The 461,373-nt window shown below is 38.3% G+C and carries 417 protein-coding genes, 6 tRNA genes, 24 pseudogenes and 2 riboswitches (1 of these 449 cut by a window edge); of the genes and pseudogenes, 264 read left to right on the top strand and 183 right to left on the bottom strand.

Annotated features, from left to right (window positions below):
• Window positions 1–54: 54 nt before the first annotated feature.
• The 6 genes from ACQ86H_RS28770 to ACQ86H_RS28745 form a co-directional block, all read right to left on the bottom strand.
• Window positions 55–669: an ABC transporter ATP-binding protein gene (locus tag ACQ86H_RS28770; RefSeq protein WP_138819319.1), complete on the bottom strand. Its 615-nt coding sequence runs from the start codon at window positions 667–669 to the stop codon at window positions 55–57.
• Between the two features lie 4 nt (window positions 670–673).
• Window positions 674–1,156: a GNAT family N-acetyltransferase gene (locus tag ACQ86H_RS28765; RefSeq protein WP_431293281.1), complete on the bottom strand. Its 483-nt coding sequence runs from the start codon at window positions 1,154–1,156 to the stop codon at window positions 674–676.
• Between the two features lie 43 nt (window positions 1,157–1,199).
• Complete coding sequence (gene lpxA, locus ACQ86H_RS28760) at window positions 1,200–1,985, bottom strand: acyl-ACP--UDP-N-acetylglucosamine O-acyltransferase (RefSeq protein WP_025141731.1); 786 nt, start codon at window positions 1,983–1,985, stop codon at window positions 1,200–1,202.
• Window positions 1,985–3,397 (bottom strand): bifunctional UDP-3-O-[3-hydroxymyristoyl] N-acetylglucosamine deacetylase/3-hydroxyacyl-ACP dehydratase, encoded by a 1,413-nt coding sequence (locus tag ACQ86H_RS28755; RefSeq protein WP_431293280.1) that lies wholly within the window; start codon window positions 3,395–3,397, stop codon window positions 1,985–1,987. Before ACQ86H_RS28755 ends, lpxA begins: the two co-directional genes overlap by 1 nt.
• A complete protein-coding gene (gene lpxD, locus ACQ86H_RS28750; protein WP_138819322.1) occupies window positions 3,387–4,463 on the bottom strand; it encodes a UDP-3-O-(3-hydroxymyristoyl)glucosamine N-acyltransferase in 1,077 nt (358 codons plus the stop codon). The genes ACQ86H_RS28755 and lpxD overlap by 11 nt, the downstream gene beginning before the upstream one ends.
• A 122-nt stretch (window positions 4,464–4,585) precedes the next feature.
• Complete coding sequence (locus ACQ86H_RS28745) at window positions 4,586–5,809, bottom strand: HD domain-containing protein (protein ID WP_431293279.1); 1,224 nt, start codon at window positions 5,807–5,809, stop codon at window positions 4,586–4,588.
• Between the two features lie 111 nt (window positions 5,810–5,920).
• Between ACQ86H_RS28745 and ACQ86H_RS28740 the strand changes: the two genes are divergently transcribed.
• From ACQ86H_RS28740 to ACQ86H_RS28725, 4 genes are all read left to right on the top strand, one after another.
• Window positions 5,921–7,474, top strand: coding sequence for a PglZ domain-containing protein (locus ACQ86H_RS28740; RefSeq protein ID WP_138819323.1), 1,554 nt, complete (start codon window positions 5,921–5,923; stop codon window positions 7,472–7,474).
• Window positions 7,475–7,628: 154 nt separating this feature from the next.
• The gene (tsaE, locus tag ACQ86H_RS28735) at window positions 7,629–8,045 is read left to right on the top strand and encodes a tRNA (adenosine(37)-N6)-threonylcarbamoyltransferase complex ATPase subunit type 1 TsaE (protein WP_431293278.1); all 417 of its coding nucleotides are present in this window, start codon (window positions 7,629–7,631) and stop codon (window positions 8,043–8,045) included.
• 72 nt (window positions 8,046–8,117) lie between these two features.
• Window positions 8,118–9,344: an alanine dehydrogenase gene (locus ACQ86H_RS28730; RefSeq protein ID WP_138819325.1), complete on the top strand. Its 1,227-nt coding sequence runs from the start codon at window positions 8,118–8,120 to the stop codon at window positions 9,342–9,344.
• A 99-nt stretch (window positions 9,345–9,443) separates the two neighbouring features.
• Window positions 9,444–10,127, top strand: a complete 684-nt coding sequence (locus tag ACQ86H_RS28725) for a M15 family metallopeptidase (protein WP_431293277.1) — start codon at window positions 9,444–9,446, stop codon at window positions 10,125–10,127.
• 229 nt (window positions 10,128–10,356) lie between these two features.
• On the opposite strand, the gene ACQ86H_RS28720 is transcribed toward ACQ86H_RS28725, so the two are convergent.
• From ACQ86H_RS28720 to ACQ86H_RS28705, 4 genes are read right to left on the bottom strand one after another with little or no spacing between them, the layout of a single operon-like run.
• Window positions 10,357–10,857: a phosphoglycerate mutase family protein gene (locus ACQ86H_RS28720; protein ID WP_431293276.1), complete on the bottom strand. Its 501-nt coding sequence runs from the start codon at window positions 10,855–10,857 to the stop codon at window positions 10,357–10,359.
• Window positions 10,858–10,894: 37 nt separating this feature from the next.
• Window positions 10,895–11,935: an aminotransferase class I/II-fold pyridoxal phosphate-dependent enzyme gene (locus ACQ86H_RS28715; protein ID WP_431293275.1), complete on the bottom strand. Its 1,041-nt coding sequence runs from the start codon at window positions 11,933–11,935 to the stop codon at window positions 10,895–10,897.
• A complete protein-coding gene (locus ACQ86H_RS28710; protein ID WP_431295494.1) occupies window positions 11,935–12,171 on the bottom strand; it encodes a D-alanyl-D-alanine carboxypeptidase in 237 nt (78 codons plus the stop codon). The genes ACQ86H_RS28715 and ACQ86H_RS28710 overlap by 1 nt, the downstream gene beginning before the upstream one ends.
• Window positions 12,172–12,197: 26 nt before the next feature.
• On the bottom strand, window positions 12,198–13,136 hold the full coding sequence (locus tag ACQ86H_RS28705; RefSeq protein ID WP_431293274.1) for a D-alanyl-D-alanine carboxypeptidase: 939 nt from the start codon (window positions 13,134–13,136) through the stop codon (window positions 12,198–12,200).
• 177 nt (window positions 13,137–13,313) lie between these two features.
• Between ACQ86H_RS28705 and ACQ86H_RS28700 the strand changes: the two genes are divergently transcribed.
• The 8 genes from ACQ86H_RS28700 to ACQ86H_RS28665 all read left to right on the top strand — a co-directional run bounded on the left by ACQ86H_RS28700 (window position 13,314) and on the right by ACQ86H_RS28665 (window position 20,148).
• A complete protein-coding gene (locus ACQ86H_RS28700) occupies window positions 13,314–13,952 on the top strand; it encodes an aspartyl protease family protein (RefSeq protein ID WP_431293273.1) in 639 nt (212 codons plus the stop codon).
• A gap of 91 nt (window positions 13,953–14,043) precedes the next feature.
• Window positions 14,044–14,559 (top strand): PDZ domain-containing protein, encoded by a 516-nt coding sequence (locus ACQ86H_RS28695; RefSeq protein ID WP_431293272.1) that lies wholly within the window; start codon window positions 14,044–14,046, stop codon window positions 14,557–14,559.
• Between the two features lie 90 nt (window positions 14,560–14,649).
• The gene (locus ACQ86H_RS28690) at window positions 14,650–14,826 is read left to right on the top strand and encodes a hypothetical protein (RefSeq protein ID WP_431293271.1); all 177 of its coding nucleotides are present in this window, start codon (window positions 14,650–14,652) and stop codon (window positions 14,824–14,826) included.
• Complete coding sequence (locus ACQ86H_RS28685; protein ID WP_431295493.1) at window positions 14,805–17,162, top strand: zinc-dependent metalloprotease; 2,358 nt, start codon at window positions 14,805–14,807, stop codon at window positions 17,160–17,162. The genes ACQ86H_RS28690 and ACQ86H_RS28685 overlap by 22 nt, the downstream gene beginning before the upstream one ends.
• 225 nt (window positions 17,163–17,387) lie before the next feature.
• Window positions 17,388–18,146, top strand: coding sequence for a phosphodiester glycosidase family protein (locus tag ACQ86H_RS28680; protein ID WP_431293270.1), 759 nt, complete (start codon window positions 17,388–17,390; stop codon window positions 18,144–18,146).
• Between the two features lie 231 nt (window positions 18,147–18,377).
• The gene (locus ACQ86H_RS28675) at window positions 18,378–19,133 is read left to right on the top strand and encodes a hypothetical protein (RefSeq protein ID WP_431293269.1); all 756 of its coding nucleotides are present in this window, start codon (window positions 18,378–18,380) and stop codon (window positions 19,131–19,133) included.
• 217 nt (window positions 19,134–19,350) lie between these two features.
• Complete coding sequence (locus ACQ86H_RS28670) at window positions 19,351–19,542, top strand: cold-shock protein (RefSeq protein WP_010599196.1); 192 nt, start codon at window positions 19,351–19,353, stop codon at window positions 19,540–19,542.
• A gap of 78 nt (window positions 19,543–19,620) precedes the next feature.
• Complete coding sequence (locus tag ACQ86H_RS28665) at window positions 19,621–20,148, top strand: RBBP9/YdeN family alpha/beta hydrolase (protein ID WP_138819333.1); 528 nt, start codon at window positions 19,621–19,623, stop codon at window positions 20,146–20,148.
• Between the two features lie 97 nt (window positions 20,149–20,245).
• Here the strand turns inward: ACQ86H_RS28665 and ACQ86H_RS28660 are convergent, their stop codons facing one another.
• The 4 genes from ACQ86H_RS28660 to ACQ86H_RS28645 all read right to left on the bottom strand — a co-directional run bounded on the left by ACQ86H_RS28660 (window position 20,246) and on the right by ACQ86H_RS28645 (window position 23,088).
• Window positions 20,246–20,557: a hypothetical protein gene (locus tag ACQ86H_RS28660; protein WP_431293268.1), complete on the bottom strand. Its 312-nt coding sequence runs from the start codon at window positions 20,555–20,557 to the stop codon at window positions 20,246–20,248.
• 166 nt (window positions 20,558–20,723) lie between these two features.
• Entirely contained in the window at window positions 20,724–21,305 is a 582-nt protein-coding gene (locus ACQ86H_RS28655; RefSeq protein ID WP_431293267.1) for an RNA polymerase sigma factor, read from the bottom strand.
• An 826-nt stretch (window positions 21,306–22,131) separates the two neighbouring features.
• A complete protein-coding gene (locus ACQ86H_RS28650) occupies window positions 22,132–22,452 on the bottom strand; it encodes a DMT family transporter (RefSeq protein ID WP_138819336.1) in 321 nt (106 codons plus the stop codon).
• A 69-nt stretch (window positions 22,453–22,521) separates the two neighbouring features.
• A complete protein-coding gene (locus tag ACQ86H_RS28645; protein ID WP_431293266.1) occupies window positions 22,522–23,088 on the bottom strand; it encodes a Crp/Fnr family transcriptional regulator in 567 nt (188 codons plus the stop codon).
• A gap of 226 nt (window positions 23,089–23,314) precedes the next feature.
• Between ACQ86H_RS28645 and ACQ86H_RS28640 the strand changes: the two genes are divergently transcribed.
• Both ACQ86H_RS28640 and ACQ86H_RS28635 read left to right on the top strand, forming a co-directional pair.
• A complete protein-coding gene (locus ACQ86H_RS28640; protein ID WP_138819338.1) occupies window positions 23,315–23,677 on the top strand; it encodes a DUF6249 domain-containing protein in 363 nt (120 codons plus the stop codon).
• Window positions 23,678–23,746: 69 nt separating this feature from the next.
• Window positions 23,747–24,784 carry a serine hydrolase domain-containing protein gene (locus ACQ86H_RS28635; RefSeq protein WP_431293265.1) on the top strand — a complete coding sequence of 346 codons (1,038 nt, stop codon included), beginning with the start codon at window positions 23,747–23,749 and terminating at the stop codon, window positions 24,782–24,784.
• A gap of 8 nt (window positions 24,785–24,792) precedes the next feature.
• Here the strand turns inward: ACQ86H_RS28635 and ACQ86H_RS28630 are convergent, their stop codons facing one another.
• Genes ACQ86H_RS28630 through ACQ86H_RS28620 form a run of 3 tightly spaced genes read right to left on the bottom strand, consistent with a single transcriptional unit; the run spans window position 24,793 to window position 26,798 of the window.
• Window positions 24,793–25,215, bottom strand: a complete 423-nt coding sequence (locus tag ACQ86H_RS28630; protein WP_138819339.1) for a hotdog fold thioesterase — start codon at window positions 25,213–25,215, stop codon at window positions 24,793–24,795.
• A complete protein-coding gene (locus ACQ86H_RS28625; RefSeq protein WP_431293264.1) occupies window positions 25,205–25,714 on the bottom strand; it encodes a DinB family protein in 510 nt (169 codons plus the stop codon). Before ACQ86H_RS28625 ends, ACQ86H_RS28630 begins: the two co-directional genes overlap by 11 nt.
• On the bottom strand, window positions 25,695–26,798 hold the full coding sequence (locus tag ACQ86H_RS28620; protein WP_431293263.1) for a sensor histidine kinase: 1,104 nt from the start codon (window positions 26,796–26,798) through the stop codon (window positions 25,695–25,697). The genes ACQ86H_RS28625 and ACQ86H_RS28620 overlap by 20 nt, the downstream gene beginning before the upstream one ends.
• Window positions 26,799–27,127: 329 nt before the next feature.
• Between ACQ86H_RS28620 and gltX the strand changes: the two are divergent.
• The 8 genes and pseudogenes from gltX (at window position 27,128) to ACQ86H_RS28580 (ending at window position 36,643) form a co-directional block, all read left to right on the top strand.
• A pseudogene (gene gltX, locus ACQ86H_RS28615) lies at window positions 27,128–28,634 on the top strand (glutamate--tRNA ligase).
• 163 nt (window positions 28,635–28,797) lie between these two features.
• Complete coding sequence (gene ypfJ / locus ACQ86H_RS28610; RefSeq protein ID WP_431293262.1) at window positions 28,798–29,640, top strand: KPN_02809 family neutral zinc metallopeptidase; 843 nt, start codon at window positions 28,798–28,800, stop codon at window positions 29,638–29,640.
• Between the two features lie 104 nt (window positions 29,641–29,744).
• Entirely contained in the window at window positions 29,745–30,878 is a 1,134-nt protein-coding gene (locus ACQ86H_RS28605; RefSeq protein WP_138819343.1) for a sensor histidine kinase, read from the top strand.
• An 18-nt stretch (window positions 30,879–30,896) separates the two neighbouring features.
• Window positions 30,897–34,481 carry a response regulator gene (locus tag ACQ86H_RS28600; RefSeq protein ID WP_431293261.1) on the top strand — a complete coding sequence of 1,195 codons (3,585 nt, stop codon included), beginning with the start codon at window positions 30,897–30,899 and terminating at the stop codon, window positions 34,479–34,481.
• 14 nt (window positions 34,482–34,495) lie between these two features.
• On the top strand, window positions 34,496–34,867 hold the full coding sequence (locus tag ACQ86H_RS28595; RefSeq protein ID WP_138819345.1) for a response regulator: 372 nt from the start codon (window positions 34,496–34,498) through the stop codon (window positions 34,865–34,867).
• A gap of 6 nt (window positions 34,868–34,873) precedes the next feature.
• A complete protein-coding gene (locus tag ACQ86H_RS28590; protein WP_246862820.1) occupies window positions 34,874–35,689 on the top strand; it encodes a CheR family methyltransferase in 816 nt (271 codons plus the stop codon).
• Window positions 35,674–36,258 carry a chemotaxis protein CheB gene (locus ACQ86H_RS28585; protein WP_138819347.1) on the top strand — a complete coding sequence of 195 codons (585 nt, stop codon included), beginning with the start codon at window positions 35,674–35,676 and terminating at the stop codon, window positions 36,256–36,258. The genes ACQ86H_RS28590 and ACQ86H_RS28585 overlap by 16 nt, the downstream gene beginning before the upstream one ends.
• 19 nt (window positions 36,259–36,277) lie before the next feature.
• Complete coding sequence (locus tag ACQ86H_RS28580; RefSeq protein WP_138819348.1) at window positions 36,278–36,643, top strand: response regulator; 366 nt, start codon at window positions 36,278–36,280, stop codon at window positions 36,641–36,643.
• Between the two features lie 233 nt (window positions 36,644–36,876).
• Here the strand turns inward: ACQ86H_RS28580 and ACQ86H_RS28575 are convergent, their stop codons facing one another.
• From ACQ86H_RS28575 to ACQ86H_RS28545, 7 genes are read right to left on the bottom strand one after another with little or no spacing between them, the layout of a single operon-like run.
• A complete protein-coding gene (locus tag ACQ86H_RS28575) occupies window positions 36,877–37,629 on the bottom strand; it encodes a DUF3137 domain-containing protein (protein ID WP_431293260.1) in 753 nt (250 codons plus the stop codon).
• A 35-nt stretch (window positions 37,630–37,664) separates the two neighbouring features.
• Window positions 37,665–37,835, bottom strand: coding sequence for a hypothetical protein (locus tag ACQ86H_RS28570; RefSeq protein ID WP_431293259.1), 171 nt, complete (start codon window positions 37,833–37,835; stop codon window positions 37,665–37,667).
• Window positions 37,835–38,392, bottom strand: coding sequence for a LemA family protein (locus tag ACQ86H_RS28565; protein WP_138819350.1), 558 nt, complete (start codon window positions 38,390–38,392; stop codon window positions 37,835–37,837). Before ACQ86H_RS28565 ends, ACQ86H_RS28570 begins: the two co-directional genes overlap by 1 nt.
• 50 nt (window positions 38,393–38,442) lie before the next feature.
• A complete protein-coding gene (locus ACQ86H_RS28560; RefSeq protein ID WP_431293258.1) occupies window positions 38,443–39,840 on the bottom strand; it encodes a hypothetical protein in 1,398 nt (465 codons plus the stop codon).
• Window positions 39,841–39,872: 32 nt separating this feature from the next.
• Window positions 39,873–40,250, bottom strand: coding sequence for a hypothetical protein (locus ACQ86H_RS28555; protein ID WP_431293257.1), 378 nt, complete (start codon window positions 40,248–40,250; stop codon window positions 39,873–39,875).
• A gap of 21 nt (window positions 40,251–40,271) precedes the next feature.
• Window positions 40,272–41,495 (bottom strand): hypothetical protein, encoded by a 1,224-nt coding sequence (locus ACQ86H_RS28550; RefSeq protein ID WP_431293256.1) that lies wholly within the window; start codon window positions 41,493–41,495, stop codon window positions 40,272–40,274.
• Entirely contained in the window at window positions 41,411–42,103 is a 693-nt protein-coding gene (locus ACQ86H_RS28545) for a hypothetical protein (protein WP_431293255.1), read from the bottom strand. Before ACQ86H_RS28545 ends, ACQ86H_RS28550 begins: the two co-directional genes overlap by 85 nt.
• Window positions 42,104–43,092: 989 nt before the next feature.
• Between ACQ86H_RS28545 and miaB the strand changes: the two genes are divergently transcribed.
• The 9 genes and pseudogenes from miaB (at window position 43,093) to ACQ86H_RS28500 (ending at window position 51,479) form a co-directional block, all read left to right on the top strand.
• On the top strand, window positions 43,093–44,508 hold the full coding sequence (gene miaB / locus ACQ86H_RS28540) for a tRNA (N6-isopentenyl adenosine(37)-C2)-methylthiotransferase MiaB (RefSeq protein ID WP_138819353.1): 1,416 nt from the start codon (window positions 43,093–43,095) through the stop codon (window positions 44,506–44,508).
• 67 nt (window positions 44,509–44,575) lie between these two features.
• Window positions 44,576–45,826: a sigma 54-interacting transcriptional regulator gene (locus ACQ86H_RS28535; RefSeq protein ID WP_138819354.1), complete on the top strand. Its 1,251-nt coding sequence runs from the start codon at window positions 44,576–44,578 to the stop codon at window positions 45,824–45,826.
• Window positions 45,827–45,893: 67 nt separating this feature from the next.
• A complete protein-coding gene (locus tag ACQ86H_RS28530; RefSeq protein ID WP_371716931.1) occupies window positions 45,894–46,409 on the top strand; it encodes an LptE family protein in 516 nt (171 codons plus the stop codon).
• A gap of 74 nt (window positions 46,410–46,483) precedes the next feature.
• Window positions 46,484–47,413, top strand: coding sequence for a hypothetical protein (locus ACQ86H_RS28525; protein WP_431293254.1), 930 nt, complete (start codon window positions 46,484–46,486; stop codon window positions 47,411–47,413).
• A 142-nt stretch (window positions 47,414–47,555) separates the two neighbouring features.
• Window positions 47,556–47,918 (top strand): preprotein translocase subunit SecG, encoded by a 363-nt coding sequence (secG, locus tag ACQ86H_RS28520; RefSeq protein WP_132395957.1) that lies wholly within the window; start codon window positions 47,556–47,558, stop codon window positions 47,916–47,918.
• A gap of 482 nt (window positions 47,919–48,400) precedes the next feature.
• A pseudogene (locus ACQ86H_RS28515) lies at window positions 48,401–49,425 on the top strand (sensor histidine kinase).
• A 131-nt stretch (window positions 49,426–49,556) separates the two neighbouring features.
• Window positions 49,557–49,700 carry a hypothetical protein gene (locus tag ACQ86H_RS28510; protein WP_210419410.1) on the top strand — a complete coding sequence of 48 codons (144 nt, stop codon included), beginning with the start codon at window positions 49,557–49,559 and terminating at the stop codon, window positions 49,698–49,700.
• A 115-nt stretch (window positions 49,701–49,815) separates the two neighbouring features.
• The gene (locus ACQ86H_RS28505; protein ID WP_186828578.1) at window positions 49,816–50,457 is read left to right on the top strand and encodes a DUF47 domain-containing protein; all 642 of its coding nucleotides are present in this window, start codon (window positions 49,816–49,818) and stop codon (window positions 50,455–50,457) included.
• Window positions 50,458–50,469: 12 nt separating this feature from the next.
• A pseudogene (locus tag ACQ86H_RS28500) lies at window positions 50,470–51,479 on the top strand (inorganic phosphate transporter).
• 329 nt (window positions 51,480–51,808) lie between these two features.
• Here the strand turns inward: ACQ86H_RS28500 and ACQ86H_RS28495 are convergent.
• From ACQ86H_RS28495 to ACQ86H_RS28480, 4 genes are all read right to left on the bottom strand, one after another.
• Window positions 51,809–52,423 carry an FMN-binding negative transcriptional regulator gene (locus tag ACQ86H_RS28495; protein ID WP_168202535.1) on the bottom strand — a complete coding sequence of 205 codons (615 nt, stop codon included), beginning with the start codon at window positions 52,421–52,423 and terminating at the stop codon, window positions 51,809–51,811.
• A 130-nt stretch (window positions 52,424–52,553) separates the two neighbouring features.
• A complete protein-coding gene (locus ACQ86H_RS28490) occupies window positions 52,554–53,267 on the bottom strand; it encodes a carboxypeptidase-like regulatory domain-containing protein (RefSeq protein ID WP_431293253.1) in 714 nt (237 codons plus the stop codon).
• 71 nt (window positions 53,268–53,338) lie between these two features.
• A complete protein-coding gene (locus tag ACQ86H_RS28485; protein ID WP_431293252.1) occupies window positions 53,339–53,857 on the bottom strand; it encodes a hypothetical protein in 519 nt (172 codons plus the stop codon).
• Complete coding sequence (locus ACQ86H_RS28480) at window positions 53,850–54,428, bottom strand: RNA polymerase sigma factor (protein ID WP_138819360.1); 579 nt, start codon at window positions 54,426–54,428, stop codon at window positions 53,850–53,852. Before ACQ86H_RS28480 ends, ACQ86H_RS28485 begins: the two co-directional genes overlap by 8 nt.
• A 208-nt stretch (window positions 54,429–54,636) precedes the next feature.
• Here ACQ86H_RS28480 and ACQ86H_RS28475 point away from each other — a divergent pair, with 208 nt between their 5' ends.
• The 11 genes from ACQ86H_RS28475 to ACQ86H_RS28425 all read left to right on the top strand — a co-directional run bounded on the left by ACQ86H_RS28475 (window position 54,637) and on the right by ACQ86H_RS28425 (window position 62,712).
• Window positions 54,637–55,398 (top strand): DUF4197 domain-containing protein, encoded by a 762-nt coding sequence (locus ACQ86H_RS28475; protein WP_138819361.1) that lies wholly within the window; start codon window positions 54,637–54,639, stop codon window positions 55,396–55,398.
• A gap of 112 nt (window positions 55,399–55,510) precedes the next feature.
• Window positions 55,511–56,446 (top strand): PD40 domain-containing protein, encoded by a 936-nt coding sequence (locus ACQ86H_RS28470; protein WP_138819362.1) that lies wholly within the window; start codon window positions 55,511–55,513, stop codon window positions 56,444–56,446.
• A 23-nt stretch (window positions 56,447–56,469) separates the two neighbouring features.
• Window positions 56,470–57,405, top strand: coding sequence for a ketopantoate reductase family protein (locus ACQ86H_RS28465; protein ID WP_431293251.1), 936 nt, complete (start codon window positions 56,470–56,472; stop codon window positions 57,403–57,405).
• A gap of 114 nt (window positions 57,406–57,519) precedes the next feature.
• Window positions 57,520–58,071: an RNA polymerase sigma factor gene (locus tag ACQ86H_RS28460; RefSeq protein WP_057933206.1), complete on the top strand. Its 552-nt coding sequence runs from the start codon at window positions 57,520–57,522 to the stop codon at window positions 58,069–58,071.
• 10 nt (window positions 58,072–58,081) lie between these two features.
• On the top strand, window positions 58,082–58,432 hold the full coding sequence (locus tag ACQ86H_RS28455; protein WP_431293250.1) for a hypothetical protein: 351 nt from the start codon (window positions 58,082–58,084) through the stop codon (window positions 58,430–58,432).
• A 492-nt stretch (window positions 58,433–58,924) separates the two neighbouring features.
• Window positions 58,925–59,191 carry a hypothetical protein gene (locus ACQ86H_RS28450; RefSeq protein WP_138819365.1) on the top strand — a complete coding sequence of 89 codons (267 nt, stop codon included), beginning with the start codon at window positions 58,925–58,927 and terminating at the stop codon, window positions 59,189–59,191.
• Between the two features lie 433 nt (window positions 59,192–59,624).
• The gene (locus ACQ86H_RS28445; RefSeq protein ID WP_431293249.1) at window positions 59,625–59,816 is read left to right on the top strand and encodes a hypothetical protein; all 192 of its coding nucleotides are present in this window, start codon (window positions 59,625–59,627) and stop codon (window positions 59,814–59,816) included.
• Window positions 59,817–59,875: 59 nt separating this feature from the next.
• A complete protein-coding gene (locus ACQ86H_RS28440; protein ID WP_138819368.1) occupies window positions 59,876–60,328 on the top strand; it encodes an Hsp20/alpha crystallin family protein in 453 nt (150 codons plus the stop codon).
• Window positions 60,329–60,512: 184 nt separating this feature from the next.
• Window positions 60,513–61,733 carry a DEAD/DEAH box helicase gene (locus ACQ86H_RS28435; protein ID WP_210419412.1) on the top strand — a complete coding sequence of 407 codons (1,221 nt, stop codon included), beginning with the start codon at window positions 60,513–60,515 and terminating at the stop codon, window positions 61,731–61,733.
• Window positions 61,734–61,826: 93 nt separating this feature from the next.
• Complete coding sequence (locus ACQ86H_RS28430) at window positions 61,827–62,333, top strand: AEC family transporter (protein ID WP_431293248.1); 507 nt, start codon at window positions 61,827–61,829, stop codon at window positions 62,331–62,333.
• Between the two features lie 52 nt (window positions 62,334–62,385).
• On the top strand, window positions 62,386–62,712 hold the full coding sequence (locus ACQ86H_RS28425; RefSeq protein WP_431293247.1) for an AEC family transporter: 327 nt from the start codon (window positions 62,386–62,388) through the stop codon (window positions 62,710–62,712).
• A gap of 306 nt (window positions 62,713–63,018) precedes the next feature.
• On the opposite strand, the gene ACQ86H_RS28420 is transcribed toward ACQ86H_RS28425, so the two are convergent.
• Both ACQ86H_RS28420 and ACQ86H_RS28415 read right to left on the bottom strand, forming a co-directional pair.
• Window positions 63,019–64,212 carry an aminopeptidase C gene (locus ACQ86H_RS28420; RefSeq protein WP_431293246.1) on the bottom strand — a complete coding sequence of 398 codons (1,194 nt, stop codon included), beginning with the start codon at window positions 64,210–64,212 and terminating at the stop codon, window positions 63,019–63,021.
• Window positions 64,213–64,322: 110 nt separating this feature from the next.
• Window positions 64,323–65,750, bottom strand: coding sequence for an L-serine ammonia-lyase (locus ACQ86H_RS28415; RefSeq protein WP_138819371.1), 1,428 nt, complete (start codon window positions 65,748–65,750; stop codon window positions 64,323–64,325).
• Between the two features lie 111 nt (window positions 65,751–65,861).
• On the opposite strand from ACQ86H_RS28415, the gene ACQ86H_RS28410 reads away from it, so the two are divergent.
• Window positions 65,862–66,353, top strand: coding sequence for an RDD family protein (locus tag ACQ86H_RS28410; RefSeq protein ID WP_431293245.1), 492 nt, complete (start codon window positions 65,862–65,864; stop codon window positions 66,351–66,353).
• Here ACQ86H_RS28410 and ACQ86H_RS28405 read toward each other — a convergent pair.
• The 11 genes and pseudogenes from ACQ86H_RS28405 to ACQ86H_RS28355 form a co-directional block, all read right to left on the bottom strand.
• Entirely contained in the window at window positions 66,334–66,993 is a 660-nt protein-coding gene (locus ACQ86H_RS28405; protein WP_138819375.1) for an MgtC/SapB family protein, read from the bottom strand. The genes ACQ86H_RS28410 and ACQ86H_RS28405 overlap by 20 nt on opposite strands.
• Before the next feature lie 23 nt (window positions 66,994–67,016).
• Window positions 67,017–67,982, bottom strand: a complete 966-nt coding sequence (locus ACQ86H_RS28400) for a PorP/SprF family type IX secretion system membrane protein (protein ID WP_431293244.1) — start codon at window positions 67,980–67,982, stop codon at window positions 67,017–67,019.
• A gap of 54 nt (window positions 67,983–68,036) precedes the next feature.
• Window positions 68,037–73,931 (bottom strand): PKD domain-containing protein, encoded by a 5,895-nt coding sequence (locus ACQ86H_RS28395; RefSeq protein ID WP_431293243.1) that lies wholly within the window; start codon window positions 73,929–73,931, stop codon window positions 68,037–68,039.
• Between the two features lie 352 nt (window positions 73,932–74,283).
• A pseudogene (gene groL / locus ACQ86H_RS28390) lies at window positions 74,284–75,916 on the bottom strand (chaperonin GroEL).
• A 134-nt stretch (window positions 75,917–76,050) separates the two neighbouring features.
• Complete coding sequence (locus tag ACQ86H_RS28385) at window positions 76,051–76,341, bottom strand: co-chaperone GroES (RefSeq protein WP_025141798.1); 291 nt, start codon at window positions 76,339–76,341, stop codon at window positions 76,051–76,053.
• Window positions 76,342–76,584: 243 nt separating this feature from the next.
• Complete coding sequence (locus tag ACQ86H_RS28380) at window positions 76,585–77,349, bottom strand: TIGR03915 family putative DNA repair protein (RefSeq protein ID WP_431293242.1); 765 nt, start codon at window positions 77,347–77,349, stop codon at window positions 76,585–76,587.
• A gap of 126 nt (window positions 77,350–77,475) precedes the next feature.
• Window positions 77,476–78,732 (bottom strand): putative DNA modification/repair radical SAM protein, encoded by a 1,257-nt coding sequence (locus ACQ86H_RS28375; protein ID WP_431293241.1) that lies wholly within the window; start codon window positions 78,730–78,732, stop codon window positions 77,476–77,478.
• Between the two features lie 236 nt (window positions 78,733–78,968).
• The gene (locus tag ACQ86H_RS28370) at window positions 78,969–79,613 is read right to left on the bottom strand and encodes an HD domain-containing protein (protein ID WP_431293240.1); all 645 of its coding nucleotides are present in this window, start codon (window positions 79,611–79,613) and stop codon (window positions 78,969–78,971) included.
• A gap of 75 nt (window positions 79,614–79,688) precedes the next feature.
• A complete protein-coding gene (locus ACQ86H_RS28365; RefSeq protein ID WP_431293239.1) occupies window positions 79,689–79,970 on the bottom strand; it encodes a helix-turn-helix domain-containing protein in 282 nt (93 codons plus the stop codon).
• Window positions 79,971–80,266: 296 nt separating this feature from the next.
• Window positions 80,267–80,761, bottom strand: a complete 495-nt coding sequence (locus tag ACQ86H_RS28360) for a hypothetical protein (protein ID WP_138819383.1) — start codon at window positions 80,759–80,761, stop codon at window positions 80,267–80,269.
• A 66-nt stretch (window positions 80,762–80,827) separates the two neighbouring features.
• On the bottom strand, window positions 80,828–82,006 hold the full coding sequence (locus ACQ86H_RS28355) for a THUMP domain-containing class I SAM-dependent RNA methyltransferase (RefSeq protein ID WP_138820788.1): 1,179 nt from the start codon (window positions 82,004–82,006) through the stop codon (window positions 80,828–80,830).
• Between the two features lie 71 nt (window positions 82,007–82,077).
• On the opposite strand from ACQ86H_RS28355, the gene ACQ86H_RS28350 reads away from it, so the two are divergent.
• The 3 genes from ACQ86H_RS28350 to ACQ86H_RS28340 all read left to right on the top strand — a co-directional run bounded on the left by ACQ86H_RS28350 (window position 82,078) and on the right by ACQ86H_RS28340 (window position 85,362).
• Window positions 82,078–82,443 (top strand): DUF3127 domain-containing protein, encoded by a 366-nt coding sequence (locus tag ACQ86H_RS28350; protein WP_057933226.1) that lies wholly within the window; start codon window positions 82,078–82,080, stop codon window positions 82,441–82,443.
• Window positions 82,444–82,694: 251 nt separating this feature from the next.
• Window positions 82,695–84,515 carry a sensor histidine kinase gene (locus ACQ86H_RS28345; RefSeq protein WP_431293238.1) on the top strand — a complete coding sequence of 607 codons (1,821 nt, stop codon included), beginning with the start codon at window positions 82,695–82,697 and terminating at the stop codon, window positions 84,513–84,515.
• A 151-nt stretch (window positions 84,516–84,666) separates the two neighbouring features.
• Window positions 84,667–85,362: a response regulator transcription factor gene (locus ACQ86H_RS28340; protein WP_138819385.1), complete on the top strand. Its 696-nt coding sequence runs from the start codon at window positions 84,667–84,669 to the stop codon at window positions 85,360–85,362.
• A 315-nt stretch (window positions 85,363–85,677) separates the two neighbouring features.
• Here ACQ86H_RS28340 and ACQ86H_RS28335 read toward each other — a convergent pair whose 3' ends face one another.
• Together ACQ86H_RS28335 and mqnB are read right to left on the bottom strand one after the other, a co-directional pair.
• Entirely contained in the window at window positions 85,678–86,526 is an 849-nt protein-coding gene (locus tag ACQ86H_RS28335) for a menaquinone biosynthesis family protein (protein WP_138819386.1), read from the bottom strand.
• Between the two features lie 118 nt (window positions 86,527–86,644).
• Window positions 86,645–87,268 (bottom strand): futalosine hydrolase, encoded by a 624-nt coding sequence (gene mqnB, locus ACQ86H_RS28330; protein ID WP_138819387.1) that lies wholly within the window; start codon window positions 87,266–87,268, stop codon window positions 86,645–86,647.
• Window positions 87,269–87,361: 93 nt separating this feature from the next.
• Between mqnB and ACQ86H_RS28325 the strand changes: the two genes are divergently transcribed.
• The 5 genes from ACQ86H_RS28325 (at window position 87,362) to ACQ86H_RS28305 (ending at window position 93,315) form a co-directional block, all read left to right on the top strand.
• Window positions 87,362–87,772: a 6-pyruvoyl trahydropterin synthase family protein gene (locus ACQ86H_RS28325; protein ID WP_138819388.1), complete on the top strand. Its 411-nt coding sequence runs from the start codon at window positions 87,362–87,364 to the stop codon at window positions 87,770–87,772.
• A 12-nt stretch (window positions 87,773–87,784) separates the two neighbouring features.
• A complete protein-coding gene (gene folE, locus ACQ86H_RS28320) occupies window positions 87,785–88,420 on the top strand; it encodes a GTP cyclohydrolase I FolE (protein ID WP_138819389.1) in 636 nt (211 codons plus the stop codon).
• A gap of 195 nt (window positions 88,421–88,615) precedes the next feature.
• Window positions 88,616–89,500, top strand: coding sequence for an ACP S-malonyltransferase (fabD, locus tag ACQ86H_RS28315; protein ID WP_431293237.1), 885 nt, complete (start codon window positions 88,616–88,618; stop codon window positions 89,498–89,500).
• Between the two features lie 84 nt (window positions 89,501–89,584).
• Window positions 89,585–91,354: a hypothetical protein gene (locus ACQ86H_RS28310; protein ID WP_431293236.1), complete on the top strand. Its 1,770-nt coding sequence runs from the start codon at window positions 89,585–89,587 to the stop codon at window positions 91,352–91,354.
• A 62-nt stretch (window positions 91,355–91,416) separates the two neighbouring features.
• Window positions 91,417–93,315 (top strand): ATP-binding protein, encoded by a 1,899-nt coding sequence (locus tag ACQ86H_RS28305; RefSeq protein ID WP_431293235.1) that lies wholly within the window; start codon window positions 91,417–91,419, stop codon window positions 93,313–93,315.
• Between the two features lie 34 nt (window positions 93,316–93,349).
• On the opposite strand, the gene ACQ86H_RS28300 is transcribed toward ACQ86H_RS28305, so the two are convergent.
• Complete coding sequence (locus ACQ86H_RS28300) at window positions 93,350–94,252, bottom strand: hypothetical protein (protein ID WP_138819392.1); 903 nt, start codon at window positions 94,250–94,252, stop codon at window positions 93,350–93,352.
• A 206-nt stretch (window positions 94,253–94,458) separates the two neighbouring features.
• Here ACQ86H_RS28300 and ACQ86H_RS28295 point away from each other — a divergent pair, with 206 nt between their 5' ends.
• Entirely contained in the window at window positions 94,459–96,000 is a 1,542-nt protein-coding gene (locus tag ACQ86H_RS28295) for a glycoside hydrolase family 10 protein (RefSeq protein WP_431293234.1), read from the top strand.
• Window positions 96,001–96,080: 80 nt separating this feature from the next.
• Here ACQ86H_RS28295 and ACQ86H_RS28290 read toward each other — a convergent pair whose 3' ends face one another.
• From ACQ86H_RS28290 to nagB, 3 genes and pseudogenes are all read right to left on the bottom strand, one after another.
• Window positions 96,081–97,118 carry a LacI family DNA-binding transcriptional regulator gene (locus tag ACQ86H_RS28290; RefSeq protein WP_431293233.1) on the bottom strand — a complete coding sequence of 346 codons (1,038 nt, stop codon included), beginning with the start codon at window positions 97,116–97,118 and terminating at the stop codon, window positions 96,081–96,083.
• A gap of 39 nt (window positions 97,119–97,157) precedes the next feature.
• Window positions 97,158–98,318 (bottom strand): acyltransferase family protein, encoded by a 1,161-nt coding sequence (locus ACQ86H_RS28285; RefSeq protein ID WP_431293232.1) that lies wholly within the window; start codon window positions 98,316–98,318, stop codon window positions 97,158–97,160.
• Between the two features lie 617 nt (window positions 98,319–98,935).
• A pseudogene (nagB, locus tag ACQ86H_RS28280) lies at window positions 98,936–100,860 on the bottom strand (glucosamine-6-phosphate deaminase).
• A 150-nt stretch (window positions 100,861–101,010) separates the two neighbouring features.
• Here nagB and ACQ86H_RS28275 point away from each other — a divergent pair.
• From ACQ86H_RS28275 to ACQ86H_RS28260, 4 genes are all read left to right on the top strand, one after another.
• On the top strand, window positions 101,011–102,207 hold the full coding sequence (locus ACQ86H_RS28275; protein ID WP_138819397.1) for an anhydro-N-acetylmuramic acid kinase: 1,197 nt from the start codon (window positions 101,011–101,013) through the stop codon (window positions 102,205–102,207).
• A gap of 106 nt (window positions 102,208–102,313) precedes the next feature.
• Window positions 102,314–103,588, top strand: coding sequence for a carboxypeptidase-like regulatory domain-containing protein (locus tag ACQ86H_RS28270; RefSeq protein ID WP_431293231.1), 1,275 nt, complete (start codon window positions 102,314–102,316; stop codon window positions 103,586–103,588).
• The gene (locus ACQ86H_RS28265) at window positions 103,585–105,450 is read left to right on the top strand and encodes a TonB-dependent receptor domain-containing protein (RefSeq protein ID WP_431293230.1); all 1,866 of its coding nucleotides are present in this window, start codon (window positions 103,585–103,587) and stop codon (window positions 105,448–105,450) included. Before ACQ86H_RS28270 ends, ACQ86H_RS28265 begins: the two co-directional genes overlap by 4 nt.
• Before the next feature lie 17 nt (window positions 105,451–105,467).
• A complete protein-coding gene (locus tag ACQ86H_RS28260; RefSeq protein WP_431293229.1) occupies window positions 105,468–106,763 on the top strand; it encodes a RagB/SusD family nutrient uptake outer membrane protein in 1,296 nt (431 codons plus the stop codon).
• 41 nt (window positions 106,764–106,804) lie between these two features.
• Here ACQ86H_RS28260 and ACQ86H_RS28255 read toward each other — a convergent pair.
• Window positions 106,805–107,549: pseudogene (locus ACQ86H_RS28255) on the bottom strand (DeoR/GlpR family DNA-binding transcription regulator).
• 285 nt (window positions 107,550–107,834) lie between these two features.
• Here ACQ86H_RS28255 and ACQ86H_RS28250 point away from each other — a divergent pair.
• From ACQ86H_RS28250 to ACQ86H_RS28240, 3 genes are all read left to right on the top strand, one after another.
• Window positions 107,835–110,894, top strand: a complete 3,060-nt coding sequence (locus tag ACQ86H_RS28250; RefSeq protein ID WP_431293228.1) for a SusC/RagA family TonB-linked outer membrane protein — start codon at window positions 107,835–107,837, stop codon at window positions 110,892–110,894.
• 158 nt (window positions 110,895–111,052) lie between these two features.
• Complete coding sequence (locus tag ACQ86H_RS28245) at window positions 111,053–112,501, top strand: SusD/RagB family nutrient-binding outer membrane lipoprotein (RefSeq protein ID WP_431293227.1); 1,449 nt, start codon at window positions 111,053–111,055, stop codon at window positions 112,499–112,501.
• Between the two features lie 7 nt (window positions 112,502–112,508).
• The gene (locus tag ACQ86H_RS28240) at window positions 112,509–113,294 is read left to right on the top strand and encodes a DUF4397 domain-containing protein (RefSeq protein WP_138819402.1); all 786 of its coding nucleotides are present in this window, start codon (window positions 112,509–112,511) and stop codon (window positions 113,292–113,294) included.
• A gap of 125 nt (window positions 113,295–113,419) precedes the next feature.
• Here the strand turns inward: ACQ86H_RS28240 and ACQ86H_RS28235 are convergent, their stop codons facing one another.
• Entirely contained in the window at window positions 113,420–114,022 is a 603-nt protein-coding gene (locus ACQ86H_RS28235; protein ID WP_138819403.1) for a porin family protein, read from the bottom strand.
• 259 nt (window positions 114,023–114,281) lie between these two features.
• On the opposite strand from ACQ86H_RS28235, the gene ACQ86H_RS28230 reads away from it, so the two are divergent.
• The 5 genes from ACQ86H_RS28230 to ACQ86H_RS28210 all read left to right on the top strand — a co-directional run bounded on the left by ACQ86H_RS28230 (window position 114,282) and on the right by ACQ86H_RS28210 (window position 123,101).
• Window positions 114,282–114,497, top strand: a complete 216-nt coding sequence (locus tag ACQ86H_RS28230; RefSeq protein WP_010599278.1) for a hypothetical protein — start codon at window positions 114,282–114,284, stop codon at window positions 114,495–114,497.
• A 189-nt stretch (window positions 114,498–114,686) separates the two neighbouring features.
• Window positions 114,687–116,378 (top strand): S41 family peptidase, encoded by a 1,692-nt coding sequence (locus ACQ86H_RS28225; protein ID WP_431293226.1) that lies wholly within the window; start codon window positions 114,687–114,689, stop codon window positions 116,376–116,378.
• A 27-nt stretch (window positions 116,379–116,405) separates the two neighbouring features.
• Window positions 116,406–117,731 (top strand): alpha-L-fucosidase, encoded by a 1,326-nt coding sequence (locus ACQ86H_RS28220; protein ID WP_138819405.1) that lies wholly within the window; start codon window positions 116,406–116,408, stop codon window positions 117,729–117,731.
• A 313-nt stretch (window positions 117,732–118,044) separates the two neighbouring features.
• Entirely contained in the window at window positions 118,045–120,303 is a 2,259-nt protein-coding gene (locus tag ACQ86H_RS28215) for a GH92 family glycosyl hydrolase (RefSeq protein WP_431293225.1), read from the top strand.
• Window positions 120,304–120,494: 191 nt separating this feature from the next.
• Window positions 120,495–123,101, top strand: a complete 2,607-nt coding sequence (locus tag ACQ86H_RS28210) for a glycoside hydrolase family 2 protein (protein ID WP_431293224.1) — start codon at window positions 120,495–120,497, stop codon at window positions 123,099–123,101.
• A 419-nt stretch (window positions 123,102–123,520) separates the two neighbouring features.
• On the opposite strand, the gene ACQ86H_RS28205 is transcribed toward ACQ86H_RS28210, so the two are convergent.
• Window positions 123,521–123,847, bottom strand: coding sequence for a 2Fe-2S iron-sulfur cluster-binding protein (locus ACQ86H_RS28205; RefSeq protein ID WP_025141835.1), 327 nt, complete (start codon window positions 123,845–123,847; stop codon window positions 123,521–123,523).
• A gap of 43 nt (window positions 123,848–123,890) precedes the next feature.
• Window positions 123,891–124,901: an NAD(P)/FAD-dependent oxidoreductase gene (locus ACQ86H_RS28200; RefSeq protein WP_138819408.1), complete on the bottom strand. Its 1,011-nt coding sequence runs from the start codon at window positions 124,899–124,901 to the stop codon at window positions 123,891–123,893.
• 290 nt (window positions 124,902–125,191) lie between these two features.
• Here ACQ86H_RS28200 and ACQ86H_RS28195 point away from each other — a divergent pair, with 290 nt between their 5' ends.
• Window positions 125,192–125,845, top strand: coding sequence for a hypothetical protein (locus ACQ86H_RS28195; RefSeq protein WP_431293223.1), 654 nt, complete (start codon window positions 125,192–125,194; stop codon window positions 125,843–125,845).
• Window positions 125,846–125,916: 71 nt separating this feature from the next.
• On the opposite strand, the gene ACQ86H_RS28190 is transcribed toward ACQ86H_RS28195, so the two are convergent.
• Window positions 125,917–127,956, bottom strand: a complete 2,040-nt coding sequence (locus tag ACQ86H_RS28190) for a prolyl oligopeptidase family serine peptidase (RefSeq protein WP_431293222.1) — start codon at window positions 127,954–127,956, stop codon at window positions 125,917–125,919.
• A 237-nt stretch (window positions 127,957–128,193) separates the two neighbouring features.
• Between ACQ86H_RS28190 and ACQ86H_RS28185 the strand changes: the two are divergent.
• The 4 genes and pseudogenes from ACQ86H_RS28185 (at window position 128,194) to ACQ86H_RS28170 (ending at window position 131,114) form a co-directional block, all read left to right on the top strand.
• Window positions 128,194–128,942: pseudogene (locus ACQ86H_RS28185) on the top strand (UDP-2,3-diacylglucosamine diphosphatase).
• Between the two features lie 649 nt (window positions 128,943–129,591).
• Entirely contained in the window at window positions 129,592–130,665 is a 1,074-nt protein-coding gene (gene prfA, locus ACQ86H_RS28180; RefSeq protein ID WP_057933254.1) for a peptide chain release factor 1, read from the top strand.
• A gap of 105 nt (window positions 130,666–130,770) precedes the next feature.
• Window positions 130,771–130,844, top strand: a tRNA-Asp gene (locus tag ACQ86H_RS28175).
• A 196-nt stretch (window positions 130,845–131,040) separates the two neighbouring features.
• A tRNA-Asp gene (locus ACQ86H_RS28170) sits at window positions 131,041–131,114 on the top strand.
• Window positions 131,115–131,498: 384 nt separating this feature from the next.
• Here ACQ86H_RS28170 and ACQ86H_RS28165 read toward each other — a convergent pair.
• The 4 genes from ACQ86H_RS28165 to ACQ86H_RS28150 all read right to left on the bottom strand — a co-directional run bounded on the left by ACQ86H_RS28165 (window position 131,499) and on the right by ACQ86H_RS28150 (window position 135,333).
• Window positions 131,499–132,059: a hypothetical protein gene (locus ACQ86H_RS28165; RefSeq protein ID WP_431293221.1), complete on the bottom strand. Its 561-nt coding sequence runs from the start codon at window positions 132,057–132,059 to the stop codon at window positions 131,499–131,501.
• 127 nt (window positions 132,060–132,186) lie between these two features.
• Window positions 132,187–132,945, bottom strand: coding sequence for a glycoside hydrolase family 11 protein (locus ACQ86H_RS28160; RefSeq protein ID WP_138819417.1), 759 nt, complete (start codon window positions 132,943–132,945; stop codon window positions 132,187–132,189).
• Between the two features lie 332 nt (window positions 132,946–133,277).
• Complete coding sequence (locus ACQ86H_RS28155) at window positions 133,278–134,417, bottom strand: hypothetical protein (RefSeq protein ID WP_138819418.1); 1,140 nt, start codon at window positions 134,415–134,417, stop codon at window positions 133,278–133,280.
• Window positions 134,418–134,439: 22 nt separating this feature from the next.
• Window positions 134,440–135,333 (bottom strand): TssN family type VI secretion system protein, encoded by an 894-nt coding sequence (locus ACQ86H_RS28150; protein WP_138819419.1) that lies wholly within the window; start codon window positions 135,331–135,333, stop codon window positions 134,440–134,442.
• A 117-nt stretch (window positions 135,334–135,450) separates the two neighbouring features.
• Here ACQ86H_RS28150 and ACQ86H_RS28145 point away from each other — a divergent pair, with 117 nt between their 5' ends.
• On the top strand, window positions 135,451–136,389 hold the full coding sequence (locus ACQ86H_RS28145; protein ID WP_138819420.1) for a type VI secretion system baseplate subunit TssG: 939 nt from the start codon (window positions 135,451–135,453) through the stop codon (window positions 136,387–136,389).
• 166 nt (window positions 136,390–136,555) lie between these two features.
• Here ACQ86H_RS28145 and ACQ86H_RS28140 read toward each other — a convergent pair whose 3' ends face one another.
• From ACQ86H_RS28140 to ACQ86H_RS28130, 3 genes are all read right to left on the bottom strand, one after another.
• Window positions 136,556–137,977: a type VI secretion system baseplate subunit TssF gene (locus tag ACQ86H_RS28140; protein ID WP_431293220.1), complete on the bottom strand. Its 1,422-nt coding sequence runs from the start codon at window positions 137,975–137,977 to the stop codon at window positions 136,556–136,558.
• Between the two features lie 62 nt (window positions 137,978–138,039).
• The gene (locus ACQ86H_RS28135) at window positions 138,040–138,420 is read right to left on the bottom strand and encodes a hypothetical protein (RefSeq protein ID WP_431293219.1); all 381 of its coding nucleotides are present in this window, start codon (window positions 138,418–138,420) and stop codon (window positions 138,040–138,042) included.
• Between the two features lie 90 nt (window positions 138,421–138,510).
• Entirely contained in the window at window positions 138,511–138,879 is a 369-nt protein-coding gene (locus tag ACQ86H_RS28130) for a GPW/gp25 family protein (RefSeq protein WP_431293218.1), read from the bottom strand.
• Window positions 138,880–139,057: 178 nt separating this feature from the next.
• Between ACQ86H_RS28130 and ACQ86H_RS28125 the strand changes: the two genes are divergently transcribed.
• The 35 genes and pseudogenes from ACQ86H_RS28125 to ACQ86H_RS27955 all read left to right on the top strand — a co-directional run bounded on the left by ACQ86H_RS28125 (window position 139,058) and on the right by ACQ86H_RS27955 (window position 174,267).
• The gene (locus ACQ86H_RS28125; RefSeq protein ID WP_138819423.1) at window positions 139,058–139,573 is read left to right on the top strand and encodes a type VI secretion system TssO; all 516 of its coding nucleotides are present in this window, start codon (window positions 139,058–139,060) and stop codon (window positions 139,571–139,573) included.
• A 16-nt stretch (window positions 139,574–139,589) separates the two neighbouring features.
• The gene (locus ACQ86H_RS28120) at window positions 139,590–140,075 is read left to right on the top strand and encodes a type VI secretion system transmembrane protein TssO (RefSeq protein ID WP_168202537.1); all 486 of its coding nucleotides are present in this window, start codon (window positions 139,590–139,592) and stop codon (window positions 140,073–140,075) included.
• Between the two features lie 32 nt (window positions 140,076–140,107).
• Window positions 140,108–141,088 carry a PKD domain-containing protein gene (locus ACQ86H_RS28115; RefSeq protein WP_138819424.1) on the top strand — a complete coding sequence of 327 codons (981 nt, stop codon included), beginning with the start codon at window positions 140,108–140,110 and terminating at the stop codon, window positions 141,086–141,088.
• 41 nt (window positions 141,089–141,129) lie between these two features.
• A pseudogene (gene tssR, locus ACQ86H_RS28110) lies at window positions 141,130–141,458 on the top strand (type VI secretion system protein TssR domain-containing protein); the annotation flags it as partial.
• The gene (locus ACQ86H_RS28105; protein WP_431295492.1) at window positions 141,441–143,504 is read left to right on the top strand and encodes a type VI secretion system protein TssR domain-containing protein; all 2,064 of its coding nucleotides are present in this window, start codon (window positions 141,441–141,443) and stop codon (window positions 143,502–143,504) included. The pseudogene tssR and the gene ACQ86H_RS28105, both read left to right, overlap by 18 nt.
• 5 nt (window positions 143,505–143,509) lie before the next feature.
• The gene (locus ACQ86H_RS28100) at window positions 143,510–146,026 is read left to right on the top strand and encodes an ATP-dependent Clp protease ATP-binding subunit (RefSeq protein ID WP_431293217.1); all 2,517 of its coding nucleotides are present in this window, start codon (window positions 143,510–143,512) and stop codon (window positions 146,024–146,026) included.
• A gap of 56 nt (window positions 146,027–146,082) precedes the next feature.
• The gene (locus tag ACQ86H_RS28095) at window positions 146,083–146,529 is read left to right on the top strand and encodes a hypothetical protein (RefSeq protein ID WP_138819427.1); all 447 of its coding nucleotides are present in this window, start codon (window positions 146,083–146,085) and stop codon (window positions 146,527–146,529) included.
• Between the two features lie 18 nt (window positions 146,530–146,547).
• Window positions 146,548–147,936: a DUF5458 family protein gene (locus ACQ86H_RS28090; protein ID WP_138819428.1), complete on the top strand. Its 1,389-nt coding sequence runs from the start codon at window positions 146,548–146,550 to the stop codon at window positions 147,934–147,936.
• A 122-nt stretch (window positions 147,937–148,058) separates the two neighbouring features.
• On the top strand, window positions 148,059–148,631 hold the full coding sequence (locus tag ACQ86H_RS28085) for an NAD(P)H-dependent oxidoreductase (protein ID WP_121284537.1): 573 nt from the start codon (window positions 148,059–148,061) through the stop codon (window positions 148,629–148,631).
• A 341-nt stretch (window positions 148,632–148,972) separates the two neighbouring features.
• On the top strand, window positions 148,973–149,368 hold the full coding sequence (gene tssD, locus ACQ86H_RS28080) for a type VI secretion system tube protein TssD (RefSeq protein WP_025141859.1): 396 nt from the start codon (window positions 148,973–148,975) through the stop codon (window positions 149,366–149,368).
• A 100-nt stretch (window positions 149,369–149,468) separates the two neighbouring features.
• Window positions 149,469–149,864, top strand: a complete 396-nt coding sequence (gene tssD / locus ACQ86H_RS28075) for a type VI secretion system tube protein TssD (RefSeq protein WP_025145659.1) — start codon at window positions 149,469–149,471, stop codon at window positions 149,862–149,864.
• A gap of 355 nt (window positions 149,865–150,219) precedes the next feature.
• Complete coding sequence (locus ACQ86H_RS28070; protein WP_138819429.1) at window positions 150,220–152,088, top strand: type VI secretion system Vgr family protein; 1,869 nt, start codon at window positions 150,220–150,222, stop codon at window positions 152,086–152,088.
• A 15-nt stretch (window positions 152,089–152,103) separates the two neighbouring features.
• Entirely contained in the window at window positions 152,104–152,580 is a 477-nt protein-coding gene (locus ACQ86H_RS28065; RefSeq protein WP_431293216.1) for a hypothetical protein, read from the top strand.
• Window positions 152,574–153,977: a phospholipase effector Tle1 domain-containing protein gene (locus tag ACQ86H_RS28060; RefSeq protein WP_431295491.1), complete on the top strand. Its 1,404-nt coding sequence runs from the start codon at window positions 152,574–152,576 to the stop codon at window positions 153,975–153,977. Before ACQ86H_RS28065 ends, ACQ86H_RS28060 begins: the two co-directional genes overlap by 7 nt.
• Window positions 153,949–155,118 carry a DUF2931 family protein gene (locus ACQ86H_RS28055; RefSeq protein ID WP_138819431.1) on the top strand — a complete coding sequence of 390 codons (1,170 nt, stop codon included), beginning with the start codon at window positions 153,949–153,951 and terminating at the stop codon, window positions 155,116–155,118. The genes ACQ86H_RS28060 and ACQ86H_RS28055 overlap by 29 nt, the downstream gene beginning before the upstream one ends.
• A 292-nt stretch (window positions 155,119–155,410) precedes the next feature.
• A complete protein-coding gene (locus ACQ86H_RS28050; RefSeq protein WP_431293215.1) occupies window positions 155,411–155,857 on the top strand; it encodes a hypothetical protein in 447 nt (148 codons plus the stop codon).
• 62 nt (window positions 155,858–155,919) lie between these two features.
• Window positions 155,920–156,318, top strand: coding sequence for a hypothetical protein (locus ACQ86H_RS28045; protein WP_431293214.1), 399 nt, complete (start codon window positions 155,920–155,922; stop codon window positions 156,316–156,318).
• Between the two features lie 50 nt (window positions 156,319–156,368).
• Window positions 156,369–156,863 (top strand): hypothetical protein, encoded by a 495-nt coding sequence (locus ACQ86H_RS28040; RefSeq protein ID WP_431293213.1) that lies wholly within the window; start codon window positions 156,369–156,371, stop codon window positions 156,861–156,863.
• 19 nt (window positions 156,864–156,882) lie between these two features.
• Window positions 156,883–157,077, top strand: a complete 195-nt coding sequence (locus tag ACQ86H_RS28035) for a PAAR-like protein (RefSeq protein WP_431293212.1) — start codon at window positions 156,883–156,885, stop codon at window positions 157,075–157,077.
• A 14-nt stretch (window positions 157,078–157,091) separates the two neighbouring features.
• On the top strand, window positions 157,092–157,358 hold the full coding sequence (locus ACQ86H_RS28030) for a hypothetical protein (RefSeq protein ID WP_431293211.1): 267 nt from the start codon (window positions 157,092–157,094) through the stop codon (window positions 157,356–157,358).
• Between the two features lie 2 nt (window positions 157,359–157,360).
• Window positions 157,361–159,088, top strand: a complete 1,728-nt coding sequence (locus tag ACQ86H_RS28025) for a hypothetical protein (RefSeq protein WP_431293210.1) — start codon at window positions 157,361–157,363, stop codon at window positions 159,086–159,088.
• Between the two features lie 128 nt (window positions 159,089–159,216).
• Window positions 159,217–160,347 carry a hypothetical protein gene (locus ACQ86H_RS28020; RefSeq protein WP_431293209.1) on the top strand — a complete coding sequence of 377 codons (1,131 nt, stop codon included), beginning with the start codon at window positions 159,217–159,219 and terminating at the stop codon, window positions 160,345–160,347.
• Complete coding sequence (locus ACQ86H_RS28015) at window positions 160,347–161,219, top strand: hypothetical protein (protein ID WP_138819436.1); 873 nt, start codon at window positions 160,347–160,349, stop codon at window positions 161,217–161,219. Before ACQ86H_RS28020 ends, ACQ86H_RS28015 begins: the two co-directional genes overlap by 1 nt.
• 1,679 nt (window positions 161,220–162,898) lie before the next feature.
• Window positions 162,899–163,294, top strand: coding sequence for a type VI secretion system tube protein TssD (gene tssD, locus ACQ86H_RS28010; protein WP_025141870.1), 396 nt, complete (start codon window positions 162,899–162,901; stop codon window positions 163,292–163,294).
• A gap of 123 nt (window positions 163,295–163,417) precedes the next feature.
• The gene (gene tssD, locus ACQ86H_RS28005; protein ID WP_138819437.1) at window positions 163,418–163,813 is read left to right on the top strand and encodes a type VI secretion system tube protein TssD; all 396 of its coding nucleotides are present in this window, start codon (window positions 163,418–163,420) and stop codon (window positions 163,811–163,813) included.
• An 84-nt stretch (window positions 163,814–163,897) separates the two neighbouring features.
• The gene (locus ACQ86H_RS28000; RefSeq protein WP_431293208.1) at window positions 163,898–164,617 is read left to right on the top strand and encodes a hypothetical protein; all 720 of its coding nucleotides are present in this window, start codon (window positions 163,898–163,900) and stop codon (window positions 164,615–164,617) included.
• Between the two features lies 1 nt (window position 164,618).
• Complete coding sequence (locus tag ACQ86H_RS27995) at window positions 164,619–165,464, top strand: hypothetical protein (RefSeq protein ID WP_138819439.1); 846 nt, start codon at window positions 164,619–164,621, stop codon at window positions 165,462–165,464.
• 23 nt (window positions 165,465–165,487) lie between these two features.
• Window positions 165,488–167,305 carry a type VI secretion system Vgr family protein gene (locus ACQ86H_RS27990; RefSeq protein WP_138819440.1) on the top strand — a complete coding sequence of 606 codons (1,818 nt, stop codon included), beginning with the start codon at window positions 165,488–165,490 and terminating at the stop codon, window positions 167,303–167,305.
• Window positions 167,306–167,324: 19 nt separating this feature from the next.
• Window positions 167,325–167,759, top strand: coding sequence for a hypothetical protein (locus tag ACQ86H_RS27985; protein WP_431293207.1), 435 nt, complete (start codon window positions 167,325–167,327; stop codon window positions 167,757–167,759).
• A 158-nt stretch (window positions 167,760–167,917) separates the two neighbouring features.
• A complete protein-coding gene (locus ACQ86H_RS27980; protein ID WP_431293206.1) occupies window positions 167,918–168,607 on the top strand; it encodes a hypothetical protein in 690 nt (229 codons plus the stop codon).
• Window positions 168,608–168,644: 37 nt separating this feature from the next.
• Window positions 168,645–169,505, top strand: a complete 861-nt coding sequence (locus tag ACQ86H_RS27975; protein WP_431293205.1) for a hypothetical protein — start codon at window positions 168,645–168,647, stop codon at window positions 169,503–169,505.
• 86 nt (window positions 169,506–169,591) lie between these two features.
• Entirely contained in the window at window positions 169,592–172,108 is a 2,517-nt protein-coding gene (locus tag ACQ86H_RS27970) for a DUF6531 domain-containing protein (protein ID WP_431293204.1), read from the top strand.
• Window positions 172,109–172,116: 8 nt separating this feature from the next.
• A complete protein-coding gene (locus ACQ86H_RS27965; RefSeq protein ID WP_431295490.1) occupies window positions 172,117–173,292 on the top strand; it encodes an RHS repeat domain-containing protein in 1,176 nt (391 codons plus the stop codon).
• Window positions 173,293–173,778, top strand: a complete 486-nt coding sequence (locus ACQ86H_RS27960) for a hypothetical protein (protein ID WP_431293203.1) — start codon at window positions 173,293–173,295, stop codon at window positions 173,776–173,778.
• 234 nt (window positions 173,779–174,012) lie between these two features.
• Window positions 174,013–174,267, top strand: coding sequence for a hypothetical protein (locus ACQ86H_RS27955; protein ID WP_431293202.1), 255 nt, complete (start codon window positions 174,013–174,015; stop codon window positions 174,265–174,267).
• A gap of 64 nt (window positions 174,268–174,331) precedes the next feature.
• On the opposite strand, the gene ACQ86H_RS27950 is transcribed toward ACQ86H_RS27955, so the two are convergent.
• Window positions 174,332–175,231, bottom strand: a complete 900-nt coding sequence (locus ACQ86H_RS27950) for a LysR family transcriptional regulator (protein ID WP_431293201.1) — start codon at window positions 175,229–175,231, stop codon at window positions 174,332–174,334.
• Window positions 175,232–175,307: 76 nt separating this feature from the next.
• Between ACQ86H_RS27950 and hutH the strand changes: the two genes are divergently transcribed.
• From hutH to ACQ86H_RS27935, 3 genes are all read left to right on the top strand, one after another.
• Window positions 175,308–176,840, top strand: coding sequence for a histidine ammonia-lyase (hutH, locus tag ACQ86H_RS27945; protein ID WP_431293200.1), 1,533 nt, complete (start codon window positions 175,308–175,310; stop codon window positions 176,838–176,840).
• Window positions 176,841–176,858: 18 nt separating this feature from the next.
• Window positions 176,859–176,984 (top strand): hypothetical protein, encoded by a 126-nt coding sequence (locus ACQ86H_RS27940; protein ID WP_431293199.1) that lies wholly within the window; start codon window positions 176,859–176,861, stop codon window positions 176,982–176,984.
• Between the two features lie 107 nt (window positions 176,985–177,091).
• Window positions 177,092–178,861 (top strand): urocanate hydratase, encoded by a 1,770-nt coding sequence (locus ACQ86H_RS27935; protein WP_431293198.1) that lies wholly within the window; start codon window positions 177,092–177,094, stop codon window positions 178,859–178,861.
• Window positions 178,862–179,267: 406 nt separating this feature from the next.
• Here ACQ86H_RS27935 and ACQ86H_RS27930 read toward each other — a convergent pair whose 3' ends face one another.
• Together ACQ86H_RS27930 and ACQ86H_RS27925 are read right to left on the bottom strand one after the other, a co-directional pair.
• Window positions 179,268–181,763, bottom strand: coding sequence for a PAS domain S-box protein (locus ACQ86H_RS27930; protein WP_138819447.1), 2,496 nt, complete (start codon window positions 181,761–181,763; stop codon window positions 179,268–179,270).
• 83 nt (window positions 181,764–181,846) lie between these two features.
• Complete coding sequence (locus tag ACQ86H_RS27925; RefSeq protein ID WP_138819448.1) at window positions 181,847–182,749, bottom strand: LysR family transcriptional regulator; 903 nt, start codon at window positions 182,747–182,749, stop codon at window positions 181,847–181,849.
• 100 nt (window positions 182,750–182,849) lie between these two features.
• On the opposite strand from ACQ86H_RS27925, the gene ACQ86H_RS27920 reads away from it, so the two are divergent.
• Window positions 182,850–183,479 (top strand): NAD(P)H-dependent oxidoreductase, encoded by a 630-nt coding sequence (locus ACQ86H_RS27920; protein WP_138819449.1) that lies wholly within the window; start codon window positions 182,850–182,852, stop codon window positions 183,477–183,479.
• Window positions 183,451–183,735: a putative quinol monooxygenase gene (locus tag ACQ86H_RS27915; protein ID WP_138819450.1), complete on the top strand. Its 285-nt coding sequence runs from the start codon at window positions 183,451–183,453 to the stop codon at window positions 183,733–183,735. The genes ACQ86H_RS27920 and ACQ86H_RS27915 overlap by 29 nt, the downstream gene beginning before the upstream one ends.
• Here the strand turns inward: ACQ86H_RS27915 and ACQ86H_RS27910 are convergent, their stop codons facing one another.
• The gene (locus ACQ86H_RS27910; protein WP_431293197.1) at window positions 183,736–184,587 is read right to left on the bottom strand and encodes an EamA family transporter; all 852 of its coding nucleotides are present in this window, start codon (window positions 184,585–184,587) and stop codon (window positions 183,736–183,738) included. It abuts the gene before it with no gap.
• A gap of 111 nt (window positions 184,588–184,698) precedes the next feature.
• Window positions 184,699–185,046 carry a hypothetical protein gene (locus tag ACQ86H_RS27905; protein ID WP_121284503.1) on the bottom strand — a complete coding sequence of 116 codons (348 nt, stop codon included), beginning with the start codon at window positions 185,044–185,046 and terminating at the stop codon, window positions 184,699–184,701.
• A 119-nt stretch (window positions 185,047–185,165) separates the two neighbouring features.
• On the opposite strand from ACQ86H_RS27905, the gene ACQ86H_RS27900 reads away from it, so the two are divergent.
• Both ACQ86H_RS27900 and ACQ86H_RS27895 read left to right on the top strand, forming a co-directional pair.
• Window positions 185,166–185,696, top strand: coding sequence for a superoxide dismutase family protein (locus ACQ86H_RS27900; RefSeq protein ID WP_138819452.1), 531 nt, complete (start codon window positions 185,166–185,168; stop codon window positions 185,694–185,696).
• 81 nt (window positions 185,697–185,777) lie between these two features.
• Window positions 185,778–186,341: a biopolymer transporter ExbD gene (locus tag ACQ86H_RS27895; protein WP_431293196.1), complete on the top strand. Its 564-nt coding sequence runs from the start codon at window positions 185,778–185,780 to the stop codon at window positions 186,339–186,341.
• Between the two features lie 594 nt (window positions 186,342–186,935).
• On the opposite strand, the gene metK is transcribed toward ACQ86H_RS27895, so the two are convergent.
• On the bottom strand, window positions 186,936–188,186 hold the full coding sequence (gene metK / locus ACQ86H_RS27890; protein ID WP_138819454.1) for a methionine adenosyltransferase: 1,251 nt from the start codon (window positions 188,184–188,186) through the stop codon (window positions 186,936–186,938).
• A 224-nt stretch (window positions 188,187–188,410) separates the two neighbouring features.
• Here metK and ACQ86H_RS27885 point away from each other — a divergent pair, with 224 nt between their 5' ends.
• The 7 genes from ACQ86H_RS27885 (at window position 188,411) to hisS (ending at window position 194,493) form a co-directional block, all read left to right on the top strand.
• Window positions 188,411–189,292 carry a diacylglycerol/lipid kinase family protein gene (locus tag ACQ86H_RS27885; RefSeq protein WP_246862685.1) on the top strand — a complete coding sequence of 294 codons (882 nt, stop codon included), beginning with the start codon at window positions 188,411–188,413 and terminating at the stop codon, window positions 189,290–189,292.
• A gap of 184 nt (window positions 189,293–189,476) precedes the next feature.
• The gene (locus ACQ86H_RS27880) at window positions 189,477–189,827 is read left to right on the top strand and encodes a translation initiation factor (protein ID WP_090504011.1); all 351 of its coding nucleotides are present in this window, start codon (window positions 189,477–189,479) and stop codon (window positions 189,825–189,827) included.
• 298 nt (window positions 189,828–190,125) lie between these two features.
• Window positions 190,126–191,184 (top strand): hypothetical protein, encoded by a 1,059-nt coding sequence (locus tag ACQ86H_RS27875; RefSeq protein WP_431293195.1) that lies wholly within the window; start codon window positions 190,126–190,128, stop codon window positions 191,182–191,184.
• Window positions 191,123–191,767 (top strand): sensor histidine kinase, encoded by a 645-nt coding sequence (locus ACQ86H_RS27870; RefSeq protein ID WP_431295489.1) that lies wholly within the window; start codon window positions 191,123–191,125, stop codon window positions 191,765–191,767. Before ACQ86H_RS27875 ends, ACQ86H_RS27870 begins: the two co-directional genes overlap by 62 nt.
• 1 nt (window position 191,768) lies before the next feature.
• Window positions 191,769–192,260: a LytR/AlgR family response regulator transcription factor gene (locus ACQ86H_RS27865; RefSeq protein WP_431293194.1), complete on the top strand. Its 492-nt coding sequence runs from the start codon at window positions 191,769–191,771 to the stop codon at window positions 192,258–192,260.
• Window positions 192,203–192,511, top strand: a complete 309-nt coding sequence (locus ACQ86H_RS27860) for a LytR/AlgR family response regulator transcription factor (protein ID WP_431293193.1) — start codon at window positions 192,203–192,205, stop codon at window positions 192,509–192,511. The genes ACQ86H_RS27865 and ACQ86H_RS27860 overlap by 58 nt, the downstream gene beginning before the upstream one ends.
• A 449-nt stretch (window positions 192,512–192,960) precedes the next feature.
• Window positions 192,961–194,493 carry a histidine--tRNA ligase gene (gene hisS / locus ACQ86H_RS27855; protein ID WP_431293192.1) on the top strand — a complete coding sequence of 511 codons (1,533 nt, stop codon included), beginning with the start codon at window positions 192,961–192,963 and terminating at the stop codon, window positions 194,491–194,493.
• 108 nt (window positions 194,494–194,601) lie between these two features.
• Here the strand turns inward: hisS and ACQ86H_RS27850 are convergent, their stop codons facing one another.
• The gene (locus tag ACQ86H_RS27850; RefSeq protein ID WP_431293191.1) at window positions 194,602–195,339 is read right to left on the bottom strand and encodes a class I SAM-dependent methyltransferase; all 738 of its coding nucleotides are present in this window, start codon (window positions 195,337–195,339) and stop codon (window positions 194,602–194,604) included.
• A gap of 152 nt (window positions 195,340–195,491) precedes the next feature.
• Here ACQ86H_RS27850 and ACQ86H_RS27845 point away from each other — a divergent pair, with 152 nt between their 5' ends.
• The gene (locus tag ACQ86H_RS27845; protein ID WP_431293190.1) at window positions 195,492–196,556 is read left to right on the top strand and encodes an MFS transporter; all 1,065 of its coding nucleotides are present in this window, start codon (window positions 195,492–195,494) and stop codon (window positions 196,554–196,556) included.
• Complete coding sequence (locus ACQ86H_RS27840) at window positions 196,513–196,791, top strand: hypothetical protein (protein ID WP_431295488.1); 279 nt, start codon at window positions 196,513–196,515, stop codon at window positions 196,789–196,791. Before ACQ86H_RS27845 ends, ACQ86H_RS27840 begins: the two co-directional genes overlap by 44 nt.
• A gap of 201 nt (window positions 196,792–196,992) precedes the next feature.
• On the opposite strand, the gene ACQ86H_RS27835 is transcribed toward ACQ86H_RS27840, so the two are convergent.
• On the bottom strand, window positions 196,993–197,373 hold the full coding sequence (locus ACQ86H_RS27835) for a VOC family protein (protein ID WP_138819461.1): 381 nt from the start codon (window positions 197,371–197,373) through the stop codon (window positions 196,993–196,995).
• A 120-nt stretch (window positions 197,374–197,493) separates the two neighbouring features.
• Between ACQ86H_RS27835 and ACQ86H_RS27830 the strand changes: the two genes are divergently transcribed.
• The 4 genes from ACQ86H_RS27830 (at window position 197,494) to ACQ86H_RS27815 (ending at window position 201,864) form a co-directional block, all read left to right on the top strand.
• The gene (locus ACQ86H_RS27830) at window positions 197,494–198,774 is read left to right on the top strand and encodes a replication-associated recombination protein A (protein ID WP_138819462.1); all 1,281 of its coding nucleotides are present in this window, start codon (window positions 197,494–197,496) and stop codon (window positions 198,772–198,774) included.
• A 67-nt stretch (window positions 198,775–198,841) separates the two neighbouring features.
• Window positions 198,842–200,314, top strand: a complete 1,473-nt coding sequence (locus ACQ86H_RS27825) for a DUF5687 family protein (protein ID WP_138819463.1) — start codon at window positions 198,842–198,844, stop codon at window positions 200,312–200,314.
• 2 nt (window positions 200,315–200,316) lie between these two features.
• The gene (locus ACQ86H_RS27820; RefSeq protein WP_138819464.1) at window positions 200,317–201,009 is read left to right on the top strand and encodes an ABC transporter ATP-binding protein; all 693 of its coding nucleotides are present in this window, start codon (window positions 200,317–200,319) and stop codon (window positions 201,007–201,009) included.
• Window positions 201,010–201,186: 177 nt separating this feature from the next.
• Window positions 201,187–201,864 carry an OmpA family protein gene (locus tag ACQ86H_RS27815; protein ID WP_138819465.1) on the top strand — a complete coding sequence of 226 codons (678 nt, stop codon included), beginning with the start codon at window positions 201,187–201,189 and terminating at the stop codon, window positions 201,862–201,864.
• A gap of 966 nt (window positions 201,865–202,830) precedes the next feature.
• On the opposite strand, the gene ACQ86H_RS27810 is transcribed toward ACQ86H_RS27815, so the two are convergent.
• The gene (locus tag ACQ86H_RS27810) at window positions 202,831–203,181 is read right to left on the bottom strand and encodes a hypothetical protein (protein ID WP_025143454.1); all 351 of its coding nucleotides are present in this window, start codon (window positions 203,179–203,181) and stop codon (window positions 202,831–202,833) included.
• Between the two features lie 105 nt (window positions 203,182–203,286).
• Between ACQ86H_RS27810 and ACQ86H_RS27805 the strand changes: the two genes are divergently transcribed.
• From ACQ86H_RS27805 to ACQ86H_RS27785, 5 genes are all read left to right on the top strand, one after another.
• Window positions 203,287–203,724 (top strand): Gfo/Idh/MocA family oxidoreductase, encoded by a 438-nt coding sequence (locus tag ACQ86H_RS27805; protein WP_431293189.1) that lies wholly within the window; start codon window positions 203,287–203,289, stop codon window positions 203,722–203,724.
• Window positions 203,703–204,311 (top strand): Gfo/Idh/MocA family oxidoreductase, encoded by a 609-nt coding sequence (locus ACQ86H_RS27800; RefSeq protein ID WP_431293188.1) that lies wholly within the window; start codon window positions 203,703–203,705, stop codon window positions 204,309–204,311. The genes ACQ86H_RS27805 and ACQ86H_RS27800 overlap by 22 nt, the downstream gene beginning before the upstream one ends.
• 129 nt (window positions 204,312–204,440) lie before the next feature.
• Complete coding sequence (locus ACQ86H_RS27795) at window positions 204,441–205,133, top strand: zinc-dependent peptidase (RefSeq protein ID WP_431295487.1); 693 nt, start codon at window positions 204,441–204,443, stop codon at window positions 205,131–205,133.
• Window positions 205,134–205,147: 14 nt separating this feature from the next.
• Entirely contained in the window at window positions 205,148–205,486 is a 339-nt protein-coding gene (locus ACQ86H_RS27790) for a hypothetical protein (protein WP_431293187.1), read from the top strand.
• A 17-nt stretch (window positions 205,487–205,503) separates the two neighbouring features.
• Window positions 205,504–206,037: a DUF6263 family protein gene (locus ACQ86H_RS27785; protein WP_431293186.1), complete on the top strand. Its 534-nt coding sequence runs from the start codon at window positions 205,504–205,506 to the stop codon at window positions 206,035–206,037.
• A 49-nt stretch (window positions 206,038–206,086) separates the two neighbouring features.
• On the opposite strand, the gene ACQ86H_RS27780 is transcribed toward ACQ86H_RS27785, so the two are convergent.
• From ACQ86H_RS27780 to ACQ86H_RS27755, 6 genes are all read right to left on the bottom strand, one after another.
• On the bottom strand, window positions 206,087–207,070 hold the full coding sequence (locus tag ACQ86H_RS27780; protein WP_431293185.1) for an alpha/beta fold hydrolase: 984 nt from the start codon (window positions 207,068–207,070) through the stop codon (window positions 206,087–206,089).
• A 412-nt stretch (window positions 207,071–207,482) separates the two neighbouring features.
• Complete coding sequence (locus ACQ86H_RS27775; protein ID WP_138819470.1) at window positions 207,483–208,328, bottom strand: hypothetical protein; 846 nt, start codon at window positions 208,326–208,328, stop codon at window positions 207,483–207,485.
• Window positions 208,329–208,332: 4 nt separating this feature from the next.
• On the bottom strand, window positions 208,333–208,707 hold the full coding sequence (locus tag ACQ86H_RS27770) for a GntR family transcriptional regulator (protein ID WP_138819471.1): 375 nt from the start codon (window positions 208,705–208,707) through the stop codon (window positions 208,333–208,335).
• Window positions 208,708–208,724: 17 nt separating this feature from the next.
• The gene (locus tag ACQ86H_RS27765; protein ID WP_431293184.1) at window positions 208,725–209,528 is read right to left on the bottom strand and encodes a hypothetical protein; all 804 of its coding nucleotides are present in this window, start codon (window positions 209,526–209,528) and stop codon (window positions 208,725–208,727) included.
• A gap of 3 nt (window positions 209,529–209,531) precedes the next feature.
• Complete coding sequence (locus ACQ86H_RS27760; protein WP_431293183.1) at window positions 209,532–209,909, bottom strand: hypothetical protein; 378 nt, start codon at window positions 209,907–209,909, stop codon at window positions 209,532–209,534.
• Between the two features lie 41 nt (window positions 209,910–209,950).
• Window positions 209,951–210,358 (bottom strand): ATP-binding cassette domain-containing protein, encoded by a 408-nt coding sequence (locus tag ACQ86H_RS27755; protein ID WP_431293182.1) that lies wholly within the window; start codon window positions 210,356–210,358, stop codon window positions 209,951–209,953.
• A gap of 213 nt (window positions 210,359–210,571) precedes the next feature.
• Between ACQ86H_RS27755 and ACQ86H_RS27750 the strand changes: the two genes are divergently transcribed.
• From ACQ86H_RS27750 to ACQ86H_RS27740, 3 genes and pseudogenes are all read left to right on the top strand, one after another.
• Window positions 210,572–210,991, top strand: a complete 420-nt coding sequence (locus tag ACQ86H_RS27750; RefSeq protein ID WP_431293181.1) for a DoxX family protein — start codon at window positions 210,572–210,574, stop codon at window positions 210,989–210,991.
• A 3-nt stretch (window positions 210,992–210,994) separates the two neighbouring features.
• A pseudogene (locus ACQ86H_RS27745) lies at window positions 210,995–211,983 on the top strand (aldo/keto reductase).
• Window positions 211,984–212,081: 98 nt separating this feature from the next.
• On the top strand, window positions 212,082–213,161 hold the full coding sequence (locus tag ACQ86H_RS27740) for an NADH:flavin oxidoreductase/NADH oxidase (protein WP_138819475.1): 1,080 nt from the start codon (window positions 212,082–212,084) through the stop codon (window positions 213,159–213,161).
• A gap of 244 nt (window positions 213,162–213,405) precedes the next feature.
• Here ACQ86H_RS27740 and ACQ86H_RS27735 read toward each other — a convergent pair whose 3' ends face one another.
• Window positions 213,406–215,718, bottom strand: coding sequence for a TonB-dependent receptor (locus tag ACQ86H_RS27735; protein ID WP_431293180.1), 2,313 nt, complete (start codon window positions 215,716–215,718; stop codon window positions 213,406–213,408).
• Window positions 215,719–215,835: 117 nt separating this feature from the next.
• Window positions 215,836–216,168 (bottom strand): hypothetical protein, encoded by a 333-nt coding sequence (locus ACQ86H_RS27730; RefSeq protein WP_431293179.1) that lies wholly within the window; start codon window positions 216,166–216,168, stop codon window positions 215,836–215,838.
• A 114-nt stretch (window positions 216,169–216,282) separates the two neighbouring features.
• Between ACQ86H_RS27730 and ACQ86H_RS27725 the strand changes: the two genes are divergently transcribed.
• The 4 genes from ACQ86H_RS27725 to ACQ86H_RS27710 all read left to right on the top strand — a co-directional run bounded on the left by ACQ86H_RS27725 (window position 216,283) and on the right by ACQ86H_RS27710 (window position 219,051).
• Window positions 216,283–216,855, top strand: coding sequence for a TlpA family protein disulfide reductase (locus tag ACQ86H_RS27725; RefSeq protein WP_431293178.1), 573 nt, complete (start codon window positions 216,283–216,285; stop codon window positions 216,853–216,855).
• An 81-nt stretch (window positions 216,856–216,936) separates the two neighbouring features.
• Window positions 216,937–217,458, top strand: a complete 522-nt coding sequence (locus tag ACQ86H_RS27720) for a GNAT family N-acetyltransferase (RefSeq protein ID WP_431293177.1) — start codon at window positions 216,937–216,939, stop codon at window positions 217,456–217,458.
• Window positions 217,439–217,921 carry a MarR family winged helix-turn-helix transcriptional regulator gene (locus ACQ86H_RS27715; protein WP_138819480.1) on the top strand — a complete coding sequence of 161 codons (483 nt, stop codon included), beginning with the start codon at window positions 217,439–217,441 and terminating at the stop codon, window positions 217,919–217,921. Before ACQ86H_RS27720 ends, ACQ86H_RS27715 begins: the two co-directional genes overlap by 20 nt.
• Before the next feature lie 71 nt (window positions 217,922–217,992).
• On the top strand, window positions 217,993–219,051 hold the full coding sequence (locus tag ACQ86H_RS27710) for a nucleoid-associated protein (protein WP_138819481.1): 1,059 nt from the start codon (window positions 217,993–217,995) through the stop codon (window positions 219,049–219,051).
• Between the two features lie 361 nt (window positions 219,052–219,412).
• Here ACQ86H_RS27710 and ACQ86H_RS27705 read toward each other — a convergent pair whose 3' ends face one another.
• The 4 genes from ACQ86H_RS27705 to ACQ86H_RS27690 form a co-directional block, all read right to left on the bottom strand.
• Entirely contained in the window at window positions 219,413–221,854 is a 2,442-nt protein-coding gene (locus ACQ86H_RS27705; protein WP_431293176.1) for an outer membrane beta-barrel protein, read from the bottom strand.
• A 562-nt stretch (window positions 221,855–222,416) separates the two neighbouring features.
• Window positions 222,417–222,824, bottom strand: a complete 408-nt coding sequence (locus ACQ86H_RS27700) for a hypothetical protein (protein WP_431293175.1) — start codon at window positions 222,822–222,824, stop codon at window positions 222,417–222,419.
• Between the two features lie 53 nt (window positions 222,825–222,877).
• The gene (locus ACQ86H_RS27695) at window positions 222,878–223,447 is read right to left on the bottom strand and encodes a dipeptidyl-peptidase 3 family protein (RefSeq protein WP_431293174.1); all 570 of its coding nucleotides are present in this window, start codon (window positions 223,445–223,447) and stop codon (window positions 222,878–222,880) included.
• 17 nt (window positions 223,448–223,464) lie between these two features.
• Window positions 223,465–224,094 carry a hypothetical protein gene (locus tag ACQ86H_RS27690; protein WP_431293173.1) on the bottom strand — a complete coding sequence of 210 codons (630 nt, stop codon included), beginning with the start codon at window positions 224,092–224,094 and terminating at the stop codon, window positions 223,465–223,467.
• 113 nt (window positions 224,095–224,207) lie between these two features.
• Here ACQ86H_RS27690 and ACQ86H_RS27685 point away from each other — a divergent pair, with 113 nt between their 5' ends.
• Entirely contained in the window at window positions 224,208–225,044 is an 837-nt protein-coding gene (locus tag ACQ86H_RS27685; RefSeq protein ID WP_431293172.1) for an N-acetylmuramoyl-L-alanine amidase, read from the top strand.
• Window positions 225,045–225,318: 274 nt separating this feature from the next.
• Here ACQ86H_RS27685 and ACQ86H_RS27680 read toward each other — a convergent pair whose 3' ends face one another.
• Complete coding sequence (locus ACQ86H_RS27680) at window positions 225,319–226,974, bottom strand: glutamine--tRNA ligase/YqeY domain fusion protein (protein ID WP_431293171.1); 1,656 nt, start codon at window positions 226,972–226,974, stop codon at window positions 225,319–225,321.
• A gap of 113 nt (window positions 226,975–227,087) precedes the next feature.
• On the opposite strand from ACQ86H_RS27680, the gene ACQ86H_RS27675 reads away from it, so the two are divergent.
• The 7 genes from ACQ86H_RS27675 to ACQ86H_RS27645 all read left to right on the top strand — a co-directional run bounded on the left by ACQ86H_RS27675 (window position 227,088) and on the right by ACQ86H_RS27645 (window position 232,179).
• Window positions 227,088–227,510, top strand: coding sequence for a cobalamin B12-binding domain-containing protein (locus tag ACQ86H_RS27675; RefSeq protein WP_431293170.1), 423 nt, complete (start codon window positions 227,088–227,090; stop codon window positions 227,508–227,510).
• Window positions 227,511–227,513: 3 nt separating this feature from the next.
• Window positions 227,514–228,293: an enoyl-CoA hydratase/isomerase family protein gene (locus ACQ86H_RS27670; protein WP_431293169.1), complete on the top strand. Its 780-nt coding sequence runs from the start codon at window positions 227,514–227,516 to the stop codon at window positions 228,291–228,293.
• Between the two features lie 149 nt (window positions 228,294–228,442).
• Window positions 228,443–229,858, top strand: a complete 1,416-nt coding sequence (locus tag ACQ86H_RS27665; RefSeq protein WP_138819487.1) for a sigma-54-dependent transcriptional regulator — start codon at window positions 228,443–228,445, stop codon at window positions 229,856–229,858.
• A 64-nt stretch (window positions 229,859–229,922) separates the two neighbouring features.
• Window positions 229,923–230,972, top strand: coding sequence for an AI-2E family transporter (locus ACQ86H_RS27660; RefSeq protein ID WP_138819488.1), 1,050 nt, complete (start codon window positions 229,923–229,925; stop codon window positions 230,970–230,972).
• A 71-nt stretch (window positions 230,973–231,043) separates the two neighbouring features.
• Window positions 231,044–231,310, top strand: coding sequence for a YtxH domain-containing protein (locus tag ACQ86H_RS27655; protein ID WP_025142262.1), 267 nt, complete (start codon window positions 231,044–231,046; stop codon window positions 231,308–231,310).
• A 52-nt stretch (window positions 231,311–231,362) separates the two neighbouring features.
• Window positions 231,363–231,740: a phage holin family protein gene (locus ACQ86H_RS27650; RefSeq protein ID WP_138819489.1), complete on the top strand. Its 378-nt coding sequence runs from the start codon at window positions 231,363–231,365 to the stop codon at window positions 231,738–231,740.
• Complete coding sequence (locus ACQ86H_RS27645; protein WP_431293168.1) at window positions 231,727–232,179, top strand: hypothetical protein; 453 nt, start codon at window positions 231,727–231,729, stop codon at window positions 232,177–232,179. Before ACQ86H_RS27650 ends, ACQ86H_RS27645 begins: the two co-directional genes overlap by 14 nt.
• Window positions 232,180–232,336: 157 nt before the next feature.
• Here the strand turns inward: ACQ86H_RS27645 and aspS are convergent, their stop codons facing one another.
• Entirely contained in the window at window positions 232,337–234,082 is a 1,746-nt protein-coding gene (gene aspS / locus ACQ86H_RS27640) for an aspartate--tRNA ligase (RefSeq protein ID WP_138819491.1), read from the bottom strand.
• Between the two features lie 132 nt (window positions 234,083–234,214).
• Here aspS and ACQ86H_RS27635 point away from each other — a divergent pair, with 132 nt between their 5' ends.
• Window positions 234,215–234,544 (top strand): type II toxin-antitoxin system HigB family toxin, encoded by a 330-nt coding sequence (locus ACQ86H_RS27635; protein WP_431293167.1) that lies wholly within the window; start codon window positions 234,215–234,217, stop codon window positions 234,542–234,544.
• Window positions 234,545–234,546: 2 nt separating this feature from the next.
• Window positions 234,547–234,903, top strand: a complete 357-nt coding sequence (locus ACQ86H_RS27630) for a helix-turn-helix domain-containing protein (protein ID WP_431293166.1) — start codon at window positions 234,547–234,549, stop codon at window positions 234,901–234,903.
• A 48-nt stretch (window positions 234,904–234,951) separates the two neighbouring features.
• On the opposite strand, the gene ACQ86H_RS27625 is transcribed toward ACQ86H_RS27630, so the two are convergent.
• The 5 genes from ACQ86H_RS27625 to ACQ86H_RS27605 all read right to left on the bottom strand — a co-directional run bounded on the left by ACQ86H_RS27625 (window position 234,952) and on the right by ACQ86H_RS27605 (window position 236,887).
• On the bottom strand, window positions 234,952–235,359 hold the full coding sequence (locus tag ACQ86H_RS27625; RefSeq protein ID WP_431293165.1) for a Crp/Fnr family transcriptional regulator: 408 nt from the start codon (window positions 235,357–235,359) through the stop codon (window positions 234,952–234,954).
• Window positions 235,338–235,520, bottom strand: a complete 183-nt coding sequence (locus ACQ86H_RS27620) for a hypothetical protein (RefSeq protein ID WP_431293164.1) — start codon at window positions 235,518–235,520, stop codon at window positions 235,338–235,340. Before ACQ86H_RS27620 ends, ACQ86H_RS27625 begins: the two co-directional genes overlap by 22 nt.
• 31 nt (window positions 235,521–235,551) lie before the next feature.
• Complete coding sequence (locus ACQ86H_RS27615) at window positions 235,552–235,776, bottom strand: DUF2798 domain-containing protein (RefSeq protein WP_138819495.1); 225 nt, start codon at window positions 235,774–235,776, stop codon at window positions 235,552–235,554.
• Window positions 235,777–235,886: 110 nt separating this feature from the next.
• A complete protein-coding gene (locus ACQ86H_RS27610) occupies window positions 235,887–236,348 on the bottom strand; it encodes a DUF6882 domain-containing protein (RefSeq protein ID WP_431295486.1) in 462 nt (153 codons plus the stop codon).
• Window positions 236,349–236,482: 134 nt separating this feature from the next.
• Window positions 236,483–236,887 carry a hypothetical protein gene (locus tag ACQ86H_RS27605; RefSeq protein WP_138819497.1) on the bottom strand — a complete coding sequence of 135 codons (405 nt, stop codon included), beginning with the start codon at window positions 236,885–236,887 and terminating at the stop codon, window positions 236,483–236,485.
• Window positions 236,888–237,293: 406 nt separating this feature from the next.
• On the opposite strand from ACQ86H_RS27605, the gene ACQ86H_RS27600 reads away from it, so the two are divergent.
• The 5 genes and pseudogenes from ACQ86H_RS27600 (at window position 237,294) to ACQ86H_RS27580 (ending at window position 243,795) form a co-directional block, all read left to right on the top strand.
• Window positions 237,294–239,975, top strand: a complete 2,682-nt coding sequence (locus ACQ86H_RS27600) for a TonB-dependent receptor plug domain-containing protein (protein WP_431293163.1) — start codon at window positions 237,294–237,296, stop codon at window positions 239,973–239,975.
• A gap of 129 nt (window positions 239,976–240,104) precedes the next feature.
• Window positions 240,105–240,866, top strand: a complete 762-nt coding sequence (locus ACQ86H_RS27595) for an enoyl-CoA hydratase/isomerase family protein (protein WP_138819498.1) — start codon at window positions 240,105–240,107, stop codon at window positions 240,864–240,866.
• 137 nt (window positions 240,867–241,003) lie between these two features.
• Entirely contained in the window at window positions 241,004–241,879 is an 876-nt protein-coding gene (locus ACQ86H_RS27590; protein WP_431293162.1) for an SDR family oxidoreductase, read from the top strand.
• 128 nt (window positions 241,880–242,007) lie between these two features.
• A pseudogene (gene purD / locus ACQ86H_RS27585) lies at window positions 242,008–243,277 on the top strand (phosphoribosylamine--glycine ligase).
• A gap of 11 nt (window positions 243,278–243,288) precedes the next feature.
• On the top strand, window positions 243,289–243,795 hold the full coding sequence (locus ACQ86H_RS27580) for an SMI1/KNR4 family protein (RefSeq protein ID WP_431293161.1): 507 nt from the start codon (window positions 243,289–243,291) through the stop codon (window positions 243,793–243,795).
• Window positions 243,796–243,863: 68 nt separating this feature from the next.
• Here the strand turns inward: ACQ86H_RS27580 and ACQ86H_RS27575 are convergent, their stop codons facing one another.
• From ACQ86H_RS27575 to ACQ86H_RS27560, 4 genes are all read right to left on the bottom strand, one after another.
• Window positions 243,864–244,535: a peroxiredoxin family protein gene (locus ACQ86H_RS27575; protein ID WP_431293160.1), complete on the bottom strand. Its 672-nt coding sequence runs from the start codon at window positions 244,533–244,535 to the stop codon at window positions 243,864–243,866.
• Window positions 244,536–244,764: 229 nt separating this feature from the next.
• Complete coding sequence (locus ACQ86H_RS27570; RefSeq protein WP_431293159.1) at window positions 244,765–245,010, bottom strand: DUF4369 domain-containing protein; 246 nt, start codon at window positions 245,008–245,010, stop codon at window positions 244,765–244,767.
• A gap of 176 nt (window positions 245,011–245,186) precedes the next feature.
• Window positions 245,187–246,347 carry an ATP-binding protein gene (locus ACQ86H_RS27565; RefSeq protein WP_431293158.1) on the bottom strand — a complete coding sequence of 387 codons (1,161 nt, stop codon included), beginning with the start codon at window positions 246,345–246,347 and terminating at the stop codon, window positions 245,187–245,189.
• 116 nt (window positions 246,348–246,463) lie between these two features.
• Window positions 246,464–247,645, bottom strand: a complete 1,182-nt coding sequence (locus ACQ86H_RS27560; protein ID WP_138819504.1) for a formimidoylglutamase — start codon at window positions 247,643–247,645, stop codon at window positions 246,464–246,466.
• A gap of 71 nt (window positions 247,646–247,716) precedes the next feature.
• Between ACQ86H_RS27560 and ACQ86H_RS27555 the strand changes: the two genes are divergently transcribed.
• Complete coding sequence (locus tag ACQ86H_RS27555; RefSeq protein ID WP_138819505.1) at window positions 247,717–248,679, top strand: NAD-dependent epimerase/dehydratase family protein; 963 nt, start codon at window positions 247,717–247,719, stop codon at window positions 248,677–248,679.
• On the top strand, window positions 248,679–249,980 hold the full coding sequence (locus ACQ86H_RS27550) for an HAD-IB family phosphatase (RefSeq protein WP_431293157.1): 1,302 nt from the start codon (window positions 248,679–248,681) through the stop codon (window positions 249,978–249,980). The genes ACQ86H_RS27555 and ACQ86H_RS27550 overlap by 1 nt, the downstream gene beginning before the upstream one ends.
• Before the next feature lie 860 nt (window positions 249,981–250,840).
• Here ACQ86H_RS27550 and ACQ86H_RS27545 read toward each other — a convergent pair.
• Complete coding sequence (locus ACQ86H_RS27545) at window positions 250,841–252,037, bottom strand: voltage-gated chloride channel family protein (RefSeq protein WP_431293156.1); 1,197 nt, start codon at window positions 252,035–252,037, stop codon at window positions 250,841–250,843.
• Between the two features lie 111 nt (window positions 252,038–252,148).
• Window positions 252,149–252,211: riboswitch (Fluoride riboswitch) on the bottom strand.
• Window positions 252,212–252,275: 64 nt separating this feature from the next.
• On the opposite strand from ACQ86H_RS27545, the gene ACQ86H_RS27540 reads away from it, so the two are divergent.
• Together ACQ86H_RS27540 and ACQ86H_RS27535 are read left to right on the top strand one after the other, a co-directional pair.
• Window positions 252,276–253,241 carry a tryptophan 2,3-dioxygenase family protein gene (locus ACQ86H_RS27540; RefSeq protein ID WP_431293155.1) on the top strand — a complete coding sequence of 322 codons (966 nt, stop codon included), beginning with the start codon at window positions 252,276–252,278 and terminating at the stop codon, window positions 253,239–253,241.
• 147 nt (window positions 253,242–253,388) lie between these two features.
• Window positions 253,389–254,452 (top strand): annotated as a pseudogene (locus tag ACQ86H_RS27535) (branched-chain amino acid aminotransferase).
• 219 nt (window positions 254,453–254,671) lie between these two features.
• On the opposite strand, the gene ACQ86H_RS27530 reads toward ACQ86H_RS27535, so the two are convergent.
• From ACQ86H_RS27530 to ACQ86H_RS27510, 5 genes and pseudogenes are all read right to left on the bottom strand, one after another.
• Window positions 254,672–255,136 carry a DUF4920 domain-containing protein gene (locus tag ACQ86H_RS27530; RefSeq protein ID WP_210419415.1) on the bottom strand — a complete coding sequence of 155 codons (465 nt, stop codon included), beginning with the start codon at window positions 255,134–255,136 and terminating at the stop codon, window positions 254,672–254,674.
• A gap of 320 nt (window positions 255,137–255,456) precedes the next feature.
• On the bottom strand, window positions 255,457–256,833 hold the full coding sequence (radA, locus tag ACQ86H_RS27525; RefSeq protein ID WP_431293154.1) for a DNA repair protein RadA: 1,377 nt from the start codon (window positions 256,831–256,833) through the stop codon (window positions 255,457–255,459).
• A 139-nt stretch (window positions 256,834–256,972) separates the two neighbouring features.
• Window positions 256,973–258,522, bottom strand: a pseudogene (locus ACQ86H_RS27520) (Rne/Rng family ribonuclease).
• Between the two features lie 279 nt (window positions 258,523–258,801).
• Window positions 258,802–259,680 (bottom strand): tetratricopeptide repeat protein, encoded by an 879-nt coding sequence (locus ACQ86H_RS27515; protein ID WP_138819512.1) that lies wholly within the window; start codon window positions 259,678–259,680, stop codon window positions 258,802–258,804.
• A gap of 18 nt (window positions 259,681–259,698) precedes the next feature.
• Window positions 259,699–259,992, bottom strand: a complete 294-nt coding sequence (locus ACQ86H_RS27510; RefSeq protein ID WP_431293153.1) for an HU family DNA-binding protein — start codon at window positions 259,990–259,992, stop codon at window positions 259,699–259,701.
• Between the two features lie 168 nt (window positions 259,993–260,160).
• On the opposite strand from ACQ86H_RS27510, the gene mutY reads away from it, so the two are divergent.
• Both mutY and ACQ86H_RS27500 read left to right on the top strand, forming a co-directional pair.
• Complete coding sequence (mutY, locus tag ACQ86H_RS27505; protein WP_431293152.1) at window positions 260,161–261,222, top strand: A/G-specific adenine glycosylase; 1,062 nt, start codon at window positions 260,161–260,163, stop codon at window positions 261,220–261,222.
• A gap of 54 nt (window positions 261,223–261,276) precedes the next feature.
• The gene (locus ACQ86H_RS27500) at window positions 261,277–261,714 is read left to right on the top strand and encodes a single-stranded DNA-binding protein (protein WP_090503303.1); all 438 of its coding nucleotides are present in this window, start codon (window positions 261,277–261,279) and stop codon (window positions 261,712–261,714) included.
• Between the two features lie 131 nt (window positions 261,715–261,845).
• On the opposite strand, the gene ACQ86H_RS27495 is transcribed toward ACQ86H_RS27500, so the two are convergent.
• The gene (locus ACQ86H_RS27495; protein ID WP_431293151.1) at window positions 261,846–263,285 is read right to left on the bottom strand and encodes a DUF4270 domain-containing protein; all 1,440 of its coding nucleotides are present in this window, start codon (window positions 263,283–263,285) and stop codon (window positions 261,846–261,848) included.
• 21 nt (window positions 263,286–263,306) lie between these two features.
• Window positions 263,307–264,131 carry a glycogen/starch synthase gene (locus ACQ86H_RS27490; protein WP_138819515.1) on the bottom strand — a complete coding sequence of 275 codons (825 nt, stop codon included), beginning with the start codon at window positions 264,129–264,131 and terminating at the stop codon, window positions 263,307–263,309.
• 149 nt (window positions 264,132–264,280) lie between these two features.
• Between ACQ86H_RS27490 and panC the strand changes: the two genes are divergently transcribed.
• From panC to ACQ86H_RS27470, 4 genes are all read left to right on the top strand, one after another.
• On the top strand, window positions 264,281–265,126 hold the full coding sequence (panC, locus tag ACQ86H_RS27485; protein WP_431293150.1) for a pantoate--beta-alanine ligase: 846 nt from the start codon (window positions 264,281–264,283) through the stop codon (window positions 265,124–265,126).
• 110 nt (window positions 265,127–265,236) lie between these two features.
• The gene (panD, locus tag ACQ86H_RS27480; RefSeq protein WP_193422892.1) at window positions 265,237–265,587 is read left to right on the top strand and encodes an aspartate 1-decarboxylase; all 351 of its coding nucleotides are present in this window, start codon (window positions 265,237–265,239) and stop codon (window positions 265,585–265,587) included.
• 135 nt (window positions 265,588–265,722) lie between these two features.
• Window positions 265,723–266,571 (top strand): lysylphosphatidylglycerol synthase transmembrane domain-containing protein, encoded by an 849-nt coding sequence (locus tag ACQ86H_RS27475; RefSeq protein WP_431293149.1) that lies wholly within the window; start codon window positions 265,723–265,725, stop codon window positions 266,569–266,571.
• A 564-nt stretch (window positions 266,572–267,135) separates the two neighbouring features.
• A complete protein-coding gene (locus ACQ86H_RS27470) occupies window positions 267,136–268,275 on the top strand; it encodes an acyl-CoA dehydrogenase (RefSeq protein WP_138819519.1) in 1,140 nt (379 codons plus the stop codon).
• 111 nt (window positions 268,276–268,386) lie between these two features.
• On the opposite strand, the gene ACQ86H_RS27465 is transcribed toward ACQ86H_RS27470, so the two are convergent.
• Window positions 268,387–268,731, bottom strand: a complete 345-nt coding sequence (locus tag ACQ86H_RS27465) for a phage holin family protein (protein ID WP_138819520.1) — start codon at window positions 268,729–268,731, stop codon at window positions 268,387–268,389.
• Window positions 268,732–268,749: 18 nt separating this feature from the next.
• Here ACQ86H_RS27465 and ACQ86H_RS27460 point away from each other — a divergent pair, with 18 nt between their 5' ends.
• The 6 genes and pseudogenes from ACQ86H_RS27460 to ACQ86H_RS27435 all read left to right on the top strand — a co-directional run bounded on the left by ACQ86H_RS27460 (window position 268,750) and on the right by ACQ86H_RS27435 (window position 275,582).
• Window positions 268,750–269,181, top strand: a complete 432-nt coding sequence (locus tag ACQ86H_RS27460) for a hypothetical protein (protein WP_138819521.1) — start codon at window positions 268,750–268,752, stop codon at window positions 269,179–269,181.
• Between the two features lie 121 nt (window positions 269,182–269,302).
• The gene (gene rimP / locus ACQ86H_RS27455; RefSeq protein WP_138819522.1) at window positions 269,303–269,767 is read left to right on the top strand and encodes a ribosome assembly cofactor RimP; all 465 of its coding nucleotides are present in this window, start codon (window positions 269,303–269,305) and stop codon (window positions 269,765–269,767) included.
• Between the two features lie 2 nt (window positions 269,768–269,769).
• On the top strand, window positions 269,770–271,014 hold the full coding sequence (nusA, locus tag ACQ86H_RS27450; protein ID WP_121284435.1) for a transcription termination factor NusA: 1,245 nt from the start codon (window positions 269,770–269,772) through the stop codon (window positions 271,012–271,014).
• A gap of 62 nt (window positions 271,015–271,076) precedes the next feature.
• Window positions 271,077–274,177: pseudogene (infB, locus tag ACQ86H_RS27445) on the top strand (translation initiation factor IF-2).
• Between the two features lie 173 nt (window positions 274,178–274,350).
• Window positions 274,351–274,890 carry an ATP-binding protein gene (locus ACQ86H_RS27440; RefSeq protein WP_431293148.1) on the top strand — a complete coding sequence of 180 codons (540 nt, stop codon included), beginning with the start codon at window positions 274,351–274,353 and terminating at the stop codon, window positions 274,888–274,890.
• Window positions 274,836–275,582 (top strand): ATP-binding protein, encoded by a 747-nt coding sequence (locus tag ACQ86H_RS27435; protein WP_431293147.1) that lies wholly within the window; start codon window positions 274,836–274,838, stop codon window positions 275,580–275,582. The genes ACQ86H_RS27440 and ACQ86H_RS27435 overlap by 55 nt, the downstream gene beginning before the upstream one ends.
• 26 nt (window positions 275,583–275,608) lie before the next feature.
• Here ACQ86H_RS27435 and ACQ86H_RS27430 read toward each other — a convergent pair whose 3' ends face one another.
• Window positions 275,609–275,869, bottom strand: a complete 261-nt coding sequence (locus tag ACQ86H_RS27430; RefSeq protein WP_138819525.1) for a helix-turn-helix transcriptional regulator — start codon at window positions 275,867–275,869, stop codon at window positions 275,609–275,611.
• Between the two features lie 368 nt (window positions 275,870–276,237).
• Here ACQ86H_RS27430 and ACQ86H_RS27425 point away from each other — a divergent pair, with 368 nt between their 5' ends.
• From ACQ86H_RS27425 to ACQ86H_RS27410, 4 genes are all read left to right on the top strand, one after another.
• Complete coding sequence (locus ACQ86H_RS27425; protein ID WP_431293146.1) at window positions 276,238–277,359, top strand: S41 family peptidase; 1,122 nt, start codon at window positions 276,238–276,240, stop codon at window positions 277,357–277,359.
• A 144-nt stretch (window positions 277,360–277,503) separates the two neighbouring features.
• Entirely contained in the window at window positions 277,504–278,928 is a 1,425-nt protein-coding gene (locus tag ACQ86H_RS27420) for an MAC/perforin domain-containing protein (protein WP_138819527.1), read from the top strand.
• Between the two features lie 352 nt (window positions 278,929–279,280).
• On the top strand, window positions 279,281–280,723 hold the full coding sequence (locus tag ACQ86H_RS27415) for an MAC/perforin domain-containing protein (RefSeq protein ID WP_431293145.1): 1,443 nt from the start codon (window positions 279,281–279,283) through the stop codon (window positions 280,721–280,723).
• Window positions 280,724–280,905: 182 nt separating this feature from the next.
• Entirely contained in the window at window positions 280,906–281,916 is a 1,011-nt protein-coding gene (locus tag ACQ86H_RS27410; protein WP_431293144.1) for an acyltransferase family protein, read from the top strand.
• Between the two features lie 4 nt (window positions 281,917–281,920).
• Here ACQ86H_RS27410 and ACQ86H_RS27405 read toward each other — a convergent pair whose 3' ends face one another.
• On the bottom strand, window positions 281,921–282,928 hold the full coding sequence (locus ACQ86H_RS27405; RefSeq protein WP_138819530.1) for a glycosyltransferase family 2 protein: 1,008 nt from the start codon (window positions 282,926–282,928) through the stop codon (window positions 281,921–281,923).
• A 234-nt stretch (window positions 282,929–283,162) separates the two neighbouring features.
• Here ACQ86H_RS27405 and ACQ86H_RS27400 point away from each other — a divergent pair, with 234 nt between their 5' ends.
• Window positions 283,163–284,272: a glycosyltransferase family 4 protein gene (locus tag ACQ86H_RS27400; protein ID WP_138819531.1), complete on the top strand. Its 1,110-nt coding sequence runs from the start codon at window positions 283,163–283,165 to the stop codon at window positions 284,270–284,272.
• Window positions 284,273–284,322: 50 nt separating this feature from the next.
• Here ACQ86H_RS27400 and ACQ86H_RS27395 read toward each other — a convergent pair whose 3' ends face one another.
• The 8 genes and pseudogenes from ACQ86H_RS27395 to ACQ86H_RS27360 form a co-directional block, all read right to left on the bottom strand.
• Window positions 284,323–285,441: a glycosyltransferase WbsX family protein gene (locus ACQ86H_RS27395; protein ID WP_431293143.1), complete on the bottom strand. Its 1,119-nt coding sequence runs from the start codon at window positions 285,439–285,441 to the stop codon at window positions 284,323–284,325.
• A gap of 51 nt (window positions 285,442–285,492) precedes the next feature.
• Window positions 285,493–286,073: pseudogene (locus ACQ86H_RS27390) on the bottom strand (DUF5672 family protein).
• A 226-nt stretch (window positions 286,074–286,299) separates the two neighbouring features.
• Entirely contained in the window at window positions 286,300–287,391 is a 1,092-nt protein-coding gene (locus ACQ86H_RS27385) for a glycosyltransferase (RefSeq protein ID WP_431293142.1), read from the bottom strand.
• Between the two features lie 82 nt (window positions 287,392–287,473).
• On the bottom strand, window positions 287,474–289,294 hold the full coding sequence (locus ACQ86H_RS27380) for an ABC transporter ATP-binding protein (RefSeq protein WP_431293141.1): 1,821 nt from the start codon (window positions 289,292–289,294) through the stop codon (window positions 287,474–287,476).
• A gap of 259 nt (window positions 289,295–289,553) precedes the next feature.
• Window positions 289,554–290,318, bottom strand: a complete 765-nt coding sequence (locus tag ACQ86H_RS27375; RefSeq protein WP_431293140.1) for a glycosyltransferase family 4 protein — start codon at window positions 290,316–290,318, stop codon at window positions 289,554–289,556.
• A gap of 46 nt (window positions 290,319–290,364) precedes the next feature.
• Window positions 290,365–290,613, bottom strand: a complete 249-nt coding sequence (locus ACQ86H_RS27370) for a hypothetical protein (protein ID WP_431293139.1) — start codon at window positions 290,611–290,613, stop codon at window positions 290,365–290,367.
• 48 nt (window positions 290,614–290,661) lie between these two features.
• A complete protein-coding gene (locus ACQ86H_RS27365; RefSeq protein WP_431293138.1) occupies window positions 290,662–291,204 on the bottom strand; it encodes a hypothetical protein in 543 nt (180 codons plus the stop codon).
• A complete protein-coding gene (locus ACQ86H_RS27360; RefSeq protein WP_431293137.1) occupies window positions 291,159–291,536 on the bottom strand; it encodes a hypothetical protein in 378 nt (125 codons plus the stop codon). Before ACQ86H_RS27360 ends, ACQ86H_RS27365 begins: the two co-directional genes overlap by 46 nt.
• A gap of 57 nt (window positions 291,537–291,593) precedes the next feature.
• Between ACQ86H_RS27360 and meaB the strand changes: the two genes are divergently transcribed.
• The gene (gene meaB / locus ACQ86H_RS27355; protein ID WP_431293136.1) at window positions 291,594–292,490 is read left to right on the top strand and encodes a methylmalonyl Co-A mutase-associated GTPase MeaB; all 897 of its coding nucleotides are present in this window, start codon (window positions 291,594–291,596) and stop codon (window positions 292,488–292,490) included.
• Window positions 292,491–292,561: 71 nt separating this feature from the next.
• Here meaB and ACQ86H_RS27350 read toward each other — a convergent pair whose 3' ends face one another.
• On the bottom strand, window positions 292,562–293,851 hold the full coding sequence (locus ACQ86H_RS27350) for an aminopeptidase P family protein (protein WP_431293135.1): 1,290 nt from the start codon (window positions 293,849–293,851) through the stop codon (window positions 292,562–292,564).
• A gap of 171 nt (window positions 293,852–294,022) precedes the next feature.
• On the opposite strand from ACQ86H_RS27350, the gene ACQ86H_RS27345 reads away from it, so the two are divergent.
• From ACQ86H_RS27345 to ACQ86H_RS27315, 7 genes are all read left to right on the top strand, one after another.
• On the top strand, window positions 294,023–295,369 hold the full coding sequence (locus ACQ86H_RS27345) for an OmpA family protein (RefSeq protein WP_431293134.1): 1,347 nt from the start codon (window positions 294,023–294,025) through the stop codon (window positions 295,367–295,369).
• A 97-nt stretch (window positions 295,370–295,466) separates the two neighbouring features.
• Complete coding sequence (locus ACQ86H_RS27340; protein ID WP_317039670.1) at window positions 295,467–295,604, top strand: DUF6728 family protein; 138 nt, start codon at window positions 295,467–295,469, stop codon at window positions 295,602–295,604.
• Between the two features lie 12 nt (window positions 295,605–295,616).
• A complete protein-coding gene (locus ACQ86H_RS27335; protein ID WP_138819541.1) occupies window positions 295,617–295,997 on the top strand; it encodes a RidA family protein in 381 nt (126 codons plus the stop codon).
• 267 nt (window positions 295,998–296,264) lie between these two features.
• A complete protein-coding gene (locus ACQ86H_RS27330; protein ID WP_431293133.1) occupies window positions 296,265–296,648 on the top strand; it encodes an EamA family transporter in 384 nt (127 codons plus the stop codon).
• Window positions 296,649–296,654: 6 nt separating this feature from the next.
• Entirely contained in the window at window positions 296,655–298,760 is a 2,106-nt protein-coding gene (gene recG / locus ACQ86H_RS27325) for an ATP-dependent DNA helicase RecG (protein ID WP_431293132.1), read from the top strand.
• 654 nt (window positions 298,761–299,414) lie between these two features.
• The gene (locus tag ACQ86H_RS27320) at window positions 299,415–302,693 is read left to right on the top strand and encodes a SusC/RagA family TonB-linked outer membrane protein (RefSeq protein ID WP_431293131.1); all 3,279 of its coding nucleotides are present in this window, start codon (window positions 299,415–299,417) and stop codon (window positions 302,691–302,693) included.
• 34 nt (window positions 302,694–302,727) lie between these two features.
• Window positions 302,728–304,602 carry a RagB/SusD family nutrient uptake outer membrane protein gene (locus ACQ86H_RS27315; RefSeq protein ID WP_431293130.1) on the top strand — a complete coding sequence of 625 codons (1,875 nt, stop codon included), beginning with the start codon at window positions 302,728–302,730 and terminating at the stop codon, window positions 304,600–304,602.
• 72 nt (window positions 304,603–304,674) lie between these two features.
• On the opposite strand, the gene ACQ86H_RS27310 is transcribed toward ACQ86H_RS27315, so the two are convergent.
• On the bottom strand, window positions 304,675–305,388 hold the full coding sequence (locus tag ACQ86H_RS27310; RefSeq protein ID WP_431293129.1) for a LytR/AlgR family response regulator transcription factor: 714 nt from the start codon (window positions 305,386–305,388) through the stop codon (window positions 304,675–304,677).
• Window positions 305,389–305,696: 308 nt separating this feature from the next.
• On the opposite strand from ACQ86H_RS27310, the gene ACQ86H_RS27305 reads away from it, so the two are divergent.
• The 13 genes from ACQ86H_RS27305 (at window position 305,697) to ACQ86H_RS27245 (ending at window position 315,615) form a co-directional block, all read left to right on the top strand.
• Window positions 305,697–307,283 (top strand): thioredoxin domain-containing protein, encoded by a 1,587-nt coding sequence (locus ACQ86H_RS27305; RefSeq protein WP_431293128.1) that lies wholly within the window; start codon window positions 305,697–305,699, stop codon window positions 307,281–307,283.
• A gap of 176 nt (window positions 307,284–307,459) precedes the next feature.
• Entirely contained in the window at window positions 307,460–307,651 is a 192-nt protein-coding gene (locus tag ACQ86H_RS27300) for a hypothetical protein (RefSeq protein WP_431293127.1), read from the top strand.
• A 263-nt stretch (window positions 307,652–307,914) separates the two neighbouring features.
• On the top strand, window positions 307,915–308,412 hold the full coding sequence (locus ACQ86H_RS27295) for a thioredoxin family protein (protein ID WP_431295485.1): 498 nt from the start codon (window positions 307,915–307,917) through the stop codon (window positions 308,410–308,412).
• Window positions 308,413–308,587: 175 nt separating this feature from the next.
• Entirely contained in the window at window positions 308,588–309,058 is a 471-nt protein-coding gene (locus ACQ86H_RS27290; RefSeq protein WP_431293126.1) for a hypothetical protein, read from the top strand.
• Window positions 309,059–309,114: 56 nt separating this feature from the next.
• Window positions 309,115–309,429: a hypothetical protein gene (locus ACQ86H_RS27285; protein ID WP_431293125.1), complete on the top strand. Its 315-nt coding sequence runs from the start codon at window positions 309,115–309,117 to the stop codon at window positions 309,427–309,429.
• Window positions 309,430–309,555: 126 nt separating this feature from the next.
• The gene (locus tag ACQ86H_RS27280; RefSeq protein ID WP_431293124.1) at window positions 309,556–309,762 is read left to right on the top strand and encodes a hypothetical protein; all 207 of its coding nucleotides are present in this window, start codon (window positions 309,556–309,558) and stop codon (window positions 309,760–309,762) included.
• Between the two features lie 2 nt (window positions 309,763–309,764).
• On the top strand, window positions 309,765–310,430 hold the full coding sequence (locus ACQ86H_RS27275) for a hypothetical protein (RefSeq protein ID WP_431293123.1): 666 nt from the start codon (window positions 309,765–309,767) through the stop codon (window positions 310,428–310,430).
• 413 nt (window positions 310,431–310,843) lie between these two features.
• A complete protein-coding gene (locus ACQ86H_RS27270) occupies window positions 310,844–312,058 on the top strand; it encodes an ABC transporter transmembrane domain-containing protein (protein ID WP_431293122.1) in 1,215 nt (404 codons plus the stop codon).
• The gene (locus tag ACQ86H_RS27265; protein ID WP_431293121.1) at window positions 312,055–312,966 is read left to right on the top strand and encodes a peptidase domain-containing ABC transporter; all 912 of its coding nucleotides are present in this window, start codon (window positions 312,055–312,057) and stop codon (window positions 312,964–312,966) included. Before ACQ86H_RS27270 ends, ACQ86H_RS27265 begins: the two co-directional genes overlap by 4 nt.
• A 174-nt stretch (window positions 312,967–313,140) precedes the next feature.
• Entirely contained in the window at window positions 313,141–314,019 is an 879-nt protein-coding gene (locus tag ACQ86H_RS27260) for a biotin/lipoyl-binding protein (protein WP_431293120.1), read from the top strand.
• Window positions 313,983–314,270: a hypothetical protein gene (locus ACQ86H_RS27255; RefSeq protein ID WP_431293119.1), complete on the top strand. Its 288-nt coding sequence runs from the start codon at window positions 313,983–313,985 to the stop codon at window positions 314,268–314,270. The genes ACQ86H_RS27260 and ACQ86H_RS27255 overlap by 37 nt, the downstream gene beginning before the upstream one ends.
• 170 nt (window positions 314,271–314,440) lie before the next feature.
• Entirely contained in the window at window positions 314,441–315,088 is a 648-nt protein-coding gene (locus tag ACQ86H_RS27250; RefSeq protein ID WP_431293118.1) for an MFS transporter, read from the top strand.
• Window positions 315,040–315,615, top strand: a complete 576-nt coding sequence (locus ACQ86H_RS27245; protein WP_431293117.1) for an MFS transporter — start codon at window positions 315,040–315,042, stop codon at window positions 315,613–315,615. The genes ACQ86H_RS27250 and ACQ86H_RS27245 overlap by 49 nt, the downstream gene beginning before the upstream one ends.
• A 1,023-nt stretch (window positions 315,616–316,638) precedes the next feature.
• Here the strand turns inward: ACQ86H_RS27245 and ACQ86H_RS27240 are convergent.
• From ACQ86H_RS27240 to ACQ86H_RS27215, 6 genes and pseudogenes are all read right to left on the bottom strand, one after another.
• Window positions 316,639–316,854, bottom strand: a complete 216-nt coding sequence (locus tag ACQ86H_RS27240) for a PLDc N-terminal domain-containing protein (RefSeq protein ID WP_138819546.1) — start codon at window positions 316,852–316,854, stop codon at window positions 316,639–316,641.
• A 19-nt stretch (window positions 316,855–316,873) separates the two neighbouring features.
• Window positions 316,874–318,626 (bottom strand): annotated as a pseudogene (locus tag ACQ86H_RS27235) (ABC transporter ATP-binding protein).
• A 102-nt stretch (window positions 318,627–318,728) separates the two neighbouring features.
• Window positions 318,729–321,953 carry a carboxypeptidase regulatory-like domain-containing protein gene (locus ACQ86H_RS27230; protein WP_431293116.1) on the bottom strand — a complete coding sequence of 1,075 codons (3,225 nt, stop codon included), beginning with the start codon at window positions 321,951–321,953 and terminating at the stop codon, window positions 318,729–318,731.
• Between the two features lie 211 nt (window positions 321,954–322,164).
• On the bottom strand, window positions 322,165–323,481 hold the full coding sequence (locus ACQ86H_RS27225) for an amidohydrolase family protein (protein ID WP_431293115.1): 1,317 nt from the start codon (window positions 323,479–323,481) through the stop codon (window positions 322,165–322,167).
• A complete protein-coding gene (locus tag ACQ86H_RS27220) occupies window positions 323,471–324,844 on the bottom strand; it encodes an amidohydrolase family protein (protein WP_431293114.1) in 1,374 nt (457 codons plus the stop codon). Before ACQ86H_RS27220 ends, ACQ86H_RS27225 begins: the two co-directional genes overlap by 11 nt.
• The gene (locus ACQ86H_RS27215; RefSeq protein WP_431293113.1) at window positions 324,832–326,490 is read right to left on the bottom strand and encodes an amidohydrolase family protein; all 1,659 of its coding nucleotides are present in this window, start codon (window positions 326,488–326,490) and stop codon (window positions 324,832–324,834) included. Before ACQ86H_RS27215 ends, ACQ86H_RS27220 begins: the two co-directional genes overlap by 13 nt.
• A gap of 111 nt (window positions 326,491–326,601) precedes the next feature.
• On the opposite strand from ACQ86H_RS27215, the gene ACQ86H_RS27210 reads away from it, so the two are divergent.
• From ACQ86H_RS27210 to hflX, 6 genes and pseudogenes are all read left to right on the top strand, one after another.
• Window positions 326,602–326,796 carry a hypothetical protein gene (locus ACQ86H_RS27210; RefSeq protein WP_431293112.1) on the top strand — a complete coding sequence of 65 codons (195 nt, stop codon included), beginning with the start codon at window positions 326,602–326,604 and terminating at the stop codon, window positions 326,794–326,796.
• Between the two features lie 20 nt (window positions 326,797–326,816).
• On the top strand, window positions 326,817–327,044 hold the full coding sequence (locus ACQ86H_RS27205; RefSeq protein WP_431293111.1) for a hypothetical protein: 228 nt from the start codon (window positions 326,817–326,819) through the stop codon (window positions 327,042–327,044).
• Window positions 327,045–327,639: 595 nt separating this feature from the next.
• Window positions 327,640–329,036: pseudogene (locus tag ACQ86H_RS27200) on the top strand (anthranilate synthase component I family protein).
• 100 nt (window positions 329,037–329,136) lie between these two features.
• Entirely contained in the window at window positions 329,137–329,706 is a 570-nt protein-coding gene (locus ACQ86H_RS27195; RefSeq protein ID WP_431293110.1) for an anthranilate synthase component II, read from the top strand.
• 102 nt (window positions 329,707–329,808) lie between these two features.
• Window positions 329,809–330,591, top strand: coding sequence for an indole-3-glycerol phosphate synthase TrpC (trpC, locus tag ACQ86H_RS27190; protein ID WP_431293109.1), 783 nt, complete (start codon window positions 329,809–329,811; stop codon window positions 330,589–330,591).
• A gap of 365 nt (window positions 330,592–330,956) precedes the next feature.
• Window positions 330,957–332,147, top strand: coding sequence for a GTPase HflX (hflX, locus tag ACQ86H_RS27185; RefSeq protein ID WP_431293108.1), 1,191 nt, complete (start codon window positions 330,957–330,959; stop codon window positions 332,145–332,147).
• Window positions 332,148–332,403: 256 nt separating this feature from the next.
• Here the strand turns inward: hflX and ACQ86H_RS27180 are convergent, their stop codons facing one another.
• Window positions 332,404–332,685 (bottom strand): four helix bundle protein, encoded by a 282-nt coding sequence (locus ACQ86H_RS27180; protein WP_431293107.1) that lies wholly within the window; start codon window positions 332,683–332,685, stop codon window positions 332,404–332,406.
• 221 nt (window positions 332,686–332,906) lie between these two features.
• On the opposite strand from ACQ86H_RS27180, the gene rbfA reads away from it, so the two are divergent.
• The 5 genes and pseudogenes from rbfA to ACQ86H_RS27155 all read left to right on the top strand — a co-directional run bounded on the left by rbfA (window position 332,907) and on the right by ACQ86H_RS27155 (window position 336,053).
• Window positions 332,907–333,284, top strand: a complete 378-nt coding sequence (gene rbfA / locus ACQ86H_RS27175; RefSeq protein WP_025143353.1) for a 30S ribosome-binding factor RbfA — start codon at window positions 332,907–332,909, stop codon at window positions 333,282–333,284.
• A gap of 6 nt (window positions 333,285–333,290) precedes the next feature.
• Window positions 333,291–333,919: pseudogene (gene trhA, locus ACQ86H_RS27170) on the top strand (PAQR family membrane homeostasis protein TrhA).
• Window positions 333,920–333,925: 6 nt separating this feature from the next.
• On the top strand, window positions 333,926–334,612 hold the full coding sequence (locus tag ACQ86H_RS27165) for a peptidoglycan DD-metalloendopeptidase family protein (RefSeq protein ID WP_431293106.1): 687 nt from the start codon (window positions 333,926–333,928) through the stop codon (window positions 334,610–334,612).
• Between the two features lie 389 nt (window positions 334,613–335,001).
• Window positions 335,002–335,664, top strand: coding sequence for a TonB family protein (locus tag ACQ86H_RS27160; RefSeq protein ID WP_431293105.1), 663 nt, complete (start codon window positions 335,002–335,004; stop codon window positions 335,662–335,664).
• Window positions 335,664–336,053 carry a hypothetical protein gene (locus tag ACQ86H_RS27155; protein WP_431293104.1) on the top strand — a complete coding sequence of 130 codons (390 nt, stop codon included), beginning with the start codon at window positions 335,664–335,666 and terminating at the stop codon, window positions 336,051–336,053. The genes ACQ86H_RS27160 and ACQ86H_RS27155 overlap by 1 nt, the downstream gene beginning before the upstream one ends.
• Here ACQ86H_RS27155 and ACQ86H_RS27150 read toward each other — a convergent pair.
• Window positions 336,042–336,914, bottom strand: coding sequence for a diacylglycerol/lipid kinase family protein (locus ACQ86H_RS27150; protein WP_431293103.1), 873 nt, complete (start codon window positions 336,912–336,914; stop codon window positions 336,042–336,044). The two genes, ACQ86H_RS27155 and ACQ86H_RS27150, sit on opposite strands and share 12 nt — an antisense overlap.
• Window positions 336,915–336,972: 58 nt before the next feature.
• Between ACQ86H_RS27150 and ACQ86H_RS27145 the strand changes: the two genes are divergently transcribed.
• Together ACQ86H_RS27145 and ACQ86H_RS27140 are read left to right on the top strand one after the other, a co-directional pair.
• Window positions 336,973–337,530, top strand: a complete 558-nt coding sequence (locus ACQ86H_RS27145; protein WP_431293102.1) for a phosphatase domain-containing protein — start codon at window positions 336,973–336,975, stop codon at window positions 337,528–337,530.
• On the top strand, window positions 337,527–337,946 hold the full coding sequence (locus ACQ86H_RS27140) for a phosphatase domain-containing protein (RefSeq protein ID WP_431293101.1): 420 nt from the start codon (window positions 337,527–337,529) through the stop codon (window positions 337,944–337,946). The genes ACQ86H_RS27145 and ACQ86H_RS27140 overlap by 4 nt, the downstream gene beginning before the upstream one ends.
• A gap of 287 nt (window positions 337,947–338,233) precedes the next feature.
• Here ACQ86H_RS27140 and ACQ86H_RS27135 read toward each other — a convergent pair whose 3' ends face one another.
• Window positions 338,234–338,602 carry a YccF domain-containing protein gene (locus tag ACQ86H_RS27135; RefSeq protein WP_138819563.1) on the bottom strand — a complete coding sequence of 123 codons (369 nt, stop codon included), beginning with the start codon at window positions 338,600–338,602 and terminating at the stop codon, window positions 338,234–338,236.
• Window positions 338,603–338,710: 108 nt separating this feature from the next.
• On the opposite strand from ACQ86H_RS27135, the gene ACQ86H_RS27130 reads away from it, so the two are divergent.
• Together ACQ86H_RS27130 and ACQ86H_RS27125 are read left to right on the top strand one after the other, a co-directional pair.
• Window positions 338,711–339,064 carry a hypothetical protein gene (locus ACQ86H_RS27130; protein ID WP_431293100.1) on the top strand — a complete coding sequence of 118 codons (354 nt, stop codon included), beginning with the start codon at window positions 338,711–338,713 and terminating at the stop codon, window positions 339,062–339,064.
• A gap of 63 nt (window positions 339,065–339,127) precedes the next feature.
• Window positions 339,128–340,024 carry a DUF6694 family lipoprotein gene (locus tag ACQ86H_RS27125; protein ID WP_431293099.1) on the top strand — a complete coding sequence of 299 codons (897 nt, stop codon included), beginning with the start codon at window positions 339,128–339,130 and terminating at the stop codon, window positions 340,022–340,024.
• A gap of 263 nt (window positions 340,025–340,287) precedes the next feature.
• Here the strand turns inward: ACQ86H_RS27125 and ACQ86H_RS27120 are convergent, their stop codons facing one another.
• Both ACQ86H_RS27120 and ACQ86H_RS27115 read right to left on the bottom strand, forming a co-directional pair.
• Entirely contained in the window at window positions 340,288–341,487 is a 1,200-nt protein-coding gene (locus ACQ86H_RS27120) for a DUF1501 domain-containing protein (RefSeq protein ID WP_138819566.1), read from the bottom strand.
• 112 nt (window positions 341,488–341,599) lie between these two features.
• A complete protein-coding gene (locus tag ACQ86H_RS27115) occupies window positions 341,600–342,922 on the bottom strand; it encodes a DUF1800 domain-containing protein (RefSeq protein WP_431293098.1) in 1,323 nt (440 codons plus the stop codon).
• Window positions 342,923–343,115: 193 nt separating this feature from the next.
• Here ACQ86H_RS27115 and aat point away from each other — a divergent pair, with 193 nt between their 5' ends.
• Complete coding sequence (gene aat / locus ACQ86H_RS27110) at window positions 343,116–343,748, top strand: leucyl/phenylalanyl-tRNA--protein transferase (RefSeq protein ID WP_138819568.1); 633 nt, start codon at window positions 343,116–343,118, stop codon at window positions 343,746–343,748.
• A gap of 412 nt (window positions 343,749–344,160) precedes the next feature.
• On the opposite strand, the gene ACQ86H_RS27105 is transcribed toward aat, so the two are convergent.
• The 3 genes and pseudogenes from ACQ86H_RS27105 to ACQ86H_RS27095 form a co-directional block, all read right to left on the bottom strand.
• Window positions 344,161–344,943 (bottom strand): 3-keto-disaccharide hydrolase, encoded by a 783-nt coding sequence (locus tag ACQ86H_RS27105; RefSeq protein WP_138819569.1) that lies wholly within the window; start codon window positions 344,941–344,943, stop codon window positions 344,161–344,163.
• A gap of 65 nt (window positions 344,944–345,008) precedes the next feature.
• Window positions 345,009–345,326, bottom strand: a complete 318-nt coding sequence (locus tag ACQ86H_RS27100) for a YgaP family membrane protein (protein ID WP_121284384.1) — start codon at window positions 345,324–345,326, stop codon at window positions 345,009–345,011.
• Window positions 345,327–345,573: 247 nt separating this feature from the next.
• Window positions 345,574–348,466, bottom strand: a pseudogene (locus ACQ86H_RS27095) (DEAD/DEAH box helicase).
• Between the two features lie 297 nt (window positions 348,467–348,763).
• On the opposite strand from ACQ86H_RS27095, the gene ACQ86H_RS27090 reads away from it, so the two are divergent.
• A complete protein-coding gene (locus tag ACQ86H_RS27090; RefSeq protein ID WP_431293097.1) occupies window positions 348,764–349,774 on the top strand; it encodes a PorP/SprF family type IX secretion system membrane protein in 1,011 nt (336 codons plus the stop codon).
• Here the strand turns inward: ACQ86H_RS27090 and ACQ86H_RS27085 are convergent.
• From ACQ86H_RS27085 to dapF, 5 genes and pseudogenes are all read right to left on the bottom strand, one after another.
• Window positions 349,771–353,274, bottom strand: coding sequence for a gliding motility-associated C-terminal domain-containing protein (locus tag ACQ86H_RS27085; RefSeq protein WP_431293096.1), 3,504 nt, complete (start codon window positions 353,272–353,274; stop codon window positions 349,771–349,773). The genes ACQ86H_RS27090 and ACQ86H_RS27085 overlap by 4 nt on opposite strands.
• A gap of 909 nt (window positions 353,275–354,183) precedes the next feature.
• Entirely contained in the window at window positions 354,184–355,584 is a 1,401-nt protein-coding gene (locus ACQ86H_RS27080) for an efflux transporter outer membrane subunit (protein WP_138819573.1), read from the bottom strand.
• A gap of 10 nt (window positions 355,585–355,594) precedes the next feature.
• Window positions 355,595–358,776 (bottom strand): annotated as a pseudogene (locus ACQ86H_RS27075) (efflux RND transporter permease subunit).
• A 48-nt stretch (window positions 358,777–358,824) separates the two neighbouring features.
• A complete protein-coding gene (locus ACQ86H_RS27070; RefSeq protein ID WP_431295484.1) occupies window positions 358,825–359,817 on the bottom strand; it encodes an efflux RND transporter periplasmic adaptor subunit in 993 nt (330 codons plus the stop codon).
• Between the two features lie 596 nt (window positions 359,818–360,413).
• Entirely contained in the window at window positions 360,414–361,196 is a 783-nt protein-coding gene (dapF, locus tag ACQ86H_RS27065; RefSeq protein ID WP_138819576.1) for a diaminopimelate epimerase, read from the bottom strand.
• A gap of 394 nt (window positions 361,197–361,590) precedes the next feature.
• Here dapF and ACQ86H_RS27060 point away from each other — a divergent pair, with 394 nt between their 5' ends.
• The gene (locus tag ACQ86H_RS27060) at window positions 361,591–363,141 is read left to right on the top strand and encodes a trypsin-like peptidase domain-containing protein (RefSeq protein ID WP_431293095.1); all 1,551 of its coding nucleotides are present in this window, start codon (window positions 361,591–361,593) and stop codon (window positions 363,139–363,141) included.
• A gap of 60 nt (window positions 363,142–363,201) precedes the next feature.
• On the opposite strand, the gene ACQ86H_RS27055 is transcribed toward ACQ86H_RS27060, so the two are convergent.
• A complete protein-coding gene (locus tag ACQ86H_RS27055) occupies window positions 363,202–363,546 on the bottom strand; it encodes a four-helix bundle copper-binding protein (protein WP_138819578.1) in 345 nt (114 codons plus the stop codon).
• A gap of 520 nt (window positions 363,547–364,066) precedes the next feature.
• Here ACQ86H_RS27055 and ACQ86H_RS27050 point away from each other — a divergent pair.
• The 6 genes from ACQ86H_RS27050 to ACQ86H_RS27025 all read left to right on the top strand — a co-directional run bounded on the left by ACQ86H_RS27050 (window position 364,067) and on the right by ACQ86H_RS27025 (window position 369,519).
• Window positions 364,067–364,570 (top strand): hypothetical protein, encoded by a 504-nt coding sequence (locus ACQ86H_RS27050; RefSeq protein WP_431293094.1) that lies wholly within the window; start codon window positions 364,067–364,069, stop codon window positions 364,568–364,570.
• Between the two features lie 320 nt (window positions 364,571–364,890).
• Window positions 364,891–365,082, top strand: coding sequence for a cold-shock protein (locus ACQ86H_RS27045; RefSeq protein WP_010599638.1), 192 nt, complete (start codon window positions 364,891–364,893; stop codon window positions 365,080–365,082).
• A gap of 250 nt (window positions 365,083–365,332) precedes the next feature.
• Window positions 365,333–365,704, top strand: coding sequence for a GxxExxY protein (locus ACQ86H_RS27040; protein WP_431293093.1), 372 nt, complete (start codon window positions 365,333–365,335; stop codon window positions 365,702–365,704).
• A 285-nt stretch (window positions 365,705–365,989) separates the two neighbouring features.
• Window positions 365,990–366,670, top strand: coding sequence for a succinate dehydrogenase cytochrome b subunit (locus ACQ86H_RS27035; RefSeq protein WP_138819580.1), 681 nt, complete (start codon window positions 365,990–365,992; stop codon window positions 366,668–366,670).
• 17 nt (window positions 366,671–366,687) lie between these two features.
• Window positions 366,688–368,667, top strand: a complete 1,980-nt coding sequence (locus tag ACQ86H_RS27030; RefSeq protein ID WP_431293092.1) for a fumarate reductase/succinate dehydrogenase flavoprotein subunit — start codon at window positions 366,688–366,690, stop codon at window positions 368,665–368,667.
• An 81-nt stretch (window positions 368,668–368,748) separates the two neighbouring features.
• A complete protein-coding gene (locus tag ACQ86H_RS27025; protein ID WP_025143311.1) occupies window positions 368,749–369,519 on the top strand; it encodes a succinate dehydrogenase/fumarate reductase iron-sulfur subunit in 771 nt (256 codons plus the stop codon).
• Between the two features lie 684 nt (window positions 369,520–370,203).
• Here ACQ86H_RS27025 and ACQ86H_RS27020 read toward each other — a convergent pair.
• From ACQ86H_RS27020 to ACQ86H_RS26980, 9 genes and pseudogenes are all read right to left on the bottom strand, one after another.
• Window positions 370,204–370,845: a TonB-dependent receptor plug domain-containing protein gene (locus ACQ86H_RS27020; RefSeq protein ID WP_431293091.1), complete on the bottom strand. Its 642-nt coding sequence runs from the start codon at window positions 370,843–370,845 to the stop codon at window positions 370,204–370,206.
• A gap of 11 nt (window positions 370,846–370,856) precedes the next feature.
• Window positions 370,857–372,095 carry a TonB family protein gene (locus ACQ86H_RS27015; RefSeq protein ID WP_431293090.1) on the bottom strand — a complete coding sequence of 413 codons (1,239 nt, stop codon included), beginning with the start codon at window positions 372,093–372,095 and terminating at the stop codon, window positions 370,857–370,859.
• A 5-nt stretch (window positions 372,096–372,100) separates the two neighbouring features.
• Window positions 372,101–372,418, bottom strand: a complete 318-nt coding sequence (locus ACQ86H_RS27010; protein WP_431293089.1) for a M56 family metallopeptidase — start codon at window positions 372,416–372,418, stop codon at window positions 372,101–372,103.
• 16 nt (window positions 372,419–372,434) lie between these two features.
• Window positions 372,435–372,818 (bottom strand): hypothetical protein, encoded by a 384-nt coding sequence (locus ACQ86H_RS27005; RefSeq protein ID WP_431293088.1) that lies wholly within the window; start codon window positions 372,816–372,818, stop codon window positions 372,435–372,437.
• Between the two features lie 23 nt (window positions 372,819–372,841).
• Window positions 372,842–373,218, bottom strand: a pseudogene (locus tag ACQ86H_RS27000) (BlaI/MecI/CopY family transcriptional regulator).
• A 210-nt stretch (window positions 373,219–373,428) separates the two neighbouring features.
• Window positions 373,429–374,070: a response regulator transcription factor gene (locus ACQ86H_RS26995; protein WP_138819585.1), complete on the bottom strand. Its 642-nt coding sequence runs from the start codon at window positions 374,068–374,070 to the stop codon at window positions 373,429–373,431.
• 2 nt (window positions 374,071–374,072) lie between these two features.
• Complete coding sequence (locus ACQ86H_RS26990; RefSeq protein ID WP_431293087.1) at window positions 374,073–374,513, bottom strand: sensor histidine kinase; 441 nt, start codon at window positions 374,511–374,513, stop codon at window positions 374,073–374,075.
• Window positions 374,514–374,708: 195 nt separating this feature from the next.
• Window positions 374,709–375,524, bottom strand: coding sequence for a hypothetical protein (locus tag ACQ86H_RS26985; RefSeq protein ID WP_431293086.1), 816 nt, complete (start codon window positions 375,522–375,524; stop codon window positions 374,709–374,711).
• A gap of 4 nt (window positions 375,525–375,528) precedes the next feature.
• On the bottom strand, window positions 375,529–375,984 hold the full coding sequence (locus ACQ86H_RS26980; RefSeq protein ID WP_138819587.1) for a hypothetical protein: 456 nt from the start codon (window positions 375,982–375,984) through the stop codon (window positions 375,529–375,531).
• A gap of 501 nt (window positions 375,985–376,485) precedes the next feature.
• Between ACQ86H_RS26980 and ACQ86H_RS26975 the strand changes: the two genes are divergently transcribed.
• Entirely contained in the window at window positions 376,486–376,716 is a 231-nt protein-coding gene (locus tag ACQ86H_RS26975) for a response regulator transcription factor (RefSeq protein ID WP_138819588.1), read from the top strand.
• A 145-nt stretch (window positions 376,717–376,861) separates the two neighbouring features.
• On the opposite strand, the gene ACQ86H_RS26970 is transcribed toward ACQ86H_RS26975, so the two are convergent.
• Genes ACQ86H_RS26970 through ACQ86H_RS26960 form a run of 3 tightly spaced genes read right to left on the bottom strand, consistent with a single transcriptional unit; the run spans window position 376,862 to window position 378,745 of the window.
• Window positions 376,862–377,659 carry an ABC transporter permease gene (locus ACQ86H_RS26970; protein WP_431293085.1) on the bottom strand — a complete coding sequence of 266 codons (798 nt, stop codon included), beginning with the start codon at window positions 377,657–377,659 and terminating at the stop codon, window positions 376,862–376,864.
• Window position 377,660: 1 nt separating this feature from the next.
• Window positions 377,661–378,569, bottom strand: a complete 909-nt coding sequence (locus ACQ86H_RS26965) for an ABC transporter ATP-binding protein (protein WP_138819590.1) — start codon at window positions 378,567–378,569, stop codon at window positions 377,661–377,663.
• A 5-nt stretch (window positions 378,570–378,574) separates the two neighbouring features.
• Window positions 378,575–378,745 carry a hypothetical protein gene (locus ACQ86H_RS26960; protein ID WP_168202544.1) on the bottom strand — a complete coding sequence of 57 codons (171 nt, stop codon included), beginning with the start codon at window positions 378,743–378,745 and terminating at the stop codon, window positions 378,575–378,577.
• 347 nt (window positions 378,746–379,092) lie between these two features.
• On the opposite strand from ACQ86H_RS26960, the gene ACQ86H_RS26955 reads away from it, so the two are divergent.
• Both ACQ86H_RS26955 and ACQ86H_RS26950 read left to right on the top strand, forming a co-directional pair.
• Window positions 379,093–380,118: a sensor histidine kinase gene (locus tag ACQ86H_RS26955; RefSeq protein WP_246862689.1), complete on the top strand. Its 1,026-nt coding sequence runs from the start codon at window positions 379,093–379,095 to the stop codon at window positions 380,116–380,118.
• A 55-nt stretch (window positions 380,119–380,173) separates the two neighbouring features.
• The gene (locus ACQ86H_RS26950) at window positions 380,174–380,923 is read left to right on the top strand and encodes a LytR/AlgR family response regulator transcription factor (RefSeq protein WP_138819591.1); all 750 of its coding nucleotides are present in this window, start codon (window positions 380,174–380,176) and stop codon (window positions 380,921–380,923) included.
• 199 nt (window positions 380,924–381,122) lie between these two features.
• Here the strand turns inward: ACQ86H_RS26950 and ACQ86H_RS26945 are convergent, their stop codons facing one another.
• From ACQ86H_RS26945 to ACQ86H_RS26930, 4 genes are all read right to left on the bottom strand, one after another.
• Entirely contained in the window at window positions 381,123–381,881 is a 759-nt protein-coding gene (locus tag ACQ86H_RS26945) for a lysophospholipid acyltransferase family protein (protein WP_138819592.1), read from the bottom strand.
• Between the two features lie 36 nt (window positions 381,882–381,917).
• Window positions 381,918–382,244: a transposase gene (locus ACQ86H_RS26940; protein WP_431293084.1), complete on the bottom strand. Its 327-nt coding sequence runs from the start codon at window positions 382,242–382,244 to the stop codon at window positions 381,918–381,920.
• Between the two features lie 547 nt (window positions 382,245–382,791).
• Window positions 382,792–383,346 carry an NUDIX domain-containing protein gene (locus ACQ86H_RS26935; protein ID WP_431293083.1) on the bottom strand — a complete coding sequence of 185 codons (555 nt, stop codon included), beginning with the start codon at window positions 383,344–383,346 and terminating at the stop codon, window positions 382,792–382,794.
• Between the two features lie 76 nt (window positions 383,347–383,422).
• Complete coding sequence (locus ACQ86H_RS26930; RefSeq protein ID WP_431293082.1) at window positions 383,423–385,927, bottom strand: TonB-dependent receptor domain-containing protein; 2,505 nt, start codon at window positions 385,925–385,927, stop codon at window positions 383,423–383,425.
• Between the two features lie 218 nt (window positions 385,928–386,145).
• On the opposite strand from ACQ86H_RS26930, the gene ACQ86H_RS26925 reads away from it, so the two are divergent.
• The 3 genes from ACQ86H_RS26925 to ACQ86H_RS26915 all read left to right on the top strand — a co-directional run bounded on the left by ACQ86H_RS26925 (window position 386,146) and on the right by ACQ86H_RS26915 (window position 388,310).
• Window positions 386,146–387,066: an NAD(P)-dependent oxidoreductase gene (locus tag ACQ86H_RS26925; protein WP_431293081.1), complete on the top strand. Its 921-nt coding sequence runs from the start codon at window positions 386,146–386,148 to the stop codon at window positions 387,064–387,066.
• Window positions 387,067–387,073: 7 nt separating this feature from the next.
• Window positions 387,074–387,532, top strand: a complete 459-nt coding sequence (locus tag ACQ86H_RS26920; protein ID WP_431293080.1) for a hypothetical protein — start codon at window positions 387,074–387,076, stop codon at window positions 387,530–387,532.
• A 310-nt stretch (window positions 387,533–387,842) separates the two neighbouring features.
• Window positions 387,843–388,310: an OsmC family protein gene (locus ACQ86H_RS26915; protein ID WP_138819598.1), complete on the top strand. Its 468-nt coding sequence runs from the start codon at window positions 387,843–387,845 to the stop codon at window positions 388,308–388,310.
• A 78-nt stretch (window positions 388,311–388,388) separates the two neighbouring features.
• Here the strand turns inward: ACQ86H_RS26915 and ACQ86H_RS26910 are convergent, their stop codons facing one another.
• Window positions 388,389–390,269, bottom strand: coding sequence for a M1 family metallopeptidase (locus ACQ86H_RS26910; protein WP_431293079.1), 1,881 nt, complete (start codon window positions 390,267–390,269; stop codon window positions 388,389–388,391).
• Window positions 390,270–390,576: 307 nt separating this feature from the next.
• Here ACQ86H_RS26910 and greA point away from each other — a divergent pair, with 307 nt between their 5' ends.
• Entirely contained in the window at window positions 390,577–391,050 is a 474-nt protein-coding gene (gene greA / locus ACQ86H_RS26905; protein WP_010603520.1) for a transcription elongation factor GreA, read from the top strand.
• A gap of 88 nt (window positions 391,051–391,138) precedes the next feature.
• On the top strand, window positions 391,139–391,537 hold the full coding sequence (locus ACQ86H_RS26900) for an HIT family protein (protein ID WP_138819600.1): 399 nt from the start codon (window positions 391,139–391,141) through the stop codon (window positions 391,535–391,537).
• Window positions 391,538–391,594: 57 nt separating this feature from the next.
• On the opposite strand, the gene ACQ86H_RS26895 is transcribed toward ACQ86H_RS26900, so the two are convergent.
• Window positions 391,595–392,551 carry a hypothetical protein gene (locus tag ACQ86H_RS26895; RefSeq protein WP_431293078.1) on the bottom strand — a complete coding sequence of 319 codons (957 nt, stop codon included), beginning with the start codon at window positions 392,549–392,551 and terminating at the stop codon, window positions 391,595–391,597.
• A gap of 75 nt (window positions 392,552–392,626) precedes the next feature.
• Here ACQ86H_RS26895 and ACQ86H_RS26890 point away from each other — a divergent pair, with 75 nt between their 5' ends.
• On the top strand, window positions 392,627–393,265 hold the full coding sequence (locus ACQ86H_RS26890; RefSeq protein ID WP_246862690.1) for an RNA polymerase sigma factor: 639 nt from the start codon (window positions 392,627–392,629) through the stop codon (window positions 393,263–393,265).
• The gene (locus tag ACQ86H_RS26885) at window positions 393,262–394,437 is read left to right on the top strand and encodes a hypothetical protein (RefSeq protein ID WP_431293077.1); all 1,176 of its coding nucleotides are present in this window, start codon (window positions 393,262–393,264) and stop codon (window positions 394,435–394,437) included. The genes ACQ86H_RS26890 and ACQ86H_RS26885 overlap by 4 nt, the downstream gene beginning before the upstream one ends.
• Here the strand turns inward: ACQ86H_RS26885 and ACQ86H_RS26880 are convergent.
• The 5 genes from ACQ86H_RS26880 to ACQ86H_RS26860 form a co-directional block, all read right to left on the bottom strand.
• Window positions 394,434–395,324, bottom strand: coding sequence for a pirin family protein (locus ACQ86H_RS26880; protein WP_431293076.1), 891 nt, complete (start codon window positions 395,322–395,324; stop codon window positions 394,434–394,436). The two genes, ACQ86H_RS26885 and ACQ86H_RS26880, sit on opposite strands and share 4 nt — an antisense overlap.
• 723 nt (window positions 395,325–396,047) lie before the next feature.
• On the bottom strand, window positions 396,048–397,148 hold the full coding sequence (locus ACQ86H_RS26875) for an NADH:flavin oxidoreductase (RefSeq protein ID WP_431293075.1): 1,101 nt from the start codon (window positions 397,146–397,148) through the stop codon (window positions 396,048–396,050).
• An 11-nt stretch (window positions 397,149–397,159) separates the two neighbouring features.
• Window positions 397,160–397,462, bottom strand: coding sequence for an ArsR/SmtB family transcription factor (locus ACQ86H_RS26870; protein ID WP_431293074.1), 303 nt, complete (start codon window positions 397,460–397,462; stop codon window positions 397,160–397,162).
• 724 nt (window positions 397,463–398,186) lie between these two features.
• Entirely contained in the window at window positions 398,187–398,837 is a 651-nt protein-coding gene (locus tag ACQ86H_RS26865; protein ID WP_431293073.1) for a hypothetical protein, read from the bottom strand.
• 23 nt (window positions 398,838–398,860) lie between these two features.
• Window positions 398,861–399,259 (bottom strand): winged helix-turn-helix transcriptional regulator, encoded by a 399-nt coding sequence (locus ACQ86H_RS26860; RefSeq protein WP_431293072.1) that lies wholly within the window; start codon window positions 399,257–399,259, stop codon window positions 398,861–398,863.
• Window positions 399,260–399,717: 458 nt separating this feature from the next.
• Here ACQ86H_RS26860 and ACQ86H_RS26855 point away from each other — a divergent pair, with 458 nt between their 5' ends.
• The gene (locus ACQ86H_RS26855) at window positions 399,718–400,596 is read left to right on the top strand and encodes an oxidoreductase (RefSeq protein WP_431293071.1); all 879 of its coding nucleotides are present in this window, start codon (window positions 399,718–399,720) and stop codon (window positions 400,594–400,596) included.
• Between the two features lie 194 nt (window positions 400,597–400,790).
• Window positions 400,791–401,594 (top strand): helix-turn-helix domain-containing protein, encoded by an 804-nt coding sequence (locus ACQ86H_RS26850; RefSeq protein WP_431293070.1) that lies wholly within the window; start codon window positions 400,791–400,793, stop codon window positions 401,592–401,594.
• 67 nt (window positions 401,595–401,661) lie between these two features.
• On the opposite strand, the gene ACQ86H_RS26845 is transcribed toward ACQ86H_RS26850, so the two are convergent.
• From ACQ86H_RS26845 to ACQ86H_RS26775, 15 genes are all read right to left on the bottom strand, one after another.
• Window positions 401,662–401,886: a CDGSH iron-sulfur domain-containing protein gene (locus ACQ86H_RS26845; protein WP_010600649.1), complete on the bottom strand. Its 225-nt coding sequence runs from the start codon at window positions 401,884–401,886 to the stop codon at window positions 401,662–401,664.
• An 83-nt stretch (window positions 401,887–401,969) separates the two neighbouring features.
• On the bottom strand, window positions 401,970–402,653 hold the full coding sequence (locus tag ACQ86H_RS26840; RefSeq protein WP_431293069.1) for a GNAT family N-acetyltransferase: 684 nt from the start codon (window positions 402,651–402,653) through the stop codon (window positions 401,970–401,972).
• Window positions 402,654–402,728: 75 nt separating this feature from the next.
• Window positions 402,729–403,511 carry an alpha/beta fold hydrolase gene (locus ACQ86H_RS26835; RefSeq protein WP_138819612.1) on the bottom strand — a complete coding sequence of 261 codons (783 nt, stop codon included), beginning with the start codon at window positions 403,509–403,511 and terminating at the stop codon, window positions 402,729–402,731.
• Between the two features lie 212 nt (window positions 403,512–403,723).
• A complete protein-coding gene (locus tag ACQ86H_RS26830; protein WP_431293068.1) occupies window positions 403,724–404,083 on the bottom strand; it encodes a S1 family peptidase in 360 nt (119 codons plus the stop codon).
• Window positions 403,978–404,631: a hypothetical protein gene (locus tag ACQ86H_RS26825; RefSeq protein ID WP_431293067.1), complete on the bottom strand. Its 654-nt coding sequence runs from the start codon at window positions 404,629–404,631 to the stop codon at window positions 403,978–403,980. Before ACQ86H_RS26825 ends, ACQ86H_RS26830 begins: the two co-directional genes overlap by 106 nt.
• A 65-nt stretch (window positions 404,632–404,696) precedes the next feature.
• Window positions 404,697–405,788 (bottom strand): thioredoxin family protein, encoded by a 1,092-nt coding sequence (locus ACQ86H_RS26820; RefSeq protein WP_431293066.1) that lies wholly within the window; start codon window positions 405,786–405,788, stop codon window positions 404,697–404,699.
• Window positions 405,785–407,158: a TlpA family protein disulfide reductase gene (locus ACQ86H_RS26815; RefSeq protein ID WP_431293065.1), complete on the bottom strand. Its 1,374-nt coding sequence runs from the start codon at window positions 407,156–407,158 to the stop codon at window positions 405,785–405,787. Before ACQ86H_RS26815 ends, ACQ86H_RS26820 begins: the two co-directional genes overlap by 4 nt.
• Window positions 407,159–407,192: 34 nt before the next feature.
• On the bottom strand, window positions 407,193–408,116 hold the full coding sequence (locus tag ACQ86H_RS26810) for a hypothetical protein (protein ID WP_138819616.1): 924 nt from the start codon (window positions 408,114–408,116) through the stop codon (window positions 407,193–407,195).
• Window positions 408,117–408,126: 10 nt separating this feature from the next.
• Complete coding sequence (locus tag ACQ86H_RS26805) at window positions 408,127–409,710, bottom strand: RagB/SusD family nutrient uptake outer membrane protein (RefSeq protein WP_431293064.1); 1,584 nt, start codon at window positions 409,708–409,710, stop codon at window positions 408,127–408,129.
• A gap of 12 nt (window positions 409,711–409,722) precedes the next feature.
• The gene (locus tag ACQ86H_RS26800) at window positions 409,723–410,613 is read right to left on the bottom strand and encodes a hypothetical protein (protein ID WP_431293063.1); all 891 of its coding nucleotides are present in this window, start codon (window positions 410,611–410,613) and stop codon (window positions 409,723–409,725) included.
• A gap of 112 nt (window positions 410,614–410,725) precedes the next feature.
• On the bottom strand, window positions 410,726–412,213 hold the full coding sequence (locus ACQ86H_RS26795) for a hypothetical protein (protein WP_431293062.1): 1,488 nt from the start codon (window positions 412,211–412,213) through the stop codon (window positions 410,726–410,728).
• Window positions 412,214–412,215: 2 nt separating this feature from the next.
• Window positions 412,216–412,953 carry a TonB-dependent receptor plug domain-containing protein gene (locus tag ACQ86H_RS26790; RefSeq protein ID WP_431293061.1) on the bottom strand — a complete coding sequence of 246 codons (738 nt, stop codon included), beginning with the start codon at window positions 412,951–412,953 and terminating at the stop codon, window positions 412,216–412,218.
• Between the two features lie 157 nt (window positions 412,954–413,110).
• Window positions 413,111–413,392 carry a hypothetical protein gene (locus ACQ86H_RS26785; RefSeq protein ID WP_431293060.1) on the bottom strand — a complete coding sequence of 94 codons (282 nt, stop codon included), beginning with the start codon at window positions 413,390–413,392 and terminating at the stop codon, window positions 413,111–413,113.
• Window positions 413,393–413,498: 106 nt separating this feature from the next.
• Complete coding sequence (locus ACQ86H_RS26780) at window positions 413,499–414,650, bottom strand: FecR family protein (RefSeq protein ID WP_431293059.1); 1,152 nt, start codon at window positions 414,648–414,650, stop codon at window positions 413,499–413,501.
• A gap of 73 nt (window positions 414,651–414,723) precedes the next feature.
• Window positions 414,724–415,314: an RNA polymerase sigma factor gene (locus ACQ86H_RS26775; RefSeq protein ID WP_138819620.1), complete on the bottom strand. Its 591-nt coding sequence runs from the start codon at window positions 415,312–415,314 to the stop codon at window positions 414,724–414,726.
• Between the two features lie 692 nt (window positions 415,315–416,006).
• Between ACQ86H_RS26775 and ACQ86H_RS26770 the strand changes: the two genes are divergently transcribed.
• From ACQ86H_RS26770 to ACQ86H_RS26755, 4 genes are read left to right on the top strand one after another with little or no spacing between them, the layout of a single operon-like run.
• A complete protein-coding gene (locus ACQ86H_RS26770) occupies window positions 416,007–416,837 on the top strand; it encodes a hypothetical protein (RefSeq protein WP_431293058.1) in 831 nt (276 codons plus the stop codon).
• Between the two features lie 3 nt (window positions 416,838–416,840).
• On the top strand, window positions 416,841–418,073 hold the full coding sequence (locus tag ACQ86H_RS26765; protein ID WP_431293057.1) for a hypothetical protein: 1,233 nt from the start codon (window positions 416,841–416,843) through the stop codon (window positions 418,071–418,073).
• A gap of 3 nt (window positions 418,074–418,076) precedes the next feature.
• The gene (locus ACQ86H_RS26760; protein WP_431293056.1) at window positions 418,077–418,994 is read left to right on the top strand and encodes a glycosyltransferase family 2 protein; all 918 of its coding nucleotides are present in this window, start codon (window positions 418,077–418,079) and stop codon (window positions 418,992–418,994) included.
• A 9-nt stretch (window positions 418,995–419,003) separates the two neighbouring features.
• On the top strand, window positions 419,004–420,167 hold the full coding sequence (locus ACQ86H_RS26755; protein WP_431293055.1) for an AMP-binding protein: 1,164 nt from the start codon (window positions 419,004–419,006) through the stop codon (window positions 420,165–420,167).
• A 90-nt stretch (window positions 420,168–420,257) separates the two neighbouring features.
• On the opposite strand, the gene ACQ86H_RS26750 is transcribed toward ACQ86H_RS26755, so the two are convergent.
• Both ACQ86H_RS26750 and ACQ86H_RS26745 read right to left on the bottom strand, forming a co-directional pair.
• Window positions 420,258–420,329, bottom strand: a tRNA-Glu gene (locus ACQ86H_RS26750).
• 75 nt (window positions 420,330–420,404) lie between these two features.
• Window positions 420,405–420,480, bottom strand: a tRNA-Met gene (locus tag ACQ86H_RS26745).
• 875 nt (window positions 420,481–421,355) lie between these two features.
• Between ACQ86H_RS26745 and ACQ86H_RS26740 the strand changes: the two genes are divergently transcribed.
• The 3 genes from ACQ86H_RS26740 (at window position 421,356) to ACQ86H_RS26730 (ending at window position 424,831) form a co-directional block, all read left to right on the top strand.
• The gene (locus tag ACQ86H_RS26740; RefSeq protein ID WP_431293054.1) at window positions 421,356–422,543 is read left to right on the top strand and encodes a hypothetical protein; all 1,188 of its coding nucleotides are present in this window, start codon (window positions 421,356–421,358) and stop codon (window positions 422,541–422,543) included.
• A gap of 258 nt (window positions 422,544–422,801) precedes the next feature.
• Window positions 422,802–424,322, top strand: a complete 1,521-nt coding sequence (locus ACQ86H_RS26735) for a trypsin-like serine peptidase (RefSeq protein WP_431293053.1) — start codon at window positions 422,802–422,804, stop codon at window positions 424,320–424,322.
• On the top strand, window positions 424,268–424,831 hold the full coding sequence (locus ACQ86H_RS26730; protein ID WP_431293052.1) for a T9SS type A sorting domain-containing protein: 564 nt from the start codon (window positions 424,268–424,270) through the stop codon (window positions 424,829–424,831). Before ACQ86H_RS26735 ends, ACQ86H_RS26730 begins: the two co-directional genes overlap by 55 nt.
• A gap of 192 nt (window positions 424,832–425,023) precedes the next feature.
• On the opposite strand, the gene ACQ86H_RS26725 is transcribed toward ACQ86H_RS26730, so the two are convergent.
• Window positions 425,024–425,095: transfer RNA gene (locus ACQ86H_RS26725), tRNA-Glu, on the bottom strand.
• A 54-nt stretch (window positions 425,096–425,149) separates the two neighbouring features.
• Window positions 425,150–425,225: transfer RNA gene (locus tag ACQ86H_RS26720), tRNA-Met, on the bottom strand.
• Between the two features lie 113 nt (window positions 425,226–425,338).
• Between ACQ86H_RS26720 and era the strand changes: the two genes are divergently transcribed.
• The 3 genes from era (at window position 425,339) to ACQ86H_RS26705 (ending at window position 428,421) form a co-directional block, all read left to right on the top strand.
• Window positions 425,339–426,235 carry a GTPase Era gene (gene era / locus ACQ86H_RS26715; RefSeq protein ID WP_431293051.1) on the top strand — a complete coding sequence of 299 codons (897 nt, stop codon included), beginning with the start codon at window positions 425,339–425,341 and terminating at the stop codon, window positions 426,233–426,235.
• A 129-nt stretch (window positions 426,236–426,364) separates the two neighbouring features.
• Entirely contained in the window at window positions 426,365–427,666 is a 1,302-nt protein-coding gene (der, locus tag ACQ86H_RS26710) for a ribosome biogenesis GTPase Der (RefSeq protein WP_431293050.1), read from the top strand.
• A 245-nt stretch (window positions 427,667–427,911) separates the two neighbouring features.
• Window positions 427,912–428,421, top strand: a complete 510-nt coding sequence (locus tag ACQ86H_RS26705; RefSeq protein WP_431293049.1) for a GNAT family N-acetyltransferase — start codon at window positions 427,912–427,914, stop codon at window positions 428,419–428,421.
• A gap of 334 nt (window positions 428,422–428,755) precedes the next feature.
• Here ACQ86H_RS26705 and ACQ86H_RS26700 read toward each other — a convergent pair whose 3' ends face one another.
• From ACQ86H_RS26700 to ACQ86H_RS26685, 4 genes are all read right to left on the bottom strand, one after another.
• Window positions 428,756–429,262, bottom strand: coding sequence for a GNAT family N-acetyltransferase (locus tag ACQ86H_RS26700; protein ID WP_431293048.1), 507 nt, complete (start codon window positions 429,260–429,262; stop codon window positions 428,756–428,758).
• A 113-nt stretch (window positions 429,263–429,375) separates the two neighbouring features.
• Window positions 429,376–429,972, bottom strand: coding sequence for a short chain dehydrogenase (locus tag ACQ86H_RS26695; RefSeq protein WP_431293047.1), 597 nt, complete (start codon window positions 429,970–429,972; stop codon window positions 429,376–429,378).
• 72 nt (window positions 429,973–430,044) lie between these two features.
• A complete protein-coding gene (locus ACQ86H_RS26690; RefSeq protein ID WP_431295483.1) occupies window positions 430,045–431,037 on the bottom strand; it encodes a histidine decarboxylase in 993 nt (330 codons plus the stop codon).
• A 291-nt stretch (window positions 431,038–431,328) separates the two neighbouring features.
• Window positions 431,329–432,870, bottom strand: coding sequence for a S41 family peptidase (locus ACQ86H_RS26685; RefSeq protein WP_431293046.1), 1,542 nt, complete (start codon window positions 432,868–432,870; stop codon window positions 431,329–431,331).
• A gap of 254 nt (window positions 432,871–433,124) precedes the next feature.
• On the opposite strand from ACQ86H_RS26685, the gene murQ reads away from it, so the two are divergent.
• The 9 genes from murQ to ACQ86H_RS26640 all read left to right on the top strand — a co-directional run bounded on the left by murQ (window position 433,125) and on the right by ACQ86H_RS26640 (window position 442,410).
• Window positions 433,125–433,928 carry an N-acetylmuramic acid 6-phosphate etherase gene (gene murQ / locus ACQ86H_RS26680; RefSeq protein ID WP_431293045.1) on the top strand — a complete coding sequence of 268 codons (804 nt, stop codon included), beginning with the start codon at window positions 433,125–433,127 and terminating at the stop codon, window positions 433,926–433,928.
• Between the two features lie 112 nt (window positions 433,929–434,040).
• Window positions 434,041–434,607: a hypothetical protein gene (locus ACQ86H_RS26675; protein WP_138819636.1), complete on the top strand. Its 567-nt coding sequence runs from the start codon at window positions 434,041–434,043 to the stop codon at window positions 434,605–434,607.
• 71 nt (window positions 434,608–434,678) lie between these two features.
• A complete protein-coding gene (locus ACQ86H_RS26670; protein ID WP_431293044.1) occupies window positions 434,679–434,912 on the top strand; it encodes a hypothetical protein in 234 nt (77 codons plus the stop codon).
• Window positions 434,913–434,938: 26 nt separating this feature from the next.
• Window positions 434,939–435,694 (top strand): Bax inhibitor-1/YccA family protein, encoded by a 756-nt coding sequence (locus ACQ86H_RS26665; RefSeq protein ID WP_431293043.1) that lies wholly within the window; start codon window positions 434,939–434,941, stop codon window positions 435,692–435,694.
• 288 nt (window positions 435,695–435,982) lie between these two features.
• A riboswitch (SAM riboswitch) is annotated at window positions 435,983–436,086 on the top strand.
• 121 nt (window positions 436,087–436,207) lie between these two features.
• Window positions 436,208–439,924 (top strand): methionine synthase, encoded by a 3,717-nt coding sequence (metH, locus tag ACQ86H_RS26660; protein WP_431293042.1) that lies wholly within the window; start codon window positions 436,208–436,210, stop codon window positions 439,922–439,924.
• 68 nt (window positions 439,925–439,992) lie between these two features.
• The gene (gene metF, locus ACQ86H_RS26655; protein ID WP_138819640.1) at window positions 439,993–440,946 is read left to right on the top strand and encodes a methylenetetrahydrofolate reductase [NAD(P)H]; all 954 of its coding nucleotides are present in this window, start codon (window positions 439,993–439,995) and stop codon (window positions 440,944–440,946) included.
• Window positions 440,947–441,117: 171 nt separating this feature from the next.
• The gene (locus tag ACQ86H_RS26650) at window positions 441,118–441,420 is read left to right on the top strand and encodes a hypothetical protein (protein ID WP_431293041.1); all 303 of its coding nucleotides are present in this window, start codon (window positions 441,118–441,120) and stop codon (window positions 441,418–441,420) included.
• Between the two features lie 73 nt (window positions 441,421–441,493).
• Window positions 441,494–441,907 carry a tail fiber domain-containing protein gene (locus ACQ86H_RS26645; RefSeq protein ID WP_431293040.1) on the top strand — a complete coding sequence of 138 codons (414 nt, stop codon included), beginning with the start codon at window positions 441,494–441,496 and terminating at the stop codon, window positions 441,905–441,907.
• Between the two features lie 143 nt (window positions 441,908–442,050).
• Window positions 442,051–442,410, top strand: coding sequence for a hypothetical protein (locus ACQ86H_RS26640; protein WP_431293039.1), 360 nt, complete (start codon window positions 442,051–442,053; stop codon window positions 442,408–442,410).
• 256 nt (window positions 442,411–442,666) lie between these two features.
• Here ACQ86H_RS26640 and thrC read toward each other — a convergent pair whose 3' ends face one another.
• From thrC to thrA, 5 genes and pseudogenes are all read right to left on the bottom strand, one after another.
• Window positions 442,667–443,974 (bottom strand): threonine synthase, encoded by a 1,308-nt coding sequence (gene thrC, locus ACQ86H_RS26635; protein WP_431293038.1) that lies wholly within the window; start codon window positions 443,972–443,974, stop codon window positions 442,667–442,669.
• Between the two features lie 88 nt (window positions 443,975–444,062).
• On the bottom strand, window positions 444,063–445,046 hold the full coding sequence (locus tag ACQ86H_RS26630; RefSeq protein ID WP_431293037.1) for a homoserine kinase: 984 nt from the start codon (window positions 445,044–445,046) through the stop codon (window positions 444,063–444,065).
• Between the two features lie 46 nt (window positions 445,047–445,092).
• Window positions 445,093–445,725, bottom strand: a complete 633-nt coding sequence (locus ACQ86H_RS26625) for a LysE family translocator (protein WP_138819646.1) — start codon at window positions 445,723–445,725, stop codon at window positions 445,093–445,095.
• 5 nt (window positions 445,726–445,730) lie between these two features.
• Window positions 445,731–446,183: a DinB family protein gene (locus ACQ86H_RS26620; RefSeq protein ID WP_431293036.1), complete on the bottom strand. Its 453-nt coding sequence runs from the start codon at window positions 446,181–446,183 to the stop codon at window positions 445,731–445,733.
• Window positions 446,184–446,187: 4 nt separating this feature from the next.
• Window positions 446,188–448,640, bottom strand: a pseudogene (thrA, locus tag ACQ86H_RS26615) (bifunctional aspartate kinase/homoserine dehydrogenase I).
• Between the two features lie 865 nt (window positions 448,641–449,505).
• Here thrA and pckA point away from each other — a divergent pair.
• The 15 genes and pseudogenes from pckA to nuoF form a co-directional block, all read left to right on the top strand.
• Window positions 449,506–451,099: pseudogene (gene pckA, locus ACQ86H_RS26610) on the top strand (phosphoenolpyruvate carboxykinase (ATP)).
• A 298-nt stretch (window positions 451,100–451,397) separates the two neighbouring features.
• The gene (locus ACQ86H_RS26605; RefSeq protein ID WP_086548865.1) at window positions 451,398–452,228 is read left to right on the top strand and encodes a MotA/TolQ/ExbB proton channel family protein; all 831 of its coding nucleotides are present in this window, start codon (window positions 451,398–451,400) and stop codon (window positions 452,226–452,228) included.
• A 79-nt stretch (window positions 452,229–452,307) separates the two neighbouring features.
• Complete coding sequence (locus ACQ86H_RS26600; protein WP_138819650.1) at window positions 452,308–452,922, top strand: biopolymer transporter ExbD; 615 nt, start codon at window positions 452,308–452,310, stop codon at window positions 452,920–452,922.
• 3 nt (window positions 452,923–452,925) lie between these two features.
• Window positions 452,926–453,432: an ExbD/TolR family protein gene (locus ACQ86H_RS26595; RefSeq protein ID WP_138819651.1), complete on the top strand. Its 507-nt coding sequence runs from the start codon at window positions 452,926–452,928 to the stop codon at window positions 453,430–453,432.
• A gap of 17 nt (window positions 453,433–453,449) precedes the next feature.
• On the top strand, window positions 453,450–454,268 hold the full coding sequence (locus ACQ86H_RS26590) for an energy transducer TonB (RefSeq protein ID WP_138819652.1): 819 nt from the start codon (window positions 453,450–453,452) through the stop codon (window positions 454,266–454,268).
• 6 nt (window positions 454,269–454,274) lie between these two features.
• Window positions 454,275–454,502, top strand: coding sequence for a hypothetical protein (locus ACQ86H_RS26585; RefSeq protein WP_113949917.1), 228 nt, complete (start codon window positions 454,275–454,277; stop codon window positions 454,500–454,502).
• 8 nt (window positions 454,503–454,510) lie between these two features.
• Window positions 454,511–455,416: a PstS family phosphate ABC transporter substrate-binding protein gene (locus ACQ86H_RS26580; RefSeq protein ID WP_138819653.1), complete on the top strand. Its 906-nt coding sequence runs from the start codon at window positions 454,511–454,513 to the stop codon at window positions 455,414–455,416.
• Window positions 455,417–455,494: 78 nt separating this feature from the next.
• Window positions 455,495–456,052: a tetratricopeptide repeat protein gene (locus tag ACQ86H_RS26575; RefSeq protein WP_431293035.1), complete on the top strand. Its 558-nt coding sequence runs from the start codon at window positions 455,495–455,497 to the stop codon at window positions 456,050–456,052.
• Entirely contained in the window at window positions 456,030–457,208 is a 1,179-nt protein-coding gene (locus tag ACQ86H_RS26570; protein WP_431293034.1) for a hypothetical protein, read from the top strand. Before ACQ86H_RS26575 ends, ACQ86H_RS26570 begins: the two co-directional genes overlap by 23 nt.
• An 83-nt stretch (window positions 457,209–457,291) precedes the next feature.
• Window positions 457,292–457,662: pseudogene (locus ACQ86H_RS26565) on the top strand (NADH-quinone oxidoreductase subunit A).
• A 221-nt stretch (window positions 457,663–457,883) separates the two neighbouring features.
• Window positions 457,884–458,425 (top strand): annotated as a pseudogene (locus ACQ86H_RS26560) (NADH-quinone oxidoreductase subunit B).
• Window positions 458,425–458,925, top strand: coding sequence for an NADH-quinone oxidoreductase subunit C (locus tag ACQ86H_RS26555; RefSeq protein WP_138819656.1), 501 nt, complete (start codon window positions 458,425–458,427; stop codon window positions 458,923–458,925). The pseudogene ACQ86H_RS26560 and the gene ACQ86H_RS26555 overlap by 1 nt, the downstream one beginning before the upstream one ends.
• 91 nt (window positions 458,926–459,016) lie before the next feature.
• The gene (locus ACQ86H_RS26550) at window positions 459,017–460,231 is read left to right on the top strand and encodes an NADH-quinone oxidoreductase subunit D (RefSeq protein WP_138819657.1); all 1,215 of its coding nucleotides are present in this window, start codon (window positions 459,017–459,019) and stop codon (window positions 460,229–460,231) included.
• On the top strand, window positions 460,224–460,739 hold the full coding sequence (gene nuoE, locus ACQ86H_RS26545) for an NADH-quinone oxidoreductase subunit NuoE (protein WP_431293033.1): 516 nt from the start codon (window positions 460,224–460,226) through the stop codon (window positions 460,737–460,739). The genes ACQ86H_RS26550 and nuoE overlap by 8 nt, the downstream gene beginning before the upstream one ends.
• A 75-nt stretch (window positions 460,740–460,814) precedes the next feature.
• Window positions 460,815–461,373, top strand: the 5' end (the start) of a protein-coding gene (gene nuoF / locus ACQ86H_RS26540; protein ID WP_138819659.1) for an NADH-quinone oxidoreductase subunit NuoF. 809 nt of this gene lie beyond the right edge of the window; only the first 559 of its 1,368 coding nucleotides appear in the window; its start codon is at window positions 460,815–460,817; its stop codon lies off the right edge, out of view.

Genomic DNA, 461,373 nt, shown 5'->3' with positions numbered 1-461,373 from the left:
GTACAAATGTATGACAAAACATACGGTTGATAGAAGGCTTTTATGGGTGTTAAGCTACTTATAATCTGATATTTGTAGCTGTGCTGAGCAGAAATCGTATTCTTGTAGCTGATTGGAGCCAATTATGGTTAAACGTCCTTTCCCAAAAATTTCGATCAGTTCGCGGTACCAATTAATACCTTGAACGTCTAAATTGCTGGTCGGTTCGTCTAAAAATAAAATTGGTGTATCGGTACAGCAGGCTAAAGCTAGTTTAGTTCTTTGCTTCATACCTGATGAGAAGTATTTAATTTCTTTGTTTGCTGCCTTTTCCAAACCTAATATGCCGATCAGCTTTTTGGCATCAAGGCCGGAAGCAAAATTTTTAAACTTAAAATGAAAATCAATGATCTCTTTTAGTGTAAAAGTTTCAACCAGTTCGAGGTAGGGCGCAGCAAGGCTAATGTATCTGTAGATATTTTCGACAGGGATTTCTGCTGTATCTGAAAAGGTAATTTTACCCTCAGAAGGAGATAAGCTGCCGTTTAAAACACTTAGTAAGGTTGATTTGCCTGATCCATTGGGCCCCAATATGGCATAGCTGTTGCCTGTGATGAATTCAGTGCTTAAATCCCTGAAAATCCACTCTTTATTAAACCTTCTGCCAACATTTTGTAAAGTAATATTCATTTGGCTAAGCGTTTGGCGTTTGATGGTGGGCATTAAGTGGTTTGATCATGCAAACGCTATTGTCAACGCCTACATATTGACCGTAATTTGGCATAATTTGATAGCCGATTTTCTGATAAAGCGCTATGGCTTCAGGTTGTTTTTTGCCTGTTTCAAGAACGGTTGCGGTAAAGCCCAGTTCCGTTGCCCAGTTTTCCAATGCAGTTATAATTTTAGCGGCTATACCTTTATTTCTGTAGTTTGGATGCACAAACATCCTTTTTACTTCTGCTTCGGTTGCAGAGAAAGGTTTAATGGCGCCACAACCAACTGGGATATCGTTTTGGTAGGCAACAATCACTTCTTTAATTGCATCAACTTTGTTAAACTGTGCATAAAATGCATGGTCGGCGCCATCCCTAACAGCTAAATCCTGATCCAGCAAGGCAACCAATTGTCTAAAATCGGTATGGTCTGAATCTGTTCTGATTAGCGTTAAATCACTCATGAATATTTGTTTTGCTCTAAGCTTTGGTCTTTCTGCTTTAGGCTTAGCTTCCCATGCCGAAACCCTTCATTACCCCACGGTTAGAGTTACGGATAAAATCAACAATTTCATCACGGATTTCCGTTGGTTTAAATTCGGCTTCGATCATGTCTAAGGCTTTGGTTACGTTGTTGTGTTTTACAAAAAGTACACGGTAAATTTCCTGAATTTCATCGATTTGCTCATTGGTGAAACCTCTTCTACGCAAACCCACAGAGTTAATACCCGCATAAGAAAGTGGCTCGCGAGCTGCTTTAACATAAGGAGGAACGTCTTTACGCACCAATGAACCACCAGTTACAAAGGCATAAGAGCCTACTTTAACGAATTGGTGTATAGCTACCAAGCCTGCCAAGACTACGTTGTTTCCAATAGTAATGTGGCCAGCAAGTGTGGTGCTGTTGGAGAAAATGCAGTTATTTCCAACCTCGCAATCGTGAGCGATATGCGAATAAGCCTGAATTAGACAATTACTGCCTATGGTAGTTTTCCATTTGTCTTTAGTGCCACGGTTAATGGTAACGCACTCACGTATAGTCGTATTATCGCCGATTTCTGCAGTAGTAATTTCACCGGCAAATTTTAAATCCTGTGGTTCGCCAGAAATAACCGCACCAGGGAATATGCGGCAATTTTTACCAATACGTGCGCCATCCATAATGGTAACGTTTGATCCAATCCAAGTTCCCTCTCCAATTACAACGTCTTTATGTATTACTACAAAAGGTTCAATTACCACGTTTTCGGCAATTTTTGCCTGAGGATGTATGTATGCTAAGGGTTGTATCATTATTGGGTGGGTTCTGCTTGTTTAACTTTTGAAATTTGAGCCATCATTTCGGCTTCAACAACGATTTTTTCGCCAACCATACCCACACCTTTCATCTGGGCAATACCCCTTCTGATAGGTTCAAGTAGATCGCAACGGAAAACAATTGTATCTCCAGGAAGAACCTGGGCTCTAAAACGTACATTATCTATTTTTAAGAAATAGGTTAAATAATTTCTGGGATCCGGAACGGTACTTAACACTAAAATACCACCAACCTGAGCCATAGCCTCGATCTGGATTACACCCGGAAAAACCGGTGCACCAGGAAAATGACCCTTGAAAAACTCTTCATTCATGGTTACGTTTTTAACGCCTACCACGTGGTTTTTAGAAAGTTCTAATATTTTATCAACGAATAAAAATGGCTGACGGTGTGGTAAAATATCCATGATCTGAACCACGTCATATAATGGTTTTGCACTTGGATCGTAAACCTTTTGTATTTTTTTGTTTTTCTCTTTTTTAATGGCTGCTTTAATTTTTTTAGCAAAAGCAACGTTTGCCGCATGGCCAGGGCGGGCCGCCATAATGTGGCCCTTTAAGTGCATACCAACCAAGGCTAAATCGCCAATCATATCCAAAAGTTTATGGCGGGCAGGCTCATTCTGGTAGCGCAGTTCCATGTTGTTCAAAATCCCCTGTGGGGCAACATCAATGTCCTTGCGGTTAAATAGTTTAGCCAAATGGCTTAATTCATCTTTGGTAACCTCTTTATCTACAATGACAATGGCATTATTTAAATCGCCGCCTTTAATTAGATTGTGCGATAACTGGTACTCTAACTCATGTAAGAAACAGAAAGTACGACAAGAAGCGATTTCTTTTTTAAACTCTGCAATGGTATTAATGCCAGCATGCTGACTGCCCAAAACAGGAGAGTTATAATCGATCATGCAGGTAAAACGGTAATCGTCTAAAGGCATGGCTACAATTTCTACTTTTCTATCTTCTTCAGTATAAGTAATGTTATGGGGAATGGTAAAATACTCACGATCTGCATTTTGCTCTACTGTTCCTACTTCTTCCAATAAATCAACAAACTGAATAGAGCTCCCATCCATAATCGGAGTTTCGGGTCCGTCTAATTTGATCAGTATGTTATCGAGGTCCATGCCAACCAGTGATGCCATTACGTGTTCTACGGTGCTTACGCTAGCGCCATTCTGGGTAAGCGTGGTGCCTCGTGAGGTATCGGTAACGTTATCTGCATCTGCTTCGATGATCGGGTGGCCATCTAAATCAATACGCTGAAATTTAAAGCCATGATTTTCGGGGGCCGGGCAAAATGTTAAAGTCACATTAGCGCCTGTGTGTAAACCTACACCAGATGCTGATATTTCCTGTTTAATCGTTTTTTGTCTAACGTTCATTGTGTATTGTATTCTTTTCCAGTTCAGCAGTAAGCTTTTTCAATTCCTCTTCGAGCGCATTTATTCTTTTCTCTACATCTGGAAGATGTTTGAAAATGACTGAGGCACGCATCCAATTGCGCAATGGTTGCGCCGGACTACCGTGCCATTGTTTATTTTCTTCTGTGATATTAAAATTTATACCGGCCTGAGCACCAATCTGTGTGCCCTTTGCTAAGGTTAAGTGCCCGGCTATCCCAACTTGCCCGCCAACAACACTGTTTGGGCCAATTTTTGTGCTTCCGGATATACCCGACTGGGCGGCTAAAACAGTGTTTTCGCCAATTTCTACGTTATGGGCAATTTGGATCAGATTATCGATTTTTGCGCCTTTCTTTACAATTGTTGATCCCATTGTTGCACGATCTACAGTGGTATTTGCACCAATTTCTACGTCGTCTTCGATGATAACGTTTCCAATCTGCGGGATTTTATTGTAAGTTCCATCTTTTTGTGGGGCGAAACCAAAACCATCACTTCCAATAACGGTATTAGCATGGATGACCACCCTGCTACCGATTATAGAATTGTGGTAAATTTTTACACCAGGGAAAAAAGTGCTGTTTTTTCCAATTTTAGAATTTGCGCCGATAAAGGTTTGCGCATTTATTTTACAACCATCGGCAATCTCTACATTTTCGGCAACGTAGGCAAATGCATCAATAAACACATTATTGCCGATTTTTGCTGTAGAGTGAACGAAGGCAAGTTTATCAATCCCGGATTGTATTGCAGGGGCATTAATCGCTTCGTTATATTTATCAAGTAAAACCGTAAAAGCACTATATGGATTTTCAACACGTATAAGTGTGCTGGTATAAGGCTGGGTAGGAGCAAAGTCTTTTGATACGATAACAACTGACGCCTGAGTAGAATACAAAAAGTTTTCGTACTTAGGGTTAGAAAGAAAAGACAAAGAGCCTTCTTTCCCGTCTTCTATTTTAGAAAGTTCGGTAACGGCTACATCAGGGTTACCATCAATGGAACCGTTTAGAAACTGACTTATCTGCGTGGCAGTAAATTGCATCGTACAAAGGTATATGTTAAATTGATATGAACAAAAAAACCTGCTCTGGTTAAGCTGTGTATATTTTACACAATAATAAGACTTAAAACGGCACTAAAAGTTAAATATTTTGTTAAATAACCTTAAATCCCTCTGGGGTAACAGAGAATATATTTTTCTACAGTTTTTTGCAGAGACTCCAGATTAGACAAATCAGAAGCCTTTGCAATATCAAGAATATCGTTATTCTTCATTAAAATCTTAATATTTCCTACACCTGCATTATACGCGCGGTTTTGTATAGAATTGGTAAAGACAAAATATCTGGCCTCTTCTGGCTTAATTTCTAATAAGCTGACTGCAGCACCCTGCAAAAAGTTTACGCGGTCGCTATTTGCCATTTCGTTGCCCATTTCCACTTTATAAAGATTTCTGGAAGTAAGCATTTTACATAACGCAGACAAAATTTTATCATCATGTTTGGTCCAAACCTTAACGGCTGCATAAATATCCTGGTCATCAATATTGGTGAAATGCTCAAGATTTTCGTGATGCGCAAAGAAATTAGCTTCGTTGATATCGTTTTTTAGAAAATAATTTAAGGATGGTGAAGCAAATAAGTTTTCGCCAGCTGCGGATAATTCTTTTGCACGTTCTAATAATTTCACTAAAATCATCTCGCCTGATATTACTGTTTTATGCAGATAAACCTGCCAATACATCAGCCTGCGGGCAATTAAAAATTTCTCAATCGAATAAATGCCTTTCTCCTCGATCACCAGGTCATCATCATAAACGTTAAACATTTTAATAATCCGGTCGAAACTGATTACGCCTTCGCTAACGCCCGTAAAAAAGCTATCACGGTTTAAATAATCCATTCTATCTAAATCCAACTGACCTGAAATCAATTGGTGTAGGAATTTTTTAGGATAGGTGCCGTTAAAAATCTCAATGGCATGGGTTAAACGGCCATCGAAATGTGCATTTAGATCATGCATCAGTTTTGCGGAGATATCTTCATGCCTGATTCCGGTAACCAAAGAATGCTCCAGTGCATGGGAAAACGGTCCGTGACCAATATCGTGCAGTAAAATGGCCAAAATGGCTGCTTCTTCTTCGCCTTCGGTTATGGTATGGCCTTTACTTTTTAACAGATTGATGGCCAGACTCATTAAATGCATGGCTCCCAAAGCATGGTGAAAACGGGTATGTAAAGCCCCTGGATAGACTAAATGTGTCATTCCGAGCTGTTTTATGTAGCGCAAACGCTGGAAATAGGGATGCGAAATTACATCATAAACCAATTCGGATGGAATACTGATGAATCCGTAAACCGGATCATTAATTATTTTCTTCTTGTTCAATCGTTAAAAATAGTTAAATAGCTAGATACGGTACAAAAATTGCTATTTTTATTCACAGTTTGATTTACCTGCCGAAATTAAAGGGCAATACATACCTATTTTTACAAAAACATGCAAGAAACTAAGATATTATGGGCCGATGATGAAATCGATCTGTTAAAACCTCATATATTATTATTAAATGATAAAGGTTACCATGTAACTACATTTACCAATGGAAACGATGCTTTAGAGGCATTTGGGAAAACTCACTTCGACCTGGTTTTTCTTGATGAGAACATGCCGGGCATGAGTGGTATTGAAACGCTTTCTGCCATTAAGAATTTAAATCCAGATGTGCCGGTAGTTTTGATTACCAAAAGCGAGGAAGAAAATTTAATGGAAGATGCGATAGGCAGTAAAATTGATGATTATCTGATCAAACCTGTAAATCCTAAACAGGTATTGCTTACCATTAAAAAACTGATTGATAATAAACGTTTGGTAAGCGAAAAAACTTCAATGGCTTATCAACAGGATTTTCGCCGTTTGGGCATGACTTTAGGCGACAGGCTTAACTATGAAGAGTGGGTTGATGTGTATAAAAAAATTGTTTTCTGGGAACTTGAATTAGAAAAGCTGGATGATCCTCAGATGCATGAAATTTTAACGATGCAGAAACAGGAGGCCAATACACAGTTCACTAAATTTATCGAAGAAAATTACCTCGACTGGATCAAGAATAAGGACAAAGCACCTTTACTTTCGAATGAATTGTTGAAGAAAAAGGCTTTCCCTCATATTAACGATACTACACCTGTATTTTTTATCCTGATTGACAATTTACGTTACGATCAATGGAAAATCATTAATCCGTTAATTTCTGAATATTTCAGGATTGATGAGGAGGATATGTACACGAGTATTTTGCCAACGGCGACACAATATGCCCGTAATGCTATTTTTTCGGGTATGATGCCATTAGATATGGAGAAACGTTTTCCTCAGCTTTGGCAGAATGATGATGATGAGGGAGGAAAAAATATGCATGAAGAGGCTTTTCTGGCTGACAACATTAAGCGCAGCTTAAGAAAAGAGTGTAAATTCAGTTATAATAAAATTTTAACTTTCGAACAGGGAAAAGATTTGGTTGAGCAGACCAATAACCTGTTGCAGAACGATTTTAACGCCATTGTATTCAATTTTGTTGATATGCTGAGCCATGCGCGTACGGATATGCAGATGATCCGTGAGCTGGCCAATGATGACGCAGCTTACCGCTCGTTAACTTTATCCTGGTTTGAGCATTCGCCACTTTGGGATTTATTGAAAAAAATCTCTCAAAAACAGGTTAAAGTGATCATTACTACTGACCATGGAACCATCCGTGTTAAAAAACCGGTTAAAGTAATTGGCGATAGGAGCACAAACACCAATTTAAGATACAAACAAGGTAGAAACCTTAATTTTAATGCAAAAGAGGTGTTTTTAATTAAAAACCCTCACGATGCCTTATTGCCAAAAATCAATATCAGCAGCAGTTATATTTTTGCAAGGGAAGATAGTTATTTCGTTTACCCGAACAACTACAATCAATTTGTAAACTACTATAACGAAACCTTCCAGCACGGGGGGATTTCGTTAGAGGAAATGATTATTCCGGTAGTGACATATTCGCCGAGGTAGAATATAAATAAGTCGTCATTTCGACTCGAGCATAGCGGAATGGAGAAATCTTTGACGAGATGATTCGGGTAAGATTTCTCCGCTACGGTCGAAACGATGTATAAAAGGCAAAAGCAATGCAATTATGTATTACTTTTGCCTTTATTCTTTAAAAATGGATATTGAAGTAAATAGTTTAGCCAATTTACCTGTTGTGGCACAACAGCTTTCAGATTTTGCGGGCAGTGAGAAAGTCTTCATTTTTGAAGGCGATATGGGCGCCGGGAAAACCACTTTTATCAAAATTTTCTGTAAACATTTAGGGATAGAAGATGTGGTTTCGAGCCCAACCTATTCTATCGTGAATGAATATGAAAGCCCTGATGGTCCCGTGTTTCATTTCGATTTTTACCGTATAAAAGATATCCGTGAGGCGTACGACCTGGGCTATGAGGAATATTTTTATGGCAGCGGTATCTGTTTAATCGAATGGCCTGAAAGGGTAGAAGAATTACTACCCGAAAACTACATTAAAGTGGAGATAAATGTGCTGGCTGAAGATCGCAGATTATTCAAACTCTCGAAGGTATAACAATTAGTTATCAATAAATTAACAGATTTTCCGTACCTTGAACGACCTAAAACTATCAAATATTAATTCAACATGGCTACAGGATTACGCGAAGGAATGGCCGATATAGCTCGTCAGGGTTTACTACAAACGCAAGAAGCAAAGTTAGAAACCAGAAATAAAAAAAACAGTCTATACATAGGAATACCAAAGGAAATTTCTTTCCAGGAAAATAGAATTGCATTAACTCCTTTATCTGTTGCGTTATTGGTAAACAACGGACATCGTGTTGTTTTAGAAAGTGGTGCAGGTATTGCCGCGAATTTTTCTGACACTGAATATGCCGAGCAGGGAGCCAAAATTGCCTATAACAAAAAGGAAGTTTTTGATGCGGATATCCTGGTGAAAATTGCCCCTCCCATGCTGGAAGAGATTGAAATGATGCATAAGGGGCAAACACTTATTTCTTCTTTACAAACCGGAACGCTAAAGCAGGATTATCTAAAAGCATTGATGCATAAAAAAATTAATGCGTTGTGTTTTGAAAACCTCCGAGACGAAGGCAATATTTTGAGTGTGGTTCGGGCCATGAGTGAAATTGTGGGATCTACCTCTATTTTAATAGCGGCAGAATACCTGAGCAATGTAACAGGAGGTAAAGGATTAATGTTAGGCGGTTTTACCGGTGTGCCGCCAACTGAAATTGTTATTTTAGGTGCGGGTACCGTTGGCGAATATGCAGCCAGAACAGCTTTGGCCTTAGGTGCCGAGGTGAAGGTTTTTGACAGTTCTATCTACCGTTTACGCCGTTTACAAAATAATTTGGGCAGCAGGGTTTTTACTTCAGTAATGCAGCCTATCGTATTGAATAAAGCCATTATAACCTGCGATGTAGTGATTGGCGCCATTCGTGCCAGTCATGGCCGTAGCCCTTGCGTGGTAATGGAAGAAACTGTTGCCCGCATGAAACCTCACTCTGTGGTAATTGATGTCAGTATTGATCAGGGTGGTTGTTTTGAAACCTCTGAAGTAACCAATCATACCAATCCGGTTTTCAGGAAGTATGACGTCATCCATTACTGTGTGCCAAATATTGCCTCGCGTGTGCCAAGAACGGCTTCTTATGCCTTAACTAACATTTTTGCGCCTATTTTATTGGATATTGGTGAATTTGGAGGTTTAATGAATATGGTTTGGAATAATCCTGGTATCCGCGAAGCACTTTACATTTACCAGGGAAACTGTACCAATAAAGATCTGGCTGATATGTTTAATTTGCCGTTTAAGGATTTGGAACTGTTGGTGGTTTCTAATCAATAAAAGATGTAAGATGGACAATGTACAACGGATGATGTGAGATGGAAATATCTTCATACTTGTATCTAACATCTTGATACTTATTTCTTATGCTACTAAAATATGAAATTCAATCTGCTAGCTTTATTCTTTTTCATTTCTGTTGCTGTAAATGCCCAAAATAAACCCCTTGCGATAAAAAAACTGGTTATCGTAAATTCTTACAACCAATATCTGGCTTCTGTAAAATCGAATCCGAATAACGAACTGGTTGAAATCAAAAAAGTCATTCCAACAATTAAGCTGGATATCCGTTACGCGACCAGGAATAATTTTATGCAGCAGGTCATGTATAAACAGGCGAGGGCTTTTGCCCGTAAACCTGTAGTTGAGGCCTTAAAGAAAATTCAAAAGGAACTAAGTAAAAAAGGTTACGGTTTAAAAATATTTGATGGTTACCGACCGTACGCCATTACTGTTGAGTTTTATAAAAAAGCAAGCGATAAAAATTTTGTAGCCAATCCGGCAAAAGGATCTAAACACAATAGGGGCTGTGCAGTAGATTTAACACTAATTAACCTGAAAACAGGTAAGGAATTGGTGATGCCAACGCCTTATGATAGTTTTTCGGCAGCCGCCGCCGCAAAGTATGACAATGTATCACCCGAAGCCAGGAAAAACCGCGATTTCCTGATTGCTATCATGGCAAAATACCAGATGAATGTGCTGGAAAATGAATGGTGGCATTATGATTTCTTGGGGTGGAGAAGTTATGATTTAATGGATATTCCTTTCGAGAAATTGTAGTTCATTAGTTCAATTGTCATTGGTTCATTGGTGTTGGGAGCATAACAATTAGTTGCGTCATTTCGATCCGATAGCTAGCTATCGGATGAAACACAGTGGAATGGAGAAATCTATTCGTAGTAGTATAATAACCTGCCTAAACTAAATTATTATTCGTGGTGTAGGATGTTACCATCTTACACTAAATTTATCTCTCCAATTTTCAGGTGATAACACCTGACAGCACAAACTACAAGTGGTGCGGCCTGCCGTATTGATCCATTTTAACCCTTGCTTTATCTTCTTTTACCGATAATTCAAAAATGTAATCGTAATCATCATCAGTCAATTCCTCTTTTGGCCTTTTACCGCCAAGGGCTTCAATAATTTCGAGTACGGTATTGGAATGAGCTGCAACCATCACCGTTTTACCTACATAATTGGTCTTAATGGTATCCACAAGCGATTTAATATCTTTATAATTAATTACTTTTGGGATCACCAACGAATCTAAGGTTTGATGGGTTCTTTTTGTCGGAGTGGCGAAGGCAATATCAAATTTTACCTTTTTTAAATACTTTGCTAAATCGGCAACACGGATTTTTCCCTCATCCGATAGGCTGGGATCGGTATCCTGTGGGTTTGATTTATCCTTCTCAGCATGTCTAACAATCCATACGGTGGTGGTTTGTGCTGAAATGACATTAACAAAAAGAAGGCTTAACGACAGGAATACAAGCAGTTTTTTCATGTCATAAATATTCAAAAATTAATTGGATAAGGAAAGGTTAAAAATTTAAGGCTTTTATTAAGCGATCAATATCTTCTTTTTCGTGCCAGCTGCTCAAAACAATTCGATTTATCGGCTCAGATTCGGGTTTTGGGTAGGGGAAAGATGAAATCAGAATCTTTTCTTTTAACAAGCGGTTTACTAAAGTAGCATCTTGTGCTAAGAATGCAGGAAACATTGGTTCAAAAGCCCATGTTTTATTTAAACCGGCAGTAAGTAACTTTATATTTTCCTGCAATCTTGTCCATGCATTGTGGTAAATTTTTTGGGCATTGATAAAGGCAAAAAGGCTGGCTGCAGATGGAGGGGATGCTCCAACAAAAGTATTGCTGTTTTTTAGTTTGGCGATAACGGCACCAGAGCCTAACACCAATCCTGCATCAACTCCTAACGCTTTTGCCATTGAGGCCACAACAATGCGTTCGATATTGGCCTTAACCGGAAGGTTGATAAACGCACCCATCCCATTATTATTAACCCCTATGCCATGTGAATCATCAACAATTAAGATAACCTTTTTTTCTGGCTGTATTTTGGTTAAAAAGTTAAAATCATAAATTTCAGGAAACAGATTGTTCATGGAGTTGCTGATCAGCACCCATGTTTTTTCATTGGACGTATTGATGAGGTTTATTGTTTCCTTCTTCCAGTCATTAAATGTTTGCTGATTGGCTGACTGATCGGTTAACCAAAGCGCAGGGTGCGTAGTTGGAGCATAAATTACTTTACCTAATATAGATAAGCTTTTAACGGTAAGTTGCGCGGCTAAATATCCGCTCGAAGTAATGAGCGCTGCTTCTGCTCCATACCGCCCGGCGGCTACTTTTTCTGCTTCATCATAAATACCCAGTTGAATATTATTGGTACGGCTAGTTCCATTATTTAAGCCAAATTTCTTGATCCCTTCCAGATATAAATTGATAAAAGCCTGATTTTTTGGAATACCCAGGTACGCCGTTCCGCCAAAATACAGGTAGGAATTACCATGAATCTTGATTGTATTCGAAAAAGGCTGATTTATCGATTTAAAATCTGGCATCAAAAATTATTATGTATGTAAGTTACTATCCTTACCATCTCGGCACGTACTTCTGCAGTTGGTTTTACAAAATTATTGTTCATAAAGGAATAGATATACGTTTTCCCTTTTTTTGTCAATACATACCCACTTTGGTTATGCACACCACCTAATGAACCTGTTTTGCCGTAAACATAAGGTTTATCGGTTTTTGGATAAGCACTTTTTAAGGTTCCGCTTTTTCCTCCGGCAGGCAGTAGATCAAAAAGTTTTTCCGGATTGTTTACCAGCCTATAGATAGAATCGAGGAGGTATACATTATCGCGGGGGTAAATAAATTCTGACGGGACAAACCAGATCCGTCAGCCCATTTTACTTTATCAGGCAAAAAAGAAAGGTAGTTTTTTGTAATATAATCAATGGCTTTCGTTGTACTCAATGTATCGCCAATCTGGTTGGAGCAAACCAAAAGTAAATGTTCGGCGATAAAATTATCGCTGGGTAACATCATGTGTTTTAAAACCGAATCGCGTTTTGCGCCCTGCAAAATTTTGGCATCCGAAGGAATTTTAAAATCAATAAGTCCAACAGGCTTGTGTAGTGTATCCGATAATACTTCAACGGTAACCTGTGCGCTGGTTTTATATGGGTTTTGCTGGTTATAGCCGGGTTTTACAGCAACGGCAGGATAATGGAAGTTATTGGTTAAAAAATCGCGTGTTACCTGAAAATTACCTGTGTTTTTTGTCGAATCTACTTTAAAACATGGTGCAAAAACTTTGGGTTCGATGTTGATTTGATTTGGACCAGCATAAGTAGAGGTTACCATGTTATCCATAATCGGCATTTCGGTAATTTCCGGCTGATAATAATAATCGTAATCATCCCACGACCAGCCATCGCCAAAGAAATTGCCCGAATATCGGCCAGGAGAAAAGAATAGTTTTTTATTTGATGACAGGAGAAAATGGTATGCCGATTTGTCTTTTACCGCGAATTGTAAAAAAGCCGGATCTCCGGTTCCCCAAAAAATCAATGAATCATTTCGCTCAATGTATTTTAAGGCTGGCATTAAATCTGGCAGCATTTTTAAGCTTGCAAAAAAGGTATATAATTTGGTATTAGACGCCGGAGTAAAATACTTATCCGCATCTTTCTGAAAAATCATTTTTTTATCTGTTGGATTATAAAGCGCAAAACCAACCTGATATTGTTTAATCACCTGCGAATTTTTGAATTCTTTAGCTACTTTTTTTGAAATGATCTTATTCGTTGAACAACCAGTTAACAGGCAAATGGATAGAACAAACGTAAGAAAAATAAAATTATGATTTTTTGAGGGGAACATGTGCTAAATTTAGGAGGCATAATTATCAACTAATTTATTAAATTTAGTTTAATGTTAACCAAATATAGTTCCGGTGTAATAATCTGTTTACGTAAACTGACCATTTGCCTGGGCCTGGTATTTTTTATGCTTTCAGTTTCGGGACAGGAATTTCTTTTTAAAAGAAACCGGCAAAAGCAATCCATTTCTTTTAAATGTATCAAAAACCTAATGGTTATTCCGGTATTTGTAAATGGAAAAGGGCCATACGATTTTGTTCTTGACACTGGGGTTGGTCCCATGATTATTACCGATCCATCTATTATCGATTCGTTAAATTTTAGTAATCTCCGTAAAATTAAAGTTTCTGGGTTGGGAATCGAAACCATTGAGGCCTATGTATCTCAAAGCCTTGATGTAAAAGTAGGTAGTACAAGCATTAAGTATATACCAACGGCGATCTTAAAAGAAGATCTCTTTAACTTGTCGGGACATTTAGGTCTGAAAATTTATGGATTGTTGGGTTTTAGTTTTTTTAACAGCTTTATTGTTGATATCCGCTATAGCGAAAATAGGTTGATTATTTACGATCGGGATGCAAAAGTTAAATACCGCGGAAAAAAATCCCGATTGAGATCGAAAATCAGAAACCTTATGTTGTTGGTGATGTTGAACTTCCTGATGGGAAATCGATCAACGCCAGATTCTTAATGGATACTGGTGCAAGTCACGCGCTTTCCCTCGAAATGTTACAGGGCAGTGAATATCCCTTGCCCGAAAAAAAATAAAGGCCAATTTGGGGATGAGCCTCAGCGGACAGATTAAAGGTTACATCGGCAGGGTGGGCAAATTTAGTTTAGGAAATTATGTTTTTAATGATGTTGTTGCCGGATTCCCGGATTTTAAAAGCATTGCAGAAAAAATCGACCTATCTAAACGAAATGGGAATTTAGGCGCCGATTTACTTCGGAGATTTAATATTCAGTTCAACTATCAGGATGGCTTTATTTATCTTAAAACCAATGGATTAAGTAAAATTCCTTTTGAACACGATATGGTAGGTATGGTACTTTATCTTGATCAGAAAGAATATAAAAGAGTTCTGATTGGAGAAATAGACGAAAATAGTCCGGCAGAAAAAGCGGGTTTGTGTACCGACGATGAAATTATTGCGGTAAACTTTAAAAACATTGATGCTTATTCTTTGAACGATCTTAACGAAATGTTTAAATCGAAAGCAGACAGAAATATAATTTTGGAAATTTTTAGAGATAATCAAGTCTATTTTAAAGTGATTCGCCTAGAAAAGAGGATCTGATAAGCGTAATTTTCCAGTTACAAATGTTTAGTCGTGTAACAACACTTTAACTTTAACCTCTTATTGCCAAGCAAACTAACTTTATAACACATGAATAAAAATTTTAAGGTACTTGCCCTCGCAGGTATCGTAGCACTTGGTGTAGCCGGATCAGGTTCGGTATATGCCCAGAAAAAATCTAAAACGACTAAAGGTGCCACTCCAACAACTCCAACCGCAGCCCCGGTAGCAGCAAAAAAGAAGGTATTAAACCATTTGCTGAAATAATTACTTCAAAAGCCAGAACTACAAACGGTTTATTCAAAACACACAAAGTGGACGATAAATGGTATTTTGAGATACCAGATTCGATGATTAACCGCGAAATGCTTGTAGTTACCCGTTTGGCAAAGGTGCCTGCAGGTGTAAAAGTAGGTAACCAGCAATATGGCGGGGAAGAATTAAATGAACAAGTTTGGAAATGGGAGCGCAGGGGAAAACAAGTTTACATCCGCGTACCAAGTTATTCAACTAAGGCCGATCCGAACAGCGATATGTACGAATCGGTACAAAACTCTAATCTTGCACAGATTTTAGCCAGCTTTGAGATTAAAGCCTACAATAAAGATACTACAGGCGTTGTGATTGATGTTACCGATTTTTACAACGGTGATGTAATGGCTATAGGTGCTACTGATCAGATCCGTAAGGCTTATAAAGTTACCATGTACGATGCAACACGTTCTTATATTGATACGGTAAAAACTTTTCCTATTAATGTTGAAGTAAAAACAGCTAAAACATACCGTGCGGCAGAATCTCCAACAGATAACAGCAATGGAGCCGTTACTTTCGAGTTTAATACCTCAATGTTATTATTGCCAAAAATCCCTGTAAAAGCAAGGATAATGGATAGCAGGGTTGGTTTCTTTGGTCAATCTCAGATCGATTACGGGAGCAACGCGCAAAAAGCAGAACGTACAGCCTATATTCACCGCTGGAATCTGGTTCCAAAAGATACCAATGCTTATAAACGTGGCGAATTAGTAGAACCGGTAAAACCTATTGTAATTTATATCGATCCTGCAACACCAAAAAAATGGGTGCCGTTTTTGATCCAGGGGATTAACGATTGGCAGGTAGCATTCGAAGCTGCTGGTTTTAGAAATGCCATAATAGGTAAAGAAGCACCAACACCGGAACAAGATCCTCAGTTTAGCGTAGAAGACTCCAGATACTCTGTGGTTCGTTATTTTGCTTCAGATATTGCAAATGCTTACGGCCCGCACATTAGCGATCCCCGTACCGGTCAGATTTTAGAAACGCATATTGGTTGGTACCATAACGTAATGAACCTATTGCGTAACTGGTATTTTGTACAAACGGCAGCTATTAATCCTGAAGTGCGTAAAGCGCAATTTACTGATGCGCAGATGGGCGAATTGATCCGTTTTGTTTCTTCACACGAAATAGGCCATACTTTAGGTTTGCCACATAACTTTGGCTCAAGCTATGCTTACCCGGTTGATTCTCTACGTTCAAAAACGTTTACAGATAAACATGGTACCGCACCTTCAATTATGGATTATGCGCGTTTTAATTACATTGCTCAACCTGGCGATGGCGTAACCAAACTTCACCCTCAAATTGGAGAATACGATAAATGGGTAGTGAAATGGGGATATACCTGGATTCCTGGAAACAAAACTGCAGAACAGGAAAAAGAAATTTTAGATCAGTGGACTTTAAAAAATGCAGGTAATCCTTTGTATTTCTATGGCCGTCAGGGAACTTCATTAGATCCTCGTTTGCAGAGCGAAGATTTGGGAGACAATGCAATGAAAGCGAGTACCTATGGTATTGCGAATTTAAAACGTATCCTTCCTAATGTAGAAAAATGGACCTATCAGAAAGGAAAAGATTACAGCGATTTAAAAGAAATTTATACTGAAATTGTTGGTCAGTTTAGCCGTTATATGGGGCATGTGGCAACAAATGTTGGTGGTTTAAGCGAAAATTTTAAAACCTACGATCAAAAAGGACCAGTTTATGCCTACTTACCGAAAGCAAAACAAAAAGAAGCCGTTGCTTTTTTCAATCAACAATTATTTACTACCCCACTTTGGTTAATCAGCAACGATCAATTAAGTAAATTTGATAATGGAGTGCTTTTAAACCGGATTAAAGGGGTTCAAACGAATACTTTGGGTAACCTGCTATCGGCATCCCGTATCGCACGTTTATTAGATAACGAAACTAAAAATGGTAGGGCAAAAGCATATACCTTACCTGAGTTATTTGCAGATTTAAGATCGTCGGTATTTGTGGGCGGAAGAGCTGACGCCTTTAAACGTAACTTACAACGTGCGTATGTAGACCGTTTGCAGGATTTAATGACCAAAGATTCAGAACTTCCGGTTGGTTTCCCGGTAGAGTATGCCGCTAGTTATGGTTTAACTCCAATTAATGTTGGTTTGTCAGATATCAGGCCACTGGTTAGAGCAGAGCTGAAAACCTTATTGGCTACTACAAAAGCCAGGGCAGCTGCGGGTGATGCCATTACCAAAGCACATTACGAAGATTTAAATATCAGAATTAAAGATATTTTAGATCCGAAGAAATAATTAATGAGTGAATTACTGAATTAGAGAATGATTGAATAGCGATGCTTCCAATCAATCATTCAAAATTCAAAGAAGCGGAGCAGATCATTAAATTGATCGTTCCGCTTTTTTGTTAAATTAAACCTCGCAGGTTTTAAAAACCTGCGAGGTTTAAAATATTGTATAATTCTTGATGCTTAACTTAAACAACATAACAGTTTTTTAATTTTATACCAAAACAAGGTTATGCTTAAAAAACTATTCTTTGCGCTTGCATTATTTATTTCCGGTTTCTCTGCCTTTGGCCAAAATACCGATTCTATTACCGTTATAAAAGCCAAATGGCAAAAAAACAGGGTGGCAAAACAGGTAATTTTATTCAGGCATCATTTTGATCAGAAAAACCTCTTCGCTGCCAACGAAAATATTTCATTTTTAGAAATAAAAAATACCGGACGTAAAGCTGTATTTGCCATTAGTACAGAAGAAAAAGAATTGGTTACAACGAGTAATTTTGGATTACGCGATACAGCAATTGCTGCGGTTAATGGCAATTTCTTTGATGTGAAAAACGGAGGATCAGTAGATTTTGTCCGTGTGAACGGAAAAATAATCAATACCAACCATTTAGATAAAAACGGAAACCGGGCCAGGCACCAGGAAGCGGCAGTCGTAATGGATAAAGGGAAAATATCGATCAAAAAATGGGATGGATCAACCGGTTGGGAAACAAAGTTGAGTGAACAAAATGTTTTGCTAAACGGACCGTTATTAACCTTAAACCATGTTGATGAAACTTTAGATACCACTGGTTTTAACCGTTTACGCCATCCCCGTACCTGCCTGGGCTTGAAACCAAACGGAAGGGTAATTTTATTGACCGTTGATGGTAGGAATGAAAATTCGGCAGGAATGAGTTTGTTCGAACTCACCAAATTAATGCGTTGGCTGGGCTGTACTTCTGCTATCAATTTCGATGGCGGCGGCTCCACCACCTGTGGGTAAATGGAATGCCTGATGGTGGAGTAATCAATTATCCAGCAGATAATAAAAAATGGGATCATGAGGGGCAGCGGAAAGTGGCCAATGTTATTCTGGTAAAGAAACAGGCCAAAAGATAAAATCCCTGCAACATAACAAGCTTAAAAAAACTTATTTTAGCCGAAGATTTTTGTTGAAATGATTAGAAATACAATATACTTTTCCTTTTTTGTGCTCATGCTCAGTGCCTGTAAAATGGGAACTAAAACCAGCGATCCCACACTTCGGGATTTTACTTTTGAACCTGTTAAAGGCATTCGTTATGTTGAAGTAAAACGCCGGTTTAAAGATGGCTACTCTTTTAATAAGGAAGGTTTTATGCAAAAGCCATCGTGGATAATAGAGGTGGTTAAAGAGGATACGATGTCGGCCTGGAGCCCGCAGAAACATAGGATGCAGAATTTTTACCTGCAGTATGATCATGGAAATGTATATAATTTCGCGGCAGAATTTTTTAAGGTAAAACACATTAGTAAGGACAGTTTGGTTTTTCAACGCGTTCAGGTTGATGGAAAAGTAATTGCTTCGGATATTCGCTCGGACGTAAACATGACCTTTTACGCACAGGAATATATTAAAAACAAATTGAAGGCCAGGGCCGAAGACCTACAAAAACCGACTAAAGCAGACACCGCTTTTATCGAGAAACGTTCTGCTAAAGTTAACGCAAATAGCGATAGTGCTTTCGCCGCTACAAACCCGGTTCAGTTTATCCCTAAAAGCAAAATTGTAAAGGTCGAAAAAATCAGTACGGTAGACCGGACGAATAATAGAACCGAAGCTTATGATTATATGTTCCCACAATATATTATCCGGATAGACCGGGCTTACAAAGATTTTGCTTACCAGGTTGTAGCTATTGTCGATTTTCAAGGAGGAATCCACATAAAAACGGTTTATAATGTGCTTTCTGAGAATGCTGAAGCAAAAAAAAGGTTGCCCAGGGAATAGCCGATATTTATGTTAGAAACCTTTTTGATGTGGCTCCGGGAACAACGTTAGGGATTCCGCATAATAGCGAAATTACCTTAACAATGATTGGGAAGGTAATTAAAAAGCCTTAGTAATCTGCTATTTACAAAATTTTAACGTTAAAAAAATGTTAAAATTTATTTTGATTTTAAAAATTAAAACTTACCTTGCATACTTAATTTTAATATTTAATACAATGCAAGAAGGCACAGTAAAATTCTTCAATGTAACTAAAGGTTTTGGCTTTATCATCCCTGCGAATGGCGATAGCGAAATTTTTGTTCATTCAACAGGTCTTATCGACGAAATCCGTGAAAACGACAAAGTACAGTACGAAGTTGCTAACGGTAAAAAAGGCTTAAACGCCGTTAATGTGAAAGTAATTTAATTTATTTATCATATTTACAGAGAAGGCTGCTTTCTTGCGATGGCGGCCTTTTTTATTTTGTTTTTCTACCTACACATCATGACTTATTACTTTATCATTCCTGGTTTGGGCAATTCTGGCCCTGACCATTGGCAAACGTACTTCGAAAAATCAGGGGATAACTTTATCCGTATTAATCAAAAGGAATGGGATACACCAGCAAATCAGGATTGGATTGAAAACATAGAATCGGCACTCACCGGATATAATTTGGATGATGTGGTTTTAATCGGTCATAGTTTAGGCTGTACAGCCATTGCCAATTGGGCAAAAACTTATCAAAAGAAAATTAAGGGTGCCTTATTGGTTGCGCCCAGCGATATAGAAGCACCAAAGTACAATTTTGATACACCTGGCTTTGATCATGTTCCCTTGGATAAAATAAATTTTAAAACTATCGTAGTAACTAGCGGAAATGATGAATGGGTAACGCTGGAAAGGGCTGAGTTTTTTGCTAAAAATTGGGGAAGTGAATTTATTAATATCGGTAATGCCGGACATATTAATGCTGCCGCGGGCTTTGGTGATTGGCCAAAGGGATTGGAGATTTTGAAAACTTTGGGTTAAAATTTATCTTGCTGAATTCCCACAGATTCCGCGAAAGGCGCAGATGAACATAAATCTGCGTAAATCATTCTGATCTGCGGGAGCTATTTAAGCTATCTTACTTCTGAGCAACTTTTTTCCTTAAAAACTGATCGAGAAAAATTAATCCAATCACCAGATCTGCGAAAAGAAAGGCACAAATAGCCGTTGGCGTGATGTATTTCTCTAAATTTAAATCAAGATTCACCTTCAAATCGAGTTTGGGCATTTCGAAGTTAGCGTTATAAAATACATAACCTAACAAGGCCAGTAAAGAGATAACGAAAAAGCCACCAATACAATAAATAATCTTTTTATCTACCTTGGTTTTCATGGCTAACGGGGCAGGAGATGAAGCAATATTTTCCATCACATTTCTGTTGAAAGACATGGAGGGTTCATCAAGATCGAGTTCGCCAAAAACAGAATTAAGTTTTATCAGTTCCTCGTGCAGCGATTTAATCCTGGCATCCGATTCAATTTTTTCTTCGATGGCTTTTTTGAAGAATCATCCAAATTCCCATCAATATAGTCCCAAAGCTGTTGTTCTATTGTGTTCATAATAATTCCTTTACTTCATCTTTTAACAAATATTGTATTTTTTCTTTAAGTCTTTGCCTTGCCCTGTGCAACTTTACTTTTATAGTGTTGGGCTCCATGTGTAATACTTCCCCAATTTCTTCCAAACTCTGCTCGCCTTTATAAAACAAAGTAATAATAGCGGCATCATCTGGTAAAAGCTGGGTAATGGCAATATTTAAAAAAGCATGGCTATCCAGCTTCTCGTATGCATTTGCGCTAAAACCGGAGGTTAGATTTTCGAGCTGCAAAATGGTCTCTTCATCATGTATTGAAGTGGTGTCTAAACGGTTTTTCCTTAAAAAAGTCATAGCTGTAGTATAGGTAATCGTGTACAGCCAGGTGCTAAACTTCGCTGTTTGTTTAAAAGTACCTAATGCTTTATACGCTTTTACAAAGCAATCCTGCGCAATTTCTTCGGCATCTTCCCTGTTTTTGGCAAATCTTAAAGCAAGCGAGAATACAAATCGTTGATGGCGTTTTACCAACAACCCATACTGATCGGTTTGGCCGTTCAATACATTTTGTATCAGTGCTAAATCGGTAAGTTTTTGCTCCATGTTTAGCTGTAAGACTACATCAAAGATCGGTAGGTTACACTTGGAACATCAATTTATTAAGAGTTTGAGAAGAAATGAGGATTTAAATTTGATTTTTCTTGTGTTTTGAAAATGAAGAGACAGTTTTTCATGGCGGAGGGTAGTCCTGCTGTTCGCTGTAGCCCTCATTCTCGGGGTTGCCATTGCCATCAGGTTTACATACAAAGTTGTGGCGCCTTGAAAACCTAAAAATGAAATGCTGTTCTTGCCATTTAGCCCCGGGTGAAGTATTACCCTGCAGGCTGAGGTACGAAGCCGAAGTGTATAAGCGGAACACGGGAACTAACTTGCTTACTTTCACCGGCATTGCGCTCCAAAAAAATAAGATGCTGATAAACTCAGTATATACATTTTTTGTTATTTGGAAATGAAAGGGCGGTTTTTTCATGGCGGAGGGTAGTCCTGCTGTTCGCTGTAGCCCTCATTCTTCGGGGCTGCCGCTGCCATCAGGTTTAATAACAGCGTACGTGCACCCTGAAACCCAAAAATGGTTACCTCATGTCACTAAGTTAAATGTTTTAATCACAGATGCACACGGATAAACAAGGATTTTATATCTGTGTACATCCTTTTTATCTGTGGTTAAATTATGCCTACCTGCGCCGCGGGCTTAACTTAATGACATTGAGCGTTACCCTGCAGGCCAGGAGGAATCCCGATTCTTCGGGAAAGCGCAATACGCGAATTAACTTATTTAATTGCACAGGCATTGTGCTAGATCCTGGCGAAACTTGCGGAGTTTTGCTTGTGCTCTTGGCCTTATAAACTTCGCAAGTTGGGCCGTGTGCTAATGCGAAGCGAAAAACTTCAGTCCTGCAATTGATCCGATAAGTGTGCAGATAAAAAATATCCGCCAAAAGGTTGCCGGTTCGTTAAAATAGACAATGCCGATAATTACTGTTCCTACAGCACCAATACCTGTCCAAACGGCATAAGCAGTTCCCATGGGTAAAGTTTGGGTTGCTTTATTTAGCAATAAGAAACTTAAAATTATACAGGCAAAAAAAGCGGTACTCCATTTTATATTCGAAAAATTGTTTGATAATTTAAGACAGGTAGTAAAGCCAACTTCGAAAAGGCCGGCTATAATTAAGATAATCCAGTTCATGATAAATGTGTTTCTGCAAAATTACGACACATTTCTCGGGCAACATTTTACAAATGTTAAAAAATGAGTTTATTTATAGGTGGCCCTGATCCGGCTCAAAGTAACCTGTGTTACACCCAGGTAAGAGGCGATGTGTTTTAGGGCCACCCTTTTAATCAGCTCCGGCGATTGTGCTATAAACTCCTGATAACGCTCTGCAGCGCCTTTAAAGGCCCTGTCGATTAATCGTCTTTCAGTAGCAATTAATTCCTGTTCGGCTATTTTTCTGCCCCAGTTGGCAATTTCGAGATTGCGTTTGTAAAGCGAAAAGAGGTCGCTTAACTTTATTTGTAATAAAGTGCTGTTTTCTAACAGTTCAATATTTTCATAACCTGGGCGGTTGTTAATGTAGCTGTTAAACGAAAAAAGTACATCACCATTTTGTCCAAACCAAAAGGTAATCTGCTGGTTTTCGCCATCGCAATATGCGCGGGCAATACCTTTTTCAAGAATATAGAAATGAGATTCTATCTTATCGGCACCGATAATGATCGTTCCTTTTTTGTGTTTGATATGCTTGATATGTATAGTGAACTCACGTAATGAATCATCACTTAATGAGGCAAAAACGGCTATATTTTTAAGTTTTTCAATCAAAATTTAAGGCTCTGAAACAAAAATAGCAATGTTTTAGCTGTGTATGGTCTGGGGATCGATAAATTATATTTATTATTTTCCTTTTTAAAGGTCTGGTGATTGAGAATTGATAATTGAACATTTTTCGCCCTGGGTGTAACCTGATTAAAAAGTATGTAGTCATAATACATAGAACGCGGTTCAATAGAAAATAAATAGAATATTAACACATAAAAAAATTATAATTATGAACGGTATATTAGTTCCCATCTCACTTTTTTTAGGCGGATTCGCAATGGTATTTGGAATCCGTTATTTATCAAATAAAGAGAAAATGGCCATGATTGAACGTGGACTCGATCCGGGCGTTGGTAAATCGGCACCAAGACCTTATTTAAGTTTGAAGTTTGGTTTATTACTCGTGGGTTTGGGTATTGGCCTGCTTACAGCCCTCGCAGTAGTAAGAAATATGTTTGGTGGAGAAATGACTGAAGCAGAAACCTCACAAGCTGTAGCAGTTTATTTTGGTTGCCTGGGTGTTTTTGGTGGTTTAGGCTTAATTGTTTCCTTCGTGATCGAAAAGAAAGCGATTGAGAAAGATAAATTCTAGCCAAGCGTGAAACTAAAACAGACCAGGATCCTCCGGGGCTTTCTTTCTATACTTTACTGCTGCCTGCTCATGCCGGTAGCAGTAAAGGCCCAAAAGCTGAATGATCAGATTGATAGTTTAATCATGACTGTAATCTCAGATAAGCGAGGACCCGGAGGTGCATTTATGATTGTCCAAAAAGGAAAGGTAATTTACCAAAAGGCTTTTGGGAAGGCTAACCTTGAGCTGGATGTTAACCTTAGTACAGAAAGTGTTTTTCAGCTAGGCTCTATGACCAAGCAATTTACCGCTGTAGCCGTATTGCTTTTAGAGCAGCAGGGCAAATTAAAGGTAAGCGATCCCATTTCGAAATACATTCCAGATTACCCTGCCGGCGATAAAATAACCATACATCATTTGCTTACGCATACTTCAGGCATTAAAGATTTTACCAAAATGAAGACTTTGGCGGATATAGCTCAAAAGGAGATGACACCTAAAATGATGGTAGATTTTTTTAAGAACGAACCTGTTGATTTTGCACCCGGCGAACGTTTTGACTATAATAATTCTGGCTATGTGCTCCTGGGCTACCTGATCGAACTCGTTTCGGGCGATACTTATGCCAATTTTATTCAGCAGCATATTTTTGATCGGCTTGGTATGGATCATTCTTATTACGCCAGCGACAAAAAAGTGATTTATAACAGGGCTTATGGTTACCAGAAGAAAGCGAATGGTTATGTAAACAAGACGGCTATTAGCTTTAGCGTTCCTTTTGCGTCAGGTGCTTTAATGTCTACTTTGGGCGATTTGCTCAAATGGCAGAATGCCTTAAGCCATAATAAGCTGTTAAACACGACCGAAACGCAGCTGGCTTTTTCACGCTATAAACTAAATAACGGAGAATTGTTCAATTATGGTTATGGCTGGCACATTAAAGAGTCTGGCGGTTTACCTGTAAGGACACATGGAGGTAGTATCTTCGGGTTTAAAAGTATGGGTGTTTATGTACCAGACGAAGATATTTATGTAGTTGGGCTCACCAACTGTGATTGCAATTCGCCAACCCTACTTACCGAAAACATAGCCAGAATGATTATAACTGAAACGTTAAAAAGTAAGTAAGTTGCCATTTATTGCGGTTTAACAATTATGGCTACCGTTAAGCGGCTAATGCAACTCATTTTTCCGCGTTCATCATAAATTTTAATTTCCCAAACATGCGTTTTGGCGCCAACATGCAAAGGTTTGCAGATTCCTTTTACCAAACCGCTTTTCACCGGTCGCAAATGGTTGGCGTTTACCTCTAAACCAACAGCAACATATTTCTCCGGGTTTATGCACATATAAGAAGCAATGCTGCCCAGGGTTTCGGCCAAAACTACCGAAGCCCCTCCATGCAGTATGCCCGCAGGCTGGTGCGTGCGCTCATCAACAGGCATGGTGCCAACAAGAAAATCTTCGCCTATTTCAGTAAAGCGGATATCAAGCAAAGCACCCAGGTGGTTTTTGGGGCGTTCATTTAAGTCTTCAATGGTAAAATCTTTAAACCACATGATAGCGTTCTTTTAAAATGGAAACATGGTGGATAATGTGTCCTCCAACAATAAACAGAATCGATTTTACATTAATTTCCCTGCCTGATGCAATTCCTTTTCTATTTAATTCTTCTTCGTTTAAAGATTTAAAAAGGTATAAGTTGGCTTTACGCACTGCGATAAACTCTTCAATCAGATCTTCCAGATCGCGCTGAGAAAAGCGGGCATTCAGGACGTAGTCATCTTCCTCAAAACCTGGCAAAGGCTGCTGTTCTTTTCGGGCAAAACAGGTAATTCGGTAAGCAAATACACGTTCAGCATCAATAATATGACCTAACATTTCTTTCAATGTCCATTTACCTTCGGCATAAGCATAATCAGCTTTACCGGCGTTCGCCCTAAACAGGGCTGGAAGACTTTGGATCTGATCGTTTAAAATTTCGAAAATATCTCGATCAACTTTACTGATATAGGCTTCGCCCCAAGTTGGATATTCGTTAGGCTGTGGTCGGTTCATATCTTAAACTGCTTTTTAATATTATTCTAAAAGTTGTGCCTTTACCCAGTTCAGAGTCTTTTACAAAAATTTCTCCACTGTGGTAATTTTCTACAATACGTTTGGTAAGCGATAAACCCAAGCCCCAGCCACGTTTACGGGTGGTATAGCCGGGTTGAAAAACCGCATCGAACTTAGATCTTGGAATACCCTTTCCGGTATCACTCACATCAATAAATACCTGTTCTTTGGCTAAATTTTCGATAATATTGATGGAAATAGACCCTTCGTTTTCGATAGCGTTTGCCGCATTTTTTAAAAGATTTTCAATCACCCAATCAAACAATGGCACGTTTAACATTGCCCTTACCTGTTCATCGCCGGTAATGCTAAATTTAACCTTGTCTGAAGTACGCACTTTAAAATAACGGATAAAATCGCTCACTACAATGTAAACCGTATGGTCTTCAAGTATAGGTTTAGAACCGATTTTCGAGAAACGGTCGGTAATAATTTCCAATCGTTTAATATCGTTTTCCATTTCGGCAATCAACGGATCATCTTCTGCATCAAATTTAGATTTCATCAGTTCTGTCCAGGCCATGAGCGATGATATCGGCGTACCCAGCTGGTGTGCCGTTTCTTTGGCTAAACCGACCCAAACATGATCTTGTTCATCTTTCCGTGCAGAACTGAATGCCGCATAAGCTGTTAAAAGGAAAAGGAAAATAACCCCCATTTGAATGTAGGGGAAATACCTCAACTGCGTTAAAATGAAAGAATCGCGGTAGTATGCCTTAAATTTTCTGCCAAATATATTCATTTCATCAGGCGGATGCTGGGCTTTCATCTGCCTCAACTGCCGTACAAAATATAAACTATCGTAAGTGAGTTTAGTATCTGCAACGGGATAATTGGTTTTAGTACTGTCTAAACCAAAAAAGGAAGTAATCATTCCGGCAGAATCAATCATGATTACAGGCGTTTTCGTGTTTTTTCTTACGGTTTCTACCACATCACGGTAATCATCATTGTCATAAAGAAACATGGCCCGTTCCTGAATCCGCACCCAAAGGTGAAACTGGTCGGCTTCCTCTCGTTCCATTTTTTTACAAAAGAATCGGTGTAAAATACTGAGGCAATGCCAATTAAGATGGCAAAAATGAGAAGGAAAAACTTCCATCGGCGTTTCTTTTGATAAGGATTCATGCTTTAGTTAGCCAAATTACAATAACAAAACGAAAAAAACATAAAACCATTATGCTTTTTCAAAAACGTGCAACAATCATTTAGAATGCACAACAGTTTCATCACAGATGAAAACACGATAAAATGGATGAAAAATATATCTTTGTAGCGAGCATAGTGCGTGGCGCACTGAGCATGGATTGCACCATGGCTCTAAGCTGATAACTCCCTGCTCTTTGCTTAATCATGGATAAAAAAGTTAGAGTAAGATTTGCCCCAAGCCCAACCGGAGGTTTGCATTTAGGTGGTGTGCGCACGGCCTTGTTCAATTATTTGTTTGCCAAAAAAATAATGGAACTTTTGTACTTCGAATAGAAGATACTGATCAAAACCGCTTTGTAGAAGGCGCAGAACAATATATTGTAAACTGTTTAGATTGGTGCGGCATTACACCAGATGAAAGCCCTAACAACCCGGGGTCTTACGGGCCATACCGCCAAAGCGAACGCAAACCCAGCTACCGCAAATTTGCCGAACAGTTAATTAGCGATGGTTATGCTTATTATGCTTTCGATACCCCGGAAGATTTAGATGCCAAACGTAAGGAAATTCCAAATTTCCAATACGGGCAGGCCACGCGTATGCAAATGCGTAATTCTTTAACCCTTACCATTAATGAGGTTGAAGAGCTATTGGCAGCTAAAACACCATACGTGATCCGCATTAAGGTACCAACCGATGAAATTGTGCATTTTAATGATTTAATTCGTGGTGACGTAAGTTTCGAAACCTCTCTGGTCGATGATAAAGTGTTGTTAAAAGCCGACGGAATGCCAACCTACCATTTGGCCGTTGTAGTTGACGATAAGGCGATGGAAATTAGTCATGCTTTTAGGGGGAAGAATGGTTGCCTTCAGCACCGGTGCATATTTTACTTTGGAAATATTTAGGTTGGGAAGGAGAAATGCCTGCATGGGCACATTTGCCTTTAATCTTAAAGCCGGACGGACATGGAAAGTTAAGTAAACGCGATGGCGACCGCTTAGGTTTCCCGGTTTATGCCATGAACTGGACCGACCCTAAAACAGGCGATGTAACCAGGGGATTTAAAGAAATGGGTTTTATACCCGAAGCTTTTATCAATATGCTGGCCCTTTTAGGCTGGAATGATGGTACTGACCAGGAGTTATTCTCCTTAAAAGAGCTGGAAGAAAAATTCTCGATAGAAAGAATTAGTAAAGCAGGAGCTAAATTCGATTTCGAAAAAGCGAAGTGGTATAACCATGAGTGGATCAAAGCAGAGCGTGCCGGGCGTCTGGCACCCAGCGTTAAAACTGAGCTTGAAAAAGCTGGTATTGAAGTTAATGATGATACTTTTTTAAATACCGTTATTGATCTAATTAAAGATCGTTGCAATTTGATGTCCGATTTTGTAGCACAGAGTAGTTACTTTTTTACCTCACCTGCAGAATATGATGTAAATTCGGTAAAGCCAAAGTGGACAGCTGAAAAAGCTGATTTCTTTAATGGTTTTGCTGATGGTTTAATATTAAGCGATGCCGTTTCTGCTGAAGCAGCATTTAAAGCCCTTGCCGAAGAAAAAGGCTTTAAACCAGGCGAATTGATGTTGCCTTTCCGCATTATGCTGGTAGGCGGTAAATTTGGTCCGGGCGTTTTTGATATTGCTGTATTATTGGGTGCAGAAGAAACTAAAGCAAGGATAACAAAAGCAATTACTGTTTTTAATAGCTAGTATAATTTTTCAGGAATACATGCATATAATGAAAGAAGCAGGTTTTAAACCTGGCTTCTTTTTTTGCCAAAAATGCGAATGGATAAATCAATAAAAATAATTTATACTTTAGCCTAACAATTATCCCATAATTGAGGTTATCCATTAAACTAAAAGGTAAATTATGCAATGGTTCGGTAAAGGCAGTAATAATGTAGAAGATGGCAGAAGTGGCGGAGGAGGAAAAACCATCCTCGGCGGCGGAGTAGGTATAATAATCGTGGTACTCGGCCTGATTTTTGGGAAAGATTTAACAGGCTTGGTTGGTCAGATTCCGGCTGCAACAGGCACTGAAGAAGTTAAACAGGGTGTACCGGCGAACGATCCGCAAGCACAGTTTGTAGCAGGTGTGTTAGAATCAACCGAGCAGGTATGGGATAAAGAATTTCAGGCGATGGGCAAGCAGTATGAATATCCTAAACTTAGATTATTTAGAGATGCGGTGCAAACCGCCTGCGGTAATGCAGGAGCCAATGTAGGCCCCTTTTACTGTCCTGGAGACCATAAAGTATACATCGATTTATCATTTTATGATGATTTAAAAAACCGTTTTGGTGCAGCAGGCGATTTTGCCCAGGCGTATGTAATTGCACATGAGGTTGGCCATCACGTTCAAAATTTATTGGGCATATCAGAAAAGCTCGATCAGGCCCGTGACCAGGTAAGTGAGAAGGAATATAACCGCTTATCGGTGAAATTAGAATTACAGGCCGATTTTTTTGCCGGACTTTGGGCGCACAATGCCCAAAACCTTAAAGATTTTAAATTAGATGAAGGTGATATAGAAGAAGCATTAACTGCTGCCAATGCCATAGGCGATGATAAATTGCAAAAACAGGCTACAGGCGAAGTTCAACCAGATTCTTTTACACATGGTACCTCTGCACAGCGGATGTATTGGTTTAAAAAAGGCTTCGAAACAGGAGATATTAAACAAGGAGATACCTTTAATTCAAATAATTTATAAAAAATCAAAACTTTTTTAAAAGTGAATTGTTTGTTTACAGTTAATGAGATTTTTGTCTCAAAACCAAACATAATTATCCCGGCTTCTTATTTGTTTTAATAAAGATGATCCTTATAGTTGATGACAGGCCTGAAAACCTGATCTCGTTACAGAAAGTACTCCAGGCACACAATTTTGAGGTTGATACCGCGTCATCTGGCGAAGAAGCGCTGAAAAAAGTTTTAAAAAACAACTATGTCCTGATTATTCTCGATGTACAGATGCCAGATATGGATGGCTTCGAGGTAGCCGAAGCCATTTCGGGTTTTAGCAAGGCAAAAGATACCGCCATTATATTTCTTTCTGCAGTAAATACAGAGTTAAAATTTATTACCAAAGGATACCTGAGCGGTGGATTGGATTACATCACCAAGCCAGTTGATATTAATGTGCTGCTCCTTAAAATAAAAACATTTTATCGCATTTACGAGCAAAATAGAAAGCTTAACGAGGTACAGGAAAAACTGCTCGAAGAAATTGAATTCAGGAAACAGGCAGAACATAAAAAAGACGAATTTATCAGCATTGCCAGTCATGAGTTAAAAACCCCTCTAACCAGTGTAAAAGGTTACATTCAATTGTTGCAGCGCAGCTTAAACAGGGATGATAAAGCCATGGCACAAAACCATCTCGAAAAAGCCAGTATCCAGCTCGAAAAACTGAACGAACTGATTGTTGATCTGCTTGATATCTCGAAAATAGAAAGCGGCAAAATGAAGTTTAACATGAAAAGCTTTTGTGCGGATAATATGGTAAACAATGCCATCGAGATGTTGCAGCAATCTAATCCCGATTTTAAAATCAGCAAACTGGGCAAAACACACGAAATGATTTTTGGTGATGAAATGCGCCTGGAACAGGTGGTAATCAATTTTATTACCAATGCCATCAAATATGCGCCGGGTACCAATCAGGTTAATGTAACCATCAACATTAAGGATGAAAAACTCTATGTGGCTGTGAAAGATTTTGGGATAGGTATTTCTAAAGAGCAGCAGCATAAAATATTCGATAAATTTTACCGCGTAGAAGAAAACAGCAACCGCTTTAACGGCCTGGGGATTGGTTTATACATCTGTTCCGAAATCATTAACCGCCATGGCGGCACTATCGGTGTAAACAGTGTTCCCGATGAAGGATCGGAGTTTTACTTTATTATTCCCATTACCGAAGAAGAAATCCTTAAAAACCAGATCTAATTATCCTTAATCCATATAATGAAAACAACTCTTAAAAGTAATTTACGTTTAGGCCTTGGCTTATCGCTAATTATTCTGTTTATCAGTTCGCTGGCCTCTTACGTAAGTATTGGCAACCTTATTAAAAGCACTGAACTGGTTAAACACAGCGATGAAGTAATTTTAACCACTGAAGGTGTAATTTCCACCTTGAAAGATGCCGAAACCGGGCAACGGGGTTACCTTCTAACTGGAAATAAAATATTTCTGCAACCTTATTATGGCTCTACCGACACGGCAATGTCCGCCTTAAACAGGATAGAGGCGCAAACGAAAGACAATGCTATTCAGCAGAAAAATATTGCCGAATTAAGAAATATCCTGGCCCGGAGACTGAATATTATTTCGTCTACAATAGAAATCAAATCACTGGGCGGGCAAGTCGATCCAACTGCACTTTTAGAAGGAAAAACCTATATGGATCAGGCCCGTAATGTTGTTAACCGCATGGTTAAAGAAGAACGCAGGTTACTCGAAAGCCGTACAGTTGAACTGAACAAACTGACATCCTATACTCCGATTCTGATTTTAATAGCTGCGGTTCTTGCAATACTTATTACCTTGTTCTTTTATAGAAAAGTATCTATCGATTTTGATGAACGTGTTAAACTTCAAAAAGAAATTGAGGATAAAAAGTATGAGATGGAGAAACGTATTGCGGCCATCAAAGAAATTGCCTATCAAATTTCTAATGGTAATTATGGCGTAAAGCTCGATAGTCAAACTCAGGATGATATTGGCGAACTTTCTGAATCGCTAAATACAATGTCATCATCATTAAAAAAATCTTTTGATATTTTAGAAGAGAATGAATGGCTGCAAACTGGCGTAGCTAACCTAAACGTGAAAATGGTTGGTGAAAAAGACGTTTTCCACCTGGCAGAAGATATTATCGAGTTTCTGGCCAATTATACCAAGAGCCAGATTGGAGCCCTGTACTTATTTAAAGATGATGGATACCTGCATTTAAAGGGGCAATATGCGCTCCAGGGACAAAACCTGGTCGAAACCTTAGAGCTTGGCCAGGGATTAATTGGCCAGGCGGTTAAATCAGGTAAGCCTATACTGTTGGAAGATGTTCCGCAGAACGAACTCACCATTACACATGCCACCGGTAATATCAAACCAGCACAGCTAATTGTACTACCAATTATTAGAAATGAAATTTCAATAGGCGGTTTAGAATTAGGTACGATTGGTAAATACAGCGATCTGCAATTGCATTTTTTAAGCCTGGTTTTATCTGATGTGGGTACCGCATTGCTGGGTGCACAGAACAGGCTAAAATTGCAGCAGTTATTGGAAGAAACGCAGGCACAATCAGAAGAGCTGCAGGTTCAGCATAATGAACTGGAAGGTTTAAACGCAGAGCTCGAAGCACAGGCACAGAAACTTCAGGCCAGTGAAGAAGAATTACGTGTACAGCAAGAAGAATTGTTGCAGAGTAACCAGGAGCTGGAAGAAAGAAGCAGCTTGCTGGAAGAAAAAAACGAACTCATAGAAGAGCGGAATATAGAGATTCAGCAAAAAGCAGAAGCGCTGGAACTGAGTACAAGGTATAAGTCAGAATTTTTGGCTAATATGTCACACGAGTTAAGAACCCCACTCAACTCCATCTTGTTATTATCAAGATTAATGGCCGAAAATGAAGCTATGGATCCCGAACACCAGGAATATGCAGAGGTTATTCAAAGCTCTGGTCAGGGCCTTTTAAGCTTAATCGACGAAATTCTGGACCTTTCTAAAATTGAGGCAGGTAAAATGGAACTCGACCGGACAAATATTAAGGTTGACGAGATCATTTCCAGCATGCGTTCCTTATTTAACCCCCTAGCTAAAGATAAGAACCTAAACTTTGTTATCGAAAAATCGGCAGAAGTTCCCGAGTTTTTTCATACCGATAAAATGCGCCTGGAGCAGATTATTAAGAACCTGCTATCAAATGCCATTAAATTTACTACGGTAGGTGCGGTAACTCTGAATATCAATACAAATGAAAAATTAGGTGCGCTGGTATTTAAAGTTGCCGATACCGGTGTAGGTATTGCGCCCGAAAAGCAAGGCATGGTATTCGAAGCCTTTCAACAGGCCGATGGCTCTACGCGCCGCAAATTTGGCGGCACAGGTCTGGGGCTTTCCATTAGTAGAGAGCTGGCCAAACTATTGGGCGGATATATTGATTTAAAAAGCGCGGAGGGGAAAGGAAGTGTTTTTACACTTACGCTACCCATTGATAAAAATAAAGGTTTTGAAGGTGTAGTACCCCAAACAGATAAACCTGTAATGGCCTTAGAGACGCCGGTAAAAAAAGTAAGCCATTTAACGGTCGACAATATTCCGCAAGAGATTGAAGATGACCGCGACAATATTCAGCCTGATGATAAGGTGATTTTAATTGTTGAAGACGATACTCCTTTTGCTAAAACACTTTTAGATTTTACCCGGAAAAGAAACTATAAAGGTTTGGTTGCCGTTCGCGGCGATGCAGGGATTGAAATGGCGAAGACTTTTAAGCCGCTTGCCATTTTACTCGATATCCAACTTCCTGTTAAAGATGGATGGCAGGTAATGGAAGAGCTGAAATCAGATCCTTCAACACGCCCGATTCCGGTACACATCATGTCATCTTTGCAGGTTAAGAAAGAAAGTTTGTTAAAAGGTGCGGTAGATTTTATTAATAAACCTTTTGCCTTTGAGCACATGCAAGAGATATTTTCAAAACTGGAGCATGCCTTAAGCCGTCATCCTAAAAAAGTACTTATTGTAGAAGAAAATGAACAGCATGCCAAGGCATTAAGTTATTTTCTAAGTAATTTTAATATCCAGACAGAAATTGTTAACCAGGTAAACGAAGGCGTTTCTGCCTTGCATAAGCCAGAGGTTAACTGTGTAATTCTGGACATGGGCATTCCGGATAAGCACGCTTACGAAACACTTGAAGTGGTAAAGAAGACACCTGGCTTAGAGAATTTACCAATCATCATTTTTACAGGTAAAAACCTTTCAAAAGGAGAAGAAAACCGGATCAAACAATATGCTGATTCTATCGTGGTAAAAACGGCACATTCTTATCAACGTATTCTGGATGAAGCAGGCCTGTTCCTTCACCTGGTAGAAGAAAAAAGCAAGGAGAAAACCAAAACACCTAAAAGGTTTTCCGAACTACAGGATGTATTGGTTGGTAAAACGGTTCTGGTAGCGGATGATGATGTACGCAATATCTTCTCCCTAACCAAAATGTTAGAGCAGCACCAGATGAAAGTGGTAGCCGCCACTGATGGTAAGGAAGCCCTGAAATTATTAAATGAAACGCCCGAAATTGATGTTGTTTTAATGGATATGATGATGCCGGAGCTAGATGGCTATGAAACTACAACAGCCATCAGACAGGATATCAAATACCGCAACCTGCCAATTTTGGCCGTTACCGCAAAAGCGATGATGGGTGATCGTGAAAAATGTATTGCTGCAGGTGCATCTGATTATATTAGCAAACCGGTAGATATGGATCAGCTGATCTCGTTATTAAGAGTTTGGTTATACGAAAATCATCATAAATCATAAACCATTTTATTTTTATGCCTCAAAAATTAATTCTCATAATTGATGATGATAACCGAAACATTTTTGCTTTAAAAGCTGTTTTAAAGGCCAAAGGTTTTGATTGTTTATCTGCTATAAGCGCACAGGATGGTTTTTCTATTTTAGAAAAACATGATAATGTTGCCATTGTTTTAATGGATATGATGATGCCGGATATGGACGGTTATCAGGCTATTGCGGCCATGAAAAAATCGGATAAAATGCGGGATATACCCGTATTGGCGGTCACTGCCCAGGCCATGGTTGGCGATAAAGAACGTTGCCTCAGCGCCGGTGCATCGGGTTATGTTTCAAAACCGATAAATGTTGACGAGTTATTAAAACAAATAGAAAATTTTACAAAATAGTAGGTGATAAGTGATGTGATAGATAACGAACAGGTTGAAATCCTGCTGAATGATGTTTTAGAAAGTCATGGGTATGATTTTCTGGAATACTCTCATGCATCGATTAAAAGAAGAATTATACGCCTCTACGGACTGGATAATTTTGTGAGTTTCGCCGAATTTCGTTATACGGTTAGAACAGATAAGCAATACTTTAAGCGTTTTTTAGAGGAAATCACGGTTAATGTTACCGAAATGTTCCGCGATCCTTCCTTTTACAAATCTTTACGGAATGATGTACTTCCTGTACTGGGTACTTATCCATTTATCAGAATTTGGGTAGCAGGTTGCTCTACCGGAGAAGAAGCTTATTCGCTTGCCATTGTTTTAAAAGAACTTAATTTGCTTCATAAGTCACTCATTTATGCCACAGATATTAATCCGTCTGTTTTAGAAAAGGCAAAAAAAGGCATGTTCCCATTAACTTATTTAAAACAGTATTCAGAAAATTATCTGCAATCAGGTGGCTTAAAAGATTTTTCAACTTATTATACCGCGAACTACTCTTTGGCGAAATTTGATGAAAGCTTAAACAGTAAGATGATCTTTTCTACGCATAACCTGGTTTCTGATCATTCTTTTAATGAGTTTCAGTTAATTTTATGTAGAAACGTTTTAATTTATTTCGATAAAGAATTGCAGCATAAAGTGTTTAACCTATTTGATGGTAGCATAGAAAAATTGGGTTATCTTGCTCTGGGAAGCAAAGAAAGTCTGGAGTTTTGGCCAAAGGCAAAAGAATATAAAAGGGTTAAAATGGAAAAAATATGGCGGAAACTGTAGATTCTACCGCTTGTAGTGCATTAGTTATTGGCGGTTCGGCAGGTAGTTTAGATGTATTGCTAGAAATTTTTCCGGCCTTACGGAAAGATATTCATTTTCCTATTATAATAGTGGTCCACCGTAAGGCAAGTAATGAGTCTCTTTTAACCGATTTATTAAAATCGCGTACCACATTGGCCGTTGCTGAGGCAGATGAAAAGGAGTTTTTAATGCCGGGTAAAGTTTTTATTGCGCCCGCAGATTACCATATGCTGATAGAGGAAGACCAGAGTATATCTTTAGATTATTCTGAAAAAGTAAATTATTCCCGACCATCAATTGACGTTACCTTTCAATCTGCAGCTGAGGTTTTTAAAGATAAATTAGTCTGCATTTTACTTTCAGGATCTAATTCAGATGGGGTGGAAGGATTAAAAAGCGTAAACAATTATAGCGGTAGAGTCGTTATACAGAATCCAGATACGGCCATAATGCCGTATATGCCACAACAGGCGGTTATAAATGTTAAGCCGCATGTGATATTGGATAGCCAGAATATGGCTGATTATATAAATAAGTTAAATGATTAATTGCTTTTCGGAGGTTAATATGATAGTTACAAAAAAAATATTTGTTTTTGATGATAACAGGGATATCCTTGATCTTTGTACATTTATTTTGGAAGATGCCGGGTACGAGATAAAAACATCTGAAAATGCCAATAATATAGAAGAACAGGTTGCAGCATATATGCCTGATTTAATTTTTATGGATAATTGGTTACCCGATCTGGGAGGAATACAGGCGACCAGAGCTTTAAAAGGCCACCCTGATTTAAAACATATTCCGGTAATTTATTTTTCGGCCAATAATGATATATCTTCATTAGCCGATGAAGCTGGTGCAGATAGTTACCTGTCGAAACCATTTGATATCGCTGCGCTCGAAGAAATTGTAAAAAAACATCTGGCCTAGCGCCGAAGACTTACGAAGTTTGAAGATGCCAGTGTGCCGGAAAAACTTCGTAAGTCTGGGTCTAATTAAACTTTCGATATAAAGTTCCACTCGAATCTTCGTCATTTCGAGCGGAGGGTAACGAAGTCAAGAACCACGAAGTGCTCAGCGAAGCTAAATCTATCGTGGCAGATCTCTCCATTCCACTTCTTTCCAGGGATGACGAATTTTTAATTCATGGAATACACTATCCATTATTCCTTACCCCAAATCCTTGTATTCAGATCCAGCTCCTTGACAATATCATACATAAAATTGATGGTAGAAATATCTTGATTTACAGTTTCTGGATTTAATAAAGATTTAAAAACAGGTGCCTCAAAATAATTCCGGTTCAAGGGGAAAGCGATATACATCCTCGATTCGATAAAGGATAAACTGATGTTATATTTGGTTTGATGATTGAGGCTTAGTATCCGCTCCATCATGGCGGGTGTAAGGATATACCTGGATTCGACCTGATCTGAACCATAAGTTACAAAGGTCTTATCAAATTCTACATTCTCCAGTTGTATAACGTCATTACTGCCAAAAGAAAACAGGTTTTTTGAAAACCATGCGCCAAAAGCTGCTCCAAAATCTTTTGGTCTGACAATGGTTATGCCATTAAATTTCTTGTTAAAATCGGCAGCAAAGATAATTCCTCTAAAAATGTCGTGCCACTCTGTTCGCCTTCCGTCTTTTGTTTCGGTTACTGTTTTATATTCAGCATGTACTTCAGCAAAGTAAAACCGGGTTTTATCAGCACATCCCATTACTAAATCTTCTGTTTTATAACGATCAGGCTCATTGCTAAACAACTGCGTGTACATAAACTCCGAAGCTTCAATTCCCCGGTAGGGATTAATTGATAAGCTTTCGTCTAAAAACTTAAGGGCAGCACCAATTACATTTGTTTTGTAGGCATTCTGGTAAGCTGTTAAAGAATCGTTGATCTTAAATAACAAAACTCCGCCGTAAATAACAGGTACTAAGCCACTAATTACGCCAGGAATAGGAAACACCCCAGGAAAAAGCCGAGAATACAAAGCAGAATACCTGCGGCAATAAAGATATAGCCTTTAGTTTGGGTACCGGCAATTCTTTTGCGCTCTACCTCCATTGTAGCCAAAACTTGCTGTAAGGCTACATTATTTGCAATATCGAACGACATTAATTATTGAAAAGCTCTTTTGCACTAATATTTTTGCGCTCTTCAGCTGCGGTTTCTAAAACAGCAATTGCCTGGAAGTTTAACATTCCGGCAAATAAACTGCCTGGAAACATCATAATTGAATTATTGTAATCGGTTACCGAAGCATTATAGGTTCTTCTGGCAGCGGCAATTTGTTCTTCACTTTCTGTCCAGGTGGTTTGCAGGTTAATAAAATTGGTATTGGCTTTTAAATCAGGGTAATTTTCAATGTTGACCATCAAACCCCTCACATTGCTGCTTAATTGCGCATCTAAATCTGCTTTTTCTGCATTGCTGATATTCGGTGAGCCAGCTTTTGATCTCAGTTCAACTATTTTGGTTAAAGTTCCCTGCTCGTAAGTAGTGTACTGTTTTACAACTTCAACAAGGTTTGGAATAAGGTCGAACCGTTTTTTAAGCATTACATCAATGGCCGAAAAGGCGTTTGTTACCTGGTTTTTCTTCCCAATAAGCGAGTTGTAAAAGAAAATCCCAATAAGAAAGATGAATCCGATAATAACGAGGGCAATAATCATAATTTTAGTTTAAGGTTTAGAGAATAAAGATAAGAAAAGGTTACAACATGTTATCGCTTTTCATTTTGCTCACGCTTTATCCGGCGTTCTAAACGTTTTTGTTTCCGTTGTAAATGATTGGCCCGCATGGCCTTAAACTTTGCAATATGCTCACGTACCTTATTCTGCTTTTCTTCAGTAATACCAATGCTATACTTTATCCCGGTAAAAAGGCCCTTCCAGATCATGTTGAAAAAAGAGGTATTTGAAGGCCTGCTGTAATTCACGGTTACAGGTACCAGCTTGCCATCTGCACCGGGGTTTTCAGATTTGATGATTAAAGCATTGGCTAAGAAAGAAAGAAAACCGCGGGTAACCAGATGATCTTTTTCGGGGTCATTTTTCATTAACGCTACAGAAAGGTCGTAATAGGAGAATGCTACCGTTCCTTTTGTGCCTGAATCGTTTGCCTTAAAATTGAACTTCAATTTATCTACATTCCCTCGGTTAATGCGTACCAGGCCAAGTGGTTTGGTAATCTGATTTAAAACCCGCGCATTAAAATTGTGTAAAACTCCATGGTAAGAAAATGCACCATCTTTAGCCTTAAGGTCAAATATAAAGTTCACATCAAGTTTTCCCTGGCCAAATAAATAAGTATTTAAGTTAACCTCCATTATTGGGTTTATGGCCTTAATATTATCAAGGTTGGTGGCATTTTTTATAATTCCAGAAGTGTTTTCAAAACTGATCCGGCCTCTTTGATTACTTTCACTGTTAAAAACAGAATAGTTAACATTTACATCTTTCAGCTGGATTTTCTGGACCAGAATAGGCGCACGAACGAGCTGCAAAAGCTGGTGGGGAAATTTACCGATCTTATTCTCCTGTGGTTTACCCGGGAGCCCATTTTGGTTAAAAACAGATATAAAACCGTTAGCAATGGCCATCTCTTTTGCCCATAGCTCCTGTTTGCTGATGTAAAGCGGTAAGTCGATGCCATTGAGCATAATATCGCGCATGCCAATATCAAAACGTTCTCTGGCATAACCCGCAACCTTGCCGAATTTCATTTCATCATGTAATGGAACCAGTGCAAAGCTATTTATCCTTAGCTTTCCTGTAGTAGCCCTGAAATCAAGCTGATCAAGCTTGATATCGTACATTTTATCAGGTGTGCGGTACACGTAGTTATTCAGGTTGATTACGATATCTTTTAGCAGGTAAAATCGGCTCGGATCATCTGCAGAGGTAGAATCAACCAGCAAATCGGTTAGCGTAATGTTAAGATCGTCTATATTGAAAGGTACTGAATTGGGTACATTTTTATTCACATATTTAAAGCTTACGTCTTTAAAACGGATGGTTTTAATGCTAAACTCTTTCAGGTTTTTAGAGATGATATCGTAAGGTGATTTAATGGGCCTGGGTGCACGCCCTTCATTAAAAGCAAATTGCCGGTTAACCATGGTTACCTCAGGTTTATCAAATATGATTTCCTCTACCTGCAGTTTTTTTCGCGGTATAGGGTTAACGGGTGGAAGCGCTTCACCACCAGTTTTTTTAAAGAAACGGTATATAAATTATTTGGTGCTCTTTTTAAGGCTATAAGTTGTTTGAACCGATTGGTGTCAGGCGTTATTTTTACGTTCTGTAAAGTGGCATTTCCCGTAAAAACATTGGTAGAAACTTTGGTAAAACTAATGGTATATAAACTATCGGTTGATTTATAGAGCAGTGTTTTAATTCTATCAGTTAAAATAGGGCGAGACTTAACATTTAACAACCAGGCTACGCCTGCAAGTAGGATAAAAACACCGATCAGTGTACACGCAATCCATTTAAAAACTTTATATCGGTATCTTTTGGTATCAGGCATTAAAAAATGAGAAATTGTGGTTTACAAGCAATATACGGTTATATACATATATTTGAAAAATGTAAGATCAGTTTTTTCTCTTCGGGCTTTTCTTGCAGCTTTTCTGTCTACCCGTTTTTGTTGCCTTATTTTTTTTGCAATTACTTTCTGTTGTTTTACCGGATCCTTTTCAGGTACTATTCCAACACCTACAATATCCTTTATCCCTACAAAAACGGTTTTCCACATCAGGTTAAAAAACGAGGCAGAATTAATTCTGTTATTGGTCATCGTGGCTGTTCTTGGTGTTTCGCCTTTTTGTGGATTTTCATCTTTAACTAAAATAGTATTAGCCAAAAAGGATAAAAACCCTTTTTTCCTGGTTCCTTCCCCATCAATATTGTCTGATAAAAGTTTTACTTTCAGGTTCGTGTACAGCATATTCATAGAACCGGTTGCTGATCTTAAATTTCCATTCGCCTTAAAATCTATATGTTGTATGTCTCCACTTTCTATTTCTACCAAGCCCAGCGCTTTAGATAAAGGATTTAGATTTTTCATATCAAATTTGCCCAAACGCCCGCTGTAGGTAAAAGCGCCATTTTGATCGGTTAGGTTGAAATCGATTTTTACATTCAGCTTTCCGGTGCCCATTAAAAGCGCGTTTAAATCTGCCTGGGCATGATTCTTTTTGTTCAATTGTAAGCTATCATTGGTTACATTTAAAATGTTTCCTGTTAACGCTTTAAAGTCAACTGATCCAATTTTTTTACTTGCAGGGTTAAACTCACCATATTTAACATGAATATCTTTCAGCTTTACGGTATCAATCAGGATGGGCATGTTTAACCTTTTCAGTGCTATATGGGGATAGTTTCGGCCTTTATCAAAGCCCGGCGGCGGTGGCGATTCGCGGCTCATAAAAACTTCTACATTGGCCGGACCAATCTTCAACGATTTTGCATATAGTTTCTGGTCGGTATTTAAACCAATAAAATCCACGCCATTAAATTCTATTTTATCAAAGCTTAAATTGTACCGGTCTTTCTGGATATTGTATTTTCTTGCAAAAGTAAGTTCATCGTACAATGGTGTAAGTTTAAATCCTTTAACCGTTATTTTTTTTGATGAGGTAGAGCCTTTAATGGTATCCACTTTCATGGAGTACATTTTATCTTTTGTTACCGATTTAAAACCTGCAATCTGAAATGATGCATCTTTGGTATAGTAAAACCTCGTTGTATCGCTTCCTGAAAGCGAATCCAACAAGAAATCGTTAATGTTAATATCAAGGTGTTTGATCGAGTTTTTGGTTTTTTTGCTGCGGTTTTGTTGATATAATCGAAATCTGCATCTACAATTTTGATGCTTTTAACACGTACCGATTTAAAGGTTTTGGAAATCTGCTCATAAAGCGATTTTTCATCTATTATGGTATCGGGTTTCTTGGTCACCTTGTTAAAAATCATGTTGATGGAGGGCTGCTGTAAAAGAATTTCCTTTACATCTATCCGTTTTTTAAAGTAGGCCGTTAGTATTCCAACCCTTGTAATCTGCAGTTTCTTTAATTTAATTTCGAAAGTATGGGCGGGAGCCAATTGTTTTTTCTTTAAGCTATCAAAAACAGCAGTATCGGGTGTTAGCGTAACATCGCGCAGAGCTAAACTACCTGTAATTACATTTAAGTTAATGCTTTTAAAATCTATCCGGTATAGATGATGGGAGCCATTATAAACACCAGCCTTAATTTTTTCGGTCAATACAGGCTTCCATCTGGCGCTTAAAAACATAGCCCCAAATGCCACAATTAAGATCAATATACCGAATATGCTTCCTATCCAAATCCAAACTTTATTTCTATGTTGAGCTGTCATTTATTATGGCTTATCAATAGGTAACATATAGAAGAGCGAAAGGTTTTTTAGGGGCAAGGCAAAAGCCGAAAGACCAAAGAGGAGGTACTGTTGCTGCATTATTGTTAAAATTATTTTTTGGAGCGCAAGGGCAGGGTAAGCAACATCGTTTGTTCCTTTGCTTCGCTTGTACGCTTCGGCCGTCGTACCTCCGGGCCTGCAGGGTACCGCTTCGCCAAGGGCTAGATTGGTTAGGCCTGTGGTATGGAAACCCCTCATAGTAGCAAGAACAGCTGTAACCTAAACCCGGCCGTAGCAGGATGCCACAATTTTTTCAATTGGGGCAGAAGTGGGGCGGAGCTGCATCGCCACATCGGCACCGAAGCTTGCATTTCCAAAAACATCCTGGCTCATTTATAAAGCGGAACTATTAATTTGGAGCGCAAGGGCAGGGTAAGCAACATCATTTGGTCCTTTGCTACGCTTGTACGCTTCGGCCGTCGTACCTCCAGGCCTGCAGGGTACCACTTCGCCAAGGGCTAAATTGGTTAGGCCTGTGGTATGGAAAACCCCTCATAGTAGCAAAAACAGATGTAATCTAAACCCGACCGTAGCGGGATGCCACAATTTTTTCAATTGGGGCAGAAGCGGGGGCGGGGCTGTATCCTGCCATCGACACCGAAGCCTGCATTTCCAAAAAAATCCTGACTCGTTTTATAACGATGAACTATTAATTTGGAGCGCAAGTGCAGTACAAGTAACATCGTTTGTTCCTTTGCTTCGCTTGTACGCTTCGGCCGTCGTGCCTCCGGGCCTGCAGTATACCGCTTCGCCAGGGCTAGCTAGGTGAGGGCGATCGTAAGTAAAATCTCCTCATAGTAGCATATGGTTTAATGGGGCCTGCTTACTGTTTTATCATAATCATACTGTAAACATTTAAACAAAATATGTCAATTTGTCACTTTTAATTTTATTTATGTATTTTTGCAATCCCCAATATTTTTTAAATAATGATTGATTTACAAGTACAGGATAAGACGCACGATGAAGCCAGGCAAGGTGAAGCTTTAATTTTAGATACACCGATTAAAGCCGATGCCCGTAAATTATATATCGAAAGTTACGGTTGTGCAATGAATTTCGCGGATAGTGAAATCGTGGCCTCTATTTTATCGGAAACTGGATTTGAAACCACGGGGGATTATCACCAGGCTGATGTAATCTTCATTAATACCTGCTCAATCCGAGAAAACGCAGAAACCAGGGTTAGAAACCGACTATCACAGTTTGGTGTCGAAAAACGCCGTAACCCGAAATTAATTGTTGGGGTTTTGGGCTGCATGGCAGAACGTTTAAAATCTAAATTTTTGGAAGAAGAACGTTTGGTTGATGTAGTGGTAGGACCTGATGCTTACCGCGATCTGCCTAACTTAATTGAGCAGGTAGAAAGCGGACATAAAGCAGTTAATGTTTTATTATCTCGCGAAGAAACCTATGCTGATATTAGTCCGGTTCGTTTAAACAGTAACGGAATAACCGCTTTCATTTCCATTACCCGTGGTTGTAATAACATGTGTTCTTTCTGCGTGGTACCTTTTACCCGTGGCCGCGAACGAAGCCGCGATGCCCATTCTATTATAGAAGAAGCAAGGGGCTTATTTGAAGCGGGCTACCGGGAAGTTACACTTTTAGGTCAAAACGTAGATTCGTACACCTGGACATCGGAAGACGGAACAGAAACGGTTAACTTTGCGCAGCTTTTGGAGCAAACAGCATTGGTTAGTCCGGATTTAAGGGTACGTTTCTCTACTTCGCATCCAAAAGATATTACCGACGAAGTTTTACATACCATTGCTAAATACGATAACATCTGTAATTATATCCACTTGCCTGTCCAATCAGGAAATACCCGCATATTGGAGTTAATGAACAGGACTTATACCCGCGAATGGTATATCAATCGTATCGACGCCATCCGCAACATTATTCCAGGTTGTGCAATTTCTACCGATATCATTGCCGGTTTCTGTACAGAAACTGAAGATGAACATGAGGAAACCCTGAGTATGATGGATTATGTGCAATATGATTTTGCTTATAACTTTACCTACTCTGAAAGACCAGGAACTTTAGCCGCCCGTAAATTGGAAGATGATATTCCTGAAGAAGTGAAAAAACGCCGTTTAGCAGAGATCTTAGCCAAACAACAGGCACATTCGTTAATGCGTTTGCAAGAGTGGGTGGGTAAAACCGTTCGGGTTTTGATTGAAGGCACTTCAAAAAAATCTGATCTGGATTATTGCGGAAGAGGAGATAGCGGAGCGATGGCCATTTTCCCAGCCATTGATGGCGTTAAACCAGGCCAGTATGCAAATGTGTATATCGAAAAATGTACATCTGCTACGTTAATTGGTAAAATAGTTTAAAAAGGTTGAGGGTAAAAGGTAAGGGGCCTAAGGTCTCATATCTCATATCCCAACTCAAATCTAAAGAATGGATACACAAAATATTAAACAACGTTTCGGTATTATTGGCAATTCGCCTCTGCTTAACCGTGCCATAGATATTGCAAGCCAGGTAGCACCGACCGATATGTCGGTACTAATAACAGGCGAAAGTGGTAGTGGTAAAGAGGTATTCTCACAGATTATCCATCAAATGAGTGCGCGTAAACACGGTGCTTTTATAGCGGTAAACTGTGGTGCCATCCCTGAAGGAACGATAGATTCTGAGCTTTTTGGTCACGAAAAAGGATCATTTACCGGTGCGCACGAAGCCCGTAAAGGATATTTTGAGGTGGCGAATGGCGGTACCATCTTTTTAGACGAGGTTGCTGAACTACCTTTAGGTACGCAGGCACGTTTACTGCGTATTTTAGAAAGTGGCGAATACTTACGTGTAGGGTCTTCTAAAGTACAGAAAACAGATGTCCGCATTATTGCTGCCACTAATGTTGATGTGTATAACCGCGTTAAGAACGGAAAATTTCGCGAAGACTTATATTACAGGTTAAATACTGTTCCATTACGCATACCGGCTTTGCAAGAACGTAAAGAAGATATTTATTTATTATTCAGAAAATTCGCTGCCGATTTTAGTGATAAATACCGTAGTCCGGCGTTACACCTGGAGCCAGACGCCATCCAGATTTTAACCAATTACAGCTGGCCAGGTAATGTTCGCCAATTAAAAAATATTGCGGAGCAGATCTGCGTATTGGAAAAAGACCGGAATGTTACCGGGCAAGCCATTTTAAACTATATCCCGAACGAAGCTGGAAGTAATTTGCCAATGGCGATTAACGCTCAGTCGAAAGAAGATTTTACAGAAAGAGATATTTTGTACAAGGTGCTTTTTGATATGAAAAAGGATATGGTTGAGCTTAAAAAACTCGTTGCTGAAATTATTCAGCACGGCGGAAATACCGCTACCGTTTTGGCAGATAATCCGCAGTATATCAATCAGCTGTATCGTGATGTAGAATTGCCGGCAGGACAAGAGCATGCCTTTACCATCCAGCAACCTACGCCAAGCAATAATAATAACATTAACAACAATAACAATGCTGATTATTTTGCGCACGAGGCCGAAGAAGTAGAAGAATCCTTGTCCTTAGTGGATAAAGAATCGGATCTGATTAAAAAAGCGTTAAAAAAACACAAGGGTAAGCGTAAGTTTGCTGCTCAGGAACTGGGTATTTCAGAACGTACCTTGTACAGGAAAATTAAAGAATTAAACCTGTAATTTTAAAATTGCTATTTTAATTACCTGCAAAAGCACGTCTCCCAAAACTTAGATAACATTTTCGATAATGATGAAAATTAGAATATTTGCCATAATCCTGCTTGCCTCGGTTTTTAGCGCGTGCTCTTATAAATTTAGTGGAGCATCAACAACAGGGTTAAAAACGGTGGTGGTTCGGGTATTTGAAAATAATGCACCATTAGTGGTACCAACGTTGAGTAACCAGATCACTGAATCGTTAAAAAGCCGTATCCGTAACCAAACCAAATTGATTATTTCTCCAACAGGTGAAGGAGATGCATCATTTGAGGGGAGAATAACAGGTTACGATATTAAACCGGTTGCGCTTCAAAATAGTGCTACGCCAACCTCGGGAGCAAACAGATTAACCATAACCGTTTCTGTAAAATATAAGAATAACATAAAAGAACACGAAAAAGAAAGTTTTGAAGAGAGCTTTACCAGATATTTTGATTTTCCCATCAACGGGGCACCAATTCAAACCTTATTGCCTGGGGCTATCGAAAATATTAACAAACAATTATCTGAAGATATTTTTAACCGTGCATTTGCGCAGTGGTAAATAAAGCAGGACTCTAAAAGACAAAATTTTCAAAACCCGTCTACATTTTTTTAACTTAGCGGCAAACCTGGATAATGGATAACAAAAAGCTACTGGCAGATTTACTTGCGCAACCTGGAAAGGTTAGGCCAGAGCATGCATCCATGTTGCAGGAAATGGCGCAGCAATTTCCTTATGCTCAGCCCATTCATTTACTTTTGGCCAAAGCCAATGCTTCATTTATTCCAAAAGCGGCATTATATGGTCAGGGGCATGTATTGTTCCATGTGCTAAATATGGTTGCCGTCCAGGAGGACCAGCAGGAAAAGGATCCTGAAATTAATGTAGTCGTTACAACGCATGCGCAGGACGAGCCTGAAGTTTTTGAAGAAATAAGTGAACTTACAGATGATATCCCTTCATCTACAAATCAGGCTGTAAATGTAGAAACGCCAAACCACCTGCCAGGTATTGATAGCCATTTAATGGACTTGCCTGCAGATGATGATTCTTTTAATGAAAGTGTAGCTGCTACCGATTTCTTTGCCTTTGAACAGAAATTAAGTACCGATGTGGTTACAACCGCACCAGAAATTGAAACTGTTGTTCCTGACGAGCCTGAAAGAAATTTTGTTTCACAATATAACGACGATAAGCTGCCGTACACGTTTTTATGGTGGTTAGCTAAAACCCGTAAAGAACACGAACAAATTTTTCAGCCTTATGCTCACCCTAACGCTGGTAAGGTAAAATCACAGCCGCAAAATAATCAACTGCAGGAAAGAGCTGAATTTCAGCAGCAGTATGTGGAGCATATCTTCCATATTCAAACTCCTTTCGAGGTAGCCGATCATTTAGCAGAATATCCTTCTGCCGAAATTAAAGATGCAAAGGGCGCCCAAATCATTGAGAAATTCTTAAAGGAAGATCCAACGATCAAGCCCCTAAGCCAGAACAGATTGATAATGAAAATAAGGCAAAGAAAAGTGCAGAAGACAATTACGACCTTGTTTCGGAGACTTTAGCTAAAATTTATATCGAGCAAATGCTTTATCACAAAGCCATAGATACTTATAAAAAATTAAGTTTGAAATATCCGGAAAAAAGCCGTTACTTTGCCGACCTTATCCAATCTATAGAAAAGAAATTTTAAAATATAATATTACCATGGTAACCTTTTTAATCATTTTATTAATTATTGCGTGTGTAGCCTTAGGCTTATTTGTTTTAATACAAAATCCTAAAGGCGGAGGTTTAGCTACAGGCGGTGGCGGCAGTAACATGTTTGGTGTACAACGTACTGGCGATGTTTTAGAAAAAGGATCGTGGGTATTGTTAACGCTAATAGTGGTACTAACCCTTGCCGTTACTACAATTGCTAAAACCAGTGGCGGTAGTGCGGCAGTTGGGAACTCTGCTATTCAGGAGCGTTTAGATAAAACGCCATCACCGTCTCCACTTGGCGGAAATTTAAACAGCACTAAACCTGCAGCCTCCACTCCGGCTAAAACTGATTCGACAAAGAAATAAGTAATACTTACCGTATTTTATAAAGCTTTCCTCGAAAAGGAAAGCTTTTTTGTTTTTTAACACGAAGCTGTATCATAAATATAGAATTGTCATCCTTAGGGATAATTTATTTTATAAAAATCAATATAAAAGACAGATCTTTTTGGCAAATGGTAGGCTGCGCGAGATCGTCATTCCCAATTCGATTGGAAACCACGGAGTGCTCATGAATGCCATTGAAACAAGGTAAACTTATGAATAATCGTAATGCAAGCGCTTTAAGATTCCCGCCTGCGCGGGAATGACGACCGTGCTAGTGGAGTCTGTCATTGATAGCCTGTCGAAGGACCTGTTTAGACGTCTCGCAAAGCTCAACGAGACAAGTTCGAATGGAATTACAACTTATGGTACAACCCGTTTTGTTTTTTAACATTCTGTAAAAAATGACTTATTCCCCTTTATCTCTTAACACACATTTAACATAAAAAACTTTAAATTGCAGCATGAAATTAAGTGTGCTGGTTTTATTTACTGCTCTCGCCGTTGGTCTTTCCATCGGGATGGTTAATTTTTATTTTCAGCATAGCCTGTATTACATGGCTATTTCTTTTGGCGTGTCGTTTTTATGCAGTTTTTTGGTTTTTTATTATTTGCTGGAGAAGTATATCTACACCAAAATTAAACTCATCTACAAGCTGATCCATAACCTTAAATTGGGTAAAGATTTAAAAGATGCACTTGGCGAGTATGTGAGTTCCGATCCGATTAATGATGTAGAACAAGAAGTAAAGGAATGGGCAGGGGCAAAGAAAAAAGAAATAGATTTATTAAAAAAACAGGAACAGTTTAGAAGAGAGTTTCTTTCAAATGTTTCGCATGAATTTAAAACACCACTTTTTGCCATTCAAGGTTATATCGAAACCTTACAAGACTGTTTGGTAGATGACCCAGATCAGGCTGTTTTATTTCTAAAAAAGCAGAAAATAATGTAGAGCGACTGAGTTATTTAATTAATGATTTAGACGTTATTTCAAAGTTAGAAACGGGCGAATCGCCAATTAACTATCAAAAATTCGATTTTGTACAATTGGCGAAAGAGGTAATGGAAAACCTCGAAGACCGCGCCAAAGGAAAAAACATTAAACTCTTTTTTAAAGATAAGTATACTGCTATTACCTTAGTTTCTGCCGATCGAGAAAAGATCAGGCAGGTTCTAATTAATTTAATGGTAAATAGCATTAAGTATGGCATTGATGGCGGGGAAACAGCCATTAAGGTTTTCGAACTGCACGACCAGGTTTTGATAGAAGTTACGGATAATGGTATTGGTATAGAAGAAAAACACTTGTCACGCTTATTTGAACGTTTTTATCGCATCGATACCCACCGGGCACGAGAAGTGGGGGGTACGGGTTTAGGCTTAGCCATTGTAAAACATATTTTGGAGGCGCACCAACAAACCATTTCGGTAAGAAGTACACCAGGAATAGGTACTACCTTTGCTTTTACGCTACAAAAGGGTGGGTAGCTTAGTACCTTGATAATCATTCTTCAATTTTTGCCACGGAAACACGGAAGGCAAGGAAAATACGGCATCTGATTCGTTTCGGAAAGCAATTTACTGCTGTTGATAAATCCGATGTTAGCGAACATCCTGGTTTGAGCAATTTCTTAACTATTTATGGTTTGCATGCTATTTCGCACATGTTTCATCTGGATAAAGCACTTAGCGGGGCTATCGTAACCGAAGAACTTATTCATAATGTTTCGGAAAACCTATTTATTTCATTGTCAGGTACCTAAAATTATTGAAATAAGCTATACCTGACTAAATGAGGTGATAATTAGTTAATATAATTAAGAAATTAACATTAACTTAACATTGGGCTTGTAGCTTTGCAACATATTAAAAATTAACATGAACAATATTTTTAAGTTCTTTACACCTCAAGACAAAAAGTTTCATCCGCTTTTCGAGCAGGCAGGTAGCAATGCATTAAAAATTGCAGAAACCCTTTTAGAAATGGTTAGCACGGGTGATGCTGAAAGCAGAAAAACAATTTTTAAAGAAATTGAGCGCTTAGAGCACGTTGGTGATGATATTACCCATTCAATTTTTCTTGAGCTGAGCAGGAACTTTATCACTCCATTTGATAGAGAAGACATTCACCAATTGGCAACTGCTGTTGATGATGTTGCCGATTATATTTATGGTACTGCAAACCGCATGCAGATGTACAACATGAACACCATTAACGAGCCGATTGTTAAAATTGCTGAGCTTTTGGTAGAAATGTGTACCGATATTGATAAAGCAATTAAAGAATTACGTAGTTTCAAAAACATCCGTGTAATTGCTGATGCTTGTATCCGTATCAACAGCGGCGAAAACCAGGCTGATTATGTATTTACATTGGCGGTTGCCCGTTTGTTTGAATATGAAACCAATGCGATTGAATTAATTAAACAAAAAGAGGTTTTACAAACGATAGAAAAAGCAACAGATAAGTGTGAGGATGTGGCAAATGTGCTTGAAACTATCTTGGTTAAAAACGCTTAATAAAAAACAAACATGGTAACTACCTTATTGGTTGTTGTTGTAATTCTGGCTATTGCTTTCGATTACATTAACGGCTTTCACGATGCCGCTAATTCGATTGCAACAGTTGTTTCTACAAAAGTTCTTACGCCTTTTCAGGCAGTTTTATGGGCTGCGTTATTCAATTTCGCTGCTTACTTTTATTTTACCGACCACAAAGTGGCCAATACTGTTGCTAAAACGGTAATTGAAAATTATATCACTTTAGAAGTTATTCTTGCAGGTTTAGTTGCTGCAATTATCTGGAACCTTTTAACCTGGTGGTATGGTATTCCTTCAAGTTCATCACACACTTTAATCGGTGGTTTTGCTGGAGCAGGTATGACACATGCTTTACTTACAGGTGCTAGTCCGCTTGATGCTGTAAACATGGGTTATGTTATAAAAATTGTTTCTTTCATTGTATTGGCACCAATAATCGGTATGGTGATATCGGTGGTATTAACTCTGATTATTATCAATATCTGTCGTTATGCGAAGCCGGCAACTGCTGAGAAATGGTTTAAACGCCTGCAATTGTTATCTTCTGCTGCATTAAGTTTTTCCATGGTGGTAACGATGCGCAAAAGGTAATGGGTATTATTGCTACAGCATTAATTGCATCGAAAGTAATTCCAAACTTCGAATCGATGCCCGCTTGGGTGCCTATTTGCTGTTACTCGGCAATCTCTTTAGGTACCATGAGTGGCGGTTGGAAAATTGTTAAAACAATGGGGTCTAAAATTACTAAAGTTACAGCACTTGAAGGTGTTGCTGCTGAAGGTGCAGGTGCGATTACATTAGGTATTACAGAGCATTTCGGTATTCCGGTTTCTACTACGCATACCATTACAGGTTCTATTGTAGGTGTGGGTGTGGTAAAAAGTGTTTCAGCTGTACGTTGGGGGGTAACCATCAACTTAATATGGGCATGGATTTTAACCATTCCGGTTTCGGCTACATTAGCAGCCATTATTTATGCTGTAATCTATTACTTAAAATAAAGACAAATCTTTTAATATACTCAGAAGACCAAGGTGTTAGCTTTGGTCTTTTTTTTGGTGTTTTTTTACCGCAAAGAACGCTAAGTTTTCGCAAAGCGATGTTTTGTTTACCACAGAGGGCATTGAGTTTGCACAGAGTAAACAGAGAAGGTCGTCCTGATCCGATAGCTGTCGGATGTAGCGCAGTCCCGAATTTTGGGAGAGCGCTATAAGTAAAAATACGCTGTGTTTTCGTGGCAAGTCTTCGACTCCGCTCAGACTGACAAAAGCCACTCTGTGTCCTCTGCGCATTTTCCCTGCGCACGCTGTGGTAAAAAACAGGTGAGGTTTTACAAATTCTTCTTCATTTCCTTCGCTACTTCTTTTGCAACGGGATCTTCCCTTTTCTCCAGATTTGCTATAATGCTTTCCTGATTTTTTATAGAATGGTTTTGGCTCATTTTAAAAACATGGTCGATGTGGTCTACCAAAACTTCGAATCCTGTAATGGCCTTTAAATGCTTCTGGATATATGCTTCATCCATTTTATTAAATGCAGCAGGACTTGTTGCAGGATTTTCATATTTATCTGTTAGTTCTTTGATTACCTGATAAGTTTCTTCCGAATCCATGAGTCTGATAGTGCCTTTGGCCTGAACCGATTTATAATTCCAGGTAGAAACTGAGGCAGGTTTTTCGTAAACTGAAGCACTGATATAAGCGTGGGGCCCGGTAAAAATGGCCATTACATTTGGATTTTGTTCAAAAGCCTTACAGTGGTCGGTTTTGGTCATAACGTGGCCAATCAGTTTAATCGATTCGCCATTAACTACCGTTTTAACCGGTACTTGTGTAGCAACAGGAAATGTTCCATCGAAACCAATTAAGGTTACAAAAGTGTTTTGATGCATAAATTCAAGAACTTCATCTTGACTATTAGCTGTAAAATTTGGGAGTTTGTACATTGGATGTGTTTTTACCACAGAGGCCATTGGGTTTTACGCAACGTAACATTGGGGGATTTTAACAATAATTTACACCAATCTCGTAACCTCTGTGCATTTTCCTTGTGTAACCGATAGTTAATAAGAGAGTTTAAAATTTAATACTGATTTCTACTGAATCAGTTCCTTTTTTAGGTAATACCCAATCCGGACCTTGCTGAATCAACCGCTTCGCTTCTGCATCGGCTTTTTTGTTCAGCGATTTTATAACGGTGACATTGGTAGGCCGCCCGTTGCTTTTAACTTTGAAGCTCAAAATCACAAATTGCTCCGGGCCTTTAGGGTTATAAAGCTTATTGTTATTCTCTAAGTATTGGCTATAGTTAATAGTAGAAACCGGAATAGGCTTTGTGATATCATCTGCCGATTTCCCATCCAGGTTTTGTTCCGCACGCAGTGTAATTTTAGGTGCAGCAATATTTTCTTTTTTATGCCCGTTTGAACCAGTAATTAAAGCAATTTCGTTTAATGATTTGTTGCCACTCAATGCATTTTTAATCGCATTAGGGTCTTGCAAACCAGCTACAGGCAATTCTTTAAAACCGATAGCATTAATCAATAAGTCTTTATTTTTTGCATTACTATCAGCAGGTAAATAGAAATAGCCTTTGGCATTGGTCGCTGTTACATTTTTAGAGCCAGCTAACTTTACCACAGCTCCCTGAACAGGTTGACCATTACTTTGGTTTACCACGTTGCCACTAAATGCAATTTTACTCGAGCCTATTGCCGGTTCTGCTGCCACCACAGTCTCACTTAGCGTAACCTGGCTTGGTTTGTAGTTGTCAAAGCTTATACGGCTCATCGCTTTAGCGCGACTATTATCGGTTGCAATTTTTGCCGCTTTTGCTTCAGCAACCTGTTGTTCCGCATGTATTACAACAGGATTTTTTTAGTGTTTTTTGCCAAATCACCTGTTTTTGCGGCTGTAATTGCTTTATCAAGCAAAGTTGCCTTTGTATGGTGCTGAGTAACGGTCTCTTCTTTAACTTCAGGTTGGATCGAAGCAACAGTTGCTGTACTATCTAACTGAACTAACACACCTTCTTTTTTATGTGCAGTAAGTTCTGCATTCCTGCGGTTGGTTTCGCGCATAAAGAATAAAATGCTTACCGCAATAAAAGCCACAGTTGCGGTTGCCGCAATACTTAACCTTTGGGTGGTAATGCCCCAAAGTTTGCGTTTTATTGGTTTTTCTGATACACGATCGTACAGTTGTTTTTGTAAAATAGAAAGTGTTTGTTTGCGTTTGGGCGATTGTTTCAGTCCTTCTAATGCTTCAGCAACGAAAGGATCTTCTAAAGCCTGCCTTTCTACAAAATGCATAGCCTTAGCATCAAGCTTACCATCCAGGTAATCTTCCAGTACATCAATATCTAACCAATCGTTATTCACTACTGTTTTTCTCTATACAAATCTTTAAATTCCGCTTACCATTTTGGATGTAACTCTTAACTTTAAGCATGTCGTAGCCCGTAATATCGGCCACTTCTTTATAGCATTTTTCTTGTAAATAAAATAAATCTACGCTTTTTCGCTGTTCTTCAGGCAAAGTTTCCATACACTTTTCCATAATGGTAAGCTGCGTTTCTTTTGTGTTGTCTATATCAAGATGCACAAACTCGGTATTTTCCACAAAAGTATCGTCTATGGAGACATTATTTTGCTTCGCCGATTTCCGTAATGCCATTAAACAATGGTTCCGCGTTAAAACATGAAGCCAGCTCTTAAAGTTCTGTACCTCATGTATTTTCAGCTTCGTTACCAGTTCTTCAAAAATCTGCATCACCGCATCCTTGCTTTGCTCTTCATCTTTGAAGTAGTTTAAGCAAACCCCAAATACCAAATGCATGTATTTATTGTAAAGCGTACCCAACGCGTCCAAATCACCTGTATTTTTATACCCGGCAATCAGTTTGGCATCATCTTGCTGGGAATTTCCAGCTGTATTTTTTATAAACCTCAAAAAATGGTAGCTATTTCGAATTATCCTTCAAGTATAAAAAATATTTCTGAGTGATGGGACATAAACTAATTTTTAGGAAGAGAACGCCCGAAATATTTACGTTGCTAATCATCTTTAGGCTCTTGATATATTGTTGCCATGTACAAAAACTTATCTTTGAGTATAAAAATATGGCCGTTGTTTTGCTAAGCATGATTAAACACACACAATGAGAAAGATTAATATTTTATCGGCATCACTAACCATGATGGTATTTGCAAGCCTAAATGTTAGCGCACAGATTAAACTGAGCGATATATTTAAAAAAGTAACCGAAAAACAAGGTGCCGCAACAGCTGCTACCGGAACGCCATCTACTTTTGAAATCGGACAGGGGATTAAGGAAGCGCTACAAATTGGTGTTTCTGCAGGTGTTGACAGGCTTTCGGTTAAAGATGGCTTTTTAGGTAATCTGGCGGTTAAAATTCTAATGCCTCCTGAAGCACAAAAGGTTGAAAAAACATTACGTGGCATAGGTTTGAACAAACTTTGCGATAATGTGATTGTAAGTTTAAACCGTGCCGCTGAAGATGCTGCCACCGAAGCAAAGCCTATTTTTATATCGGCTATTAAACAGATGACTTTAACTGATGCCACTAATATCCTGTTGGGTAGCAAAGACGCAGCTACCGAATATTTTAAAAGGGTTACTACTGCACAACTGATTCAGAAATTCAGCCCGATTGTAACCACAAGTTTAAATAAGGTTAATGCCACTAAGTATTACAGCGATTTAACTTCGCAATACAATCGCTTGCCTTTGGTAAGGCCCGTAAATACCAACTTAACGGAATATGTTACCCAAAAAGCGATAGATGGGTTATTTGTTGAAGTTGCAAAGGAAGAACTCAAAATTAGGGGCAATTTAAGCTCAAGGAGTACAACCTTATTGCAAAAAGTTTTCGGTTATGCGGATAGGAAAAAGATTTAAATATGCTGTGGTTCGTGTGGACACGAGCCAATATAAAGTATATTTTAAGTAAAATATAGCTTCTTGGTCCACTCAGCAACGGCATACACAAAAACTATTTGTAAAATTGTATATGACGAAAATCAGCACCACATTAGTTTCTATTTTAATTCCCTGCGTTGCATTACTCACTTCCTGCGGCAACAATAAATCTGAAGAAGAAAATGCTAAAGCCGTTTTAGATACGGTTTCTTTAAGCAGTAAAAATTTCGCGATAGCCTATCAGGATGGGAATAAAATTGTAGCCACGAGTATTGATACCATGAAACAGATTTCGTTTGGTGGCGCAACCGATCCGGCGATTTCTCCTGATGGAAATAAATTGGCATATACGCTGAGCGATTCTGTTGGGAACCGATCAGTATGGATTGCCGATATGGAAAATAAAAGTCAGGGTAAATTGCAGGTAAATAGCAATAATTATTATCAGGCCATGTGGTCTGCTGATGGAGGCTCGATCGCTTTCAATATTTTCAACAGTAAAAACCTATGGAAGATAGGTGTTATTAAAACTGATAATTCGGGATATGTAATGCTGGATAGTGCATCTGGAATAAATGTTTATGCACCAACCTGGAAAAATGAAAAGGAAATCATCGGACAGGACCTGATCAAGCTTTACACCTTTGATCGCACGGGAAAGTTAATCAATACCAAGCTGATATCCGATTTGATTGGGAAAGAATTTTCCATTGCAAGCAGCAACCGTTTCTTTTACACAAAAGACGGAACGAAGTTAATTTTTAATGCAGGGAATAACGATGTTTTAAACGGATTAACAGGGCCAAGCGAAGCAGTTTATATTTTAGATCTGGTTAGTAAAAAAATACAGCGGATTTCACCAAAAGGTGTGCATGTTCCTTATGTTTTTGTTACGGCTGATGACCGGATTTTTTACAGCGGGGCTGAAAAACCTTACACGCACAGCAAAATTTATGTTTCTGATTTAGACGGGAACGTTAAAACGGTGGTGGATAAGGGGAATAATCCAACTGGCGCATTGAAATAATCTGTTTATCATATTAGGTTAACATGCTAAATAAAACAAGAATTGTTATTGTCGGAATTGGTGGAGTTGGTGGGTACTTCGGAGGCTTACTGTCTAAACAATACGCTAACGGAAATGATGTAGAAATTGTTTTTATTGCCCGTGGCGAACATTTAAATGAGATCCAAAATAAAGGATTAACGGTAATAAAAGGGTTCGAAAACTTTGTAGCTAAGCCATACCTGGCTACCAATGATTATAGTAAAATTGGCGTGGCCGATTATGTGATCATCTGCACCAAAAGCTACGATTTAAAACAAACCATCGAAAAGTTAAAACCTTTAATTAGTGATACGACAGTATTATTGCCACTTTTAAACGGTGTTAGTGCAAGTGATGAAATTTTAGAAATCCTGCCACATGCAACTGTTTTAAAAGGCTGTGCTTTTATTGTTTCCAAAATTAAATCACCAGGTATAATTGAAAATTCCGGCAACATTCAAAAGTTATCTTTTGGTATGGATGGGCCTCTTAACGAAGCGGTTTTACATTTGAAAGATTTGATGTTTAATGCAGGAATCGATGTAATGGTTTCGGATAAAATCTCTACCGCCATCTGGGAAAAATTTATATTTATTTCCCCTACAGCTACTTCCACATCCTATTTCTATAGCACTATCGGAAAGGTACTGGAAGAAAATCTTGAAACTACGCTGAAGTTAATTGAAGAAGTGAAAAACCTTGCGCTAGTTAAAGGTGTAACAATTAGTGATGACATTTCGGGCAAAACATTAAATACAATGAAATCGATGCCCTACGAAGTTACCTCATCCATGCATCGCGATTATCTCAATCAGAAACCGCAAACAGAAGTTGAGTCGTTAACAGGCTACATTGTACGTGAAGCCGAAAAACTTGGTATTGCTGCACCTACTTATCAAAAGTTGTACGAAGGATTGCTTAAGAAAAGGCCATTGTAAGTCGCTAAAAGTCAGTTGAATTTGATCAAAAACTTTGAATTTTCCGAAAAAAGTAAAGAAAATTTAAAGTAATATTGAGTTTCATCCGTTTACTGGATTATTAAGCAAAATTTAGTGCCAACAAACGAACCTCAAAATATCATTTCAACGGTTGCCAATTATGGTAAGCGCTTATTCAGTTTCATCCGCGGCAGGGTGAATACGGATGAGGATGCAGAAGATATTTTACAGGATGTTTGGTTTCAACTCAGCAATCAACCGGAAGCTGGCGCCATCGAGCAAATTAGTGGCTGGCTATATCGGGTAGCAAGAAATAAGATTACCGATAAATACCGCAAACAAAAGGAGGAATCGTTAGAAGATTTCACTTTCGAAGGCGAAGACGGCGAAATCAATTTTAAAGAAATTTTACTTGCAGAAGCCTACTCGCCAGAAGAGGAAAGTTTAAAGAAACTATTCTGGGATCAACTGTTTTTGGCATTGGAAGAGCTGCCCGAAAACCAACGTTATGTGTTTGTTCAGAACGAGCTGGAAGAGCGTACTTTTCAGGAACTGGCGGATGAAAGCGGAGAGAATATCAAGACATTAATATCAAGAAAAGGTTATGCGGTAAAACACCTTCGTAACCGTTTACAAAATTTATATCAGGAATTTATTAACTATTAAACTTACAGACATGATGAATAGAAATTTTAATCGCGGTAAGAAATTCATGTTCTTTTTCCCTGTAGCGGTGCTTATTGCAGCGGTGCTAGGCTACGTAGTTATGTCTTTATGGAACTGGATTCTGCCAGAAGTTGCCCAGGCAGGGAGACTTAATTATTGGCAGGCCCTCGGTTTGCTTGTGCTTTGTAGAATATTGTTCGGAAATTTTAATAAAGGAGGGCATGGTGGTGGTGGTTTCCGTGAGCGTGCCCACAAGATGCGGGCTAAATGGGATTCTATGAACGAAGAGGAGCGGGCAAAATTTAAGGAAGAATATAAACGGAGATGTGGCGGATGGGGCCACCGCCGCAATAAGGAATAGTTTGGAAGCCTCGAAATAAATTCGGGGCTTTTTTGTTTTATCTATTTCTCCATTATTTTGAACATCGTGAAAGCCTCTCCGCGAATCGTCATCTCGACCGCAGCAACGCGGAGCGGAGAGATCTATCAAGACAGATTTCTCCATTTCGCTGCGCTTCAGTCGAAAGGACGGTCGATATTTTTATTCTATCGGTCGGTGTCTCACCGACCGAAATGGTAACTACTAAAAGATCCTTCGACTCCGCTCAGGATGACATAACTAGGGGTAGCTCTTAATAAAATAAAAAAATAAAAATAATTTAAAGTAAAAATAAAGTTGCTCCGTCTTCCTATATAAATAACAAAATAACCGCATTGCTAGTTCAACTTGTTTAAAGTGAATTGATTACAATGCTTTAAAATTATAACAGATGAAACCATCATGATTTTCAAAACCCAAAATAACGGGAGAAATCATGATAGCTTCATCACAAATAAAAACATATATAAAAAGATGAAAAAGATATTAAAAACCATAGGATTCGGGATTGTACTTGGTGCAGTCGCTTTCTTCATACCATTTGTATTCAAATTTATATTGGCCTTCGTGCTGATCGGTTTAATGTTCAGGGCATTTGCCAGCAGAAGACGTCATTATTTCCACAGCCGATATAATGGTTTCGAAAACAATTACAGTCCGATTGTACCGATCGATAACCAATGGTACAGGCCAACACTACAGGGCAATGGAACAGTTAACAACATCAACGTAAATTATTAACCGGCCATGAGAACATTTAGAATATTATTGGCATTGGCTGTTGCCGCAGGAACTTTTACAGCTTAAATGTACTGGCCGTTCAGAACGGATACCATGATCGCTTAGATTTCAAAAACAGGCATTATCATGATGATTGCCAGCAAGAACATCATAGAAGCCATAGTCACCATAGCAGAAAAATGGATGATACCGTGATTAGTCCTGTTGATAGTATAAACAAAGTAAATAGATAACATTATGTCACAGGTACTTTTTTTAAGCGATCCGTCTCAGACTGATGTTAGTCCGATTTTAGGTATGGCAAAACGAACTGATTACCCGGGGAGAGAAGGTAACTTTCTTTAGCTCGGATGAATTTAAGGCCCCTATAGAACAAATCGGCGCTGACTTTAAAGCTTACAATCAGGAGCTGAACATTTTTAAAGGGAGAGAGGTGATTGATGAAGAAGAAAAACCTAAATCGGGATTAATCAGCGCATTGCTTGAGCCAATGAAATTTATCGATGATATTTTAGTCCAGCTAAGGGGTTTGAAATTTGATTATGCCGTTTTCTCGCCTTCGTATCCCTACGCAAATATCATTACACAGCTATTGGGTATTCCTAAAACGGAACAGGCTGTTTAAAATTAATGTTGGCTTAGGCTGCTAAATTAATAGAATAAATAACAATTAAAATTAATAAAATGTACAACGAACATAGATGCCATTCGGGCAAGATGCATGGCCACTTTGGCGCAGGAGAGGGAAGATTTGGAAGACACTTTGGTGGTCCTTTCGGCCACCATAAACACAGCATGTTTAACCAGGGCTTTAGAAAAGTACCCGCTAATATAGAAGAAACAGAAACCAGCTTTATTATTGAGCTTTTTGCACCAGCTTTGGTTAAAGAAAACTTAAAGGTGGTTACCAAAGATGACGTATTAACCATTTCTTACCACCCTAAAGAAGAAGCTGATTCGGCTAAAAAGTATAGCCGTAGAGAATATAGCAACGGCACTTTCGAAAGAGCTTTTAGTTTAAACGGAAAAGTTTTAGTAGAAAATATATCGGCCAGTTATGCTGATGGAATTTTGAAGGTTACGCTGCCGAAAAACCCTGAAACGAATATACCAGAGAAAGATATTCTGGTAGACTAAGTTTCGTCTATTATAATTTCCAGGCCCCGATTGTTTAAAGCAGTTGGGGCTATTTTATTTTATTGCAAGAGAAAAGGACTACCTGATATTGCTTTTGAGATAATTAAAGAAGCAGAAATTAAATGCGGGTTTGTTATTAGCGGTATTTTAAGGTACTTTTGCTAAAAGACATAAACACAATAGATTGAATTTTAACGACTTTAATTTCAACCCCGATTTATACGAAGGCTTAATGGCCATGGGGTATAAAAGCGCTACTCCAATACAAGAACAAGCCATCCCGGTAATTTTAGATAATCATGATCTGATTGCCTGCGCTCAAACTGGTACAGGAAAAACAGCCAGCTACCTTTTGCCTGTAATGGATAAAATTAGCAAAGCTGCCGATAGACATAACAATACTTTAATCCTTGCGCCAACACGCGAGCTTGCACAACAGATTGATTTACAGGTAGAAGCCCTGGCTTATTTTACCAATATCAGTTCTTTAGCCGTTTACGGCGGGGGAGATGGTATTGCTTACGAGCAGCAAAAACGTTCTATGCGCGATGGCGTGGATATTATTATTGCCACTCCTGGCAGATTAATGGCACATTTATCTTCAGGTGTGTTAAAACTGGAACATTTGCAGCATTTGATTTTGGATGAAGCAGATAGAATGTTGGATATGGGTTTTTACGATGACATAATCCGCATTATTAGCTATCTGCCAAAGAAAAGGCAAACGCTTTTGTTTTCAGCTACGATGGCGCCGAAAATAAGAACCATGGCGGGTAAGATCTTGCACGAACCGAAGCAGATTACCATTTCAATTGCTAAACCTGCCGAAGGGATTGATCAGCAGGCTTATAATATCCATGATCAACAAAAACAGGCGCTATTAACTGATATTTTTAAAAGCGGACAGTACAAAAGCAGTATCATTTTTGTTTCGACCAAGGAAAAAGTAAAAGCTTTATACAAAACCTTTAAAGGATTAGGAATTAAGGCCGAAGCTTTTCACTCCGACTTAGGGCAGAAAGAACGTGAAGATATTTTACTGGCTTTCAAAAACCGTAGACTACCGATTTTGATTGGAACCGATGTATTATCGAGGGGTATTGATGTGGAGGGTATAGATCTGGTAATCAATTATGATGTTCCCGGCGATCCGGCCGATTATGTACACCGTATTGGCCGTACAGCAAGAGCTGCAACCAAAGGAACAGCCATTACATTGGTTAACGGAAGAGATAAGCGGAAGTTCGATAACATCGAAAAATTAATCGAAAAAGAAGTTCCCCGTATGCCACTGCCAGAAAGCATAGCTGCAATGGAAATTACGCATGTAGAGGAAAAGAAGCCACAGCATAAAAACAGAAAAAAGGTTTGGCAGAAAAAGAAAAAACCAAAACCTTCAGCTTAACTCATTTGAAACGCCATAAGTATTCTTATTGGCGTTTTTCTTTTATAAATTATCTTTGCGCTAGGCAATGGCAAACTTCATCATTATAGGTTTATGTATTTTGGCGGGGATTTTTTCCGAAAAAGTAAATCGCTTCCCAAAGATGCACACAAAGGCATTAATGCCTGGATTATCTATATTGCACTGCCAGCAGTCTCGTTTAAATATCTGCCACATATTACCTGGACTAAAGGCCTGTTGTTTCCAGCACTGGCACCAATTTGTATCTGGTTATTTGGTTGGTTGTTTATTACACTGTATAGCCGCATTCAGAATACTAGCAAAGCCACCTCTGGCGGGTTGAAACTAACCAGTTCTTTAAGTAACACTTCATTTGTCGGTTTCCCGTTAATTGTGGCTTATTTTAGTGATAAGGAATTGGCAATAGCCATTATCTGCGATCAGGTAACCTTTATGATCTTGTCTACCATTGGTGTTATTATAGCCATCCGTTCGTTGCAACATCAAAAGTTAACCGCTAAATTAGTTTTGAAAAAAGTATTGACTTTTCCGCCATTTATTGGTTGTATTTCAGCGCTAATCCTTCCACATTTTTATTGATCTTTCTTCACTAGATCCACTATTCGAAAAACTAGCAGCTACAGTTGGTCCATTGGCATTGTTTTCAATAGGTTTGCAGCTAAAATTTGGAGGTTGGTTTCGCGAATTGAAACATATCAGTTTTACTTTATTGTATAAACTGATTTTAGCACCATTGGTTGTTTTGGTTATGGCACTCGTTTTAGATATGAACGGAATGATTGCCAAAATAACCATTTTCGAAATGGCTATGCCGACACTGGTAACTGCTGGCGTGATCGCCGATCAATATGATTTAAATCCAAAGCTTTCTAATTTGGTGGTGGGGATCGGGATATTACTTTCGTTTATCACCACAGGTTTATGGTGGTTGGTGCTGAATTATTCGGGGGTGGTTTAAAATTATCTCGTTTTAACCGCAGAGTATGCAAAGAGAAGGCGCAGAGAACGCAGAGTGGCTTTTTCAGTCTGAACAGAGTCAAAGACTAGCTACGGTAACGCAGAGTATTTTAACTTATAGACCTCTCTCCCGAAATTTCGGGACTGCGCTACAGTCGAGATGACGAACGTACTAATACAACTTACCTTACTCGCCAAAAGCCCTACGCTTGGCTCTCTTTGCGAAAACCTTCGCACCCTTTGCGGTTAAATCCAACAAAAAAGCCACAAAATTTCTTCTGCGGCTTCTTGATTAATTTATAATTAATTACAACGCTAATTTCTTGGCAATTTCAGATGGAATACCTGCTTTGTTTAATAAAATTGCTGTTGTTTTATATTTTACGTAGTTTTTAGTTACGTATAAATATCCTTTGTAATCGTTGCTTGCTCCCCAGGAGTTTTTAACGATATAATATTCTTTACCTGTCTGATCTTTGGCTAAACCAACAATATGCATACCATGATCATCAGTGGTTTGATAGTTGTCGAAAGCAAGCTGACGGTTTTCCTGCGTAATTTCCATCTCTGGCTGCGGGCCGTTAAACATATCTGCTTTTTGTTTCGCTGTCATATCAGCGAAAGGTGTTTGTGGAACAAAAGCAACACCGTTTTTCCAGCTGAAGTTTTTTTCGCTAACATCTGTAGCCCATGCTACTGTATAACCACCTTTTAAGGCGTTATCGATAATGTCTGTTAACTCGTTCACTTTAACGTTATAAACCTGATCGAAAGACCAGTTATCAGGCACTAATAAAGTAAATTTGCTATAGAAAGGATGATCGTTGAATGATGAAAGTTCTACATAGTTATCGGCATTTAAACCCACCACTTCCTGAGCGAAAGTTTTTGGCGTGTATTTTTTGCCATTATAGGTGAAGCTTTCTGGTACAGCACCTAAATAAGCATCAATTACGGCTGTGTAGGCCTTTAACCAGTTTGGAGTTAACTCACCATTCGCATTATTTACAACAGCTTCTAAAACACCTTTTTCAATATCACCAAGTTCTGCTGTTTTATTGATTTTGGTGCCATAATTTAATCCGGTATATACCTCTTGCGGAACTGCACCGTATTTTCTGTACATGTTGATTACATCGTGCAAAGCACCGCCATCGCCTAATGAAACCGCACCATGCATACGCACGTAATTTTTACCCTTTTCTACATAAGCGTTACGGGCCGAAAAAAGCTGAGATAAGGTTACGGGCTTTTTACCCGCTTTAATCATTTCTGATTCTAAAAATGAGTTGGTAGAATAGCTCCAGCAAGTTCCTGAAGATCCTTGATTCTGAACCGGGGTATTGGCCAGATTAATCACTTCTGTAAATTTAAATGAAGTAGCACTGTTTTCGCTTTGGTTGTTTTTTAAAGAATTAACGAGATTGTCCTGAGCATAAGTCGCTGATATAGATAACGACAAGGCCAAACCAATCACACTGATTTTTGTGTAGTTGATCATTTTTTTATGAATAATTAATATTGAGCGAATGTAAAAATACTTGTTGATTTGTCAACAGAAAGTTTGTAATAAAACGATAACATCGGTCATTTTATTGCAACAATGTTGAATTAACATTCCGGCAAACTGATTGGAATATTGGTTGCCAATCCTCCATCAGATGTTTCTTTGTATTTGGCATTCATATCGAGGGCAGTTTCCCACATGGTATTTACCACGGCATCTAAACTTACTTTTGCCTTGTCAGGATTGCTTTGTAACGCCAGCTGACTAGCTGTAATGGCCTTAATGGCACCCATGGTGTTTCTTTCGATACAAGGGATCTGTACCAGGCCGCCAATCGGATCGCAGGTTAAGCCCAGGTGATGTTCCATGGCAATTTCTGCTGCCATTAAAACTTGCCTTTGCGAACCGCCTAAACACTCTGTTAGCGCTGCTGCCGCCATGGCCGATGAAACGCCAATTTCGGCCTGACAGCCACCCATAGCGGCTGATATTGTTGCTCCTTTTTTGAAAATGCTGCCTATTTCTGAAGCACAGGCAATAAACTGGATGATTTTTTCTTCGCTATAGCCATCGCAAAAGGTAATAAAATATTGCAATACAGCTGGAATTACACCTGCGGCACCATTGGTGGGGGCGGTTACCACGCGACCAAATGATGCATTTTCTTCGTTAACGGCTAACGCAAAACAGCTTACCCAGTCTAAAATATAATTAAAACCGTTTCCGCCTTTTCTGATTGCTTCAACCCAGTCGTCATAATTGGCGTATTCGCTTTTGTTGATCAAACGCTTATTCAAAGGAAAAGCCCTTCTCGCTACATTTAACCCGCCGGGTAAAAAGCCTGTGGTATGACAACCACGGTAAATACAATCGCGCATTACGGCAAAATGCTGTAAAATGCCTTTTTTTGTCTCTGCTTCAGTACGCCATGCCAATTCATTCTCCATCACGATTTCGCTCACTTTTAAACCGGTAGATAAACACCAGTGTAAAAGATCTTTGGCTTTTTCTACAGGAAAGGGAAGGTCTACCTGAGCTTTGTTGCTATTGTCTTCGCCCTCTTTTACCACAAAACCGCCACCGATAGAATAATAGGTTTCTGAAAAAGCTTTTCCATCTTTTAAAAATGCCTGAAAAGTAACAGCATTTGGATGAAATGATAAACTTTCGGCAAAAAGAAAGAGTAAATCTTCATTATAATCAAAATCGATAATTAAATTACCAGCAAGGTTCAGTTTTTTATCGCGTTGGATCCTTTCGAAAGTAGGTGTGACCGCATCTACATCAAAAGTTACGGGATCAGCTCCTGTTAAACCGAGTAAAATAGCAACATCCGTTCCGTGGCCTTTACCTGTTTTGGCGAGAGAGCCATACAGCAATATTTTTATACCCTCAACATCGCCAATTAAGCCGTTTTGAGCAAGAGAAGCGGTAAACTGTTGTGCTGCCCGCCAGGGACCTAATGTATGTGAACTGGATGGGCCGATGCCTATTTTAAAAATATCGAAAATCGAAATTTGTTCCTTGATCATTATGAATATAAGTTGTACAAATCTATGATTGTTTTATGATTTTGTATAAATTAATTTTGGGTGGAGATGAAAATGCATTACCTTAGAAAAATCTAATCCAAACGCTCCAAAATGGACTTTAATAACAATTATCAAGAAATTGATTTAAGCTACTGTCGTGCCAGCTCGGGCAAAAGATTCGCTAATTATATTATCGATACAATCGTATTTTACATCGTTTCATTCGGACTTGGGATAGTGATTGGTATTTTAAAGCCAAACCTTTTAGTGGGGGTAGATGACCTGTCGTTGCGTTTAGTTTTGCTATTATTTTATGGAATAGGGATGTTTATGACAGAGGCAATGTCTAATGGAAGATCGATAGGTAAATTAATTACCGGCACAAGGGCAGTAAATGTTGATGGTACTGATATGTCTTTTCAAAAAGCCTTTGTCCGGAATATTGTAAGGGCAATCCCTTTTAATGCGTTAAGTGCTTTGGGCACTCCAAGTATCCCCTGGCACGATCGCTGGTCGGACACAATGGTGGTTGACGAGAAAAAACTGGCCTTACAAACCCAAAAGGTAGATCTGTTTGATTCGGTTAGAAATCAAACTCAATAATATCATCATCTTTTAGCATCCGTTCTACAAACTTCTGGTGGTTTTGTGGCGTACCGGTAGCTGTCCAGTTTCCTGTAATGATGTTGTCTACCAACTGATGTTTGCCACGTTGCGGTTTCAACTTGCTTTCCCTAAAAACTTCTTCGTAACTTTCTAAATCGCCATGAGTATGTTGTTTTTTCACAATGCGATAAATCCGCTTGGTAAAACGGCGGTCGCCAATTTCTTCTAAAAAAGGAAAGATAATCAAAGCCAGCATCACGACTATGGTAACGCCAATGGCCTGTTCGTAATAACCAGAACCTACTGCCATACCAATGGCTGCCACAATCCAGATGATACATGCCGTAGTTAGGCCTTTAACGCGGTTTTCTTCTTTAAAAATTACACCAGCGCCAAGAAAACCAATACCTGTAACAATGTTCGAGGCAATGCGATCCTGACTGGTGGACCCGATATTGATGGACAGGATGGTAAATAAGGTAGCGCCTAAACCAATCATCATCATGGTTTTTAATCCGGCAGATTTACTTCTGTATTCGCGTTCGGCACCGATTATACCGCAAAGCAGGGTAGCCAATAAAAATTTATTGATTTCACTTTGTGTAATGAAATGGTTTTGGTCTATGATTTCGTTCATCGCCTTGAATTATCAAAGGCAAATTAATAAAAATCATAACATCTCAGGCCATTTGCCCTGCCACCATTTGAACTATTTTGAAAATATTTTTCATAGCCTACACCGATTTCAGATGTTCCGCCCGTGTTACTGTAGTTAATTTTAGAGGTTGTAGCATCGTGACTAATCCCTACCCTGAACTTTTCACCATTGGTTCTTCGGTTAAAAATATCGAAGATTAAAGAAAATACAATTGCATCATTTCCATTCGAATTGCCATCGTTGCGATACCAAATACCTGCATTTATGCTTGCATATTTATATTGCATGCCTACACTGAAAGATTTTACGTTGCCCTGTTTGTAAGCTACAATTGAAGGAATCAGGTAGTTTCCATCGCGATCGTACTCATCGGGCACCAGGGTTAGCTTATAACTTAAATTGCCTGAAATACGCATCGGTAACTTGGCCTGAAAACCCGATAAGGATTCATCCGGACGGTTAAGGTGATGGGCTGCTAATCCCGCCATGAACTTTCCCACCACCAGGTTGGCACCAGCATTGGAATCGAAGTAATATCGACTATCTACATTTGGTCTTTCAGCGCCTGAAATACTGCCCGGAATATAGCCTGTACTGATATCGATCTGATCGCCAAATACCAGTTTATCCCAGTTTAGTTTTTGGTTGGTAATGCCTCCCTGCAAACCAAATGATAAGGCAAAATCGTCTCCACCGATGATATAGGAATAGCTTAACGCAACATTGTTCTTCACCAGGTAAGCGGTACCCTCGCTACTACGGTTAAAAATAATCCCAATGCCGCTGTTTATTCTACTGAGATTGAGATCCCCTGAAGCTGTCATGTACGAATAGTCGCTGGCCAGACCAGTCCATTGATTACGGTAAAGTGCGTTAAACCTCATATCGCCTTCAAACTGGCCGGTAAGTGCAGGGTTTAGGTAAATTGGCGCATTGTAAAACTGTGAGTAAATATAGTCCTGCGCCATCGAAAAGATTGGCAGTAAACAAAATAAAAATATTATTATCCTTCTACTCATCATCTATCTGATTAAATATATTACACCTGTTTTTTTCGGAGGAGATGAATCGTAGGTCATCCCTTTCCAGTCGCTTCCGTTAATAAATTTGATATCTACTTTCCAGTAATAAACACCCTGTGGCTGATCCTGGCCTTTATAAGTGCCATCCCAACCTTCTGAAGGTGCGCCTTCATCTAATTTTGTTGTTTCCCAAATTAACTGCCCCCATTTGTTAAAAACAGACATGTTCCATTCTTTTATGCCCCGACCTTTTGCTTTAAAGGTTTTAATTTCATTTTTCGCGCTTGCTGGCATAAAGGAGTTCGGTATGTTTAAGTTGCCTGGTACACTGATAATTCTCACTGATTGGAAGGTAGTAGCTAAACAGCCTGTCTTATTTAACACTTTTAAGGTTACGGTGTAAGTACCTTCGTTGGCGTAAGTATGGTTAGGGTTTTGTAGGGTTGATTTAGCACCATCGCCAAAAGACCATTCCCAGCTAACCGCATCTGTACTGATATCTTTGAAGCCAAACGTATAGTTTGGAACAGCTGTTTCGTTACCTGGTGTAACCGTGAATGTTGCCACAGGTGGGGCAGAAATATGGATAAAATCGGTTATTGTGGTGGTATTGGTACAGCCTTCTGCATTGCTGGTGGTGAGTGTAACGGAATAATTTATACCTGAACCAGTGTAAGTATGTTGTGGTTCAAATTCATTTGAAATTGGAGAACCATCCCCAAAGTCCCAACGATAGCCGATCGCACCTGTACTTGTATTTTTAAATTGGACGGCAAGTTTGGTACAGTCAGTTGTTTTATCGGCAGTGAAACTTGCTGTTGGCTGAGCAAGTATGGTTACGGTTTCTGTAGTGAAATTCTTCGAACAATCGTTTTCTGCATCCAACCTGATCGTATATTTTCCGGCTTTGGTAAAAGTGTAAGGGAAAACACCTGTTGTATTTGATGGAAGTTTGGTTATGTCGCCAGTATCTTCATTGGTAAAGGTATAAACGAAACGGCTTGCTCCACTGGTATTGTTCACAAAATTTACTGTGAAAGGCGCGCAGCCTTTTTTCTCGGTTCCATTTACCACTAATTCTGGTATAATATTATTAGGTGAAACTACAATGGTGTTAGTAGATGAGTTTGTTCCACAGGTATTTTTAGCAGTCATTGTGACGATAAAATTCTTAACGAAAAGCGTGCTAAACGTATGGCTTACTGTTCTTCTATCAGGATAGGTTTCTGATGGTGTACCATCACCAAAATCGTAAGTATAGGTTGTTCCTGCGCTTTCTGGAGAGGTATTGCTAAAATTTACCAGCAAATCAGCACATCCTGTTGTTTTATCGGGCGAAAATACAGCAACAGGTTTGGCATGCACAATAACTGTTGCAGTTGTTATAACGGGCGGACCACAGGGTACGGTCGTTGTTAGTGTGATGTTATAAGTTTTGTCTTTCCCGGTTGGATCTGCCTGAAAAGTTATTGCTGCGGGCTGTGCCAGGTTAGAAAATTGTCCATTGCCGAAATCCCAGGCGTAGGTTGCACCATTGAGCGGATTGGTCGTATTGGTAAAGGTAACATTAAGCGGTCCGCAGCCTTCGTTAATACTTGTTGTAAAAGAGGGAGTAATTACAGGAAGCGCGCTAAATACTTCACTTTTTTCATCCGTGTTACAACCCAGACTACTGGTGACAACAAGTTTTATAGTTACGCTTTCATTGCCATTCATGATGGTGTAACCTGGAAATGTTGACCCTACTCCGATTTGTACATTATTGGCAAACCAGGTGTAAATACTGTTCCTGTCGGGATATAAAGTTGCAGCAATATTGCCTGCATCCAGAATAAAAGGTGCACAGCCAACATTTTTATTATAAGTAATTTCTGCTTTAGCATGTGGATTAACCGTTATTTTAATCTGGTTGCTTAAATTGCTACTACATGGGCCACTGGTTACTGATCGCCGATAATAAATACTTGCACTTGGTGTTGGCGGTGTAAAGCTTATACTGTTTGCGCCCAATACATCGCTCCAGGCGGTTCCATTTAAGCTAGATTGCCATTGATACACATAAGTTCCGTTGCCACCACTTGGCACATTACCTGTTAAAGCTGCCGCAGCTGTGCCGATACAGATATTTTGATTGGCAGAAATGGTATTGTTGGTTAGCCCTGGTAAAACAGTAACCTGTAATGAATTACTGATGGAAGTGCAGACAGTACTGTTCACCAACCTTCTAAAATAGGTAGAAACTGAAGCTGTTAAGGTTAAATCTTTATTAATGGCTGAAGGGATGTTGGCCCATGTATTGCCATCGGCACTGCTTTGCCATTGGTAGTCAAATGTTCCTGCTCCTCCAGTTGGTGTATCGCCGGTAATCGTGATGGTTTGCCCTTCACATGCCGGAGTAGCAGATGCGGAAATATTATTGGTAACTGGCAGATAATAAGTAATGGTTACGTCATCGGTAGAGGGTGGGCAACCACCGAAACCGGTAATGGTCCATCTAAAAGTATAAGTTTGGCCGGGTACGAGGCCAGTAACGGTGGTGTTGCTAAGCGTAGGATTGGTTATGGTAATACCGGATTGTCCTGATGTTAAGGTCCATGTACCACTGTTAGGCGAAGCATCGTTGCCGGATAAGGTGATGCCGTTACCACTGCACAGGCTTTGATCTGAGCCTGCATTTGCCACAACGGTACCCGGATTTACAGTGATGGTAGTTATTGTTGATGTGGCTTCTGCACAACTACCGCTTTGTACTACCGCACGGTATTGTGTAGTGACGGTGAGATTAGAAAACACATAAGGATTTGCTGTAGAGGTAATGGTCGCCCAGTTTGCCCCGTTATCGATAGATCTTTCCCAACGGATAATATTTCCAACCAGCCCTGTTAGATTGATGTTTCCGCCATTTGCACCTGCACATACATTCGCATCGCCAGTTGTGGTACCCCCGACACTGAGCGGGTTAACTGTGATTTGAACATCATCGCTCGATGTTGAGCAACTGGCATCGCTTATGGTCCATCTTAAGGTATAGGTATTTCCAGCCTGTAGCCCTGAGATATTGGTATTGCTCTGTGTATCATCTGCGAATGTTACGGTTGCAGGCGCAGAAACGATAGTCCATTTACCTGTACCCACTACCGGACTGTTTCCTTTTAATGTATAAGATGTGGCATTGCAGACCGCCTCATCCGGACCAGCGTTTGGCAATGTTGCATTTGGTAGAACCGTAATCGTAATGGTAGCCGGTGCACCCGGACAGCCGTTTGTAGATATTGGAGTGATGGTATAAGTTACTGTACCTGATGTGGTACCCGAATTGGTTAAAATATCATTAATCTGGGTTTCTGCCGATGCTACCACTCTATTGCTATTCCCAGTTATTGCCCCTGTTACTGCACTGGTATAGGTATAATTTATGTCAGTTAGATTTGCTGATAGAGTAATGGCTGATGAGTTGGTATTACAAATTGTTGAATTTGAGGTCGTTACTGTCGCAATGGGATTCGGCTTAACCACAACAAGTAATAAGAAAGGTGTTCCATCGCACCCCTCTGAATGAGGCGTAATGGTATAGGTAACATTTGCATCTGCATTGAGATCGTTATTGGTGAGTATGTCGTTAATATCCCCGGTTCCGGTTGTCGTGTAACCAGCTGCAGATGTTGTTCCTGTAGCCGTCCAGGTATAGGTAACGCCTGCTGCCGCAGAAGTTGGTGTGTAGGCTACATTATTACCTGTGCAAATGGTTTTAGTTGCTGCACTTGTTAAACTGATATCGGGTTTTATTTTTAAAATAATATCGTCATCTATCTGGTTACATGGTGCGGCAAGTGAGGTAGTTACCCTTAAGGTTAAAGTAACCGTACCTGCAGCTTTTTCAGCTGCTGTTGGGGTGTAGGTTGCATTTAAATCATTTCTGCTAGGGTTAAATTCTCCCTCGCCCCCAATCCAGCTTTGCGTGGTAGTGGCTCCGGTTACCGTTCCGCTTAAAGTAAAGCTTGGGTCATTGAAGCAGATGCTTTGGTCAGGGCCTGCCTTAATTACAGGGGAAGTGCTGAAGGTTAGGATTTGGGTATCTTCGGCTGTGCCGCAATTGTTTTTATGGATGACCTTTACTGTATAAGTATCGTAGCTATCGAATTTTATTGATGGGTATTTAGAGTTCGTTGTTGTACCTCCTTCAAAACTATAGGTACCTGCTCCCGATGGAGTAACCGTCCAGGTATAAGTGTCTGGTAAATCTTTTGTTGTGCCTGTAATTAACGTTTGGGTTGGTCCTGTTGTGGTATTGTTAAAATCGTAAGTAGCAAGATTACACAGCGTGATATCGGGCGAAAGTGTAGCTTTCGGGCTTTCATTTACCACAACAGTTTGTGGCAGGCTAACAACCGGACCACATGATGGCGTAGAAATGCTTAACGTAATGGTATAAGTGCCCGGAGTGGTAAAGCTGAATACGGGTTCCTTGCTTGTTGCACTTGTGCCTTCTGCAAAATCAACAGCAGGAGAAACCGACCAGGAGTAACTGTTAGCAGCATCACAGATATTATCTAAAACTGAAAGATCAGAAGCTTTTAGAGTTGTTCCCGTACAAATCGTTGTTGATGGTAAATTAAAATCAGGTTTAGGTGGATCCTGGATACAGATGGAGTATATTACGTTTTCAGCCGGACAAGGGCCCAGGCTTTTAGACTCTAGTTTTACTTCATGATTTCCATGAGTTAAAAACTTATGTACAAAAATATAAGATTTAGGTTGGTTTGCCTTAATAAGGACTCCATCAACGTACCAGTTAAAAGTCACATTGTTAGGGGTACATTCTGCAGTATTGGTTTCTGGATTTTCTCCTAATGTTGATGTATTTACAAAAGGAATATCAGCATTGGTACAGCCAATGGGAGTAAAGCTAAAATCATTTTTAGGTTTTTCAACGACTTTGGCGGACGAGGAGACGGGAGTTCCGATTTTGCCGCAAAAATTATTTAGTACATTAATGGAAACATCAAAAGCATTGTAAATGGTTCCTGCACTTGATGTGGAAACACTCCCGCAAGACGATCTCGAGTAAGTGTGTTTAATTTGTCCGTTATTTCTAATAATCTCACAAAGGGTGTAGGTACTTGCAGTCTGGTCTCCCCATGTTATGGAATAAATATCTCCGGGAAAATTATTTTGAATACCAGAAACTGAAGTTACATCAACATTAAATGTAAAGTCTGCAGATGGCAGACATAACACTGGATTTCCGGTGCTGGCAAAAGCGGTTACTGCTTTGTTATTAATCAGCAGATAGGCTTTAGTGGCTAAACTTCCATCAGGCATTTTTGCCTTTGCTATGATGGTATAGTGCACTTGTTTGGCAATAAAAGTTTGAAGTGGATTGGTGAAATTCAATGTTTGAGGAGTCCCCTGGTTAATTTCGTCAGTTATTTCTGCAGTTACTTCACTGCCAGCTGTAGATTCATTTTCAAGAACGAATGAATTGTCTGGCCGGCTGCTACAGGTGCCAAAGGTTTCGTTGTTCGCTGCATTTAGCAATGTTGAGGTTAACTTTGCCTCAACCGCTGTTCCTGCTTTTACTTCAAAAGCCGATGAGGGTGCGCTTACAGATACGGGACTGGTGGATTTTACCCTGATCCTATAGCCTGTGCCGGAAGCAAGTACCGCTGGAAGTTTGCCGTTTATGTACGTGCTGTAAAATCCGGTATAACTTCCGATAAGGGTTTCGGTACTGAAATCTCCATTTTGATCTGATAAGTAGAGTTGAAATTGATTATCCTGCAATATACAACTAGCAGGTATAGCGAAAGGAACAGCAATGGTACTGCCCGGAGTATATGGTCCTGAATCTACCGTGCCAACCGTTACCTGCGCTAAAACGTTTGACGTGAGCAAGAATGACCCAAAAAATAGAACAAAAGAAAACCATTTCCTTTTACAACGAATCTTCATAAACAGCTAACACTAGGGATTGATTTTATTGCGTTCCGGAGACCTTGTCAGTTTAACTTGGTTTAATCCAATATCATAAATGAGTACCAGACCTGAGACACATCAATAAATAATTAGGTGTAAATAACGTCAAATTTTATTTACAGGAACAAAATTTTACACCAAAACTAACTAAATTTGTAGGTTACAAAGCCCTTAAAGCGTCTTTTTGGATGCAAATTGGGCATAAAAAAACCCTCAAGGTATTAAACCTTGAGGGAATATTTTACACGAAATGCTTTCGTGATGGGATATTTTACATCATGCCGCCCATTCCGCCGCCGCCCATTGGAGGCATCGGAGCACCACCTTCTTCAGGTTCGTCTGCTAAAACAACTTCTGTAGTTAATAACATAGCTGCAATAGATGCTGCGTTTTCTAAAGCTACACGGCTCACTTTAGTTGGGTCGATAACACCTGCACCAATTAAGTTTTCGTAAACATCAGTACGTGCATTATAACCGAAATCGGCTGTACCTTCTTTAACTTTTGAACTACGATAGACCCTTCAATACCTGCGTTTTCGCAAATTTGGCGTAATGGCTCTTCAATAGCGCGACGGATGATCTGAATACCAGTGTTTTCATCTTCATTAGCACCTTTTAAGTTTGCTAAAGCTTCAACAGCACGGATAAAAGCAACACCACCACCAGCAACAATACCTTCTTCTACAGCCGCACGGGTTGCATGTAAAGCATCATCAACACGGTCTTTTTCTCTTTCATTTCAACTTCACTAGCTGCACCTACATAAAGAACTGCAACACCGCCAGCCAATTTAGCCAAACGCTCTTGTAATTTTTCTTTATCGTAATCAGAAGTAGTCGTTTCGATCTGAGATTTAATTTGGCTAACACGAGATTTAATATCTTCTGAATTACCAGCACCATTGATTACCGTTGTATTGTCTTTGTCAACAACAACTTTCTCAGCAGAACCTAAATAAGTTAAATCAGCATTCTCTAATTTATAACCTCTTTCTTCTGATACTACGATACCGCCAGTTAAGATAGCGATGTCTTCCAACATTGCTTTTCTTCTATCACCAAACCCTGGAGCTTTAACAGCAACAACTTTCAATGAACCACGGATTTTATTAACTACTAAAGTAGCTAAAGCTTCGCCATCTAAATCTTCAGAAATGATTACCAATGGTTTACCAGTTTGAACAGTTTTTTCTAAAACCGGCAACAATTCTTTCATGTTGCTGATTTTTTTGTCGTAGATTAAAATGTATGGGCTGTCTAATTCAGCTTCCATTTTATCAGCGTTGGTCACAAAATATGGAGATAAATAACCTCTGTCAAACTGCATACCTTCAACTGTTTTAACTTCAGTTTCAGTACCTTTTGCTTCTTCAACAGTAATTACACCGTCTTTACCAACTTTACCCATTGCCTCAGCAATTAGCGCACCGATTACTTCATCATTGTTAGCAGAGATAGATGCAACTTGTTTAATTTTATTGTTGTCTTCGCCAACCGTTTGAGATTGTGCTTTTAAGTTTTCTACAACAGCAGCAACCGCTTTATCTATACCGCGTTTTAAATCCATTGGATTTGCACCGGCAGCAACGTTTTTAATACCTGTAGTGATAATCGCCTGAGCCAATACAGTAGCAGTAGTAGTACCATCACCAGCAATATCAGCTGTTTTTGAAGCTACTTCTTTAACCATCTGAGCACCCATGTTCTCAACAGCATCTTTTAATTCGATTTCTTTCGCTACGGTAACACCATCTTTAGTGATTGCCGGTGAACCGAATTTTTTATCGATAATTACGTTACGGCCTTTTGGACCTAATGTTACTTTTACTGCATTTGCAAGAATATCAACACCTCTTTTCAGGGCGTCGCGTGCTTCTACGTTATATTTTACTTGTTTTGACATTTCTTTTTTGAATTTTGAATGATTGTATGATAGAATGATTGAATTTGTATTCTTTTCATTCTAACATTGTTATTTTATTTGTTGATTAATGCTGAATTCACCTATTCGAAATTCAGACATTCGATCATTATTTATTACCCAACAACAGCGTAAATATCAGTTTCGCGCATAATAAGGTAATCTTTACCTTCGTAAGGAAACTCAGTACCGCCGTATTTACCATAAATTACAACATCGCCAACTTTTACACTCGCTTTTTTACCTTCAGAATCTTCTTCAGAAACAGATACAACAGTTCCTTTAGATGGTTTTTCTTTTGCAGTATCAGGGATATACAAACCTGATGCAGTTTTTTCTTCTGCCGCAGCCGGTTCAACGATTACTCTGTTCGAACTGCCAGCAATTGGTTTAAGGTTTAACGCCATAACTTTATTATTTTTTATTTTGATTTTAAGTTTTTTAACTATGCATACATTTAACACTTTTTATGCCAAGTGAGTTGGAGGGACAAATTTTCACCAAACTGTCAATCTTTTCACACAAATGGAGCATGTGAGTGTCAGCATGGCAGTAAGCTTTAATCTTTTTGCCAGACTTATTGTTGTCGTGGATGATGACCTTTAGCATCGACAGCTTCAATAGCTATAGGTTTAGGAAAGTTGTCAATGCTAAAGCGGCGCTTTTTCTGTCAAATATTTCCAGTATCTTTTGGGTACATGCTGCACATGCAATTTGGTATTTTTGCGGGCTACAATATTTGCACTTTTAAAATAATCTTTCCAAAGTGTTGCATATAAAGCTTCGCCTTCATCCATTAAAACCGGAGCAGGATTCTGCTTATTTACGCCATTGCTAAAACTGATGGTGATTTCTTCAACCGTATTTAGATTATAATGCAAACCATATTTGCGTTTTAAATCATAAATCAACCATTGTTGATCAGCATATCGATTTTTAAAATGATTGGATATTAAGGGTAAAACATTAAAATCAGGATCGATACTGGCATAAAATATTCCGTCGCCCGTTTTCTGGAAACGGATAAATGCTTCCATCCTGTGTTTTTCCCGCTCTACACTTTTGGCATATTTGGCTAATGCAATTACATGTTCGCTGCCATAATTATTTTCGGCACCTAACTGATTTTGAAAAATATAAAGCGTAAACTGAAACAGGTGGTGATAAGCTTCCGGAATTTCTGATAAATAACTGCAGTAATATTTGCGAAGCCAATCCTTTTTGAGTTTCTTTTCCAGTCCCGCCCAAACCCGGTCGGCTTTTTCTGCATCAGTAGTTATGGTAAAACTTTCTGCAAAAGCTTCAGGCTGGAAAATTTCGGTCGATTTTAACACAACTTTTCCCGGTTTACGTTCAAACCATTCAAAAACTGCTGTTAAAAGTCCTTGTAAGGAGCCATCGAAAATGTAGGTCATTGGTTGTTTGTTAGATCGTCATCTCGACTGAAGCGAAGCGGAATGTAGAGACCTAACTAGATAGATTTCTCGACTCCGTTGCACCCGATAGCTATCGGGTCCGCTCGAAATGACGATTACTGGTTTTTAAAACAAAATCATCTGGTTACTATCTGTTTTTAAATATTTGCTTTGGCTTTCGGCCAAAATAAAAGCTTTAATCTGTGTGCCCTGATAATCTTTCAATTGGTACGGACTATCTAAACAGGTGATAAAATGTTTCGCCCGGTTATAAGCCACACCGATTTTTTTTAACTGATCAATCCTGAGTTTACCGAATTTCCTGGCCTGTACAATCTTTTTAGCCGACATGACGCCAATCCCCGGTATCCGGAGAATCATTTTATAATCAGCCGTATTAATATCTACGGGGAAGTGCTGCATGTTGCGGATCGCCCAGCTAAGTTTTGGATCAATATCTACGTCAAGATTAGGGTTGGCATCATTTAAAATTTCCTGCACTTTAAAACCATAAAAGCGCATCAGCCAGTCGGTCTGATACAAGCGGTTTTCTCTTAATAATGGTGGCTGGGTACCCAAAACGGGCATCCGTGTATCGTTACTGATGGGTACATAGCCCGAATAATAAACCCTCTTTAGGGCAAAATTTTTATAAAAAGCATTGGCCGTGTACATAATATCCTTATCGCTTTCGGGCGTAGCGCCAATGACCATTTGGGTACTCTGGCCTGCCGGTACAAATTTTGGCACATGTTTAATCAGTTTTTTATCTGCGATAAACTGTGTAATCTGTTGCTGTACAAACCCAAGTGGTTTAATTACATCTGCGTGGTTTTTCTCTGGCGCCAAAAGTTTTAAACCAGCTTCGGTGGGCATTTCTAAATTGATGCTCATCCTGTCAGCATAAAGGCCAGCCTCTTTAATCAGTTCATCGCTGGCTCCCGGAATGGTTTTCAGGTGGATGTAACCATTGTAATTCTGCTCCAAACGCAATTTTTTTACCACCAGGAGTAAACGTTCCATAGTAAAATCGGCATTTTTAAAAATCCCTGAACTTAAAAACAATCCCTCAATATAGTTCCGTCGGTAAAAATTCATGGTCAATTCTACCACTTCATCTACGGTAAAGGCGGCACGTTTTATATCGTTACTTTTACGTGAAACACAGAACAAACAATCGTAAATGCAGTGATTGGTTAGGAGAATTTTTAATAAAGAAACACATCTCCCATCTTCTGTATAAGTATGGCAAATGCCCGAAGTATGGCTGTTGCCAAGCCCTTTTGTATCATTCTTTCTCGTGCCGCCACTTGATGAACAAGAAACATCATATTTAGCGGCATCAGCAAGAATATTTAATTTTTCACGAATGCGATCAGACATAGGAAGTAATTTTACTAACAAAGATAGTTTAATAACTAAAAATATTAGTAAATTGATTTGTTTAATCTATTCGAATTTGGAATAATCGTAATAATTAAAATTATTCAAAGGATTCAATTTCCAGTTCAGGGATAAAAAAGTATTTTTAATTTAAACCTTTTTCGCTAACCAAGATTTTACTGTGTAAAAAGATCAGGTTATTAAGGAGGTGAAGAACACAAGAGTTTTGTTGTGGGTTATTTGCCTTCCCATTCTTTATAAAAGTGTTCCAGATAGAGCAGCATAAAATTGTGCCTTTCTACTGCTATTGCTTTTCCAGCTCCAGTATTCATCATATCTTTTAACAGTAGCAGTTTTTCGTAAAAATGATTAATGGTAGGGGCAGTGGTGTTTTTATAACTTTCTTTGCTAATGTGCGTTTCTGGTAATATAGCCGGATCATAAAGCACCCTGTTTTTGAATCCCCCGTAGGTAAATGCCCTGGCAATTCCAATGGCACCAATAGCATCTAAACGATCTGCATCCTGTACAATTTTCATTTCTTTCGAAGTAAAACCTGCTCCATCAAAACTATTTTTGAATGACATGTTTTGAATAATCAACTTAACATGCGCAATAACCTCAGCTTCAACAGCAATTGATGCCAAAAATGAAGCAGCCATATTAGGTCCCAGTTCTTCATCACCATTATTGAATTTAGGATCAGCAATATCATGCAATAATGCAGCAAAGGCCACCACAAGTTCATCGCCATTTTCTTGGTGATTGATAGTTAAAGCGGTTTTAAAAACACGCTCAATGTGGAACCAATCATGTCCTGCCTCAGCATGCGCTAATGTTTCTTTTACAAAATCAATGGTTTTCTGGATGGTAACCTGCATAAGATCGAATTTTTTTCCAAAGGTATTGGAATTATCTGCAGGGATAAAAAAAATGATATCAACAGCGACCGGAGATTAACTCACGGTCGCTGCCCTGCTTTCATCATCAGCAATAATTTTAATTAAATCATTGTGGTTGAGGGTCAATAAATGAGATACTTCAACCTCTAAAATTGCTGCAATGTGAAATAAACGGTCAATAGTTAATTTACTATAACCGAGCTCAATTTTGCTGTAAGCATTCTGTGATATTTTCAGTTTCGCTGCCAGATAATCCTGAGTATAATCTCTGTATTCTCTAATTTTTCTAATATTCCCGGCAACATTCTTCGTTTTTAACGCCAATACATCTTCCATAAAAGGGATAATTTTTTAATGTTTTTTATTATGTACGAAACTTTTATTCCTATAGATTTTAAAAATTTAATTTTAGCACTATAAGGAATTACGCGAACCGGGATGGTGAATTGAATATTATAACAACGGACAACCTAAAATGTTTAGGTATTTTGTTTGATAATCAGGTTTTTGAAGTGATTTTTTTTAGATAAATGAGAGGAGATAGGAGTGATATGAGATGTTTAAAGATACATCATGTTTGCGACCAAATCTGCGAAAGAAAAGATCGAGATAATAAAATTAGCTGTCAAAAGTTAATATAACCCCCAGTCATCTTCAAACTCGTCTTTTTCGAAATATTTAACCCATTCGATAAAGAGTAGACGAAATTTTTCAATTTCGTCTAAAACAATGTTTTTATACTCTGGCGTGCAGATTTCGAACATATCTGCCGCTCTTACCTGGGTTTCTAATTCACGGCAGTTCGTTCGGATAATAGAAGCATTTTCCATTCTCAAAATATACATATCCGCACCTTCTGCCCCAACAATTTTAGGGCATAACATCAGTGCATTCTGCATAATTAAGTTAGCGGTCATTTCGGCCATTTCTCCTTCCAGTGTTTCACAGAACAGGGCGGCATATTTGTATACAGCTCTTGCCTGGTTGTAAAGACTTTTAGCCCTGGTTACTTTAAGTCTAACCTTTTCGGCATCAACACTTGATAGATTTTCTTCATCCTCATCATCCCGGCCAAATCGGCTAAAATGCTCCCATTCGGGCATATGATCCATGTCGTCAAATTCCATATTTTTCAAAATTTTTACGTTATGGTACGTAATAGAGCGTAATATATTAATTTTCAATGAAAAAGACTAGGCGTCAATTAATGGTGCCCGGCGAGAGCCATCATATAATTCATACTCTAATAAACGACAGTCTAATTTACCATTATAAAATTCAACTTTTTTAGCCGCTTTTAATCCAATTTTCTTTGCAAGATCAGGATTTCCGGTGAAAATATATCCAGAATAGCCTTTACATTTCGTTTTCATAAAATCGCCCATGCGTTTATAAGTCAATTCCAGCTTGCTGTGCACACCCAGGCGTTCGCCGTACTCAGGGTTAAAAACAACAACACCTTTGCCCTCTTCGGGAACTGGTGTTAATTCAAAATCGCAAACTTCAAATTCAATTAAAGTATCAACACCTGCCGTTTTAGCGTTTCTACGGGTTACTTCAACTGCATCTTCCGACAAATCGGAAGCTACAATTTTAAGATCAACATTTTTAATTACCTGCTCTTTTAAAATTCTGCGTTCAGCGAAAAAATCTTCTTCGTTGTAGCCTAATATATGCATAAAACCATAATTCATGCGGTATAATCCCGGGGCGCGGTTAGTGGCAATCAGGGCTGCTTCAATAGCTAATGTTCCTGAACCGCACATGGGGTTAATAAATGGCGATTTCTTATCCCAGTTGGTTGCTAAAATAACCCCGGCTGCCAGGGCCTCTAACATAGGTGCCTTTCCGGGAATTTTACGGTAACCGTGTTTGGCCAGCGTTTCGCCTGAAGTATCCATAAAAACATCAGCATCGGCATCTTTCCAGTATAAATGCACCACTGTTTTGTTTGCATCCGATCCGGAGTTAGGGCGGATGCCTTTTTTCTCTTTCATACGGTCTGCAATAGCATCCTTTACTTTTAAGTTTGCAAAAAGCGGCGTGGTAATATTCGGGTTATCAACATTTGACGTTACGGAGAAATAACCCGAAAAATCAATCAGTTCTTCCCACTCAATGGCTGCAATTTCATTATATAAGTCATCCGGTGTAATGGCTTTGAAACTTTTGATGGCATATAGAATCTGACTGGCACAGCGTAAGTTTAAATTTAGCTTAATACACTCTGTAAGGGTGATATTGAGCTCAACACCCGTAGCAAAAGACCGCTCGATGGTATAACCTAAAGCGGTAACTTCTTCTTGTAAGTAAGGCGAAAGGCGCTTGTTGCAGGTAATAATTACCTTGCTTTTATTGTGGAAAACTTGCATCATAATATATGCGAAGTTATCAATAAAATTATAGAGATTTGATGTTTATAGTACATTAAGTAGTATTAGATATGGAAATTAAAGGAAAAGTACACGAAGTAGGTGCCACACAACAAGTAAGTGAAACGTTTAAAAAACGTGATTTAATAGTAGAATACGCAGAAAATCCAACATACCCAGAATATATCCGTTTTGAGGCTTTACAAGATAAAACTGCATTATTAGATACATTTAAAGCAGGCGATGAGGTTGAGGTTTTCTTTAATTTACGTGGTCGCCCATGGACAGATAAAGCGGGTAAAACATCATATTTTAACAGCTTGGTTATTTGGCGTATCAATGCAGTTGCAGCAGGTGCTCCGGCAGCTACGCCAGCTTATGCAGCTCCGGTTGATGTAAGCAATGCGCCAGGTGAAGATGATGATTTGCCTTTCTAAATAAAGAGTCTTTTTTAAGCAAACAATTTTGAACCATGCCGAGGCTTAGCCTCGGCATTTTTTTGCCCAGGCCAGACTTCAGAAGTTTCGTATGCCCAGGCTGGGTAAACTTCGGAAATCTTTCCAATGCCTCTCGCTGTTAAAATATGTTAAAAACCAACACTTGGCTTAGCTATTCAGTATTTTTGATATCTGTTTAGATTTAAGAAGATTATGTTCGGTTTTTTTAGGTTTAAAACCCAATCTGGTTCATGAAGAAAAGAAGTTTTTGGTTAATTACGGTTTTAATGACAGTAGCACTACTGGGCGTGTTTGTAATGCAATTGTATTACATCCGTGAATCGTATAAACTAAAATCCCAGCTTTTTGATGAACAGGTAAATCAAACGCTAACTTCGGTAGTAAATAAAATACAACGTAGAAATGTTGCCGATCACCTCAACCGCAAAGATGCAGAAAACAAGCTGAAACAGCTCCAGGATTCGAGGCAGCGTGTGCTTGATATTAAAGATTTACGGCAACAATATGCACAAGAGGCAGAGTTGCGGCAAGCCGAAAGGGAAAATCAGATCGAAAGTTACCTGAACCAACAAGATAGTATTATCCAGGTATCTTACCGGGCGCCCAATGTAATTTCTGAAAGGGAATATACTTCGTTAACTTCAAAAAATGGCGATAAACTGGATTTGCAAATGGACGCATTCATTGATGTTAAAAGCCTTATTTTAAAAGGTTATAGCATGCGCACAAAACCTTTTGCTGCCCCACCAAAAGCATTCGAATTTAAAAGTTTGCAAAGCTTGCCAGATTCTTTAAGGTATTTGGTTTTTGATCCCAGAAACGGCAATCCCGGCTTTGTAAGTGTTCCAAAGATTTCTGACGATTTAGAGAAAAAATTTAAACGGGAAGATGAGATTGCTAAAAAGCAGTTAGAACTAAAAATTGCAGCGCTGGGCAAAGATACTTTTTCGTATACAAGGTTAAGCGTGGTTGAGGATGTGTCTAAAGAACTGCAGGAAACCAATGTGCCAATTTATAAACGCATTAATTTTAGTTCTTTAGGCCGTTTATTAAAGCAGGAACTCCTTGCCAATAATATTACACTAGAACCTTCTTACCGGATTTCGTTAGCCAGAAAAGATTCGACCATTTTTATGACGGCCTCTAACGTTAAAGGAGAGTTTTTGCCCGAAAACACCTACAAAACACCTTTGTTTGGAAACGATATCTTTCGCGATCCCGGAATGCTCTTCGTCAGTTTTCCGAATAAAAATTCGGCCATTATATCTAATCTAAGTGTTACACTAGCCTCATCAATTGGTCTGTTACTGGTACTTGTTTTCATCTTCTCTTATACCCTGTATGCTATCTTGAAGCAGAAAAAACTGTCTGAAATGAAAACAGATTTCATCAATAATATGACACACGAGTTTAAAACGCCTGTAGCTACTATTATGATTGCCAGTGAAGCTTTAAAAGATCCGGAGGTGACAGAAGATAAAGCCCGGTTAAAACGTTTGGCAGGGATTATTTATGATGAAAATGTTCGCCTGGGTAGTCACATTGAACGTGTTTTAAGTATTGCCCGCTTAGAAAAGGGCGAGCTTAAAATGGAGAACACGGAAGTAGACGTGAACGATTTAATTGTGATTGTGTTAGATAGTATGGAATTGCAGCTGCAGAAAAGGAATGCCATTATTAATGTACATACCGGTGCAGAAAATGCTGTTGTATACGGCGATGAGCTGCACCTGTCTAATGTAATTTATAACCTTATTGATAATGCGAATAAATACAGTAGCGGTACGCCGGAGATTACCATTACGACCCGCAATGCCGGCAAGAATTTAATTATCCAGATAGCGGATAAAGGAATAGGCATGACCAAAGAGCAGTCTAAAAGGATTTTCGATCAGTTTTATAGGGTACCAACAGGTAATTTACATGATGTTAAAGGCTTTGGTTTGGGTTTAAATTATGTTCAGGATATTATTAAAAAACTGAACGGAACAGTTAAGGTAAGTAGCGAAAAAGATAAAGGAACAACGTTCGAAATATCTTTACCTTTATAAAAGCTGCTTTATTGATGTATTAAAATTGAACGGTTTAATAGCTCATATTGTGGAGTATTAATTTAATCTACAGCATAAATTAAACTGTTATACATATTCAGAATCAAACTTCCAGTGTGGCTAATGCTACGTAATGAATAAAAATAAGAAAATGAAAAAAATACTTCTGGTAGAAGACGACCCAAATTTAGGTTTATTGTTACAAGACTATTTGCAGTTAAAAGGCAAGTTTGATGTAGTATTATGCACCGATGGTGAAGATGGTTTGAAAACATTTAATAAGCAAAACTTCGATTTATGTATTTTAGATGTGATGATGCCTAAAAAAGATGGTTTTACCTTGGGGAAAGATATCAGGAAGATAAATACCCAGGTACCCATTATTTTTGCAACTGCTAAAACCATGTTAGAAGATAAATCTGCGGCCTATGATTTAGGTGGTGATGATTATATTACTAAACCTTTTCGCATAGAAGAGCTATTACTGCGCATTAACGCGATGTTTAAACGCATTGCCAATAAAACAGATAATAACGATGAGGCTGCCGAAACACAGTTTTCTATTGGTCAGTATCATTTTGACTATACTACCCAGATTATTACCGATAACGATCATCAACAAAAACTGTCTACCAAAGAAGCTGAGCTGTTGCGTTTACTTTGTTTAAAAAAGAATACCGTTTTAACCCGTGAAGAAGCACTGTTGAGCATCTGGCATGATGATAATTACTTTAATGGAAGAAGTATGGATGTGTTTTTAAGTAAGTTACGTAAGTACCTTAAGGCCGATCCGACAGTAGAGATTATTAACGTGCACGGAAAAGGTTATAAGTTATTGGTAGGATAAGGTTTTAAGCCGGGATGTTCTACAGTATCATTCTTAAACATATAATTTTCCATAATTGTTAAAAGTTGCAATGTTGTAAAGTTGAATGTTTTACGCGCCAAAATCAATATTTAAGTCTTTCCAATCATATTCTTCTTGAAGAGTAATTTTTCGTGTGAAAATCTCCCTCAAGTTACCGTTATTTCGAGCGGAGTGCAACGCAGTCGAGAAATCTATTTAGATGGGCCTTTCCAGCGCGTCGTCACCCTGAACTTATTTCAGGGTCTTTCATGCAAGATTAGATCTCTCCGCTACAGTCGAGATGACGGGGACGAATTAAATATACAGGTTCTCCTGAATGGCAGGAATAATTCCGCGTTCCTGGGCAAGTTTAAATAAGGTATCAATGGCTTTACGCCCTTCTTCGCCAAGGTTTATACTATATTTATTCACATATAATTCGATGTGTTTGTACATCACACTTTCTTCCATGGCCTGGGCATGCTGGCGGATAAAATCGATACCCGATTGTGGATGTGCAAAGGCAAACTCTACAGATTGGCGGATTAAACGGTTCACCTTTAACTGCACCTCCCGATCTAAATTACGGTTAATTACGATTCCGCCTAATGGAATGGCGCAACCGGTTAGTTTTTCCCAATAATCGCCTAAATCAACAATTTTGGTTAATCCCTTATCCTGGTAGGTAAACCTGTTTTCATGGATAATCAATCCTAAATCAATCTGCCCGTTAAGCAAAGCCGATTCAATTTCCGAAAAAACAAGTTCCTGTTTGTTTTGTAAATGGGGGTAAGCAATTCCCAGCAAGAAATTCGCAGTTGTATACTTTCCCGGTATGCCAACCCTCAGTTTTGAATCTGGTGTTTGGAGTTCAGCATCTTTTTCTCGATTAAAATCCTTATTACTGATCAATAGTGGACCTACGCCGAATCCGAGGGCACTCCCAGCATCCAATAATGCGTATTGGTTAGCTACGTAGGCAAATGCATGAAAACTTAACTTGGTAATGTCTAATTCGCCCTTGAGTGCCTTTTGGTTTAAGGTTTCAACATCATCGTAAGAAACCTCAAATTCTAATCCTTCCGTATCAATTTTATGGTGAATGAGCGCATCGAAAATAAATGTATCGTTAGGGCAGGGAGAAAATCCAAGTGTAAGTTTCATCTATTTATTTTTTTGTTTTCAGTTGTTAGATGGAGCCTTTGACAATTAAATTAATTATTTTAATTGTGTCGGGTTCATAAATCAAAATTAACTACTGTGGTAAACTAATTAGTCATAATCAGTTCATTTCTCCAACAAAAGCAATGGCCCAGTCGTTCAGGTTTTTAATGGCCAAACCAATTTTCCAGTTGTCTTTATTTCTCGGTTCTACATAATTAGATATACTTCTAATCTGTAAACAATCTATATTTAACTGTTTGCAGGCATAAAAAACAGCAGCTCCCTCCATGCTTTCGGTAATTGGATTTAACCTCTCAATTAAATTTTTGATGCTTTTTTCGCTCCCCGTCACACAGTTCACAGTTATGCCTTTTGCTATAGGTAGAGTAACGCTTTTTTGTGTTTTCGAGATGTAGTGGTTCTCCCCAAAACCTAAGTCACTTATGGTTAAAAATTCGTCGCCATTTTCAGCGCCCAGTTCAGCAAAAGTATCTTCGGTAATATTTAACACCGTACCTAAAGCCAAATTCCGATCGAAGCTTCCGGCAATGCCGAAATTTACCACAAGGCTATATTTAGATGAGAGATGTTTGCCCAGGGCAAAGGCTGTTGACACCATCCCAACTCCGGTAATCAGCAAATCGAAATTTTTGCTTTCTACAAAATCTCCGTCTGGTAAATTAAAGTGCTGGTAAAAGAAGGTAAGTTCGGCTTTTGTGGCAGCAACAATTAAAGTTTTCATGATGTAAAGTTAGCAGATTGTTTTCTTTTAGCTTTGGTCTTTAGTCTTTAAGCTTAAACCTTTATCCGTATATTTGCATTTTATTTTACAATAATGATTTACATAACAAGAAAAGCATCATTTAATGCGGCGCACAAATTGGCTCGTACCGATTGGGATGATGATAAAAATAGTGAAGTTTATGGTAAATGCGCCAACCCAAACTGGCATGGCCATAACTATTGGCTGTATGTTACAGTAAAAGGTGAAGTGAATCCGGAAACAGGTTTTCTGGTTGATCTGAAATGGCTTAAAGAGGTAATGAACGACTATGTAGTAGATAAAGTTGATCATAAAAACTTAAACCTCGACGTTGATTTTATGAAAGGCAAACTGGCTTCTACAGAAAATCTGGCCATCGAAATCTGGAAGCAGTTAGAAGCACCAATCGCAGAAAGCGGTGCTGTTTTGCATTGCGTAAAAATATACGAAACCGAAAATAATTTTGTTGAATACTTTGGTTAAAAACCTGAATTAATGAGCAATAAAGACGTATTGAAAGGCGAATCGAGAGACGGTTATGTAAAAATAGACCGTTACAATGAAGATAAAATTAAAGCTGTAGCTACACATTATAAAGATATTCTTGGCCAGTTGGGCGAAAATCCGGAGCGGGAAGGTTTACTAAAAACACCTGAACGCGTAGCTAAAGCGCTGCAATATTTAACACATGGCTACGATTTAAAGCCTGATGAAATCCTTAGATCAGCCATGTTTGAAGAGGATTACAGCCAAATGGTGGTGGTTAAAGATATTGAAGTATATTCGATGTGCGAACACCACATGCTGCCATTCTTCGGCAAAGCACATATTGCCTATATTCCTAACGGACACATTGTGGGCTTAAGTAAAATTCCTCGTGTGGTTGACGCTTTTGCCCGCCGTTTACAGGTACAGGAACGTTTAACGAACGAGATTAGAGATTGTATCCAAAATACCCTTAGCCCTATGGGCGTTGCGGTGGTGATTGAGTGCAGGCACTTATGTATGTCTATGCGTGGTGTACAAAAGCAAAACTCGGTGACAACAACATCTGCCTTTACAGGAACCTTTTTAAGTAACGATAAAACAAGATCTGAGTTTTTAAGGTTAATTACTGCAAGTTTAGACTAGATGTAGAACTGAGACGTGAGATTTTAGATATGAGCGCTAATCATTTCAAAAATAGCCAAAAATCTGATTAGAGAATTAAAGTCGATTGAATTTAATTCTGTGATTAATTCAAATCCGATTTTTGGGAAAATAATTATATTAGTTGAGTTTAGGCGAAATGTCTCAAATCTCACGTCTCAAATCTCAATACTTAATATGAAAAGAGCATATATTTTTCCCGGACAGGGAGCACAGTTTGTAGGCATGGGTAAAGATCTTTACGAAAACCCAAAGGCAGCAGCATTATTTGAACAGGCCAATGAAATTATCGGTTTCCGCATTAGCGATATTATGTTTAGCGGAACAGATGAAGAACTTAAGCAAACCAATGTAACCCAACCAGCAATCTTTTTGCATTCGGTTATATTGGCCAAAGTGTTAGGTGATGATTTTAAACCAGATATGGTTGCTGGTCACTCTTTAGGTGAATTTTCTGCTTTAGTAGCTGCAAATGCATTGAGCTTTGAAGATGGATTAAAACTGGTTATTGCCCGCGCAAATGCTATGCAAAAAGCATGCGAGGCACAGCCATCAACCATGGCGGCTATTTTAGGTTTAGCTGATGATGTGGTTGAAAAAATCTGTGCCGAAATTGATGCTGTAGTGGTTCCTGCAAATTACAACTGCCCCGGGCAATTGGTAATATCGGGCAGCATAGAAGGTATTGATCTTGCTTGTGCCAAATTAACTGAAGCTGGAGCAAAAAGGGCATTAAAATTAAATGTAGGGGGTGCATTTCATTCTCCGTTAATGGAACCGGCAAAAATTGAATTACAGGCTGCTATTGAAGCCACCAATATTGCATCACCAATTTGCCCCGTTTATCAAAATGTTGATGCTAAGCCATATACAGATCCAACTGAGATAAAGGCTAATTTAATTAAACAATTAACCGGTGCTGTGCGTTGGACACAGACAGTAGGTAACGTGCTTGCCGATGGCGCAACTGAATTTGTAGAGGTTGGTCCGGGCAATGTATTGCAGGGATTGGTTAAAAAAGTAAGCCGCGAAGTACAGACAAGTAGTGCTGCAATAGCTTAATTTATTCGAATAGAATATTTAACGCCATAAACTCAACTGTTTATGGCGTTGTTTTTTATCAATATTTAATATCTTTATCCGTAGATGAAAATGAGCTTTGGTGTAAAAATAAGATTTCTATTGCTTGTTTTGGGCTGTTGCCTCATTGCGACTTCTATTTCGCTAAGCAGGTTTACCACCAGGGGTGAACTGTTAGAGCACGATGCAGAAGAAATTCAGCAGAAAATTTTACTCAAGGAAAAAGCCGTTCAAACATTTCTGGCCAATAAGCAGGAAGTAGCCAAAGCCAAACAATTTCATCTGAATCCTAAAAATGCGATTGATTTTATTACATCTTATCGCGAGAATAATGGAATAAATCTGTTAACCTTTCAAAATAATCAGCTTAAGTTTTGGAGTACTTATAAGGTTTCTGAAATAGATCCAACTACCATAAAAGAAGGTAGTTCGGTACTGTTTTTTTACAACGGCTGGTACGAAGTAATTAAAAGTACCCAGGGCAATTTTTGTCTTGTTTTTCTAATCAATATTCAATCTCAATATACCTTTAAAGAAACAAAGTATTTTAAGAATGATATTGATCCTATTTTATCCAAAACAAAAATACTAACCTTTGCCTCTTTTACAGATAAGGACGTTTATGTAATAAAAAACCTCGAAAATAAATTTTTATTCGGGCTAAAAGTAAAACCTGGAGATGCAGACACCCATTATTCGGGTACACAATTATGGTTGTTTATCGCAGGTATGTTATGCATCTGCATGTTTTTTAACTCTTTAAGTTCGTTCATAGCCAGGCGTGGGCATATTGCTTGGGGTACTTTTTTGCTGTTGTTTTTCTTCTTAGCCTTCCGGTTAACAGATTTATATTACGGTTGGTTTAATCACAGGTTTTCCTTAGATCTATTTGATCCAAGAATATATGCAGATAATTTCCTGATGCCTTCGTTGGGCGATTTTCTGCTGAACGTAATCGCACTTACCTGGTTACTCTTGTTTATGTATAACCATAAGGAACAATATAAGTTTCCGGAATGGATTAAACGGAATAAAATAATTGGAATTGTTATTCAGGCCGGGTTAATGGTGTTGATTGGCCGAATTGTTTGGGATACCGACGATATTTTCTTCGGATTAATCTTTAACTCAAAAATTAATTTCGATATCGTTAATATCCTTAAACTCAGTGGAACCAGCTGGGTAGGGATTGTAATTTTATGTTTGGCCTGGTTTCAGATTTACCTGATAACTGTTGTCTCTGCAACAATAAGTAGTCAGTTAAATGTGAGCAATAAAGAGCGGGTCATTGTTTTCCTGATCGGCTTTGCCGGCGTTCTTATCTACAAGTTAGTGGTGGATTTTAATGCATTTTTTATCGTTTTCGCGCTAGTATTATTTATAGTTGCGAGGGCCGTTTATTTAAAAGAGAAAAACTTTTCGATAGGCATGTTTGCCATTGTGTTTTTTTGTCTGGCATTTAATACTTCTATTAAGTACACTAAGTATAAAGATATTAAAGAAAGAAGTTTGCGCGAGCCTTTGGCCAGAAAAGTGCAGTCGTCAGAAGACCCTAATGCAATTGTTGCTTTAGGTACTCTAGGCGATGAAATTGTTAAAGATAGTTTTCTGAAAAGCTATTTTAGTCAAAACCGGAAAGGTGGTTATGCGGTGCTCAAAAATCATATTAAAGATTACCTGGATGGCTATTTAAACCGATACGATTATCAGATTTATCCTTATGATAAAACTGGGACTGCAATAGAAAATTCTGATACACCGCCGATTAATAAGTATAAAAACCTGGTGGAAGCTGGCTCTGTTAAAATCGATGGTTCTAACTTTTTTATCAGGTAAACAATACATTTGGCTACCAGGATTACTTTGGGATCATTTCGGTTGTCAACAACGGCAGTTTATTGGGTACACTTGTTCTCGAACTCCGGTCGAAGCCATATAATTATAACAATCGGCTACCCGATCTCCTTGGAGATCAAAAATTGATCAAAGACGAAGATTTTAAAGGGTATTCTATCGCCTTGTACAGCAATAATAAATTGCTTAATCAGTCTGGAAATTATACCTATCCTTTAGATGGAAGCACGTTTAAAGGTAAAAAAGATGATTTTATAATCAGCAATGATGATGAACTTCATTACAGCCATTTAATTTATAAACCTACTGATAGCAAAATGGTTGTCATTAGCAAAGAAAAGGTAGACTATGTAGAACGTTTGGCCGCGCTGTCGTTTTTCTTTCTGATATTTATCATCTTCTCTTTGTTGCTTTATGGGTTAATATGGTTAATCAAAAACCTTGATGATGATAAAGTAGGCTGGTTCAGTATCAACAGATCTTTAATGATCAATGCCAATAAGATTTTGTATAAAACCAGAATCCAGGTATCTATTGTATTGGCGGTAGTGGCAACGCTGGTTATTGTAGGCTGGGGAACTTACTACTATATGAACAATGAGTACCGTGGACAGCAGGATGCGATATTAAAGGATAAAATAAGAAAGGTTCAGCAGAATTTTGAAAAGCAGGTTTTTAATAATGGCATTATTACAAACGATGAGAATGCTGCTGCAGATTTTAACAATTTTGCCGATATTAATAATGCCGATTTAAATCTATATGACCTGAGTGGCAACCTGATCATGACAACTTATCCCAAACTCTATAATTATAAAATTATCGGCAAAAAAATGGGGCCTAAAGCCTTCTTTTCTTTAAGTGGTTTACACCGTTCAGAATATATTAATCCCAAGGAAAACATTGGAAGTTTAATTTATGCTGCTGCGTACGCCCCCATCAGAAATGCGCAGAACAAAACAATCGCTTATATTGGTTTGCCAAATTATTCTAACGAAGAAGAGTATAGCGATAAACTTGCACTTTTTGTAAGTAACCTGATTAATCTTTACGCATTGGTATTTGTGGCTATTGGAGTATTGGCTGTATTCTTGGCCAATCAGATTACCAATCCCTTAACTTTTATTCAGGAAAGTATTAGTAAAACTAAAATAGGGCAAAAGAATGAACCTATTGTATGGCGCAGGCATGATGAGATCGGATCTTTAATTAAGGAATATAATCACATGATTTCTGCATTGGAAGATAGTGCAATCAAGCTGGCCAGATCGGAAAGGGAGAGTGCCTGGCGTGAGATGGCGAAACAAGTTGCTCACGAAATCAAGAATCCGCTAACGCCTTTAAAATTAGGTGTTCAGTTACTGGAGAAGTCGTGGAAGGAAAAGGATCCGAACTTCGAGCTGAAATTTAATAAGTTTAGCAAATCATTTATAGAACAGATTGATAGCCTTTCTAAAATCGCATCTGAATTTTCTAATTTTGCCAAAATGCCCGATACCAATCTAGAGCGGCTTTCTTTACTTCCGATTATTGAGCAGGCGAGAGAGGTGTTTAAAAGCACTGAAAACGTTACTATCGATGTGCTCAATAAAAGCGACAGGGACATCGAAATTATGGCAGACCACGATCAGCTTTTAAGGACGTTTAATAACCTGCTTAAAAACGCAATAGAAGCTATAGACGAAGAAACGTTATGCTGTATTACTATCATTATATATATAGATGCGACAAATGCATATATAGAAATAAAGGATAATGGAAAAGGAATACCACCGGCCCTGCAGGATAAAATATTTGTACCTAACTTCACTACAAAAACATCGGGTACAGGTTTAGGTTTGGCGTTTGTTAAGCAGGCTGTAGAAAATGCAGGCGGTTCAGTTAAGTTTACCTCTGTAAGTGGCTTAGGGACAACATTCTATCTGAACTTTCCTTTACCTTAAAATAAAAAATAAATATGGTTAATCAGATGGTGTATTATCTCAACTCCACTTGTGCCTTGCCCATAGTATTACCATCAGCATATAAAATTACGGTATATATGCCCTTTATAAATGGCTTTGGGTTTGCCCAGTCGATAACATAGGTGCTGTCATCGTTATTGTAGTCAATAAAAATAGAATGGCTGAACTGCATATCCTGCCCATCAGCCTCAAAATGGTTTTCCTCGTTAGCAAGCAGGTTTCCTGCAGGATCGAATACCCGAAGATAAATGTTATGATGTCCTTTTTCTGCTAAATGATTCGGCACAATGTTAAAGCGCACGCTTAATTTCTCTGCTGCAGACGATTTGCTCACTTCGACTTTCTTGCCACTTGATTTTGTTCTGAAAGCAATAATTTCGGCCGATTGAAGTTTTAATGCTGCGGCAGTTTTAACTTTCGCATTTAAATTCGAGTTTTCATTCTCCAGGTTAGATGCCTTATTGCTGATGTTTTTTAGGGTATTTTGTAAACTATCGCGACTGTTTTTTAGAAAAATATTGTCGTTCTGAAGCTGAATAATCTGATCATTGTAGTTTTTTACAAATGTTTTCAGCTCGCTAATTTGTGCATTTGCTTTGTCGATTTCGGCTTGGGTGATCTGGTTTTTTTCTAAAGCGGCTTTAAGTTCATCGATTTTTATGCGGGCAAGCTTCTGTTCTTCAACAAGCTTATCATTTAAATCTAGGTTCAATGCATTAACCTTATCCAGCTCAACCTCAATCTTTTCTACCTCAAGCCTTAGCTTATCCTTCTCTGTACTAACGGTAACAAATCTTTCACTTTGTTTTCGGTCTTTAAAAAACAAGTAAGCATTTGTGCCTATTAGAGCAGCAATAACGATGACCAGGAAGTAAATTTTGTTTCTATCACCCTTATTAATCTTTTGTGATTCCATTTTTAATAACGCTGTATCTTCTATAAATTAATATACTTTTGTTCTCCATAGGTAAGTGGGGGTACACAATTAATTTTAGCCGGGCGCAAATTAAATTTTTTTAAAAACTTATAAGAGTTTTTAAAAAAAATCGTTTACTTGCTAATGTTCATTTGTATTCAAATCAACACAGACACACAACCTGAATAAAAAATAAGACAGAAATAATGCTTAAAAACTTCCTATACGCACTTTTATCCTTAACTGTACTACCTTATATATTAAATGCACAACCTTTATCAAAAATTGCACCAAAAAGGGAGTTTAGAGGTGTTTGGGTGGCCACTGTTACCAATATAGACTGGCCATCGAAGCCTGGTTTAAGTATAGATCAACAAAAGCAGGAACTGATTGGTATCTTAGAAAGACATAAAAGCCAGGGAATGAATGCCATTATCTTGCAGGTTAGGCCTGCAGCCGATGCATTTTATGCAAAATCCAGAGAACCATGGAGTCAATGGTTGATGGGGAAACAGGGTTTGGCGCCAGCACCTGGGTATGATCCTTTGGCCTTTGCCATTAAAGAAGCCCATTTCAGGGGAATGGAGCTCCATGCCTGGTTTAATCCTTACAGAGCCAGTATGAGCAGCTCAACTGTATTAAGCGAAAACCATGCTTATCGTAAACATCCCGATTGGTTTTTTACCTATGGTGGTAAAAAACAGTTTGATCCGGGTATTCCCGATGTGAGAGAATATATTGTTCAGGTAATTTTAGATGTGGTAAAGGGTTATGATATTGATGGTATTCACTTCGATGATTATTTTTATCCTTATAAACTAGAAGGGCAAACGATTAACGATAGCAATACTTTTTACAAATACCCTAATAATTTTTCGGATATCAAAGATTGGAGGCGCAACAATGTCGACCTCCTCATCAAACAGCTTGATGATAGTATCCACCATTATAAAAAATGGGTAAAATTTGGGATCAGTCCGTTTGGGATCTGGAAAAATAAGTACGAAGATCCGGAAGGCTCTGCAACCAGTGGCCTATCCAATTATGCAGAACTTTTTGCCGATAGCCGTAAATGGGTTAGAGAAGGCTGGGTAGATTACATTAATCCTCAAATTTATTTTACGTTTACCAGAAGAGTTGCGCCTTATGGTGTTTTAGTTGATTGGTGGAGCAATAATAACTTTGACAGGCATGTTTACATTGGGCAGGGCGCTTACCTGGTAAATTCGAGGGCTGAAGCCGCCTGGAAAAACCTAAGCGAAATACCCAAACAGATTAGATACCTGAGAGATAATAACCGAATTCAGGGTAGCGTGTTTTTTAGTTCTAAATCATTAAGCACGGTCGCAAAGGCAGTTGGCGATTCGCTAAAGAACGACCTCTATAAATACCCTGCTCTGCCGCCGCAAATGCCATGGCTGGATGAGGTGCCGCCAAATGAGCCTCAGGCATTAACAGCTGATGCACTAAAAGATGGTGTACATTTAAAATGGCAGCTCCCGTTAAAGGCTAAAGATGGGGAAACGGCTTCAGGATTTGTAGTTTACCGATTTAACGAAGGCGAGAAAATTTCGGTACTTGATCCGAAGAACATTGTTAAAATAAGCTTTGAAGATTATCTTTCATTCATTGATACGAGTGTAGAAAGTGGAAAACGTTACAGCTATCTCGTAACGGCATTAGACCGGTTAAAAAATGAGAGTGAACCTAGTGGGCCGGTCGGCGTTGAAGTTCCTTTAGCGAAGTAATAATTGCGCTGGACTTACCGTCATTTCGGGCGGAGTGCAACGAAGTCGGGAAGTCTACCTGAGTAGACCTCTCCGTTTCCCTATGCTTCAGTCGAGATGACGACTTTCTTATTTGTCGATTCTCTTTCTACAACCGCCGGGTCGAGTACAATATGCTCCATATTGGTGTATGGGTTCTCCTGATTAATCATTTTCAGAAACATTTTAGCACATTCTTTTCCCATTTTTGAGGCATGCTGATCAATTGTAGATAGATTGGGCGTAATGTATGCGGAGAATGCTTCGTTGGCAAAACCAATTACCCCAACCTGAGGTGGTGTTTTGTCAATCTCTTTCAACTTTTTAATTACACCTAGCGCCGTAAAATCATCACCAGCAATAATAGCATCAGGTTTATTGCTGCTGCGCATTAACTTACCCGCACCAAACCGGCCGTCTTTAATGGATAAACCGCCAAAAATAATATGGTCTTCTATCAGAGGAAGGTTATGGTCTGCTAAGGCTGCTTTATAGCCTTCCAACCGATCGTTAAAAATTTTAATCTGGTGAACAGTAGTTACAAAAGCAATTTTTTGATAACCCTGATCGATCAGGTGTTTTGTAGCAATATAGCCTGCTTTAAAATCGTCAAGGGTTATGGTTGGCACTTTTAAATCTATATTTACACGGTCGAATAATATCAGGGGCTTATTCTGCTTAATAATTTCTCCAAAGTGCGAAATGTCTTTTGTTTCTAAAGACATTGAAGCCATAATACCATCTACCTGTGCTTCCAGTAAGGTTCTTACGCCATTAATTTCATTCTCAACAGATTCATTGGATTGGTAGATAATCACACGATAGCCACTGTCTTTCAGGCCATCTTCTATGCGATGGATAATAGATGCAAAGAAATGTGCCTGTACACTTGGCACAATTACACCAATGATATGGGTTTTGCCAGATTTTAATGCTGATGCGAGTTTATTTGGACTATAGTTTAGTTTTTTAGCCATTTCAACAACAGCCTTTCTGGTGGTATCGCTTATTGCCGGAAAGCCACTAAGTGCCCTGGAAACAGTAGATACTGTAATGTCGAGCGCCTCGGCTATATCATATATGGTAGTTTTCTTTTTCAATGGAGAAGAGAGGGACAAATCAATTATAGCATTTTTTTACTAAACCTTAATAATAATGTTTTTTTTATACATAAAATATAATAATACATAAAAACCCAATACATAGGTTATGGCCCAAACCAATGAAGCATTTATTGGGCTAAAAAATGGCGTATAACAGGTTTCGTAGAACCGAACCAATAACCCGGTTTTGGTGCCATCTGGTTTGGTTAGCTGGATCAGGTTTAATACCCTTGGCATTAATCCCGCCAGAAAGAAAACAGTAATGGCATTTGCACCATATACAACAAAGGGAGTGGTGAATTTTTTGTAGCCCTGAACGTCGATAATCCAGTAACAAAGTGCCAATCCAATGGAAGCCAGTCCACCTGCATATAACACGTAAGAGCTTGTCCATAAGGCTTTATTGATTGGGAACTGCAGGTCCCAAAGTAAGCCTAAAATAACTGCCGCAATACCGGTCGTAAATAACCAGGCCACTTTGGTTGGATTGTCTACATCTTTTCTACGCATCCAAACGCCAACCAGAATGCCAAATAAACAGGTACCTATCGCTGGTAATGTGCTTAAAATTCCCTCCGGGTCCCAGGTTTTTGATGATGCCCAGGTATGTGCTTCTGTTAAAATTCCGCGGTCTATCCAGGCTGCTAAATTGATTTCTTTTTCCAGATTAGGATACCCAACTCCAGGGACTGGTATAAAGGTCATTAATGCCCAGTAAGCGGCGAGTATTACAATTAATGTTTTAAAAATGGTTTTGTTGGAAACCTTGATAAAAATGATGCTGCTAATGATGAAAACAATGCCTATCCGTTGCAAAACGCCCAATAATCTAACGGTTTGAAAGGCTTCCCAGAGGGATCTGTTATCCATTATTCCACTGATGATCTTTCCGAATATCGCGAGGAAGAAACCAAGTAAATAAAGTATAATACCACGTTTAATGGCTTTAATAATTGTTTTTTGATGTGTAGATGGATCTGCTTTACTACTGCTCATGGCAAAGGCAATAGAAACGCCAACAATCCATAAAAAGAATGGGAAAATCAAATCAGTGGGGGTACAGCCGTTCCATTCTGCATGCTCTAAAGGCGCATAAATGTGCCCCCAACTGCCCGGATTATTCACCAAGATCATCGAGGCTACGGTTAATCCTCTAAAAAAATCCAGAGATAGCAATCGTTGTTTAGGTTCGGGCATGATGAGCTTATTTGGGTTCAGCAAACTAATTTAGAGTATTGTTTTTAGAATGAGAAATAAATAAGATTTGGCGGGATAATGATTTGTCACCCTGAACAACGTGAAGGATCTTTTTTAGGTGTGTTTTATGTTGTTAGTGACCCCTTCTTTAACAGATGCTCCGTTGCGCTCAGCATGACAGTTTTGGGAATAGATATTTATTTTTGCCACGGAGGCTCGGAAACACGGAGCGATTTGATTAAGCCAGACTGTTTCACTGAAGAAAGTATTGATCACAATAGCAAAGCCTTATATTCAATAAACCTGACCGACAGCGTTATCCCGATTTAAGGTTAATTTGTTTTGTCGTTTTTTATCGGGATTAAGCAAAGGGCAGGACTATAGTGACCGAAGAACTGCAGACACTGCTTTCAAAAAAAAGAGATTTTGGATAATAAAACTTTGACTGGTTGTTTAGGGTGACGGCAACCGGTAGGGAGGTCTCTCCGGGAAGTTCACTGCGCTTCATTAGATGACTTGACTTTTTTAAAGATGTTTCGCTATGCTCAACATGAGAACTTAGAGGGACAAAAAAACCTGCTTTGCGCTAACAAAGCAGGATTAGTGTTTATTTTAAACTAGTCTTCAAACTTCCAGCGAACAAAAGCTTCCATCGCTTCGTATTCTGCAAGTCCAAGCTCATCATAAGCCTTTGCAGTATCACGGTTACGATCTTCAGCCCTTTGCCAGAACTCTCTTGAGTCATCGCCAGGGAAAACCGCTCTGTCTTTCTGACTCTGGTGTTTGAAAATTGCATATTTCTTGCGTTCAAGCTCTTGTGGAGAAATTGGAACCGCCATTTCTATTTCATAAGTTTCAAATTCATGCCATGCACCGCGGTACATCCATAACCAGCAATCTTGCGCCCAGGCTTCAGTTTTACGTAATCGTTCTAATGCTGCTAAAATAATTTTGAAACAAACAATGTGCGTTCCATGAGGGTCTTCAAAATCGCCGGCAGCATAAACCTGTTGAGGTTTAACTTGTTGCAATAGGGCTATTGTAAGTTCGATATCAGCATCAGTTACCGGGTTTTTCTGAACCTTACCGCTTTCGTAGAAAGGGAGTGCCTGAAAATGGATGTGGTCATCTTCTAAACCGCAATATCTTGCACCGGCAATAGCTTCGCCTTTTCTGATGAGTCCTTTAACCGTTTGGATCTCTGGTGTATCAATCTGGTTTGGTTTTTTATGCTCAATAAAGGTTCTCATCTTGTTATAAAGATCCTTTAGGTGCGTATTGTCCATGCCCATCTTCTCAGTGAAATCTACATTAAACTCCACAAAACGAAGTGCGTCATCATCCCATACCGCAGTATTACCCGAGGTTTGGTAAGCAACATGCACATCATGCCCCTGATCAACCAGCCGTAGAAAAGTACCGCCCATCGAGATCACATCATCATCCGGGTGAGGAGAAAAAATAATCACGCTCTTCTTAGCAGGCTCAGCTCTTTCCGGACGCTGAGAATCGTCCGCATTAGGTTTGCCACCCGGCCAGCCAGTTATAGTATGTTGTAATTTATTAAAGATATGGATGTTGATGTTATAAACTGGTCCTTTTTCAGTAGCCAGTTGGGCCATACCGTTATTATTGTAATCGTCTTCCGTTAATTTTAAGATCGGTTTTTTTAATGTGTTGGCCAGCCAGATTACTGCCTTGCGGATCAATGCATCTGTCCAAACGCAATCTTTAACCAGCCATGGGGTGTCAAAACGGGTCAGTTCTGAAGCCGCAGGTGCGTCAAGGATAAACTCTACATGGTCAGAAAGCTGAAGGTATGTTGCCGGAACCTCTCCTGAAATTTCGCCTTCAACAGCTTTTTTGATGATTGAAGCTTTTTTACGGCTCCAGGCCATTAATATAATTTCTCTTGCTTTGAAAATGGTACCAATACCCATGGTAATGGCTTTTGTTGGTACAAAGCTTTTTCCACCAAAATCGCGAGCCGCATCACGGCGTGTTAAATCATCTAAAGTTACTAAACGGGTACCGGAATTTGGCGCAGAGCCTGGCTCGTTAAACCCGATGTGACCTGTACGCCCAATTCCTAAAATCTGGATGTCAAGACCGCCGAGATCACCGATTTTCTTTTCGTATTCCAGGCAGAAAGCAGGAATATCCTCCAGTGCAAGCGTACCATCGGGGATGTGAACGTTTTTTTGTCAATATCGATATGATTGAAAAGGTTTTCGTTCATAAACGTAACATAACTTTGCGCTGCAGTTGGCGCCATTGGATAATATTCATCCAGGTTAAAAGTAATTACGTTTTTAAAACTTAATCCCTCTTCTTTATGCAGTCTAACCAGTTCGGCATAAACTGCAATTGGGGTAACACCTGTTGCTAAGCCCAGTACTGCAGGTGTGTTGTTTGCTTGTTTTGATTTAATGAGCTCGGCAATGCGATGTGCCACATTAATTGAAGCAATTTTTGGATTTTCGAACACGTTTACAGGTAATTTCTCGAAACGTGTCTCCTCCAGTAGATTTAATCTAGCCATTTTTTTTATATGGATTTTAATGTACGGAGCAGTAAATATAGAGAGTTATGCCCAATTTTTAACAAAGGTTATTTACATTTATTGCAAGTATTTACATAAAATCAGGTTAAGGGGCAAACAAACGTTTGATCTTTTAAGATAAAAATTAATATGAACACACATATCCAAAAGTTATACTCAAAAGCAGGCAAGTCAGAACGTTTAATTATCGGATTGATGAGTGGAACTTCTATGGATGGACTGGATATTGCCCTCTGTTCGGTTAAGAAAAGCGGTGCCGAAACAGATATCCGAGTTTTAAATTTTAAAACCGGCGATTATACAGATGATTTCAGAGCAAAAATAAAGGTCATATTTTCTAAAAAAGAAGTCGATTTACAATTGGTTTGCCTGATGAATGAGCACATTGCAAATATTCATGCTCAATTGATCAATGAAGCCATAAAAGAATGGGGGTATGAAAATGAGGACATTGATTTTATCGCCAGTCATGGACAAACCATTTTTCACGCACCAAAATCTTTGCACAAACTGGCCGATTATCCTAATGGCACACTACAGATTGGCGACGGCGATCATATTGCTGTTAAAACCGGAATTATTACCCTTTCTGATTTTAGGCAGAAACATTTGGCTGCGGGTGGAGAAGGCGCACCTCTGGCTGTATATGGAGATTATTTAATGTTTTCGAAGGCTGGTGAAGATCGGGTAATGTTGAATATTGGCGGTATAGCAAACTTCACATATTTGCCGGGTCGTATGGATGCCAGTGAAATTTTTTCAACGGATGTTGGGCCTGGTAACACATTGATGGATCAGTACATGCAACAACATTTTAATCAGTTCTATGATAAAAATGCCAGTGTCGCTTTGGCTGGTAAATTTAATCCAGATCTGTTATCTGCATTATTGAATTGCAGTTTTTTTGAGTTGGATTTTCCTAAAACCACAGGACCAGAACTATTTAACCTGGAATATTTAATAAAGGCACAAGAACAGTCTTCAACCACAAATCTGCGCAAAGAAGATGTAATGGCAACCTTATGCCATTTTTCAGCAGAAACGATTGCCAATGCAATAAAACGTTGTTTTGGGGATGATGCGTGTGTGCAGGTATTTATGAGTGGTGGCGGAATGCATAATCCGCTGCTTGTTCAGCTTCTTCAAACACAATTGCCTTTTTGCAAATTTCTAACCACTAAAGATTTAAATATTAATCCCGATGCAAAAGAGGCTGTTTTATTTGCTGTTTTGGCCAATGAGACCCTGTGTGGAGAACCAATTAATTTTGGCAGCCGGCAAGGTGTACCTTCAGTCTGCATGGGTAAAATCAGTTTACCTGCTTAAGTAGGCGCAATTTTGCAAATCAGTTTATACAGGTTAAAAAATTGGTTTATATGGTATTTTGCTAAATTTGTTTCAACACTAATCTTCTAACACAAAACCAAATTTTATGGAAAAAAGTTACCTAAAATGGTCACCAGGATTTTTCGCGATTTTGTTGATCCCATTTCTGCTGCTACTGTTTACAGAAATGGTTCAGGCACAGAATAAACGCTATACCATTAGTGGTAAAGTGACTGATGCTTCGAATAATGAACCTATCCCAGGCGTTGTTGTTAAAATTCTCAATACTAATTTAGCAACCAGTACCAATTCGAATGGCGGATATACCTTTGCAGTAGATTTGGCCCCCGGCAAATATCAGGTTCAGTTTTCTTACGTAGGCTACAAGAGTAAAGCACAGTCGATAGATCTTGCGTCAAGCAATCAGGTTCAGCTAAGTACTTCCCTAAGTGCAGATGCTGTTGGTTTAGACGAGGTAATTGTTACGGGAACTTCGCAGGGAACAACCAGAAAAGAACTGGGAAGTTATATAAGTACCGTTAAAGGTGATGATTTGAATAAAGCCCCAAGTGGTAACGTGCTTTCGTCTTTACAGGGAAAAACAGCTGGTGCTCAGATCAGCCAAAACTCTGGCGATCCTGCAGGGGGCTTGTCTGTTCGTTTAAGAGGCATTAGCTCTGTAAATTCATCATCAGAGCCGCTTTACATTATTGATGGTGTAATCGTGAACAATTCAACTACCAGAGTTACCAATACCTCAGCCAATTATGATGGCGGAAACTTTGTTGGAAGCATTGGGCAGAATAGGATGGTTGATATCAATCCGGCAGATATTGAGCGTATTGAAGTATTAAACGGAGCTGCAGCTGCAGCCATTTATGGCTCGAGGGCAAATTCCGGAGTAATTCAGATCTTTACTAAAAAAGGCGTAAGTGGTGCTGCTCAGGTTAATTTCAGCACAAGTTTAACATTGAGCCATTTGCGTAAACAGGTTGAGGTGAACGAATCTCCGGTAAGGTTTGGTACGCCTACTAACTTTCCTACGCAAGACGTAATCCAAACAGTTGGCGATCCGGCGGTTCTGCAAAAGGAAACCATCCCTACCAATCGTTATAATTACCAGGATTACATCTTTCAATCTGCTACAGGTACAGATAATACGGTTTCTGTTTCCGGTGGTAATGAAAATACAAAATACTATACTTCAGCAGCTTATTTCAGTAATCAGGGAATTATTAAAAATACCGATTTTACACGCTATAATTTCAGAGCAAACATCGATCAGAAAATCACTGAATGGGCAAAATTGAGTGCCGGCTTAAATTATATCCGCAGTTCGGCCAATGAAAAGCCAGATGGAAATTCGTTTTTTCGCCAATGAATTCTGTTACCATTATCGGGAACATTCATGATATTTTTGCCAGAGACGCTAATGGTAATTTAATGGCTGTTGGAGAACGTGGCAGGGTGAACCCTGTGTCGGTGATAGAAGACATTAAACAGCGTCAGGAAACCAACCGCATTATTGCCAATGCCAATTTGAAATTGTACCCTGTAAAAAATTTAACCTTAGATTTTACTTTAGGTGTTGATAATTCTGGTCAGAGTGGGTCAACCTACATTCCGCCATTTGCCTATAACGTAAATCCAGATTTTTATGGTGGTGGTGCGGCTTTAGATGGTACATTAAATGGCTACGCAAGTGCAGCAACTAACAATGCTTTTCAGTTTAACAATGAGTTTAATGCAACTTATCAGGCTAAATTATCAGAGCTGATTTCGTCAACCACTCAGGTTGGTTATTCGTTTCAATATGAAAAAACCAGATATCAGTTGGTAAATGGCAGAGGTTTAGCCCCATTAATCGAAACGGTAAATGCTGCTGCAACACAGCTTCCAAGTGTAGATGGAAGAACAGAATTGTCTGTAAGTGGAGGTTATATCCAGCAGAATTTTAAATATAAAGATCATTTATTTGTTACGGGTGCCTTAAGGGTCGATCAATCTTCAGTTTTTGGGGCTGATAACCGCACACAGGAATACTTGAAAGGAAGCTTAAGTTATGTGCTTTCCTCAGCTGATTATTGGAAAAGTTTTGATGTTTCTAATTGGTGGGATACATTTAAAATAAGAGCGGCTTATGGAGAATCAGGAAACTTGACCGGTATTGGTGCTTATGATAGGATCAATGCCTATTCTACACAATCGTTTTTGGGTAGAGCTTCGTTATTTTCGAGTGCGACTTTAGCTAACGAAAATGTTAAACCAGAACGCCAACGCGAATTGGAACTGGGAACAGATTTATCTTTCTTCAAAAACAGATTAGGTTTACAATTTAACTGGTATAATAAAAAAGTAAGCGATTTATTGATTGCCAGTGTGCAGGCACCTTCAACAGGATTTTCCAGCTTATTAGATAACATAGGCTCATTAAGGAACAAAGGGATTGAGCTTGTGTTGAATGGAACTCCGGTTGATGGGAAGGATTTTAAATGGAACACTTCAGTTGTTTTCAATAGGAATAGAAATACGGCACTTGATGTAGGTGGTTTAAGATTGTTTAGTACAAATCCAGGCGCTCCTGTAGCGATTATAAATGGTGAAGCCATTGGCGTGTTCTATGGAACCTTTTTTGCGCGTAATCCGGATGGAAGTCTGTTAACAAATGCAGCAGGAATTCCTCAGATAGAAAAGGGAATTCAAAATTCTGCCACTACGTTTACTCCACAACGCGATGCAAATGGTTTGCCTACCGGAACAACGCTTCGTAAAGTAATCGGTAATCCAAATCCTGATTATAACATGTCGTTTGTAAACGACTTTACCTATAAAAAACTGAATCTGCATGTACAGTTTGATGCGGTACAAGGCGGAAACGTTTGGAATGCCGATTGGAGAACCCGCCAGGGTGTTGGAAATGGTAAAGTAGCCGAACAAGAGCAACTTGGCGAGTTGCCCAGGGGATATGTTGCCGGAGTTTATGCGATTGAGGAGTGGAGGATTGATGATGGATCTTTTGTTAAGTTGCGAGAGATTTCGCTGAGCTATAATATAGGCAAGCTAAAATTCCTAAGAGACCTTACTGTAACGGTGAGCGGTAGAAACCTTATCTCATGGGACGACTATAAAGGTTACGATCCTGAGTTAAATTCTGGCGGGCAATCAACGATACTAAGAAATATAGATTTTGGTTCGGTGCCGATTCCACGAACCTTTAGTTTGGGTTTACAAGTTAAATTATAATCGTTAAAGGAAAGTTTATGAAAATTTTAAGAAATAATATTCCGACAAATATAACCTGTTTAGCACTTTCGTTAACATTGTGTTTCTCTTCATGTACGAAAGAATATCAGGATCCATCCAGAGCTAAAACAGATGTGGCTTTGGGCACCCAGCAAGGGTTAACTGCTGTGGCAATAGGTTTACAGCGGGTTTACACTTTAACCCGTACGGGTGTAATGTTCAACTCTGTTGCGGCAAATGGTTTTGTAACCAATGAGCTGCGGTTACTCAATTCAGGGAATATTCCTGAGTTACAGTTAAGTGCCGGTGGCAGTACTGTTGACGGGACAAATACAATTTTATTTAATCTTTGGACAAGTGCTAACAAGATTATTTACGATGCAGATTTGGTGATTGCTAATGCCGGTAATTTGGGTGACAAAGGTTATGCAGCGGGATTAATTGCCTATTCTAGCATATTCAAGGCTTTGGCAATTGGAAATATGGCGCAATACTGGGAAAAAATTCCAGATGGAACAGGAAAAAACGTACCTTTTATTATCCGTTCTGCTGGTTTTACAAAAGCAATTGCTGTTTTGGATAATGCTTTAAATGTTATTGCTGCAAATTCAATTTCTGCCAGCTTTTTAGGTAATATTCCTTCTGATGTGAATATTATAAATACAATACATGCACTCAAAGCCAGATATGCATTATTTTCAGGAAATTATCCACTGGCATTAACAGAGGCAAATGCTGTTGATTTAACTAAGTCATCATTTTTCAAGTTTGATGCTACCTCACCTAATATTCTATTTAGTATTATTTCTTCAAATAATGTATTTCAGCCATTAAACGCAAATCTAGGACTTACCGGTGCGAACACTCCAGATGCTGCAGATAAAAGGATAGCTTTTTATACCGTAATGGCAGGGGCAACCCCAACCTTACGTATGAATGGTTTTGCCGCAGCAACAGCAAGCCCTTTTCCGATTTACTTACCTGGAGAGATGATTTTAATAAAGGCTGAAGCACTCGCGAGACAGCCAGACTTAACCAATTCATTAATTGAGTTGAACAAGGTAGTAACCAAAACCTCAGATCTTTTCGGGGTGGCCGCAGCATTACCGCCACTAGTTGGCCCTTACACACAACAGCAATTGCTTGATCTTATTTACAAACACCGTTCGATCGAACTGTATGCTTCCGGATTGAAGATAGAGGATATGCGAAGGTTCAATCAGCCTTTAGCCGATCGTAAACGGGATTTCTTTCCTTATCCTTTCCAGGAAAGAGATAATAATACGAACACCCCTGTTGATCCTGCTTTTTAGCAGATGCCAATAAGAAAGTCCCGATGAAAATCGGGACTTTCTTATAAAATATTCAATTCCTTTTCCTTATAGCGTGAAAGCGATTCGTGATCTAAATCCAGTTCGGTTATCAAATAGCTAATACTTTCTATCGGGCAAACCCTCAACCGTAAAGCGATATCCAGTTTTTCAGAAATGCAGAGAACCCCTGTTTTCTTTGCACAGGCCAACATGGCTTTTTTAAGCTGGTTAATTTCCCAATACGTATCTGTCAGGCCTTCATCCGGATGGATGGCACTCGTTCCCATCAGGCATAAATCGGCCTTTATTTCTGATAGCTGCGTAATTACCTGTCCGCCATAAGTAACCTGCGAATTTTTAGAAAACAAGCCGCCAATCAAAATCACTTCAATATTATTGTACTTGGCCAGTTCTACTGCCACCAGCGGACTAATGGTAAAAAAGTAGCTGATAAGCCCTTTGGAAGCAGCTTTACAAACTCTAAAATCGTTGTTCCGCCACCCGTTAAAACCACCATGCCATCTTTTATCAGCTGAACTGCTTTTTGCCAATGGCGATTTTACTATCGCGGGCATAAACTGTACTATCATCAAAAGAACTGTGATACGATTTGGATAAAGCCCCTCCATGGACCTTGTAAAGTAAGTTTTCATCAACAAGTTCCTGTAGGTCCCTTCTGATGGTATCTTCTGAAACATTGAGTAATTGTACAAGGTCGGACGTTAATACACGGTTGTGCAAATTAATCTGGCGCATGATGAAATCGTGGCGTTCTTTTTTCAGCATAAGTAGGTGTCTGGTTTCAGACGAATGTATAAAAGATTTTTAGATTTTTTAAATATTGCATGTTTTTGCGTGTTTTTGCAATTTAATGTTGTTAGTTGCTGGTAAATAGTTTGTTAATTTGTTTTTTTATTCCAAAACATTTATGATATTAGCATTAAAATGCGTTATTATGCGTGTTTTAAAGAACAACTAATTGACTAACCGCAACAACTAACAAATCATTTTATCCCCAAAACAGGCAGTTTATGAAAAAAACTACTACTAATTTTTATTGGTACGTTCTTTTTGCTGGCGCATGCCATTGCGCAGCAAATAACCGTTACTGGTAAGGTTACGTCGGCCGACGGACCTATACCCGGTGTTTCCATTCGTGTGAAAGGAAGCACGGTGGTTGCACAAACCAACGCGGATGGTAATTATTCCATCAAAGCGCTGAAAACAGATGTAATTACCTTTACTTATATTGGTTATGCTACAGTTGAAAGAACAGTAGGAAACAATACTTCTGTTAATGTGGTGCTTCAGGCTAATGTTAACTCCCTCAATGAAGTCGTGGTAACGGCTTTGGGGCAACAAGTTTCCAGGAAAGCGCTGGGAACTGCTCAACAACAAGTTAAAGGTCAGGATTTGGCCGATACCCAACGTGAGAATTTTGTTAACGCACTACAAGGACGTATTGCAGGTGTTGAAGTAACAAGTTCATCTGGTGTTCCGGGTGCATCTTCTTCCATCACCATTAGGGGCGTAAGCTCTATTAGTGGCAGTAATCAGCCATTATTTGTGGTAGATGGTTTGCCTATCGACAATAAGACGCTAAATACAAGTGCATTTTATTCTGATAATAGTTCAACTACAGCATTTTCTAATAAGGGAGTTGATTTTACCAACCGAGCAGCCGATATCAATCCCGAAGATATTGAAAGCCTGGTGGTTTTAAAAGGGCCTGAGGCAGCAGCATTATACGGAATTGACGCCGCAAATGGCGCTATTGTAATTACCACTAAGCGCGGTAAATCGGGTAAAGGATCAATCAACTATAGCAATAGCTTCCGGATAGAAAAAACCAGTGTTAAACCAGAAATACAAGGTGTTTATGGCTTAGGCACTGGTGGAGTTACGTCATCAGGCACACTTCAATACTTTGGCCCTGCTTATGCTCCTGGCACTGTTTTGTACGATAATATTGACGGTTTCTTCCAGACAGCACTCACTCAAAAACATAACCTATCATTTGATGGTGGAGGGCAGGATATGAGTTACAGGATCTCTACATCTTATACTGCACAAAATGGCGTTGTACCAAATTCTAATTACGATCGGTTTACCTTAAATGGGTCTACAAATGGTAAGTTGAACGATTGGATGAAGGTTGATTTATCAATGACCTATACTTACGCCTTGAATAATCAACCTTTCAAAGGGGCTGGAGGTCCGCTAATTGGATTGCTTTTATGGCCACAGGAAGATGATGCCAGGAATTATCTTACCGCTGCCGGTACAAGAAGAAGATTTACAACCGCCACAGATTTAACGTCAGAAATTGAAAATCCTTATTTTAACGTAAATAAGAACAAAATTAATTCTATTCAAAATAGAATAACATCAAACTTTGGCTTTACCATCACGCCTGTTAAATGGCTTAATTTAAAATCGAATATTGGTTTCGACGTATACTCGAACAAAAACTTATTGTTAAGCCATCCGGAAAGTTCCAGGGGGTTCAATAAGCAGGGGATTATGGATGTTGCCAATGACAATACCAGGAATGTTAACGTTCAGAATTTACTGAATTTAACCAAACAGAAAATCACCTCCGATCTGTCTATTGATGCTACCTTAGGTAATGCCATACAAGATTTAAGATCTAATATCGATGCACAATACGGAGAAGGCTTTTTAGATCCAAACTTTATCTCTATAAATAATACGACCACAACACTCAGAAATGCAAAATCATCTATTTCTCAAAGAAGATTATTCAGTTTGTTCGGCCGTGCAACATTAAATTATAAAGATTATCTGTATATAACTGCAACAGGTAGAAATGACTGGACATCTACTATTCCTATCGGAGCTAATTCATTCTTTTACCCTTCTGTGTCTGGTAGTTTTGTGTTTACGGAAGTTCCGGCTTTTAAAGAAGCCCTTAGTACTGTATTTACCTCAGGTAAATTAAGAGCTGCATTTGCGAATGTGGGTAAAGATGCCAGGCCCTATAGTTATGTACCTTCATTGGAAAGTAAAGCAACTGTTGGTGGAGGATTTGGTTATGGTTTTACAGGACCAAATTTAGCCCTAAGACCTGAGTTTGCGAGTTCGTATGAAGTTGGGACAGAACTGGCTTTCTTTAAAGATAGATTGGGATTAGATTTTACCGTTTACCGCAAAGAAACCTCCGATCAGATTGTTAATGATATCAGAGGTAGTTATGCTACCGGATATGTGTTATTCAATTTAAATGGCGCTAAAACCAGAAGTGAAGGTATTGAGGTAACTTTACGCGGAACACCGATTAAAAATAAAGACTTTAGCTGGAATGCCCTGGTAAACTTCGAAAGTGCAAGGGCGAGGGTTTTAAGTTTGCCAAATGAACTTCCTGAATCTTATGTTTCTGATACCAATGTGTATGGAACCATTAGAAATGGTACAACACCAGGTTATTCGACAAGATCGCTAACCGGAACCTTCTATTTGAGGAATGATAGGGGAGATATCCTGATTAACCCGGCATCTGGATTGCCGGTTAGGTCATCAGTTGTTATTCAGGGGCCTGGAAAAGGATATGACAGGCAGCCAGATTTCTCCATCGGTATTACCAATACTTTTACCTATAAAAACTTTGCATTATCATTCTTATTGGATATTAGAAAAGGTGGGGATGTGCTTAACGCTACGCAAAGTTATCTTACACAAAGAGGTTTAAGTACCATGACTCTTGATAGGCTAACGCCTAGGGTTGTAAGCGGAGTTATCCAGGATGGTAAAGAAAACAGTGCAAATCCTACCATCAATAATATTGCTGTTACTCCGTTTTATCAGAATACTTACTATACCAGTTTAAGTGAAGAGCTTTTTATTGAAAAGGACATTAACTGGATCAGATTGAAGGATGTAACCTTACAATACAGGCTGCCTCAAACTGTTTTTAGCAAACAAAATTTTTTTAAAAGTGCAAGTGTTTTCGTAACCGGTACCGATTTATTCTTAATTACCAATTATTCAGGATTAGATCCGGTTGTAAATGGAAATACAGCTGCGGTTGGTGGTTCTGGTTCTTCAGGAATAGATTACGGTAATTTTCCGGTACCAATAGGATTAAACTTTGGGGTTAAAATTGGCTTATAATAAGAAGAAAAAACGAATGAAAAAAATTATATATACTATTAGTATTAGGGAGTCTTATTTCCACAAGTGGGTGTAAGAAATTCTTAGATGTAAATACAAATCCAAATGCACCACAATCAGTAGAGGCTAATTTGTATTTATCACCAATGCTGCATTGGATGGCTTCAGCGCCGCAGTTTGATGGAATTTATATTGGTCGTTATACGCAGAACCTGGCTTCTACAGCTACTCAGGATCTTTGGGAAAGGCATGGCAACAATCAGGGTGGCACTGCTCCCGATCAAGGCGGCCAGATATGGAGAACCACATATTTCGATTTTGGGCAAAATTTAATCGACATGACGAGTAAAGCCGAAAGCCAGCAACGCTGGGATTTGCTGGGTGTGGCGCAAATTCTGAAAGCATGGGGATGGCTTACTGCCACAGATGCCAATGGCGAAATTATTATCAGGGAAGCGTTTGATCCGAATAAAACTTCTTTCAAATACGATTCGCAAGAATTTGCTTATCAAGAAACATTGAGGTTAATCGACGCTGCCATTGCCAATTTAAACAGAACTGATGGAGCCGTAAATGAGGGTTATTTAGGTAAGACCGATTTTATTTATAGAGGAAAACGTGCTTCATGGATTAAATTCGCGTATGGTTTCAAAGCAATTGTTTTAAATCATTACTCTAACAAAACATCACTTTATAAACCAGACGATGTTATTGCTGCAGTTGATGCCTCATTTGCCGGAAATGTTGATGATGCTTTAATCCCGTATGCAGGAACAGCTAATGACGATGCTAACTTTTTATCTGCAACAAGAAATAACATAGGTACCCTTAGGCAAACCAAATTCATCCTGTCGTTAATGGATGGTACTGTCTTTACAAGCGTTGTTGACCCAAGGATGAGCAGGATGCTGGCGCCATCTCCTGATGGTGCGTACAGAGGTTTGGAGCCAACTTCAGGCGTTGGCGCATTAACTGCAACCCAACAACCGCTAAACCTTTGGGGTTATGCTTCTCAGGCAGCAGCCAATGCTTCAGCAACTACTCCGGCAAGGTATTTATTTGCACGTAAAAATAAATTTCCGATTATTACTTATTCTCAATTGCAGTTTATCAAAGCTGAAGCAGCTTATAAAAAAGGAGATAAAGCAACGGCTTTAGCGGCGTATAAAAATGCTGTTTCAGCTCATTTCGACTTTGTAAATGCACGAAATACTGATGACGGGCAAACACCAACGCAAATAAGTGCAACAGAAAAGAGCACGTACCTTGCTTCGCCGCTTATTACGCCTGTAAATCCAAACGATTTAACCCTTTCACAGATTATGTGTCAGAAATATATTGCACAATGGGCCTGGGGGCATTTGGAACAATGGACAGATTTAAGAAGATACCACTATACAGATAAGGATCCTGTAACCGCAAATCAGGTTTTTATAGGATTTACTATTCCTACAGTGCTTTTTCCGGATAACCAGACTAAAGTAGTTCAGCGAATGCGCCCGCGTTTTAATTCAGAATATGTTTGGAATAGGGAAGGGCTTAATGCCATTGGTGGTCTGGCAACCGATTATCAGACTAAAGAAATGTGGATAACAACGCCTCAATAATTAAATTATGAAAAGAAAATATATCATATTAGCAGTACTACTGCTATCAACTATAATTTATTCTTGTGAGAAAAATGCTGTTCAAGAAATCTCAGTGCCCGTAAGTGGTGCTCAATTGAAGTATTTTAATTTTGCACTTAATGCGCCCGTGGTAAACTTTTATGCCGGAGGTACAAAAGTTACAGCTGCGAGTTCTACAACAGGCGTAGAAAGCGGAACTACAGGCGTAGCATTTCCAACAGTTTATCCCTCAACAAATGCATACTCAATTCTTGCTCCGGGTACTTACGATTTTATGGCACAACGCCCCAGCACTGCTGCGGCAGATCCTAACCTGGTTATTGCAAGCCTAAACAAACAAGTAGCAGAGGGTAAAAATTATTCGATTTATTTATCGGGCCTGTATAACATCACCACTAAAAAAACAGATGTTTTTGTGGTTGATGATGTGTTGCCTGCTATCGATACATCGGGTGCCTATGTGCGTTTTGTTCATGCCTCTTACAATGCAAATCCCTTTGATCTGGTATTGAAAAATACAACAAGTTTGGTTGAAACAACTGTTGCAACCAATGTTGCTTATAAAAGTGCTTCAAATTTTGCTAAAGTTCCACAGGGTGTTTACGATTTAATATTGAGGTACACGGGTACAGCAACTAATATTGTAATTAGAACTGCCGTAAATGTTACGAAATCCAATACCTATAGTTTTAGCTTAAGAGGGGATATCACATTGCCTTACACAGGTACGGCAGTTAACCGGCCATTTATTGATAATACACCAAATAGATAAGTAAAGATACCTACGGAAAAAACAGACCCAGGTAAATCTTTTATGAAACGGATCAGAAATAGATTAAAAGACCTAAACTTAAAAGGAGCGCCAGAGCAAAAATAATCTGGCGCTTACTCATCAGCTTACAAAATCTTAAATCCTAAACTCAGTTGGAAAAGGTTAGGTTTCTGGCTGTATTTTTCACTTTTACTGATATTCGATAAACCGGCTTCATAACGTAAATCAACCGAAATGCTGCCTACATCTACACCTGCACCAAACTGTGCGCCCAATGCCTGGTTTTTGTAGTTGCTAAAATCTGTTGCCTGTTGGTAAGCTGAGCTAAAAGTCGAATTTTCATCCAGGATAAATGAAATTACCGGACCGGCCATTAGACGGAAGTTTAAGTTTTTGGCGCCGAATTTTGTTCCAAATAAAACAGGAACATCCAAAGTGGTAAATTTTACTTTTCCTTCAGCAGATACTTCGTTGCCGTTGTCCTGTTGGATGCTGATAAACTTGTTGCCTTTACTGCCAATGTAAGCTTCTGGCTGTACATAAAAGCTGGCACCGCCAATACGTGCCCAGGCACCGATCTGATAGCCTAAACGGTTTTCTTCGCTTGCAAAATCTGCATTTAATTTGGCTAAATTCACACCTGCTTTAACCCCCAGGTTAAACGTTTGTGCCTTTGATGTTGCCCAACCCAGGGTTAGGAAGACAATAGAGAAGATAATCTTTTTCATGTTGTTTAATTTGCTGTTTTAAAGGTTAGTGATTCCATAAATCGCTATGAATGTCATTTTTAGGGCGTTTTTGCAGATTCTTGTTTCAGTTTTAACATTTACACAATATGGATTTTACACCTGATTAAGTTTTATAACGCAGTTTTAACACAATTATCGTGCAAAAAGAATTCACGATCCTCCACTTTTTTATCACATCAAATAAAAAGGTATTAACCTGAACAAATATTTTTTACTTTTGCATCAAATAAAATATGCCATGGCTAATTTTCAACTGACTTCTGAAACTGCATTTAAAGTAAAAACTAAGTTTTTAAGGAAATACCGCGATCTGGCGAACGAGCCTTTAGAATTTACGCCGGGCAAAGAAGATCAATTGGTTGAAGATTTAATGCGTTTGGTGAAACGCGACCGGACCTACATCGAATTTACGATTCAAAAAGCACTTGCCGATACTAAAGGAAACAGACTTTAGTTTAATTTATCTATCAGCTAATCCTCGTTTCTTTTTTAGCGTAACGCTTAATTTACGCATCACCCAAATATGTAGTTTTTAATATTTACGGCTTTTTGTACATTTACGTTTGTACAGAATTACTAAATAATCTTTCAAACAGGTGATAATCTATTTATCCGGGCTATTGGAATTAAAATAAAAAGGGGAATGAAGAAACTAAAATATGGTCTTTTAGCAGCAGGTTTTGGGCTAGCTGCTTTATCTTTTTCATTTAAAGAAGATTTGTTCCTGGTATCTAAAAACCTAGATATTTTTGCCTCGCTGTATAAAGAAATCAACATCAACTACGTAGATGATACCAATGCCCCTCAATTGATGAAAACGGGTATTGATGCCATGTTAGATAGTTTAGATCCATATACCGAGTATGTTCCCGAATCGGAAATTGAAGATTACAAGTTAAAATATGTAAGTACACAGTACGGCGGTATTGGTGCCAGCACTGTTTTTATTGACGGAAAACTATTTATTAACGACATCAGTGAGGGGTATCCGGCAAATAAAAGCGATCTTAAAGCAGGAGATCAGGTGGTAAGCATAAACGGAATCGCAGTAAAGGGTAAAGATCGTCAGGAAATTAGTCAGTTGCTGCGTGGTCCTAAAGGCACACCGGTAGATTTGCTTGTCGTTAGAGATGGTAAGGAAATTACTAAAAAACTTGTGCGTGATGAAATAAAACAGCCTAACGTTTCTTATTCTGGAATGATCGGAGATGGAATCGGTTATATCAAGCTCGATAAATTTCTGGAAAATTCCGGACAGGAGGTTAAAGATGCCCTGTTGGCTATTCAAAAAGAAAATCCAAAAGGTGTAGTTTTAGATTTGAGAAACAATGGTGGAGGTATTTTGCAGGAAGCGGTTAAAATTGTGAACCTCTTTGTGAATAAGGATCAGCTTATTGTAACCCAAAAAGGTAAAAATGTAGAGAAAACCATTGCCTATAAAACGCTTAATGCACCAATTTCTACTTCGGTTCCTTTGGTTGTATTGGTAAATGGAAATTCGGCTTCAGCTTCAGAAATTGTTGCAGGTTCTTTGCAGGATCTGGACCGTGCTATTGTGATCGGTCAGCGCAGCTACGGCAAGGGCTTGGTTCAACAGACTTTTAATTTGCCCTATAATAGTTTAGTTAAGGTAACTGTTGCTAAATATTATACGCCATCGGGCAGATGTATCCAAAAACTGGATTATGCCCATAAAAATGCAGAAGGGGTGGCCGAACGTTTTGCCGATTCTACCATGGTAATGTACCAGACTAAAGCAGGTAGAAATGTATACAGCGGTAACGGTGTTTACCCCGATATTGTGGTGGATGCAGCCAAATTAAGCCCGATTACGATTTCTATGCTCAATAAAAGCCTTTTCTTTAATTATGCAAATCAGTACAGGAAAGAAAAACCAGTATTAGCCTCAGCAAAAACCTTTCAGCTTTCAGATGCAGATTACGCCTCTTTTGCAAGCGGCCTTGCTGATAAAGATTTAACCTACCAAAGCCGTACAGAAAGATTATTATCCGATCTGCGCGTGGAGGCAGAGAAAGAAAATAAATCTGCTGAAGTAAAAACCGATCTCGAAAACCTTAAATATAAACTTACTTCTTCTAAAAAAACTGACCTGGTTAACCATAAGGCAGAAATTAAAAGAGTTTTAGAAACACAGATTGTGAGCCGTTATTTTTACGAAAAAGGAAGGATTGAACAGAGCTTTCAATACGATAAAGAACTTGCTACAGCTAAAAACCTTTTCGCCAATCAAACACAGGTTTTAGCCATTTTAAAAGGCGATGGAAACTATAAGGTAATTGGAAAACCAACCAAAGCCACTGCTTCCATAGACTAAACCTAACCAAACGACACCGCTATTCTTATGAAGAAACTAACCCTAATATGCCTTGTGCTATTAACTGCCTTACAGTTAAAGGCACAGGATTATACACCTACGGCTTCTAATTTAAAACAAAGAGCATGGTTTAGTGATGCCCGGTTTGGTTTATTTATCCACTGGGGACCTTTTAGTATACCGGGAAGCGGCGAATGGGTAATGAACGAACGAAAGCTGAATGTTCATAATTATACCAATCTTAAAGATTTTTTTAATCCGGTTGAGTTTAATGCCGAAAAATGGGTGAGCATGGCAAAGAATGCCGGAATGAAGTACATCACACTAATTACCAGGCACCATGATGGCTTCAGCATGTGGGATACGAAATATTCTGATTTCAACATCATGAATACGCCCTATAAAAAAGATATTGTAAAAATGATGGCTGATGAATGCCATAAGCAGGGCATACAGTTATACTTATATTACTCATTGCTGGATTGGCGCAGGGAAGATTATCCACATGAAACTGGCCGTACCGGGCAGAATTCAGGCAGAACCGGCAAAGGTGATTATGCCAGTTATTTGCAGTTTATGAAAAATCAATTGACCGAGCTGTTGACCAATTATGGCGAAATAGGAGGGATCTGGTTTGATGGGCATTGGGATCAAACCGAACCAGAAGGATCAAAAGACAGGACCTCGCGGATTGATTGGAAATACAACGAGATTTATGGTTTAATTCACAAAATTCAGCCACAGTGTATGATTGGTAACAACCACCATCTTAGCCCTTTTGCCGGAGAAGATTTTCAGATGTTCGAACGCGATCTTCCCGGAGAGAATAAATCGGGGCTAAGTTTTCAAAAGGCATCAGATAAATTGCCGCTAGAAACCTGCGAAACCATTTCAAATTCCTGGGGATATAATTTGAGCGATACTTATTACAAATCGAATAAAGAATTGGTTAATATGTTGGTTAAAGCAGCAAGTTTGGGTTCCAATCTTTTACTGAACATCGGTCCGATGCCGAGTGGTAAAATTCAACCGGAGTTTCAGGATCGTTTGGCGGGTTTGGGCAATTGGCTTAAAATTTACGGCGAAAGTATTTACGGGACAAAAGCAGGATTTATTAAGCCACAGGCCTGGGGAAGTATTACGCAAAGCGATAGGAAGGTTTATATTCACATTGTAGATGGGAAAACCAGTACACTTAACTTGGAAAACGTTCCGCTGAAGAAAATTAAAAAAGCGTATTTGTTAAAAGATAATAGTGCGGTAAACTATACTTTTAAAACATCGAAATTAACCATTACTACAACCTTAAATGCTTCAGAACCCGATCAGGTAATTGTTTTGGAGATTGGGTAATTGATAGGCTGCGAGGAATCGTCATTCCCAACTTGATTGGGAATCTTAATGCAATATGCTTTAAGATTCCCGCCTGCGCGAGAATGACGGACGTGCTAATGTATTCTGTCTCCGTCTATGGTAACATAGTGAAAGATTTTATTTGCTATTGTTTTCAACCATATAAGGCATCTAAGGGTGAGCAAGCTCAAATGTTCTTATATGGTAAACAAAGCCTAACGGCATACTAATGACGAAATTTTATATATTCTTCACACCTTTTATAAGAAAATAAACATAAAACGTTTTACTTTTAGATTTTTAAATCTATCACATGCAGTTCAAGAAAATCTCTTCCATTCTATTCTTAACAGCCTTTCTATTCTCTCTTAATGCAACTGCGCAGCAGAAACCCAAACTTACCCGGTATATTGATCCACTTATCGGATCAGCAAAACATGGACATGTTTTTGTAGGTGCCAATGTTCCGTTTGGAGCAGTACAACTTGGGCCAAATAATATTTTTGAGGGCTGGGACTGGTGCAGTGGTTACAATTATAGCAGCAATACCATCACCGGTTTTGCACATACCCATTTAAGCGGTACAGGTATCGGCGATTTGGGCGATATTTCTATTATGCCTGCAACCGGAAAATTGCTCCTGGAAAAAGGTAAAACAGCCGATGATCAGGGTGGTTATCTTTCTCAATTTTCCCATCAAAATGAAGTTGCAAAAGCTGGTTATTATAGTGTATTACTTGATAAATACCAAATTAAAGCTGAGCTAACAGCTACCGAAAGGGTTGGTTTTCATCAGTATACTTTTAAAAAAGGTGCTGAAAATCCTCATATCATCATCGATTTAATTGAGGGCATTGGTTGGGATGCACCTGTATCTGCCTCATTTAAGCAACTGGATGCTACAACCCTGGTAGGGCATCGTAATTCGAAAGGCTGGGCCAACGATCAGCGTTTATATTTTGTAATTAAACTTTCGCAACCAGTTAAAAACATTGCACTTTATGATAGCACCGTGGTTAAAAACGGCGCAACATTATCTGGTAAAAAACTTAAAGCGGCGGTTAGTTTTAATGCCATTAATAATGATAAACTGCAGATTAAAGTGGCCTTATCTCCGATAAGTATCGAAAATGCCATTTTAAATCTCAAAACAGAATTACCGGGCTGGGATTTTGTATCGACCGTTAAAAATGCTGAGGCAAAATGGGAGAAAGAACTGTCGAAGGTTAAAATTGAAGCGTCTACAGTTACTAAAAAGGTTTTTTATACGGCTTTATACCATACCATGATTGCGCCATCTTTATTTAACGATGTAAATAAGGATTATTTGGGAGCCGATAAAAAGATATACACCAAGGCCAGCTTCAATAATGTAACTACTTTTTCACTTTGGGATACTTATCGAGCGGCAAATCCATTGTTCACCATTCTTCATCCAGATAAGGTAAGTGATGTAGTGAATAGCATGTTGGCCATCTATAAACAACAGGGTAAATTACCGGTTTGGCATTTAATGGGTAACGAAACCAATACCATGGTGGGTTATCATGCTGTTCCGGTTATTGTAGATGCCTATTTAAAAGGATACCGTGGCTTCGACGTAAATCTGGCCTACGAAGCGATAAAACAATCGGCTATGCAGAAAACAGATGGCATTGAATACATTCAGGAGCTTAAATACATTCCTGCAGATAAAGTAAACGAATCAGTGGGTAAGGCTTTGGAGTATGCTATTGACGATTATTGCATTGCACAAATGGCGAAGGCACTGAATAAAACAGCCGACTACACTTATTTTAGCAAAAGGTCGAAACTGTATAGTTTATATTTCGATCCGAGCGTTCAGTTTATGCGGGGTAAACTTGCCAATGGCAACTGGAGAAGCCCGTTCGATCCTTTTTCATCCAAACACCGTGAAGATGACTATGTAGAAGGGAATGCCTGGCAATATACCTGGCTGGTGCCGCAAGATGTAGAAGGATTGATCGGTCTTTTTGGAGGGGATAAAGCTTTTATCAATAAACTCGACTCGCTATTTACCTTACCCTTAGACTTGGGAACCAACGGTTCGCCGGATATTAGTGGATTGATTGGTAATTATGCACAGGGAAATGAGCCTAACCACCACATCACTTATTTATATTCTTATGCAGGTGAGCCCTGGAAAACAGCCGATCTGATCCGTAAAATCGACAAAGATTTTTATTCATCTAATCCTGATGGTTTGTGCGGCAATGAAGATGTAGGGCAAATGAGTGCCTGGTATATTTTTACGGCCATGGGTTTTTATCCGGTAAATCCTGCAAATGGGGCCTATGTTTTCGGTACCCCATTAATTAATGGGGCTACCATTTCACTGGCAGGGAATAAAGAGTTCAGCATCAAGGTGATTGGTAATAGCGCAGCGAACAAATACATTCAGAAAATTGTACTGAACGGGAAGCCCTACAGTAAATCGTATATTCTTCATAAAGCCATTGTAGCTGGTGGAAAGATGGAGATTTATATGGGCAATACACCATCGGCAACCTGGGGTGTAAAACCTGAAGACAGGCCGATATCCGGAAAATAATTCCAGATAAAGTGTGAGGTTATATTTTAAACCTGATTTATCAAGAATTTGTCACGTTGAGCTCGTCAAAACGTCCCATACGGGTATTGTGGAAGGTCCTTCAATAGGCTCAGGATTGACAATTCTATATTTATAATACATCGTCATTAAAAATTAACCACAACAAGTATTAACTAAAATATCTCAAATAAATGAAGAAAATATTTCTACTTCTTTTGTGCTGTTCGGCCTTCATTGTAAATGCACAGCAGCGATACGAGCTAAACTCGGGCTGGGTTTGTACAAATATTAAAGATGCGCAAGCTAATGGTTCAGAAATTTCTAAATCCGGTTTTTCAATTAATAGCTGGATGCCTGCAACAGTTCCTGGAACGGTTTTAACCACTTTGCTGAACAATAAAAAAGTTCCCGATCCATTTTATGGGATGAATAACGAAAAGATTCCTGATGTATATAAAACAGGTAATGATTACTATACCTATTGGTTTGTAAAAGATTTTGAAGAACGTGCTACGGGTAACGAACAGGTTTGGTTACAGTTTAGGGGGATAAATTATAAAGCCGAAATTTATTTAAACGGGAAAAAAGTTAATTCAAAAACCCAGGTGGGCATGCACCTGAGGGCGCAATATAACATCACCAAACTGTTATCTGCCAATGGAAAAAACAGATTGGCTGTAATTGTTTATCCGCCAGATTTTCCAGGTAATCCTAACGGTGGCCAGGGTGGCGACGGAACGATTGCTAAAGGTTTAACCACTCAATATACAGCTGGTTGGGACTGGATACAGCCCACCCGCGACCGCAATACTGGAATCTGGGATAAAGTGACTATTGAGAAAACCAAAAGCATCAATATCCAGAATCCACAGGTAATTACTTTGGTGCCGGGCAAACGTTTACCAGAAGGCAGACAGAATCCCGCTACCGTTAAAGTTTCAGTAGAAGTAGAAAACCCTACAGGCCAGGCGGTTTCGGGTACTTTGCAATATCAGATTGCCGGAAAGTTGATTAAACAATCAGCCACTATTACAGCCAATAAAACCACCACCGTTAAACTTCCTGATTTACAACTTGAAAACCCTAAATTATGGTGGCCAAGCGGTTATGGGACACAAAACCTGTATGACCTGAAAATTGAATTTGTAGCTGCCAATCAGGTATTAGATCAGGAGCAGCTTAAAGTTGGTGTGCGTCAGATTGATAACGTCTGTAATGAGCATACTAAAAGTATGGGCGCTTTTGTAAACGGACAAAAAATTTTTATTAAAGGAGGTAACTGGATCATTTCTGATGCGATGTTACGCTTTAGTGATGCCCGCTATGATGCAGAAATCCGCTACCACAAAGATATGAACCTCAACCTGATCAGGATCTGGGGTGGGGCAATACTGGAAAGGCCTGAATTTTACAATGCCTGTGATAAATATGGTTTATTGGTGTTTCAGGATTTCTGGTTCAGTGGCGATTGTAACGGCCGTTGGGTAGACCCAATGAAAAAGGAAGACCAATGGACACGCAGAAATTATCCAGATGACCACAATCTCACTTTAACTGCTATTGAAGATCAGATCAAAATGATCAGAAACCACGCTTCGCTGGCTTTTTGGTGCGGTGGAAATGAAATTACCCCACCTGAGGATATTTTAGAACCCTTAAAAAACGATATTCTGCCGCGCCTGGATGGAACGAGAAAGCTTTTTGATTTTTCTAATAGCGACGAAATGTCTTTCAATTCGATTGGAGGAAACGGTGATGGTCCGTACGGGATACAGGATATTAAAACTTTTTGGGGTACCAGAACTTTTCCTTACAATTCGGAAGTTGGATCGGTAGGGGTAGGCGATTATGTTTCCTTACTTCGTTTTATCCCGAAAGAAAACCTGGTTGCGCCACAATACAAAGCTAAGCCTGATTCTGTCTGGGATTATCACAAGTACATTTCTTACGAGCAATACCTTAATCCTTATGGCAAGCCAAAAAGTGCCGAAGATTTTGCGATGAAGGCTCAACTGGCTAATTACGATCAATACAGGGCTTTGATGGAAGGATTCTCGAACAAAATGTGGGATTGGTACACCGGTTCCATCATCTGGAAAACCCAAAACCCCTGGACAGCCATGCGCGGACAGATGTACGATTATTACCTTGATCCCAACGCTTGTTTATATGGCTTGAGGAAAGGTAGTGAACCATTGCACGTGATGATGAATCCTTTGGATAGTATGGTTACCATTGTAAACAACGGATTTACTACCAAAAACAACCTGATGGTACAGGCTAAAGCTTACGATATGGACGGGAAAGATTATTTCTATTCTCAGGCATTCAATTCGGTTGGTCCATCTTCGGTGAGGAGACTTTTTCCTATGAATGAGTTTTTAACCAAACTGGATAAAAATGAGGGTGTATTTGTTTCGTTAAGAATTTTAGATCAGAAGCAGAATATTTTAAGTGAAAATCTTTATTGGCTGGCTGGAAAAGACGGCGAATATTCGGGGCTGAAAAACATTAAACAGATACCTTTAAAAGTTGAAGCCGTTGATCAGAAAAACGGAAAAGTGGCCGTAACCTTAAGTAACGCAGCTGGAAATCCTGTTGCGTTTTTTAACCGTGTTGCTTTAATTAACAGCAATAACAACGAGCGGATATTGCCAAGCTTTTATGATGATAATTATGTGAGTATTTTGCCTGGCGAAAGCAAAACCATTACGGTAGAATATACCGGTAAACAGAGCAATTTAGCCGTCGAAGTTTACGGCTGGAATGTTGAAAAGCAGAAGGTAAATATTAAATAGATAAATTGTTAGTCGGGATTTATAATCCCGGCTTTGAAACTAAGGATTTTAAATCCCTTTAAGTGGGTTTTTTGAAATGTTGGGTTGTGTTATCGTGGCGGATTGTGGCCCTGCTACCGCTTCAAGTCCTCACTCGTACCTCGCTCCGGGCTTTTCGCTTTATCAGGTTTAGGAACATGGGGCGTTGCATAAAATTCTAAAATTACCATAAATCCGCGTTAGGGATCGTAAGGGTTCAGTACCGATTTTTCATCGGTACCGGAGCGCAGCGTAGCCCTGGAAAGCCCGGACCCTTGCGCAGCTTGGGTAACTCCCAAATTAGTTTGTAGTTTTCGGTTGTCCGTTTGCAATTCACGGTCTATTAAATGAAAAAAGGCGACACTTTACGCATCGCCTTTTCATACAATATGTTTTACAACCTAGCTTACGCCATGTAATTTTACTTTTAATCCGTCCATATTGTTGTTTAACTGCAGTTGGCAGGCTAAACGCGAATTTGGTAAAAGATCAGGCAAAGTATCTAACATGGCATACTCATCGTCTGTCATTTCGTTAAGTTTTTCTTCGCCTTCTAAAACATCAACACAGCAAGTAGCACATAAAGCCATTCCGCCACAAGTAGCAAGAATATCGTACTCTGATGCCTTTAAAAACTCCATCAGGCTTAAACCCATGTCAGTTGGGGCAACGTGTTCAGTAACTGAGCCATCCGGCTCTTGCATATATATATTGATGTTATTTTCCATTTTTAGTTCTCTTGTTATTTGAATAGCAAATATAGGAGAAAGCTTAAAATTCTGAAACTCCGTTTACAGTTGTATATTTCATGGTGTATTTAACACCCGGATTCATGTATGAATACGCACTATGACTCATTAATGCCGCCTCGTGGAAACCACAAAGAATCAATTTTAACTTGTTTGTATAAGTATTGATATCACCAATAGCATAAATACCAGGGATGTTTGTTGAATAATCATCAACATTAACCTCGATTGCACTTTTATTGATATTTAAGTTCCAGTCTTCGATTGGGCCTAATTTAGGACTCAAACCAAACAAAGGAATTAAGTGATCAGCTTCAACAACTGTTTTTTCCATGGTGCGGTTCTGAACAATTTCAACTTGCTCTAACTTGTCAGTTCCATGTACGGCCTGAAGATTGCTGTTTAAAACCAGATTGATTTTTCCGCTTTCTGCCAATGCCATTACCTTAGCTACCGAATCTGGTGCACCACGGAAACTTTCGCTTCTGTGAACCAAAGTGAGTTCAGAGCAAACTTCTGCCAGGTAAATGGTCCAGTCTAATGCCGAATCACCACCACCTGCAATCACCATTTTCTGGTCGCGGTATTTCTCCGGATCAAGGATCATGTAGTTTACACCTTTACCGTTTTCAAAATTTTCCAGATTTTCTACAGCTGGTTTACGTGGCTCGAAACAGCCTAAACCGCCGGCAATAACGACAACTTTAGCTTCGATAACAGTGCCCATATTGGTGGTTAAAACGAAATCGGCTTCACCGCGTTTTTCTAAACCTTCAATACGCTCACCTAAAGTAAAGGTAGGATGGAAAGGTTTGGCCTGCTCCATTAAATTATCGATAAGTTCCTGAGCCAGTACAGAAGGATAACCAGGGATATCGTATATCGGTTTCTTAGGGTAAATTTCAGACAGCTGACCACCAACCTGAGGAAGGTAATCAATTAAATGACAACGCATTTTTAATAAACCGGCTTCAAAAATGGCAAATAAACCAACCGGACCAGCGCCTATTACGGCTATATCAGTAGTGATCATTAAAGAAAAATTTGACGCAAAGTTACAAAATAAAGTCTTATCAATTCTGCTATTTAGAAATATTCTAGATAATTTTGCAATCCTATTATATTCAGTATTTTATATGCTTTGAGCTAATCGAAAACAAAAGTTAAAGGTTTTTAATGATTTAAAGCAAATTATAATTGGTCTATGGGTTTAGTGGGGAATAGAAAATTTAACTTCAAAAGCTGTTAAAGAATGGCAATAAAATTACGAGTTGTAGCTAAAATTCCAAAAAAGTAATAACTTCCCTGATATTCTAATTAACGATGCTTGATTATTTTTTTATTGCTCTGCCTCTGGTTGCAATTTGGGTATTGCTGTTTCTGTTTTGTGGACGGAGCTGGCAATTGCCAGCTGCCTTTATTCCTTTCTGCATCTGGGGCCTTTATTCAGGAAATAGCCATTGGAAATGGCTCTTAATCATCCCTTTGTTATCCCTATTAGTCGTTGATCTGCACATTACAGTAAAAGAAACCAAATTTAGTCGGGAGATCACTATTTTGAGTTATGTTTTAACCATTCCGTTTTTAGTGTTCTATCTATTTTATGGACGGGGATTTGTGAAGGATGGAACTTTGGTTTCTGTTATTTGGGGCTATATTTTTCAGATTCTTGTTTTAATATTTGTGTCTAAATTCTGGTTTTCCGACATATTGTTGTTATTTATAAATCGTTTGTCAATAAAGGATAAGCGTTATGTAGAAACACAGGTGATAAAGAAGTTGATGAAAACGGTGGGCAGATCTACAAACTATTATGTTGTGTTTTATAACCTAGGTAAAATGAAAGTTTCGGGTTTCTTTTATGTGTACTTAAAGTTTAAAGGGGTGCAGGCAGAAGATAGAATAGAAATTGTAATTAAGAGGGGCTGCTTGGGAACAGAGTTCATCACCGGCTTCCCAAAAATTCTATCTCGATAATATATTGCCACAGAAGCAAAAGACTGCATGGGGGAATTTCCATGGTTTTTTACTTCTATGGCAGAATTAGATTACCAGCTCATTCCCAAATTCTGAAATACAAAACTCCACACATCAGCCGCTTCTTCAATTAGTTTTGTGGTGGGTTTGCCCGCCCCATGACCGGCTTTGGTTTCAATCCTGATTAAAACCGGATTTTCGCCTTTATATTTTTCCTGTAAGGTTGCTGCGAATTTGAAAGAGTGCGCAGGTACCACGCGGTCATCATGATCCGCAGTAGTAATTAGGGTTGCAGGATAATTAACGCCACTTTTTACATTATGGAGCGGTGAATATTTGATCAGGTAATCAAAATCCTCCTTTTTATCGCTGGTTCCGTATTCAACAGCCCATCCCCATCCAACGGTAAATTTATGATAGCGTAGCATATCCAGCACGCCAACCGCGGGTAAAGCTACCTTGAAAAGATCAGGTCTTTGGGTCATGCAGGCACCAACCAAAAGTCCGCCATTTGAGCCACCCGAAATGGCAATTTTAGCTGGATTGGTATATTTTTCTTTCACCAGGTACTCAGCTGCGGCAATAAAATCGTCGAATACATTTTGCTTTTTGGCTAACATGCCGCCTTTATGCCAGGCCTCGCCATACTCGCTTCCTCCACGTAAGCTTGGTTGAACGTAAATTCCTCCCCGTTCTAAAAATAACATTCGCGATAGACTGAACCCAGGCGTTAAACTAATCTGGAAGCCGCCGTAAGCATAGAGATAAACCGGGTTATTGCCATCCAGTTTGATGCCTTTTTTGTGTACGATAAACATGGGTACTTTTGTGCCGTCTTTTGATGGATAAAATACCTGTTTGGTTTCATAATCGTCGGTATTGAATTTCAATTCCGACTTTTTATATAAAATTGATTCAGCCTTGCCCACATCATAACGGTAGATGGTGCCTGGAGTGGTGAAATTAGAAAAGGTATAAAAAAATTCTTTATCTTCTTTGTAACCGCCAAAACCTCCAACGGTTCCAATTGCCGGTAGTTTTACTTCGCCAATTTTCTTTCCGGTTAAATCAAACTGAATAATATTGGTGCTGGCATCTTTTAAATAAGTAGCCCAAAGAAACCCTCCGCCGGTTCCAATACCCTCTAAAGCTAATTTCGATTCAGGGATAATTTTCAGCCAGTTTTTAGGATCTGCATTTTTTGGATCAACCAAAACCACCTGTTTGTTTTCTGCTCCTAAATCGGTGTTCACCAATAATTTATCGCCTATGTTGTCAACAACGATGTGATTATGCTCATAACCTTTAATTAGGGGCGCTATTTTGCTATCTGGGCCGTTTAAATCTTGATAATACAATGCATTGCCTGAAGTACCGGCACTGGCATAAACCACCAGAAAGCGTTCATCTTCGGTAACATTGGCACCAAAATATAGATTTGGATTGGTTTTATCTTCAAAAATTAACTGATCGTTTTGTTGCTGATCGCCCAATTTATGGAAATACACTTTTTGGTATTTATTGGCTGCAGAAAGATCGGTTCCTTTGGCAGGTTCGTCAAATTTACTGTAGTAAAAACCATTACCTTTCCAGGCTGCACCAGAGAATTTTGTCCATTTCAGCTCATCTGCTAATTTGGTTTTGCTGGCTATTTCTATTACGTAAATATTGCTCCAGTCTGATCCTGCTTGCGCAACCGAATAGGCTAGGTATTTTTTGTCGTGAGAGAAGCCCAAAAGCGAAACGGCTGCTGTTCCGTCTTTTGTGAGTGTATTTGGATCGAGAAAAACCTCTTCCTTACCTTCTAATCCCTTTTTAATAAACCAGATGCTTTGGTTTTGCAGTCCATCGTTTTTGGTAAAGAAATAATATTCGCCAACCTTAAATGGAGCTGATTCTTTAGGATAGTTCCAGATTTCAGTTAAACGCTTTTTAACGTCTGCACGGTAAGGAATCTGCTCCAGATAGTTTTGGGTGACCTTATTTTCGGCAATCACCCAGACCTTGGTTTCGGCAGAGGTGTCGTTTTCTAACCAACGGTAAGGATCGGCGATCGTGGTGCCGAAATAATTGTCTTTGGTGTCGTCTTTTTTCGTTTCTGGATATTTCATCAATGCTATTTTTTCTGCTGGTTTTTTGCCCTGGTTACAGGCAAAAAGCTTAGCGCAAATAAGGATAATAGAATTTGTTTTTTCATAGTGAAACAGATTTATTTACTAATATATGTCTTTTTTGCCTTCGGGTTGATTACACCTGTTTATTAAGCGATTTTAGTTTTAGTGTTTATGCTTTAGCCTTTGGTCTTTCTTCTTTAGTCTTTAAGCTTTTTGAGTTACCTTTGAAAACCCATGGCAAAAAATATTTATTTCGCTTCCGATTTTCATTTAGGTACGCCTAATTATGCCGAAAGCCGTGCCCGTGAAGCGCGTATTGTAGGCTGGTTAGATTTTATAGAACCAAATTGTGGTGAATTGTTTTTAATGGGCGATATTTTCGATTTCTGGTTCGAGTATGCTAAAGTGATTCCAAAAGGATTTATCCGTTTACAGGGAAAACTGGCAGCCATGGCCGATGCCGGAATAAAAATCTACTTTTTTAAAGGCAACCACGATATGTGGGTTCGCGATTATTTTACCCGGGAAATCGGCATGGAAATTATCAGTGATGAACTGATCATCGAAAGGGGAGGTAAGAAATTTTACCTGCACCATGGCGATGGCTTAGGACCGGGAGATAATAAATACAAATTTTTAAGAAAAATTTTTAGAAGCAAAGTTTGTCAATGGCTGTTTGCACGTTTGCATCCAAATTTGGGTATTGGTATCGCCAATGGCTGGAGCCAGGGGAGTAGGGCCGCACAAACCGAAAAAGAAGTTTTTTAGGTGAGGATAAAGAATGGCTGGCCATTTATGCCAAAGAACATCTGCAGAAGGCATATTTCGATTACTTTATTTTCGGACACAGGCACCTGCCGCTCGACATTGATTTGGGTAATGGTAGCAGGTATGTAAATATCGGCGAATGGCTCAACTATAATTCTTATGGGGTATTTGATGGGCAGGAGTTAAAACTGGAATATTATAACCCAGATGCTTAATTTTTGAGCCGTTTAGCTATTTGGGTTGCATGTCGCCTGGATGTTTAATCTACAGTTCCTAAACCCGATAAAACGAAAAGCCCGGAGCGTAGCGAAGACTTGGAGTGATAGCGGGGCTGCTGGCTGCCATAATTGAGGAACTGCCTATTTCCAAAACCTCTAAATAATGCTTTTCCAAAAGTAAATCAATTGTTCTAATTATATTAGATGTCCATTTTTTAGGAAAGCTAAACCAGAAGCATTTCTTAATGTTCGCCGGGCTTTTCGTTATAGTCCCGATTTTGAAGGAAAATCGGGAGCTGCCACTGCAATCCCGTTTAGGTACGCAGGTTCCTGCTGCTATTTGGGTTTGTATAGTGCCTAGTGCACCGCCCTTCATTTCATAAACCCGATAAAACGAAAAGCCCACAGCGTAGCGAGGACTTGGAGTGATAGCGGGACTATTGCCCGCCACTGGCACAAATCCCTTCATTTTCTAATTTTTAATAAAACCATTCCTTTGCTTAATACCTCTACAGTTAACCGATTCAAACAGTTAACCAATTAACCATTCTCACCAAACAAACTAATTCAGCTTTTTTCCTTATTTTTGCATTTCCTGAATTTTTGAGCCTATTCCAACCTTCAGGAAATTTCAACAAGAATAAATATGTTAGATAAATTAGAAGCTATAAAGCTGCGTTGGGAAGATGTAGAAGAATCGTTGAGCAATCCGGATGTCATTCAGGATATGAAACGTTTTGCGGCTTTAAATAAAGAATATAAAGATTTGGGCAAAATTGTAGATGAATATAAAATCTACAAAAATGTGATGAGTAACATCGATGCGAACAAAGAGATCTTAGCTACTGAAAAAGATGCTGAAATGCGCGAGATGGCAAAAGAAGAGCTCGATCTTTTGTTAAAACAACAGGAAGAAATGGAAAGCAATATCCGCTTGATGTTGATTCCTAAAGATCCTGAAGATGCCAAAAATGCGGTTTTTGAGATCCGTGGCGGTACCGGTGGAGATGAAGCTGCTTTATTTGCAGGCGATTTATACCGCATGTATACCCGTTATTTCGAAACTAAAGGCTGGAAGGTTGAAACTGTTGATGTAACCGAAGGTACTGCGGGAGGTTATAAAGAGGTGATTCTGAAAGTGAGTGGTGATGATGTTTATGGTCAGTTAAAGTACGAAAGTGGTGTACACCGCGTGCAACGTGTGCCAGATACCGAAACACAGGGTCGTGTGCATACCTCAGCTGCGTCTGTAGCAGTTTTACCAGAAGCAGAAGAAATTGATCTGTATATTAACCCTGCCGATATAGAGCTGCAGACTTCGCGTTCGGGCGGCGCCGGTGGACAGAACGTAAACAAGGTAGAAACTAAAGTGCAGTTAACGCATAAACCTTCGGGTATTGTGGTGGTTTGCCAGCAGGAACGTTCTCAGCTGGGTAACCGTGTAATTGCGATGGAGATGTTGCGTAGTAAGCTTTACGATATCGAATTGCAGAAAAAGAATGGTGATATTGCTGCTAAACGTAAAACAATGGTATCAACAGGAGATCGTTCGGCTAAGATCAGAACTTATAATTATCCTCAGGGCCGTGTTACCGAACACCGCATTGGCTTAACGATGTATAACCTGCCGAGCATTATGGATGGCGATATCCAGGAAATTATTGATGCACTTCAGTTTGCGGAAAATGCAGAGAAGATGCAAGAAGGTGCTGTAGGTTAGTTAATTACGATTATTTTAAAATAAAGTTTGCAAATAAGAATTTTGTCTCTATATTTGCAACCTCGAAAGGGGAAAGAGGTTTAAACTTTTAAAAAGTAAACAAAAGGAGTGGTAGTTCAGCTGGTTAGAATGCCTGCCTGTCACGCAGGAGGTCGCGGGTTCGAGTCCCGTCCATTCCGCAACAAAAGCCTTAACTTGCAAAAGTTAAGGCTTTTTTGTTTAATAACTGTTTTGGTTAAAATATTTAGAATGAGGCTCAGTATGTTACGTATTTATTGATTAAAAAGTCCAATACTATGATGATAAACTGAATATAGTGCCTATATTTGCAATCCCGAAAGGGGAAAGAGGTTCGAACTTTAAAGAAGAACAAAAGGAGTGGTAGTTCAGCTGGTTAGAATGCCTGCCTGTCACGCAGGAGGTCGCGGGTTCGAGTCCCGTCCATTCCGCGAAAATAGATTTTAAACCTAACTAAAAGCCTGTAAATTAAGTGTTTACAGGCTTTTTTCGTTTTATGGAAATACCAAATATTCATTTTTTCGCAAGAAAAGGTGAGCATCTCAAAAGATGTCACCTTGAGGGTTAATTTATTGTATAAATTAATGACGGGAGAACTTTAAAGAGATGAGTCGAATAGAAGTCTCATTTTGACCATAGTGGAGAAATCTTTAAATTTGATTTCAATAACATAGTTCAAATATCTCTCCACTCCGCGGTGCTTCGGTCGAGATGACGATCTTTCCCTTGGATTCTGTCAATTATTTATAGTCGAAGAGCACTCATTTGCGATTTATCAACCTTAAACAGTCTTCAACTACATCAGGCTGCTTAACTTAATGACATTGAGGCAATACAAAAGGTAGTTGATAGTTACCTATTTGCTGATTTTTTTTCAAAAGTTCTTCGTATGCGGGTTCCTGACCTTTTTCCACACCGTTAGCAATCTTTATTCCGGCTTTCTCAAACTCACTGATTAATCTTTTATCGAAATCTGCGATGTATGATGCAAATGATAAAGAATCTTTTTGTTCAGGAATTGTTTCAAAAGGAATACGTGGTTCTTTAAACCTGTGCAAAATGGCTTGAGTACTATCGTTACCCTCCAAAAGAATGGAATCACCGTAGTTCGTAATCTTGGCCACATAATCTTTGTTAAGGTATTTTAAGGAATCATTTTCTATTTTATAAGGAAGCTTGAACCGGCCAACTTTCTGGTTATAAAAAACGACATATTGCGAATCAATATCAAACTCGCTATATCCATTTGCAAGGGAAAACCGATGCCATTTTCCGATCAGTGATTTTTTACTTCCATCTATTTTTTTAGGGTTTGGCGAATGACAGGCAGAAAAGATAAAAATGAAACAGGCAAGGAAATAAAGTATGGATCTCATGATAACTAATTGTTATAGAATATTAAAAGCATTTTTATCCAGGTAAGTGGTCAGAATTACCTGCAGTACATACTGCCCGGCTTATTGCCGGGCAGTAATGTGGTTGTAAGCGTTTTAAAACAAATGTTTACTGTGCCCAAATGGTGCAGTTGATATTGCCATTCGTATTAGAGCCCCATGTTTCCGAAACCATAATTGCAGGAATGTTTAACTGGCCAAGCGTATATCCGTAACTTTGCCATTTGTTGTAGTGGTTGGCAAAAGTAATAACGTGATTTTGTCCGGTAGAAGTTTTTGTAACCCTGGAGCTATAAATTTGCCTGAAACCGTCACCACCGTCGATGTTTTTACCTGTCATCCATCGGGTCCATACGTTATAAGCTGCACCATCGGAGTTAAATGTGCCCAGGAAAGTACCGGTATGAGGTGAAACCGAACCCCAGGTTTCATTCACATAATACTCATAATACGGGCTTCTGCTCCATCCGTACCAGCCGAAAGTACCGCCTCCGGAGTTTGAATAAGTGCTTAGGTTATAGCCTATTTTATAGGTTTTTGATCCTACAGAATAACCTTTACCGCAGGTAAAATTACCGTTAAACCCGTTCCAGTTAATACTGTAATTTCCGGCGGCACCATTGGCGTAATTGACTGTGCCGGTTGCGCCGTCACTCTTCCAAAGCGACCAAAAGAAGCCGTTATTTGTACCCGATTGGTAGGTTTCTACCGTTGCAGCAGCTTTGTTAGCAGCAGCGGCTGGCTCGGGCGCCATTTTTCCGTCTTTTTTACAGCCTGTTAAACATGCAGCGCTTGCAAACACGAAGGTTGCAGCCACAACAAAAGTAACCTTCCTGGTTACACTTGTTAGTGAGTTTTGTTTTTTCATACAATGTATATTGGTTAGGGAAGCAAAATAACGGGATTTAAATCTGAGATGTTACTAATAATCGACAAATTAGTAATACAAATGTTTATACGCAGATTGTCTTCTTTATTTTATAGCGCTGTGGATGTTTTATCTCGCTATACTTGTCACTGATGCAAAGCAGATGTGAAAACAACATGATAAAAAAGCAAAGATCGCTATTCAAAACCGTTAGTGATGAGGAAGATTAGAATAAAGATCGGTTAGGCGTTCTTGTAAATGTATAAGTGCAAAAAAAGCCGTACCCGGTTATGGGTACAGCTTACATATAAAATTTACTCCGAGAAATAATTTTAATCCAGCAATGTCCAGGTTTTTCTGGCTTGTACCTGTTGTACAACCTGCTGTTCGGCAACCACAATATTTTCTTTGCGCTGCCCGATGTATTCTAATCCACTCAATTTATTCCAGAGTGCTACTAACACATTCATAAATTCGTTTGCCATTACCATGCTGTTGTTAATCTGTTTATGATCGTAGACCAATTCAATGGTTTTAGCTAAAAGCTCTTCAAAATTTCCTGGAGTTACATCTTTCCACTCGTAAAAATACTTAAGCAACTCTTCCCTTTCACGCGGATCAATCAGTTTTATGGCTGTAAAAAAGATATGTGCTAAACTGGAAAAATAACCTGTTAAAACAACAGGCGATTCGCGGTGTGCAATGTTTCTGTATTCGTAAAATAAACCTGCAATATAATCTACAATCTTTTCAGAGATCAGACGGATATTTTTGCCAAGAGGCGTAATATTATCGCGTCCTCCTGTTTTATCAATAATCTTAAATGCGGCCAGTTGTAAATCATTCAGTAAAACACTGAAAGATTCATAATATCTGATTAACGCGGGATGGCTTGTGATGGTTGAACTTGGCGGGATATAATTATTATTGATAGATAATCTTCCGTTCTCATAATAAACCTGTCCAATTGTTAGAAAATAGCTGTCTGCCGTTTGCGAACTCACTTCACTTTCCGGCAAAACAGCGATAGAATAGCTTTTAGTTAATTCAGGGTAGCGGATCGGGCTCTCTTCAGGATTTGGTGTGCCGGCCGGCACCCGGTTAAACGGACTCACTACCAGTAAAATAACATAATTACGCGGTTCCGACTGGCCAAAATAGTGGTTGTGTACCAGCGTATCCATGTTATCCGACTGTACGATATCAATATGGCAACCTTCGGGTGTAATGGCATTACAATACCTTACCCTTACTTCAATATGGTTAGTTGCTTTTTCAATAATTTCGATATCATGCGAACTTTTATAACCTGCAAAAGGGGGTAAGAATCCGTAATTGCTATTGTTTAAATGTAGAGAGGCGGCGTCGCGTACAAAGTCCTGCAAATAGAGATCACTCAAGGTAAAATGATCACTAGAGAGCTTCATGCCATTAATCCAGTTAATGGATTTATATTTTAGCGGCTTTATCATGGTAGATGTTTTTGATTATAGATTAGATAAAGATAGCACTTTCTCCAACTTCATTGGGTTTGTTTATGTTTTCAGATACCCGTTTAGCGTAAATCGTCATTTTTTCGGTAATGCCGTTTTCAATGATGTCAAGATCGGGATCAATAAAGATATTCCGTTTAAAGAAAGAAGTTTTAATAAAGAAGATCCATTTATAATTTTCCATATCGTCGCTCCTGAATTCCACCGGACTTTTGGCAAACTTTAAATTATAATCATCGATAAACTTGTGGAACCAGATACCGAAGTTCATGTTTTCTACCGCTTTTACCTTTACTTTCAAAGGTTCCGGATCGCTGCTTTTTTTGTAAAGTTCAAGCTCCAATACCAATAAGCGGTTAAAGTCTACATGGTCCATGTTGATCTCCAGCGGGGTATCAGGGTACCTCCAGATTTTGTAAATTTCAGATGGGATACCCAACAGGGAAACATAGGCCCACCAAAAAATAAGCGGTACAAAGAAACAGGCAATACTGCCTGCGCCAAACCACCCAAAGTTTACCGCACTTAACCAGTTAAAGGCCAGTTGGAATAAATAAACCGATAAAATGGTCGAAATTAATGTGGCAAAAAAGATAAAAACTTTACGCTCCAGCACATCTTTAGGGTAGTATTTGGTTAACAGATAAACGAAAATCGTTCCCATTAAAAGGTAAAAAATACAGCAGATAATGTAACCCCAGGGCATGAAATTAAAGTTTAGAAAGCCTAAAAATCCCGGGATGGCCAAAATAATGCCGATTAACAGAACACTTACGATGAGTCGTTTGTTATTGAGAAACTGGTTCTTCTTGTTAATGATAGAAAGCACCGCTGTTGATACCATGAAAATCAGCGGGAATAAGAGAAAACGGATAAAAAATGATTGAACGTCCATTAATTTTTTATAGATGTGATGTACTACAAATATAGTATCTTTAGTATTTGATTATGATTGTTATTTTTTTCAGTAGTTAAAATTTAACCTATAACAAAAATGAAGCCTTAAAGTTTAATGAAAAAAGAAACTTTGATTAATAACGAACTATTTACAGATTATAAGGCCGTTGCCTATGCTGCCGATCTGATTGAACGTAAGGTAATTGACGCCGATAGGATGGAAATTATCCCATTGGGGCCTGATAAACGTGCTTTTGCGAAAGATATCGAAAATATAACAGCTTATTATTCTGAAAGAAGAAGGCACGAACGCATCCGCATCAGTATCAACCGCGAAGGCTTGTATGATATGCTACCTGAAGGGCTTTTCCACCGTCCACCAACAGGTAGTGCAGGCATGGATGAGGAATCAATGATTAAAGACATCAAAGACAGGAGGGAGGAAGAAAAAGAAGCCAGGCTATTTTTTACGCCTTTTGATGCCGAGATCAATTATGTAAGGATCATGACCGAGCTATATGAGAATATGCTCGATAAAAAAACAACCTATTCCGATTTAAGTCAGATTTTTGAATTTGGCTGGGATGAATTTAATTTGCTCAATAAAGAGCAGAGTATTATCTGGATGCACCTGCTGCCCGAAATCCAGCAGAAAAGAAACAACATCGATTTTGTGTCGAAGGTGCTTACCGCATTATTCAACCTGCCGCTTACTATAGTGGATGCCACTGCGAATATTGCTCCGGTAAAAATTGCCGAAGAAATGCAGATGCAGTTGGGCGGGAGCGCATTGGGTATCGATACCATCATAGGCGACAGTTTTGCCCCCGAACACGAAGCGTATAACATTAATATCGGACCTACTTTACCACAGGAACTGATTAAATTTATGCCCGGGCAAAAAAACAGGGCCATTTTGGATATGGCTATCAGTTATTTGATGCCGGTTGATGCCGAAGTAAATGTAGAACTCCTTACCGCTCCCGATTATCAGGAAACGGTATTGAGCGAGGATGGCGAAAGTGCTTATTTAGGTTATACGGTGTATCTTTAACTAAGATGAACTAGCTGGATGCCGTCATTTTGTACAGGGTGTAACGTATTCGGGAACCGCGATTGCTCAGCGAAGCTAAATCTGTCTGGATAGATCTCTCCACTTCGCTTTGCTGCGGTCGAGATGACGACTTTTTTATTAAAAAGATTATAGCCACATCAAAAACTTAAAGCGCCCTGTGCATCGCAGGCTTTAACAGCAAGCGGTAATGTATATTCAGGGTACTCCTTAAATTCAATTTTGCCAATGTCAAGCTCAACAGTTCTTCCCAGTCCTGTGTACTCAGGTTCAGCTGGTCTGCGGGCTCGATTAGAATATCGGTAGTTTTAATAAAACCCGCATTCGGTTTATTGTCCATAATTAAACCCTTGGCCAGGGTAATGCCCTTTAACTTATTGCCCAGCTCGTATCGGCAGAAGTTGATCACATCGGCCTTTGTAATAATCCGGTCGGCAGTGGTTAAGCCATATTTATAGGCCTGCACCCGGTTGGTGGCATTCAGCCGCGATCTGCCGCCTTTGGTCTGACTCAATAAAAAGATACTTTCTGCATGTACCTTATTGTTATCGTATACCACTAAACGGCTGCCGGCATTGATGTGGTTGGCTTCTTCTGCCTGTGTTACCCATATATCCAGAAATAATATATCTGCATCATCAATAGGTTTCAATACAATATAGCTTGGCAACTCTTTAATATCTTTTAGCGCTGAACGGCTTTTTTGTTCAATCAGGGCAATATTTTGCTCCAGGTTTTTAAGGATGGTACTTAAAAAATCTGGTCCATAGGCTGTAAAAGCTGCTTTTTCATCGCGTAAAAGCTCAAAAAGATAATCAACCAGTTCTTTTGCATTCCTGGTATCAAAACGCTCCGTTCCTCCGTAGCGGATCGAGAAAGAACCATCGCCTTTTTCATTCTCGTTGGTGTAGGGAATTTCATTATAACTTTTCCCTTTATTGTCCTTCAGATTTTCTACCGCAAGCATCTGGTCCAGCGATTCCGTTTTAATCGGGATAATATTTTTCATCGTTTTAAGCCGGTGTTTAATCTGGCTTAACCGTTTATTGACTACCGGGAACGCGTTGATATAAATATGAAGCTCGTTCAGCATTTCCTGGTTTATAGCTGCCGGAAAAATTACTTTAAGCCATTTTACCGAATTATCGATCTGGTTTAAAACCGCTGGCTGGAACAGGTTGGAAAACGCTGGAGGTAGTTCCCCGCTTTCGTCGATATTAAAATCATTAAGGTCGCCCAGGGTAATAAACCTATTGCTGTAAAACTGTAAAATATCCGCTTTAATCAGGTTAAGTAGCTGCTTGTGCTGAAAAGGTGCCTGTACCTTACCCGTTAAAGGCTCATCCATAAAACGTTCAGTATAGGCCGCGAGTTCGTTATTTTTGTAGAACCATTTTCCCAGTGAGAGCAGGTCGTAAGTGTTTTCGGGTACCGAATAATTTTTCCAGTCGAAAAATAAATTCAGTTTATTAAAATCCATCCAGTCTTTAATGCCACTAAAGCCAATATACATTGTGTTTTTCTCTACCGAAGTGCCGGAAAGTGTATTGTGGATAGGCTGTTTACCCAATTGTTCTACATTAAAAAGGGTATTTCCGGTAACAATATGCTTAATAGCTGCATTATTTACTTTTACGGTGTGCAGCGGACTAAAAAAATATCGGTTTTTTTTGCCTTATCGTTTTCCTGAGGGATGTTTTTCTTAAATGCAAACTGCGAATAAGGCGAAAGATAATCCTGCTGCTCAATCGGTCTGGCGTGCATAATGGCATGGGCAGGTAATGAAGAAGTTAAATGATCGGGTGCTAAAATGCGGCTGATCTTGTCAAAAATCCTGTTCTCTAAATTTTTAACATCATTGGCAACGTTAAAAAGCTCATTGCTCAGGGCCTCAATAATCAGCCTGACCAGCGGATCGAAGTCGTTACTGTCTTTAACATTCCAAAAATCTTCGGCATTTTTTAAAATTCTATTGCGGATTTCATCTTTCGATGAGTAAAAAACTGGTTTCATCTGTAGAATATTTGGGGCGTTTTAGATTAGGTGGATAGCGGGCTGAGGAATAATGCGGTATTAAAAAATATTTTTCTCCTGTGGTTTTTATTAGTGCCCGGACACTGATATCCACCTTTTTTTGATCTCGGTTATCTTACGCAAGGGATATACATTTTCTACTTCCGTAATGCGCACTTCAACCGAAGTATTGTAGATCCTGAACTCATAATCGGTAATGGATTTAAGCAACGATTTGCGGAATTTTTCCTCCCAGATGCTTTCACTCACAATTAATTCGAAATCAAGGTCCCATATCTCACAGCCAAAATCGTTGCGGAACCGGTGCTCTCCATAACGGGTAAAAATGATCAGTTCGATATGGTGCGAAATCGATCTTCCAAGGTCAGTTGGCTGAAGCCCAATGCCTGAGAAAAGAGACTTAAATCTGAAGGGTTTATTATAAAAATTTTCAGACATAAACGGTTTGGCTTAAAGTTTGTTAAAAGTAATAGAAATAAAAATTGTTTTTATTATCAAACAACAAATATCAAAAATTGTTATACACAATGTTAATTTGAAAGGTTTGAGTGATTTAAGGTGCGGGAGATGTCGGATTAATGTGACAAATAATGCTATGTGAAACTATTAATGCTCTATGAAACCCATCAATTCCATCGAAATCAGGACTGCTTATACGAGGTTCATTATAAACTTCGTATTCCTAACGCTTTTCTCCATTCTCTGTATCTATCTCTTTTTTGCCGCGTCCGATTATGAGTATACTTTGCTCGATAAAAAGGTAAAGGAAACCGATAAACTATCTTACCTGAGAAAAGATATCAATACAAATTTTGACCTTATTCAGGTCCGTTTTAAAGAGCTTGCCCAATATCGCGATTATAATGCAAATGAAATGAGTAAGCAAAGTATCCTGCTTAGTGATATTCAGAGCGCCAATAATAAGATAAAAGAATTAATCTCTAAAAAAACAGCACCAAGTCCAAGTTTCGATCTGTACGGAAAATTAAATAATAATGTTGGTGCAATGGCCGATTTGCAAGATTCGCTTTTTCAATCAAGGAGCGATATACAGCGGTACAAAGAACGTATAAACGAGTGCCAAAAGGCAAACCAATCTGCAGCACAAAAAATTAGAAACGGTAGGTACTGAAAGTAATTAAAACATTATGATTAAAATAAGCATAAAAGAAAGGCGCGAACAATTCTTGTTTTTTACAGCGTTATTCGTTTTTACTGTTGGGCTTTTAAGTTTTGGGATTTTTTATAGCGATAAGTCGAAGTACGAAATTTCTAAAAAAGAACTGGAAGTTAAGATTAACGAAAACGAAGCATTCGAAAATATGGTGAAAGAAACCATGCCAACTATTGATACTACCTTTAAACAGATAACACGGTATAACCCAAATGTGCAGGCCGTTTTTTTAAAGAACGATATACAGCTTTCATTAGGTTCAATCAAAGCTGCGTTCGACCGTAAGGCATCAGATTCACGTTATAAAATATTTGTCCACACCGCACAGTTATACGATAGATTATTTTACGATAGACAAGAACAAAACAGAAATATTTCAGATATCGAACTGCATAAAAGACAGTTAGATGATTGCATTACCAACAGACGGCAATTACAGCAAACGATATCTGCAAGATAAAATACCAAAAACAACCTATAAAAACGCTACCTATGTCTGACACAAACACCAAGCAAGTTAATTCAAATTCGCAAGGCTATGTTATTCTCTACATCCTGCTGGCTGTACTGCTCTTAACGGGCCTGATTTTTTTATTTAAAAGTTCATTGTTCGAAAAAAGAACAATTGATGCGAGAATCCTTAAGGATGAAATTTATTTGAATGAAGATTTAGTTTTTACCGATAATACCCCAAAGGCCTCAAAATGGTTATGGGAATTTGGTAATGGCGAAAAAGCCACAACAAAAACCGGTTCTTACCACTACACCAAACCCGATACCTACATTGTACGCTTAACCGTTGATGGCGAACTGCGTCAGGAATTTCCCGTTACGGTACGCGATACCGTTCATACCGCACCTGTAGATAGTGTGCTAACCATAAGTGGCCCAACCGCTGGTTTGGTTAACGAAGAGATCAGGCTTGAGGGGGATGGAGAAGGAAAAGACTTCGAATGGTCGTTCGGCGAAACCGGCCGTGTGGATGTAAAAGGAAAAACGGCCTTGTACACCTACCGCGCGCCAGGCAAATATGTAGTCCGTCTTCGGTCGGATAAAGCCCGTAAGCCCGCTTTTTTAACCATTTTAATTACTGATCCAAATGCGGAAATCGTAGATGATCTGGTTGCTCCTGGTGATGGAGAACGTAAAACTATAGACGATATCAGGGCACGCCTGCAGGCCATTGCCAATGGAGCCGATTTTAACTCCAATTATTATTATCTCATTAACAAATACATGTGCAACAACGAAAAAGTAACGGTTAATGTGGAAATGAATGGTAAGAAAAAACAGACCGATATTTATTCGTACTGTATGGGCCTGACTTTTGGAGGGGAAATAGCAGTAGATGAAGCGCAATTGACGATTAAACCCAACTCTACCTGTGCGAGTTTATTAAATATTAAACAACACTCAGGAACAGCCCAGCCTGCAGCAACGGCAACAACTGATGCTCCCGCGAAAACAAAATAGATTAACATCTTAACCAAATTTTAAGCTCATCTACAAAGAATATGAAAAAATATTATGCCTTAACCATCCTATTTTTAGGAATATCGTTTGCCTATGCACAATCACCGGCATCCTTTGGCAAAAAAGTAAAGTACATGCCTAAATCGTATGAAAGGCCAGCTGAAACGATAAATGTTAACGATAACACCAGCAATAGCAGTTTACCGTGGATTGTTTTTTCCGATCGTGAAGATAATTATACGACAACAGCGCCAGGTGGAAGCCTGATTATGAAAAAATCAGCTTTATGGAACCTTTTTACGTTTCAAAAGAAGAAAACGGCTATCTGAAACTGATCAAGTATAAAGCAGGAATGATCAGGGGAAGAAAAATTAACGATAAAAAAAGCGCCATCAGTTATGGATGGATTGCTAAATCCAAACTACTTTTATGGCAACGTGCATTCTCTAACCAAAAAACGGGTTATGCTGAGAAAGCCATTGGTATAGTTAATGGAAAAAATGCGTTAACCGAGCCGAAATTTTATTTCGATACTACCGACTCCATTTTAGTTTACAACACACCTGAACTTAAGGACAGACGCACCAAAGTGAGGTTGCACGAAATTGCCTATATCTATAAAAAATCGGAAGATGGCAAAAAATACCTGATTGGTTCTGACGATCAGCTGGTTGCAGATACTGCCTTAAAAAGTATTTATGGATGGGTTTCTGCCGAGGCGGTACATAGCTGGGGAGATCGTTTATACATCACCTCTGTTAAACCGGGCGATTATGATAAGGATGATTCTACTACACTGGCCATTAAAAATGGCATTGATAAAGGAACAGCTTTTGTAATGGATCCCTTATTGCCAAGTGAAAACCTGATCTTGCGTAGTGCGCCTGTTGTTTCAGATGATGAGGGCGGAAGCACGGTAGGTATTGCCGCAGATGTTTACAATAAAAAAGACAATAAGATATTAACCATTAACGGTTCTGCACTGTCTTATCAGGATTACCTGAAGCTGCGCAAAAATAAAACAAAAGTAAATGTTGTTTTTGTAATGGATGGCGGAAGCCCGATGACCAAGTATTTCTCCGGAATGACCAATACTATTGCTTCTTTCGAAAATATTATGGGCGATTTTGGTAAAGGAACCAAAGTAAACTTTGGCGGTGTAGTATACCGTGGTGAAACCGGATGTGGACAACAGGGGATTTTTGTTAGCCCGATCCAGGACGATTACAGGCAATTAATGACATTCTTATCAAACCAGGCAAAAAATACCTTGAGGTGTAATGGCGAGATTTCGGAAGAACCAGTTTTTAGTGCGTTAAAAGCCGGAATAAACTTGTTTAAAGCGAAAAAGAATGAAACCAACTTAATTATATTGGTGGGGAGTACCGGAAATTCAGGCGGAACCAACAACTACCTGATTAACGAACTAAGCGAACAGGTTGCCCTTGCCGATGCCCGCATTTTAGCTTTGCAGGTGTACAGTGATTTTAACCAGTCGTTTAATGATTTTGTTATCCAGTCACGTAAACTCGTTTCAGAGTCTGCTATCCGTTCTGCAGAATACAGAAAAAACACAATGGTAAAAGGTGAAGGCTTAAAAAGTTTCCAGCCTTACAATACAAGTTTGCAGGATTCTATTTCTTATTATTTAGATTATCCTAAAAACAGTTTGATCCAGGGCGGGGTGGTTTTCCCGACTAAAGGATCAGTAAATTCAAATCAGAGCATGACGATCGCTTTGCGCCGTTTTGTAAAAGAAACCAGTTCAGACATCTATAACCAGATCAGCTCATTGGATAGTGCCTTCCGCTTAACCGGTATATCACGTAAAAACCTATCTGCTGATGTAGAAAGTTTGTTGCCAGAACCTGTTGGTCCAGAGGTGGCAGACCGTATGCCGCACAATGCCTTTAAATATTATAGTACCGCAAATTTATCTGCTGATGCTGTAAAAAATAACCGCGCTAATTTACAATATGCTATTGTGTTAAATAATATGGAGTACAAGCAAATTGTAGATGTATTTTCAATTATGCTGGGGCAAAATCTTCAGGCCGATCAATCTTCTTTTAGAAGGAAGCTGGTTAAAAACTACGTAAAAATGCCTCAGCAGTTATTGGGCATGAAAATATCATCAAGCGATATTAAAGCAATGACATTAAGTAACTACATTAAGCAGGTTACAGGTTTGCCTTTAAACAATGATTTTTTAGCCAAATACAAAGTAAGCGATTTAAAAAATACCTCTAAAATGCCGCTGGAAGAGTTTGAAACTTACATTAAATTATTAAATCAGTCCGTTCAGCAGATTAAAAGAGCTACGCAGATTGAACAACAGTTTATTTCGAACGGCAAAATATATTACTACATCACCGAAAATAATTTTAACCCGGCAGTATTGCCTACAACCAACTAAAGGCTATGGCAGTTACAAACTTAAGCGAATCAGTAAAAACAGCCCTGCACATTGCACAATCACTGGCAAAAGAATACAGAAACGAAGTGTTTTCTGCAGCTCATTTGCTCAAAGGATTAATGCATAAAGATGTTGGTTTAAGATCATTTATTACTTCCATTGGGAAGGATGAGGAATACATAAGTGAGTGGGCTGAAGTCCGGATTGATGAGCAGGCGAAATCGGCGAGCCTTAGCGATACGGTTAGTGGCGGGCCAGAAATTGCGGTGATTTTTGAAGAAGCAGATAATGTGCGCATTAAACTGGGGCTTGATTTAATTACACCTGTTTGTGTGTTAACCGCACTCGCAAAACCCGGTATCGGCTTTCAGCCTGATCAGTTAAAATCTTTTCCAATCAAGGAACGCGAAATTTTGGATCTCTATGTAAAGGATGAAGAAATTTCGAGGGTAGTCTCACCGGATAAGGCAACCGCTGGTACCGAAAATAAAAGTACAGGTAATGCGCTGCATAAATATTGCATAGATCGCTTACAGATGGTTCGGGATGGTAAAACAGATCCGATAATTGGCCGCGATAAAGAAACCCGGCAAATGATGGAAATCCTTTGCCGCAGAACTAAGCCAAATGTAATTCTTACAGGCGATGCCGGCGTAGGTAAAACAGCTTTAGTAGATGGCTTTGCTATCGATATTGTGAATCAGAACGTTCCCGAAAGTTTAAAGCCAGTTCAGCTTTTCGAATTGGATTTAGGTTCGTTAATCGCGGGGGCATCTTACAAAGGAGAAATCGAAGACCGTTTAAAAAACATCATCAAAGAAATAAAACAGTTCGAAAAAGCGGTGCTTTTTATTGATGAAATTCATACTTTGTTAGATAGCAAAGGCCCTTTGGGTGCTGGCATTGGCAATCTGTTGAAACCAGAACTCGCCCGTGGCGAAATAACGGTAATCGGTGCCACAACTATCGATGAGTATCGTAAGATTATTGAGCCGGAACAGGCTTTTAGCAGGCGTTTTGAAGTGCTTCAGGTAAATGAACCAAATGAAGAAAGCACCATTAAAATGTTGCAGAAACTGGCTGTAAAATACGAAGAACACCATACGCTAAGCATTGAACCGGATGCCTTAGGCGAATGTGTGCGACTGGCCAAACGTTACATGAAAGATAGGAGGCTCCCTGATTCTGCCTTCGATCTGCTTGATAGGACCATGGCGGCGATGAAAATGATGAATGATACATCCGATCAGGTACTTGATAGTTTGGAAACAGAACTGGAAACACTGAATGCAAACCAGGAACAATCAGACGCTGATCGATTCGCAGATTATAAATGGCTTTTTTCATTACTTCAGAATAAGTTAAGTCCGGTTTTATTGGGGCGTTTAACTGATGAGACACAGACCGATGCCTTCGAAACTGCAGATGAATACCAGGGTTATATCAATAGCAGCCTTCAGGAATTAAAAAAATATGCTGCGGAGAAAAGCGACCGCATAACCAAGCAGGATATTGCTTCTATAGTAGCCTATAAAACAGGTATACCTATGGGTAAACTGCAGGCCGGTGAAAAAGAAAAATTGCTCAATATGGAGCAATACCTTAAAAAACGTGTGGTAGGACAGGATCAGGCTTTAAAAGCTGTTTCTGATGCCATACTCGAGTCGCGTAGCGGCCTGAACAAAAAAGGACAACCCATTGGATCCTTCTTTTTACTGGGACCAACCGGAACAGGAAAAACCGAATTAGCCAAATCAATTGCCGAATTCTTGTTTAACGATGAAAAGGCGATGATCAGGTTTGACATGTCTGAATTTAAAGAAGAGCACAGTGCCGCCCTGCTTTACGGGGCTCCTCCGGGATATGTAGGCTATGAAGAAGGTGGCTTGTTGGTGAATAAAATCAGGCAGCAGCCATATTCTGTACTTTTGTTTGATGAAATTGAAAAAGCGCACCCTTCGGTTTTCGACACCTTTCTGCAAATTTTGGATGAAGGCCACATGCATGACCGTTTAGGAAAAGAAGGTGATTTTAGCAATTCATTAATACTTTTCACTTCTAACATTGGTAGCGAATGGATTGCTGAACAGATTGGGAAAGGTGTTATTCCCGCTTCGAACCAATTAATGGAGGTAATGGCCGGACATTTCCGCCCTGAGTTTTTAGCCCGGATTTCTGAAATTGTTCCATTTGCACCGATTAACGAAAGCAATGTGGTACGCATCTTTGAAATTCAGCTGAGCAGTTTGGTGCAATCACTTAACAAAATGGGTATTGAGTTCGAAATTGCAGAAGACGCCAAAAAAATGATTGCTTTAGATGGTTTTACACCTAAATATGGTGCAAGACAGTTATCGGCTGTTATCCGGAATCTTTTACGTCGCCCGATCTCCAAATACATCATTTCTGGCGAACTGAAAAAAGGATCGAAGGTTGTTGTGAGCAAACATTCTGAGGAGGATAAACTGGAATGGAATATTATTCAGCCTGAAACCGCAACATTGGAACAAAAATTGAGTTAACGTGTTAACTATTATATTATTAGAACAAATTAATTTTAAACCTAAATCTACATACTATGTTTAATTATGAAATTGGTGGTAACGAGCGAAAAATTGACACCTCGGAAGCCTTCGCAGAAATTGCCCACAACAAAACGCTTTTTGTGCAAAAACTTACCGATAACGATCCGATAAAACCTGAAAAAGTTGAAGGATTAAAAACGGTAAAGGATGTATTCGAACATTATAAACCAAATGTAAAGGTCGCTTTCGAAAAGCAGGATGGATCTACCGTTGGCGAAACCCTAAACTTTAAAGATCTTGGCGATTTTGGTGTGAAAAACATTATTAACCAAAGTAATTACCTCACCAACGTTAATATTGAGAAAGAAATGTCGCTTAATGTAATCAAACAATTAAAATCGAACAAAACCTTAAAGGCTACACTTGATGATGAAGAAACTAAATCGGCCTTCATCAATGCTTTAAAGAACTTTGTTGATGAATTGGAGCAGAATAAATAATCTAAACGCTGAAAAAACATGTCAAACCCTCAAGAATTAAAAGCAGACCAAAATACGTCCGAAGCAGGTTTTAAACCAGCAGAAAGCAAAACGATAGAAAAAACATCACTTAAGGATAACTTAGAAAAGCTGGCCAGGGTTGGCGGTTTCGATTTGTTAGAAGCAACAGTTGATGGCCTTCAGAATTTAAATCCTGAAAGAAAAGCACGGAAACAGATTTTTTTAACCGGCGATGAAAAGAAGAAAGAGCGCGAAGAACTGAAAAAGAAAATCCAGCTTTGGATAGACGTGCTGGAGTCTTCCACCTCTGTGGCCGATATGGTTGAAAAAAGTACCGAAAAACTTAACGCTGCAGAAGAAAACCTGAATAAGAATATTGGTACTGCTTTAGAAAGTACAAGAGAACTGGAGCAGGCGTACCGTTCGGTGCATTTGTTCTATAAGAATACCGAATCTGATAAACTTAAAAATGTAGTACTCTTAAATGCATCAATGGATCAGATCAAAGATCTTGATAATCCACGTTTTATTGAATATGTAGATGATGAGTTAAAACAGAATTACGATCGTTTGGATCTTCGTAATAACTACTCGTTAATGGTGGTGCCAGGTTACATGGGCTCTAATAAAGTGTTGGAAAGATGGGGTAAAATTGCACATAACAACAAAGCCATGTTGGTAACCGATTTTGCAGATCTTGATCAGCCGGATGACGTACTTGATTTATTTACCGCAGCTAATTTCACTGGAGGTGATGCTTTTAGATCGAACGTTATCATGACCTGTAACTGGCTTGTTGGCCGCGGTAAGGTTGCCGAAGTAGGCGAGGAAGATGATTTAACTGTACCCGGATCAGCTGCACTTGCAGGCAAAATGTACTATACCTTAATGTCGCAGGTTACTGCAGGTAAAAAACATGGTGCCATAAATGAGGTAGATGGCGTAAAATTTGATTTAAAGAAAAGCGAAATCTCTCATCTGGAGAGAGTAGGCTTGGTACCAATGGTTAACGAATATGGTAAAGTAATGGCTTTTTCTGCTAAAACGTTATTTAATGGTGATAACATCGGTTTACAGACTTATTCGGTTGTACGTGTATTCGATTACATTACCAAAGTATTATTCGATTTCCTGAACAGAAGGGCATTCGAAAACTGGACTTCTAAAACAGAACAGGATTTACGTGGTCAGATTGTGAAATTTTTAGATGGTATTCAGGGCGCTGACCGTTTGATCGAAAGATTTAAGATCATGCGTTTCGAAAGAGATGAACAACAAAAAGATAGAATCCACCTGGATATCCACATTACGCCATATTTTCCAGCCAAAAGTTTTGTAGTAAAACTGGATGGACATAAAGGTGAAGATGAAAGTACCACATGGAGTTCAGAGTATAATCAGCAGTAGTTTTTGATACCTGAAAATAAAAACCCAACCTTAGCGTTGGGTTTTTTTATGGGTTATGCATAACACTTAACAAATTCTTTATAATTTTGTAATGCATCGGCCTGATCAGATTAATCAAAAAAATGAAGCAAGTACTTATCCTGAATGGGGATATTGAAAAAAACGCATCTACAAACTTCCTGATTAACGCCTATAAGCAAGGGGCAGAAAGTGTTGGCGCTACTGTAAGGGAGTTGGCCATTATCGATCTGATATTTAATTCTAACAAGCTGTTTAATAACCGACAGATTGCCGAGTTAGAACCCGATTTGCAGAAAGCATTAACGGCGATCAGGCAAAGTAATCATATTGTGCTTTTTTGCCCGGTGTACGTAGATCATATTCCCGCAAAAATTAAAGGCTTTTTCGATCGCTTATTTATGCCCGATCAGATTTTTACTACTCAGCAGCAAAATGTAAACAATAACTTTAGCGGCCGTTCGGGAAGAATTGTATCTATTTTAGATGAGGCAACCTTTAAAGAATGGAAAGCCAATAAGAAAACAACTTACCTTTCCATCAAAAAAGTTGTTTTTGAGAAATGCAGAATGAGTCCTGTACTCACCAATACGATTGGCGAATTGCATTCCCTAGAAAATCATTACAGTCAAAAATGGCTGGCCAAGATGGAAAAGTTTGGATCACAATTGATTTGAAGTCGCCACGGTCTATGTCGCACAGACCATCTTAATGATGTACCCAGCTTGTCCTAAAACGCTACACTTTGTGTATAAACGCTACAGTTTTATAGTGTAACTGCGCTTACAATGTATTTGTAACACTAAAGATAGATTCGGATTTTCCACATCTTTTCCACAAAGATGCAACGTATACCAGCGTTTTTAGGCGATAAACACAAATTTCCTGTTTTTTGAAAACTTGTTTACCGCTTATCAATGAGTGGTATACCGCACGTTTGGCCTGATATTTGGTTAAATGAATGCAGTAGCAGGGGCTACAAAAAATTCAATTTTTTTAACCTTTAAATTTTAAAACTATGGCTTTCAAAGCTAGATTAAATTTTTCGGGCAAGGAGTACGATGTGCTTCACTGTGCCTATGCGTTAAACCGAGATGTAGATGCTAAAGGAAGACCTTCTTCCGGAGTTTACGGCGGTACCATCGATATTGAGATCGAATCAACCGAAGACACTTCAATTATCGAAGCGATGGTAAATAACCAGTACAAACCTATTACAGGAACCCTTCTGATCAAGAAAACAGAGGAAGATGCCAAAATGAAAGAAGTTAACTTCGAGGATGGCTACATTGTTAAATATTCCGAAGGAATAAACATTGTGGGCGATCACCCGATGACGCTCAAGTTCCAGATTTCAGCGAGAAAGCTTAAATTAGGTAACGCAGAGCACCTTAATGATTGGCCAAAAGCTTAGTTAGGTTTAAGGCGTAAGGTTTAGGGCAAATATATACTCCATGCTCTTCGCTAACCGCTTTCCGCAATTCATTCATCTTTCACATTAAAATTTTACTACAATGGCATTCAAAACCCGTTTAAACTTAGGATCAAAAGAATTTGATGTACTACAGTGCAGCTTTTCATTAAATAGAGATGTTGACGCAAAAGGCCGTCCATCCTCAGGTGTTTATGGTGGTACCATCCACATCGAAATCGAATCAACTGAAGATACTTCAGTGATCGAATCAATGGTTAACAACCAGTATAAGCCGCTTTCCGGAACATTGGTTTTCAAAAAGGGCGAAGAAGATTCCAAAATGAAAGAACTGTCTTTCGAAGATGGTTATATCATCCAGTATAACGAGGGTATTGCGGTAAACGACAATACGCCTATGACTTTAAGTTTCGTAGTATCTGCCCGTAAGCTAAAACTGGGTAACGCGGAACATGAAAATGATTGGCCAAAAGCTTAGTTATTTTTAGCATATCAATTTAATTGAAGCGCCCCGATTTATCGGGGCGTATTTAGTTCACTAGCACTTTTCTCATTGTAGATATATCATCTAAATTATCCATTGCAAGGTTGAGCGGTTTTCACCGTTAGGCTATATCTTACATTAAAGCTCAATTATGTCTAACCAATGCAAATATATTGTAGTAAAAAACGGTTACCACCCTGGTAAAATGTTTGGTTTGGCACCTACACACAAAATTTATCTGAACTTGCCTTATATAAAAATAGAATTACTTCTATTAGATAAGTATGCACTAAAAAATTCGTCAACTGGATTTAGCTTAGGGTAATTTTTGTGATCAATATTAATTAATATGGAAAAGAAACTCATTTCAGAAATCAATATAGAGGATAAGGAAATTACCCACTTTGCTTCCTTTAGCCTCACACAGGCTTTTAATGAACACCATTATTTCGAGCTGCGTTTTAACCATGATCAAATGGGCGCACCGGGCTTGATCAGTTTGGATGATAGCCGCGATTTTGTGGGTAAAACCTTAACTGCATCATTTGGCCATTCACCGGAAAACATGCAGAATTTTGTGGGGCTGGTTTCTAAGGTGGAGTTGTCACAAAGTCATGGTTATCATGGTGTCGTAATCGTAAGTGGTTATAGTCCAACCATTTTAATCGACCGTGGTCCTGATTTAGGTTCTTACCTGGATAAGGACCTTAATGAAATCGTAAAATTGGCAACTAAAGATACACCGGCCAACGATTTAAAAGTAGTGGCCAATGCCGCCCGAAGTTCATCTATTGATTATATTATTCAATACAAAGAAAGTGACTTTGCATTTCTGAACCGCCTTTCGGCAGAGTATCATGAGTGGTTTTTCTACGATGGTAAGCAGCTTAATTTTGGCAAGCCCAATTCGCAAAAAGAGATATCGTTATTTTACGGAAGAGATGTTCAGGAAATGCAGTATGCCATGGAAATAGCGCCAATCAAGAATAAGCGCTTTTCTTACAATCCTAAACAAAATGAGATGTTGCTGAGCGAGAGCACAGGCAAAGTAGATGGTACTCCTGATTTATCACATGCCATTAAAGCTTCCAACCTCACTTTCAGTAAAACCTTCAACCAGCCCTCCTTAATACGTGTAGATAATAGCGGCGATATTAAAAGTCTCGTCGAAAATGAAGAAAAGGCCAATACCAGCGAGCTATTAAAAGTAACGGCAAGAGGAGACAATGCCGGTTTAAGCATAGGGAGCATTGCCGAAATTACCATGAGTTTAAGGAAAGAACTTGCTTTTTCCACAGAAAGTCTGGGTAAATTCCTCATTACAAGCATTAAACATCATATTGATGAGAATGGTAAATACCACAACACTTTCGAAGGAAAGGTTTCTACTACGGAACGTTTACTGGTAAAAAACTTTGAAAAACCACAGCCTGATATGCAATTGGCAGATGTGATCGATAACAACGATCCACAGGGACAGGGGCGAATTAAAGTGAAATTTAAATGGGAATGTTTAACAAACGACGTGACAGAGTGGCTGCGTGTAGTTACGCCAAGTGCCGGTATTGGCGATAGGGGTAACAACAGGGGATACTTTGCCATTCCTGAAATCGATGATCAGGTGATAATTGCCTTTGAAGAGGGAAATATTGCCCGGCCAGTGGTGATGGGCAGTGTTTACCACAGTTCGAGTGTAAACAGTAGCCCATTGGTTAAAAATCACCTAAAAAGTATTATTACCAGAAGCGGACATTTGCTGGAATTTGATGATAGTGATGGCACACAAGGTATAACACTTACCGATATCCATCAAAACATTATCCATATTGATACCAAAGGCAATAATATTACGATTACCGCTTTGGAGAACATGACGCTAAATTGTAAGAATATGCAGATTAATGTGGCCGAGAATATGGCAACTAGTGTTGGTCAAAATATGGCTAATACAATCGGTATGAATAGATCGGAAACTGTAGGAATGAGTGCTACAGAATCGGTTGGCGCAATTAAAAGTACAACTGTAGCGGGAAATATGAACCTTATGGTAATTGGTCAGCTAATGGAAATGATTGAAGGAGATGTACACAGTGAAACCAAAAAAGAACGAAATGAAATAAGTGCTGGTATTATGAATATTAGCTCAGATGAGTATATTAATAAACATGCTCAAAAACAAGTACAGAATAATAGTGGTGAGAGTGGAACTGGGTATTAACTAACTAATCGACTTATGAGTAGATCAAGAATTGTTGGTGGTAGCTATACTAAAGTTTCGAAAGGCAATCACCAGATGTTTTCAGAAGAAAGTATCGTTTCCTCTGCTGGAAAAAAAGTGCAGCAAAAAGGGGCTAATGAGGGAGTAAGCCATGGCACACCACAAACAGCTCCAAAACCGGTAAATGCTGTTAACGTATATGTAGGGATGTTTTTTGATGGAACGGGTAACAACAGATTTAATTCTGAAGCGGAATATTACAGCAAGATCAATTCAAATAATGTTAAATATATTGCCAATACCATCCCTGCCCATGCCGTTAAAACAATTACAGATGTTAATGGCAAAGTAACAAAGGTTAAAATATCAGATCGGGATAGTTACTGGAACCCGTACTCTAATGTGGTTAAACTGTATGATTTATATAAAGAAGAAAAAATCCAGAACATACAGATGAATTACATAAAGAATACGGTAAACATGTTATTTTAAAACAATATGTAGAAGGGATAGGTACCAAACGTAACTTGGAGGATGATGTAGCAGGTTCAGCTCTGGCCAGAGGACCACGAGGAATTATTGGACGGGTAGAGGAAGGAATAAAAGATCTGGTAAAAAATCAATTAGGCGTTGTTAAAGCAAAAAAAATAAATAAAATTGTTTTCGATGTTTTTGGTTTTAGCAGGGGTGCAGCTGCGGCGAGGCATTTTTGTAATGAAGTGAAGAAAAAAGCATCCTATACACACGAAATGATAAGAGATCCCTACGATTCTAAAGGACGGATCATGACTGGTAAACAAATCGTATCGTCACAGGCAGGAGGATTATTAGGAAGATTACTACAGCAAAATGGTTTTAAATCAGTTGGTGAAACTTTTTCAATTGAAATTAGGTTTCTAGGCGTGTTTGAAACGGTAATTTCTGATGGTATCGTTAAAGAAAATTTAGGTTATAAGGCCATACCACTTACATTAATGGCCCCACTCATACAAGAAAGTTTAAAGGATATTAAAACTGCAGTTGGCGGTTTAGGGATAAAAAATATTTTTCACATTAAGGCCGATTCGGAATGGAGACAGAATTTTGCTTTTACTCCAACCAATGCAGGCCATACCATCAGTATGCTTGGTGCACACTCTGATATAGGCGGTGGCTATGCAAATCTAGATAAATATACCACCGTTCTCGATTATTTTGATCTGAAACCAAACGACACCAAAACCTGGAAAGAAAAACAGGCGGTAAGGCAATTTTATATTAATCAGGGATTTTGTAATGAAGATCAAATAAAATTTATAAATACTTACGATCACGTAAGGGAAACAAGTAGTACCATAAGTCCTTATGGTGCTGTATATTCAAGTCGCAATATAGATGGGCCAGCAGATTTTCCGGATGGAGGTAAAACACTATCCAGCAGTCCTTATTATCAAGCCAGTCAGTCTAAAGTATCCGACCATTACATGCTGGTTGATGAACGGTATATTTCCAACAATTATGCACTCGTGCCGATGAATATCATGTTAAAAAAAGCACTGAATTGCCAGGTTCCTTTTTATGATGATTATAAGAAGGCTCCTGATGTAAAAAAATACTTTGAATATGAAATTACAGATGCTGTGCTTAATGACTACTTGTCGCTGATGTTGAATGTGATGGAAGGAAAGGGTATCGAAAACGGCAGCTACAACATTCCGGCAGAAATGCGAAAACACATTTGTAATAAATATTTACACCTATCGGCAAATTACGGTGGATTCGATACCATTCGTGTAAAAACCGGAGATCACTACCTATTAGGTAATTTGGGTTTTGTTAACCGACCAGTGCCTTATCATTTTGCAAACGAAACTGTTACCTATGAAAGAGAAATTTATCAGCCTAAATAGCTTTTTGATTTTATTTGCAATGTTGGCAAGTTGCCAATCCAAAGAAAAATTTGATTGGGATGCTGGGTTTTCTGCACCTAAAAACTATATAGCCGGCGATCCGTCTGTAAGCTATTTCTATAAGGGCGTAAAACTTGCGGGTGCATCTTCAACAGTAGGTATAAATCCGGGCTGGGGCGAAACAAGTGGTGGTTTTACTAGTGGCGATGACTTTAAGCCAGTACCAGATAGTGTTTTTGTAAAATGGGATTGCGGTTTTGACCTGATTGAATATGAAGGAGGTTTTAAATTACCGAAGGAGAAAATGCTATCGCTGTTTAAAAGTAAAGTAAGAGATCCCTTAGGGAATATGGAAAACTATAGCTTAATCGTAACCGGAATGGCTCCCGGTGGCAATGTAACCTTATGGATGAAAGCCGGCCTTATAAAAACTGAAATAGCCAAATTTAAGGCCAAAGCAATAGATACTATGAGCAAAGACGATCCTAACAGGGGTATTACCATATGGACATCTACAGGCGATGAAGCAAAATACATACTAAGTTACATTAAACTACACGGCATTCCCTATCATGTTTGGGAAGTGGGTGAGAAAGAATATAATTATAATATTGGATTTAGTAGCGAAGAAGATAAAAACTACAGTTTTGGGATTACAGGTTATTCTGAGGATGGAACAACAATTGGCTATGATCAAGAAGAAAATACCCTAGTAATGTTAAAACACAATACAAATTATACGCCATCAATTGGTAAAATAAAAAATAAGTTGCCAGTTCATTTTTCCATCCAATGGATTTCAGAAGATAATGAGCAGTGGTATAAGGCAGAAATTGTGTTGCCTAATAATTTTAGTGAAAAATTCACATCTGGCGAGGCTGTTAAAAATTATGGTTATGATAGGATTTTAATAAAGATGGATAAAGAAATTCCTGGGCAGGCTTATGTTTTTGGAAAGATTATGATCCAGGGAAAGGATAAAGAAGATATGATTATGAAATTCAGGGCTCCGAAGTTGAATAATGAAACCAAAAAATATGACTTTTCTAAATATTCGCTTCCAAAAGGTTACGTTTTTCCTAAATGGCAAGGCCGAAATAATTTGACATTTCCAAAGATTGATTTTTGGCAGGAACAATAGCCCAATGATCTAAAGATAATTCTACCCGAATGAAAGTTACATATTTATTATTACTTAATTTAATACTTCTTTTTCGAACTGCACCGCGCAACATAGCGAACCGAAGGGCTATTCATTAAAGAAAGAATACGGTCTTCAGGGAGCAGTAAAGGAAGTATCTACTTACCTGTGTAAAGTAAGTAAAAAAGTTATTCCTACAGATACCAGTAACTTTTTTGGAAAGTACAAATTGACATTTGATAGGCAGGGAAATGGCGTGGTAAATTATAGAAAACGTAAAAATGATAATGGTATGGTAATCATATATGAAATGATTTATACTGGACAGGGAAAAAATATAACCTATAAGGAACATATCAGCATTGACGGTAAAGAAACGGAAGTAACGGAATATAAGTATGTATGGTTAGATGATTTGAACTATAATATTGTAAATCAAAGTGATACAACTCAGGCCCAGATGGTTACCACCGATCAAAATTACAGAATAGTTAAAAGTCAATCTAAACAGGGCGACATTGTGGGAACGAACAATTACAAGTACTTTATTAAGAATAATAGGATAGAGAAGACCGTTACCCTAAACGAACGTAAGGAAAATGAAGTTGTAAAAAGTGTCGAGGTTATGGTGATGAAAGATTTTGATGCGCACAATAATCCAACTAAAATTTATTTTTATAACAATTTAGCCGAAAAAAATCCTGAAACCGTAATTTTTAAACAATACAAGTATTATTAAAATATAGCTTATTGTGCATTTGCCCTAATCTTCAGTTTACCGTCACAACAGTAAGATCCAGAATGAATATAAATTTTGAAAATATAAGTTCCAAATCATCAGAATACGCTTATTTAAAAGAGCGGCAATATGGTGTTTCTGTAAAATATTATGCCGGAAATGATGAATTACCTCATAAACGAATAGACTACGAAGTTGATGTGAAAATTGATGCACATCATAACGGCTGGCAAATAGATATCGATAAACAAAATGTATTTTTCAACCAGCATGAACCAGATCTGATTAGCGAAATTTTATCGCAGGCAATAACGAGATCAATCTATCCTGTGCAGTGTGTAATTAACAATAAAGGTTTGCCGGTAAGGGGAATTACCAATCATGATCAAATTTTAAGCCGTTGGAATCACAATAAAAAACGGATTGCAGACAAATATGAGGGGAGACGGTTGATAAGTTGATAGGTGTTGCGGATATAAAGTTTGGAAGCAAAGCATTGATTGAAAAATCAATGAAATATGATATGTTCTGGAATTTATTTTTTCATCCTAAATTCATTGGATATAATGGTACAGCCGGTGTAAGAACAGATCTACATCTTGCTGTTGTACCCTATAAATTTCCGGTTAGGTTTACGGGTTTACAATATTTTAACAGGCAGGTTACTTCATATCATACCTTAGAAGTAAATTTTAATTCGGACGAAATGGAGGCCCCTCAATTTCTAAGTGGGGCAAAAGATGAAAATCAGAAGTACTATATGAAATTGGATGTAGTATTTGATCTCGATGCCAGGCATTTATTTATGACCAATACTACGGCCTATTTTAGTTTTTATTATAAAGATCATGAACAGAATATCTGTTTAGAAAAAAGAATATATTTTACGATGTATGAAATCAATGCTGTTTCAAAAACAGATGAGCATAACATCATCGTAGATGATGAACCAAAGAACAAGAAAAGCAAACTGATGAAGTTTATAGATGCTTTGGTAGGAGATTAATTTTAAAAGAGATATAAATATGGCACTAAAAGAAAAGGTAGTTCAGGGCGCAATCTGCAAATGTCAGTTTGGTACAACTCCGGATCAGCTCGTGGTACTTAGCCATAAAAAGTGGTATGCCAATGATCATGAAGCAAAAGAGAAACTTATTGTTACCAATAAGGATATTGGAGTGCCCTTTAAAAAAAGACATTTGGATCTTGCGCCAAAATGAATAATAGTCCTTGTGTGCCAAATATCACTAAATGGGATGGTTTTTATGAGAAAGAAAAATACGATCCGCCTGGTGGCTACATTATTTTAGAAGATAGCAAGGCAACCTGTGCAGTAGCTGGTAGCCCATGTGTAGAGATTGTTAAAAGCGGTCAGATTGGTGTTCCAAGCAGTAAAAATTTAAAAAATGCTGATAAAGAGCTTCAGGCAAATGTAAATCCTTTAATCAATATGACGGATTTGGACAAGCAGGATCCATATGAGTTTTTAAATGCCGAATAATTATGGGAAAAGTAATAGCATGTAAAATTGAAGTAACAGGCCAGTTAAGTACTTTTATGAAAGAACAATTGGTCTATCCTGGGCAAACCATTACGGTAGAAGCCAGCTCCAATATAAATTTCTTTTTAGATGAAACCTGCTTTAGCGACCACATTTTATCGCCTGATGTGAAATGGGCATTTATTTATGAAAATTACTATGCGAGTATAAAAGACAGTCAAGGGCAGCAAAATGATCTTTGGGCTGATATTGGAAATGGACAAAATCAGTTTATTGTTGAAAAAGGTATTGGTAAACAATATAAAAAAGCAAGTAAATTCAGTATTAGTCCGGAGGGGACCAGTTACTATTACGGCTTCAAGCAGAGAGTTGTTGTTTTTAACGATAATGCCGATCAGGAATTTCATTTCTTCATTATACCTTACATTAGTACCCCAAGCGTCAGTTATGCCTATTTTAATGAGAGTGAAAAAGTTAGAAGGTACGGTGATGCTATGCATCTTCAAATATTGTTGCATCAATATCCTGATAATATCAATAAAAAAGGAAATTATGAGGCAAAAATATATTTGTTAAAAAAGGAAGATGCATTAAAGGCTGTAGATACAGGCGATTTCGAAAAACATAATGTTATGGAAAAACCTTTTACCAAAAAACTGGGGTTTATAGACTATAATAAGGCAGATAATATCAATACGATTATCAACATCGATTTTATAATTGATGTTGCCTGGCGCAAAAATGAAAATGAGGAAAAAATATTTGTACCTATTATCGAACTGTATGAAACTAAAGAAAAGGAGATTGCAGGAGTAATATCTTATAATAGCGTACAGGATCCAATTATTAAAAACTTTGCACTCGAACCTTCTAAAAGTTTATCAAAATATAACGCTAAGTTGTTGGGAATGGAAGCCTTACAAAAGGAGAAAGATCCGATATACAGCGAATTTAAGGTTTCCGCAGAATTTATGTCTGATTTTCTCGACAGGAAAGAGATCGAGAAGAATAATATGATCCAATACATTGGGGATATTAATTACACAAAAAAAGAAAATAATCCCTGTGCCTATTCTACGATAACTATAAAAGAAGGAGAAAGAAGTGTTGTAATATTCGATGAAAATCAGTTGGCAAGTAAAGTAAAAGATAGCACCCTTAATACTTTTGAGATTGTAGCCGGCGATAAAGAAAAAACAAAAGTAACCGTTACAGCTAAATTTAAGAAGGATGCTAAAAGCCCTGAAGAGTCTATGCACATTGGAAGTGCTTACAAATGTGAAGGTATACTTAATGATGGACATAAGCATGAAAAGCCTGAAGATGTTTTTAAGATGCAATATATTGTTGGGCAGTGGAGACCTTCATCAGGTTTTACTGGCCGATTAATGGATCAATTGTTGAATTTTAGTTCAGTGAGTAGTTTTAGGTTTTACCATCCTGATAATGGAAAAAAAGCGCCTGAGCTTAAAACAGATGACCCTTATAAAAAGCAATATTCAGATGATCAGCAAGCAAAAGGTTTACCAAACCCAGCTGGCAGTATGGACAGATTTAAACTTATTTCAGTAGCAGAAGTACAGGGGCTCACAGATGAAGATTATAAGATTGAAAAGGATACAGTTTCTTTGGAGCTGGGTTATGTTTATAACAAGGTTTATGAAAGTAAGATCGCCGATTATTTAGGAACACAAGAAGCTTTTGAGGGGGAGCGCTTTCTAAAAATGTAAAAAACATCTGGGTAATCAGGTATCTCTTAAAGCTAATTAATAAGGAAAAGATTTATCAAACCTATTTTGTACCGGTAACAACATGTCGTTATCCCAATCAAATTGCCAGGATAAATATATACCCAGATATGAAATGGGTATTCAATTTCAACTATAACATAAAAACGCCTATCTACTATAAGCCAACAGCTTCGTTAGTTGAGCACTATGCTGATTCTTATGAAGGAAGGAATATAACTACAAGTAATAGTGCCACTCGAGTGGATATTAGAGAGCGGATAATAAATAATGCTGGTCAGGTAGAGGAGGGGCGAAAAACTTCCTTTACTTTGGGGGTAGAGTGTGAGGTTAGTGGTGAAGATGATATAATTAGTCTCTCAAAGGAAATGGGAGAAAAATATAGAAAAATGCTTTCTCCGCTATTATGGATTGTGAATAAATTGGATGGAGATTTGGGAGTAAGTGAGGCTAGAAATGAAAATAATCGTATTAGAACTTCTGGAAATACGGGCCTTTTAAGTAGATTGAAAAAATTACCAATGAGCTTCGAACTGGAAGCTCCAAATATTGGTGTTGGGTTAGGAATTGGCTTCGCCGGCTCAAAATCAGGCAAAATTAGTTATGAACTAGAGGGAAGATTAGTTGCTGATCCTCTTATTGGAGCAAATGTTAAGCTAGATATACTTGCATTAGGCAGTAAATTAAAGCCTTGGGGCCTAATATTGGATGCTTTAGATCTTGCTTCTTGGGCAGCTAATGTTTTTAGCGGAGGAAGAGTAGAATTTGATTATAAAATAGAGGTTCGTTTTAAAGCTCAAATTAAGTTAGTGGGTAAAAAAACGGGAACTGATCTGAAAACTAAAGAGCCTATTTATGAGGGACATGCAAATGCAAAGTACAATTTTGTCGATAGAAAACTAGATTTTAGTGGTGGTATTGAAGGTAAGATTTTAGGAGAAATTGAGATCAGTGCCTCGGTAAAAATATTAGCGAAGGTTAAAGATGCTAATGCTAGAGTTTTAGATGAAAAGAAAAAGATTGCGGAAGTAGGAGTTGGTGCAAAAGCAAGTTCTTATGTCAAACTTACCTGTCCATTTGAAATTAAGGATGGGGGAGTGGATATAGATTTTTATTTTTCAGGAGTAAAACTAGAAGTTTGGTTTAAGGCCAGTTTAAATCCAAACGATAATGATGGAGAACCGGACATTGTTAAAAGTCTAGTCCCTAAAATAGACTTAACTAAAAAAATTCAATTTTGATGAAACAAATATTATATATCCCATTGTTCGCGTTACTTTTCGTAGTTAGCTGTACAGAGGCTAAGCAAGAAAAAATAGCAGGTAACTATAAATATAAAGAAAAAATGAAAAAGACTTATTTTGCAAATTATGATTTTAGTGGTCGCTTCGATATCATTTTTAATGGCGTAAGCATGGTCAGAAACAGGAAGAATGGAGTGGTTAGCGGAATTGAATATTTGAATCCATATATATCGAAATCAGGCGTTCAAAATATAATGCTCGTGGTAAAACCTTTAAGCCCTAATTCAAAAATATTGCCTAAAGATGTAAAAGATTATTTTATTGACATTGTTTATACAGAAAATGGTGCAGCTGCCCCGGTTAAAAATGTGAAAAGATGTTCCTTTCCCGCTATCGATAAGCCAGCAGATTCATTGGTTTATACCTGGACATTTGATGCTGATGTGCCTTATGAACTAGAAGGTTTTACAAATTCGTTAAGTTTAACTAAAGAAGATCCTGCTCAACTATTATCTGAAGTGTTAGCATATTATCAAAATGTTCATAATATAATTAATGAGGGAAATCATAAAGACTATCTTCAATTGTATAAAAAATCGCGCGAGAGGGAAATGGTTTCAGTATATATGGATGAGAAAAAGCAAAAGGAATATTTAGAATCCTTAGAGAAACGCATCTCCTCATCGAAAGGTTACATGCAACCCTTAACTGATTACAAATTGTTTATCCACCCTAATGGAAAATTAGTTGGTTTAATTACATCAAATGGGGTCACTCCCTTATACTCCAAGGATCAGGAAGGAAAAAGAAAACAATATGGATTGGAATTGCATAGGGTTAAAGGAAGCAATAAGTTAGAGGTGTATTAAAAGCTAGATAAAGTTACGTGGTTGAGGATTATTCTCAAAATGGCTCACCCATTATTACCATTTCATTTTTTTTATGTATGGAATTTTAACATTTAAATCCGGATTTAAAAGGAACTTAAAATAAGTTCGGCAATTAATTGTAAATAACATCAGCTAACATGATCATAACGAAATGCTAAACACGTTGCAAATAATAAGATCCAGGTATTGGTTAAATTTTTAATCGTTTTTTTATTATCAACCCTTATTGTTACGCTACTTTTCATTCTTATTTTCGGTAATCTCGCTCAGTCAATTACGTTAAAGGCCGTATTAAAATAGTCACACAATTTGGCATTGTGATCAGTATTCCTACAGCTATTTTGTTCCTTCTCGCAGATATCTTGATAAAAAAGATCAAAATTAGATGGGTTTTGCACTTGGTTAGGGTATAGTGTTTTTTGGTTTACTCTGGCTGGTCAGTATATTTTTTTCAATTTATCTCATCGCCAATGCCTTATTTGATAATCCCTTCATGGAAAACCTGTATCATTCAAACACGACCTGGCTAACACTGATTTGATTTAGTTATGATTGAAATATTTACTAACTACAGCTGCAATATAGGGCATAAAGCAGCCCCCCGATTTTTATTCTTGCAAAAAAAATCTGATAGTCAGTCTTCAGGTTTAGCCCTAATCACCTCTTTTCATGTTAAAAAGGTATGATTGCCAAAAAAATCACGTATACTATTTTTTTACTTTTTTTAGGTGTATGCCGTATCTCATTATTTTATTCCTGTATGATTCAAAGCGCCTATGAAAAATTGATTGGGAACACGAATGATGGTTATCAACTGACCATTTTCCAGCTTGAATTTTATTTTTTCCTTATCGTTTTATACAGTTTCAGGCCATCACGCTTTAACAAAACCATAGTTAAGAGTTACAAAGAAGGTGGGACTGAAAAGTTCTCGAAAAAAACTTTTTTGGATCGTTTATATAGGTGTGCTATTTGCCGTTTTCGGGATACCGTTATTGATTTTCAAAAATGCATTAGGAACTGTACTTGATGTAATTACAAAAGCCAACTATTACATAATTGAAAATACAAGCTTATTGATATTAGCAATTATGTTTTTAGGCCTTAATATGTTGGGCTTTTACTACAACTTTATCAATGCTTTTGATCATGCCAAAACCCAGTTTTTCCGATTTTTATTCGCATTTATGTTAACGGTTCCAGTTTCAGCATTTCTATATTTAATTTCTGTTGTACTTCAGATAAAGCTGATGCCTTGATAATCATATGTTTGGCATTTAATCTTTCTTTTCTTTATTTGGCACTTGTAGCTTTCTGGAAGTAAGGAAATCAAAAAAATTAACCCATAACATTAAAAATTAAGACAGTAATCAATTCAATTGCCCCAAAAAGCAACAACCTGCCCTAAAATGCTACAATGCTTTGAACTCTTGTATGTAGTAGAAATAAGACGGAAATTAATTTCAAAAAAAATACATTTTTTTTCTTGGTAATAATCTGCGTTTTATATAGCGTGAGCCAAGATTTTCAAATTTTATCGAGCCGGTTACTCGTTATATATGAGTGAGATATACAATAATTGGCTTAATATTTGGTTTATAATTAATGTAGCGGAGGCTACGAAAAATCCAATTATTTAACCTTTAAATTTTAAAACTATGGCTTTCAAAGCTAGATTAAACTTTTCAGGCAAGGAGTACGATGTGCTTCACTGTGCCTATGCGTTAAACCGAGATGTAGATGCTAAAGGAAGACCTTCTTCCGGAGTTTACGGCGGTACCATCGATATTGAGATCGAATCAACCGAAGACACTTCAATTATCGAAGCGATGGTAAATAACCAGTATAAACCCATTACAGGAACACTGCTGATCAAAAAATCAGAGGAAGATGCCAAAATGAAAGAAGTTAATTTCGAGGATGGCTACATTGTTAAATATTCCGAAGGAATAAACATTGTTGGCGATCACCCGATGACGCTCAAGTTCCAGATTTCAGCCCGCAAGCTTAAATTAGGTAGCGCCGAGCACGTTAACGATTGGCCAAAAGCCTAAAGAGAGGTTGAGGGTAGGAAGGTTGAAGGTTTAAGGCAAATAAAACGCCTGACGCCATGCGCTTAACGCCAAACCATTTGCTAAAAAAACTATTTCATTTAAAAACATTAAAAATTTACTACAATGGCATTCAAAACCCGTTTAAACTTAGGATCAAAAGAATTTGATGTACTACAGTGCAGCTTTTCATTAAATAGAGATGTTGACGCGAAAGGCCGTCCATCCTCAGGTGTTTATGGTGGTACCATCCACATCGAAATTGAATCAACTGAAGATACTTCAGTAATCGAATCAATGGTTAATAACCAGTACAAACCACAGGCTGGTAGCATTACCTTCAAAAAAGGCGAAGAAGATGCAAAGATGAAGGAGCTTACTTTTGAAGATGCCTACATCATTCAATATAATGAGGGTATCGCAGTAAACGACAATACCCCGATGACTTTAAATTTTGTGGTATCTGCCCGTAAACTAAAACTGGGCAATGCAGAACACGAAAACGATTGGCCAAAAGCTTAATCCGATTTAAATCGTTATTAGTTTCCGGCTAAGCTGGCACTAATAACGATTTTTTTGTTTTTGGGCATGATAAAAGAGCTACCTATGGCTACCGATTTAGAATATATAAAGCTGTTTAATTCCTGTACAATTTCTCCGTTAAAATCTGCAGAGATCAACCGGATTATTGATGATAAAATCTTAAACAATAAATCAAGATATCAGTCGGTAAGAAATAAACTGCTTAATTTAACCGAATATACTTATCGCAGTACCTGCTTTGTAACCGAACCTGACGATCTTTTCCTCAAAAGAAATCCAAAAATTGGAAACAGTTTTTTTAGCAGAACATTTGTAGATAATAGTGTTTTCTCTGAAAGTACGGGCATACCATGGTATTTTATTGCCTGCGTACATTACAGGGAAAGCAATTCTGATTTTACCAAACACCTGCACAATGGCGATCCACTAAGTGGCTTTACCAGGCAGCACCCTGCAAACCGGCCAAAAATTAGTCATGGTCCACCATTTACGTTTGAGGAAAGTGCTGTTGACGCTTTAAAATTACGCGGTTTAGATAAGGAAACAGTATGGTCTTTGCCCAAGGTTTTGCTGCGTTTAGAGCAATATAATGGCATAGCAAAGGCTTATCAAAATAATAACATCAATTCGCCATATCTGTGGGGTGGCTCTAACCTATATACTAAAGGAGGCTTCCCCAGAGATCATGTTTTTAGCCTCGATTATATAAATAAACAAATTGGAACAGCCGTCATTTTAAAGGCTATGGAAAACAGGGGATTAATTAATATACCAAGGCAATAGTATGAAAATAGCAGGCATTTTATTTTTCTCTCTGGTATTTCTATTCTTTTCATGCGGTGCAAAACATGAAGATAAAAGGCAAAGTACAGCATATAATGCCGATTCTGTCATTCAAGGCAATAAAGGTGCTGGGTCTACCGAAACAGACTCGCTTGAAAAATTGGCGGCTAAAATGCTTGCTTCAAGAGAGCGTTACCTCAGTGATGGGAATACTGAAGCTGAAGAAACTTTTATTAAAGCACTCATCAGTGCGCTCGAGAAGCCAAATGCATTTGAAAATGATTTTGGCTCGTTAAAAGCGTACGAAATTAAAGTATTAATTGCTGATGACAAAAAGCTTAAGGTGTTTTACTGGCTTTCTCCCTATTCGGGCTCTATGTGGCATGTACAGAACATTGTTCAGTATAAAAACGAAAATAATGCACCTACCGCAATCTCATTTAACAACCTTTACAAAGATAAAGATGACGAAGGGAGTCCAACTCCATTTTTTGAACATATATACAGTTTAGAAACTGCTCCTCAAAAAACATATCTTTTTACAGGCTATGGCCAAATGAGCGGAACGGAACCCTATAGTGTAAGCCATGTACTAACCATCAATCATTCAGAATTTAGTATTGAAAAGCCTTTATTCAAACTCGAGAAGACAGTTAAAAACCAGTTGTTTGCTTCTGCCGACGTCAAAGAAGGTGAGGATAAAGAAAAACTTATGGCCCAATTGGCCATGAAATATAACCCTAAAGATAAAACCATCGGCTATCCCGAGGTTAACGAAACAAAAAATGGGGCTGTTTTTAATGGAAAAAGAAACGTTTTAACCTTTCGCGATGGAATGTTCAGGTAGTCATAAACTATTATTGAGTTGATATGGAAAAGAAATTAATCACCGAAATAAATATAGAAGATAAGGCAATTACCCATTTTGCCTCCTTCAGTTTAAAGCAGGCATTTAATGCCCATCATTATTTTGAGTTGCGGTTTAACCACGATCAGATGGGGTTGCCTGGAATGATCAGCTTAAATGATAGTCGCGATTTTGTAGGGAAAACCCTTACCGCTTCTTTCGGTTATGATGCTGGCGCTTTACAAGAGTTTACAGGTTTGGTAACCAAAGTAGAACTGGCGCAGAGCCATGGTTATCATGGTGTACTAATCGTGAGTGGATATAGCCCAACCATTTTGATTGATCGCGGGCCCGATTTAGGCTCTTATCTTGATAAAGATTTAAATAGCATTGTAAATCTTGCCACTTCAGATGTGCCTTCGAATGATATTAAAATCGTAGCCAACGCGGTCAGAAAAGAACCGATTGATTACCTGATTCAATATCGCGAAAGTGATTTTGATTTCCTGAACAGACTCTCGGGCGAATACCACGAATGGTTTTATTATGATGGCAAACAACTGAATTTCGGTAAGCCTGACGATCAGAAAGAAGTTGCCCTTGTTTATGGCCGCGATGTGCAAAACCTGCAGTATGCCATGGAAATTGCGCCGATTAAAAACAAACGTTTTGCCTATAACCCTAAACAGGATGAAATGTTGCAGAGCGAAAGTAGTGGCGTTAGTGATGGATCACCAGACCTGTCACATGCCATACAGGTATCAAACACCATGTACAGCAAAACATTTAATCAACCTGCACTTATCCGTGTTGATAATAGCAATGATATTAAAAGCCATGTACAAAACGAAGAAAAAGCACATATCAGCAACCTTTTAAAGGTAAATGCCAGTGGCGATAATGCTGCTTTGGGTATTGGCAGTATTGCCGAAATTACGATGAGCATCAGAAAGGAACTTTCATTTTCTACGGAGAGTCTGGGTAAATTCTTAATCACTACTATTAATCACGATATTGATGGTACTGGAAAATATTACAATACTTTCGAAGGAGTGGTAGCCACAACAGAACGGCTTTCGGTGAAAAATTACACTAAACCAAATCCCGATATGCAACTCGCAGATGTGATTGATAACGCCGACCCACAAGGGCAAGGCCGCATTAAGGTGAAATTTAAATGGGAATGTAAAACCAACGATGTAACCGAGTGGCTGCGGGTAATTACCCCTGATGCAGGAAGCAGCGATAAAGTGAGTAAAAACAGGGGTTTTGTGTTTATTCCTGAAATCGGCGATCAGGTAGCGCTAACTTTTGAGGAGGGAAATATTGCTCGTCCGATTGTTTTGGGTTCGGTATTTCATGGCAAAAGCGGAAGTGGTGGCAGTGCCAGCAATAACAGCAAAAGTTTAACTTCTAAAAGCGGCCATACGTTAACCATGGATGATGGGGCAGGTATGGTTATGAAAGATAAAGACAGTAATTTTATCGAGCTCGACGGAGCAGGTAAAGCCGTTTTCGAAACCAAAGAATCGATCCTGATTAAATGTGGCGAGAGCAGCATTTTTATGGATAAAAACGGCAAGATTATCATCAAAGGGAAAGACATTTTAACCCTTGGTGAGAACATCGGGAATTCTGCCAAAACCAGTATCGGCATTGGTGTAGGACCAGAAGATGGGACACCAACCTCTGGCATTGGTATAGAAGCACAAACCTTGGATATCGGCACCAAAACGCTTTCCATGAGCGGGGAAACTGAAGCGAACCTTGCATCGAAAAAAATCAATGTAGGCGGCGAAAGTGAAACGAATATCAGCAGTGGAACGATCAATCTAAACTAATTTTCGACATTAAGGCTCAATGAATCCGGTACAACTCGAATTATTTAAAATAGATAAACAATGGCAACAAGTAGTAAGGAAGTATCCATTAGAAACACTTTTCCTTTGCCTGGGTGAGCGGCATGAGGTAAATTTATTTGAGGCTTATTTTAAATACCAGTTAACCGAAGAAAGCAGAACAGATGATATGTTTCTGCTCCATTACCAGGTTTTTCAAAGTAAAAATGATTACGGAGAAAGTTTGGTTAAAGAATGGAAAGAGATCTTTGATTTATGGCAGAAAGATACCGGAAAAGGGATTATTTGGGATGTTGATTCAGATGAAAATACACTAGAATATAGAACAGACGCTTATGTGCCTGTTATTGCATTGGAACGGCTCTGTAACCTTTATCCTGATTTAAAGTTGAAAAAATATACGTTCAGCTTGCGCCTACAACAATTATTGATATAGCAGGCCTTTCTGAATGGATTAACGAATGGTGCAGTTGTGTAAAAGCCTTAAATAACGAAAATATTAAGCTGGTATATACCGAGCACCATACACACCGCACATTAAAAAAATTAAAACAGGGAACCGAATTCAGGGTCAATATTGATGTAAGCCAGTTGATGCAAAATGCTGCCGCGCATACCAACCGCGAAAAGAACGATCCTGAAGCCGATTACCAGCAACAAATATTAACGGCCAGTAATTATTTAAGTAAAGGTAAACACGAACAGGCAAATGCAGTTTTGGAACGTGCAATTGTAATTGCTCAAAAACAAGGTTTACATGAGGCCGTGGTTGCCGCAAGGATCATGCTGGCGCAGAGCTTAGCCGTAAAAAGCAAAAAGGCAGAAGCACGGCAACAATACGAACTGGCTTTGGCCCGCGTTGGAGAAAGTTCGCTGTTAAGTGCACATATCCACATGAGTTATGGTAGTTTCCTTTTGGCACATTCGGGTAAGAAAGAAGCCAAAAGGTATTTTGAAAAGGCGATTAAAATTGCAGAATTTATTGAGAACGATTTTATTGCCATGGAATGTACCCGCTTGTTGGGCCAGCTTTCTGAAAGTAAAATAACTGGTTCTGCCAAAGCAATGGCTTATTATCTGAAATGCATTGAAATTGCAAAGAAAATGCCGATTGAAAAAAGGCGACAAAGTTCGATGGCTTATACCGCATCGATCATGTTAAAAAAATATGGTGAAGAAAGTCCCGAAGGGAAAAAATTAGATCTGGAGATGCAGCAGGATTATGGAGAAGATTGGAAATCAATGGCAGAAGTGCCTGCTAACCATGCCAATCCATTATCGTAAGGATGATTGGTGATGCATCACCCTAAATAAAATGCAGATGAAAAAGATTAAAGCGAGTAAACCGAATATGTCTACCGATAGGTCAGTAAGCCTATCTGCAAGCTTAACCAAAGCCGAACCCAAAGCGGTAGGCGGTGGCGGTGGTGTTGCACCAGGAAGTAATCCACCTGCATCCAAAAGCCCTTTAAAGCTTTTAAAAGCCAAAAAACCTGCAATGGCCAATACGGCGGTGCAGCATGTAAGCAAGCATTTCGATGTGGTGCTAGCTATCGATTTTCACTGGACAACCATTCCGATTCCACCTTCATTCGGTTTTATTCCACTGCCTTTACCACATCCTTTTATCGGGATGGTTTTCGATCCGATGGATTACCTGCATTTCAGCATTCCTATCCCGAAATTTGCACAGGGGTTAATTGGTACGGCCAGTATCCCAATGGGTGGGTCGATCTATGTGCATGGCAGGCATAAAGCAACCACAACTACCAGTGTAATGGGGATTTTGCTTCCTTTCAGGCACATTAGTTCTATACCGGTTTATTTTATTGTAAACATACCCGGTTCACCACACGAAGGTGAAGTATATTGGGGATCAACCACGGTAAAAGGGCAGGGATCAGAAATGAGCGGATCTAATCCGGGCCAGGTTCTTACCTGCTGGTGCCCACCCATGGGTTTAAAACCGCTACCAACTGTACCAGGTAAATTAAAGAAAAATCCATTGGCTTATTTTGCTTTTTACAGCGATTTATTAAGCATGTACGTGCAGATTAATACCGGCAAACCCGTATTGGTTGGAGGTACATTTGCACCACATAATTATACACTGAAAGAGTATTTAATGCGTTTTGCAGCCATTGGCATCATGAGGGGGCTAACCAAATTGGGGGAGCTTTAGCTAAAGGGGCACTTAAAGGGGTTAATAAGGTATTACGTGGACTTTTTAAAAACAACCCGATATCTAAAAAGCTTTGTCATTGGGGCTTGGAACCTGTTAATTTTGTTACCGGAGCCATGTTCTTCGAGTGGACCGATTTCGAATTGCCCGGTGGCCAAACACTGGCCTGGAACAATGTATGGCGTAGTGATAAACCTTATGCGGGCATGCTGGGCAACCAGGTATACAGTAATTATGATCTTTATATTTATCCGGATTATGAAGCTGGCATTATAGGTTTTAGTCACCCTACCGAAAATATGGTGATGCCCTTGCCTTATATTGAGCCATATTCAGGCAAACAATATGATCGTGCACAAAAGGTCTGGATGGAAAGACCTGATGAAAATACCTGGGTACTTACCATTCATCAGGATATTTATACGTATACACTTTTTAGTGGCGGGCAAGATGGTGATATCTACCGCATCAATCATATCGAATACACCAATGGCAGTCAGCTTACCTTTTATTATCAACAACAGCTTTTAACCCGGATTGTCGAAAACTCAGGCCGTGTACTCGAAATGCAGCATAATGAAGCCGGTACGGCAATTACTGCTATTTATTATCATTATAAAAATACCAGCGATCTGTTGGTGAGTTACGATTACGATCAGCGTGGCAACATGGTCAAAGTATACGATCAGGCAGGCAAAGTCATCAGTTTTGAGTACGATGACCATAATAGAGTAGTTAAAAGAACCAACCGAAACGGCATGGCGTATTTCTGGACTTATGACGCAGAGGGCCGCGTAATCCACACTGAGGGCAGAGACGGTTTTATGAGCGGATCGATAAGCTATTTCCCTGAAGAAGGTTATAACGAAGTGTACTACCACGACGGTAAAATAGAACGTTATTATTATGATGAAAACGATCTGGTGTACAAAAAAGTAGATGCTTTGGGTGGCGAAACCTGGTATGAGCACGATCGCTATAATCAAGAAAAAATGGTTTCGAGCCCTGAAGGAAGGGTAATCGGTTACGAATATGATGATCAGGGCAATATTACCACTTACCACACCGCAGATGGCGAGCAATATCAATATGCCTACGATGAAAACAATAACCTCATTCTGCGCAGTGATCCGGCCGGTTCAAACGAAACCTGGTTGTATAATGAGCAGAACCAATTGCTTAAACATGTTCAAAAAGACAGTCGGATAGTCGATTTTTATTATAACGAAGAGCAAAAATTACCGGTATTTTGTCGCGATAATGACGGTCACGAAATCCATTGGACTTATAACAATTTAAACCAGCTGATCGAATCGGTTTCCAGCGAAGGCAACAGCCGCCGTTGGACTTATGATGATTATGGGCGGTTGATCCGTTTTAGTCCTGATGGTGATCAAACTACAATTTGGGAGCGGGATGAAATGGGCCGTGTTACCCTGATAAAAGATTTTGGAGAAGAAGCCTTACATTTCAAATACGATGCCTACGATCTTCCGGTTTACGCCACTGATGGGCGTGAAGAATGGTACATGGCTTATACGCCTATGGGTAGCCTAAAAACACAAAAAAGAAGCAGTCAATCCTCCAGCCAGAACATCCAGACCCTACATTTTACCTACGATCAATGGGAAAACTTAAAGGCCATTACCAACGAAAAAGGCGAAGAATATCTCTTTTTAAGAGATGCCAACGATGATGTGGTAAAAGAAATTGGCTTTGATGGACAGGAACAACAATATATCCGCAATCAGGATGGGCAGGTTATTAAAACCATACAGGCCGATGGTAAGGCCATTTACCACAATTACGATCTGAGCGGCCGGCTCGTGTACAGCAGCTATGAAGATGGTACCTACGAAGCTTTCCAATACAATAAACTCGGTTTGCTTATTGCTGCAGAGAACGACTTTTCTTTAGTTAATTTCAAGCGGAATCCACTGGGTATGGTTACCCAGGAAATACAGGATGGTTACCAGATCAATTACCAATATGATGTTTTTGGCAACCTAACCAGTTTAAAAAGCTCATTAGGCGCAGATATTCAATACGATTATGATGAAATAGGTTACCTGAATGGCATTGCCGCAAAAAGTGGTGGATCAGCAGAATGGACTGCAAGTATTGGCCGCAATAAAAACGGACAGGAAACCAGCCGCAGTTTAAGCGGCGGGATAAAAGCTACTTTCGATTATGATCACGAAGGCCATCCAATCAGTCAGAAGGTTGAAGCTAGTCGTTCCATTACCGCGTTTAAACAATATGCCTGGGGGCCAAATGATAAACTCAACAGCTGCTTAAATAGCATTACGGGCGGCAGCATCAATTACAGATATGATACTTTTGGCAGCCTGTCTTCCGCAAGTTATAGCGATGACGGCAAAGTCATATATAAAAATCCTGATGAAACCGGGAACTTATATAAAACTGCTGATCGCAGTGACCGGCGTTATGATAAAGGAGGTAAACTGTTGAAAGACGACCAATGGTACTACCGTTACGATGCCAAAGGCAACCTGGTGCAAAAAGCAAGCGTAACATTAACGGTCTGGCCAAAGAAGAAGTTGCCCAACCAGAAGATAATGGCTTATTTGGCAAAAAATTAAACTGGGGAATGGCCAATCCCGATATCCCAAAAGCGGAAGCGCTGGATATCCTGGCAGATGCTGAACCGGATTTACCAGAATGGAAAGAAGGTGACTGGTCTTATGCCTGGGCCGCCAATGGCATGATGAAAGCGGTTAAAAATCCACATGGCGAGATCATTCATTTCGAATACGATGCTTTAGGCAGAAGAAAAGCCAAAATTGTTTATGGTTCCTCCCCAAGAGGGGAAGGCCGGGAGGGGGTGATCTACCGCTATTTATGGGATGGTAATTTACTGCTCCACGAATGGAATTACCCTTTAAAAGAGCGGCCTAACCTGGTGATTAATGAAGATGGATTGCTCAGCTACGATAAAACCGAACCGCTTGGCAACGATTTAATTACCTGGGTGTACGATCAGAACAAATTTACCCCAAGTGCCAAAATTGTTAATGGCCAGTACTATTCTATTATAAGCGATTATTTGGGAACACCTGTACAAGCTTATGATGATGCCGGTAAAAAAGTGTGGGATGCTGAACTTGATATTTATGGAAAAATACATAAACTTAGCGGTGAGAGAAACTTTGTGCCATTTAGGTACCAGGGGCAGTATGAGGATATAGAAACGGGCTTGTATTATAATAGGTTTAGGTATTATGATCCAGAGATTGGGGGATATGTAAGCAAAGATCCAATAGGGTTGGAAGGGGGAAATAGGCTATATGCTTACGTTGGAGATAGCAATTATTGGTTAGATGTCTTTGGATTGATGCCGTGGGGCGAGTTTATGAATGGAGCGAGCGCAACTATTACAGCAGGGAATAATACAGGAACTTATAGTAGTTCTACAGCAGGACACGCAGAGATAAATGGGCTCAATGACTTCACTAACAAGGGTTGGTTAAATGGACAAGATGTGGTTATTTCAGATGTTACGGGTAATTTTAATAATGGAGTCAAACCTGTAGGTGTATGTTCAAAATGTAGATCAAATGTTTTTGGAGTATTGGCAGAAGGTGGAGCAAAAAGTGTGACTATTCCTGTAACTAAAGGAAATGTAACAGTTGATAGTTATAAAATTAAGAGCGATGATTTTGGTAGGGTTCAAGCTGAAATTGATAAAATAAATAAAGGCTCAGGGAATCCTAGATCTAAATCAGATGCGGCATGGGACGTACTTAAAAAATATAAATATAATTAAATGAAGAAGATAGAAGCAAAAGACACGTTATTTTTTTATAGCCCAAATATGGAAGAGTTAACCCTATATGCAGGTGTAAAATTTAGTTACAATTTTAAAAAAAGACAATTTCAATTAGACATGAATCCAGATGGAGAATCCCGTTTAACAGATGTTGAAAATTTTAAAATAAATGAAGCATTCACGCAAATTGAATTCGATATTAATTATAAAAACAAAGCAATTGCTTATACCGTAAGTAGTAATTTTAATACATGTAAATATGCTTTCGAAATCATCAATAATTTAAATGAATCTATTATCCCAGATAATGATTTGGATAAAGTAGATCTATACTTTGAACAGGATGTACTCACGCATTTATATGTAAGTAAGACAAAAGATTATCAATTGATCGATTCATTGAGACTTATTTCCGAAAATAATACTTGCTATTTAATAAGAAATAAACCCGAATACAGTAAAAAAAAGTTGATAATATATTAGTTCAGGATAGTAAGGTTTCGATAGCTGCAGAAGGAAAAGATGTCTTTTTTGAATTTAATCTGAGTCCGGTGGTATATAAGATTATTGAAAATATACTTAGGCTAAAAAAATAATCCTTATTAGAAAAAATAGCTGTAAAAAAGTAGTGATTACATTAAAATTAATAGAAAAAAGGAATATTTTAAATTGGTTGAGATAGAATTGATATAGCTGTTAGTCGCTAGTTTAATCTTAATGAAAATTATTAAGCCAAAAGCCTCAGGTATAACGTATGAACCAAAGGTAAAAGAACTATGTTTAATCGCTGACCTGAAATTTAGTTACAGTTTAGATTCGAAAAAATTTCTTTTGGATGAGAATCCTCATGGAGAACCATCATTAAAAGATATTTTTTTCGATGTTGTTGTAGATGATAAATTCACAACATTATCTTTTAGGTCAGTTTATAGAAACAAGAAAGCATCTTCAAATTGGAACGCCAACATGTGATTGAAAGTTTAATTTTTGAAGCAATTTCTGGTTTTGATCTTGGGACTATTGAATTGGATAAGTTTCAACTCTTCTTTGAATCCTTCAACAACATTTTAATCACATTTTTTAATGCCGGGTTCCGGTTAGATTCTTTCCAGATCATATAAAGCTCTGTTCTTTGCGGAATGTGTGTAAGTTCTACAAACTTCACGTTTTCCTGATAGCCATATTGCAGTCCCGTGGGCACAATGGCTATGCCCAAACCTTCTTCTACCAGTTTGTAAATAGTGAGCGCATTAACTGATTTGTGGTAGGTTTTGGGTTTAAAGCCATGGTCTTCGCATATACTCATCATCAGGTCGTAATAGAATGGACTGTCATCGCTTGAGAAAAAAATGAAAGGCTCATCTCCGAGTTTTTTTACCGCTTCAAAACTTGCCATTTTCATCGGATGACTTTTAGGCAACACCAGCGAGAAAGTATCCTGATGGATCATGTGTTTAGAAATGCCCGGTTTAAACTGCTGCATCCGCACAAAACCCATATCAAGCATGTCTTTTTCCAGTAATTCGATCTGTAGTTTATTAGGCATTTCATCCAGATTGGTTCTGATCTCTGGAAAATCTTTGTTTAGCTTAAAAATAACTTCCGGTACAATTTTTTGTGCTGCAGAGCCTAAAAAACCGATACGGAGCTCACCCTGTTTACCTTCTGTAATATTGGTTAACTGTTTTTTGATGTTCTCGATATGGCTGAATAGAAAATCTACTTCATCTTTAAGGTAAAGGCCAGCTTCGGTAAGTGTTACTTTTTTCTTATCCCGATCAAAGAGTGGAGCGTTAAAAATTTCTTCCATTTGTTTAATCTGCCGGCTTAATCCCGGTTGGGAAATAAACAGGCGGTCGGCAGCTTTTCTAAATTTCAGTTCCTCCGCCAAAACCTGAAAATATTTTAAGTGCCTTAGTTCTATCTGATAACTCATGGTTATTACATGATGATGTAATTGGTATTTATAGGTATCAAATATAGCGCTTATTTTTGTTTAAAACCTTTACAATATGAGTGGGCAACAGATTTTTAATTACGGTACAGATCATTTAACGGCTAACCTGGCTTTGGCCATCAGCAATGGTGAAGTGAAAGGCACATTAAGCAAAAGCACCCGGGCAAAAGTGCTCGAAAGCAGTAGGGTGGTGGAGCGGATTGCGGTTTCAGGTAAAGCAGTTTATGGCATCAATACTGGTTTCGGTTCCTTATGTACTTCCATGATTTCGGCCGTTGATACCCGTAAATTACAGGAGAATATTTTAAAGAGTCATGCTGTTGGCGTAGGCGAACCGATAGATAGCGAAATATCAAAACTGATGCTCGTTTTAAAACTGCAGGCATTAGCACAGGGCTATTCAGGCATCAAAATCGAAACGCTAGACCGGATGATCTGGTTTTTAGAAACCGGCGCTACACCAGTAGTGCCAAAACAAGGTTCTGTTGGTGCTTCCGGCGACTTAGCTCCATTATCACATCTATTTTTGCCCTTAATCGGTTTAGGTAAGGTGCATTATAAAGGCGAAATTATTGCCACAGCTCAACTTTTAAAAGAACATGAGATACAGCCTTTACAATTAGGTCCCAAAGAAGGTCTGGCTTTAATTAACGGGACGCAGTTTATTGCAGCGCATGCCGTTAAAGTAGTACAGCGTTTGGAAAATGTGCTGAATTCTGCTGATATTATTGCTGCATTGATGATTGAAGGTTTGCAGGGATCGGAAAAACCTTTTCATCCAAAGCTTCATCAGTTAAGGCCTTACCCGGCAAATATTGCCGTGGCAGAACAGGTTCGAAAACTTTTGCAAGGTTCTGAAATCATGGAATCGCATGCCAATTGCGCTAAAGTACAGGATCCCTATTCATTAAGATGCATCCCTCAGGTGCATGGGGCTTCCAGAGCGGCATGGATGCATTTAAAAGAAACTTTAGAAATCGAACTCAACTCCGTAACCGACAATCCGGTCATATTTAATGATGATTTAACCATTAGTGGAGGTAATTTTCATGGTCAGCCATTAGCCTTGCCACTTGATTATGCCTGTTTGGCTGCTTCAGAAATCGGAAATATCAGCGATAGACGTATTTATCTCTCTTTAGAAGGAAATACACCTGGTGTACCAAAATTACTCATGAAAGAAACCGGATTAAATTCGGGTTTTATGATCGTTCAATATACCTCGGCGGCTCTGGCTAGCGAAAATAAAGGACTTTGTTTCCCAGCCAGTGCCGATAGTATTCCAACTTCATTGGGTCAGGAGGATCATGTAAGCATGGGTTCCATCAGTGGTCGTAAAGCCTTACAAGTAATCGAAAACGTAGAAAAAATCCTTGGTATTGAGTTGTTCTGTGCTGCACAGGCTGTTGATTACCACTATCCATTAAAACCAGGAAAAATATTGGCTGCAGTGCACGATTTTGTCCGCACCGAAATTGATCATTTTGAAGAAGACCAGATTATGTACGATCGTATGGAAAATGCCATCCAAATGCTACAACAAGGTAAAATTGTGGCCACCGCAATCAAGGCAGAGCAGGATTTATAAGAGTTAAAATTACAGGAAATGGATTTTAAAGCACAACTATTAGCAGGTATTCCCTCGGTTTTACCCGCAAAAAAAACAAGAAATGCACAATTAAGCCATGCGCCGGTAAGGAGAGCGGTGTTAAATGCTGCGGAAAAAAACTGAGCATTAGAAATGCGCTGCGTTATTTCCCCGAAGCATGGCATCAGGAACTCGCGCAGGAGTTTTTAAGTGAACTGGAAAATTACGGACACATTTACATGTATCGTTTTATGCCTGATTATGCCATTTATGCAAGGCCAATAAGCGAGTATCCTTGCCGTACGTCACATGCTGCAGCCATTATGCTCATGATCCAGAATAATTTGGATCAGGCCATCGCGCAGCATCCCGAGGAACTGATTACGTATGGTGGCAATGGCAGCGTATTCCAAAATTGGGCGCAATATTTACTCACTATGCAATACCTCGTCACAATGACTGATCAGCAAACGCTGAATATTTACAGTGGACATCCTCAGGGATTATTTCCTTCCAGTACGGCTGCGCCAAGGGTTGTGGTTACCAATGGCATGATGGTGCCGAATTATTCTTCGCCTGAAGATCTTGAAAAATTTAATGCCTTAGGAGTAACCCAATATGGACAGATGACCGCTGGATCGTACATGTATATCGGCCCCCAGGGCATTGTTCATGGCACGGCGATTACCTTAATGAATGCTTTCCGTAAAAAAGGTTTTTATGGAAAAGATACTGCCGGTAAAATTTTCCTTACTGCCGGTTTGGGTGGTATGAGTGGCGCTCAAACCAAAGCTGGTAATATTGTGGGCTGTATTACGGTATGTGCAGAAGTGAATCCGAAAGCGGCCAGCAAAAGGCATCAGCAAGGTTGGGTAGATGAGCTGATTGATAATTTAGATGAACTGGTAAAAAGGGTTTTATTGGCTCAACGTGAAAAACAAACAGTCTCATTAGCCTACATTGGTAATGTGGTGGATGTTTGGGAACGTTTTGATCAGGTAAATATTGAGGTTGCGATTGGTTCTGACCAAACTTCGCTTCATAATCCTTATTCTGGGGGCTATTATCCCGCAGGTTTAAATTTTGAAGAAGCCAATGAAATGATAGCCAATGCGGCTGAACAATTTAAACTTGACGTACAGGCTTCATTAAAAAGACATGCCGCCAGCGTTAATCAACATACTGCTAAGGGCACCTACTTTTTCGATTATGGAAATGCCTTTTTACTGGAATGCAGTAGGGCAGGTGCCGATGTGATGTCGGAAAATGGTATCGATTTTAGGTATCCGTCTTATGTAGAAGATATTTTGGGCCCCTTGTGTTTCGATTATGGTTTTGGTCCCTTTAGGTGGGTTTGTGCCTCTGGCGATGAAAAGGATCTCGATTTAACAGATCGCGTGGCGAAAGAAGTAATGGAAGAAATTAAACTTACTGCGCCCTCAGAAATACAGCAGCAATTACAGGATAATATTAACTGGATTACAGCAGCTAAAGAAAACAGGTTGGTGGTGGGCTCAAAGGCCCGCATTTTATATGCTGATGCCGAAGGTCGTGCAAAAATTGCACTGCGATTTAATGACGCCATTAAAACCGGCGAATTATCAGCCCCCGTAATTTTAGGCAGGGATCATCACGATGTAAGTGGAACAGATTCGCCTTTCAGGGAAACGAGCAATATCTACGACGGAAGCAGGTTTACCGCCGATATGGCCATCCATAATGTGATTGGCGATAGTTTTAGGGGTGCAACCTGGGTTTCGATCCACAACGGAGGTGGCGTAGGTTGGGGCGAAGTGATAAACGGTGGTTTCGGAATGGTGCTTGATGGAACCGAACAAGCTGCTGAAAAACTGCAGAATATGCTTTTTTATGATGTAAACAATGGTATTGCCCGAAGAAGCTGGGCTCGTAATCAGGAAGCCCGTTTTGCCATTGAACGCGAAATGGAACGCACGGGTACTTTGAAAGTTACATTGCCTAACTTGGTTAATGAAGAGGTTTTGGATGGTTTGGGGATATGATAATTATAATCGTCACAATTACGCTTCGCTAATATCGTCATCTCGACTGGAGCAAAGCGAAATGGAGAGATCTATCTCGAGACAAATTTTGCTGCGCAGAGCCTTCGGGTTCTCGACTAAGTTGCAATTCGCTCGAATGACGTTACTAGGGAGCGGTTAAAATACCGCAGATACTTACCTTAAATTAGCGCTAACAAGAAAGATTCTTCGTTGCACTCAGAATGACAGATCTCTCTTTGTTTAGCCACGGCAATATATAAAACACGGAATACCCTCCACGTATTGTCACCCTGAGCGTAGTCGAAGGGTTGGCTCATTAGCCTCGAAATTAATCGCTTTTCTTGAAAAACCTCTGCGCCCCCTTGCGAAAACCTTAGTGATCTTTGCGGTAAAAAACCGTGATAAATTACCTTAAAGGCAAAGTAAAATGAAACACAGAGCCTTTACCTTCTTCACTTTCAGCCCATATCCTGCCACCATGCCGCTCAATAATTTCGGCACTTAAATAAAGTCCGATGCCAAAACCTGAGATCGTATGGTTACCCTTTACCCGGTAATAACGTTCAAAAAGTCTATCGATATCTTCAGGTTTTATGCCTATTCCCTCATCTTTAATCTGAATTTCAACCTCAGCATCACGTAGTTTACAGGTTATTTCGATGCGCGTTCCATTATCGGAGTATTTTATTCCGTTACTGATCAGGTTAGAAATCACATTCCCGATTTTATCCCGATCGGCATTAATGTTGACTTCGCAGGTCGGATTTAATATAATTTGATGCGAAGATTGTGAGATATAAGTTTCTTCGACGGTTTCTTTCAGCAACTCATCTAAGTTAAAGTTAATTTTTTCGATAAGCAGCTTACCCGATTCCAAACGTGATACATTTAAGAAACCATTGATCATGGTGGTCATCTTTCTGATCTGGCTATGTGTTTTTTCCAGAGCAATCATTGCATAATTGTCCTGATCTTTTTTAGCCTTACGCTGCAAAACCTGAACAAAGCCATTAATGGCTGTTAATGGCGTTTTTAATTCATGACTCACCATTCCGATAAAATCATTTTTTCGAAGCTCATCTAGTTTTTGCTCCGTGATATCAATAAAAAGACCTGAATATTCTGTCGCATTACCATGCTGGTCTGCAAATACCCTCCCGGTTGCTCTAACCCATTTTTCTTCGCCAGTAATTAAATTATTTATTGGATATTCATTATCACTTGATGCATGATTCTTTAGGGCGTTTGCTAAAACCGCATTCAATATATCATGATAATCGGGATTGACTGCGCTCATGATGACATCCATTTTAGCAGGCTCATCTGGTGGCAATCCGAGTAAATTTTTAACAAATCCCGACACGGTAATTTCCAGTGTTTTTGGGTCGATACTCCAGGTACCCATTCTGCCGGTATCAATGGCCTGAAGTAGCCTTTCTTCACTATCGGCTAATTTTTTGGTATATTGGATCAGGTCTTCATGTGTTTGAGCGAGTTCTTCGTTTGTAGTGGCCAGTTCCTCATTTGCGGCCGCCATTTCGATATTGATATCCTGAAGCTCTTCCTGATAAAGTTTTCGTTCCGTAATATCCGGACTTACCGTAGCAATCGCGGTTATTTTATCTGTTTCCTGATCTTTTATAGCGAATCCATTCCATTCGATCCAAAAGGGATTTCCTGTTTTTTCATTCCAGAAGCGGATTTCCTGTTTAAAATTGATGCCCTGCAAAACTCCGGGTAAAAGCTTTTGGGCGGCCGGTCTGTCTGCAGGGAAAACACATTCTACTATATTTCTGTTCGTAATGTTAACCCAGCCTAATTTTCTTAATGCTGCAGGGTTCAAATATTGGATAGACATATCTAAACCGACTAAAGCGATAAACTCTGAACTGGCTTCGATGAGCTTATTTAAATTTAACCGCTCCAATTCGATTAATTTTCTTTCGGTAATATCAATACATGAGCTGATATAGCCGGCAAAAGATCCATCGGCATGGAAACGCGGTGGACCATTGGCAAGCAACCATCGGTAATCACCTTTTTTGGTCTGGATTCTAAATTCGCCTGTAAATGGTTTTTTCTCTGCCAGGGCTGAAAGGTAAATATTTAAATACCTATCGCGGTCTTCAGGGTGGATCAGATCAGCCCAGCCAAAAGCAAGCAGATCCTTCATTGATCTGCCAGTTAAGGTAGCCCAGGGTTTATTAAAATAAATCGCATTTCCATGCTCATCACCAACGGCAATAAAAATGTCAGTTCCCTCGGCCATGGTTTTAAAGCGTTTTTCGCTTTCCGAAAGCTGGTTAAACCGTTCTACAACCCTTAATTCGAGTTCATTATTTAAAACATGTAAGGTTTCTTGCGTTTCCTGTAATTCTTCATTCGTGGCCACCAGTTCTTCATTGGTAGCCGCAAGTTCTTCTACTGTGGCCGCAAGCTCCTCGTTCAGTACCTGTTCGCGCTGTAATGCTTCATCCTTCTCTTGCTCCCTTTCTATCGCTTCTTTCCTCAGTACCCGCTCGCTTACATCAACGGCAGTATGTAGAATACAGATGGTCTTGCCTTCGTCGTTTTTTATGGCCCGATATTCAAAATCAAAATAAAAGGTCTTCAGCTCACCGTCAATAAGAATGTCGGCAGCAGTATCCCTTCCCGAAATCACAAGGCCTTCTAACCAAACTTTTCTGAACATCTCAATAAAAGGTTGGCCTTTTAATTCAGGCAGGGCATCTTCAAGTGATTTTCCGATCACACGCCTGTCTTTACCCCAAATACGGAGCATTGCATCATTTGCAGCCTGTATAATGGCCGTTTCTCCAACGTGAACAGCCGTTGCGGTATGGGTGTGATTAAAAACTTCTATTAGTTGATCATTACTTAAAAGCGGACTGGACTGACTCATTCTGGAATTTTAGGACGTGATCTAAAATAATTATTTTACTTAAGTTTCAAAATAGACCTAATCAGGATTATTTTCAATAAAAACTATATACTAACCATAACCTCTTTAAAAAGGTTTTTGATTATGTGAATTTCTGATGCATACTGCGTATTTTTTCTACAACCAAAGTATAAAGTATTGGTGAGCTTTGAGGTACCTTCCCAAATAACCTTTATTTTTCTCTCTTCAACTTCTTTTTTGCAAAGAAAATCGGGGATAATTGCCAGGCCTTTTCCACCAGATAAGCAACGGACAATTGAATTGAGATTAGGTACAATGTAGTTTGGGCGAAAATCGGCATGCTTGCCAAAGTTAAGCTGCCAGAAACGTAACAGGTGTTCCATATCGCCCGCCGTACCATACCATTTTTGCTTTTTTAACCAGGCTTCCATTCCTGCCAGATCTTTCTTTTTAACTAACGAATCAAAAGTGCTTCCGTCAGTTTCTATTCCACCTACTAAAACGATGTTTTCGGAAGAAAATGCTTCATGTTCCACATTTGGCGAGTTCCCTTTTTGTGGGGTAATAATGAGGTCTAAAATGCCTTTGTCCAGTTGATCGAGCATTTCGGGATATTCGCCAAAACGGATAATTACATTAAACGGAAGGGTAGAAATATATTGCTCGAGCGTAATCTGAAAAGTTTCGAAACACATGCCTACACTAATTGTTGGCGTATGTTTTTCCGTACTTTTCTGGAAATGTTTTTCTGCATCCTCCAGTTTAGTCAAAGGTTCTACGATAAAATTATACAATACTTTTCCTTTTTCGGTAGGGATCATTTTTCTGCCGGTTCGCTCGAACAGCTTGTAGCCAACATAACTTTCTAAAGAACTTAAATGCAAACTCACCCCAGGTTGCGATATAAACAGATTTTCTGCTGCACCAGTTAAAGTTCCTGTTTTATAAATCGCCTTAAAACTTCTATACCATTCTAAATTAACCATAACTGATGTATTATAATTCTGATACAAAGCTATGAATTAACTTGTTTTAATAATAGATAAAAGCGCTGTAATTTTGTGCTATCAAATAGAAAAAAAGGAAATGACAAAAATATTCATTATTAACGGAGGACAAAAATTTGGTCATTCTGGTGGCAGGTTTAACGAGACAATAGCTAATGCAACTGTCGATTTTTTTACTTCAATGAAAGAATATCAAGTAAAAACAACCAATATCAACCACGATTATAATCCCAAGGAAGAGGTGGAGAAATATGTTTGGGCGGATATTGTAATTTACCATACCCCAATCTGGTGGTTCCAGTTGCCACATGGATTTAAAAAATATATCGATGTGGTATTTACCGAAGGTCATAAAAAAGGAATTTACGTTAGTGACGGACGTAAGGCGGATCATCCAACCATAAATTATGGTACAGGCGGCATGCTGCACGGACGGAAATATATGGTCACATCATCATGGAATGCACCAAAAGAGGCTTTTACGCTGCCTGGAGAATTTTTTATGGAAACCAGTGTGGATGAAGGCGTCTTGTTCGGTTTCCACAGAATGAATGCCTTTACCGGAATGGAACGAATAGATGGTATCCATTTTCATGATGTGGAAAAGAATGCGGATATTAGGAGTGCACTTCAATTATACCAGGAACATTTAACCCAAATTTTTTTAAATACAGCAATATATGAGCATTTATTTAACAGCAATAGTTAAGAGTAAACCGGAAACGGTAAATCCGTTAAGAGAGGTTTTACTGGATATGGTAACCAATTCGAGAAAAGAAGAAGCCTGTATCCAATACGACCTGCACGAAGCTGCCGATGATTTAACCTTTGTTTTTCAGGAAGAATGGAAAGATCAGGCAGGTTTAGATCTGCACAATCAGCAGCCATATATTTTAGCCTTTGTAGCAAAAGCTGATCGGTTGACCGCTGATATCGTCATCTATAAAACAGAAAAACTGGCCTAATTACTTTTGGTGTGCCTTAGCTGTTAGCGAGGAGCCTACTGAAGCAATTACAACAAAAGCCACGGCAAAACACTCTTTTAATGTGAGGTATTCTTGTAAAAAAACGAGTGCGGCCAATGAGGCCATAGCGGGCTCTAAACTCATTAAAATACTGAAAGTCCGGGCAGGAAGCTGCTTAAGGACTCTCATTTCCAGGGTGAAGGGAATAGCGCTTGATAGCAGCGCAAGTGCTGCTCCTAAACCCAATAATTTCGGGTTCAGCGTGCTTAAACCGCCACCATAAATACCAAAGGGTAAAATGACTATTGCAGCAAATAACATCCCGATAGCAACGGCATCGCCACCCTTCATTATTTTTGAAATTCTACCTCCCAAAATAATATAGCCTGCCCAGAAAACGCCGGCCAATAGTGCCAGCAATACACCAGCTAAATTAAGTCCTGTGCCTGTCCATGGTGTAATCAATACAATACCGGTAGCAGCAAGTACCACCCACAGAAAATCAACAGGTTTCTTCGATCCGAAAATGGCTAGTCCTAAAGGTCCAACGAATTCTAACGTTACTCCTAAACCGATTGGAATTCTTGCGATGGCCATATAAAAAACCATATTCATTACTCCTAAACACACACCGTACAGGATCACGTATTTCCATTGTTTAGCATTAAATTTAAATAGGTTTGGTCTAAAGGCAATTAGTAAGATTACCGCAGATAAGCCGATCCGTAAAGATGCTGTTGCAGCAGCCCCAATTTGTGGAAAAAGCCCTTTTGCAATTGCCGCCCCACATTGCACACTAATAATGGATAGTAAAACAGCAGGTATTGGTGGAATATTGATTTTGCTTTTCATCTGGGGCTCGTAAATGAGGCGCAAAATTAGGGAATTATAATCCGCTAATATTTTAAAATAAAAAAAGGGAGAATCAGATTACGCTGCTTCTCCCTATATCATCTTAGATTATTAACTGAATAATTCCTGCTCGTCTCTGTTTTCAGTTGGGATCTTTTTTAAAAAATCGTCAAAAGATGGCCCGTCGTTATCCGAATAGATGCCATAAGCATCTAGTATATATCCAATATTTTTATCCTGATCTTCCAGAAGATACAATACAGAGTTATCAGCAGGGTCTGAATCTCCTTCAAAGCGGTAGGTTTTAACAATAGTTAAATCCTCAGGTTTGTAAATTTTACCCAACGATTTACTTTGCATTTTACCATGATCAGACATTTTTAGTTCGTTATCTTTTCCTTTCAGCCTCAATTTCTCTAAAATTTGACTCAAAGTGTTCATTGCAGTTGGCTGTTCCATAGTTATAAGATTTTATACTGATTAAACAAGTGGCATTCGAAATGGTTTTGCCATCATTCTTTTTAAGACAAACTAAATGATTGTCAATGTGTTTAGTATGTAAACTAAATTTTAATAAAATGAAAAAATATTTTTTAAGCGCAGCCATTGCAGGCCTTGCATTTGTAAGTGCCTGTACCAAAACCGACAAAGAAATTGCCCAGGCAACATTAACCGAAACGGCTGATAATACCAAAACCATTGGAACAGCAAAATTTTACGAATTGAGCGATGGGAAAATTAAGATGGATATCGAGATGAATTTTGCTGCACGTGCTGATAGCAATGTTGCCGTCCACTTTCACGAGCATGGCGATTGCGGCAATATGGGCGAAAATACACATGGCCACTGGAATCCAACAAAAGAAGCACATGGAAAATGGGGATCTGCAGCTTACCACAGTGGCGATATTGGCAATATCATGTTAGATAGTAAAGGACATGCCACCCTTTCGGTTACTACCGATAGATGGAGCATAAAAGATGGCGATATTAAAAATATTATCGGTCGTGGAATTATTGTACATGGCGGTACAGATGATTATACCACACAACCTACCGGCAACTCCGGACCAAGAGTGGGTTGTGGTGTTATTGAAGCAGTAAAATAATTTGTATTAGAATAATCGTCATTGCTGACCTTTCTTAAGCGGCTAAATTTTTAGCTGCTTTTTTATGCAATTTGATCAAAGTTGTCATCATTATTAAAAAACCTAATACATTATGGCAACTCTAAACGAATCTCAAAGCGGCAAGGCTGTAAAGGGAAGATCCAAAAAGCAACACCAAAGGTAGATCTTACTGCAATGGTAGACCTGATGTTCTTATTAACCACATTTTTTATGCTCACCACAACGTTGAGCCAATTAAATGCTGCAGATATTGCCAAGCCAGATAAAACGGATATTAATATAACAGCAAATTATCCCGAATCGCGCACCATGACCATTGTACTGGGTAAAGATAACAAGGCCGTTTCTTATATGGGGACTATTGAAAAAGCCAACATGAAAGTGATCCCTATGGCAAGTCTCCAAAAGGAAATTGCTTCGAATAAGCTATTGGTGGCAGCTACCCATCAGAACAATCCATCAAAGTATATGATCGTAATCATCAAACCGGGTAAAACAGCTAAATTCCAGAATTTTGTAGATGCAGTTGATGAAATGAAAATTGCAGATATTAAATCTTACAGCATAGACGATGATCATTTCGCCGGGAAAGAGTTGTCGTTTATGAAAAATAACAGCCTTTAATGCTACTTATTTTAACCTTATAAGTTGTGGTTCCGTCGCCCTGATTAGATAGCTATCGGATTTATTTTACAAGTAGAAATTAGTATTTTCAATTGTGTTGTAGCTATCGGAAGATAAGCGGGTAATTATTTGTATTGTTTTTGGAAAGCAGGTTCATTAGCTTTTTTAATGTCAGTCCTGCTTTTTGCTTGTAGTCCCGATTAGAAAAAATCGGGCGCTACCCGCGTCAATCAGGTTTAGATAGGTTAGGTTTTTGCAACTATGTTAGGTTGAGCAGGTGTGCCAGAAAAACTTACGAAGTTGGCCCCGGCTTGGGCTAAGCGAACTTCTTCAGTTTGGCCTCTCAGCACCAGACCCAGGTTAGCTAAACCTGACAGGAGCGGACGCCGAACGCAGAGAGGTAAAGCGGATGGCAGGGCTTTCGGAACCGATAAGCAAAGAACCCTGCTTTTCAAAAAATATCAATGATTTTTCTACTGTTTGGTGAACCGCCAAACATAGGATAGGGCACATGTAAACTTCGTAGGTTTAGCGAAATAAAAAAGGCGTTCTGCAATGCTGCAAAACGCCTTTTCTAAAAATTTATTTGATTGATTAAATGCCGAAAGCAGCTTTAACCTGATCTACGTAATCTAATTTCTCCCAGGTAAACAAATCAACAGTAACCGTTTTTTCTTCACCGTTTGGTGTTCTGAAAGTTTTGGTAACCGTTTCAGGTGTACGGCCCATGTGTCCGTAAGCAGCAGTTTCGCTATAAATTGGGTTTCTTAATTTTAAGCGCTGCTCAATAAAGTAAGGACGCATATCAAAAATTGATTCAACAATTTTAGCAATCTCGCCATCAGTTTTACCTACTTTACCCGTTCCGTAAGTATTGATGTAAATACCCATTGGTTTTGCTACACCGATAGCGTAAGATACCTGAACCAAAATTTCGTCAGCAATGCCGGCAGCCACTAAGTTTTTAGCGATGTGACGGGTAGCATACGCTGCACTTCTATCTACTTTACTTGGATCTTTACCCGAGAAAGCTCCACCACCATGGGCACCTTTACCACCGTAAGTATCAACAATGATTTTTCTGCCGGTCAAGCCCGTATCACCATGCGGACCGCCAATTACAAATTTACCGGTTGGATTAATGTGGTACTCGATTTTATCGTTAAATAAATGTGCGTAAGCCGGGTTGTTTTTGATGATTCTTGGAATCAGGATATTTACCAGATCAGTTTTAATTTTGGCCAACATTGCGGCTTCTTCATCAAAATCGTCATGCTGTGTAGAAATCACAATGGCATCGATGCGAACCGGTTTGTTGTTATCATCATACTCTAATGTAACCTGGCTTTTTGCATCCGGACGTAAGTAAGTGATTTCGTTATTTTCACGACGTAAAACAGCCAGTTCCTGTAATAATTTATGAGAAAGGTTTAATGCCAATGGCATGTAATCTTCAGTTTCGTTGGTTGCATAACCAAACATCATACCTTGATCGCCTGCACCTTGTTCTTCTTTACTGCTTCTATCTACACCTTGATTAATATCCTGCGACTGCTCGTGTATGGCTGATAAAATACCGCAAGAGTTGGCCTCAAACATGTATTCGCTTTTGGTGTAACCAATTTTCTTGATTACATCACGTGCAATCTGTTGTACATCTAAATATGTTTTAGATTTTACCTCACCCGCTAAAATAACCTGACCCGTTGTAACCAAAGTTTCGCAAGCTACTTTTGATTCTGGATCGAAAGCCAAAAAATTATCAATTAACGCATCCGAAATTTGATCGGCGATTTTATCTGGGTGACCTTCAGAAACAGATTCTGATGTAAATAAATATGACATTTATTAAATAATTAATGATAAATAAACAAATTTACAATTGCCAAACCCCTTGGAAACAGGTGTTGAAATGATTGAAAGGAGGCATTAGCAATTTTTTTAAGTGGTTGCAATCCGGTCCCGTGGTATCGGGATAGCAAATCAATCCACTTTTTTACTGCCGCAAAATTAGCATATTTTCTTTATTTCAAAAATTATAGATTATTTTGTGCACTCAATCTTACACTTTGCACACAAAGATCAATATCCTCTTTATCATAAACCCTATCTCTGGTGGGAGGGGAAAACTGCGTATTCCAGATTTTATCGACAAATACCTGGATAAGGAAAAGTTTAGTCCCAATTTCGTTTTTAGCGAATATGTTGGTCATGCCGGCGAACTGGCTGATGAAGCCGCTACCAAAAACTTTGATGTAATTATAGCTGCAGGTGGCGATGGTACCATAAATGAAGTAGCTACAAAAGTGTTAAAGCACAATAAAATTTTAGGGATTTTGCCCTTGGGATCGGGCAATGGACTTGCCCGCTTTTTAAGTATTTCCAAAAACTTAAGATATGCGCTATCTATTATCAATAATTTTAAGATTGATGAAATTGATACGGCTGAGTTTAACAAAAAGTGTTTTTTCAATTTGGCTGGAATGGGATTTGATGCCCACCTGAGTTCTGTTTTTTCGAAAGACAAAAAACGCGGATTATCAGGTTATGTAAAACTGGGTTTTAAAGAGGTTTTTAACTATAAGGCGCAAACGTATAATTTGAATATCGACGGGACTGAATATACCAGAAAAGCCTTTGCCATCAGCATTGCCAATTCATCGCAGTATGGAAACGATGTTTACATCGCACCAAATGCTTCGGTAAAGGACGGATTGCTGGATGTTTGCATTATTAAACCCTTCCCGATAATAAAATTGCCTGTTTTAGGTTATGTAATGTTAAGGGGCAAAGCAGAAAGCTCTGATATGATTGAAATTATTAAAGGAAAAAATATTAAAATTATAAGGGAAACGGCAGGAGCGGTGCATGTAGATGGAGAGCCTTTGCAAATGGGCGTTGAGATTGAAGCAGTTATTAATCCACTCTCGTTAAAAGTGATTGTTCCATAGTTTAGTTTGGAGTTGAGGGTTTGGAGTTTGGAGCCGATCTGACTATTAACCCTGAGCCATAAACTATCAACCATTGACCAATTTAGAGTTGAGCGTTTGGTGTTTGGAGTCGGGCGTCAATTAAACAATTAACCCAACAAACTAACCCTCATCCATTTTACATCTCCCATATTACATTATAAACATGAAACCAAAGAAAAACAGTTTAAGCGATCTTGGCGGAATTATGTATTCTACCAATCCCGAATTCGAATACGAAGAAGAAGTTGATGATACCGTTACCTCGCCGAACAACCAGCAGGATTTGAGGGTAATGCTTGATAAAAAGAATCGTGGTGGTAAAGCAGTAACGTTGATTACAGGTTTCAGGGGCCGCTCAGAAGATTTAGAAGTATTGGGTAAAATGCTGAAGACCAAATGTGGGGTTGGTGGTTCAGTTAAAGATGGCGAAATCATGATCCAGGGTGACGTTCGTGATAAAGTGATGGGCATTTTGCAAAAAGATGGTTATAAAGTGAAAAAAGCAGGGGGATAATTAAAAAGTTGTCATCCTAAGTGCAACGAAGGATCTTTTTTTCGTGTGAAACTCGTCGCAATAGTCTTTGACTCCGCTCAGACTGACAAACGTTAGTTAACACCCATAAACTAAATCACTATTGTTTGGTTTTACTTATTCAGCTAATTAACTACTCCCAAATATAAATCCTGTCCCAATCCCATCTTTTACTAGTTTATCTAATCCATATCCTGTTTTAATGTTTCCTGAGCAGATTTTTTACGGGATGTTTATGGAAAATTAAACGCATGAAAAGAATAATTTACTTCCTTCTCCTTTGTTCATCGCTATACTCATTTGGACAGAAAAAAAAGATGCTTTCTTAAGTGAAGCCAATGGTAATCCAACGTATTATGGAATTTCCAGACCGCATTCAAACTGTTCTGTATTGCTTCGGGTTGATGAAAGAACCAAATGGATTTCTTTTAGTAATCCTGAGTCGAGTGATTCACTAAAAAATAATGTTTTTCTTGGAGAGGCAAAAAAGATACATCTGGAAATGAGGATCCACAAAGACAGCCTAAGATATTATAGGTATTCTGTTATAGAGAACGATAGTGTTTACCTTGTGGATGATGCCATTCTAAGTAATATAAATTTTAAATGGCCCAAAGAGAGTGATTTTCCAAATTATTTTACAATGAGTTTGGGCGATTATAATGTTGTTGGTAAAAAGATTATTGTTAAAGTATACAAACTGCCTCAGAAATTTAAAGTAAACACAATTGTAATTTATAATCAGCCCCTTTTACCTCCTAAAGTATTGATTAAGAATCTGTTTTCAGAATCAATAAATACAAAGGGATTATCTGTTAGTGAAATGACCAGACTAATGATAAAAAGAGGGCGGAAATCATTTTTTCTCAAACGGCAGCCTTTTAATAATGGCGAAACTATTATTGTGAGTGATAGTATAAAGCTAATGTCAATTGGTATAGAGAATACAGGTGTTAATTTTATTTACAAAGTAAAAATAACCCGATATGGTAGTGATTACCCTGAAGAAACTGTTCTAACAACCAGCGATTGGGATAATTCGTATGTCTCGGTTGATGCTGAATATTTTAAGAAACCAGGAACATATAAGGTCTCAATTGCACCTGAAATATGTCGGTCGCTTGATTTGCCTCGCGGTATAAGCTGGACATTACCCCAAACATCTTTTGAGTTTACAGTGATTGAAAAGAAAGAAAAGCTTTTTACCTCTCGAGAGTTATTACTAGTTAGTGTTATCATAGGGGCCCTTTGTGGTATCATATCGGTTTTGATCCTCAATAACCGTAAAAAAAGCTGCAAAGGTAATTGCGCAAAAATCTCAGGAAAAAGAAATCGCTAAACTGAAGTTAGATTCCGTCCGTTCTCAATTAAACCCGCATTTTTTATTTAATGCGCTCGCAGGTATCCAAACGCTGATGAACAAAAATGAAATCGATAATGCCAATCGCTACCTTACCAAATTTGCTCGATTAACGCGTAATGTTTTAGACCATAAAGACCTTATCAGCTTAACATCAGAAAAAACGGTATTAGATGATTACCTGCAGATGGAGCAGTTACGTTTTGGTTTTCAGTACCAGATTACAGCTTCAGCTGATTTAGATGTAGAGAATATAGAAATACCAGCCATGCTTTTACAACCCTTTGTAGAAAATGCGGTGAAACATGGCATTGCTGGAAAAGGGAATGATGGAAAGATTGAAATCAGTTTTACAAAGCAGCAAACGGATTTGATATTAAGTGTAAAAGATAACGGCAATGGTTTCGATGTAGAAAAAGATTATGCTGGCTTGGGTTTGGCATTGACTAAAAACAGAATATCTTTACTGAATTCGATTTATAAAGAAACACCGTTTTTATTGGATATGAAAGCAAATGCAAATGGAACTTTAATCCGGATCACAATTAATCAATGGTTATAAAATGCGGGCAATTTTAGTAGATGATGAGGTAGCTAATTTAGAAAATCTAAAGATTTTACTGGATAAACACTGTCCTGATATTAAAGTGGTAGCTAGTGCATCCAATATTGACGAGGCTTTTGCACAGGTTAACCTGCATCATCCCGACTTACTTTTCCTGGATATCCAAATGGGAAAAACAACAGGTTTTGACCTGTTGAACCTGCTCACCGAGAAAACCTTCGAAGTAGTGTTTGTTACCGCTTATGATCATTATGGCATTCAGGCAGTAAAGTTTGCCGCATTAGATTATCTGCTCAAGCCCGTTGATCCTGAGGAGCTGAAAACTGCGGTAGAAAAGGCTGAAATCAGGTTCAGGAATAAAATTAATGGTGAGCAGCTTAATTTTTTGTTGAGCCAGATTAAAAAAGTGAATCGAGCAACCCGAAAATTGCCTTGCCCCAACAGCATGAAATCCGTTATGTTCCTGTTGACGATATTATCCGTTGTGTAGCCGATAATACCTATACTTTTTTCTTTTTGAGCAACGGTGATAAAATCCTGATTTCGAAACCGCTGAAAGAATATGCAGATCTGCTCAAACCTCAGGGTTTTGTGCGGGCGCACCAAAGTCACCTGGTAAATCCGAAATTTGTAAAAAGCTGGTTAAAAGAAGATGGCGGAACGCTGTTGATGAATAATGGTGATAAAATCCCGGTATCTAAACCAAACAGGGAAATGGTTAAAGAGGTGCTGGGGAAATAGTTTTTAAAATAATTACGTCATTACAAGTAACCATCAGATCTGTGGTCTGAAAAAATAGGAATGATGTCCTATATGCGCTTTCTAACGTATTAGATTTAAGATTTTGCAGCCTGTAAAACTCATTGAGCTAAGATGTCTAAGTTGGTCGTAAAAATTCAAAGACTACGCTGTTTAATTAACCACCTAGACACCTAAGAACATCTAATTTCATTAAATAATTCTTTAGGCTTTCACATCATATAAGAACATGTAAGCTTATATGGTCCTTAAATGTCTTATATGGTCAAAAAATAACACTAAATATCAGTTGTTTACATAAACTTTATTATAGCGCACGAAACAATCTTAATGCACACGCATGTAACTGTCGTTGTAAGATTGCTTCATCGTTCCTCCTCACAATGACGAATCTTTGTTTTTAAACCTTACATTTTTGTACTTTTGCGGCTATGTCAGTTATTAAACCCTCATTAGCAAAAGGTACCCGCGATTTTACTCCTGTTGAAATGGTAAAACGCAACTTTATTTATGATACCATTAAAACGGTTTTCAGGAAATATGGTTATGCTGAAATCCAGACGCCAAGTTTTGAAAATCTTTCTACCCTAACCGGAAAATATGGCGATGAAGGTGATAAACTGATTTTTAAGATTCTGAATAGTGGGGAATATTTGAGCCAAAAAGTTTTAGATAAAGTCAGTCATCTCAAAAAAGAATTTGAAGATGCACAAGGTTATCTTGCTGAAAATGATGATTCTAATCCTGACAAAATAGTAATAGGTGGAAATGCCTCTGTAGTATTTGGAAATAATGAAGAGTTTACTAAGCTACAACAAGCAATATCACTTTATAAAAATGTAAGTAAAACTGTTCTTACAGATATTTCCGAAAAAGCCCTTCGTTATGATTTAACTGTTCCCTTCGCCCGTTATGTAGTAATGCACCAGCACGAAATTACCTTACCTTTTAAACGTTTCCAGGTGCAGCCAGTTTGGCGTGCCGATCGACCGCAAAAAGGCAGGTACCGCGAATTTTATCAGTGTGACGTGGATGTAGTAGGTTCGGAAAGTTTGCTGAACGAAGCTGAATTTATTTTGATCTACAATGAAGCCTTAAGCAAATTGGGACTAAAAGATTTCAGCATAAAAATTAATAACCGGAAAATTTTATCGGGTATTGCCGAGATTATTGGTAAACCTGATTTGATTATTGATATGACTGTGGCCATCGATAAACTGGATAAAATTGGTTTAGATGGCGTAAGTAAAGAATTGTTGGAACGTGGTTTTACCGAAACTGATTTGGAAAAACTCCGTCCGGTAATTTTATTGGAAGGTACCAACGAAGAAAAACTGGCCAGCCTGAAAGAAGTTTTAGCTGAATCCGAAACCGGTTTAAAAGGTGTTGCTGAAATTGAACAGGTTTTTCAATATGTAGAAAGTTTGATTTCCTATGGCTTACCGTTGGTTGCCAAATTAGAACTCGATATTACTTTGGCCCGTGGCTTAAATTACTATACTGGCTGCATTTTCGAGGTTAAAACCAATGAAGTGGCGATGGGCAGTATCGGTGGTGGTGGTCGTTACGATGATTTAACAGGTATGTTCGGTTTAAAAGATTTAACAGGTGTAGGTGTTTCTTTTGGTGCCGACCGTATTTATGATGTATTGGAAGAACTTAACCTTTTCCCTGCTTCAGCTGAGGTTGGAACAAAAGTGTTGATCAGTAATTTTGATGCGGAGGCTGAAAAATATGCTTTACCAATTGTTCAGCAGTTTAGAAATGCGGGTATTTCAGCTGAATTATACCCAAGTTCGGCAAAACTGAAAAAACAAATGGCCTATGCAGATGCCAAGAATATCCCTTATGTAATATTAATCGGTGGCGATGAAATTGCCAGCGGAGAACTTACATTAAAAGATATGCAAAGCGGTGAGCAGAAAAAGCTAACTGTTTTAGGTATACTGGAGTTGTTGAAATAACGCTAGTTTTTTACCGCAAAGCTCACAAAGGTTTTCGCAAAGAAACGCAGAGGATCGGTCATGTACCCCGCTTTGTGCACTTTGCGCTTGCCTTCTTTTCCTTTGCGGTTAAGTTAGTCTCCCAATCCGCAATAAAACCGGGAAATGAACATCCTTCTCTGCATCATCACCCCAGGCTTCTTTTAGTTCGGTAAACAGGTACTCCAAGGGATTGCGATCGTTAGCTTTTTTGTAATGCTGCAAGGAAGACCAGGTATTTAAATAGCCAATTAACTGGTTAAAATTCCAGGTGGTTTTGATCTGAAAATGTGGTGCAATAATTTCTTCAAAAGGAAAAGGAATGGTTTTATAACCTTCTTCAATATAGCGGCGTTCACTGTCCCAGTATTTGCCTAATATATCTTCATAAAGTTTATGGATAACTTTGTCTACTTTTTTATCGATTGACATAATCCCATAACCAATTACAGCAAAAAGTCCATCTGGTTTTAGTGTTCTCTTTACTTCGGCGTAAAATGCTTCAAAATTAAACCAATGGATAGCCTGCGCTACCGTAATCAGATCGAAACTATCATTACCAACTGATGTTTGTTCTGCTGGTTCCACTTTGTATGTGATATTTGGTAACTGTAAAGCATTTTTTAATTGATTCTCGCTAATGTCTGTTGCATAAACCGCACCGAAGTGCTGCGCCAACACACGGGCAACCTGGCCATTCCCCGTGGCACAATCCCATGCCGTTTCCTTATTTTTTACCAGGGCGAACAGATAATCATATAGTTCCTGTGGATATGTTGGCCGGTATATGGCGTAATCGGCAGATTGGGTAGAAAAGTTATCTTTCATTGTTGTAATGATTGAATGATGGAAGGGTGAATGGGTAAGGGTGAATATAACTGCGCGCTTTCTTTATAAAATTATTATATTTTTGATAAACAACTGGTATTAATTTAAGTTTCATATTCGGCATTCAATCACTCATTCAATAATTCTACACTATGGAAAAAACAGTACAAAAAGGCGAAGTTAAGGATGTAGAATACCGGTTGAAATCTATTTTTGGTGGTTCGGTTGGCAATCTTGTTGAGTGGTACGACTGGTATACCTATTCTGCCTTTGCGTTATACTTTTCTCCAGCTTTTTTTCCGAATAGCAATCCAACAGCACAGTTATTGGATACCGCAGGCATTTTTGCCGTAGGGTTTTTAATGCGCCCCATTGGTGGCTGGTTATTTGGGAGTATCGCCGATAAATTAGGGAGAAAACGTGCAATGACGCTCTCTGTATTGATTATGGCGATAGGTTCGTTGATTATCGGTTTAACCCCAGGTTACAAACGAATCGGTATAGCGGCGCCGTTATTGCTCATTTTTGCAAGGTTGATCCAGGGCTTAAGTACCGGTGGTGAATATGGAACCTCTGCTACTTACCTCAGCGAAATGGCCACCAAAAAACACCGTGGCTTTTATTCGAGTTTTCAATATGTAACCCTAATCGGTGGACAATTATTAGCTTTAGGGATCCAGTTGATTTTGCAGAACTGGTTGCTTACTCCTGCCCAGTTACACAATTGGGGCTGGCGGATTCCCTTTTTTATTGGTGCTGTCCTCTCTTTTATTGCTTTGTATCTGCGTAGACATATTGATGAAACCGCGGCCTTTAAAAGTAAAAATGTGAAAGACAAAAAAGGAGGCATTGCCGTACTATTGAAATATCCCAAAGAGGTTTTTACGGTTGTGGGTTTAACATTGGGCGGAACCATTGCCTTTTACACGTTTAGTACCTATATGCAAAAATTCCTGGTCAATACGGTTCACCTGAGTAAAGAAACCTCTACAACATTATCATTTATCTCGCTGTTGGTTTTTGCCATTATGCAGCCTTTATTTGGTCTGTTATCTGATAAAATTGGTAGAAAGCCTTTGTTAATCGGTTTTGGGGTACTGGGCACTTTATGTACCTACCCAATTTTAACAGAGCTTGGCAGGCGAAACCAATACCACAATTATTTTTTTATTGATGATAGCTGCTTTGATTATTGTAAGTGGCTATACGAGTATTAATGCTGTGGTTAAAGCCGAGCTATTCCCTGCCGAAATCAGGGCTTTGGGGGTAGGGTTACCTTATGCTTTAACCGTTGCCATTTTCGGCGGAACGGCAGAATATTTTGCGCTTTGGTTTAAAAATATCGGTCACGAAAGTTATTTCTACTGGTATGTAACCGCATGTATTTTGATTTCGCTGATTTTGTATACGACCATGAAAGATACGAAGCACCACTCGAAGATAGAGGATTAGATTTCTTGTGCTATCTGTCGTCGAGCGGAGTTGCAACGTAGCCGAGAACCTGAAGGCTCTGCGAAGCAAAATCTAACTGGATATATCTCTCCGTTTCGCTGCGCTTCAGTCGAGATGACGACTTTTTCTATAGTATATGATGAGTAAATAACTTCTCCGTTTCAACCAGTTCTTCCATGCCAAAAAGCGCTTTCAAATAGTCTACAAATAATTACTCACCTCAATTAAATTCATATCCGGATCGCGGAGATAAACCGAAATAATCTTACCATTTGCTCCCGTCCGTTCTACAGGGCCCTCTTCAATCTCTATACATTTTTCTTTCAGTTCCTGCATCACCTCACGAAGTGGAAGATCTGTGATAAAACATAAATCGGCTGTACCAGGCATCGGTTTAAATGCTTTTGGTTCAAATTCTGCCCCATATTGGTGAAGATTGATTTTTTGATTGCCAAACTTCAGTGCCTTTCGGTTTTCGCCAAACTCAATAACTTCCATTCCCAGGGCAAGACTGTAAAACCTGCAGGTACTTTCTAAGTTCGCAACCGTTAATACAAAGTGATCTAAATTTTTAATGTCCATAATAATAAATTAGAACTAAAGCATTCGTCCTTTTGTTTTAACTAAAGGATTTTGTAATCCTGACATTTGGTTAGCAGATTATCGGACAACAAAATAATCAATTTTTATATATTTACCATTATGCAAAACCTGCCTCCTTTAGCCGAACGTATGCGCCCTCAAAACCTTGATGAATATGTTGGTCAGCAGCATTTGGTAGGAGAGGGAGCGGTATTGCGCAAAGCGATTGAAAGCAGTCAGCTGCCATCTATGATTTTCTGGGGTCCTCCGGGAGTAGGAAAAACCACTTTGGCTTATATTATTTCGCAGGCATTAGACCGCCCGTTTTTTAACCTGAGTGCCATTAACAGCGGTGTGAAAGATATCCGGGAGGTAATTGACCGTGCTGCACAGCTAAAAGACAGCTTTCTGGGTTTGCCTATTTTGTTTATTGATGAGATCCACCGTTTTAGTAAATCGCAACAGGATAGTTTGTTAGGTGCTGTTGAACGTGGTTTGGTTACTTTAATAGGTGCCACAACCGAAAATCCATCGTTCGAGGTCATTTCCGCGTTGCTTTCCCGTTGTCAGGTTTATATTTTAAAATCACTCACAGAAGAAGAATTAGTCGGTTTGTTGCAAATAGCCATTAAAAAAGATGCTGTTCTAATTGAGAAAAAAATTACGATAAAAGAGCATGAGGCCTTAATCCGTTTATCTGGTGGCGATGCGCGGAAACTGTTAAACGTACTCGAAATTGCCATCAATGGCATTGGTGGCAGTAAAATTATACTGACGAATGAAAATGTACTGGCACATGCACAACAGAACCTTGCGCTTTATGATAAAGCCGGAGAACAACATTACGATATCATTTCTGCATTTATTAAATCAATCCGTGGTAGCGACCCCAACGCTGCGGTTTATTGGTTAGCCAGGATGATTGAAGGAGGAGAAGATCCCTTATTTATCGCCCGCAGGTTATTAATTTTATCTTCAGAAGACATCGGAAATGCCAATCCGAATGCACTGTTGCTGGCCAATAACTGTTTTACGGCAGTAAATGTTATCGGTTATCCGGAGGCACGGATTATATTGTCACAATGTGTAACCTATCTGGCCAGTTCGCCAAAAAGCAACGCCTCTTATGAGGCCATTAACAAAGCGCAGGCTTTGGTTAAACAGACCGGAAATCTGCCGGTGCCCTTACATATCCGCAATGCACCCACCAAACTGATGAAGAATATAGGTTATGGTAAAGATTATCAATATTCTCATGGATATGAAGGTAATTTCTCTCCACAGGAATATTTTCCAGAAGAATTAAGCGGTACGAAACTCTACGATCCAGGCAAAAATGCAGCAGAGGAGAAACTGCGCGAAAAGCTAAGGCAAAACTGGAAAGACAAATACAAATATTAGTGTAACATTTTCTTCGAAATGCATACTAATAGGTATATTGACTAAAAATCAAACACCTAAACTAAATATGCTGAGTACTTTTTTAAGCCATCAAAGAAAATCTTTCTGGCGTTCGCGGAACAGGGGCAGTAGTATTGCTGGCCAGATTGTTTTGGGTTTCTTTATGCTTTACTTTTTTGCCATTGCCGTTGGCGTAGGTTTTGGAATGTCGCATTTCCTGCCAAAAATTTTCCCAAACAAAGAAGTAATTTCCAGTTTTAACGGTATTATCCTTTATTATTTTGCATTCGATTTTATCATGCGTTTGCAGTTTCAGGAGTTGCCAACCTTAAGTATTATCCCTTATCTGCACTTAAGGATTTCGAGGAGTAAAATCATCAGGTTTTTAAATGTTAAAGCCCTTTTTTCAGCATTTAACCTTTGGCCATTTTTTATTTTTCTTCCTTTCTGTTTTATTAAGATTTTGCCTGAATATGGAGCACTGGTTATGCTGATGTATATCGTTTCGATATTCTCGGTGATGGTTTTCAATAATTATCTGGTGCTGTACATTAAGCGGAAATCGATCACCAATACCCTTTATACCTTTTTCGGGCTGGTTGTAATTGCAGCATTTGCCGCATTGGAATATTATAAGGTAATTTCTATCATGGCAGGTTCCGATTTTGTGTTCCGTGCCATTGCTGCACATCCTTATTATGCCTTTGCATTTACCCTGGCAGCTGTAGCTATATTTTACCTTAACTCTACTTTCCTCCGTAAAAACTTATATGTAGAAGAGTTGAGCAGCAAACAAGAGAAAAAGGGCAGTACCGACTATGCTTTCCTTAACCGGTTTGGCAAGGTTGGCGAACTGGCTGCTTTAGAGTTAAAATTAATTCTCCGTCATAAACGCCCACGCTCTGCGGTTATCCTGGGTTTCTTTTTCCTTTTTTATGGATTTATTTTTTATAAGGAAAAGGCAATCAATACCGATGCTTTTGGTCAGATGATGTTCGGTGCCATTTTTATGACGGGTATTTCCATTATTATTTATGGTCAGTTTATGTTTGCCTGGCAAAGTGCCCATTTTGATGGTATATTGGCAAACAAAATCAATTTTAAAGATTACATCAAGGCTAAGTTTTTGCTTTTTACCATTGGTTGTACCATTATTACCGTATTGGCCAGTTTTTATGGGTTTTTAAGTCCGAAATTACTGCTCCTGCATTTAGCTGCTTATTTCTATAACATTGGTTTTGGAACTGTTGTAGTGCTTTACCTTGCTACCTTAAACTATAAACGCCTTGATATCACCAAAGCCGCAAGCTTTAATTACCAGGGAACTGGTGCTACCCAATGGCTTTTAATGTTCCCTTATGCACTTACACCCATTTTAATGTATGTGCCATTTGGCATATTAAATAAACCTTACTGGGGATTGGCCGTAGTGGGCATATTCGGTTTAGCCATGCTGCTGTTAAGGGGCTTCTGGGTAGACTATATTGCGAAACGACTTGAAAAACAACGATATAAAATAGCCGAAGGCTTTAGAGAATAATTATGATTTTAGAAGTTAAGAAATTACAAAAAGTTTATGGCGATAAAACCGTTGTAAACATCGAAGATCTACAGATTGCTGCCGGAGAAACCGTAGGTTTAGTAGGAAATAACGGTGCAGGTAAAACTACTTTCTTCAGGATGCTTTTAGACCTGATCCGCCCAACCACGGGCGAGGTTTTATCGAAAGGCCGGAATGTAATGCAGAACGATACCTGGAAAGATTATACCGCATCATTTTTAGATGAAGGTTTCCTGATCGATTATTTAACGCCTGAAGAGTATTTTATTTTTATTGGCGGTTTACATAACCTTAGTGTTGCCGATGTTTCTGCATACCTTAACCAATACGGCGAGTTTTTTAATAGCGAAATCCTCAATAGTGGTAAATACATCCGCGATTTTAGCAAGGGAAACCAGGTTAAAGTGGGCATTGCTGCCGCTTTGATGCAAAAGCCAGAGATCTTAATTTTGGATGAACCTTTTGCCAACCTCGATCCCACTACCCAGATCCGTTTAAAGAATTTGTTAAAAGCGCAGGCAGGCAATATGACTACTTTTATTTCCAGTCACGATTTAAACCACGTTACCGATGTTTGCAGCAGGATTGTGCTGGTAGAAAAAGGGCAAGTAATCAAAGATTTTAAAACAGATGAAAATACTTTGAAAGAGCTGGAGAGTTACTTCTCTGCTTAGTTTTTGTACTAAGAATGATACAATATATAAAAAGGGTCTTGATTTATCAGGACTCTTTTTTGTTAATAAGAATACTGTTTGTAGCATAAACTATGGAAATGGGCCGAAAATACGGTTATATCAGTTTTTGGCATTGTGTTTGAATATGTCGGGTAGAAATTATAAATCTAGCATATCATGAGTATTTCAAAAGTAAGAATAGCGACATTAAGTATAGGATTAGCCATAGGATCAATGGCATTCCAAAGTTGTGATAGTTTAACTAAAACACAAAAAGGTGCCGGTATTGGTGCAGCAGCAGGTGGTGTAATTGGGGCATTAATCGGTAAAAAAGCCGGTAATACAGCAGTCGGTGCTTTAATTGGTGGTGCTATAGGTGGTACAGCAGGAGCTTTTATCGGACGTAGAATGGACAGGCAGGCAGCTGAAATTCAAAAAGCTATTCCTAATGCAGAAGTTATTCGTGAAGGAGAAGGTATTATTGTCAAATTCGACAGTGGTATCTTATTTGATTTCGATAAAACTGCTTTAAAAGATGCAGCTAAAACCAATATTCAGAGCTTAGCGTCTTCACTAAACCAATATCCTGATACAGATATCAAAATTATCGGCCATACCGATAGCCGCGGTACTGAACAATATAACATGGGGCTTTCAGAAAGAAGAGCAGCAGCAGTTAAAGCTTATGCCGTTTCTCAAGGTGTTCCATCTTCAAGATTAGTTACCATTGGTAAAGGTTTTGCCGAACCAATTGCAGATAACGATACTGATGCTGGCCGTGCAGCTAACCGTCGTGTAGAAATTGTAATCGTTGCTAACGATGCATTAAAAGCTTCAGCGCAAAAACAAGGATAATATTGCAATTTCCCTCTACCTATGAGGTCATTATATATGCAACCCTGGTGTACATCCACCGGGGTTTTTTGTTTCTATGCGTTCAATTGTGGTGTCTGATGTTTCTATCTGACACTGCTGGTCCGTATTCTTTAGTTTTATGAAAGCAGGTTCCTGTGTTTATCGGTTCTGAAAGCCCCGCCATTCGCTTTACCTCACTACATTCGGTGCCCGCTACTGTCGGGTTTAGTTAACCTGGGTTTGGTGCTGACCAAGCCAAACTTACGAAGTTTCGATTAGCACAAGCCGGGACTACTTCGTAAGTTTTTGATGTGGAGTCTGATGTTTCCGTCTGACACTGCTGGTATATTCTTTAGTTTTAGGAAAAGCAGGTGCCTGTGTTTATCGGTTCCGAAAGCCCCGCCATTCGCTTTACCTCACTACGTTCGGTGCCCGCTACTGTCGGGTTTAGTTAACCTGGGTTTGGTGCTGACCAAGCCAAACTTACGAAGTTTCGATTAGCACAAGCCGGGACTACTTCGTAAGTTTTTGATGTGGTGTCTGATGTTTCCGTCTGACACTGCTGGTATATTCTTTAGTTTTAGGAAAAGCAGGTTCCTGTGTTTATCGGTTCTGAGAGCCCTGCCATCCGCTTTACCTCACTACGTTCGGTGCCCGCTACTGTCGGGTTTAGTTAACCTGGGTTTGGTGCTGACCAAGCCAAACTTACGAAGTTTCGATTAGCCCAAGCCGGGGCCACTTCGTAAGTTTTTCCAGCACACCTGCAACCCCAAATAGTTGCAGTGGCCGAATTTCTTAAACGGGATTGAAGCGGCATCCTCCCGATCCCGATTCTTCATCGGATTGGGAGATACAGCGAAAAGCCCGGCTAAACCTGAATAGTTGTAATTGCCTTGCTTTTCAAAAAGAAAGAATATATATTTTATGAAGACCTGTCAGATGGTAACATCTGGTAGCACAATAAGATTAGTCTGCAGAATAAATATCTTCGAAATAACTCACCACAAGCGATTTCATCAGCATTTCCTGCTCCAGCATGGTATATGGCGGAATAGCTTTAATTAATTTCCAGTGCGGCCAACCATCCTGATCCAAACCCTCCAGTTCATAAAAACCCATTTCGCTCAATAAACGGCAGGTAGCAATGTGCATCAGTTCTTCTTTCTGACGTTTACTGTATTTCTTCGGACCTTTGCCCAGTTCCTGAACACCGATGAGAAAAAGCATCACCTTTAAATCAGGAAAATCGGAATCAAATTCAGTTGAAATCCTTTCCTGTAAAACTTTCCATTTGGCATTAATCTCCGACGGCTTCATATCTGCAAAGATAGTGTAAAAACGTGTAAGCCTTAAGTAAAACGTTTAGGCTTTTTAACACTTAAGCTTGAATGGTAATGGTATTTTTGGTTACATTTATAACCTATGGATACGAATATCAATAAAACAATTCATGCAGGTTTATTAGCTTACGGCATGTCTGGAAAGGTTTTTCACGCGCCATTCCTAAATGCACATGATGGTTTCAATCTAAAGGCCGTAGTAGAGCGAAGCCATAAAAATGCATTTAACGATTACCCCAGTATTATTAGTTACAACAGTGTTGAAGAGTTGCTGAATGATGAAGAAATTGATTTAGTAGTGATTAATACTCCAAATAATCTTCATTACGAACATTCGAAAGCCGCATTAAATGCGCATAAACATATTCTGGTTGAAAAACCTTTTACCGCTACCACTGCGCAGGCCAAAGAACTTTTCGAACTGGCCGATAGCGTTGGCAAACAGATTTTCTTTTACCAGAACCGCCGCTGGGACAGCGATTTTACTTCGGTAAAAAAGTGCTTGAAAGTGGCAAGCTAGGTAAGCTGGTCGAAGTTCATTTACGTTACGATCGTTACCGCAATGTTATCGGGCCAAAGGCATTTAAAGAAAAGCCGGTAGAGGCAAGCGGACTACTTTACGATTTAGGTCCGCACCTTTTAGATCAGGTGATCGGTTTATTTGGCAAACCGTTGAGTTTTCATAAAATTTTGGGTAAAAACAGGGCTGGTACTTTGGTTGATGACTATTTTTCGATCCAATTGAGCTATCCTGATAGCGTAAATGTTTTTGTAACCTCGAGCATGTTGGTGGTAAACCCACAGCCAGGCTTTGTTTTACATGGCGTAAACGGTAGCTTTATTAAACAAAGAACCGATATCCAGGAAGAACAATTACTGGCGGGTATGAAATTAACTGATCCAGGTTATGGCGTTGAACCTGCAAATAAGGATGGTTTATTAACCACTATAGATGCTGATGGCAAGAAAACTGAACAGGTCATTAAGTCGGAAATAGGGAATTATCTGCCGCTTTTTGAAGCCGTTTACCAGTCAATTACCAATAATCAGCCATATCCGGTTACCAGAGAAGATGTTCTGGTTCAATTAGAAATCATCGAAAGCTAACCTTATTTGTGCAATCCTTTAAATCCACTTAATCTGTGTAATCTTTATTATGAACTCACTGCCATTTGCTTATTTAATCCCTATTTTTTTGATTGCTCTTTACCTCATCCTTAAAAAAAGAAGGTTGCTATTGAGCCTTTAACGGATGTAGACAAAAAAATACTCGATGATTATGTAGGCTATTACCATAATCTCGATTCGACTGATAAGCTTAAGTTTGAGCAGAAAGTAGCTGCATTTTTTAGTTCGGTTAAAATTGAAGCGGTAGGCTTGGAAATAACTACTCTGGATGAACTGCTGATTGCCTCAAGTGCGGTTATTCCTATTTTTGGTTTTGACGATTGGCAATACAAAAACTTAACCAGCGTTTTATTGTATCCAGATACTTTTAACAAAGATTTTCAGTTTGATGGTGGAGAAAGGAATATTATGGGCATGGTTGGTACGGGGTATATGAACGGGCAGATGATTTTATCACGTTCAGCGCTGCGTCATGGTTTTTCTAAAAGTGCAGGTAAAGAAAATACGGCCATACACGAATTTGTTCACCTTTTAGATAAATCGGATGGAGCAACGGATGGCGTTCCGGAAAATTTGATGGCACATGAGTACACTTTACCATGGATTAAAATGATGCATGAAGAAATGGAAAAAATTGAGGATAATAAGTCGGATATTAACCCTTATGCCATCACCAATCAGGCCGAATTTTTTGCCGTGGTTTCTGAATATTTCTTTGAAAAACCTGAGCTGTTAAAAGATAAACACCCCGAATTGTATTTTCAGTTAAGCCGTATTTTTGCTCAACAGCCCGCGGGTTAAAAATGAATTATTGAATGAGAGTATTGGCAACCATTATCTGTAGTCTGATTTCGATCAGCAGTTTTGCACAGAAAACTTATGTGTTAAGGCAAAATTATCCAACAGGTTATCGTTATGATTTTACAATCAATTCTGATCAGATCATTAACCAGAAAATTGGCGGTCAGGATGTGCATTTAACGCAAAATATAGGAACGGATTATACTTTCGATATTACCGAAGGACATAATGGAGAAAAAGATGTGAAAGTAACCTACAACAGGATTTTTATGAAATCAGTTGCGATGGGTACTACAATGACCTATAATTCGGATGAGCAGGACATCACCAAAAAAATCCATTCAGTGGTTTAAAGGGTGCTTCTTTTTTTATGACGGTAACGCCAAACGGAGGGATTAAAACCGTTGCGGGCATTGATAAAATGCTCGATAATATTGCGGCAAGGATGACTACCGATACCAGCCAGGTAAAACAGATCAAAAATGCCTTAAGCAAACAGTTCAGCGAAGAGGTGGTGAAACAGACCATGGAATCATCGTTTAAGATATACCCGGAAAGAGCAGTTAAAATTGGCGACAGCTGGACGGTTGATACAAAACTGCAGATGAGTATGCCTATCGAAACCATTACCGCATATACTTTGAAAGAAGTGAAAGATGGAATTGCTATCCTGAGCGTAAAAGGTTCATTGATATCAAAAGGAAGTTTTGAGACCATGGGCAATAAAATGGAAACCGATTTAAAAGGGACCAACTCAGGAGAAACATCAATTGATATTAAAACCGGGATCGTACTGAACAGTCACTTACGTATAGAGCTGTACGGGAAAATGAAGTCGATGGGACAAGACATTGATTTCGAAATGCAGGGCATTAACAAAATTGTAGGTAAAGAGGTTAACTAAATTATTTAGACCTTATAGGTTTTTTAAACCTATAAGGCCTTTTAAAAAACTACAAACTACCCGTTAACGCCACCAAAAACTCCGTTGGAATTTCGATATGGGGAATATGGCCACAGGCATCAAATTCGATAATTTTGGCCCCTATAATTTTAGCTGCTGTCTGTTTGCCTAGAAATTTGTACTGGCCGTGTAAAGCCTGCTGATCGGATGTAAGCAAGCCTTTTCCCACAATAGTTTTATCTTCTTTACCGATAAATAACACGGTAGGCACCTTTAAATTCTGAAATTCGTAAACCACTGGTTGTTCGTAAATCATGGTATAGGTGAGTGCAGCTACTTTTGCCCAGCGCGGATAATCGGCACTGTTTGTTACACCACCTGCAATATCAACAAGGTATTCGTATTCTGGTTTCCAATAGGTAAAATAAGAGCCCTGATAGTATTTCCTTACACTTTCTGCGGTAGTTTTTAGTTCTGTTTGGTATTGCTGTGCAGTAGTGATGTAAGGAACAAAAGTTTTATAGTCTTCTAAACCGATCGGATTTTCGAGCAGCAGTTTTTCAGTTGTTCCGGGGTACATTAAAGCAAATCGGGTGGCCAGCATACCGCCCATACTGTGGCCTAAAACCACGGTTTTTTGAATGCCTAAGGTATCGAGGAGTTTTTTGTTCCAGGCGGCCATCTGGTGAAAGCTGTAATGGATAAATGCTTTCGATGATTTGCCAAAACCGATCTGATCAGGAACAATAACCCGATAACCAATCTTGGTTAATGCTTTGATGACGTTGCCCCAGTAATAACCTCCAAAATTTTTTCCATGGAAAAGAATTGCTGTTTTGCCGTTTGCATTTGCAGTTGGGGCAACATCCATGTAGGCCATTTTGATATCCTTTCCCTCAGTATTAATCGGGAAATATTTAACCGGGTAGGGGTATTTAACGTTCTCTAAGTTAATAGAAAGGGTATCTGTTTTTGCCTGTACTTTGCTAAAAATAAACAGGCTAAGTGCTAATAACAGGAAGTATCTCTTCATTGATGGCTAATAATGTAAAAAACTAATTGGCTCAAGTTAAACTTTTGCCAATTAGTTAGCTTAAAAATCATGCCCTTTTTACATAGGCTGCTTAAAAGATGTATTGTGTATAAAGTAAAGTGTAAAAAGAACGGCTATATCATCAATACAATTATGTCTGCCTTAGTGATAATTTATTACAAAAGTCAATATGAATGACGGCAATTGATCTACGCGTAAAAATTCTCTCAAGTTACCGTCATTTCGAGCGGAGTGTAACGCAGTCGAGAACCCGAAGGCTCTGCGAAGCAAAATCTGTCTAGATAGATCTCTCCACTTCGCGTTGCTCCGGTCGATATGACGACCATTCTATTGGAGGTTGTCAATGGTAGAGATAATTTATTGTGTAAACCTATCATTCTCATCAAAATTATTATTTAAATAGCTGCTTAAGTAAAGGTGTTGGGATCTGTAATGTTGTAGCGTCTGAAAAATCGCCGACAAATGATTTTACATTAACATTTTGCAGTTGTACTCTAGACGTATCTGTTGTCTTAATATTCAGATTATCAAATGGGAATGGTTTTTTGTTATTTTCATCCATATTTCCGATTTCAATTTCTGAATTATTTGCAATAATGTACAGATCTTTAAAAGCATTGGTATAGCCACTAAACTTAGTCTTATTCAGGTTAAGATATAGTTTGCCGATTTTAGTTGGGTTAATTACACTGGTTTTTCCATTTGCATCGTTGTTCGTAATATCCCCGCTTAAAAATAGATCTTCAACATTATCCAGGTTTAATGTTACAGCATCTGAATGAGCACTAAATTCTAAAATGTTAGCATTCGCAACTGAAACCTTGCTGATCTTTGGACAATAAATCACAACAACAATTTTTTCAATGCCATTATCCTCACTAAAATTTTTAATTGATAATTGAAGTACACCGTTTGCATCTACTTCATATTTTAAATCGTTTTTAAACTTTTCTTGAATCTTAAGTCCATACTTGTTATCTTCTTTTACAAAAAGTTGTACACTAAAACCCTTTGCATTTTTAATCTGAACTGCATTGAAAGGCGATTGCAATGAAACGTTAATCCTTTCTTTCGATTTTTGTTCAAAAGTTTCATTATTGATTTCTTGTGTTCCAAGATAAGAGTCTTCAATTCCTCTTTCCTTGTAATTTACCTTTGCGTTTATGGCCACAACTATAATCGGTATAGCGATTAGTAGTATTGCGAGGCTGATTAATAATTTATTACTTGTTTTCATCTTCTTAAGCGTTAAAATTTTCTTTTACAAATGTTTTGTATTTGCTCTCTAATTCATCAAAGCCGATATTCAATAAATAAATATTCCGGAATACCACCGGAAGTTCATCTTCCATAAATAGTACTTTTCTATAACTTTTTACATGCTCTATCGCATCGTCGGTAATAAAAAAACCGATCCCTCTTTTATTGTTGATGATATTTTTATTCTGCAAGAGTTCGTAGGTACGCATTACAGTATTGGGATTTACCTCAAGCTCAACAGCTAATTCCCTAACCGAGGGTACTTTTTCTTCGGCTTTCCATTTTCCGAGCAAAATATGTTCACATACATATTCTGCAATCTGAAGATATATTGCCTTATTATCTCTAAATTCCATATCTATACCTTTTAAAATTAAACTTCTTTTTCTTTAAGGCGGATGTAGGTAATCGCCCAGATGATGATGGTGATGATGCTTGTTATCAGTAAAAGTGCCAGCAAAATCCAATCTTTATCATCTTTCCTATAATTGTGATAGTAGGGAACCTTGCCTTCCATTATCCACATCGAAAATTTAACTACCAGGTAAGATGCCAGTCCGATAAAAATCATTAGAGATAATGCTGTTTTAATATAATGGAAACGGTTAAAATAAATCGAACCTAAAAGGAATATACTGTTAACAAGAAATGGAAAAGCAAAAAAGTAACTGCAATATTTTCTGTAGCCCTCATCATTAAATACTTCTTTGGTGATGGATTCGGCTTGCCTGATACCCGGATGATTAAATGCATTAAGATTACTGTTGAGATATTTTACAAAAGCCAGATCTGTTAGATAAAAAATCAATAAATAGCTGAAGAGACTTATTATAGCAGTGTAGGTTACGCCTGCAACGAATTTTTCGAAAGTCGAAGCAGGCGTCATCAATTCTAAAATAGCTCTTGATTTCTGTCCAAGGATATTAAAATAGCTACTGGCTACGATACTGATAAAAACAAATCCTAAAATCAAGAAAAGAGGGTAGCGGAAACGCATATCAAGGTTGCCGTCGTAGTCAAAATTATTGTCTTTAAGAGGCGAGGGTATGCTGTAGCTGTAAAATCCCACCGCAATTCCCAATAAAACCACAAGGCTGATCAGGTAAATTTTTCCAAAATCAAGCCATTGTCTTTTAAGCAATAAGCCAAATCGATTAATATTAAATGTGTTGTTCATCGCTTAACTGAATAGAGGTTTAAATTTGATTTTTTCTGCGAGTATGGCATTAAAAAGTAGCTCCATATCTAATTTGCTTTCTTCCTGGTGATAGTTCGGCATTACAGCGTTATAACCAGAAAGGGATGGCTCAGCATAAATAATGCTGTCATCAATTTCCTTTACTTTTTTAAAGGTTAATTTTGCGGTAATTTCTTCTACTGTTGCTTTAAGGGCAATATCGTTCTCATCAAGCATAATCACCGTGTCGATCAGGTTATCCAGATCCCTAACCTGGTGGGTAGAAATGATAATGCAGCGCTCATCCGTCATGGCCGAAGCCATAATTTTCCTGAACTGTGCTTTTGATGGAATGTCTAAACCATTGGTAGGTTCATCCATAATCACCAGTTTCGCCTGGGTGGCCAGACCGAAAGCGATAATTACTTTTTCTTCTGCCCGTAACTCATATTAATGAGTTTCTGTTCAACCGGAATATCAAATTCTTTGATCAGATTAGTGAAATAATTGTGGTCGAAGTTTTTATAGAAAGGGGCGTTTGCTTTTATATACGCATCAATTTTTACAGATGGCAAATAAAATTCTTCCGGGATAAAACAGATCTGCTCTAAAAGCGCGGGCTGTCTTTTTGCAGGGTCATAACCCATTACCTCCAATGTACCGCTTTGTGCATACACCAAACCGGCGAGATTTTTTAATAATGTCGATTTACCGGCACCGTTTTTACCCAGCAAACCATAAATATGGCCATTGCTTAACCGCATGCTCATATTTTTAAATAATGGCTTATGTTTACTATAGCCAAAATTAAGATTGTTAATGTTGATCATATCTACTGTATTAGTTAAATAATACACTAAAGTATTATCTTATTTTGTTATCTCCAAATTTTTGGAGAAAAAAGTTTGGCGCCAGACGAATAGCGTTGTGGGTTTCCAGTTATATGTCCAACACCTAACGCTCCACACTCGCTCTCCGCCATTGAAAGGTAAAATATCCGTCTAATCATTGTTGCATTAAAACATCCTTAATGTGGAGATTGTATGTTTGTAGTACATCGATATAATATGGATATTAAATGGGCATATCTACTAAGCCGCTTAGCAATTGGTTTAAGTTTTTTCGGACATGGTTTGGTTCGTTTACCAAAACTTGCAGGTTTTAGCCATTGGATGGTCGGGCAATTTTCGAAATCGTATTTGCCTGATGTATGGGTTATTCCCTTCAGTTATATTTTGCCATTTGCCGAATTTATTGTAGGCTTAATGATTATCCTGGGGTTATTTACCAGGCAAGGCTTATTATTTGCAGGAGTGGTTTCGTTAGCGCTGATCTTCGGAACAACAATAATAGAGAATTGGGAGGCACTGCCTTCTCAACTCATCCATGTGGCATTTTTATCGGTGTTACTCGCATACTTACCGCATAACAGTTATGCGGTTGATAAAATCATTAAAAAATAATTTATGGAATACAGAAAAATTGGAAATTCAGATTTAGAGCTTTCAGTAATCACATTTGGCGCATGGGCTGCTGGTGGCTGGATGTGGGGAAGTACAGATAGAAACGATGCAATTAACGCCATTAAAGCCGGTTACGATTTAGGGGTTACTTCAATTGATACCGCACCAATTTACGGTCAGGGGGATAGTGAAGAAATTGTAGGCGATGCCATAAAAGGTATTTCACGCGATAAATTACAAGTGGTAACCAAATTCGGGATGCGCTGGGATCTTGCCAAAGGTGATTTCGGCTTTAAGAGTAAAAACAATGATGGAAAGGAGATCGATATTTATAAATACGCCGGAAAAGAAAGTGTGATTTACGAATGTGAGCAATCTTTAAAACGTCTGGGAACCGATTATATAGATCTTTACCAGATCCATTGGCCAGATGTAACCACACCGATCAGCGAAACTTTTGAAGCGGTGAGCAGGTTGATTGAACAGGGTAAAGTGCGTTATGCAGGCGTATGCAACTATGATGCAGCGCAATTAAAAGAAGCAGATCAAACTTTAGAAATTGTTTCTAACCAGATCCCATTTAGCATGGTAAACCGGGGTGTTGAAGCGGAAACTGTTCCTTATTGCATCGAAAAAATAAATCTGTTCTAGCTTATAGTCCGATGGAGCGCGGTTTACTGACTGGAAAAATGACTGCTGATTATAAATTTGAAGAAGGCGATCACCGCCAGGGAAACAAATTTTTCTCACCTGAAAGTATCGAAAAAACAAATGCGTTTTTGGCTAAAATAAAACCGTTGGCCGATGAGAAAAATGCTACCTTATCTCAGTTGGTGTTACGCTGGACGATTGAACGCCCAGGCATAACCATTGCTTTGGTTGGCGCAAGGAATGAAAAGCAGGCTGTACAAAATGCAGAAGCTATTAACGTAAAATTAAACGCTGAAGAAATTCAGTTCATTAATACCGAACTGCAGCACGCAGGTTTTTAAACTTAAACCGCAAAGAAAAGAAGTAATACGCAAAGGTTAAGGTCTTCAATTTCTTTGCGAAAAAACTTTGCGTCCTTTGCGGTTAAACAAAACAAGATATGTCTAAATTATTTTCTCCTTTTACCATAAAGGATGTAACCTTAAAAAATAGAATTGTGATTTCACCGATGTGCCAATATTCTGCTGTTGATGGTTTTGCTAACGATTGGCACCTGGTGCATTTGGGAAGTCGTGCTGTTGGTGGTGCAGGCTTAATTATCCAGGAAGCTTCTGCAGTAACCGCCGATGGAAGAATCACTTATGCCGATCTGGGGATCTGGAAAGATGAACATGTAGAAAAACTGAAACAGATTGTTTCTTTTATTCATCATAATGGTGCTATCGCAGGTATACAACTGGCACATGCGGGCAGAAAAGCCAGTTGTGAGGTGCCATGGAATGGTGGCGAACAGATTGCCGACGGCGAAAACAGCTGGAAGCCTGTTGGTCCATCGCCAATTCCTTTTAAACAAGGACAGGTTGAACCACACGAATTAACGATATCAGAAATTCAGGATATTGTTTTTGCTTTCAGGGCAGCAGCAAAACGCGCTTTGGATGCAGGTTACAAAGTGGTAGAAATTCACGCGGCACACGGTTATTTATTGCATGAATTTTTTAGTCCGCTGAGTAATAAACGCAATGATGTTTATGGTGGAAGTTTCGAAAACCGGATCCGTTTAGTCATTGATGTGGTTGAGGCGGTACAATCGGTATGGCCTGAAAGCCTGCCGTTATTTGTCCGTATTTCGGCAACCGACTGGACAGAAGGTGGCTGGAACGAAAATGACTCTTTGCAGTTGGCTGCGGTATTAAAAGATCGGGGTGTAGATTTAATTGATACTTCTTCGGGTGGAAATGTGCCTGATGCCTTTATCCCAGCCGGACCAAATTATCAGGTTCCTTTTGCAGATAAAATCAGAAATGAAATCGGCATCTATACGGGGGCAGTAGGTGTAATTGTTGAGGCGCACCAGGCAGAAGAAATTTTGGAGCAGGAAAAAGCAGATTTGATTTTCATTGCCCGCGAATCGTTACGTGATGCTTATTTCCCAACACATGCAGCACAGGTATTAGGCGACAATACGGAATGGCCAAACCAGTACGTAAGGGCCAAAAGGGAAACGTTTAAGAAATAATTGAATGTGCCGTTACCCTGAATTCATTTCAGGGTATTCAACCAGACTTCAATAAAAGAGTCGTCATCTCGACTGAAACGTGGCGGAACGGAGAGATCTATCTTGATAGATTTTGCTTCGCAGAGCCTTCGGGTTCTCGACTTCGTTTCACTCCGCTCGAAATGACGACGGTACTGTATTAACCAAAAAGCGGAGTGATCTCTTCGATCAGCTCCGCTTTTTGGTTGAAATGAAATTAATGAATTTATTTAACCACAGTGAAAGGGATATACAATCCGAAAGTGATGTTTCTGCCAGGGTTGTAAACGCCTAAATTCAGGTTTTCCTGATCAAAACGACCTGGTTTAAACCTGCTTAAAGCATCATAATATTTCTGGTTTAACAGGTTATTAGCCGAAACCGATAATTTAACTGGTTGTTTGCCCAAATTAAATGTAGCACCGATTCCAGCATTTAATAAGGTATAACCGCTGGTTGGCGTTTCAAAAACATCATCCACGCGGGTCTGTTTAAATGCCGAGTTGATCCCTACAGAAAGATAGGCGTCATTTGTGCCTTTAAGTTTAGGCTCGAAACGCAACTCATTTCTCAATGTTCCGGCAGGAATAAATGAAAGCGGTCTGTTTAGGGTATTGTTCTGTGCGTGAACGTATCCAAAAGTATTTTCGAAATGGATAAACGGCACCGGGTGAATGGTTAAACTGGCTTCAGCACCATAAAGATTGGCATTTACCTGTCCGTAGCGGTAAACGTCATAAAGTGTACCATCAGCTACTCTTTGTTCGCCATTGGTAGATGCGTAAATGTAATTGTGGATATAGTTGTTGTAGATACTTGCACTTGCGCTCACAATTTTTCCTTCATATTCTAAAGCAGCATCTACCTGGTAACTGCGTTCAGGGTTTAAGGCAGAGTTACCCACCTCGTATCTAAATGTACCCTCATGCACGCCATTCGAACCTAACTCTGCCGGGTTTGGCGCACGGAAAGCCGAACCTGCATTGGCTTTAAAGTTCAGTTCATCAGTAAATTGATGCGTAAAACCCAATGCACCGCTTACATTAGAAAACTTGTTTTTAAACGGTGCAAATTTTTCTTCGCCATCATCAAAAAGTTGCTTTCCGTTATTTTTTCTAAAATCGTAACGGGCACCAATACTAAATGTACTGTTTTCCCAGTTTTTCTTTGCGTAAGCAAAAGCGCCTAAACCAAAAGTATTGTAAGCAGGGATTAAAAACTCTGTTCCTTTATTTTGGCTATGGCCATCATCTACACTTATACCAAAAACGGGTTGCCATCCATTGGTTTCGTGGATATAATATTTCAGATCTGCATTGTACGTTTTAAGATCGAAGAATAAAGCTGGGTCTGGTCCGTCTAACTCTCGGCGTTGGTTCTGCTGATAGCCAAAATCAGCTTTTAAATTGCCATTACCCAAAATAAAATTGTTGTTCAACGCAATTTTATAATGCCTGATATCCTGACGTGGATATTCTAAAGTACGGTTTTTATAATCATCGTTGGTAAATGCACTACCATCTTCTTTAACAAAATTTCCGTTGTCATCTAAGGTTGGCTCGTAAAAACCAATGTTGTTGCGGAAACTTGAAACGTTCAAGTGGGTATACCCCCAGCTTTTATTTAACCCCACCATACCACTTAAATCGGTTTCGTTAAAGCCAGAATTTGGGAAATAACCTGTAGGTGTTTTAAAAGAATAAGCATTTTTATAGGTTCCACGGGCTCTCCAAACAAAACCGTTTTCGTTACCGTTTAACATTAAGGAGTTGGCGGTAAGTCCGTTGTTGGTAGAGTAGTTACTAATAAATTCACCTTTTATCTGTCCTTCTGGTGCTGAACTAGGCTCTAATAAGTTAATTACACCGCCTAATGCGTCCGAACCATACATTAATGATGCTGCGCCACGTAAAACTTCGATTCGGTCTGATTTAAACTGATCGATTTCGATGCCATGTTCGTCGCCCCATTGCTGGCCCTGTTGTTTAATTCCGTCATCTAAAGTTACAATCCTGTTGTAGCCTAAACCTCTTATTACCGGTTTGGAAATAGAAGGTCCGGTAGTGATCTGCGATACTCCGGGGATTTTAGTTAATGCGTCTATTAAATTGGTAGAAGGCTGCAATAACTGATCTTTGCCTACTATCGCCGACGAAGCACTATTTCGTTTGCTGGTACTACTGATTAAACTTCCTGTGATTACGATTTCCTTTGTTTCTATTGCAGTAGGTTGTAAAGAAAATTCTAAACCGGCTGCGCTGGCAAAGTTTACCACTTGCGTAGCGGTTTTGTAGCCTACGTAATGTACTTCTACCAGGTAACTCCCTTTTGAGGGAAGGTTGTTTAAAGTAAATTCTCCATCATTGTTAGTTACGGCCGAAACCTTTAAATCCGGAATAAAAATGGTTGCCCCTGGTAAAGTTTGTTTTGTGCTGGCATCAATAACCCTGCCTTTTATATCTTTTAAAACGGCAGCGAAAACAGTGCTGCTTAATAACGTAAATAGCATTACCAAGCCGATAAGCTGTAATTTTTTCATGTGTTGGGTGTAAATAAAAATGATCAGAAAGCCCGATACATAGCCTGTTTGAAGCTAGGTTTAGGTTTCATGTAAATAAAAATTGGTTTAGCGCGCTTGCGCTTAGAAATGAAAAAATTAAGCTAAAGGAGGGCCGCGTAAGCAGGTACGCTTTATTTCGGTAAAAGCATTCTTTAACGTAGGTTCGGTACGGTTAAAGATTTTAGCTGATAAAAAAATCCTATAAATGTGGTGTGTTTGCACATAGTTTTTTTCAAAACTAGCATTACAGATTAAACAGGTATCGCCATGAGCCTGTACGTGGCTAACATGTTTACAGTTGACCTCTTTCTCCACAACAGGAAGAGGATTATGATGGTGAAATACACTCCATGGAGTTAAAGCAATAGCAAATACGATCAGCATAAATGCCGATAAATATTTCTGAATGTTTAGTCTATGCTTTTTCAACAGGTCAAAAGTAGTAATTCCTGAGCAATTATATATATATGAAAAGTAACATTACTTTTATAAGTGCACTAACCAACAATTTTCGCAAAGGTTTGAGACTAAAACTAATCACTAATGAAATTTATCAGGAAAAATATATTCAATACTTTATTTGTCATTTTCCTATTGGTAATTGTTTTTGTACCCGATGCAAAAGCATTTTTGATTAAAGGCTTGATGGAGATTGGTTTTTATAAACCCAACGTTGAAACGCCAAAAGAAAATGTTGCAAGTCTCAATGGGATCCAGTTTAAAGATGTAAAAGGGAATCTCATTGATCTTGGCGATTTAAAAGGCAAAGTTATTTTCCTCAACTTTTGGGCAACCTGGTGCCCGCCATGTAGGGCCGAAATACCTTCGATTTACAAGCTTTACACACAATTTAAAGACGATAAAGATGTAGTATTCATTTTTGCTGATGCTGACGGAGATTTTGCTAAATCGGGCAAGTTTATGTCCGACAGCAAATACACAATGCCAATCTATAAATTAGAAAGTGATATTCCGGAAAAAGTATTTGCCGGTGCCTTACCTACAACTGTTGTTTTTGATAAGCAGGGCAGGCTATCATTCAGACATGAAGGCGTCGCAAATTATGCCGATCAAAAGATCATTGATTTCATCAATAAATTAAAAAGTAGCCGTTAGCTTCTGTTAAGCTTAAACTTTTCTAAATCATCCAGCATCAAATTTGATGAAGAAATAATATTTGTTTTATAATAGTTAGCCATGCAAAAAGAATTTAAAATTGAACGTTTAGATAATCAATTCTGTGAAGCGATTATCGGGTTGATTCTGCCTATACAGCAAATAGAATTTAATGTAGCTATCGATCTGGCCGCACAACCCGATTTGTTGGATATCGAAAAAAATTACGATGGTACTGGAGGCGCATTCTGGGGTGCCAGGCTAAACGGTGAACTTATTGGTACCATTGCCGTAATTGCACAACCCGATCATCATGCCGGTGCCATCAGAAAGATGTTTGTTAAAAAAGAATTCCGTGGAAAAGAGCTGGGGATAGCCCAGGCTTTATTAAAAACCCTTATCGGATATTGCGCAGATAATAACCTGGATAAGGTATATTTGGGTACCAAAAATATATTGCAGGCTGCCTGCCGCTTTTACGAACGTAATGGATTTAAACAAGTGGTTATGGAAGATCTTCCGGTTTATTTTCCCCGCATGGCTGTAGACAACGTTTTTTATAGTCTGGATTTAAAATCTGTTTATGGAACAAAATGTAATTGATGCTTCTGGCTTACTGGCTATTTCTACACGTTTACAACGGCTCAGCGACCAGATCCGTAAGGACGGATTGTTGATTTACAAAGCATTCGGGATCGATTTTCAACCTAAATGGTTCCCGGTGCTGTATACTTTATATAAAAAATCGACCATGAGCGTCGTTTCTCTTTCTGATGAAATCGGTTATGCCCATCCTTCTACCATCAGTTTGTTAAAGGAACTGGAGAAAGAGAAACTCATCCGTTCTAAAAAGGATAAGATTGATACCCGTAAACGCCTGGTAGAACTTACCGAAAAGGGCAAAACGCTACTGTCAACCATGGAACCGGTTTGGGAAGTGATTATTAAAGCCACAGCAGAGATTACAAATACAGAAAATAACCTGATGAAAGCCATAAATGAGGTAGAAGCCGCACTACAGGAGAAAAGCTTTTTGCATAGGGCAGAGGTTTATATTAAAAAATGATTGAGTGAGCCATTGATTGAATGATTGAATTTTGAAAGGGGTTAACCAATGATTTTACTATTTTTGCTGCCATGATTTCATTTTTCGAGGCTTCGCTTAAACAACTTTCCATCCACCACACCGGTAATAAACTGGTTGAAGAGTATTACAAATTATCTGATGCCCCGTTAAAAATCGAGGATAAATTATTAGGAAACCTGCTGATGCAGTATTTCTTAAAGCCTTTCGAAAAAGTTAATGAAGTTTACCGTTTTTATCACCCTAACGATAATTTACAACTGAACGAAGTATTCCATTTTGCACATGAGATTTTTGAAAACAATGTGCTTTTTCATGAAGACTCGCAGCAACTCGCCAAATATTTATACGATGTGGCCAACCACCCCAAAATTAAATCGGGTGAATTGTATGTGGCTTATTTCGAAAAAGTGCAGATAGAAGGCGAGCAGTTGGATGTTTTAGGGATTTTTAAATCGGAAACTAAAGATACCTACCTAAAGGTTTACCCCGAGCTGGATGGTTTTAACATGAGTTACGAGCAGGATGCCATCAGCATTAATAAATTGGATAAGGGCTGCTTGATTTTTAATGTAGAAAAGGAAGAAGGTTATAAGGTAGTGGTGCTGGATCAATCTAAAAGCAGCAACGATTCTGCTGTTTACTGGAAAGATGAATTTCTTAAATTAAAAATCAGGAACGATAGTTATAACCAGACCAATAACGTTTTGGGCGTTTACAAAAACTTCGTGACGCAGAAACTGGATGATGATTATGAAATCAGCAAAGCGGATAAAATCGATCTTTTAAACCGTTCGATGAAATACTTCAAAGAGAAGGAAACTTTTGATATCGAAGAATTCGGGAATGAGGTAATCGGTAATGCAGAAGGGATCGAATCGTTTAAGAACTATAAGAAGAACTACGAAGAGGAGTTTGAAAGTCCGATTGCCGATCATTTTGAGATCGCCGAATCTGCCGTTAAAAAACAGGCCCGGGCTTATAAAAGTGTGTTAAAATTGGATAAAAACTTCCACATCTATATCCATGGCAATAAAGACATGATCGAGAAAGGTTACGACGATGATAAATCGATGAACTTTTACAAGGTGTATTTTAGGGAAGAAGAGTAGCATTAGTCCTGAGTCTCTTGGCGATCGTCAATTTTGGACTAATGTTAAAAAAACCAATTCCTCGGTCTGTGTCTCCACCAATGCTATTAACTTAATGCTGCCACCTTTTTCTGAATAGATTCCAAAAAAGTCTTTTATCTGAGTAATTGTCGAAATATTATACTTAACAGATTCCTTAAAAAGGTTTAATAGTTTGATTTTCAAATATTTACATGTATATAGAATTGGATTGATTGGGAACAGATCAAGGGAGAGTTATAGTCGGATCTTCATTTCAACTGAAGTGCAGCGAAATGGAGAAATCTTTTAATATAGTCCAAATATTTCTCCACTGCGCCAGAAATGACCATAAAAATCACCCCTAATTCTTCATCCTTCCCTGTTCTGCTTCGGTACCTGTTGAGCGTCTACGGGCAGGTTTAATCTCATTTTTGCCAAAACGGTAAGTAAAGCTGATTCTGCCAATGCGTGTTTCATTTTTTTGATGTAACGAGTAGGTTAAACCAGGATAGGCGCTTGATAAATTATTTTCAGACATATTAAATACATCTGATAAGGCCAGCTTCAAACTTGCTTTTTTGTTAAACAGCGATTTACTCAAACCTGCATCAATATAGTAACGGGCTTTTAAACTTAGCGTTCCATAATCCAGCGGCGATTCGTAGCTACCGTTTATTTCCGCTGTAAAACCGTCCATAATGGTAAAGGTTTGCTGCGATTTAAATTGGAAAGATGTTTTTCCGGTTTTTAAAGCACTCCCGGCCAGGTCTGGTGCTTCAAAACTGAGATAAAAAACATTTAAGTTATTATTGGTCTGCCACCATTTCGTAAGCTGAACGGGTATATTTAAATTGGCATTGTAGCTGATGTTTGTGGCAATATTTGCATTGGTTTGATATAAAGATTGATTTGCTGCATCTGGCAAAATTACCTCAGCAATTACATCGTTAATCCTGCTATAGCCTATAGAGAGCATATACTTTTGCAACAGGGTATAACTGAGCTCAAAATTGTGTGTATACTGTGGGTTTAAAAATGGATTCCCTTTGCTATAGGTAAATTCATCTAAGTAATAAATAAATGGATTTAAAGCATCATAACTGGGGCGGTCTATCCTTCTGCTATAAGAAAACCCTAACTGATTGTTTTTTGAAAGCGTTTGCTGAACAAATAACGTTGGAAAGAAATCCCAGTAATTTCGTTCCACAACGGTATTTTTAGTAATTAAATTTCCTTTCGAATTGGTTTGCTCAACCCTTAAACCAATCTGTACACTGGTATTTTTAAACTGTTTATTTATATTGGTATAAGCCGCATTTACATTTTCATCGTATACAAATTGATTGCTTCTTTTAACATCATTCTTCCACAAATCATTTACATACACTTCTGCCTGGAGATCGTTATCCGTTTCAACCCAGCTGCTTTTAACCCCAGCTTCAAGTTTAACCGTTTTGTTTAGCGAAACATTATAATCGATTTTAAATGCCTTGATGTCAATAATCGAAGGGGTGCTGTTCCTGGTATATATGACCGGGCGGATTCTGTCTCCATTTTGAAACCGATAATCGTTTTCATAATTAGAACCATCGTTTCCTTTGTATTTGGAATAATCTACATCTGCCGAAATTTCTGAACCCGCAGTATCCAGAACAGATTTATAATTTAAGTTATAAGAAACGTTATTGTATTTGTTTGCCTGCAATGAGTTGGTTATCAGGCTGGAATCTGCTCTTTGAAAAGACGGACCAATTAATGTATTGTTTGCGGAAGCTTCGGTGCCATGGTTGAAATATCCATTTACCAATATACCAATAGTGTTTTTCTTATCGATAAAATAGTCTAAGCCTGCTTTAAGGTTATTGTTATATTGTTTTCTTTTGCTCTCACCTACCTGCATAAAGTAAATATCGGGTGTACCATTCGAAATCCGGTCGATAGAGATCAGATTATCACGCTCAAACTTGCCATAGTTGTAGTTGCCAAAAAGATTAAGTTTCTGTGTACGGTGGTTCAGGTTTAAACCTGCATTTCCCCTTAGGTTTTTACCATATCCTAAAGATCCGTTTATACTGCCATTTGTTCCGCCATTTTTGTTTTTCTTCGTTTTGATGTTTATAATTCCTGAATTACCTGAAGCATCATATTTGGAAGATGGATTGGTAATCAACTCAATGCTTTCTATGTCTGAACTCTGCATATTCCGTAGCAGGTTGGCTACATCGGCACTACTCATATAAGTTTGCTTGCCATCCAATTGAATTAAGACACCCTGTTTGCCCATCATCGAAATTTTATCGTTTTGATCTACCGTTACGCCTGGTGCTTTTTGTAAAATTTCCAGCGCGGTTGAACCTGTCATAATCGAACTATTGGAAACGTTCATCACGATTTTATCCATTTTTCTTTCGATTAATGGCTTGGTTATCGCTACATTCACTTCTTTTAAGTTTTGAGTGCTTGCAACAAGCTGTGCCGTTCCGAAATCTACTTTTTGATTATCTTCTGTTAAAACAATGGTTTTACTTCTAAGCGTTTTATAACCCATGTTACTGGCTTTATAATAATAGCTCCCCTTACCCGAAACATTGAAATTAAATTTTCCGCTTGGATCGGTAAATGCTGTTTTAACCACGCTGGAATCTGATGCTTTAAAGAGTACGACGGTAACATAATCTGCAGGTTTTTTGGTCTCATCTAAAATTACCCCACTAATATTCGGTTTAGCATTTGTTTGCGCAAAACCTATTGTGACATTTAAAAGAAGTGTAAGGGTTAATATTATTTTGTATAGTGTTTTCATATTTAGGTGTTTATTCTTAAAAAAATGGGCAAAAAGCTTTCTATAACGCATGTACATGCGCTTTCAATTTAATTGCCTTCTTATTTTAAAGTTTAGTCCGGAAACGAAAGATTCCCATGATTGTGTTATAAGTAAGACGACCGTTTTTTAAAAAGGTTACAAGGATTTAAAAAAAGTCCGAAGTTGGGAGTCTGAAGTCAGGAATAAATTACACTGTAACTCCAATATGGTCGTCATGGTGAGGATTAATTTATTGTATAGATCAATATAAATGACATGCCTGTTAAGGCATCGCCATTCCCAACTCGATTGGGAATCTTAATGCCGTGGTAGGGTTTTAGGTAGCATTAAGATTTCCGCCTGTGCGAGAATGATGATCCTTCTTTGCTATTGGTAAAGAACTTTTTAATGGACCCTGTCAGTTAATCAATTAAACAGTTTAAAAAATTAACCCTTGCTCATAAATTAACCAATGACCAATGAATCAAACTAAAAAAGCCATAGATAACAAGTTCGTACCTGCACATCTATGGCTTTAAATTCCTGAGTAAAAGTGAATCTTTTATTTTACCCCAAGTACATCAACGCCTTGTTCGAAAACAACATCAACAGGAATATTCTTTTTAGTCAACCGTTCCAAATCTGTTTGAAGTTCTGTATGGATAACCGCTTTTTCTTTTTGTGCTTTTTCTACTGCGGCTTTATCGCCATTACCTTGAAGCGTAAGAATAAATGCACTTAAATCATTCATAGCTGTAGCAAATTTTTCGAAGTTTACTTTGTAAGTGCCTTTAGCCGTACGCTCAAAAGCTCCTTTTTCCTGAAAATAATTAAAGCACTGCATATTCGCTTTTCCGTGTGCTTCAGAAACACCAAAGCGAACTGAACGTAAAATGCCAGCCATAAATGTGGTATAATAATCTTTTATATCACCTTTTAACTCACCTTTTTTAAGTAAGCCGGTTACCATATATAAACCTAAAATATCGGCTTTGCCTTCTTCCAGCCAGCTATATTGTTCTTTTAATGCGGCACGTACAAAGCCTTTTCCGGTAATGGTTTTTTAATCCCTAAGCCATGTGCTACTTCGTGGAACATTACGTTTGCAAAAAAAGCGTCAAATTTAATGTATTGCTGTTGATCTGTGTCGATCAGCTCTTTTGAAATCGGCACTAAAATTTTATCAAATTTCGCCTGCATTGCATTTTTCAGCTGCGAACGGCGCGTGCCCTTTTCCTGTTGAATTTTTTCGTCATTCGGGAGATTAACGGCGATGGTTTTCGATCCCGCATTACAGTCTCCCGCATAATAAACCACGTCATAAGCATTTAATTCAGAGTCAGTTCCGGGCGTTTCTGCTTTGTATTTTGCTGCAACGGGCAGGTTTTTCTGTAATTCGGGAAGCATTTTTACATACTTCGCCAGGCGTTTGCTCCACTCTTTATCTTTGATTAAAACATAAGCTTCGTAACTGGTGCGGGCATTAAACAGCTTATCCTCGTAATTTTCAATCGGGCCGATAATAATATCCAGACCGTTGTTTTTCATATCCAGCCAGGCATAATCACTTGCAGTAAAATTATCTGTTACCAAAGCATCGGCCCTTAAGTTTAAATATTTTTTAAGCCGGCATCCTCAGCAATCAGAGCGGCCTGTTTTAACAAAGAACTTACTTTTTGTAACTCTGCAGCATACAATACATGATAGGGTACTGTTGATAATTTGCCAGTACTGTCTTTTTGAACGACAGAATATGCCCCGAACTTATCAGCAAGGTCCGATTTCTCTATGGCTTCTTTTGTAATTCCGTATGGATAAAAAGATGCTCCTTCCGGTTTTGGGCCAACACCTGCGACAAAAGGTTTATCATTATTTAATCTATCCCACGGGCCATAATTGATATTAACAAAATCGCGTGTTTTTTCATCTTTAATGGTTGCGAGCAAGCTATCTCTTTGCGGGTAGGCTTGTTTCCAATATAATTGATCCATAATTTCTGCTGCCTGAATTAATAAAGGCAAAATTTTACGGTCGTTAACACTTAACTCATTAATATTGGTGGTTAATTTTACCCTTTCGTAAATAGGCAGGCGTTGAGCAACATAATTGATCAGACTATCTTTTTGTACTACTATAGCTTTTTCATCCTTAGATTTATTATTGCCGGTACAAGACGATAAAGCGCCTACAGAGATGGCTACTGCAGATAAAAATAGGCCTGATTTGTATAAATTCTTCATATTAAAGTATATGGCCGCTAAATTAGTAAATTTTGAAAGCTTTGTATAAAGTTTGATGCATTGGGCGAAGTTTAAGATAACTTTGTAACTTCAACTTGCTAACAATTCATACCATGTTATTTTCCAGGTCATCAAAATCATTATCTATTTTCGCCTTTTCCATTGTACTTATTCTATTTGCCTGCGGAAGCAGCAAATACGCCGCAACAGAAAAAATCTATAAGGAAAAGGCAAAGGGTTTTTCGAAAATAATCAACACCACGCCACCAATTGGTCAACTTTACGATTCATTAGGACCAACAAACCAGGAATGGATTGGTTCTGTAAATTTTGGGATACGTAAGCCAAATTTTGTGGTGATTCACCATACCGCTCAGGATAGTTTGGCACAAACTATAAAAACATTTTTCTCAACTAAAGCAGGTACCAGTGCGCATTATGTGATTGGTCGCGATGGAAAAGTAGTGCACATGGTTAATGATTATTTACGTGCAAACCATGCTGGTGTAAGTAAATGGGGAAAAGATACCGACCTGAATTCTTCATCAATTGGCATTGAACTGGATAATAACGGCTTAACAGATCCCTGGCCTGATGCTCAGATCAACAGCTTGTTAAAGTTGTTGGCTACTTTAAAGAAAAATTACGGGATCCCTACTGCAAATTTTATCGGCCATGCTGATATTGCACCTAAACGTAAAAACGATCCAAAAAACTTCCCCTGGAAAAAAATGGCCGATAAAGGTTTTGGTTATTGGTATGATGATGTGCTGAAAAACCCACCAGCAGATTTTAATACCGAAATGGCACTAAAGTATATCGGTTACGATACAAGCAATCTGCCAGCAGCAATTACCGCTTTCAAAATCCATTTTATCCAGAGTGATATTACGCCGACCTTAACACCAGTAGATATATTGGTACTGTATAATGTATATACGAAGTATTAAAAGATGGACAATGTAAGAGGGATGATGGAATGAGATTAAAAATCAGAAATGCGGAGGTCTGAGATTTAGGAGCAAAATAACCTGTTAGGCCTACATTATGCCACTTCTTTGCTATTAATGATGGAAAAAATAATGGAAGATGTAAAATGGATGATGGGATTATCTAGCGCATAAGTCACCAATGACTAATGAACCAGTGAGCTAATAAAAAAGCACAGACAAATCACATTAATCTGTGTTCATCTGTGCCTATCTGTGGTAAAAAAGCAAAAAACTAGTTTGGCTTCTTAAATGTATCTTTAAGTGTTACTGTTCTATTGAAAACCAATTTATCGGCTGTAGAATCTTTATCTAAACAGAAATAACCTTTACGGATAAACTGATAACGGCCATCTAAATCTGCATCAGCTAATGCCGGCTCTATATAAGCATTAGGCAATACCGTTAAACTTTCAGGATTTAAATAATCTTTAAAGTCGCCTTCTTCTGCATCTGGTGTTTCTGAAGTAAATAAGCGATCATATAAACGGATTTCAGCAGTTTTGGCATGTGGAGCACTTACCCAATGGATGGTTCCTTTAACATTTACGCCGCTGGTGTCGTTTCCACTTTTCGATTCGGGAATGTAAGTACAACGGATTTCAGTAACATTTCCGTTTTCATCTTTCACAAAATCTTCGCATTTAACAATATAGGCGAACTTTAAGCGAACCATTGCACCAGGAGCCAGGCGGAACCATTTTTTTGCCGGCACTTCCATAAAATCTTCACGTTCTATCCATAGTTCATTGCTAAAAGGGATCACACGCGTGCCACCACCATCTTCAGCCTCAGGATTATTTTCGCCGATTAAATCTTCAGTTCCTTTTTCGTAATTCGTAATCACCAGTTTAATCGGATCTAAAACCGCCATTACCCGGTTAGCCGTTTTGTTTAAATCTTCGCGGATACAAAATTCCAATAAACTTAGCTCAATTAAGTTTTCGCGTTTGGCAATGCCAATACGTTCGCAAAACTCGCGGATGCTCTTTGGTGTAAAGCCTCTTCTGCGCAAACCACTAATGGTAGGCATGCGCGGATCGTCCCATCCATTTACTAAGTTTTCGTTAACCAGTTGAAGAAGCTTGCGTTTACTCATTACCGTGCTGGTAAGATTTAAGCGGGCAAATTCATATTGCTTAGAAGGGAAAATCTCTAATTTTTCGATAAACCAATCGTACAGTTCACGGTGTGAAACATATTCCAATGTACAGATAGAGTGCGTAATGTTTTCGATACTGTCACTTTGTCCATGAGCAAAGTCGTACATTGGATAAATGCACCATTTGTTGCCTGTACGGTGATGTTCTGCATGTTTGATACGATAGATAATCGGATCGCGCATTAACATATTCGGACTGGCCATATCTATTTTTGCTCTCAAAATATAAGCGCCATCGGGAAATTCGCCATTTTTCATTTTCGTAAAAATGTCTAAATTTTCTTCAATACTGCGGTTACGATATGGGCTGTCCTGTCCTGGTTCAGTTGGTGTACCTTTTAAGGCCGCAATTTCATCTGCAGCGCTCTCATCAACATAAGCCAAACCTTTTTCGATCAGCTTAACGGCAAAACCATATAACTCATCAAAATAATCTGAGGCATATAATTCATTTTTCCAGTTAAAACCCAACCACCTGATATCTTCCTGCTGACTGTTTACATATTCTGTTTTTTCTGTAACCGGATTGGTATCGTCAAAACGCAGATTGGTATAGCCGCCGTATTTTTGTGTTAGTCCGAAATTTAAGCATATTGCTTTCGCGTGGCCAATGTGTAAATAACCATTAGGTTCAGGCGGAAAACGCGTAACCAAAGTTTCATACTTACCACTATTTAAGTCGTTCTCAACAATTTCTTCAATAAAGTTCAATGACTTCTCTTCACTCATAAAAACCTGTAAATTAGGAATGCAAATGTAAAAAGATTAGTCCAATTCTACTTGTTTTAGTTAATGATTAATTTGAGGACCAAAATTGATACATTTACATCAACTTAATATGAATGATGAGCAAAGTATTAAATCGGCCTATCCGCGTTTTAGTAGCTAAAGTTGGATTGGATGGCCATGACAGAGGGGCCAAAGTAATCGCAACATCCTTAAGAGATGCCGGCATGGAAGTAATTTATACCGGCCTGCGCCAAACACCGGAAATGGTGGTGAATACAGCGCTTCAGGAGGATGTTGATGCCATTGGAATTTCTATTCTATCTGGGGCACATATGACAGTTTTTCCAAAGATTATTCATTTTATGAAAGAAAAACAGTTAGATGATGTGTTGTTAACCGGCGGAGGGATTATCCCTGAGGCAGATCGGTTGAAACTGGCAGGTATGGGTGTTGGAGAGCTGTTTCCTCCAGGTACAACAATGGCCAGTATTGTACAATATATTCAGGATTGGGTAACAGAAAACAGAAATTTTTAAGCTATGGCATATCAAAATTTAATCTCAGAAATAAAAGAAAACATTTTATACGTGACCATCAATCGCGAAAAGGCGCTAAATGCTTTAAATAAAGATACTTTGGCAGAACTTGCGGATGTAATTGCTTATGCAGGTAAAACCGACCAGGTAAGAGGTGTTATTTTAACCGGAGCAGGTGAGAAGGCCTTTGTTGCAGGAGCTGATATTAAAGAGTTTTCTGATTATAGCGGCAAACAGGGAGAAGATTTAGCAAAACTTGGTCACGATCAGGTTTTTAATGCTATTGAAAATTCCTCAAAGCCATTTATTGCAGCAATCAACGGATTTGCTTTGGGTGGAGGACTGGAGTTGGCTATGGCCTGCCATATACGCATTGCATCTGATCATGCTAAATTAGGTTTACCTGAAGTTACTTTAGGGTTGATTCCTGGTTATGGGGGTACCCAGCGCCTCACCCAATTGGTTGGAAAAGGTAAAGCAATAGAAATGATTACGACAGCAAATATGATCACGGCTTCATTGGCAGAAAAAATAGGCCTTGTAAATTATGTTGTTCCGCAGCCTGTTCTGATTAGTAAGGCTGAAGAAATACTGAATGCGATTAAGCAACGTGCACCGCTGGCCATTTCGGCTGCAATAAAGGCTGTAATAGCAGCCGTAAATGACAACAATGGCTACGCTACCGAAATTGAAGAATTTGGTAAATGTTTTGAAACAGCCGATTTTAAGGAAGGCGTAACAGCGTTTGTTGAAAAGAGAAAAGCAAATTTTTCTGGAAAGTAGTACTGATGTAGTATTAATTTTACTTTTTTGCATCACAAAAATGTTGCAAAAGCTTTTCAATGCAAATTTTTTTGAGTAATTTGTTATTTAATTATTAACCCTTGTGCATTTATCGCCGCATATGGGTTTTTATAATAATAACGCTGCTCATGAAAAAGATACTCATTGTTGACGATGAAATTAGCCTAGGCTTATTGCTTTCCAAATTTTTAACTAAAAAAGGATTTCAGGTTTCGAATGTAGCAACAGGTAAAAAGGCTTTACAAGCCCTTGAAAAAGAGCATTTCGATTTGGTATTGTGTGATTATCGCTTGGATGATACAGATGGAAAAGAGATTTTAATCCACATTAGGGAGAACTATTCAAAAACAGGTGTGATTATTATTACAGGTTACTCGGATATTAAACTTGCAGTAGAATTGATAAAACTTGGGGCTTACGATTATATTGTGAAGCCGCTCTACCCGGATGAAATTTTAAATACCATAAATAAAGCCCTGGAAACCCAGGGAGTACTAAAATCTCCTGAAAACTTTGAAAGTATTAGTGGCAATGTCATTTCAGATGTTTTAAATTGCCCTGAATATATAAATGGGGAGAGTGAGAGTTCTGCTTTGTTATTAAAACAAATCCAGCTCATTGCAAAAACAGGGTATACCGTTATTTTAACGGGGAAAAGTGGGACTGGGAAAGAATGCGTTGCTAAAACCATTCACCTAAATAGTTCGCGTAGCGAAAAGCCTTTCATCGCTATGGATTGTGGCTCTTTAACTAAAGATTTAGCCGCCAGTGAATTTTTTGGACACGAGAAGGGAGCATTTACCGGAGCAGCTTTTACTAAAATTGGTCACTTTGAGCAGGCTAACGGTGGTACGTTATTTCTTGATGAAATCGGTAATTTGTCGTATGAGATCCAGGCAACTTTACTAAGGGCTGTTCAGGAGCGGAAAATAAAGCGTATTGGAAGTACAAAGGAAATTGAGCTGGATGTGCGGCTTATTGTAGCTACAAATGAAAATTTAAAAGAAGCGATTTTAAAGGGTGCATTCAGGGAAGATTTATACCACCGCTTTAATGAATTTTCTATACATGTTCCTTCATTAAAACACCGGGATAATGATATCCTTATTTTTGCCGGGCACTTTCTGGCCACAGTAAACAAAGAACTGAATAAGAATATTAAAGGCTTTTCTGATGAAGTGAAGAGATGCTTATTAGCATACAATTGGCCGGGTAATGTACGCGAGCTGAAGAATGTAATCAGGCGTATTGCTTTATTAACTGATGGTGATTGGATAGAAACTCATGTTTTACCGTTTGAGCTTGGAAGGACTGATTATGCTAAAACACCGTTCGGAAAAAAAGCGCCTTTTTTGCCACTAATATTAAATCATGATCAATCAGTTAGTTTACGAAATGCTGCCAAAGAAGCTGAATATTCCGCTATTTTAGAAGTGCTGAAAGCGGTTAATTTTAATAAAACCAAGGCTGCAAAAATCTTAAATATCGACAGAAAAACATTGTACAATAAAATTAAATTTATTGACGTTGGTGATGGACAATAAATTTTAAATAAGGAAAACAAAATCAGCCATTTTAGCATTTAAAGATTAATCCTATTATCTAAAAATGTCAGTATTCTCTTATAAACAACGCAATAACATTAACCTGGTTATTATTATTGCGCTTGGGGTGTTAATTGCATATTCCTTGCAAAGTATTTTTAGCGCCATTTTAAGTACTTTGGTACTTTATACGATAATGCGGCCAGCCTATATCTATTTAGCAGAAAATAATGGCTGGAACAGAAGAGTAGCCGCTATTTTCCTTATTGCCATCTCTATCATCCTTATTGTAATGCCTTTTTATGCATTAAGTAGTATGGTTATTAGCAAAATTTCGGAACTGAGGAACAATGAGGTTTTTTTCAGGAACTTACTGGTTAAATTACAGCACCTCATTCCATTTAAAATCAACCAGGATCTGATTCAGGAAGGATTAAACCGTTTAGGGAATTGGGCCACTCAGCTTTTTCCGTCTTTAATATCAAGTGCAGTAAATATTGTATTAAGCTTACTGGTGATGTACTTTTTACTCTACTTTATGTTAATAGAGCGCGAAAGATTCGAATTTTCATTGATTAAATATGCGCCATTCAGGGAGCAGAATGCCCTTCGTTTTGGCGATGAAATGAGAAATACCACTTATGCAAATGTATTGGGACAAGGCCTGATCTGCCTCGTTCAAGGTTCGCTCGTGGGACTCTCTTTTTATGTATTGGGTTATAAAGACCCGGTGTTTTGGGGGGTAATTACAACATTTATTTCTTTTGTTCCTGTTTTAGGTCCTCCTGTTGTCTTTGTTCCTGCTGCGATATTGCAGATTGCAAACGGAAATAATTTTGCTGGCTGGGCCATGCTTATTTTTGGTTTTGTAGTCATTATCAATATCGATAATGTGCTCAGGTTTATCATCGCAAAAAAAGTTGGCAATATTCATCCCATAATTACAGTAATTGGCGTAATTATTGGTATCCCTTTATTCGGAATATTGGGCCTTGTATTTGGTCCACTGCTGTTATCTTATTTTATATTGCTGGTTAAGATTTACGAAACCAGTACACTTGCATCAGAAAGATTGGAAAGAATTAAAACAAATGATGAGCATAGTGAGTTATAATATAACTTAACAACAAATAATGTAGTAATTTTATATTGTACATAATTGTTAACCCTTAAAATAAATTGATTATGAATGATAACTCAAAAGTTGTAGTTGCGCTTTTAGCAGGATTAGCTGCAGGTGCAGCGCTAGGAATTTTGTTCGCACCAGATAAAGGTGATGAAACCCGTGATAAACTAAGCCAATCGTTAAAAGATCTGGGCGATTCTATTAAAGATAAAGCTGCAGATGAGATTAATAATCTGGCTAGCCTGAAAGATAAAGTTGTAAGCTCGATTAAAACCAAATTGAGAAGCGTAGAAGAAGAATATAGCGACGACGTAGAGCACGCCTAATAAATAAATATTGCATGGCCGGGTATTGGTCCGGCTAAATCTCATCTGAATTATGCAGGAGAATAAAGATAAAAGTGTTGAAGATCTTGTAGACGATGCCAAGGGTTTTTTAGAGGCCAGGGTAGAGTATACCAGGCTTTATATTGTAGAAAAAGCATCGAAAATTTTTGCCGATCTGGTAACTAGTACTGCAGTTATAGTTTGCTTTATTTTAGCCTTTTTGTTTGGCTCTGTAACTTTGGCGCTGTATGTATCAGACCTTTTAGGCAGTTATGCAGGAGGCTTTGGCTGTGTTTCCTTGTTCTATATTTTACTGGCGATAATTGTTTATTTGACCAAAGACAAATACATTGAAAAAGCAATTATCAATGTAGCAATTAGAAAATACTTTGATAAACTTGCAGATAAGGAGGAAGATGAGAAGCTATAAAGACATCCGAAACTTAGAAGACCTGCAGGCTAGAAAATTAGAACTTAAGGTTGAATATACGCTTAAGCAGAATATGCTTAAATCGGATACAAAAACTTTCTTTAAGCAGTTTACGCTTGGTGCGTTGATTAAGCGTTATGCCACCCCTAATAATCTGTTCAAAGCAGACGAAAAATTAAATATCAGTGGTACGGCAATGTCATTGCTTTTGCCGATGGTGATGAATAAAACCATTTTCAGAGGTGCCGGGTTTTTAACTAAAGCGGCTGTGGGATTGATTTCAGGAAAAGTAGGTAAATCATTAGATGCAGAACACTTGTCAGCCATTTTTAACTCGGTTAAAGGTTGGTTTGGCAAAAAGAAAGAAAAAAGGACAAAAAGTTTATCGATTATGGTATCCCGCCAGATAGTGAAACGTATTAGTTTAATGATTCATTAGTGAGCGAAAACACAAAAATGAACTTTAAAAATAAGCCTCAGAGTTTTTACATTCTGAGGCTTATTTATGCGTTTCGTCACCCTGGATTTATTTCAGGGTCTTCTTAAAAGATGTTGAAATAAATACAATAGTTATCGGATCAGCATGATGGATTTGGCTATAAATCCGTCTTAATTTTCAATTCCTTCAATTGTTTCTCATCAATTGTACTCGGACTATCAATCATTACATCTCTTCCAGAGTTGTTTTTAGGGAAAGCAATCACATCACGGATCGAATCTAAACCTGCGAAAATTGAGGTTAAACGATCGAAACCAAAAGCAATTCCGCCATGTGGAGGTGCGCCAAATTCGAAAGCATCCATTAAGAAACCAAATTGTTTTTGTGCTTCTTCTGCGCTAAAACCCAAATGTTTAAACATTAAAGCCTGTAATTCCCTGTCGTGGATACGTATTGATCCGCCACCAACTTCAGTGCCATTGATGACCATATCATAAGCATTAGCCCTTACGTTTTTAGGATCGGTGTCTAATAAGGCAATATCTTCCGGTTTTGGGGAAGTGAACGGATGGTGCATCGCGTGGTAGCGTGCTGTTTCTTCATCCCATTCTAAAAGTGGAAAATCCAATACCCAAAGGGCAGAGAATGTATTTTTATCGCGTAAGCCCAAACGGTTACCCATTTCTAAACGAAGTTCGTTTAACTGCTTACGTACTTTATCGGTAGAACCTGCTAAAATCAATAATAAATCGCCTTTTTCTGTTGAAAAGGCTTCGCTCCATTGTTTAAGGTCTTCTTCGTTAAAGAATTTATCTACTGATGATTTAATGGTTCCGTCATCGTTATGACGGGCATAAATTAAACCAGTAGCACCAATCTGCGGACGTTTAATAAAATCGGTCAGTTCATCCAGTTGCTTGCGTGTATAGCTTGCTGCTCCTTTAGCATTGATACCAACAACTAACTCAGCGTTATCAAATACAGGGAAACCTTTTCCTTTTACAAGATCGTTAAGTTCTACAAACTGCATAGCAAAACGGGTATCCGGCTTATCTGAACCATATAAACGCATCGCATCTGCATATTGCATACGTGGAACCTCTGGTAAGTCATAATTACGTACTTCTTTAAATAAAGTACGAATCAAACCTTCAAAAGTATTTAAGATATCTTCCTGCTCAATGAACGACATTTCGCAATCGATCTGCGTAAACTCCGGCTGACGATCGGCTCTTAAATCTTCATCCCTGAAACATTTTACAATCTGGAAATAACGGTCGAAACCCGAAACCATCAACAATTGTTTAAAGGTTTGCGGCGATTGAGGTAAAGCATAAAACTCACCCTCATTCATGCGGCTAGGCACTACAAAATCTCTTGCGCCTTCTGGTGTTGATTTAATTAACACCGGCGTTTCAACCTCTATAAAATCTAAAGCATCCAGATAACGGCGAACCGATTGTGCCATTTTATGACGTAAAACCAGGTTATTGCGCACCGGGTTACGGCGTAAATCCAAATAACGGTATTTCATACGCAACTCATCACCACCATCCGTTTCATCATCGATCATAAACGGTGGTAATTTTGCAGCATTTAAAATCTCTAATGCCGAAATTTTAATCTCCACGTCGCCGGTAGCCATTTTTGGGTTCTTGTTGCTTCTTTCTACGACGGTACCAACCGCTTTAATTACAAATTCACGGCCTAAAGTACGTGCGGTTTCGCAAAGCTCACGATTATCGTCCATGTTAAAAACCAACTGGGTAATACCATAACGATCGCGGATATCGATAAAAGTCATACCGCCTAAATCTCTTGATTTTTGTACCCAACCACATAACGTAACACTTTCGCCTAAGTTATTTAGGTTTAATGCACCACAAGTTACTGTTCTTAACATATATATAATCTAAATTGAGCGGCAAAAATACCGATTTTGTTTTAAAGTTGGTGCTATAGCTGAAGGTTTTTGGGCTGGATTTTTAGGATATTAAAAGTTTGCATTTTGAAAACTTTTAATTGCATTTGATTAATGAAAATTTTAGTGAAGAAAACCATATTGTATGATGTTAAAACTTATCCTTTGGCAGAAATACCATTATTGGTTTGGTTTCATGAATTTAGCAAGATACACTTTGATAATTTTAATCAGCTAAAAAGTGTATATGGAAATGCAAGTATTGTAGCGAACAACCGGGTTGTTTTCAACATCAAAGGCAACGATTTTAGGTTGGTTGTGTCTGTAAATTTTATACAGCAGGCCTGTTATGTGATCTGGTTTGGAACACATAAGGGATATGATAAAATCGATGTTGAAACAATTGCCTTCGACACTAAAATTTTAACAGATAATGATCTATAACGATGAACTGGAAAATATTAAAAAACGAAACCGATTATAATAAAGCATCAATGAGATTGATGGAAATTTTTCATGCCACACCGAACACACCTGAAAGTGATGAGCTAGAATTATTACTTGTTCTGATAAAAGATTTTGATGAAAAAAATTATCAACTACCAGAATTAGATGCCTTAGAAGTAATTAAATATAAAATGAAGGAAATGGGGATAAAAGCTAAAGATTTAGAACCTATAATCGGAAGCAAGGGACATGTATCTGCGGTATTATCAGGAAAGAGAGATATCACTTTGAAGATGGCTCAAAAACTTAAAGACTATTTTAGCATTCCCTCTGACGTATTTCTTCATTCTGCATAGATACGTTTGGAGAAAATAACCTGGCAGACTTAAAATTGTACCCTAAATTTATGCTTTTGATTTTAATCTGCTCAGTGTTTCCTGAGAAATATTCAGATAAGAGGCAACCATTTTGTTCGGCATACGCATCACCATGCCTGGGTTTTGGGCGAGCAGCTGGCGATAACGTTCAGTGGCATCGAGCGTAATAAACGACATCAGCCTATTGGTGTTGGTTACATACGCATATTCCAGGTAATGGCGGTAAAGTTTCTCCCACTGGGGGATAATTTGAAGCAGGTGATAAAAATCGTTTTGAGAAATGTAATATAGGTTCGTATCTTCTATGGCCTGCACAAATTCCTTTGAAGTTTCGTTGGTAATAAAACTAACCAAAGCAGTAGCAAACTGGTTTTCGAAAGCAAAATGCCTGGTAGCTTCGGTGCCACCTGCTGTTAGGAAAAAATACGTAAGCAACCTGTGTCAACAAAGTAAATACGCTGACTTGTTTCGCCGGGGCTGATCAGGATTTCGTTTTTCTTTACCTGCATCATCTTAAAAAAAGATAATACCTTTCCTAACTCCTCATCGCTGATGATAATTTTGTCTCTGATATAACTGGAAAGTTGTTCGTGCATTAAGTTAGTATTAACCAAATGTAACAATGTTTTAGGTTTTAGAAGTGATCTTTTCTGCCAGTTTCCGTGCGTTGGGAATAATGATAAAGGCTGAGAAATAAGCTACAGGCAGCATCACGCTCCAGGCTTGTAAGAATTTGAGGAACCAACCTTCGCCAAAACCATAGTTACGCATTAAACCCACAAAGGCCATGATTAATGTCATTGGGATAACCACGAAAAGTGTGTTGATGTGTTTGAAATGTTCTTTTTTCATTTTGAATTTTTAATACGCCAAAGTTGCGGGTATTAAAAAACTTAACCTTTGATGTAGGTCAAAAAATGAAGGAACCTTCAATTTAAGTAATATGACAAATTTTAATGTTATTATTTTTTACGATTTTTCTGGGGTAAGGAATCTATAACTGTAATTTTTTTAAACAGCATAAATGAAAATAATTTATTATCCCGCCCAGGGACTCTATAGACACCTTTAGCTTTTAAAATATATGCGGAAATTGCAGCCATATCCCAGCCATCTACTATATCAGCAGACCATTCTGCATTAAAGAGACTTTTAAAACCTCTTTTAATGCCATAAGATCTAACCAGTGTAATTTCTCTTTTTACATTTTCTTCGATGGAAGAATTGCCCCAAGCCCACAGCCATGTATTTGATGTTAACGAAACGGATCCAACTTCCTCATAGTCAATAATAATTTTTTGCATCCCCTTACTGCTAAATATGAGTTTGCCAGTTGATTGGTCGTAATCCCATCTTTCATACTTTCCAATTTTATATTTTTCTTGGCAATAGGTTTGCTGGTTTTTGAGATATTTGCATGAAATTTTTGAGAGTTGTTCGAATGAAACCGTATCTAACGGATTGATTTTTTTGAAGTAGATCTATTATTACAATTCGCAAAAAACATTGTAAGTATTATGATATAAAAAACCAATTGCTTAAGCATACAAACTAAGATTTAGTATTTCTCCTCCAGCACAATTTCAATGGCAATTACTTTCCATTCTCCTTTGATATTTTTCCAATGGTAAATTTCTTCCGTCTGTATGGTCTGTTTTTTAGAAAAAATAAGCAGCTTAGGTTTTAAAATAACCGATTTACGGGCAATTTTTTCGGTAAAAACGTCATCTTCTATAGATGATTTTATCCGGTAATGACTAGTATGGATTTCTTTAGCACTGTTGAAATACTTTTTTAAATCAATGGTAAAATCGCGTTTAGTTATGGTTGATTTTTCGAAAGGGGTAAAACTAAAAGCATCATCAAATATGGCCATGTAAGCCATTAAATCTTTATTTTCTAAAGCCAGGTTTGCTTTTTGGTGTAGCTCGTTAATTGCTGAAAGGATTAAATCGGTTTCCATGGCATGAAGTTAATGGTTTGTATCAGGGTTTTCAAATTTATGATGATTAGGGGGCTAATTTTCCACAAAAGGACAGGAATGCCCATTTCCTGGTAATTCATCATTTTTCATTTAGAATGAAGGGCGGCATTTCATGGGTGCTGATGTCCCGAGATTTGTTATCGTCCCGTATATAGCATAAACCGGTGCTTAAATCGGGAGCTGCTCATTTCCAAATCACTTGACATGCAAGTATATTTTTTCACGGAAATGAAATGCAGCTTATAATGCTCTGCCATTTAATAAATAAAGCGTTTTTATAGAGGTTAACTAAAAACTTAGAAGTCAAACTAAATTTCATCGTAACTTCATAAAAGTATGCCTTAGGTTTTGTACCTTGACACGTATTTATTTGTTGCCTAATCACATGAAACTCAAAATTACTCTCGCAATCAGTTTTCTATCCCTGCTTATTGTTTTTGGTGCATTTAAAATGGATGATGATCCATTTAGTCAGCTCTTGCAAAAACTCGAAGATTACACCAGTAAATATCCTCAAGAAAAGGTCCATCTTCATTTAGATAAGCCTTATTATGCCATTGGAGATGATATTTGGTTCAAAGCCTATGTGGTGAATACCAAGATCTCGGCTCCTTCCGACATCAGCAAAATCCTGTATGTAGAGCTGATTAATGAAAAAGATTCGCTAAAAAAAATGGTTAAATTACCCATTATGGGTGGAATTACCTGGGGTGATTTTAAGCTCACAGATTCGCTAGCTGAGGGTAATTATAGAATTAGGGCCTATACCAGTTACATGCGGAATTTTGGCGCCGAATTCTTTTACGATAAGACAATTAAGATCGGAAATAGCTGGGCTAACAAAGTTTTTACAAAAACCACTTATAACTTTACAAAAGAAAACAATGCCGATAAGGTTACGGCCACAGTTCATTTCGAAGATAAAAATGGCGTAGCTTATAGCGAAAACGAAGTGAGTTATGATGTGCAGTTAGATTACCGCTCTGTGAGCAAAGGAAAAGTTAAAACCAGTTTAACGGGCGATGCGGTGATTAATTTTACTAATAGTCAGCCGTTTCAAAATAAATCAGGAAAAATTATTGCAACCATAACGCTTGATAATAAACAAAAGGTGATCAAATCTATCCCGATTACTTCAACATCTAATGATGTAGATGTACAGTTTATGCCAGAAGGAGGGGCCCTTGTTGAAGAGCTGCCGCAAAAAGTGGCTATCAAAGCGGTTGGCTCTACCGGCCGTGGTGAGGATGTTCAGGGCAGCATTGTAGATGAAACGGGAAATGAAGTTACTTCGTTTTCTACCAATTACCTGGGCATGGGAAATTTCGTGTTTAATAGTCAGGCAGGTCGATCTTACTCAGCAAAAGTTAAGTTTAAAGATGGATCTGAAAAGATAATTAAACTTCCGGTAGCCGCTAAAAGCGGATATGCACTCTCTGTAAATGCGCTAGATACTGGTAAAGTGGTCGTTAAAATTATGGCCAGTGCCGATCTTGTAAATGGAGCTGAACTAAAAGTTGTGGCCCAGCACGGAGGCAATGTATATTATGGCTCTAAGGCTAAAATGGACAAACAGGTACTGGTAGCAAATATTCCAAAAAAGAACCTTCCAGCCGGTATTGTTCAGTTTACATTGTTTTCGAGCACTAATCAACCTTTAGCAGAGCGTTTGGTTTTTATAAACAATAAGGCCGAACTAATTGATGTATCGCTTAATGCATCCGGAGTATCTGCCTCAAAAAGAGGAAAAGCAGCTTTTACTTTCAGTGCAAATAATGATAGCAAGCCTGTTTTAGGTAGTTTTTCGGTTGCGGTTACCAACGCAACAAAAGTTACCCCTGATGAAAACAATGAATCGAATATACTCACCTCACTGTTACTTACCTCTGATCTGACCGGATATGTAGAGAATCCTAACCATTATTTTTTAAAAGATGATCTTCAAACACAAAAAGAACTCGATAACCTCATGCTTACCCAGGGCTGGAGAAGGTTTCTTTGGAAAAATATTATCAATAATGTTGGTCCCAATATTACCTATAAGCCCGAACAGTCTATAAGCATTAGCGGAACGGTGATGAAGGGCAATAAACCTGTACCTGGTGGGAAAGTAATGCTGATGGCCACAAAAGGAACCATGTACATTTTGGATACGGTAACCAATGCCGAGGGAAAATTTGTTTTCGATAATTTAAGTTTTGGCGACAGTACAAAATTTGTGGTTCAGGCAAGGACTAAAACAGAGCGCAAGTTTGTAGATATTAATCTTGATATTGTTCCCGGGCAGATTGTAACCAAGAATAAAAATGGAGCCGATATTGATATCAATGTGAATAATACTTTGATGAAGTATATTAAAGAAAGTGATAATTATTTTAATGAGATGACCCGCTTAGGCTTGCTGGAGCGGACCATTAAACTCGACGAGGTCACGATTACTGAAAAGAAAAATCCAGCGAAAAATTCATCCAACTTAAACGGTGCGGGTAGGGCCGATTTTATTATGACGGCCGATCAGTTATCCACCTGTGTTACCTTATCTCAATGTTTGCAGGGCCGTTTACCAGGTGTAATTTTTAGAAACAATGTACCATACCTGATGCGCAGTCAAGATACGCCGATGCGTATTATCGTTGATGGGATGCAAATGGAGGCCGATTTTCTGGATAACGTTACGCCTAATGATGTAGAATCTATTGAGTTGCTAAAAAGTATTGGTAATACTGCTATTTATGGTTCGCAAGGCGGTGGAGGTATAATTATTATTACCACTAAACGCGGCGACGGAGGTAGAAGTACAGAAAGATATGCGCCTGGAATTGTAACATTTAACCCTAAAGGATTTACTATTTCAAGAGAATTTTATTCGCCAAAATATGATGCAGCTAGCTCAGGCAACAGGTCTGATTTAAGAACAACCATTTATTGGAATCCACAGGTTGTTACAGATAAGGACGGAAAAGCACAATTCGAATTTTATAATGCAGATGAGCCCGGAACCTACCGCGTAGTATTAGAAGGAATAGACGCTGCAGGGCATTTGGCAAGAAAAAGTTTACACTTATGATGTTAAATAGAGAAAAATAGATAAATTTGAATTAGTATGCATGCATAGTTTATGCTGCGGTATATTTATCTTGATACTCGATACTTAAACCTTGATACTGAATATTCAAATCTTGATACTATTTAAAATATGAATACAATAAAAGTAAGTGTTAAAGATCGCCTGGCAATTATCACATTAGACAGAGGAAAGTCGAACGCTTTAAACCGCGAATTGATTACCGAACTGGATGATATGCTTAAAAATATTGCCGCTGATGATAACATTGGCGGTGTAATTTTAACCGGTACAGCACCTTTCTTTTCTGCAGGATTGGATTTGGTAGAACTTTATAATTATAACGAACAAGAAGCAAAGTCATTCTGGGAGTTGTTTTTAGGTTTTACGGCAAATATGGTTTCTTTTAAAAAGCCAATGATAGCCGCAATTAGCGGGCATAGTCCGGCCGGTGGTTGTGTGATGGCCTTAGCTTGTGATTACCGGGTAATGGCAGAAGGACAATACATTATTGGATTAAATGAGGTTCCGGTAGGTATTATCGTACCCAATAGTATTTTTCAGTTGTATGCCTTTTGGATCGGCAAAGCCGAAGCCACCCGTAGTTTGCTTTCCGGTAAGTTGTATAACCCCGAAGAAGCTTTAAACGTCGGTTTGGTTGATGAACTGGTGAAAAATGAAAGTTTGTTAACGGCTGCAGAGCGTAAGATTAAGAAATATATGGAACTCGAAAGCAATACCTGGTCACAAAGTAAAGTGAGTATCCGCGAAGAACTCATTGCTGCGGTATCTGCTGATCAATCTGCTACGCTAGAAAAAATGTTGGCACAATGGTGGTCACCTGCAACGCGCCATATTTTAAAAACAATTTTAGCTAACCTGCAGAGAAAGTAATCAGTTTGCAGTTGTCGGTTTCCAGTTAGCAATTTACGAACTTCTACAGTTAGCCAATCACAACAATTAACCGATCAACCATTCCCAGCAATTTAGCAATAAAACAATCTAAATAATTAACCAGTTAACCAAATATTATGTTCAATTATAATGCACCCATGCTCAGAGAAGACGCTTTAAAAGGAAAAACCATTGTAATTACAGGTGGCGGAACGGGGCTTGGGAAAGCGATGGGCGTTTATTTTTTGAAGTTAGGCGCTAATTTAGTGATCACCAGTCGTAAGCAGGATGTATTACAAAAAACTGCCGATGAAATGGAAGAAAAAACCGGCGGCAAAGTATTGGCTGTAGCTTGCGATGTGCGGGACATTGAACAGGTGGAAAATGTATTGGCCAAAACTTTAGAAAGATTTGGCTCGGTTGATGTATTATTGAACAACGCTGCGGGTAATTTTATATCGCCAACAGAACGGTTATCAGCCAATGCCTTTTCATCCATTATCGATATCGTTTTAAAAGGAACTATTAATTGTACACTTACCTTTGGCAAACATTGGATTAAGGAAAAACAAGCAGCAACAGTTTTGAATATCATTACCACTTACGCTTTTACAGGCTCTGCTTATGTTGTGCCATCGGCCTGTGCAAAAGGTGGTGTGTTGGCACTAACAAGATCTTTGGCAGTAGAGTGGGGTAAATATGGTATCCGTACCAATGCGATCGCTCCTGGCCCATTTCCAACTAAAGGTGCATGGGAGCGTTTATTACCTGGCGATTTAGCCAAAAAATTTGACTTTAAAAACCGGGTGCCGCTAAAAAGAGTGGGCGATCACCAGGAACTTGCCAATTTAGCTGCATTTCTGGTAAGCGATTTTTCAGGCTACATTAATGGAGAAGTAATTACTATTGATGGAGGCGAATGGTTACAGGGTGCAGGCCAAATGAATGGCTTAGAGGCAATCCCGAACGAAATGTGGGATATACTTGAGCAAATGACGCGAAGCGCGAAGTAAGGTAAGATGAAGATGGATACTGTAAGACGGGAAATGAAGGCGATCCATAGGTACATCATCCATCTTACCTTTTCCCTCATACATCTTTTTCCATTTTCCCTCTTACATTTTTATTTATCTTTGCCGATATGAATATCTTACTTTTAGGTTCAGGCGGCAGAGAAAGCGCATTCGCTTGGAAAATGAGCCAGTCTTCGCACTGCGATAAACTAATTATTGCTCCAGGTAACGGTGGTACAGGAGCTTATGGTACAAACATCAATATCAATGTAAACGATTTTGATGCCATTAAAAAATTAGTGCTTACCGAAAATATCGGACTCGTTGTAGTTGGCCCTGAAGAACCTCTGGTAAATGGTATTCATGATTTTTTCCTTGCCGACAAGGCCATTGCGCACATCCCGGTTATCGGGCCTAAAAAGAAGGGGCCATTCTGGAAGGAAGCAAAGACTTCTCAAAACAGTTTATGGAGCGCCATGGTATTCCTACTGCGGCTTCAAAATCTTTCACGCCCGAAACTTTGGAAGATGGATTGGCTTATCTGCAAAACCATGCTTTGCCAGTTGTTTTAAAGGCCGATGGTTTGGCAGCAGGTAAAGGAGTATTAATCTGTACCGAGACCATCGAAGCCCAGGAAGAATTAAAACTGATGCTTGGCGGTAAATTTGGTGCAGCTGGGGCAACGGTAGTGATTGAAGAATTTTTAAGCGGGATAGAACTTTCGGTATTTATTTTAACTGATGGTGAAAATTATATTACATTACCTTCTGCTAAAGATTATAAGAGGATTGGCCAGGGCGATACTGGTTTAAATACTGGTGGTATGGGCTCGGTTTCGCCGGTTCCTTTCGCCACACCAGAATTTTTAGCTAAAGTAGAAGAACGCATTATTAAACCAACAGTTGATGGTTTAAAGAAAGATAATATTGATTATACAGGATTCATCTTTTTCGGACTGATTAAAGTAGGTGAGGAGCCATTTGTAATCGAATATAATGCACGTATGGGCGATCCTGAAACAGAGAGTGTGATCCCTAGAATTGAGAACGACTTGGTAGAACTTTTTTAGCTACAGCCAACAAACAATTAAATCAGGTTAATCTGGTTATTTCTGAGCAAACAGCCGCTACTGTAATGATTGTGGCAGGTGGTTACCCGGGCGATTATCTGAAAGGTAAAGCCATTTCAGGAATCGAGAACTTACGTCATTCGAATGCCTTCCATGCCGGAACATTGTTAGAAAATGATGTGGTGAAAACAAATGGAGGAAGGGTAATTGCAATTACCAGTTTACAAAAAGATTTGTTTACTGCTTTACAATCGGCGACTGCTGATGCCGGGAGAATTTATTTCGACGGGAAATATTTCAGGGAAGATATCGGGTTTGACTTGATTTGAGAGAATATAAGTTGAAAAAAATACTCAGGGAGATTTCCGAAATGGCGATTAAACTAGGAGAGTTTAGTTTTACAACTGAGCAGACCGAAACAAAATGGCTTGGCGATCAACCTGCCACTCCAGCCGAAATACAAGAAGCTGAAACAAGATTGGGGGTAATGCTTCCAGTGGATTATAAAGAATTTCTGTTGATTACCAATGGATTTACTACACCAAATGAAAATGTCGATCCATCGTTTTCCAAAATAAGTGATGTAGCATTTCTAAAAGATGTTGATCCACAGTTAATCGAAATCTGGACAGAAAATGTTGAGTTGCTGGAGGGGGCCATTAAACTGGCCAGAAGCATTGTGATCGGTGGCTTAACCGAAGAACAATATTTTCTTTTAATTCCACCAGTAATCGAAAATGCTGATTGGGAATACTGGAAATTCGCGTCATGGATTCCTGGAGAACATCCTTACCAAGGACTTGAAAATTATTTCATTAACTTATTGGATTTCTTAAAATCTGCTTAATAGTTTTTTCCTGTAAAACAAAGAAAGTCCCAATTTTTAGTTGGGACTTTCTTTGTTTTGAATGCTTTTTATTTCGATTTACTTCCTAATAATTCTTGAAGTTTATCTTGTAAAGCTTGTTCTCTTAAGCCTTTAGCAATAATTTTACCTGTTGGATCAATTAAGAAATTGGCTGGAATTGAGCGGATACCATACATTTGAGCTACTTCGTTCTCCCAAAATTTTAAATCAGAAACATGTGTCCATGTTAATTTGTCATCTGCAATTGCTTTTAACCAGGCATCTTTTTTACCCGGACGGTCTAAAGAAACACCTAAAACAGTAAAGCCTTTATCTTTAAACTTATTGTAAGCTACTACCACATTTGGATTTTCCTGACGGCATGGTCCGCACCATGAAGCCCAGAAATCTACCAGTACATATTTTCCTTTAAAATCAGATAATTTAACGGGTTTACCATCAGGGTCATTCTGGGTAAAATCCATAGCCATCACACCTACGGCTGTTTTTCTTCCTGCCTCGAATATTTGAGCAATTTTTTTGCCCGTGTAAGTTGCCTTAAGCTCAGGTGATAGTGCATTAAAAGTCTTCTCTGCTGCAGCCGCCTGATCTGGATCTGAGGCTAGCTCATTAATTGAATTTAGGCTAATAAATGATTTTGGGTTGCTGTTAGCAAACTGCAATAACAATGGAGTCAGTCCTGCAGCTTCTTTTTCATAACGAGCGCCTAAAGCCTCCATAACGGCCTTATCTTGTTTTTGCTCTGGTGTATAAGCCGCATATTCTGCATTAATTGCAGCAAGTTTATCTGCTACAGGTTTAGTTAATGCTTTTAATTTAGCTGCATCAGCATTAACAGCGGAACCGGTAATTGTTGCTTTTTTTAATGAATCTGCTGCAGATAGCTTTATATTTCCTGGCTCTACGTATAACGATAGTGCATCTAATTTCTCACCCTGTGCCGGACGATTAACATAAGGGTTTTTGTTTAAGAAAAGACTTCCCTGAGCAGGAGCTGGCTAATGTTCCTTTAAAAGCAAAAGCACCGTTTGCTACAATTGCTGAGTCGGTAATGCTTTTACCTTCTGTTTGATATATAAGGTAGACCTTATCTCCGGTTTTTAGGCCCTTTATGTCACCATTAACTGTAAATGGCTTCTGTGCCAATGCTGCAATTGGCAATAAAGCCATTGCTGATAATAATAATTTTTTCATCTGTATAAAATTGTTTTCATTAGTTATCATGATTTGTTGATTTTACTTTTTGATTTTGAAAATCATGATGTTTTTATGAGGTTGGTTAAATCCTGTCCAAATATAGAATTCTGTATCGCTAAAACGTAAATAGCTGTGTAAAATTATGATTGACTGTTTATTAATAGCGTAAATGTTTATTTTATCGATTTCCAGCTTAATATTTTATACTGACTACGTTTTTGGTTCTCCAAACCTCCATAAATTAATGTTTTTTCCACTTTTTTTGGGCTGGCATTTAACTCAAATTTATCCAGGTTTTTGAATAAATCAGAAGTGATGGTTTGCGTAGCTTTGATTTCAAATGCGGAAAAGCCGTTGTCTGTTGGCAGGAGTAAATCCACCTCGTTGGTATTGCTATCTTGCCAAAAGTAATATTCGTTATTTAAAAAGTTATGATAGTTTTGCTTCTCGAATTCCGCAATTACCATATTCTCGAAAATATTTCCTTTCAACCTATTTCCTATTAAGGCTTTACCGGTTTTAATTTTTAGTAAATGGCACAGTAACCCTGAATCGTAAAAGTAGAGTTTTGGTGTTTTTACCAAACGCTTATTAAAATTTTCATAATATGGCTGTAAAAGGTATATAATATAGCTGCTTTCTAAAACTGAAAGCCAATTTTTTGCTGTTGGCTGTGATATATTACAGGTGTTAGCCAATGCGCTTAGGTTAAGCAACTGTCCGGCTTGATTAGCACATATTCCAATAAAAGTTCTGAATGTCTTTAAATCTTTAATATTTAGAAGTTCAGTAACATCTTTTTCTACATAGGTTTGTATATAATTAGAAAAATATACATTAGGTTCTATATCGCGATCGTAAATAGCAGGATATGAACCCTTAATGCAAGCTTCAACAAATGAATCTTCAAGTAGATCATTGGTTTTAAGTTCAGATAAATCGAAAGGTAAAAGTTTAAATAGTGCTACTCTTCCTGCAAGACTTTGTGTGATGCCCTGCATTAAATGAAAATTTTGTGAACCTGATAAAATAAACTGACCCATCATTTTAGACTCATCAACAATGTTTTGAAGATAAGAAAAAAGCAATGGAACCCTTTGTACCTCATCAAAAATCACCTTGCGGTTATATTCATTTAAGAAACCATTAGGATCTTCTGTTGCAAAGGCTCTGGTATCTGGGTTTTCAAGCGAAATATATCTGTAATCACTAAATATATGCTTTAGCAATGTGGTCTTTCCCGATTGCCTTGGGCCAGTAACAGCAATAATGGGGAATTTGCTTTTCTGAGCCTGGATGTATTTGGCTATATGTCTTTTAACTAATTTTTGCATAGTTAGTTGTTTAAACAAAAATACAGCAAAAAGTATCGATATACAACAATAACTTTGAAATTACATGGCTTCTACTTTGAAATTACATAGCTTCTACTTTGAAATTACATAGAGATTTAATTCAATTTTTGGTAGGTTCTCCACCATAAATCGGGCATTTCACCATTTACTGCAGTTTGATAATCATCATACCTGCAAGGTACAAGGTGGTAACGTTCATTTTTAGTTTGTCCAGACGGATAAGGTACCTGCATCCACCAGCGGTCTGATTTTTTGCTTTTTACAAACATCATTTCTCCCGAACCATCTTTTAAACTGGTTCGATAGATTATAAACTGCGATTTAGGTGTAAGCGGAAAATCCTTTTTGCGCGCATAATATCCATCTACAAAATACCATACCATTTGGGCAAGTAAGAAAGCTGTTTGTCCGTTATTGTCGTAGGCCGGATTAAACTCGTAAAAACCAATTGAGGTCAATTTATCATTCATGCCTGCGTAGCGGGCAATGCGGCAGGCTTCTTTGCCATCAAAACCATTTGGCGTGGTGTTCGCATTTGCAGTAGCATCGGCAGAGCGGATGGCGCTCATATCAAAGCTAACCATGTTTGCATTTCGGATAATGGGTTCCGCTAAGGTAATATCCTGGGCAAACTCGCCCAAACGGTGTACATCAAAATATAATTTATCCATTACGCTCAAACTCTCTTGGTTCACAAAATAAGTTTGATAACCCACATTGCTAAAATTGAAGAGGTAATTAGGTTGATGTAAGAAAATCTTATTCAGATAACAATCCGATCGGGTAGCAATTCCCTCGTTGTCGTCGTCACCAATATCAAATTGATTATCTATAATGACGAGATCTACTTTTTGCTCTAAATCTTCATAACCAAGGTATTGACCATAGGTTAGATCTTGCCCGCCACCAATAATGACTGGAATAATGTCTTTTTTGATCAGTTCTGAAACGACCATTTTGATGGCGATGTAAGTATCTGCAATGGTTGCACCATGCTTAATATTACCTAAATCGACAATTCTGCTATTAAAAGCGCCTTCATTAAGTTTATAAAATTTCTCTCTAAAATAATCGGGTGCCAGCGCACAACCTTCGTTGTTAACGGCACCTCTTCCATCAAGTACGCCAAAAATGGCCAAATCGTAAGTATGTTCTTCAAAATCGGGAAACGATTCGGTGTAAATCTGCACTTTTAATCCCAACTGACTTGTAAAAAATCCTTGTCTTGGCGTAAAACTATCGGGGTTTATTGGGGAAAAGAAATCCGTTAATGACATATATTTAAAACTCTCGGCTCAAATATCTATTTTTGAATGCGTATTTCCATATATAGCTCGAAAAAAATAAAATGATACTGGTAACCGGAGGAACTGGATTTTTAGGATCTGAATTAATTAAGCAGTTAACCGACAATGGTTTAACTGTTCGGGCACTGAGGCGGGAGAAATCTAAAATCCCTGCGTTGATCGAAAATATTCCTTTGATTGAATGGTTTGAAGCCGATATTAACGACCTTTCTACTTTAGAAGATGCTTTTACGGGGGTTACCAAAGTTTACCATTGCGCTGCATTCGTATCCTTTAACCCGAAACATAAAAAGCACCTTTTTCATGTAAACATAGAAGGTACATCGAACATTGTAAACCTTTCAGCCGAAAATAATTGCAGGCTATTGCATGTAAGTTCGGTTGCTGCCCTGGGTAATGCAAAAAAAGGACATAAAATTACTGAAAAAGACTTTTGGGAGTATGATGCAAAAGCACATGCCTACGGTTTGTCCAAATACGAAGGAGAAATGGAGGTTTGGCGTGGTATTACCGAAGGACTAGACGCTATCATTGTCAATCCATCAGTCATTATTGGTAAAAATGCAGGTTTTGAAGGGAGTGGAGCTATTTTTAAATTGGTAAAAGGTGGTTTCCCATTTTATACTGATGGGGCTTCGGGTTTTGTTGATGTTGAAGACGTAGCCAAAGCGATGATCCTGCTAATGGACATCAAAGTCTCAGGAGAGCGGTATATCATTTCTGCCGATGATTATCATTATAAAGAACTGTTTAGCGAAATTGCTGAGGGTTTTGGTGTTAAAGCGCCAACTAAAGAAGCAAAGGCATGGATGCTCGGAATAGCCTGGAGGGCACTAAAATTTGCATCTATATTTACTGGTAAACAGCCTTCTATCACTAAAGATGCTGCAAAGAGCAGTTTAACCTTAAGTTATTACAATAACCATAAAGTAAAAACGGCAACAGGTATTATTTTTAAGCCGGTTGCTGAAAGCATAAAAGAAATTACCCAACATTTAAGATAATGCCCAAACAGAAAGCTTATTACATCATCGATTTTGATAGTACCTTTACACAGGTAGAAGCACTTGATGAACTTGCCCGAATTTCGCTAAAAAACCACCCGGATAAAGAGGCAATTTTCCAAAAAATAGAAGATTATACCAATTTTGCCATGGAAGGAAAACTTTCCTTCTCTGAAAGTTTAGCACAACGTGTTAAGCTGCTTGAAGCCAATGAAGATCATTTAAAACAGCTCATTAAACATTTAAAAAAGAAAGTATCTACTTCCTTTTCGCGTAATGCCGAGTTTTTTAAGAAACATGCCGATGAGGTATTGATAGTCTCTGGCGGCTTTAAGGAATTTATTACCCCTGTAGTAAGCCAATACCACATCAAAAAGGAAAATATTTATGCCAATACCTTTGTAACCACCAGAGATGGCAAAATTATTGACTACGATCATGCTAATCCTTTAAGTGAAGAGGGTGGTAAAGTAAAATTACTTCAGCATTTAAAACTCGAAGGCGAGTTATTTGGTATAGGTGATGGTTATTCTGATTTCCAGTTACGCGAAAGCGGTATCATCAATAAGTTTTTTGCATTTACGGAGAATATTGCCCGCGAAAGCATTGTTTCCAAAGCAGACCATGTAACACCAAGTTTCGACGAGTTTTTGTACGTAAATGATCTGCCGCGTGCAATTTCCTACCCTAAAAATAGAATCCTTTGCCTGGTAATTGGTGAGGTTAACCCGGTAACCATTTCTATCCTTAAAAATGATGGTTTATCAATTAGGCACAAAACCTCTTTTGAAGATAAATACGTAAAAGATGTGGGAATTATCCTTTTAGCTGATGGCGAAAAAATAAGCAATGAACAGTTAAAAAACGCTGCTAAGCTGAAAACTATTGGATATTTAGGTAATGCTAAAAATAAAATAGACCTGGGTTTGTGTACAACACAAGGTATTGTTGTTTTTGATGACCCGAAAAACAATCCGCGCAACATCAATTTTATCCCGAAAAGGGTAGCCGATTTTATGAATACCGGAGCAACATATTTGAGCAGTAATTTTCCAAATTTGCAATTGCCAAAAATTGAGAAATCGCACCGTTTAATCCATATTCACAAAAACGTTCCGGGTATTATGGCAAAAATCAATACTGTTTTCGCCAAACACGATATTAATATTGTGAGCCAGTTTTTAATGACCAATCCTGAGATTGGTTATGCCATTACCGATATCAATGCACAGTACGATAAACAACTATTTAAATCGCTTAAAAAGATCGAACAAACGATAAAATTTAGGGTGCTGTATTAATAGTCGTATATCGAAGGCTTTGACAACCTTATAGGCTATTTGCCAGTAGGTTGTCAAAGCTATTTCTATAAAGATGTATGTTTTTTCGGTATATTGGTTATGCAATATTCTTATGGCAAAAACCGAACATTACTATACTAAATTTGAAGAAGGAAAATTCTATCACATTTATAACCGATCTATAGATAGGCAACCACTTTTTAAATCTGATGCCAATTATAGATTTTTTCTAAAGAAATTTGATCATACCTTTCAAAGGTTTTAGATGTTTATGCTTTTTGTTTATTAGGGAATCATTTTCATCTGCTAATCCGGGTTAAAGAAAGTTTAGCTTCTATAGACCCGAACGGTGATTTTTCATTACATGATATTGTAAGCAAACAATTTAGAATATTTTTTAATCCTATGCGTTAGCATTTAATATTCAGCATAAAAGAATAGGAACATTATTTCAGACACCATTTAAACGCGCTGATATAAATGATGATTTTTATTTAAGTAGACTCATTTATTATATTCATGCAAATCCTCAAAAGCATAACCTTATATCTGATTTCAGAGATTGGAAATGGAGTTCTTATAAGCGTATTTTATTGGAAACTGATATCAAACTAAAAAAGCAAGAAGTATTGGACTGGTTTGGCGGGAAAGCAGAGTATTTAAAATTTCATTCTGATATTCATGGGGCTATATTATTCGATGAGCTTTGACAACCTTACTTTGTAGAGCACTAGAAGGTTTTCAAAGCCAATTTGGTGGAATAACAGAATACCTAAAATTTTCATTCAGACATCAGGAAGCTATATTATTCGATGAACTTTGACAACCTTACAGGCCTCTTGTTGAGAAGGTTGTCAAAGCTACCTCAAAAACTGGTACCTCTTCAACAATAAATGTTTTGGAGCACCAACGGTTTGCGATCTGTAAATCCCGGTATGACCCGAAAATAGGTAAGCGGTAACGCAGGCTAATGCAATATAAATGCCCGATGCTGTACCAAACAGTTCTATGCCCATAAAAATACAGGCCAATGGTGTGTTCGCTGCCCCTGCAAATACTGCTACAAAGCCCATTCCCGCCAATAAGCCAAAAGGCAAGGGAATAAACAAACTTAAAAAACTACCGAGTGTAGCCCCGATAAAAAATAGTGGAGTTACTTCGCCGCCTTTAAAACCTGCGCTAAGGGTAAGTGTGGTTAAAAATAATTTTATGACGAAAGTGTAATAAGTTTCCTGTTTTATAAAAGATTCTGAAATAACCGGAATACCCAGTCCTATGTATCGTGTATTTCCGATCAGGTAAATAATGACCACTAAAATTATTCCGCCAATAAATGGGCGTAATGGTGGATATTTAATTTTGGCAAAAAGGCTGGATAGCACATGGGTTAATGCAGAAAAGCTCCGCGCCGTAAGACCAAACAATATTCCTGCACCTAAAGATAACAATAGGTTTATCGAATCCACTTCTGGTACAGTGGCTATAGAATAATGGGTATGACTAACTCCCCAGACATTGCAGGCGTAATTGGCAATAATTGCCGTTATAAATGAAGGAAGAATTGAACTGTAAGTTAAACTTCCAATCACAAAAACCTCCAATCCGAATACGGCGCCCGCCAATGGTGTTCCAAAAACAGAAGCAAAACCGGCGCTGATTCCGCAGATGAGGATCACTTTCCGATCTCTGGCTTTAAGTTTAAACAGTTTCGTAAACTGGTCGGCAAAGGCCCCTCCAATTTGCACCGCTGTGCCCTCTCTTCCAGCCGATCCGCCAAATAAATGGGTTATAATCGTGCCGGCAAAAATGAGCGGTGCCATAATCAGCGGAATTACATTCTTGGGCGATTGTAATTCCTCAATCAAAAGATTGTTTCCTTTAACAACCTTTGCACCCCAATAATGGTAAGCCAAACCAATGATTATACCAGCAGTTGGTAAAAAAGCGATAATCCAGACGTGTTGCTCACGATAATTAGTTGCCCAATTTAAAGTTTCTAAAAACAGCGCAGAGGCGGAGCCAATAATCCCCCCAATATTGCAGAGATCAGTAGCCACTTTAAAGTGCTCATTAAGAGTAATCCGAAGTCGAATTTAATAAAGTGTTTGATAGACAGAAGAAATCCTTCTGTTAGTTTTTTAACAGGCATTTGTATTCAATTTTAAATAAAAATCGTAGGAGTCATCAGCCTGTTTGGGCGGTTTTGGCGGTACCCCATCGCCATTGTTCCAAATGTATAAAATTTAGACATTTGTTGCAAAATCTTTATCACCTTTGTGCAGCTAACTTTAAACCATGGATTTTACACCAGAAATAAAAGACAAACTACACCAACTACAGGAAAAGTATACAGCAATGGGGCAAGATATGGCATCATACCTCGATGGACTTCTGTATGCCAATTTCTTAACCTATTGGGATTACATCCATTTGGATACTTTGCTGAGCTTGCAGAGCCCTAAAACGCCAATACCTGATGAGGAGATTTTTATCATGTACCATCAGATTACCGAACTTTATTTTAAGCTTGTACTACATGAATGCAGACAGATTGCGGAGCATGAAAATTTAACTGTCGATTTTTTTACGGCACGGGTAAAACGGATCAATGCTTATTTCAACGCCTTAACCACTTCTTTTGAAGTGATGGTTGATGGTATGGAGAAAGAACAGTTCCTGAAATTCCGCATGTCATTATTGCCTGCCAGTGGATTCCAGTCAGGTCAGTACCGGATGATTGAGATCTGTGCTACGGATTTTATCCGATTGGTAGACAAATCAAAACGTGAAGAACTAAGCACTGCAACAATAGAAGAACAATTCGAAAATATTTACTGGAAATTCGGTGCAACCGAACTGGCTTCGGGTAAGCAAACGTTAACCTTAAAGCAATTTATTAAAAAGTATGCAGCTCAGTTTCTACAACTGGCAAAAGATCGTACTCTAACCAATTTCTCCGCTTTATACCACCAATTACAAGCCAATGGAGCCGATGTTTCTGCCCTTGGAGAAGAATTGCGTAAGCTGGATTTGTACGTAAATGTAGAATGGCCCTTATCGCATTACAAATCGGCCGTACGTTATTTGGAGAAAGATCCTGTTGATATTGCGGCAACAGGTGGAACCAACTGGCAAAAGTACCTGCCTCCGCGCTTTCAAAAAAGGATCTTTTATCCATTTCTATGGACGGGTGAGCAAATGGAAGAATGGGGTAAGGGATGGGTGCTTAGTGTACTCAAAACACTCAAAAACAAAGATTAATATTGCAAAAAGCTATTAAAAAAGCCTGTTTTTTCTTAATTTGCACGAAATAATTAATGATTGAATTAGAGAATGACAGAATGATTGAATTGCGTGATGCAAATCCATTCACTCATTCAAAAATCAGTCATTCAAAATTAAAAAAGTATGACCGAGACATTAGATATAAAAATCACTAAAACAGAAGAAACACGTTTAACTGTTACTGATTTTTCGCAATTACCGTTCGGTAAAGTTTTTACCGATCACATGTTTACTGCCGATTACGAAGATGGCGAATGGAAAAATTTGCAGATTCTTCCTTATGGCCCGATTCCGATGAGCCCGGCAATTTCTGCGCTTCACTATGGACAGGCAATTTTCGAAGGATTAAAGGCTTATCGCCAACCAGACGGAAAAATCAGTGTATTCCGTGCTGATAAAAACTTCGAACGTTTTAATAAATCGGCCGCGAGAATGTCTATGCCAGGTATTCCTGAAGAAATTTTTATGCAGGGTTTGGCTGCGTTGATTAATGTTGATGAGAAGTGGGTACCCAATCAGGAAGATTATGCATTATATATCCGTCCGGTAATGTTTGCAATGGATCCTTATTTAGGGGTAAAAGCGTCTGATACTTATAAATTTGCTTTATTAACCACGCCAACCGGCCCATATTATAGCAGTGCATTAAAGGTTAAAATTGAAACTGAATTTACACGTGCAGACGAAGGTGGTGTTGGCTTTGCCAAAACTGCCGGAAATTACGCCCGTTCATTATACCCTTTCGAGCAAGCTAAAAAAGAAGGTTACGATCAATTGATCTGGACAGATTCAGTAACCCATGAGTTTATTGAAGAAGCCGGAACAGCCAACTTACTTTTGTAATTAATGGTAAACTGGTTACGCCATCAGTGCGTAGTACTGTTTTGGATGGTGTAACGCGTGATACCATTATTAAACTGGCTAAAGATGCAGGAGTAGAGGTTGAAGAACGTAGGGTTTCTGTTAAAGAAGTAATTGAAGGAATCGAAAACGGAAGCTTAACCGAAGCTTTTGCCGCAGGAACTGCTGCTACAGTAACGCATGTAGGCGAAATGGGCTATAATGGTCAGATTTATAAATTGACTGATCCGTCAACAAGACACATTTCTAATGGTATCGCTAAAAAACTAAACGATATCCGTTACGGTTTAGCACCTGATGAATTTGGTTGGAACTGGGTTTTATAAGCTGAAATCTATAAATATCACTAATCGAAAAAGTGTCGTCATCTCGACTGAAACGCATTGGAATGGAGAGATCTATCTTGATAGATTTCTCGGCTTCGTTGCACTTCGCTCGAAATGACGATGCTTTCTTTATGTAAATATTGATATTGATCTAGATTTAAAATCAGACTTTGATTGACGCTCAAAGCTTTCGACCTCAGACTTCGGTCTTCCGACTTTTTACTTATCCAAAATCACCACCCCTTTGGCTTCGAATGCGAGTTCCTTTTTAGGATCGGTAATTTTAGCAACTTCTTCAGGAGATTTTTTAGCGTCTTCGGCATAATGGCGTAAAGTTTCTACAGAGATGGTTTGTTTTTTCGCTAAGCCGTCCAAAACTACTTTTTTGCCAACAATATCCATTGGCATAAAGAAAGCATAATCTTTAAAAGTTACCCTCATTGGATCACCATTAGGCATTTCTAATGTCATCCAACACCCTTTTTTCTTACATACATCTACTACCTTGCCTTCGATTTTCATATCGACAGTTTTTTTATCGCCCATAGCAGCTTCCATCTTTGCAGCTGGTTTTACATTACCTGGTTTAACTTCTTCTCCAAATTTTTGACCAGTATATGTGGTTTGAGCAAATGAAAGTGCCATCAATAGGCAAAAACCTAAGCTTAGAATGATTTTTTTCATAAATTTATAATTATCCGGTTATGACCTAATCAAAGTTATTTAAATTTTTCTAAATGTTGAAAACAAAAAAACCTCGTTAACATCCGTTAACGAGGAAAATCATCCCTATAATTGTGTAGATCAAATTCTATGATATACATCTGAATTTTAGGCAAACCAGAAACCAAAACAAAGGTTAATGTTTTTGTTGTGATTAATATTCTTATATTCAGTAAGTTATATTTTTTATAATAGTTTTGTTAATATAAATGGAATTGTAGAAATGTGGAATATTATCTTCTTTATGAGGAATGTTGTTGATTTATTTCCCCATTTCTTATTTATCCAAAAACAAGACCGAATACTTCTTCTATTTTACTTACAGCTTTAATCTCAAGGTTGTATTTTTCTATGGCAATACCTTTTAAATTGTATTTAGAGATATAAATGGTTTCGAAACCCAATTTATCTGCTTCAGCAATACGCTGTTCGATTCTGTTTACCGCTCTTATTTCTCCTGATAAACCTACCTCGGCAGCGAAACAATTTTTGGAAGACACGGCAATATCCTGATGCGATGATATAATGGCGATTAACACAGCCAGATCAATTGCAGGGTCTTCTACCCTGATTCCGCCGGCAATATTTAAGAAAACATCTTGTGTGCTTAACCTGAAGCCACATCGTTTTTCTAAAACAGCTAAGAGCATATTCATTCTTTTTGTATCAAAACCAGTTGCGGAGCGTTGAGGGGTTCCATAGGCGGCCGAACTTACCAGGGCCTGTGTTTCAATCAACATTGGTCTTGCGCCTTCCAGGGTTGCGGCAATGGCAATTCCGCTTAATTCTTCATCGCGCTGTGAAAGCAAGATTTCTGAGGGGTTGGAGACCTCTCTTAAGCCACTGCCCTGCATTTCGTAAATACCCAGTTCTGCAGCAGCTCCAAAGCGATTCTTAATTGACCGTAAAATGCGGTAAACATGATGTCTGTCGCCTTCAAATTGCAAAACCGTGTCAACCATGTGTTCGAGTATTTTCGGCCCTGCAATGGCGCCATCTTTAGTGATATGGCCAATAAGGAAAACTGGTACGCCGGTTTCTTTTGCAAAACGCAATAATTCGGCTGTACATTCCCTTACCTGTGATACACTGCCTGGAGTTGAATCGATATGGGCAGAATGGAGCGTCTGTATAGAATCGACTACTAAAATCTCTGGTTCTAAAATTTCGATCTGTTTAAAAATGTTCTGTGTAGAGGTCTCCGTTAAAATATAACAGTTTGAAGATGGATTTTCCTGGATTCGCTCTGCCCGCATTTTAATCTGCTGCTCGCTCTCTTCTCCCGAAATATACAATAACTTTTTCCCTTTTATATTTAAGGCTAACTGTAACATTAAGGTCGATTTTCCGATACCTGGTTCACCGCCAATCAATACTAAAGATCCTTCTACCAAACCGCCGCCTAAAACACGGTCAAGTTCTTTGTCGCCCGTTAATATTCTCCGCTCGGTTGACGATTGGATTTCATCCACCTTGCTCGGTTTACTTAATTTGCGGCCAGATGTATCGTTTTTCCAGGTTGGGACTGATGCGGGGCTCTTCTCAACAATTTCCTCCACAAAGGTATTCCATTGGTTACAGGATGGACATTTGCCCAGCCATTTTGCCGATTCGTAGCCACAGCTCTGACAGAAATATGCGGTTTTTGATTTTGCCAATTGATTAAAATTTTAGATTACGAATTTAACCTTTCTCATTGATAAACCTCGCAGGTTTTTAAAACCTGCGAGGTTTGAAATGCACCTAAGCAAAAAGCCCGGATTTTTATGTCCGGGCTTTCAGTTGAATGTTTTTAAGTTATAATTTAATCTCTTCGTCTTTAGCAGAGATAAAGTGAAACTCAGTTAAATGATACGATGACTGTGCCTTAACTTTAATCCATTGGCCATATTTAAAGAACCAGCGGCGTTGAAGGTTGAAAATGCCTTTTGTAATATAAGCTTCAATGTAAGGATGTACACAAAGTGTTATACCTTTTTCATTCTGCTCTCTTAAAATATAATTAAGGTTGTTTTCAATATCATCCATTAAAACGATACTCGCTTTAATTTCTCCGGTCCCATCGCAGGCCGGGCATTTTTCTACCGTAACAATATTCATTTCCGGACGAACACGTTGTCTGGTAATTTGTACCAAACCAAATTTGCTTGGAGGCAAAATAGTGTGTTTGGCTCTATCCAATAACATCAGCTCACGCAAATAATCGAATAGTATTTTACGGTTTGTTGGTTTATGCATATCGATAAAATCGATTACCACAATACCGCCCATATCGCGCAAGCGCAGTTGACGGGCAATTTCTTTAGCCGCCTCTTTGTTTACCTGTAAAGCATTCTCTTCTTGATTTTCTTTACTGGCAGTACGGTTTCCACTATTCACGTCTATTACGTGCAGTGCTTCAGTGTGCTCAATAACAAGGTAAGCACCACCTGGTAAGTTTACTGTTTTTCCGAAAGCATTTTTAATCTGCTTTTCTACACCGAAATGGTCGAAGATAGGTTCTTTCTGTTTGTATAGTTTAACGATTTTTTCCATTTCAGGAGAAATATCGTGAACATAAGAACGGATATCATCGTACAGCTCTGGTGTACTTACGTAAACGTTTGTAAAATCAGGGTTCAGAATATCACGAATTAACGTTGATGATCTGTCCATTTCTCCCCAAACTCTTTTTGAAGGTTCGGTAGAAGGTATTTTTTTAATGAAATTTTCCCATTTAGCAATTAGATCTAAAAGATCTTTTTGCATTTCGGCAACCCCTCTGCCTTCAGAAACGGTTCTGATAATGACCCCAAAATTTTGAGGTTTAATACTTTCGATAATCTTTTTTAAACGATTACGTTCAGTATTACTTTTAATTTTTTTGATACAGATATGGTATTGGAGAATGGCACCAGTACCACATACCTGCCGGCAATCGAAATGTCGGAACTTAAACGAGGTCCTTTTGTAGAAATTGGTTCTTTGGCAATTTGTACAGGTAGGAGCATGTTTTTACTGAGCACATCAGAAATTTTGCCTGCCTTATTGATATCGGCTTCCAGCTTTAAATTATCTAATAATGTGCCTGTAACCGAGCCATTACGCTTGATCTTCGTTAGCTTAATTAAAGATTGTACCTGCGGGCCCAAATCAAAGTAATGCAAAAAAGCATCTTTTTCATAACCAACATCCACGAAAGCAGCATTCAGGCCCGGCATAATTTTTTTAATGCGGCCTAAATAAATATCGCCTACAGCGTAGTTAATATTGATTTGTTCTTTGTGAAGCTCAACAAGTTGTTTGTCTTCAATCAATGCTATGGTAACTCCGGCAGGAGTCGAATTGATAATTAATTCTTTTACCAACAGCTACAGATTTAAGGCTTTCGCCTATTAACAAATGGATAGTAAATAAAACAGTGATGTAGCCAAAAACATATACAATAAAAAAATCATATAAATGGTTTAAACCTCATAGTGTTTACTATGAGGTTTAATTGGCTTAATCAAAATAAGAAACTATTTTTTCTTATGTCTGTTTTTTCTTAAACGTTTTTTACGTTTGTGGGTAGCCATTTTATGTCTCTTTCTTTTTTTACCGCTTGGCATAGTTTTAAGTTTTAAATGTTTTTATTAATCTGTTAATTAATTTTTATTCTTTAGTTCAGCTACCTTCTTATCAATGAATGATGCTAAGGTTGGGTTAGCCGCTAATTTTTTGCTTGATAGGTAAGCATTTACTGCTTCTTTATTTCTGCCTAAATTTTCTAAAGCTGTTCCTAAATAAAAATAGGCTTCAGGGGTTGGAGCTTCAGCAATTACGGTGTTAAAACGAGGAATTGCTTTGTCAAACTGACCTGATTTTATTGAGAATAACCCCAAATTCATATTCGCCTTTACATTTTTAGGTTCTTTAGCCACAACTTCCAGCAACATTGCAATACCTTGCATTGGTGCGCCCAAGCCATTTACTATCGTTACACCTAAGCCTGTTTTAGCTTCAATGTTTGTAGAGTCTTTCTCTAATGCATTTTTGTAAGATATATTAGCTTTCTGCAATAAAGCAGGCTGCGCTATGCTATCTTGTGTACTCTCAAAAGCTTTTATAAATTGATTACCAGCCGCCAACCACGATTTTGCCGATGGTTCGCCTTCGGCTACAACTTCTAAATACAGAGCAGATGGAGTAATTTGTTCAACATCGTCCCATTTCTGAGCCAGTTGTTTTGCAAGTTCGATCTTTTCTGCGCCATTTGCGCCTTTGTAGCTGTTTTCTAAAGCTGTAATATCTGTGGCCAAATTCTTATTGATCACATTCTTTGCAGCAGTAGACGAAGTTTCGAGGTTTAATACCGATGCTGACGATGGAGAAACTGCTCCGGCCATTTGGCCACTTGAGGGCATTTTTCCATTTTCTTCAGTTGGTTTAACTAAACCCTTAATGTCTCTTGTAAATAAGAATGCAACAAGCAATACAATCGCTCCAATAACAATGGTTTGTTTTGATCTGATGTTGCTATTCATACTATAAGACTTAGGCTTCTACTTTAATTTTTTTGAATTACTTTTAACTTTATCAACAAATACTTTTGCTGGTTTAAAGCTAGGAACGAAATGTTCAGGGATAATTATTGCAGTGTTTTTTGAGATATTTCTCGCAGTTTTTTGCGCTCTCTTTTTAACAACAAAGCTCCCGAAGCCTCTAACGTATACATTTTCACCGCCAATCATGCTGGTTTTGATAACCTTGAAAAATGCCTCAACTGTTTCCTGTACATCAACCTTCTCAATTCCGGTTTTTGTTGATATTTCTGAAATAATATCTGCCTTAGTCATATTTTATTATTTATTATATATTATGTTTTAATATTACTACTGTTTTGGGGTTGCAAAAGTATTGCTTTTTAATGAGATAGGGAAATAAAAGATGATTTTTTTATCACTGGACTTATCAGGCTATTGCAAGTTTTTTTTAATTGGATAAATAGACCGTAATTTGCAGTAATGACATTTCAAAATGAACTCATCAATTGGTACCTGATCAATAAAAGAGATTTACCATGGAGACACACCAATGATGCTTATACCATCTGGTTATCAGAGGTTATATTACAACAAACAAGGGTAGAACAGGGGCTTCCATACTTTAATCGGTTTTTAGAAAATTTCCCAACAGTTACCGATTTTGCCAGGGCTACCGAAGCCAAAGTTTTAAAGCTTTGGCAAGGCCTGGGTTATTATTCGAGAGGAAGGAATATGCATGCAACAGCTCAAATTGTGGTGAAAGGTTACCATGGAATCTTCCCGAATCTGCATGATGAGCTCATAAAATTGAAAGGAATTGGTGAGTATACTGCTGCAGCAATCTCCTCATTTTCATCAGGGGAAGCGCGTGCGGTGGTAGATGGAAATGTATTTCGTGTACTCTCCAGGTATTATGGCGTTGCTACCGCAATCAATTCTCCGGCGGGGAAAAAGGAGTTTTTTATTTTGGCAAATGAGCTGCTTTATCTGGAAGACCCCGCCCTTTACAATCAGGCTATAATGGAATTTGGGGCCATGCAATGCAAGCCTAAATCGCCAAATTGTGGCATTTGCCCGCTTAACCAAACTTGTTATGCCTTTAACCGTAAAATGGTAAACGAACTTCCCGTTAAGTTAAAAAAGGCGGCACAAAAGCATCGTTATATTAATTATTTTATTTGTTTTGATGGAGAACAGGTATTGGTAAGAGAACGGCAGGCTGGCGACGTTTGGCAGCATTTATACGATTTTCCAAGCATAGAAACGCTTACAGCTGAAGATACAGATGGTGACTTTTTCATTGAGATAGTGAAAAATACCTTTGGAAACAGTGCAGATTTTATGCTCATCAGTACAAAAAAGCACATCTTAACCCACCAAATAATCCATATACAATTTTTTGCATTAAAAAATTATATATTTAACTTTAATAAACAAAAGAAACTTAATTGGGTTTCTTTAAGTAACTTAGATGAGTTACCGCAGCCAAAAGTAATCCATGATTTTGTTCAGGAATATTTTTATAAGGATAAAATGGAGTAACTAACCATCTTATTCTGTGCATTTATAAAACGAAACAACTAACCAAAAATATTTATGTCTGGGATTAACAAAGTTATTTTAGTAGGCCATTTAGGCAAAGACCCTGAAGTGCGGCATTTAGACGGTGGCGTAACTGTAGCCAGTTTTCCATTGGCTACATCGGAAACATATAACAAAGACGGTAAGAGAGTAGAACAAACTGAGTGGCACAATATTGTATTGTGGCGCGGATTGGCCGAAGTAGCTTCCAAATACCTGCAGAAAGGTAAATTGGTTTATATAGAGGGCAAATTAAGAACAAGATCCTTTGAAGATAAAGAAAAGGTTAAAAAATATGTAACAGAAATTGTGGCTGAAAACTTTACCATGTTAGGTAGAAAAAGCGATTTTGAGCAAAGTCCAACAACACCAGCCCATCAAAACACTGAAACTAAAATTGATGATGAATTTACAATCGGTCCGTCAGATGAAAATGGAGACCTTCCCTTTTAATTAAAGGGTTTGAAAAAGAAAGCTGCCTGATGAGAGGTAGCTTTTTTTATGCACTTATTTTTTGATCTTAAATAAAAAAACTCCTGCCGGTTCTGCCGACAGGAGTTTCTTATAATACCACTAAAAAACCATTAATTAATTTTAGTATAATAAATATTTAGCTTTATTTTATTTGCAGTTGCATTGCTGGCACCTATAATCGATCTTTCAGCAGATGTAGCTGTAGATGATATCTGGAAATCGGTATAAGATGTAGGAGCCAGGAAGGTACCGTAATCTTCTATGTTTTTATCAATCAAGCTCTGAACGTAACTGGTTACAATAAAAATATAACGTTTCTTTAACGAATCGAAGTAACCACCAAAAAGTGCTGCGCCGCCAGAAGCGCTACCAGAAAACGTTGTAAAATCAGGTATGTCTGCAGGTTGGTGTGCAATATCCCAGCGATATAAAGAAAGTCGTTGAGCGGCATTAAAAGGATATGCCGGTGCACTCTCACCAATCTCTACAACTAACTCTGCCTTATTGATAATGGCTTTCCCGTATGTGCTGGTAAAGTTAGTCAATTGAGGGAAGGTTAGCTTGGTTTTTACACCTGCTAAACCCTGTAAATAAGTTACATTATATTGTTGAGTTGGATCTGCCGGAAAAGGAATATCAATTTGTTTTTGTATTTCTGTGCCTGTGTAATCATGTTTAATATTGGCTGCTACACCAGAAATTATATTTGCAGTTTGTGCTGCATTCAAAACCATTTTTCCGACAGGGAAATTTACACTTGTAGTATCTACGCCATTTGAAGAGTTCGTTTTTTTCCAAACCAGCTGCAGATAAGAGTCAGTTCCCGAAAAGTTGAAGAAGGCAATCCCGCCAACGCCTGTAGAAGATGTTTTATTTACCTGTGCGTACAAACCTTTAAATGATTCTATAAACTTAGTTTCAGTTGCAGTTCCTGCTGTGCCCAGGTTTAGGATAGCATTTTGTATAAATGCTTTGTTTAAAGGGATCCTGATCTGCGCAGGTAAGGTTTTTAAAGTATCAGCTTTACCGGTAACAATATCATATACTTTTGCTTTGGTGTTTGGTGCCAGTTTGCCTGTAAAATTCCCTAATAAAGTACTGTTAATGGCTTGAACATCCGAACTTTTATAGTTGGTTACCTTATTAGCCAGTTGAAATACATCTATACTGTATTTAGAATTAGTGGTGTCGCCATAAAATTTAGTTAACGTGCTGGATTCATCGAATTTTAACACTAAAACAGCTGAATCAAGTTGAGGTGCGGTTCCAAAATCGTAACTGGCGCTCACCGGGTAAACAGTCATAGCTATACCAGCTTCTGTTTTGCCAAAAACAGGATCAGTCATGTAACCTAGTGGATAGCGGTTCAATCCTAAAGTGTTCGCTGCAGTTTCTTCAACCAATTGTGTGGTCACAGGAGATACTACCAGGGTTCCGGTAATAGCAGCATTTGGATCAACATCTAAACCAACACCATCGGGGTTTTTACACGATGCAAAAAGAAAAAGACCTATCAACAGGGTTAATAAGTCTTGTTTTGTAAATTTCATATTTTAAATAATAATACCTGATTAAGCTACTGAAACCAATTCATCATTTGAAATTTCTTCATAAAAAGTATAGAAGTTTTCAAAATTCTCGGTTAAGTTAAAAGCTAATGTTGGCTTATTAGAATCTTTAACAAATTTTAACACATCTTTGCCTAAGTTTTCATCTCCTAAAACCACTGCGTCTGAGTGAGTTATAGCGCCGATATGCATGCTGTCGCAATCAGATGGTAAAAAAGCTTTAGTGTCATCTTCCGTCATATTGGCCATTACCGCTTTGGTAGCGAAATTGGCGTTTAACTTTTCTGTGAAACCATCTTCATAAACAGAATAAACTACTTTAGAATTTTTAAAAGTAGGATCGTTTTTATAAGTAGTCTTGATGTAAGCAGGAACCAATGCACTCATCCAGCCGTGGCAGTGAACGATATCCGGTGCCCAACCTAATTTTTTAACCGTTTCCAATGCGCCTTTGCAGAAAAAAATTGTACGTTCATCGTTGTCATCAAAGAATTTTCCGCTGGCATCTCTAAATACCTGTTTGCGTTGGAAATATTCTTCATTGTCTAAGAAATAAACCTGCATGCGTGCAGCTGGGATGGAGGCTACTTTAATGATTAAAGGATTATCGTTGTCATCAATAATGATGTTCATTCCCGACAAGCGTATTACTTCGTGTAAACGATTTCTTCTTTCGTTGATGTTACCGAATTTTGGCATCAAGATGCGGATTTCGAATCCTTTTTCCTGCATAGCCTGTGGTAATTGGCGTGTAATTTCAGAAATTTTAGTAAGCTCGAGGAAAGGCGACATCTCGTGTGTAACAATCAGCAGCTTCGTTTTTGCCATCTCCATATTCTAAGAAAATATTAAGTTAAATAAAAGATAATGAGCTGCAAAGGTAAGCATAATAATACTATTTATCAATATAGCAAGCATTTGTTTGGTTTCGTTTAGATTAATTTACACCTTTACAGCTTTAATTCAGATTGTCCAAATTGGAAATATTTAAAACCAAAGCAGCGCTTAAGGCTTTTTTGCAGCCATTAAAAGCATCGGCTAAAAAAATAGCATTAGTGCCTACCATGGGCGCTCTGCACAATGGCCACATCTCATTGATAAAACTGGCCCAGCAAAATGCTGATATCATTATCTGCAGCATTTTCGTAAACCCTACGCAGTTTACCGATCCTAAAGATTTAGAAAAATATCCGCGCCCCATTGAGCATGACCTGGCAATGCTGGCCGCTGCAGGCTGTAATGCTGTGTTTATGCCTAATGTAGAAGAGATGTATCCGGCAGGTGCCGATGAAGCCTGGCATATTGATTTAGGCAATGCGGAATTTTTGTTGGAAGGTGAATTTAGGAAAGGCCATTACCAGGGCGTAACGCAGATTGTTAAAAAACTGTTTGATGCTGTTGAACCTGATGTGGCTATGTTCGGACAGAAAGATTTCCAGCAGGTATTGATGATCAAGAATATGCTGGCTTATTTTAAACTGCCAATTACTATTATTACCTGTCCGATTATCCGCGAAGATGACGGCCTGGCAATGAGCAGCCGGAATATCCATTTGTCAGACAATGACCGTAAGCATTCGCTCGTACTGAGTAAATCGCTGGAGTTCGTTATTGATCATTTTAATGAATATTCATTAACAGAGTTGGTGGATAAGGCAAAAACATTCTACCAGAATATAGATGGCGTGGAACTCGATTATTTTACAATTGCCAATGGCAATACACTCGAACCAGCCAAATCAAAGGATGAAAATAACTTAGTTGTGCTGGTAGCTGCGAAAGTAGGCTCAACGAGATTGATCGATAATATGATTATTAAATAATGTAAAATGAGAAAGGTAAGATGGATGATGTACACTGTCAACCATCATCCATTTCCCATTTTACACCTTCCTTTAGTGTGAAACTCCAAACTGATTACTAACTTTGCCGAATGGTTATCACAATATTAAAATCGAAAATACACCGTGTTAAGGTAACACAAGCCGAATTGAATTATGTAGGCAGTATTACGATAGATGAGGATTTAATGGATGCAGCTAACATTATCGCTAATGAAAAGGTGCAGATTGTAAATAATAACAACGGCGCTCGTTTCGAAACTTATGTAATTAAAGGCGAACGTGGAACCGGAACCATCTGTTTAAATGGGGCTACAGCACGTTTGGCACAACTTGGTGATATTTTGATCATCATGTCGTATGGTTCATTACCTATGGAAGAAGCCAAAAAATACAATCCTATCCTTGTTTTTCCTGACGATAACAATCATTTGCTAAAATAACCTCGTGACATTCGACCTCAAAACAGCGCTAAAGTACATCATCCTGTTTTTAATTGGGGTGGGGGTGCTATATTTAGCTTTTAGGGGTCAGGATTTAGAAAAGATCTGGCAGGAAATTAAAACCGCAAATTATTTTTGGTAATTACTTCGGCGTTTGCCGTTTGGATTGCGCATGTATTACGTGCATTGCGTTGGCAAATGCTTTATCAGTCTATCCATTATGAGGTAAGTTTCTGGAATGCTTACCACGCTGTAATGATCGGCTATCTGGCCAATCTTGCTTTACCGCGCTTCGGAGAGATTGGTCGCTGCTCCGTTATTCATAAAGCCGAAAAGGTACCCATGTTTGCTTCCATAGGAACTGTAATTACCGAACGGCTGTTTGATGTGCTGGTACTTTTTCTAACCAGTTTGGCGATGCTTATTTTTCAGTATGATATTGTAGCCGATTTTCTTTATCAAACCATATACCTCAATCTTATTAACAAAATTAGCACGGTTAACTATTTGTGGCTAGCTGGTTTAGGTATGATTATACTACTACTTATTGTTACTGCAATCTATTTTCTCCGGCAAAAATTCAGTAAAAAATTTTTGCGCACCTTTGTTAGCCTGCGCCAGGGTTTTGGTTCTTACAGCAAACTAAAGCAAAAGGGATTATTTCTGATGTATACTTTATTAATTTGGGTTTTCTACTCCTTATCCATGTATTTTGCTTTTTCATCCATTCAGGCCACATCCGGTTTACATTTTAATGCTGCGTTTACGGCAATCGTGTTTTCTGGTTTTGCCATGGCAGCGCCGGTGCAGGGCGGTATTGGCGTTTTCCATTGGATGGTTGCCCAGTCGTTGGTGTTGTATGGCATATCTTTTAAAGATGGCTTGGCCTATTCAACCATTATTCATTCTTCGCAGGTTTTGCTGATTCTGGTTTTAGGTAGTTTAAGCTTGTTCTTAATCTTGACTAAGAAAGAAACTAAATAATTCTTTTTTCTGTGGGCGTTTTAACACGCTGTCCGCTATATCTTTTTGGTTGTCCTTCAACTACGCTCAGGATGACAGCCAAAAAGGATGCCGCTTCCATCGTTAACGCAGATCAAAATAAGCAAATAAATCTGATTTGTCGCTACTGCAGGCTTTAGGAGGCTTAATAGTACAGCTGTCTGTGGTTAAATAAACCTGACCGACAGCGTTATCCAGATTCTTCCATCTGGATTAAGCAAAGGGCAAGACTATCGAAACAGAAGTATTGCTATTGCTTTCCAAGAAAACTAATAATTAAATAGTTGTGTTAGGAAAGCAGGGGGATGACTTACAGATCGATTCCTGTCCCGTCATCCGCCATAGTCCAGATGAAGGATCTGGAGCTGCCACTACTTCGTGCTTAGGAGGGCTAATTGTACGGCTATTTTATTAGTTAATAAACCAAAGCCTAAACAAAGCTTTTGCCGCAAGGAAAAATAAAATGAAAATAAATTACTATGCAGCCATAGTAATTTCGATCGGAAATGCTACATTTGATTTACTAACCTTTTATACATAAATGTTATGCATTTTGAATTAAGTGAAGAGCAATTAATGATTCAGCAGGCTGCCCGCGATTTTGCGCAGCAAGAATTAAAGCCTGGCGTGATTGAAAGAGATGAACATCAGAAATTTCCGGCCGAGCAGGTAAAAAAACTTGGAGAACTTGGTTTCCTGGGGATGATGGTGAATGAAAAATATAATGGAAGCGGGCTAGATGCCATTTCTTACGTTCTGGTAATGGAAGAACTTTCTAAAATAGATGCTTCTGCATCTGTAGTAGTTTCGGTAAACAACTCTTTGGTTTGTTACGGATTAGAAGCTTATGGTAGTGAAGCGCAAAAGGAAAAATATTTAAAGCCACTGGCTGCCGGCGAAAAAATTGGTGCGTTTTGTTTGTCAGAGCCTGAAGCTGGATCTGATGCTACCTCGCAACGTACAACAGCCGAAGATAAAGGGGATTATTATTTGCTTAACGGCACAAAAAACTGGATTACCAACGGAAGTACCGCATCCACTTACCTGGTTATTGCACAAACCCATCCTGAATTAAGGCATAAAGGTATAAACGCTTTTATTGTAGAGAAAGGAATGGAGGGTTTTACCGTTGGGCCAAAAGAAAATAAATTGGGCATCCGTGGTTCTGATACACATTCATTGATGTTTAATGATGTTAAAGTGCCAAAAGAAAATAGAATAGGAGAGGATGGATTCGGTTTCAAATTTGCCATGAAAACGTTAGAAGGGGGCAGGATTGGTATTGCAGCACAGGCTTTAGGCATTGCACAAGGTGCTTTCGAGTTAGCTACACAGTATGCCAAAGAACGTAAATCGTTCGGGAAACCAATTTCTGAACATCAGGCAATTGCTTTTAAACTGGCAGATATGGCCACTCAGATCGAAGCTGCCAGGTTGTTGGTTTATAAGGCTGCCTGGCTGAAAGATCAGGGATTACCTTATACCCAGGCTGGTTCTATGGCCAAGTTGTTTGCTTCGAAAGTTGCTATGGATGTAACCATTGAAGCGGTACAGGTGCACGGTGGTTATGGTTTCGTTAAAGAATACCACGTGGAACGGTTAATGCGCGATGCTAAAATTACCCAGATTTACGAAGGAACTTCTGAAATCCAGAAAATGGTGATATCGAGAGAAGTGATTCGTTAGTTTTGAGCTTGGGGTTGGGAGTTTGGAGTCACTCGTCCAAACTCTCCACTCAAAACTCCCAACTTTCGTTAAGCGCAATGTACTCCAAGCGCCAAACGCAAGACTTTCAACTTATTCCTTCTCTCCGGCAACAGCGCTAAATACCGCCTTAATCAAAGCGACTACAATCGCTAAAAATGCAGCTGCGATAAAACCTGAAGTGTTAAAAGAGGTCATCATGTTATCAACCAGTAAAATCATTAAAACGGTGATGATGAATGATACCAATCCTAAGGTTAAGAAATTGATCGGAAAAGTTAATAACCTAAGGATGAACCCGATCGTTGCGTTTGCAAGAGCAATAAGCACTGAGGCGATAATCGCATTTCCGAAGCCATCAATACTTACCCCTGGCACCAGCTTTGCGCCTACAAAAAACGCCAGTCCTGTTAAAAGGATTTCGATAATAAATCTCATAATTGTTTATTTTTGTAAATGTTTAAACGCTTTTTTACATGTTCGGTTATCGTTTGGGTTTCCATATCCGTGCTTTCATGTTCGAATAGAAACAACAAACCTGTAATTAAGTTTTCAGGAGATAGTACTTCAATAATAATTAAAAATATTGATGAGGCGAGCCTCCTGCAGGTTAAAAATGCCTATCAGATTAAAGCAGATACACTGAATGTAATTTCAGTTTTAATAAAACCAGGCGATCTGGATAGTATTCAGGATGAACTGGAAGTACCCGGCAAGATTAAGATACTAGGCGATTCGGTCGTATTTAATCCCGATCAGCCTTTTCTTAAGGGTAAAGAATACCTGGTTGAAAGTTATATTGGGGTGAAATTTGCAACCGCTGGCGATCTGATTACGGGGAATGGTAAGCAGAACCTAAAAGCACAGCGACAAACACTTAAACGGTAATAATCAGCATAATAATTAGTGCGGGTGTTTGATTTTTTGTAAAAAATTACTACATTTGCATCGTAATCGAAGAAAAGAGAAGGGGACAGTGTCCCCTTTTTCTATGAAATCAGGTTAAAATATGCAGGTAGAAAAGAGAGTTGCAGCCCTCGTAGAGGAAAAAATAGCAGATCGGCCAGAACTGTTTTTGGTTGAGGTGAAAATGTTGCCAAACAATAAACTAATTATTCATGTTGATGGCGACGAAGGTATTAGCATACAGGATTGTGTTGCCATAAGCAGGCATGTTGGTTTTCATCTCGAAGAAGAAAATGCAATAGAACAGGCTTATAATTTAGAAGTTTCTTCGCCGGGAGTTGGCGAGCCTTTAAAATTAATCCGTCAGTACAATAAAAATGTTGGCCGTACGGTAAGCATTAAACTCAAAGAAGGATTAAAAAAAGAAGGGAAACTGCTGGCGGTTACAGAAAATAATCTGCTGATTGAAGAATCGGTTAAAGAAAAAGGGAAAAAGGCGGTAGCAATTCAAACAGATGTTCCGTTTAATGATATATTAGAAACAAGTGTGTTAATTTCATTTAAGTAAAAATGAGTACTACAACAATTAATTTGATCGACTCTTTTCAAGAGTTTAAAGATTTCAAAAATATAGATCGCCCAACGGTGATCAGTGTGCTGGAAGAAGTTTTTCGTAGCATGTTGCGTAAAAAATACGGAACAGACGAAAACTGTGATGTTATTGTGAATCCTGATAACGGGGATTTGGAGATCTGGAGAACGAGAAAAGTGATGGAGGATGGATTTTCTGAGGATGATGATCTGGAGATTGAGCTTGCAGAAGTTTCCAAGTTGGATAGTACTTTAGAAGTCGGTGATGATTATATTGAGCAGATTACCTTGGAAAGTTTCGGCCGTAGGGCAATTTTAGCTGCCCGCCAGACTTTGGTATCTAAAGTATTGGAATTAGAGAAAGACGAAATTTTCAAAAAATATAAAGATAGGGTAGGCGAAATTGTAACAGGTGAGGTTTATCAGGTTTGGAAGAAAGAAACTTTGGTTTTAGATGATGAAGGTAACGAACTTTTAATGCCTAAAACAGAGCAGATTCCGGCCGATTATTTCAAAAAAGGTGATTCTGTGAGAGCGGTAATCTCTAAAGTAGAAATGATTAACGCTAACCCTAAGATTATCATTTCAAGAACAGCACCAGAATTTTTACAACGTTTGTTCGAACAGGAAGTTCCGGAAATTTTCGATGGTTTAATTACCATTAAGAAAATTGTTCGTGAGCCGGGAGAGCGTGCTAAAGTTGCTGTTGAATCTTACGATGACCGTATTGATCCGGTTGGTGCGTGTGTGGGTATGAAAGGATCACGTATCCACGGTATCGTTCGCGAGTTGAAAAACGAAAATATTGATGTGATTAACTTCACTAATAATATTTCATTATACATTACCCGTGCTTTAAGCCCGGCAAAAATCACCTCTATTAAATTGGATGATGAAACCAAACATGCATCTGTTTACTTAAAACCAGATCAGGTTTCATTGGCAATTGGACGTGGCGGACACAATATTAAACTGGCTGGTAAATTAACCGGTTATGAAATTGATGTATACCGTGAAGCCGGAGAAGAGAGCGATGAGGATGTTGATTTAGAAGAATTCTCAGATGAGATTGATAGCTGGATCATTGATGAATTAAAGGCTATCGGTTGCGATACTGCTAAGAGTGTATTAGCGCTTACAGTAGAAGATTTAGTTAAACGCACCGACCTTGAAGAGGAAACCATTAAAGAAGTGGTTCAAATTTTGAAGTCAGAATTTGAATAAGTGGTGTAATTGCCAAATAAACACTACTTTTGTATTAAATAAAAAACAATAACAGGAGCTAAATGTCAGACGACAAACCAATCATTTTAATTAAAGCTATTAAAGAACTTAATATAGGCATGGGTACGGCCGTTGAGTTTTTAAACAAAAAGGGATTCTCTGCCGAGAAAAGCCCGATGTTTAAACTTACGGGAGACATGTATAATGCCTTATTGAAAGAGTATCAGGGAGATAAGATCGTAAGAGAAGAAGCCAAACAAATAGTGATTGGTAAAATACGTCGTGACGAGCCTGAGACTGAAAAGCCAGTAGAAGCGCCGAAGAAAAATACCGATTTTGAGAAAAATGAAGAGATTTTAATTAAAAATGCTCAATCATTTACTCCTCCGGTAGAAAAACCAAAGGTTGTAGAAACACCTAAGGTAGAAGCGCCAGCACCAGCACCTGCGGCAGCAGTTGAGCCGGTAAAAGAAACTAAGGCAGAAGAAAAAGCAGAGGAAACCGGATTACCAGGCGTTAAAATTGTAGGAAAGATTGATTTAAATGATCTTAATCCTAAAACACGCCCGGCTAAGAAAGAAGAAACGCCTGCTATACCAGCGCCTGTTGTAGAACCACCAGTGGTTAAAGCACCAGAACCTGTAAAACCAGTAGAGCAACCTAAGGTAGAAGAAAAACCGGTTGAGGTTAAAAAAGAAGAAGCTCCTGTTGCACCAGCACCAGTTGCAGAAACACCTGTGGTTAAAACGGCAGAGCCTGTAAAACCAGTTGAACAACCTAAAGTGGAAGAAAAACCAGCTGAAGCAAAACCGGTAAACAACGAGCCTGAAGTAATTAAAGCACGTACCGTTAAATTAACTGGTCCGAACATTATTGGTAAAATTGTTTTACCAACAACTCCGGATAGAAGAAATGGTCCGGTGGCATCATCTAGCGATAGTGAAGCCGCCAAACGTAAACGTAAGCGTAAAAAACGCCGGGAGCACCAGGACAGCCAGGTCAACACGGTGGTCAAGGGCAGCAAGGACAGAATAATCCTGCAGGTCAGGGTCAGGGCCAAGGCGGTGCGCCAGGACAACCTCGTCAACCTTATCAAGGAAACAGACCAGGTGGCGGTACGCCATATCAGGGTAACAGACCAGCCGGACAAGGCGGAACTCCTTACCAGGGAAATAGAAATAACAACAATAATAACAGACCAGGTTTCCAAAATAGAAATGCTACACCAAGCGGACCTAAAGAAGAACCTACTGAGAAAGAAATTCAAGATCAGATTAAAGCAACACTTGCCCGTTTAAGTGGTGCGGGTAAATCAGGTAAATTTGCGCAGCGTGCTAAATTACGTCGTCAGAAACGTGATGATGTGGCGTTTAATGCAGAAGAAGCCGCAAATGAGCTTGAATCGCAATCGAAAATATTAAAAGTAACAGAATTTGTTACCGCTAATGAGCTAGCGAGCATGATGGATGTGCCGGTTACCAAAATTATTGGTACCTGTATGAGCCTTGGAATGTTCGTTTCCATTAACCAGCGTTTAGATGCTGAAACCTTAACCATTGTTGCTGACGAGTTTGGTTACGAAATTCAATTCGTTAAACCAGATGAAGACGAAGAAAATGTAATTGAGGAAGAAGATAACGATGCTGATTTAATTGAAAGAGCTCCGGTTGTTACGATTATGGGACACGTCGATCACGGTAAAACCTCATTGCTGGATTATATCCGTAAAGCAAATGTGGTAGCTGGTGAGGCGGGTGGTATTACCCAGCACATTGGTGCTTATATGGTAACTACGCCAACCGGTAAAAAAGTAACCTTCTTAGATACTCCAGGTCACGAAGCCTTTACAGCGATGCGTGCACGTGGTGCTAAGGCAGCAGATATTGCCATTATTGTTATTGCTGCGGATGATGCAGTGATGCCTCAAACAAAAGAGGCGATTAACCACGCACAGGCAGCAGGCGTACCATTGGTATTTGCTTTCACTAAAGTAGATAAACCAGGCGCAAATGCAGATAAAGTACGTGAGCAGTTATCGGTAATGAATATCCTGGTTGAAGATTGGGGTGGTAAATACCAATCGCAGGAAATCTCAAGCAAAAGCGGCTTAAATGTTGATTTACTTTTAGATAAAGTATTATTAGAAGCAGAATTATTAGAACTTAAAGCAAATCCGAATAAGAGAGCTACAGGTACTGTAATCGAGTCGGCTCTAGATAAAGGACGTGGTATTGTAACTACAGTACTGGTTCAGGCGGGTACTTTAAGAGTTGGAGATCCAATCTTGGCGGGTAGTTACAGCGGACGTGTAAAAGCGTTAACCAACGAGCGTGGTGCTAAAGTAGAATCAGCAGGTCCATCACAACCGGTACAGGTTTTGGGTATGCAAGGTGCACCTACTGCAGGCGATAGGTTTAATGCTTTAGAAAGTGAAACTGAAGCTCGTGATATTGCAAACAAACGTATGCAGTTACAACGTGAGCAAGGTTTACGTACGCAGAAACACATTACTTTGGATGAGATTGGTCGTCGTTTGGCAATTGGCAACTTTAAAGAACTTAATATCATCGTTAAGGGTGACGTGGATGGTTCAATTGAAGCATTAGCCGATTCATTATTGAAATTATCGACCGAGCAAATTCAGATCAATATCATCAGTAAGGGTGTTGGCCAGATTTCAGAGTCTGATGTATTGTTAGCTTCGGCTTCTGATGCGATTATTATTGGTTTCCAGGTTCGTCCATCAACAGGTGCACGTAAACTTGCAGAAGCTGAGCAAATCGATATCCGTCTATATTCTATCATTTACGATGCCATCAACGAGATTAAATCGGCAATGGAAGGTATGTTGGATCCGGAATTTGAAGAGAAAATTGTGGCTAACGTTGAGATTCGTGAGACTTTCAAAATCACTAAAGTGGGTACCATTGCAGGTTGTATGGTATTGGATGGTAAGATTACCCGTAACAGCAAAATCCGTATCGTTAGAGATGGTGTTGTAGTGTATACAGGCGAATTGGCATCTTTAAAACGCTTTAAAGATGATGTGAAAGAGGTGAATAAAGGTTATGAGTGTGGTTTAAACATCCAGAACTTTAATAACATTGAAGTTGGCGATATTGTAGAAGCTTACGAACAAGTTGAAGTAGCAAGAAAGCTTTAATTGCTTTTTAAGAATAATGATTTAAAGTGGCCTCAAAAGGGCCACTTTTTTTGTTAAAGCGAAATACGTGTCTTAAAATTATCGGATAATATTTAGTTAATATCTTAAAATTATCGGATAATATTGAATTTTTATCTTGAAAATATCGATATTTGTATTTGTTAATTATCGATATGGAAAGATCAACCGCATTAAAATCTTTAAAAAATCACCTTAATAAACCTCAGCACACCATTATTATAGGGCCAAGGCAGATCGGCAAAACCACACTTGTTAAGCAGCTGGCAGAGCAATTGCAAAAGGATAACGAGCTAGTGTATTTTTTAACCTTCGAAGATCCTGTCATTTTAGAGGCCGTAAATCACCATCCCGAAAATATATTCAATTATACCTTATTGCCGGCCGATCTTCCTGCAGATAAGCGATTATATGTCATTATCGATGAAGTTCAGTATGCAAAAGAGCCCAGTAATTTTTTAAAACTTTTATACGATAAGTATTCACCAAAGTTGAAAATCATCGCTACGGGTAGCAGTGCGTTTTACATTGATAAGAGTTTTAAAGATAGCTTGGCGGGAAGAAAAAAGGTGTTTGAATTTTTTCCTTTGGCATTCGATGAATTTTTGCACTTTAAAGGTGAGGATGATTTAATCGCTGAGTGGGAACAACTGAAAAAAGAGTTACTTACCAGGGGCTCCAGCGTAACCGTATAAACGCGCTGTTCGATGAATATTTGGTTTACGGTGGTTATCCTGCTGTTGTTTTAGCAGATACGGAACAGGAAAAGCAAGAAATGCTTAAAGAGCTTATAAACAGCTATATGAAAAAAGATGTCTTAGAAGCAGGTATTAAGGAAGAACTTAAGTTTTTTCAACTGGCCAGGTTATTAGCTGATCAGACTGGAAGTTTAGTAAACCACCATGAATTGGGAAATACCTTGCAACTGGCCAGTTCTACCGTAGAAAATTATATTTATTTAATGCAGAAAACTTTTATAGTACAATTGCTTTCTCCCTTCTATGGTAATGTGAGGAAGGAATTAACCAAAATGCCAAAGATTTATTTTAATGATAATGGTTTGCGCAATGCATTGTTAAATAATTTTTCGAAGTTAAACGATAGGGCAGATAAAGGCGAATTGCTTGAGAATTATGTTTACTGCAGGCTAAGGCAGTTGCATGATTCAGATAGTTTGCATTTTTGGCGCACTGCGGATGGTAATGAAGTAGATTTTGTGGTAGAAGAACAAATAAAAAAGGGCCTGGCTTACGAGGTTAAATATCATGATTTGCAGTTTAAACCTAATAAGTATAAAAAATTTGTGGAGGCTTATCCTGATTTCAATCTGGAATGTATTTGTAAGATACTTACAAAAGATAATTCGATAGAGGCTATCAGGTTATAGCTTACTGATCAGCTGATGATATCAAACTATACATCAAAATATTGGTGCTCTTGGTGTTTTTGGGAAATTATCTTGGCCTTCTTAAAGGCTGATTGAATGATGATGTCCTGAATGGAGATTTCATAGAGTTCGGCAATTTTGCCCAGTTGCGAGAGTGAAAAATCGACTTCATTGTTTTCCCACTTTCGATAAGCCACCCTGCTTATTCCGATTACATCAGCAGCGTATTGCTGTGTATAACTATACTTATCTCTGTACCTTCTTAAGGTAACCCCTATATCTAACATATTAAGAAAACGTTGACGGCTATGTATTTTTAATATTTACGTGCTGTATATTTAATAATGTAAATAATGATAATAAGGAATTGTCAAAAGTAGTAAATAAAATTAGTTTATTTGTGTAGGTTTTAAATTGTTGAAAAAACAAATAATAACCAAAAGGATTGTTTTTTAATTAAATTTAAACTTTAAAGATTGAAAATATATAATACAGGTCGTATATATGATTGTAAGCGCATAAAAGGTATTATCTTTTTATTTTTAATAGTGGCTTACACTAGCTGTAAAAAAGATAAGCCGATTGGCATAAATGAGGAAGAGGTTGTTTCACCAACTACAGGTACACGAACTGAATTTACGCTTGATTCTATTTTTTGTATGCGAAACAGGTTTATTTATGGAACGATGTGTTACCCGGTTACAACACTTTTAAGCCAAGAGAAAAATACGGCAATGTCCAATCTGAAATAAGTGCATTTAGAAATGAACTTTTCGATATTTCCCAATTTAAACTTAATCAGGTAACGGGTAAGCCATTTGAGTTTTCAACTTACAATAACTTGCCTAAGTACTCCTCCCTCCAGGTAGGAAGAACTACTGGTGGAGGGAATCGGGCCGGGGTAATCAACGGAGAAGCTGTTTTGGCTAAGCGCCTTATTCGTTTAGACGACAAGGTAATTGCTTATATGGCCTTAGGTTCATTCCCATCTTTAAGCAATACTAAATCTAAATTAGATCAGCTTTTTGATGAAATAGCTACAGATAAACCAAAATATCTGATTTTAGATTTACGTTCTAATGGCGGCGGCTATGTTGAAACAGCAGAGTATGTTGCGAATTTAATCGTTTCCAGTGCATTAAATGGCAAAATAATGTATTCAGAGCAATTTAATCAGATACTTCAAAGTGGTAAGGCAACAATTCTGCGTCATCAGCCCTATCTGGATGAAAACGGAAAAACCGTTATGTATAATGGACGCTTAGCAACACTGGCCGATGTCGATTATACAGAAAGTGGCAATACATATAAATTCAATAAAAAGGGAAGTCTGGAGTCAATACAAGATGTGTACATTATAGTATCTGGTCAGACGGCTTCAGCCAGCGAATTATTGATCAGTTGCCTTAAACCTTATTTCAACTTGAAGTTAATAGGCGAAAACACATATGGAAAACCGGTTGGTTTCTTTGGAATTAATATCGATCAGTATAGTGTTTACCTGAGTAGCTTCCTCATTAAAAATGCAAAAGGATGGTCTGATTACTTTAATGGTATGGAACCTGATTTGAATGTTACGATGCCAAACAACCCAACATTAGGAGATACTGAAGAAGCATGTTTAAAAGCAGCTATTGCTGCAATTGACGGTAAAATACAATTGCAGCCAAAAAAAAGTGCAAGTATTTCAAGGCTAAATTTAGATAAGATGCCACTAGCGCTCATTGATAAAGATTCAACAGGAATGATCGAAAATAGGTTGAAGTTAAGGCATTAGTTTTTATATTCTAGCATAGTGCTTTTCGGTTTGTATGTTTAATTCTGTATTGTTTTATAATTAATTATTAATATTGATAACCCCACATTGTCATAATTAATTTTTCTTGTCGGTAGTTTTGTGAAAAAAAACAAATAAATACTGATGAAAAACAATTACAAATTAAAAATTCTTTGCATGCTGTGCGTAATTGCGGCTGCATTTAGTAGTTGCAAGAAAAGTGAACTTGCAGAGGAAAAATCATTAACCAATAATCACAATACACTTGCAGCTGGAAGAGATGGAAAGAACGATTTATTGGGCTATGGATATAATGTGCTGGGAGAGTTTGCGAATGCGAGTGCAGCTACATTACCTATTATTGATGTGGATAGATTGCAGGCCGACCAGTCCAATACAATAGTATATGATGGTTCAACTAGAACAGACGGGAAATTAGAAGCTGGGAGCGACGCCGTTTCCTATTTGAATAAATTAACTACACGTTTTAGTAATACTTTTGGTGCCGACTTCTTGGGGATGTCATTATTCAGAACCACTATAACTGGAACTTATAATAATACCGATAGTTTTTCATCAAAAAACATTTATAGTAGCTATAATTTAATAATTCAGCAAAAGAGGGTTAAATTGAATGCACAAAGGGATGTACTTCTGTCTTACTTAGATTCGCAGTTCCTTTCTTTTGTTCAAAACCAGACGCCAGAGGCGATTGTGAACAGGTATGGTACGCATATCCTAGCTGATATTATATTGGGAGGAAAATTGGATGTTATCTATCAATCAGAAACTTCAAAGTCTGATAGAATCACAGCAAGTTCTGCCGGAGTAGATATCCATGTGAAAAAGATTTTCAATCTAAATACAGGATATACTTATGATACTAACTATGTTTTAGAGAATTCTGCCCAAAAACTGCATTATATCACTAATGGTGGAGATCCCACTAGAAGCTTAATAGGCGATATCGTTATTGGGAATTCATCTAATCCGAACCCAACTCCAACAATAAATATCTCAGCTTGGCAAAATAGCTGTACATTAGAAAATTCGGTACTGATAGATATTCCAAGCAATGGCTTATTACCTATCTACGATTTTATTCCAGATCAGGCAAAAGCGTTAGCGGTGAAGAATTACATCATACAGTATCTCACAGCGAACCAGGCTTCGTTGTTGCCTACAACCTTTTACGAATATTATAATTCAGTAACTAATAGACATGCTTATAATTTAGGCCCAAATATGGAGCAGTATTGGGGTAATTATTATCACAATGCAGAGCCTTTTAAAGTTTATACCACACAGTATGCTGGGACGGTTCCTTTATATCAATTCTATAATCCTAGTATTGATAATCGTGTATTAACAACAAACAGATATCCAGGGTTTGGTGGGTATAATTATGACGGAATACTTTGCTATGTATATAAGACACCAACCACAGGTACAGTGCCCGTTTACGAATTTTATAGCTCAACAGGTGGACATCTTTATACCACAAACAGGAACACTTCTTATGCGGGCTGGAGATATAATGGACAACCATTTTATGCATTTCCTAATTAACTAGTCTTAAAAAAAGAATTTAATACTGAAATATTTTACATTAATGTTAAAAGGGTCTCAATAATTAGTTGGGCCCCTTTTTTTATCATCATTATTATTTTTTCTTAAAATCAAAAGCAACCAACGCTAGATTTTTTATTGATAAGTTTCATTCGGATGTTTAACAAGCTTTTCATTTTAGGGAAATAACAACGTAAATTCTCTTAGTTATAAATCAGGATATTTTATATGCTGTATTTTATCAATTTGTCTGTTTAATTCTATTACAATTTATTATCATATTGATAACCCTGCCTTGTCATAATTAATTTTTCTTGTCGGTAGTTTTGAAAAAAATAATAGATAAATACTGATGAAAAACAATTACAAATTAAAAATTATTTGCTTGCTGTGTACTCTTACAGCTTTATTTAGCAACTGTAAAAAAAATGATCTCGCAGAAGAAAAGGGATTAATTAATAAGCACAATAATCTTGCAGGTTTTGGTAGAGATGGAAAAAATGATTTGTTAGGTTATGGTTATAATGTATTGGGAGAGTTTGGAAATGCTAGTGCAGCCACACGACCTGTTGTTGATGTAGATAGATTACAGGCCGATCAATCAACCAGAGTTATATGGGACTTTTCAACAAGAACAGAAGGAAGGTTAGATGCAGGAAGTGATGCTACATCTTATTTGAAAAAATTAACTACACATCTTAGCAGTACATTCGGTTATGAGTTTCTAGGGATGTCATTATTTAAAGCTACTGTAACCGGCAGTTACAATAGCACCGATATCTTTTCGTCTAAATATATTTATAGCAGTTATAATTTAAAAATCCAGCAAAAAAGAATCAAGTTAAATGCACTAAATGATGTACTTCAATCTTATTTAGATCCCGAATTTTTATCTTATATCCAAAGTCAAACACCCGAGGCCATTGTAAACAGATATGGAACACACGTGTTAGCTGATATTACGCTTGGCGGAAAATTAGACGTTATCTATCAGTCAGAAACTTCTAAATCTGATAAAACTACAGCAAGTTCGGCAGGTATTGACCTCCATGTAAAAAAGATTTTTAATTTAAATACAGGATATACTTATGATGCTAATGATGTTTCTGAGAATTTTGCTCAAAAATTACATTATGTAACTAACGGAGGTGATCCAACTAAAAACTTAATAGGCGACGTTAGTATCGGTAATGCATCTAATCCAAACCCAATACCGACAGTTAATATTTCAGCTTGGCAAAATAGCTGTACATTAGAAAATTCGGTATTGATAGACATTGCTCCTGATGGTTTAATGCCTATTTATGATTTAATCCCTGATCAGTCAAAAGCTTTGGCTGTTAAAAATTATATCATTCAATATCTGACCAATAACCAAGGACATTTAGTTGATGGTTATCCAGTAGCTAAGCTTTATAGATGCTTCAATACCAAAAATGATGATAGATTATTGCTAACTAACCCAGGAGAAGTAGGCGGTGTAAGAAATTGGGTCGTAGAAGGTTCTATAGGCAAAGTTTATACTACCAATGCTAAACCTGGTACCGTTCCATTATACCGCATTTATCTTAATAATGGAAAACACTTATTTACTTTAAGCTGGAACGAAGCGCACATTGGATCATATGAAGGAATAGTTGGTTATGTAAATTCTGCCCAGGAAACTAATGACCTTCCTATTTATAGATATAGAAATGATAAGGTACCACATCTTTACACTACAAGCTTCGGCGAACTTGGATGGGGAAGAGATGGTTGGATACTTGAGGGAAATATTGGTTTTATTCCTCAATAGGTGACCGTGTAATATTTTACATACATAAATGTTAAAAGAGCCTCAATATATTATTGAGGCTCTTTTTTTGTAGATATTTACCAATTCAACTACCAAAATAATTTAATGAATATTGAATTAGAGAAACAAGCAGCACCTGAGAAAAAAATTTTGATTTTGTTAACACCATTCGTTGTATCTCGATGATGGGTATTGTGTTTGAGCACAGCCACATTGTTCAGGCGCCAATGTACAATACACTGGGCGCTACCATAACAGAAGCTGGAGTAATACAGTTTTTTAAGTTTTCTACCGTAGCTTTTTTCCTGATAGGTGGTTTTCTAATCAACCATAAATTTCAAGAATACTCCGCAGGCCAATATTTAAAGAACAGGTTTAAGAATACCGTAAGACCCTGGCTTTTTTGGATGTTTGTCTTCATTGCAATCACCATGTTAGATAGATGGGTAGCCCATATTAAAGGAAGTGATCGAGATTTAATGTTTAGCGATTTCAGTGCCTATATTTCTGACTTTGTTTACAGGATATTATTTTTTAGTCCTTACTGGTTTATCCTTAATTTTTTAATCTGTATCACACTATTATTGATATTCAAAAAATATCTCTATAAATACTGGTTGGGGATATTTTTTGGAATTATTTCACTTGTATATAGTGTTAATCTGTACTTCAACTGGTTCGAAACTACACATACTTCTGCCTTATTCGGTTTTGTTTTTTACCTGTGGCTTGGGGTATACTTGAACAAATATTATACTGCCGTAATGACCTTTGTGAAAGATACACGATGGACAATATGGGTTCTTCTTCTGGTTCTGACCTTCGCACTAGGAATATGGGAATCTGTATATCTGATTAAACTAGGTAGTAAAGATGCTTATAATACACTCAGGATATCCAATATCATTTATTCATTTGTGGGATTTGGTGTTCTATTAAAAATAGGAAATATTAAAATACTTGATCGTCTTAAACCCCGAGAAACCACTTTTGGAATATATTTAGTGCACAGTATTGTTATAGAAAGGGTATTGCCATTGATTTTTCAGCCCTTGAAATTAGATGTTCAGCATTATAATGTCTGGGAAAATACTGCATTGTTAATCCTTAGGTTTATAATAGCCTATTCAATTAGTTATCTGCTATCGGCACTGATCATCAAAACAAAAATGAAATGGACTGTCGGACAGTAATAGTTTAATTTAAAAGCTGTTTGATGCTGTTTTTAAAAGCTCTTCTAAATTTTTTAAAACTGAAGTAATCGCTTTCAAATATTTCATTTTTAAAATACCATTTTAGGCTAAGTGAATTAATTTGATCGAATTTTAAGATATCCATCCACTTATTGAACAAGAATTGGTTAAAAATCTTCGGATCATATCTCTTTGAAATGTTATTGGCTAATTTAAATTCGTTGAACAAAAATGAATAGTCATTTAAATGCTCTTTAACCGGTGTCCAATTAAATAATTCGACATGCAGGTTTAACCGTCTTTCATCATAGGGTAGACCGATGCGCTTTTGCATATGGCTAATGATCTTTCTTTCATTTGCTAGCCTTGTATTCGTATTTAGCGTAGAGGTATTGTTGCTGTGGACACGGTAGTCGACAAGGGTTTCATCAAGGTTGGCCACTTTATACTTTTCGGCCATTCTTATAAATAAATCAAAATCTTCTGATATGGTATAATTCTGATAGCCATTCAACTCAGTAAAAACACTTGTTTTGAACATGGTTGTAGAATTTACGAAAGGATTGCCAAATAACATAAATAAATCAACAGTATTGTTTACCGGTACCCTCAGCTTGTCTCCTGTTTTATTACCATGTTCATTTATAATGGCAGCGTGGCCCCCGCATAGTACAACTTCTGGGTTAGCCAAAAGAAAGTTATACTGAAGTTTAAGCCGATCTTGATAAGCAATATCATCGCCATCTAATATGGCAATATATTCGCCCTGCGCAAGAGTTAATAAACGGTTTCTGGTATAAATCAAGCCTTTGTTACCATCATTATGTACTAATCTGATCCTATTATCATTAAAAGATTCAACTATGGTAGTTGTATTATCGATAGAGCCATCATTTACAATAATCAATTCGAAATCAGAAAAACTTTGGGTTAATACACTATTTATGGATTGCTGGATAAAATCTGCCTGATTATAGGCGGCCATAAAAACAGTTATCTTTGGATGTCCCATTATTGTTTACCGGTTTTAGAGCTTCTAGCATTTTAGACTTTCCCGCTTTTGAAGTTTTATGGTTTTGTCATATATTTAATGCATATACTTTGTCTGCTAAAAGCGATTAATTCCAAATATACCAACAAACTAAATACGTATTGTAAATGCAATTAAATAAAAGTTAATACATTATTTATTCTTTAATTTGCAGCCAATTTAGATAGAATTTACTTTTTGTAATTACAGGATCAGATGAAGAAAATATTGTTTATAAGCCACAATTTGGGTAGAACTGGTTCCGAAATGTTACTTTGGTATTCTTTAATGAATTTAAACCGGGAAAAATTTCTACCACTATTGTTTACCAAAGGTAAAGGCGTATTAATCGATACGCTGCCAAGTGAAATTCAGCATTTTCTGCCTTATAGAGAAAATCCTAAAAGGTCTTTAAGACTGCTGAGATCAGTCTTAAAAAAAGCTAAAATTGACGCGTTAGAATACCAATTAAATTATATCACTAAGAAATACAAAGTTGATTTCTGGTATGTAAATACTATTGTAATCCCTGAGGTTTATCCAATAGCAAAGAAATTAGGGATTAAAATTATTACCCATGCACACGAACTTCCCTTTGCGTACGATTTTATCGGTTACAAGGATTTAGAGACCATTGTTACTACATCAACGGCATTAATTGGCTGCTCTGAGGCGGTATGCAATAAAATTAGTGATATGGGACGGCCTGATGTAAAACTGTTATATGGTTTTATCGATCTGAGTAAAATAATATATACTAAGGCTGCCTTTGAGGTAAAAGCAGATACAGGTTTTAGTGAAGAGGATTTTGTTTGGGCAATTTCTGGTAAAACAACACTAATAAAAGGAGTTGATTTCTTAGTTTCATTGCTGCCTCAACTTCCTGAAAATATCAAGATTATCTGGATTGGGGGTGAAGAGGACACTGGTATATATTATTATGCGAAAAGAGCGGTAGAAAATAAGTTTCCTGACCGGGTTAAATTCCTTGGCGCACAGAGTGAAGAATATTATAATTATCTTAATTCCGCTGATGCGTTTCTGTTACTCTCAAGAGAGGATTCTTTCCCATTGGTAATGTTAGAGGCTGCTGCATTAGGTAAACCGATTGTAGGGTTTGATTCTGGAGGGATTAGAGAGTTTGTAAAAGAAGATACAGGTATAGTTATCGATACTTGGAGAACAAAGGATTTGGCAGAAGCTATGATGGAAGTAAAAGACCATCCCGAAAGGTTTAATATCGATGAAATAAAACGGCAAGCTTCACTCTATGAGGTAAAAAAACAAGTATCAATTTTAGAAGATATATTGGATAGTATAAATTAAATTTATCTCTAATCGGATTACTGGTCTTTTTACATCTTATGGTTTTTGAATTATTTTGATTCAAGTCCGTTTTTTAAAGCCTGTAAATAGCGATGTCCATATTCTTGGTCGGGCTCCAAATGGCAACCTTCTGCCCATTCGTTCCATGCATTTACAAAAAGTAAGCGTTCTTCCCCACTAAAATGTTTATTGGTATACCTGGCTGTTTTTGTAACCCATTCTTGAAATTTTTCTGGACTTGAGTTAACAAAAATTGTTGCATCCTTAGCTCGTCGGGCAGAGTTATCCCAACTCGGAAAAACAGATCGGAAATATTTATAGGATTTTGGAGCTTTTTTAGTCATCTTATCCACTATCTCTTCATAGTCGAACACTTTATTGGCTAACAACCCACTTGCTTTAATAGCAGCTTTATGCAGTAATTTTCTTAAGAAATGACTGACAGGCTCTTTCTTGCTGTATTTCTGTAATGGGATAGAAAAATCTGGCGCAAACTCCATACTGGCATCAAAATCATGATATTTTGGGTCAAAATCATGCTTGAAATTCTCTACCCTGATTAGATAGAGATCTTCAAACCCTGCTTTTTTTGCCTCGTCCCGCCATATTTTTACCGCCTCATTGATATTTGGGTGAAGTTCTGATCTATACATGAGGTATATAGGCTTCCCATCTATTTTAATATACCTCTCATCTTTAAAAAATGGCATTAGGTATTGAATATGGTCAAGATCATCTTTCAGGTCATAGTTCTGTTTAATCAAAACATCGGACTCCATACCATCCCAGCGCCTGGTCCAGTTTTCATTTGCCCAGCATAAACAAAATGGGAAATCAGGTTTTTGGGATGTTAACATTTGCTCTAACGGTTTTTCCATCAAAAGTTTGCCATTAAACCAATAATGATAAAAACAGAAACCATAAACTCCGTATGTTTTGGCAAGAAAAGCTTGTTCAATCATGGTATCCAATAACCTAAGGTCGTAATAACCTAGATCTGTTGGCAGATGTGGCTGATAATGGCCTTTGAATTTTGGTTTTGACTTAGTAACATTTGTCCATTCAGTAAATCCCTTACCCCACCATTCATCATTTTCTTTAAAGGGATGAAACTGTGGCAGGTAAAGCGCAATGGCCTTAAGTTTGTTTTCGCTGTTGGGATTTTGCATAAATGGTTAATGTTAGCGTAGCGTATGTTTGATTTGTTGATTGTAAATAGATCAAATCGAATATCCAAAGTCTTTAAATATCCGCCTCCAGACATCGAGGTTTTTGTTCCATGCATGGCACCCAAAGGGCAGTGTATGATTAGTGAGCTCAAAAGCCCGATCTACAGGTACTTCAAACGCAAAGTATACTGCTTCCTTATAGGATGGTATCTTCAAGTTTTTTTCTTTCTATTTACTTCTATGCTCCAAAAAACATCTTCATTAAAGTTGGCTGCCGGATTCAAGGAATATTCTTTTATTTTTTCCTGAAAGCGTTCGGTTAAAGTATGAAATTTCTGTGTTCTGCGTAATGATAAACCTCCGTTTCCTACTTTATACTCCCGCTGGATGTCAGTCGGAGCATGAGTATTTTTTCCCTTAATATCGAATTTTCGATGTATATAGCTCAAAACACTATTTTTTACTGCTTTGATCATATCGGGATATTTATGTCTGAGCCATGGGGCTCCAACATAATCTATATTTTTTTCGCACCAAATGGTTAGATCATCTTTAAAAACAAAAGCATCTAATTGATAGATCAGGATGTATTCATAGTTTAAAAATGCTTCATAAAATTCTCCTGATAACATCAATTTGTTATAACCTGCAATATCTTTAAAGTATACATCATTAAAGCTGATGAATTTATTAAACGGATACTTGGTGTTTAAATTTAAAGCTGTAGGTTTTATACAAAAAATTGGATGGGACTTGGCAAGGACTTTGAAACACTGTTGTAGGGATATATCCTCTAAATAGGTTATTTCTTTATAAATAGGTATAATAACGGCAACCTTTTTCATAATATAATGAGATTTAAACTATTTGAAAAACAGTGTCGAGATGTTCATAACATCGTTCCTTTTCGTAATTCATGTTAAAAGCATTCAACGCATTTTCTGCCTGTTTTTTATATTCCGCTTCGTCTGTTAGTAGTTTCATGATATTATGCCCAAATTCAATATGGTCATCACTAACCAAACAACCATTATCTGTTTTGTTTATCAGCCCATCAATCCCTCTGGTATTGCAAACTATCGGCAAGCCATAAGATAGTGCCTCTACTACCTTTATTTTGGTTCCTGTGCCCGTTAGCATAGGGCATAGGGCTACTTTGGCATTTTGATAATAGGTTGATAAATCTTCAGCAAAGTTTACTGAAACAATATTAGGAGCCTTTATAGAAAGATGCTCGTTTATTTGTCCAATGATACATATCTGCACACTGGTTGGTAATAATGGGTATACATGGCTAAAAAACCAACTGGCAGCTTTTTGATTATGTATATTATCGCTTGCCACATAAATCAGGTCAAATGATTTTTCTTTAACGGTATGAAAATTTTCTGGTTGATCAAGCATCATTGGTGCTAAAACAACTTTGGTTTTACAAAACTGACTAAAAACATACTGTTCTTCAACAGAAATGGCTAAAGCAATATCAAATAATGAAATTCTTCTGATTTCTTCTTTAAAAGATTGACCTATATCATTTTTTATTTGATATTGGGCCGTTGTAAAATCATGTGTATCAATTACTGTTATTGCTTTTCCTGTTAAAGGATTGTGCTCTACCAATGTAGCCCAGCTGGCATAGTTAATAAAGATATAATCGTAATCGTTGTTTTTTAAAATTTTTTTGAACGCCCTCTTAAACCTTAAGGTCACCAATTCTGGGAATTGAAGCGGAAAAAACCAGGCTTTATTCTGATAGAAAAAATTTGGTAGTTTATAAAAAAGGAGATAATAGAGTATATTTTTCTTGGAAGGCTTTTTTTTAATTACATAAGTATTATTAGCCAGGTCTGATTGCTCAAAAGCTTTAATATCTGTTTCGTTCCAACGTCCGGTAAAATACTCGCTAACAAAATCAATTTCAAAATTCCTTGATTTAAAGTAACTTAGCATGCTTAAAGCCCTGGTTCTGTTGCCCGCATTTTTTTTAGCGGATTATCAGGCATAAAAAATAGTACTTTCTTCATCTAAATGTTTAGTCGTTAAAGGCCTGCATGTCAATTAAACGCCTATATAAACCATTTTTATTCATTAACTCATTATGGCTTCCGGTTTCTACAATGCTACCTTTATCTATCACCACAATTTTATCGGCATGTTGTATCGTACTTAAACGGTGTGCAATTACAATTGAGGTACGGTTTTTCATCAGGTTATTTAAAGCATCCTGAACTAATTTTTCAGATTCTGTATCTAAGGCTGAAGTGGCCTCGTCTAACAACATGATAGGCGGATTAGCCAATACAGCCCTCGCTATACAAACCCGTTGCTTTTGCCCGCCTGATAATTTATTTCCTCTATCACCAACAAAAGATTGATAACCATTCTCCGTGTTTTCGATAAAATCGTGCGCGTTTGCAATTTTTGCTGCGGCAATAACTTCTTTCATTGTGGCCTCTGGTTTGGCAAATGCAATGTTATTAAAAATAGTATCGTTAAATAGAAATGATTCCTGATTAACAGTTCCCATTTGTGCCCTGATGCTTTCAACAGTAAGCTCCCTGTAATCTTGATCATCAATTTTGATCGTTCCTGATTTTGGATCATGGAAACGAGGGATTAAATCCATTAATGTACTCTTTCCTCCACCCGATGGACCAACCAATGCTACTGTTTGCCCTTTTTCTATATTAATATTAATGTTATTTAATACTTGTTTATCGCCATAAAAGAATGAAACATTTTCGAAGGTTAGTGCATTACTGAAATTAGCTAATACTTCTGCATTACTTTTATTTACTAGCGCAGGTTTGGTATCAATAAGATCTAAAACACGTTCGCCGGCAGCAATACCTGAGTGAATACCACTAAAGGAATCGGCGATCGCTTTTACGGGTTGCAATACCTGAGAAAAAGTAGCCAAATAAACTACAAATTCTGCAGCTTCCAAATCACCTTTTCCACTTAATATTAACGTACCACCATATAAAAGAATAAATACAACAACTAAAACACCTAAAGTTTGTGAAACTGGAGATGCCAGCTGTTGCCTTCTGGCCATCTTTCTGTTTAAAAATGAGTAAAACTTATTTTCGGTGTCAAATCTTTCCTTTGCACGTTCTGTTGCGTTAAAAGCTTTAATAATCTTTATGCCGCTTAACGACTCATCTAAAAAACCAATCATTTTTGCGAAGGATTCATGCGATTGTGTGGCCTGCTGTTTTAATCTCTTTACAATTTTACTAATGATAAAGCCTGAAACAGGAATAACTAATAAAGAAAATAAAGTTAACTTGGCAGATATGGAAACTAACACCCCAATAAAAAATAGTAACTGTAACGGTTCCTTAAAAACAACCTGTAGTGTGTTGGTAACTGTAAATTGAACTACCTGCACATCAGACGCTACTTTTGATATAATATCGCCTTTGCGTTCGTTATTAAAGTAGCCAACATGCAAATTCATTACGTTATTAAAAACCGTTTTACGTATGTTAAGTAACGTATGCACACGTAAATCTTCCATAAAACGCTGAGAGAAATAGCGAAAAAAGTTAGCAAGAAATACTGTTGCAATAATAATGACACAAATTACTTTTAGCGCCAGAATTTTATCGTCAGCAATAATACCATCGATGTAGTTGTTAAAGCGACCCAATAAATCCCATGAACTTTTGCTTTCCGCAATTTTAGTCGGATCATCACATTTTCCTAAAAACAGCGCCTGCATTAAAGGCCCAAGCAGTGTAAATAGGAAAGTATTAAAAAAAATCCCAAATAATGTTGTTATAAGATAAGGTATAGCAAACTTTTCAATAGGTTTGGCAAATGATAATAAACGAAAATAAGTTTTCATTAAGTATTGTATATGTAATGGAAACTAGGAAATGACCTAGTCAAAAAAAACAATAAAATTCAAACAAATGTACGGTTTTTCATATAATGAATAAGATGGTGGGAATCTTACTCTATTTAAATTACAATTTTTTAATTTTTAAAAAAAAACATGCTGTTCGACGTGCGGGTGTATTATTAAGGATTGCACATCAATATTTAACCGTAATTATTGAAAGAAAGAATAAAATCGTAGTATGCAATACTTCTGATATTGAAAATTATTGATCAAGCACTTCCTGATATAAATTCAGATACTGGTTGGCAGCAATTTCCCATGAAAATTTTTCTGCCTGGGCAACAGCTTGTTTATAGCGATTATTTTGGGTGAAATCACTCATACCTTTATTAAATACCTCCTGCATGTGTTCGCGTTCAAAATTGTCGAAGTAATACGCAATATCGCCGCCAACCTCGGGAAGTGAAGTGAATTTAGACAGAAACACGGGTTTTCCAAAATGCATGGCCTCGATTACAGGAAGACCAAAACCTTCGGCAACTGAAGGAAATAAGAAAGCATCACAGTTTTTATAGTACCAGGCTTTGTCTTCATCAGAGATTGGCCCGGTAATATGAACCCGATCTAAACAGTTATGTTTTTCTGCTTCCTCTAAAATTCGCTGTTTGTGAGGTGTTTCCCTGCCCGAAATTACCAGTTCGAAATTATTATCTTTTAACAATGCAGGTAATAGGTGAAAGCCTTTTTGTACTGAAAGCAAACCAATGGTAAATAGAAATTTTTTTCCAGGTTTAAAGGCTGGCTGATGATTTTCATCCGAAACTAATTTATCGGCCCCGTTATAAATTACACTAATTTTATTTGCTGATTCAGGGAAATAGTGTTTCACATCATTTGCAACAAACTGCGATATACATACAATTTTATCACACTGTGAAATGAGCTTGCCTAGTTTTTTTAGATATACCTGAATTCTGTATGGTTTGCTAAATTTTAAATGCACCTTGTTCATGTCGTGAACAGTCATTATTTTTTTTGCATTTACCTTGCCTGGCCTTAATCTGCAGGTTTGATCAGAAAAGATGAACAACATCGAAATCATTTTTCCCCTTAAAGAATAACCGGTCTAACCGGGATAGATAAATGATATCAACCAAGCCATTAAAAAGATATTGGGTGTGTTTAAAAAGATAAAATTTGAGCTTAAAATTTCCTTTGTTTTCCTGGATCAATGCATCGCCCAGCCCCTTCCCGAAGGAAAAATAACCGCAATTGGCATCTTTCATTGAATCGAAGGTCACTAAGATATTGGGCTTTTTCATTAATGATGTAATTTGATGATACAAATATAGGCAGATTTAAATTGAGGCCTACTTTACGATTTTATAGTTTCGGTATTCAAATAAACGTAATCCGGTTAGATCTTCAATTTTTTGCAAAACCCTTCTGCGGAAATTCATTTTTGAGTTTTCTTTCGTTAAATCTTTTTCAAATTTCCAGTTTGCTGCAGCAATTCTTGCCTGCATTACTTTGGGATGGGTACCTTTAAAATGAACCAAACGATCGGCATTATGCATATCATGGCTGTCTTGCATCGGATAATTTTCTTCAATCCACTCGTCTGTTTGATAAAACTGATTAAAATTCCGCACCTTACCTTGTAATCCTTTTGGCGGTTTCACCCAGCCATAATGATAAATATAAGCATCAATTAGCTTAACCTTAAGTTTCCTGTCGTTAATCCTGAAGCCTTGGGCATCTCTGTAAGAGTGAACTCCCGGAAGGTTTTTGATAATCCTGACTTCTCTTCTGTACCAACGCCGGGATTCGGCCAGATAATCATAAGAGGCATAAAAATGTTTGTATTTTAAGAGTAAGGCCTCAACATTGCTATTGTTAAGTTCGTCTTCCATTTCTTTTTAATCAGTGGAAGATAATCTTCATGAATGGCTTCATCGCCCTGGATATAGATCATCCAATCTGTATTTTCATTTATTTCTGCCAGCGCCTTATTGGTTTCATCAGCAAAAACACGCCCCCCTTCACGTATACTTTCATCCCAAATGGTATCAATTGTTCTGATTTTAGGATCAATGCTCTTAATCATTTCAGAAGTTGCGTCTGTAGAGTTTCCCAATGCAACAATAAAATCGTCGCACAATGGCAGCACAGAAAGTATCGCCTCTTTTGCAGGGTAGTCGTTAACAATAGCATTTCTTAAAAATGTAAAACCGGTAACTTTCATTGTGGGGCGCTTTGTAGCTGATATTTTTTGTTAATTTGTACAAAGATAGTTTTATTGATGAATACGCATCTATCCATTTTAAGCGAAGTAAAGAAGGGTAATTATAAAGTTTTGGCAAGAACATTAACGCTTGTTGAAAATGATATTAAACCGGCAGATTCGATTTTAAGAGATTTAGATAGTAAGAATAATGTTCCCGTTTTGGGTATTACCGGGCCTCCTGGTGCTGGCAAAAGTACTTTGGTAAATGCGGTAACCGATCATTTAGTTGCCGGGGAGAAACGCGTTGCTGTATTGGCGATAGATCCAACCTCTCCATTTAATTTTGGCTCTTTGTTGGGCGATCGTATCCGTATGGCTGGTCAGTTTAATAATCCAAATGTTTTTATCCGATCTTTGGCTACACGTGGTGCTTTGGGCGGTATTTCGGCAAAAACAATCGAAATGGTTGATGTTTTAAAAGCAGCTAATTTTGATCTGATTATTGTTGAAACGGTTGGGGTTGGGCAATCTGAAGTAGAAATTGCAGGACTGGCGGATAAAACTATTGTTGTATTGGTGCCAGAATCCGGAGATGAAGTTCAGAATATCAAATCCGGGTTGATGGAAATTGCCGATTGTTTTGTGATTAATAAGGCTGATAGAGAAGGAGCAGATACCTTTGCCAATAATCTAAAAAAAATCGTTCATCAAGGCGTAAAGGTTATTCCAATCTTAAAAACTGTTGCTGATAAAAATGTAGGTATAGAAGAATTGTGTAAATGGATTATCAAACCCGAGGTTTTTGATGATAACCGAAAAGCCTTTCTATTTGCAGAAAAAGCATGGAAACTTATGCAGCATCAAAAAATGCAGCATATTGATAAAAAAAGGCTGCGAGAAAAAGTTCAGACAGCCTTAAAACAAGATGATTTTAATATTTATCGTTTTGCGGATGAGTTTGGCAATAGTTAACTGTTGAGATTGCTTATTGCTAAGTCTAACTGTAAACTGCAAATTGAATACTGCCAACTTGCCAACCGGAATTAACTATTCATAATCTCCTCAATTTCTTCAGCTTCTAGTGGGATATCGGCCATTAAATCTATATTTCCATTCGCTGTGATGAGGATATTGTTTTCTAAACGGATGCCCAAGCCTTCCTCCGGAATATAAATGCCCGGCTCTACAGTAAGGATGTTCCCATTTGCAAATGGAGTATATCTTCCTGCAAAGTCGTGTACGTCTATACCTAAGTGATGCGAAGTGCCGTGCATAAAATATTTTTTATAAGCCAGCCACGCTGCGGTTTGGTTCTTTACATCTGTTGTAGATATCAGCCCAAGATTAATGAGTTGCTCTGTCATAATTTCGCCAACTTGTTCGTGGTAAGTATTCCATATTGTCCCTTCGCTAATTAATTTAATCGACGCTTTCATTACGTACAGCACTGCGTTGTATACTTCCTTTTGTCTTTGCGTAAACCTGCCGTTAACAGGAATAGCTCTACTCATATCTGCATTATAATTGGCGTATTCTGCTCCAAAATCGAAAAGTATTACCTCCCCATCTTTACAAACCTGGTTATTATCATTATAGTGTAGTATGTTTGCATTATGGCCGGAGGCAATAATAGGTGTGTAGGCATGGCCTGTCCCTCCCTGACGGATAAATTCGTGTATAATTTCTGCTTCAATTTCATATTCTTTAACACTGGGTTTGGTAAATTTTAATACCCTGATAAAAGCATCGCGGGTTATTGCGCATGCCTTTTTAGTTAATTCGATCTCCACATCCGATTTAACTGCACGTAAATTCCGCATAATTGGTGCCGAGCGTTCATAATGATGCAATGGATATTTTGATTTCATTTTCTCAATGAAACGGATATCGCGATAAGGAACTTCATGGGCGTACCGATCATTTTCGTTTGTATTTAAATAAATATGCTCAGCATAGTTAACGATACTATGTAAAATGTTATCAAAATCTTCTAACCAATATACGGACTGAATGCCGGAAGCAGCTTTTGCCTGCTCTTTGGTATACTTATATCCCTCCCAAACTTTGATGTAGTCGTTCGTCTGTCTTAAAAACAGGACTTCTCTGTACAAAGGATTAGGACAATCAGGATATAATAGTAAAATTGTTTGTTCCTGATCAATTCCTGATAAATAAAATAAATCAGGATTTTGCTTAAAAACAAAACTCTGGTCACCGCTTCTAGGGGATTCATCACTTGAGTTAAATATAGCTAGTGAATTGCTTTTTAGGTTGTTAGTGAAGTTTTTTCTATTTAAAACAAATAATGACTGATTAATGGTAGGGTATTTCATGAAAATGGTATTTTATATTGGTAATGGCCAAATGTAATAAAATGATTAACTACTGTAAAGTTTGGAACGGAGTTTGTATAAAAGTTTGAAAATTTAAAATTTTGATTAATTTTGCCTTTACTGAAAAATTAATCAATTAAATTGTTTAACCCTTAAAAAAGAAAAAAGATTATGAATTATTCTACTTTAAAGAAAAGTGTTGCGCTTTCTTTAGTGGCATTAACAGGAGTTGCTTCTCTTGCTGTCGCTCAGGATGCTCCTGCAACCTCTTCTGCTGTCAAGGTATTTGGTGGTAGAGGACAGTACAGAACTTGGTCTATTGGTGTACACGGTGGTGTTTTAATGCCAGTTGTTGCTATCGGCGGTTCTAATGACTTTAACAAATGGGATGCTAATTTAGGTTACGGTTTAAATATCCGTAAACAATTAGGTCACTCTTTCGGATTAGAATTAAACGGAACCCGTGGTAAACTTTCAGGTACTAACGAAGGTATTTCTAACCCAGCTGTAAAAGACTTCGAAACTCAATTGCAATATGCTGTAGATTTACGTGGTGTTGTAAACGTAGGTTCTATCGATTTCTTACGTCGTGAGAATTCAGTAGGTTTCTTTTTAACTGCCGGTGCTGGTTATATGGCTTATGCTCCAAAAATTACTACTGGTTCTGGTCAAACTATCGACTGGAAAGGTAGTGCTGTAGGTCCTGCTGATGACAGACATGATGCTAAAGATTACGTAAAAGGTTTCTACATTCCAGTTGGTGCTGGTGTTAAATTCAAAGTTTCTGAGCGTGTTAACTTTAACTTAGGTTACACTATGAACTTTGTTGATGCTGATAACTTGGACGGAGTTTATGCAAAAGGTACAACTAAAGATAAATTCTCATACGGTTATGCTGGTTTAGAATTCTCTTTAGGTTCTTCTGCTAAACCAAGTTTAGAGTGGACTAACCCATTAGCTACTATGTATGATGAGTTAAAAGATCCAACTTTACGTCAAGAAGTTGAAGCATTAAAAAACCGTGTTTCTGCTGTTGAGAAATCTGTTGAAGATTTGAAAAAAGATACTGACGGTGACGGTGTTTCTGATCAATTCGATAAATGCCCAGGAACTCCTGCTGGTACTGCTGTTGATGGTTCAGGTTGTCCTCTTCCAAAAGTTGCTCCAGTTGATTCTGTTGCTTCGAATGTAACTGGTTTCGAAAAAATCGGTTTCGATTTCAATTCTTCAGTTTTAAAAACTGAGTCTTACCCTACTTTAGATAAATTATCTTCAGTGTTACGTGAAAACGGTGGTAAAGTAACTGTAAACGGTTACGCTTCAAGCGAAGGTACTGCTGCATATAACTTGAAATTATCTAAAGACAGAGCTAACTCTGTTAAAACTTACTTAGTAAACTCTGGCGTTAACGCTAGTCAAGTTGCTACTAAAGGTAATGGCGAAGCTAATCCAATTGCTTCTAACGATACTGAAGAAGGTCGTATCCAAAACCGTCGTGTTGAAACTGCTAGAAACTAGTATTTCAATATAAGATTTAAGAAAGTCCTGATGAAAGTCAGGACTTTTTTTATGCCTTTTAATTTTCTGTGTTAAGCTTTTTAGCTAAGTTTGTATTATGTACTTCTTTAGAAAAAAGGATCCAAACAGGCCAAATAATATCAATCTGAGAATTATGCATTTCATTAATGCATTGGCCATCTTGATTTTTCTTGCAGGTATTATCTATAAGCTTATTCAATGGCTTGCTAAATAACCCCAAATTTTTATGAAACAAATTATTAAAACAACAAATGCTCCAGCTCCAATTGGACCATATAGCCAAGCTGTACAAGCTGGAAATTTTTTATTCGTATCTGGCCAGGTTGCCATTAATCCAGAAAACGGAGAATTAAATATAGGTAATATTGAAGAAGAGACGCACCAGGTGATGCGGAACCTTAAAGCAGTTTTGCTTGAAGCAGGTTTAACTTTTGAGAATGTAGTAAAGTCTACTATTTTCTTAACCGATATGGGAACCTTTGCTCAGGTAAATGAGGTTTATGGACAGTATTTTACTGCTGATTTTCCAGCTCGGGAAACAGTTCAGGTTTCGGTGTTACCTAAAAATGTTAATGTAGAAATCTCTGTAATCGCGGTTGCGGGCTAATTTTTGTAGAAAACAAGAGGAATGTTTTATATCGGGCATTGTTCCTTACAATTATCTGGGGAACAATGTCTATACCTTTGCGTAATATAAAAGGTTTTCAACCATAAGAATTTAGTACTACAGAATATTTGTTTCCATTATTGTTGTTTGGGGAACCACTCTTTTATTCAGAAAGCAAGTAGTAAAAATGATCTAAATTTCTGTTGGCAGCAGGCTCCTTACACGAAGTTATGTGGGCTATTATCCTTTTATGCTATATATGTTATTGTGCTAAAATTAATTAAAGATGTAGATAAATTTAATTTTTTAGGCATTCAATTGGTTTTATCCGGATTAATGATGCTTCCATTGTATTTTCTCAATGCTGCTCCTTTTTCTACCGAAACCTTCTTTTGGTTGCATATATTTTTGATCGCCATTGTATTCAGCATTTTCCAATTTTTTTTAAATTCCTATGCCTTGATGGCAATACCCTCTTCTGCTCCGGGTATTTTAATTTATCTCAATCCAATTGTTGCTTTTACTGTGGTATTTTTCTACTTTAATGAGAAAATAGATCTGCACCAACTTTTTGCTTATTTGCTTTTGCTGCTATCGATCGTTATTTTTAATGCGGCTTTGCTAAAAAGTGTTGTTTATAAGAAACAGTAGAATATTTTGTTTAATTCGGTATTAGATACACCTGTTGAGTTTTTGAAAGGCGTTGGTACAAGCCGTGCCGATGTTTTGAAGAAGGATCTCGGCTTATTCACTTATCGGGATATGCTTGCACACTATCCCTTCAGGTATATAGACCGTACAAAATATTTTAAGATCAACCAGATTAATCCCGATTCGCAGTATATCCAGATTATCGGGCGTGTAATCAGCAAAAAAGTAATAGGTGATAAAAGGGCGAAACGTATTATTGCTGTTTTTAAAGATGAAACCGGAATTATGGAATTGGTTTGGTTCCAGAGCTTAAAATGGGTTGACGATCACATTACTGTGGGGACAGCTTACGTGGCCTTTGGGAAACCAAGCATCTTTAACGGAACATTCAGCATCTCACACCCTGAAATGGAGCTGTATCAGCGCAAACAGGTGGGACGAGGGAATTTAACCCTGCAGCCTGTTTATAACTCCTCAGAAAAGCTTAAAAAATTTAATCTCGATTCAAAAGGCTTGCAGCGCCTGATTGCGGGTTTATTGGATCAGGTTATTCCGCAGGTACCTGAAAACCTTCCGCAGTACATCATCGATAAATATCAGTTGCCGGATAAGAGGATTGCATTGCTGAATATTCATTTTCCTAAAAATCAAAAGGATTTAAGCGCTGCTGAAAGGCGGCTAAAGTTTGAAGAGCTGTTTTTTATTCAGCTGCAACTTCTGCATAATAAACACTTGCGTCAATTAAAATTTAAAGGTGCAACCTTCGATAAGGTTGGTGAAAAGGTGAACCGTTTTTATAAGGAATTTTTGCCATTTGAGTTAACTAATGCTCAAAAACGTGTAGTTAAGGAAATCAGGATTGATACACAACGCGGTGTACAAATGAACAGGCTTGTTCAGGGCGACGTAGGGAGTGGTAAAACGGCTGTTGCATTGATGAGCATGCTTCTGGCAAATGATAACGGCTATCAGGCTTGTATGATGGCTCCGACCGAAATTTTAGCGCGTCAGCACTATGCCTCTATCACAGAGCTTGTAACCCAAGACCTGGTGCGTGTTTCCATTCTTACCGGAAATACTAAAAAGAAGGAACGTACTGTTTTGCACAATCAATTGGAGAATGGAGAAATCGATATTTTGATTGGAACGCATGCATTGATTGAAGATAAGGTTCAGTTTAAAAATTTAGGATTGGTTGTAATCGATGAACAACACCGTTTTGGGGTGGAACAACGTGCTAAGCTTTGGCGGAAAAATATTATCCCTCCCCATATCCTTGTAATGACTGCTACGCCAATTCCGCGTACTTTGGCAATGACCCTATATGGTGATCTTGATGTTTCTATTATTGATGAATTACCTGCAGGCAGAAAACCAATCGAAACAAGGCACCTTTTTGAAGGCCAACGACTTAGAATGTTTGGTTTTATGAAGCAGGAAATTGCCAAAGGAAGGCAGGTTTATATTGTTTATCCTTTGATTAAGGAAAGCGAGAAGTTAGACCTTTTACATCTCGAAGCTGGAATTGAGCAGCTGAGCTACCAATTTCCCCGACCCGATTACCAGATTAGTATTGTGCATGGACAAATGCCAAATGCAGATAAGCAGTTCGAAATGCAGCAGTTTATTGATGGAAAAAGTCAGATTATGGTGGCTACAACCGTAATTGAAGTAGGCGTTAACGTACCTAATGCTTCTGTAATGGTGATTGAAAATGCCGAACGGTTTGGTCTTTCACAGCTTCACCAGTTGCGTGGCAGGGTAGGTCGTGGGGCAGAGCAGTCTTTCTGTATCTTAATGAGTGGTAATAAACTCAGTAAAGAGGGCAAAATCCGTTTAGAAACGATGGTGCGGACCAACAACGGGTTCGAAATATCGGAAATAGACCTTCAGCTTCGTGGTCCTGGAGATATTACCGGTACACAGCAAAGTGGTGTGCTGGATCTAAAACTTGCAGATCTGGCTAAAGATCAGGTAATTTTATCTGAAGCACGAAATACCGTTATTGAACTTTTTTCGGTAGATCCGCAGTTAGAAAAACCTGAAAATGCGATTCTAAAGGCACATTTACAAAGGCTGGAGAGAGGTATTTCTTTTGATAAGATTTCATAAATTTTACTATATCCTTGATTATGATCATTTTTACGGAAAATAAGTGCCTATTAATCCATATATGCCTGTAATTGTATCAATTCGATATTCATACAAGGTGCTCACATTTATAGAAAAAATCTTGATACGAAAACTGGAAAATTAGTTACCATATAAATCTAAATTCTGTTTAAATTACAAAAGAAAGTAAGCATCCAATACCATTTAAATTTTCTCTTTCCATTTCAACGTCTTTTCCCTGCTTTTTGCAATAATATTTGGTGTTGTATTATTTGTCCTACTTCGCGTAGTTTTGTAATGTTTTTTTACGATTCAGCCCCTCACAATTATTATTTTACCCCCTTTTTTAAATTCGCAATATTCCTATCTTGCGTGTAACCAATTATGAACTGTTAAGTTGACAAGTCTAAGTCAGAGTTTGCCTTATTCAGTAGTTTTATTTAGTATAATTAGTTATGATATCAGATAGGGGGATTCATAATGGTTTACGTGATTTATTGATCATTTATCAAACAACAGTCCTACAGGGAGATTGATTTAGATAATTAACTCAATAGATCAAGGTATAATAATGCAAATATCGACAGTTCATGATTACTTATGAATATTAAATTGTATTACAATCAATATCTAACCAAAATAAATTGAAAAACTATGAAAAAAAATCTATTGAGGACTTTTGCCAGAGGTAGCATGTTTCTTGTTTGCGGTGGTTGTCTCGTCTTTTCTCCACTTGCCAGCATGTCTGCCGAAACATCATTGCATGAAAAGGAACCTTTTGATTTTTACAAAATGCCCCTCCAGGATATTATTGTGAAGGGTAAAGTTACAGATGCCAAAGGCCCGATTCCAGGCGTAAGCGTGAAGTTGAAGGGAGGCACAACAACTACGGTAACCGACGGCTCCGGAAATTTTAGTATTAAGGTGCCTGAAGATGCAACACTCGTATTTACCTACGTAGGTTACGTAGATCAGGAGGTTCAGGTAAAGAACCAAACCAGTATTAATGTACGGTTATCAGAGAATAACCAAAATCTTTCAGAAGTGGTTGTAGTGGGTTATGGTACACAAAAGAAAGCCGTTGTATCAGGTGCCGTAGCATCTGTTAAAGGTACTGAACTCGCTAAATCCTCATCGGTAAACTTAACCAATTCATTAGCCGGGCGCTTACCAGGTGTAACGGCCTTACAGGGGAGTGGAGAGCCAGGCTACGATGGCTCTACCATCAGAATCCGTGGAACAAACTCGCTTGGAAATAACAATGCATTGATTGTAATTGATGGTATCCCCAACCGTGCTGGTGGTATCGAAAGGTTAAATCCAAACGATATTGAAAGTGTATCGGTATTAAAGGATGCATCTGCTGCCATTTACGGTTCGCAAGCGGCTAACGGGGTAATTTTAATTACCACCAAATTGGGTAAATCAGGAAAGCCACAATTTTCATACGACTTTAGTTATGGTTTACAACAGCCTACACGTATACCGAAAATGGCTAATTCCGTACAATATGCCGAAATTCTGAATGAACTGAATATCTTTGGTTCCGATATTAATCCAAATGAATGGTCGGCGGCATGGAACAGTTTTAAATCTACTGGCTCTTATACTTCTACAACCGGAAAAACAATTAATGCCGCTTATAAGGCTGATGAAATCAGGAAGTTTGGCGATGGTTCAGATCCGCTAAGATACCCTAATACCGACTGGTTTAAAACGACTTTTCAGAATTGGTCGCCTCAGCAAAGGCATAATGTTCAGATCAACGGGGGCAGTGAAAATGTAAAGTACCTGGTTTCTTTGGGCTATCTGGATCAGGATGGATATTATAAAAATTCTGCAACAGGGTACAAGCAGTACGATATGCGATTTAACCTCGAAGCAAAACTGAGTAAATATATTACCACAACTTTAGGGGTATCGGCCAGAGAAGAAGACCGTAATTTCCCAACAGTTGGAGCTAGTGATATCTTCAGGTTTTTAATGAGGGGACGCCCAAATGAAATTGCGATATGGCCAGATGGCAAGCCTGGAAAGGATATTGAATATGGTTATAACCCGGTAGTATCTACTACAGATTTAACGGGAACTAATAAAGATGTCAGAGATTACTTTCAAACCACAGGTAAGGTAGAAATTAAGATTCCTGGTGTTGAAGGATTAAAAGTAACGGGAACTGCTGCGATTGATAAATATTCTGGCAGACAGAAAAACTGGCAATTGCCCTGGACACTTTACGATTGGGATAAAAAAACCTTTCAGGCCGATGGTGTAACGCCAGTATTAACGGGTACGGTACGGTCGCAATATACCGATCCAAGGCTAAGGGAAACTGCTGGCGGGCAATTGGCCATCAACCTTACCGGAATGATTAATTATGATAAAAAAATTGGTGATCATAATATTGGTCTGATGGCTGGGGTAACCCGGGAAACGGTTGATAATGATGGTTTTGCCGCTTTCAGAAGATATTTTATTTCACAATCTGTTCAGGAATTATTGGCTGGTGATGAACGCGAACAATCATTAGGTAATTTAGATGATCCTAATAATCCTAATCGTCTTTTCAAACGGGCACGTTTAAGTTATTTTGGAAGGGCAGGATATAACTATAAGGAAAAATACCTTGCCGAATTTTTGTGGCGGGTAGATGGTTCTTACATTTTTCCAACCGATAGGCGTTTCGGTTTCTTCCCAGGCGTATCGGTCGGCTGGCGTTTATCAGAAGAGCCTTTTTTCAAGGAAAATGTTAAGTTCGTCAACAATTTAAAACTGAGGGCATCGTATGGTCAGATGGGTGCTGAAGCTTATTTTGGAGATGTGCTGCAAGAATATCAGTACCTCAGCTTAATGAATTTCGGAACATATACCTTTAATGATCTTGTTACTAAAACGCTAACAGAAGGGAAAGTACCTAATTTCAACTTTGGATGGGAAGTAGCCAATAATACCAACGTAGGCTTGGATGCATCCTTTCTAAATAACAAATTATCACTTGAATTAGATTATTTCTATAATAAGCGTACAAACATTCTAATTAGCAGAGGTAGCTCTGTGCCTGAAAGCTCGGGTATTACCGATCGTTTACCGCCTGTTAACTTAGGGAAAGTAAACAACAAAGGTTTTGAATTTAAATTGAGCTACAATGACAAGGTAGGTGATTTAAACTTTGGAGTGAGTGTAAACGGGGGGTATGCGAAAAATAAAATCATTTTTTGGGATGAAACCCCCGGTGCTCCTGAATGGCAGTATTCAACTGGCCGCATAACCAATTCGTGGTTGGTATACGATTATGATGGCGTTTTTAAAGATCAGGCAGAAATTAATGCCAATACATTAAATTATGGTGCGCTAACCAGCACCTTACGCCCTGGTGATATGAAGTTTAAGGATATTAATGGTGATGGCAAAATCAATGCCGATGATAAAATCCGCCTGGATAAAAATGGAACACCAACCTTTACCGGAGGTTTCAATTTAAACCTGCAATATAAAGGGTTCGATTTATCGGTACTCGTTCAGGGGGCAACCGGCGGGATGCAGATTGTAGGTATAACCGAATCTGGCGATATTGGTAATTTCCTGGAGTGGTCATACCTAAACCGTTGGAGCATTGATAACCCAAGCTCGGTAAATCCGCGTTTATCTAACCGTGGAGCTACCTATTATACTGATAGCAATAATGCATTAAACAATACTTATTGGTTGCGGAGCAATAATTACATCAGGCTTAAAAATGTAGAGTTAGGCTATACCTTGCCAAATACCCTGGTAGAAAAAGTGGGGCTGAACAGTGTAAGGGTTTATGCGAACGGATTAAACCTGGCTACATTGGATAAAATCAAGATCTGGGATCCCGAATCAACCAATTCAAGTGGCCAATATTATCCACAGGCCAGGGTAATCAATTTTGGTATTAAAGCCGCTTTTTAAAGTGTAATCAAGTTTAACCGTTACAATCAAGAATATGAAAGCAATAAATAAAAATATAAAGCTCTATATATTAATTTTTACCACCATTTTTGCAGCATCCTGTAAAAAAGATTTTTTAGATGTAGAATCGCCCGGCCAGGTGCCGGCAGAATCAGTATGGAAAGATCCGGCAACTGCACAGGCCTTCGTTAATGATATCTATAACGGATTGGGTAATGGAGGTTTCTCTGAACAAATGTTAGCTTCTGTTTCAGATGAAGCCTTGTTTACACACCCAACCCGTGGTATAGACCTGGTTAATAATGCTACCATTAACCCTTCTACATTAGGTTGGGTAGACGATACCTGGGCGTATAAGCAAATGTACAACCGCATCAGGGCCTGTAATATTACCATCGAAAAAATTACTAGTGGAGATAATTCACTAACCAGCCAAACGTTAAAAGATCAGTTATTGGGCGAAGCTTATTTTTTAAGGGCTTACTATTATCAGCAGTTATTGCGTTACTATGGCGCTGTACCCCTTATCACAAAAATTTATGTGCTAGATGATAACTATAACGTAAAAAGAAATACGTACGAAGAGTGTGTAAATTTTATTGTTAAAGATTGCGATGAAGCCAGCAGGTTGTTAACAGGCAAAACGTTAGATAAAGGGCGTACTACTTCAAATGCGGCATTGGCCTTAAAATCAAGAGTGTTGATATACGCTGCGAGCGATTTGCATGACAGGGCGAAACTTACTTCTAAAGTTACGGGTATTGCTGCTCAAAAATTAGATTTTTTAAGTTATGCCAGTGGCAGCCAGCCAGACCGTTACCGTTTGGCTCAAACTGCTGCTAAAGCAGTTATGGATTTAGGTACAGGTTATAAGTTAAATCTTTCTGCGCCCGCTTCGGTAACAGATGGCCAGTTAAATTATAAAAGCATTGCCATGGGCGGAGCAAGTAAGGCACCGGGTATAGATGCTACTGCGGCATCAGAACTCATTTTTGCACGTTATTTTATCATCCAGAATAATATTAAACATGCGCAGCAAAATGGGCCGAATGGTTACCATAACTGGGCTGGAAATACACCTATCGGCTTGCTGGTTGATGATTATGAGATGAAAGATGGCAGTAAATTTAGCTGGACAAATACCACACAAAAAGCTAATCCTTATCAGGACAGAGACCCTCGTTTTTATGCTACCGTTTTGTACGATGGTGCAGGTTGGAAACCACGCGATAAAGCTTCGGGTAACGTGGACCCTGCCAGCCAGATCCAAACTGGAGTATACGACTTAATGGATAATGGTTCCCGAATCGACTTTAAAGGCTTAGATACACGTGCGAGTTCTATCGAAAACTGGAATGGCAGTTGGACCGGATACTATTATCATAAATTTATCGATCCGGATCCAACTATTGTTGATGCTTCTATGTCGCAGAATGTACCGTGGCCATTCTTCAGGTATACCGAAGCAGTGTTTAATTTTATTGAGGCCAGTATTGAGCTTGGTGAATTAAGTAAAGCAACAGAGTGGTTAAACAAAATCCGTTTCAGAGCAGGTATGCCAGCGGTAACCGCTACAGATCAGGATGGACTTAGAGAGGTTTACCGTCACGAACGCCGTATCGAAATGGCTTACGAAGAACAACGTTATCATGATACCCGCAGGTGGTTAATCGCTAGCGAAACATTGGGCAGAAAAACCACTTATATTAAGGTTATCGGCAAATTTAAATCTGGCAAAACCATGTCGGCCCCTTACCATTACGATAATACCGTTTACGATTATACCTACACTCCAGTTGTAGAAAATGCACAGGAAAATAGGAGTTGGAACGATAAACTTTATTTCAGGCCATTTAGCCGCGATGAAGTAAACAAAAATAACGCTCTCGAACAAAACCCGGGTTACTAAATTCTTTTGGTAAAAAAGCCCGATGAGTAACATACTCATCGGGCTTTCATGTTTATGATGAATGCTGTAAGCTTATTTGGCTTCATTCTCAAAGTAGTTTAGTCTTGCTTTTTTAAAATTAGATCGATAACTTTCACCAACTGATACATTTAGCCCGTTTTTAAGAGATATTAAAAAACCGTCTATTTTTTCAATATACTTCGTTGATATGATATAAGATTTGTTGACACGCTTTATAAACAAAAAAGCTTTTAAGTTAAATTCCATATCCACCAATTTATAATAAGGAGTTAGTACCGCATCGGTTGTATATATATTAATATAATTTCCATTACCTTCAACTGCTATTATCTCGTCAACATAAATTCGTCGAATTTGAGTGCAACTTAATTTTACCATAATATAGGGATTTTCTTTTGCTATATTATCAATTACAGCATTAACAGTTTTTTCAAAAGATGTGAAGTCAAAAGGTTTGTACAAAAAGTGTTTGGCATTAATATTATAACCATCTATTGCATGTTGTAAATTTGCACTTACCAACACAATATTTTCAACTTTATGAGCAATTTGGGTGGCTAGTGCCAACCTATCTAATCCTGAAATTTTCACATCTATAAATGCAAAATCTATATTATTCTCTAGAGTGATAATATCTTGTAGGGCTACTTCTGTATTGATGTATGTTTTAATTAGATTTAGATATGTCATTTTGCTAATGCAACCTGCCAATAATTTTAAGGCAATAGGCTCATCATCTATTATTATACATGAGAATGTTTTCAAAATATTGAGTAGTGTTGCGTTAACAGTTAAAACAATAACGAACTTTTTAGTAGTAAATTTTGATTATAAATGAAAAAATCTTTTAATTTCAAAATTTACTTTGTAAGTGGTTGTCTATTAGTATTTTATTTTTTAATTTTTTTTTAAAATAGATCGAATGTGTTTGTATGATTGTTTGAAATTATTCGATTAACAGTTTTATGTTTTGTTGATTTTAGAGGGTTTACATAATATTTTGGGGGGTTGGAATAAAAATTAAAAAAGTAAGTTTAATTGTTTTTAGATTGTATAATTAAAAATAAATATGTATGTTTTTATTTAAAAATAAATTAAACAATATTGAAGCAGTTACAAAGCTTTTGGTAGAAAAATTAAATGTAAGTGTCACTGAAACCACAATAAAAGAGTGTTTAGGAAATCATCCTGATTACCCAAGTTTAATGGCGCTATCCGATTGCCTTACTGATTGGTATATTGCAAATGAAGCGAGGAGAATTCCTAAAGAAAATTATAAAGATTATGAAATACCTTTCATTGCACAATTAATGCCTAATGGAGGTAGTTTTATTTTAATTAATAGCATTAACCAAGGCCAAATAAACTATAGCGACGAAAAGCATTTAAATGCATCCATGCCAGAAGATGAATTTCTGAAAAAATGGAGTGGCAGTGTTTTAAGGGCGGAAGCCAACGAAAATAGTACAGAACCTGGTTATAAAAATAAACGTTTGCTCGAAATCTTTAGTACAGCCAAATTGCCAATTTTAGTGTTAATAATCACTATAAGCATTTTAATGGCAGTAAACTTTCAATCGATAACTTTGGGTTATGGTTTAGTATTATTATCGAAACTTACTGGCATTGCTGTGAGCATACTTTTGTTGACGCATAGTATTGACGCTAATAATCCCCTTGTACAAAACTTATGTAGCCTAGGCAATAAAAATAACTGTAATGCCATTTTAAAATCAAATGCTGCAAAAATTACTAAATGGCTAAGCTGGAGCGAGGTCGGATTCTTTTATTTTACAGGTTCTTTCCTTTGTCTATTACTCAAACCTGTTAGTTTTGCCTTGATTGGTTGGCTAAGTGCATTGGCTTTACCATATACCTTTTATTCTATCGCTTACCAGTATAAACACAAAAACTGGTGTGTATTGTGTTGTATAGTGCAAGTATTGCTGCTGTTTGAAAATCTTATTGCCTTAAACTTTGGTCTTTGGTCTTTTAGCTTTGCAGCCTATATATCTCCAAGTTTCTTATTCACATTATTAATCTGTTTCTTTTTACCTATTATAATTTGGTCTTTATTGAAACCATTATTTTTAAAAACATCCCAGTTTAAATTGCTTTCCCAACAGCTTAAAAATTTCAAATATAACAATGAATTATTTAACCAAGCACTTTTAAACCAACCTCGTTATGCGGTAAATAATGATTTAATGCCTGTAGTTTTAGGTAATCCTCAAGCTCAAACGATAATTACTATGGTAAGTAACCCATTTTGTGGGCCATGTGGTAATACACATGAAATCCTAGAAGAATGGCTTAAAACAAGAGACGATCTACAGTTGAAAATTATTTTCACTACAGCCGATCATGATAATGATGAAAAAACCAAAGTAGCACGGCATATCAGTGCCTTAACTAAATTGAACGATACCGCTTTAGTAGAGCGTGCACTTAGTGATTGGTATACGCAAACCGTAAAAAAATACGAACATTGGGCTAAAAAATACCCCGTTCATTTTGATCATGAAATAGATGTGGTAATACAAAAACAAAAAGACTGGTGTGAAATGGCCGAAATCTCTTTTACACCAACTATTTTGGTAAATGGATATAAATTACCAGTACCATATCGCTTAGAGGATATAAAATATTTAATTGCTTAATATCATCTTGAACTTGTTTCTGGATATGTAAAGTGATAGTTCTTTTGTACAAAAAGGGGCAGCACGGTTGCAACGAAACTGCCCCAGAACGAATACTGGCGTACACCGGTATCGCTTAAGTTACCCTTGCGTGAAAGGGTAACAAAATCTTAAATCACAAAATTAAACATTAAACAATGAAAAAATTAAGTTTAAAACCAAATGCCTTTGATAAAGGTGAAGTGTTAACAAGGTCACAGTTGAGGAAAGTAATGGGGGAGATGATAATGGATCAGGAAGCGGAGCAGGGGGATACTATAAATGCTGTAACTACCAAGCCTGCTATTCATGCGGAGAGCCAAGCTGGGTGCCTAGTGGAGCTACAATAGTTTGTAATGGTTGGGTATGCCGCTCATAATATTATTTGGGATCAAAGCATGCTTTGATCCCATTTCATCCATTTAAAAAAATACCTCTTTTAAATCTTCTAAAAAGTAATAAAAAAAATTATGAAAAAGGCACTTTTTATCTTATTCTTTTTATCCATGACAAGTTTATCAGTTTGTGCACAACAAAAACATAGCGCAATAAATTTTCAACAAAAACTTAAATGGGAAGAGATTAAAAAAAAGCCAAGCAGGAAAACAAATTTATTTTTTTAGATTTTAATACAAGCTGGTGCGTTCCATGCAGACGGATGGAGGCTGAAATATTTACGCAAGATAGTGTAGCAGAATATTTAAATAAGAATTTTATAAGTAGCAGTTACCGTTGCGATACCTCTGCAAATGATGTTATTGAAATTAGAGATCGATATCCTGATGCCTTAAACATTATTAAAGAATTAAATATTCAGGGGTATCCAACGTATGCTATTTTAAGTCCCGATGGCGTTTTGGTTCATAAAGTGATTGGTTATATGAGGGCGGACGTTTTTATCGATGAACTGAAAATGGGTTTAAATCCTCAAACGCAGTATTTAACTTTTGTTAAAGAGTTTAATAAGGGGAATAGAGGTGAACTTTTTTTGTTGAAACTAGTTAACGCAAGCGAGCGGGTAAATGATTATGTAAAGGTGCCAGACTATATAAATAATTATTTAAAGACTCAAAAAAATTACTCACCAAAAAAATATAGAATTTATCGCTAGAGCAACAAATAAGAGTAGTGATATAGGTTTCAGGATATTAACTAATTATCCTGATCAGGTAGATCAAGTTATTGGCATAAATAGATGTGCTGAAATTGTATCAAGGATTGTTTTCAGTGAAATAGCCATAAAGTTTTTAAGAGTAAATGGGAAAACCGAGTATAGACCTGCTGCAATGATGGTGATTTATAGCGGAGAAATCCAGAAGAAGGTTAATTGGGCAGCATTAAAGAAAAGACTTGATCATGATTACCCCAGATTTTCATCAACAATAATGGACTATTCAAAATTTAGTTATTACAGTTGGACAAAAGATTGGACCAATTTAGCCAAAATTATCACTCACCAGTTGTATAAACGAAAATTTACCTATCGGTTTATTGAAAATGCAACACAAAGTATTATTAATGGCTGTGATGATAAAATGATTCTCAATGAAGCTCTTAAATGGTATAATAGTAAAGATATACCTGAAGATCCCTACAGTTTCTGGACTAAATCAGACTTATTGTTTAAACTGGGCCGAATTGACGATGCAATTTCAGAATTGGACTTGCATAGATCTGAAGATGATGAGCATAAAAATGAGCAAATAGAATCTGCAATAAAAAAAATGAGAGACGGAAAAAGTAGATGGACAAGTTAAGAGTTGTATCCAGTATTCACGAAAAAAGATAATTTAATATTATAGAAGAAGAGTTAATGCAAGAAAATATCAAGACCTACATTATCAATTTAGAAAAGAGAACCAGTCGTAGAGTTCATTCTATTAATCAATTTTCAAAGAAAAACCAGTTTAAGATCAACTTTATAAAGGCAATTGAAAACAAGAATGGCGCTTTGGGATTGTGGCAAACTATCGTCCAAATCATTGAAAATGTATCTATAAAAGAAGATGATTATATTTTGATATGCGAGGATGATCATAGATTTACGAAAAATTATAATCCACAAAAACTGTCAAATCTTATAAAAGAAGCTCAAGAAAAACAAGCGGATATATTGTTGGGGGGATAAGCTGGTTTAAAGACGCCTTGCAGGTTTCTGAAAATCTATTTTGGATTGATTCTTTTACGGGATTACAGTTTACGATAATCTTTAAACAGTTTTTTAAAAAAATATTGGAATCGTCATTTACCGCTAATGATGTTGCGGATCTTAAAAATATCGTCACTTACAGAAAATAAGTTCGTAATCGCTCCTTTTGTTTCAGTACAAAAAGAATTTGGCTATTCTGATGTAACATTAAAGAATAATGGGACAGCGCGGGTAGAGCGGCTTTTTAAGGGTGTAAACAGTAAACTGGAGGAACTGGTGAAGGTAGCCAATTTTTATAATGTCGCTAAATAACTATGAAAAGTAACACAGAATATGATGGATTTTCAATAGCCACATATGTTATCAATATGCAGGAAAGGACTGATAGATTAGCCCATATTTTAAAGCAATTTAAAAACAGACCGGAGTTTGATGTTACTGTTTTGGAAGCCTGTAAACACGAAATCGGCGCGGTTGGGCTTTGGAACAGCATTTTAAAAATGATTAAACTGGCGCTAGAAAATGATGATGATGTAATTATTATGTGTGAAGACGATCATGAATTTACGGAATATTATAATGCCGAATACCTGATGCAGAATATTATAGCATCACACGAACAGGGTGCTGCCATTCTTTCCGGGGGTATTGCAGGATATGGAGAAGTAGTGCCATTAACAGAAAACAGATATTGGCTAAATACATTCTTATCTACCCAATTTATTGTCCTTTATAAGAACATTTTTAAAAAAATACTCAATTATAAGTTTAAGGATGATGATGTAGCGGATTTGGTTTTAGCTAATCTAACAAGCCATAAAATGATACTTTATCCTTTTATCTCACGACAGAAAGATTTTGGTTATTCAGATATTACCACCATACACAATGAACAGCCTGGTTTAGTTCAAAATATGTTTAATGGAACTGAGCAACGTTTGGAAAAAATTCGGCAAGCTTACTTAAAATATTTAATGTAATATGTTTATTCTAAAGTTAATGGGTGGGTTGGTCAATTCAGATGTTTGAGTATTTTTTTTAACCTATTGTGAGGTTTTTTACCTGATGCTTTCAAGTACTATTTGTATTTACTGATCAGAAAGCTAAATTGTTACATGAATAGGCACATTTCATTAATCAACAACATTTACAAATTACAATGGCCATTTGATACACTGTTAAAATTTCAAATTTAATGAAACAAAAGATCAGCTCTTGAAATTTTATGATTTTGGATAATAATAAATATGGTGTACACGACTTTCTAAGATCAGGAAGCTAAAAGAAAGAATATACACTTTTACAACACTTAAACCATAGAAAACCAACATTGAAAACCTTCCCCTTTTACAAGCAAGCCGATCAAATGGACTGTGGGCCTACCTGCCTGCGTATGGTAGCCAAATACTATGGGAAAAATTTCAGTTTACAAAGGTTAAGGGAAATTTCGGGTATTAATAAGGAGGGGGTTTCGTTGTTAGGCATTAGCGAAGCTGCGGAGAAAATTGGCTTTAGGACGACTGGTAGTAAGCTTACATTAATCCAATTATCAGCTGCTGAATTTCCCTTAATTATACACTGGAACCAAAACCACTTCGTAATTCTGTATAGAATAAAAGGTAATAGTTTTTACGTTGCCGATCCAGCCAAAGGCTTGATCAAATATAGTTATGAGGAGTTTACAAGAGGTTGGTTAAGTACAAATAGTAATGGTAAAAGCCAAGGAATTGTATTAATACTTTCACCAACCCCTGATTTATATACACTGGAAGGAGATAAAGGCTTGGGTTTAAATTGGGGCTATTTACTGCGCTACTTATACCAGTACAAACAATTAATAGCACAGTTATTTGTGGGGCTAGCTGTTGGTAGCTTGCTTCAGTTAATTGTTCCTTTCCTTACCCAATCGATTGTAGATATTGGGATCAACACCCGAAACTTAAATTTTATCTACATTATTCTTATAGCACAAACAATGTTATTTTTGGGTAGGATGAGTGTAGATTTTATTCGCTCATGGATTTTGTTGCACATTAGTACGCGCATAAGTATTTCTATTCTGACCGATTTTTTGATTAAGCTGATGAAACTTCCCATGAGTTTTTTCGATAGTAAGATGACTGGTGATATTATGCAACGCATGAGCGATCAGGGTAGGATACAAAGTTTTTTAACTGGTTCTACGTTAAGTATCGTTTTCTCATTGTTTAACCTCTTGGTATTTGCAGGAGTGCTTGCATACTACAACCTAAATATTTTTCTTATTTTTTTATTAAGTAGCGTACTTTATTCACTTTGGGTAATTGCTTTCCTCAAAAAAAGGCGAGATCTTGATTTTAAGACATTTGAATTATCTTCTAAAAATCAAACTGCCATCGTGCAACTTATAGGTGGAATGCAGGAAATTAAATTGAATAATTGTGAACAACAAAAGCGATGGGAGTGGGAGCATGTACAAGCGGGTTTATTTAGGTTTGGCGTAAAAAGTTTATCATTAGGACAAATACAGCAAACCGGTGCTTTTTTTATTAATGAAGGTAAAAATATCCTCATTACATTTTTGGTTGCAAAATCGGTGATAGATGGCGACTTAACCTTAGGGGGATGATGGCTGTTCAATATATAGTAGGCCAAGTAAATAGTCCAATAGAGCAGCTGTTGGGTTTTATCCAATCACTACAAGACGCCAAAATAAGTTTAGAGCGTTTAAACGAGATACACCAACTAAATGATGAAGAGCCCATTGATAAAATATTTTTGAAAGATTTACCAGTAAATAAAAGTATCTCTATCCAAAATTTAAGTTTTACTTATCCAGGTGCAGGTAATGAACCCGTTTTAAAGGGAATAGATCTAGCAATTCCAGAAGGAAAAACCACGGCTATTGTAGGTATGAGTGGGAGTGGTAAAACCACCATTTTAAAATTATTGCTGCGGTTTTATGTGCCGCAAAAAGGAGAAATAAAAGTAGGGCAAACCCATATAGATCAGATTGGGTATCGGTATTGGCGCGGACAATGCGGTATTGTAATGCAAGATGGTTTTATATTTTCGGATAGCATTGTTAAAAATATTGCAGTTGGAGATGAATATCCTGATACTACAAAATTACAACATGCTATTAAAATAGCCAATATAGGCGATTTAATCGAAAGTCTGCCTTTAGGTTTACATACTAAAATCGGTGCTGAAGGAAATGGAATTAGCCAGGGGCAGAAGCAGCGAATATTAATTGCCAGGGCAGTTTATAAAAATCCTGAATATATCTTTTTTGATGAAGCGACCAACGCGCTTGATGCCAATAATGAAAAGGTTATTATGGAAAATTTGAAAGATTTTTTTAAAGGAAGGACGGTTGTAGTGGTCGCCCACAGACTCAGTACGGTTAAAAACGCCGATAATATTGTGGTACTTGATAAAGGGATTATTGTTGAGCAGGGGAGTCATGCAGAACTTACAAAAAGTAAGGGAGAATATTATAACTTGGTTAAAAATCAGCTGGAATTAGGAAGCTAGTTAATATATTGATAAAACATGCCACTTGAACAGGAAACGATATATCAAAATAGCGAAGAAGTGAACGAAATTATTACTGCTGTTCCTGCATGGATTCTACGCTGGGGTATTACATTGGTTTTTACTATACTGGCAGGTATCATTCTACTTTCAGCACTAATAGATTACCCTGATGTGGTAAAAACAACCTTAAAGGTAAATTCATTAAATGCTCCGAAAGCTGTTCTGGCTAAACAAAGTGGGAAATTAACAGCACTTCTGGTAGAGGATGGACAAATGGTTACCACGAATCAATCTTTAGCTTATTTCGAAAGTACGGCGAATCCCGAAAATGTACTACAACTAAACAAGCAGCTTAAGGATTTTCAGGCCAGTATTTTAAAGGATTTTAACCAAGTTCTGACACTCCCTGCCAACTTAAGTTTAGGGGAACTTCAAAGTAGTTATCAAAGTTTTTATCAGCAGTACCTTCAGTATCAATCTACCCAACAAAATGGTTATTATGTAAATAAGCTGGCTTTTTTAACACGTGATTTAAAGGATATTACTGCTTTGAAAAATCAAATTCTTAAGCAGGAAGAAGTTCAGAAACTCGAATATGCTAATCAAGAGCAAGAGTACAGAGCCTATCAAAAATTGTTCAAAAATAAGGTAATTTCGAGAAGTGAATTTAATCAACAAGAAAACAAATTTTTGTCAGCTAAATATCCACTTCAACAAACCGAAACAGCCATATTAAATAACGCTAGTAGCTATGCCGCAAAAGAAAAGGAGCTATTAGATATTAAACATACCATTTCTGAAGAGCAAGCCAAATTTGTGCAAGCTTTAAATCAATGTATTACGGAAAGTGATAATTGGATTTTACAACATGTATTACTAGCTCCGTTAGCAGGTAAGCTCAGCTTTGCAGGCATTGTGCAACAGAATCAAAATGTCACTACTGGTCAGGAAATTTTTATTGTAAATCCCGGTAATGCTAGTTTTTTGGAGAGATTCAGATACCGCAATACAACATGGGTAAAATACGCGAGGGAGAACTTGCTTTGGTAAAGTTAAGGAGCTTTCCTTTTGAACAATATGGGATGATTAGAGGCCGACTTTCTTATATCTCCGATGTTGCTTACCGAGACAGCGTTTTTATAGCTAAAGTTAGTTTTGAAACTTTCGAAAATAAAGACCCTAATCTGAAAATAGTGCTAAAAAACGGTATGCAGGCTGATGTAGAGATTGTTACGGAAGAGAGTTCTTTACTACAACGCTTCTTTAGAAATATAACTAAAATGTTAAATACTGGGAATTAATTGAAAAAAGATACTCTGATCTTATTGTGCATCACGTAGTTTTGCAGATAAAATTTTTCCTGTGTCAGATTCAAATTCCGTAATCGTTAAACAAGACCCATTCGCTGCCTTGCGGTATAAAGAATTTCGTTCTTACATCGGGCTGAGATTTTTTTACTTTTGCTTATCAAATGCAAGCTATTGTACTTGGTATCTATATTTATCATTTAACCAAGGATCCTCTTGCATTAGGATTAATTGGACTTTGCGAAGCCATTCCAGCGATAGCAATTGCACTCTATGGTGGATATATTGCAGATAAAAGTGAAAAAAGAGCACTATTGCTTAAAATATTCTCAACTGTATTTTTATGCTCGGTAACTATGCTGGTCGTAACAAGCATTTACATGAAGCCTTATCTATCTAACGATTGGATTGTAAAAATTCTATATGGTATGGTCTTTTGTATTGGTCTTGCAAGAGGTTTTTTCGGCCCCGCAAACTTCTCCTTACAGGCTTCTATTGTGCCGAAAGAGATATATCCAAATGCAAGTACATGGAGTAGTTCAAGCTGGCAATTGGCGTCAATATTAGGTCCTGCAGCAGGAGGTTTAATTTATGGTTTTCTTGGAATTACCGTAACCTATGTTGTGATTATTTCATTTATATTCATTTCATTAATCTGCATCTTTTTTCTAAAAGTGCATCCGCCTAAATTCCTTCCTAAAATGAGTATTGGGCAAAGCTTAACAGAGGGGATACAATTTGTATTTAAAACAAAAATGATGGTTTGGGCGATGAGCCTGGACCTGTTTTCGGTGTTTTTCGGGGGGCTGTAGCCCTTCTGCCTGTTTTTGCCAATGATATTTTAAAAGTGGGAGCAGAGGGATTAGGCTTTATGCGTGCTGCGGCCTCAACAGGCTCCGTAATTACCATGTTGGCAATGACACGTTTTTCGCCAATGGGCAAGCCCTGGCGAAACCTGCTTATAGCGGTTACCGGATTTGGTTTAAGTATTATTTGCTACGGGCTATCTAAGAGTTTCTATTTAACGCTGTTTTTCTTGTTTCTGGAAGGATCATTCGACAGCGTGAGTGTGATCATCCGTCAAACCATCATGCAATTGCTTACGCCTGATGAGATGCGTGGAAGGGTATCGGCTGTAAATAGCATGTTTATAGGTTCGTCAAATGAAATTGGCGCTTTTGAATCTGGTTTGACCGCTAAATTAATGCGAACTATTCCAGCAGTCGTTTTTGGTGGAAGTATGACCATTGGGATCGCATTTATTACCTGGTTAAAAACAAGGCCGTTAACCAGGCTGAGTTTGCAGGATATTAATGAACAAACGAGTAAAGTTGTTTAGTTGCTGCCTAAAAACATTTCGAAGGATTTTCATGCTAAATAAATTCAGGATGAGGATTCCCTTGTAGAGTTGTCAACTTTAATAGCCAGTTTGCCAGAAAGTTGACAACTCTGAAATTCATGTTTAATTACCGATAAGCTCTATTTTTGCCAATAATTTGGGCATGCCCCAAGCTGCGCAAGGGGCGGGCTATCCGTTGCAATCTTTTTTGAAGAAAGATCAAAAAAGGATTTCCACTGCTATCCCTAATGCAAAACCCATAACCGTAAAAAAGTCAGTTATACATTTACCTAAAAGAGTTGTCAACTTTAATAGCCAGTTTGCCAGAAAGTTGACAACTCTGAAATTCATGTTTAATTACCGATAAGTTCTATTTTTTTGCAAATAATTAGGGCATGTACCAAACTGCGCCAGTGCAACGTCATTAAGTTAAGCTACTGAGGTTGTCAGTCTGAGCGTAGTCGAAGACTTCTTGAAATTAATAAATTGCAAATAAATGCCCTTCGACTACGCTCAGGGTAACATCTTTTTGCAATTTCTCCCTTAATTCCTCATGCAAAATTCACAGCAGTTAAAAAAGTCAGTTATACATTTACCTAAAAGAGTTGTAAACTTCAATAACCAGTTTGCCAGAAAGTTGACAACTCTGAAATTGTCAGTCTGACATAGTCGAAGACTTCTTGAGATTGATAAATTGCAAATAAATGCCCTTCGACTACGCTCAGGGTGATATCTTTTTGCGATTTCCCCCTTAATCCCTCATGCAAAATTCACAGCAGAAAAAAAACTCAGTTATACATTTGCCCTGGCCACCTAAACCCGATGGCACGGATGCCGGTAAAGCATATTGTTTTTATCAATGGTATCGGCAGGAGGAACAGCGGGATAGAACCAAACCGAAGAACTGCTGGAATTGCTTTCCAAAAAACCGTGAGTTGTCAACTTTAAATAAGCAGTTTGCCAGAAAGTTGACAACTCTATAATTTAACAATTTATTGTGCCTTTGTTTCTTGGTGGCGAAAATTAAAACTTCTTATTCTTGCCCCACATGAGGTAAATAATCGAACCCAGAAAGGGAGCCAGCAAGATAATGATGAACCACAATACCTTTACGCTGAAGCTCATTGAGCTATTTCTGGAGATATGATAAATGGCTATTAAGATTAAAGCCAGCCATAAGATGGCTGGTATAATCACGAACAGGGCCACCTGGTTGCTGTTGATTTCTACTAATGACATTTAAATAGATTTTAATTACTTAAGCTTCAACAACTCTTTCGCCAATTTGTTGGCGCCACATGGCCTGATATAAGCCATTTTGTGCAATTAGTTCTTCATGTTTTCCTTGCTCAATAATGTGGCCTTTCTCTAAAACATAAATTTTATCGGCATGTTTTATCGTTGATAAACGGTGCGCAATCAAAATGGTAATGTGATCGGTTAAATCTGAAACCGAACGAATGGTTTTGGTAATCTCTTCTTCCGTAATCGAATCGAGCGAAGAAGTTGCCTCATCAAAAACCAAAATATCTGGCTGACGGAGCAGCGCTCTGGCGATTGATAAACGTTGCTTTTCTCCTCCCGAAACCTTTACGCCACCTTCACCAATCAGCGAATCCAGACCTTTATCAGCCCTTGCCAATAAAGTTTGACAAGCAGCCTGGTTTAATACCTTATAACATTCCTCATCTGTAGCTTTAGGGTTTACAAATAACAGGTTTTCTCTTATCGTTCCCGAAAACAGCTGTGTATCTTGTGTAACAAAACCGATTTTTTCGCGCAAGGCATCTAAATCAATTGCGTTGCTGGAAATGCCATTGTATAAAATCTCACCCTCTTTTGCCGGATATAAGCCCACTAATAGTTTTACTAAAGTTGTTTTTCCAGAACCTGAAGGACCAACAAAGGCAATCGTTTGCCCATTATGGGTTTTGAAAGAAATGTTTTCCAGGGCATTACGGTTGGCAGTTTGATGTTTAAAGCCAACTTTGTTAAAGGTTAAATCTTTAATTTTTTGAATGGAAATCGGGTTTTCAGGTTTCTTATCAATTGGTGTACTCAGTATCTTTTTAAAGTTTCCTAAAGAAACTTCCGCTTCACGCCAGGCTAAAATTACATTTCCGAGTTCCTGCAATGGCCCGAAAAGGAAAAAGGAATAAAAAAGGAAAGTTAAATACTGCCCCGCGGTGATGGAATTATCAAAAATAAGCAATAGCAAAACCAAAATCATGGTACTCCGGACCAGGTTGACCGTGGTGCCCTGAACAAAACTCATACTCCGAACATACTTTACTTTTTTGAGTTCGAGACCTAAAATTTTATAGGTGGTCTTGTTTAATCTTTCAATTTCCTGATTGGCCAGCCCCAGACTTTTTTACCAGTTCAATGTTTCTTAATGATTCTGTGGTAGAGCCAGCCAAAGCGGTTGTTTCACCAACAATAGAACGTTGAATGGTTTTAATTTTGCGACTTAAAAACCAACTGACAAAGCTGATAATTGGAATGGCTGTAAAATAAACCAGAGTAACCTTATAACTTATAGAAACAGAATAAACGATTACGAAGATCATCCCGATTAAGCTTACAAATAAGATGCTGATAAATGCGGTGATGAATTTTTCTGAGTCTAAGCGTACCTTCTGTAAAATTCCGAGTGTTTCACCACTTCGCTGATCTTCAAAAACCTGGTAAGGTAGTTTCAAAGAATGCTGTAAGCCATCGGCATACATTTTGGCACCTACTTTTTGTACGATTACACTCGTAAAGTAATCCTGAAAATTCTTAGCTATTCGTGAAACCATGGCTGCACCAATGGCCAAACCAATTAAACCCAATGAGCCCCAAAGATACTGGGCATAGGTTAATTTGTCTTTTTGATTGATGAAACGGTCTAAAATTCTTCCGGTAATATATGGATCTAAAAGTGAAAAGCCAATATTGAAACCTGCAAGCAATAACGCCAGAACCACAATCCACTTGTGGTTTTTCAGGTAGTCTAATAATAATCCCATTAAAGTTTTGTTGTTTTAATTACAAACATAAAAAAAGGGAACGGATAAAAATCCATTCCCTTTTTTTATGACTTTAAGCTAAGATACTTAGCTGAAATTTGTTTAAAATCCATAACGCAAACCGATTTGTGCCTGCCAAGGATTACCAGATGGTGTTACTAAACCGCTATTATTGATCCGGTAATTGAATTGACGCTTAGTCGTGTCGTAGTTGGGTACTGCAGGAGTTATTTCATTACCTGCAGCGTCTTTTACAGCTGGAATTCCCAAACCGTAAATAGCCTGTGTGCCCAAGGTTTCTGAAGTACCCCAGGTTTTCTTAAATAAGTTGGCTACGTTAAACAAATCGCCGGAAATTTCAACACTTTGTTTTTTACCAGGTCCGAATTTAATCTGGTAAGCCAATCTTAAATCAATCGTACCGTAAAAGCCATTAATACCACCATTACGTTCTGCAAATGTACCTTCGTATTTTAGGATATAATCTTTTAAACTTTGGCTTGCAAGTGGATTATCCAATAATGCCTGTAAACCATTGCGAACATTTGCAGGTGTACTTGGGTTATTTCTGTCGAAAATGAAAGCCAGATCGTTTGTCGCTACGAAATCGCCGTTGGTATTGCTGCCCGAAAGCAAGCTATATCTGGTGCCGCCAATAGCTGAATAGCGCACACCTGCTTTAATGCCATGGAATGATGGTAATGTACCATAAATAATTACCTTATTACGGAACTGACCATTAGAATAAGTCATTTTGCTTAAATTCCTTGGGTCATCAACTACTGGCAAAGATAAAGTTGCAGAATTGGCTACGTTACCGTTGTACGAGGTATTGTCTTTGGCATCATTCCAGGTATAACTTGCAGTAATTTCTCCATCCTTAAAGTATTTCCAGGTACCATCAACAACAATGGCAAACTGGTTTACCTTGCCTTTGCTGTTTAATTCTAATACTCTACCAAAGGTGTTGGTTGTTAATCGGCCTGTTTTCCAATCAGCGGCTCCATTTGATGGAATTGAAGGCACAAATACACCCCTATTCCCCTCATTTGCTAAAGTAAAGTATGGATTGGCCGCCATGTTTCTGTCTACATACATGTAGTTATTGCGGGCCAATGTGGCATAACCGGTAATGCCGATACGTATTTTGTCATTAATTAATTTGTTGTACGATAAGTTGGCTTTATAAACCACTGGTAATTTTGCATCATCAGCATAAGTGTTTATAGTTGCTACTTGTGAACCCGGTAGTGCAGGTGCTGTAGCAGTACCGTTTCTATAGCCTGCAAAATCTGGTGTTGGGATACCAGAAGTTATATCAACTGTTCCAAAATGTTTTCCATCAAAAGTAAGGTTGTTAATGGTTACGTAGTTGTTTACGTCTGATCCGAAAATACCTGCTCCTAAACGAACGTAATCAGTATGTTTTTCGTTAATATCCCAGTCCAACTGGATACGTGGCTGAATTAAAAACTGTTTTAATTCATGATCTGTTCTCACACCAATCGCATCATATAACTGTTGGTTAAGTGGCGATGTTGGGTATTTGCTATAATCTAAACGCAAACCTCCCGTAAAATCTAAACCTTTACCTAGTTTGGTTTGCATTTGGCCATAAATGGCTGAGTTCAATAATTTACCGGTCACAGTAGGATCAGCTACCAATGGCACTTCCCTATAGTAACGGTTAGGGATTAAATTATTAAAATTTTGTACTGAACTTTGTACGTTTCCAGCTGCTGTAGTACCAGAGTTAGTAAATTCAAACCTTCCGTTTACCTCACTGCCATACAATGATTTTGCATGGGTGTACATGATATCGATACCAAAGGTGTATTTAATTTTATCAGTATTATAATAAATATTATCAACCAACTGAAAAACGTTATTGGTAAAACCTTCTTGTCCGAAACGGTGACCGCCGATCTGGATGGCAGTAGTCACATTACTGCCGTTTGATAAAGTAGAAGGAACATTATTTACAACTGCTCTTGGTATGGCATAGGCTAGTTCATCATTTTGAGTACTGGCCTGATAGGTATATAAATGCTGTACTTTTAATTCGTTAGTTACTTTACTGCTTATGGTAGAACGCAAAGTAGCTAACAAGCTATTGTCAACATTTTTATCATTTCCGTAGCTTTCGTAAAAATTTATAGCCGTATTATCTGCAAGTCCAAGTGGGTTTCTATCGTTGGTATAGTTATCACGTACAGTTAATAAGTTCTTCTCATCAATCTGCCAATCTAAACGTAAAAAGCCTGCATCCGTTCCTCTTTTTTTATCAAAAGAACCAAATTGAGGAGTATTGGCTACACCATATTTGTTTCTGGCAACCGCTAAAAAGTTATTTAATGTAGCATTGGTCACATTAAAACGGGCCTCATCTGCTGAAGAGTTGATATCGGCAATAATTAAAGGTCGCGAATCTCTCTGATGATCCCAGGCAGCAAAATAATGTAATTTATCCTTAATAATTGGTCCGCCTAGACTAAATCCGTACTGGTACGTAGAGAAATCGTTTACTCTTTTATTCCCTCTAATGTCGTAGGTGCTTGCTAAAAAATCAGCTCTGTTATATGCGAATGCACTACCTGTAACCTGGTTTGTACCTGATTTGGTTACGGCGCTGATTGTACCGCCACCGGCACGGCCTAAACTTACATCATATTGATTGGTAACTACTTTAAATTCCCGAACACTTTCGATAGAGATGGAATATGGTGCACCGCTACGGCTTGTTGTACTTCCTGCTGAAGTAGGATTTTTTGCCGTCATACCATCAATAGTAAAGTTGGTAGAAGAGCCCAGCTGGCCCGAAATACCACTTGCTCCCGATAGTGGGGATAAATCTGTTAAGCTTGAGAAATTACGGCCGTTTACTGGCAATAAGTTCATCGTTTTTGATGAAATCTCGGTAGATGCACCAAACTGTTGCACTTTGTTTCTTAACGAAGATCCGTTAACCTCTACACCATCGAGGTTTTGAGCAGTTTCCTGCATGTTAATGGCCACCCTTACGGCATCGCCCTGGTTTAACATGTAGCCTGTTCTGTTTTGTTCGGCGTAACCGATGTAAATGGCTTTAACCGTGTAAGGTCCACCCAAAGGAAGCTCTTTAAAGGTATACTCGCCCTGGGAATTGGTTGATGTTCTGGTGGTAAAACCAGTAGAATTGTTTTTAATTTGAATGGAGACGCCAGGAATAGGTTTCTTTTGTTCATCCGTTACGATTCCGGAAATTGATGCCTGTGTGGTTTGTGCCATTACCGAATTAGTGGAATAGCATAAAAACAGCATCACTGCAATTAGTAAATTTTTAATCATGATCAGTTTTTTGATTTGTTATCTGACCGCAAAGGTGTTATTGTAGTGTTAAGCTGATGATGATTTTATATTATGAAATGGTTTATAAATTATTCAATTTCTGAATTGATGTTAAATTAAAGATTTCTGATTTATTAATCTTTCGGTTGGTGAGATACAAATAAAAAACGGCCAATAAATCAATATTGGCCGTTTCTGTAACGATGTTAACTTACTTCTTTTCAGCTATATATTTATCACTGAACTTCTTATCCAATTGTTTGTGTAGATTATCGAGATTGATATCACGACCTTGAATAAATGCCTGCTCCACTTTATTCGTGCGCATATCCAATGCATCGCCAGTGGAGATAAAGAAAGTAGCATCTTTGCCAATCTCAATACTACCGGTGGTTTTATCAATGCCCATGGCTTTAGCTGCATTTAAGGTAATGGTTGATAAAGCTTTTTCTTTGTCTAAACCCCAGGCTGTAACCGTACCCGCCATAAAAGGCAGGTTGCGCTGTTGCCAGTAACCATCAATACTCAATACTACGTTTAAGCCCGCGTTGGCCAGTATTGCAGCATTTTTGTAAGGCATGTTTACATCATCATCATTGTTGTTCGGCAAAGCATGTGGTTGTTTCACCACCAAAGTAATGTTGTTGTCTTTCAGGAAATCGATGATCAGGTAAGCTTCATCTGCACCCGTAATTACAGGCGTAATGCCGAATTTTTTGGCAAAATTAACTGCTGCAACAATATCTTTCTGGCTTTCGGCTGCGATAAATAATTTCTCGTTACCAACAAATACTTTTTTCATCGCCTCGAAACGGGTATTAATTACTTCTGGTTTGCCCATTTCGGAGTAGGCTTTTGCTTCTGAAAAAAACGACGTTAACTGCGCAATGGCGGCCTGTGTTCTTTCTGCTATGATTTCTGGCGACAGTTGCGGACGTCCGAAGCCTCCAAAGCCGCCTCTAAAACGAGGTGTAACCGGCCAGGTAACATGCATGGCATCGTCCGTTTTAAGGGCTGCATCTTCCCAGTTCCAGGCATCAAGCTGAACCACTGATGAACTGCCCGAAACCGTTCCGCCCTGTGGCGTTGGCTGTGCCATTAACACACCATTACTACGCAAGGTGGCCGGAACCTTCGAATCGGTATTATATGCAACGATAGATCGGATGTGCGAATTAAAATCGCCTATTTCCTGGAAATCCAGGGTTGCTTTTACCGCTTCAATTTCTGTTAAACCCAAATTGGTGGTGGCTGCAATAAAGCCAGGATAAATGTGTTTGCCTGTAGCCACAATACGCATTACATCATCTTGTGGTACCTGCCCGTTGGCCGTAACCGAAATAATTTTTCCGTTCCCAAAAAGGATGGTTCCGTTTTCAATCACCGTTCCATTGCCAACATGTATGGTTGCACCGGTAATGGCGATGGTTTTACTTTGTTTTTTAGCTGGCGAAATGTTTGCCTGTGCAAAACACATCAGGCTTGTTGCCGATAAAGCCAGGCTGAGTAGATATCTGTTAGTGTGCATGTTCTTTCTCGGTTAATTCTGCTGAATAGTTTTCTAAAGTTTCGCAATTGTACAGGCGTGGTGCATCGCCCAAGGGGCGTTGGGTACGGCCACCTTTACTTTTGCTCTCTAACATCTTTTGGATCAGACGCGCTTTTTCTGCCTGTTGTGTTTTAATTACCTGCATATCTTTATCAAGATCCCAGTAAGCAATGCCATCCACAAAGGTTTTTTCAGCCCTGGCATAAATAGAAAGCGGGTTGGCTGTCCAGATTACCACATCGGCATCTTTACCTGCTTTTAAGCTACCCACTTTGTCATCAATATGCAGCATCCTTGCCGGATTAAGCGTTACGAATTTTAGGGCATCTTCTTCAGGAACATTACCATATAAAACTGATTTGCCTGCTTCCTGGTTTAAGTGACGGGCCATTTCTGCATCATCAGAATTGAAAGCAGTGGTTACACCAACATTGTGCATAATTTTTCCGTTGTAAGGAATAGCCTCGGCCACTTCGTTTTTATAAGCCCACCAATCCGAGAAGGTAGAGCCTGCAATACCATGCGCTTTCATTTTATCGGCCACTTTGTACCCTTCTAAAATGTGCGTAAAGGTGTTGATTTTGAAGCCTAAACTATCGGCCACATGAATTAACATGTTAATTTCACTTTGCACATAAGAGTGGCAGGTAATGAAACGTTTGTTGTTTAAAATTTCTACAATGGCATCCAGTTCAAGGTCTTTACGTACACTGTTTCCTTTTACCGATATTGCTTTTTCATATTCTTTTGCTCGGGTAAATTCATCCACAAAAGTTTGCTCAACACCCATACGCGTAACCGGGAAACGGGCACCGGTACCAAAATTACTCTGTTTAACATTTTCGCCAAGCGCAAATTTGATAAAACCATCGGCACCTGCAAATTTCAGTTCCTCAGGCGATTTACCCCAACGTAATTTAATCAATTGCGATTGGCCACCAATCGGGTTTGCCGAACCGTGTAAAATATGAGAAGTGGTTACCCCGCCAGCCAACTGACGGTAAATGTTTACGTCTTCTGAATTGATGATGTCGGCAACACGTACTTCGGCAGAAACCGATTGTGCACCTTCATTGATTCCTCCGGAGCCGGCAATGTGCGAGTGCTCGTCGATAATGCCCGCAGTAACATGTTTCCCTGTAGCATCGATTACTTTTGCGCCGCTGGCCGAAAGGTTTTTACCAATCGCTTTAATTTTTCCATTTTCTAAAAGTACATCCGCATTTTGAAGGATGCCATCTTTTTCATTCGTCCAAACGGTACCGTTTTTAATCAGCACGGTTTCCTGTTTAGGCAATTCAGTATTTCCAAAAGCAGAGAAAGGATAAATTACAGGTCCCATGGCCAAAGTAGCCTTAGGCTCCTCTTTTTAGGTGTTTCTTTCGCTGCTTCTTTATAAGTTGCGGTAAATTTACCTGTAGTGCCATCTGCCAATGCCGATTCGCCTTTAATCGTAACCGGATTCGCAGAAGTAATGTAACCGCTTAAACGGATATCGCCTTTAGGATTTTTCTTTAAGTTAAAATTGATGCTTACCCAATCGCCATTTCTGGTAAAAGTGGCCGTAGTTTTTACGCTATCTACACCAACTCTTTCGATTACTGCGGTAGATCCGCCACCAGTGCCTGTAATTTTTAACGTTAAAGCGCCAACGCCATCAATATTTAAATTGTAAGCGCCGCGTACATCGCTTACATCCATTTTGTTTACCACAAAACGCTTGCCCTGTACCCAGTTTTCGAAAATGATGTTTCCGTTTTTGAACAGGTTATCAGATGAGATCAAAAAGTTAGCAACTTTTCCTTTTTCCAGGGAACCAACTTTATCGCTGATGCCCAAAAGTGAGGCAGGGATTTCAGTAACCGATTGTAAGGCTTGTTTTTCAGTTAAGCCATTTTCTATCGCTGTGCGAATGTTCGCCCAAAAATCGCGACTGTTTTCTAAGCCAAATGCTGTTAAGGCAAATTTAATTCCCGCTTTTTCCAATGCCGCAGGATTGGTTGGCGCCAGTTCCCAGCCTTTCATTTGTGATAAGGTTATATTTCTGGCTTCTGCCGGATCTTCCACATCGTAAGCTTTAGGGAAAGTTAACGGAATGATTAAACTTGCTCCGGTAGATTTAACTTCATTAATGCGCTGGTATTCATCGCCAGCAGATTTAATGATGTATTTCTTGCCAAATTCTTTTCCGATTTTATCGGCACGCAGGATATTCTGCCAGCCATCCACTTCAAAAATCTGCGGTATAGTTTGTTGCTTCCCAAATTCATCCAGCGAGATATTATATTCATCTTTTTGTTTGCCATACCATTGTGCATCGTAATAGGTTTGACGCAATAAAGCAATGGAACCCATTAACGAAGTAGGGTAATCGTTTGATGAACTTCCTTTGTTAAATGAATAGTTTGCTGTGGTCTGGTCTTTTAAAAATACACTGTTATCGGTACCTTCATTTAAGGTTACCGCTGCAGAAACACCACGTGCAATGCCATCGCGGTTAATCACATTTACACTCCCGAAACCAACTTTACGCAATTCATCCGCTTTTTTACTGTCAGTTGAGAAGATGCTTTTTACGTAAGTTTCAGGTCTGATGGCTTCATTCCATCCATAAGCACCTTTTTTGGTAGAAACAAAAATAGATTGGCGCTGACCACCGAAACCGCGTTGTTGCACAGGGGCTTCGTTAAGTCCGTAGCTGCTAAAGGCATCAACCAGCGATGGATAAATAAATTTTCCTTTTAAATCGATCACCACATAACCTTTAGGCACGGCTAAGCCAGCTCCAATAGCCTGAATAGTTTGTCCTTTAATTAAAAGGGTAGCATTGGTTAAGGTTTGGTTGGCATTTACCACTATCGTTGCATTGGTGAAGGCAAACATCCCAGGTCTGGTATCAAAAGAGCCGTTAACAGGGAAGGAGGTTTGCTGTGCAAACAGAAAGGTAGCAGAAAATACCAGCCCAAGGGCAAGTAAAATTTTCTTCATAATAAGTTTAGGTTTAATTTGTTTAAAACTAATATAAATAAGCGTTCAATCTGTTGAATATCCTATTTTTTACAATTAATGACTATTTTTGACTAAACATATTTGATAAAAATGTACAACATCTTAAAATCTGCGCACTCCGGATGGCGCTACATCGTATTAATTTTATTGGTTATTGCTGTAATCAATGCTTTATCGGGCTGGTTTGGTAATAAAACGTATACAGAAGGTAACCGCAAACTGAATGTATTTACGCTGATTAGTGCACACATTCAATTCCTGATAGGTTTGGTGCTTTTTTCTTAAGTCCATTAACAAAATTGCCAATGAGCGATGCTATTGGTCGTTATTTCAAGGCTGAACACACTTCGATGATGATTATTGCCATCATCTTGATTACGGTAGGTAACGCCAAATCGAAAAAGGTAGCAGAAGCTGTAGCAAAGCACCGCACTATAGCTATTTTCTTCGGACTGGCGTTGATTTTAATTATTGTAGCTATTCTATTAATGGTTAAGGCAGTTCCCGGAAGATCGTTTTTTGGAGTTTCTTAAGAGGATAATGTTTGCAATTGATATAAATCCCACTTTAACAGAGTGGGATTTTTAGTTTACTCGGTTTTTACGGAAAAGCACACAAATGAGGGCTGCTGAATCGTCATTGGTGGTGAAGCTCCCCGAACCGTCATTTCGAGCGAAGTGCAACGCAGCCGAGAAATCTTTCTCGAGATAGATCTCTCCATTTCGCTTCGCTTCAGTCGAGATGACGATCGTTTATTAAAAGGTGAAGAGGAAACCTTTGCGTACTATGTGCCTCCCTTAGCACACTTCGAGGTTAATAAATTACAATACTCAAAAGTATTATTCTCTCAAGAAAATTAACCGTTCGCTCAATTATTTTCATAAATATTTCGGTTTTTCAAAATTCTTTATATTTTTGTGGCTCATGATCAACAATATACATACATGGCTTTGGCAAAGTAATTCGAACGAATTGCGCTGGCTGCGTATGAACAAAATATAGTTTATCAACCTAAACCTTATTAAAGAACCATTAAAGCCCGGCGTAGAACCACACGCCGGGCTTTTTATTGTTAAAAAAAAATTACGAGAATGCAAACCATAAGCCTTACACCATTTTACCTTTATCATGTATAAAATAAATACGACTTACAAAAAAATGCTTGCTGATACCACTACGCCAGTGAGCATTTATTTACGCTTACGTGATGTGTACCCGAACAGCATCTTATTGGAAAGTTCAGATTACCACAGTAGAGAAAACTCAATGAGTTTTGTTTGTGCCGATCCTGTTGCCGGAATTATCCTAAAGGGATCACGGTTGGAAACCTATTTTCCGGATGGGGCAGTAGAAATTACTGAAAGTAAAAACCTGATTGATGAAATCGCCGATTTTAAGGATAAATTCAAAGAAACCGAATTGCCTGAAATCAAGTTTATCTCGAGCGGATTATTCGGTTATTTTACCTGGAACGCCGTACAGCATTTTGAAGATATCAAGTTTACTTCCGAAACCCCCGAAGGGAGGAGATTCCGGAGATGCAGTACCACTTATACCGTTATATCATTGCTATCGATCACTTCAAAAACGAAATTACGCTGTTCAAAAATACTTTCGAAGGCGAAGAAGAGGGTGGACTGGAAAAGATGGAATACCTGATCCAGAATAAAAATTATCCTGAATATAAGTTCCAGCTTCGTGGTGAGGAAAGTTCGAATTTAACCGATCAGGGTTTTATGGATTTGGTGACAAAATTACAAAAGCACATTTACCGGGGAGATGTTTTCCAGATCGTTCCTTCAAGAGCATTTAAACAGGCGTTTTCCGGAGATGAATTTAACGTGTACCGTTGTTTGCGTTCCATCAATCCTTCGCCTTACCTGTTTTATTTTGATTACGGGAATTTTAAGTTGTTCGGCTCTTCACCAGAGGCACAGATTACGATCAAAAATAATTCGGCAAACATTTTTCCAATCGCTGGAACATTTAAGAGAAGTGGAAACGATATTGAAGATGCAGAACAGGCCCGTAAACTGGAACAGGATCCGAAAGAAAGTGCTGAACACGTCATGCTGGTTGATTTGGCTAGAAACGATTTAAGCCGACACTGTAACCGTGTAGAGGTGAAATCGTTTAAAGAAGTACAATACTATTCGCACCTGATCCATTTGGTAAGTAAGGTGAGTGGACACCTGCAGGAAAATGTAAGTGCTTTTAAAGTGGTTGCCGATACCTATCCGGCAGGTACTTTAAGTGGTGCGCCAAAATACAAAGCCATGCAGCTGATTGATGAAAACGAAAAACTTGGCAGGAATTTTTATGCCGGCGCCATTGGTTTTATGGGTTTTAATGATGATTTCAACCATGCTATCATGATCAGGACTTTTATGAGCAAAAATAACGAACTGCATTACCGTGCTGGAGCAGGTATAGTGGCCGATTCGGTACCGGAAACCGAAATGCAGGAAGTAAATAATAAAATTGCTGCATTGCGTAAAGCGGTACAGATGGCAGAGGGAATTTAGTGAAGATGTAAAATGGATGAGGTGAGATGAATGATGTATATAAGGTGAAAAATTCAATGGAAAAAAATATAAATAATACTCCCCTTCAGGGGGCAAGGGAGTGGTCTTGGTTATCGATAACTACGATAGTTTTACCTACAATCTGGTGCATTTAATTAATGAAGTAGGATATGAAGCGGTAGTTTGGAGAAACGATAAATTCGATTTGGCTGATGTAGAAAAGTATGATAAAATATTACTTTCACCAGGCCCGGGTATTCCTGAAGAAGCGGGGCTATTACTTGATGTGATTAAGACTTATGCACCAACTAAAAGTATTTTTGGCGTATGTTTAGGCCAACAGGCCATTGCCGAAGTTTTTGGTGGTACCTTATTAAACCTGGGCAGACCGATGCATGGAATTGCCACACCCGTAACGGTTGTAGATGGGAATGAACCATTGTTCTGGGAATGCCCGCAAACCATTAATGTTGGTCGCTACCACAGTTGGGTGGTGAGTAAAGAGAACTTCCCTTCTTGTTTAAAAATAACTGCAAGAGATCATAAAAATGAGATCATGGCGTTAAGACATGAAACATTAGATGTTCGCGGGGTACAGTTTCACCCAGAAAGTGTGTTGACGGAGTATGGGAAACAGATGATGGAGAATTGGTTGACGTCTACTCCCTAGCGCTTTATTCATCCGGTCGTCATCCTGAACTTGATTCAGGATCTTACTGGAATTAGTTAATTATTAGATGCTGAAACAAGTTCAGCATGACGGATTAGTAAAATGAACATACTAGATAAAATCGTATTACGTAAAAAAGAAGAAATTGCCGCTGCGAAAGCTTTGGTTTCAGAAACAGATTTAGAAAATTCGGTGCATTTTAAGCGAACACCTTATTCTTTTAAAGAGTTTTTATTGGCTGAAGATCGAACAGGGATTATTGCTGAATTTAAGCGTCGCTCGCCTTCAAAAGGTTTGATTAACGGAACAGCCGATGTTGCCGAAGTTACACAGGCCTACAATGCAGCAGGCGCATCTGCACTTTCAGTATTAACGGATGAAGATTTCTTTGGTGGTAAAACAGACGATATTCTGGCTGCTAGGGCGGTAAATAATATTCCGATCTTAAGAAAAGATTTTATGATCGATGAATACCAGATTTTGGAAGCAAAAGCCTGGGGTGCTGATATCATCTTGTTGATTGCTTCGATTTTAACCCCTCAGCAGATCAACGATTTCGGGAAATTTGCAAAAGATTTAGGCTTAAATGTGCTTTTAGAAGTGCATAACCTTGAGGAACTTGAAAGGAGCATCTGCCCGAACCTGGATGCTATCGGTGTAAACAACAGAAACCTCGGCGACTTTACGGTTGACATCCAGACTTCTTTTGATCTGGTGAACAAAATCCCGGATGAGTTTTTAAAGATCTCAGAAAGTGCTATTAGCAATCCGCAAACGATTAAGGATTTAAAAGTCGCAGGTTTTAACGGGTTTTTGATCGGTGAGAATTTCATGAAAACAGATAGTCCGGGAACTGCTATTAAAGAATTTGTGGGGCAGATATAGCTGTTTATAAACCTCGCAGATTTTTAAAACCTGCGAGGTTTGTTTCAAGCTTCCATAAACTAAGGACTTCAGTCTTTTATTAAAATAAACCTGATAAAGCGGAAAACCCACAGCGAGGTACGAGCGAGGATTTGAAGCGATAGCAGGACTTTTGCAACCGAAGTGCACAGAACCCTGATTTCCTTAAAAATAATATTTTAGACTATCTCCAGTCGCCTGAGCGCACCAGGTGTTGTGATTTGGTCGTGCTGCTATGGAAGCTGTGACAATCCTATTCTCAAAAGGGAACTAAAAACATTTATTGCATCAGCATGGTTTGTTAGTGGATTTACACGTTGGCAAATTCGTATATTTGCTTTAATTACATGGGAAAACAAAAAACATACGATACTGCTGTTGTGCAGGAACGGGCAATTTTAGTCGGAGTAGTTACTCCTGGCGAAAAAGAAGCCCAAACAAAAGAATATTTAGATGAGCTGGCCTTTTTGGTTGATACAGCTGGCGGGAAAGTGGAAAAGATTTTTACTCAAAAAATGTTAAAACCAGAGCGTGCTACATTTGTGGGTACAGGTAAGCTGGAAGAAATTAAAGCTTACGTAAAATCAGAAGAAATTGATGTGGTTGTTTTTGATGACGAACTATCGCCGTCGCAACTGCGTAATATCGACCGTGAACTTGGTGTGAAAGTGCTGGATAGAAGTAATTTAATTCTTGATATTTTTGCCAACAGGGCCCAAACTGCGCAGGCAAAAACACAGGTAGAACTGGCACAATTACAATACGTTTTACCACGTTTAACAGGCATGTGGACCCACTTAGAACGGCAGAAAGGTGGTATCGGGATGCGTGGACCGGGTGAAACCCAGATTGAAAGTGACAGACGTATTATTCTAAATAAAATCTCTCTGTTAAAAGAACGTTTAAGAAATATCGACCGTCAGAATGAAACGCAGCGTAAAAACCGTGGTCAGCTGATTCGGGTGGCCCTGGTTGGTTATACTAACGTGGGTAAATCGACCATTATGAACATGCTTTCGAAATCGGAAGTATTTGCAGAGAACAAGTTGTTTGCAACCTTAGATACGACTGTACGTAAAGTAGTGATCGAAAATTTACCATTCCTGCTTTCTGATACCGTTGGGTTTATCCGCAAACTGCCTCACCATTTGGTAGAATGTTTTAAGTCTACTTTAGATGAGGTGCGTGAGGCGGACTTATTAATCCACGTGGTGGATGTTTCGCACCCCAACTTCGAAGATCAGATCAACACAGTTAACGAAACATTGAAAGATATTGGTGCCATTGATAAAGACATGATTTTAGTTTTTAATAAAATAGACGCCTATGTTTCGCCAGAGGTCGACAATGAAGAGGATGATGGAAAGCTTACTTTAGAAGACTTCAAAAAAAGCTGGATGAGCCACGATAAAGTGCCTGTACTGTTTATTTCAGCTACAGAAAAAGAGAACCTTGAAGAGTTTAAAACATTATTGTACGATAAGGTAAAAGCTGCGCACGTAGCGAGATACCCGTATGATAGTAATTTGTTGTATTGATAGCAAAGAAAGAATAATTTCTCGATTAATAACCAATTTTCAATGATCAAACCGTAGCGATGAGCTTAGAAAGATGAGTAAATAAATAGCCAAAAAAATGTCTTTTCAATTGTAATTTGATCATTGCTAATTGGATATTGTGATTTGATGATTGGTTATTGAATCTTTGGAACTTGGTTATTAAAATTAAACCTTAATCATTGTGATTTTTTAATTATCGCATCAAATATCAACATCAATTGATTTGCTTCACTCACTAAAAGTAATTTTGTAGGTTCCAGCTCTTTTTATCTTCAATATCGATCAGGTTAAGCCAAAGCCTGGTTTCTTTTGCTTCTTTTCGGTAAATAAAATCGGCCTTACTTAAAGATTCATTGGCTTCGATGTAATTTGCCGAAACAGAACCAGAAGATCGGACAACCTGCTTAATGTCTTGAATATTAATGATACTGTGCGTAACCTTTTTGCAATATGACCTAACAGATTGAGCGAATAGAAAAGTTCTTTCTTCAAGATTAAAGTTTGTTCCGTTGCTCATTAATTAAATATAAGTATTTTTACAAAATGCTGGAGGAATACAATCAACTTCAGTTTAATATTTTTTTGAATTTTTATTATCTTTTTCCATTCGATATTATCGACTAGCTATGGTCTGATAATTGAGTATTGGTTATTGATAATTTTAAACCTTATCAGTTTAATATTATCTACCTTGTATGGTCTGATAATTGATTATTGGTAATTGATAATTATAACATTATGGAAAGTAAACGTCAGCAGAAATTTGCAGGAGTATTACAAGAGGAGTTGGCACAGGTTTTTCAGCGTGAAGGTGCTGCATTTTTGCCTAATACATTGGTAACCATTACGCGTGTGAGGGTTTCGCCAGATCTGGCCGTAGCCAAGGTCTACCTGAGCTTTTTTAATACCAATAATACCACACTTTCTATCAATACCGTTAATGCGCATGCAGGTGAGATCAGGTATAAACTGGGCAGCCGTATCCGTCATCAGGTAAGGGTGGTGCCAGAACTTACTTTCTTTGTAGATGATACCAACGAATATGTAGAACGTATGGATCATCTTTTCGATAAGATTGCAAAGGAACCAAGACAAAAAGACGAAGACAGCGAATAGTTTTTTGTGAGGAAGCTAAGGGAACCCGTCAATTTCTTCACACATTTTATCCCGGCATTAATTGCAATTCCGGCTGGATATATATTGCTCCGGAAGTGCCATACCTCGATTGAATTTACGGCTGCCTGGATTTACAGCATCGGAACCTTTATTCTTTTTGGGGTAAGCGCCATGTACCATGGTTATCCTGCTACAGATTATGGCGTCCGCTTTTGGCAGAAATTTGATCATTGCTGCATTTATTTAATGATTGCTGGTTCTTATACGCCAACGGCCTTATTGGTTTTTGATGGCTGGCTGCGTTGGAGCTTGTTCGCTATTGTATGGATTATTGCCGTTGCAGGCTGCCTGCTCAAAATATTCAATCGGTTAAAAAGTACGGCCATATCGTTATCCATTTATATCTTAATGGGCTGTTTAATTGTACCGCTGCTACAGAAATGCTTGGGACTTTGCCCATCGGTGCAATTTTATGGTTACTGCTTGGAGGTGTTTTTTATATCGGCGGAACTTATTATTACGCGATGGATAAACAGTTGTCCAGATGGATGCACAGTCATGAATTATGGCATCTTTTTGTAATAGGCGGAGCTTTATCGCACTACATTTATAATTTCATGTATATCTTTAAATAATTGCAAATGCGAACTTTCGAGCAGGTTATTCAGTCAAATGCCGCATTGATCCGAAAAGTTGTTGATTTTGATGTAAAACAAGATCGGCTTCTGCCTTTGGATTTTACAGCTGCCAATACGGAATTAACAGATGAAATTTTGGACGATACCGATCTGTTCTCCGATTGGGTAGATGAAAAGCTGGCTAAAAACAATGCCCGCTACGGAATTGGCGGATACAACGAACACCGCACCATTTATTCGAGAAGTGCACATTTTGATACTGAAGAAGAACCCCGCAGGTTACATTTAGGTGTGGATATTTGGGGACCGGCCGGAACACCGATCTACAATTTTTACGATGCAACTGTGCAAAGTTTTGCTTATAACGATAACCTTGGCGATTACGGTGCTACCATCATTCTAACCTACGATATAGATGGCTTGAATTTTAATGTCTTATACGGGCATTTAAGTTTGGCTTCTTTAAATGGACTGGAGGAAGGTAAATTTATCCCTGCAGGAACAAAAATTGCAGAACTGGGTGTAAAAGAAGAAAATGGATCATGGCCACCGCATCTTCATTTTCAATTGATCAAAGATATGGGTGGACTAAAAGGCGATTATCCTGGCGTTTGTAAGTTTAGTGAAAGGGAAAAGTATTTAGCCAATTGCCCCGATCCGGATTTAATTTTGAAGGTTACTTTTTCTTAACTGCAAAGAAAATAAGGAATGCGCAAAGGGGCAAAGCTTTTTCTGTGCTTTCGGTGCCTCTGTGGCCAAATACGATGTTACAAACTTAACTACAGAGAGAACAGAGGGAAGGCACTGAGGCCTCAGAGAGATTTTTTGCGATCATTATTCCCAAATTGATTGGGAACCACGAAGTGTTTATGAATTCCTTTGAAAAGAGAAAAACTGATGAATAATCGTAATGCAATAATGCGGGAATGACGACCTTACTATTTAAATTAAACTCCTCATTTTCTATGTGATTAAATTATCGGCAATCTATCCGTGTTTCTATGCTTCCGTGGCTAAAACTCTTTTTTCCTCTGCGAAAAACTTTGTATTCTCTGCGGTTAAAACCGTAAATTAGTACAATGAAAAACCTGTTCACCGTTTGTTTACTTTTTTGCTGTTCACTGGCGATGGGCCAGGTTCAGTTTAAATCTGGGAAAAATGGTTTTGTCAATTTTTTAAGAGAGAATACGGTTTATCCCAGGTTTTCTAAAGATAATTGTATCCAGGGAATGGTAAATGTGAGTTTTAAGCTTAATACACAAGGCCAGGTTTATTTTTCAAAAGTGAGCAAAGGCATACTGTCTGACCTGGATGAAGAAGCCCTTCGGCTGGTGCGTTTAAGCAGTGGAAAATGGCAGGTTCCTGCGGGTTACGATACCACTGTTTCGATTGTTGCTCCGGTTAATTTTGTACTTTCAGGTTATAACTGTGAAGGAAAATCGAGCGAAGAAATGCAGGAGTCCATCCGAAGCTATCAGGCAGAAGAAGCTTTAACCAATTCGGTCATTAATTTTTATAAAAACATCGATCAGGCAAAACCAGGACAAGAAGCTCAGATCATTGCCATTAAAAATCAATTGGGCATTGATGATGAGTATCTCGATGACAGGATAAAAATGGCCTTAAAAAAATTAAGCAGGGTGATAAACAGGGAGCCTGCGAAGATTTCATCTTTGTTAAATATATGGGCAGTAAAAAAGCTGATGATTATTTGGCTCAATATTGCAAGTAAAATAAATTAATGAAAAACAGTACCCGATTTTTTGCCTTATTGGATATCATTAGCATTGCATTATTGGCTAAACAATTCTGGCAGATCTTAACACATTTAAATGAAATTCCAGACCAGGTACTCTCGCAGGCCAAGGTGGTTTTACTGTTGCCTTTATTTGTGTCGCTTTTTATTTCTGCGATCGGTTTAATCCTATTTAAAAAATTCGGCTTTATCACCTATTATATCCAGTTTCCTTTTCGTTTGGTGGTATGGGTATTTTCTATAGGTTTTATCACTTATTTGCCAGAAATGTTAAACCTTGGGGAGCGTTGGTTTGATATTTTATTCCGGATCTGTTTTATTGCCGAATTTTTCAGGTTGTATTTTACAATTAAAATTCATCGCTCATCCTTCTGATACCTGAGGTAAAACCACCGTTATGGCTGCCGGAAGAATTTTTGCTTCAACAGTATTTACCCTGCCAATATATTCTCCATCTACCTGAAAATGCGCCTGGTGTTTAGAAACAATTTTTACCTCAGCCGTTTGAAACACTTCTATTTTCTTGGGATTAAAAGGCAATTTGGTAATCCATATTTTTAATATTTCGAGGTAAGAGTAATCCTTTACCAAAATCACTTCAAAAAGTTCATCATCTAATTTTCCATCAGGATTGATCTTTAGTCCGGAGCCATACATGGTGGCATTAGCAATGGCCACCATCGCAGCTTTAGAGTTAACGGTTTCATCTTTAAGCTTCAGTTGTACTTCCATGCGGCGGTGATTCCACAAGGCATGCCAGGTGGCTTTTGCATAGCCCCACATGCCACGTTCGGGCATGGTATCGAATTTCTTTACCAAATAGGCATTAAAACCCAGGTCGGATAAATGGATGCAGATTTCATCGTTCAGTTTAACCACATGTATTTTCTTTAACCGGCCTTCCTCTAAAAGCGCTAAAGCCAATTCAATATCAGTAGGAATGCCCAGTTCCTTCGCCATCCCATTCGCTGAGCCTGCAGGGATAATCCCAATGGGGGTTTCGGTATTCAATAAACATTCCGCTACAAGTTTTAATGTCCCGTCGCCGCCAACAGCCACTACACGGTCGGCTTTTGAGTCGTTTATTTTTGCTTTTATTTTATCTAAAGAGCAGTCTTTTGGCAGTTCGAATAGATCGATTTCAGTGTTTTTTACCTCGAAATGTGCAGAAATTACTTCCTTTAAGTTTATATCGTGACTGCCTGAGCCCGGATTGATGATGAAGAGTAATTTCATGGTGGATGCCTTATGTTTACTTCACAAACAACTTTTAATAAACTCTGTTTTAATAACGATGAATAAATCTGTTAGTGTAAAAGTATATCATGGTTATGGTCACGCGCATAATTTGGTTGTTTATGGTCATGTTTTTAAACGGAAGGCGAAAACGCAGCAGGTTTACAGCAACAATATCTTTGTCAATATCGCTCATCTGTTAAAGCTTTTTATTTTAAAACCCTACGCTTTTGTGGAGGTTCGTTTGCGCTTTTTTGATCAGGTCATCTACAACAGAACCGAGAGCGATGGCTTTTTTAAATTCGAATGGAAGGCTGAACAGGATATCCCCGCGGGCTGGCACGATGTTGAAGTAGAAGCAATTGATCAGAATGGGTCCGTTTTAAGTGCTGGCGAAGGCAAGATTTATGTGCCGCATATTACCCAGTATGCTTTCATTTCTGATGTGGATGATACCGTAATGGTTTCGCATTCGGCAACCATTGGGAGGCGATTGAGAGAACTTTTTATCAAAAATCCACATACCCGTAAAACCTTTCCTAATGCAGCCAGTCATTATCAACAATTGGCTTTATCTCATACGGATGCAGCACAACCTAATCCTTTTTTTATGTGAGCAGCAGCGAATGGAATTTGTATGATTACCTGGTCGAAACCTTTAAGTTTAACAAATTGCCGGATGGTGCTTTTCTTTTAAATACGCTGAAAAGATGGAAAGATCTGATTAAAACCGGCAAAACCGGACATGAAGGGAAATTATTAAGAGTAATGCGGATCCTGGATGCCTTTCCCAATCAGAAGTTTGTATTTTTTGGAGATAATTCGCAACAGGATCCTGAAATTTATAGTTCCATCGTAGAGAAATACCCGAAAAATATTGAAGCAGTTTATATTCGTAATATCAGGCCAGAAAAAGAGGCTGAAACCAAAGTGTTGCTTAAAAAAGTAGAAGATAAGGGGGTTGGGGCATGTTTATTTAATAGGAGTGAAGAGGCAATTGAGCATTCAAAATCAATAGGGCTCATCCAATAGTTTTTGGAGCGCAAGAGTTGTGCTCATCGGGTTCAAGTGTCCCGCTTTTCTTCCTGCCCCGATGATGTATCGTGGGCATCCATCCAATCGGGGCTAAGTACAAAGTTTTTGCTAATGGGGCAGGCCACAGTTTAATAAACCTGACAGGAGCGAGCACCGAACGCAGAGCGGTAAAGCGGATGGCAGGACTGTCGGATCCGATAGACACAGAACCCTGCTTTTCAAAAAAATGTTTACAGATTTCTCCGCTACGGTCGAAATGGCGGAACTATATATATATGTTCAGATTAAGAAATTGATTTTCCGAACGGTGTAAATGCTAAATTCATCAGCTTAAAATGCTGGCGACCGAAAGGAATACCTACGATGGTAATGCAAAGCAGAATTCCGAAAAATAAATGGGTTAGGGCAATCCAAAAACCGCCGCAGCAAATCCAGATCAAATTCATGATGGTAGATAGGCAGCCTGTGTTTGATGAGGTATCGGTTATTTTAACGCCAAAAGGCGCAAGACCAACAATGGCGAATTTAAAACATTGGATGCCAAAAGGAATACCTACAATGGTTAGGCAAAGGATCAAACCTCCGATAATGTATTCGAAAAAAATAAAGATGCCGCCAAAAATAATCCAGATGATATTGCCTAAAAAGTTCATTGTGTTTGTTTAGGTTAAGATTTAAGAATTTGCTTTTTGTTACAGATCAAATGATGCATTCTTAATCGATTCTCCGTAATTTGGAATCACACACAAAAGAAACACAACATGAAAAAATTAATTTTTATAGCGGCACTCGCTGCTTGCTTTGGGCTATCTGATGCCAAAGCTCAAAATGTAAATGGAAGGAAGCTAACCGATATTCATGTAGATTATATCCAGGTCCGTGCCGAAAAAAGTCTGTTAGCCAATAAACAATGGATTATATTTGAATACGGTCAAAAAAAGGGAGATTATAGCGAGCTGTACATCCGTGATGATGATGGCAATAAACTCGAATTTAATTCTGCAATTGACTGTGTTAACAAAATGAAAAACTATGGATATGAATTATTAAGCGTCTACACGGAGCAAATTGATAATGATACTAACCGGCCAGTATACGTGTTAAAAAGAAAATAAAACTATAGCATCATTATAAACGTTTAAATTTTTTAATGTTCCATCTCATCTAAAATTAACCCTATGAACAAATTATCGGTCACTATTGTATTTTTTGCATTTATTGTGGCAGCCTTAACGGGCTGTGGCGAAAAGTTTAACGCGAAATCTGAAAAAGAATTCGAAACTTCTAAAGCTAAAATCGTAAAAAACCTGAATAAGGAAGAACAGGTAAATCTAGAGAAAGCCCTTAGGGTGATCGCCTTAGAATCGATGCGGTTAAAATGGAATGAACCTGAAAAATACAAGGGGAAATCTTTCGATAAAATTTCATTGGAAATGATTGATGGTTTAAGCTACTCGTCAGTGGTAAATCTCGCCGAAGATCTTTTGCAGGCACACAATAAAAAAGAAATCGCAAAAGTATCAGGAGAAATTGATACACTCGAAATCCAGAAAAAGGAGTTGGTCGTTAATAAACAGAAACTGGATATCTTTAAAGTAACCAGCCTGACGTTAACAGAAGATGACTTTTTTGGAGAAAAAGTTCCGGAATTGGATATTGAATATGCTTTTACAGGAAAACAAGCATTAACAGGAGGAGTGGCCATTAAGGTTGAGGTTAGGGAAATATCGACTAAAAAAGTAATTGCATCCCAGATTTGGGGTGATGCGGAAGAGGTTGGCACCTTAAGCCCGGGTGACAGCAAGAATGGTAATGTGATGCTCAGAGAGGCGAAAGAAAACAATCAGGAAAAGTGGAAAAATGTTAAATATCCTGTAGAAAATGCCAGGCTTTCAGATTTTGATCTGGAACTTGAATTACTTGCATCGAGTATTACCATAAATGGCAAAACCATAGCCTTGCCAAAATACAACGCTGAAGATATTGATGCCGAAATTAAAAAGAAGAAAGCTGAATTAAAGGAACTTCAGGAAACTAAAGGAACTTTAGATGAACTGGAGCTAACAAACAAATAAGCTGATTTAATCTGTCATGTTGAGCTTGTAGAAACGCTTTTAAAAGTTTTTCGATAGGCTTACCATTGACAGACTCCTTTATACGGCCGTCATTCCCGCGCAGCCGGGAATCTTAAAGCGCTTGCATTACGATTCCCAATCAAGTTGGGAATGACGATCTCTCGCAGAGAACGATTCGTAAAAAAAGCTGTAATTAATTTTCGTTCAATAAATTAACCCTCAGTCTTGGCAAATCTGATATTTATAAAGCAGCTTGCCAATACCTATATAAAATCCAGCGTATTAAACTTCTTATTCAGAATATCAGCATTATTTACATCCAGCCATTTATCTAAAATGGTACCATAAACCTGCCTGAAATCCAATTGGTATTTTAAATCTCCGGTATCTAAATCACCCAAGTTAGGAGCTGCATTAAATATTCCTTGTTTCTTCAATTTTCCGCCAAAAACAAACATATTGTTTGCTGTTCCATGGTCGGTTCCGTTACTGGCATTTTGTTCTACTCTGCGGCCGAACTCGGAGAAGGTAATTACCAAAGTATCGTCTAATTTATTATTGGTTTTTAAGTCTTTTAAGAAAGCGGCCATACCCTCGCTGTATTGCTTGAGCAGATTTCCCTGCTGACCGACCTGGTTTACGTGGGTATCGAAACCGCTTAACGAAACATAATAAACCCTTGTTTTTAATCCCGAGGAAATAAATTTCGAAACTGTCTTTAACTGGTTGGCAAAACCCGAGTTAGGATATGTTGATTTAGACTGATAAACTTTGGAAGTATTCTGTATATAATTGGCTGATGACGAGGTTTCGATCATGGTTTTGTACAAGTAGCCCAAATTATCTTCATCCAAATGCTCTTTATCATTTTGCAGCATGGCCTTAAAGAACGGGTCGTTCGTATTACGGAATAAGGCTGCAGGATCTTTTAATGCAATTCCTTTTTTGGTTTGCCCTTTCATGGCCAGAGAAAGTGAGTCATCAACTTCTATCGCGGTATAAGGGAATTTACAGGTTTGACAATTGCTGTCCAAATAGCGGCCAATCCATCCGGTGGATAAAAATTGATTACTATCACTACCGGTTTGCCAGATATCCATCGAACGGAAGTGCGACCGGTCTGGGTTAGGGTAGCCAACATCGTTAATGATGGTCATCCAGCCTTGATCATGTATTTCCTGCAGCGCAGCCATATTTGGGTTTAAGCCCTGCATATCGTTCAATTTGATCACTTCTTCAGGCTTAATGGCGATACTACTTCTTTTTTGATAATAAATGTCATTTCCAAATGGAACGACTGTATTTAAGCCGTCATTTCCGCCGGAAAGCTGCACCACAACCAGGTTTTTATAGAGGCTCAATTCATCAAGTGCCATGGCCTCAAGTGGTTTCATAAAAGCCGGAACGAATAGCGTACCTGCTGCAACAAATCCTGTATTTCTTAAAAAATTTCTTCTGTTCATCTTGTTGGTGTTTTAGTTCACTTGTTCATTGGCTGATGGTTCATAGTTTTATAGTTGATGGCCTGGGTGTTTAGCGAAACCGATATGAACAATGAGCCATCAACCAATTCATCTAGCACAACTGATACTCCGGCATACTCGTAATCTCAACCGCAGTACTCCGCAGTCCTTTATTATCACTTACCATGGCCGTGATTTTATCGTTTAATTTTGGTTGTAATAAAAACTCGGTGAGCGCTAATGGCGTTAATCCTTTCGGCAAGGTGCCTAAAAATTTAGGCCAATCGGCATTTGCGTTAACGTATGATTTTGGTTTTGTATTGGCGTTGGCATTGGTGGTTGCTACCCTGCTTAGTGCAATTACGGCCTCATCTTCGGGATCTGCCTTGCCGCTAAAATCGATTTCTCCGTCATTTAACACAAGTGAAGGAATCCGCATCCTTAACATTAACGATGAGCTATCGATCCAGCTTTGTCCGCCTGGCCAGCCTGCAACATTGGGCGGGTTAAATAAATATTGCCCCAAACTGCTTTGTAGCTGTATTAAAACCTGTGGTTTGTTATAAGTAACATAAAACTCCCGACTTAAACCCACTAAAAATTCGGCTGGCGATTTAATTTTTGTGCCTACATTTTCCGGGCTATAAAACCAATCAGAAGTAAACATTTTTTTCATCATCGAAGCAATGTCGTATTTCGAATTGTAAAAATGTGTGGCTAGTTCTTTAACATGTTCCTCATTTGGGTTGTCATTAACAAAGAACTTATATACTTTCCAGGCAATAAATTGTGCGGTTTCTGGTTTTTCAAGAATAATATCAATGATGTTTTCGCCTTCAAAATTCCCGATTTTACCGAAAAAGGTTTTTGTACCGGTATCGTGCTGGTTATTTCTAAAAATAAACGAACCATCTTTATCATACATCCAGCCGGTAAATGAGCGGGCAGATTCTTTAATGTCCTGCTCGGTATAATTTCCCCTTCCTAATGTAAAAAGCTCCATAAGTTCGCGGGCAAAATTCTCATTAGGCTTACCTTTTTTATTCTGCTGGTTATTGAGGTATTGCAACATTGCAGGCGATTTAGAAACTTCAATCAATAAGGTTTTAAAGCTTCCTAAGGCATTTGCTCTTTGAATGTTGTTTAGTTGTTGTGCAAAATAGGGATTGTTGCTGCGGCACGCAAAATGACCATGCCAAAAGAGCGTCATCTTTTCCCTCAACGGAGCATCCGTATTAATCATCTTGGTAATGAAGGCAATATTCAGGTCGCGGCTCACATCGTTTTGCTCGCGTATAATCTGCTGACGCATTTTCTTTTCATCATCCGTCAGGTCTTTTTTAGCATATAAACCTGCCTGTACCAAAAGCTGCCGTTTTGATTCAAAATCATTTACTAAATTGATGGGATCGTCTTTTTGGGAATCTTTAAGCAAGTTATCTACTACTTTATCAAGTTTTTTTTGCTTAATTTTTGTAAGTCGGTATAAGAAATACCGAAGCCGGCCCGATTGTAAAGATGTTTTACTTTTAAGAAATTATCTTTTGTGCTCATCATGGACTGTTTTTACAATATGACTTATTTAGAACGTCAGGGTTTAATCTTTGTTTTCTTTCTTATTTTCGCCTATGTTTTTTCAACTCTTAGATAATCACCCTGGTTTCCCTGATCCAGCTTTGGCAGAAGAGGATGGTTTGCTGGCCATTGGTGGAGATCTAAGTATGGAAAGATTGCTGGTTGCCTATTCTAACGGGATATTTCCGTGGTTTAGCGAAGGCGAACCAATCCTTTGGTATTCGCCACACGAGCGTTGTGTGATTTATCCTGATAAAATCAAAATCAGTAAAAGCATGCAGAAAATTTTAAAACACGAGGTTTTTGACATTACTTTTAACCAGGCTTTTGCCGAAGTGATCCGGAATTGTGCAACCACGGAAAGAAAGGGGCAGGATGGAACCTGGATTACAAACGAGATGCAACAGGCTTACATCCATCTTCATCAGCAGGGTTATGCCCACAGTGTAGAAGTTTGGCTGGAAAATCAATTGGTTGGTGGTTTATATGGACTTAAAGTTAACCGCGTGTTTTGTGGTGAAAGTATGTTTAGTCATGTCAGTAATGCTTCAAAAGCTGCCCTTATTTTTTTAAGCAAAATGAATATTGATTTGATTGACTGTCAGTTGCCAAATGACCATTTGGTGAGTTTGGGTGCAGAAATGATCAGCAGGGAGTTGTATATGGAAATGCTAGAGGTTCATTAATACCTAGACGCTTTTAGTTTGTCATTTTATTTGAAGCGCAGCTTCCTACAGCTATTTAGGTTTCTTCCCGCTTTACGTTTTACTTCTCCCGGTGCTATTTTCAGTGCCTATTGATTGGTGAAGAACCGGGATGCGTGCTCACTTCAATCGGGGCTAGGAAACTATGCCTGCGTTAATATTCCCGGTTAATTGCCTAATCCTTAAATAATCTGTTTACAATTATCCGTCAAATTCTTCTATAAAACAAAACCTGCAAGCTTTTGGCCTGCAGGTTCTTATTGTTGTTTTGTTGAAATTATAATTCGCTATCGTATCAGTTTGTAACGGGGATGTATGTACTTCACATTTTTAATGTGGTAAGCGATAAAATCGCTATTCTAATTAACCCTCTGTACAAGCAAGGAGCATCTAATTATAGTTCTCTTACCCAGATGTTTCTGTAGCTAATGGCAGGGCTTGGGTCTCCGTGATCTTGTAATTTGATTGAGGAAGGGCCATGCTTTTTATATTCAGGAGCACCGATGTATCTCGTTGCACCTTTTAATACAAATCCGTTCTGTAAAAGTACTCCATTTAAAAATAAAGTAACACTTGCTGGTTTTTGTACTGTTCCATCTTCATTAAAACGTGGCGCATTCCAAATGATATCATAATATTGCCATTCACCAGGTTTTTTGTTGGCATTAGCTAGAGGAACCGCTTGTTTATAAACGCTACCTGTTTGTCCGTTCACATAGGTTTTGTTGTTATAAACATCTAAAATCTGGATTTCATAACCATCATCACCACCACCAGTTGAAGCTAAAAACACTCCGCTATTTCCACGCGCCTGACCTTCGCCGGAAATGTTTTCAGGGATTTTCCATTCCAGATGCAGTTGGTAATCTGTAAACTTTTTATTTGTTTCGATGTTTCCTGTTCCTTTTTTTACGGTAAAAAACCCATCGTCAATTGTCCACGCAGCCGGTTTAGATGGGTCTTTAACAGAGTGCCATGCATCTAAATTTCTACCATTAAAAAGAATGATAGCATCAGATGGTGCATCTTGAGGCAGTTTACCTGGTGTAACAATTTTAGGGACTGGCTCCCAAACCTCCGTTGCTTTAGGGTCATTGGCAGGATCTGGTTTCTTATCTTGCGCCATAGCTCGCCCTGCAAAAAGTGCAGGAATGAATAATAGTGTGTACTTGTTCATGATTGTGGTTTAACTTGTTAAAGTTAACCAGTTTATTAACAAATGGAAATTTAGTATTTAAAATTTTACCCTAAATCGTCAACAACATAGGTTTCACTTATAATTACTTCGTCAGGGGCAACATCTTCTCTGCGTTGTTCTGCTAAATCACGCATTGGGCAATAGCCCGTAATGCCACGGTACAGTAATCCTGCACCAATTGCAGCACCAGTTAATCCAATTACAGGATGCGAAAAAATGCTGGTAATGCCTTTAAAAAGTAAATATGTCCCTGCTGCGCCTGATAACCAACGCTCGGATTTTGAAACATTTTCGAATAACTCTGGATATTTCCATGCTTCTTTAACATTATTTACTGCAGTATTAAAATCTTGATTTGTCATGATGGTAGAATTTATGTACTACTGTATAACAAGTAAGGAGGGAATGAGTTTGAAAAGAATTTTAAATTGTTTTTTCGATAAGATTTATCGTTATTTCGGGCGGAGTGCAACGGAATGGAGAAATCTAAATTGGTAATCAGTCATTCTGAATACAATGAAGAATCTATAAGCTATGAAATACAGGATCTGCACCTATTCAATAAAGATCCTTCATTGCATTCAGGATGACAATCTATCTTATTAAAGCTTAATTCAATATATCCCTGATATCCTCTTTACTCAAAGATTTAAAGAAACTTTCTTCTGTGGTGATCAATGAATTTGCTAAAGATTTTTTACGGTTCTGTAAAGCCAGGATTTTCTCCTCAACGGTATCTTTTGCGATGAATTTATAGATAAAAACCTTTTTGTCCTGGCCAATACGGTGTGTCCTATCGATGGCCTGTTGCTCTACAGCAGGGTTCCACCATGGATCTAGAATAAAAACATAATCGGCCTGTGTGAGGTTTAAACCTACGCCACCGGCTTTTATCGAGATCAGGAAAACCTTTAAGTCGGTATTCTGCTGAAATTCAGAAACGATCTCACCACGGTTACGGGTTGATCCATCCAAATACGCAAAAGGAATATTTTCGGCCTCAAAGTGTTTTTTGAAGATATCCAGGTGTTTTACGAACTGAGAAAAAACCAAAACCTTGTGTCCGCCCTTAAGCACGTTATCTAAAGTGTGGATTACGTTTTCAAATTTGCCTGAATCGGAGATATACTCTCCATCGATCATAACAGGGTGGTTGGCCAACTGACGTAAAGCGGTTAATCCCTGTAAAAGCTGCACCTGCTTTTGTGCAAAAGTTCCATCATCCATACTCTGCAATAGATCGTTGCGATAGGCCGATTTGGTTTTTTCGTAATATGCCGCCTGGTCTTCGCTCATGTCGCAATAAATTACCTGCTCCGTTTTTGGCGGTAACTCTGCAGCCACTTGTTCTTTCGTTCTGCGGAGTACAAAAGGTTTGATGATGGATTGGAGTTTACGCGCTTTTTCTTCGTCCTTTTTCTTTTCTATCGCCTGCACATATTCTTCGTAGAAAAATGCCTGCGTACCTAATAAACCAGGATTTAAAAAAGTTAACTGCGACCACAAATCACTTACTGAATTTTCTACAGGTGTACCGCTCAGAATCAGTTTGTGTTTCGATTTTAAGCTTCTAACGGCTTTAAACGATTTTGATGCCGGGTTTTTAATGTTTTGACTTTCATCAAGAATGATGTAGTTGAAATAGAAATTTTTCAACTCATCTATATCAACTCCTGGTTACACCGTAGGTGGTAATGATAATATCGTAATTGGCAAAATTGGCTACATCTTTATTGCGATTTGTACCTGTATGTGCTAATATTTTAAGCTTTGGTGTAAATTTTCTTGCCTCTGTTAACCAGTTGTAAATTAAAGAGGTTGGCATAATGATCAGCGATGTAGTTTGTGTGCCCAACAGTTGATCGTCTTCTTTAACTTTTTGAAGCATAGCCAAAGTCTGGATGGTTTTACCCAAACCCATATCATCAGCTAAACAGCCGCCAAAATTATACTCGCGTAAAAAGCTGAACCAGTTGTAGCCTGCTTTCTGATAATCGCGTAAAGTTCCTTTAAAGTGAACTGGCATCTGCGTATCGGCTATATCTTCAAAATCCGAAAGACGCTGAAGTTTACGCTCGAGGGTAACATTAGCCAGGCTATCTTCTGCCAGATCGTTGATTAAACCGATATGATGTTTCTTTAATTTGAGCGTTTGTCCGGTTTCTGCCAAACTAAACAGACTACCGTATTGAGTAAACCATTTATCGGGAATAATGGCCACTTCACCATCAGGTAATAAAAATTCGCGCTTTTTATGTAAAATATGTTGTTTTAAGGATAAGAAAGGGATCTGATATTTTCCAAACCAAACCACGGCATGGATATCGAACCAATCGTTTCCTTCTTTAACTTCAAGATCGATTTTGCTGGCACCTAATACAAATTTTTTCTGCCCGGTGGCCTGTTCAATTTCAAAACCTGATGCCTCCAAGATTTCGATATGCTCATTTACCCAATTTATTGCGCCGTAACTTGGGTTTTCATCCGCTGAAGCTACTTCAAGGTTACTGAATAATGAACTCGTTTTTTTAAGTCCTAAGGATAACAATAGATTAAACTGTTTTTTCTCCCATTCAGCTGAACGTTTGATGCGGTGGAAAATATAGTTATCGGCCGTTTTTTCTAAACGCACAGTTACTTTATGTGCGTTTTCGACAGGGAAGGTATATTCACCATATTTAAAGTACAACTGAATTTGCGAAAGACCACCATCTACATATAAAACCTTGATTACCGGTATAGCCTCAAATTGTTCGGTTCTAATCTCGAAACCTTCGGCATACACATGGTGTTTCTCTATTAATGGTGCAACAAATTTTTCGAAATAAGTAGCTTCAGTTGTTTTGGGTATGGCAATAAAGCGTTTATTTAAAAAAGGTTGTAATTTCTTGCCTTCAATATCCTGATCAAAAAAGTATAACACATCGTTCAGCAATAACCAGGCAGGTTTGTTGCTAATGATCTGCGCTTCTTTAAACATGAATTCGATGCGCAGGTTCTGGTACTTGATGGTCGGGAAATAACGGGTTTCAGTTTCATTCCTGCGGAAATGGAAAAGGATGGATGCAGGTTCGCCGGCAAGTTCGATTTTGCGTTCTACCAGCCAGCCATCTTTATCCATTACATAAAGCTCATTTTTGACCTTTAAGATTTCTAAAGCTTCAGCAAGTTTCTTTTCAATTTTCGGACGAACATTCTCATAGAATTTATCGTCGAAGATTTTGGTAAAGAATTCAGTAGGCCTGATTAATTTTTTATAATACTTTTTAATCAGCGAATCCTGCTCAATATCATCCAAAATTTTGATCAGCTTATAATCGATCTCACTTAAACAGGCATTAAACTCTTCTGCCGTGTGGGTAAAAATCCGTTGGTAGGTAAAAGAAAAATCGCCCTGGGGATTAAGCTGAACTACGTGAGGTTCAATTAAATAGCCAAGGTACTCATGTTTGCACAAAGAGTACACTACTTTACAGGCTTTAGAACTATCGACACGTAACATTGATGGATATAAAATTTTTGTAAGCTAAGCCGCTTAAAAAACTTTAAACTTACAATATTTTGAGATTACATCAAAAGAATTGGCCGTTTTTGGGATAAAAAATATAGGGCTTTTTAACCTGCAATGAAAAACCAACTGTGATGCAATAGTTTAATTCACGAATATTAATCGAGTTGCTAAAATATCCGGCTTTTCATGCAAATATTAATACGTAATAATTGCCGGCAACTTATTATCTTAGCTCTTAGATTGGTAGGTTTATTATTATCAGTCGGTTAACGCATCATCGCAGCTTAAATGAAGTTTTTTTACACGCTCTCTGTGTTCACTTGTCTGTTTTTTTCTGGCTATGGACAGGAAATTCCAAGAAGTACCCAATATATTTTTAACAATATCCTGTTGAACCCTGCATTATCGGGTATTGACAACTATACTGATTTAAAAATCGGTCTGCGAAAACAATGGAGCGGTTTGGAAGGCTCACCAAGTACGCAATACCTTTCTTTAAGTACAGCCATAGGTGAAGATTTTGTGCGTAGCAACGTAAATTCATTTGCGGGCAATGGCGAAAACCCGATGAGCAGGAGTTTTGTAAACAACTATACGGCTGCTGAGCCTCACCATGGCATTGGTCTTGTCGCAATGACAGATAAGGCGGGTTTAATCAGGCAGACCAATGCGGACGTAACTTATGCTTATCACCTTGGCCTTACTAATGAAATCAATTTATCGCTGGGTTTATCTGCAGGGTTTAAATCGATCAATGTTGATGTACGTGGAATTGTTGCTGATGAATCGGGCGATCCGTTATTTTCTGCCGATTACAACAATAAAATCAGGCCTGATGTTGGCGCTGGTGTTTGGTTGTATAGTCCCAGGTTTTTTGCAGGTGTTTCGGCGAAACAGCTTATTGGTAATAAAAGCAGTGTTGTAGGCAATAAAATCAAGATTGATGCTTATCAGGCAGCTACTTTTTATGGTACTGCTGGTTACAAAATATTCCTGGATGAAGATATTGCCATGATTCCATCGGCATTGATTACCTATTGGGCTAATGCTCCTGCTGCGTTTGATGCCAACCTGAAATTTGCCTATAAAGATAAATTCTGGGTAGGAACCAGTTTCAGAAACAATGATTCTTTCTCGCTTCTGGCAGGGTTTAATGTAGCCTCGCTGGTAAACCTGAGTTATTCGTATGATGTAAATACTTCAGGGTTACGCTCGGTAAATAACGGGACCCACGAAATTGTATTGGGTATTTTATTAAACAACCGTTATCAGGTAGCCTGCCCAAGCAGGCAGTTTTAACGTAAAAGTGTAATACTGCCGCCTAGTGGTTTGCATTCGGCCCGGAGATCAATAACATAATAATAAACCCCCGCTGGTAATTCCTTATCCCTGAAGCGGCCATCAAATGGCTTGTTGTAATTGCCGATAGATTCGTACACCAGCTGACCGCCGCGGGTATAAACTTTGATGTTGATCCCTTTAAAATCGGGTAATCCGCGAACCTGCCAAACGTCGTTCATGCCATCGCCATTTGGTGTCATGGTGTTGGTAATTTCCAGGTTATCGTGCGTTACTTCTACATGCACTTTGATAAACTCACTGGTACAGGCTCCAAGTTTTCTCCGTACATAATAATCGGCCGTTTTCGCCACTTTAAATTTAAATACACCTATGGTACTTTCTAAAAATGGCTTGGTATCATCAAGTTTTTCGAATAACTGATAGGTGCCTTCTTCCGGAGCGATTACAGGCAGCACAATATCAGAAACATAACAAACACGGAGATCATTAATAACAGGAGTGAGGATTTTAAATGGCTCATCAACAATGGTAAACGGCTCGCTGATGGCGTAACCGCAGGTTGTTTTGTCTTTAACTTCCAATCGATATGTTCCGGCACCAATTTTGGTTAAATCTTGTGTAAACTGAACAGCTTCGCCAGTCTCGTTTAACCATCTAAAAGTATAACCCGGTACACCGCCAATTACCTCAACGCCGGTAACCGAACCTCTTTGCAGGGTACAGCCATCTTTTACCGTTGTTCCGGTTTTAGGTACAATGGTAAGCAGCGGAGTTACCTCTATGGTGTAAGGCCCCATAATAACCGGGCTACAGTTATTAATATCGTAGGCGTACATGGTATAAGTGCCACCAGGTAAATTTTTAAGGGAAATGGAAGTGGTTGTTTTTGTGCTTAAAACAATGTTGCCTGCCTGGTCTTTCCATTCATACCGATAAGGAAGGGCTGAGCTAAAATCCAGATCAATGGTTCCATTAATTAATCCACAGGTTGTTGGCGATTCGCGGTGCGAAAAGTTATAAACCGGAAGTGGTGTTGCGGTTACTACAAAATCTCGTGGAACCCGTGGGCAGGTTGACTTGCTGTTGCTTGCCCAAAGCCTGTAAGAACCAGCTTTTAGGTTTTCAATTAATAAAGAAGTTCCTGCGGAGTAAGTACCTTTTTTAATGGTAATCCCATCAGGTCCGATCCATTCGTAACCATCAGCATCAGTCAGTGAGATTCCACCTATGGCGCCATTGCTGCTGTTACAGGTTTCATTTTTTCTGATCGAAGCATCGCTGATCTGGATGGTATTATCAGTAATGATAAAATAAGAAGCAGAAGTAGATCCACATTCACCCTGATCGGTTACTACAATGGTATAATTACCACCTTCAACATTTTCGAGGTCGGCGGTAGTCGCAATTACATCACCTAAAGCGCCGGTAAGAAGATCTGGTTTATACCATTTATAAGTAATTGTTCCAGTGAAGTCGGTAAATTTTAAATCCTTTATTGCACCATTTTGGCTGCCACAAGTTGCGTGTTTAGGTGATGTAGTACTGGTGATGATAATTTTTGGTTTTCTTTTAACCGTAATCGGATCTGAATCCAGCGAGCAGTTTGCTTCATCCGATACTTTAACGAGGTAAGTGCCTTCTGGCAAACTAGCGGGGTTGCTTCTGCTTACCACAGCATTTGTTGCGGTATTTATCCATTCATATTTTAACACACCTTTTCCCCTTAAAACTTCTGCATTAAATGTAAAAGAGGTTTGTCCGCATATTGGAAATACTGGCTGAATATTGGGCTTGGTTAATTTTTGATCTTTAATGATAAACACCGAAGGAAACGCTTTACAGCCATCGTCAACAGTTACTTCATAAGTTCCAACCTCTAAATTAGTGATACTTTGTGTATTTCCTTTAGGTACCCGGCTGCCATCAGTTTCTATCTTTACCCAGGTAAAAGTAAAACCTTCACGTGGCTCCGGGATAGTGATTGATCCATTAGCATTACAGGTTACGGGTTCAACTATGGCTTCATTTGCCAAAAGCTCGGCAGTTGAAAATGGAGAAGTAGTGGCATTTAATAAACTGGCGGTTGCGGTAACCATTCCGGTAAGGGTTCCGTTATATTCCCAACGACCGTCACTACCAGCCTGTACTGTGGCAATATGGGTTTTACCCTCGCAGATACCCTGACAGTTTACAGTATAAAACAGTTCTACTTCAGAATTGGGAGTAGCCCTGCCAGAAACGTAGTCATTCCTTTTCTTAAGGATCTGAATATAAGGCTGAAGAATAGTTAAGGTTTTTCCGATTCCAAACGTCCTGTTACAAAAGAAACTATTCCTTGTAATTTTTACAGGTTTTGAAGATACAGTTTCAACCCCAAAGCTGTTATTGGCAATTATGTTTGCTTCGGCAGGTGTTGCGCCACCGATGGTTCCACCTGCACCCGTTTCTATTTTAATACCGATGCCATTGCCCATTACTACAGTTCCTGCGGCATCTGTTCCGATAGCATTGCCTGTTAAAATAAAGTCTGAATTGGTTACCGAAACGCCTGTAGTTCTGTTCCCTCCGATAATATTGTTGCGCACATAAAGTGCCGTATTTACTGCATTAACTTTTAACCCTGCAATTTCTAAAGCGGAAGAAGAAAGAAATATCGGTAATTCATGGAAGTCTTTTTTACCAGTATAATCTACCCCGATTTTATTATTGATCACGTTGATATCAAACCTTGCGTTAGTGGAGTACGAAGATCGGGTGATATCTAAATTAATCCGGTTTGCAGCAATTACGTTGCCTTCGCCGGTATTATCACCCCCAACATCTAAAGCACTATCGTATAAATTGGCAGAGATACCATAAACATTCGTGTTTGGGGTTATTCCATCATATATCACCCCAATTAAGTTCGATTGGATCTTAATTTTTGTGGCGGTGATTGTGGTAAAATAATAGCTGTTCTGAACAATAATACCATTAATGTTACCTCCAATAACATTTCCTTTATTTGGAGCACCGATAGTAATATTATTTGCACGATAATCGATTACAATTCCCGAGCCCTGAGCCATATTTACATTTTGTAAATTATTGATGGCAGCAAAATTCCTGATATACAAACCATAAACTTCAACCCCTGTTGTTTGGGTTTGAGTGGTTGACGACTGGCCGATGATCAATCCTGAAAATGTAGAATTAGGGTATTCTGGTTCCAATATTACTTTTGCTCCGGAGACACCTAGAGCGGGCCATGCTGCCTGTGAGGTGCCATCAATTACTACATTTGAAGAAACCACAGGCAATGCCGAACGTAATCTAATGGTGCGGTTCGCATTATCGCTTGGATTGCCGGGTAAATTAAAATTGATGGTAAAAGTAGTGATTCTATTAGCTATAGCCGCTTGTGTTAATCCCTCCCTTAATGTTCCAGTGCCGCTATCGGCATTACTGGTAACCACGTAAGTTTGAGCGTAAACATTATTAATGAAAAATAAGCCCATAAATAGGGCCAGCAGTTTTGAGAGACGCATAAAAATGTTTGGTACAGCCAAAATACAAATAAAAGTTTAGTGGCTAGGGTTTTAGTTCACAAACCTACATTATTTTTCTGAAAATGAGTTGCCTTGGTTTTTTACCATCGAGCTCACCGAGGCAGACACAGAAAACATGGCATTGGGAATCTATCGTATTAATCTGGTTTTATAGATCTTTTGTTGTGTTAACATCGAAAGACTCCAATAGAATAGTCGTCATCTCGACTTTTCGCTGGAGGCTGTATTATAAATTGGAATTTAATCGAATTTGTCACGTTGAGCTTAGCCTGTACTAAGCTTGACGAAGTATCTAAATGCCTTGTAAAACATTTAAAACAGGTCATTTGATAAGCTACCCTTTAATTACTTTATTATTTCCGCCCAGCTAGGCCATAGTACAATATCTCCGTTCTACTTAAATCCGGCCTAACAAATTTTTAGGGTTGCACTGCTTAAGCCAACCAACTAGCTTCGAAAGAAAAATTTTAAGCCGGCAGTTTTTGTTTCTTCTTAATGCCAAAAAGAAAGAGCCCTTCGGAGTCGGCGAGCCGAGGCAAGACCGAGCCCTGGGACAAGAGAAGACAATTATACGTCACTCATATTGATTTTAAACAATTAATTAACCCTCAGGATGGCAATTCTATTATTTATGAGGTAGCCTCTTAATAATTATGCGTTTTTAACGATTTGCAAGAGCGCATCTCATTTTAAAGATCTTTCGCTATGCTCAGGATGACAGACTAAAAATCCTCCGTGTTATCCCTGCCTCCTTGGCAAAAAGCAACGCAATGACTTGTAGAGACACAGGCCGTGGAATGGAATGAAAAAAGGCATCCTGAATTCAGAATGCCTTACCTTAATGTATGTTAATATGATTTATTTCCAGCCACCGCCTAATGCACGGTATAGATTTACTACGGACTGTAATTTTTGTAATCGATCATTAATCCCACTTAATTGAGCTGTTAACAAACTTTGTTCTGAAGTTAACACGTCAGTGTAGTTTGTTGCAGAGCTATAGCGCAATAATTCTTTGGTAAAATCTACTGCTTTGGTTAATGAGGCGATTTGTTTTGCCCTTGTTTCCTCTTTTTCTGCAGCCGTTTGGTAAGCATATAATGCATTTGATACTTCCTGTCCGCCAGTTAACAGTGTTTGTTGAAAGTTGTAAAAAGCAATCTGTTGATTGGCTTCAGCTGTTTTTAGGCGGGCTTTGTTTGCTCCCCTTGCAAAAATTGGCTGCGTTAAACCTCCCACTAAATTGTAGAAGATAGATTTGCTGAAGAAATCCTGTAATTGTAAGCTTGATAATCCACCCGCTGCGGTGATGGTTAAAGCTGGATAAAAATAAGCTTTTGCTACGTTTGTGTTTTCAAAAGCCGATCTGAAACCAAATTCAGCGGCAATCACATCCGGACGGTTTTTTAACAATTGTGCAGAAACACCGGTCTGTAAATTCGCATAAGGGGTCTGCTGATCTAAAGTCGTACGGTTAATTGCATTTGGCGCTTTGGCAACCAAAACACTCAGTGCATTTTCAGCTTCTTTAATGCTTCTTTTTAAATCAGGTAAGGTTACCTGGGCTGCATATAAATTGGCTTCACTCTGTACAACTGCTGCGCCATTAACCACCGCTCCCTGCTTCAACTCACGCATAGTTTCCACATCTTTTGAGCGTACCTTAATGGTTTCCTCTGTAATGGACAATTGTTTGTCGAGCGCTAATAAAGTATAATAATTGTTGGCAATTGTGGCAATTAATTGCGTTTGGACAGCTCTTTTCGCTGCATCACTTTGTAATAAAGTTGCATAAGCGCCACGTTTTGCACTCGTTAATTTCCCCCATATATCGGCTTCCCAACTGGTGCTAAGTTGCGCTTTATAGGTTTGGGTTTCTAAATTAATGTTAATCCCGGGAGGAAAGTTTAAGGAGGCCTGCGATTGTTTATTATCCGTTACATTTACATCCGCCTGTAAGCTTGGCAATAATGCTCCACGACTCTGTATGAGTGTTGCTTCGGCAATTTTAATACGCTCAATGGCCTGTTTCAGGTCCAAATTTTCATTTATCCCTTGTTGGATCAGCGATTGTAACGTGGTATCCGAAAATAATGTTTTCCACTGCAGATCAGCCATCGTAGTGGTATCTGTTGTGCTATTATCCCGGTATAAACCCTCACTAGTTACCTGAGGGCGTTCGTATTTTTTAGTTACGCAGGCACTCAGGGTAACAATGGCTAAACCGGTTAAAATGGAATGCTTATATTTAAAATTCATTTTCTTAATATTAATGTTTGCTGTTCGCAGTAGCCAATTCATATTCCTCTGGCGTTTGTTCATGGTCAATACCTTCGTTAAAAGGCGATTTATTACTGATGCGCTCCTGTAAGGACTGGAATATGATAAACAGAGCCGGAATTACGAAAACTCCGAAAATTGTTCCGATCAACATACCGCCAACAGCACCTGTACCAATTGAGGTATTACCCGCGGCACCCACACCTGATGATAGCATCAGTGGCAATAATCCTAAGATAAAGGCAAATGAAGTCATCAAAATAGGACGTAAACGTGCTGTTGCACCATCAATTGCGGCGTTGGCTATGCTCATTCCTTTTCTTCTTCTATCTACCGCATATTCAACAATCAAAATGGCGTTTTTGGCGAGTAGTCCCACAAGCATGATCAGGGTAATCTGCGTGTAAATGTTATTATCTACCCCGAAAATTTTATCAAAAACGAATACACCTGCTAAACCAACCGGTAAAGAGAATAAAACAGCTAATGGTAAAATATAACTTTCGTATTGTGCGGCGAGCAAGAAATAAACAAAAATTACGCAAAGTAAGAAAATGAAGACCGTTTGACTTCCGCCGGCCATCTCCTCACGTGATAAACCAGAAAATTCATAGCCATATCCTGCCGGAAGATTTTTAGCAGCCTCTTCCTGAACAGCCTTTAAAGCATCACCTGAGCTATAACCTGCATTTGGGTTACCGGTTACCGAAATTGAAGTAAACAAGTTGAAACGTGAAATGGCCTGTGGTCCATACACTTTGGTCAAAGTAATAAACTCTGATACCGGAGCCATTTGCCCTGCAGAATTTCTAACAAAAATACGGGTTAAAGTTTGTTCGTTTGCACGGTACTGCGCATCTGCCTGGAACATTACCCTAAACTGTTTACCAAATTTGTTAAAGTTTGAAGCATAAACACCGCCATAATAACCCTGCATTACACCTAAAACATCACTAACATTCAGGCCGGCCTGTTTAACCTTTGCCACATTTACATCAATCTGGTACTGAGGGAAATTTGGGTTAAAAGAGGTAGAAGCATATTGGATCTCAGGACGTTTACTCAAAGCTGCTAAAAATCCATTTCCAACTTCGTTGAATTTTTTAATATCTCCACCAGTTTTATCCTGCAACTGGAACTCAAAACCGCCACTGGTACCAAAACCCTGGATAGTTGGCGGAGCAAAGAAAATAATCTTGGCACCTTTAATACCTGCTGTTTTTGCAAACAGTTCGCCAATTATGGTTTTTACATCCCGGCCTTTACGTTCATCCCATGGGGTTAATCGCGAAATTACCATACCATACGAACTGCCCGAACCACTAATCATACTACGGCCCACCACCCTTAAAGTGTTTTTAATTTCAGGTATTTTGTGTGCAATACTATCAATCTTTGCAATTACAATATTGGTTTCCTCTTGCGAAGTTCCTGCTGGTAATGAGATATCGCTCATGATGGTTCCCAAATCCTCATTTGGTACGAAACCTTTCGGCGTGGTATTCATTGTCCAAACCAATACTATTGCAAAGAAGGCAATAGCCAATCCAACAATCCATTTTTTCTGGACAGGAAGCCTACTGATTTTTTATATTTTCCAGTTACGGCATCGAACGAAGTATTAAAAGCATCGTAAAAACGGTTTAAAAAGTTTTTAGACTTTTTGTGTTCTTCTTTGTGCGGTTTTAAGAATAAAGCACATAATGCCGGACTTAATGTTAAGGCGTTAATGGCCGATAAGATAATGGAAATGGCCAGTGTTAAACCAAATTGTTTGTAAAATACACCAGAAGATCCGGAGATAAAACTCACCGGGATAAATACGGCAGCCATTACCAGAGTGATCGAAATAATCGCTCCACTAATGTCGTCCATCGCGTCTATCGTTGCTTTTCTGGCATCGGTATAACCTTCATCCAGCTTGGCGTGTACGGCCTCTACTACTACAATCGCATCATCCACCACAATACCAATGGCAAGCACGAGGGCAAATAAGGTTAGTAAGTTGATGGTAAATCCAAATAAACTCAGGAAAAAGAATGTTCCGATAATCGCTACCGGTACACTAATCGCCGGAATTAAGGTTGATCGGAAATCCTGTAAGAAGATAAACACTACAAGGAACACCAAAATAAATGCTTCGATCAAGGTGTGAAGCACTTTTTCTATCGATGCATCCAAAAAGTCGTTTACGTTAACCAAAGTTGAGTAATGCACCCCTTTTGGAAAAGATTTTTGAGCTTCATCAAGGGTTTTGATGGAATTTTCGATTACCTCTTTTGCATTTGAACCTGCTGTTTGGTTAATGGCGATACCCAAAGCCTGTTTTCCGTTAAATTTAACCGAACTGGCATAACTCTGTGCACCTAATTCTATCCTTGCAATATCTTTTAAACGGAGAATCTGACCGTTATCGGTAGTGCGGATAATAATGTTGCCAAACTGGGCCTCATCTTTTAACCTACCCGTATATTTTAAGGTATATTGAAATGCCTGATCGCCAAGCTCTCCGAACTGACCCGGAGCGGCCTCCACATTCTGATCGGCCAGGGCAACGTTAATATCGTTAGGAACCAGTCCGTAGGTTGCCATCACATCAGGTTTTAGCCAGATCCGCATGGTATAATCCAACGTTCCGAATGCACTCGCATCACCAACACCATTGATACGTTTAATCTGAGGGATGATGTTAATGTTTGCATAGTTCTGTAAAAATTTCTGATCATAAGAAGGGTCGTCGCTATATAAACCAAAGATCAATACGTTACTCGCCTGTCTTTTAGCTGTAATTACCCCCGATTTGGTAACCTCTGCAGGTAATAAACTGGTCGCACGTGCAACCCTGTTCTGTACGTTTACGGCTGCAAGATCGGGGTTGGTTCCCAGCTTAAAGTTTACGGTAATGGTCGCGGTACCATCATTACTGGCGGTAGAAGTCATGTAGGTCATGTCTTCCACACCGTTTATTTGCTCTTCCAGCGGAACAACAACGCTATTCATCACCACGTCGGCATTGGCACCCTGGTATGAAGTAGAAACCTGCACCGTTGGCGGGGCAATTTCCGGATATTGTGAAACCGGCAACGTAGCTAAACCTAAAACACCGAGTATAACGATGATGATGGATATAACCGTTGATAAAACCGGTCTTTCTATAAATTTCTTAAACATAATTAATATTGATTACACTGCAATAGTGTGATTGGCAACATGATATTGTTATTTCTTGATATCAGCATAAACTGAATCAGCATTTTTTTCTTCAGGTTTAATTTTCGTTCCGTCTTTTAATGATTGAAAACCTTCCAAAACAACTTTATCTCCAGCTTTAAGCCCTTTCGTTACGACATAAAACTTACCTTTGGCCAAATCCATAATCTCGATTTCGGTACTAATGGTTTTAGCAGAATCGCCCAGAACATAAACGAATTTTTTTCCCTGTAAATCGATGGTAGATTTTTGGGGAATTAAAATTGCATTGTCAATATGCTGAGGAATCCTTACAGAAGCACTTGCTCCATTTTTTAATAAAGAAGTTGGGTTGGGGAAGGTTGCTCTTAAACTTGCAGAACCTGTGCTGGTGTTAATCTGTCCGTTGATGGATTCGATTTTACCATTTTGTGCATAAATTGTTCCATCGGCCAGTACCAAACTTACCGCCGGGATGTTTTTCATCTGCTGCGCCAAAGTATTTCCTTTATAGGTTTTAGAAAAATCTAAAAGCTGTTTCTCATTTAAAGAGAAGTAAGCATAAACCTTTGAAGTGTTAGAAACTGTTGTTAATGGCTGTGTACTGGTACTGCTTACCAGACTTCCATTTCTGAAAGGAATACTGCCAACCACACCATCAACAGGGCTTTTAACTGAAGTATAACCTAAGTTAACCTGTGCATTTACCAATTCGGCTTTTGCCTGTGCCAATGCTGCTTTTCTGCTTTGGAGTGTTAATTGAGCAGCATCAAGGTCGTACTTGCTGATAATGTCTTTTTCTACCAAAGGCCTGGTTTTATTTACTGTTAACTGGGCTGCATTAACATCGGCTTCGGCACTACTGATCGCCGCTCTTGCTGTACGTACTTGTTGTTCGTATTGTGGCGCATTAATGGTGAAAAGTAACTGACCCTTTTTAACCACGGCACCCTCATCTACAAAAATCTTTTCGATAAAGCCGTCAACCTTTGGGCGGATGTCGATATTTTGGATCCCTTCAATCGTTGCCGGATAATCAGAATCTAAAGTGGTGTTTTGTGTATTTACGGTAAAAACCGGGTAAGCTTGTGGACCAGCTGCTGCTGCAGCTGCGGCTTTTTAGCAGCATCGTTGTTTCCGCAGGATGCCAGGAGCATACCCATGCTCATGCTAAAAAAGAGAGTTGTTACTTTTCTCATGGACTATTTCTGTGTGTGTATAAATTTGAATTTCCGGAATTAAGAGCGTCGTCAAAATTTAGGATTTCGATTTTCGCAAATAATTGTCCAAAAATAGAGCCTAACAAAAAATAAATCTGTCCAAATTCTGTCATTTAATCAATCGATTGATTTATTTTTGATTTTAAAATGCAGTTTTTTTGGGTTAAAACGTTGTTTTTTAGCTTTTTGAGCGTTGTTTTTAGTCAGAAATGAATGTGTAAATATCTTGAGACAGATGTTAAATGGTGTTAAAATTACTTATTGTGAGGCAGTTTTTAGACAATTAACCGTGTTTGTTTTAACAAACAAAACGCGTTGGTGGTGTATGTTTTACACGAGATATTTGGATCACGACTCAACCTCGCGGGTCTCAAAAACATGCGAGGTTTATAAACAAAACTAGTCTACTTCTCCTTCAAAAACCAATTTGGCCGGGCCACACAAAAATACATTGGTAAATGCTTTCCCGTCGTAGTCGAATTCTATTTTAATATCACCGCCCAAAACCTTAATATCAGTTTTAATATGGCCGGTTTGGTTTTTATGTTTTGCCATAGCCATGGCAACTGCCGTTACCCCTGTGCCACAAGCATAAGTTTCATCTTCAACACCGCGTTCGTAAGTGCGCACAAATAAATGATCACTTTTATCTTCAACAAAGTTTACATTTATACCTTTTTCTGCATAAGTTGCATTATAACGAATACTTTTTCCTTCGGTAAAAACATTAAAATCTTTTAAATCACTTTGCAGAGAAACGTAATGTGGCGAACCAGTATTCAATACATAGGCTTCTCCATCTTTGGTAATGGCATCAACATCAATCATTTGTAAATCAACCCATTCTCCATTTTCTGAAATTCTGGCATAGTGCGGACCATCTACTGCCAAAAAGTTGGTTTCGCGATCAATAATGCCGAGTTGTTTGGCAAAAGCCACGATACACCTGCCACCATTTCCGCACATACTACCTAACTTGCCATCGGCATTAAAATAATGCATCTCAAAATCGTAATCCTCATGCTTTGTAATGAACATTAATCCGTCGGCACCAATGCCAAATCTTCTGTGGCACAATTGCTCAACTAGTTGATTGTCAATATTTTTTAACGGACTTGTGGTGTGATCTATCAAAATGAAATCGTTGCCTGCGCCCTGATATTTATAAAAATTAATTTTCATTAAAGCTTCATTTTTTAATGCAATATTTGAGTTGAAAAAGGTAATAAGTGGATTGTGTTTTTTAATTTAACATTTTTTAACACAAAACTAAGTGCTTTGAGGATACAAATATCGTTTATATGGTATTAAATTTGAATAAACTTACTAAAGAAAATTTGAGCAGATAAAAACTGCTGGAGCATCCTGCTTAAATCAAAATGAAAAAATGCTCCCGCAAACAATAACATTTAACAAATGAAGTATGATAGGCTAAACAATTAGCTAGCAAACGGCTTATTATAAATCATGGCTTTAAAAACATAATTAACAGATGAAACCATTAAAAGCTAACCAATTTTAAAAGTAAGTATGCTTATAATAGCTTCATGACCATTAAAAAACAATTTACAAACAGATGAAAAAAATATTAGGAATTACCGTGTTAGCTGCTTTTATAGGTGGGGCAGCAGCAATTGGAGGTTACAAACTATTTGAGCGTAACCAAACTGGCAGTACCATTACTGAAAAACAGAATTTGTATTTCGCCAATAATCCACTGAAAGTATCATCAGCGGGTACTGCAGATTTTACTCAGGCGGCAGCAGCAGTGGCGCCGGGTGTAGTCCATATTAAAACAACCTATGCTGCGCAGAGTGGCGGAGGCAGAAACTCCTCTCCATTTGATATGATGGAAGATTTCTTCGGTGGCGGTGGCCGCCAGATGCAACGTCAGCCAAGGGCAGCATCAGGTTCTGGTGTAATTATCAGTCAGGATGGTTATATCGTTACCAACAACCACGTAGTAGAAAATGCGGAGAAAGTTGAAGTGGTGTTAACAGATAGACGTAAGGTTGAGGCAAAAGTAATCGGTCGTGATCCGAATACAGATTTAGCTTTAATTAAAGTAAATGCAACTAATTTACCTGTGGTAAAAATGGGTAACTCTGATAATGTGCAGGTAGGAGAGTGGGTATTAGCTGTCGGTTTCCCTTTAGATTTAAATACTACAGTAACTGCGGGTATTGTAAGCGCTAAAAACCGTAGCATCGGTATTATCGGTCGCGAGCAACAAGGCAATGAGATTACTGAAGAAGAATACCGCGAATACCAACGCACTGGTAAAAGACCAGATCGTCCGGCAAATACCAGTATCGAATCATTTATTCAAACAGATGCCGCCATTAACCCTGGTAACAGCGGTGGTGCCCTTGTAAATGCAAATGGTGAATTGGTAGGCATTAACTCAGCAATTGCATCACAAAGCGGTTATAACCAAGGCTATGGATTTGCAATTCCAGTTAACCTGGCCCGTAAAATTGTTGACGATTTTATGAAATATGGTTCGGTTAAACGTGGTTATATCGGTGTTAACTTCGTGCCACTAAGTGGTGAAGAAAAACCAGAAGGTATTAAAACAAACGAAATCAGTGGTTTATATGTGAATGATGTAGTTGCTGGTGGCGGTGCTGCTGCAGCGGGTATCAAATCAGGCGACGTCATCAAAAAAGTTGATGGTGTGGTAATCAATGATTCACCTGATCTTCAGGAAAGAGTTGGCCGTTTAAACCCTGGTGATAAAGTTAAATTAACAGTATTGCGTGATGGTGCCTTGAAAGACTATACTGTTACCCTTAAAGGCGAAGCCAGTGTAGGTTTAACTGCAAATAATAATGCAGGTAAAGGTGCCGAAGTAAGTAAATTAGGTGCAACTTTCGCTCCTGCTACTCAAGCGCAAAAATCGAAATATGGCATTAACAGTGGTGTAGTTGTAACATCAGTTACAACTGGAAAAGCTTTCGATAATATTGGGGTAGAAAAAGGTTTAATTATCACCAAAGTAAATGGACAACCGGTAAATTCTGTGGCTGATGTTCAAAAAGCATTGCCATTAGGCAGAAACAATATGGTTAGTATTTCTGGTGTTGGTGAGCAAGGTTCATATAACTACAGCTTCCCTGCACAATAATTAATTGTAATAAATAGTTTAAAAGGCTTCCCGGGTTTTTAACTTGGGAAGCCTTTTTGTTTAGTCTTGTTTTATAGGTTCGTAGTTAGCATGGCAGGCTTCTGCACATTCTTCGCAAGCCACCGCACATTGTCTGCAGTGTTCATGATCATGTTTGCCACATTCCTCCGCACAAAGCCTGCATATTTCCTCGCAAAGCAACAAATACTGGTGGGCAATAACCGAATCCCTCTGTAGTAACCTGGCCGCCTGGGTACAGATATCCGCACAGTCCCTGTCGAGTTTAATACAATCGATCATCATGTTGATATCTTCCTCTTTTAAACAAGATGATGCACAATGTTCGCATGCTAAAGCGCAATCCAATAAAGCCTGGATCAAACCATGGTTGTTTCTCGTTTCCATATCGGTAATTATTTTGGTTATAAATGTTTTGTATAGTAATAACCTGATGTAAATTAAACTGTTTTAAAAAATGAATTGAGGTGATCCATGGGCTGTGTCCCACAGACCATTGCACCATATATTTTTTGCTGAGGATAAACAGATTATTTTGTCATCATGAATGCAGTGAAGGATCTTGGAGTGAGATTCGATCAACGAATTATCATTCCGATAATCCAACTAAATAGATCTCTCCATTTCGTTGCGCTACAGTCGAGATGACTACCATTTTATTGGAGCCTGTTCTTGTTAGCATAGTCGAAGGCCTTTTTTAAATTTACTTATCTACAGGTCTATTTGTTAAAATACCTTAAATCTTTGCCAGCTACCTCCCTTTCTTATACGCAAACCAATATTCATCCGTTTTTCATAATCAAGATTTAGTTTCGCTATTTACAGATTGATAATCAACCTTTACCGATACTCTATAAATTATTTTTTTATTGTTCCATATTTGAATCAGCAACAAAAACCGAATATTATGGCTTTAGCTAACATTAACCTCAGCATAAAACAATATTTCAATTTCATGTGCAGAACGGATTTTGAAAGACGGATATTTCACGATACTTACAAAGAATTTCAAAAAAGCTCCAAAATATATAGCCTAGATCAACACCTGCATACCTTTTCTCAGATGCAACAAGCGAATGAAAAGGCAAACACGTTAAATCAAAAACTTCAGTATTCAGTAATGAACAGTATTGCGGCGTTAGAACATAAGATACCTGTTTTAAATGACCTGGAAGATCATCCAGTCCTTTTTGATTGCGCCGAATTACATATTTATGATTCTGATCTGTTAAATAAAGCAGCGCACATAGTCTCGATCACCTATACAAGTCCGGATTTAATTTTACACGAAATCGTTGGTGATTTGCTAATCCTGAGCTATAGTGCTAAGAACCATGAAACGTTAGTTGTAAAAATTACAGAAAACCTGACGGTAAATGATGAGCGGTGCGAAAGTTTAGTTTATAGTTAAATTTAAGCTTAGCTTGCTCCGGGTTGACTTTTGGTTATAAATTTTCGATGTTATTCATCAATATGAATAGTTGGGAGAAAGTAGTCCTTTTTTATTTATGTTTTTTCACGCAGAAAAGTGATGCGGCAAAGCCTGTTTTGAACATATTTTGTGAACAAAACAGGGTGATAAATTAAAAGTTAATGGATTAAATTGGGCCGATAATAGGGCTTAAAAGGCAAATAGTCAATGTATTTAGTCTATATTATACAGTAAAAAAAATAAAAAATTGATTTATAGGTATTTAACCCTATCTTTGGTTCAAATTAAAATACAATATAATGCAACAAGGAACAGTAAAATTTTTTAATGAAACTAAAGGTTTCGGATTTATCACTCCATCTAATGGCGATGCCGAAATTTTTGTTCATGCTTCAGGCTTGATCGATAACATTCGCGAGAATGATACCGTAAACTACGATGTAGAAGAAGGTAGAAAAGGCCTAAACGCGGTAAATGTTAAAGTAGCTTAAGAAAACTCGAACACATAAATCGTAAAAAGTCCCGATGCAAATCGGGACTTTTTTTATGCCATTATTTTTTGAACGTCAAGTCTTCTTGTTATCTAATTTTTTTACCATTAAGAAATTAAGGTAGTTAAGAGGATATTTGTTATTTTAGTGTTAGAATAAGTTCTTAATATCAATTTATTTTATTCATCCCCTAATCATACATGCTTAAATTTTAACGTGGAAAGCATGTATCAACTAAATTAAATAGGGAATGACTAAAAAAGAGGTTACGCAGTTATCCTATGAGATAACAGGATTCGCAATTAAAGTTCATAAAATCTTAGGTCCAGGTTTATTGGAAAGTATATACGAACGCTGCTTAAAATATGAGTTGGAAAAAAACAGATATACTGTTGCTCAACAATTTGTGCTTTCGGTAGTATATGATGAATTGGAAATGGATTTAGATTTACGGCCGGATCTATTTGTTAATAATTGTGTTGTAATAGAAATAAAAGCGATATCGAATATTCTACCTGTTCATCATGCACAACTCCAAACCTATATGAAACTTCTTAATGCTCCGCAGGGATTATTGATTAATTTTTTTACAGAAAATATTACTAAAGCACTGTACCTATAGTAAATGAATTATTTCAGTATTTTACCAGATAGATAACTTTAACAATCTTGGTACACAAACTTAATGCTCTTATTCCTTAATGGTTAAAAACGTTAGGTCATGCCGCACATTTAACCAATACTAAGAATCGAAACCTTAAATAATCACATATTCTTTCGATTAATTCCGAATATGCTTTAGAATGTTTCTAAATAAATGATTTATCGCTGTTTTGTCATAATCGTTTATAAATTAAACTCATAATTAGATACTTTTGCAAGAAATTTAGATATAAATCCTAATCAAATGAGTGGTTTCGGAAATGCATTTTCTTCATCAATAGGGAAGAAATTCATCATGGGTATTACAGGTTTGTTCCTGATACTTTTTTTAATTGTACACTGCGGTATTAATGCTTTAATTTTTATTAGCGACGGTGGTTTGACATTTAACGTAGGCGCACATTTTATGGCCACCAACTGGATTATCCGGGCTGGCGAGATTGTGTTATTTATTGGCTTGCTTGCACACATTTTTCAGGCTTTACGTTTAACATTGCAAAATCAGAAAGCACGTCCGGTTAAGTATGCGGTAAACGATGGTCAGGCAAACAGTAAATGGTACAGCCGTTCTATGGGCCTGCTAGGTACGCTTTTGCTGATTTTTTTGGTGGTCCACCTGAAAGATTTTTGGGTAGTTTCCCGTTTTACAGGCATCCCAACGGTTGATGCCAACGGACATGAAGATCTTTATGCGGTAATGAAAGAAAAATTTCAGGATCCGGTAAGGGTTGCCGTGTATATTTTGGCTATGTTTTCTTTATGCTACCACTTATTGCATGGTTTTGCTTCGGCATTCCAAACATTAGGATGGAACCACTCAAAATATAATGGTATAATTAAAGGAGTTGGCGTTTGGTATTCGATTATTATTTCGATCCTTTTCGCTGCCATGCCGATTGCAGTTTATTTCGGTCTTATTCAATAATTTTTAGCACAAAAGATATGTCAGATATTAATTCAAATATTCCAGAAGGCGAATTAACCAGCAAATGGACAAAATATAAGTCTTCTGTGCCTTTGGTAAACCCATCGAACAAAAGAACTATTGAGGTAATTATTGTAGGTTCGGGTTTAGCAGGTGCTTCGGCAGCCGCTACTTTGGCCGAGATGGGTTACAAAGTAAAGTGTTTCTGTTTCCAGGATTCACCACGTAGAGCACACTCAATCGCCGCTCAAGGTGGTATTAATGCAGCAAAAAACTATCAGAATGATGGTGATAGTGTTTATCGCCTATTTTACGATACGATTAAAGGTGGCGATTACCGTGCCCGCGAAGCCAATGTGCATCGTTTGGCTGAAGTAAGTGCCAACATTATAGATCAGTGTGTAGCACAAGGTGTGCCTTTGGCACGTGAGTATGGTGGCTTGTTAGATAACCGTTCATTCGGTGGTACACAGGTTCAGCGTACGTTCTATGCTGCAGGTCAAACTGGTCAGCAGTTATTATTAGGTGCATATTCTGCTTTAGAACGCCAGATTGGTATGGGTAAAGTAGAAATGTATACCCGCCATGAAATGCTTGAGGTGGTTAAAATTGATGGCAAAGCACGCGGTATTATTGCCCGTAATTTAATTACCGGAGAAATCGAACGTCACTTTGGTCATGCGGTAGTATTAGGAACAGGTGGTTACGGAAACGTATTCTATCTTTCTACCAATGCCATGGGAAGTAATGTTACAGCTGCCTGGAAAGCGCACAAACAAGGTGCTTACTTTGCAAATCCTTGTTACACGCAGATCCACCCGACCTGTATCCCGGTTTCTGGCGATCACCAATCTAAATTAACCCTGATGTCTGAATCATTACGTAACGATGGACGTATCTGGGTACCTAAAAAGAAAGATGATAACCGTAAAGCTTCAGAAATTCCTGAAGATGAAAGAGATTATTATTTAGAGCGTCGTTATCCTGCTTTTGGTAACCTGGTTCCACGTGATGTGGCTTCCCGTGCGGCTAAAGAGCGTTGCGATGCCGGTTATGGAGTAGGTGCTTCTAAATTGGCCGTATATTTAGATTTTAAAGCAAATACAGAACGCTACGGAAAAATCGAAGCTGCTAAAGCAGGTAACCACAATCCAGACAAAGAAACTTGCATGCGCTTAGGCACTGCGGTAATTAAGGAAAAATATGGTAACCTGTTCGATATGTATGCACAGATTACCGGTGAAAATCCTTACGAAACCCCAATGCGTATTTATCCTGCAGTTCACTATACTATGGGCGGTTTATGGGTTGATTATAACTTAATGACATCTGTACCTGGTTTATATTGTACAGGTGAGGCTAACTTCTCAGATCATGGTGCTAACTGTTTAGGTGCATCTGCTTTGATGCAGGGTTTGGCTGATGGTTATTTCGTTCTTCCATACACCATTGGAGCTTATTTATCAAAAGAGATTTCTGTAAAGGCAATTCCTACTGATCACCCTGCTTTTGTGGAGGCTGAAGAGAGAGCAGTTGGTATTTTAAATACGCTGATCAATATTAAAGGAACCAAGTCGGTAGATCATTTCCACAAACGTTTAGGCCACATCATGTGGGAGAAATGTGGTATGGCCCGTAACGAAAAAGGTTTAAATGAAGCAATTCAGGAAATCAGAGCATTACGAGCTGAATTCTGGAGCGATGTTCGTGTACCTGGAACAGCTGATGAGTTAAATACAGAACTCGAAAAAGCAGGCCGTGTGGCTGATTTTATCGAACTGGGCGAGTTGATGTGCATTGATGCTTTAAACCGTAACGAAAGTTGTGGTGGTCACTTCCGTGAAGAGTATCAGACAGAAGAAGGTGAAGCCTTACGTGATGATGAGAACTATGCTTACGTAGCTGCCTGGGAATTTAAAGAAGGTGTAAACTTCGAACTTCACAAAGAAGAATTGAAGTTTGAAAATATTAAAGTAGCACAAAGAAGTTATAAATAGATAAGAGATGTGAGATGTGAGACATGAGATGGAAATCTTGGTTCTCATATCTAATGTCTCAAATCTCAAATCTGAGATACAATGAGTACAGGAAATATGAACTTAACGCTAAAAGTTTGGCGTCAAAAAAATAACAAAACCAAAGGTGCTTTGGTAGATTATAAATTGGCCGATATTTCACCGGATATGTCTTTCTTAGAGATGTTCGATGTATTAAACGAACAATTAATTAACAAAGGTGAAGAGCCGGTTGTATTTGATCACGATTGCCGTGAGGGTATCTGCGGAATGTGTTCGATGTTCATTAACGGCCGTCCGCACGGACCAAAAGACCTGGTGACTACCTGCCAGTTGCACATGCGTTCTTTCAAAGATGGCGATACTATCGTTGTTGAGCCCTGGAGAGCAGCGGCTTTTCCGGTAGTAAAAGATTTAACTGTAGATCGTTCTGCATTTGACAGGGTTATTGCTGCTGGTGGCTTTATTTCGGTAAACACAGGTAATGCGCAAGATGCGAACAACCTGCCAATTCCTAAAATGCAGGCAGATGCTGCTTTCGAAGCTGCAGCTTGTATTGGTTGTGGTGCTTGTGTGGCAACTTGTAAAAATGCTTCAGCAATGTTATTCGTATCAGCTAAGATCTCTCAGTTGGCATTGTTACCTCAAGGTCAGCCAGAGCGTTACCGTAGGGTGCAGAGCATGGTTGCGCAAATGGATGCTGAAGGTTTTGGTAACTGTACCAATACTGGTGCTTGCGAAGCCGAGTGCCCTAAAGGAATTTCTTTAGAGAACATCGCTCGTATGAACCGCGATTTCGCTTCGGCAAAATTCGTTTCAGAAGAAACGGTTTAAAAATATACTGTGTACCTGGTTTAATCGCCGGGTTCTTAAGCCTCCATATTATGGGGGCTTTTTATTTTACCAATTCGTGGCTATCACAGTATTAAAATGTTCCTTATCTTATTAGTTTAAAATATGCCAATGAATATTGCTAGTAGTTTATCAGCAAATTGCTGATTAAAACTATACATATTTAACATTTCCCTGTTGTTATGAAAACATTCGAAACTTCAGGTTTGGAAACCGAAAGTGTGTACAATAAAATCACCTCGAAACAAAAGTTTGCGAAAGTGGTAATAATCCTATGTTTGCATATTAAATTTTTGCGTATTTGGAAATTTTATTTTGTAATATTTGCATATACATTAAAATTTTTATAAATTTAGTCTTCCGAGACAGGAGAGAAAACATAAAACCCCGGCAATTTTGCTGGGGTTTTGTGTTTGGGGAGGTTTGACAAATTTAAAACTTTGCCCTGAATTTTATTTTTCCTGGCCGCTTCAGGGTATTAATCTCATGGCTAATAAACAGTATAGAATTTTTCAATTCCACCCGGATATGCTGGTTGCTTTTGAACGGAGACAAAATCATAAACTTTGCTGGAACTGTTTTGCACCTTTGCTAAATTAAACAGATGGCGATGCCCGTCAGAGCTAAAAAGATTAGCTGTCCCATTGTCGTTTGTTAAAATGTTGATTATTTAGTTTTCTTAGGAGTTCCTTTTGGTTTTTTAGTAGTAATAATTACCACTCCATTTTTGCCCTTATTACCATGTAAAGTTACAGCAGACGGATCCTTTAGCACTTCTATTGATTCAATAGATTTCTGATCCAGGTTTTTTATTTCTGAAACTTCCTTCCCATCAACAACATATAGCGGTTTTGCCTTCGGGTCAAAATCTCTGTTCAATAAGTATCTTACTTCTCTGGGTGTATCTATATTCTGTATTAATGGGCGTAAGCTAAATCCGGATACTTTTCCTTTTAAATTAGATTCATCAATTTTTACTGGAGTCGTTTTAAGTTCATGATTATTACTCAGAGAACCATTTTTGGTTTTAACTTCTATTACACCTGCAAAACCATCAGCACCATACCGCGCTGTTGCTAAACTATCTTTTAAAATGCTTACAGCTTCAATATTATTGGGATCAACATCGCTAAGTGATGCAGTACCCCTTATGTACTGTTTGTTGCCATCTATTACAATTAAAGGTTCAGTGGCTAATGTCGATGCTCCACGGAGCGCAATTTTAGGCGTTCTGGTACTATCTGTCTTTTGAGCAAAACCGGCTAAACTAATGCCCATCAGCATGCTAAATATGATTACGTTTTTCATATTGAATTTGATTAGAATTTTCTTCTGAGCTCGAAAAAATTAGTGTTCTTATCTATCGAAAGCTCATTTGAGTTAAGTGGCCTGAAAATATTGCTTTTTGCACCTTTGCTGGTAACTAAAATTACACCACCCCTGGCTTTTGGCCCATATAGATTCATTGCAGTTTGATCTTTCAACACTTCTACTGATTCGATGCTGTTTGGGTTTATTGTATTCAACTGGCTGTTGTCTGATAATTTAACGCCATCTACAATGATTAGCGCGTCAAGATTTGTATCCTCCCTTAATCTGATCCGGTCGCCGGGAATGCTACTTGTTTTAGTCTCTTTTGTAGGTATAGGGTCGCTGAGTTTGAAATTCACGTTAATATTGTATTTAACTCTTACAGCTAAACCATTCTGGATGCCTGGGTTCCACTTTGGCGATTCTTTTATAACTCTCATTGCTTCTTCGTCGGTACCACTGCCTAAACCCCTTGTAATTTGAACATCTGTTAATGAACCATCCTTTTCAACTACAAAACTGAGGAAAACTCTACCCTGAACATTATTGTCCTGAGCCTCCTTTGGATACTTAATGCGGCCACCCAGGTAATTATAAAACTTGGTTATACCGCCTGGAAATTCTGGTTGTTTCTCGATCGAAACGAAGTCATATATTTTGTCAGTATTTTCAGCTTTAATGTTGCTGATTCCAGATTCAGTAGTTTTAGGAAAATCAGATATGATATTAATCTTGTTCAGGTTTACATATTCACCCGATTTAGGTAACAACTTATTTTTAAAACCTTTTGAAGATTCTGGAATTCTAAAACTTACGGTTAAAGCATATTTGCCATCAGCTACAGTTTTAAACCCTTTATAAGATAATATTGCTTTCATTACTTCTTCGTCACAGCCAGCACCTAGTTCTACATTTGATGTAACATTGGTGACCCTTCCGCCTTTTAAATTAAACCTTATCTGGGTATTTCCCTGAATCTGATTGCTATTGGCTGTCGTTGGATATTTGATATTTTGGCCTAGAAACTTATAAAATCCTTTCCAGTTTAGATCTGTTTTGCCATCAACCGAAATTTTAGGCGCTATACTTACCTTCTCGGGGGCTGTAACCATGTTTTCAACCAGTTCAATCGGCTTATCCATCGGGATTTGATCGGTAATGGACAACAATTTCTCATTTTTACGAACAGTAGCAGATGAAAATACAATGAGAAGGGCAAATAGCGGAATAAAGATTCCATACTTCACAATCGCTATCTTTTTAGATCGTTCCTTATGAAGCATGAAAATTCTTTTTTGATCAATGATTTTTTTAAGAAACCATTTGTTAAAGCATTTGGTGAAATCCCAAACGACTTACTTAATAACAGCATGGCATATTCAGCTTTATCACCTTGAAATTCGGCGGCAAGTTCATCAGCTAAAAATTCGTGGATATTTTTAATGGCTTTCTTGTAAAGATAAATCACCGGGTTTAACCAGGTAATAATCCCTATAATTTCGAAAAATATAATATCTACGCTGTGCCATTGTTTGATATGTGCTTCTTCATGAATATCAATTACATCCATTTGTGGCAATTCCTGGTCAATTACTTTTTTGCCAAAAAGAGAAAGCTGTGCCAGCCTTATTTATAGTAATGAGTTTTTTAACTGTTAATAAATTAAATACCAATCTACCTAAGAAGAACAAAGTCCCTGCGCAATAAATATAAACGAATGCATTTGCCCAGTTAAAACCAGTATTACGTTCTGTTACAATTGTTGCTTGTGCTAATACAGCTTCCCAATTAACTGAAGTATAGACCTTTTGCGCCGCTTTCTGTTCCGTAAGCCATTCTAAACGGATAAATGGTATACATAGGGATAAAACGCCTGCAGACACTAAATAAATACGGTTTAAAGTGAAATAGGTCTCCTTATCTAACAGTAATTTGTAAAAGCCGAAAAAAACAATTAAGTATAAGTTCACCTGTAATAGGTAGTGGGCAAAACTCATTTTGGCTTGTGTTTAATTTTGTTAATCATTTTTAAAATTTCATCAACATCACTTAAGTCCAGTTTTTCTTCTTTAACGAAGAAAGAAAACATACTCTCCACCGAATTTTCGAAGTAATTGCCTAACAGTTTTTCTGTTGCATGGCGCTTGTACTCTTCTCTGCTGATTAAAGGATAATACTGATGAGCCTTACCGAAGGCTTCGTGACCAATAAAGCCTTTGGTTTCTAAAATTCTAATAATGGTTGATACGGTATTGTACGCCGGTTTAGGAGGGGGAGCTGATCAATAACCTCTTTAACGAATGCCTTCTCCAATTGCCATAAAACCTGCATAATCTGCTCTTCGGCTTTGGTTAAATCTTTAATTTCCATAATAGTTAATAATAATAAGGATGATAGCAAATTGCTTTGCCTTAACTAAAGTTAAAACTAATTAGTTAGTTATCCAAATTTTATTTAATAATTATTTGAAAAATAAATGCAGTACGAGTTTTCTTCTACTTAAGGAATTTTATTTGCGAAAAAATTGTAAAATTTTATCATTTATTTAATTGTTAATCAGATATTTATGTGATTTTTAGGCTAGATGATAATCAGGTTGTTTTTGATGCCATATACCACTAATCCGGTGCGCGACTTAATATTTAGTTTGGCAAAAAGAGATTCTCTATAGTTGTCAACTGTGCGGGGGCTAACATTCATGAGGTCAGCAATTTCCTTATAGGTAAGCTCAGTACTGCAATGTTGCAGAAACGTAAGCTCTCTTTCAGAAAATGTTGGTTTAATACTATTGTCTTTTAAAGCCACCAAAAGCCTGCCCGATACAAGCTCATTTACATAGAACCCTTTGTCTACAGTTACTTTAATGGCCGTTAATAAATCAGATGGTGTAGATTCTTTCAGCATATAACCTCCGGCACCAGCTTTGAGCATTCCAATTATTGCTTTTTCATCTTCAAGCATGCTTAGTGCAAGTATATGAATATTAGGATGGTTGGCTTTAACCCATTTGGTGGCAGCAAAACCATCCATTACTGGCATGTTAATATCCATTAAAATAAGCTGAACTTCAGGGTGCTGATTAATTTTAGTTTGAAGATCGATTCCGTTAATGGCTTCGAACATGACTTCTATATCTTCAAATTCTGCTAATAAACTAGCTAGTCCGGAGCGGAAAAGGGTGTGATCATCAACAATTGCAATAGAGATACTTTGGTTCTGCATAATTAGGGGTAGGGGATTTCAATTGAAATAGATGTGCCTTCGCCAGGAGCCGAATTTAGTGCTAATTTTCCATTGATCATCTCAATTCTTTTATAAATAGAATTAAGCCCCATTCCCGATTTTTTAGTTTTAACGATATCCGGGTCAAAGCCTATACCATTCTCGGCCACCCTTAAATGTAAAGTATTATGCTCAAGATAAGAATCGATCTGTATACGTTCTGCCTGAGCATGTTTTATAATATTATTGATGATTTCCTGCAATAAACGAAGAATGATCAGGTCCTTATCAGGAGATGTGATCCTCAGATCTACCAATTGGTTATTAACTTTTAGTTCATACGTTCCTGCCTTATTAAGCCAGTTAATTTCCTGATCTATCGCATGGCCAATACCATTTTCTACCAGTTGCTCTCCATGTAAAAGCTTGGCCAGCTCCCTCAATTCTTTAATGGATTTATTAACAAGTGTTAATGAATTATCAATTTTTTTATGGCTTTTTCCTTATCGTTTAAATTTACAGAGTTTAAGGTGAGTGTGGTAAGACTGAGCAACTGGCCAACATTATCATGTAATTCTGTAGCTATACTTTGCATCGTTTGATCTTGTACTTCAACCCTGGCTTGAAGCATTTCAGACTCAAATTTTTGCTGCATATTCTGCTTTTCCAGAAAATGGTTCTTTTTGTGCCGGTTGTATAATCGGATATAAAGTAGTAGAAATATTGGCATCAAAAGAAAAACAAATGATGCCAGTATTATTAGGGACATGTTTTCCGTTGACGAGCTCTGCATATAAATGAATAGGCCCAAAAGCCATATAAAAAAGATTTAGTGTTGTATAGATTATTACCCGGGTGTTATATTTTCCTAAGAATTTTTGCTGAATAATATCATCAAAAAAATTGGCAAGTGTACTTCCAAAATAGAATATTAATGTTCCGCCGACCCACCAAAATGCAGGGTGAAACTTTAAATCAATATAATTTTCGTCTTTGAGCAACAAATAAAAATATAATAGGCCATAGATTACAAAAACCACAGAAGCTATACTTATTGTAAAAGCATTGTAAATGTTTATACCATACATAAGAGTAAATATTGTATATATTATGATTGTTGCTACATACGCTGCAGTTAACCAGTACTTTATATTTGCGTATTGTTTTATAAAAGTAAAAAAGCCATAAGTGATGAAAGAAACCTCAAATATTGTATAAATATTGTAAACACATAAATTCGTATGATAGGTTATAGCAAAATACCTTCCAACTATTTCGGTCAACATTACTATGGCCATATAGCATATCGTTATTAGCCAAAATGTTGATTTGTCCTTGGCTAAAAAGTATATTGCACAAATAAGGCACAGCAGTTCTGCATATGAACTGCTGGTTGGGAGAATAAATTTTAAGCTATTTAATATATCAAAATGCGTGGCGGTTTTCGCTGTCATCTATTTAATCATACATTAATGGGCTTTTGTCATCACAAACTTGCGGACATAGTGAGGATCTGTTATAAGGATCAGTAGGTGCCGGAACAGGTCCTCCATAGATATCGTCATTATCTATAAAATAATCTACTCGGGGCTTGCCATCAATTATTTTGGTTACCACAAGAAGTAATGTGTTCATTTCAGCATAATTAGCAGGGATTTTATCACCATATTCAAGTTTGTTGATCTGATCAATGATATCATCAGTATACCTTCCAAAATATATTCTAACGCCATCCCCTCCAAATTCTTCTAATTTTTTTGTTAATGAAGTAATTTGTTCTGCAGGAAACCAGGCTGCTTCGGTAAAAGTACCTTTTTCTGCGTTTTGGCTTTTGCGGAAAGCTGCCGTCATTTGGCTGGCAATACCTACAGGTATTGTATTTGTTGTACTGTTTTTAGCGTCTTTTTCGAACATTATTTGATTGATAAATTAAGAAACTAAATTATGCATTTTTGTTTATTTGGCGCTAAACAATTGATTTAAGTCTATATAATTAGTAAAGTCTTAACTTATAAAAATTACATTGATAAAAAAATAGTTCGCAAAGCTGAGAACTCTTTTTTTAAAAATAGAGATACCGGAATTCTTATCGGGTGAATACATACAGCCTAGTGCCTAAATAATCATTTTAAGGAATTTGAAAGTGAAAATGTCCTTATCATATTTTGACATACATAATTGAATTTAACAATCCAAAATACCGTAAAAATACCCTCCAATTTAGGGTGTTTTGCATTAACATCAAATTGCGCCCTACCACTATTTTTGGTATGCAATTACAACTAAATATTTTGCGATTGTAAAATAAATACTGTCTATCCCATGAAAACAAACATTTTGGACTTATGTCAAAATAAGTCTGTTTTTTAATAAAGCTTTGATTATTAGTAACATTCACCACTAAATTCTCTCAAAATGATAAATAATATCCTATTGCAGGAAAATCATAGTTCGATTAGCGAAAGGGAAGTTGAAATTGTACACCTGTTATCAATGGGCTACAATAGTAAAGAAATTGGGTCAATGCTTTTTATTAGCGAGCACACGGTTAATACCCACCGAAGAAATATGGTAAGAAAGCTCGATCTTAAAAATTCTTATCAATTAATTGTCTGGGCATTCAAAGAAAAAATATTATCTCTATAAGAGTAAAAGATACATATAACCTCTCAGTCTAAACAACAAAGCCTGCTATTTGATACTAAAGTCAAATTAGCAGGCTTTTCTTTGTAGGTATGTTTTATTTGTGTAATTAATTTATTCTTGAATTCTGTTGGTGATTTAAGGGAGATTACTTTATGCTCTTTTTGGTTACGATAAAATAACCAATGATGAAAAGAACCGAAGCATAAATCAAACTTGTCCATATTTCTTGCGTAAAAACAGGGAAAGCTAACGGATCAGCACCTTTTTTTACTTTCGTTATTCTTAAAGCCAGCGTTGGCAAAGAATAGGGAATAAGGTAAGCGTATTTCCAGCCTACGTTTGCCGTAATAATGCCCATGATGGTGCCAACAAAGCCAATGCCCATGGGTTTAAGGAAATCGCTCCATAATAAACTTAATATAAACTGCAGGGATAAAATGCCTAGAGAAGCTAAAAATAATTTAACGTAGGAGTTAATCAGAATATTTAGTGGGTTATATTGATTAAAATTAAACTTAGGAACCAATATCTGTAATAAATGGCCAAAGGCATAGGTAAGTGTAGCAAATAAGAGCAGGCAGATGAATATTAACAATATAGCATACAGGTATTTTGCAGTATAAATTGAAAATTTATTTAAGGGTTGGGCAAATAACATTTTCCAGGTGTCGTTCTTGTGTTCGATGTTATTGACCGAAAAGGCCATAAATATGACATTGAAGGGCATTATTAAGAATCCCATTACACCGAGTGCTGCGCCACTGTAATGTGCCCATAAGAGCATTGCAGGATAATGGTTGGCGATGATTTTCTCCGCGTCTGAATAAAAACCAAAACTGATTAACCCGCAAATAATAACGGGTAACAATATAGCTGCCCAAAAGGCCAGGGTTTTTCTGGATTTGTAGAATTCTGATACTAATGAAATATAAAGAGCGTGCATATTAATTGGTTTTAGTAATATCCAGGAATAAATTTTCGAGATCTTTTCGTTGCTGATAAAGACTGCTCACCGTAAAACCATTTTGGATCAGTAATGTATTTAGTTCTCCACTTTTTTGCGAAGAAGCAAATGGTATAGTAATTATCTTATCGGTTTTTGATACGATTTCATATCCCTGTTTTACTAATAAGGCGCTTGCATTTTCAATATTGTCAACCTGGATTTCGAGCATGGGTTTGCTCAATAAATGAAGTTCTCCAATCGTACCCTGAAATAATAATTGGCCTTTATTTATAATGCCAACATGGGTTGCTGTTCTTTCTATTTCTGCCAATAAGTGGCTTGAAACCAATATTGTTTTTTGGTGTTTTGTGGCTAAATCGATCATAAGGTTCCGAATCTCGATAATCCCATTTGGATCTAAGCCATTGGTAGGCTCATCCAATAGAAGTAATTCCGGATCTGAAATTAGTGCCTGCGCAATGCCAAGCCTTTGTTTCATGCCTAACGAATATTTGTTGGCTTTTTTATTTGCTGCTTCTGCCAGGCCCACAAGCGACAGCATTTCATCAGCTTTTGATTTTTTAATGCCTAACAAGATACAACGGTTAACCAGATTTTCTTTTCCTGTTAAGTGACCATAAATGGCTGGTTGTTCTACTAAAGCACCTATGCGTTTAAGAATCGCTATACGATTATTGTTTATTTCCTTGCCAAATATAAAAACCTGATCGGATGGCGACTTCAGCAGGTTCAGCAGGATTTTTATAGTGGTTGTTTTGCCAGCCCCATTCGGGCCTAAAAAACCATATATGCTCCCTTTCGGGACTTGTAAGGATAAATCTTTTACTATGGCCTGGTTGCCGAAGTTAAAGTTTAGACCTACGGTTTCGATAGCGTAATTACCCATTATTCCTATTTGAAAATGGCAGTTGCCTGTTTCACAACAGAACCAGATGGTTTTGTTGTTTTTACAGCTATTTCTGCATCATTCTGATTGGTGTTAACGGTAAGCGTTAAAATAATCATCATAAATACAGGTAATAATAAAAGTAAAAATGGCGATGTGTTTGCTAACTTTTTCATGATCGATAGTTTTATTTGAGAGGTTGAGAAAAGACCATCAGTAATTACTGTTTGATTTTTTAAGTTGATTACTGATGATGTTTTCATTTTGTTTTCGTTTTGATGATTCAAAGAAACTCAAGAAAAATAACCTGCTAAAATCTATTATACCAAGTGTTCAAGATTCTAGATCAACAGACATTTTTGGCGTTTGTCGATAAAATTTGCCTATTGGGCCGTTGGTAGAAAAAAAGCCCGTTGGTAGATTGTGTAAGTAAATCGATAAAACTTTATTTATTTTGGATGCATGAAAAAAGCGGTTCTAAAATATATATGGGCAGCTGTTATTTCTGGTAAAACAATTTGTAATGAAAGAAGGTAAGGGAGCTTTAATATTGCACAGTATTTTCTGGGCAACTATATTAATAGGTGCAGTTGTTATCGTGATAACAACTGGCTCTGGAATAACGCTGAAGCGGGAGTTCATCTCATTTGGTGTATTTGGAATCCTAAATGTTTCACTTTTCTACATCAACTACATTTTTTTAATTCCTGAACTCATTAAGAGAAGAAAAAAGTATTGGCTTTATGTTTTTGCTTTTTTTCTGATGATTGCAGTTTTTGCCTTAATTAAGACAGTTGTTGCAGTTTTATATCCATCAGATATGATGATGGTGAGAGGTGGAAAGGCAGAATATAATGTGAATGAATATTTTGCAGGTAAAGCTTTTGTTGGCGGCTTTTTTATGATCAGTAGCTGTATTATCAAGTTTACTATTGATTGGTTTGGAAGCGAAAGGATTCAGCGTAATTTAGAAAGTGAGCGTCGCGAAATGGAACTTCAGTTTTTAAAATCGCAGTTAAACCCTCATTTTCTTTTTAATTCGCTTAACAATATCTATTCGCTGGCTTATCAGAAATCAGATAAAACAGCCGATGCCATTATGAAGCTCTCAGAAATTATGCGCTACATGATTTACGAAAGCAACACGCCAACCGTAGCGTTAAGTAAGGAGGTAGATTATTTAACCAGTTATATCGAACTGCAAAAAATTAGGTTTAAAGATGGGGCCTATATAGAGCTTACCTTAAACGGCGAAATTGATAATCAAAAAATTGTTCCTCTAATGTTGATTTCGTTTGTAGAAAATGCATTTAAGCATGGCGTAGTAACTGATCCTGCAGAACCAGTTAAAATCAATATCATTGCCAATCAGAAAATTTTGCATTTTAGTGTAGTGAATAAAAAGAACCAGCAGAATAAAGATGCACAGGGAGGAGTTGGTTTAACCAATGTAGAACGGCGGTTACAATTGGTTTATCCTGATAGATATAAATTAAATGTTGTAAATTCGGCTACTCATTATACCTGTGAACTGATGATTGACATATAATCCGATAACTAACCATAAACCGGATAATAAATCATTAATTAAATAATAACCTAAAATGAACTTAAACTGTATTGTTGTTGATGATGAGCCTCTAGCGCTTGATATTTTACAGGATTATATATCTAAAGTACCTTTTTTAACTATGGTTAAAAGATGCGAAAACCCTATTGAAGCTTTGCAGATTGTTCAGGGCGGAGGGATTGATCTTGTGTTTTTAGATATTCAGATGCCTGAGTTAACCGGAATCCAGTTTTTAAAAATTGCCGGCAATAAATGCCACTACATATTAACTACCGCTTACCCGCAGTACGCTTTAGAAAGTTACGACCTGAATGTTTCTGATTACCTGTTAAAGCCAATTGCATTCGACCGTTTTTATAAAGCGGTAGAAAAAGTTCACAATCAGGTAAAGCCGGTTGAAACGCCTGCCAGTGTGGCCCAGCCGATTATTACGCCAGCACCATTTTCAGGTGCACCAAACCCGGTTCAGGATTATATTTTTGTAAAAACGGAACATAAGATTCAAAAAATCTATCTGCACGATATTTTATTCATAGAAGGCTTAAAAGATTACATTTCGATATTTACAAAGGACGAACGTGTAATTACGCTTCAGAGCATGAAGAAGATGGAAGAAGCTTTGCCTCAAAGTCAGTTTATCCGGGTGCATAAATCTTATATTGTGGCGGTTGATAAGATTGAAAGTATTGAGCGTAGCCGCATTACCATTAACCAAAAAATTATCCCGGTTGGAGATACTTACCGCGATGAATTTTTCAGGGTGATTGGGAACAAAAATATTTAGAGCGATTGGCTTTAGGCGTCTAGCGCTTAACCGGTTAACCACTGTGTTGCGACGAATTTCACAGAAACAACGAATATTTTACGAGAATCTGTTTAGATAGATCTCTCCATTTCGCTGCGCTATAGTCGAGATGACGACCGTTCTATGGAATTCTATCTATGGTAGCGGAGTCGAAGAATACTTAAGGTGATTAATAAAATTACAAACTAGCAGGCTGCGGCATCGGCTGACCTAGAACTTTCCTGATCTCGTTTTCTACTTCCAAAGTAATATCATTTGCAGTTTTTGCGCCAGGTTCTATTGGCTTTAAAACCGTCCATTTTAAGGCATTTCCTGTGGTTAACGGAAACATACCAAAGCGGACAATTTTCCACGAATTTTCTATGGCCACCGGAACCACTAAAGCATTAGGTACAACTTTTAATATGGTAGCAATACCGCCAAATTGGAAAGTTTTTAACTGACCATCTTTTGCCCGGGTTCCCTCCGGGAAAATAACAGTACTCCAGTTATTCTCTTTCATTCTGCGGCCAAGCTTGATGATTTCAGAGATGGCCTGTTTGTTGTCTTTCCTGTTGATGTTTGCACCGCCACCTAAACGCAGGTTAATGGATATTGACGGAATGCCTTTGGTAAGCTCAATTTTAGAGATGAATTTTGCACTGTGTTTTCTTAAAAACCAAATTAACGAAGGGATATCGTACATGCTCTGGTGGTTCGCGGCAAATATAATTGGTCTATCTGTTGGTAAATCGTATTCATTTTTAAAACTGATTGAATTGAATAAAAAGACCTGGCAGTAGGTTAGGAAAAAGTTAAGGATATCTACCGAAACTTTATGCGCTTTATAGCCAAAAAGCTTAAAACAAAGCCATTGTATAGGGTGGAATATACAAAGGGTTAAACCAAAGAAAATATAAAAAACAGGGCTTAAAATATAGCCGAAAAGCTTGCTCATCTGGTTGATTTAATAGAGGGCAAAGATAATAATAAATTATTCTGGTTCTTTGAAGATGTATCTTTCTTCGTATTCAATCTCAAACGTTTTTAAGAAACGGGTGTACTCCTGTAAAAAGTTCTCCTTTTTATGGTGCTGTTCCTGATTTTGAATGTATTGGATGACCTGTTGAATATGGCTTTTCGAATATGAAAATGCACCATAACCTTCTTGCCAGGCAAATTTTGTTTTACAAAATCGCTGGTCATTAATCCATTTAGAACTTTCTGTCTTTACATTTTGAATCAGGCTAGAAATAGACTGATGTGGCCGCATACCAATAAAAATGTGAATATGATCGGGCATACAATTAGTCTGTATCATTTTATGGTTATTTGCCTGAAATATTCCTGTGAGATATTTTAATAGCCTTTATTTCCATTCCAGATGAATTAATGAAGCACGAAATTTAACTGCAAAAACAAACTGAATGTGTAATTGGGTATAGGTATTTGGCATAGCCTTCTAAATTTAAATCATAATCAAACGTTCCTACGGAACGAAAATTGCCGTCTGCAATTTCTACCGAGGAAATGTCCATACTGGACATTATTAATTTTAGGATGATTTAATATTTAGGGATTGCACTAGCAATTTAAAACAAATGGCTCTATAGGACAAGTGCTGATGCAATATTTTTAGGTGTTAGGAGAATTTTTATAAGAACCCACTGTTAAAAAAAATAATAAGCCGACATCCCTCTGTGACACCATTAGTTTTTTGGGTGATTAATATTTAGGGTTTGTTTCAGCAATTTAATATAAATAATTTTAATATTTAATCAATGCAATGTCCCATCGGGACATATGCCCGGTAGAAAAAGTATATAATATTTTTATGTTCCGTTAGGAACATTTGGTGGTTCCCCCGGTTACAATTCGCCATTCATTATCATCAGTTTGGCTTTTAAGATTGCGGCTACGCTCATCGAATCAGTAATTTCTCCATTTTGTACCATTTGATAAGCGTCATTAAAGGACAATTTTTTTACCACAAGTTGTTCCGTTTCTTCTGGCATAGCGATACCTTGAATTAAACCAGTAGCAACATAGATTATGCTCAGTTCATCGCTCACAGAATTGGATAAGTGCATTCTTTGTATCTCTTTCCAGTTTCTGGCACTCATACCCGTTTCTTCCAGTAATTCTCTTCTTGCACTTTCTAATGGCGCTTCATGGAATGGTCCTCCGCCTTCGGGAATTTCCCAGCTGTAGGCATTTAGGGCGTACCGATATTGGCCAACCAGCCAGGTATTGTATTTTTCATCCAAAGGAAGAATTCCGATGGCCAAATTCTTAAAATGAACGGTACCATAAATTCCTTGCCCACCAGATGGATTAATGACCTGGTGTTCGGTTAAACGAATCCAGTTATTATCGTATTTTACCTCACTTTCCAGCGTTTTCCAGGGGTTAGTTTCTTCCATGGTGCAAGATAATAACTTACTATGGTTTTTAAGGAAGGAGAAAATGTAGAACAAAAAAAGGTGCTTAGATTTTTTTCTAAGCACCCTTGGTTAAATTAGAATGATCCTTCATCAGGACGGTTGTCCTGATCTTCTTTTTCTTTTTATTAGTACCGGTAAATGTGGTTTTTCCAAAGCGGTAAGAGAAAGTTAAATTCCCCATTGTTCCTTGAAACTGGCGTTCAAAATCAACAATTGTGGCTCTGTCTTCGGTGGTCATGCTCCATCTTCTGGTATTAAAGACATCTCTGACATTGAAACTTAAAGATGCTTTTTTGTTAGGGAAATCGTATTTGGCTCCCCCGTCAATCCCATACATCGCATTACGTTTTCCCTGTGCCATCACTTCTGGTGCCCTATAGTCGCCGCGCACCTGTAAAGATAAACTCTTAACTACCGTTAAATTTCCGGTCAGGTTGGCGTTCCAGCTAAAGCCACTGCTTGATGGAATGTCAAATCGTGCATCACCAGCAAACTTTGCCTGGTACAAGTTTACGTTTGTGGTAAAGTTTAAAGCTTTAATCAGGTCAAAGCGGCCAATTAATTCTAAACCGCTATTAATCTGGTTTGTTAAATTTTGAGGGGTTGAGGTAATAATCCCATTAACTGGTGTACTTCTTACGCGTTGGATTACATCATTGGTCTGACGGAAATACAAGCTTGAAGTTAAGGTTACTTTTTTCCAGTACTTGCTATAACCCAACTCAAAAGAGTGTACATCCTCAGGTAATAAATTAGGGTTACCGCCTCTGTAGTTTAAGGGGTCAGAAACATCCAAAAATGGATTGGTATCCCATGGACGTGGTCGGTTTACACGACGGGTATAACTCAGTTGAATCTGGTTATCGCCCTTTAGTTTCTGTGTTAAGAATACGCTTGGGTATATCCTTTTGTAATGAATGTTTCCTTCGGCAGTGGTTAATACATTATTCGTATAACCTTCTAAATGTGTATCTAAACGTGCATCTTCTCCCCTTAAACCTATTTGATAACCAAAATCTTTAATCTGGTTCTGGTAATTGAAATACAGGGCATGCACCTGATCTTTACTATCAAAACCATTAATCAACTTGTTGTTGCTGATGTAGATAGTGCTGTTGGTTAGGATCGAATCTGCATATTGATCATTTTTCCCTAAGCGGATCTGGCTGCGGTAACCTACTTCAATTTTACCCGCTTTACCTACTGGCAGGGCATAATCTGTCTGAATATTATAGTTGGTGTTATTACCTGTATTAAATACACGCTGTAAACTTAAGGTTTCGTCAATGGGTACACCATTGCGGTTAGTAGTATTGGTGCTGTAATATTGATCGTTATTATTGGTGCCATACGAGTAACCGAAGTTAAAAGTTAACTCCTCTTTCGGTTTCTTAAACTTCTGCACATAATCCAAATTAGCATCATAACTACTGCCATAACCATCAGTATTGTTGGTTCTGGTACTTAACAAAACAGGAGATTGATTGATGTTCAACTGTCTGATATTAAGCAAGTCATTGCGTTCATTTTCCCTTGAATTGAAACCGCCAGATAAGCTGATTACACTTTTAGGTGCTAAATAATAGTCAATACCCGCTTTGGCATTATGTCCTTTATCTAATGATTTTGAAACGGTATTCTGATTGGCAAATCGTGTTACAAGTGTATCTGGCTTATAAAAAATATCCTGAAAACCACCACCCACGCGGTTTCCATAACGGTAGCCATAGTTTCCATAAATGTTTACTTTACTGTTTTGAAAACTTAAGTTGGTATTGGCATTATAATTATCACGGTTACCTGCTGTTAAAGCAAGTGAACCATTAAATCCAAGTTTTGTATTTTTCTTAAGTACAATGTTAATGATACCTGATTGGCCTTCAGCATCGTATTTTGCTGATGGATTGGTAATTACTTCAACACTTTCGATGGAACTGGCAGGAATGGATTGAAGAATCTGTGCTACATTACCACCGGCAATTAAAGATGGCTTTCCGTCAATTAATACTTTAACACCCGCAGAGCCGCGTAAACTCACATTGCCATCCATATCGGTAGAAACGGAAGGGATATTCTGCAATAAATCGCCAGCAGAACCCCCTTCGCTGATTACACTCTGATCTACTGCGAAAATCTTTTTATCAATGCCCATTTGCATACCCTGTTTCTGGCCGGTCACGGTAATTTCGCTTAATACATTACCTTTTGCCGCATTCATTTTAATGTCGCCAAAATTTAAGGTACCCGTACTTGCGGTAATCGTTACATTGTCCCTAACCATGGTTTGGTAACCAACGAAGCTGATTTTAAAGGTAAAAGTCCCTGTAGGGATTTCTGTCATTACAAATGCACCATTCACATCTGTTTGAATTATTTTGGCATTTTTTGCTGTGGCTTTATTGATTAAGACTGCCGTTGCAAAAGGAATGGTTTCTTGTGTTTTGGCATCTTTGAGTACTCCGGTAATTTTTGCTTTTCCGCCTGTTTGTGCAAAAAGACTAAATGAAAAGGTGAGCAGTAATAGGATAATCTGTATTGTTCTGTATTGAAATAGTTTCATTAAAAATTAAATTTCGTGTGTTTTTATAAAGGGAGACAAAGTAACGGCAAGTAAGTTTAATAAATGGGCCGTAACTATTTTATTACAGCCATTTTATAGTAATATTTTTGTGGGCTAATTTACAGTTTGCAGTTCGTAAATAGCAGTTTTCAGTTTTGCCAGCAGCAATGATAGAATATTACAATTGATCAATCTGTAAAATGTTACTTTTGCTTATTATGAAAAGGATATTAATTGTTGATGACCTGCATCCTGTATTTAAAGAACAGGCAACTGCGATGGGTTACCAGGTTGATGATGAACCGCAGATTACGCGTCAACAAACTTTAGATAAAATAAAAGACTATACTGGTATTGCCGTAAGGACGAAATTTAGGATAGATGCCGAAATTTTTGCTGCCGCTCCAAATTTAAAGTTTGTAGCCAGGGCAGGGGCTGGTTTGGATAATATTGATGAGAAAATCGCCTTTGAAAGAAATATAGAGCTGATTAATGCACCCGAAGGCAATTGTGATGCTGTTGGTGAACATGCCACCGGCTTGCTTTTATCTTTGATGAATAACTTCCGCAGGGCGGATATGGAAATCAGAAATGGTGTTTGGGACCGTGAAGGGAACCGCGGTTACGAACTGAAAGGCAAAAAGGTTGGCATTATTGGTTATGGTTTTATGGGACAGAGTTTTGCGAAAAAACTGGCTGGTTTCGAAGTGGATGTAATGGCTTATGATAAATATAAAACAGGTTTTAGCGATGCTTTTGCCCGTGAGGTGAGTATGGAAGAAATTGTAAAATACAGTGATGTGCTGAGCTTACATATTCCATTAACGGCCGAAACGAAGCAAATGATGGATGAAGAATATTTTTTTCATTTTAAAAAGCCGATTTTCTTTATCAATACGGCCCGCGGCGAAATTGTAAATACACCTGCGGTGCTAAATGCCATAAAAAGCGGCAAGATTTTGGGCGCAGGTTTAGATGTTTTACAAACTGAGAAATTTCCTGCTTTGGGTGAACAGCCCTGGTATGATGAATTAAAAAATAACGAAAAAGTGATTTTAACGCCACATGTGGGTGGCTGGACGTTTGATTCGTATCGTAAGATTTCGGAAGTTTTAGCGGATAAACTGCGTAAGATTTAGTCTCTGTATGGCAAATCAAGCTATTAATTCAAGAGATTATATTAAAAGTATCGATTTCGAATATGTTGAAACCTATTCCTTTCAGCTAAATACTTATTACTTTGAAACGAATAGAAATTCTGATACAATATCCTGGCATGATCAACGTATTACTGGTCCGGATAAAAAAATAAATCCTTCTTCAAGAAAAATTAGTTCATTTCAATGTGCTGATGCTGAGGGAATCACATTGATTCGAATTTTGGAAATCGACGTTGCGAATATGCCTGCATGGATGTGTGCGCCTATTTACAGGGATGCTATCGTATTTTACAATAAAGATCGTGAAGTTGTTTCCGCACTTAATATATGTTTTGAATGTTTGTATATGGAAAACAATATGGGAATTAATATTGAAGCAGACGAAAGTACATATGATCTGCTTAAATCATTCTTGATTTCAAAAGGACACGAAATCAGCTCATAATTTTACAGAAAGATAAATACCTTACTGGGGTCGAAAATCTTTAAGGTTACCTAAAGACTTCCTGAAGTTCTTTTGCGTATGGGCTGGGTAAGCCTTTGTTAGCTAAACCTGATAGAACGGAAAGCCCACAGCGCAGCGAGGACTTGGAGAGATAGCAGGACTTTCGGGACCGAAGCACTGCCGAACCCTCATTTTCAAAATTAATTATTTATCTTTTTAGCCATTGGTACATCTAAGCGATAAAACCCGATGGTTTCAAAAAAGTAATTTTATTTTCTTAAATTGGCAATACAATCTAACCAATTTTATCATGCCGAAAGATCACTTATATTCAACCACAGTTACCTGGACGGGCAATAAAGGCTCGGGCACAATGGATTACCGTTCGTACGATCGCGATTATATTATTTCAGTAAAAGGCAAGGCGGATATTTCGGGATCATCAGATTCTGCCTTTTTGGGCGATAAATCTAAATATAACCCTGAAGACCTCTTATTGGCCTCGATTTCCAGCTGTCACATGCTCTGGTATTTACATTTATGCTCTAAAAACGAAATCGTAGTGATCGATTATAAAGATGAGGCAGTAGGTACAATGGAAGAATTGGCTGATGGAAGCGGAAGATTTAGAGAAGTTACCCTTCACCCCCAGGTTTTAATAGCTGATAAGGCACATTACGAACTTGCAGCATCTCTGCATCACGAAGCCAATAAAATGTGTTTTATTGCCAATTCACTAAATTTTCCGGTTAAACACGAGCCAGCTCTCAGTTATTAGTTTTCAGTTCTCAGTCAACAATTTCAGTTGGCAGCTTATATCTAACTGCCAACTGAAAATTGCCAACTTTGACCTGAATTATTTTACCTCATAAATGTTATCCCCTGGTGTAGCATCTACATAAATGCCGTTATCCAAACTGATTGACGTTATTTTTTTAGTGGTATTAATCGTGATATTAACTTCTTTTTGATTTGCTTTCCAAACCGCTGGTGTTTGGTGTATGGTCTCAACTTTTCCATCAGCATAAGTGACTACCACATCAAAAGGAATTGCAAAACCTCCAACATTTTTAACAGCTAACGTAGATTTTCCTTTTGCAGGTGTTAATTTGGCGATCGCTAAATCAAGATAGTTGTTGGTAAAGAACCAGTTTTGGAAAAACCAGTTTAAATTCTGACCGGAACCTGCATTCATCGAATTAAAATAATCCCATGGAATTGGATGCTTGCCATTCCAGTTGCTCATATAAGTATGTAGTGCTTTCTTGAATAAGTCATCTCCAAGCATATCTTTTAAAGCCAAATATGATAAAGACGCTTTTCCATAAGCGTTGTTCCCATAACCAGCTCCTGAAACCTGATCGGACATTGAAATTACCGGTTGATCTTCTTCAGTAGATTTATCGTTAATGTATTGATCAACTCTAAATTTCTTGTAAAAATCATCAGCAGCTTGTTTGCCATGCTCGGCAATACCAATTAAATATTCGAATGTAGTGGCCCAACCTTCATCCATATAAGCATAACGGGTTTCGTTAATGCCCATGTAAAAAGGAAAGTAAGTATGTGCCACTTCGTGGTCTTGAACCAACTGTGCAAAAACAGGATCTCCAAACTGCGAATCGTTTACCATCATTGGGTATTCCATATCGGCAAAACCCTGAAAAGCAATGGTTTTTACATAAGGATAGGGGATACCCGGCCAATTATTCGAGAACCAGTCTAAAGCATTGAGATTGTATTTAACCGAGTTAACAAAGTCTTTTCCGGTGATTGGATTATATGCCGCCTGAGCGCTCGATCTGCGGTTGGTCTTTTTATCTACAATTACACTAGCGCCATCCCAAACATAGTGGTTGCTGAGTGCAAAAGTAACATCGGTAATGTGGTTTACCGCGAACTTCCAGGTATTCCAGTCTTTTTGCTGGGTTACTTTACCACCCTTCATTTCCTGCTCGGTAGCAATGTGGATTACTTCATCACCGGTATATGATTTCTTTAAACGCGCAGAAATTTCAGGTTGCAATACCTCATCCGGGTTAAGGAAATCGCCTGTGGCATATACCACATAATTTTTAGGCGCTTTGATCGAAAATTCGTAATCGTTAAAATCGTTATAAAACTCGGCTCTATCCGTATGCGGAATGCGGTCCCAGCCATTATAATCATCATAAACCGAAATGCGGGGATAGCTGTAAGCTACAAAAAACGAGTTGGGATCAATCTGCCCCTCGCGTCCACTTTCTTTTGATAATGGGTAATCCCACTCTATTTTAACTGTAATTTTCGATTTTGGTAATAAAGGTTTCTTTAGCGGTACATTACCTACTGTTCCCCAGCTTTTGCTATCCACTTTATAAGTTTCGCCATCTACCGATAAAGCGATAATATTTAAACCCGTACTCAAAAAGTCTTCACTTACGGCTCCACTTCTTGGTGAAGTTGGTTTATGCAGGTTGTTTACAAAGCGGATGGCCAGGTTTTTTAAGGTATCGGAACTGTTGTTACTGTACAAAATTTCTTCTTTACCACTCACCACTTTGGTTTCGGCATCTACCTTAATATCCATATTGTATTTACCGTGGTTTTGCCAATAATTTGGACCAGGTTTTCCATTCATTGAGCGTGTACCCTTGGCGTATGCCGCTTTGATATTCCGGGGCATATAAAGCTCCTGGGCCGAAGCCATATAAACGCCCAAACTGAGGAGCAGGGCGATAGGAAATAACTTTTTCATTTTTTAAGAATAATTTAAGCTAAATTAAAACTAATGATTGAATTAGAAAATGATTGAGTGAGAGAATGATAGATTTTTGAATGAGTGTATGATTGAATGTTACATTTCTGGTGGGTCTTACCTCTCCTATAAGCCGATTGATGTAAAAAAAGATCCTGAAATCTAAAAATCCGTTAAATCTTAATCTTTTATTTGCTTTTGTAATTTCCAGATTTTATCTTCGTTATAATTGAAGCAAGACTATGTAGCAAACCAACTATATAGTCTTGTTTGTTTTTTATAGCGTTTGAATAAAATTAATAGAGCAATGACAGAGGTAACATACTACACCCAAGAGGGGTTAGATAAATTAAAAGAGGAAGTTCATTATTTAACAACCACCGGTCGTCAGCTAATATCTAAAGCAATTGCAGAAGCAAGGGATAAAGGTGATTTATCGGAGAATGCAGAATACGATGCTGCTAAAGAAGCGCAAGGTTTGCATGAAGCAAAAATAGCGAAATTAAAAAATACGCTGGCAAATGCACGTTTAATTGATGAGTCTAAATTAGACTTATCGAAAGTATTAGCATTATCCATTGTAAAAATAAAAAATGTTAAAAACGGTGCAACCATGACTTACCAGTTGGTAGCAGAAAGTGAAGCTGATTTAAAAACCGGAAAAATTTCTGTTAAATCGCCGATTGCGCAAGGTTTATTAGGTAAATCGGTAGGTGAGTTTGCCGAAATTGAAGTACCTGCAGGTAAAATGCAGTTTGAAGTGCTCGAAATTTCGAGATAAGCGAATAGCGTTTGGCAGTCGGCGTTTATTAAGGGCCTATCGCCAAATGCTTAACCCTAAACCTCACCCCCTAAACCCTATACCTCAAATGACTGTCTTTTCAAAAATCGTTGCAGGCGAAATCCCTGCACATGTTGTAGCCGAAACCGTAGAATATTTAGCCTTTTTAGATGTTCAGCCGTTAACTGCAGGGCATGTATTGGTGATCCCTAAGATTGAAACCGACTATATCTTCGATATGGATGAGGATTTATATGTTGGTTTGTGGATGTTCGCTAAGATTGTAGCCAAAGGTGTAAAAATTGCTTTCCCTTGTAAAAAGGTAGGTGTTTCGGTAATCGGATTGGAAGTTCCGCACGCACATATCCATTTAATACCGATGAATAGTGTAAGCGATATGAACTTTAGCAAAGAAAAATTAAAGCCTACCCATGAAGAATTGGCTGAGGCTGCTGAGAAAATTAAGCAGGCTTTATTAACTGTATAAAAAAGGCCGGCTGCGAAAACACAGCCGACCGTCCTAACCCGCCTAACCCAAATATTTTTATTGTGCCGGGGCAACAGTAGCATTTAGTTGTAATACCGGCCAAGTTAAACCTGGCCCTCTTCCGATTACTATGCCCAGGTTGTCTCCTCTTTTTACATCTGAGATCCAGTAGTATAATGGCCATCCTTTATAGGTTAACTGTTTTTTGTTAATTGTGGCTACAGTAATTACACCAACATCCGTTTTTGTTACCGCAGAAGGTACGTTAAGCACTTCAGATTCATACACTGGCCAAATACCTTCTTGTGTTACACTCTTGGTGTATGTGTTTACACCATTTTTGTCTGGCGCAAAAGCATACAAAGTACGTCCTTTGCTGTCAGTTAAGTAAATGGTTTTGCCATCGCCTACAGCATAAGTACTGGTGTAATTGATACTGTTTCCCGTTAATTGTGCATTAGCCAGCATTAAAGAATAATCGGGCTTGGCTACAAACCATATTCCACCAACACCATCCCCCTTAATATCACCTTTTGCAGCATCGCCGGCAAAATAATAAAGTGGATAACCGCGATAAGTACTCTGTTTACGGCCATCGGCACGGGTAACTTCACCAACTTCGGCTTTGTTCAGGTTTAAATCTGTACTGGCATCTGCAGAATAATAAAGTGGCCAGGTGGTTTCGCAACCATCTGTACAGGTTGGTGCACCTGCAGCATCATTTGCGAAAAAGTATAAGGTTTTGCCGTCTTTATCGGTTAATACTGATCCGAATTTGGCGTTTGTTGCCAATTGGATACCTTTTTTGTTATTACCGATGGGTGTAGGGTCTTCTGAACTATTTTTTTGCAGGCTATAAATACCATGGCTATACATACTAGCGCCAATAGATTCTTTTTTAAGTAGATTAGCATAAGATTTTTGTTTTAGTTTTAACTTTAATAAAAATTGATATGCTGCTATTACGCCCCCAAGTTGTAAATGGTTGCTTGTAGAATGGATATTTTCGACCAAAAACGAACGAAATAAAATATTTTTTAAAAATAAATTTTTAAGGCAACCTTTTGTTATCCCTTGCCGTAATGTGTGTTGAAAGGAGAACTTGTGACCGCTACCCGCGATAGTGAAGAAATTATACAAAAGTATATTCAGGGCTGCATTAGAAATGAAAGAGATAGTCAAAAAGCGCTATACAAACATTTCTATAGCTTTGCTATGGGTATATGTTTACGTTACGCACACGACAGGTTGGATGCTGCAGGGATACTGAACGATGGATTTTTTAAAGCCTTTAAAAATATAGCCAAATATGAAAATTCTAAGGCGTTTATGCCCTGGCTTGGACGGATTATAACCAATACCGCTATCGATTATTACCGGGCCAATCTAAAATTTGCTGATCATGTAGATATTCTTGATCATGAAAATATTGCACAGGTAAGTTCTGTATATGATAAGTTAGCTTATCACGATTTATTGGCAATGGTACAAAAGCTGAGCCCGGGTTACCGTACCGTTTTTAACCTCTTTGCCATTGACGGATATACGCATGAAGAAATTGCTGAAATGCTTGGGATATCGATAGGTACATCAAAATCGAACCTGTTTAAGGCCAGGCAGAAATTACAGGAAATGTTAAAAGCTACTGATGCGAAAACTTACCAGGTGAGGAGTTCGGGCGTAGATAAAAACCTTTTACAGATAAGGTTAAACACAAATATGCAATGAAAGAGGGAAAAGATATAGATAAATTATTTAAAGATGGATTGGGAAACCCCGACCTGCCTTTTAATGATTTAGATTGGGATAATCTGGAGGAGAGATTGCATCCAACACCAAAAAGGAGGATTGTGCCCTTATTTTGGCTTACCGCTGCAGCTGGAATCGCAGCAATATTATTGATCGTATTTTTATTGGTAAAACCATCAAACCATAAAACAGATGTTAATGCGGTGGTAAAAACCGATAAGGAGGATCAAAACCAAACTAAAGCACAATATGATACCGGTGCATTAACTGACGTACCTGCTAAGCAAATCGTTCCTGATGTAAATGCAGATTCAAATTTGTTCGCTATAAAGCAAAGGAATACAGGAGAACGTGGAAAACAGCAACAAAAAAATAATACAGAAATTGAGCAAAAACTGATTGAGAACGGAATCAATAATGCCAATACATTGGCTAACCTGATATATCAACCAACATTAAACTCAGCAAATAATCCTATCGCATTTAAAGATCAGAAAATGACGGTTAACGTTGCCGTTGGTAAGCCTGAACGCATAAAACCGCCGGTTGTGAAACAAAAATCGAGATTTGTATTGAGTATTTTAGCTGCACCTGATTTAACCAGTGTTCAGAAATCCGGGACAAGCAATTTAAGTGGTGGCTTTGGAGTAGAGGCTACTTATATGATTACTAAAAAATTGAGTGTGAGCACCGGAGCGTCTTACGCCAAGAAAATTTACGATTCAGATTTTAGTTTATACAAGCCCAACACCAGTTACGTTTTTAATGTGGCCCCATCAAAAATCCATGCCAATTGCGATGTAATCGACATTCCTTTAAACGTAAATTATAAGGTTTTTGGAAATAGCAGAAATTCAGTTTCAGTGAGTACCGGGCTTTCGAGTTATATCATGTTAAAGGAACAGTATACCTACTCTTACAATGGTACGTATCAAGGTCCTCAAAATTTCGAAGTAAGAAACGAGAACCAACATTATTTAGGTATTGCCAATGTTGGGGTAGAATTTCAACATAAAATAAACAATAATTTAAGTATTAGTGCTAAACCTTTCATGAAAATCCCATTAACCGACATTGGTTATGGCAATTCAAAACTATCCTCAACAGGTGTAGCAGTTTCGGTAAATATGAACTTATTTAAGAAAAATTAATGTTTAATATTTTTAATCGGGTCGGGTAAAGGTACAAAACCTGTTTCTCCGGGAACAGGCTTAAAGCTTTGTTCTAACCATTTTTGCTTTGCTTTTTCGATGAGTTCTCTATCCGAGGCCACAAAATTCCAGTAAATGAAGCGCTCTTCAGGGAAAGGCTCGCCGCCAAAAATGTAAACCGTAGTATTGGCGTGCATGGTGAATTCGCAGAGTTTGGCATCGTTAGCAATTAAAATCTGGCGGGGTTCGAAAATATGGCCGTCACTTTCTATTGCTCCTTCTAAAATATACAAGGCACTCTCTCCGAAAAGATAATCGCCAATATTTACTTTATTACGATTTGTGCTTTTCAACTCTAGAAAATACAGCGGACTGTAGATGGGTACGGGTGATTTTCGTCCGAAAGCTTCTCCGGCGATTAATTTAATGGCAACGCCATCTTGCTCCCATGAAGGGATATCGGCACTATCTACGTGAAAAAATTCCGGGTCCATTTGTTCCAGCGCTTTTGGCAAAGCCACCCAGATCTGTAAGCCATGGAGCATTTTATCGGTATGACGAAGGTATTCAGGAGTTCTTTCTGAATGTACAATGCCGCTGCCTGATGTCATCCAGTTTACCTGCCCGGGTTTGATTACCACATCAGAGCCAAGACTGTCTTTATGGGTAATTTCTCCTTCGAACAAAAAAGTTAGGGTAGAAAGTCCAATATGCGGATGCGGCGGAACATCAAGATTTTCGTGATCGCTCATCGCTGCCGGCCCCATGTGGTCGATAAAAGAGAAAGGACCAACCATGCGTTTCTCTCTGAAAGGCAAAAGTCTGCCAACCATAAAATTGCCAATATTTGCGGGCCTTTCTTCGACAATGAGTTTAATGTTCGACATCTGGAGATCAATTTTAAAGAGGTGAATTTAAGGAAAAAGGCTGGGATTTAAATTGAAATTCTATTCGTCACATTATTTCGAGTGAGTGCAACGGAGTCTGGAAACCTATAAGAACGGTATTTGGAAATGTGGATTCCGAAAGAAATGAATAATGATTGCATACGTGTCAGATGGTAACATCTAACTCCACAGAAAGATAGATCTCTCCATTTCACTGCATTTCAGTCGAGATGACGAAACCTAATTATCAAGAAGAAGACCTGTTTTGTTTTGGAAAGCAATTACAGAAGCTTTTGGGTTATTGTAGTCCCGCTCCGCTTCTGCCAATTTGAAGGAATTGGCATCCCGCTTTAATCGGGTTTAGTTGGACCCGGTATTGCTACTGTCAGAGGTCAAATAAACCCGACCGCCAGCGTTATTCCGACTTTTTCAGTCGGGATTAAGCGAAGGGCGGGGCTGGAGCAACCGAAGCATTGCAGGTACTGCTTTAATAAACATAGAGAAAAAATCTATTCATTTATCATATAACTTACGAAATTTCTCTTTCGTTGCTGAAAAAGGCTGCTCGTAATGATGGATTAGCCGAAAATGCAACTAACTCCGTGATTTCTGCGTTTTCCGTGGCAAAAATTCTGATGTCAGATGGTAACATCTGATATCACCAACAAAAAAGCATCTCAAAAGAGATGCTTTTAAATTAAAAAGAAAAATAAGGATATTTATTTATACTAACTGCATTAAAGCCTCTTTGCTAAAGCCTTTCAATTCTTCCATGCGGTTATGTTTAATTTTTTCTACCCAGTTTGGATCTGCTAAAAGCGGTCGACCAACGGCTACTAAATCGAAGTCGCCCCGGTCCATTCTACGTACCAGTTCGTCTAATGAGCTAGGTTGTGAACTTTGACCTGCGAAAGCACCAAAGAAATCGCCATCCAAGCCAACAGAACCTACTGAAATAGTTGCTTTTCCGGTTACTTTTTTCGCCCAACCTGCAAAGTTCAAATCAGAACCTTCAAACTCAGGCTCCCAGAAACGACGTTGCGAACAATGAAAAATATCAATTCCGGCTTCGGCCAATGGTGCTAACCATTGTTCCATTTCCTGCTCGTTTTTAGCCAATTTGAAATCATAGGCAGCAGGTTTGAATTGTGATAAACGGATAATTAAGGCGAAATCTTCACCAACCCTTTTCCGTACCTCTGTAATTACTTCAACAGCAAAACGGGTACGCTCGGCTAAGGTTTTGCCTCCATAAATATCGGTGCGGTTATTTGTACCATCCCAAAAAAACTGATCGATCAGATATTGGTGTGCACCATGTATTTCAACCGTATCGAAACCCAAAGCTTTGGCATCAGCCGCCGCCTGACCAAAAGCAGCAATGGTATCAGCAATTGCTGCATCTGTCATAGGTACACCGTTTTCGAAACCAGGTTTGTTAAAACTTGATGGACCTTCGAAAGGTGTATCTGGTAACCAGCCTGATGCGTGGTTTTCCATAATTCCCTGGTGCCAGATCTGTGGGCCCATTTGCCCGCCGGCCTGGTGAACGTCATTAATTACCTGCTGCCATCCCGCCAAAGCTTCGGTACCATAAAAATGTGGAATGTTTGGATCTGCGGAAGAAGATGGGCGGTTAATTACAGTACCTTCTGACAAAATTAAGCCTACTTCGCCAGCGGCTCTTTTTGCATAATAGGCTGCAACTTCGGGTGTTGGCACTCCGCCTGGAGAGAAAGATCTCGTCATTGGTGCCATTACAATCCTGTTTTTTGTATTTAATGTTTTAAGGCTAAAGGGCCTGAATAAACTATCTGTGTTCATATATTTCTAAATTATAATTCGGTATTGATGATTTCGCTTAATTTTTTTAAGCCTTTTTTATTGCGTTTGTAATAAGTCCATTGGCCCAGGCGGGTAGAGCTGATTAAATCAGCACGCTGTAAAATAGACAGGTATTCGGAGATGGTACTTTGTGATAAACCACTTTTAATCTGGATCTGCCCAACGCAAACACCAACGTTTTCAAAATCGGCATTTGGCTGTTCCGGAAAGTTTAACTCGGGCTCTTTTAGCCAACCTAAAATCTGTAAACGTGTTTTGTTCGAAAGGGCTTTAAATATTTCTACCTGATCCATGACACAAAGGTATATCGACTTTTCCCGATATGCCAATTAAAAAAATAAAGTTTACAATTGGATGTAAAACTTGAAGATGGGTAAAAATGAGTTATGATATGAGCTGAAAAGATTCTTCTTTGCACTATTATTGACTGATTTAGAGAACAGTCTTCATTCCAGTGCAGGCCCTATTGTGGGGACACATCTTTTGGTTTGGGTTTTTATACGTTTTGGTAGCTTGCTTTAATAAATTACAGGTTTTACCGAAGAACGCCGTCAATCCCAAGGGCCGGAGAAATCAAAAAAACAGTTGTAAAAAAGAACAGATACTACTGCCAAACCTAAACGCAGTGGTTTTGTGTTCATAAACACTAATTTAAAACTTTAAATAATTATGAACACAAAACGAAGTGCCGCTGTTTTTTTGATGCGTGTAGGGCTGTGTAAATGGCCCATTGCTGGATTGACAAAGCGCTTTGGGTACTTTGGCGCTCCAAAGTACCATGCCCCCGCGGCAAAGAGCGGAAAAGACAATGTTTGCACAATTATTTTTTTTTGAAATAAATGCCTTTTATTAGTTGAAAAAGATGCTGAAATAAATTCAGCATGACGACCGCCTTAATGGATGTATTAAAAAAACAAATATATAATTAACAAAGATATGTCCGCAAGGGCAAAAAACGGCTAAAAAAGAACGGGGATAAATCATACCGACCTATCCCCGTCATCTAAATTAACGCTCTCATATATATAAACAACCAAAAAGGTGATTTATTATATTTGATGTAAAATATTTTTTATTTTTTTGCTGTTGGCTTTTTAGCAGGTGCTTTTGCTTTTTTTCAGCTACTGGAGTTTCTTCAATCGCTTCTGCTTTTTTCTTTACAGGCGCTTTGGTTTTTTTAACTTCTACAGGAGTTTCTTCAGCTTTCCTTTTAGCGGGTGCTTTTGCTTTTTTAACCTCTGCAGGTACTTCTTCAGCTACTACTTCTTTCTTCTTACCTGGAGCCTTCGCTTTTTTAACTTCAGTAACTGGAGCTTCAACAACAGGTTCTTCTTTAACCTCAACAGATTTCTGAGCATGGTCTTGTTGGAGATAGTTTGCCAGGATCTGTCTTAAATATACCTCTGGTTTAGGCATATTAATAATGGTTCCAGGTTCTTTATCCTGAGATTGTTTAATGTAAGCTGATTTAATTTTGCCCCAATCCTTAGAGTAAAGTCTGATAAACATCTCTACAAATTGTTCGTCCGTATATTTTTTAGGCAACCTACCCAGCACTGCCTGAATTTTTTCTTCTTTTTTATGTAATACCGCCATGGATTTTATTTTATGCAAAGATAGCCGAATTTTATCATTATCAATTTTTTGCTTTTTTGGGGTAAAATGCATGGCCGGGAGGTTAAATTTAACCTCTAAAGAACAGCTGTTATTTCTGTTGCTGCTAATTCATTTTTTCTATTCTTTACTAACCGTTCGCGATGTTTTAACCCCCAATCCCTTAATTCATCAATTACCCTCTCAAGTGATGCACTATATGGGGTAAGTTCGTAAGTTACGGTAACCGGAGTGGTTGAAAATACTTTTCGGGTTACAAATTCATTTAATTCCAGATCTTTAAGTTCTTTCGATAATATTTTGGGCGTAATTTCTCCAAGTGATTTTTGGATTTCATTAAATCGCCGCGGTCCATCTTGCAAGGAAATAATCAAGGGTAGCTTCCACTTACCGTTTAATACGTAGAGAGCGTCTTTTACTGCGTTTAAACTTGCAGTACAAGTTTCTTTATTATGGTATTCTTTTCTTGGCCCCATAATACAAAGTTATAAGCTTTCATTGAGGATAGCACTATCCTTTAGGATATTAGTGTCTTTTGGATAGCGAGCCCTAAATGGTTGTTTCTATACATGACCTAAAATACTAATTATTTTTTCCAGCCTTTTTGCATTTTTTTGTAGGCCTTTTTGCTAATTTTTGATTTCTTCTTTGATCTTGATTTGCCTTTTTTCTTTCGGGCATTAATGTTATTTACCAACGAATTTTTAACGCCCAGCTTATTCTTTTTCTTGCTTTTCTTTTTATCTTTTTCCTTTTTGTTTTTTTCTTTGCCTTTGCCATGATAAATTTAACTGATTACCTTTATTTAACATCATATCTCCTAAAAAGGTTCCAATAAAATTCTATGAGCTTTTTAACAAAGAAAATTGAGCCTTTTAACAAAGCTTTCCTTTGCTGTTCAACCTACCTTTGATTTATTAAATAATAGGAAAAAATGAAAAAAGTTTGGTTTATAACCGGTAGTTCCCGTGGATTGGGACGTGACCTAACTGCACAGGTACTGGCAAAAGGCGATTTGGTTGCCGCAACAGCAAGAAATACCGATGCTTTAAAAGGCTTTGTAGAAAAATATGCCGATCAGATTCTGCCAATTACATTAGATATTACCGATTACGATCAGGTTCACTTGGCGGTTGAATCTACCATTGCGCATTTTGGTAAAATAGATGTTTTAGTCAACAATGCTGGCTTTGGTATTGTAGGCGCTGCAGAAGCTTTTACCGAAGATCAGGTTCGCAGTCAGTTCGAAACAAATTTATATGCACCGATAGAGATTACAAGAGCAGTATTACCATTTATGCGCAAACAACGTTCGGGCAGAATTCTTCAGATCAGCTCAATAGGTGGGCGTGTGGGGAATGCCGGAGTGAGTATTTATCAGGCAGCAAAATTTGGACTTAGTGGCTTTAGTGAAGCACTGGCGAAAGAAGTAATTGAATTGGGGATTTATGTAACCAGTGTAGAGCCTGGTGGTTTCCGTACCGATTGGGCAGGCGCTTCAATGTCTTATGCACCACATATTGCAGGGTACGAAAATACTGTAGGGAAACGAGCTGATTTTTTTCAGAGCGGTAATTTTGTGCCGATGGGCGATCCGGAGAAGGCAGCCAGAGCAATGCTTGATCTTGTAGAAAATCCTGAGCCCCCGATACATTTAGTATTTGGAAGCGAAGCTATTGGGATGCTTAAACATGCCGATGCTGCCAGAACTGCAGAAATGGAAAAATGGATGGAGGTAAGTTTATCAACAGATCATGATGAAGCAGAGAATTTTTTAGCCACTGACTTGGGTAAATCTTTTATAAAGAAATAATTGGTTGTATTGTCATTTCGAGCGGAGTGCAATGCAGTCTGGAAATCTATTAAATATCCATCCATATTTGGCGGTACGTCATTCCCAACTTGATTGGGAATCTTAATGCTATTACCAGGTTTGATTAGCATTAAGATTCCCGTCTGCATGGGGATGACGATTGTCTCACTATAAAACCTTAAATTTGATCTAACATGTCAAATCAAGCCAGACGTCCAGATATCCTGTATTCCTGTTATGCGCATAAAAGTAGCGAGGGCGAACAGTTTATCCCCAATCATTCTGTAGGATTAGTTATTGCAGGTACTTCTGAGATTTTTATCGGTGGAGAGAAATTTGTATTTTCTGATGGCAATTTTAGATTTTTCAGGCGTAATCAACTGGCCAGGTATACTAAATATCCACCTGCAGACGGGGAATTTAAATCCATCAGCATCAATATTGATCAGGAGATTTTGCACAGCATTAGCAATGAATATGATTTGCATATAGAAAAGCCTAATCATGATCTTAAAGGTCTAGCACTCGAGCCTAATAGCTTGCTGAAGAATTATATCGATTCGATATGGCCGTATTTGGACGGAAATAATGGGTTTAACAAGGCTTTAGTTGACTTAAAGGTTAAGGAAGTGGTCATGATCTTATTGCAGACCAATCCGATGCTGAAAGATGTGCTTTTTGATTTCTCTGAACCTGGGAAAATTGACCTGGAAGCATACATGAATGCCAATTACAAATTCAACGTTGATATTAGTCGCTTTGCTTATTTAACGGGAAGAAGTTTAGCCACATTTAAAAGAGACTTTGAAAAGATTTTTAATCTTTCGCCCAATCGCTGGCTGCAGAAAAAGCGTTTAAATGATGCCTATTATCTGATTACTGAGAAGGGCTGGAAATCGTCGGATGTTTATCTTGAGGTTGGTTTTAAAGATTTATCGCATTTCTCTTTTGCATTTAAAAAGGCTTATGGGAGGTCTCCATCGCATATTGGTAATTAATTTTCTTCGTTGTACCTGAAACAAAAAGCACCAACCCTGGAAGATTGATGCTTTTAAATGCGTTTTATTAAACTTTTTTAGGAGGAAGATCGAATGCAATGGCCTCATGCTCAAAATGGCCATTGTGTGCACCATCGCAAAAAGGTTTATTTTTAGATAAACCGCAACGGCAGATCGAAAGTACTTCTCTGCCCTGTAAGCCATAAACGTTTCCGTTTCTATCTACAATTTCGAAATCGCCCTCAATTTTAACAGAGCCGTTATTGTTAATGGTAAGTTTTGTTTTAGACATGTATGTATTAGTTTGGACAAAACTAAAGTATAAAAATGTTAATTTCTAAGTGGTTTTCTATTTAGAAACATTCTCTTGTTTGTTTAAGATTCTTTTTTGATCACATAGGCGATCAAATCTGTTCTGATTTCAAAACCCAGTTTCTGGTACAGTTTGATCGCGCCTTCATTATCGTTGCGTACATGCAGAAAAGGAATTTCGTTGCGGAGCAATATACGCCTGATCTGTTCCTGAAGAATCTTAAAGGAATAGCCCTTCCCTAAATGATCAGGATGGGTACAAACTGCACTCACTTCACGGTAGGGGCTGGGGAAAAAGCGGTGACCAGCCATTGAAGCCAGTTTTCCATCCAGGAATATGCCGGTATAATTGCTCAATTCTATGGTTTTAGACAGGAAAGGTCCTGGTTTGGTCAATTCCACGAGATCAATCATCTCGGCAACATGTTCAAGATCAAGGTCTGTAAGTCCGGCTCCATCTGAGTCAGGAATTTTTGTGTCTCTAAAAATAAACTGGAACATATTAATATGCGTCAATAATTTCCACTGATCCGGAATTTCGACCGGTGTTTTTACGAAAAAAACAAACAGGCTTTCAGGAGGACTGATCTGATAAAGCGTATTTAAATCCTCCTGCGAATTATTCTTTAAGCCAGCAAAAGCAGTGATATCTTCGTTATAATATTTTACCGTTTCTACACCTTTCGCCAAGTGTTTATGGCCAGAAGTTAAAGCATAATAAATGGGATTATCCAATATATGTTCCATCTGGCAAAGATATTAAATCCTAAATCAGGAGAGGGTAATTTTTAACCGGATCAACTATAGGTTATCCCTGTGGTATTATTGATTCAAAAAAGTCTCTACCAAATGCGCCGTAATCGCTATCGTTTTGTCGCTTACATCCGGATTCAGGTTTTCACCGATCATAGCGCCATGCATACCCGGTAAAATAACCAGCTGCGCATTTGCAATCAATCTCGACATTTTAACCACATGTTCTGGCTTGATCACATCCTTATCTGCCACCATTAAAAGTGTATCGGAGGTAATTCCCCTCAGATCATCATCGCTGAGGTCGACAAAATCGAGCATGCGTTGTTTGTCTTTCTCAAACATGGTTTGCAGTGCCTTTTGATCTGGATTTACGGCTAGGAAAGCTGTTTTTAGTGGTTCAGGCATGTGGTCGATAGTGGCATCTCCAAAGCCATTATAAAAGCCATCAGTTAAACCTTCCCGTTGGTAATTTGCAGAAATCACGATGATTTTATTTACTACATCGGGATAATGGGCAGCAATATGCAGCGTGGTAGTGCCACCATTACTAAAGCCTAAAAAATTGGCCTTTGCTATTTGGAGTTGATTTAATAAAGTGGTCACATCTTTTGCGTCCTGCTCAAAAGATTCTGGCTGGTCCCGGTCGCTGGTTCTTCCATGGGCCTGAAGTTCAACTGCTACTACCTTGCCGCATTTGGCCAGATAAGGAATAAATCTGCCGAATGTTGATTGAATGGTGGAGCCGCCGCCATGGATCAGCACCAGGGGGATTTCTCCATCACCGTAAATTTCGTAGTACATCTTAATGCCATTTATCTGCTCGTGTCCGGCTTTTTGATAAGCTTCCATTGGTTTAGAATTTAAATTTTGCTAAACAAAGCTAAGCAAGGTAGCTGAAAACAAGGCACTCATAACAGACAAGTTTAGGGGTTTTTGAGCCATTCTAAAATACAGCATATAATGTATGGAATCACTTCCATTTTTAGAAATTAAAAATGCCCGCGGTTTTTAGTCGTGGGCATCTGAAATCGCTGTTAATATTAATCAGCATTTTAAATAAATTATTGATTTGATTCCGAACGAATCAGTTTCCATAATGATTCTACAGGTACTGTATTCTTCACTACCATTTGCACACTCGGATTCATTTCACTATGTGTGTACATTTTGGTGTTTGAAACCGTTCCCACAACACGTCCGTAAAGATCCAATACAGGGCCACCGCTAGATCCGGTTGCATAATCTGCAGAGATGGTCATCATTTCCCTGAAAAAACGGGCATCATCTGGTCCAGCTTCCTCCATGTATCTGTTAGTTACGTTACCCTGGCTGAAAAAATAATGCATTCCCTTTGGATGTCCGAGTACAAAAACCTGATCACCAACATTTGCAGATTTTGCAAGAGGAAGGGCAGGCAGCATATCTCCATTGGTTTCCAGTTGTAAAATGGCCAAATCATTTTTTTAGATGCTGTTAATATGGATTTAACTGCATAAACGTGACCATTTGCCAAACGCACCGTAAATGCAACAGGTTTGAAACCATCATGCATATCTGCATAGGTATTTACTACGTGATAGTTTGTTACCACAATTCCTTTAGCATCAATTACATAACCTGTTGATTCGCTCAAATGCGTATTTGAACATTTCGGGCAAAGATAAGAACAGCCAACAATCAGGATAGATTTTTTGGCAAACTCGTACAATGCATTTGGGCTTAAAGCCTTTTTGGTATCCTTTGCTAAATTAATTTCTAAAGTAATAGAAGGTGCTTTTAATACCGCCAAGGCCGCGGTTGCAGTTACTGATTTTGTTTTGGTTAGTAAAGAATCTACACTTTTTTGGTAATCAGCTAAGATCTTTTGATCGTTGGTAAAATCCTGTGCACTTGCAGAGAATGCTGTGAGCAATAGGCCAGATAGCAATACAATTAACTGCAATTCTTTTCTGATTTTTAATACATTCATTGATGTTTGAGTAATGTCCGGCCGGTGATTTCTTCAGCCGGACAAGTTAAGATCATTCTGGCAGGTTATTTTGTCCTGTCTATTTTTTCCTGATAAGATTTGGCCTCTTTAATTAAAGATTTATTCTTATTTTCAAAATAAGCTTTAATGGCTGCCTTTTGCTCAGGACTAGCTTTAGCTGCATTTGTCATTAAAATCCCCTCCAAAATGCCTTTATAAGGCGATGTGGTTGGTAAATTTGCTATATGACGATTGAAATATCGGGTCATACCATCCAAGTCTTTATTTACCACAAAAAGGGCGATGCGGCACATGTGGTTTTGAGCATCATTCTGGGGTAATTTGAGTAAGCCAATGATATAGGCTACATCTTCTACTTCCTGAGGAGTATAAAATACATTGTACTTTGCACCAGTTTCGGTAGCAATGCCATACATGTCTTTACGTACTTTATCAAAAAGAATCTGATTGGTAACTTCTGTCCCTAAAGCCTGGTCGATACTGCCTTTTTCCATCATCAACTTTTTGAAAAATGGACTTCCAAATTTGGTTGTCCCTAAGGCAAGTTCCAAATAATCTTTGCTAAACCGTTCAAAGTCTTGGGCATTTTCAAATAATTCATCTAGTACAGGTGTAGGGTCCTTTGAATTCTGATAGAGTGCGAGGGCATAAGGCAAACCCGTACGCATTTGTTTATCAGCGTCATAAGCGGTTTTTAGTCCTGGAAGCGTATTTTTTGGGTCAAGTGCAACTTTTACCTTTTCAATAAATTCCTGTGCGGTTGATTTACCAACCACGCGATTAATTTCTTGGCCCTGAGCATTCAATATCAGGAAAGTAGGGTAAGCCTTTACATTATATTTTTTTGCAAGTTCTTTTCCTTCACCTTTTTCCATATCAAATTTTACAGATACAAATTTGGGGTTGAAATAATCTCCGGCAATTTTTTTTGGAAATTCGTAAGAAGCCATCTCCACACAGGGAATGCACCAGGTAGTATAACAATCCATCAAGATAAGTTTGGGATTTGCAGGATTACCAGCTATATTCATGGCTTCCTGCATTGTGATGGTTTGAAAATTGATGCCCTGAGCCCGGGCAGGCCGCCAGCTCAGGATGCTTAAACAAACTGTTAAACATATAATTAGTTTTTTCATTTCGATTTAGACGTTTGGTTATTATTTAAAGTTGATTCGATTAGCGCTTTCAATTTAGGGTCAGACGGACGGGGTGCCTGGAAATTTACCATTTTTCCATTTTGGTCAATCAGGATGAATCTTGGTATTTCTGTTACCTCATAATCGCCAATCATTGATCCTTTATTGTTGGTAAACAGTTGAAGTCCAGATAATTTTTTCTCATCTACCATTTTTTGCCATTTCGCTTGATCTGTATCAATAGAAAGGCTGATAAAGACAATGTTTTTGCCTTCAAATGATTTTTCCAATTCTTCTAATGCCGGCTGTTCTTTCAAACATGGAACACACCAGGTGGCCCACAGATCAAGCAATACCACTTTGCCCAGATTGTCGGTTAAACGGTGGATCTTCCCGTTCGCATCAGGATAAGCAAAATCGATCGATTCGCCGCCAGGTTCTTGCAAACGTGCATGATTTAGTAATATTTTTATCTTCTCCTTTTGCTGCTTCGTTACCATATAAGGTTCATTGCGCTCCAGAAATTTAACCAGGTTTGCCGTTGCCCCTCTTTCAGCCTGTGCCAGGATAAGTTTTGCTTTAAGTTCTTTGTCTGTTATCTCTGGGATGAGCATATCTACAGCCATTCCTTGTTTACCATCATAAATAATATGTTTTACAAAGGCATGGTAAAGCATATAATGATAACCCATAGGAAGTGTCCAGATATTACCATCTGCCCATTTCTCATCATTATAAAATTTTACAAGGCTCTCAGGGTATTCCGCTTGCTTTCCAATGTTTAAACCAGAAGCGGTAGGAATAATCACGTCATATTTGTAGCTATAGGTTAAGAAATATTTAGCTTGTTTATCAAAAGCCGCATTTCCGGTATTGATGTTTTTAATAAATTGCTGAACGGGTGCTTTCAATGAGTCGATAACTTTAAGATAACCGGCAGAAGGTAACCGATAGCCATCTTTGGTGTAACCGTAAGTTCTTAATGGCTTAATCATTTTATACCAATCGGCAAATACCTGGTTTTCTTTGTTGACTGTGCCCGAATAAACGATTTGTCCATCACCGGCATCTATATTCAACTCGTCACCGGCTTTCAGATATATCGCATATTGTTCGTCATATAGACCTACATATCGGATTGCATTAAGATCTTCTTTCTTCACCTCTCCACGGAAGATTTGATCTTGTCTACTTTTTACCATCGGTAAAATGACCTGGATTTCACCTTCTTCGGGTTTGGAAAATAAGACCTCCTGAGTTTCTTTGCCATTTGGTAAAAGTTTATGAAACTTTCCTTTGATAATCGCAGTTTGTGCCCACGTGGATGCCGATATGGTCAGCATCATGGAAAAAAATAGTGTTTTTTTCATTATTAGTTTGTAATTGTTTTTGATGAAGTATTTATTAAGATTGTTTGATGCCGATACCAGTCAGAATTTGCCGGATGTAAGCGTATTTGATCAGAATATTAGGATATGCAGTATATTTTTGTTTGAATTCCGCATCAGTGTTTGCCATGGCAGCCTCAATGTACATTGATACGTCAAGCCAGGTAGAAATGGGTGAGGAGTTCGATATCCTGGTATCTGCCCCAAGAAAGCCAATGGCCTGTAAAGTGAGCGGAGTACCCGACGGTAGGCCAGTAACATAGGTGCTGGTTAAATAAAAAGTAGATAGTCCATAAGCGTCTCGGGTGGGTACAAACTTCCGCGATACTCCATAAAATTTATCCAGGATATCGGCATATTTACTATCTAATACGGCATTCGTGAGGATGGCCCTCAAAATGGCAGCTTTATAGGTCACTTTTGTGGCTTGGCTCATCGTTGAAATTTTGGAAATTTGTGCAATAGCAACGGTATTGAAACCTTTGTAAGCATATGTTCCAAAGGCATTTGTATTCATATTTTCAACTAAAAGAATGCTCGGAACATGTATTTTCCCTATTATAGGCATAATTTCATTCCGTAAGAAGGTCAACGCTGCCGGAACATCTGCTTTATTACAATAGGTGAACGACTGTACCGCAGGTGGCGGACCACTTGGTATACCGCCCAGCGAATAGCTTAATGATAAAATTTCATAATGGGTATAAGTTTTACCGAAAACGTCTACACGCTTTTGAGTACCAATGGTGTCATTAACAAATACCGGGATCCCTGTTTCTTTATAAAATTGAAAATTGGCATGAATTGTTGGGTCATTGGGGTTATCCTCCATGGCCAACCAATTTTTATCATAATCAGGAAATTCGGTAAAAGGCTCTTTTCTGCAGGAAACCAGCGCAAGCGTGTAGCATGCTGCTATAATGAATAAGATATTTTTCATCTTGATCAGGTTAAGGTTGAATATTACGTACACTGCGAATGGGGTTAGTTAATGATCCCCTATTAAATTCTATGGCATAATTAGGGATGGGTACCTGCCAGCTGGCTTGATCTTGAGCAATAGAATTTAACACATAATATCCGGCGCGGGTATAACTATTACTTTGCGCATCATAATTGTAAGTAGGGTGTTTGATCTTAAAATCTGTACCCAGTGGATATTTAGAATTCACCGCATACCTCCTCAGGTCGAACCAGCGATGGCCTTCAAAACACAACTCTCGTCTACGTTCATTCCGGATAAACTCAACCAGGGTCAGATTGGATGCCGGTTGCTGACTGCCTGAATTATTGCTAAAGCGCATCGCCTGCAATTTCTGAATTTCACTCCAGGCTTCACCATCAGCACCAAGGATAGCTTGCGCTTCTGCGCGGTTGAGCAGCATTTCTGGCAAACGGAAAGAAAAAATACAAGATACCTGCTCGGGGTCATTATAAGTTCGCCAGGTACGCCATTTAGCCGGAAGAAAAGCTTTGCTTTTTGCCGATAGCATAAAAAAGGCATTTAAGCGCAGATCATTAGTACTAAAATTCTGTATCAGATCATCAGAAGCCTTAAAACCAGAAGCAAGACGGTTGACAGGAGCATAAGATGACAATGAATCATTAAGGAAAACTGCCGGCACAGCATTTGTCCCCATGGTAAATATGGTTTCTGTAGAGCTGCGGTAAGTAAAATTACTGTTAGCTACATAACGCTTTAAATCAATAATGCTGTAACCCATATTTTCATATCCGTTAGTCACCTGTAATACTTTATCATATTGTTCGGTAAATAGATATATCCGGCTTTGCAAACATTTAACAGCCGCAATACCTACCCTAATTTTATTAGTGGGATTATAGCCTTGAAGGTAGTCTGCGGCTTGATTAAGATCTGCCTCAATTTGTTTATAAACGGTTTCGTTATTGTTTCTTTTGAAATAGATATCTTCTACTTTTTCCGAAATCTTCAACGGTACACCTTCATCTGTTGAAGCGGTTGCTTTACGGTAAGGAGAACCATAAATATTTTGCAGTAAGAAATAATAATAGGCCCGAAGAAAATAGGCTTCACCACGTAAATGCTGCAGGTTTGCATCTGCCTGGTTTTTTGCTGCAATTTCTGAAGCCTGAAAAATTAATGCATTGATGGCACCAATGCGTTTGTAAATTTTTTTCCACATCACATCAGTCCAGGAGAAGCCCAAAATGTTGACTGTAGGATTTTGTCCCCAGTTGTGAAATCCAGAAAGCATGTAAAGCGGAGTAGCCTGATCTCTGTCAGCAGCGCCAAGCACAAATGCTTCACTGTCATCATCCATCACATGGAGCCATGGTGTAGAAAGGTCAGTCTCTGAAGAGATGCTTCCCATGGTTGCCGGATTATAGATCGATAAACTATATACATTATTCATAAAGGCCTCACCAATCATCACCTTATTCAGGTCGTCGGTGGTTTCCAGGTATTTTTGATCTGTAGAATATTCTTCCAAAAACTTGCTGCAGGAGCTCAGCAGCAAAAGGCAAGCTAAAAGGGTTAAAAGATATTTCATAGTTTGTTTTCTTTAAAATGAAACATTAATACTAGCTGAATAGGTTGGTCTAACTGATAGATTGATGTTTGGCGTAGAACCCGATTGAGTTGGATCTTGTCCCTTTAACATTTTATTGCTGAGGGTGAATAAATTTGTTCCGGTAAGGCTAACAGATGCCGAACTTAATTTTAATTTACGTATTACAGCTTCTGAAAAAGTATATCGGAAAGATGCTGATTGCAATTTTAAGTAATCTCCGCTAACCAATCTCACATCAGAATTATCGTACATCTCATAAGCACTTCCACCCAGTTGAAGACTGCTTGCCGGATAGTTTTGCCACCAGGCATTAATCACATTGTTTGAAACCTGTAGTCCTGGAATATTGGTGTAAGCTTCATCACCCGGTCTGCGCCAACGATCTACAAATTCTTTACGCAGATTCTGTTGCGGATAGGCACTGGTAGTGGCATAACCTGAAGCAATTTTCATCAGTCTGATTTTGTTTCCTAAAGAATAAGAGAGGTTAAACGATAATCCAAAATTTCTATATCCAAAGTAATTGGATAAGCCACCCTGGATAAAGGGTTCACGACGACCAGATTCACTCATGATCTCGAGGTAAACGTCTTGTCTATCCATATTTAAATAGCGTTGTTGGTATGCCACCGAACTTTCATTCTCTAAACCATAAAAAATTGGAGAGCCATCAACAGGACTTAAGCCTTTAAATTTGTAAGAATAAAAGGTATTAATAGGTTTGCCTGCAAGCTGAATATTACCGCTCAGGTAATTGGAATAATCGATATTGTCAATAAGAACGTTATTCCTATTATTGATGGCCTGGTTAATAATTTTATTCAACACCTGACCCAATTGTGGATCGAAACGCCAAACAAAACCGCGTTTAGACTTATCCATACCCACATTATTAATGGCGGTAACGCTTAAAGCTACCTCGACTCCTTTGTTTTCTATTGTTCCGCTATTGATTACGTAAGATTGAACCCCATTGATTTCTGATACTGTTTTATTAAGAAATGCGTCTTGAGTTCTTTTTATAGAAATAACCCACGGATCCAGTTACTTTATTACCAAACAAAGTAAAATCCAAGGCAATATTTGAGGATGAAGTACGCTCCCATCTTAAATCTGGATTTGGATAATTAGAAATATTCGCAAATTGAGCATTATAGTAAGGATCAGTAGAAGCATTTTGTCTAATTATCATATATGGCGACTGCCCTGGAAGCATATTTCCCTGCCATCCCCAGGATGCTTTTAAAGCAAGATCATTTACCCACGAAGCATTTCTGGCAACATCTTCTCTCATGTTCCACCTACCGGAGAAGGCATAAATAGGTAGCAATTTATTATTTGAACGTGTTCCAAATAGGTTGGATTGTTCACCACGAATATGAAAATTGAAAATATATTTATCACGGTAAGAATACCCCGTTGTACCATACCAGGCAAACTCGTTAGTAAGCTGACGATTGAATGAGCCTAAAGCAGGCTTGGTAGACATCCATTGGTTATAATAGCCTGTGTAAGTAGTAGGTACAATATCAAAGTAGCCACCCATTTCAGGGAAATATCCTCTTCTTGTGATGTCAAAGCCGCTGTATTCATTTGATTTTATCTCCGTGCCTCCTGAAATGGTAAGGGAATGTCTTTTTTCTAAACCAAATGTGGTTGCATAATTTGCCTGTAAACGGCCTGTATAGTTGTTATTACGAACTTCATTTTTTGTCCATTCACCTCCTACCGGAGCTAAATCACTCCTTAAGCTATAGTCAGCCCGAAGCTTACTGATATAGTAAGAATCTTTTGTATAATATAGTTGCCTGTCATTATTACTTATGGCATAGGCAAAGGTACCTTCCAGGTTAAACTTCGGAGTGATTTTTAATCTTATTAAGGCCTTTAAATTACTTGCAAGCAAATCGGTATGATCAGCGCTGTAGTCTTTGTCCCTTAGGATATTGTAATTAAAAATCTGACCAGCTGGGGTGGTAACCGGGTAATAAAAATAGCTACCATCCGGATTATAAGCAGGCAATGTCCTGCTGGTGTTATAGGCATAGTTCATAATACCCAGATCAGCTGGTGAATAATTCCTCGAAGAATAGTTACCTGTAAAGCTTACTTGCGCCAGAAACTGATCATAATCTGCTGTTACATTCACCACTGATGAATACCGCTTATTGTATTCCCCTCTAATGGTTCCATTTTCATTCAAATAACCTAAAGAAGAATAAAACTTAATACGGTTAGAACCTCCGGATAAGGTTAAGGTATGATTCTGGGAGTAAGAATCTTGAGTAATCAAACCTAACCAATCTGTATTGATATTGGCATAATAATCGCTCTGGCGTTTAAATTCGTTATAATTGATGGTTCCTTTATAATATTGTTGAAGGGCATCTTCATAGCCTGAAAACTGGGTTACATTGTTGTATTGCATTCTTCTTTCTACCATTTCCTTTGAAACATCCATTCGTTCCTCAGAATTCATCATGTTCATGTTCTGGTCTGAATAACGTGGGCGTCTGTTGAATGTAGTATTAGCTGAATAAGAAATAGTCGGTTTACCAGGCTTGCCTTTTTTGTGGTAATTACAATTACGCCATTACCTGCTTTGGCGCCATATAAAGCTGTGGCAGAAGCATCTTTAAGTACATCAATCTGATCAATGTCTTCAGGGTTTAATCCTGCAATGGCATTTCCGAGTAAATTCACAAAATCCAGGTCATTAATTGATTTTGGATCAATATTTACAGGGTCTTGAAGTACAATTCCGTCTAGTACCCAAAGTGGTTCGCGGTTACCTAAAATAGTGGATGTTCCACGGATTCTAAGCTTAGGTGCTGCGCCTACCTGTCCTGAATTCTGCATAAAAACAAGTCCGGGTATTCTGCCCTCCAATAATTTATCAATGGTATTCACACCGGGTGTAAGAAGTTCTTCCATCTTTTTGCTGGTAATGGCACTGGTTAGCTGCCGGCTATCAATTTGCTGATAACCTGTATTTACCATAATATCTTCCAGATCAGATGAAGTCATTTTAAGTGAAACTACCCGCGCCCGTACCGCAGAAATCTCAATAGGGGAGAAGCCTAAATGCCTGATTTCGAGCATTTCATTGGCGTATTGGCCCGGTATTACAAATTTTCCGTTCTGATCAGTCTTAGTATAGAAACTGGTCCCTTTCACCTTTATCGAGGCCCCTTCAATGGGTTTGCCATTCTCATTAACCACGGTTCCGTTTACCGGACCTGTAAGTTCCTTAAATGTATTGTTAGCCTGACTAACTTTTTTTCTGTAATGATGATAATCCGGTCTTTAATTTCAAAATCAAGCGCCTGACCCGAAAGCAGCTTTTTCAAGGCACTGTTTAGTGGTTCTTTAACGAGTTTTATGGTAACCGGTTTTGCTTTTTTAAAATGAGATCGTTATAGGTAAAGTCATACTTGGTTTGTTTGCTTATTTCTGCTGTTGCACGTATAATAGAGGCATCTTTAAGATCAAGCGTTACGGTTTGTGCATATGCCTGGTTTGATAATGCAATAGCGAACACGAAAAATAAAATGATGATCCATTGAAAAGAAAACGGCGAATGGGTCTTGACGATACTGCCATCCATTTCATTACCGGGCATGCGCCGGCTATGCTCCTTACGAAAAAGGAAGTCGTTCATAATCTGATTAGTTTGTTGGTTATGGTTTGTTGATTGGTTTTAGGTTTTAAGGCTGTTGGGATGGATTAGTTTTCTCCTTACCCTTGGTCAGCCTGTTGAGTATAATTTATCTCATCAGTTTCATCCTCCTTCCTTGGACATCAAATTTTAGATTAGTGATTTTTTCAAGTGCAGTAAGTACGGCAGATAATGGCCTGTTCCGCTGTATAGAGGCGTGAATCTGGATATCATCAGGTATGCCACTGTAATCTATATCCAGGTTGTACCAACGCTCTATCTGGCGAAGTACCTCTGTAAGCGGAGTAGCTTTAAAAATAAATTCTCCATCTTTCCAGGCCGTGTAAAAACTTGCATCAACGGGTGTAATCTGGAAAGCATTTTGGTTCAATACTGATTGTTCTCCAGGATTCAAAAACGCTGCTTTTGAAATATAAGCACCGTTGAGTTGCACGCGACCATGGACAAGTGTGGTAACCGTTACTCCTTCATTTTGATAGGCATTAACATTAAAGGCTGTTCCCAAAACTTTTATTTCCTGCACTTGGGTACTCACAATGAAAGGTTTTTGAGCATTATGGGCAACTTCGAAGTAGGCCTCGCCCATAACAACAACTCTTCTTTCTTTTCCTGCAAATGCACTTGGATAAGATATCGACGAGGCAGCGTTAAGCCATACTTTGGTACCATCAGCTAAAGTGATTCTGTATTGCCCGCCTTTTGGAGTAGATAAAGTAAAATTCTGAATTTGATCTTCTTTTTCAAGCAATGCGCCATCTTTGTAGCGGATCGTATTTTCATCAGTAATAATCTCCTGTTTACTGCCCTCTAACTGATAGATTTTACCATTAGCGGCCTGTAACGTTGCCCGATGAGTACCTGGAAGTATATCATGCGCAATATCTTTCCGAAGAGAATCTTTATGGTCAATAAATTTGTAGATAAAAAATGTTGTAAATAAAAAAATCAGGACGGCGGCTGCGGTTGCAATATATTGTAGAGAAGAAAACAATTTCCGCTGCTTAGGCTGAACTTTTTCTATTGCCTGAGCTATTTCATTCCATGCTAGATCGCCAATGGCTTTAGATTTTGGGTGAGCTGAGTGAAATGTTGAATTAAAATAGCCATTAATTACCTCGTCAAGCTGTGACTGGCGCTCATCATCCTGAAGGTGTTGATTAAGTTCTGCCAATTCATCCTTTGTGATGGCATTATTTAGGTACTGATCAAATAAAAACTTAATTCTGTTTGGTTTGCTCATGGTAAACTAGAGAAAAATCATCCCTTTTAAATAGAATACACATGAAAAAGAAAAAATAGCACCTCTAATTGAATTATTTTTTTAATATGGTGGGTAGCAGGAGAATAAATAACTCAAACGACCTCGATTTTAGTATTGCCTTTAATTGTTTGTTGGCTTTTTGAATGTGATGATTAATAGCTGAAAGACTGATATTCAGTTTTTCGCTAATTTCCTGATAACTGAGTCCTTCCAGTTTATGTAAAGTGTATACTTCACGTTGCCTGTCTGTTAGCTGATCCATGGCCTGATCTAGAATGACCTTTGCTTGTTCTGCCTCATCATCCTCTTCCATAGGATGATAAACCTCTTCCTGGCCAACTTCATGGCGCATAATCTGATCATAAACGTTTTTTCGAATCGCATTTTTTGACAGATTTGTAGCAATCTTATATAGAAATGCAACAAAACTTAGTTCGGTATCAATCATTTCACGGTTGATCCAGATCTTTAAAAATACATCTTGTAAGATATCCTGGGCTAAGTCTTCTGATTTTAACAGATAAATCAATTTACTGGCGAGTCTACCCGAATATAACTGATATAACTGTTTAAAGGCGACCTTATCCCCGCGCTTTAATCCAATTAATAATTCCTTTTCGGCAGTAATGGGTATAGACTTCACTTATCCATCGTCGTTTAGTTATACTAATTTATATAAAAACTGAGTTGTAACAGCATTTTTTTGAATAAAGTAATCTCTAATCTTCCAAATCATTAACATTTATTTAGATTTCTGATTTGGATCCCAGTTAATTCTATCAATACTAAGAAAAATATTATCATTTAGGCTTTTTATTGTTAGCTAAATTACCTTGATACTTAACATGGCATAAGTTTTTATTGCTTAGAATTTCATCAGGTGGGATGTAAATGGGGCATCACCTTTAAATCATATGGACAAACAAAGTGGTGTTATGTATTATATATATTACTTTGTTGTGGTTAATAAATGTTTATTGTGTAATTTTTAAAGATATTTATTTTGTCTATTTTTTATTAAAAATAAAATCCGTATCTATGTATAAACCAAATACATCTCAATCGCCTCAAACTTTAAAAACGCTAATCAAAATGCAACACGCTCTTCCATCAGTTATTCCGATTATTATTTCTTAATTTTAATATTTAGCTGTATTTATTTGTTTATCAATTATTTGAATTGTGTTTTGCTTTTCGATATTATTGATTAGATCTGATAATTTGATGTAGTAATAACAAGCTAATTTCTCGTTTAGTCTTTAATGTTTAAAACAAAATAAGAATATTTTTATCTGTATTAACTTACATTTTTAATAAACCTTAAACCAAACAATTGTGAAAAATTTACTGTCAATTATTATTCCTGTGCTCGAAGGGATGGAAGAATCTCCATTGAAGCACCAACTCCTGGCCTATTTCCCTCAACAAGCTGAACATTTTACAACAATTGAAGAAAGTTTTGTGAAACTTACAGCAATTCTGCATGATAGGGATCACCTCAAACCTTTTTTTCATAGCTGGAGCCAAACCAATAATAGTGCGGTTACTGTTGCCGGATTGAGTAACCGCATGACCATGCTGATCCATAAAAACATACCTGTACCAGATGAAGCGCAGCTTTTCAGATCGGTAGCAAGTCTGAACAGGATTGTTGATGAAGACCTGGCTGTTGTTGGTAAAGTATTACATTCTGATTTGTTCTACACCATGGCCACAAATACCTGCGGCGATGATGGATGGTTGTTGAGGCAATACCTTGATCCAAGTGCCCGTGCTTTTAAATATTGGAAAGACCAGAACTCATTGCGTAATAAAGATTTATTGATCGGCCTTTTAACTACACTGGTACATGAAATTTATACTCATGGAGAAGTGGAATTTATATTACCGAAGTTTACGCGTTGGCTGGAAGATGATTTTGGCTTTGATAAAGATACCCTAAAACATACTTTAGCCTGGATAACCGTACACTGTGGACCAACTGAGAAAAACCATTTCTTTTATGCTGTTAACGCCATCAATTATTATCTTAAGGCAATGGATGTAAATTTGGCTGATTATGACTTACGCGAAATCGTTGCCGATTATTTGAGTAAAAAAGCTGTAGTTATGGAAACCATTAGCGCTAGTCTGGAACCTGTAATGTCTGAAGAAGAAATGGCATAAATTATGACAGGCGAGCTTGTAGAAGAACACACGATCTGTAGCAGGGAAACACTGAATGAATTACTGATGAAACACTTGGGCGAAATACCCTGTAATGGTGCCGATTCATTTTCTCCGGTCCCCGTTGCTGTAAACCGTAACGAAATTGTACGGATGGAGAAACTGTGCCAGGTTTTGAACAAAGCATTAACCAGCGTTGTAAATGCTTATTTTTCCGATGAACGGATACGTGCCATTTATAACTTTGATGAGCGCTTGAACGATATTTTAAACATCGCAAATGCACAGCCTTATGAAGTAGGCATGTACCGCCCCGATTTTTTACAGGCTGAAGATGGTAGCATTAAAATCTGCGAAATAGGAGCAAGGTACCCTATTAACGGGTGGATGTTGAGTTATTACCTTAACGTGATTTCTGAAGACAGCAGGTTGCCTTTACTGGAGGCTGTTCCTCATCAGCGTGACTTTATAAATGCCATTTTTAGCCGTTTCAACAGTAATGAACCTATCGTGTTGGTGCATGAGAAAGAAAAGGGTACAGAGGTATTTTACCTGTTAAATGAATTCAGTAAACAGGGCTTGAATTATGTTTCTGCAAGCCCTGCTCAGGTAAGCTGTCAAAATGGTGAATTGATGTTGCAAGACAAAGCCGTTAACCAGTTTATCTTGGAAATGGACCGGGAAGAACTGCGCTATTTTGATCCTGAAGTATTGAAGTTGATCGTCACCAGGGGAAATTATTTTAACGATGTGCGTACACTAATCTTGGTACATGATAAGCGTATACTTGCTGTTCTGTATAATGAAGAGATTATGAGGGATCACTTTTCTGAAGAAGAATACCTCTTTTTACGCTCCTTTTTAATACCTACTTATGCCTTACATACCCCCGAAAAAAGGATAGAAGTAAGCAATTCTTCATTAAACTGGGTATTAAAGCGGAATAGTGGTGGGCGTGGCATTGATATGTATGTAAAAAGTGAATGTGAAGCCATTGTTTGGTCTGATATTATAGCTAAACAATGGCCAGAATACATGATACAGCAATATGTACCCCAACGCTGGTTTAAATACGGCAGTGGTCCGGAGAAAAGCCTGATCAATTTAGTAGGCATGTTGCTGTGTTACAATAACCAGTCTTTTGGCCCTGGTTTGTTCCGCGGTTCGGCAGAAAGTGTGGTTAATGTTCACCAGGGCAGGGGAGTTATTTTTCCCGCAATGATGTCGACATCATAAAACATGACACATGCCATCGTTATACCCCTGTTTAATAAAGCTGATTATGTTAGTCAAACGTTAAATTCACTCATCCGGCAAAGTAAACTGCCGGATGAGTTGATTATTGTCGACGACTTAAGTACAGATAATAGCCTTATTATTGTCCATGATTTTTTGCGTAATCATATTTCCGCCTTTGGCAATTGCAAGATACTGGTAATTGAACTCGCGGAAAATAAAGGCCCGGGTAATGCACGGAATATCGGTTTTGCTGCTACTCATTGTGAATTAGTTAGTTTTTTAGATGCTGATGACGAATATCATCCACAGCTGCTGGAAATAGCAACACATGCATTTAGAGTGCATCAGCTCGATTTTATGGTGCTTAATATCACTTTTATGCCAGGTAATGAGATATATCCTGACCTGAAGCCATTAAAAAAGTACCTGGAACCGCTTGATGCAGATCTATATCTGATTAAAAATCCTTTGACGGCAGTTAGCGATCCGCATTTTATAATGGGGGTTGGCAGCAACGTAATCGTAAAAAGTAAATGGATCGCCTCTAACCGATACCGGGCAGAAGCGCAGCTAAATGAAGGTGTCGATTTTTGGTACCGGGTACTAAAAGGAATACTGAACTCGGTGCCAGGTAAAATAGCCCTGCAAACTGGTGGTTATCTTTATGTTAACGAGGTCTCCGGGAGCCTTTCGAGGAAAAAATATAGCCATTTTAAACAGATCGAATTGCCGCCGGTAATTTCAAGGTATGTAAACAGTAAAGATAAGCACGACCGCCTGCTGATGGGCATGATCGGTGAACGCTGGTATAAACACGCCTTACAAAATTTACCATCCAATACCCAAAGAGCACGTTTTTTATGGCATTACCGAAGTTTATTGCCGAAATATATTGGCTATCTGCTCATCAAAAGATAAATTTTAAAAATGATCGATCCTCTCCTTAATCAATATTATCAGATTGTTAGGCAATCTGATCTTTTCAGGTTCTATTATCTTGATCATGAAGATTATCGAAGCGCTCCCTTAATAGGTAAAAAGGAATTGATTAATCTTTTAAATGATTATTTTGATCTGCATAGCCAGAAAGAAGGTGTTTATCTGGTGCGTTCTGGCGGATCTACTCAAAAACCGCTGGTTTTTCCGGTTGATATTGCAGAAAATCTCGAACAGCGTGCAATACTGGCCTCCGCATTAAAACAAGCTGGAGTATTTACCCCAAAAACCATCGCCCTCAATATGTTTGGTTATATGGATATGTACCGCACTGCTGCCATTATGGACGATCTTTTGGAACGTTGCAACGCAACCACATTGGTAGCCAGTGCCGGCTTACCTTACGAAGACGCCTACCAGATGGCGCTGAATTTCAGGCCCAATTTATTATTAGGTACACCCTCAAAATTATTCCTTTTTGCGCAATACCTTAAAACACATCAGCTTAATTTATCCATCACAAATCTTTTGTTTGGCGGCGAGTTTTTGCCGCCCTCACATATCAAACTTTTTGAGGATGTTTTCGGAACCCGGCAGATCTATTCATTATACGGTTCTGCAGAAACCGGGATATGGGCCTGGTGCGATTATAGCCGTTCGCCATCATTGTTCAGGGTAATTCACGGGCTGGTAGTGGAGCCATACGATCAGGATGCCGATGGCTATGGTTCCCTCCTGGTGAGTAATCTATTCCGTAAGCGTTTCCCAATCTTTAGGTATAATACTGGCGATATCGGTAAATGGGTTGAAGTTGACGGCCAACCTTATTTGGAATTAAAAGGGAGATCTTCCAATTCTTTTATGTTTAACGAGTGTAACTATGAACTGGATGATTTTAATGCAGTTTTAACAGATGTTGAACGGTTTCAGATACAGATCACACCTTATGAAGGGCATACCGCAATAAAATTTATGCTGATAGCTGATGTAGCCAATAACGATAAAGCAGCCTATATTGAGTTAAAGCTTCAGGAGATAAATGAGGTGTTTGGTTACAAAGTGAGAAATTTAGAGGTTTTAGCGGGTATGGATTTAGATCTTTATACCAATGCCATTACTGGTAAAACACATGTGATTGTCGATCATCGGATTTGATATTGACTTTTGGCGGATTCTGCGGATTTCATACCCTGTTTCCAGAATGGAATGGACAAAAAAAGCCGCTTCAAGTAGAAGCGGCTTTCGTAGCCCGTAGGGGAATCGAACCCCTGTTTCCAGAATGAAAATCTGGCGTCCTCACCCCTAGACGAACGGGCCATTAATCTGAGTTTTGACTTTGGAGTCTTTAGTTTGGAGTTACTCCGAACTTAGAACTCTCAACTCCCAACTTCTTGGTAGCGGGGACACGACTCGAACGTGCGACCTTCGGGTTATGAGCCCGACGAGCTACCAACTGCTCCACCCCGCACTCTATAGCTTCAAATTTTCTTTGTTTGAAGGAGTGCAAAGGTATATAATATTTTTGCTTTTCAAAAGGCTTCACAAACTTTTATTAGATATTTAAATTATCTGCTTGATTTTTAGTGAATTATTTTTGCTGAGGCTGATTTTTTATTGCTCTTGTAAAAGGGAAATAAAGAAAAGAACTTGCCTATCCAAATTGATCCTCAATTTTAATCTCATCGGAAATAATTTCGGTTTCGCATCTCCTGCAAAGTGTTTCTGGTGTTAGCTTTAGTTATAATGGCATTAAACAAGCTGGTACGTGTAGGGAATTGTCTTTTGTATAATTAATAAGATAAATGCAGTTAACTTATAGATGTTATAATTTGTTTGAGCGCGAAGAATTGAAGTTATCGTTATTGAACATTTGAACTGCTAATTTAATGAAAATTGCCCTACACTAAAATTATAAGCCAATACATTTGAACTGCTAATCAAATAGTTAATTTGGGTTGTAAATGCTCTAAATTCCACTAATATGCCAATTTTAATATCCTTAACTACTTGTACTGGCTAAAAACGTGTGATTTAAGTTTAAATGTATTCAGTTTTACATCGATCAAATATGTATTTTTTATTTTTAGTTATAGTATTATAAAATGTATGATTTTTGTATGTTAATTAATAGGTTATGGTTGTAAATAAAAAGGGTTATGAATGATTACGGCTATTCACATACCTATTTGCAAATGGTAACCAGGCAGAAATATCTGTCAGTATATATGGTATTCAACAAAATTCCGGAGACTAAAAGAAAGGAGGAGCATTCAAGTAAGTACCCTTTATAAAAAAAATCAAAATTAGTGACTATCTATCTTTAAAAACCTTAATCAAACCATTATGAAATTTAAAATTTGTGTTATCGCTATTACGGTATTTTTACTACTCGGCTGTTCAAAAGAAAAAGAGCAAATTGAAGAAAATATTGAACCACAGTTAAAAGGATTGGCATCTATTGATGGCAATACCTATTATCAAACCATTGATGGGTTGGGCTTTTCCAGTGCGTGGTGTGGTACGCTTACTACAGCCAAAAATGATGCACTTTATAATACACTGGGTTTTTCTTTGTTAAGGGTTCGTTTCGACCAGAATAATGCGTGGGCAGATGAAACGAACAATGCCGCTGCGGCACATGTCCGGGGCGCTAAAGTATTAGGCTGCCCCTGGAAAATACCTGCTGCTTACCGATCAGGCAATACCATTCCATCTAACCAGTACATTAATTTCTGCAATTGGCTGGGTAGCGCTGCTTCAGCCATAAACTGTGATTTTGTATCTATAAAAAATGAGCCTGATGGCTCTTCGGAAGATGGAAATTTGGATGGAAACCAGATACGTGATATTATTAAAGCTGGCGGATCAAATATTGGCAAACCCATTGTTTGTGCTGATGCTATTAATTTTAACGATACCTATACTGACCCAACACTGAACGATGCAGCCGCTGTCGTTAAAATTTCTTATGTTTCCGGGCATCTTTATGGTGGTGGTAATTATGTGCACCAAAATGCGCTTAATAAAGGAAAACGCATTTGGATGACAGAATACTATGTTGAAAATAGCCGTGACAATATGGATAACTGTTTAGTTTTAGCTAAAAACATTAATGATTGTATGAACAATCAATTTAGTGCGTACTACTTTTGGTGGGTTAATGACAATGATGCAAGCGTTAACCTGGTTAATCAAAGTGGTACAATTTACAAAGCCGGCTACACCGGCGGCCAGTTTGCCAAATGGATAAGGCCAGGAAAACAAAGAATAGCCTGTACCTATAATCCTACCCCTAATGTTTATTTAACAGCCTACCGGGGAGGTGGATTGGTCATCGTGGCTGTTAATACAGGCACTTCCGCAGTAAGCCAGTCTTTTTCGGTTGCTAACGTTAGTGGCGTTGGTTCGCTGAATATTCATCGTACATCTAGTAATGAAAACATGTCTTCAATAGGATCAGTTGCTGTTTCGGGTAATGCATTTACGTATACGCTTCCTGCTAAAAGTATTACTACCTTTCACCAGTTTTAGCTGGTAGCACAGCTTATTGCAGTAAGCAACAAAATGCCGGATATCACCTTCATGGGCATGAAGTATTATTGTTTCATGCCCATGATATTTCCATAATAAGATTTAAGAAAAAGCAAATTTTTATTCATGACAGTGTATGTGGCGGATTTTTATCTTAATATGTTTATGAAGCTTATCTGCAATTGTTTTTTAGTACTGCTGTCAATACTTTTGTGTAGTTATTGTGCGGTTGCGCAAACTTATAATGATGCCATCCCCATGAGCCTTGCTGCCGGAATTAAGCCCTTAGAAAATTACGAAACTTTAAGCGGCAGTAGCAAAGGAAGAGCAGAGTTGTTGAGCAATAACGCATTACAAAGTTCTTCAGGTGTAAAATCTTATCAGTTTGCGGAAAGGGTAAATGTTAACCTTAATCCTGCAAATTCAGGACATTGGGATCAAACAACACATGGCAGAATTTGGCGCTTAGGCATCCATGGCGTTAATGCATATTCTATTTACCTGACTTTTAATTCCCTGAAACTATCAAAAGACGTAACGCTGTTCGTATATAACAATGGTTTAAGGCAGTTCAGAAAGTATAATCAAAAAAACAATGTAAGCAGTCACATCTCATTGGCTCCCGTTTCCGGAGATACAATAATGCTGGAATTGAATATACCTAATGGTGTAACTGATTATGGGGGTATTCAATTATCCAAAGTATATTTAGATAGAACCGGTATTTTTAAAACAGGAACCAAAAAAGTTTCTGCAAGTACCGAGGCTTATTGCGATCAAAATATAAATTGTGAAAATGGCATTAATTGGTTAACCGACAAAAGGGCTGTATGTAAAATTATTACCGATGGTAATCTAAGCTCGGGTACACTTATCGGTAATACATCAAAAGATAAGCAACCATATCTTCTAACATCTTTTCATACTATTTTCGATGAAAGCCATGCAGAAGAATCTGTGTTTATATTTAATTATGAGTATGATTGCGAACAAACATCGATCAGCGACGACCAGACCATTTCTGGTGCTAAACTTGTGGCTGCAGCTGATAAACTTGACTTTTCCCTGCTCAAACTTAATGAAGTGCCTCCAGCCTCTTTTCATCCTTATTACGCCGGTTGGGATGTAAGGGAGGTTCAACCCGAAGCTGGTGTTTGCATTCATCATCCTGGTGGCAGGTATAAACAGATTGCTATAACTTATAATCGGCTTAATTCGGCAACGTTCAATTCGGATTATAAAGCCAATTCTTCATGGCAGGTTGTTAAATGGAATATTGGTACTACTGAGCCCGGTTCTTCCGGAGCTCCGCTATACAACCAACAGCATAGGTTGGTGGGTAATTTAACGGGTGGCTATTCTTCCTGCAGTTCACAAGGTAGCGATTATTTTAATAAGTTAAGTGTTTCTTATACTTCCAGGGCAAAAATAGGAAATAAGCTGATCGAATTGCTTGATCCTGTACACCTTGGGGCAAGTTTTATGGATGGCTACGATCCTTATGGGTTTAATGCTGAACAATGTGATACGGTGTCTCATATCAGAGTTAAGGAGAAGACAGCTTACAGCCTGACCGAAAGGCCTTCTGATTACTTATTGGGAAATGCTTCTGTTATGTTTGCCGAGAAATTCACCACGCCAGGCTACTTGCTTTTGCCAGGTTTTTACTTAAATATTGCGCGGTTAGGAACTTTTAATCAAACTTCCAATATAAAAATAAAGATATGGGGCGGGGAAGCCTGCCCGGGCAGGAGATTTATACAAAGAACATTTTTTTGAAAGAATTAAAGGCTGGGTCGGTCAATTATATTTTGCTTGATTCTGTTCTAAAGTTAACCTCGGGCTTCTATATTGGCTACCAATTAATGGATGATAACCATAATGGGTTCGCAGTATATCATTCTGCAAATCGTGGTAAAACAGGTCCGTCGACAATGTATGTCTATGATGGTGCCTGGCACAATATTAATTCAATTGACAAAATTGATTACTCCGCTTCTATGTCAATTGGCATCGTTGAGTGTTACGGCAAAACAGATGAATTGCGGTCTGATGCTTTATTGCTGTTTCCTAATCCATGTAGTCAATATATAAATATTAATGTGCCCTTAACGTTTGCTATTGAGGGAGTAGATTGTTATGATATGAGTGGCCGCAAGCATGTTGTAGATTATCAACCATCCGAAGTATTCAAGCGTGTTTACTTTAATCTTTCGCCAGGGTTATATATACTGGTTGTTAAGGGCTCGGGGCTGCAACTGTCATCCAAATTTATTGTGGCCAACTAATCCAAACTTCCATAGCAATTTCTATGGTGCATTATACCTTATTTAACAGGACTTTATTGCGTTATAGGTACTTATCAGAACAGATACTCATTGACACGGGAGAATTAGCGTACTTTTTGATATGCCTATAAAACTTAAAAAGCTGTAAATCATAGATTTACAGCTTTTTAAAGGTTTTGATTTTAATACTTGTAGCCCGTAGGGGAATCGAACCCCTGTTTCCAGAATGAAAATCTGGCGTCCTCACCCCTAGACGAACGGGCCATTAATCTGAGTTTTGACTTTGGAGTCTTTAGTTTGGAGAAACTCCCAACTTCTTGGTAGCGGGGACACGACTCGAACGTGCGACCTTCGGGTTATGAGCCCGACGAGCTACCAACTGCTCCACCCCGCACGCTATACAACTCGTTTTTTTCTTTGAATTAAATCCTTAACTCTGTTTCCGAATTGGAATGCAAAGATATAATTCGTTTCTTTGTGCTGCAAATTTTTTTAAAAAATATTTTAATGGCGCATAAAGCAGGTTTTGTTAGTATAATAGGTAAACCAAATGTAGGTAAATCCACCCTCATGAATGTGCTTGTAGGCGAGCGACTTAGCATTATTACTCCTAAGGCACAAACCACAAGACACCGCATTTTAGGGATCGTAAATGAAGAAGAATATCAGATCGTTTTTTCTGATACTCCGGGTATAATTAAGCCAAAATACAGTTTACAAGAGAGCATGATGAGCTTTGTTAACGGATCTTTAACTGATGCAGATGTACTTTTGTTTGTAACCGATATCAATGAAGCGCACGATGAAGAGGATGTGCTGGAGAAAATCCTGAACCGGGATATTCCAACAATTGTACTGATTAATAAAATTGATAAAGCACTACAGGAACAGGTTGATGAGAAGATTGCTTACTGGCAGGAAAAGTTAAATCCGGTTGCTATTTACGCAATTTCAGCTTTACATAAACATAATGTAGATGGGTTGTTGGATCGTGTACTCGAAATGTTGCCGGAACACCCACCATATTACGATAAAGAAGATTTGACCGACCGCTCTGAGCGTTTCTTTGTTTCGGAGATTATCCGCGAAAAAATCTTCCTTAATTACCAGAAAGAAATTCCTTACAGTACCGAAGTTATTGTAAAGAGTTTTAAAGAAGAGAAAATGAAAAATGGCAAAGGCGCCATGATCAGGATTACGGCAGAAATTATCGTAGAACGCGATTCGCAGAAGAACATTTTAATTGGTACTGGTGGAAGCATGCTGAAAAAGGTAGGTACTGAAGCACGGTTAGAGATTGAGAAATTTTTAGACAGTAAGGTTTTTCTGGAAATGTTTGTAAAAGTAATTCCCGACTGGAGAAGTAAAAAGAATTATTTAAAAAGCTTCGGTTACGATAATTAACTGTACCTTTGCAGCCCGAAATGAATCGGTTAGTAGTTGATAGTCAATGGCTGATAGCCAAATAGTTTGAGCAGCTTGCCTGAACACCACGACCATTAATTATAAGCCATTAACTATCAAAAGAACACCATGAGTAATATTATAGCCATCGTAGGCAGGCCAAACGTAGGTAAGAGCACCCTTTTTAATAGATTAACCGAAAGCCGTAAGGCAATTGTAGATGATATCAGCGGTGTAACCCGCGACAGGCATTATGGAGTAGGTGAGTGGACCGACAGACAATTTACCGTAATCGATACCGGTGGTTATGTAGCCAACTCAGAAGATGTTTACGAAGCTGCCATCCGCGAGCAGGTAATGATTGCAATCGAAGAGGCCAGTGTTTTAATCTTTATGGTGGATGTAACAACAGGCATTACCGATTTAGATGATGATATTGCCCAGGTATTGCGTAGAAGTAATAAGCCCGTTTATGTTTGTGCAAATAAGGTAGATAATACCGCTTTATATAACGAAATCCATACTTTTTATGGTTTTGGATTAGGAGAAGTATATCCTCTGTCATCAATGACTGGTTCCGGAACAGGAGAGTTGTTGGATGAGGTAGTTAAAAATTTCGAAGATATTCCGGAAGAAGAAAACCAACTGCCTAAAATTACCATTGCTGGTCGCCCGAATGTGGGTAAATCTTCTTTGGTTAATGCATTAATTGGTAAAGAGCGTAATATCGTTACTGCAAATGCAGGTACAACCCGCGATTCAATTAAAATCCATTATAATCAATTCGGTCATGAGTTCATGCTGATCGATACTGCAGGATTACGGAAAAAAACAAAGGTTAAAGAAAATCTGGAGTTTTATTCCGTAATGCGTACCATCAAAGCTTTAGAAGAAGCTGACGTGGTGGTATTAATGATCGACGCCGTAGAAGGAATTGAAAGTCAGGATATCAATATTTTCCACCTGGCCGAGAAGAACAAAAAAGGTATTGTAATTCTGGTAAACAAATGGGATTTAATTGAAAAAAATACCCAAACCATGAAAGCTTTCGAAGAGCAGATTCATGAGCGTATCCGTCCGTTTACCGATGTGCCGATCATTTTCACCTCCGTATTAAACAAGCAGCGTATCTTTAAAGCAATAGAAGCGGCTTTAGAAGTTTATAAAAACCGTAGCAAGAAAATTCCTACATCTAAATTAAATGATGTCATGTTGCCGCTGATTGAAAAATTCCCGCCACCGGCATTAAAAGGAAAACACATTAAGATTAAATACATCACGCAGATTAATGCTACTTCGCCAATGTTTGCCTTTTTCTGCAACTTGCCACAGTACATTAAAGATCCGTATAAACGTTTCATCGAGAATAAATTAAGAGAAAACTTCGATTTTTCCGGTGCACCGATCCAGATTTATTTCAGACAGAAATAAGGTAAGGTTGAAGGTTTAAAGGTGGAGGGCGTAAGGTCGATATGCCTAAAAAACCAATCTATTAAAAACAGGGCTGCATTCCATAACAGCCCTGTTTTATTTTAATCGACCGTCATTTCGACCGTAGTGGAGAAATCTTTGAACTGTCCAATAACATAATTTAAAGATTTCTTCATTTCGCTGTACTCCATTCGAAAGGACGATCCTCCTTATCAGTGGTCAGAAAATACCCCTACCTTTGCTTCATGCAATTACAAGTACAAAATAGCCAGTCAGCTGACATCAATACCATTTTCGATTTTTACGATATGGCCATTGCCCATCAAAAGAAAGTATTTAATAAACACTGGCAGGGCTTTAGCAGAGAAATGGTACAAACCGAGATTGATGAAAGCCGTCAGTATAAAATCCTAGTAGATGGCGTTTTTGCCTGTGTTTTTGCTGTTACGTTTAACGATCCGTTGATCTGGGGAGAACGAGATCATGATGCGATATATATCCATAGAATTGTAACCCATCCTGAATTTAGAGGTTATTTTTTTGTGAAAGAAATCATCAAATGGGCTAAAGATTACGCAAAAAAGAACGACATTAAATTTATCAGAATGGATACCTGGGCGGATAACGAAAAACTGCTCGATTATTATACGGGTTGTGGTTTTGATTATGTTGGGGTAGTAACTATGGAAAAAACCGAAGGGCTACCAAAACACTATGAGGGAATCAGCTTAAGTTTGTTTGAGATTGTGCTGTAGCGCATTTCAAAGGTGCATCAAGGTGGCTCGTAACGAAATTTATGCTGTGATAAAATCATCAATATCTAGCGAGACGCTAAGACTAGAGGGTAGTCGTCCTGCTGAACTTGTTTTATTAGTAGTATTTATGATTTTAAAGGCCTAATAGCTACTTCGTGGTCAGCATCTTTCATATAAAAATAACCTTGTTGGATAGATCCTGAAATAACTTACCTTCGGTGAGCTCGCTCAAGGCTCGGTTTACTTCGTAGCTTTCCGCTTCGCTACAGGTCAGGATGACGGTAACTGCGTAGGTTTCTTATTCAGACATATTTATAATCCGAGTTGGTAAAACTTATTTCAACTTAATCTTCCAGTTTAACATATCATCTACTTCTCCAATACGGATAAAGTTGTTTTTTTCTAAAATAGAGTAAGAGGCCACATTGTCTTTTGTAGTGGCGGCATAAACCGATTTCACTTTAGGTTGTTTCTTTGCCCATTTGATGATTCTGCCGACAGCCTCTGTCATAAATCCCCGACCTCGAAATTCTTCGTAAGTACCGTAACCGATTTCGATTTCGCCATTTGGATCTGGCTCGCCAATAAAACAAATATCGCCTACAATTCTATGATCGGGTTTGGATATGATGGTCCATAAAGTATGGTATAGATAATCTTTATCCTTATCAAAAACATTAGGTAAAATCGTTTGTTCCAAAGCCTCTTGAAGCGAAGGAGAAATGTTTTTCTTGGTTGGTAGAAGGCCAAACTCTTGTTCTAAAGAATGATCATCTTTAATATATTTTAAAAGTTGATCGTGCGTTAATGGTTTTAAAATGAGGCGTTCTGTTTCTATCATGCTTGAGTTTGTTATATAGACTATATAAAACTTTGGGTTTTGAATAAGCAAAATTTTACAATAAGCTTTTATTGAAAAACGACGTCCTGGATTTTTTCAAATACCGAACATAATTAATAAACCTTTATTACCTGGCCCGATACAATGCCCAGCACACTTTTCTCATAAGCTTTAACCACTTTCTCCATGGCAACCGGAATTTCCCCGGGAAAAGAATCGAAATAAGCAGGAGAATCTTCAACTACGTTAGGACTAATAGCGTTGATACGAACTCCATTTTCAAGTTCTGGAGCAGCAGCCATAACAAATGCATTTAAACCTCCGTTTATGGTGCTCAGTGCTGATCCCGCAGCAACAGGATTTTCTGCCAATATTCCAGAAGTTAGTGTAAATGAACCGCCTTTATTAATGTAATGCTGACCGATAAGCACCAGGTTAACCTGACCCAACAGTTTATCCAGCAAGCCACCCTTAAATACTTCACCCGTCATCTGATTTACAGGCGCAAAGGGACCTTTACCGCTCGTACTGATCAGGGCATCGAAAGCCCCGATTTGCTCGAACATATTTTTAACCGATGTTTCACTGGTAATATCTACCTGGACATCGCCTTTAGTATTTCCTACACGGATGACCTCGTATTTTGGTGCAAAACCTTCAGCCACCTTTCTGCCAAGTGTGCCTGTTGCACCAACAATTATTATTTTCATTTAAACCTCTTTAATATGAATATCACTAATATCGTTTTAAACATCAGAGGTTATCGAAATGTTTGTAGATCATCAATCCTGCAATACCATTTCGGCTTTAAGGTCGGTAATCAAGAGGTCGATATGCATTTGCGTAACATTTGGCATGCAGATGATATGCGAATTTCCCTGCTCTGCTGCTAGCTGCCATTTTTTGCAGATGCTGGCAGATGGTGTAGGAAAGTTTACAGTAATGGCATTCGCATTTCGCCATGCAGCAATACCTAGCGCTTTAAGTTTTTGTTCAGTATAAGCTGCAGTTGCTAGGCTGTGTATGGCTCTGCTCTTTAAACCCGCTATGCCCAAACGTTTAATGGTATGCCATAAAAATAGAGGGCTATGTCCATTTCTGGATCCCGTAATAGTGGTGTCAACACTTCCGATGTAAGCAACCGAACGGGCAATCCGATCACGGTTCGATTTTTTGGCCACCACGACCCCACAAGGCATGGGCGAGCCGAAAAACTTATGGCCGCTAATGGCAATGCTGTCGGCACCATCTTCAAAATCGAATGCTGGCCTTGGTTCAATCAGTGCGCTGTAGGTACCAGAAAGTGCCGCATCAGCGTGGATATAATAGTGTTGGATAGCCAGTTTTTTTAAGATGGCTTTAATTTTGGCCACATCATCACGTGCCTCGGTCATGGTAGTGCCAATATTGGCCATAATAATAACAGGCATGTGGCGGTTCATTCTAATGGTGTGCTCAAGGTCTTCGTAATCGATTTCTCCGTTGTCTTGCGTGCGGATAACGATGTTTGACATATTGAGTAAATGCAGGTTCTTTTGCACGCTATAATGTGTAGCTTCAGAATAATAGACCATTCCCTTTGGGTGTAACTCGCGGGCAAGGTACAAGCCATAGAGATTACCCTCTGAGCCACCATTCGTAACGTAACCCCACCAATTATCAGCTGGTGCGCGAAAAAGTTCGGCAAAAACCGGACTACTTCTTTTTCCAGCTCCCGGGAGCCAACGCCATAGGTAGAAGTAACGAAAGGATCGCCCAGGTTGTTCATCGGGTATTTTAAAAAATCAGAAAGTGACTGGTAATCAAAATCTTTAGATACCGGATAACCTAAAAATAAATCGGTTTGCTCCTTAACCTTTTCTAAAAGGTTGTCCAATACTCGTTGATCTTTTGCTGCTAACCTCGCCTCCATAATATGATATGATTTGAATACAAAATTAATCAAAACAAAATATAGTATTAGTTAATGTTTTTGAATTGAAATATTATGTTGTTTTATACTGATTTTTCGAAATTTAAAATTTATTTAGCTGCTTGATTTAGCCTCAATAAAGTATAAAATATGGCTATTGAAGGTTAAGAAGTGCTTGTCTTACCGCATTGTCTGTCTGGTTTGCGGCCTTATAATAACCAACATCGCCCAGATAATAGCGACAAAGCAAAGCTTTAAGGTCATTTAAAATCACATTTTTCGAATTGTACAGTTGAAAACGATCTATTGCTATGTTTTTGCGTTGAAGAAATCCGATGAAGTCCTTAAAGTCGTTATCGTTTATGGTGAAGATATTGATATTCTGTTCTACAAAACTGGCACTGTACTTATTGGTGAGTACATTAAACACGTAGTCAGAAAGTATTTTCTTGCTTACCAGATTACTGTAAAACTTATTATAGCCATTTGTATCTAATTTCACAAATATATCTGGCTGGATCCCGCCAATTCGTTTAACTTTTTTGTTAGGCTGAATATTTACACCTTCAGTTTTCTCAATAGAATCCTGGAAAGAGGTACGGTCTCCTGTGAGCTCTCCATCCGTCATCCGTTCGTCTAATTCATGTTTATAAGCATCATAACCTTTTTTGTATGATTTTTGGATACTCCGACCGGATGGCGTATAATATCTTGCAATGGTTAAGTTCAATGCAGAGCCATCGCCAAAAGCAAATTGCTCTTGTACCAGGCCTTTGCCAAAAGAGCGGCGGCCAACAATAATCCCACGTCCTAAATCCTGGATGGCTCCTGCTACAATTTCACTTGCTGAAGCAGTATTTTCATTAATCAGCACAGCCAACTTCCCATTTTGAAAAGACCCGGTACCAGTAGAAAAATAATCGGTGCGTGGCTCATGCTTGCCTTGTGTATACACAATGAGTTTGTTCTCGCCCAAAAACTGATCGGCGAGGCCCGTCGCCGCTGTAAAATAACCACCTCCATTATCGCGAAGGTCAAGAATCAGTTTTTTCATGCCCTTTGCTTTAAGATTATTGGCTGCAGCAGAAAAATCGTTATCCGTATTGGCGCCAAACTTACTTATCCGAACATAACCAGTTTCGTTGTTAATCATGTAGGCCGCATCAATACTGCTTACGTTTACCTTACCACGGGTAACCATGATGCGGTTACTTTGTGGCGCTCCCGGGTGTAAAAGCACTACACTCACGCCCGTACCGGATTTGCCTTTAAAACGACCTGTAAGTTGATCTTTTGGTAGGTTTCGGCCACTTACTACTGCGGTATCAATACTCAGTATCTTATCACCCAATTTAATTCCCGCCTGGTATGCTGGTCCATCTTTAACCACACCGGTAACCATCATGGTATCATTAAGCATGTAATATTCTATGCCTACACCTTCAAAATTTCCTTCCAGGTTATCGGTCATATCTTGCGCATCAGTTGGTGGCAAGTAAACACTATGTGGATCGAGTTGGTGTAAAACACTATCGATAGGTAAATTTTGAAGCGAATCGGTATTGATATCATCAACATAATTGCCGTTAATGATGTGTAAGATTTCGTTTAATTTTTCGTCGCTGTTATTGGCTAGTTGAGGACTTCTTTTAACGCCAAAGCCTTGATCTTTAATGAATTTTATACCCAAAAACATACCTGCTATTAAAATAACAGAATAGCTTACAGCAATCAGTATGTTGTTACGGGTATTTTTTCATTGGCGTTATTGCAAATTTATGAAAATTAGCGAGTTGATATATTTTTTAACTGCATTTTCATGTCTTTTGTTTATAATATTTAACATTAATTAACGCAATGAATAGAATGATTGAAATTAGTGAGCGATATTTTTGATTTTTTAGCGTAGAATTTAAAAAGAATTTACCGAATTTTATCAAAATTATATTTATGAACAGAGTTACCGAGCAAGAATCTAACTATAACCACATTGATCAGATGTCGGTGTTGGAAGTTTTGCAGGGCATTAATAACGAAGATAAAACTGTAGCTTTTGCAGTCGAGAAATCTTTGCCTCAGATCGAAAAATTAACATCGGCCGTTGCCGAAAGGATGAAAAAAGGTGGTCGTCTATTTTACATCGGTGCAGGTACAAGTGGTCGTTTAGGTGTGGTAGATGCTTCAGAGTGCCCGCCTACTTATGGTGTTCCTTTTGATTGGGTTGTAGGGATTATTGCTGGCGGAGATACTGCCATTAGAAGAGCAGTAGAATTTGCTGAAGATGACGCCGGACAAGCCTGGAAAGATCTTCAGGAATTTGGGATTAATGAGAAAGATTGTTTAGTTGGCCTGGCGGCGTCAGGTACTACGCCGTATGTAATCGGTGGATTAAACACCGCACGTAAGTATGGCATTTTAACCGGCTGCATTGTTTGTAATGCAGGCGGACCTATTGCTGCAGAATCGGATTTTCCGGTTGAAGTGGTGGTTGGCCCTGAATTTATTACCGGCTCCACCCGCATGAAATCCGGTACGGCGCAGAAAATGGTATTAAATATGTTAAGCACTACTGTTATGGTTCAGCTGGGACGTGTAGTTGGCAATAAAATGGTCGATATGCAGTTAACTAACCATAAACTGGTCGATAGAGGTACACAAATGGTTGCCGATGAACTGAATATCGGTTATGATGAGGCGGCCGAATTGCTGAACCGTTATGGAAGTGTACGTAGAGCCGTGGAAGCAGGACACTAAGAAATGATAGAAGGATGGATTGAGTGAATGAAAGAATTAGTGATTGATAGCATGTAAGAGTAGCATTAATCATTCCCTCATTCAAAACTCGCTCATTCAATAATTAGAAAATATGCACGAAATTGAGCCTTATTACCAGTGGAGAGATGATTATATTTCGGCAGAAGATGAGCGTTCGCCATTTTATAATACCGAATATTCAGAACTTTACTTCGATAAGCAGATTTATAACTTTTTATTGCATCCGCAATGGGATGAGTTTGGTTCGAATACACTGTACATGAAGGTATTATATGCCGACTACGACAGAAGTTATGCCATTATCGAATTTATCGGCGAGTGGAACGATGCCATTAACAACGATATTATGCTGATGAAGCGCGATATTTTAGAGCTGATGATGGACGAAGGCATTAATAAGTTTATCCTGATAGGAGAAAATGTACTTAATTTTCACGCTTCAGATGATAGTTATTACGAAGAATGGTTTCAGGAAGTAGAAGATGGCTGGATTGTTGGGGTAAATTTTCAGGAGCATGTGATCAGCGAATTTCGCGATAATAGCATCGATTATTACATTAACTTTGGCGGTGCATTTGATAATCTGCCATGGCGTACATTAAAACCGTTACAATTCTTTAAAAAAGTTGAAGAACTGTTGACAAAAAGATTGAACTAAAATATTATCTTTATCTTACGAGATAATTTAAAGAAAGAGATTAACAAGGCAAAGCTTAATCATTAATAATTATGAATATTTCAGTAACTCAGTTATATGCACCTTTAAGCGAAAAGCTAGATAAGGATGTTGCCGAAAATTTAACAAGTTATATTGAGTCTAAAGTTGATAAAACAGTTGTAGATAAAACTGCACATTTAGCCTCAAAAGAAGATTTGGCAAATACAAAAACAGACATGATAAAATGGTTTGTTGGGTTATTCATAGCTTTAGCATTAATGATAATCGGACTTTATTTCAAATAAAAACTAATAAATACACAAAAAATTAAATGGAACAACAAAATTATCAATATCAGGACAACAGTGTTTTCGTTCAGGAACGATCTGTTTCTAAAAAATTCTTTGCCAACGTTTTCTTATGGATGTTTGTGGCGTTAAGTTTATCGACAGTGGCAGCGTATTTATTTGGTACTAATGAGCAATTGATGCAATACCTTTTAAATATTAATCCCTCAACTGGAAAAGTGAGCATGTCGATTTTCGGTTATGTAGCGATGTTTGCACCACTCGGATTGGTTTTATTAATGGGATTCGGTTTAAGCAGATTATCATTGCCAGCATTAATTGGCGTTTTTGTACTTTATTCAGTATTAACTGGAGTGAGTTTAAGTTTTATCTTGTTAACTTATACTTCAGGCTCAGTGGTGAGTTGTTTTGCTGGAGCTGCCGGAATATTTGGAATTATGGCATTTATGGGTTATACAACCAATATCGATCTAAGTAAATTTGGGCCAATTTTAATGGTTGGCGTAATTGGTTTAGTGATTGCCAGTGTAATAAATATGTTTGTTCAAAGCGAACAGTTCAGTTTGTTTATGGCATTCATTGGTATTGCCATATTTACGGCATTAACGGCTTACGATGTGCAAAAAATAAAAAGAATTGGCGAAGGGATCGAAGCTAGCGGCGAACAGGTTCTTCAGATTGAATCTAAAAAAATGGCTATTGTAGCTGCGCTGTCCTTATACTTAGATTTCTTAAATATCTTCCTTTTCTTATTACGCATTTTCGGAAGCAGAAAGTAATGAATAAGTTTGTCGCAGTTGTTAGCTTCATCTTAATTGGCGCTTGTATACAGGCGATAACTAAATCTTTTATAACCGAAAATATCTATATTGTAAGTTCCGTAGGTGGAATTTGGTTGGCGTATATAGTAATTTTGTATAATAAAAAATATGGAAAAAAGGTAGTCTGCTGATTTTAAAAACAGAACAATATTCTTAAGGCTGCGCAGTTTTGCGTGGCCTTTGTAATTTTATTTGGTTGCAAGGCGATAAATTTTGGAATTGATGTTGCTTTGTTGCATTTTTGTATGCTTATTAAGAAAGACGGAGGGATTAGACCCAACGAAGTCTTAGCAACCTGTAACCTACAAGGTGCTAAATTCTATTCTGCAAATAGCGGAAACAGATAAGTTTAGGATTACGATTCACGTACCAACTTTTTAGATAAGCCTTTTAGGATGTAATAATGTATAATGGAGGATGTATGATGTGTCTTGCCATTTTCCATTTTCCATCCCACATTTTACACAACAAATGGGTATAAGAGAAGAATTAGAGAAACGTATTTTGGTGATTGATGGTGCAATGGGTACCATGATTCAGCGATATACCTTAACCGAAGAAGATTTTAGAGGGGAGCGATTTAAAAACCATCCCTGTGATGTAAAAGGCAACAACGATTTGCTCAACATCACACGTCCGGATATTATAAAAACAATACACCTGGAATACCTGGCGGCCGGTGCCGATATCATCGAAACCAATACGTTCAGTACCCAGCGCATTTCGATGGCCGATTACCAGATGGAAGACCTTTCTTACGAAATGAGTTTCGAAGGGGCACGGGTGGCAAAAGAAGCTGTAAATGAATTTATGGCTGCAAACCCCGGTCGCAAGTGTTTTGTGGCTGGTGCTATTGGCCCAACTAACCGTACCCTTTCCATGTCGCCGAATGTAAACGATCCTGGTTTTAGGGCGGTTTATTTTGATGAACTGGAAGCTGCTTATTATGAGCAGGTACGGGGTTTGGTAGATGGTGGTTCTGATGTATTATTAATCGAAACTATTTTCGATACTTTAAATGCTAAAGTGGCTATTGTAGCCATAAAAAAATACGAAGAGGTAATTGGCCGTAAACTGGAGATCATGATTTCTGGTACTATTACCGATGCTTCCGGCAGAACACTTTCGGGGCAAACTGCCGAAGCTTTTCTGAACTCTGTAATGCACGCAAAACCATTAAGTATCGGTTTTAACTGTGCTTTAGGTGCAAAAGAAATGCGTCCGCATATTGAGGAGCTTGCTGCAAAAGCAGGTTGTTACGTTTCGGCCTATCCAAATGCAGGATTACCAAATGAGTTTGGTGCTTATGATGAGCAACCACACGAAACCGCACATTTGGTTGACGATTTTATTGCCTCTGGCTTTGTGAATATTGTGGGCGGTTGTTGTGGTACTACGCCGGAACATATTGGTTGCATTGCCAAAAATGCCAGAAAAGCTGAACCCCGCAAAATTCCGGTGCTCGAGCCTTATATGCGTTTAAGCGGATTGGAACCTGTAACCATCACTCCGGATAGTATTTTTGTCAATATTGGTGAAAGAACCAATATTACCGGATCTCCAAAATTCTCCAAACTGATTTTGGGTGGCGATTATGAAGCTGCATTAGCCGTTGCTTTGCAACAGGTTGAAGGCGGTGCACAGGTAATTGATGTGAACATGGATGAGGGGATGTTGGATTCGGAAGCAGCAATGACCAAATTTTTAAACCTCATTGCCTCTGAACCCGATATTGCCAAATTGCCTATCATGGTCGATTCATCGAAATGGTCGGTTATCGAAAATGGCTTAAAATGTTTGCAGGGAAAAGGAATTGTAAACTCGATTTCCTTAAAAGAAGGGGAAGATAAATTCCGCGAAAGTGCCCGCAAAATTATGCAATATGGTGCTGCTGTTGTGGTAATGGCTTTTGATGAGCAGGGGCAGGCCGATAATTACGAGCGTAGAAAGGAAATCTGTAAAAGGAGTTATGATATATTGGTAAACGAAATTGGTTTCCCGCCAGAGGATATTATTTTTGATCCAAATATCTTAACCGTTGCAACCGGATTGGAAGAGCATAATAATTATGCCGTCGATTTTATAAATGCCACCCGTTGGATCAAAGAAAACCTGCCTTATGCCAAAGTGAGTGGTGGGGTTTCGAACATCTCATTCTCTTTCAGGGGAAATAATACTGTTCGTGAAGCGATGCACTCCGCATTTCTTTATCACGCCATTCAGGCAGGTTTAGACATGGGTATCGTTAACGCGGGGATGCTGGAGGTTTATCAGGAAATTCCGCCAGAACTATTAGAGAGGGTAGAAGACGTACTCTTGAACCGAAGGGAAGATGCGACAGAACGTTTAGTAGAATATGCCGATACCGTAAAATCAAAAGGTAAAGAGGTGGTTAAAGATGAAGAGTGGAGAAAAGGTTCTGTTGAAGAAAGATTATCTCATTCTTTAGTAAAGGGAATTGTGGAATACCTGGATGATGATGTGGAAGAGGCCAGACAAAAATATGCCCGCCCGATTCAGGTAATTGAAGGACCATTAATGGATGGAATGAACATTGTCGGGGACCTTTTTGGTGCCGGAAAAATGTTCTTACCCCAGGTGGTAAAATCGGCTAGGGTAATGAAAAAAGCGGTAGCCTATCTGTTACCGTTTATTGAGCAGGAGAAACTGGATAATCCTGACCAGGATCAGAATTCGTCGGCAGGAAGAGTGTTAATGGCCACTGTAAAAGGCGATGTGCACGATATTGGTAAAAATATTGTGGGCGTAGTATTGGCTTGCAATAACTTCGAAATTGTAGACATGGGCGTGATGGTTCCGGCACAGGAAATCATCAAAAAAGCCAAAGAAATAAATGCTGATATTATTGGTTTAAGTGGTTTAATTACACCGTCTCTGGATGAAATGGTTCACTTTGCAAAAGAAATGGAACGCGAAGGTTTTACCATTCCATTAATAATAGGTGGCGCAACAACTTCCAGGATCCATGCAGCCGTAAAAGTAGCGCCGAATTATTCAGGTCCTGCTATTCACGTATTAGATGCTTCCAGAAGTGTTACCGTTTGCAGTACCTTGATGAATCCTGAAACGAGAGATGACTATATCGCAGGCATTAGGACTGAATATGACAAAGCCCGCGAAGCGCATTTAAATAAGCGTTCTGATAAACGTTTTAAAACGTTGGAAGAAGCTCGCGAAAATAAATTTAAGATCGATTTTCAACCCAACCTACCTGTTCCCGAATTTACAGGTACCAGGGTTTTCGATAATTACCCATTAGAGGAACTGGTTCCCTATATTGATTGGACGCCGTTTTTCCATACCTGGGAGCTCCGTGGAAGTTACCCGAAAATTTTTGACGATAAAAATGTAGGCGACGAAGCAAAGAAACTTTTTGATGATGCACAGACTTTATTAAAACGTATTCTCGACGAAAAACTGCTAACAGCAAGAGCTGTAATTGGTTTCTGGCCGGCAAATGCGGTGGGAGACGATATTGTTTTAGAAGTCCGGAGTCCGGAGTCCGAAGGCGCAAGTCTGCCTGTCGACTCTGGACTCAAGACTGAAGACTCAAGACTAATTACGATTCACACCCTCCGCCAGCAGGCCGAAAAAGTAGATGGACAGCCTTATTATGCGTTATCTGATTTTATTGCACCGAAAGAAAGTGGTATTCAGGATTATTTTGGTGGTTTTGCCGTAACTGCTGGTATCGGGATTGATGAACTGGTGAATGAGTTTGAATCTAATTACGATGATTATAACAGCATCATGGCCAAAGCACTGGCCGATCGTTTGGCGGAAGCCTTTGCCGAGCGCATGCACGAACGTGTACGTAAAGAATATTGGGGTTATGCACAGGATGAAAATCTGAGTAATCAGGAACTGATCAAGGAAGAATATGCCGGTATCCGTCCGGCACCAGGTTATCCTGCTTGTCCGGAACACACTGAAAAAGGTACTTTATTCCAATTGCTTGATGCGGAGAATAAAATAGGATTGCACTTAACAGAAAGTTATGCCATGTATCCAACAGCGGCGGTAAGTGGGTTTTATTTCGCGCATCCCGATTCGAGGTATTTTGGATTGGGAAAAATTACAAAAGACCAGATTGAAGATTACGCCATCAGGAAAAATATGCCGGTTGAAGAAGTGGAGCGGTGGTTAAGTCCGAATTTAGCATATTAACCCCCGGCCCCTTAAGGGGAGGGAATTACATACAAATTAAAATTTAAGGCCCCTTAAGGGGTTGGGGTATGAAGATTACAGACCATATAAAAAACGCGAAGGGTAAAACCTTATTTTCTTTTGAGCTATTACCGCCTATTAAAGGGCAAAGTATCCAATGGATTTATGATGCCATAGAGCCACTATTGGAGTTCAATCCCCCTTTTATTGATGTAACCTCGCTCCGCGAAGACTACATTTATAAAGAACAGGAAAATGGCTTGCTGCAAAAAGTATCTTACCGCAAGCGCCCTGGTACCATTGCCATCTGTGCAGCCATTATTCATAAATATAAAGTTGACGCCGTTCCGCATCTCATTTGCGGTGGATTTACCAAAGAAGAAACCGAAAATGCATTGATCGACCTACAGTTTTTAGGGATCGATAATGTTTTGGCTTTGCGTGGAGATGCACGTAAGGCAGATGGGAATTTTGTACCAACTCCTGGTGGACATTGTTATGCTACAGATTTAATCGAGCACATCAAGAACCATAACGATGGTAAATTTCTCCACGAAGATGTAGAAACCTTTAAAAGCGATTTCTGTATCGGCGTAGCTGGTTATCCTGAAAAACACTTCGAAGCACCTAACATGAATACCGATTTCAAATATCTGAAAAAGAAAGTTGAAGCGGGAGCAGAGTTTATCGTAACACAGATGTTCTTCGACAACCAGAAGTATTTCGATTTTGTAAAGAAATGCAGGGAAAACGATATCAATATTCCAATTATACCAGGTTTGAAACCTATAAGTACCTTATCGCAGTTAAATGTATTACCGAAGATTTTTCACATAGATTTACCTGATGAATTGACGGATGCGCTATCTCACGCTAAAAACAATAACGAGGCTAAAGAAATTGGTACAGAAGCGATGATCAAACAATGTAAAGAACTGATCGATTTTGGCGCCCCTGTATTACACTTTTATACCATGGGCCGCCCTGAACAAACTAAAAAGATTGCTAAAGCTATTTTTTAGTAAAAAGACCTCGCAGGTTTCAAAAAACTGCGAGGTCTGATCCAAACCATTATTGGAAAAGCTCCTTGCTTTCATAAACTTGCGCATAGCATCTGCCCAATATTTCAAATTCTTACAGAACTTTAACCTTAATTTTGTTGTTTTAATATTGTAGCAATTATATTTGTAACAATGAAATTAGATGGCCTTAAATATATATTGATTGCCTGCATTGCACTAACTTTTGTCTTAAAAGTGAGTCGTGTGGTTTCGTATTTAAGCTATTCTACCGATAACGTTGAGGTTCTATCTACAAGTGATGATGCAACAGAGAAAGAAGAAAAGAAAATAGAAACCGAATATGCAATACAGGAAACCATGTTTCATGGGAAAATGTATTTTCCGCTTCAAACTTCAAAAAAGGTGATTGTTCCTGATTGTTCTCTTCAATTGGCATACTTCCCTGAAGTTTTAACTCCACCACCCTCCATTTAAACATATTTTTGTGTTTAATTTTCTGCAAATCCTGTAGAACAGATAGTCTATTTCAAATTTTAAAATAATATATATGAAACGAGCAATTTCATTTGCAGTGTTATTAATCGCTGCTTCTTTAAAAATCAGTGCACAGGAAGTTGTGCAAAATAATGTTAAGCCTGTAGAAAATGCCCTGAGTCAGGTAACTAAGCTCCAGCCGGTAAGTTTTAATTACGATAAAGCCTGGGCGGAAAAACTAAAGTTATCAGCCAAATCACAGTATGGTTTTGTAGGTGCTGAAGCTAAAACAACTATTCCTGAGATCGTTTCAGTCCAAGCTAAAAGTTATGTATCTGGCAAAAACGCCTTTAAAAATGCGACCATTACTAAGGTAGACTACGAAAGTTTAGTCCCGCTTTTGGTCGCCAGTATAAAAGAGCAACAAGAGCAAATAGAACAATTAAGGGCAGAAGTAAACAGTTTAAAATCCAGAAATACAAAGTAGTTATTTTAGTTTTATAGTTGATTCAGGTCGGAGTAATGTTCCGACCTTTTTTATTTTTATAAATAAAACGATCCTACGTAACGCTTAAATTTTTATTTTTATATAATTAACCAAATATAAATCTACAATTAAAAACAATTCTTATGAAAAAGCTTATTCAATTATTCCTGTTTTGTACAGTACTGGCTGTGTTACCTTTGCAAAATATTAAGGCTGAAAGTAATGCCAGTAAATTTTTTAGCATTGGTTTAAATTTAAGTAATGGAACTGGTGATAACGGATCTATTTACCTGTACGGACCTACTCCTGTTAGTGCTTATTTTGGCCCAAGTGGAGGTTCGTATGGTCCGTTGACGGCCGGCACCTATACTATTATTATTTATACTGCAGCCCCAGGTTCACGCACTTTTAGATTTAATGGACAAGCGATTACCACCACTGCGGGGAGTGCGACATTTAATAATGTTAGCATTACTTCTACAGCTTTCGCTTCTGTTAATTAAATAAATATTTTCAAGTTGGTCCGGATTTATAGTCCGGACCTTTGTGTTGTTTGACTTTTTGTTTAAGGATTACAAATCCCGACTAACTTTAGAGATAGGTCAGAAGTTGGGATGGATTTGCACTTTTATAAATCGTCATCTCGACTGTAGCGCAGCGGAACAGCGAGATCTATCTCTAGACAGATTTAGCTTCACTGGGCACTCCATGGTTCTCGGCTTCGTTGCACTCCGCTCGAAATGACGATCAATCTAATTACTACCCTTTAAGCAAATAACTTTTAAATCCTTCAAAATCCACGCCTAACTGATCTGCATGTTTAGGTTTACTTTCCAAAGCTTTTACCTGCTCTGGGATTTCGATTTTAGCTGCAATATCCGCCGGGAAAATATCCGGGAATTTACAGGCATGTGCGGTAGATAAGAAAACGGCTGCACTTTCATCAGAAGGTTTTTCGTTTCTGTATTTTTCAATTGCCAAATACGCAATCGCTGTATGCGGACAGGCAACATAATTTAGTTTCTTGTCAAGTTCTTTAATGCCTCCCAATGTTTCTTCGTCAGTAAAGCGATAAGCTGTAACCACTTTTTTAACCGCTTCTACATCCTGATCAAACAGATCCATAATGCGGACCCAATTGCTTGGTGCACCAACATCCATCGCATTCGAATAGGTTTGTGTTGATGGTTTGGTTTCGTAAAAACCACTTTCTAAAAAGCGTGGAACAGTGTCATTTACATTGGTAGCGGCGATAAACTGTTTAACCGGCAATCCTAATTTGTAAGCCAGCAAGCCGGCACCGATATTTCCGAAATTTCCGCTGGGAACCGAAAATACAACATCGCTAAAGCCTTGTTTTTTCAATTGGGCATAAGTGTTGAAATAATAAAAGGTTTGAGGAATTAACCGTGAAATATTGATGGAGTTAGCAGAAGTCAACCTGAATTTCGCATTCAGTTCATCATCAGCAAAAGCTTGCTTTACCAAAGCCTGGCAATCATCAAACGTTCCTTTTACCTCAACGGCCCTAATGTTTTCACCGTTTGTGGTTAACTGTAACTCCTGTATCGGACTCACTTTTCCTTCGGGATAAAGGATGGTTACCCTGGTATTCGGAACACCTAAGAAACCTAAAGCTACTGCTCCGCCGGTATCACCCGAAGTCGCAACTAATACATCTAGCAGCTGTTCGCCATCTTTTAAGAAATAAGCCATCACACGGCTCATAAAACGGGCGCCAAAATCTTTAAAAGCTAAAGATGGACCATGGAATAGTTCGAGTACAAAGGTTTTATCATCCAATTTTACAGCAGGAGCTTCAAAATTAATGGCATCATCAATTAAAGCCTTTAAATCTTCGTCTGGAATTTCATCTCTTAATAGTGATGAAGCTACTTTGTAAGCAATTTCCGGTAAAGAATATTTCTCGATATTTTCGATGAAACCGGCATCAAGCTGCGGGATTTCTACCGGCATGTATAAGCCTTTATCCTGAGGCATACTGTTAAAAACGGCTTCTTTAAAAGAAACACGTAAATCTTTATTGTTGGTTGAGTATAGTTTCATTTTTAATGAGGTTGGAGGGTTGAAAGGTTGAGGGTTGGAAGGTTTTGGATGCTTAGCCCTCCACCCTTAAACCCTCTACCTTCCAGCCTTAAGAAATTACTCTTGGCCCTTCCGCGTTAACCGGAGAAACAAAAGCTTTGCTATTAATATTTATTTTATGCAAGTGTTGCTGTTGCGATTTAGTTATTTTTCTGGCTGTTTCTTTATCTTTGGTCAATGCGAAAACAGAAGGACCAGAACCTGAAATTCCGAAACCAATTGCACCATTTTCCATTGCCAGTTTTCTCATTTCTTCAAAACCAGGGATCAGGATCGAGCGGGTAGGTTCTACCAGCACATCTTTCATGCTTCTTCCAATTAAGTCGAAATCATTCATGAACAATCCACTTACCAAACCAGCTACGTTTCCCCATTGGGTAACTGCATCCTTTAGGGCAACCTTACTACGGATCATTTGGCGTGCATCTTTTGTTGGTACGTCAACTTCCGGATAAACAATTGCGGCGTACATTCCGGCTGGTGTTGGCAAAGAAATCACGTCTAATGGTTCGTAACTTCTTACCAGTACAAAACCGCCCAACAAAGCAGGTGCAACATTATCGGCGTGGCCATAGCCACAAGCCAGTTCTTCACCTTTCATGGCAAAAGGAACAAGTTCTTTGGCCGTTAATAAATCGCCCATTAATTTGTTAATGGCAAATAAACCTGCAACCGTACTGGCCGAGCTAGAGCCCAATCCACTGCCGATAGGCATTTTTTTGTGGAGTTCAATTTCTACGCCCACATCCAAACGATCGATGTGTTTTAAATAATGTTGCACACTGGCACTTACCGTATTTTTAGCAGCATCCAATGGTAAACGACCGTCATCGCCGGTAATTCTTTTGATCACTACTCCTGGTGTATCGGTAAAACGCATTTCCACTTCGTCACCCGGTTCATTTACGGCGAAACCCAATACGTCGAAACCACAAACAACGTTTGCTACAGTTGCGGGTGCAAATACCCGGATAGAAGTTCCAACTTCTAAATCTGCTGGAACTAGCTCATTATCATTTATATTCTTTTGCATCTTTTAATACTGATTGCTTTATTGGCTGTTTGGTAAAACTTAAATGTTATTTTTTGGTTAAGGCTATTTTTAGCCCCAATAGAATAAATACTACACCTGAAGTTTTGTTCATCCAGATCTCGATATTTTTATTTCGGTTAAAGTGCTTAGCTACGTTGCTTCCTGTTAATGCTAAAAATGAGCACCAGATTAAGGTTATGAAGAACATAATCAGGCCGAGTAAAAAATAAGGAATCGGATTATTAATTTCCTCACTGTTGATAAACTGGGGTAAAAAGGCAAGGAAGAAGAGGGCTATTTTAGGATTTAAAATATCACTCAAAAGCGCCGTAAAAAACATTTGTTTCATTCCGGTTACTTTACTTTCAACGGGCTTTATCTCAACGTGTTCACCTTTACTGGCAAAAGACCGGTAGCCCAGGTAAATGAGATAGGCTGCGCCCAGGTATTTAACTATGCTAAAAGCAATGGCTGATTTCGATAAAATTTGAGAAAGGCCAAATGTAGCTGCACAAGTATGTACAAGCAAGCCCAAACTGACACCTAGAGCAGAGTATAAACCTGAATTTTTTCCTTTAGAAATACTTCTTGTTAAAACCATTATGGTATCTACACCGGGCGTAATAACCACTATAATAGCAGCTAATATAAATGCACCTAAATTCTCGATTCCTAACATAGCTATTATGCCGTTATTTGCTTTAAATGATATTTTAAATGCAACACATAATCTTCAATAAAATAAGAAAGTGTATGCAGTTCTGTTTTTCCTTTTCCGGTATCACAGTTATTCTGAAGCTTTTCTTCCGGAATGTTTTCAATTACCCGGCAAATCTGATAGTTCAATAATTTCCAAAGTGTTTTAACCTCACTAATATCAGTTCCCTGATAATTTTGATAAAGCACCCATTCATCCTGATGATAAACGATTTTAACACACTGCTCATACTGGCCAATAATTAATCGACGGATATTATTCGATGCATTATCGATCAAATGACCTAATAATTCTTTTTTAGACCATTTTGAGGGTTGCGGTTTATCGTTCCATGCTTTTTCCGTGATATTTTCAAAATCAATCATTGCCTGATCAACCAGGCTTAGGATTTCATTTTTATGTGCTAAAACCGGATTCATGGTATTAATTGTTTAAAGTACCTACGTTAATGATATCGGCAAAAACACCGGCGGCAGTAACTTCAGCACCAGCACCAGGACCTTTTACCACCAACGGGCGGGTTTTATACCGGTCTGTAGTGAAAGAGATAATATTATCACTTCCCGATAGCATATAAAAAGGATGAGTGTCATCCACCATCTGCAGGCTGATTTCTACATTGCCATCTTCCAGTTTACCGATATAGCGTAAAACCTTTCCCTCATTTGCTGCAGTATTCTTTAGATTTTCGAAATAAGCAGCGTTCGTTTGCAGTTCTGAATAGAAATCCTCTACAGAGCTTGCATTTAAACAGGCCTCAGGTAAAATATTATCGATTTTCACATCGCTGGCTTCCAATGGATAACCTGCATCGCGTGCCAGGATCAACATCTTACGCATAAAATCTTTTCCGTTCAGGTCATCACGTGGATCTGGTTCCGTATAACCCAGTTCCTGTGCTTCTTTTACCGTTTCGTAAAAACCGGCTTCACCCTTAAAATTATTGAAGATGTATGAAATGGTTCCTGATAAAATAGCCTCAATCCTGGCAACTTTATCGCCGCTCATCATTAATTCTTTCAGCGTGCGTATAATAGGTAAACCAGCACCAACATTGGTTTCATAATAAAAATCAACACCAAATTTACGGGCGGTATCTTTGAATGATTTATACTGCGCATAACCAGCAGAGTTTCCTTTTTTATTGCAGGTTACTACTGAAATGCTGCTTTCGAATATACCCTGATAAAATTCTATTGGTGATTCCGCTGCCGTATTATCCACAAAAACACAGTTGGGTAAGTTTAAAGCTTTCATTTTGGCTACAAAACCAGCTAAATCAGCTTTTTCACCATTAGCAGCTAGTTCGGTTTCCCAATTTTCGAGTGGTAAACCATCTGCGCTGAAGATCATTTGTCGCGTATTGCTAATGCCTGCAACCTTAACCTGTAGATCATTATTAGCTGCCAGGAAAGGCATTTGCTCTTTCAGTTGATTAAATAAGGTTTTACCAATGTTCCCTGTGCCGAGGCAGAACACGTTAAGCGTTCTTTTCAGGTCGGTAAAAAAGGCGTCATGTACCGCATTAACCGCTTTAGATAGATCATCTTTGCTGATGATCACAGAGATATTATATTCAGATGAGCCCTGTGCAATAGCTCTTACATTGATACCATTACGGCCCAATGCATTGAACAAACGTCCGCTCATACCCGGTGTACGTTTCATGTTTTCACCCACGATGGCCAAAACTGAAAGGTTACTTTCAACTTCTGGTAGTTCCAGTTTTTTTGCATCCAGTTCCAACTCAAATTCTTTTTTGATTAATGAAATGGCCTGCGAAGCATCAGTTGGTTTAACTGCGAAGGTAATACTATGCTCTGATGAAGATTGTGTAATCAATACCACATTGATCTGTTCGCGCGAAAGTAGTGAGAATAATCTTCCGCTAAAGCCTGCCTTACCCACCATGCCACTTCCGGTTAGGTTGATAATGCTGATCTGATCAATAGAAGAAATTCCTTTTATGGGTAAATTAGATGCTTTTACATCACTTTTAATATAGGTGCCTGCAAAATCCGGTTCGAAAGTATTTTTGATCACAATGGGGATTTTCTTCATAAAAGCAGGGATCATCGTTGGCGGATAAATCACTTTTGCACCAAAATAACTCAGTTCCATGGCTTCAGTATAGCTCAGCTCTGGCAAAGAGAAAGCTTTTTAACGATCCTCGGATCAGCGGTCATCATACCGTTCACATCCGTCCAGATTTCTATTTCGGCTGCATTTAAGGCTGCACCCCATACCGCTGCAGTATAATCAGAGCCACCACGGCCTAAAGTCGTTACCCTTCCTGCTGCATTGCTCGCTATAAAACCAGTAACAAAAAGTACCTTATCCTTATTTTCCTGGTAAAAATTGTTGATCAGCATTTCAGTCAACTCGGTATCAACTTTGGCCTGACCGAAGTTGCTATCGGTTTTAATCAGTTCCGACCCGTTTACATAAAGCGCGCCTCCAAAAGTTTGCGAAGCAATGTGGCTGATCATAAAAGTAGAACAACGTTCGCCATAGCTTAAAATCTGATCCTTGGTCTGTAAGCTAAGCTCACGCAGGTTGGTCACTGCCTGTAGCAGATCTTCCAGTTCGTTAAAAAAGATTTTTAAGCGCGTAAACACAGGGTTTTGTGCTGCTGCAGGTAAAAGCGAACGGATTACCGCAAAGTGTTTGGCCTCAATTTCTTTTAAATGGGCATCATAATCTTCACCACGCTCAGCCATTTCGGCCATATCGGTAAGCAGATTGGTTACACCACTCATTGCCGATAATACAACTACCAGGCTATTCTTCTGTTTTTCTTCGCCAACCAGGCGCAAGAGGGTTTTAATGTTCTCGGCCGAACCTACGGATGTGCCGCCGAATTTGAGTACTTTCATTAGTTTATATTGGGTTTAACTGTTTGTTGCCGCACCGATCTGTGTTTTAAAATGCTCGTCTGTACAGGTTTCATTCAGCATGGTTTAAAAAAAGCGTCCCGACTTTCATCGGGACGCTCTCTGTGTTTTATGTTTTTTCAATTTACAACAAATTAGCCCCGCTGGTTTATACCGGTGGTAATAATAATCGTTGTAATAATTGAAGTGTTAAAATTCATCTTGTCTTCGTGTACTTTGTACACCGTAAAGTAGGAGATTATTTTCTTAAAATGCAAATGTTTTTTCAATTTTATTTCGAAATTTCTATTAAAACGTTTAAGTAAATGAAATAGCCATATTATTCCCCTTCTTTGGAGGGGTGACCGCAGGGCGGGGTGGTTGATCAATAATTTTTTTAGAAAAGATGCTGCAGTAGCTTTTTGGGCAGTGCAGCCCTGCTAACCGCTATAGTCCCGATGGTGGTGCTGTTTTGTTGTGGGTGAGATCGGGAGCTGCCGCTTTTATCAGGTTTATTTAATGCGGGCTGGTGCTACTATTGAAGTGCGTTGCCTTTCCGGCGTTTAATTATTCCCCTCCTTTTTCCAAGGCGGGGTGAAATTGATGTTTTTTATCTAAGAAGCATAACTTATACTCAATCCCATATAAGTCAGTCTGGACTCAGAAGATTTAAACACTAAAACCATTTACCATATTTTACTTAGTGTATATTTTTGATTTTTTTATATTTAAAAATATGATTTAATTAATTAAATATCAGATATTTAAATCATAGTGTATTTGCTACAATATGTAAAAAATTATGTTTTAAAACTCGTTTTTGTGCAATATAAGTCTTTACCTTTGCTCCACTAACTAACTTATTGTTATGAGCAAAAAGAAACTGCAAGCGCCAGATTTAAGCTATTTAAATCTAGGCGGGAACATTGCTGTAAATTACCAGTTATCTCCAAAAGAGTTAATTGATGATGCATTATTAAATAAAGAAGGTATACTGGCGGCATCGGGAGCACTGGCCATTGATACCGGTAAATTTACCGGACGTTCGCCTAAAGACAGGTTTATCGTGTGCGACGACATAACAGAAGAAGAGGTTTGGTGGGGTGATGTAAACATTAAAATCTGTCCTGAGAAATTCGACCAGTTATTCAATAAGCTTACCAATTACCTTGGCGATAAGAAAATCTATGTACGTGATGCTTCGGCATGTGCTGATCCGGATTATGCAATATCCATCCGCGTAATTACTGAAACAGCGTATCAGAATCTTTTTGCTCACAATTTATTTATCCGTCCTGATGAAGATGCTTTAATAAGCAGTCCGGAGTGGACCATTATTGCCGCTCCGGGATTTCAGGCAGATCCTGCTGTTGATGGAACCCGTCAGGAAAATTTTTCCATCATCAATTTTACTAAAAAAATGATTTTGATCGGGGGAACCGGTTATACAGGTGAAATCAAAAAGGAATTTTCTCTGTACTGAATTTCATTCTTCCGGTATATAAGAATACACTTTCTATGCACTGTTCGGCTAATGTTGGCAAAGATGGAGATACCGCTATCTTCTTCGGCTTATCTGGAACGGGCAAAACTACTTTGTCAGCCGATCCTGAGCGCGGTTTAATTGGAGATGATGAGCATGGCTGGGGTAACGATTCCGTATTCAACTTCGAGGGCGGCTGTTATGCAAAATGTGTTGATTTAACAGAAGAAAAAGAGCCTCAGATATTTAAAGCGATTAAATTTGGCTCATTATTAGAAAACATCAACTTCTTCCCGGGAACAAAAGATGTTGATTATTCCAATATTGATAAAACAGAAAATACGCGTGTAGCTTATCCCATAGATTATATTGATAATGCTATTCTGCCCTCTGTTGCCGCGGTACCAAAAAATATTTTTTTCTTACCGCTGATGCGTTTGGCGTATTGCCTCCAATATCCAAATTAAACGTAGAGCAGGCCATGTTCCATTTTATGAGTGGTTATACCGCTAAAGTTGCCGGAACAGAAGCTGGCGTTACTGAGCCCCAGTTAACATTTTCTGCTTGCTTTGGAAAAGCTTTTCTTCCATTGCATCCTTCAAAATACGCCGCATTACTCGGCGAGAAAATGAAAAAACACCAGGTACAAGTTTGGCTGGTAAACACAGGATGGAGTGGGGGAGCTTATGGTGTTGGTAAAAGGATGAAATTAAGTTATACACGGGCAATGATCAAAGCAGCATTAAACGGGGATTTAAATCACCACCATTATAAAAAACATCATGTGTTTAAATTAATGATGCCCTTAATTTGTCCGGGTGTGCCCTATGATATTTTAGACCCTTCTAAAACATGGGATAATCAGGAAGAATATTTTTTAAATGCTTATCAACTGGCAGATGCCTTCTCAGAAAATTTTAAGCAGTTTGAACTGACAAAAGTACCAAAAAGCAGACACGAAGCGTTAAAATTATGTTAAATGTGCTTTAAAATGCATTTTTTGAACGAAAAATTTGCAAATCGATTTTTTTTTAGTTTTTATTGTGAAAGAATTGCCTCGGCTGGGGCAATTTTTTTGTTATACACCTATGGTGAATTACCGAAACAAAATTCTAAGTAACGATTTAATTGCTTATTGATTTATTAATTTGTAATTTAAAATCAATTTATAAATTTGTTTTTCGCAACAATTTCGGATATGAAACGTTGAGTGTTGTACAAAAGAAAAAAACAGCTAAAAATTAAAAACAAGAACTAAAACTAAAATTTCAAAAAAAATGGCAAACGCACCAAAACCAACAACTGTTAAAAAAGAGAGCTCTTCTAGTGCTTCAAATGTATTTGCAACATTCGTTATTCCAATTTGTATTATCATTGGATTCTGTGTTTGGAGATTCGTATTCGGAGAAGGAAGTAACTTTATCGATGGTGACAGAGAGAAATTACCATTACCTGGTAACTATCTTGGAACAGCTTACAAAGGAGGTCCTATCGTAGCGATCTTAGTTGGATTACTATTAGTAGTAATTGTATTCTCTATCGAACGTTTCATCGTTATTGGTAAAGCAAGTGGAAAATCTAGCTTAGATACTTTCATTCGCAAAGTACAAGGTTTATTAAGCGCAGGTAACATCGAAGCTGCAAAAGCTGAGTGTGATAAACAACAAGGTTCAGTTGCTAACGTAATTAAATCTGGTTTGAAAAAATACAGTGAAGTTGAAGCTGATACTAATATGGATGTTGAGCAATCAATTGTTGCTATCCAAAAAGAAGTAGAAGAAGCTACAGCTTTAGAAATGCCAATGTTAGAGCAAAACTTAACTGTAATTGCAACTTTGGTATCAATCGGTACATTGGTAGGTTTATTGGGTACAGTAACAGGTATGATCCGTGCATTCGCCGGTTTAGCAAACTCTGGAGCACCAGATCAGTCGGCATTAGCGGTAGGTATCTCTGAGGCATTGATCAATACTGCAACAGGTATCTTGGTTTCTACTGTGGCAATTATCATGTATAACGTATTAACTTCTAAAATTGACAAGTTAACTTACGCAATCGATGAGGCTGGTTTCAGCATCGTTCAAACATACGCTAGTTCGCATAAATAAGAATTTTGAAAAAATTTTTACCGGCTTTATGGAAAACCGGAAAAAAGATCATCATTATTAAAAACTAGTAAAAAATATTATGCCTAGAATTAAAGTTAAAAGAACAAGTACAGTAACAGATATGACTGCCATGTGTGATGTGGCATCATTGTTACTTACTTTCTTCATCTTAACTGCTACAGCAAGGCAACCAGAACCACTAGCCGTTTCTACACCTTCCTCAACGTATGAGTTTAAGGTACCCGTAGAAAACAATGCGATATTAACCATTGGGCAGGGGAAAGTTTTCTTTGAAGTAGCAGGTACGAAAGTAAGAGCGAAAACATTGGAGCTAATGGGCGAACAGTACAAAATATCGTTCAGTCCGGCCGAAGTTCAACGTTTCTCGAACATAGGAAGTTTCGGTGTGCCAATCCAGAGCTTAAAGTCGCTTATCGCCATGAATAGCGGCGACCGTATGAAGCCTGGGGTTCAACCGGGTATTCCATCGGATTCGACTGACAATCAGTTAAATTCCTGGGTTTTAAATGCGCGTAAAGCTACAAAAGAGATCAACAATCAGGATATGCGTATCAGTATTAAAGGCGACGCCAAAGAAGAATATCCGGTAGTTAAAAAGATTATTGATGTACTTCAGAAACAAAGTGTAAACAAGTTTTTATTGGTTACCAACTCTGAAGCTAAAAAGAAATAAGAAATGGCAGAATTAAACACAGGCGGGAAGAAAGCCACCCCAAGGGTTGATATGACTCCGATGGTGGATCTAATGTTTCTTTTGGTAACATTCTTTATCTTAACAACAGTAATCTCTACGCCACAAGCGATGGATATTGCAAAGCCAGATAAAAACGAAAAGTTACCAGAGAACAGATTGGAACTGAAGGCAAGTAAAACAATGACTATTTTGTTAGGTAAAAGCAATAAAGTAGCATGGTACATGGGAGTAGCTGGCGAAAGCGCCCCAACTATCGAATCTGGTTCACAAATCGAAGATGCTATTGTTAAAAATAGAAAAGCAGCTGATGCCTCAGGCGTTGCCGGAGACTTTGTTGTACTGGTAAAACCAACATCAGGTTCTACATTCCAAAACTTTGTAGATATAATGGATGAGTTGGAAATTCTTAAAGTTAAGGTTCGTCAAATCGACGATGATAACATCCTTGACAATGAGAAACAGTTCATGAAAGAAAAAGGAATTTTATAATCAGTAAAACCAATTTTATGTCGAAGTTAGATATATTCAGAAAAGAATGGCTTGAAGTGGTTTTTGCAGATAAAAACAAAAACTATGGTGCGTACCAATTGCGTAAAAGTAATGGTGCAAATACCACCAAAGCCTTAATTATTGGATCTATTATCTTCCTTGTATTATTTTTCTCTCCAAAAATCTACAGCCTTATTAAAGGTTCAATGGATCAACAGGAAGATCAGGTAAAAGCACAGGAAGTAATTTTAGCTCCACCACCACCGGTAAATCCGGAAACACCTCCACCGCCACCGGTAGAGCCACCGCCACCAAAGGTAGATCAGGTGAAAATGCCACCTCCGATTGTAAAACCCGATATCGAGGTTCGTGATGAACCACCTACAGTTGAAAAATTGAAGGAAGCTGATCCAGGTCAGAGAGATATCAAAGGTGATCCAACTGCTGATATTGTTATCGCTGAACCAGTAGGTGAAGGACCAAAAAGAGAAGCTGCAGTTGCAGTTGATGATAATAAAGTTTATGACTTTGTTAGTATTGAGAAACAACCAGAATTCCCCGGAGGTATTGCTAAATTTTATGGCTACTTAGGTAAGGCAATAAAATATCCGCCAATGGCACAGGAGAACAACGTTCAGGGTAAAGTGTTTTTATCTTTCGTTGTGGAAAAAGATGGTAAATTAACAGATATCACAGTTACCCGTGGTTTGGGTAGCGGAACTGATGAAGAAGCCATCCGTGTATTAAAAGCGAGCCCACGTTGGAACCCAGGTATCCAGAATGGTAAGCCGGTAAGGGTAAAATACAACATCAACGTTAACTTTACATTGAACTAATAGTAGATGTTAAATTTTGATATTTTTAAGCAAAAATCGCCTAAACAGCGGTTTTTGCTCATTTTAGGCCTTATCATGTTTGTTTTTTATGTGGTATTGGGTTTCGCATTCATATTTTATGAGCCTATTGCACTTCGTTTAAGCACTATCCCGCAGTGGGGCCGCATTGCAATTGGTATCTTCTTAATTATTTATGCTTTTGTAAGACTTTTAAGCCTGGGTAGGCGCGATTAATCAATTAAATGAAAAATTTCCTTTTAATATTTTGTGTACTGGCATTAATCGTATCCTGCAAGCGTAAAAACAAGACGGATGCAGTTAAAGAAACCAGAACAAGCGGTACCTTAAAAATATTGGTTGATGAAAGTGTTGGACCGATTGTTCAGGATCAGATCAATATTTTTGGTTTAGACTACCCGGATGCAAAATTTGAGGCGACAGTTAAACCTGAAGAAGAATTATTACCTGCTTTCTTGAATGATAGCGTAAGGGTAATTATTTTACCAAGATTATTAACCAAGGCAGAAGAAAAGTATTATAATCAGCGTAATATTAAAATTAACTCTTCACGTTTCGCTATTGATGGCATCGCTTTAATTACAAATCAAAGCAATATCGATAGTACAATTAACGTTAAAGAGGTGATTGATATCTTACAGGGGAAGAAATCAGATAAAAAACTGGTCTTTGATAACGCCTATTCTAGTACCTTTCAGTATTTTAAAGAGTTGGCCCATATTGGCCAGTTTCCAGCTACAGGTGTTTACTCAAAAAATTCTAGCAAAGAAGTAATTAAACTTATTGCAGAAGATAAAAATTTTATTGGTATTTTAGGCGTGAATTGGATCACGGGCAAAGATACAGGGGTGAGTGAATCTCTTTCAAAGATAAAAGTGTTGGGTGTAAAGAATATAAAAGGGAAAGTAGGAGACGATCAGTTCTATAAACCAACTCAGGATAACTTAATCAATGGCGTTTATCCTTTCTTAAGAAATATAAATATTATAGATTGCGAAGGAAGAGATGGTTTAGGCACAGGATTTGCAACATGGTTAAGAAGTCAGAGGGGACAATTGATTGTACTTAAATCTGGACTTGGCCCACATAAATTAATGCCAAGGCAAATTAACCTGACCAAAGGAAATTAAATTAAAAATTATAAATTGAACCACGAAGTAAATCTAAAGAGACACTTCATTTTTATTAAATAAAAAACAGGATATCCGATGAAAATTTTAAAGAAAGCAATAACCTTAAATGTAGGTTTAGTGTTGATGGGTTCTGCAGTTTTTGCTCAAGATTTAAATGACGCGAAAAAAGCCATCGACGCGGAGCAGTATCAAAAAGCATCATCAATGCTTAAATCATTGGTGAGTTCAAAAGCTTCAGATGGTAATAATTATTACAATCTTGGTTTGGTTTACCTAAAAACCGGTTATATCGACTCTGCCAGGGCCGTATTTACCAAGGGTGTTACTGCTGATCCGAAAAACAACTTAAACTTAATCGGTTTAGGTGAGGCAGATATGTTATCTAATAACCCAAGTTCTGCTAAGACTAATTTTGACAAGGCAGTAGCTTTGGCACCTAAAGACTACAAAACTTATTTGTATATCGGTAAAGCCTATTTAGCACAGGATAAACCGAGTGATGATGTATCAAAACCGGATTTTACCAATGCTTTAGCAAATATTACCAAAGCAGATGAGTTAGATTCTAAAGATAAGGATGCTGAAGTTTTCTTAGCACAAGGCGATGCTTATGCTTTGCAGAAAAAACTCTGAAGCATTGGGTCCATATATGCGTGTTGGTGATGTTGATCCTAACAACAGAAGAGCTAAAACGCAGATTGGTAAAATGTACAAAGAATCAAGGGCTTTTCCTGAAGGCGAGAAAGAATTACAGGATGTAATTGCTGCTGATGCAAACTACGGTCCGGCTTACCGCGAGTTAGGTGAGTTATATTTACAATGGAGTAGTTTTGGTACAGATAAAGAAAAAGCAAAAAAAGCCATTGAGAATTACAAAAAGTACATGGACTTAACAGATAAATCTTTGGAGTCTCAGTTGCGTTATGCTCAATTCTTATTTTACGCAAAGGATTTTCCAACTTTGGAGCAGGTAGCATCAACTATACAAGCACCAGCTAACGATCCTAAGAGTGCTATCGTATCCAGGATGAAAGGTTGGGCTGCTTATGAGAATAAAAACTATCCTGCTGCACTTACCAGCATGAATGATTTCTTCGCTAAAGAGAAAGACCCTAACAAAATCCTTGCTTTCGATTATTTATATTTAGGTAAAGCTCAGTTAAAAGCTGGTCAAGATAGTTTAGCATTAATTAATATCACTAAAGCTGTAGAAAAAGATTCTACAAATGCCGATGCATTGGCTGAAGTTGCTAAAAGTTTTTACGATGCTAAAAAATATGCTAAATCATCTGAGATTTATGAGAAAGCTATAAAAGCTAATCCTAACGGAAAAGGAGCTTTATATAACTATTATTATAATGCAATGGCAAATTATTTTGATTATGCTGCAAAATTAACAGCTAAACAAAATCCTTCAAAAGATATCTTAGTAAGGGCTGATTCGTCAATTGCTAAAGTGACACAACTAGCTCCTGAAACTTACGACGCATATTTAACAAGAGCTCGTATTAACAGTTTGTTGGATGATGAGAAAGAGCCTAAGGGTTTGATGCTTCCGTTTTATGAGGAGTATATCAAAAAGATAACTGAAAAACCTGAATTAGCTACAGCAAACGCTAAGAAACTTTCTGAAGCTTATGATACTATTGGTGGTTATTATTACTACAAAGACAAGGAAAAAGCTAAAGAATATTTTAATAAAAGTGTAGCTGTATATCCTACTGGAACTTTTGCAGCAGCTAAGTTAAAAGAATTAGCTGCTCCAGCTCCAAAAGGTAAAGGCAAATAATTAAAAAGTTAAATAATTTAGAAAAGGCAGAGTTTGGTTACTCTGCCTTTTTCTTTTACTTTTGCAATCACAAAATAATAATTATGCAAGCGCAAAGTTCGGCTATAGATTTTTTACCAATTATATTTCAAGTAATTGTTGCTTTAGGTTTCGTAGTAACTACATTGGTTGCTACCCACTTTTTAGGTCCAAAACGCAAAACGAGTGATAAGTTAGAAACTTTTGAAGCGGGTATAAAATCAGTAGGTAATGCCCGCCAGCCTTTCTCTATCAAATATTTTGTAGTAGCCATCTTATTTGTACTTTTCGATGTGGAGGTTATCTTTATGTATCCATGGGCAGTTAATTTCCGTGCATTACGTATGGATGGAATGATTGAAATGTTCATTTTCATGGGCACATTATTGCTGGGTTTCATCTACGTAATCAAGAAAAAGTTTTAGACTGGAACTAATTCAGTTTACAGTTCACAATTGGCTTTAATGCCACTAGTTTTATAAACTGATAATCGAAAAATACCAATTGAAAACTGAATGTGTATCACTTACACTAACTCTATCGGGTTTTAGTTATTTAGAAAGGTTCTAAATCGAGTAAAGCTCGCTTGTTTGCCTGTAAAATATTGTAAATTTGTTGCTCATTCTGCAAAGGGATGAGCATTTTTTGTTTATAAACATGAGTGAAATTAATATAGTTGATGCGCCTCCAGGAATAGAAGGATCTGGCTTTTTTGCTACTTCTATTGATAAAGTGATTGGTTTGGCCCGCTCAAATTCATTATGGCCTTTACCTTTCGCAACTTCTTGTTGTGGAATCGAGTTTATGGCAACCATGGGTTCTCATTATGATTTAGGTCGTTTTGGTGCTGAACGCTTAAGCTTTTCTCCCCGTCAGGCTGATGTTTTAATGGTTATGGGTACCATTGCAAAAAAATGGCCCCGGTATTAAAACAGGTTTATATCCAAATGGCAGAGCCACGTTGGGTAATGGCGGTTGGTGCCTGCGCAAGTAGTGGTGGTATTTTTGATACCTATTCGGTACTGCAAGGTATTGATGAAGTAATTCCGGTCGATGTTTACGTTCCGGGATGTCCGCCTAGGCCAGAAGCCATTTTAGATGGTTTCCAACGTATCCAGGATTTAGTGAAGAATGAATCAGGCAGAAGAAGAAATTCTGATTATTACAAAGAACTTTTAGGTCAATACGGCATTAAATAATGGAAGAAACGACGCTAAATAACAACATAAACGTTAAACTGACTGAAAAGTTTGGCGAAAAAGTTACTGCTGTTTCTGAACCTTATGGGTTATTAACTTTTGTAACTTATAAAGATGTTATTGTAAATGTGCTTTCACATCTTAAAGAAGAATTAAAATTCAATTTTCTAACGGATATTACAGCAGTTCATTACCCTGGTAAAGATCATGGTATCGCTGTTGTTTATCATCTGCATAACATGGTAGAGAAAGTTAGGATCAGGATTAAGGTTTTCATTTCAGAGCAAAATCCAACTATCCCAACTGCAACAACGGTTTGGAAAGGTGCGAACTGGATGGAGCGTGAAACTTATGATCTGTTTGGAGTTAAATTTGAAGGTCACCCTGATTTACGCCGTATTTTAAATATGGATGATTTGGGTGTTCATCCGATGCTGAAACAATATCCATTGGAAGATCCGAACAGAGTGGATAAAAAAGACGAATTTTTTGGAAGGTAACCACTTGTCCTCTAAAGGAGAAATTGGGTAGAAGATAAAATTAAATATTATAAACATTGAAAGGAAGTCCCCTCCAGGGGATTTAGGGGATATGAATCATAACCATCCGGTATTTACAGATAACGACCCGCAAAGTGAGCTGGTAACCTTAAACTTAGGTCCAACACACCCTGCAACCCACGGCGTTTTTCAAAACGTTCTGCAATTAGATGGCGAACGCATTGTGAGCGGCGTTTCTACTATTGGGTACATCCACCGTGCTTTCGAAAAGATTGCCGAGCATCGCCCTTTTTACCAGATTACTCCACTTACCGACCGTTTAAACTATTGCTCTTCTCCTATTAATAATATGGGCTGGCACATGACGGTTGAGAAGTTGTTAAATATTCAAATGCCGAAACGTGTAGATTATCTTCGGGTAATCATTATGGAGCTTTCGCGTATTGCCGATCACATTATCTGCAACACGATTATTGGTCAGGATACCGGAGCTACCACCACTTTCTTATACCTTTTTCAGTTTCGCGAACACATTTACGAAATCTTTGAAGAAGTATGTGGTGCGCGTTTAACTACAAATATTGGACGTATTGGTGGTTTCGAAAGAGATTTCAATGATATCGCCTTTGCTAAAATCGATAAGTTTTTAAAAGAGTTCCCTAAAGCATTAAAAGAGTTCGAAAATCTGTTAACACGTAACCGTATTTTTATTGACAGAACGGCAGGTGTTGCAGAGGTTACCCAGGAAAAAGCGTTAGAATATAGTTGGACTGGCCCACTTTTACGTGCCACAGGTGTAGATTACGATGTTCGCATAAGTGACCCATATTCTTCTTATCAGGATTTCGATTTCGAAGTTCCGGTAGGTACTAGCGGTGATATTTACGACAGGTATTTAGTGCGTAACGAAGAAATGTGGCAAAGTGTCCGCATTATCGAACAGGCAGTTGTGAAGTTAAAAACAGAGCCAAAAGGCATTTTCCATGCCGATGTCCCTGAATTTTACCTTCCTCCAAAACAAGAAGTTTACAACAATATGGAAGCATTAATCTATCACTTCAAAATTGTGATGGGTGAGATTGATGCACCAAAAGCAGAAGTTTATCACGCTGTAGAAGGCGGAAATGGAGAATTAGGATTCTATCTGATCAATGATGGAGGCCGTACACCGTACCGTTTGCACTTCCGCAGACCAAGTTTTATAAACTACCAGATGTTTGCACCAATGAGCGAGGGCATGTTATTGTCTGATGCCATTATCAACATGAGTAGTATGAATATTATTGCAGGAGAATTAGATGCTTAAAGTAGAAGAACAAACACCTGTAGTGTTTTCATCAGAATTGCTGGCCAAATTTGATGAAGTAAAAAGCCGTTACCCTGAAGGCAAACACAAATCAGCTTTGCTACCATTATTACATTTGGTACAGGCCGAATACCTTTGGGTAAGTACACCAGCAATGGATAAGGTGGCCGAATATTTAAATATTCAGCCGATTGAAGTTTATGAAGTGGCAACATTTTATACGATGTACTTTTTAAAACCACAGGGTAAGTATGCCTTAGAGGTTTGCCGTACTGGCCCTTGTTGCCTGGTTGGTGCCGAAAAAATATTAAGCCACCTGGAAAATAAGTTGGGCATTAAAGAGGGTGAAGTTACTGCCGATGGTTTATTCAGCTTTAGAGGAGTTGAATGCTTAGCTGCCTGTGGTTTCGGTCCGGTGTTGCAAATTAGCCCGGAATATACTTTCTACGAAAACCTGACTGAAGCAAGTGTAGATAAATTGATTGAAGATTTGAAAAATAAGTCCTAAGTCGGGAGTCTTAAGTCGTGAGTCGTTTTGACTTAAGACTAAGGACTGTGGACTACGGACTATAGACTAATTAAAATGTCTCGAAAACTGTTACTAGAGCATATAAACGTACCAGGCATCAATACTCTTGAAGTCTATCGCCAAAAAGGCGGGTATCGTGCTGTGGAAAAAGCCCTGAAAACTTTAACACCTGAAGAGATTGTTGAAGAGGTTAAAAAATCAGGCTTACGCGGTCGCGGAGGTGCGGGTTTCCCAACGGGGATGAAATGGAGTTTTTTGGCCAAACCTGAGGGTGTTGCACGTTATTTGGTGTGTAATGCTGATGAGTCTGAGCCAGGGACTTTTAAAGACCGTTATTTAATGACTTACATTCCCCATGCTTTAATTGAGGGAATGATTGTTTCGAGTTTCGCTTTAGGTGCAAAGGTTTCTTATATCTACGTACGTGGCGAAATGATGCCTCAGATCCGTATTTTAGAAAAAGCCATTGCTGAAGCTAAAGCCGCCGGATGGTTGGGTAAAAACATTTTAGGTACTGGTTACGATTTAGAATTATATGTTCAGCCAGGTGGTGGTGCTTATATATGTGGTGAAGAAACCGCATTGTTAGAATCACTTGAAGGTAAAAGGGGTA

The sequence above is a fragment of the Pedobacter sp. P26 genome (assembly GCF_050632135.1).
Classification (GTDB): domain Bacteria; phylum Bacteroidota; class Bacteroidia; order Sphingobacteriales; family Sphingobacteriaceae; genus Pedobacter.
This window is presented reverse-complemented; position numbering and strand designations above follow the sequence as displayed.

Excerpts from the sequence above, each read along its gene's own strand:
- rbfA (WP_025143353.1), top strand. The coding sequence starts at position 332,907 with ATGGAAAGTAAACGTCAGCAGAAATTTGCAGGAGTATTACAAGAGGAG.
- ACQ86H_RS28145 (WP_138819420.1), top strand. The coding sequence starts at position 135,451 with ATGAAAAAAGAAACTTTGATTAATAACGAACTATTTACAGATTATAAG.
- ACQ86H_RS28725 (WP_431293277.1), top strand. The coding sequence starts at position 9,444 with ATGAAATTCAATCTGCTAGCTTTATTCTTTTTCATTTCTGTTGCTGTA.
- ACQ86H_RS27395 (WP_431293143.1), bottom strand. The coding sequence starts at position 285,441 with ATGCAAAATCCCAACAGCGAAAACAAACTTAAGGCCATTGCGCTTTAC.
- ACQ86H_RS28495 (WP_168202535.1), bottom strand. The coding sequence starts at position 52,423 with ATGTACAAACTCCCAAATTTTACAGCTAATAGTCAAGATGAAGTTCTT.
- prfA (WP_057933254.1), top strand. The coding sequence starts at position 129,592 with ATGTTAGATAAATTAGAAGCTATAAAGCTGCGTTGGGAAGATGTAGAA.
- ACQ86H_RS27960 (WP_431293203.1), top strand. The coding sequence starts at position 173,293 with ATGAAGAAGATAGAAGCAAAAGACACGTTATTTTTTTATAGCCCAAAT.
- ACQ86H_RS26760 (WP_431293056.1), top strand. The coding sequence starts at position 418,077 with ATGACACATGCCATCGTTATACCCCTGTTTAATAAAGCTGATTATGTT.
- mqnB (WP_138819387.1), bottom strand. The coding sequence starts at position 87,268 with ATGAAAACTTTAATTGTTGCTGCCACAAAAGCCGAACTTACCTTCTTT.
- ACQ86H_RS27120 (WP_138819566.1), bottom strand. The coding sequence starts at position 341,487 with ATGAACAGAAGAAATTTTTTAAGAAATACAGGATTTGTTGCAGCAGGT.
- ACQ86H_RS28040 (WP_431293213.1), top strand. The coding sequence starts at position 156,369 with ATGAAATATGATATGTTCTGGAATTTATTTTTTCATCCTAAATTCATT.
- metF (WP_138819640.1), top strand. The coding sequence starts at position 439,993 with ATGAAGATTACAGACCATATAAAAAACGCGAAGGGTAAAACCTTATTT.
- ACQ86H_RS27255 (WP_431293119.1), top strand. The coding sequence starts at position 313,983 with ATGGGTAAAATACGCGAGGGAGAACTTGCTTTGGTAAAGTTAAGGAGC.
- ACQ86H_RS27410 (WP_431293144.1), top strand. The coding sequence starts at position 280,906 with ATGATGGGTATTGTGTTTGAGCACAGCCACATTGTTCAGGCGCCAATG.
- ACQ86H_RS28035 (WP_431293212.1), top strand. The coding sequence starts at position 156,883 with ATGGCACTAAAAGAAAAGGTAGTTCAGGGCGCAATCTGCAAATGTCAG.
- ACQ86H_RS27820 (WP_138819464.1), top strand. The coding sequence starts at position 200,317 with ATGATTTTAGAAGTTAAGAAATTACAAAAAGTTTATGGCGATAAAACC.
- ACQ86H_RS27530 (WP_210419415.1), bottom strand. The coding sequence starts at position 255,136 with ATGAAAAAAATCATTCTAAGCTTAGGTTTTTGCCTATTGATGGCACTT.
- ACQ86H_RS28740 (WP_138819323.1), top strand. The coding sequence starts at position 5,921 with ATGCAAGAAACTAAGATATTATGGGCCGATGATGAAATCGATCTGTTA.
- ACQ86H_RS28580 (WP_138819348.1), top strand. The coding sequence starts at position 36,278 with ATGATAGTTACAAAAAAAATATTTGTTTTTGATGATAACAGGGATATC.
- ACQ86H_RS28300 (WP_138819392.1), bottom strand. The coding sequence starts at position 94,252 with ATGGAATCACAAAAGATTAATAAGGGTGATAGAAACAAAATTTACTTC.
- ACQ86H_RS27575 (WP_431293160.1), bottom strand. The coding sequence starts at position 244,535 with ATGGAGGCTTTAGGCGCTCGTTATGAAAAAGAAGCTGCAGGACTGACT.
- ACQ86H_RS27980 (WP_431293206.1), top strand. The coding sequence starts at position 167,918 with ATGCAAAATGCTGCCGCGCATACCAACCGCGAAAAGAACGATCCTGAA.
- ACQ86H_RS27430 (WP_138819525.1), bottom strand. The coding sequence starts at position 275,869 with ATGTTAGATATAGGGGTTACCTTAAGAAGGTACAGAGATAAGTATAGT.
- der (WP_431293050.1), top strand. The coding sequence starts at position 426,365 with ATGAGTAATATTATAGCCATCGTAGGCAGGCCAAACGTAGGTAAGAGC.
- ACQ86H_RS28675 (WP_431293269.1), top strand. The coding sequence starts at position 18,378 with ATGGGAACTAAAACCAGCGATCCCACACTTCGGGATTTTACTTTTGAA.
- ACQ86H_RS28440 (WP_138819368.1), top strand. The coding sequence starts at position 59,876 with ATGTACAACGAACATAGATGCCATTCGGGCAAGATGCATGGCCACTTT.
- ACQ86H_RS27230 (WP_431293116.1), bottom strand. The coding sequence starts at position 321,953 with ATGATTAAAAATTTACTAATTGCAGTGATGCTGTTTTTATGCTATTCC.
- ACQ86H_RS27710 (WP_138819481.1), top strand. The coding sequence starts at position 217,993 with ATGATTTCATTTTTCGAGGCTTCGCTTAAACAACTTTCCATCCACCAC.
- ACQ86H_RS27785 (WP_431293186.1), top strand. The coding sequence starts at position 205,504 with ATGACGGTAACGCCAAACGGAGGGATTAAAACCGTTGCGGGCATTGAT.
- ACQ86H_RS28215 (WP_431293225.1), top strand. The coding sequence starts at position 118,045 with ATGCAGTTCAAGAAAATCTCTTCCATTCTATTCTTAACAGCCTTTCTA.
- ACQ86H_RS26740 (WP_431293054.1), top strand. The coding sequence starts at position 421,356 with ATGAAATTTAAAATTTGTGTTATCGCTATTACGGTATTTTTACTACTC.
- ACQ86H_RS27705 (WP_431293176.1), bottom strand. The coding sequence starts at position 221,854 with ATGAAAACACTATACAAAATAATATTAACCCTTACACTTCTTTTAAAT.
- ACQ86H_RS28585 (WP_138819347.1), top strand. The coding sequence starts at position 35,674 with ATGGCGGAAACTGTAGATTCTACCGCTTGTAGTGCATTAGTTATTGGC.
- ACQ86H_RS26920 (WP_431293080.1), top strand. The coding sequence starts at position 387,074 with ATGGCAAATCAAGCTATTAATTCAAGAGATTATATTAAAAGTATCGAT.
- ACQ86H_RS27830 (WP_138819462.1), top strand. The coding sequence starts at position 197,494 with ATGCAAAACCTGCCTCCTTTAGCCGAACGTATGCGCCCTCAAAACCTT.
- lpxD (WP_138819322.1), bottom strand. The coding sequence starts at position 4,463 with ATGCAATTTACTGCCACGCAGATAAGTCAGTTTCTAAACGGTTCCATT.
- ACQ86H_RS27635 (WP_431293167.1), top strand. The coding sequence starts at position 234,215 with ATGAAAATTTTAGTGAAGAAAACCATATTGTATGATGTTAAAACTTAT.
- ACQ86H_RS28400 (WP_431293244.1), bottom strand. The coding sequence starts at position 67,982 with ATGGCGCAGGACTATATTTACTCACAGTTTTACAATGCGCCAATTTAC.
- ACQ86H_RS28525 (WP_431293254.1), top strand. The coding sequence starts at position 46,484 with ATGGATAACAAAAAGCTACTGGCAGATTTACTTGCGCAACCTGGAAAG.
- ACQ86H_RS26845 (WP_010600649.1), bottom strand. The coding sequence starts at position 401,886 with ATGTCTAAAACAAAACTTACCATTAACAATAACGGCTCTGTTAAAATT.
- ACQ86H_RS27035 (WP_138819580.1), top strand. The coding sequence starts at position 365,990 with ATGAGTGGTTTCGGAAATGCATTTTCTTCATCAATAGGGAAGAAATTC.
- ACQ86H_RS27645 (WP_431293168.1), top strand. The coding sequence starts at position 231,727 with ATGAGAAGCTATAAAGACATCCGAAACTTAGAAGACCTGCAGGCTAGA.
- ACQ86H_RS27495 (WP_431293151.1), bottom strand. The coding sequence starts at position 263,285 with ATGAAATTTACAAAACAAGACTTATTAACCCTGTTGATAGGTCTTTTT.
- ACQ86H_RS27105 (WP_138819569.1), bottom strand. The coding sequence starts at position 344,943 with ATGAACAAGTACACACTATTATTCATTCCTGCACTTTTTGCAGGGCGA.
- ACQ86H_RS27715 (WP_138819480.1), top strand. The coding sequence starts at position 217,439 with ATGGAACAAAATGTAATTGATGCTTCTGGCTTACTGGCTATTTCTACA.
- ACQ86H_RS27305 (WP_431293128.1), top strand. The coding sequence starts at position 305,697 with ATGTTTTTATTTAAAAATAAATTAAACAATATTGAAGCAGTTACAAAG.
- ACQ86H_RS27780 (WP_431293185.1), bottom strand. The coding sequence starts at position 207,070 with ATGAAGAGATACTTCCTGTTATTAGCACTTAGCCTGTTTATTTTTAGC.
- ACQ86H_RS27045 (WP_010599638.1), top strand. The coding sequence starts at position 364,891 with ATGCAACAAGGAACAGTAAAATTTTTTAATGAAACTAAAGGTTTCGGA.
- tsaE (WP_431293278.1), top strand. The coding sequence starts at position 7,629 with ATGGATATTGAAGTAAATAGTTTAGCCAATTTACCTGTTGTGGCACAA.
- ACQ86H_RS27280 (WP_431293124.1), top strand. The coding sequence starts at position 309,556 with ATGATGTTGCGGATCTTAAAAATATCGTCACTTACAGAAAATAAGTTC.
- ACQ86H_RS26590 (WP_138819652.1), top strand. The coding sequence starts at position 453,450 with ATGTCGAAGTTAGATATATTCAGAAAAGAATGGCTTGAAGTGGTTTTT.
- tssD (WP_025141870.1), top strand. The coding sequence starts at position 162,899 with ATGGCTTTCAAAGCTAGATTAAACTTTTCAGGCAAGGAGTACGATGTG.
- ACQ86H_RS26930 (WP_431293082.1), bottom strand. The coding sequence starts at position 385,927 with ATGAAACTATTTCAATACAGAACAATACAGATTATCCTATTACTGCTC.
- ACQ86H_RS27270 (WP_431293122.1), top strand. The coding sequence starts at position 310,844 with ATGGTAGCCAAATACTATGGGAAAAATTTCAGTTTACAAAGGTTAAGG.
- ACQ86H_RS27675 (WP_431293170.1), top strand. The coding sequence starts at position 227,088 with ATGATGAGCAAAGTATTAAATCGGCCTATCCGCGTTTTAGTAGCTAAA.
- ACQ86H_RS27550 (WP_431293157.1), top strand. The coding sequence starts at position 248,679 with ATGCCCAAACAGAAAGCTTATTACATCATCGATTTTGATAGTACCTTT.
- ACQ86H_RS28120 (WP_168202537.1), top strand. The coding sequence starts at position 139,590 with ATGATTAAAATAAGCATAAAAGAAAGGCGCGAACAATTCTTGTTTTTT.
- ACQ86H_RS27840 (WP_431295488.1), top strand. The coding sequence starts at position 196,513 with ATGATAGCTGCTTTGATTATTGTAAGTGGCTATACGAGTATTAATGCT.
- ACQ86H_RS28560 (WP_431293258.1), bottom strand. The coding sequence starts at position 39,840 with ATGGTTAACCGGCAATTTGCTTTTAATGAAGGGCGTGCACCCAGGCCC.
- folE (WP_138819389.1), top strand. The coding sequence starts at position 87,785 with ATGAGCAATAAAGACGTATTGAAAGGCGAATCGAGAGACGGTTATGTA.
- rimP (WP_138819522.1), top strand. The coding sequence starts at position 269,303 with ATGCAGGTAGAAAAGAGAGTTGCAGCCCTCGTAGAGGAAAAAATAGCA.
- ACQ86H_RS28355 (WP_138820788.1), bottom strand. The coding sequence starts at position 82,006 with ATGCAAGTTTTCCACAATAAAAGCAAGGTAATTATTACCTGCAACAAG.
- ACQ86H_RS28565 (WP_138819350.1), bottom strand. The coding sequence starts at position 38,392 with ATGATTATTGCCCTCGTTATTATCGGATTCATCTTTCTTATTGGGATT.
- ACQ86H_RS27290 (WP_431293126.1), top strand. The coding sequence starts at position 308,588 with ATGATGGTGATTTATAGCGGAGAAATCCAGAAGAAGGTTAATTGGGCA.
- hflX (WP_431293108.1), top strand. The coding sequence starts at position 330,957 with ATGGGAAAACAAAAAACATACGATACTGCTGTTGTGCAGGAACGGGCA.
- ACQ86H_RS27620 (WP_431293164.1), bottom strand. The coding sequence starts at position 235,520 with ATGCACGAACAACTTTCCAGTTATATCAGAGACAAAATTATCATCAGC.
- ACQ86H_RS28690 (WP_431293271.1), top strand. The coding sequence starts at position 14,650 with ATGAATAAAAATTTTAAGGTACTTGCCCTCGCAGGTATCGTAGCACTT.
- ACQ86H_RS27125 (WP_431293099.1), top strand. The coding sequence starts at position 339,128 with ATGAACAAATTATCGGTCACTATTGTATTTTTTGCATTTATTGTGGCA.
- ACQ86H_RS28055 (WP_138819431.1), top strand. The coding sequence starts at position 153,949 with ATGAAAGAGAAATTTATCAGCCTAAATAGCTTTTTGATTTTATTTGCA.
- ACQ86H_RS28085 (WP_121284537.1), top strand. The coding sequence starts at position 148,059 with ATGAAGCAAGTACTTATCCTGAATGGGGATATTGAAAAAAACGCATCT.
- ACQ86H_RS27030 (WP_431293092.1), top strand. The coding sequence starts at position 366,688 with ATGTCAGATATTAATTCAAATATTCCAGAAGGCGAATTAACCAGCAAA.
- era (WP_431293051.1), top strand. The coding sequence starts at position 425,339 with ATGGCGCATAAAGCAGGTTTTGTTAGTATAATAGGTAAACCAAATGTA.
- ACQ86H_RS28365 (WP_431293239.1), bottom strand. The coding sequence starts at position 79,970 with ATGGAAGATGTATTGGCGTTAAAAACGAAGAATGTTGCCGGGAATATT.
- tssD (WP_025145659.1), top strand. The coding sequence starts at position 149,469 with ATGGCATTCAAAACCCGTTTAAACTTAGGATCAAAAGAATTTGATGTA.
- mutY (WP_431293152.1), top strand. The coding sequence starts at position 260,161 with ATGACATTTCAAAATGAACTCATCAATTGGTACCTGATCAATAAAAGA.
- ACQ86H_RS28555 (WP_431293257.1), bottom strand. The coding sequence starts at position 40,250 with ATGCCTGATACCAAAAGATACCGATATAAAGTTTTTAAATGGATTGCG.
- ACQ86H_RS26670 (WP_431293044.1), top strand. The coding sequence starts at position 434,679 with ATGAATATTTCAGTAACTCAGTTATATGCACCTTTAAGCGAAAAGCTA.
- ACQ86H_RS28240 (WP_138819402.1), top strand. The coding sequence starts at position 112,509 with ATGAAAAGAAAATATATCATATTAGCAGTACTACTGCTATCAACTATA.
- ACQ86H_RS28455 (WP_431293250.1), top strand. The coding sequence starts at position 58,082 with ATGATGAATAGAAATTTTAATCGCGGTAAGAAATTCATGTTCTTTTTC.
- ypfJ (WP_431293262.1), top strand. The coding sequence starts at position 28,798 with ATGCAATGGTTCGGTAAAGGCAGTAATAATGTAGAAGATGGCAGAAGT.
- ACQ86H_RS27130 (WP_431293100.1), top strand. The coding sequence starts at position 338,711 with ATGAAAAAATTAATTTTTATAGCGGCACTCGCTGCTTGCTTTGGGCTA.
- ACQ86H_RS27155 (WP_431293104.1), top strand. The coding sequence starts at position 335,664 with ATGAAAAACAGTACCCGATTTTTTGCCTTATTGGATATCATTAGCATT.
- ACQ86H_RS27225 (WP_431293115.1), bottom strand. The coding sequence starts at position 323,481 with ATGCACACTAACAGATATCTACTCAGCCTGGCTTTATCGGCAACAAGC.
- ACQ86H_RS28025 (WP_431293210.1), top strand. The coding sequence starts at position 157,361 with ATGGGAAAAGTAATAGCATGTAAAATTGAAGTAACAGGCCAGTTAAGT.
- ACQ86H_RS27985 (WP_431293207.1), top strand. The coding sequence starts at position 167,325 with ATGAATCCGGTACAACTCGAATTATTTAAAATAGATAAACAATGGCAA.
- ACQ86H_RS27050 (WP_431293094.1), top strand. The coding sequence starts at position 364,067 with ATGGCTTTAGCTAACATTAACCTCAGCATAAAACAATATTTCAATTTC.
- ACQ86H_RS28210 (WP_431293224.1), top strand. The coding sequence starts at position 120,495 with ATGAAGAAAATATTTCTACTTCTTTTGTGCTGTTCGGCCTTCATTGTA.
- ACQ86H_RS28225 (WP_431293226.1), top strand. The coding sequence starts at position 114,687 with ATGAAGAAACTAAAATATGGTCTTTTAGCAGCAGGTTTTGGGCTAGCT.
- ACQ86H_RS26970 (WP_431293085.1), bottom strand. The coding sequence starts at position 377,659 with ATGCACGCTCTTTATATTTCATTAGTATCAGAATTCTACAAATCCAGA.
- ACQ86H_RS27615 (WP_138819495.1), bottom strand. The coding sequence starts at position 235,776 with ATGAAAAAAGAACATTTCAAACACATCAACACACTTTTCGTGGTTATC.
- ACQ86H_RS26600 (WP_138819650.1), top strand. The coding sequence starts at position 452,308 with ATGCCTAGAATTAAAGTTAAAAGAACAAGTACAGTAACAGATATGACT.
- ACQ86H_RS26555 (WP_138819656.1), top strand. The coding sequence starts at position 458,425 with ATGGAAGAAACGACGCTAAATAACAACATAAACGTTAAACTGACTGAA.
- ACQ86H_RS27725 (WP_431293178.1), top strand. The coding sequence starts at position 216,283 with ATGAAATTTATCAGGAAAAATATATTCAATACTTTATTTGTCATTTTC.
- ACQ86H_RS28505 (WP_186828578.1), top strand. The coding sequence starts at position 49,816 with ATGAACAATATTTTTAAGTTCTTTACACCTCAAGACAAAAAGTTTCAT.
- ACQ86H_RS26605 (WP_086548865.1), top strand. The coding sequence starts at position 451,398 with ATGGCAAACGCACCAAAACCAACAACTGTTAAAAAAGAGAGCTCTTCT.
- tssD (WP_138819437.1), top strand. The coding sequence starts at position 163,418 with ATGGCATTCAAAACCCGTTTAAACTTAGGATCAAAAGAATTTGATGTA.
- ACQ86H_RS27510 (WP_431293153.1), bottom strand. The coding sequence starts at position 259,992 with ATGACTAAGGCAGATATTATTTCAGAAATATCAACAAAAACCGGAATT.
- ACQ86H_RS28265 (WP_431293230.1), top strand. The coding sequence starts at position 103,585 with ATGAATTCTGTTACCATTATCGGGAACATTCATGATATTTTTGCCAGA.
- secG (WP_132395957.1), top strand. The coding sequence starts at position 47,556 with ATGGTAACCTTTTTAATCATTTTATTAATTATTGCGTGTGTAGCCTTA.
- ACQ86H_RS27680 (WP_431293171.1), bottom strand. The coding sequence starts at position 226,974 with ATGAGTGAAGAGAAGTCATTGAACTTTATTGAAGAAATTGTTGAGAAC.
- greA (WP_010603520.1), top strand. The coding sequence starts at position 390,577 with ATGACAGAGGTAACATACTACACCCAAGAGGGGTTAGATAAATTAAAA.
- ACQ86H_RS26665 (WP_431293043.1), top strand. The coding sequence starts at position 434,939 with ATGGAACAACAAAATTATCAATATCAGGACAACAGTGTTTTCGTTCAG.
- ACQ86H_RS27265 (WP_431293121.1), top strand. The coding sequence starts at position 312,055 with ATGATGGCTGTTCAATATATAGTAGGCCAAGTAAATAGTCCAATAGAG.
- ACQ86H_RS27285 (WP_431293125.1), top strand. The coding sequence starts at position 309,115 with ATGCAAGAAAATATCAAGACCTACATTATCAATTTAGAAAAGAGAACC.
- ACQ86H_RS28475 (WP_138819361.1), top strand. The coding sequence starts at position 54,637 with ATGAGAAAGATTAATATTTTATCGGCATCACTAACCATGATGGTATTT.
- ACQ86H_RS28105 (WP_431295492.1), top strand. The coding sequence starts at position 141,441 with ATGATCAGGGGAAGAAAAATTAACGATAAAAAAAGCGCCATCAGTTAT.
- ACQ86H_RS28000 (WP_431293208.1), top strand. The coding sequence starts at position 163,898 with ATGGCTACCGATTTAGAATATATAAAGCTGTTTAATTCCTGTACAATT.
- ACQ86H_RS26900 (WP_138819600.1), top strand. The coding sequence starts at position 391,139 with ATGACTGTCTTTTCAAAAATCGTTGCAGGCGAAATCCCTGCACATGTT.
- ACQ86H_RS28650 (WP_138819336.1), bottom strand. The coding sequence starts at position 22,452 with ATGAACTGGATTATCTTAATTATAGCCGGCCTTTTCGAAGTTGGCTTT.
- ACQ86H_RS26575 (WP_431293035.1), top strand. The coding sequence starts at position 455,495 with ATGAAAATTTTAAAGAAAGCAATAACCTTAAATGTAGGTTTAGTGTTG.
- ACQ86H_RS26695 (WP_431293047.1), bottom strand. The coding sequence starts at position 429,972 with ATGAAAATAATAATTGTTGGTGCAACAGGCACACTTGGCAGAAAGGTG.
- miaB (WP_138819353.1), top strand. The coding sequence starts at position 43,093 with ATGATTGATTTACAAGTACAGGATAAGACGCACGATGAAGCCAGGCAA.
- ACQ86H_RS27590 (WP_431293162.1), top strand. The coding sequence starts at position 241,004 with ATGTTCAATTATAATGCACCCATGCTCAGAGAAGACGCTTTAAAAGGA.
- ACQ86H_RS28350 (WP_057933226.1), top strand. The coding sequence starts at position 82,078 with ATGGAAATTAAAGGAAAAGTACACGAAGTAGGTGCCACACAACAAGTA.
- ACQ86H_RS28230 (WP_010599278.1), top strand. The coding sequence starts at position 114,282 with ATGGCTAATTTTCAACTGACTTCTGAAACTGCATTTAAAGTAAAAACT.
- ACQ86H_RS28370 (WP_431293240.1), bottom strand. The coding sequence starts at position 79,613 with ATGCAGGTTACCATCCAGAAAACCATTGATTTTGTAAAAGAAACATTA.
- ACQ86H_RS28260 (WP_431293229.1), top strand. The coding sequence starts at position 105,468 with ATGAAAATTTTAAGAAATAATATTCCGACAAATATAACCTGTTTAGCA.
- metK (WP_138819454.1), bottom strand. The coding sequence starts at position 188,186 with ATGTCATATTTATTTACATCAGAATCTGTTTCTGAAGGTCACCCAGAT.
- ACQ86H_RS26705 (WP_431293049.1), top strand. The coding sequence starts at position 427,912 with ATGCAATTACAAGTACAAAATAGCCAGTCAGCTGACATCAATACCATT.
- ACQ86H_RS26810 (WP_138819616.1), bottom strand. The coding sequence starts at position 408,116 with ATGAAAAATATCTTATTCATTATAGCAGCATGCTACACGCTTGCGCTG.
- ACQ86H_RS27385 (WP_431293142.1), bottom strand. The coding sequence starts at position 287,391 with ATGCTAAGTTACTTTAAATCAAGGAATTTTGAAATTGATTTTGTTAGC.
- ACQ86H_RS28285 (WP_431293232.1), bottom strand. The coding sequence starts at position 98,318 with ATGCCCGAACCTAAACAACGATTGCTATCTCTGGATTTTTTTAGAGGA.
- ACQ86H_RS28135 (WP_431293219.1), bottom strand. The coding sequence starts at position 138,420 with ATGAAACCAGTTTTTTACTCATCGAAAGATGAAATCCGCAATAGAATT.
- ACQ86H_RS27930 (WP_138819447.1), bottom strand. The coding sequence starts at position 181,763 with ATGAGTCAGTCCAGTCCGCTTTTAAGTAATGATCAACTAATAGAAGTT.
- ACQ86H_RS27320 (WP_431293131.1), top strand. The coding sequence starts at position 299,415 with ATGAAAAAAAATCTATTGAGGACTTTTGCCAGAGGTAGCATGTTTCTT.
- ACQ86H_RS28665 (WP_138819333.1), top strand. The coding sequence starts at position 19,621 with ATGACTTATTACTTTATCATTCCTGGTTTGGGCAATTCTGGCCCTGAC.
- ACQ86H_RS28155 (WP_138819418.1), bottom strand. The coding sequence starts at position 134,417 with ATGATAAAGCCGCTAAAATATAAATCCATTAACTGGATTAATGGCATG.
- ACQ86H_RS26960 (WP_168202544.1), bottom strand. The coding sequence starts at position 378,745 with ATGAAAAAGTTAGCAAACACATCGCCATTTTTACTTTTATTATTACCT.
- ACQ86H_RS28195 (WP_431293223.1), top strand. The coding sequence starts at position 125,192 with ATGCTTGATTATTTTTTTATTGCTCTGCCTCTGGTTGCAATTTGGGTA.
- ACQ86H_RS27935 (WP_431293198.1), top strand. The coding sequence starts at position 177,092 with ATGCCTGATTATGCCATTTATGCAAGGCCAATAAGCGAGTATCCTTGC.
- ACQ86H_RS26730 (WP_431293052.1), top strand. The coding sequence starts at position 424,268 with ATGGGGCGGGGAAGCCTGCCCGGGCAGGAGATTTATACAAAGAACATT.
- ACQ86H_RS26570 (WP_431293034.1), top strand. The coding sequence starts at position 456,030 with ATGCTTTGCAGAAAAAACTCTGAAGCATTGGGTCCATATATGCGTGTT.
- ACQ86H_RS28535 (WP_138819354.1), top strand. The coding sequence starts at position 44,576 with ATGGATACACAAAATATTAAACAACGTTTCGGTATTATTGGCAATTCG.
- ACQ86H_RS26625 (WP_138819646.1), bottom strand. The coding sequence starts at position 445,725 with ATGTTAGGAATCGAGAATTTAGGTGCATTTATATTAGCTGCTATTATA.
- ACQ86H_RS28695 (WP_431293272.1), top strand. The coding sequence starts at position 14,044 with ATGAGCCTCAGCGGACAGATTAAAGGTTACATCGGCAGGGTGGGCAAA.
- ACQ86H_RS27340 (WP_317039670.1), top strand. The coding sequence starts at position 295,467 with ATGTACTTCTTTAGAAAAAAGGATCCAAACAGGCCAAATAATATCAAT.
- ACQ86H_RS28345 (WP_431293238.1), top strand. The coding sequence starts at position 82,695 with ATGAAGAAAAGAAGTTTTTGGTTAATTACGGTTTTAATGACAGTAGCA.
- ACQ86H_RS27685 (WP_431293172.1), top strand. The coding sequence starts at position 224,208 with ATGTTATTTTCCAGGTCATCAAAATCATTATCTATTTTCGCCTTTTCC.
- ACQ86H_RS26780 (WP_431293059.1), bottom strand. The coding sequence starts at position 414,650 with ATGAGCAAACCAAACAGAATTAAGTTTTTATTTGATCAGTACCTAAAT.
- ACQ86H_RS27135 (WP_138819563.1), bottom strand. The coding sequence starts at position 338,602 with ATGAACTTTTTAGGCAATATCATCTGGATTATTTTTGGCGGCATCTTT.
- ACQ86H_RS28190 (WP_431293222.1), bottom strand. The coding sequence starts at position 127,956 with ATGAAATATCCAGAAACGAAAAAAGACGACACCAAAGACAATTATTTC.
- ACQ86H_RS28765 (WP_431293281.1), bottom strand. The coding sequence starts at position 1,156 with ATGAGTGATTTAACGCTAATCAGAACAGATTCAGACCATACCGATTTT.
- ACQ86H_RS26580 (WP_138819653.1), top strand. The coding sequence starts at position 454,511 with ATGAAAAATTTCCTTTTAATATTTTGTGTACTGGCATTAATCGTATCC.
- ACQ86H_RS28530 (WP_371716931.1), top strand. The coding sequence starts at position 45,894 with ATGATGAAAATTAGAATATTTGCCATAATCCTGCTTGCCTCGGTTTTT.
- ACQ86H_RS27165 (WP_431293106.1), top strand. The coding sequence starts at position 333,926 with ATGCGAACTTTCGAGCAGGTTATTCAGTCAAATGCCGCATTGATCCGA.
- ACQ86H_RS27915 (WP_138819450.1), top strand. The coding sequence starts at position 183,451 with ATGAGCATTTATTTAACAGCAATAGTTAAGAGTAAACCGGAAACGGTA.
- ACQ86H_RS26675 (WP_138819636.1), top strand. The coding sequence starts at position 434,041 with ATGCACGAAATTGAGCCTTATTACCAGTGGAGAGATGATTATATTTCG.
- ACQ86H_RS28655 (WP_431293267.1), bottom strand. The coding sequence starts at position 21,305 with ATGGAGCAAAAACTTACCGATTTAGCACTGATACAAAATGTATTGAAC.
- ACQ86H_RS27040 (WP_431293093.1), top strand. The coding sequence starts at position 365,333 with ATGACTAAAAAAGAGGTTACGCAGTTATCCTATGAGATAACAGGATTC.
- ACQ86H_RS27375 (WP_431293140.1), bottom strand. The coding sequence starts at position 290,318 with ATGACTGTTCACGACATGAACAAGGTGCATTTAAAATTTAGCAAACCA.
- ACQ86H_RS27740 (WP_138819475.1), top strand. The coding sequence starts at position 212,082 with ATGTCTAAATTATTTTCTCCTTTTACCATAAAGGATGTAACCTTAAAA.
- ACQ86H_RS27670 (WP_431293169.1), top strand. The coding sequence starts at position 227,514 with ATGGCATATCAAAATTTAATCTCAGAAATAAAAGAAAACATTTTATAC.
- ACQ86H_RS27605 (WP_138819497.1), bottom strand. The coding sequence starts at position 236,887 with ATGGAAACCGATTTAATCCTTTCAGCAATTAACGAGCTACACCAAAAA.
- ACQ86H_RS27760 (WP_431293183.1), bottom strand. The coding sequence starts at position 209,909 with ATGGATGAACCTACCAATGGTTTAGACATTCCATCAAAAGCACAGTTC.
- ACQ86H_RS28045 (WP_431293214.1), top strand. The coding sequence starts at position 155,920 with ATGAATATAAATTTTGAAAATATAAGTTCCAAATCATCAGAATACGCT.
- ACQ86H_RS27865 (WP_431293194.1), top strand. The coding sequence starts at position 191,769 with ATGCGGGCAATTTTAGTAGATGATGAGGTAGCTAATTTAGAAAATCTA.
- ACQ86H_RS28220 (WP_138819405.1), top strand. The coding sequence starts at position 116,406 with ATGAAGAAACTAACCCTAATATGCCTTGTGCTATTAACTGCCTTACAG.
- ACQ86H_RS27080 (WP_138819573.1), bottom strand. The coding sequence starts at position 355,584 with ATGAATTTTAAATATAAGCATTCCATTTTAACCGGTTTAGCCATTGTT.
- ACQ86H_RS26700 (WP_431293048.1), bottom strand. The coding sequence starts at position 429,262 with ATGATAGAAACAGAACGCCTCATTTTAAAACCATTAACGCACGATCAA.
- ACQ86H_RS27335 (WP_138819541.1), top strand. The coding sequence starts at position 295,617 with ATGAAACAAATTATTAAAACAACAAATGCTCCAGCTCCAATTGGACCA.
- ACQ86H_RS27790 (WP_431293187.1), top strand. The coding sequence starts at position 205,148 with ATGAGAGTATTGGCAACCATTATCTGTAGTCTGATTTCGATCAGCAGT.
- ACQ86H_RS26650 (WP_431293041.1), top strand. The coding sequence starts at position 441,118 with ATGAAATTAGATGGCCTTAAATATATATTGATTGCCTGCATTGCACTA.
- ACQ86H_RS28245 (WP_431293227.1), top strand. The coding sequence starts at position 111,053 with ATGGCTTCAGCGCCGCAGTTTGATGGAATTTATATTGGTCGTTATACG.
- ACQ86H_RS26735 (WP_431293053.1), top strand. The coding sequence starts at position 422,802 with ATGAGCCTTGCTGCCGGAATTAAGCCCTTAGAAAATTACGAAACTTTA.
- ACQ86H_RS28490 (WP_431293253.1), bottom strand. The coding sequence starts at position 53,267 with ATGAGCCGTATAAGCTTTGACAACTACAAACCAAGCCAGGTTACGCTA.
- ACQ86H_RS27770 (WP_138819471.1), bottom strand. The coding sequence starts at position 208,707 with ATGGAATTTAGAGATAATAAGGCAATATATCTTCAGATTGCAGAATAT.
- dapF (WP_138819576.1), bottom strand. The coding sequence starts at position 361,196 with ATGAAAATTAATTTTTATAAATATCAGGGCGCAGGCAACGATTTCATT.
- ACQ86H_RS28600 (WP_431293261.1), top strand. The coding sequence starts at position 30,897 with ATGAAAACAACTCTTAAAAGTAATTTACGTTTAGGCCTTGGCTTATCG.
- ACQ86H_RS28620 (WP_431293263.1), bottom strand. The coding sequence starts at position 26,798 with ATGGAACGAGAGGAAGCCGACCAGTTTCACCTTTGGGTGCGGATTCAG.
- ACQ86H_RS27940 (WP_431293199.1), top strand. The coding sequence starts at position 176,859 with ATGGATTTTAAAGCACAACTATTAGCAGGTATTCCCTCGGTTTTACCC.
- ACQ86H_RS26630 (WP_431293037.1), bottom strand. The coding sequence starts at position 445,046 with ATGCAAAAGAATATAAATGATAATGAGCTAGTTCCAGCAGATTTAGAA.
- tssD (WP_025141859.1), top strand. The coding sequence starts at position 148,973 with ATGGCTTTCAAAGCTAGATTAAATTTTTCGGGCAAGGAGTACGATGTG.
- ACQ86H_RS28595 (WP_138819345.1), top strand. The coding sequence starts at position 34,496 with ATGCCTCAAAAATTAATTCTCATAATTGATGATGATAACCGAAACATT.
- ACQ86H_RS27275 (WP_431293123.1), top strand. The coding sequence starts at position 309,765 with ATGAAAAGTAACACAGAATATGATGGATTTTCAATAGCCACATATGTT.
- ACQ86H_RS26975 (WP_138819588.1), top strand. The coding sequence starts at position 376,486 with ATGATAAATAATATCCTATTGCAGGAAAATCATAGTTCGATTAGCGAA.
- ACQ86H_RS27420 (WP_138819527.1), top strand. The coding sequence starts at position 277,504 with ATGAAAAACAATTACAAATTAAAAATTCTTTGCATGCTGTGCGTAATT.
- ACQ86H_RS28090 (WP_138819428.1), top strand. The coding sequence starts at position 146,548 with ATGTCAAACCCTCAAGAATTAAAAGCAGACCAAAATACGTCCGAAGCA.
- ACQ86H_RS27490 (WP_138819515.1), bottom strand. The coding sequence starts at position 264,131 with ATGGCAAAAACGAAGCTGCTGATTGTTACACACGAGATGTCGCCTTTC.
- ACQ86H_RS26940 (WP_431293084.1), bottom strand. The coding sequence starts at position 382,244 with ATGATACAGACTAATTGTATGCCCGATCATATTCACATTTTTATTGGT.
- ACQ86H_RS27570 (WP_431293159.1), bottom strand. The coding sequence starts at position 245,010 with ATGAAAAAATTATTATTATCAGCAATGGCTTTATTGCCAATTGCAGCA.
- ACQ86H_RS27300 (WP_431293127.1), top strand. The coding sequence starts at position 307,460 with ATGAAAAAATTAAGTTTAAAACCAAATGCCTTTGATAAAGGTGAAGTG.
- ACQ86H_RS27020 (WP_431293091.1), bottom strand. The coding sequence starts at position 370,845 with ATGAAAAACGTAATCATATTTAGCATGCTGATGGGCATTAGTTTAGCC.
- ACQ86H_RS26825 (WP_431293067.1), bottom strand. The coding sequence starts at position 404,631 with ATGAATGTATTAAAAATCAGAAAAGAATTGCAGTTAATTGTATTGCTA.
- ACQ86H_RS26585 (WP_113949917.1), top strand. The coding sequence starts at position 454,275 with ATGTTAAATTTTGATATTTTTAAGCAAAAATCGCCTAAACAGCGGTTT.
- meaB (WP_431293136.1), top strand. The coding sequence starts at position 291,594 with ATGAATACGCATCTATCCATTTTAAGCGAAGTAAAGAAGGGTAATTAT.
- ACQ86H_RS28340 (WP_138819385.1), top strand. The coding sequence starts at position 84,667 with ATGAAAAAAATACTTCTGGTAGAAGACGACCCAAATTTAGGTTTATTG.
- ACQ86H_RS27400 (WP_138819531.1), top strand. The coding sequence starts at position 283,163 with ATGAAGAAAATATTGTTTATAAGCCACAATTTGGGTAGAACTGGTTCC.
- ACQ86H_RS27700 (WP_431293175.1), bottom strand. The coding sequence starts at position 222,824 with ATGGTAACCGGCTTACTTAAAAAAGGTGAGTTAAAAGGTGATATAAAA.
- ACQ86H_RS27905 (WP_121284503.1), bottom strand. The coding sequence starts at position 185,046 with ATGGAACAGCCAACTGCAATGAACACTTTGAGTCAAATTTTAGAGAAA.
- ACQ86H_RS26965 (WP_138819590.1), bottom strand. The coding sequence starts at position 378,569 with ATGGGTAATTACGCTATCGAAACCGTAGGTCTAAACTTTAACTTCGGC.
- ACQ86H_RS27750 (WP_431293181.1), top strand. The coding sequence starts at position 210,572 with ATGTTTGTAGTACATCGATATAATATGGATATTAAATGGGCATATCTA.
- hisS (WP_431293192.1), top strand. The coding sequence starts at position 192,961 with ATGTCAGTTATTAAACCCTCATTAGCAAAAGGTACCCGCGATTTTACT.
- ACQ86H_RS28335 (WP_138819386.1), bottom strand. The coding sequence starts at position 86,526 with ATGAAACTTACACTTGGATTTTCTCCCTGCCCTAACGATACATTTATT.
- ACQ86H_RS28670 (WP_010599196.1), top strand. The coding sequence starts at position 19,351 with ATGCAAGAAGGCACAGTAAAATTCTTCAATGTAACTAAAGGTTTTGGC.
- ACQ86H_RS26855 (WP_431293071.1), top strand. The coding sequence starts at position 399,718 with ATGAAAAAAGTTTGGTTTATAACCGGTAGTTCCCGTGGATTGGGACGT.
- ACQ86H_RS27060 (WP_431293095.1), top strand. The coding sequence starts at position 361,591 with ATGAAAAAAATATTAGGAATTACCGTGTTAGCTGCTTTTATAGGTGGG.
- panD (WP_193422892.1), top strand. The coding sequence starts at position 265,237 with ATGGTTATCACAATATTAAAATCGAAAATACACCGTGTTAAGGTAACA.
- ACQ86H_RS28635 (WP_431293265.1), top strand. The coding sequence starts at position 23,747 with ATGCCGGTAGCAGTAAAGGCCCAAAAGCTGAATGATCAGATTGATAGT.
- ACQ86H_RS26880 (WP_431293076.1), bottom strand. The coding sequence starts at position 395,324 with ATGTCGAACATTAAACTCATTGTCGAAGAAAGGCCCGCAAATATTGGC.
- ACQ86H_RS26755 (WP_431293055.1), top strand. The coding sequence starts at position 419,004 with ATGATCGATCCTCTCCTTAATCAATATTATCAGATTGTTAGGCAATCT.
- ACQ86H_RS28625 (WP_431293264.1), bottom strand. The coding sequence starts at position 25,714 with ATGAACCGACCACAGCCTAACGAATATCCAACTTGGGGCGAAGCCTAT.
- ACQ86H_RS26645 (WP_431293040.1), top strand. The coding sequence starts at position 441,494 with ATGAAACGAGCAATTTCATTTGCAGTGTTATTAATCGCTGCTTCTTTA.
- ACQ86H_RS28295 (WP_431293234.1), top strand. The coding sequence starts at position 94,459 with ATGCTTAAAAACTTCCTATACGCACTTTTATCCTTAACTGTACTACCT.
- ACQ86H_RS27925 (WP_138819448.1), bottom strand. The coding sequence starts at position 182,749 with ATGGTTAATTTAGAATGGTATAGAAGTTTTAAGGCGATTTATAAAACA.
- thrC (WP_431293038.1), bottom strand. The coding sequence starts at position 443,974 with ATGAAACTATACTCAACCAACAATAAAGATTTACGTGTTTCTTTTAAA.
- hutH (WP_431293200.1), top strand. The coding sequence starts at position 175,308 with ATGAGTGGGCAACAGATTTTTAATTACGGTACAGATCATTTAACGGCT.
- ACQ86H_RS27910 (WP_431293197.1), bottom strand. The coding sequence starts at position 184,587 with ATGAAAAGCAAAATCAATATTCCACCAATACCTGCTGTTTTACTATCC.
- ACQ86H_RS26805 (WP_431293064.1), bottom strand. The coding sequence starts at position 409,710 with ATGAAATATCTTTTAACCCTTTTAGCTTGCCTTTTGCTGCTGAGCTCC.
- ACQ86H_RS27565 (WP_431293158.1), bottom strand. The coding sequence starts at position 246,347 with ATGCAAAAATTAGTTAAAAGACATATAGCCAAATACATCCAGGCTCAG.
- ACQ86H_RS27240 (WP_138819546.1), bottom strand. The coding sequence starts at position 316,854 with ATGTCATTAGTAGAAATCAACAGCAACCAGGTGGCCCTGTTCGTGATT.
- ACQ86H_RS27995 (WP_138819439.1), top strand. The coding sequence starts at position 164,619 with ATGAAAATAGCAGGCATTTTATTTTTCTCTCTGGTATTTCTATTCTTT.
- lpxA (WP_025141731.1), bottom strand. The coding sequence starts at position 1,985 with ATGATACAACCCTTAGCATACATACATCCTCAGGCAAAAATTGCCGAA.
- ACQ86H_RS26840 (WP_431293069.1), bottom strand. The coding sequence starts at position 402,653 with ATGGAACATATATTGGATAATCCCATTTATTATGCTTTAACTTCTGGC.
- ACQ86H_RS26945 (WP_138819592.1), bottom strand. The coding sequence starts at position 381,881 with ATGAGCAAGCTTTTCGGCTATATTTTAAGCCCTGTTTTTTATATTTTC.
- ACQ86H_RS28430 (WP_431293248.1), top strand. The coding sequence starts at position 61,827 with ATGTATTTTGGCGGGGATTTTTTCCGAAAAAGTAAATCGCTTCCCAAA.
- ACQ86H_RS28160 (WP_138819417.1), bottom strand. The coding sequence starts at position 132,945 with ATGAAAAAACAAAACTCACTAACAAGTGTAACCAGGAAGGTTACTTTT.
- ACQ86H_RS26795 (WP_431293062.1), bottom strand. The coding sequence starts at position 412,213 with ATGATGAATTCTGAGGAACGAATGGATGTTTCAAAGGAAATGGTAGAA.
- ACQ86H_RS26830 (WP_431293068.1), bottom strand. The coding sequence starts at position 404,083 with ATGCTGCCTGCCCTTCCTCTTGCAAAATCTGCAAATGTTGGTGATCAG.
- ACQ86H_RS27370 (WP_431293139.1), bottom strand. The coding sequence starts at position 290,613 with ATGAAAAAGCCCAATATCTTAGTGACCTTCGATTCAATGAAAGATGCC.
- ACQ86H_RS26765 (WP_431293057.1), top strand. The coding sequence starts at position 416,841 with ATGACAGGCGAGCTTGTAGAAGAACACACGATCTGTAGCAGGGAAACA.
- ACQ86H_RS28125 (WP_138819423.1), top strand. The coding sequence starts at position 139,058 with ATGAAACCCATCAATTCCATCGAAATCAGGACTGCTTATACGAGGTTC.
- ACQ86H_RS28680 (WP_431293270.1), top strand. The coding sequence starts at position 17,388 with ATGCTTAAAAAACTATTCTTTGCGCTTGCATTATTTATTTCCGGTTTC.
- ACQ86H_RS27100 (WP_121284384.1), bottom strand. The coding sequence starts at position 345,326 with ATGACAAATCAAGATTTTAATACTGCAGTAAATAATGTTAAAGAAGCA.
- ACQ86H_RS28700 (WP_431293273.1), top strand. The coding sequence starts at position 13,314 with ATGTTAACCAAATATAGTTCCGGTGTAATAATCTGTTTACGTAAACTG.
- ACQ86H_RS26950 (WP_138819591.1), top strand. The coding sequence starts at position 380,174 with ATGAACTTAAACTGTATTGTTGTTGATGATGAGCCTCTAGCGCTTGAT.
- ACQ86H_RS28115 (WP_138819424.1), top strand. The coding sequence starts at position 140,108 with ATGTCTGACACAAACACCAAGCAAGTTAATTCAAATTCGCAAGGCTAT.
- ACQ86H_RS27315 (WP_431293130.1), top strand. The coding sequence starts at position 302,728 with ATGAAAGCAATAAATAAAAATATAAAGCTCTATATATTAATTTTTACC.
- ACQ86H_RS27950 (WP_431293201.1), bottom strand. The coding sequence starts at position 175,231 with ATGAGTTATCAGATAGAACTAAGGCACTTAAAATATTTTCAGGTTTTG.
- ACQ86H_RS27415 (WP_431293145.1), top strand. The coding sequence starts at position 279,281 with ATGAAAAACAATTACAAATTAAAAATTATTTGCTTGCTGTGTACTCTT.
- ACQ86H_RS27880 (WP_090504011.1), top strand. The coding sequence starts at position 189,477 with ATGAAACCAAAGAAAAACAGTTTAAGCGATCTTGGCGGAATTATGTAT.
- ACQ86H_RS27180 (WP_431293107.1), bottom strand. The coding sequence starts at position 332,685 with ATGAGCAACGGAACAAACTTTAATCTTGAAGAAAGAACTTTTCTATTC.
- ACQ86H_RS28380 (WP_431293242.1), bottom strand. The coding sequence starts at position 77,349 with ATGACCTACATTTTCGATGGCTCCTTACAAGGACTTTTAACAGCAGTT.
- ACQ86H_RS28730 (WP_138819325.1), top strand. The coding sequence starts at position 8,118 with ATGGCTACAGGATTACGCGAAGGAATGGCCGATATAGCTCGTCAGGGT.
- ACQ86H_RS27835 (WP_138819461.1), bottom strand. The coding sequence starts at position 197,373 with ATGGACATTAAAAATTTAGATCACTTTGTATTAACGGTTGCGAACTTA.
- ACQ86H_RS28420 (WP_431293246.1), bottom strand. The coding sequence starts at position 64,212 with ATGATCAACTACACAAAAATCAGTGTGATTGGTTTGGCCTTGTCGTTA.
- ACQ86H_RS27600 (WP_431293163.1), top strand. The coding sequence starts at position 237,294 with ATGAAACTCAAAATTACTCTCGCAATCAGTTTTCTATCCCTGCTTATT.
- ACQ86H_RS26995 (WP_138819585.1), bottom strand. The coding sequence starts at position 374,070 with ATGCAGAACCAAAGTATCTCTATTGCAATTGTTGATGATCACACCCTT.
- ACQ86H_RS27720 (WP_431293177.1), top strand. The coding sequence starts at position 216,937 with ATGCAAAAAGAATTTAAAATTGAACGTTTAGATAATCAATTCTGTGAA.
- ACQ86H_RS27955 (WP_431293202.1), top strand. The coding sequence starts at position 174,013 with ATGAAAATTATTAAGCCAAAAGCCTCAGGTATAACGTATGAACCAAAG.
- ACQ86H_RS28200 (WP_138819408.1), bottom strand. The coding sequence starts at position 124,901 with ATGATCACTACTGATATAGCCGTAATAGGCGCTGGTCCGGTTGGTTTA.
- ACQ86H_RS27920 (WP_138819449.1), top strand. The coding sequence starts at position 182,850 with ATGACAAAAATATTCATTATTAACGGAGGACAAAAATTTGGTCATTCT.
- ACQ86H_RS27735 (WP_431293180.1), bottom strand. The coding sequence starts at position 215,718 with ATGAAAAAATTACAGCTTATCGGCTTGGTAATGCTATTTACGTTATTA.
- ACQ86H_RS27500 (WP_090503303.1), top strand. The coding sequence starts at position 261,277 with ATGTCTGGGATTAACAAAGTTATTTTAGTAGGCCATTTAGGCAAAGAC.
- ACQ86H_RS26850 (WP_431293070.1), top strand. The coding sequence starts at position 400,791 with ATGTCAAATCAAGCCAGACGTCCAGATATCCTGTATTCCTGTTATGCG.
- ACQ86H_RS28150 (WP_138819419.1), bottom strand. The coding sequence starts at position 135,333 with ATGGACGTTCAATCATTTTTTATCCGTTTTCTCTTATTCCCGCTGATT.
- ACQ86H_RS27765 (WP_431293184.1), bottom strand. The coding sequence starts at position 209,528 with ATGAACAACACATTTAATATTAATCGATTTGGCTTATTGCTTAAAAGA.
- murQ (WP_431293045.1), top strand. The coding sequence starts at position 433,125 with ATGAACAGAGTTACCGAGCAAGAATCTAACTATAACCACATTGATCAG.
- ACQ86H_RS27990 (WP_138819440.1), top strand. The coding sequence starts at position 165,488 with ATGGAAAAGAAATTAATCACCGAAATAAATATAGAAGATAAGGCAATT.
- ACQ86H_RS28165 (WP_431293221.1), bottom strand. The coding sequence starts at position 132,059 with ATGAGATCCATACTTTATTTCCTTGCCTGTTTCATTTTTATCTTTTCT.
- ACQ86H_RS27470 (WP_138819519.1), top strand. The coding sequence starts at position 267,136 with ATGCATTTTGAATTAAGTGAAGAGCAATTAATGATTCAGCAGGCTGCC.
- ACQ86H_RS28065 (WP_431293216.1), top strand. The coding sequence starts at position 152,104 with ATGAGTAGATCAAGAATTGTTGGTGGTAGCTATACTAAAGTTTCGAAA.
- ACQ86H_RS26620 (WP_431293036.1), bottom strand. The coding sequence starts at position 446,183 with ATGAATCCGGTTTTAGCACATAAAAATGAAATCCTAAGCCTGGTTGAT.
- ACQ86H_RS28385 (WP_025141798.1), bottom strand. The coding sequence starts at position 76,341 with ATGGCGTTAAACCTTAAACCAATTGCTGGCAGTTCGAACAGAGTAATC.
- ACQ86H_RS27655 (WP_025142262.1), top strand. The coding sequence starts at position 231,044 with ATGAATGATAACTCAAAAGTTGTAGTTGCGCTTTTAGCAGGATTAGCT.
- ACQ86H_RS26550 (WP_138819657.1), top strand. The coding sequence starts at position 459,017 with ATGAATCATAACCATCCGGTATTTACAGATAACGACCCGCAAAGTGAG.
- ACQ86H_RS27215 (WP_431293113.1), bottom strand. The coding sequence starts at position 326,490 with ATGAAGAAAATTTTACTTGCCCTTGGGCTGGTATTTTCTGCTACCTTT.
- ACQ86H_RS27845 (WP_431293190.1), top strand. The coding sequence starts at position 195,492 with ATGGAAAAAACAGTACAAAAAGGCGAAGTTAAGGATGTAGAATACCGG.
- ACQ86H_RS28715 (WP_431293275.1), bottom strand. The coding sequence starts at position 11,935 with ATGCCAGATTTTAAATCGATAAATCAGCCTTTTTCGAATACAATCAAG.
- ACQ86H_RS27350 (WP_431293135.1), bottom strand. The coding sequence starts at position 293,851 with ATGAAATACCCTACCATTAATCAGTCATTATTTGTTTTAAATAGAAAA.
- ACQ86H_RS27690 (WP_431293173.1), bottom strand. The coding sequence starts at position 224,094 with ATGAAGAATTTATACAAATCAGGCCTATTTTTATCTGCAGTAGCCATC.
- ACQ86H_RS27515 (WP_138819512.1), bottom strand. The coding sequence starts at position 259,680 with ATGAATAGCAACATCAGATCAAAACAAACCATTGTTATTGGAGCGATT.
- ACQ86H_RS26870 (WP_431293074.1), bottom strand. The coding sequence starts at position 397,462 with ATGGATCAGGTAGAAATATTTAAAGCCCTTTCGAACAAAACACGTTTA.
- ACQ86H_RS28100 (WP_431293217.1), top strand. The coding sequence starts at position 143,510 with ATGGCAGTTACAAACTTAAGCGAATCAGTAAAAACAGCCCTGCACATT.
- ACQ86H_RS27205 (WP_431293111.1), top strand. The coding sequence starts at position 326,817 with ATGAGCGATGCTATTGGTCGTTATTTCAAGGCTGAACACACTTCGATG.
- ACQ86H_RS26800 (WP_431293063.1), bottom strand. The coding sequence starts at position 410,613 with ATGGATAAGTCTAAACGCGGTTTTGTTTGGCGTTTCGATCCACAATTG.
- ACQ86H_RS27460 (WP_138819521.1), top strand. The coding sequence starts at position 268,750 with ATGTTTAAACGCTTTTTTACATGTTCGGTTATCGTTTGGGTTTCCATA.
- ACQ86H_RS26640 (WP_431293039.1), top strand. The coding sequence starts at position 442,051 with ATGAAAAAGCTTATTCAATTATTCCTGTTTTGTACAGTACTGGCTGTG.
- ACQ86H_RS27405 (WP_138819530.1), bottom strand. The coding sequence starts at position 282,928 with ATGGGACATCCAAAGATAACTGTTTTTATGGCCGCCTATAATCAGGCA.
- ACQ86H_RS27360 (WP_431293137.1), bottom strand. The coding sequence starts at position 291,536 with ATGAAAGTTACCGGTTTTACATTTTTAAGAAATGCTATTGTTAACGAC.
- ACQ86H_RS27650 (WP_138819489.1), top strand. The coding sequence starts at position 231,363 with ATGCAGGAGAATAAAGATAAAAGTGTTGAAGATCTTGTAGACGATGCC.
- ACQ86H_RS27090 (WP_431293097.1), top strand. The coding sequence starts at position 348,764 with ATGAAGTTTTTTTACACGCTCTCTGTGTTCACTTGTCTGTTTTTTTCT.
- ACQ86H_RS26785 (WP_431293060.1), bottom strand. The coding sequence starts at position 413,392 with ATGAACGACTTCCTTTTTCGTAAGGAGCATAGCCGGCGCATGCCCGGT.
- ACQ86H_RS27775 (WP_138819470.1), bottom strand. The coding sequence starts at position 208,328 with ATGAAAACAAGTAATAAATTATTAATCAGCCTCGCAATACTACTAATC.
- ACQ86H_RS26595 (WP_138819651.1), top strand. The coding sequence starts at position 452,926 with ATGGCAGAATTAAACACAGGCGGGAAGAAAGCCACCCCAAGGGTTGAT.
- ACQ86H_RS28275 (WP_138819397.1), top strand. The coding sequence starts at position 101,011 with ATGAACACACATATCCAAAAGTTATACTCAAAAGCAGGCAAGTCAGAA.
- ACQ86H_RS28720 (WP_431293276.1), bottom strand. The coding sequence starts at position 10,857 with ATGAAAAAACTGCTTGTATTCCTGTCGTTAAGCCTTCTTTTTGTTAAT.
- ACQ86H_RS27150 (WP_431293103.1), bottom strand. The coding sequence starts at position 336,914 with ATGAAATTACTCTTCATCATCAATCCGGGCTCAGGCAGTCACGATATA.
- ACQ86H_RS27825 (WP_138819463.1), top strand. The coding sequence starts at position 198,842 with ATGCTGAGTACTTTTTTAAGCCATCAAAGAAAATCTTTCTGGCGTTCG.
- ACQ86H_RS27250 (WP_431293118.1), top strand. The coding sequence starts at position 314,441 with ATGCAAGCTATTGTACTTGGTATCTATATTTATCATTTAACCAAGGAT.
- ACQ86H_RS27595 (WP_138819498.1), top strand. The coding sequence starts at position 240,105 with ATGAATACAATAAAAGTAAGTGTTAAAGATCGCCTGGCAATTATCACA.
- ACQ86H_RS27815 (WP_138819465.1), top strand. The coding sequence starts at position 201,187 with ATGAGTATTTCAAAAGTAAGAATAGCGACATTAAGTATAGGATTAGCC.
- metH (WP_431293042.1), top strand. The coding sequence starts at position 436,208 with ATGGGTATAAGAGAAGAATTAGAGAAACGTATTTTGGTGATTGATGGT.
- ACQ86H_RS28470 (WP_138819362.1), top strand. The coding sequence starts at position 55,511 with ATGACGAAAATCAGCACCACATTAGTTTCTATTTTAATTCCCTGCGTT.
- ACQ86H_RS27220 (WP_431293114.1), bottom strand. The coding sequence starts at position 324,844 with ATGGGACCTGTAATTTATCCTTTCTCTGCTTTTGGAAATACTGAATTG.
- ACQ86H_RS26955 (WP_246862689.1), top strand. The coding sequence starts at position 379,093 with ATGAAAGAAGGTAAGGGAGCTTTAATATTGCACAGTATTTTCTGGGCA.
- ACQ86H_RS27085 (WP_431293096.1), bottom strand. The coding sequence starts at position 353,274 with ATGGGCTTATTTTTCATTAATAATGTTTACGCTCAAACTTACGTGGTT.
- ACQ86H_RS26910 (WP_431293079.1), bottom strand. The coding sequence starts at position 390,269 with ATGAAAAAGTTATTTCCTATCGCCCTGCTCCTCAGTTTGGGCGTTTAT.
- ACQ86H_RS26865 (WP_431293073.1), bottom strand. The coding sequence starts at position 398,837 with ATGCATTTTACCCCAAAAAAGCAAAAAATTGATAATGATAAAATTCGG.
- aat (WP_138819568.1), top strand. The coding sequence starts at position 343,116 with ATGTTTTTTCAACTCTTAGATAATCACCCTGGTTTCCCTGATCCAGCT.
- ACQ86H_RS28050 (WP_431293215.1), top strand. The coding sequence starts at position 155,411 with ATGGTAATCATATATGAAATGATTTATACTGGACAGGGAAAAAATATA.
- ACQ86H_RS27380 (WP_431293141.1), bottom strand. The coding sequence starts at position 289,294 with ATGAAAACTTATTTTCGTTTATTATCATTTGCCAAACCTATTGAAAAG.
- ACQ86H_RS26820 (WP_431293066.1), bottom strand. The coding sequence starts at position 405,788 with ATGAAAAAACTAATTATATGTTTAACAGTTTGTTTAAGCATCCTGAGC.
- ACQ86H_RS28630 (WP_138819339.1), bottom strand. The coding sequence starts at position 25,215 with ATGTGGTTTAAAGATTTTACCATTGAAGACTTAAATGAACGCCCCAAA.
- trpC (WP_431293109.1), top strand. The coding sequence starts at position 329,809 with ATGAACATACTAGATAAAATCGTATTACGTAAAAAAGAAGAAATTGCC.
- ACQ86H_RS26885 (WP_431293077.1), top strand. The coding sequence starts at position 393,262 with ATGAAAGAGGGAAAAGATATAGATAAATTATTTAAAGATGGATTGGGA.
- ACQ86H_RS26835 (WP_138819612.1), bottom strand. The coding sequence starts at position 403,511 with ATGGAAGCTTATCAAAAAGCCGGACACGAGCAGATAAATGGCATTAAG.
- ACQ86H_RS28310 (WP_431293236.1), top strand. The coding sequence starts at position 89,585 with ATGAAAATGAGCTTTGGTGTAAAAATAAGATTTCTATTGCTTGTTTTG.
- ACQ86H_RS28095 (WP_138819427.1), top strand. The coding sequence starts at position 146,083 with ATGTTTAATTATGAAATTGGTGGTAACGAGCGAAAAATTGACACCTCG.
- ACQ86H_RS27660 (WP_138819488.1), top strand. The coding sequence starts at position 229,923 with ATGTCAGTATTCTCTTATAAACAACGCAATAACATTAACCTGGTTATT.
- ACQ86H_RS27965 (WP_431295490.1), top strand. The coding sequence starts at position 172,117 with ATGGCCAATCCCGATATCCCAAAAGCGGAAGCGCTGGATATCCTGGCA.
- ACQ86H_RS28545 (WP_431293255.1), bottom strand. The coding sequence starts at position 42,103 with ATGACAGCTCAACATAGAAATAAAGTTTGGATTTGGATAGGAAGCATA.
- nuoE (WP_431293033.1), top strand. The coding sequence starts at position 460,224 with ATGCTTAAAGTAGAAGAACAAACACCTGTAGTGTTTTCATCAGAATTG.
- ACQ86H_RS28450 (WP_138819365.1), top strand. The coding sequence starts at position 58,925 with ATGAAAAAGATATTAAAAACCATAGGATTCGGGATTGTACTTGGTGCA.
- ACQ86H_RS27540 (WP_431293155.1), top strand. The coding sequence starts at position 252,276 with ATGGATTTTACACCAGAAATAAAAGACAAACTACACCAACTACAGGAA.
- ACQ86H_RS27210 (WP_431293112.1), top strand. The coding sequence starts at position 326,602 with ATGTACAACATCTTAAAATCTGCGCACTCCGGATGGCGCTACATCGTA.
- fabD (WP_431293237.1), top strand. The coding sequence starts at position 88,616 with ATGAAAAGAGCATATATTTTTCCCGGACAGGGAGCACAGTTTGTAGGC.
- ACQ86H_RS26935 (WP_431293083.1), bottom strand. The coding sequence starts at position 383,346 with ATGGAAGAAACTAACCCCTGGAAAACGCTGGAAAGTGAGGTAAAATAC.
- aspS (WP_138819491.1), bottom strand. The coding sequence starts at position 234,082 with ATGTTAAGAACAGTAACTTGTGGTGCATTAAACCTAAATAACTTAGGC.
- ACQ86H_RS28660 (WP_431293268.1), bottom strand. The coding sequence starts at position 20,557 with ATGTCTTTCAACAGAAATGTGATGGAAAATATTGCTTCATCTCCTGCC.
- ACQ86H_RS26915 (WP_138819598.1), top strand. The coding sequence starts at position 387,843 with ATGCCGAAAGATCACTTATATTCAACCACAGTTACCTGGACGGGCAAT.
- ACQ86H_RS27160 (WP_431293105.1), top strand. The coding sequence starts at position 335,002 with ATGAAAAACCTGTTCACCGTTTGTTTACTTTTTTGCTGTTCACTGGCG.
- ACQ86H_RS28130 (WP_431293218.1), bottom strand. The coding sequence starts at position 138,879 with ATGTCTGAAAATTTTTATAATAAACCCTTCAGATTTAAGTCTCTTTTC.
- ACQ86H_RS28360 (WP_138819383.1), bottom strand. The coding sequence starts at position 80,761 with ATGGAATTTGACGACATGGATCATATGCCCGAATGGGAGCATTTTAGC.
- ACQ86H_RS27010 (WP_431293089.1), bottom strand. The coding sequence starts at position 372,418 with ATGGATGTAATTGATATTCATGAAGAAGCACATATCAAACAATGGCAC.
- ACQ86H_RS28325 (WP_138819388.1), top strand. The coding sequence starts at position 87,362 with ATGATTTACATAACAAGAAAAGCATCATTTAATGCGGCGCACAAATTG.
- ACQ86H_RS28205 (WP_025141835.1), bottom strand. The coding sequence starts at position 123,847 with ATGGAAAATAACATCAATATATATATGCAAGAGCCGGATGGCTCAGTT.
- ACQ86H_RS28755 (WP_431293280.1), bottom strand. The coding sequence starts at position 3,397 with ATGAACGTTAGACAAAAAACGATTAAACAGGAAATATCAGCATCTGGT.
- ACQ86H_RS27555 (WP_138819505.1), top strand. The coding sequence starts at position 247,717 with ATGATACTGGTAACCGGAGGAACTGGATTTTTAGGATCTGAATTAATT.
- ACQ86H_RS27810 (WP_025143454.1), bottom strand. The coding sequence starts at position 203,181 with ATGAAGCCGTCGGAGATTAATGCCAAATGGAAAGTTTTACAGGAAAGG.
- ACQ86H_RS28015 (WP_138819436.1), top strand. The coding sequence starts at position 160,347 with ATGAAACAAATATTATATATCCCATTGTTCGCGTTACTTTTCGTAGTT.
- ACQ86H_RS28770 (WP_138819319.1), bottom strand. The coding sequence starts at position 669 with ATGAATATTACTTTACAAAATGTTGGCAGAAGGTTTAATAAAGAGTGG.
- ACQ86H_RS27365 (WP_431293138.1), bottom strand. The coding sequence starts at position 291,204 with ATGGAAGACGAACTTAACAATAGCAATGTTGAGGCCTTACTCTTAAAA.
- ACQ86H_RS27440 (WP_431293148.1), top strand. The coding sequence starts at position 274,351 with ATGGAAAGATCAACCGCATTAAAATCTTTAAAAAATCACCTTAATAAA.
- ACQ86H_RS28465 (WP_431293251.1), top strand. The coding sequence starts at position 56,470 with ATGCTAAATAAAACAAGAATTGTTATTGTCGGAATTGGTGGAGTTGGT.
- ACQ86H_RS27465 (WP_138819520.1), bottom strand. The coding sequence starts at position 268,731 with ATGAGATTTATTATCGAAATCCTTTTAACAGGACTGGCGTTTTTTGTA.
- ACQ86H_RS26860 (WP_431293072.1), bottom strand. The coding sequence starts at position 399,259 with ATGGGGCCAAGAAAAGAATACCATAATAAAGAAACTTGTACTGCAAGT.
- ACQ86H_RS27055 (WP_138819578.1), bottom strand. The coding sequence starts at position 363,546 with ATGGAAACGAGAAACAACCATGGTTTGATCCAGGCTTTATTGGATTGC.
- ACQ86H_RS26985 (WP_431293086.1), bottom strand. The coding sequence starts at position 375,524 with ATGACAGCGAAAACCGCCACGCATTTTGATATATTAAATAGCTTAAAA.
- ACQ86H_RS26980 (WP_138819587.1), bottom strand. The coding sequence starts at position 375,984 with ATGTTCGAAAAAGACGCTAAAAACAGTACAACAAATACAATACCTGTA.
- ACQ86H_RS26685 (WP_431293046.1), bottom strand. The coding sequence starts at position 432,870 with ATGTTTTTGGGTATAAAATTCATTAAAGATCAAGGCTTTGGCGTTAAA.
- ACQ86H_RS27145 (WP_431293102.1), top strand. The coding sequence starts at position 336,973 with ATGAATAAATCTGTTAGTGTAAAAGTATATCATGGTTATGGTCACGCG.
- ACQ86H_RS28640 (WP_138819338.1), top strand. The coding sequence starts at position 23,315 with ATGAACGGTATATTAGTTCCCATCTCACTTTTTTTAGGCGGATTCGCA.
- ACQ86H_RS26815 (WP_431293065.1), bottom strand. The coding sequence starts at position 407,158 with ATGAAAAAAACACTATTTTTTTCCATGATGCTGACCATATCGGCATCC.
- nusA (WP_121284435.1), top strand. The coding sequence starts at position 269,770 with ATGAGTACTACAACAATTAATTTGATCGACTCTTTTCAAGAGTTTAAA.
- ACQ86H_RS28070 (WP_138819429.1), top strand. The coding sequence starts at position 150,220 with ATGGAAAAGAAACTCATTTCAGAAATCAATATAGAGGATAAGGAAATT.
- ACQ86H_RS26925 (WP_431293081.1), top strand. The coding sequence starts at position 386,146 with ATGAAAAGGATATTAATTGTTGATGACCTGCATCCTGTATTTAAAGAA.
- ACQ86H_RS27665 (WP_138819487.1), top strand. The coding sequence starts at position 228,443 with ATGAAAAAGATACTCATTGTTGACGATGAAATTAGCCTAGGCTTATTG.
- ACQ86H_RS27755 (WP_431293182.1), bottom strand. The coding sequence starts at position 210,358 with ATGATCAACATTAACAATCTTAATTTTGGCTATAGTAAACATAAGCCA.
- ACQ86H_RS28410 (WP_431293245.1), top strand. The coding sequence starts at position 65,862 with ATGGACTTTAATAACAATTATCAAGAAATTGATTTAAGCTACTGTCGT.
- ACQ86H_RS28570 (WP_431293259.1), bottom strand. The coding sequence starts at position 37,835 with ATGTCGTTCGATATTGCAAATAATGTAGCCTTACAGCAAGTTTTGGCT.
- ACQ86H_RS28020 (WP_431293209.1), top strand. The coding sequence starts at position 159,217 with ATGAAATGGGTATTCAATTTCAACTATAACATAAAAACGCCTATCTAC.
- ACQ86H_RS28235 (WP_138819403.1), bottom strand. The coding sequence starts at position 114,022 with ATGAAAAAGATTATCTTCTCTATTGTCTTCCTAACCCTGGGTTGGGCA.
- ACQ86H_RS28375 (WP_431293241.1), bottom strand. The coding sequence starts at position 78,732 with ATGTCTGATCGCATTCGTGAAAAATTAAATATTCTTGCTGATGCCGCT.
- ACQ86H_RS27850 (WP_431293191.1), bottom strand. The coding sequence starts at position 195,339 with ATGAAAGATAACTTTTCTACCCAATCTGCCGATTACGCCATATACCGG.
- ACQ86H_RS28605 (WP_138819343.1), top strand. The coding sequence starts at position 29,745 with ATGATCCTTATAGTTGATGACAGGCCTGAAAACCTGATCTCGTTACAG.
- ACQ86H_RS27560 (WP_138819504.1), bottom strand. The coding sequence starts at position 247,645 with ATGTCATTAACGGATTTCTTTTCCCCAATAAACCCCGATAGTTTTACG.
- ACQ86H_RS27805 (WP_431293189.1), top strand. The coding sequence starts at position 203,287 with ATGGATACGAATATCAATAAAACAATTCATGCAGGTTTATTAGCTTAC.
- ACQ86H_RS27025 (WP_025143311.1), top strand. The coding sequence starts at position 368,749 with ATGAGTACAGGAAATATGAACTTAACGCTAAAAGTTTGGCGTCAAAAA.
- ACQ86H_RS28405 (WP_138819375.1), bottom strand. The coding sequence starts at position 66,993 with ATGAACGAAATCATAGACCAAAACCATTTCATTACACAAAGTGAAATC.
- ACQ86H_RS27345 (WP_431293134.1), top strand. The coding sequence starts at position 294,023 with ATGAATTATTCTACTTTAAAGAAAAGTGTTGCGCTTTCTTTAGTGGCA.
- ACQ86H_RS27630 (WP_431293166.1), top strand. The coding sequence starts at position 234,547 with ATGAACTGGAAAATATTAAAAAACGAAACCGATTATAATAAAGCATCA.
- ACQ86H_RS26875 (WP_431293075.1), bottom strand. The coding sequence starts at position 397,148 with ATGAACACAGATAGTTTATTCAGGCCCTTTAGCCTTAAAACATTAAAT.
- ACQ86H_RS27900 (WP_138819452.1), top strand. The coding sequence starts at position 185,166 with ATGAAAAAATATTTTTTAAGCGCAGCCATTGCAGGCCTTGCATTTGTA.
- ACQ86H_RS28415 (WP_138819371.1), bottom strand. The coding sequence starts at position 65,750 with ATGATCAAGGAACAAATTTCGATTTTCGATATTTTTAAAATAGGCATC.
- ACQ86H_RS28270 (WP_431293231.1), top strand. The coding sequence starts at position 102,314 with ATGGAAAAAAGTTACCTAAAATGGTCACCAGGATTTTTCGCGATTTTG.
- ACQ86H_RS27975 (WP_431293205.1), top strand. The coding sequence starts at position 168,645 with ATGAAAAAGATTAAAGCGAGTAAACCGAATATGTCTACCGATAGGTCA.